Genomic DNA, 448,791 nt, shown 5'->3' with positions numbered 1-448,791 from the left:
GCGCGCGAAGCGCCTCGCGATGGCGGCGCCGTTGCCGTCGCCGGCGCCGATCACCAGGGCGACGCGGTTGTCGGGATTCGTGCTCATGCGGAAATCTCCGTGGCAATGCGTTCCAGTCTTGCGGGCACATGCTTGTGCCAGGGCGTGCCGGCGAGGAAGTCGCGCTGGCGGCCATCGGTCAGCTCATTGGGGGCCACGCCGCGGCGTGCGATGCGGCCGTCGCTGCCGCGGTAGTCCAGGCCCTGGCCGTTGGGCAGGGAGATGTGGCCGGGCTGCATCATCGGCGTGACCTCGGCCACCACCTCGACGCTGGCGCGGCGCGTGCTGAGGCGCAGGGTCTCGCCGTCGGCGCAGCCCAGCGCGGCGGCATCCTGCGGGCTGATGCGCAGCGTGCCGTAGCGGCCGCGGCGGTGCCAGGCCGTGTCGCGCACCGCGGTGTTGCTGGTGTCGCTGCGGCGTTCGCCGGCGGAGAGCACATAGGGATAGTCGCGGTCCTGCGGCAGAGGTTCGCGGGCAAGCTTCTCCAGTTCCGCCAGCATCTCCGGCACATGCAGGTTGATGCGGTGGTCGGGGTGGCTGACCGCGCGCCAGCTGTCGGCGTGCTCGCTGTCGGCGTAGACCACGCCGGAGGCCCCGGAGAGGATGGCGCGGAACAGCTTTTCCCCCGCGAAGGGCGGCAGGCCGCCGAAGCCGGCGCGTGCTGCGGCCCTGCGGTTGCCCTGCACGTAGAGTTGCGCCACGCCCCAGAGCGCGGCGGCGGAATCCATGCCCTTGGGCAGGGTGGGGCCCAGCACGCGGTAGAGGATCAGCGGTGCGTACTTCATGGTCTTGGGCTTGCGCGCCACCTGCGCGAAGAAGGCCAGCGCGAAAGCCGTGCGGCCCAGGCGCAGCGCGCGTTTCAGCGGGGCGTAGTCCCGCTCCGAGAGTTCGCCCATGGCCTCGACCAGGCGGGCGTAGATCTCCGCCTCCGGCAGCGTGCCGGGCAGCGGCTCGAACAGCGGCTGGCGCAGGTGGAAGACGTTGCGCGGGAATTCCAGGTTGAAGAAGGTGGCTTCGGCCTTCTCGAACTGGCTGCAGGCCGGCAGCACGTAGTCGGCCTCGCGCGCGGTTTCGGTCATCGCCACGTCCACCACCACGCTCAGCTCCAGCGCGCGGATCGCCTCGCGCATGCGCTGGCTGTCGGCCAGCGAGTGCACCGGGTTGCCGCTGTGGACCAGCATCGCGCGGTAGCGCTTGGGATGGTCGCTGAGGATTTCCTCGGGGATGACGTTGCAGGGGATCAGGCCGATGATGATCTTGGCATTGGCCACCGGGCTGCGCTTCTCGACGCGCTTCACCGGCTTGCTGCTGGCGCCGGTTTCGCCTTTGCTGGCTTTAGAGAGCGACAGCAGCGGCACGATGGCGTTGCTGGTGCCCGGACGGCCGTAGTGCCCGGTGAGCAGCCACAGCAGGCGCTGCAGGTAGCTGCCGAGCGTGCTGTGCACGCTCATCTGCATGCCCAGGTCCTCGTAGACCGAGACGCTCCTGGCGCCGGCGATGCGCCGCGCGACCTGCCGCAACACGGATTCCTCGATGCCGCAGGTCGCGGCGAACTCGGCGATGGGGATCGCGTTCAGCGCCGGCGCGATCTCGGCATAGCCGCTGGCGTGCTGCTCCAGCCAGGCATGCGCGACCAGGTTCTCCTGCACCAGGATGCCGGCGAGGGCGGCCAGGCACCAGGCATCCGTCCCCGGACGGATCGCCAGGTGATGGTCGGCCATCGCCGCGGTCTCGCTGCGGCGCGGGTCGATCACGATCAGCGAGCGCTTCGGGTCCTTCTCGATCTCGCGCAGCAGCACGCGGGCGCGGGCGAAGCCATGCGACTGCCAGGGGTTCTTGCCGATGAAGACGGCGACCTCGCAGTGCTCGTAGTCGCCATGCACGCCGGTGCCCAGCATCCTGCCCTGCACCCAGAACTCGCCGGTCTTCTCCTGCGCCAGCGCATTGGAGCGGTACTGGTTGCCCAGGGCCTTCAGGAAGCCGTCGGCGTAGGCGCCGCCCAGGTGATTCCCCTGGCCGCCGCCGCCGTAGTAGAGGATGCTCTCCCCGCCGTACTGCGACTTGATCGCCTTGAACTTCTCCGCGATCTCGCGCACCGCGGTATCCCAGCTGATCGGTTCGTAGCTGCCGTCAGCGCGGCGGCGCATGGGCGAATCCAGGCGATCCGCACCGTTCTGGTAGTAGTCCATGCGCTGCGATTTCTCGCAGACATAGCCCTGCGAGGCTGGATGCGCCTCGTCGCCGCGGATCTTCACGATCCGGCGGCCCTCGGTCTGCACCTCCAGGCCGCAGTTCACGGCGCAGAGTATGCAGGCGGTCTTGTGCCAAGTCTCCGCTGTCGTGCCCATGCGTGCTCCCGGGTTCAGATGCGTTGCAGCCAGGCCCACAGGCGCGGGCGCGCTTCGATCTCGCGGCGCAGGGGGCTGGTGCGGACCACCTCCAGCAACTGCGATCCTACCGCGATATCGGCGATGGTCTTCATGTCGCCCACCAGCCAGCCGGAAGCGGGCAGCAGGGTCTCGATGCGGTCGAGCTGGCGCAGGAACTCGGCGTGCACGTCGGCCCGCGCCATGCGTCCCAGCCCTTGCCCGGAGAGGCTGATGCGCAGCATCGTGCGCAGGCTCAGCTTCACCGGCAGGCGTTCCATCGCCGGGCGTCCTTCCATGCTGAGCGACACCGCCTGGTCCAGGGCGTCGGGATCGTTGACGCGCAGGTAGACCTCGTACCAGTACAGCAGTTCGTCGGCGTAGTCTTCCCAGAGTTCGGCCTGCGCGCGCTGCTGCGGATCGGCCGGGTAGAGCGGCGGTTCCGGGTAGTGCTGGTCGAGATAGCGCGCGATGCGGGTGCTGTCCTGCACCCGGTGTCCGTCGAAGTCGACCACCGGCAGCTTGCCGACCGGCGACAGGCGGGCCGCGAGCATCGCCTTCAGGCCGTTGTAGTTGACCACCTCGTAGGAAAGGCCCTTGTGCCGGAGCGCACGCGCCGCCTTCTGGCAGAACGGCGAAATTTCCCACTGGTGCAGCACGATCTTGCTCATTCTTCGCTCAAGCCTGCAGGTCGAGTTCCTGCGTCCAGGTGGTCTTGTGCTGGCGGTGCAGCCACCAGCCGCTTTCGGCGACGGCCTCGGGCCGCACGCCCTCGGCCAGCATCAGCTGCGCGACATGGATGCCCTGCGGTCCGAACTCGCGCGCCATCGACTGCGACAGCGCGCGCAGGCCCGCGGACGCGGCGGCGATGGATGCGCCGCTGGCCGCGGGGGCGAGCAGCAGCAGCGTGCCCTGGCCCGCTTCCAGCATGCGCGGGAGGGCGGACTGCCCGATCAGCGCACCGGCGAAGCAGATGCGGCGCCAGGCGGCCTCGGCTTCGGCCAGCGGTGTCTTCATGGCGGGCGTGGACGTCGACGCGGCCCCCGGCGCATGCACCACCAGCAGCGGCTGCTGTCCGGCATCGGCGATGCGCTGGAACAGGCCGGAGACCTGGGTGGCGTCCGCAGGGTCCAGCGTGGCGATGGTGACGGCCTGGCCGGAGGGACGCAGCGCGGAGGCGGCGGCCTTGAGCCCGGCGGCGTTGCTTCCGGCCAGGTGCAAAGGCAGGCCCTCGGCCGAGAGGCGCCGGGCGATCGCCGCGCCGGCGCTGCCCTCGTCCCCGGCGCCGAAGATCACCGCGCAGGGGCGGGCGGCCATCAGAATTTCTCCTTGTAGGGGCGCAGGTCCATTTCCCGCGTCCAGGCGCCGCGCGGCTGCCGGTGCAACTGCCAGTAGTTCTCCGCGATCTGCTCCGGCAGCAGGGCGCCGTCCTCGCCCTTGGAGAAGATCCAGAGCTTGCCCAGGCCGTAGCCGGTCTCCTTGACGCGGTCGCCGGCAACGACGCCGTCCACCACCACATGGGCCACGTGCAGGCCCAGCGGCTCGGCCTCGCGGGCCAGCGCCAGGGTCCAGCTGCGCAGGGCGGCCTTGGCCGAGGCAAAGGCGGCGAAGGCGGGGCGGCCGCGCAGCGAGGCGGTGGCGCCGGTCACGATCAGCGTGCCGCGGCCTTGCGCCTGCATGCGCTGCAGCGCGGCCTGCCCCACCAGCAGGCCGGCGATGCCGCTGACCCGCCAGTTGTCCTCGATGAACTGCGGCGGCGTGCCCAGGAAGCGGCGCGGCACGTTCTTGAAGGCGGCGTTGTGGACCACGGCCTCCAGCGCGGCACCCGCGGGCAGGGCGGCGAACAGGGCGGCAATCTCCTCGGGGCTGCCCAGCCGGTTGACGATGGCGCGGGCCCGGCCGCCGCTGTCGCGGATGTCCGCCACCACCTCGTCGAGCTTGGCCTGCGTGCGGCCCACCACGTGCACCTGCAGGCCCTCCGCGGCGAAGCGCCGGGCTACCGCCGCGCCGATGCCGACGCGGCCTCCCACGCCGACGATCACGGCATGGCCTGGATCATTGCTGAGGTCGGGGTCGGGGGAGGTCATGGCGGGCTGCCTGGGGGTGTGCGGCGACACTAGGTTCCAATTTGGAACTTGTCAATGCGCCGGGGGCCGTAGCGGTATCCAGCAGGGTCGATCAGGGTCCGTCGCAGAGACGGGGTGACGGCAAGGTTAGGCGCTGCGCTTCCTGCGGCCGACGGCATCGGCCAGCTTCAGGCCGGGACCGGGCAGGGCGGTGACTTCGTGCGCGTGCATGGCTTCGCCGCAGTCCGGGCAGGTCATCTGCGGCTTCACGATCTTGCCGCAGAGCTTGTGCTGGTAGAGCACCGGGGCCCCATGGCCGCCATCCATGAAGGCGTCGCCCCAGGTCGCCATCGCGATCAGCACCGGGTAGAGCATCTTGCCCTTGGCGGTCAGGCGGTACTCGTAGCGCGGCGGCGCGTCCTGGTAGGGCACGCGGGCCAGGATGCCTTCCTCTACCAGGCGCTTGAGGCGGCCGGCGAGCAGGTGGCGGGTGATGCCCAGGTTGGACTGGAAGTCCTCGAAGCGGCGGATGCGCAGGAAGGCATTGCGCAGGATCAGGATGGTCCAGCGGTCGCCGATCACCGAGGCGGTGCGGGCCACCGAGCAGGACAAGCCGCCGACTTCGCTCCATTTCATGGCCGCCAGTATAGGACGAACCGCGTTCCTTTCGGGAACCCAGTCCATTCGTCGGCGGGATTCCCTGCCTGGACAGGGGCTTGGGTGTCCCTCGCCGGCCGGCCCTTGACGCCATCCCGGGCCGAATTTAGGCTGAATGTATCAGTAATCAATGTCACAGTAATCGAGATTCCCGAGGCTCCCAGCATGAAAGCCAAGAAAGCCGTCCAGCCGACCCGCCGCGACCTGACCTTCAACCCTCCCGCAGAGCACATCCACGACTGGCTCGACGGAGGCGTGCACTTCACGCACCTGATGAACACCATGTCCCTGGTGATCCCGGTGGGCGAGCGCTTCTTCATCGACGCCGTGCGCCATTACCGCGACCAGATCACCGACCCGGAGCTGAAGAAGGCCGCCACCGCCTTCATCGGCCAGGAAGCCATGCACGGCCGCGAGCATGACGAGTACAACGGATTGATGCACCAGCGCGTGAAGGGCTCCAAGGAGTTCGAGGACAGCGTCACCGCGCTGCTGGCCTGGGGCAAGAAGAACCTGCCGGCGTCCTCGCGCCTGTCCGCCACCATCGCGCTGGAACACCTCACCGCGATCATGGCCGACGGCTTCCTGACCTCGGAATTCATGAACCAGAAGTCCGAGAAGCACTACGGCGCGCTGTGGAAGTGGCATGCGCTGGAGGAGACCGAGCACAAGGGCGTGCCCTATGACATCTACGAGCAGGTGGTGGGCACCGGCCCGCGCGCCTATGCCGAGCGCACCCTGGGCCTGCTGATCGCCACCGCGATCTTCTGGGGCAAGGTGATCCCGGCGCATGTCTCCTTCGTGCGCGCCGAGGGCAAGCTGACCGATTGGAAGGGCTGGCGCGAGTTCTACCGCGTGGGCTTCGGCGAGATCGGCTTCCTGCGCAAGATGATCCGTCCCTGGTTCAGCTACTTCAAGCCGGGCTTCCATCCCTGGGACCACGACAACAGCCACTTCCTGAAGGAAGTGGAGGGGCACTCGGCTCCCTGGCTCACCCAGCGCAAGGTGCCGGCCGCGGCCTGAGCGGCCGGATAGGCCGCTGTCTTTGCCGCAGGAGCCCGCTCGCCGGCGAGCGGGCTCCTTTTTTGTTGCCCTACAACCCCGGCGACAGGTGGTATTGGCTGGTGGCCAGCACGTCGATCGTTCCCAGGTCCAGGAAGCGGCCGACGCTGGCCATCATCCGGTCCAGGTTGCGCTGGAACTTCTCCGCGTCACCGGCGGCGTCGAAGAAGGCCTGGGGGTCGCTCATCGCCTCCGGCGGGAAGCATTCCTCCACGATCGCGTCGTAGGGCCGCGCGCCGGGCGTGAGCGCCCGCACCACCACGTTCTGGCGGTACTCGAAGGTGGACTGGGTCTCGATGGCGACCGGCGTGTGCGAGTCGTGCCAGATCTCCAGCCATTGCTCGTAGCCCAGGCGCTGGGGCTTCTTCAGCAGCGCGATCTGCGCGAAGCCGTAGGTGCGCTGGCCCGGCGCCGGCGCATGGCGCTCGTTGCGCAGGGGTTGCGATTCGGTGACCAGATAGGCGTCATGGCGTGCCGCCGCGGCGGCCACCAGCGCATCGATCGGCCGGCGGCGCAGCGCGATGGCGCTGTCCATCCAGAGCTGCAGCAGCGCGTCCGGCAGGGGCGCCGTGGCGACCTGGCGTACGCCGGCGGCCGGCGCCGCGTCGGCATCGTCGATGTTGAGTTGCGCATGGCGGACCCCTGCCTGCAGCAGTTGCGCGGCCAGCGGGCCGCGCAGGGCCGCGGCGAAGTCCGCCATCGCCTGGCCTTCGGGCTTCCACAGCGTGTAGATGAGCTTTTCCATGCGGCTCCTTCAGTGCGGGCGCAGCGAGTCCAGCGAGACCACCCGGCAGCGGGGCTGCGGATGATGGCGGGCATCGACCCACCGCAGCAGCATGCCGCCGCGGTCGTGCCCGTCGGTGTCGATGTAGTTGGCCACGCCGGGGTTCTCCGCGGCGATCACCAGGGTGACGCTGCCGTCCTCGTTGCGCCGCGCCGCATGATGGTTGATCGCCACCGGGCGGTGCAGGGCATCCAGCGATTCCAGCCACCAGTTGGCGAGCTGGAAGTTCCAGTAGGCGCAGTCCGGCACCTCCGTTTCGATCACCAGGGCCTCCCCTCGGTTCAATTGCCAGTAGCCGTGGTAGTAGCAGATCTTCGGATCGCCGCCGACCCGCATCGCGGCCTCGGCATAGGGTGCGGCGGCCAGCCGGTTCGGATGTGCCGCGACCATCGCGGTCCAGTCCGCCACCAGCCTGAACGTTCCCTGCACGAAGCCGGCGGCGCGCTGCAGGCCGGCCGCAAGCGCGGCACCGTCCAGCGGAGGCGGCGCCGGCGGCGCGCCGATGCGCTCGATGTGGAAGCTGCCGGGCGTTTCGCGGGAGCGGTCGAAGAAGGTCTCGCGCACGATCAGCATCGACGAATCGTCCGCCATCGGCAGCCAGTTGCCCGGTTGCGGATGCCGGCTGGCGACGATCTCGAAACGGCCGTCCGCTTCGAACTGCATTTGCGAGGCCTCCAGTTCGCCGGTGGAGGCCATGGTGCCGTCCACCGCGTAGCGGTTGGCTTTCGTCCCGAAGGAGAGATAGGGCGCTTGGCCCCGGCGGCCGCTGATGCGGTACTCGCGGTCGCCGGCGATGGTGGCGTTGGCGTAGCGGTTGTCGGGATTGGGCAGGAACACCTTGATGGTGTCGTCCGAGGCCGCGTAGAACTGCGGAAAGTCGGGATCGCCGAACTCCAGCATCATCTGCAGGCCCAGCCGCGTGTAGCGGCTCAGGCAGCGCCAGGCCTCGGCGCGCTCCAGTTCCGTTGCCGGCGCGTCCGGCCGCAGGGCGATCCGCCCCGCGGCCTTCAGCGCGTCACAGAAGTCGATCCAGGCCTGGCCCTGGTCCGGAACAGGAGAGGGGGCGGTCTGGATCATGGCGGCCTCAGGGCATATACATGCCGCCGTTGGCGTCCAGCGTGGCGCCGGTGACGGCGCTGGCGTAGTCGGACACCAGGAACAGCGCGGCGCGGGCGCATTCGTCGTCGGTGGGGATGCGGCCGATCGGGATGTGGCGGGCGATGCCCTGGACCAGTTCCTCCACCGGAACCTTCTTCTCCTGCGCCTGCCACTCGAAGTAGCCCTGCACCGGGGCGCCCCACATCCAGCCCATGTGCACGGAGTTCACGCGGATGCCGTCGGGGCCCAGTTCCTTGGCCAGCCACTTGGAGGAGTTGGCCAGTGCGGCCTTGGAGGCGGCGTAGCCGGCCTCGCCCAGCGGCGGGATGGTGCGTACGGCCATGGTGTTGATCATGACCACGGCACCGGACTTCTGGCTCTTCATCTGCGGGATCACGGCCTGGGTCAGCTTCAGCGTGCCGAACAGGTTGGTCTGCATCACCTCGTTCCAGGCATCGAGATTGGCGGTGGAGGCATAGTCCATCTCGCCGTGCTGGAAGGCGCTGTTGACCAGCGCATCGACGCGGCCGAAGGCCTTGACGGCGGCGGCGGCCAGGGCGTCGCACTGCTCCCGCTGGGTGATGTCGCAGACCTGCTTGACCACCTTGGCCTTCACGCCCAGCGCCTTGATTCGCGCCTCGGCGTCGTCCAGCTTGTCGGCGGAACGTGCGGCCACGACCACGCCCGCGGCGCCCTCGCGCGCGGCTTCCACCGCCAGCTTCACGCCCAGGCCCGGGCCGATGCCGGAAACGATGACGATCTTGTCCTTCAGCAGCATGTCTCTCTCCTCGTGGTTTCTAGTTCAATGGCGGCCGCGGACAGCGCGGCCTGGTTCAATGGGCGGCCGCGGGCTGTGCGGCGGATTCGATGTAGGCGGCGCGGTAGTCGGCGAAGTCCCGCTTGAGTTGCGCCTCGGACAGGCCGAAGTCCTCGGCCTTGTACTCGTGGGCGGCGCGGCTGTCGCGGCGGTTCTGCTCCATCCAGCGCTGCATGGACTTCTCGGCCTCGTCGGTCAGCGGCAGGCCGGCGAAACCGTAGATCGCCTTCACCACCTCGAAGGGCTGCTTGACCGTGTCGATGAAGCGCACGTCGAGGAAGCTGCCGGCCTGGTCCTTTTCGCGGCGCACGTCCTGGGTATGGTGGAAGGCGCGTGCCATCAGCGCGCTCCACTCCTGGCCGGCGTCCACCGGGCTGGCATTGGCGCCGTAGATGCACCACAGGGTGTGGATGAAGCTGGCGATGGACGGGATGGTGTCCACCGGATCGCGGTGCGTCTGGATGACCTTGGCGCCGGGAAACTCGCGCAGCAGCAGGCGCATGCGCAGCAGGTGGTGAGGGGCCTTCAGCACCCAGCGGCTGGCGACGATGCCGCGCTGGCGCTTCTGCCACTGCAGGAACTTGAGAACGCGCTTGAGGTAGTCGTAGGCCGGCTTCTCGTCGATGGAGTGCAGCCAGTCCATGTAGGACGGCACATGGACGTAGGCGTTGAAGGCCGCCATGAAGGAATGCTCCATCAGCATCACTTCCTCGTCGGCCTGGTCGGCGTCCATCGGGTGCATCGACATCAGCTTGGGCATGGCCTCGACCATCACGGCCACTTCGCCGCGGGCGCGTTCGATGCGCTGCGTGGGCTCCTTCAGGCTCTCGCCGGGGAAGGGCACCGGGTAGCGCGATTCCCACCAGGGCATCGAGTAGAGGTGCGGGTCGGCGGCCAGAACGCGCTGCAGCAGCGTGGTGCCGGTGCGCGGCAGGCCCACGATCACGATCGGCGCCTGGATCTGCTCGCTTTCGATCTCCGGGTGCTGCCTGAAGAACTGCTCGATGCGCAGGCGGTTGACCAGCAGCTCCACGAACTTGCCGTGCAGCAGCTGGCGGCCCAGGGGCGACAGGTTGGCCTCGCGTTCCAGCGAGTCGCAGAGCACCTCCAGGGCCTTGCGGAAGGAGGGGTCGCCGAAATCGGTGAGGCCACCGGACTGTCCGGTGGCGGCGGCCAGCAGTGCCGGCGGGTCGAAGCGGAGTTCTGCGGTCATGGGATCAGGCCTTGAGGTCTGCAACGCGCACCACGCGCGTCTCGGGATGGATGTGTTCCTGGGCGCCGACCCAGCGCAGGCACATCGTGCCGCGGCGGTGGCCGGTGGTCTCCAGCCAGTTGGCCCGGCCGGGGTCGCGCTGGCTCAGCACGATGGTCACGCCGCCGTCGGCGTCATGCTGGGCGCTGTACTTGTTCACGTGGATGCGGTGGTACCGGTAGTCCAGCGATTCCATCCACCAGTTGTTGATCTGCAGGTTCCAGAAGCGGCATTCCGGGATGCGGGGCAGGTGGATCACCAGCGCCTGGTCCTCGTCCAGTTCCCAGGCCGAGTGGTAATAGAAGATGTTGGGGTCGCCGCCGGTGCGCTGGCAGACCAGCTGGTTGGCCGGAGGCAGCTGGTTGACGTGGGGCAGGTAGCCCTGCGCCCAGTCGGCGAACACGCGCGCCGTGCCCTCGGTGAAGGCGGCGGCGTTGCGCAGGCCGGCCTGCAGCTGCGCGGCGCTCAATGGCCTGGGCTGGGCGTCCGCGCCCAGGCGCGAAATGCGCATGGTGGCGGCGCGCTCGTTGGGGCGGTCGTTGAAGGTCTGCCGCACCACGATCGAGTTGCTCTCGGGCTCGATGCGCAGCCAGTTGCCCGGGCGCTTCTCGGCCGACAGCACGATCTCGAAGCGGCCGTCCGCGTCGAGCTGCAGGTCCTTGGCCTCGATGAAGCCGGTCTGCTCCATCAGCCCGTTGGTCTCGTACCCGCCCTTCTGCGTGCCGAAGGACAGGTAGGGCACGGTGCCGCGCTCGCCGCGGATCACGTACTCGTTGCGGCCGTTGATGCGGGCGAACAGGTAGTGGTTGTCCGGGTTGTCGGCGCCGATCTTGCCGGTCTCGTGCGAGGGCAGGAAGAAGCCCGGGAAGTCCGGGTCGGCGAACTCCAGGTGCATCTCCAGGCCGATGCGCAGCAGGCGCGTCAGGTAGCGCCAGCCCTCGGCACGGTCCAGCTCGCTGGCGGCGGCCTCGGGCCGCAGGATCTGCTGTCCGGCGCGCTTGAGGGTGTCGCAAAACTCGTCCCAGGCCTGGCCGCTGATGACCGGGCCGGCGGGATCCTGTGCTGCCGTCATCGGCTTCTCCTCAGTGACGTTCAGGATTCATGGATAAGGAAAGTGCCTTAATCTAGGGCGGAGCGAAAGATCGATCCTCATCCAGGTGGAGGAGGATCGTGGTGCAATTTGCCTTAACATGCCCCGGCCCCGATTAAGGTCATATCCTTAGACCATGAAGTCCGCCTCGGCCACCGCCCTGCGCGTCCGCCCCCAGGCGGCGCGCACCCCGCAGAGCATCGCCACCCGCGCCAAGCTGGTGGCGATCGCGGAGCGCCTGTTCGCCGAGCGGGGCATCGAGGGAGTGTCGCTGAGCGACATCAACAAGGCCGCCGGGCAGCGCAACAAGAACGCCACCCACTATCACTTCGGCAGCAAGCAGGGCCTGCTGCAGGCGATCCTGGACAAGCATGTCCACGGCGTCTCGGCGCGGCGCAACCAGCTGCTGGACGAGTTCGAGGCCCAGGGCGGCCTGGGGCTGCCGCAGGTGGTGCGGGCCTTCGTCTATCCGGTGGCCGAGAAGCTGTTCGACACCGACGGCGGGCATCACTTCATCCGCTTCCAGGCCCAGCTGGTGGCGACGCTGACCATGGACGTGCACCAGCTCCACGCCTCGGCCCTGAAGATCGCCCCGGTGGAACGCCTGACCGCCGCCCTGCGGGCCGCCACCCCGCACCTGGCGCCGCCGCTGATGCGTCAGCGCGCCATGCTGGCCACGGTGCTGCTGTTCGACGGACTGGCCGACCACTCCCGCCTGCTGGAGCAGGCCGACCTGCCCAGCCCGCAGATCGACACCGAGCTATTCATCCGCAACCTGGAAGACTGCATAATCGCGCTCTTCTCGGCCCCCGTATCCCCTGCGACCGCGGAGCGCCTGGCCGCCGCCAGCGCCGCCCTGCCGGGGTCCCACCTCAAGTGAAAGCGAAACATGACTGAACAGAAAGCGACCAACGTCCACTGGCACCACGGCCAGGTTTCCCGCGAAGACCGCAACAAGCTGCTGGGCCACAAGGGTGCCACCCTGTGGTTCACCGGCCTGTCCGGCAGCGGCAAGAGCACCGTGGCCGTGGCGCTGGAAAACGCGCTGACCGCGCGCGGTGCGCTGTGCTACCGCCTGGACGGCGACAACATCCGCCTGGGCATCAACAAGAACCTGGGCTTCTCGGCGGCGGACCGCACCGAGAACATCCGCCGCGTGGGCGAGGTGGCCAAGCTGTTCGTGGATGTGGGCGTGATCGCCCTGTCGAGCTTCATCAGCCCCTACCGCGCCGACCGCCAGATCGCCCGCGAGACGCACGAGAAGGACGGCCTGCCGTTCATCGAGGTGTTCGTCGACGTGCCGCTGGCCGAGGCCGAGAAGCGCGACCCCAAGGGCCTGTACAAGAAGGCCCGCGCCGGCGAGATCAAGAACTTCACGGGTATCGATGATCCCTACGAGGCGCCGGAGAACGCGGAGATCCACCTGCGCACCGACCAGCTGACGCTGGAGCAGGAAGTCGAGGTGCTGCTCAAGGAGTTGGAAAAGCGCGGCATCATCCCGACCAAGTGAGTGGGATGAGCTAAGAAAGGGCCCCGCTAATGCGGGGCTTTTTTTGTTTTTGTATTCACTAACCGAACCGTTCATGCCGAGTGCCGCGCAGCGGTGTATCGAGGCACGCGCTGCTGTCATGCCCTCTCCCCGCTTGCGGGGAGAGGGTTAGGGTGAGGGGCGGCGGAGTTTCGTTGGGAAATTGCGTTGGTGATGCCGGCGACTACGCCGGTCAGGAGCGGTGGATCTTTGGAGGTTTATTTCGCCTAAGGGCGAGGTACTTTTCTTTGTTGTACGACACCAACAGTAGGCGCCTCCAGGCGAAGAAAAGTACCAAAAAGAAAACGTACCCTGCCATCCGCGGCCCCGCTGAAGCGGGGGCAACCCGCCTGGTGGACGAGTGCGACGGGTCGGGCCCACAGGCCATCCATGGCCTGAGGCCCCTCGGCCGGACATCCTGTCCGGCTCGACCCTGCACTCGGCCACCAGGCAGGCGCTACTGGAAGGGAACCCGGTACATCAAAAGCATTCGCTCGCGCTCATCAAGGTTTTGCAGTGCAGTAGGGCGGGACCAGAAGTAGGCGCCTCCAGGCGACGCGAAGCGCATCCCGCCTTCTGCAACTGTCCTTTTATCAGAGCGAAAACAAAAAGGCCGCCCGAAGGCGGCCTCGTCTGCAGCAGCAGCGCGTCAGATCCCGAACCCACCCGACACATTGATCTTCTGCCCCGTCACGTAGCTGGCGGTGGCCAGGTACACGGCGGCGCGGCCGATGTCTTCCGGCTTGCCCCAGCGCTTCAGGCACAGCAGCTTCTGCGTCTCGTCGATCCACTTCTGGTCGAACACGCCGCGCTTGAGCAGTTCCAGGAACATGCCGGCCTCGATCACGCCCACCAGCACCGAGTTGGCGCGGATGTTGTTCTTGCCTTCCTCTTTGGCGATGCCGGTGATCAGCGCTTCGTTGGCGGCCTTCGGTGCCACCGACAGGCCGTCCTTGGCCGGCCACCAGACATGGCCGGCGGAGCCCAGGTGCACATAGGAGCCGCCGCCGTTGGCGCGCAGGTGCTCGACGGTGGCCTTGAAGGCGTTGAAGAAGCCGTGGGCCTCGATGTTGATCGACTTCTGCCACAGCTCGAGCGAAGTCTCGGCCAGGTGTACCTGCTCCACCACCGGGCCTGCGGCCCAGACCACGGTATGGATGCGGCCGTGCTCCTGGATCGCGGCGGCCACGGCGGCGTCGATCTGCTTGGGGTCGGTCACGTCGGCGGCGTGGATCGTGCCCTTGCGGCCCAGCGCCCGGATCTCGCCGGCCACGCGCTCGGCCACTTCCTTCTTGGCGCGGTAAACCACCGCCACGTCGGAGCCGGCGGCGGCGAAGGTGGTGGCCACGCCCTGGCCGATGCCGCCGCTGCCGCCGAACACCAGCGTCGCGCCCTTGGGGAAATCGTTGTTCTGCATGGCCATCCTTGAGAGTCGGGGAATGGGGGGCAGTATTCGGGCGCGGCCCCGGCGAATCCTCACCCTTTGGGGTGAACCCCCGACTGATCGCAGTGCAGCAAAAAACTGTACGCAGTTTGAGGGAGGAGGGCGGGAGGGCCGGGTTCCTAAGCTGGGCGGGCTGCAGACACTAGAACGATCAGCGGAGGAGAATCCATGTCCCGTCGCATTCAATGGCCGTTCGCGCATCGCGGCCTTGCCGTGGCCTGTGCCATGGTTCCGGCCCTGGCCAGTCATCCGGCGAGGGCAGGGGAGTTCGAGCTGTTCGGTCTCGACGGCGACTGGCAGATGCAGCTGGGCTATGCGGCGGCCATGCGCCTGCACGATGCCGACGACCGCATCATCGATGCGCCGGGCTCGCCCGACATCCCGGTGCCGGAGACGCTGAAGATTCCCGAGTCGGCCAACTACGACGACGGCGACCGCAACTTCGACAAGGGCGCGCTGTTCAACAACCGCATCACCGTGCTGGGCGAACTGGGCCTGACGCACGAGGACTACGGCATCCGCGTACGCGCCGACGCGTTCTACGACGATGTCTACCGCCGGCGCAACGACAACCGGCAGTCGGCCACGCTGAGCCAGACCACCGGCAACATCAACGACCCGCACGAGGGCCCGGTGGACCGCTTCACCGATGCCGCGGAGTACTACGACGGCGCACGTGCGCGGCTGCTCGATGCCTACGTCTACGGCACCTGGTACCTGGGCGAGGAGGCCGCGCTGAACCTGCGCCTGGGCCGCCATATCGCCGCCTGGGGCGAGAGCCTGTTCTTCTCCGGCATCGCGCTGGCGCAGTCGCCGGCCGACGCCACCAAGGCCAACGTGCCGGGCGCCGACGTCAAGAGCATCCTGCTGCCGGTCAACCAGGTGTCGATGCAGCTGGCGCTGACGCCGGAGCTGACCCTGCTGGGCCAGTACAAGCTGGAGTACAAGTCCACCGAACTGAACCCGGTGGGCGAGTACTTCTCGGTGGCCGACGTGGTCGGTCCCGGCGCGCAGTTCACCTATGGGCTGGAGAACCCGCTGTACCTGCCGAACCTGGCCGATGTGAACCTGCTGTCCACCGACCTGGCGGAGTACCTGCAGCTGGTGGCGGATTTCGCGAACCTGCCGCTGGGCGGAGTCACGGACTTCCTGAGCAACACCCTGGCGGCGCTGGATCCCTTCCTGCCGGATCTGCCGCTGCAGATCGCCAACATCCCGATGCCGGGCCAGCCCAAGTACATCAACGTGCTCTACAACGGCGAGAAGAAGCCGAGCGACCACGGACAGTACGGTGTCGGCCTGAAGTACCAGATGACGCCGACCACCGGCGTCGGCCTCTATCACCTGCGCTACCACAGCACCACGCCGGCGCCGGTGCAGACCTACGGTTCGGCGCCGCTGCTGGTGGGGCCGGGCGGCGTGCCGATCCTGGCCACCGGCACGCTGGGCCTGCAGGTGCCGGTGACCTACCAGCCGCACTACTTCGACGGCATCCACATGACGGCGGCCAGCTTCTCCACCGCGCTGTTCGGCGTGAACGTGGCCGGCGAGGCGATCTACCGCGATGGCGTCGACGTGCTGGTGGACCTGAGCAGCGGCCTGCTCGGCCCCGTGCCCTCGCCGACGCGCGCCAAGATCATCCAGGGCCTGCTGTCGGCGATCTATTCCTTCGGGCCGCAGGACCTGTTCGGCCTGCCGCTGTGGGACACGCTGTCGGTGGTGGGCGAGACCGGCTACGTGCACGTCCAGGAGGTCGATCCGGTCTGCAATCCCTACGAGTGCAACACCAAGCTGCACAACTCCAAGGATTCCTCCGCGATCTCCATGCTGTTCATCTTCGACCGCAAGAACGTGCTGCGGGGCTGGGACCTGACCGTGCCGGTCTACGCCGCGCGCATGCTGGAGGGCCAGTCCTCGCTGACGGCCGCCTTCGGTCCGCTGGCCGGCATCCAGGACAAGCGCCTCAGCGTCGGCCTCAACATGACCTACCTGCAGCAGTTCACCCTGGGCATCACCTGGGCGGGCTACTTCGGCACGCCGCATTTCGCCAAGAACCCCTATGCCGACCGCGACTTCGTCGGCGTCTCCGCCAAGTACAGCTTCTGAGCCTCGATGAATCTCCGCGCCGTCCTGCTGTTCCTGCTGCCCGTGGCCGCGCTCGCGGCGGACCCGTCCAGCCAGTGGCCCTACGTCGGCGGCGATGCCGGCGGCCAGCGCTGGTCGCCGCTGGCGGATATCCGCAAGGACAACGTCGGCAGGCTCAAGCCCGCCTGGACCTTCCACCATGGCGACTTCTCCCAGGGCAACGACCAGCACGGCGCCACCGCCTTTCAGGCCACGCCGCTGCTGGTCGACGGCACGCTGTACTTCTGCACCCCCTACAACCGCGTCATCGCGCTGGATGCCGCCAGCGGGCGGCAGAAATGGCGCTTCGACCCGAAGGTGAAGCTCGACGGCGTCTATGCGCCCACCTGCCGCGGTGTCGCGTACTGGCGCGATGCCCAGCCCAGGTCCGGCGCCGCCTGCGCCGAGCGCATCTACACCGGTACGGTCGATGCGCGCCTGATCGCCATGGATGCCCGCAGCGGCAGGCGCTGCGAGGACTTCGGCGTGAAGGGCGAGGTCAACCTGCTGCAGGGCCTGGGCAAGGTCGGGTTGGCCGAGTACTACATGACCTCGCCGCCGCAGGTGGTCGGCGACCGCGTCGTCACCGGCGCCTTCGTCAAGGACGGCCAGCGCATCACCGCCCCCGGCGGCGCCCTGCGCGCCTTCGATGCGCGCACGGGCGAGCTGAAGTGGGTCTGGGACCCGGTGCCGCCCGGCGTGCCGGCGGTGACGGCGGAGCAGGTGAAGCAGGGGGGCACGCTGACCCCGGGCACGCCGAACGTCTGGGCGCTGATGTCGGCCGACCCGGAGAATGGCCTGTTGTTCGCGCCCACCGGCAACGCGGCTCCCGACCACTACGGCGGCGCGGAGCGTCATGGCCTGGACTACTTCGCCTCGTCCATCGTCGCGCTCGAAGCCGACACCGGTGCGCTGCGCTGGCGCTTCCAGACCGTGCACCACGACGTCTGGGACTACGACGTCGCCGCCCAGCCGGTGCTGTTCACCGCGCGTGTCGGCGGCAAGCCGGTGCCGGCCCTGGTGGCGGCGACCAAGCTCGGCTTCGTCTTCGTGCTCAACCGCCTGACCGGCGAGCCGCTGTTCCCGGTGGAGGAGCGCAAGGTCCCCGCGTCCACGCTGCCCGGCGAGAAGACCTCGCCGACACAGCCCTTCCCGACCCGGCCCGCGCCGCTGCATCCCTTGAAGCTGACGCGAGACGACCTGTGGGGGCTCACGTTCTGGGACAGGGGCAAGTGCCAGCAGGCCTTCGACGCGCTGGACTACCAGGGTGTGTTCACGCCGCCCTCGCTGAGGGGTTCGCTGCAGTACCCGGGCCTGGGCGGCGGCATCAACTGGGGCTCGGTGTCGGTGGACCCGCTGCGCAACCGCCTGCTGGTCAACCTGCAGGCCGCGCCGTTCACGATCCAGGCCGTGCCGCGCAAGGACTACCGCGGCGCCACCGGCGCCACCGACCTGGTCGGCATGCACCCGCAGGAAGGCACGCCCTACGTCACCGTGCGCGCGCCCTTCCTGTCGCCGCTGAAGACGCCCTGCATCGCGCCGCCCTGGGGCCGGCTGGTGGCCATCGACCTGGACAGCGGCAACAAGCTCTGGGATCGGCCATTGGGCAACCTGCACGGCATGGCGCCCTTCGGCGACCGCTGGGAACTGGGCACGCCCAATTCCGGCAGCTCGCTGCAGACCGCCGGCGGCATCGCCTTCATCGCCGCCGCGATGGACCAGTACCTGCGCGCCTTCGACATGGACAGCGGCAACGAACTGTGGCGCCACGAGCTGCCCTTCGCCGCGCATGCCGCGCCGATGACCTACAAGGCTGGCGGCAGGCAGTACCTGGTGATCGGCGCCGGCGGCCATGGCGCGCTGGGGACCAGGACCGGCGATGCGATCGTCGCGTTCACGCTGCAGTAGCGATGAACTTCATCGACGCACCCGAAAAAGCCGACATGACTGCAATATCCAACACCTCCTGGGACCACGAAACCGACATCCTGGTCGTCGGCACCGGCGCCGGCGCCATGACCGCCGCGCTGCGCGCCGCCCAGGCGGGCGCGAAAGTCCTGATGGTGGAGAAGGGCAGCCACTACGGCGGCACCTCCGCCACCTCCGGCGGCGGCCTGTGGATTCCCGCCAACCACCTGATGCCGGGCTGCAGCATCCCCGACAGCGAGGAAGAGGCCCTGGGCTATATGCGCGCGCTGACCGGCGAGGACGTGCCGGAGGCCAATGTCCGTGCCTATGTCGCCAATGGCCGGCGCATGCTGCGCTGGCTGGTGGACCACAGCCGCGTGGAGTTCCAGGCCATGTCCTACTACGCGGACTACTACCAGCACCTGGCCGGGGCCAAGCCCGGCGGGCGTTCGGTCGATCCGCTGCCGTATGACGCGCGGCTGCTCGGCGACGATTTCTCCAGGCTGCAGGAGCCGCATCGCCAGACCCGCGTGATGGGCCTGATGGGCTACACCAACACCGAGGGCGCCATCCTGCTGTCCAAGTCGCCGGGCTGGTTCAGGCTGCTGCTGAAGCTGGCGCTGGGCTACTTCCTGGACCTGCCCTGGCGCCTGTTCTCGCGGCGCTCGCGCCGCCTGACCATGGGCAACGCCCTGGTCGCGCGCCTGCGCCATTCCCTGCTCGATGCCGGCGTGCCGGTCTGGCTGTCCGCGCCGGCGGTGGACCTGCTGCCGGACGGGCAGGGTGGGGTGGCCGGTGCCACCGTACGGCAGCAGGGCCGCCTGCTGCGCGTGAAGGCGCGCAAGGCCGTGATCCTCGGCAGCGGCGGCTTCGAGCACAACCAGGAGCTGCGCCAGCGCCATCTGCCGGCGCCGAGCGACACGCGCTGGTCCGCCGCCAATCCCCACAACACCGGCGACATGCTGCTGGCGGCGCAGAAGCTCGGCGCGGCCACGGCGCTGATGGACGAGGCCTGGTGGGGGCCCACGATCCGCCTGCCCGACGAGGACCGCGCGCGCATGCTGTTCACCGAGCGCTCCATGCCAGGCGCCATCGTGGTCAACCTGGCCGGCCAGCGTTTCTTCAACGAGTCGGTGGCCTATACCACCGCGGTGCAGGCCATGTACCGGCCGGGCAACCTGCCGGCCTACATCGTGTTCGATGCCCGCTACAAGCGCGAGTACCCCTACGGCCCCCTGCTGCCGGGCGGCATGCGCCTGAACTGGCTGCAGCCGCGGCAGGAGCGCCTGCTCAGGCGCGGCGCCACGCTGGCGGAGCTGGCGGCGCGGCTGGGGGTGGACGCGGCCGGCCTGGAAGCCACCGTGGCACGCTTCAACGGCTTTGCCGCCGCCGGCAAGGACGGCGACTACCAGCGCGGCGAGAACCCCTACGACCTGCTCTACGGCGACGTGCGCATCCAGCCCAACCCCTGCCTGGCGCCGGTGGCCGAGGGGCCGTTCTATGGCATGGAGATCCATCCCGGCGACATCGGCACCAAGGGCGGCCTGAAGACCGACGAGCACGGACGGGTCCTGGATGGCAATGGCGCTCCGCTGCGGGGGCTGTACGCCATCGGCAACTGCGCCGCCTCGGTGACTGGGCGATACTATCCGGGTGCCGGCGCCACCCTGGGGCCGGCCATGACCTTCGGATTCCTGGCCGCAGAACACGCATGTGCAGTGACGCCGTAGCCGGCAAGCGCCGGAAAGCCTCGCCGGAAGGACCGGCCGCGCCGCTGGGCAAGCAGGCGCTGAAGACGCAGCGCACCCGGGAAAAGATCATTTCCGCGGTGATCTCGCTGATCAAGGAGGGGGGCTACTCGCATGCCTCCTCCAGCCGCATCGCCGAGCGCGCCGGCATCACCTGGGGAGCCGCGCAGCACCATTTCGGGAACAAGGAGGAAATCCTCGACGCGGTGATGAACCTGGCCCACGAGCGCTTCGCCCAGCGCATGGCCGATCCGGCCCTGCGGGCAGGTTCGCTGGCCCAGCGGGTGGAGGGCTTCCTCGAGACCATGTGGGCGCACTACCAGGACGACGCCTACCTGGCGATGCTGGAGATCCTGCTCGCCACCCGCGGCTTCCACGAGGAGGCGCCGCCCAACTGGGAGGACCGCTTCAGCCGCGATCCCCTGGTGTCGCTGCGCGAGATCTTCGCCGACGTCAGGCTGGACGAGGCCCGCGCACGCGAGGTCCTGACCTTCGCCCACTGCTTCCTGACCGGCCTGACCATCGAGCGGGTGTTCGAGCAGAAGGTGCGCAATACGCCCCGCTACCTGCAGCGCATCCAGCAGACCGTGCTGGCGATGCTCAAGGAGCCCTGATTGCCGCAGCTTCTTGCCCTGTAGGAGCCCGCTTGCTGGCGACTGCAAGGCCAGCGTCGCCAGCAAGCGGGCTGCTACGGGGTGTCCTCACCCATTTGAGGCAGGCCCCCCAAGCTTTACCCCCTGTAAGGTCCATGCAAACCTGAGGGGACTCATGAGCACGCCAGAACAGCCTGCGGCGCCCGCCGCACCCAAGCCCACCCGCATCCCGCCGATCGTCACGCTCGACGCCAAGTTCTTCTGGGAGGGCGCCGACAAGGAGCTGTTCCTCGGCCAGAAGTGCGGCGACTGCGGCGAGTTCCGCTTCCCGCCCCGGCCGATGTGCCCCAAGTGCTTCAGCCTGAAGCGCGAGGAAGTGCCCCTGTCCGGCAAGGGCAAGGTGCATTCCTGGGCCATCGCCCGCCATCCGCCTCCGTTCGGCTTCAAGGAAGCCCCGATCATCGCCGTGATCGAGCTGGAGGAAGGCACCCGCTTCGTCTCCAACGTCGTCGGCGTGGCCTACGACGAGGTGGTGCAGGACATGCCGGTCGAAGTCACCTTCGAGCCCACGATGAACAACCACAAGGTGCCGGTGTTCCGGCCCGTCAAGAAGTAAGGGACCCGACATGGCACGCCAATTCACCGAAGCCGCCATCGCCGGCATCGGCGCCACCGAATTTTCCAAGGAATCCGGCCGCAGCGAGCTGCAGCTGGCCGCCGAGTGCGCCAAGGCCGCCTGCGACGACGCCGGCATCAGCCCGCACGACATCGACGGCATGATCACCTTCACCATCGACAACAGCGACGAGATGATGCTCGCGCGTTGCCTGGGCGTGAAGGACCTGGCCTATACCACCCGCATTCCCGGCGGCGGCGCCGCCGCGGCCGGCACCATCTACCAGGCCATGGCGATGGTCAACGCCGGCCTGTGCAAGAACGTGCTGATCTGGCGCGCGATGAACGAGCGCAGCCAGTACCGCTTCGGCCAGAACCCGACCAACACCACCAACTACCAGTCGGGCAACGGCACCGGCTCGCTGCTGTGGTGCGTGCCCTTCGGCGCCATGACCCCGGCCAGCTGGGGCGCGCTGCAGGCGCAGCGCTACATGCACAAGTACGGCGTCACCAACCGCGACCTGGGCCTGATCTCGGTGCAGCAGCGCCAGTACGCCGCCACCAATCCCAAGGCCTGGTTCTACAACAAGCCGATCACCCTGGAAGACCACCAGAACTCCAAGTGGATCATGGAGCCGCTGCTGCGCATGCTGGACTGCTGCCAGGAAAGCGACGGCGGCCAGGCCATCCTGGTCACCAGCCTGGAGCGCGCGCGCGACCTCAAGCAGAAGCCGGTGCGCATCCTCGGTGCCACGCAGTCGATCCCCTACAACGTGGAAGTGATCTCCAACTACTACCACGAAGACCTCACCGTGATGCCCGAGGCGCAGGGCGTGGCCGGGCGCCTGTGGGACATGGTGGGCCTCGGGCCCAAGGACATGCAGGCGGCGATGATCTATGACGCCTTCACGCCGCACGTGCTGCTGCAGCTGGAAGGCTTCGGTTTCTGCAAGCCGGGCGAGGGCAAGGACTTCGTCAAGTCCGGGGCGCTGGCCATCGACGGCATCCTGCCGACGAACACCCATGGCGGCCTGCTCGGAGAGGCGTATATTCACGGCATGAACAGCATGGCCGAGGGCGTGCGCCAGATCCGCGGCACCTCGGTCAACCAGGTGAAGAGCGTCACCAACGTGCTGGTGTCCTCCGGCATGGCGGGAGCGGTCCTCAGCGTCGACTGAGCTTTGGGGCGGGCAGGGCCCGCAGGGAGCGGTGCGATGAGTCGTGTCGAACTGGCAGCCTCGGGGGAGGTCCAGGAGGGACGGCTGCATGCGGTGAGCGCCGAGGGGCGCTCGCTGCTGCTGACGCGGGTGGCGGGGCGTGCCTGCGCCGTCGAGAACCGCTGTCCGCACTTCAACCTGCCGATGACGCGTGGCAGGGTCGAGCATGGCACCATCCGCTGTCCCTGGCATGGCTCGCGCTTCGACGCCTGCACCGGCGAGAACCTGGATTGGGTCAATTCCGTGGCCGGGCTGCCGCTGCCGGCCTGGAGCCGCGCCCTGGTCGCCGCCGGCCGCAAGCCGGCGCCGCTGAAGACCTTCAACGTGACCGAGGCGGACGGCAAGCTCTACCTCGAAGCCTGAGTTCCCGACAGATGACCATGCTGACCCATTCCGAGTACGGCGCCAGCCTGCGCGTCGAGTCCGGCATCGAGCTGCCGGAGCTGCCGTCCGCGCGCATCGCCGTGGACGTGCACACGCCGGATTTCCGCAGCCTGCGTTCGCCGCCGGTGGTGCTGGTCTGCCTGCCCGGCGGCGGCATGAACCGCCGCTACTACGACCTGGTGCCCCCGGACGGCGACGGCAGCTTCAGTTTCGCGCGCCAGATGAGCGCGCGCGGCTTCATCGTCGTCACCATGGACCATCTCGGCATGGGCGACAGCGACCGCCCCGAGGACGGCTACCTGCTGACCGCCGACCTGCTGGCCCGGGCCAACAGCCAGGCCACCGACGTGGTGCTGCGCCGCCTGCGCGAGGGCAGCCTCGTCCCGGGCATCCCGCGCCTGCCGCACCTGCTGAGCCTGGGGGTGGGCCACTCCATGGGCGCGATGATGACCGTGCTGCAGCAGGCCCATGCGAAGCAGCACGCCGGCATCGTGCTGCTGGGCTTCTCCACCCGCGGCCTGCCGGAATACCTGCCGCCCGAGGCGCGCGAGCTGGCGGCAGACCCTGCCGCGGTGCGCGCGCAGCTGCCGCGCCTGGCGAAGAAGATGTTCGTGGAGCCCTATCCCGTCATCCGCGCCAATGGCCAGTCCAATGCCATCTACGCCGGCGGCAACGCCGACCCGCGCGCGGTGGAGGCGATCAAGGCGGCCCGCGGCCCCCTGCTGCCGGTGCCGGCCTTCATGTCGATGCTGCCGGGCAACGTCGCCCCCGAGGCGGCGCAGATCGAGGTGCCGATCTTCCTGGGCCTGGGCGAGCGCGACATGGCCGGCCCCACCCACCAGATTCCCGCGGCCTTCCACAAGTCGCGCGACGTGACCCTGCACATCCTCAAGGAAGCCGGCCACAGCCATTTCCTGTTCCCCTCGCGCGACGGCCTGTTCGAGCGCCTGTCGCTGTGGATCCGCGCCGTGGTGGAAATCCAGTCCGAGCGCGCCGGCGGCTGAAGGCCGCCGGGACCGTCCGGGCGGTAAGCCGGACTCACTCAAGTGGACGGGGTACTCTCCCCGCCGCTGGACTAAAGTTCACCCCTATCGGCCGCCGCTGGCGGGCCCCCCTGTATTCGCATAACGGATTGACGCTGGAGACAAAGATGGCAAAGACGGCACTCAAGGCAGGCGCTCGCTTCAAGAGCACGGTCTGCGACACCCAGGTGATGGTGGTCAAGGCCCCGGCCGGTGAGTTCGAGCTGCGCTGCGGCGGCGCCGACATGGTGGGTGCCACGACGGCCGCCCCGGCCGGCGGCGCGCTGGACCCGGCCCTGTCCGGCGAGACCCTGATCGGCAAGCGCTACGTCAATGCCGACGAGTCCCTGGAGCTGCTCTGCACCAAGGGCGGCAAGGGCACGCTGTCGCTGGACGGCACCGCGCTGGAGATCAAGCAGGCCAAGCAGCTGCCGTCTTCGGACTGAAAAGACGGGAATCGGGAGTGGGGAATCGGGAATCGTAGAAGCCACAGGTTCGCATTTCCCATGACCCCGTCTTTATCGATTCCCCATTCCCGATTCCCGATTCCCGGCTTCCCATGAACATCTCCACCATCCTCGACATGGCCGCCGAAGCCTTCGGCGACCGCATCGGCGTCGTCTCCGGCGGCCAGCGCTACACCTATGCCGAGCTGCGCGAGGCAGCCTGGCGCGCCGCGCGCCGCTTCAAGGCCAGCGGCGCGGCCTACGTGGCCCTGCTGGACGTCAACAGTCCGGCCGCCCCCGTGGCCCTGTTCGGCGCCGCCTACGCCGGCATTCCCTACGTGCCGCTCAACTACCGCCTGACGCCGGCCGAGATCAACAAGCTGCTGGCGCGCGTCGCCCCGGCGGTGCTGGTCACCAGCGCCGACTTCAGCGGCAGGATCGAGAAGCGCGCCGACATCGAGGTGATCGACCGCGCCGCGTTCCTGGCCCTGCCCGAAGGCGGCGACGAACTGCCGCAGCCGGCCGAGGATCCGCGCGCCATCGCCGTGCAGCTGTTCACCAGCGGCACCACCGGCGAGCCCAAGGCCGCGATCCTGCGTCACGAGAACCTGATGTCCTACATCGTCGGCACCGTGGAATTCGCCGCGGCCGAGGAGGACGACGCCATCGTCGTCACCGTGCCGCCGTACCACATCGCCGGCATCTCGGCGGTGCTCAGCTCCACCTACGCCTGCCGCCGCATGGTGCAGATGGAGAACTTCGAGGCTGCCGCCTGGCTCGACGCCTGTCGCGAGAACAGCGTCAGCAACGCCTTCCTGGTGCCCACGATGCTGCAGCGCATCGTCGATCACCTCGTCGACAGCGGCACGCAGCCGAACCTGCCGGCACTGCGCGCCCTGGCCTATGGTGGCGGCAAGATGCCGCTCTCCACCATCGCCAAGGCCATGCAGCTGTTTCCGACGGTGGATTTCACCAATGCCTACGGCCTGACCGAGACCAGTTCCACCATCGCCGTGCTGGGCCCGGACGACCACCGCGCCGCCGCCGCCAGCAGCGATCCCGCCGTGCAGCGCCGCCTCGCTTCCGTGGGCAAGCCCGGTGCGGTCGAGATCGAGATCCGCGACGAGTCCGGCAAGGTGCTGGGCCCCGAGGAAGCGGGCCTGGTCTTCGTGCGCGGCCCGCAGGTCTCCGGCGAGTACCTGTCGCTGGGCAGCCAGCTCGACGCCGACGGCTGGTTCCCGACCAAGGATCGCGGCTACCTCGACGCCGAGGGCTACCTCTTCCTCGACGGCCGTGCCGATGACGTGATCGTGCGCGGCGGCGAGAACATCTCCCCGGGCGAGATCGAGGACGTGCTGCTGGGCCACCCGGCCGTGGCCGACGTCGCCGTGGTCGCCATGCCCGACGAGCAGTGGGGCGAGGGTGTCGCCGCCGCCGTCGTGCTCAAGGCCGGCGCCAGCGCCAGCGTCGCCGAGCTGCAGGAACTGGTGAAGAACAAGCTGCGCTCCTCGCGCGTGCCGCAGGCCATCGTGTTCAAGGATGCGCTGCCCTACAACGAACTGGGCAAGGTCCTGCGCCGCATCATCCGCCAGGAATTCGTGCAGAAAGCCGCCTGAGATCCATAAATGCCCTTCGTCATCGAAAAAGTCATCGAGATCGCCGCCCCTGCCGACGTGGTCTGGGAAGTGATCACGGACGTCGCGCGCTACCCCGAATGGAACCCCTTCCAGGTCGAGCTGCAGACCTCGTTCAAGCCGGGCGATCCCATCGACATGCAGGTCAAGCTGCTGGCCAGGCCGCAAGCCCAGCGCGAGTGGGTCACCGAGTTCGTGCCGGGCAAGCGCTTCGCCTACCGCATGAAGCCGGTGCCGCTGAACGCCCTGTCGAGCCAGCGCTCGCACGACGTCGAGGCCATCGGTCCCGGCCGTACGCGCTACCGTTCCTACTTCCACCTCAAGGGCTGGCTGCATCCGGTCGTGGTGGGCCTGCTGGGCGGCAAGCTGCAGGCCGGCTTCGCCGGCATGACCGCGGCCCTGCAGAAGCGCGCCGAGGAACTGGCCCGGCAGCGCAAGGCCGCCTGAGCCGCTTGCCCGCGTAGCGCCGCCGCGCCGCGTCTGCTGTACTGCGCGCCATGTCCGAGCGCGATGACTCCGTTGCAGTGGCCTATGCCGAACGCCTGCTGGCCCAGCTGGGCCGGCCGGCACACGCGCCGCTGGCCGTGCCCGCGGAGCATCCCGCCCTGCGCTGGTCGCGCAGCGGCCTGATGGCGCTGACCGGCACGCCCGATGCCCCCCTGATGTTTCCCGCGCCGCTGGCCGCCTGTGCCGACGGTACCTTGGCCGCGTTGTCGGCACTCGCCCCGGCAGGTGCCCTCGACGGCATCGATGCCGCGGCGCTGCTGGCCGAGCGCGCGGCCATCGCGGGCCATCGGCGCCAGGGGGCGGCCTCCCCCGGCGGGGCCTGCCGACTGCTGCAGGCCGCCGACGGCTGGTTCGCCCTGAACCTGGCTCGCGACGACGACTGGGAGCTGCTGCCCGCCTGGCTGGAGATGGAACCGGCGCCGGATTGGGAGGGCCTGGCTGCGGCCGTCTGCGAGCGCCCGGTGGGGCCGCTGATCGAGCAGGGGCGCCTGCTCGGGCTGGCGCTGGCCGATGCGCAGCCGGAGCGGGAGGACCGCCCCTGGCTGCGTGGATTCACGGCGCGGGCGTCCGACGTGCGCGAGCGTGCGCCTCGCGTCCTCGACCTCTCCTCGCTCTGGGCCGGACCCCTCTGCGGACACCTGCTGCAGCGGCTTGGCGCGGACGTGGTGAAGCTGGAAAGCACCCAGCGCCCCGACGGTGCGCGCAACGGCCCGCCGGCCTTCTTCGACCTGATGAACGCCGGCAAGCGCAGCGTGGCGCTGGACCTGCGCAGCGGCGAGGGCCGGGCGCAGTTGCGCCGCCTCATGACGGCCGCCGACATCGTCATCGAAGCCTCGCGCCCGCGTGCGCTGCGGCAGATGGGCTTCGACGCGGAGGCCCTCGCGCGCGAACACGGCCTGACCTGGATCAGCCTCAGCGGCTACGGCCGTGGCGATCCGCAGGAGCAGTGGATCGCCTATGGCGACGATGCCGCGGTGGCGGCAGGACTCAGCGACACCCTGCATCGAGTCACCGGGCAGGCGCTGATCGTCGGCGACGCCATCGCCGATCCGCTCACGGGCCTCCATGCCGCGCTGGCGGCCTGGGCGGGCTGGCAGGCGGGTGGCGGCAGGCTGGTGTCCCTGGCGCTGCGCGACGTGGTGCGCCACTGCCTGCAATTCGATCTGCCGGATGGCGATGAAGTCCTGCGTGCGCGCCAGCGCGAGTGGACCGGGCGCGCCATGGCCGATGGCGGTGCCCGCATGCCGCAGGCCCGCATCCCCATCGGTGCTGCGCCCGCGCTTGGCGCCCACACTGCCGAAGTGATCGCGGAGTGGGCCGCATGCTGATCCGCCGCGCCGAACTGGATGGCCTGCGCGTGGATCTGCGCCTGCGCGAAGGCCGCATCGCCGAGATATCCGAGGGCTTGCCAGCCGAGCCCGGCGAGCCGGTGCTCGATGCCGCCGGTGGCGTCCTGCTGCCGGGGCTCAGGGATCACCACCTGCATCTGCATGCCCTGGCCGCCGCGCGTGCCTCGGTGGATTGCGGCCCGCCGGCCGTGGCTGGTGCCGACGCGCTGGCCGAAGCCCTGCGCAAGGCCGATATCGCGGGGGCGCCGGGAGAATGGCTGCGCGGCGTCGGCTACCACGAGTCGGTGGCCGGCGACGTCGACCGCTCCTGGCTCGACCTTGCCGTGCCGGAGCGCCCATTGCGCCTGCAGCATCGCAGCGGCCGGCTCTGGCTGCTGAACTCCGCCGCATTGGCCTTGGTCGAGGAGTCTGCCGATGATCCCCTGGAGCGCCGCGAGGGACGGGCCACGGGGCGTCTCTACGATGCGGATGCCTGGCTGCGTGCGCGCATCGGCGGCCGCCGTCCCGCGCTGGGCGAGGTCAGCCGCTGGTTCGCCAGCCGCGGCGTCACTGGCCTTTGCGATACCAGCCATGACAACGACATGGCGGCCTGGACGGCATTCGCCGAGGCGCAGCAGCGCGGCGATCTCCTGCAGTCGTTGCGCGTGATGGGCAACGCCGGGCTCGATGCGGCGGCGGACCGGCCTGGATTGCAGCGCGGCGAACGCAAGTTCCACCTGCACGATCATGAACTGCCGGACTTCGATGTGCTGTGCGCCGATATCCGCGCCGCGCATGCCGCCGGCCGCGGCGTCGCCTTCCACTGCGTCAGCCGCGTGGATCTCGCCTTTGCCCTGGCGGCGCTGCAGGAAGCCGGCGTCCGTCAGGGCGACCGCATCGAGCACGCCTCGGTCTGTCCGCCGGAGCTGCTGGAGCAGGTCGCCGAGCTGCGGCTCGCCGTGGTGACGCAGCCCGGCTTCATCGCCACGCGCGGCGATGCCTACCTGCGCGACGTGGAGGCGATCGACCAGCCCTGGCTGTATCGCCTGCGTGGCATCCTGGATCGCGGCATCCGCCTCGCCGGCAGCTCCGACGCTCCCTACGGCGATGCCGATCCCTGGGCAGCGATGGATGCCGCGGTGCAGCGGCGGACGGCCGCGGGACAACCGGTGGCGGGAAGGGAGGCCTTGACGCCGGAGCAGGCGCTGGCGCTGTTCACCTCGCCGCTGGAGGCGCCGGGCACTGCGGCACCGAAGCTGGCGGTGGGAGCGGCGGCGGACCTGTGCCTGCTGACGCAGCCCTGGGGCGTGGCGCGCAACGCGCTGGCGCAGGTGGAGGTGAGGGCATGCTGGAGAGAAGGCCGGCTGATTTCTGCGTCACGGATTTGATTCCCTCGCCCGCCTGCGGGAGAGGGGCAGGGGAGAGGGTTTCTGTGCAGGGCGGCAGCGTCAGCGCAACCGTTCGCCCCGAGCCTGTCGAAGGGTGAATGCATTCTTCGGGTCGCCATCGGTGGCAGAGTTCCGCTGCCGCATGATCACGAATGCCGTGAAGCCGCCCGCGGGGCAAGAGCCATCACGGTACGCCGCGGCAGCGCTGAAAGCACTACAGCGGGGCGCCATCCATGGCGGGACAGCAGCGATCTGATGGATCCCCGGGGCATGTTTGGCTTACTTCGGCATGACATGGGGTCATGCCTCAGCGGGGCCAAACATTCCATGGCCGCCCGCGATTCAAGGCAGACAATGCCATTTAGGCATTGTCTAAGCGCCTTGAATCGCCCAAGGCGGCAATGGCGCCACCAGCCGCGCGCCGTCATATCCCGTTACCTTCCCGAAGTACTCCGCCTGCGCATTCCAGTCGCGGCAGGCCTGCGTCAGCTCGTCCTTGGTCCGCGCCACGAAGTTCCACCACATCAGCGGTGCCTCCTGCATCGGCTCGCCGCCGATCAGCAGCATCACCGCGGGCGCATCGCAGCGCAGGGCCAGGGAGTCGCAGCCCTGGCCGAGGTAGAGCAGGGTGCCGGGGGCCAGGATTTCGTCGCGTACCTTCACGCTGCCCTGCAGTACCAGCGCGGCGTACTCGAAGCCCGGGTCGAGCGGGAACTGCGTTCCCGCCGCGTCCGTGCTGCGCAGCTCCAGGCCCACCAGTGGCGTGTGGATCTCGGCGGGGGAGCGTTCGCCCAGGGCGGTGCCGGCCAGCACGCTGACCCGGAAGCCGTCGCGCTGTACCTGCGGCAACTGGGGGTGATGGGCGAAGGCAGGCTCGCCGTGGCGGCGCGCCTCGGGCAGGGCGATCCAGAACTGCGCGCCATGCATGCCGGCGGGCCGGGGGACCGGCGACTCCTCGGAATGGCAGATGCCGCGGCCGGCAGTCATCAGGTTGAGCTGGCCGGGCTTGATCGGGCAGAGGCTGCCGAGGCTGTCGCGATGCAGGATCTCGCCTTCCAGCAGCCAGGTCACCGTCTGCAGGCCGATATGCGGGTGCGGGCCTACGCGCATGCCCTTGCCGGTCGAGACATCGGTGGGGCCGAAGTGGTCCAGGAAGCACCAGGCGCCGACGAGGCGGCGCTGGCGCGTGGGCAGGGCGCGCGCGATGCGCATGCCTTCGCCCAGGGTGGCGGTGGAGGCTTCGATCCGCTGCGTCAGCGGACCGCCATGGTCGTCGGGGAGGATCAGGCTCATGGCCGGCAGGCTCGCCCAGCCGTGGCGCGGATGCAAGCGGGAACGCCGGCCAGGGGATGGCAGTCCGATGTCAGGCCGCCACCCCGGTGCCATGTTGCAGTGCAGAAGTAGTCGGTTCGGACGAGGCACAAAAAGGGGTGTGCAATAACATGGCGCAGCACTACGAACTATGATTCGAGTGGCTGTACCCGGGCTGACACGAACTCGAAGGGGACGAAACGTTCCCCGCGTTATCTGGAGGATATTGGATGAAATTCAAACCCGTACTGGCGTCGTTCCTGCTGGCCACGATGGCCGGCCTGTCGGCCCAGAGCGCTTCCGCCAAGGTCTCGGCCGAAAAGGCTGCCGAGCTGGCTGGTCCCAAGTTCACCTGCATGGGTGCCGAGAAGGCCGCCAACAAGGACGGAACCATTCCCGAGTACAGCGGCAAGTGGGTGGGCACCTGGCCGGGCCAGACCAAGCCCTACGGCTATGAGCCGGGCCCCTACAAGGACGAGAAGCCGCTGTTCACCATCACGGCGCAGAACTACAGCAAGTACGCGGACAAGCTGACCGAGGGCCAGAAGGCCCTGTTCAAGAAGTATCCGCAGTCCTACAAGATGAACGTGTACCAGAGCCACCGCGACTTCGGGCACAAGCCCTGGGTCTGCGACACGGTCAAGAAGAACGCCGTCACCGCCGAGGTGGTCGACGACGGCCTGGGCACCACCGGCATCAGCGGCGCCATCCCGTTCCCGTTCCCGACCAACGGCTCGGAAGCGGTGTGGAACATCATCAACCCGCATCGCGCCTACACCGAACAGGCCGTCTGCGACATCGCCGACGTCTACGCCAACGGCAGCATTGCCTGGGGCCGCAACAAGTTCATGACCATGAACCCGGGCAACAACCCGGCCAAGCGCGGCTCGTACACCGACAAGATCAATGCCTACTTCTACACCGGCTACCTGCTGCCGGAGCGTGACAAGGGCTTCGTCGCCGTCGGCTACCAGCCGAACAACTTCAGCAACGACGCCACGCAGTCCTGGCAGTACCAGCCCGGCATCCGCCGCGTGCGCCAGGCGCCGGAAGTCTGCTGCGACTACCCGGTTCCGCCCGCCGGCCTGCGCACCGTCGACGACGACTACGTCTTCAACGGCTCCCCGGAGCGCTACACCTGGAAGCTGGTCGGCAAGAAGGAAGTGTACGTCCCGTACCACAACTTCAAGATCAACGACCCGGCCCTGAAGTACTCGGACATCATCAAGCCGAACACCGTGAATCCCGACTACGTGCGCTATGAGCTGCATCGCGTCTGGGTGGTGGAAGGCTCGCTGAAGTCCGGCATGCGCCACATCTACTCCAAGCGCACGCTGTATGCGGACGAAGACTCCTGGATCGCCCTCTGGGCCGACAACCAGGACGGCCGCGGCCAGCTCTGGCGCGTCGCCTTCGTGAACTACTTCTACTCGCAGGAATCCGCCACCTGGCACCGCGGCGCGTCGATCTATCACGACCTGACCTCCGGCGCCTACGAGGCCGGCTACCTGACCAACGAGCGCGGCAAGGACTGGTGGCGCATCAACGTGCCGCTGACCCCGGCCATGTTCACGCCGGAAGCGGCCGCCCGCGGCGGCCACTGAAGGCTCGCATCGTCGAACCGGGGCGGCTGAAAAGCCGCCCTGTTTTTTTCCAAGGACCGAAAACATGAAGACCGCATTCATCACCGGCGCCAACGTCGGCCAGGCCAACCTGCTCACCAAGGCGCTCGCCGGGCAGGGCTGGAAGGTGTTCGCCGGCGTGCTCCCCGGCGCGCCCACCGACCTGAAGACCGAGGGCAACATCGTCGTCGTCGACCAGGACGTCTCCAAGACCGAATCCGTGCGCGCCAGCGCCGAGTTCGTCACCCGCGAACTGGACGGCCAGGGCCTGGACCTGCTGATGAACGTGGCGGGCGTCGCCAATGTCGGCGTCGGCGTCGTCGAGGGCGCCGACCTGGCCGCGGTGGAGCGCCTGTTCAACATCAACATGTTCGGCCAGCTGCGCGTGATCCAGGCCTTCCTGCCCCTGCTGCGCAAGAACGCGCCGGGCTCGCGCATCGCCAACTACAGCTCGGGGGCCATCATCGCCAACCCGGTCGGCGCCGGCGCGTACAACATGACCAAGCACGCCATCCACGGCATGACGCTGACGCTGCGCCACGAGCTGGCGCCGCTGGGCATCCAGGTCACCTCCATCATCCCGGGCGGCGTGCTCACGGCGATGTCCGCCAACTCCCATGCCAACACCCTCAAGACCTGGGGCGAGCAGCCGGCCGAGATCCAGAAGGTCTACGAGCCGCTCAAGAGCGTGATGTGCAAGGTGCTGCCCGACATGCTCGAGAAGACCGGCAGCAGCCCCGAGCAGGCCCTGCAGGGTACGCTGGAGATCCTGGCCAAGAAGAAGTGGAAGCCCATGGAACTGCTGGGCAAGGACGTCAAGCCCATGGGCGTGATGCGCCGGCTGTTCTCCGACAGCCAGCTCGAATCCATCATGCGCATGACCTTCAAGATCCCGGCCGCGAAGTAGACCGGCCGCTTCAACAAAAAAGCCCGCGATGCGGGCTTTTTTGTTGCCGGTCGCTCCCGGTCAGGCGCCGGTCGGTACCGCCGCCTTGGCGTCCGGCGTCTGCCACAGCAGGCCCGAGCCGGGATCGATCGCTCCCAGCAGGCGGTGCAGCAGGGTCTTGAGCATGGCGGCCTCGCCCGGAGCCAGGCGCTCCAGCAGCTGAGACTCCACCGCCTTGGCGGCGGAGATCAGGCGCAGGGCCAGGGCGCTGCCCTCGTTGGTGAGCTGGAAGGCAGGGCCCTCCGCGTCCGTGGTGCCGCCGACCGAGCGCGCCAGGCCACGGCGGATCAGTGCGCCGGCGGCGGCGTCGCTGTGCTCCCCCAGCACGCTGGACATGCCATTGTCGAGTTCGTCGGCGCTCATGATGCGCTTCAGCGTCAGCGTCGAGAGCAGGTAGAACTCCTCGTCGCTCAGGTTCTCCTCGGCCAGGGCCTTGCGGATCTGGCTGAAGAACTGGAAGTGGCTGCGGCCCAGCAGGTAGCCGAGGAAGTCCTCGTTGAAGCTGCCCGCCAGCGCCGGATTGCGCGGCTGGTTGCCGCCCTTGTGGGCCGCATGTGCGTAGCGGCCGCTGTGGAACACCAGCGGCGCGTTCTCGGCGCGGTCGAAGGCCAGCACCTCGCCGACGAAGATGACGTGGTCGCCGCCCTCGTACTGGAAAGCCGTGCGGCACTGGAATCGCGCGTTGCAGCCGCGCAGCAGCGGAACCTCGCCCAGGCCCTGCTCGATGTCGATGCCCGCGAACTTGTCGATGCCCCGCTTGGCGAAGCGGGTCGACAGCGGCTCCTGGTCTGCGGCCAGCACATGCACCGCCCAGTTCTCGGCCTTCTGGAAAGCCTCCAGGCTCAGCGAGTTGTTCGCCAGGCTCCACAGCACCAGCGGCGGATTCAGAGAAACCGAGTTGAAGCTGTTCGCCGTCAGCCCCACCTGCGAGCCGTCCGGCGCGCGGGTGGTGATGATGGTGACGCCGGTGGCGAAGGTGCCGAGGGCCTTGCGGAACTCCTGCGGATCCAGGGGGGCTGGCTGGGTCATCCGTACTCGTTAGAAGTTGTACTTTGCGGTGAAGCCGACGTTGTCGCGGTCGGCATAGGGGTTGGTCTTGAAGTGCGGCGTGCCGTAGTAGCCGCTGTAGCTCACGCCCAGCGTGATCTTCTGCAGGTAGGTGAAGTTGAAGCCGATGCTGGCGCGCCAGTCGTCCTCGCCCATCTGCGAGCCGAAGCCGGACAGCAGCGAGGACTGCCCCAGCACCGTCTTGGAGTGGGTGACGGGCACCTGCAGATCCCAGCCGTTGAAGATGTTCTTGCGGTCGAAGATGAACAGGAAGGAGTAGGCCGCCGCTTCCTTGCTGTAGGTCAGCTTGTCGGAGCAGCTGGTCGGGCCGCAGCCCTCGTCGCGGTCGATGACCCAGTTGTAGCCGAAGTCCGAGACCACCGTGAGGGCATCCCAGAAGTACTGGGGACCGATCACGTACAGGGCGTTGACGTTGACCTGGCCGACCTTGGCGCGCACCGGCGTGGGCACCGGACCCAGCAGGCCACCGTCCACGTCCACCAGCACGTCCACGCCGTCACGGTAGATCAGCTCGCCGCCGACGTTGGCGCCGAACAGGGCGGTGGAGAAGCTCATCGCCGACATGTGGATGCCGTCGAAGTAGTGCACGTTGTAGGTCACCGGCACCTGCAGGCCCAGCTGCTCGGTGGTGATGTCGGGGCCGCCCGGAACCGGCGAGGGCAGCAGCAGGGCATAGCCGTAGTTCTGCACCGGCGCCGGGGTGGTGTTGTGGTAGCGCAGGTGATAGAGGCCCAGGTTGGTGTTCGGCGTGACCTGGTACTTGATGCCCACGCCGTACTGGCCATGGTCGCTCGGCCGGACGTCCGGCCCGCGCTGCACGTTGATGTAGCGCGGGGTGCCGGCCGGCTGGAGCGCTTCGAGGTCCGGGATGAACACATCGGTGATGTTGGGATCCAGGCGAGCCAGGATGCCGCCCAGGGCGCCGTAGATGGGCGTCAGGGCCGTGACGTTGGGCAGCAGCAGGCGGTTGATCAGGTCGATCGCCTCGGGCACGTCGTCGGACAGCAGGTTGACGTCGTTGAGCTGCGACAGGTACAGCGGGTTGTCGATGCCGTAGATGAACTCGGCGCCCGGGCCGACCACGTCGGCCACCGAGAAGAACTCGCCCACCGGGTTCAGCTCGGTCGGCTTGTACTCCAGCTTGTACTGGCCGAGGATCGTCAGCTTGTCGTTCAGCGCCAGCTGCATCGACACCTGGTTGACCGGCAGCAGGATGCTCTTGACGTCCGCGCCCGGCACGGTGGCCTTGGTGGCGTCCGCCGGGGACTGGGCCAGCGCGATGCCGGCGAAGAACAGGCTTTCGCCCCAGGCGGCGATGTGGCGGCCCACGCGCAGGTTCAGCGCGGCTTCGTCGGTCAGGTACCAGCTTCCGTAGACGTAGGCGTCCAGCAGGCGCGCGCGCTGGCCGTCGTAGTACTCGGCGGCGTCGCTGAAACGGTTGGTGGGCAGCTCGGTCTTGTTGATCGTCGCGCCCGGCTGGTCCGGCGGCGGCGAGTCGTTGTCGTTGCTGCGGTGGTAGACGTCGTCGTAGAAGGCGTCGCCGCGCACCAGCAGGCCGTAGTCGCCATAGTTCAGCTGGATCTCGCCGAGCAGCGACAGGCGATTGTTCACCAGCGAGTGCTTCTTGAAGTTGCGGTCGCCGTCGTCGTAGTTGTTCGACTCCGGCAGCTTCAGGTAGTCCGGCAGGGGGATCGAGGATGCCGGGGCGGTGTTCATGATGCGGTCGTCCGGGTCGTGGAGGCGCATCGCGGCGGAGTAGGCCGCCTGCACCTGGTACTGGCCCTCGAGCCCGAGGAAGTCGAAGGAACCGGCCCAGGCCGGGACCACAGCACCACCCAGGAACACCGCCAGCAGCTTCGGACCATAGGTCCAGCGCGTACGAACGCCCTCCAACCCCTGCTTCGCCATCAGATTCTCCCCTCAGCACACTTTTTATTTAGGAATAATGCAGACGCTACCGTAGAGGCCCGGACTGAGCCTAGCCTCACCCGAAAAGATTAGGGGTGTCTCCCGCAAGGCGGGTATGGCGGGGCGCCCGGAAATCGTGCATCTTGAACGTCGCCTCAGCGGCACACGATAACGACAATCCGGGGGAGAGCCCGCATGCAGTACCTGAGTCCGGTCGACGCATCTTTCCTGCGCATGGAATCCAAGCGCACCCCGATGCACGTGGGGGGCCTGCTGACCTTCAGGCTACCGGACAACGCCTCCCCGGACTTCCTGCGGGACCTGCTGCAGCACATGCGCACCGTGCCCTTCATGCCACACCCCTTCGACTGCAAGCTGGCCCGTGGCCGGATGTCGAAGCTGGCCCCGGCTTGGGTCAAGGCCGACATCGACATCGATTACCACATCCGCCACTCGGCCCTGCCGTACCCGGGCGGCGAGCGCGAGCTGGGCGTGCTGGTGGCCCGCCTGCATTCCCATCCCCTGGACCTGAGCCGTCCGCTGTGGGAGGCCCACCTGATCGAGGGACTGGAGAACCGCCGCTTCGCGATCTACTTCAAGGCCCACCACTGCGCCATCGACGGCATGGGCGGCATGAAGATGGTGCGCAGCTGGCTCAGCGAGGACCCGACCGACATGAGCGGTCCCGGCCGGCCCATGGCACAGGCGGCGGCCGAGCCGGCGCGTCCCAGGTCCTGGAAGACACGGCTGGCCAAGCCCTTCAAGGTCGCCGGCCACCAGATCCGCACCCTGCCGGAGCTGATCAAGGTGCTGCGGGAGATGAGCGCCCCCGGCCTGGAGGGCGGGACCCGCGCCGCGCTGACCACGCCGCGCAGCCTGCTCAACCAGGCGATCAGCCAGCAGCGCCGCCTCGGCACCCAGTTGCTGGACCTCAAGCGCATCAAGGCCATCAGCAGCGCCACCGGCACCACCGTCAACGACGTGTCCCTGGCGATCTGCGGCGGCGCCATCCGCCGCTACCTGCTGGAAAACGGGGCCCTGCCGGAAAAGTCCCTGCTGGCCTCCGTCCCGGTGGCCCTGCCGCGGCCGGAAGGCAAGGGCGGCGGCAATGCCGTGGCCGGCTTCGTCTGCCCCTTCGGCACCGACCAGACCGACCCGCTCAAGCGCCTGCAGCGCATCCATCGGGTCACCAGCGTCACCAAGCAGCAGCTGCTGGGCCTGTCGCCGACGGCCCTGGAGCAGTTCACGATGATGGGCTTGTCGCCGCTGCTGCTGGGCCAGATGGCGGGCGTCCTGTCCAAGGTGCCGCCGTTCTTCAACGTCACCGTCTCCAACGTCGTCGCCTCCAAGGTGCCGCTGTACCTTCGCGGCGCGCAGCTGGAGGCGATGTACCCGATGTCGATCCTGTTCGACGGCTACGCCCTGAACATCACCCTGGTCGGTTACTGCGACCGCGTCGCGGTCGGCTTCACCGGCTGCCGCGACTCGATCCCCAGCCTGCAGAAGCTGGCGGTCTACACCGGCGACGCGCTGAACGAGATGGAGGAAGCCCTGGCAGCCGCGATGCCGCCGCAGGCCGGCGGCACGAAGAGGAAGCGCTCCGCCTCCTGAGCGGACGGTGCCGGAATGAACAAGGGCGGCCATGGCCGCCCTTGTTTCATTCCGGCCTCTTGCGATAGGTATGTACCGCGATCTCGGCGTCGAGTCCGCTGAGGTCGTTGGCCGCTGCGTCGATCACGGTGTCGCCTTCCAGGCTCGTGGCCGTGATCTTGCCGCCCTCGATGCCCGCGCCCACGGTGGCGACGCTGGTATCGCGGCTGCTCCAGCTCAGGTCGTGCCGGATCGGCCGCTCGATGCCGTCGCTGAACAGGCCATGGGCCTGGGCCTGCAGGCTGTCCCGCAGCTCCAGCTCCGCGTCGTCGGTCGACAGGCGCAGGGCCATCAGGTCGAGGTCGCGGGCCTCGATCGGCCGCGTGTCCACGGACAGCCCGGCGGATTCCAGGGTGTAGCGGAACCGCAGAGGCTCATCCGCCTGCAGCGGCTTGATCAGGCGGCCCGCCGTATCGGCCGACTCGCTGTAGCCGGCTTCGTCACCCTCCAGCAGTTCGCCGGTCACCTGGGCAGCCAGTTCCTGCGGCGGTGCCGAGGCATCCTCGAACAGCCCGAGGATGCCGACGTACTCGCTGTACCCCAGGGGCAGCACGACACCCGGGGCCTGCTCGTAGGAGAGCTGCAGCTCGCGCAGCGGCCCCAGCTGCAGTTCCCGGCGTATCGCGCGGCCGCAGAGCGGCAGCGAGGCCTCCAGGACGAAGGGGGTGTCCACCGGACCGGTCAGGGCCTGCAGCGTCGAGCCGCTGATGCCGACCGGGGCTCCGGCCGTGACCACGCTCCAGGCCGCCACGCTGGTCAGGTCCAGCGCCACGCTGCTTTCCGCGGTCGTCGTCTCCAGCTTGAATTTCTGGCTGGTCTCCGGCGCCATGCGCGTGAGAGCGGGCGTGATGCTCAGGTCGCCGATGGAGGTGGCGCTGATGCCGTACTGCGCGCGCAGGCCGGCATAGTCCGCGGTGATGGTCGCCGAGCCGGGCCGCAGCACGATCACGGTGCCCTGGGCGTAGTACAGCCCGGTGGCGCCCGGGATCGGGATGTCGCCGTTGCTGACGATCGCCACGCCGGTGTCGTTGCTGGTCCAGGTGCTGCGTTCCGACACCGCCTCGAACGTGTCCTCGCCCTCGCCGCTGAAGGTCGCCACGGCCGTCAGCTGCACGGCCGCGCACTCGTAGCTGTCCAGCGAATCGCCGCCGTAGACAGACGTCACCTGGATCTTCACCGGGCGCCGGCCGTCACCGACGCCGCCGGAGCAGGCTGCCAGCGCCAGGAGCGCGGCGGCGGCCGGAGCCGCCGCCGTCCTCATTGCGGAACGCTTCACTGCGGGAAGAACAGGATGCGGTTGTTGTTGCGGTCGCTGACGTAGAGCACGCCACCGTAGATGAAGGCGCCGGATGCGCCGCTCAGCGTGGTGCTGGCCGGCGTGTCGTCGCTGTCGCCGTCCTGGTCCGCGTCGTTGGCCGTCACCGAGGTGAAGCTCTCCTGGCCGTAGACCTCGCTCGCGGCCAGCCCGTTTTCCAGCGGGAAGGCGTTGTAGCGCAGCACGCGGTTGTTGCCGGAGTCCGCCACGTAGATGCGGGTGCCGTCGGAGCCGACGCCGAAGGGAGCGCGCAGCGTCGAAGCCGAGCTGCCCGCCGAGGAGCGGCTGAAGCCGCTCTGGCCCATGACGTAGTCGGCGTCGGCGCTGGACTGCTGCGGGAACAGCGCCCAGTACAGCACCCGGTTGTTGCCCGAGTCCGTCACCAGCAGGCGGAAGCCGTCGCTCCAGAGGCCGGCGGGCTTGTTCATCTCGTCGGCTTCGTCGTCGGCCTCGCGCGTGGTGAAGCCCGGCTGGCCCAGCACCAGGTCCGCGGCGGCGCCGTTGGCGGTGGGTACGCTGTTCCAGACCAGCACGCGGTTGTTGTTCTGGTCCGCCACCACCAGCCGTCCGTTGGCGATCACGGCCGCGGTCGGGAAGGCCAGGTTCGTGGCGCTGGTGCCGGAGGTGGAGGAGACGAAATCCGTCTGGCCCACGACCACGTCGGGCAGGTCGCCGGCGGAATCGGGGATCGTGTTCCAGATCAGCACGCGGTTGTTGCCGGAGTCGGCCACCACCAGCTTGCCCTCGCCGGTGAAGACGGCGCCGGGCAGGGCCAGGCGGTCGCGCGCCGTGGCCGGCGTGTTGGCAGTGGCGCTGGACTGGCCCAGGACGAAGCTGGCGGCCGTGGCCGGCGTGGTGGGCACGGCGGCAAACCCGAGGATGCGGTTGTTGGCCGTGTCGGCGATGAACAGGCGGGTGCCGTCGCTGGCGACGTTGCCCAGCGGCTGGGCCAGGGTGTTGCTGGCCGTGGTGGCGCCGCGGTTGGGGGCGCTGCCCTCGTAGTCGGCCTGGCCATAGAGCCCGAAGGCCTCGATCAGGTCGGGATCGTCATCGCCGCCGCCACCGCCTCCGCAGCCCGCCAGCAGGGCCGGCAGCAACAGCAGCAGGGCGGGTACGGCAGGGCGCAGGCCGCGCGCGGACGGGGTCGCCGACATCGGGTATCTCCAGGGAAATAGGGGAGCTCCATGATTTCCCGGGCGGCGGCGCTACGGCTGCAAGGCTTTGTATGAAAACGTATCCAAGTCTTTCACGCGGTCAGCGGCAGGCACAGTTCCACCGCGAACGGGCGATCGCCGCGGCGCTCGCGCAGTTCCACCCGGGCGCCATGCGCGGAGGCCACGCGCTGGACGATCGCCAGGCCCAGGCCGGCACCGCGGCCGTCGCGGGCGCGGTTGCCCCGCTCGAAGGGTTCGATCAGGCGTTGCCATTCCCCCGGATCGATGCCGCGCCCGTGATCCTCCACGCTCAGGCGCAGGGCATCGCCGTCGCGCCGCGTGGCCACGCGCACCGGCGCCAGGCCGTGGGTGAGGGCGTTGTCGGCCAGGTTGCGGATCAGGCGCAGCAGGCCCAGCCGGCGGGCGCCGACCTGAAGCCCGCCGCAGGCCAGGTCCAGTTGCAGGCCCTCGTGGCGCTGCAGGGCCGTGCGCACCAGGGCATCCAGTTCCAGGCTCTCCAGCGGCTCGTCCTGCCCGTCGCGCACGAAGTCGATGCACTGGTGCACGATGTGGTCGATGTCGCGGATGTCGGCCATCATCGGCCGGAAGTCGCCCGGATGGTCGGAGGCATGCAGTTCGATCGCCGCCTGCAGCCGCGCCAGCGGCGAGCGGATGTCGTGCGACAGGCCGGCCAGCATCAGTTCGCGTTCGCGCAGGCTGCCGCGCAGCTTCACGCTCATGCGCCGCAGCGCCTCGCCGATCTGCCGGAACTCGCGCGGGCCGCTGGGAGGGGTGGATGGGGCGGCGCCGCGCTCGATGTCGCCGATGCCCTCGAGCAGGCGCCGGACCGGCCGGCGCAGCAACAGCGACAGCAGCAGCACCGCCGCCAGCATCAGGATGCCGATGGTGGCGAGGTTGATCAGCGTGAAGTGGCGCCGCATCGCCTTGATCGCCGCCTCGTGTTCCGGCGAGACCACGCCGCTGAAGCGCCGCACCACGGGCGGTGCGCCCGGCTCGCCCGCGTCGCTGCGCAGCACCTCCACGCGCGTGCGCAGCGGCGTCTCGAAACGGGTGGCCGGCAGGCCCAGCAGGCTGCCTCCCCCCGCAGCGCCGACGAAACCCACGCGGGCCATGCTCGTCACGCCGGCGGCTGGCACCGCAGGCCGCGACGGTTCCTCGCCGGGTGGCGGCGGAGGAGGGCCGGGCAGGGTGCGGAACAGCAGGTCGTCCGGCGGCGGGAACAGGCGCAGCAGAGCGAAGTTGAGCAGGGGGCTGGCGAGCAGCGCCGCCGCCACGATCAGCCCCACCCAGTTGCGCAGGCTGACCTTCACGGTGCCGTCACCGCCGTATGGTCGGGCACGAAGATGTAGCCGCGGCCCCAGACCGTCTGGATGTAGCGCGGCTCGGCGGCGTCCGGCTCGAGGATGCGGCGCAACCGCGACACCAGCAGGTCGATGGAGCGGGACAGGGTCTCGCCGCGGTTGCCGGAAACCATGCGGTGCAGCTCGTCGCGACCCAGCACGCGCCGGGCGTTCAGCGCCAGTGCCTCCAGTAACTGGTACTCGCCGGTGGTGAGCCGTACCGGGACACCCTCGCGCTTCAGCACGCGGCTCCACAGGTCCAGCTCGAACTCGCCGAAGCGCAGCGTTTCGCGGGTGGCGGGAAGCCCCGGCATGCCGCGCTGCCGCGTGCGCCGCAGCACCGAGTGGATGCGGGCCACCAGCTCGCGCGGGTTGCAGGGCTTGCCGAGGTAGTCGTCGGCGCCGACCTCCAGGCCGATGATGCGGTCCACGTCGTCGCCGCGCGCCGACAGCATGATCACCGGCGTCGAGGGCGCCAGCTCGCGCAGGCGGCGGCACAGGGCGATGCCGTCGCCGTCGGGCAGCATCAGGTCCAGCACCACCAGGTCATAGGATTCGCGCTGGATGTAGCGCTGGGCGGAAGCGGCGGTGCCGACGCCCTCGGCATCGATGCCGTGCTTCACCAGGAATCCGGCGATCAGGTTGCGCAGGCGCTCGTCGTCGTCGACCAGCAGGACTTTGGGGTTCATGGACATGGTCGGACCAGCCTAAGTACGCAATGGAATGGGAAAAAGGGTTTTGCCGGAGCCGGATACAGCCTGATACGAATTGCGACAAATGCGGGGCGGACCCGGGCAGGCGGTGGCCGATACCTTCGCCCCAGTTTCCTGAAGACCCCCGCCGAATGCCCGTCAACCTGCCGCTGCAACGCTGTATCCCCCTGCTGGCCTGCCTGCCGCTGCTGGCCGCCTGCGAAGCCCAGCTCGATGTCGACCTGACCGATGGCCCGATCGACGGGGCCGAGTCCGTGGTGCTGCACCTGACCGGCATCCAGCTGCTCAGGGAGGACGGAAACCGCGTGACGCTCGACCTCGACCGCGAGGTCGACCTGCTGCAGTACCGCAACGGCTCGACGCTGAGACTGGTGGAGGGCGAGGAGGTTCCCGCCGCCCGCTACGTCGGGGCCCACCTGGTCTTCGCGGAGGACGGCTCCTACGTCGGCCGCAGCGACGGCAGCCAGGTGCCGGTGGTGCCGCCCGAGACCCAGGAGTTCGCCGACCTGGACCTGGACGTCGGCGACGACGACGAGGCCAGCCTGCTGCTGGACCTGGAACTGCGCTTCTCCCTGGACGACCAGCTTTCCACCTACGGCAACTATGCCCTGGCCCCGGTCCTGCGGGCCCTGGATCCGGAGGATGCGGGTGAAGTGTCCGGCAAGGTCGCCAACGCCCTGGTGGAAGACGCCGACTGCCGCCAGGGGCGTAGCCTGCTGCGCGGGGTCAGCGTCTATGCCTACGAGGGGACCGGCGTCACCCCGGTGGACTACGCCCGCAGCCGCGTCAGCGGCACGCAGCCGGTGTCGGCCACGGCGGTCTACGACGACGGCGACGGAGGCTACCGCTACCGTTTCGCCTTCCTGCCGGAGGGCGACTACACCCTGGCGCTGACCTGCAATGCCGACAACGAGCAGCCGGCAGTCGTGAACGACCTGGATTTCCAGCAGCGCCGCAATGTCACCGTCGACGCGGGCGAGACCCGCAGCATCGCCTTCACCGCCGAATAGGAGCGACCCCATGCCCACCATCAAGCTGTCCATCGGATCCGGCCTGCTGATGCTGGCCCTCATGCTGCTTTCCGCCGGCGCCCTGGCGCAGCCGCCGCTGCCGGCGGACTACAACGAGGATGGCCAGGTGGACCGGGCCGAATGGCGCGAAGGCGCCGCCGCCCGCTTCCGCGCGGCTGACCGCAATTCCGACGGCTACCTCGACGCCGCCGAGCAGAGGCAGTTCCTGCCGCGGCGCTTCGTGCTGCGCCTGGACGGCCCCGGCGGCCAGGCGATCCCTCAGGACCGCCTGAAGTCCGCGCCGGCCCTGGTGCGGGCCCAGGGCACGCCGCCGCCGGCACCGCGCGATGCCAACGGCGACGGATTGCTGGAGCTCTCCGAGGTCCAGGCCCAGGCCGACGAGGCCTTCACGCGGATGGATGCGGACGGCAACGGCGTGCTGCAGGATCAGGAGTTGATGCCGCCGCCGGCGTTCTGAACCCTGAAATCCCTCTCCCGTTGCGGGAGAGGGATAGGGGACAGGGCATGGATGCGCAAGGGAGGGCAGCGCAGGAGCAGTTGCCGAGAGGGGTAAACCTCGCTGGGATCACCGCCCTCTCGGCTGCTCACCTCACTTGATCAAGCCTTCAGCCCGCATCGCGCTCTGCACCGCCGGCCTTCCGCCCACCCGCTCCATGTACGCCGCCAGGTTCGGGCGCGAGGACAGCAGGTCGATCTTCAGCACGCGGCTCCAGCCGGTCACGGTGAAGAGATAGGCGTCGGCCACGGTGAACTGGTCGCCGGCGATGTACTGGCGGCCGCTCAGCATCTGCTCCACCGTGTCGTAGCGGCGCTGCAGCAGATCGATGAAGGCCTGCTTCATCTCCGGGGTGCTGTTCGGCTTGAACAGCGGGCTGTAGCTCTTGTGGATCTCGGTGCTGATGAAGTTCAGCAGTTCCTGCAGCTGGTAGCGCTGCAGCGTACCGTTCTCGGGCGCCAGGCGGGCGGCCGGACGCTGGTCGGCCAGGTACTGGACGATGGCCGGACCCTCGGTCAGCACGGTGCCGTCGTCCAGTTGCAGGGCGGGGACGTAGCCCTTGGGGTTCACCTGGGTGAAATCGGCTCCCGAGGCGGTCTTCTTGCTGGCCAGGTCCACCTTCTCGGTCTGGGCGGCAAGGCCGGCCTCATGCAGCACGATATGCGGGGAGAGGGAGCAGGCGCCGGGGGCAAAGTACAGTTTCATGGGTTCTCCTTGGGATTGTGTGTCGGCTCGGGATGACTGCGGCCTGCAGCATAGGCGGGCATCGGCACCGGAAAAACCGGAATTTCCTGAAGGGGTCCTTCAAAATGACTGAACTCCCGCCGGCCGCTACACTCGTGGACATGAAGAACGCGACCCTGCTGCGCCTGTCCCTGCTGCCTCTGGCCCTGGGCCTGGCGGCCTGCGAGTCCTCGCTGGATATCGACCTGGCCACGGTCAACCGGCCGGTCGATGCCGAGCGCATCAGCGTCCGCATCAGGGCAGTGGAACTGCAGGACGAGGCGGGCGGCACCCGCCGCATCGAGACCGATGACCGCCTGGTCAACCTGCTGGACTTCCAGGGCAGCGAACTGCTGAGCCTGGTCGGCGGCGAGGAAGTGCCATCCGCCCGCTATCGCAAGTTGCGCCTGGTCTTCGACGAGCGCGGCGCCGAGATCGAGACCGACGACGGCGAATTCCCGATCCGTGTGAGCGATCTGCAGCCGGGGGCCGACATCGACATCCAGCTGTCGGACGACGATGACGAGACCGAGACGCTGCTGGCGGTCCTGGACCTGCGCTTCTCCTTCTCGCGCCAGACCCAGCCGGACAATCTCTACCGCCTGCGCCAGGTGGCCACCGCGGGGCGCTCCGGCGATCTGGGCACGCTGGTGGGCCAGGTCGACGAGGACTACGTCCAGGGCGGCGGCTGTGCCGGCAGCGAGGAAGAAGGCTTTGCCATGTACCTGTACCGGGACGACCGGCGCAACCAGCTCACCGACTACGCCGCCGACGTGACCGACTCGCCCCTGGTATCGGCCAGTGTTGTGCGACCCGGCGACGAGGGCGATTTCAGCTACCGCTTCCGCGGCCTGCCCGCCGGGCGCTACACGGTGGCCTACACCTGCAAGGCGGACCTGGACGATCCCTTCACCCGCCAGGACACCCTGGTGTTCCGCGATGCCTTCCTCGTCGATATCGAGGAAGGCGGTACGACCACGCGCGATTTCTAGGCCGGCCGTGCGCGTCCTGATCGTCGAGGATCATGCGGACATCGCCGAGTCGGTCGGCGAGTACCTGGAGCAGCGTGGTCATTCCGTGGACTACGCCCGGGATGGCCTCGCCGCCTTGCGCCTGGCCACCCAGGAGACCTACGACGTGCTGGTGCTGGACCGCCTGCTGCCGCGCATGGACGGCGCCACGCTCTGTGCCCGGTTGCGCGGCGAGCATGGCCTGAGCGCGCCCGTGCTGATGCTGACCGCGCTGGATACGCTGCCCGACAAGGTCGCCGGCTTCGATGCAGGGGCGGACGACTACCTGGTCAAGCCTTTCGAACTGGCGGAGCTCTATGCGCGCCTGACCGCCTTGCACCGCCGCGCCAGCAACCGCGTGGCCACGCCGCAGCTCACCGCCGGCGACCTGGTGCTGGACACGCGCACCCGCGAGCTGCGTCGGGCGGGGCGGCTGATCCCGCTGTCGCCGACCCTGGGCAAGCTGCTGGAGCACCTGCTGCGCAACGCGCACCGGATCGTGCCCCGCGAGGAACTGGAGTACCTGCTCTGGGGCGACCAGCCGCCGGACCAGGACTTCCTGCGCGCCCACATGCACAAGCTGCGCGAGGCGATCGACCGCGACCAGCCGCGCAAGCTGCTGCATACCTACCGCAGCATCGGCTATCGCCTGGCCGACATCGAAGGCAGTTCCTAGCCATGCTGCGCCAACGCGTCCGCCGCATCGTGCTGGGCCTGTCGGTGGCGGCGGCGCTGCTCGGCGCAGGCGCGCTCTACGTCGCCGACGAGGCCATCGAGGATGCCGCCATCAACGACATGCTGGCGCAGCAGATGGACGCCATGCTCGAGGCGGACATCGCGCCGGAGCCGCCGGAGCAGCAGGCGTCCGCGCTCAAGTACTTCCGGCCTGCGCGGGGCGGCCCCTTGCCGGCGGAACTCCGGGGGCTGCCCGAGGGCATCACCGAGCCGGTGGACATCGGCGGCGAGCCCTACTGCGTCTACATGCGGCGGGTCACGCCCGGCGACGCCGCCTACCTGGCGTATCCGGTGGCGTTCGTCGAGCAGCGCGAGTCCTGGCTCTGGCTCGGGGTGTCCATCACCGCCCTGCTGGTGTTCCTCGGCACCTGGATCGCGGCGGACCGCACGGCCGACCGGGTACTCAAGCCGTATCACGAACTGCTCGAACAGGTGCGCGCCCTGGATCCCAGCCAGCGGCACCTGCGCATCTCGGTGCCGCGCGCCGACGAGGAGCTCGACCTGGTGGTCAGCACGCTCAACCGCCGCCTGGAGGACATCGAGCGGCTGATCGAGCGCGAGCGCGCCTTCTCCGCCGCCGCGAGCCACGAGCTGCGCGGCCCGCTGATGGTGATTTCCGCCTCGGCCGAACTGATGCGCGAGCGTGGCGATGCCGCGGTGCTGAGGCCGTTGCAGCGCCTGGAGCGCGGTGCGCGCGACATGCGCGAAATCCTCGATGCATTGCTGGCGCTGTCGCGCACGCGCGAGTCGCCGCCGCTGAAGGAGAACCGCCTGGACGAACTGCTGCCGGAAGCAGCCGAACCGCATCTGGACGAGGCGGCCGCCGCGCGCGTGCACTGGCAGCTGCTGCCCGATGTGCTCGTGGCGCCGCCCGGCGCCGTGCGCGTGGTATTCACCAACCTGTTCCGCAATGCCCTGCAGGCTTCCGCCGCGGGGCAGGTGTGGGTGCGCATGGCCGACGGCTGCGTCACCGTGGACGACGAGGGCCCCGGCGTGCCGCCGGACGCCTTGCCGCAACTGTTCGAGCCCGGGTTCCGCGCCCGCGACGGCGGTTCCGGCATGGGCCTCTACATCGCCCGGGTGCTGGCCGAGCGCTACGGCTGGGAACTGCGGCTGGAAAACCGGCCGGAGGGCGGCGCACGGGCGCTCTGGCGCTACCGGGCCGGCTGAGCGAGGCAGACAGCCGCCCCGGACGGGACTATGATCGGCCATGGAGCCCGGGACATGTTGCCGGTCGCCGGGGGTTCGTCGTTCGTGACAGGGAGGTCATCATGCGTCGTCATCACTGGTGTGGTTTGCTGCTGTCCGCTTGCATCCTTCCGGCCCAGGCGGCCGGATTCCTCGAAACCCTGCTGAGCCGCACGACCGCTACGGTCGGGACCCTGGCTGGCGGCACCACCGAAGCCCTGGATCCTCTGCTGGTCGGGGCCACGCAGCTCACGCCGCCCTACCTGGATCATGTCGTCATCCGGCTGCAGGGCAACAACCTGGTCCTGGCCGCCGGTACCGCGGCCTTCGACGCGACGTTCCAGCACAACGGCCGTACCCGCCGCTTCGTCGTCGTCCGGCCCGAGCCGGCCGCCGCCGGCGCTCCGGTCCTGCTGCTGTTCCACGGCAACGGCGGCACCGCCGAGAACCAGGCCAACCTCACCGAGGTGGCCGACCTGGTGGCGGCCGAGGGCGTGTGGGCGGTGATGCCGGCTTCCGTGGACGGTGTCTGGGACGATGATCCCGCGCGTCCCAAGGGCTATGACGACGTCGGGTTTGCAGCGGCGGTGATCGCCCAGTTGCAGGCCAACTTCTCCATCGACCCGCAGCGCGTCTACGCCGCCGGCCTGTCCAACGGCAGCTTCATGACCATGCGGCTGGCCTGCGAGCTGAGCGACCGCATCGCGGGCTTCGGCATCGTGGCCGGCAGCCTGACCGGCGGCCTGGAGAGCGCCTGCGCTCCCGTGTCTCCGCGGCCGCTGATGCTGGTGGCCGGCAGCCGCGATCCCATCGTGCCGTACAACGGCGGCCGCATCGGCGTGCGCTCCGTGCCCCAGGCCTTCTCCTTCTGGCTTGGTCGCAACGGCTGCAATCCCGCCCAGACCCTCAGTTCGGCGCTGCCGGACATCGCCAACGACGGCACCACGGTCGCGCTGCAGGCCAACAGCAGCTGCAGCAGTGGCAGCGAGGTCCGGCTTTACACCGTCACCGGCGGCGGCCATGCTTGGCCCGGGGGCTGGCAGTATCTGCCGGTGCCGTTGATCGGCACCACCAGCCAGGACATGGACGCGACACAGGAAATCTGGGATTTCCTGCGCGACGCACACCTATAGGGAACGTATGCAGCCCATCCTGCAGCACGCCGTGCTTGATTCACTGTTGCAGGAACACGCGGAAGCGCTCGGCGGTGACGCCGTGGCATACCGCAATCATTGCCTGCGCGTCTTCAACTACTACTGCTGGCAGCGTACGCCGGACGAGGAAGAGCAGCGCCACGCCGCCGTGGCGCTGGCCTTCCACGACATCGGCATCTGGACCGATGGCACCTGGGATTACCTGGATCCCTCCTCCAAGCGGATGCGCGAGTGGGTGGCGCTGCGGGCGCCCGACCTCGACGTGGAGTGGATCGATGCCATGATCCAGCAGCACCACAAGATCACGCCCTGGCGCGGCGCGCATCCCGGCCCGGTCGAGGCTCTGCGGCGTGCCGACTGGATCGATGTGCTGTTCGGCTTTCTGGGCTACGGCGTGTCGGCGGATTTCCGCCGCGCGGTGAAGGCGGCGCTGCCGGACGCGGGGTTCCACTGGCGCCTGGTGCGGCTCACCGGGCGGCGCCTGCTGACCCGGCCCTGGAGCCCCATGCCGATGATGCGCTGGTAAATCCATCCCCATCGGCGCCCTCCGGGCGCCGCGGTCACGGTACTGTCAAACAGCCGCCCTAGCGTTGCCCGCTTCGATCCGGGAGACGCCATGCGGGGCTGGGGCTTGGGGGCTGTGCTGTTCGCCATGCTGGCATCGGCTGCCTGCCAGTCCTCGCGGCCGGAATCCGCCTCCGGCAGTTCCGGCGCCGTACTCACGGCGGTGGAGCAGGGCGGTGAACTGATCGTCGGCGACGGCCGCAGCGAGCTGCGCTTCTCCCGCGAAGGCTGGAGTAGCCAATGGCGCGACGCACGAGGCACGCTGCTGCGCGATGCCGAGGCTCGCGGCGCGGATTCCAGCGCCAATCCGGACTACGAGCGCTTCAACGACAAGCAGGATGGCATCGACCAGGCCTATCCCGGCCTGCCCGAGCTGTCCTACCGCCCGTTGTCCTACCTGACCGCCGCAGGCTGGCAGCGCGTCACCGGCCTGGACCGCTGGCGCCTGGCCGGAGATGTCCTGGAGATCGAGGCGCGGACCACGGACGGTGCCGGCGCCAGCCTGCGCTACCGATTCGCCACGGACGGCGCGCTGGAGCTGCGCTTCCGCCCGCATGCGCCGGCCGTGCAGGCGGTCTCCACCGCCTGGGACAGCCCCGAATCGCAGCACTACTACGGCGGCGGGCAGCGCTTCTCGTCCTTCGATCTGCGCGGCAGCAGCCTGCCGCTGTGGATCAGCCACGGTCCGCGCTCCAACCGCGCCACGTCCACCAATGAGATCGCCGCCAGCTTCTTCTGGTGCCCCTGCGGCTGGGGTGCCTGGAGCCCATCCGACGCGCGCGGCGAGATCAACTTCGCCGAGAGTGCCGAACGCGACGATGCCCTGCGCATCGCCCAGGAGACCGACACGCTGGAGCTGGTGCTGTACCGCGGCCGTCCGCGCGACATCCTCGGCGCGCATACCGCGCGCGCCGGTCGTCCGCGGTGGACGCCGCCGTCCTGGATGTGGCGCCCCATGGTCTGGCAGGACTCCGACACCACCACCGATACCGTGCGCCGTTTGGTCAACGGCATGCGCGAGCGCGACATCCCGCTGGGCGCGGTCTGGCTCGACAATCCCTGGGACGCCGGCAAGGCCAGCTTCGACTTCGACCCCGAGCGCTTCGAGGATCCGGATGCGCTGATCCGCGAGGTTCGCGACCAGGGCGTGCGCTTCATGGTCTGGCTGTCGCCCTTCGTCACGGGCGATTACGAGATCCTGGCGCGCGGCAAGGGCTGGGTGGTGGAAGGCTCGCGTCCGGACGGCAACGACGCCACCTACTACCCGGCGCGCGGCATCGACCCGCACCTGGATTTCACCCACCCGGACGCCGTGGCCTGGTGGCAGGACGGCCTGCGCCGCCTGATCCGCCGCGGCATCGACGGCGTGAAGGTGGATCGCGGCGAGGAAGACCTCTCGGAGGGCGCGGCCTGGCACAACGGCCTGCCCAACCGGATCAACCACAATGCCTACGTCGATCGCTACCACCGCGCGATCTTCGAAGCCTTCCAGGCCGAGCGCCCCGGCGGCGATTTCGCGATCTTCGCCCGCGGCGGCTGGAACGGCTCCGGCCGCTGGGCCGGCCACTGGGCGGCGGACAACGGCAGCTTCTTCGGCGAGCTGGGCCTGACCCAGGCGCTGCGCTCCCTGCTGTCGCTTTCGGTCAGCGGCTTTCCCTACAACGGCTCCGACATCGGGGGCTACGCCGGCCTGCGCCAGGACATGGGCGAATCCGCCGCCGGCTTTCCGTTGCTGACGCCGGGCGAGAGCCTCTATATCCGCTGGACCCAGCTCGGCGCCTTCTCTCCGGTGATGCAGACCCCGGTGCCGCCCTGGTGGGTCAGCGAGCGCAGCGTGCAGGTCTATCGCCGCTACGCAGTCCTGCACGACCGGCTGGTCCCCTACATCGATGCCGCCGCACGCCTGGCGGTGACCGAGGGCGTGCCCATCGTGCGGCCCATGCCCTACGAATATCCCGAGGAGCCGCTGGCCCTGCAGGCCGACGACCAGTACCTGTTCGGCCCCGATCTGCTGGTGGCGCCGGTGACCACGCTGCTGGAGGGCGGCCTGCCGGCCGGGCTGCGCATGGTGTTCATCCCGCCGGGCCGCTGGGTCAATTTCTGGACCGGCGCCGTGCAGGAAGGCCCGCGCCGCATCCCGGTGCTGGCGCCGCTGGATCAGGTGCCGCTGTTCGTGCGCGAGGGCGCACGGCTACCGCCCGGCGTCTCCGCCGCCGAACTACCCGAGTGATTCCACGATGAAGCGACGCGATCTCCTCAAGGCCGGCGCCCCGCTGCTGCTGGCCCCCTGGCTGCCGGGTTGCGGCAGCTCCTCTTCCTACGCCAACGGCGGCCAGACGCCGCCGGGCGGCAGCAGGAACATCGCCCGCGGCCTGCATGCGAGCTGGACCGGCGATCCGCACGGCAGCCGTGCCATCACCTGGTTCACCGACGGGCTCAACGCACCGGAAGGCGTGGTGGAGTTCGGCCAGGGCCATTTCAGCCAGACCGTCCGTGCCGTGGCCTCCCAGGCCTACGACATCGACGTCCTGACGCATCGTGCGGAACTCGGCGGCTACGATCCCGGGAAGCCGCTGCAGTACCGCGTGCGCCACGGCGGCGACTCCCTGTCGGCCACTTACACGCTCAAGCCCATGCCGCGCGGCGCCTTCCGCTTTGCCCACTTCGGCGACCACGGCCTCAGCGGGTTCTCGCGCCTGGTGCGCGAGGGCATCCTGAGCCGCGGGGTGGACTTCGTGCTGATCGCCGGCGACCTGTCCTATGCCAACGGCGACCAGCCGGTCTGGGACGACTGGTTCAACCAGCTGGAGCATCTCAGCGCCTCCGTGCCGGTGCTCTGCGCCGCCGGCAACCACGAGGAGAAGGACGGCAACGGCTCGGCCTACAAGACCCGCCTGTCGCAGCCGGGCAACGGCCGCTACTACAGCTACGTTCTCAACAACGTGCAGTTCGTCATCTCCACCGGCGGCGCCTTCGTGGCCGACGGCACGCTGCTGGCGGAGCTGCTGTGGCTGGAGACCACCCTGGCCCAGGCTTCGCTGCGCCGCGCCCGCGGCGAGATCGACTTCATCGCCTTCGTCCAGCACTTCACCCTCTGGACCGACGAGGAGGGGCGCAGCCCCAACAACCCGACGCTGGTGCTGCTGGAGGAGAACATCCTGCTGCGCTACGGCGTGGACCTGCTGCTGGTCGGGCACGACCACGAATACCAGCGTTCGCACGCCATGGCCTTCGGCCAGCCGCGCGAGGGCGGCTACGTGCAGGTCTGCGGCGGCGGAGGCGGCGTCGGCATCCGCAGCTTCAGCGGCCAGAGCGCCTGGAGTGCCGCGCAGCACCTGCGCTACAGCTTCATCGAATACGCCGTGGAAGGCCGCAGCATCAAGGCCCAGGCCTGGGCGGTGGACACGCCGGAGCTGCAGCCCTCGCGGGAGCTGACCCTGATCGACGAATTCGAGCTGACGGCGCGCTCGCCGCAGGCGCGCAACGACAGCGTCAAGCCGATCCGCGACGCCGGCAGCCTGCTGGCGCAGAGCGGTGCCAACTGGCGCTACGTCGAGGCCCATACCCGCCTGCGCAATGCCCAGCACCTGAAGCAGGCGGTCTGGCACGAGCACGCCTGAAGCCGCTCCGGGCGAACAGGCAAGGCATGACGGACAGGGTTGGAAAGGCTTCCGCGAGAGCGGAGCCTGCCTCAACCGTTGTCGATCAGCATCGCGTCGCCGTAGCTGAAGAAGCGGTAGCGTTGCGCCACCGCGTGACGGTAGGCCGCCATCAGGCGCTCGTAGCCGCCGAAGGCGCTGACCAGCATCATCAGCGTGCTCTCCGGCAGGTGGAAATTGGTCAGAAGAGCGTCCACCACCGCGAAGCGGTAGCCCGGCGTGATGAACAGCCGCGTCTCTCCCTCGCCGGGCTGCAGGCCGTTCTGCACCGCCGCGGACTCCAGCGCGCGCGTCACCGTGGTGCCCACCGCCACCACGCGGCCGCCGCGGGCGCGGGTGTCGGCGATGGCCTGGACCAGGTCAGGGGAGAGCGCATAGCGCTCGCTGTGCATGCGGTGCTGGCTGAGGTCGTCCACGCGCAGCGGCTGGAAGGTGCCGGCGCCCACGTGCAGGGTCAGGGTCGCCGTGCGCAGGCCTCGCGCCCGCAGCGCCGCCAGCAACTCCTCGTCGAAGTGCAGGCCGGCGGTCGGCGCGGCGACGGCCCCGGGGTTCTGCGCGAACACGGTCTGGTAGCGCTCGGCGTCCTCGCCGTCGGGCACGTGGGTGATGTAGGGCGGCAGCGGCAGGCGGCCGGCGCGCTGCAGGAAATCCATCACCGCGCCCGGGCCGTCGTAGCGCAGGCGGAACAGGTCCTCGTCGCGTCCCAGCACGGTCAGCCGGTCCTCGCCGACCTCGATCAGCCCGCCGGCCTGCGGCTTCTTGCTGACGCCGAGCTGGGCCATGAAGTCCTGCTCGTCCAGCACCCGCTCGACCAGGATTTCCACCTTGCCGCCGCTGGGCTTGCGCCCGAACAAGCGCGCCGGGATCACGCGGGTGTCGTTGAACACCAGCAGGTCGTCCGGCCGCAGCAGCTCCGGCAGCTCGCGCACCTGGCGGTCGGCCAGGCCGCCGCCGGGCTGCAGGTGCAGCAGGCGGCTGGCCGAGCGCCGCGCCGCCGGATGCTGGGCGATCAGCTCTTCCGGCAGCTCATAGTGGAAATCCGACTTGCGCATCGCGCCGGGGCCCCGGGGGCTCAGTCTCCCAGCAGGTCCACGTTGCGCACCGCGCCCTTGTCGGCGCTGGTCACCAGCTTAGCGTAGGCGCGCAGCGCGGCGCTGACCTTGCGCGGCCGCGGCAGCGCCGGCTTCCAGCCCTTGGCGGCCTGGGCTTGGCGGCGGCGCGCCAGTTCCTCGTCGCCGACGTCGATGCGCACGATGCGGTCGGGGATGTCGATGACGATGCGGTCGCCGGTCTCGATCAGGCCGATGTTGCCGCCCTCGGCGGCTTCCGGAGAAACGTGGCCGATCGACAGGCCCGCGGTGCCGCCGGAGAAGCGGCCGTCGGTGATCAGTGCGCAGAGCTTGCCCAGGCCCTTGGACTTCAGGTAGCTCGTGGGGTACAGCATCTCCTGCATGCCGGGGCCGCCGCGCGGACCCTCGTAGCGGATGATCACGACCTCGCCGGCCTTGACCTGGCCCTTGAGGATCGCATCCACGGCCGCGTCCTGGCTTTCCAGCACGATGGCGGGACCGGTGAACTTCAGGATGCTGGCGTCCACGCCCGCGGTCTTGACGATGCAGCCGCGCTCGGCGAGGTTGCCGAACAGCACGGCGAGGCCGCCGTCCTGGCTGTAGGCATGCTCGCGGCTGCGGATGCAGCCTTTCTGGCGGTCCAGGTCCAGCGTGTCGTAACGGCAGCTCTGCGAGAAGGCCTTCTGCGTCGGGATGCCGGCCGGTCCGGCGCGGAAGAACTCCTGCACCTGCGGGTCCTGCGTGCGCTGGATGTCCCAGCGCTCCAGGGCCTGGGCCAGCGTCGGGCTGTGCACGGTCGGGGCGCTGGTGTCGAGCAGCTGCGCGCGGTCCAGCTCGCCCAGGATCGCCATCACGCCGCCAGCGCGGTGCACGTCCTCGAGGTGGTGATGGCTGGAAGGGGCGACCTTGCAGAGGTTGGGCACCTTGCGAGAGAGCCGGTCGATGTCGCGCATCGTGAAGTCCACGCCGCCTTCCTGCGCGGCCGCCAGCAGGTGCAGCACGGTGTTGGTCGAGCCGCCCATGGCGATGTCCAGCGACATCGCGTTGTCGAACGCCGCCTTGTTGGCGATGTTGCGCGGCAGGGCGCTTTCGTCGCCGTCCCGGTAATAGCGCTGGGTCAGCTCGACGATGGTGCGGCCGGCGCGGCGGAACAGCTGCTCGCGGTCGGCATGCGTGGCCACCAGCGAGCCGTTGCCCGGCAGCGACAGGCCCAGGGCTTCGGTCAGGCAGTTCATCGAGTTGGCGGTGAACATGCCCGAGCAGGAGCCGCAGGTGGGGCAGGCCGAGCGCTCGATCTTGTCCACGTCCTCGTCGGAGACCTTGTCGTCGGCCGCGGCGACCATGGCGTCCACCAGGTCCAGCGCCACTTCCTTGCCGGCGAGCTTGGTCTTGCCGGCCTCCATGGGACCGCCGGAGACGAACACCACGGGGATGTTCAGGCGCAGTGCCGCCATCAGCATGCCGGGGGTGATCTTGTCGCAGTTGGAGATGCAGACCAGGGCGTCGGCGGTGTGCGCATTGCACATGTACTCGACGCTGTCCGCGATGATGTCGCGCGAGGGCAGGCTGTAGAGCATGCCGTCGTGGCCCATCGCGATGCCGTCATCGACCGCGATGGTGTTGAACTCCTTGCCCACCCCGCCGGCCTTCTCGATCTCCTCGATCACCAGCTGGCCGAGGTCCTTCAGGTGCACGTGGCCGGGCACGAACTGCGTGAAGGAATTGGCGACCGCGATGATGGGCTTCTTGAAGTCCGCGTCCTTCATGCCGGTGGCACGCCAGAGGGCGCGGGCACCGGCCATGTTGCGCCCGAAGGTGCTGGTGCGGGAACGGTAGTTGGGCATCTGGATGGTTCGCTATCTGGGCAGAGGGCGTCTGCTGGATGTATGACTGGTGCCCGGGGAGAGACTCGAACTCTCATATGGGGTTGCCATGGCAGATTTTGAGTCTGCTGCGTCTACCGATTCCGCCACCCGGGCAGGCAGGGGCGCGCATTATAGCGACCGGACCGGGGAACGTCGGCTCCCCCGCGCCCCCTCCGCCCGCCGACCGGCCTCCCGCTTGCCGGGAGCGCCGGGTGAAAGCCTACTTCTCGACCTTCACCGTGTAGGTCAGCACCTTCTCCGCCGGGGTCTGCGTGCCCCAGGGGCGGCGGTACTCCATGCGCAGCGTGGTTTCGCCGTAGGCGGTGGGCATGAAGGTCCAGGTCTCGGTGCCGCCGGCGCCGACCACGCCGTCGCGGGCCGACTCGCTGGGGGTGTAGACCGGTTCACCGGCCTTGGCCAGCACCGGGTTGACCGGGTTGGCCCAGGTCCAGCGGTAGCCGGTGGTGTGGTTGGAGACCAGGTTCAGGCGCAGGGCCTGCTTGGGGGCCAGGCTGACGGTCTTGCCGGAATCGGCCGCGGCCAGGTTCACGGGCTTGGGCGGCCCCATCATGGCGCAGCCGGAGACGGCCGCGGCCAGCAGGCCGGTGAGGATGAGCTTGCGCATTCGGGACCCCTCGGATGTTCTGGTTATGCCCTAACGCTACCACGCGGCGCAGGGGTTCCCCTATGGGAAGACCGCCGGTCGGCGATAATGGGCGGATGAAATTCGAACTGCTTCACACCGACGGCCAGGCCCGCCGCGGCCGCCTGCAGCTGCAGCACGGCACGGTCGAGACCCCGGTGTTCATGCCGGTGGGCACCTACGGCACGGTCAAGGCGATGACGCCCGAGGACCTGCGCGGCATCGGCGCCCAGATCATCCTGGGCAATACCTTCCACCTGATGCTGCGGCCCGGGCCGGAGATCATCCGCGCCCATGGCGGACTGCATGGCTTCATGAACTGGAGCGGCCCGATCCTGACCGACTCCGGCGGTTTCCAGGTCTGGAGCCTGTCGGGTCTGCGCAAGATCACCGAGGAAGGGGTCAAGTTCCAGTCGCCGGTCAACGGCGACCGCATCTTCCTGACGCCGGAGCGTTCCATCGAGGTCCAGCACGCGCTGAACTCCGACATCGTCATGCAGTTCGACGAGTGCACGCCGCACCCGGCCACCGAGAAGCAGGTGCGCGCGAGCATGGAGCTGTCGGCCCGCTGGGGCCAGCGCTGCAAGCTTGCCCACGGCGACAATCCCAACGCCCTGTTCGGCATCGTGCAGGGCGGCATGTCGGCGGAGCTGCGCCGCGAGTCGCTGCAGCGCCTGCTGGATATCGGTTTCGACGGCTACGCGCTGGGCGGCCTGTCGGTAGGGGAGACCGAAGCCGAGCGCCTGGAGGTGCTGGATGCCATCGGCCCGGCGCTGCCGGCCGGCCATCCGCACTACCTGATGGGCGTCGGCACCCCGCGCGACCTGGTGCAGGCGGTGGGGCGGGGCATCGACATGTTCGACTGCGTGATGCCGACCCGCAACGCGCGCAACGGGCACCTGTTCACCAGCGAAGGCGTGATCAAGATTCGCAATGCCAGGCACCGTGCGGACCAGGGTCCGCTGGATCCCAAGTGCGGCTGCTATACCTGCCGCCACTACACCCGCGCCTACCTGCACCACCTCGACAAGTGCGAGGAGATGCTGGGTGGCCAGCTCAACACCATCCACAACCTGCACTACTACCAGGAACTGGCGCGGCGCATGCGCGAGGCCATCGAGCAGAACCGCTTCGCCGCCTTCTCGGCGGACTTCCTGGCCTCGCCGGAGGGCGCCCCCTCGCGGACCGCGGCCGGGGAGGCCGGGGCTCCGGTGGAACCCCGGCCCGCGGCGGAGTAGCAGGCCGGGTTAGCGGGCCGCGATCGCCAGGCCGCCGGTGGTGGCGGCCTGCGGCAGGCTGAAGCCGCTCATCGAGGCGGCCAGCGCCAGGTCGATCAGCGACATCTGCTGCTGGATGCGCGACTCGACGGCGGAAGCGCGAGCCGCCCGGGTCAGATCGCGGTCGAGGTCCTGGACCTGGTCGCCGGCCTGGGTGAGGGGTGCCACCAGCAGTGCGGCGAGCACCGCGGCAGTCGTCAGTCGGGTCTTCATGCTGTGCCTCCTTGTAGGCTGGTTGCTGCAGTGCAACAAGGCTAACAAAACGGTCAGTATGTTGCAACGCACAATACTTCTATTGACCCGATAGTCATTTTATTAAGTAATTTTTAATCAATGGCTTGCGGTGTAGTGGTTTTCCCCCTAGGGTGCGACAGGGCGTCGTTTTCTTGACGTCAGCAGAAGTGGCGGAACTGCCCATGCACTGAGTACGCCGGGGCGCTCGCCTTTCGTTCACGGCCACAGGTCAAAATCCGACATCGGCCTTGCCCGGGGCTGGGTAGGCTATCCATGGGGCGCGATCCGGCAGCCAATCCTGGCCCGCCAAGCGCAGGGAGTTTTCGAATGCTCACGATGAATCGCCGCGCCTTCCTCGAGGCGGCGGGGTACACCTCGGCCGCCGGATTGCTGGGCGGCTTCTGGCAGCAGGCCCATGCCATGACGCCGGCCGAGGTCGCCGGCACGGATCAGGACCTGCACCTGCTGCGCCGCATCAGCTTTGGTCCCACCGACACCGCGCTGGCCCGCGTCCGCAGGATCGGCCGCGCCGCCTACATCGAGGAGCAGCTGGCGGCGCGCGACCTGCCCACCGGCTTGCTGGCCGCGGCGCTGTATCCGCGCATCGACACCGCCGGTGCCGGCATCTACCTGACCTCGCTCACCGGCGGCAACCCGGAGGGCCACATCCTGGACCTGCAGAGCGCAGCGCTCTACAAGGCGCTGTTCTCCACCGCGCAACTGTTCGAGGTGATGGTCGATTTCTGGAACGACCATTTCAACACCTACATCCGCAAGAACCCGGTGCCGCTGAAGATCGACTTCGACCGCGCGGCGATCCGGCCCCATGCGATGGGCAACTTCAAGACGCTGCTGAAGAAGACGGTGCGCAGCGCCGACATGCTGCACTACCTCGACAACTGGCTGAACCGCAAAGGCCAGATCAACGAGAACTACGCGCGCGAACTGCTCGAGCTCCACACCATGGGCAAGGGCAACTACAGCGAGGCCGACATGAAGGCCCTGGCGCGCATCCTCAGCGGCCTGGGCTATATCAGCGACCTTCCGCTGAGCGTCGCGCTCTACGGCACCGTGCAGTTCAATGCCGCGCAGCACGACACCGGCCAGAAGACCTTCCTCGGCCAGAACTTCCCCGCCGGCGGCGGCCAGGCCGAGATCGACCGTGCCCTGGACCTGATCCTGGCCCACCCGGCCACCGCGAAGCACATCGCCGGCAAGCTCTGCGGCCGCTTCGTCTCCGACAACCCGCCGGCCTCGCTGGTCAATGCCGTGGCGGCCACGTTCACCGCCACCGGCGGCGACATCAAGTCCATGCTGCGGCAGATCCTGAACTCCCCGGAGTTCGCCGCCAGCGCCGGCGCCAAGCTCAAGCGCCCGCAGGACGCCATGATCGGCGCGCTGCGCGCCTGCGGCATCAACCGCGTGGACCATCTGCTGGGCATCGACCTGTTCGGCATCCCCATCGCCAACCCCGCCGGCCTGCTGTTCACCTCGCTGGGCAAGGCCGGCCATGCGCCCTTCATGTGGGCGGCGCCCAACGGCTATCCGGACACGGCCGACTACTGGGGCAACACCAACAGCATGCTCTACCAGCAGAAGTACCTGGTGAAGCTGGTGGAGGGCGTCAGCTACAGCTACATCCTGGCGCGGCCTCTGATCCTGCTGCAGGGCGGCCAGTCGGTCGCCGGCAACGTCACGCGCGCCAAGACCCCGCGCCAGGCGGTGGAGAACGCCGTCGCCAACCTGCTGTTCCAGAAGCTGCCGGCTTCGGTGCATGCGCTGGCCGTTTCCTTCGTCGCCCAGGAAGCCTCGCCCGATGCGGTGATGGACGCCGCCACCCTGGAGCGCCGCGTCAAGGGCCTGGTCTTTGCCCTGCTGGCTTCGCCGTGGTTCCTGCTGAGGTAATCCCCATGCCGCTCAATCTGCGTACCACCCTCGGCAACCTGCTGCCTGCCGCCAAGCCGGCCGCGGCGCCAAACCCGCCGTCGGCCGCCGCGGCCTCCGTTGCGCCTGCCGCCGCGGCCTCCGTTGCGCCTGCCGCCGCTCCCGCCGCCGCTCGCACCGCGGCGGCCGCGGCGCCCGCGAACGATCACACCCTGGTCGTGGTGTTCCAGCGCTTCGCCGCCGACTGGATCAACATGCTGGTCCCCTATGGCGACCCGGACTACGCCGTCCTGCGTCCCAACCTCAAGGTCACCAACCCGGTGGTGCTGGACGGCTTCTTCGGCCTGAACCCCGGCCTGAACGCCCTCAAGCCGCTTTACGACGCCGGCCGCCTGGGCTTCGTCACCGCCACCGGCTGGATTCCGCTGGACTCGCGCGACCGCTCGCACTTCTACGCCCAGACCCTGGCGGAAGCCGGCGCGCGCGCCGGCGTCACCGGCGGCTGGCTCGGCCGCGCCATGCTGCGCACGCCGGCCACCGAGAACGTCTGGAACGCGATCGCCGCGGAGAACTCGATCCCGGCGAGCCTGCAGGGCTACCCCGGCGCCATCGCCGTGCGCGACTTCGCCGACCTGGACCATGGCTCCACCATGGGCATCGCCGTCACCGCCCTGATCGAGGCCGTGGCCGAGCTGGCCGGCCCTCCGGGCGACACCACCCGCCGCCTGGCGCAGGGCATGCGTGCGCTCACCGAGACCCCGCCGCCGGCTCCCACCGCGGCCTATCCCGGCACCGCGCTGGGCAACGGCCTGCGCGTGGCCGCGCAGGCGATCCGCGCCGGCATGTCGCCGCGCGTGGTCACCGTGAATTCGGAAGACGACTGGGACACCCATGTCGTGCAGGCCAGCCGCCACGCCGTCTCGCTGCCCAACTTCGCCAATGCTCTGGTCGCCTTCCACACCGACCTCGGCAACCTGATGGACAAGGTCACCGTCGTCACCATGACCGAGTTCGGCCGCAAGGCCCGCGAGAACTTCGGCGGCACCGACCACGGCACCGCCTCGTCGATGCTGGTGATGGGCGGCGGCGTGCTCGGAGGCCGCGTGCACGGCCGGTGGCCCGGCCTGTCGCCGCAGGCGCTGTTCCAGAACGAAGACCTCGAGCCCACCACCGACTTCCGCGCCGTGCTGGCCGAGATCCTGGTCAAGCGCCTGGGCGTCAACCTGGCGGACATTGAGCAGGTCTTCCCGGGTGGCTACGCCGGGCAGGGCAACTGGCGGAATTTTCTTCTATAGCTCAACAACTTAGATAAGCCAAAAAATTAAGAACAAGCAGCTGAAAAATTACAAAGTAAACGATAAATAGTGAATGCGTGTGCCATTTACGATTCTTCTCTTCTGCAGAAACTGATCAACTTCTCGCTCATAAGTTGCTGCAGTTGGCCCGTCCATCTCAGATAACTCAGAGAGTTTCTGCATTCCAAGAGAGTTAAACGATGTTCCAAATCTTAAGCCTGCACCTTCGGTAAGTAGCCATCGATCATGAACCAACCCCTGACCTTGCTCGTTTGATATTGCTATCACTTCAACTTCCGGCATCTCCTGGTCACACTCTAGACGCCATTGCGCAAGAAAAGCATCTGCAAGAAGAGCTTGCTTCTTTTCTAACTCTGACTTGCTAGTTAAGACCTTTATGCTGAAATCGGGGCATTCCGAGAGCACAAGCCGGAAAAGCCCCACGTCATCTGGGCTGAAGTATGGGTCGCAGAACTTCAAGTAACCTTTGGCATTCCTGCGCAGCCAGGTTCGTACAAATAGCAGTGCAGCGTCTCTTGTATCTGGGCGCACGACGTAGGTGCTATTGAAACCTGCATCCGGGACCTCCGCCCTGGCGCCCCAGCGGCCAGGAGTTTTTGCGATGATTGAAACGGCCATTTCAGAAGAGAGTAGCAAAGCTTCTGCTAACGGAACGATCATCCTCTCTACTTCAGCTGGGGTGCTAAATCGCCTTGCGCAATTCTCAAGATGCCAAGAAAGTACTGGGTACGCAGCATGAATGTCTAGGGATCCTGCGGCCACAACATATTTGAGAAGTTGATCAGGAGGTTGTGGCTCCAATCTCCCAGCATGTAGTGCGCAGACATTTCTCCATGCCGCAGCCGGGAGATAGCCTATTTTATCCTCGGAAATCTCCACGGAGCCACGCTGTATAAGATCACGCTTAATTCTCGCAACTTTCGCCTCTTTTCGAAGCTCCTCCTTTGCTGCCATCCTGGCTGGATCGTCGTCTATAAAGTCAGCTAGCTTTTCCGAAAATCCGGATTCGATTCGATCGGCCAAATCAATCAGTGACCGTCTATATGCGGCGGCCTGCCCTTGGTCGCGAACGTCACAGGTCAGCGCTACCGCATTTTCTACGATCGACTTTACAGGGGCTAGTGATTTCTCCGATGCCACGCGAGCATAAATTTCCAGCCTCCCTACCTTGTCTACGACGGTGGGGATTCTATGAGTATCGGACAGCGCCTCTTTGAGCAGATCCAGCTGAATATCACGAAATTTCGAAGGCATTGCCTCCACTATGTTCATCTTCACCAACGCTCGGTCAGCGATATTCTCTATTTGATCTATGCGCTTCTTTATTGTGCTCCAGTCCTGAACGCCTGCTTGGCGGAGTTGAGCGATAAGGGCTAGTGCAGCTATCTCGAAACCCGGATGAGATATGTTAAGTTTATCGGGAAGCTTTTTGGATATTAGTGACTGAAGCTTTGATGCATAGTCAGCTTTTTGTTGATTGGTGAAGACGTTCCTGTTTTCCTTTGATGCAATCGTTTTAACAAGTTGCCTCATTAGAAAATACAGAAGAGAATCGGTCTCAATGCAAGATATTATCTTTATGACATCGAGAACCTCTTCATGAGTCATTTTGGTCTTTTCAATCTCATTGCCTCTTGTTGGCTCTGATGAGGTGAGCTTGCTAATTATCAAAAGTGCGCCGCCATACAGGAGTTCATCTCGCTCGGATCGCTCGAACTTAGAGATCAAGTCAAGTGCAGAATCTGCATGCGTACAAAGTAATGCCTGAAATGCAGTTGCGATGAGAGACTTATTGACTGCTACGGGATTATTTCCCGAAATGGCTGGTCGACAGAATCGATTTACTATTTGTGAGCAGAGATCTTTCTTCCCAACACACCAGGCTTTTGTTGCCAATTCAGAGTAAAACGATGTACGTAGCGCGAGAGATGGAAGCTGATCTATGAGCCTGGAATATCGATCAAGAAGGTCTGAATTAAATAGGCCTGCTTTGATAATCGGGCGAAATGCTCTAGACAACAAAGAAAGGCAAGCGCGAATCACGTTCTCGGTTTCTCGAGAGCCGAATGCACACTGGCGCTTCTGATCGAGAGCCAGCTCGTATAGCGAGAAAGCTCTCTCTGCATCGTGAGAGGCAATTTCTTCTGCTGCTCGAAAGTACAGATCTGCCTTATCAATCAACGAGTCTACAGATAAGACATAGTCTTTTAATTGATTCTCAAAGGCTTGTACATCTATAGGCTTCTTTTGCGAAATTTTTGCCTTTGTTACGTAAAGCAAGCATTTGGCAGCGACTCGATCGTCCGCCACTCTGGAAAGCATTTCCTCCGACCAGGCAGTCCAAGAAAGCTTATCGACACTCTCGCTAAGCACTCGACTAATGCTTAGGAGAACCTCGTCAAGCTCAGCTGCATTGGAAATTCCAGACAAGCATTCTTCAATATGCGCCCTCCCTTCTTCAGAATGGACGTGCGTCGAAATGCACCTAGCCACCACCCCAAGTGCTATCTGGCGTCGTTCATCTGTATTAAGTCGGCGGGCAATGCTGATTGCCATTTTCGGATCAAACGCCGCAATTGCTCGAAGGGGGCCTTCTGTAACCTCAAATTGCTTTGCCGAATTTTCTAGGACTTGATTTAGAACTTCAGCTAAATCTGAGCTGATCATTTGCTTGTAATGAAACTTCGACTCCAGTGTCCCTTGAGAATCCATCACGGATAGGGACTGCAGAAGAACAGCTAGGCATCTGAGCTTTACTTCCGCCTCTGTCTGAGAAGCTACTTCATAATAAATTTGTTCAATGCGAGCGCAGCTCCTTTCTGTGTCATAGCGTTGCTCGGCGCGTGCCAGGTTCATCTGCAGGATGGCCACATCGCTAGAGACAGCCCTGTCTTTTATCAAGCCCATTTGCGCGTCGAAGCGACTAACCAACGCTTCGAGTCGAGATATGTCATCAAGAATGAAAGGCAAGGGGCTGGATAGGTCGGCGAGGTCTCTTGACTTTGGTGAGTAAGATGCTTCCTTTACGATTTGGTCTAAGCCATGCTCAACTAAATCAAGCGCGCCTGGCGTCTTGGGCTGCGAACTTACTAATGTGCGCAGAAAGTGAATTCTCTGCGTGATGCCCATTTTCTGAGTTGAGCTAATTATTTCCGAAGGAGACAATCCAGAAGAAAATGCAGCAACGCTAGAAATCAATCTCGAAACTTCTTCGTCAGAAATTCTTTTGCTAACTTTTTCGGCCACCTCTCCAGCATCTGGAGATTTTTCGAATGAAGCTGACAAAGACAGATGAACTAGCGCTTTTTCAGCATGAGATGGCTGTGCGCTCTTTTGGCTGGCCCTATCTATAATAGTCATTGCCAAATCAGGGTCCGCGGAAAGCACATCCGCCGCTACTGCGGCCGCAGAATCCACATCTGCAAAATCGACGTTTTCGGCAAGTTCACGGAGGTATTTAACGACTATAGGGTCTATCGTTCCTTGCTTTTTTTTGAGGCGATTGGCATAGGCTGCAACCAAGCCTAATCGACTTTCTTGAGAAGCTGAGCGATTGGCCAGTTCTAGTGCTCTCTGTGGTTGCCCTAGGGCAACTAGCGCTCCTACCTCAGATTTTAGTGATGAAAAATTAGAAACCGCATAAAAAATGCTCCTTTGCAGAGCAAATTTAAATACATCTGCGGTTTCTTTTAACTCAACAGCAGTCTTTACTCCGAGCTCCGCTCTGGTGCGGAGAGCAGCTAGAGACTGTGTTGTCTTCAGCAGTTGCTCATAATGCTCAGTTGAGAGAAGTTGCAATATTGCGCGCAGTTCATTCGCCTGTTTGTAGTAAGTGGGGAGAAATCTCACCGAAACAGAGCTTGTAGGGTCCCTTAAAAGAAATTCTATCTGTCTAGCTATTGTTTCATTCTTTAATGAAGACAACGCTGATTCCGTCATCTTCCTGTGCGGCTCTGAAATAAATGAAACAAGATTGGATCCTGAAGATAACGTTATGAAGTTACATGCTGACAGAATTTTCTGGATATCAAGTTCGTTACATCCTGATATTGCCAATAGCTCATCATGATTGATCTCGTGTCTAGCATAAGCAAGTATGGCTAGGGCTCTTTTTTGCTCGATGGTCAGTGACTCTGCAGCGTCAACTTCTAGCTTTATAAAGGAAAGATACTTTGGAAGATCGTTATTTAAAATGCTGTCGAGCGATAGGCCGCTCTGCAACAATCTCTTAATCGACGCAATACGACCCGCTATTCCAGAGCAGACGCGAAATATTGAATTGGCGTCTACTTCCGAAATATCCAAATCGCTAAGGTATAGCTGGGTTTCAGGTAGAGTCCATCTAACAAGCTGAAATGTTTTAATATTTATATTTTTCAAGGGCTTGGTAAATATCTCACTGTTGCCCACTATGAGAAATCTAAATTTATCAATTCCAACAGGCAGTAGATCAAGCAGTATTTGTCCTGGATTTATGGAGCCGTCCCTGGGTATTTGGTGTAGCCCATCAATAACAAATACAAAGGGCTTTCCACCCGCTTTCCTTCGAAGACGAAGCAGAAGTAAGTCATATTCACTTTGATCAACGACGTCTCGATCAAACACTTGGCCCGTTAAGTGCCAATGTATTTGCTCTGCCAGTACAAGCCTGAGGTAATCGAGGCTGTAAGAGAATCGACTAACGGGCTTTATGAACAAAGAAAATGTTTGATTTCCCTTTGATCGCGAGAATTGAGCCGCAATGGTTGTTGCTCCAGTTCCCTCATCGCCTTCCAGAAGGACTACATGAGCGTCGCCGGACAACATTTGAGCAATAGTCTCAACATAGTTTGATCTGTCCACAAACGGGTGCGGAATTTCGGGAAAGCTACGCGCAAAATTCCAGTTCTCCGCAGTATTTTCGGGGGAAGATTGTGTGGACATATTTATATCAATCCTCGGCGAGAGCGATCGGCAGGTTCGGGATTCCGTTCGAATCCCAGATGTAGTGGATGTACGTCTTTAGTGTTAACCCCCTTGTAACTATCGTCAAAGTGACTCAGGTGTCATGTTGCAGCGCAACGGCTTCTGCTACGCACATGAGAGCGCATCCTTGCGTACGGATGTGTGGCCTCAATCTTCAAGCGCCTTCGTGGGCGTTCCCCTGAAAGCGCGAGGAGGACGGTAATGGGAATCAAGCAGGCGTTGTGATTTCATTCGCCGCCCGCTCGCCCGAGCGGATCGCGCCGTCGAAGTAGCCGTTCCACACCTCCGCGGTCTCCGTGCCGGCCCAGTGCAGCCGGCCGACCGGCGCGCGCAACGCCTCGCCGTAGTCCAGCCACACGCCCGGCGGGAAGATGCCGGCGTAGCAGCCGCGGGTCCATTCCTCGGAGGCCCAGTTCTGCTCGATGTATTCCAGCGGCTTTCGGGCCTGCTCGCCGAAGAAGCGCACGAAGCTGTCGATGGTTCCCTGGCGTCGCTGCTCGCGCGTCTGGCGCAGTGCCGCGCGGCCGTCGGAGCCTTCGATGAAGCCCATCAGCACGCCGATATGGCCGTCGGGCGGCGAGTTGTCGAAGCTGAGTTTCACCGGGCCCACGTCGCCGGTCGCCTGGCCGTTGAGGCCAGCCTCGCGCCAGAAGGGCTTGGGGTAGACGCACTGCACCTTGACCACGGTGCCCATCGGCAGGCGCTGTGTCAGCTGGTCGCGCAGGCCGTCGAGTGCCGGCGCGTAGCGGATGCGCCCGGCCAGCGTTGGCGGGATCGCGACGATGGCGCGTTGCGCCTGCACCTCGAAGCCGTCGCCGAGCAGCGTCACGCCCTGCTCGCCGTGTTCGATGCGCATGACCGGCGAGTCCAGCAGCACGCGCTCGCCCAGCGCTGCGGCCATCGCCAGCGCGATGCGCTGCGAGCCGCCGACGATGCGGGCTTCCTGCGCGCCGCCTTCGGTGTTGAGCAGCATCTCCAGGCTGCCGCCGGAGTGGATGTAGAACAACACGCCGAGCAGCGACAGGTCGCGCGGATGCGCCGAGAACACGGCTTCCACCGCGAGCTGCAGCAGGGCCTTGCTGTCATCGGTGAAGAGGTTGCGGTCGATCCAGCTCTGGAAGGTCTGGCTGTCCCACTCGGCGGCCTTCGGCGCGGTCCAGGGCCGGTCCAGCGGCACCTCGCGCGCCATGCGGTTGAGCCGGGTGATCGCCACCTGAGCCTCCACCGAGCCGACCATCGTGCCCGGCGGGATGCGGCCGGCGTACTCCGAGCGCTCGCCGCCGCGGATGTCGACCGCCTTGCCGCTGTTGTAGGTCCTGAAGGTGGACAGGCCCAGCTCGCGGATCAGCGCCAGCACGCGGTCCTGCGTCGGCCCCACCCATTGCCCGCCGACCTCCACCACGGTGCCGGGTTTCGCCCCCGGCGCGGTGACGGCGTGGTTCAGCGTGCGGCCGCCGACGCGGTCGCGTGCCTCGACCACCAGTACCTTGCGCCCGGCGGCCACGAGCTTGCGCGCTGCCGCCAGGCCGGCCAGGCCGGCGCCGACGATGGCGATCTCCGTTTCGTGGCGGCGTCCGGCGGCGCGCGGCGGCGCGGCTTCGGCAAGCGCCGGCAGCAGCGTACCGGCACCGAAGGCGGCGGCACCGCCGAGCAGGCGGCGGCGTGAGGGGTTTTCGATGTCCATGAGTGGTTTCCGGATTCAGCGGACCAGATCGGCCCAGACGGCGGTTTCGAGATAGTCGTTTTCCAGCGCGTCGCCGCTGCCGGGCGCGAGCTGGGCGCCGGTGGCGAGCAGCCTGCCGCGCGGCGCGTCGTCGGTGACCCAGGGCGCCAGCGCCAGGAACTCGCGCTTGCCGCCCTGGAAGGCCTGGTACCAATCCACGTCCACGCCGGGTTCGAATTCGAGGTTGCCGACGTAATGGCGCGGCGGCGCCTGTGCCCTGCGTTCAGTAATGGCGCTCTGGCCGTCGAAGGCCAGGTCCAGCAGGTTGCCGACCAGGTGCGCGGTAATGTTGTAGCGGAAGCCCACACTGGGTTCTGCCACCGTGCGCCAGGTGCTGTTCATCCACTCCAGCGGCTGCCAGCCGCCGGCGTAGTGGGCGGCCCAGCGCCCGGGGTTGGCCTCGGCCTGGATCACCACGTCCACGCCCAGGGCGTCCATGCAGGGCATGTAGCGGGCGGCGATGTCGGCGCAGGGCTCGAAGCCCTCCGGCCGCTCGCCGTAGGGGTAGCCCCACTGGAAGGCGGGCAGGGAGGTGGCGAAGCCCAGGCGGAAGCCTTCCACCTCCACTCCCGCGGCATTGGCCAGGCCCGCCTCGCCGGTAGCCGGCCCCTCGTCCAGGCCCAGCACGTTCAGCTCGATGTCGGTCAACGGCAGCTTCTGGTTGGCGAACAGCAGGTTGGTCTCGCCGCGCGGGGCCTCCGGATGCAGGTCGCGCGGCCCCCAGAGGAAGGTGACGTTGGCGATGTGGCTGCTGGTGGCCACGTAGACCTCGTCCACGTCCGCGAGGTCCGGGTCCTTGAACAGCGCGATCTCCAGCGGATCGCGCGAGGTGCGGTAGGGCGCCTGGTTGTTGGAGGCCACCACGTAGACGCCGTAGTCGCGCGCGATGTCGGAGAAGGTCTGCGAGAAAGCGCGGGCGAAGGTGTCCGTGGCCGCCAGAAAGACCTGCTTGCGCGGATCGGTGAGCGGAAAGCGCAGCTGGTAGGCCAGCACCTGCGGCAGGTAGGCGGTGTTGAGCAGTCCCAGCGCGCCGAGGATGCCCAGCGGCAGCGCATCGCCGGCAGGCGCGCGCAGCGGCGTCTGCGCCTGGGCCCGCACCAGGGCGCCGCGGGTGCCGGTGGCGATGCTCATCAGTCCGGCGTCTTCGTTGAACACCACCAGGGTCGGCAGGCCGGGCTGCATCACCGGCACCACCTGCTCCTCCATCAGGCAGCGCATCTTGCGGCGGAAGGCGGCGTAATCCACCACGTGGCGAATGTCCTGCTTGTACTGCAGGGCCACCGCGCGCAGCCGGGCGCCGGCCTGGGCCTGCCCCGTGGCGGCCTGCCAGCGGGGCGGTCGCAGCGCGGCGCACTCCGCCAGGCTGGGCCGCTCGGCAGCCGGCGGCGCCGGCAGGACGGGTGCCCGGCTCTGGCCGCAGCCGCCCAGCAGGCCGGCGGCCAGCAGCAGCGCGCCTCTTGCAATCCTCCCCTTGATCATCCAGCGATCCTTTATTTATTGTACGTGTACGTAAAAATAAGGCGGATGAGGATGGCGAGTCAAACCGGCGATGCGCAGGCGGGGGCGGGTAGGGGGCGCGGCAGGCCGCGCCGTTCCATCGACCGTGAGCAGGAGGTCCGCGCCCGGGTGATCGACGCCGCCCGCGGCCTGTTCGCGCTGGAAGGCTTCGCCGCCGTCAGCATGCGGCGCATCGCCGCGCAGGCCGGCTGCAGCACCATGAGCCTCTACGGCTACTTCCGCAGCAAGAACGACCTGCTGCGGCACATCTGGGAGGATTTCTTCGCCGAGCTGTTCGCCCGCATCGAGCGCGCCGCGGGCGAGGGCAGCGGGGAGCAGCGCCTGCGCCGCGCCTGCGCCGTCTACGTCGACTACTGGTGCGACCATCCCGAGCGCTACCGCATGGTCTACCTCAACCAGGACCAGGCCGAGCCGGGCGAGCAGCTCTACGTCGAGGCTTCGCCCATCGTCGAGCGCTTCGACCTGTTCCGCCGGCTAGTGCAGGCCGCCCAGGCCGAGGGCGCCGCTCACGTCGGCGACCCGCAGCTGCTCGGCGAGGCCTTGCTGTGCTCGCTGCTGGGCATCTGCCATTCGCTGGTCACGATTCCCGAGTATCCCTGGAAGCCGAGAGCCCGGCTGCTGGATGCGGCGCTCGCCCAAGTGCTGAAAGCGCCGGCCTGAGCCGTACTTGCGTCCGCCCGCCACCGCAGTGGAGGATCGCGGCAGGCAGCGACAGGAGTGGCGCATGAAGTGGCGTGGCGGACAGCGCAGCGACAACGTGGTGGATGTCCGCGGTTCGGGGCGTCGCGGCGGGCTCGGCGGCGGCGGCGGCAAGCTCGGCCTGGGTGGCATCGCCGTGGTCGTGGTGCTGAGCCTGATCCTGGGCAAGAACCCGCTGGAGATGCTGGGCCTGGTGTCCCAGGTGACCGAGGGGATGGCCCCGCCGGCGGCGCAGGAGGGTGCCGCGCCGCCCGCCAGCGACGAGGCCGCCGATTTCGTGCGGGCCATCCTGGGCGAGACCGAGCGGGTCTGGGGTGAAATCTTCCAGCAGTCCGGCCGCCAGTACGAACAGCCCAAGCTGATCCTGTTCTCCGGCGGCGTGGATTCGGCCTGCGGCAGCGCCACCTCGGCGTCGGGGCCGTTCTACTGCCCCGGCGATCACCAGGTCTACCTGGACATGTCCTTCTTCCAGGACATGCAGCAGCGCCTGGGCGGCGGCGGCGACTTCGCCTATGCCTATGTCATCGCCCACGAGGTGGGCCATCACGTGCAGACGCTGCTCGGCGTCAGCGCCAAGGTCAACGAGGCGCGCCGCCGCGGCCAGAACGTGCAGGGTGATGGCGGCCTGCTGGTGCGCCAGGAACTGCAGGCGGACTGCCTCGCCGGCGTCTGGGCCAACCGTTCGGAAAAAAAGCTGCAGTGGCTGGAGAGCGGCGACGTCGAGGAGGCCCTGAACACCGCCACCGCGATCGGCGACGATCGCCTGCAGAAGCAGGCCCAGGGCCACGTGGTGCCCGACGCCTTCAGCCACGGTACCTCGGAGCAGCGCGTGCGCTGGTTCCGCGCCGGCTTCGAGTCCGGCGACCCCGGGAACTGCGATACCTTCGCGGCGGCGCGCCTCTAGGCCGTTCAGCGCTGGGGAGCCAGTGCGGCGATCCGGCGTACCGGCTGCGCCGCCTTGGTCCGGGTGGCGCCGAGGAAATCGTCGCCCCAGCGCCGCACGTCGTAGTGGCTGACGATGTCGAACAGTTGACGCAGGCGTGCGCTGGCTTCGGCGCGGCCCATGTTGAGGCCCAGGTAGCAGCCGTTCTTCAGGTCCATCACGTCGTGCGGGTTCGTCAGGATGGCGCCCTTGAGTTCCGCGGCGGCGCCGGCGAACTCCGATAGCACCAGCACGCCGCGGCCGCCGCTGAGTCCCTGGGTGGCGACATATTCCTTTGCGACCAGGTTCAGGCCGTCGCGCAGCGGCGTGATCCACATCAGATCGGCCATGGCGTAATAGGCGACCACTTCCTCGAAGGGCAGGCTGCGGAAGAAGAACTGCACCGGGGTCCAGCCCACGCGCGAATAGCGGCCATTGATGCGGCCCACGGCCTGCTCGATGCCATGCTGAAGGTTGCGATAGACGGTCATCTCCTGGGCTGCGGGCACGCAGATCGTGATCAGCGTGACCTTGCCCAGCAGCTCCGGGTGCTCCTCCAGCAGCTTCTCGAAGGCCCGCAGCTTTTCCAGCGTGCCCTTGGTGTAGTCCAGGCGCTCCACCGACAGGATCAGGCGCTGGCCGTTGAGGGACTGCCGCAGTTCGGCCATCCGCTTCTGCACGGGCGTGCGCGACAGGGCTTGCTCGATGCGGCCCAGATCGGTGCCGACCGGGTGCGCGCCCAGGCGGATGCGGCGGTCGCCGACGTCGATGCAGGTGCTGTAGTTCTCCAGCCCCACGGCACAGCCATAGGTGACGAAGCGCGGCGCGCAGCTGCGGCGTTCGACCACCCGCACCGGCGCCGCCCCGCGCACCACGTCGACGAAGTTCTCCACCTGGCGCGGGATGTGGAAGCCCACGTAATCGCATTGCAGCAGGCTGCCGACAATGGTGCGGCGCCACGGGATGACGTTGAAGACGTCGGCGGAAGGGAAATAGGTGTGGTGGAAGAACGCGATCTTCAGGTCCGGGCGCAGTTCGCGCAGCGTCGCCGGCACCATCCACAGGTTGTAGTCGTGGATCCACACCGTGGCACCCTCGGCGGCTTCGGCGGCGGTGCGTTCCGCGAACAGGCGGTTGATCTTCAGGAACACCTGCCAGTGATCCTCGCGGAAGGTCGCACGTTCCCAGAAGGTGTGGAGCGTCGGCCAGAACGCTTCCTTGGAGAAATGGCGATAGAAGACGTCGACGTCCTGCTTGGACAGTGCGACCCGCGCGGCGGTGAGCCTGGGATAGCGCAGCGGGTCGACCGGGGTATGCGACTCGAAGGGGCCGCGCTTGGGATCGTTGACGCCCCAAGCGACCCAGGCGCCGCGGCGGCCATCGGCAAAGAAGCTCAGCAGCGTCGGCATGATGCCGTTCGGCGACTGCGGCACCACCCGGCGGACCCGGCCGTTCTCGACGATCTCGTCGTAGGGCAGGCGGTGATAGACGATCACCAGATCCGAGGGGCCGGTTTCGGGCGCCGGACTGGCATGCGCGTCGATGCCGGCGTTGCCGATGAAGCCGAAGTACTCCAGTGCTTCCAGGATGCCGCCGCAGCCGTGAGCGTCTGCGTGCAGCACCCGGGCATTGCCCTGGGTTGCCTGCAGCAGCCAGGACTCGGAATCGCCCACGCAAACACCCTTGAAGCCCTGCTGGAACATCGACAGGTCATTGAGGGTGTCTCCGGCGACCAGCACACGATCCTGCGGGATGCCCAAGTGACCGATCAGCCCCATCAGGGTGCTGCCTTTGTTGACCCCGCGGGGCAGCACGTCGAGGTAGAGATCGGCGGAATAGAGCAGGTCGCAGCCCAAGCCGCCGACGGCCTGCTGCAGTCCGTCGGTAATCGCCGACTCGCCGCAGAAGTAGGAGCAGCGGCGCTCCTGGGGCACGTCCTGGCGCCGCAGGCCGAAGTGGTCGAGCGCGCCGGCCACCACCTGGTCCCCCGGCCATAGCGCGCCGATGCGGCTCTGCAGCGGCTCCACCGGCTGCAGGGTCCGGCCGTCCACGACCGTGGCGCCCACGTCGCAGACGATGTAGTCCGGCTTGGGCAGGGCGGGGTCCCCCAGCAGCGGCAGGACCGAGTCCAGGCCCCGCCCCGTGACATAGGCCAGGCGGATATCCGGGTGACGGCTGACGAGCTGGTAAAGACGCAGACGATCCTCGGGGGTTCCGGCGAGGAAGGTCCCGTCCAGGTCCGTGGCCAGAAGCATGCGCATTCTCCCTGTATGTGTTCTAGGAATGGCGCACCGCCAGTTGACGGTACAAAGTGGCGCTTATTCTATTTTATTATCCATGATCGTCAAATTAGTGAAGTTTTCAGCATGATGAAGAATCATTTTCGTCATGGATATTTTTCCGTGATTTCAGGAGTGTATAGGATTCAGCAGATGAATTATCTGTGTTGAACGTAGATGAATATAAATTTCTAATGCAGCCTTTTTTGACATGGAAAAATGACATTGAGGAAGGATGAGTGCATGGCAGGAAAATGAGATTCATCCCTGAAATCCTTTTATTAATGATCAATTTTTTGTGTTTTTATTTATCAAATAAAATTTCATCCTTGCTGTGCCGGCCCCACGAAAAAGGCCCCCTTTCGGGGGCCTTGAATGGAGTGCTGCGCAAGATTTCAGAGCAGCGCCGCGATGTCCTTCTCGATCTTCTCCGGCGTATCCATGGAACCGTAGCGCTTCACCACGTTGCCGTTCCTGTCGACCAGGAACTTGGTGAAGTTCCACTTGATGCCCTCGGTGCCGAGGATGCCCGGGGAGGCGGTCTTCAGGTACTTGTAGAGCGGGTGGGCGTTGTCGCCGTTGACGTCGATCTTGGCGAACAGCGGGAAGCTGACGTCATAGGAGAGCGAGCAGAAATTCTTGATCTCGTTCTCGTCGCCCGGCTCCTGGTGGCCGAACTGGTCGCAGGGGAAGCCCAGCACCGCCAGGCCCTTGTCCTTGTTCCGGCGGTAGACCTCTTCCAGGCCCTTGTACTGCGGCGTGAAGCCGCACTTGCTGGCGACGTTGACGATCAGCAGCACCTTGCCGCGGTAGGCGTCCAGCGACTGGCTCTGGCCGTCGATGGTCTTGGCTTCGAATCCGTACACGCTCATCGTCAATCCCCTTTGGTCCTTGGAGTTGGCGCAGCCTAGGCTGCGCCCCGGATCACTGCAAGCCGGCGACGTCGAAGGCCATCAGCGGCGCCGCGCTCTGGCGCACGTTGGCCAGCAGTGCCGGCACCTGCGACAGCATGCGGCTGGCGAAGAACTGCGCCGTGGCCCGCTTGGTGTCGGCGAACAGCTGGTCGCCGGTAGCATCCGCGGCACGGGTCATGCGCAGCCAGTTCCAGCCCAGGTAGGTCAGCGAGAAGGCGCGCAGGAAGTCCACGCAGCCGAAGGCGCCGTCATCCGGGCTGGTCTTGTAGGACTGCTGGATCCAGGCGGTGGTGCTCTCCAGGTCGTCGACGGCGGTCGCCAGCGGTCCGGCGATGAAGTCCGGAGCGTCGGCCAGATCCTTGCGCACGGCTTCGAAGAAGCGCTTGGGCAGGCGGCCGCCATTGAGCATCAGCTTGCGGCGCACCAGGTCCATGGCTTGGATGCCGTTGGTGCCTTCGTAGAGGCAGAGGATCTTGGAGTCGCGCACGATCTGCTCGATGCCGTGCTCCTTGATGAAGCCGTGCCCGCCGTAGACCTGGATCGCCATGGAGCCCAGTTCCACCGCGCTGTCGGTGCAGTAGGCCTTGACCAGCGGGGTGGCCAGCTCGACCCAGTCCTGGGCCTCTTCGCGGGCGGCCGGATCGGCGGCATGGTGGCTGGCATCCACGTGCAGGGCGGTTTCATAGGCCAGCACGCGGGCGCCTTCGGTGACGGCCTTCATCTGCAGCAGCATGCGCCGCACGTCCGGATGATGGGCAATCACGTCGCCGCCGTTGAAGGCCTTGCCCTGCTTGCGGTCCAGTGCATAGGCGATGGCGTTCTGGGTGGCCAGCTCGCACTGGCCCAGCCCCTGGTAGCCCACCATGATGCGCGCCAGGTTCATCATCACGAACATGTTCTGGATGCCGGTGTTCGGCGCGCCGATCATCCAGCCCTTGGCATTCTCGAAGCTCATGGTGCAGGTGCAGGAACCGTTGATGCCCATCTTGTGCTCGATGGAGACGGCCTTGACCGGGTTGCGCTCGCCCAGCGATCCGTCGGCGTTGACCAGATACTTGGGCACCACGAAGGTGGACAGCCCCTTGATGCCCGGGGGTGAGTCCGGCAGGCGGGCGAGGGTGAAGTGGATGATGTTGTCCGCCATCCCATGCTCGCCCGAGGTGATGAAGATCTTGCTGCCTTCCAGCAGGAAGGAGCCGTCGGCCTGCGGGGTGGCCTTGGTCTTGACCGCCGCCAGGTCGGAGCCGGCCTGCGGCTCGGTCATGCACATGGTGCCGGACCACTCGCCGGTGGCCAGCTTGGGCAGGTAGGTCTGCTTCTGCTCGTCGGTACCGTTGGCGGCGATCGCCTCGAAGCAGCCCTGGGTCAGGCCCGGGTACAGCGCGAAGGCCACGTTGGCCGAGCACAGCAGTTCCTCGATCACCTTGCCCAGGGTGTAGGGCAGGCCGGCGCCACCGTACTCCTGGCTCTGCATGATGCCGATCCAGCCGGCCTCGGAGTAGGACTTCCAGAATTCCTTGAAGCCGTCCGGCACCTTCACCTCGTGGTTCGAGTAGACGCAGCCCTGCTGGTCGGACTTGGCGTTCAGCGGCGCCAGCTCGTTCTGGATCAGCTTGGCTGCTTCCTCGATCAGGCCGCCCAGGGTTTCCGGGGTGGCTTCCTCCAGGCCCGGCAGCTGAGACAGCCGCTCCGCCTTGAGGACATTGTTGAGGACGAAGCTGATTTCGCGCAGGGGGGCCTTGTAGGTAGCCATGGACAGGACTCTTTCGGAACGGTTATGGGTGCTGCGACCGCGCCGCAACCGGCGAGGGCATCTGGTAAGGGAGCCTCGAATTTTACCCCAAGCCCTGCCCCATGGGGTCAGGCGAGGTACTGGCCCAGTGCGAAGCGGTCGGCCAGGCGGTCGCGCCAATGGGGCGGAACGCCGGTGATCGCCCAGGTGGAGGTCTTGTCCAATACGCTGTACGACGGGCGCCGCGCCGGGGTCGGGTAGTCCTCGGTGCGGATCGGGGTCAGCCTTGCCCAGGCCGCTTCGGGCCGCTGCTGCATGCCGAGGTCGCGGATGGCATGCGCGAAATCGTACCAACTGGCAGTCCCGGCGTCGGTCCAGTGATGCAGCCCCCCTTCGCCGGCCTCGGTGAGTCGCCAGATGGCTTCGGCCAATCCCCCGGCATGGGTGGGGCTGCCGACCTGGTCGGCCACGACACGAACCTCGGGCCGCTCCTGCATCAGCCGGAGCATGGTGCGCACGAAGTTCGCGCCGCCCGGGTAGTAGACCCAGGCGGTACGGACGATCAGGGCATCCTGGCCCAGGATCTGCTGCACGGCTTCGTCGCCGGCCTGCTTGCTGTTGCCATAGGCGCCGATGGGCGCCGTGGGGTCCTCCGGCAGGTAGGGGCGCCCCTTGCCGCCATCGAAGACGAAGTCGGTGGAGACATGAACCAAGCGAGCGCCGACCTCTCTCGCCGCCCTGGCCAGAGAGGCGGGGCCGTCGCGGTTGACCCGGTAGGCGGAAGCCGCGTCGGACTCTGCCTTGTCGACCGCGGTATAGGCCGCCGCGTTGATGACGAGGTCGGGCTTGAGCCGGGCGATCGTCGCCGATACCAAGCCTTCGTCGGTGATGTCGAGGCGTGCACCGGGCTCGAGCCATTGGCTTCCGGCGGGCAGGCTGTCGCGCAGGGCGCGGCCAAGCTGGCCGGTGGTCCCCGTCACCAGAATCCGCCGTGGCGCCACGCTCACGGGAACACCTCGGCGTCGCGGAATGCCGCGGCCACGGCATCCTTGGCCGACAGCAAGGGTTCGCCCTGGTAGCTCCAGTCCACCCCGATGTCGGGATCGTTCCACCGGATCGCGCGCTCGCCCTGCGGGTCGTAGTAGTCGGTGACCTTGTAAAGCACTTCCGCTGTTTCGGACAGGACGATGAATCCATGTGCGAAACCGACGGGAACCCAGAGCTGGCGCTTGTTTTCCGCGCTCAGGATCTCACCCACCCACTTGCCGAAAGTGGGGGAGCCGCGCCGGATGTCGACCGCCACATCGAGGATGCTGCCGGCGACGGCGCGGACCAGCTTGTCCTGCGGGCGTGCCCCGAGTTGGTAGTGCAGGCCCCGCAAAACCCCGCGCGTGGACCGCGAATGGTTGTCCTGCACGAAGGGCTTTGCGCAGCCCGTCAGGCGCTGGAAGGTCTGGACATTGAACGTTTCCATGAAGAACCCACGGTCGTCTCCGAACACTTTCGGTTCGAGCAGGATGACGTCCGGCAGGGCAGTGCGGATGGCTTGCATGAGGTTTCAGAACACCTGCTCGTCGAGAATGCGCATCAGATAGTTGCCGTAGCCGCTCTTGATCAGAGGCTTGGCGAGAGCGCGCAATTGCTCCGCCGTGATGAATCCGCTCCGGTAGGCGACCTCCTCGGGAGCGGCGATCTTGAGTCCCTGGCGCTTTTCCAGCGTCTGGATGAAAACGGCCGCATCCAGCAGGGAGTCGTGGGTGCCGGTGTCCAGCCAGGCCATGCCGCGGCCCATCAGCTCCACAGTCAGGCTTCCCTGTTCCAGGTACAGGCCGTTGAGGTCGGTGATCTCCAGCTCGCCGCGGGCGGATGGGCGCACGCGCCTGGCCATCTCGACGACGTTAGCGTCATAGAAATACAGGCCGGTGACCGCATAGCGGGACTTGGGCTGCTTCGGCTTTTCCTCGAGGGACAGCACCTTGCCGGCGGAGTCGAACGCGACGACGCCATAGCGCTCCGGATCATTGACCGCGTAGGCGAACACCGTCGCGCCGCTTTCCCGCCCGGCCGCCCGCTGCAGCGCATGGACCAGGTCATGGCCGTGGAAGATGTTGTCTCCCAGGACCAGCGCACAGGCGTCGCCGTCGATGAAGCTCTCGCCGATGAGGAAGGCCTGGGCGAGGCCATCGGGGCTGGGCTGTACCGCATAGCTGAGGCGGATGCCCCACTGGCTGCCATCGCCCAGGAGCTGTTCGAAGCGTGGCGTGTCCTGGGGCGTGGAAATGATCAGGATGTCCCGGATGCCCGCCAGCATCAGCGTGCACAAGGGATAGTAGACCATCGGCTTGTCGTAGACCGGCAGCAACTGCTTGGAGACGGCCGTGGTCGAGGGATAGAGGCGGGTGCCGCTGCCGCCGGCGAGGATGATTCCCTTCATGCTGTTCAGGCCCTCCGCAGGCCGAGACGTTCACGCCCTTGGGCGCCCTGGACCATGCGGCACCAGTCAAGGTGCTCCAGATACCACAGGACGGTCTTGCGGATGCCGGTTTCGAAGGTTTCCCGCGGCTTCCAGCCCAGCTCGCGTTCGATCTTGGATGCGTCGATGGCGTAGCGCAGGTCGTGGCCCTTGCGGTCCTCCACGAAGCGGATCAGCCGTTCATGCGGGCCGGCCGGGTCCGGACGCAGCTCATCGAGCAGCGCGCAGAGATGGCGCACCAGGTCGATGTTGCGCTTTTCATTGTGGCCGCCGATGTTGTACTGCTCGCCGTTGGCGCCGCGGCTGAATACGGTCCACAGCGCGCGCGCATGATCCTCCACGTACAGCCAGTCGCGCACGTTGGTCCCCTGGCCGTAGACGGGCAGGGGCTTGCCTTCCAGGGCATTGAGCAGCACCACGGGAATCAGCTTTTCCGGGAACTGGAAGGGGCCGTAGTTGTTCGAGCAGTTCGTGATGACGACCGGCAGCTTGTAGGTGTGATGCCAGGCGCGGACGAGGTGGTCCGAACTGGCCTTGCTGGCGGAATACGGACTGTTGGGGGCGTAGGGCGTGGTTTCGGTGAAGTAGCCCTCTTCTCCGAGCGAGCCATAGACCTCGTCGGTGGAGATGTGGTGGAAGCGGAAACCGCTGCGACGCGGTTCCGGCAGCGCCTGCCAGTAGGCCAGCGCCGTCTCGAGCAGGCGGAAAGTGCCCACGATGTTGGTGTCGATGAAATCCGCCGGCCCGTCGATGGAGCGGTCCACATGCGATTCGGCGGCCAGGTGCATCACCCCGTCGGGCTGATGGGTCGCGAAGGCCCTGGACAGCGCGGCGGCGTCACGGATGTCGATCTTCTCGAAACGGTAGCGCGGGCTGGCCGTGGTTTCCTCGAGCGAACTCGGATGGGCCGCGTAGGTCAGGCAATCGACGTTGACGACCTCGTGCTCGGTTTCACGAATCAGGTAGCGGATGAGCGCAGAGCCGATGAAGCCGGCTCCACCGGTGATGAGGAGTTTCATTGATTCGGGGATTTTGACTATGGAAGACCACGGCACAAGGATACCGGAGACACCCTCTGCAAGTCCTCTCCGAAAAGGGGGGCTGGAGCGGCGGGCGAGACCCAGGGCACAAAAGGCTGGAGCCTGGAAGCCGCGGTCGGGTTCGCAAATGAGGAGGCCTCGATGTCCATCGCGGAGCCCGGGCCCTGCCGGAGCAGCGGACTTGGGGAATCACGGTGCCCGGCGACGGATCGATTCCGCGCCGAGGCCATGGCTTCGGCAAGCCTCGGCGGCGGGGTGCCCCCTGAACGCGACGGCAGGGCCTCCGGGGTGTCTGGCCTCTTCCGCCGTCGCCGCCGGCCGGCAAGCGCCTGGAGCGGCAGTCCATGAGGGTGGGCCGCCGTTGGGTGCCAGGCCCAAGGGTGGCGGAGACATCCGCCGAACTTATGCCGGCGTGAACGATCTGAAGCGCGATGTCATTCCGAGCCGCCGCCTCCATCGGGGAGGGGCACGGTTCATCGATAATGGGGTCCGGGGACATTGCGCGGTTGAGCGGCAGCGGCTCGTGGCATAATCCGCCGCTCGATTTTCAAGAATCATTCTAATTTCGGAGCTTTACGTGTTGGATTTCTTCGTTTCGCCGGCCTACGCCCAGCAGGCCGCGGCCCAGCCCAGCCTGGTCATGCAGTTCGCGCCGCTGATGGTCCTGATCGTGGTGTTCTACTTCCTGCTGATCCGTCCGCAGATGAAGCGCACCAAGGAGCACCGCCAGATGCTGGACAAGATCGCCAAGGGCGATGAGGTGGTGGCCAGCGGCGGCCTGGCCGGCCGGGTCTCCGGCATCGGCGAGGCCTACCTGACGGTGGATATCGCCGAGGGCGTGAGCGTCAAGATCCAGAAGCAGGCCATCACCAGCGTACTGCCCAAGGGCACCCTGAAAAGCCTGTAAGTAACTGATTTAACCTCCTATTTCTGGAGGCTGAGAGCCCGGGGGCGATGCCCCCGGGCCGTCCCCTGCGGGAAGCAGGGGTCCATCCCTGGCGAGATCCGCCTCATGAAGCCTTACGCAAGCTGGAAGTATGTCGTCCTGGTCCTGGCCCTGGTGTTCGGAGCGCTGTATTCGGCGCCCAACATCTACGGCGACGATCCCTCGGTGCAGGTCACGATGGAATCGGGCGATCCCCTACCGGCGGATTTCGGCGACATCGTCGCCAAGGCCCTGGAGGCCCGGAAGCTGGTCCCGATCGCGAGCGGCGTCGAGGACGGCCACTGGGTGGTCCGCCTGCCCGACACCGACGCACAGCTGCAGGCCTCGGAACAGCTCAAGCGCGAACTGGGACGGGGTTACGTGGTGGCGCTGAGTTCGGCCTCCAAGACGCCCGGCTGGCTGCGCGCCATCGGTGCCAAGCCCATGAACCTGGGCCTGGACCTGCGCGGCGGTGTGCACTTCCTGCTGGAAGTGGACCTCGACGAGGTCAACAAGAAGGCCGTGCAGCGCATCATCACCGACGTGCCGGCCTTCCTGCGCAAGGAAGACGTGCGCTACACCGGCCGTCGCGAGGCCTCCGGCGCCGCGGTGCTGGAGTTCGCCGACGCCGCCACCCTGGACGAGGCGCGCAAGCTGATCGCGCGCAACTTCCCCGAGTACGCCCTGACGGTGCCGGCCAACAGCCCCACCCAGCTGCAGATCGCCCTGTCGCAGCAGGAAGCCAAGCGCATCGTCGACTTCGCCGTCCAGCAGAACCTCACCACCCTGCGCAGCCGCGTGAACCAGCTCGGCGTGGCCGAACCGCTGGTGCAGCGCCAGGGCGTCAACCGCATCGTCGTGCAGCTGCCCGGCGTGCAGGACACCACCCGCGTCAAGGAACTGCTGGGTGCCACCGCGACCCTGGAGTACCGCGCGGTGGACGAGGCCGATGCCTATTCCGCGGCGGCCAGCGGCATCACCCCCGCCGGCACCGAGCTGTTCTACACCCGCGAGGACCGCCGCCCGGTGCTGCTCAAGCGCGAGATCATCGCCGGCGGCGACAACCTGGTCGACGCCGCCGCCACGGTGGACGAGCAGGGCGGCCCGGCGGTCAGCGTCGTGCTGGACGGCGCGGCAGCCAAGCGCATGTTCGCCTTCACCGAGCGCAACGTCGGCAAGCCGATGGCCGTGCTGTTCAAGGAGCGCGAGGTCGTCACCAACTACAACGCCCAGGGCGTGGCGATCCGCGAGCACCGCGACGTCGAGGAGATCATCTCCATCGCCAGCATCCGCGGCGTGTTCGGCAAGCGCTTCCAGACCACCGGCCTGTCCAGCAAGGAGGCCCACGACCTGGCGCTGCTGCTGAAGGCCGGCGCCCTGGCGGCCCCGGTCGAGATCGTCGAGGAGCGCACCGTCGGCCCCAGCCTGGGCGCCGACAATATCCGCCGCGGCATCGCCGCCGCCGTGCTGGGCATGGCCCTGGTGGCGCTGTTCATGGTGGTCTACTACCGCGTGTTCGGCCTGTTCGCGGTCGCGGCGCTGCTGATGAACACCGTCTTGGTGGCGGCCATCCTGTCGCTGCTCCAGGCTACGCTGACCATGCCCGGCATCGCCGGCATCGTGCTGCACCTGGGTATCGCCGTCGATGCCAACGTACTGATTTACGAGAGAATTCGTGAAGAACTGCGCAACGGCATGAAGCCGCACGCAGCGATCGAGGCGGGCTACGAGCGTGCCTTCCTGACCATCGCCGACGCCAACATCACGGTACTGATCGCCACCATGACGCTGTTCGCGCTGGGCGCGGGTCCCATCAAGGGCTTCGCCATCACCCTGGCCATCGGCATCGTCTGCTCGCAATTCACCGCCATCGTCGGTTCGCGCGCGCTGGCCCAGCTGTTCTTCGCCAAGCGTCCCCTCAAGGACGTGCCGGTCTGGTGATCGGGCCCTGAAAGGTTATCCAGAGTCATGAAAATCTTCGCCAAAGTACCCAACATCAACTTCATGGCCCAGCGCAAGACCGGGCTGTGGGGGTCGGGCATCCTGACCGTGGTGGCGATCCTGCTGATCGCCTTCCACGGCCTCAATTTCGGCATCGACTTCACCGGCGGCGTGCTGGTGGAGGTGTCCTATCCCCAGCCGGTCGAGCTCGAGGAAGTCCGCTCGGAACTGGGGGAGGCGGGCTATCACAATGCCATGGTGCAGCACTTCGGCAGCGCCTCGGCCCTGTTGATCCGCCTGCCGCCGGCCAAGGAAGCCAGCACGGCCGAGGTCAGCAGCCAGGTGCTGAACGCCCTGCACGCCAAGGACAAGGGGATCGAACTGCGGCGCATCGAGTTCGTCGGCCCGCAGGTAGGCGAGGAACTGTTCAACGATGGCGGCCTGGCCTTGCTGGTGGCCTTCATCGGCATCGCCGTCTACATCATGTTCCGCTTCGAGTGGAAGTTCTCCGTCGGCGCGGTGGCGGCGGTGGTCCATGACGTCATCATGGTCCTGGGCTTCCTGGCCCTGTTCGATATCGAGTTCGACATCACCACCCTGGCGGCCATCCTGGCGCTGATGGGCTACTCGAACAATGAAACCATCGTCATCTTCGATCGCGTGCGCGAGAATCTGATCGGCGAGAGAAGGTCAGATGTCCTTGATGTTGTTAACCTTTCCGTCAATCAGACACTGCTGCGCTCGATCATCACGCACGTCGCGACCTCGCTGGTGCTGATCGCCCTGCTGACCCTGGGCGGGGCAACGGTGCATAGCTTCTCGGCGGCCCTGCTGTTCGGCGTGATCGTCGCCACCTATTCGTCCATCTACATCTCCACCAACCTGGCCGTTGCCCTGGGCGTTTCCCGGGAGGACCTGCTGCCCCCGCAGGACAAGGAAATCGACGAGATGCCCTGACCTGGACAGAAGCCGGGGAATGCCCCTCTTTTGAGGTCTGTTCAGGGCTTGAGAGGCTTGTCACAGTTGTTTCCATCTTTCAGTGGCATGCTTCATGCTGCATTGCGGCAAGGATCTTTGCGAGGCATGATTCGCATCCCCTGAGGGGTGCGTAGAGCAGATCCGGAAGCTGCGTCGCCTATTGGCGAGATGGGTTGGGTATGGAGGGCGCTTGGCAGGGAAGCTGGTGTTGCGCCGAAATTCAGAAAATTGCTGAGCATTGACTATGAGTAGCCAGCCGGCGTCTAGCAGAATGTTCCGGGGAGATTCCATGGAGGTCGCAAGCGTGGGAAGTCACCCGGAGGTTTCCGTGCAGGCAGAAGCCGAAGCCTTGCTGCTGCTGAAGCGCACGAAGGAACTGCAACGCTATCGTGCCAGCAACGAGGTCGACACGAAGGTCCGGTCGCCGCTGAGGCTGTATGCCTGCTATGGCAAGCGGCCCTTTGACATCCTGTTCTCGGTTACCTTCCTGCTGCTGGTGGGTATCTGGCTCTTTCCCTTGATCGCTCTGGCGATCCGCCTGGATTCCAGGGGTCCCATCCTGTTCCGCCAGCGCCGCGTCGGGCTGAACGGCGAAACCTTCAGCTGCCTGAAGTTCCGGACCATGACGCACGATCCCCAGGCAAGGTTCGCGCAGGCGCAGAAGAACGACCCGCGCATCACCCGCGTAGGCGCATTCCTGCGCCGCTCGAATTTCGACGAACTTCCCCAGTTCATCAACGTGCTTCTGGGCGATATGTCGGTGGTGGGCCCGCGCCCGCACGTGGCCGAGCTGGACCATGTCTTCGCCGATGTCGTGCCGGGTTATGTCCTGCGCAACCGCGTGCGCCCGGGGGTGACCGGGCTGGCCCAGGTTTCAGGTTGCCGCGGCGAGACGCGCAGCGTGCGCGACATGACCCATCGGATTCGTTTCGATACCTTCTACTGCCGTACCGTGAGCTTCACGATGGACCTGAAGATCATCGTCCTGACCGTGCTCCGGGCGCTGCAGGGTGACGAGAAGGCCTACTGACGTTCATCTTGTCTCGGTGGTCGCCGTATCATTAAAAAANGTTTCGATACCTTCTACTGCCGTACCGTGAGCTTCACGATGGACCTGAAGATCATCGTCCTGACCGTGCTCCGGGCGCTGCAGGGTGACGAGAAGGCCTACTGACGTTCATCTTGTCTCGGTGGGCGCTGAAGGTCCATGCGTCGCATTTTGAGTGCCCGAAACGACCGTCTGCCGCAGATTGCGGGTTTCACCTGATCGCCTGAAAGAGCCGGAGCGGCCGAACAATTTGTAGATGTCTAGCCTGCCCGGACCGAGTGCCGGGCAGAAATGCTGTACGGGCGCATGAAAAATGGTCAACGGATTGAGCTGTTTCAAGGCATATGACATTCGCGGCAAGGTTCCCGGTGAACTGAACGAAGACATTGCGTTCAGGCTGGGGGGAGCCTTCGCCCGCCGGTTTTCGCCCAGGCGGGTTGCCCTGGGCCGTGATATCCGCCATTCGAGCGAGGCCCTGCTGCATGCTCTGGCGCATGGCCTGTCTGCCGAGGGCGTCGAGGTGCTGGATCTCGGCCTCTGCGGCACCGAGGAGGTCTACTGGGCGGCCCAGCAGCCCGGGATCGACGGCGCGATCGAAGTGACCGCCAGTCACAACCCCATCGATTACAACGGCATGAAGCTGGTGCTCGCCGGGGCGGTGCCGGTTTCGGGGGATTCCGGCTTGAGGGACCTGGAGGCCGCGACGGCAGCCTCCCTGGGCCGGGCGCCATCGGGTCTGCCCCCCATGATCCGGGCGGACTTCCGCCCCTCCCTGGTCGACTTCCTGGCCAGGTTCACCACGCCTGGTGGGCGCCGCCTGAAGATCGTCGTCAATCCGGGCAACGGCGCCGCGGGGCCTCTGCTGGAGGCGCTCGAGCCACGGCTGCCGTTCGAGCTGGTGAAGGTCCATTTCGAGCCCGATGGCAGCTTTCCCAACGGGATTCCCAATCCCTTGCTTCCGGAGAACCGGGGCGCGACCGCCGAGGCGGTCAAGCGGCATGGCGCGGACTTCGGGGTGGCCTGGGACGGAGATTTCGATCGCTGCTTCCTGTTCGATGAGAACGGCGACTTCATCGAGGGCTACTACATCGTGGGATTGCTCGCGCAGGCTCTGCTGCAGCGCAGCCCCGGCGAACGCGTTGTCCACGATCCGAGGCTGACCTGGAATACAGTCGAGATCGTCGGCGAGGCTGGCGGCACGCCGATCCAGTCCAAGACGGGGCATGCCTTCATCAAGGAGCGCATGCGCCGTGAGGATGCCGTCTATGGCGGCGAGATGAGCGCCCACCACTACTTTCGGGACTTCGCGTACTGCGATAGCGGCATGCTGCCCTGGCTGCTGGTCGCTGAACTGGTGAAGGCGGCCGGCCAGCCGCTTTCGGCACTGGTCAGCGAGCGCATCCGGCGCTATCCGGCCAGCGGAGAGATCAATCGCACGGTGGGCGATGTGGCATCCGTCTTGCGCGCGGTTGCGCAGCGATACCAGGATGGCGAGATCGACTGGACGGATGGCCTGAGCGTTCAGTTTCCGCAGTGGCGGTTCAATCTCCGGGGCTCGAATACCGAGCCGGTCATCCGTCTCAACGTCGAGACCAGGGGGGACGAGGGGCTGATGCGCGAGAAAACGCAGCAAATACTGACTTTGATCGAAAGTCTGCGATAGTGCTCCATCTCGTCGCTCACATTGCTCCAATTTCATGAATAAACAGCATATTCTGCCCGTCTTGCTGGCCGGGGGTTCCGGCACACGCCTGTGGCCGCAGTCGCGCGAGCAGTACCCCAAACAGTTCCTGAGCCTGATTGACGATCATTCGCTGCTGCAGGGCACGGCCTTGCGGGCGGTCGCGCTGCCGGGTGCCCTGCCGCCATTGGTCATCTGCGGAGAGCAGCATCGCTTCCTGGCCGCCGAGCAGTTGCGCCAGGTTGGCGTGGAGTGCTCGATCGCGCTGGAGCCTGCGGCGCGCAATACCGCGCCCGCGGCTGCGGTGGCCGCCGCCTTTGCGCGCGAGAGGTACGGTCCGGAGACGCTGGTCTTCCTGATGGCGGCGGACCATGCCATCGCCGATCAAGCGGCCTTTGTGGCAGCGGCCCAGGCCGCGGTCGGCGCGGCGCAGCAGGGGCGCATCGTGACTTTCGGTATCGTGCCGACCCGCGCCGAAACGGGATTCGGCTACCTGAAGGTGGGCGCTGCCCTGGAGGGGACGGAAGCCTTCCAGGTGGACCGGTTCATCGAAAAGCCCGATCGCCCGACCGCAGAGGAATTCCTGGCGTCGGGTACCCATCTGTGGAACGGGGGGCTCTTCCTGTTCCGGGCCGACGTGTTCCTCTCGGAACTCGGCCGGCTGGAACCGCAGATGATGGCGGATGCAACGGAAAGCTATGCCAGGGGCCGCGCCGACATGGATTTCGTGCGTCTGGACCGCGAGAGCTTTTCCCGGTGCCGGGCTGATTCCATCGACTATGCGGTCATGGAGCGCACGGCCTTGGCCGCTCTGGTTCCGATGAATGCCGGCTGGGACGACGTTGGCAGCTGGGAGTATCTCGATACCCTGCCGCTCAAGGATGCCGGCGGAAACGTGGCCAAGGGCGACGTGGTGCTCGAGGGAGCGTCCAACAACCTGGTGAGCGCCACGTCGCGGCTGGTAGCCCTGGTCGGCGTCGAGGGACACATCGTCGTCGAAACCGCCGACGCCGTGCTGATCGCTCCGCGGCAGAAAGCGCAGGATGTTAAGAAGCTTGCGGCCCGTCTCAAAGAATCCGGGCGACCCGAGGCACAATTACATCCGAGGGTTTACCGGCCCTGGGGCTGGTACGAGACCATTGCCTTGGCGAACCGGTTCCAGGTCAAGCGGATTCTCGTGAGCCCAGGCCAGAAACTATCGCTGCAGATGCATCATCATCGTGCAGAGCATTGGGTCGTCGTATCCGGAACGGCCAGAGTGACTTGCGAAGACAAGGTGTTCCTGCTGCGCGAGGATCAGTCCACTTACATTCCATTGGGCAACAAGCATCGACTGGAGAATCCGGGAAGTATTCCTCTGGAAATCATAGAGATACAGTCAGGAAGCTATCTGGGTGAAGACGATATTGTGAGGTTCGAGGACATATACGGACGTAGTGGCTAAAGCTGCGAGTGTAAGAAACTTATTACACGGCCCCCACTGCAGTTGCGATATGATCCACATTTGGTGTCTGCGGCCTTTGTCCGTCGCAAGGCAAGACAAGAATCAAGTTCGAGAGAAAGCGATGACTATCAGCAAATCTGTCCTGGGTGGGCTGCTCTCTTCCGTTGTCCTGTTGTCCGGCTGTGCGCTGGTGCCGGGTTTGCGCGTGAGCGCCAGCGGAGATCATCCGGATGCCAGTCCGGGCTACCGGGTCATTGAGGTGACGCCGGAGGTCCTGGCTTCGCTGCGTTCGCGGACGGCTTCATCCTCCAGAGCGGCCGAGGCACTTCCCCAGTCGGCTGTCGCGGCGGGTCCTGGTATGCCGAAGGGTGGAAGCGATGCTGTGGAGGTCGACTTGGTGCCAGCGTCTGCGACGGGCACGCCGGCGGAGTACCTGATCGGCCCTGGAGACGTACTGCAGATCGTCGTGTGGGATCACCTGGAGCTCACCAATCCCTTTGGCGCCGTGACCCGTGATCCGGTTTCCGCGGGCCAGCTTGTCGGCGCAGACGGCAAGATCTTCTTCCCCTACGTGGGCGTCTTCCAGGCCGGTGGCCAGACCATCCGCCAGGTCCGCGAGCGCATCACCAAGGACCTGGCGGTGGTCGTCAAGAATCCGCAGGTGGATGTGCGGGTCGTGGCCTACCGCTCGAGCCGTGTACAGGTGACTGGCGAGGTCAAGAATCCGGGCGTGGTGACGCTCGACGACACCACCAAGGGGCTGCTCGAGGCGCTGAACGAGCGTGGTGGCCTGAACCCGGGCGCCAGCCGCCGGACCACGTTGCTGATTCGCAGCGGCAAGAGCTACGAGGTTGACCTGGCCGGCCTGCTCTCGGGCAACGTGCCTGCCATCAATCCGCTGCTCAAGGCGGGCGACATCGTCCATGTGCCGGATGCCAACAACGACCAGGTCTTCGTCCTCGGCGAGTTGGCTCGGCAGGGCGCCGTCACGATGGGGCAGCAGGAGTTGACGTTGACCGAGGCCCTGACCAAGTCGGGCGGACTGGATCGCGTCACGGCGAACGATTCCGGCGTGCTCGTCTTCCGCAGGCCGAAGAAGCTCGGCGAAAGCGCTTCCATCTATGCGGTGGATCTGTCGCGGCCCGAGGGCTTGCTGCTCGCGGGCGAATTCACGATGGAGCCGCGCGACGTGGTCTACGTCAAGGCCACGGCGTTCAGCCAGTACAACCTCGTGATCGGTCAGCTGCTGCCGACGATTACGGCGGTCTACCAGGTCGATGCCCTGACCCAATAAACAGCCCTGAATCCGATGGCGGGGATGCTGCGTACCTCCAGGGATGAGCAGCTGCTCCTCGGGTTCGACGCCATTTCTGATCTGTAGCTGCAAGTCTCTGATTCATACTGCGAAGCAACAATGAAAGCTGATAGCGCACCTGTACCGCTGCAAGGTTCCTTCCAGGCTCAGGAGGAGGACGGCGAGTTGGATCTGGGCCAACTCCTCTCCACCCTGTGGTCCGGCCGCTGGACGATCGTGGCCTTTGTAGCGGCAGCCTGTGTCCTTGGTATCCTCTACCTGATCGCCGCCCGGCCTGTGTATGAATCCAACGGCATGGTGCAGGTGGAGCAGAACGCCAAGAGCATGGGCGGCGGCATGGGGGATCTCGCGTCCCTGTTCGGTGCGCCGATGGAAACCGAAGCCGAGATCCAGATCCTCAAGAGCCGCATGGTGCTGGGGAAGGTGATCAGCGCGCTCAAGCTGGAGGTCCAGGCGGAAGCGAGCTATTTCCCGATCTTCGGGCGGTTCATCGCGCGCAAGCGGGTGGAGGGCGACGCGCTGCAGCCCGCACTGTTCACGAACAGCCGCTATGCCTGGGGGGGCGAAAAGCTGGAGGTCACGCAATTCACCGTGCCTGAAACCCTGCTCGGCGAGCCTTTCCGCTTGACGGCCCTGGGCAACGGCCAGTTCAGCCTGCAGGATCCGGAGGACGACAGCAAGATCTGGCGTGGCCAGGTGGGTGTCCTGCTCTCCGCCGAATCCAGCGCGGGTCCCATCACGCTCTTCGTGCAGGAACTGCGCTCCCACCCGGGCACCCGGTTCAGCGTGGTCCGCCTCAGCTTCATGGAAGTGCTGACCAATCTGCAGAAGCACCTCAAGGTCGTCGAGGCCGGAAAGCAGTCGGGAGTGATCAGCCTCACGGTCCGGGGGCCCAGCGCCAGCTATGTGGCCGATGTCATCCAGCAGATGGAAGACGCGTATCTGCGGCAGAATGTCGAGCGCCGTTCGGCCGAGGCACAACAGTCGCTGGAATTCCTGCAGCAACAGTTGCCCGAGATCAAGGGGCGGGTGGATGCGGCGCAGGCCAAGCTCAATGAGTACCAGCTCAAGCAGGGTTCGGTAAACGTCACCAAGGAAACCGAGCTGGTACTGCAGCAGAGCGTCGACTTCGAAACCAAGCGCCTGGAACTGATGGGGCAGCGGCAACAGGCGACCCAGCGGTTCACTGCCCAGCATCCCGTGGTGCAGGCGCTCGATGCCCAGATCCGTGCACTCGACTCCGAGCAGGCCAACATCAAGAAGCGCACGGAGACGCTGCCGGAGACTCAGCAGGAAGTGCTGAGCCTCATGCGCGAGCTGGAGGTCAACAGCCAGATCTACACCACGCTGTTGAACTCCGCGCAGGAACTGCAGGTGGCGAAGGCGGGTACGGTCGGCAACGTCCGCATCATCGACTACCCGCTCATCCCCAACAAGAAGACCAGCCCGGTTTCCGTGGTGGTAGGGGCCATCAGTGTCTTCATCGGCCTGGTTCTCGGCGTCGGCTTCCTGTTCCTGCAGAAGGCCTTGTTCCGGGGCGTCAACCGGCCTGACGAAGTCGAGCGCGTGCTGGGACTGCCGACCTACGCGGCGGTGCCGTACACCGGTCGGCAGAAGCGCGTGGCGCTGGCCCTGCGCAGGAAGCAGGAAGGCACCCACATCCTGGCCGAGGTCGAGCCGGACAATGTAGCCATCGAGGCCCTGCGCAGCCTGAGAACGTCCTTGCAGTTCGCGCTGCTCGAGGCGCAGAACAACATCGTCATGCTGACCGGCCCGACCCCGGGGCTGGGCAAGTCGTTCGTCTCGATGAACCTGGCCGCCGTATTGGCCAAGAGCGGCAAGAAAGTGGTAGTGGTCGATTGCGACCTGCGCCGAGGCTATCTGCATCGATACATCGGCGAAACCGCGGCGCCAGGCATCAGCGATTATGTCGCCGGGAATGCCGACATGCAGTCCGTCATCCGCAAGACCCCAGTCGCCGGCCTTTCGCTGATCGCCAACGGAACGATTCCTCCCAATCCGTCCGAACTGTTGCTGCATGAACGTTTCGTGCAGTTCCTCAAGCACCTGTCGGAAACCTATGACCTCGTGATCGTGGATACGCCGCCGGTGCTGCCGGTCACGGACGCCAGCATCATCGGCCGGATGGCCGGTTGTGTGCTGATGGTGCTCAAGGAAGGCGAGCATCCCATGCGCATGGTCGAGGAAACGGTGCGTCGACTGCGCCAGGCCGGCGTGCAGCTGCGCGGCATCATCTTCAACCAGGTGGGCATCCGTGGCGGAGGCTACGGCTACTACAGCTCCTACTACACGTACAGCTACAGCAACAAGTACGGCGCGGCCCCACGATAGGCGGCCCCGGCGGACGAAAGTTGACAGCCATGCCAAGGTTCAGCGTCACCGCGTTGGGGCAGGCGGGATTCCGGCTCGAGGCCGGCGGTTTCGTGCTCTTTGTCGATCCGTATCTCTCGGATCAGGTGGAGAAGGTGGAGGGGCCGGCCTTGCGTCGTTTACGGCCGGCGCCGATGCGGCCTGAACAGGTCACGGATGCCGACTATGTGCTCATTTCGCATGTGCACATGGACCATTGCGACATCGAAACGCTGTTGCCCTTGTCCCAGGCATCGCCGGCGTGCCGCTTCGTGGGGCCGCGGATCGTGATCGACTACCTGGCAGGCAAGGGGATCGATTCTTCCCGGTTGATCGTCGCCAATCGCGATCGCCTGCAGATCGCGCCGACGATAGAGGTGACTCCTGTCCCGGCAGCACACAAGCTGATAGAGCAGGACTCCCAAGGATTCCTCCGGTACCTGGGCTATGTCATCGAATGGGAGGGAAAGCGTTTCCTTCACACGGGCGATACCTGCGTGCACGAATGCCTGATCGAAAAGGTAAGGGCCTGTGGCCCGATCGACGTGGCCCTGCTGCCGGTGAACGAGTGCAATTTCTTCCGGGACCGGGCGGGCATCGTCGGCAACATGTCGATCCGCGAGGCCTTCAGGTTCGCCGAGGAGATCGGCGCGCGCACCGTGGTACCGATGCATTACGACATGTTCGAGCCCAACCAGGCTTACCGCGAAGAGATCGAAATCATCTACACCCGCACGAGTCCTTCATTCCGTCTCGTGCTCGATCCCGACGCTCTTTCGATTTGAATCATGCTGATCAGCATCGTCATTCGCACTTTGAACGAAGCGCGGCATCTGCCCGCGCTCTTCGCCGGCATCGCGCGGCAGAAGGCCCCGGATCTCGAGGTGGAAGTGGTGGTGGTGGATTCCGGATCCACGGACGGCACCAAGGAAATCGCCGCCGCCAACAACGCGCGCATCGTCACCATACAGAAGAGCGAGTTCACGTTCGGCCGCTCGCTCAACATGGGCTGCGAAGCGGCCCGGGGGGATGTCCTCGTCTTCGTAAGCGGACACTGCATCCCCTGCGGCGAGAACTGGCTGGCCGAGCTGGTGGCCCCCATCCGTGACGGAGTGGCGACCTACACCTATGGACGCCAGGTGGGCAACGGCGACAGCAAGTTCAGCGAGTGCCAGCTGTTCAAGAAGTATTTCCCCGAATCCTCCAGGATTCCGCAGGAAGATTTCTTCGTGAACAATGCCAACAGCGCCATCGCCAAGGCAGCCTGGGAACGTTTCCGCTTCGACGAGGCTCTGACCGGCCTCGAGGACATGGAACTGGGCAAGCGCATCATGCTGCACGGCCACAAGCTGGCCTATTGCGCGGACGCCGCCGTCTATCACCTGCACGAAGAGGGCTGGCGGCAGGTCAAGCGCCGCTATGAGCGCGAAGCCATCGCCCTGCAGAAGATCCTCCCCGAGGTGCACCTGAGCTTCGGCGACTTCATTCGCTTCTTCCTGAGCTCCGTGCTGCTGGACATGGGCGTTGCCATGCAGGAACGCAGGATGAGGAAGGTGATCCTGGAGGTGGTTCTGTTCCGGTTCATGCAGTTCTGGGGAGCCTATCGCGGCAATCACGTGCACCGGGTGTTGTCGCGCGAGGCCAAGTACCGTTACTTCTATCCCAAGTAAGAGATATCGACATGAAGATCGTTGCGCTGCTGCCCATGAAGGCCAACAGCGAAAGAGTCAGGGGCAAGAACTTCCGCGACTTCTGCGGCAAGCCGCTGTTCCGCTGGATCCTGGATACGCTCCTGGCGGTAGAGGAGATCGACCAGATCGTCATCAACACCGATGCCCGGCAGATTCTCGCCGAGCACGGACTGATCGACACAGACCGCATCCTGATCCGCGACCGAAAGCCGGAAATCTGCGGAGACCTGGTCAGCATGAACAAGGTGCTCGCGGACGACGTGGAGAATGTCGACGCGGATCTCTACCTGATGACGCACACCACCAACCCCTTCCTGTCTGCGGCCACCATCCGCGGCGCCATCGCCGCCTATATCGAAGGGAAGAAGGCGGGATCCGCGGATTCCCTGTTCACGGTGGACAAGATCCAGACCCGTTTCTATCGGGCAGATGGCTCACCCATCAACCATGATCCGGACAATCTGGTCCGCACCCAGGATCTGGAGCCCTGGTTCGAGGAGAACTCCAACCTCTACCTGTTCAGCAAGGAAAGCTTCCGCGCCACGAACGCGAGGATCGGCAGGAAGCCGGCACTGTTCGAAGGCCCGCGCCTCGAGTCGATCGATATCGATGACCAGGCGGACTGGGATTTTGCCGTGATTGCCGCAAACCATCTGGGACTTTCCAAGTGAGCGACTCCAAGAAGATTCTGGTTACCTGCCCGCCCATGCTTCGCCAGATGGCGCAGCTGCGCCATCTCTTCGAGGAGAAGGGAATCGAAGTAACCACTCCGGAAGTCGTGCAGATTCTTTCAGTGGAGGAACTGAAGCGGATCGTACCCCTGCATGACGGATGGATCATCGGTGATGACCCGGCCACGCGCGAGGTGTTCGAGGCCGGCAAGGCCGGACGTCTGAAGGCGGCCGTGAAGTGGGGCGTCGGTGTCGACAACGTCGATTTCAAGGCCTGCGGTGATCTGGGCATCCCGGTGACCAATACCCCCGGGATGTTCGGACAAGAGGTCGCGGACATCGCCCTGGGCTACATCATCGCCCTGGCGCGCCAGACCTTTGCCGTGGACCGCGGCGTGCGAGAGGGAAGCTGGCCGAAGCCCTCCGGCATTTCGCTGGCAGGCAAGAAGTGCGCGGTGCTGGGCCAGGGCGACATCGGGCGCAATGTCGCAACCCGCGCCATGGCCTGCGGCATGACCGTCCTGGGCTACGATCCGGTGGTCAACCCGAAGGATGTTCCGGCCGGGGTTCAGATGCGTTCCTGGCCCGAGGCGCTGGATGAGGCGGATTTCCTGGTCGTGACCTGTGCGTTGACGCCGTCTTCACGCCACATCGTCAACGAGGCGTCCCTGGCTCGCATGAAGCAGGGTATCCGCGTGATCAATGTCGCGCGAGGGCCGATCATCGACGAGCCGTCGCTGCTGGCGGCCCTGCGCAGCGGCCACGTGCATTCCGCGGCGCTGGATGTCTTCGAGGTGGAGCCCTTGCCGGCCGATTCAGGCCTGCGTGAATTGGGCGACCGTTGCCTTTTCGGATCGCACAACAGCTCCAACACGGTGGATGCCGTGATCCGGACCAGCCATATCGCGGTCGAGAAAATCTTCCGCTTCCTCGGAGTTTGACGGCTTGGCGATCCTGATCGCCCTGGCCCTGGCTCTTCCGCATGAATACTTCGATCGGCGCACGCCTGGCAGGCTTGGTCAAGAGTCCGACCTTTGCCACCTGGAGTTCGTTCGCGACCAAGGCGGCGTCGTTCGTCGTGCTGTATCCCTTTGTTCTCAGGGGATACAGCCAGGCTGACATCGTCTTCTGGCTGGCGGTATCGCTGCCGGGATCGATGCTGGCCGTGGTGGATGCGGGCATGACCCCAACGGCGGTGCGTTTCTTTTCGTATGGGTTGGGGGCTGAGGGCAAAGCCGGTCAGGAGCCGGGGAAGGAGCTTTGGGCCATCGATGCGGTGGTAGGTACAGTCCGTCGCATCTATCTGTTGTTGACCCTGGCTTGCTTCGTCCTGGCGGGCGGCATGGCGTTGTGGATTGCCTCGAACCAGGCACCCTCAGCGAGCTATTCCGCAGGTTGGGCGCTGATGGTCCTGTCGGTGACGGCCTACTTCTGGAACTTCCAGCATCAGGCCTGGCTACAAGCGAGCCATCGCATCGCGGAACTCCGATTCCGCGAGACGAAGGTTCAGACCTCCGCCCTGGTCCTTTCGACGATCCTCGCGATGGCGCGGGTCGATATCCTGTCGATCGTGATGGTGAACTGCGGCACCCTGCTGGTCCTGGTCCACCTTCACCGTCGCTCCGTTTTGCGGGGCGTCCATGGCGAGACTTGGAAGGGGACGGCGCTGTTCGATCGCCGTATCGCCGGCGAACTCTACACATCATCCTGGAAGAGCGGCGTCGGCATTGCGATGAGTTATGGCCTGAACCAGGGACTTTGCGCGTGGTATGCCGCCACGGCTTCCGCCACGGCCGCAGCGCAGTTCCTGCTCACCATGCGCCTGCTGCAGGTGGCCTCCCAGATTTCGCAGGCCCCGTTCTACACCAAGATTCCCAGCATGGCGAGCAGCTATGCCAGAAGGGACCTGCAAGCCGTGGTCGAGATCAGCCGCGTCGGCATCCGGCGTTCGATCTGGGTATTCGTCGTGCTGGGACTCGGGTTGCTGGCCATCCTGCCGGTCCTGCTGCCGCTGACCGGCAGCAAGACCGAGATCATGCCGCCGCTCTGGATGGCCGTCGCCGTGCTTGCCATTGCCTTGGAGCGTTGCGGGGGCATGCTGGTTCAAGCCTATACCGTGTCGAACGTCGTGCACTGGCATTGGCTGAATACCCTGGTGGCGGCGTTTGCCGTGGGTGTCGCGGTGGTCTCATGGCCGGGGTTGGATGTGCTGGCCATCCCCGTCGCCTGGGCAGCCGCGATGCTGCTGGTCTATGTTCCCGTGGGCTATGGCCTGAGCCAGGGCCTGTTCGGGCGGCGGGCCGCGCTGGAACTGCTGAGCCCGAGCGTTCCGGCACTGCTCGTGCTTCTGTTTTGTCTCGCTGTTGTTGCCTTGTGGCCGCTGGTCCGGGCGTGACGATCACTTATTCAAGGGTTTGAAATGCCGCTCAAGCTGGATTTGCGTCGAAAATCGGGAGTCATGCGGTCGAGGCTTCGGTACAAGGCTTGGTCCTGCACGCCGGAAGGCCGCCAGAACCGGGAAAGGCTCCTGGCCCTGAAGGACAAGTACGAAGGGCGCCGCTGTTTCGTGATGGGTAATGGGCCCAGCCTGCTGAAGTGCGACCTCAACCGCCTGGCAGGGGAGGTCACGATCGTCAGCAATGCGCACTACCTGATCTGGGACAAGCTCGCCTACATCCCGACGATCCTGACGATCGAGGACCGTCTGGTCGCGGAGGATCGAGCCGCCACGGTGAAGGAACTGTCTTCGATCCTGAAGGTGTTCCCATATGACCTGAAGCGACACCTCGGCGAGGCATCGGAGAGCAAGCTCTACGTGGACTTCGAGAGGCAGCACAGCCCCTTCCCGCAGTTCTCCAGCCGCCTGGACCGGCTGGCCTACTGGGGAGGTACCGTCAGCTTCCTCAATCTGCAGCTGGCCGCCTATCTCGGCTGCAAGCAGATCATCATGATCGGGTTCGATCATAACTATCAGGTGCCCAAGGATCAGATTGTCAACCACGTCATCCAGTCCCAGGAGGCTGACGTCAACCATATCCACCCGGATTACTTCGGGCCGGGTTATCGCTGGCACGATCCCAATGTGGCGCGAATGGAGATCGGATATGAATGCGCAAAGCGGGAACTCGAACGCCGCGGCGTCGAGGTTCTCAATGCCACGGTAGGAGGGCATCTGGAAGTGTTCAGGCGTGTGCCCTACGAAAGTCTTTTCTGAGCGATTCTCATGATCTCCATTGGATTGGTGGGCTGCGGTGCGGTCGTGCATTCGAACTATGCGAAGACGCTTCCGGTGCGCAGCGAGTACAGCGTGCGTTTCGTATCGGACATCAACGAGGCCCAGGCGCAGTCGGCCGCTGCCTTGTTCAATGCACAGGCAACCCCCCTTGACGAACTCGTCCGGCAGGCCGACGCCATCATCATCACTACGCCGCCGTCCACGCATGAGGACCTGGTCCTGAAAAGCATCAGGAGCGGGCGCGTGGTGCTGTGCGAGAAGCCCTTCATGACCTCTGCCGCAGCAGCGAGGCGAGTGGTCGATGCGGCCGCGGCAGCCAACAGTGAACTCTTCGTGGGCCACTTCCGGCGCACCTTTCCCCAGGTTCGGTTGGCCCGCGACCTGGTGAAGCTCGGTACCATCGGCCAGGTCCAGGCGATCCGGATGAGCGAGGGAGGGCGCTTCACCTGGAAGGCCGTCTCCGGCTACACCGTTCGCGACCCGGCTGGCGGTGTCCTGTGGGACACCGGCTCGCACACCCTGGACACGGCACTGTTCGTGGCAGGCATGGATCTCTGGCCCGATCTGGAACTGTCGAAGATCCAGGTCCGCAAGGACAAGGCGGAACCCAGTCATGACTTCAAGGCCAGGTTCGAGGTTCTTGGCGGGAAGGCCGGCCAATCGCCGGTGGGCTTCCAGCTGCATTTCAGCCGGTTTGAGGCCTTGCCCAACTTCATCGAGATCATCGGGGAGCGGGGCAAGATTTCACTATCCGCGGGGATGGATACGCGGGTTCGGCTCGCTACGGCGGAAGGATCCATCGTTCTTTCGGCCGAGGAGCAGTACGCCGAGATTCTCGAGTGCTTCGAACTGCAGTTGAGGCGAATCCTCCTGCGCGACGGGCAGGAGGATTTCGCGGCTTTCCGCTTTGTCGGCCTGACTACGATCCTGGAGACGCTCTCCAATGCCTGAGGCAAGCAGCGTGAAAACCATTGCAGTCGTCGGCGCCGCCGGCTTCGTCGGGCGGCAGTTGCTCAAGACCATGCAGGATGCTGGGGTGCAGGTGACCGCGGTCATCCGTGGCGCCGCTGAGCTGTCTGTGGAAGGCTCGTTCCACAATGTCCTGCACGAAAGCCAGGTGACGGAATCCACGGCTTTTGATCTGGTGATCAATCTTGCATATCCGAACAGCGGCCCGCTGTTCTCGTATGCGGCGCAGAACCGGCTGATATTCGCGGCGGTAGAGCGCCTCATGAAGCCCGGTGGGCGGTTGATCCATGTGAGCACGCAGGCGGTCTTCGGCCTGGCACTGGACAGGCCTGTCAGCGCGAGTCCTGTGCGCAAGGTGCGGGATGCGGCCTACGTCGAGGCGAAGATCGAGGCGGAGCATCACTTCGCGGCACTTCAGAAGAAGGGCGGTCTTTCGTTGGATATTGTCCGCCTCGGGAATGTCTGGGGCTACGCCTCGGGGGCCTGGGCATTGCCGCTGGTGCAGCGATTGCTGACCGGGCGGCCGATCGGCGTGCAGGGAGTGGCCGGGCTCTCGAACTCCACCGACGTGGCCAACGTAGCTTCCTATTTGTCCCACTTGGCCATCCAGGGCGAGGGAGCGCCGGGATTGCGCTTCCATCATCTGGCCGAATTTTCCAGCGTACCGTGGTCCTACTGGATCGACCGGTTGGCGGCGGAGTTGCAGGTATCGCCCGTCCATGCCGGTCCGGAGCAGATGACGCTGCCGGTTTCGGGGCGGGCGGAACTGGCCGAAGCCATGGCCGGCGTCAAGCCGCGGGCCCTGTACCGCCGCCTCGCCGGCGAACGGGTATCCGGCTCCTGGGCTCGCAGCATGCTGACGCGCCTGCCGCGCCCCTTGTTCGTCAAGCTCAAGGGCAGGGAGCTGTCGCCGGCCAAGGCCATGCCCTTGAGCCGGGAAGACCAGATGTTCCTGAGCATCATGTCCGCCCAGCAGGAATTCAAGTCACAGGTCGTGGCAGGCTGGACGCCCCCCGTGGGGCAGGAAGAGTCCATACGCCGGGTGCTCGGCTGGTTGCGGCAGGAGTGGTAGCGCGATGAAGCTCACCATCGCGCTATGTACCTACAATCCCAAGCCCGTGCTGCTGCGACGGGTCGTGGACGCGATCCTGCCTCAAATGGCCTCGCGTCACGATGTCGAATTCATGGTGATCGACAACAACAGCAGCCCTTCGGTGCAGGAGTTGGGCGTGCTGGCCGGATTGCCCTTGCGGATCCTGCGGGAGCCTCGGCAAGGGCTTACGGCGGCGCGCGAGGCGGCGATCGCCAACGCTCAGGGTGAATTGATCCTGTTCGTGGATGACGACAACATCCTTGACCCGGGATATCTCGACCGTGTCATCGAATCCTTTGCGGACGAAAAGCTGGGTTTGCTCGGCGGGGCGATCTATCCGGAGTACGAAGCGCCGCCACCAAAGTGGTTCCTCGAGTATGAGAACCTCATAGCGATTCGTCGCTATCCCAGTTCCCTGCGCGTCACGACGGCCGATTTCCGGCATTCCGATTTCTTTCCGGTCGGTGCAGGCTTCGCCGTGAGACGCTCCCTTGCACGATCCTATGTGGAAGATTGTGACAGGGATATTCGCATTGAAGGGCGCAAAGGCGCCGCATTGTCGTCCGGGGAGGACATTGACCTTGCGCTGTACGTGCTGAGTCAGGGGTATTCCCTGATGGTAACCGGCGCACTGCGCCTGCTCCATGTGATCCCGTCTGGCCGCGTAAATGAAGCTTACATCCGCAGGCTTGCCCGCTCCGGGCTGGTGAGTTCGGCGGAAATTGAGAAGAAATGGAGCAAGCGGTCGAATAGAGGAGTGTTCCCTTTGCTCGCTTGGCCACGCCGGAAAGTGCAGTTGCGACGTGGGATCTTTTGGCTTTTGTCTCCACTATCGCCCAAGTACAGGATCAAGCGAGAAATCTTCTCCACCCTCTTAAAATTGCAGCACACGAATAAGCTGGGGTCAGTGACTGGAAGTTAAATGCCGGGCAACAACCTGTACCTGAGCTCTCTCCCGACCCGATCTCCGCAATAGAGACATAATTGAAAGAAGGATAAGCAGTATCCAAGGTTGATAGATGGAGAGTGTGACCTCGGTCAATCCATTCGCAGCCAGAAAAAGCAGCATCGCTTGTGCTGCAGGGGGGCGCCAATCATCTATCGCTGCCCTGCTCATTACTCCGAGCGAGCGAACTGTTGTGAATAGAAAGAGCACGAGAGAGGCGAGACCAACGTAACCGACATCGAGGACGGTTTGCAGGTAGGTATTGTGGACCGATATGAGTTCCGGGTGTTCACCAAAGTCTTTGAACAGCATCTCATACAGGCGTGAGATGCCAGAGAAGAATTGGCCGAACTGGCCGTATCCAAAGATTAGTTCGGAATTGAAGCGTGATATCTCAGCAATACCTGCCGCCCAAATAATTTCCCTGTTCGTAAATGTTGATTGACCGTCTCGAGCTGCAACGGTAAGAGACTCGAGAGAGTCGGTCATCAGCAGCAGAGATGCCGAGAGCATCCAAAGGGCAAGAAGGCCGAAAGTTGAAAGTCGTGGGGTAAGCAACACGCCTGCAGCTGCTGTTATCGCGAAGCCTAGCGCCGCGCGACTATCGGAGAGAAGACAGCATATGATCGGTACTAAAATGAAGACCCACGCACGCCAATTTCGTCGACGCACCTTGTTGAAGTAAATCAACCCAGCTGACAAAACTGCTCCCGCTATAACGCTATAGTTGTTCACGCCCCATGCCATCGGGAATAGCACGCGATTTATTGAAATGCCAAAGTACGACAGGATGACAGACTGCTCCTGCACGCCGCGGGCATCTTGGGTGGCATTGGCAAATCCCAGCATGAAAAGAAGCAAATTGATAGCGCAATAAGCAACCAATGCGCCAATCGTTGCAGTAAAGAGGTCTGGAAGTTGAGTGCTTCTGGTGGAGATAATATGCCAGGAGCCTGCAGCTAATCCGATCATGACTGAAAAGAGTAGGGAGCGATAGCTAATTGCCGCGATGACGCTATCTTGACTGAGGTACCCCCGTACGAGAGCAATTGCTAGCAGCAACAAGTAAACAATTCCGAGAGTGACAACCATCCCTTTCCTCTGAGGAACTAATGGTTTGCGATTGAGTTGAAACTCCCAGGCTTGCAAAACCGGAATGCTAACTACGGCTAAAAAAATGAGGTTCCAAAGCGGGCCAGCGCCAATGGATGCCATTCCTGGAATTAGGACCGCCAGCATTAAAGCTGCATAGCAAAGAATATTAATCACTGTTGGTTTTCTGCTAATTTAGGATAAATCTACATCATTCCCCTGCCGAAGTCTCTTGAGCATAAGCTACTGCTGTGAGGCGCCAGCTGGATAATTCTGAAATTTTCTCAGGGTCGCCCTGCTTGGCGTTCGACATCTTAGCCCTTAAGACGCTTCACTATGGGCATTTAGTTGAAGGCCTAAAATAATTTAAAGTATTCTGCGATGAAAATGCGGGTTCTGCACATTATTTGCTTTACGGGAAACTCGGGGCTTACCGACTATGCCTTGAGCCTGCATCGGGAGTTGTCAACCCGTTTTTCATCCACATTGCTCACGAATCGGAATTTCCCGGGGAATGAAAGCGGAGTCCATAAGTTCTTTGGCCGGACTCGCAATTATCCTCTGTCGCTGCCCTCCTTCCTATTGCGGGAGTTGTTCTGGCGGCGCCCGGAGGTTCTCGTCTTCCAATCCTGGCTCAAATTCCCTTTGCTGGAGTCCGTGGCGGTACGGTGCCTCAGGTTGGGCGGTGGCAAGCTGGTGTTGACGGTGCATGACACCTTGCCCCACTACCCAAAGCCCTGGAGCAGGCTTTCAGTCCGCAGCTATTTTTCTGCGTTCGACGGTTTGGTGGTGCACTCCCAGGTCAGTGCGGATACGGTTCGCAAGCTAGGCTACAACGGCAAGATCAGTATTATCCCCCACGGCTCTTACAGTCTGTTCAACAAGGGGCGCCTCGGACGTGACGAGGCTCGAGCCAAGTTGGGGATCGCAGAGGACATCTTTGTGGTTCTTTTCTTCGGCCATGTGGATGAAAGAAAGGGTTGCGTGGAGTTCGTCCATGCTGCGCGAGTTTTTTCGCCTGCTGAGGCTGTTTTCATTGTGGCGGGATCACCTGATTTCGGCGCTATTGCTGCGCGCGAGTTTCGAAAGGAAGTGCTAGCTCCCTCAGTGAAGGCAATGCTGGGTCGAGTGCCGCAGGATGAGGTGGAGACCTTATTCCGTGCGGCAGATTTGGTGGCCCTACCTTACCGAGAAGGTTCGACCAGCGGTGTTTTCAAGCTCGCAGTCGAGTTTGGAGTGCCGGTGGTCTGTACTGATGTAGGTGATCTAGGCGACGCTGTCAGGCAGGGCACCGCATTCGGCATTCCTGCTGGGCCGGATATCGCATCTAATCTGTCACGAGCGATCAGGCGGATGATTGATGAGCCTCAGTTGCGGGCGGTCTACGCAGCCAGGATGGTGGAAGAGCGTACACGCACTAGTTGGACAGTGGTCGGAGAGCAGTATGCGAGCTTCATCAACTCGATCCTCTAGGCTCGGGCAGATGTTCCGCGTGGCCTGTACGGCTGTACTGCTGGGAATGGCTGGCCTGAGTCCTGCCGGTCAGGATCCGGCTCGTTCATACGGCCTGCGGGAACTGTTGCTTGAGGATATGCGGCTGCCGCACGAGCAGTCGCCGAGCGGTGTGCCTGAACAGTGGAACTGGGGGCGCAGCGGACGCGTGGGCATGGGCAACCAGCCAGCCGATTTCCGCGCGTTCATACCCTGGGGCCAGATCTACAAGGTGCGCGGAAGCAAGGTGCCCGCCGGGGTCCAGGTCGAGGTCCGTCGCGTGCTGGCGTGCGTCCTTCCTCGGGGAGCGGGTGCTCGGTGGAAGGTGCTCTACAAGGGTCGTGGCGTCACGGGACATGCCTATGTCGAGGATTACAAGGGCGATCGTTCGAGGGATACGCTCATCTCGCAGTTGCCGGATGGCGTGACCAGGATGCAGTTCCTCGATGGCTACAACCTGCACTTCTGGCCCACTGCCGGCCGGGTGGAGATCGATCCTTCCAACATCCAGGGGCTGTATGTCTCGATGCAGGCCCGTTGGGTGGAGGGGACCGGCGGGTCCTCTCCGCCGCCGCTGATGCTCAGCGCCGGGGCGGACTACTGGCTGAACAAGACGGCGAAGTGGGATCAGCACAAGACCAACAACGACGCTGCCATCGGGCGGTTCAGGATGCTGGGCCCCGAATGGCGTACGTTCACGATGGCGACCGTCGGGGCGGAGGTGCTGGATCGATATCCGCCCGATTGCAGCTACGGCACCGCAGGGAGCCCCTGACCGGGACCGGCCGATGCCAACCCTGCTGAACATCAACAGCTATCACTACCCCAAGGGCGGGGCGGACGCGGTCTACCTGCGTCATGCGGCCCTGATGGCCGAAGCCGGCTGGGAGCCGGCATTCTTCTCCATGGTCCATGAGGAGAACCTGCCTTCGGAGTGGAGCCCGTATTTCGTCAGCGAGATCGAGTACGGCAAGTCCGGCTCGAAGCTGGATCAGCTGGCCGCCGCCGGCAAGATCATCTATTCGCTCGAAGCCCGCGCAAAGCTCAAGGAGCTACTGCGGGCGCGGCGGCCGGATTTCGCCCACGTTCACAACATCTACCACCACATTTCGCCGTCGATCCTGGGACTGCTGGCGGAAGAAGGCGTTCCCTCCGTCCTCACTGCGCACGATCTCAAGCTCCTGTGTCCGGCCTATACCATGCTGACCGGGGGCGCGGTTTGCGAGCGCTGCAAGGGCGGCAGGCTGCATAACGTGGTGGCGCATCGGTGCATGAAGGGCTCGCTGGCGCTGAGTGCCCTGATCTACCTGGAATCCAGCGTGCACCGCCTGTTTGGGTTGTATCGCGACCATCTGGCTCGCGTCATTCTTCCCAGCCGGTTCTACCTGGCCAAATTCCAGGAATGGGGCTGGCCGGCGGAGAAGTTGACCTATATCCCAAACTTCATAGAGGCCGATCAATATACTGCGCGGCCGGATCCCGGCGGGTATTTTCTCTATTTTGGCCGGCTCTCTCCGGAAAAAGGGGTGGCAACCCTGTTGAGGGCCGCAGCCCTGGCACAGGTTAAACTACGGATTGCCGGGGCCGGGCCTGCCGAGGCGGAGTTGCGGGCATTGGCTGATGCCACCGGGGCACAAGCGGAGTTCCTTGGCGTGGTCCGGGGGGCGGCGTTGAGCGAACTGGTGTCGGACAGCCGCTGCGTGGTTCTCCCCAGTGAGTGGTACGAAAACGCCCCCATGAGCGTTCTGGAGGCCTTCGCGATGGGCAAGCCGGTGTTGGGCGCCGACATCGGGGGAATCCCCGAACTGGTGCGGCCGGATGAAACCGGCTTCCTTTTTGCATCGGGGGACGCGGAGCAGCTGGCGGCAAGGATGCGCCATATCCAGGGCCTGCCGGCCCCGGCCTTGAGGGACATGGGGAACCTGGCCAGCCGCTTCGTGCGGGATAGGTTCTCTTCCAAGGTGTATCAGGACGCCATGCTGGGGCTTTATTCAGCATTGCGGGCATAAACCCTTACTTTTGAATGGTTATACGGAAAATGTCTAAGATTTACATGGCAGGTAGCGGTGGCATGCTGGGACAGGCGTTCCACGCGGTGTTCCAGGAGTCCCACGAGCTCAAGTGCACCGACAAGGACGTGAACGACAAGTGGTTGTCGTTTCTCGACTTCCGTGACCTCGAGGCCTACCGCAAGGACGTCGAGGCGTTCAAGCCGGACTTCCTCTTCCACCTGGGCGCCCACACCGACCTGGAGTACTGCGAGCGCAATGTCGAGGACGCGTACCTGACCAATACCACGGCGGTGGAAAACGCCGTCTGGATCGCCAACAAGCTCGACATCCCCCTGCTGTACATCAGCACCGCAGGCATCTACGACGGCCGCAAGGACACCTACGACGATTGGGACCTGCCCAATCCCCTGGGTCACTATGCCCGCTCCAAGTACATGGGTGAACTGTATGTGAGCAGCAATGCCCGCCGGCATCTGATCTGCCGCGCCGGCTGGATGATGGGCGGCGGTCCCGCCAAGGACAAGAAATTCATCTCCAAGCTCATGAAGCAGCTCAAGGGCGGCGCGAAGGAGCTCAACATCGTTTCGGACAAGCTTGGCACGCCGACCTACACCATGGACTTTGCCGCCAACGTCAAGGCGCTGGTCGAGAAGGAGTACTGGGGCCTGTACAACATGGTCTGCGAGGGCACCACGGGCCGCGTGGAAGTGGCCAAGGAACTGGTTTCCGTGCTGGGCCTGTCGTCCAGCATCAAGGTCAACGAGGTCTCGTCCGACTTCTTCAAGGACACCTACTTTGCGCCGCGTCCGGATTCGGAGCGTCTCATCAACCGCAAGCTGGCACTGCGCGGCGTCAACCTCATGCGCGATTGGCGCGTGGCCCTGAAGGACTACGTGAACGCTGCGTACTCTTCCTACCTGTAACGGCCGGGCAGCCATGCGGATTGCTGCATTCGGATTCCGGTCCATCCCCATGCGACCCGGCTGCGCAGGGGCGGACAAGTTCGCCAGCGAATTGCTGCCCAGGCTGGTTGCCCAGGGGCATCAGGTCACGGGATACAACCGCCTGTATCCCGGAGAGGAGCCCCTGGCCTCCGAATTCGGCGGGGTCCGGTTGAAGCATTTCAAGACCATCAGCCGCAAGGGATTCGACACGCTGTTGCATTCCTTCAAGGCGACGGTGGATATCGTCCGGAACGACACGGCTGACGTCGTCCATATCCAGAACGGTGGAAACAGCATCTTCGGCCTGGTGCTGAGGCTGTTCGGGAAGAAGGTTTTCATCAGCCAGGACGGCGTGGACTGGAAGCGCGACAAGTGGCCCTGGTACGGCAAGCTGTACCTGTATCTGTCGTCCTACCTGACGGCACATGGTCCGTCCCAGGTCATTTTCGACAACGTCTTCATCAAGCAGGAATTCGAGAGGCGGTTCCGCAAGCAGTTCGAGTTCATCCCCTTCGGCAGCGAAGTGGGGGGTGGTGCCGGCGACGATGCGCAGGTGCTGGCCGAATTCGGGCTGAAGGCGGGCGAGTATTTCCTGTTCGTGGGGCGCTTCATTCCGGACAAGGGCCTGCAGTACCTGGTACCTGCCTTCGAAAAGGTGCAGACGGACAAGAAGCTGGTACTTGTGGGCGGCTCGCCCAATCCCAGTCCTTTCGAGGCGCAGATCAAAGGCACCCAGGATCCCAGGGTCGTGTTCGCGGGATTCCTGTATGGCAACAAGACGCATGCCTTGATGCGCAACGCCTACGCCTATATCCAGCCATCGGACGTCGAGGGCTTGTCGCCGGTGATCCTGGAGAACATGGGCCTCGGCACGCCGGTGATCTGCAGCGATATCAAGGAAAACCAGTTCGTCGTTGGCGAACACGCCGTCCTGTTTGCCAAGGGCAGCATTCCGGACTGCCAGGCCAAGCTGGAGTATGCGCTGGGCAGTCCGGACCGGCTCCGGAGCAATGCCGGCAAGGCACGCGCCCGTGCGGAGGCGCTCTTCAGCTGGGACGCCGTGACCACTGCGCACGTCGAGGTGTTCAACGGCCGCGCATCAGGATATTGAGAAGCGCGGCGGGCCTGAACCTTGCAGCAGAGGCTTAATACTGCCATGTGAGTCATGTGCATGATTGCCCAAGGTCGTTCATGGGCGTCGTAGTTGGAAACGGGGGCGTGGTGGCTCTTGCCGATCGTGGCGTCAGGGAAAGCAATGGATTTTAGAAAGGATATCAACGGAGTCAGAGCCGTCGCCGTGCTCTCCGTGCTTTTGTTTCACTTCGGAGCAGATTTTTTCTCGGCAGGTTTTGTCGGGGTTGACATTTTCTTTGTGATTTCTGGCTTTTTGATGTCGAGAATAATCTTCTCGGCATTAGACCGGGGCGATTTCACGATTAAAGCTTTCCTGTGGGCTCGAGTGATCCGGTTGTATCCTGCATTGCTTTTTGTTGTCTTGGCTGTTTTTGCGTTTGGTTATTTTTTTGTGGAGCCCGTTGCATTTAGAGGCCTTGCTGCTCACGGCCTTTCTTCTCTATTGTTTTATTCCAATCTTGACTACGCTGCCGAAGCTGGTTACTTCGACTCCGCTTCGGGTCTCAAATGGTTTCTTCACACGTGGTCTCTTTCAGTCGAGTGGCAGTTCTACATACTCTACCCGCTGGTGCTGGTACTCCTGCGACGATTGATGCGCCCAGGGCTGCCTAGAATTGCTTTTCTTGGTGTCGGCTTCTTACTTTCACTACTGGCAGCAGTCATCTGTGGCGTATATGAAGGCTCTCCGAGAGTAGCCGCGCTAGGCTTTTACTCATTGCCCAGCCGCGCTTACGAAATGATCGCTGGGGGGCTTTTGGCAGCTACGCATGATGCTCGCCGCCATTTTTCAGTGGGATGGCGTAGATTGCTTGAAACGACGGGATTGGCGTTTGTAGCTATCACGCTGGTTCTGTTTGACCCATTGACTCCTTGGCCTACGGCGCATGCGCTACTTCCTTGTGCGGCGACCGCGCTGATTCTCTTTGCCGCAGCCGAGCGCTCGCTTCTTTCTCATCCGCTGTTTCAATTTTTTGGGAACATCTCTTACTCGCTATACCTGTGGCATTGGCCCGTGGCCGTTGCGCTTCACTACCACAATCTCGAAGGATGGGAGTGGAAGACTGCAGGGCTGGGGTTAAGTGTCATGCTAGGGTGGCTCTCCTACATATTCATCGAGAACCCCTCGCGGATTTACTTCCGCGGAGAAGGTATGTCGAGGCGTGCTCTATCTCTCATGGCTGTATCCGCAACGGCGGTGGTCATTTCATTAATGGTTTTTAGTAATAACTTGCCCAAGCTTACAGAGAGCGAGGAGTTCCTGTTTGTCGATGCGTCTTCGGCAGGGGAAGACCGTGGGTATCCGATTCAGGAATGCGGCGGATTTCCTCGCGGCAATTTGCGTCCTTGCTTGCTGGGTGACGACGCCCTGCACGCAGACACCGTGATATTCGGGGATTCTTTCGCCGAGATGTGGTATTCCAGAGCTCAGCATCTTTTGCGGACGTCAGGGGCATCGGGCGGGATCATCTTCCTAACGTACGGTGGGTGCCCTCCTATTTCAAACGTTGAGCGTCGGGAAGCAGGCTTCAATTGCGCCGACTTTCACAGGAGTGCGCTTGATTACATCAAGTCAAAAGGAGGAATCAAGAAAGTTATTATTGTGTCTATGTGGACTGCTTATTTCGGCAAGCACAAGACAAACACTGTATATCGCGACGGGGATGCGCAGTGGTTACTAGGTACGTCTGAAGGATTTCGGCGGGCTACGCTTAGTTTGGAGCGTGATATCCGCGGGCTTGAGGCTGCGGGAATCGAGGTCTATCTCTCGACTACGTCACCCTATCCGGCATTTGATGCTTCATCCCGAATACGGAAGGCGATCTTTCGAGGTGAGAGGATGAATGACATAGAGTTTGATTTTTCTAGCGTGACTGCTAATTCCATGCCGATTGATGCCGCTATTCAGAGTTTGGCGGCTCCGATGGTTCATGTTATACATTTGGGCCGAAATTTCTGTGTGGGAGATGTTTGCTCGGCTACGCGGAATGGCAGATCACTCTATTCGGATGGCGCTCACATGCGTGGATCTGTGCTTGCCGAGCAACCATCCGCATTGGATTCCGTTTTGTTGCGCCCGATGCCGAGAGTTGGCGTGCTCCCTTGACAGCATTGTGAGTGGGGGCAGTCAAAGAGTCTGATGGACTGCACCCTAATATTTGGTTGGTGCAACAGGTGCAGGGCTGGTCGAGGGTTTTCCGGACTACTGCGCATGGTCGCGACAGGCCTCTAATCCCCGCCTGGTAATCACTTTGATTCTGCTAGGCGCTCACTCCGTCGGGAAATTTTGTCAGATGGGCGTGTAAGGGCAGGTGGATCAGGTCCAACCCCCATCGACCACGAATTCCTGCGCCGTGCACATCCGGGCGTCATCCGAGGCCAGGAAGAGCGCCATGGCCGCGATGTCCTGCGGCTGCAGGCGTTCGGCGAGGCACTGATTCCTCGCGATTTCCTGCTCCCCCTCGGGAGTCAGCCAGAGCTTCATCTGCCGCACGGTCATGACCCAGCCGGGCGACACCGTGTTGATGCGGATTCCCAGCCCCCCCAGTTCCTTGGCCAGCCCTCGGGTCAGGCCATTCACCGAAGACTTGGCGACCGCGTAGCCGGGATATCCGCCGGCCTTGTTCTGCCAGCCGGTGGAGCCCAGGTTGATGATCGAGCCGCCGCCCATGCGCTTCATGCCCGGGACTACGGCCTGTATCGAGAAGAATGCCGGACGCTGGTTGATGGCCATGCGTTCATCCCAGTAGTCCGGTGAAACATCCAGGAGCTGGTGCCGGTCGTCGCTCGCGACGTTGTTGACCAGCACGTGAAAGTCGCCGAGCTCCTGGGCCGCCTCGTGGATCGCGGCCTGCAGATCCCCGACGGACCGGACATCGCACTGGCGCCACCATGGCTTCAGATGGCCCTGCTTGGCTACGCGATCCGCCAGCAGCGCACTGGCTTCTGCGGCGATATCGATGAACGCGACCTGGCAGCCCTGCTGCGCAAACGCCTCGACCATGGCCTCGCCGATGCCGGTCGCCCCGCCGGAAATGAAGATCCGGCGCCCGGCCAGGCTGGGATACACCGCTCTCATGGGGTCAAGGGTCGTGCTGGGCATGGGGCTTTCCGGGTTGAACGCTGCAAATCTCAAAGCCGCTTGAGCCAGTCGGCGGTGCCCCGCTCGATGTCCGCATAGGCCTTCTCGAATGCCGCCTTGGGCAGGCGGTAAGGATCGGCAACATCTGCGTTCTGGCTCCACTTGAGATACTTGTGGACCCGCCCGCGCAGTTGCGGGTACTGACGGCTGATCCAGTCGATATGGCTTTGATCCATGGCCAGGATCAGGTCCATGGAAGACAGCAGCGGCAGGGTGGCCTGCTGGGCTCGATGCTCGCTGATGTCGACTCCCTTCTCGATCATCACTTCGCGCGCCGTGGCGTCTGCCTGGTGCCCGACCAGGGCTCCAATGCCAGCGGAAAGCACCAGCTGGCCGGGGCGTTTGAGGCCTGCACGCAGCAGGGCTTCCCCCATGGGGCTGCGGCAGATGTTTCCGGTGCAGACGACGAGAATCTTGTCGAACATGGCTGGACCCGCGGAGCGGATATTGGAAAGGCGGCGGGGCAGGTTACTGGATGTCGAGCGGAGGCAGGCTCTTGATCAGATCGTCAATCACCTTGATCTGCGTGAGATAGCCCTCCAGCAGGTTCAGCGGCAACGCGCTGGGGCCGTCACAGCGGGCACGGTCAGGGTCTTCGTGCGCTTCCAGGAAGATGCCCGCAATGCCAAGCGCGATGCCCGCGCGCGACAGTTCCAGAAGCTGCTTCCGGCGTCCGCCGGAGGCCGCGCCTCCTGCTTCGCGATACTGCAGGCTGTGGGTGACATCGAAGATCACCGGGACATTCCCGCTGGACTCGCGCATGACCCTGAAGCCGAGCATGTCCACCACCAGGTTGTCGTAGCCGAAGCAGCTGCCTCGTTCGCAGAGGATGACCTGGGAGTTCCCCGCCTCCCTGCATTTCTCGGCGATGTGCTTGACCTGGCTGGGGCTCATGAATTGCGGCTTCTTGACGTTGATGGGCTTGCCGGTCTTGGCGATCGCCGTCACCAGGTCGGTCTGTCGAGCCAGGAAGGCCGGAATCTGGAGCACATCCAGTACCTGTGCGGCGGGCTTCACCTGATCCACTTCATGGATATCCGAGATCACCGGCACGCCAAAGCGTTCCTTGACGGCCGAGAAAATCCGAAGCCCTTCCTCCAGGCCCACCCCGCGGTAGGAGTGGAGCGAGGATCGATTGGCCTTGTCGAAGGAGGCCTTGAAGACGAAAGGGATATTGAGCTTGCGGGTGACCCCGACGAAATGCTCGCAAGCGGCCAGCGTGGAATCCAGATCCTCGAGAACATTCAGCCCGCCGAACAGCGTGAAGGGGCGATCGTTTCCGACGATGACGGAGGAAGTGACAGAGACGTCCATGGGGCCTCGCTGCAGCAGGCGGCTGCTATGGGAAGGTAACCGGGCTGCTAGACAAGCAGCCCATGAATCGAATCGAAGAGCTTGGGGGTGCTGACGAAGACATTGCCGGTGCTCATCGGGTCCAGCTTTTCGTCGAACAGTTCCCGGCTGATGCCCCCCGCTTCCTGGACCAGCACGAGTCCCGCGGCGACGTCCCAGGGCTTCAGCCCGATCTCCCAGAACGCGTCCAGGCGCCCGGCAGCGACGTAGGCGAGATCCAGCGCGGCGGAGCCTGCGCGGCGTACGCCGGAGGTCTTCGCGGCGATATTGCGCAGCTGGGGGAGGTAGGGGTCGAGGTTTTCCTCGCGCAGGGGGACGCCCGTCCCGACCAGGGCTTGCTCCAGATCCTTGCACTGGCTGATGCGGATACGCCGGTTGTTCAGGAGCGCGCCGGCGCCGCGACTGGCGACGTACAGATCCTGGGTGCAGGGGGCATAGATCACGCCGTGTTCCAGCCGGCCGCGGACCTGGATGCCGATGGAGACCGCGAAATGCGGGATGCGGTGCAGGAAGTTGGTGGTGCCGTCCAGCGGGTCGATGATCCAGGTGACCTCGTTCTCGCCCTGGGCGCCGCTTTCCTCGGCCAGGACGGCGTGCTGGGGGTAGGCCTTGCGGATGATCGCCAGGATTTCCTGCTCGGCGCCGCGGTCCACCTGGGTGACGAAATCGTTGCGGCTCTTGCGCTCGATCACGAGCTGATCGGAGCGCTCGAAGTGGCGCATGATGAAGTTGCCGCCCGCCCGGGCGGCGGAAACGGCGATATTGACCAGCGGATGCATGGCGGGACCGGAAGGAATGGAAAGGAGCGAAGAAGAGGACGATAGAATATCACGCATGTCCGCCCAAACTGACTCCGCCTCCGTCCCCGAAGCCCCCCCGAGCCCCCTGGCAAATCTCCGCGTCGTCCTGGTCTCCACCCAGCATCCGGGCAACATCGGCTCGGTGGCCCGGGCCATGCTGACCATGGGCCTGACCGAGCTGGTGCTGGTCAACCCGGAGCGCTACCCGCACCCCCAGGCCCGTGCCACCGCGGCGGGCGCCCTGGAGGTGCTGGAACGTGCCCGGGTCACCGCCAGCCTCGACGAGGCCCTGGTGGGCTGCGGCTGGGTCGTGGGCCTGTCGGCCCGGGTACGGCACCTGGGTGACGAGCCGCTGACCCCCTGGGCCACCGCCGAGCGGGCCCTGGGCCTGTCGACCAGCGCCCCGGTGGCCCTGGTCTTCGGCTGCGAGCGGACCGGCCTGACCAACGAGGAGCTGGACCGCTGCCATGCGCGGGCCCTGATTCCGGCCAACCCCGGCTATACCTCGCTGAACCTGTCGCAGGCCGTCCAGATCATGGCCTATGAGTTGCGCAAGGCCGCTTTCCCGGAGGTGCCGAAGGTCTCCGGCAAGGAGGGCCATCCCTGGTACGAGCCCCCCTCGGCCGATGACCTGGAGCGCTACTACGAGCACCTGCAGCGCATCCTGCTGTCCACCGGCTTCCTCGATCCGGCCAATCCCCGGCACCTGATGCGGCGCCTGCGCCAGTTCTACGGCCGGGCCATGCCGGACCGCAACGAACTCAACATCCTGCGCGGCATCCTGACCTCCTTCGAGCGCCCCAAGGGGCGGCGCATCCCCCTGGCGCCCGCGGACGAGGCCGGCGAGGAATAGCGGAACGGTCTAGAATCCGCGCCTCATTGCGACCCCGAGACCGTCATGTTCGCCCGCATCCGTGAAGACATTGCCAGCGTGTTCCAGCGCGACCCTGCCGCGCGCACCACCTGGGAAGTGCTCACCTGCTACCCGGGCCTGCACGCGGTCTGGATGCACCGCGTCGCCCATGCCCTGTGGATCCGCGGCTGGCGCTGGCTGGCCCGCTGGATCGCCCATTGGTCGCGCTGGATGACCGGCATCGAGATCCACCCCGGGGCCAGGATCGGCCGCCGCCTGTTCATCGACCATGGCATGGGCGTGGTCATCGGCGAGACCGCCGAGATCGGCGACGACGTCACGCTGTACCAGGGCGTCACCCTGGGGGGCACCAGCTGGAACCAGGGCAAGCGCCACCCCACGCTGGGCGACAAGGTCGTCGTCGGCGGCGGTGCCAAGGTGCTGGGGCCGTTCACGGTGGGCGAGGGGGCGCGCATCGGCTCCAACGCCGTGGTGGTGAAGGAGGTTCCTCCGGGCGCTACCGCGGTCGGCATTCCGGCGCGGATAGTGCAGGAGCAAGCCGAGCCCTCGGACCAGGTGAAGGCCATTGCCCAGACCCTGGGTTTCGATGCCTATGGCCTGTCCAGGGACATGCCGGACCCGGTGGCCGGGGCGATCTCGCGCATGCTCGGCCATATCCAGGAACTGGACGAGCGGGTGGTGCAGCTCTGCAAGGTGCTGCACCAGCTCGACGCCCGCATGCCGGAGGCGGAACTGTCCAGGCTCGACCTGCCGGGTTTCTGCGGGGACGGGCCGGTCCTGAAAGGCGAGAGTCCGCTGGACCCTCGCGATGACCGGCGCCCGGAGCCGCCGCCGCGCGCTTGAAGGCCGCTGCGGCGCGTCCGGGCGCGGGCCGGATGAAAGTTTCATTTCGCCAGGGACGGCGTCCGCGGTCCGGCCGGCTTCATGGAATAGCCAGGCGGACCTTCGCCTAGATGAGCATTCCAGGAACAAGAGGGTAGATGACGAACGTTCTCGTGGTAGGCGGTGCCGGCTATATCGGCTCGCACATGTGCATGCGCCTGCAGGAAGCCGGTCACGCGGTGACCGTGCTCGACAATCTCGTGACCGGCCATCGGGCCGCGGCGCAGTGGGGCGAGTTCGTCCAGGGCGCCATGGACGATGCCCCCCTGGTGGCGGAGTTGCTGCGCCGCCGCCGGATCGAGGTGGTGATGCACTTCGCCGCCAGCTCCCTGGTGGGACAGTCGGTGGCGCAGCCCTACGACTATTACCGCAACAATGTCGTGGCCACCCTGGGCCTGCTGGAAAGCATGCGCGCCGCAGGCGTGGACCGCTTCATCTTCTCTTCCACCGCCGCCATCTTCGGCGAGCCCAAGAGCGAGCTGATCGATGAAGGGCATCCCTGCCGGCCGATCAATCCCTACGGCAAGACCAAGCTGGCGGTCGAGTACATGCTGCAGGACGCCGCGGCGGCCTACGGCCTGCGCGCCGTCGCCCTGCGCTACTTCAATGCCGCGGGCGCGGACCCCGGCGGGCGCATCGGCGAGAGCCACGAGCCCGAGACGCACCTGATCCCGCGCCTGCTGCGCAAGGCGGCGGGCGAGGCCCTCGACGTGCAGATCTTCGGCGCGGACTACCCCACGCGCGACGGTTCCTGCGTGCGCGACTACGTCCACGTCTGCGACCTGGCCGACGCCCACCTGCACGCCCTGGAATTCACCGGGCAGCACACCGGCTTCCACAGCTTCAACCTCGGCAACGGCAGCGGCTACACGGTGTTCGAGGTGATCCGGGCGGCGGAGCAGGTGATCGGCCGGTCGCTGGACATTCCCGTGGGGCCGCGCCGCGCCGGCGATCCCGCCGTGCTGGTCGCCAGCAGCCGCAAGGCGCACGATGTGCTGGGCTGGCGCCCGCGCCATACCGGCATCCACGAGATCGTCGCGGACGCCTGGCGCTGGCACCAGCAGCCCGGGTTCTAGAGCGCGCATGCCCAGCTACCTCGACCACAACGCCACCACCCGCGTCGATCCGCGCGTGCTCGAGGCCATGCTGCCCTATCTCTCGGGCCCCTACGGCAACGCCTCCTCGCTGCACCGCTACGGACGCGCCGCGCGCGACGCGGTGGAGCAGGCCCGCGCCCAGGTGGCGCGGCTGATCAATGCCCAGCCCGGTGAGATCCTCTGGACCTCGGGCGGCACCGAGTCCAACAACCTGGCGCTCAAGGGCAGCACCGATCGCGCCGCGCCCACGCGCCTGCTCTACGGCGTCACCGAGCATCCGGCGGTGATGGAGGCGGCCGAGTCCCTGAAGGAGCGCGGCTGGCAGGTGGAGCCGGTGGCGGTGGACGCGCAAGGGCTGGTCGACTGGCCGGCCTTCGAGCGGCAGCTCGCCGCCGGGCCGGTACGCCTGGTGGCCCTGATGCGCGCCAACAACGAGACCGGCGTGATCCAGGACGTGGGCCGGGCGGCGGCCCTGGTCCATGCCGCCGGTGCCTGGCTGCATGTGGACGCGGTGCAGGCCGCCGGCAAGATCCCGGTGGATTTCGAGGTCCTCCAGGCCGACCTGATGAGCCTGTCCAGCCACAAGATCTACGGCCCCAAGGGCATCGGCGCGCTGGCGGTGAAGAGCCATGTCGAGCTGACGCCGCTGCATCACGGCGGCGCCCAGGAGCGCGGCCTGCGCGGCGGCACCGAGAACGTCGCCAGCATCGTCGGCTTCGGCGTCGCCGCCGAACTGGCGCTGCAGGAGCTGGACGAGCGCGCCGCCCGGGCCCTCGAGCTGCGCCGGCGCCTGGAGCGGGGCCTGAGCGCCTTGCCCGGCATCCGCATCTTCGGTGCCGGCGCGGAGCGCCTGCCCAACACCCTGCAGTTCGCGCTCGCCGGCTACGATGGCGAAGCCCTGCTGATGCAGCTGGACCGCAAGGGCTTCGCGGTTTCCAGCGGCTCCGCCTGCGCCAGCGGCCTGGGCGAACCCAGCCATGTCCTGATCGGCATGGGCCTGGACCGGGACACCGCCAAGGGTGCGATCCGCGTCAGCCTGGGCAAGGACAACACCGCCGCCGAGGTCGACCAGTTCCTGCAGGCCCTCGGCAGCTTCGCGGCGCCATGATCTACCTGGACCATGCCGCGACCACGCCGCTGGACCCCGCGGCGTTGCAGGCCATGCTGCCCTGGCTGCAGGGGGAGGTCGGCAATCCCGCCTCCGACCATGCCTGGGGCCATGCCGCCCGTGCCGCCGTCGAGCGCGCTCGCGGCCAGGTGGCGGCGCTGCTGGGGGCGCAGCCCGAGGAGATCGTCTGGACTTCCGGCGCCACCGAATCCAACAACCTCGCGATCAAGGGCGCCCTGGAATTCCGCGGCCTGCGCGGCGCGCATCTGGTGACCGCCCGCACCGAGCACAAGTCGGTGGTCGACAGCGTGCGCCAGATGGAGAGCCAGGGCCTGCGCGTCAGCTGGCTCAAGCCCGATGCCCAGGGCCTGATCATGGTCGAGCAGGTGCTGGCGGCGCTGGCCCCGGACACGGCCTTGGTCTCGCTGATGTGGGTGAACAACGAAACCGGGACGATCAACCCGGTGGAGGCGCTGGCGCCGCGCCTGCGCGAGCGCGGCATCCTGTTCCATGTCGATGCCGTCCAGGCCGCCGGCAAGCTGCCGATCGACCTGTCGCGCGCGCCCATCGACCTGCTGTCGCTGTCGGCGCACAAGCTCTACGGCCCGCAGGGCATCGGCGCGCTGTTCGTGCGCAAGCGTCCGCGCGCCCGGCTGAGTCCGCAACTGCATGGCGGCGGCCACGAGCAGGGCATGCGCTCCGGCACGCTGCCCACGCACCAGATTGCCGGTTTCGGCGAGGCCTGCCGTGTCGCCGGCGAGCGGCTGGCGGAGGAGGGCGCTCGCCTCGCGGCGCTGCGCGACCACCTGCAGCAGCGCTTGCAGCAGGTCCTGCCGGGCCTGCACCTCAACGGTCACCCGCAGGATCGCGTACCCGGCATCCTCAACCTGTCCTTCGAGGGCGTGGAGGGCGAGAGCCTGCGCGCCAGCCTGGGAGACCTGGCGGTGTCCAGCGGCTCCGCCTGCTCCTCCGCCACGCGCGAACCGTCCTATGTGCTCCGCGCCCTGGGCCGCGACGACGAACTGGCCGGGGCTTCGCTGCGCTTCTCCCTGGGCCGCGGCACGACGGCGGCCGAGGTCGATCGGGCCGCGGCGCGCGTCATCGAGGCCGTGGGGGCCCTCCGCGGGATCGCGGGAGCCGGTTCTGCCGTGCCCGTTACCCCCCCCGTCAACGCCCATGGCTACCCGGCAGCGGTCTGGGCGGCCTTCAGCCACCCGGTCCACGCCGCCGACCTGGGCGAGGGAGCCGTGGCGGCCACCGCCGGCAGCCCGGCCGGCGCGCTGCGGCTGCGCCTGCAGGCACAGCTCCAGGGCGGCCGGATCGTCCGCGCGGCCTTCCAGGCCTATGGCTGCCCGGTCACCCTGGCCGTCGGGGAGTGGCTGGCCGGCTGGCTGGAGGGCCGCAGGCCGGGGGAACTTCACCTGTCGGCGGCCGATCTGAGGACTGCGCTTGAAATCGGCGACGACAAGGCCCAATGTGCCTTGCTGGGTGAGGACGCCGTCCTGGCCCTGGAACGACAGATGAGCTTGGCATGACGATTCAACTGACCCCCAGCGCCGCCCGGCGCATCGAAACCCAGCTGGCCAGCCGCGGCAAGGGCCTTGGCCTGCGCCTCGGCGTGCGCAAGTCCGGCTGCTCCGGATATGCCTATGTCCTTGATTATGCGGATGAAGTAAAGCCAGGCGAAGAGGTCTTCGAGCAGCATGGCGCCAAGCTGGTGATCAATCCCGAGCACCTCCCGGTACTGGCTGGCCTGACCCTGGACTTCCAGAAGCAGGGGCTGAACGAGGCCTTCAAGTTCCTCAATCCCAACGTCAAGGGCGAGTGCGGCTGCGGCGAAAGCTTCACCGTCTGAGAGGCGGGTATAAATAACCCCTGCCGTGCAATTGCCGCACTGCGGCAATAAGCTTTACAATTCCTTGTTTTATGAGGGCTTATGGCCCGGCCGGATCGCAATCGGCCGGCCTGTGCCCGCTTCCTCCCGCCTTTTCAAGGAGTTTCACCCGTGGCTGTCGAACGCACCCTTTCCATCATCAAGCCGGACGCCGTCGGCAAGAACCACATCGGCGAGATCTATTCCCGCTTCGAGAAGGCCGGCCTGAAGATCGTCGCCGCCCGCATGAAGCACCTGACCCCGGGCGAGGCTGAGGGCTTCTATGCCGAGCACAGCGCGCGCGGTTTCTTCAAGGACCTCGTCAGCTTCATGACCAGCGGCCCGATCGTCGTGTCCGTGCTGGAAGGCGAGAACGCCGTGCTGGCCCACCGCGACATCATGGGCGCCACCGACCCGAAGAAGGCCGCGCCGGGCACCATCCGCGCCGACTTCGCCAGCTCGATCGACGAGAACGCCGTCCACGGTTCGGACAGTCTCGAGAGCGCCAAGCGCGAGATCGCCTACTTCTTCCGCACCACCGAACTCTGCCCGCGTACGCGCTAAGCCCATGACCGCCACCTCCGCGAACGCTCCCGTCAACCTGTTCGGCCTCGACCGGACGGAGTTGCGCGCGCGCTTCGCGGAGGCCGGCGAGAAGCCCTTCCGCGCCGACCAGATCATGCACTGGATCTACCGGCGCGGGCAGGGCGACTTCGAGGGCATGAGCAACATCTCCAAGGAGATGCGCGGCAAGCTGTCGGAGCGCTTCGAGATCCGCACGCCGGAGCTGGTCACCGAGCAGGTGTCCCAGGACGGCACGCGCAAGTGGGTGCTGCGCCTCGACGGCGGCAATGCCATCGAGACGGTCTACATCCCCGAGGAAGGCCGCGCGACGCTGTGCATCAGCTCGCAGGTCGGCTGCGCCATGGACTGCTCGTTCTGCTCCACGGCGCAGCAGGGCCTCAACCGCAACATGACCACGGCGGAGATCATCGCCCAGGTCTGGTTTGCGGCCCGTACCCTGGGCGGCGATTTCCAGAACGAACGCGTCATCTCCAACATCGTCTTCATGGGCATGGGCGAGCCGCTGGCCAACTACGGCGCGGTGCTGCCCGCGATCCGCATCCTGCTGGACGATTTCGGCTTCGGCATGTCCAAGCGCAGGGTCACGGTCTCCACCTCCGGCCTGGTGCCGTTCATGGACCGCCTGCGCGACGACGTGGACACCGCCCTGGCCGTGTCGCTGCACGCGCCCAACGACGCGCTGCGCAACCAGCTGGTGCCGATCAACCGCAAGTACAACATCGAAGAGCTGATGGCGGCCTGCCGCCGCTACGTCGAGGGCAAGGACCGCAAGACGCACATCGTCTACGAGTACGTCATGCTCGACGGCGTCAACGATTCCCCCGCGCTGGCGCGCGACCTGGCCAAGCTGCTGGGCAACATGCCGGCCAAGGTCAACCTGATTCCCTTCAACCCCTTTCCGGGGGCGGACTACCAGCGCTCGAAGCCGGAGACCATCCGCGCCTTCGGCGAAATCCTGCGGGCCAAGCGCATCATCACCACCACGCGCAAGACCCGCGGCGACGACATCGACGCGGCCTGCGGACAGCTCGTGGGCCGCGTGCAGTCGAAGCAGAAGAACCGTCTGCGCGACATTCCCGTGAGGTTCACATGAATCCGCAGGCCAGGCCCGGACGCGCTGACCCTTGCATCCCCGCTGCGCGGGGCCCCTGCGCGGGCGGGCCGAGCCCCTGCGGGCAGCTCGTGGGCCGCGTGCAGCCGGAGCAGAAGAACGGCCCGCGCGACATCCTCGTGAGGTTCGGCTGATGCGCTTGCTCGCCGCAGCCTTCTGCGCCCTCCTCCTGGCCGCCTGTGCCTCCGGCGGCCCCAAGGGCAACAAGCAGGAAGCGGCACGCATCAACACGCAGCTGGGCATCGACTACGCGCGCAACGGCCAGCTGCAGCTGGCCGAGGAAAAGCTGCAGCGCGCCCTGGAGCAGGATTCCTCCAACGCCCTGACCTACGCGGCGCTGGCCTTCGTCTACCAGCAGCGGGGCGAGGCGGCGCCGGCCGAGCGCAACTACCGCCGCTCGCTGTCCTTGAATCCCGACGATTCCCAGGTGCGCAACAACTTCGGTGCCTTCCTCTGCGGCCGCGGCAAGAACGCCGAAGGCGTGGAGTATTTCCTGCAGGCCGTGCGCGACCGGCGCTATACCACCCCCGAGGTGGCCTGGACCAATGCCGGCGTCTGCTTCCGCACGCAGGACCCGGACAAGGCCGAGGGCTACCTGCGCGAGGCGCTGCGCATCAACCCGGGCTTCCCCGACGCCCTGTCGCAGATGATCGCCCTGTGCGTGCAGAAGCAGGACTACCTGCGTGCGCGTGCCTTCGTGCAGCGCTACGAACAAAGCGGCGCCCCGGCTTCTCCGCAGGTGTTGTGGCAGGCGGCGCAGGCCGAGGGCGCGCTGGGCGACTGGGATGCCGCCCGCAAGTACCAGATCCGATTGAAGCGCGAGTTTCCCGATTCCGAGGAGGCCGCCATGATGCTGAAGACCTACCAGACCGATGAACGCTGAAAACGAAACCCAGACGACGGGCGAGCTGCCCGCAACGGCCACGGAGGCCAGCCCCGGCGCCATGATCCGCCAGGGGCGCGAGCGCATGCATCTGTCGCTCGACGAGCTGGCCGGCGTCACCAAGCTGTCGTATCACACCATCGAGTCGCTCGAGCGCGATGACTTCAACGCACTGCTGGAGCCGGTCTACGTACGCGGCTACTACCGCAAGTGCGCCAAGGTGCTCGATATCCCGGAGAAGGCTCTGCTCGACGCCTACCAGGCGCGCGTGGCGCCGAAGCAGCCGCTGCCGCCGGCCAAGCTGAGGCTGGCTTCCGGCGCCGACCTCGGCTCCGCCAGCCGCCTGCCGGTAACGCTGGCCATCGCCGGCGCCGTGGTGGCGGTGCTGGTCTGCGCCGTGGTCTGGTTTGCGCGTGGCAGCGGCCAGCCGGCGCCGCAGTCGGTGGATGCCGGCCAGGCCTCCATTGCAGTCACCGGCGAGCCGCAGGCGACGGTCCCCGCCACCGAGATCGCCGTGCCGCCCGCCACGCCCGCGGAAGTTCCGGCCACCGCCGCGCCCGACGCGACCCTGTCGGCTCCCGCCGCGGCCCCGGTGGAAGGTGCCACCGCCGCAGCCGCGGCGACGCCTGGCGGCACGGCTCCGGCCGCGGCCTCCGTGGCGGCACCCGCCGCGGCTCCCGCGGCCTCGGCCGGCTCGGCCGTGCTGAGCTTCACCGCCACCTCCTGGGTGCGCGTGGACGATGCCAGCGGCAAGACCCTGTTCAACGGCCTGGCGCAGCCCAATGAGTCCCATGTGCTCAATGGCGCGCTGCCGCTGAACGTGTTCCTGGGCAATGCCCCGGCGGTGAAGGTCGAGTTCGGCGGCAAGCCTTTCGATACCCAGGCGTTCCAGCGCGACAACAAGACCGCGCGCTTCACGCTGCCGGCACGCTGAGCAAGGACGGGGTTTCGCGCTCATGGCGATGAAGAGCCATCACCAGATCCAGCGGCGCAAGTCGCGGCCGATCCGCGTCGGCCGCGTCACCGTGGGCGGCGATGCGCCGGTCGCGGTGCAGACCATGACCAACACCGACACCGAGGACGTCGCCGCCACGGTGGCGCAGATCCAGTCGGCGGTGAAGGCGGGCGCCGACATCGTGCGCGTGTCGGTGCCCACGCTGAAGGCTGCCGAGGCCTTCCGCCAGATCAAGAAGCAGGTGGGTTACGTGCCGCTGGTGGCCGACATCCACTTCAACTACAAGTGCGGCATCGCGGCGGCCGAGGCCGGCGCCGACTGCCTGCGCATCAACCCGGGCAACATCGGCGGCGACCGCAAGGTGGCCGAGGTAGTGGCCTGCGCGCGCCACCATGGCATCCCGATCCGCATCGGCGTCAACGCCGGGTCGCTGGAAGCGGACCTGCAGGAGAAGTACGGCGAGCCCAACTCCGATGCCCTGGTGGAGTCGGCCATGCGCCACATCGAGATCCTGCGGAAGCACAGCTTCGACGACTTCAAGGTGTCGCTGAAGGCTTCCGAAGTCTTCATGACGGTGGAGGCCTACCGCAAGCTGGCGAAGATGATCGAGCAGCCGCTGCACCTGGGCATCACCGAGGCCGGCGGCCTGCGCGCCGGCGCGGTCAAGTCCGCCATCGGCCTGGGCATGCTGCTGGCCGACGGCATCGGCGACACCATCCGCGTGTCGCTGGCGGCCGACCCGATCGAGGAAGTGAAGGTGGGCTGGGACATGCTCAAGTCCCTGCACCTGCGCAACCGCGGCATCAACCTGGTGGCCTGCCCGTCCTGCTCCCGGCAGAACTTCGACGTCATCAAGGCGGTGGCCGAGCTGGAGCGCCGCTTCGACGAGATCGACGAGCCGCTGGACCTGGCCGTGATCGGCTGCGTGGTCAACGGGCCGGGCGAGGCGAGGGAAGCCGCCATCGGCGTCGCCGGCGGCCGGCCCAACTCGATCTACGTCGACGGCAAGATCCAGCACAAGGCGCACAACGACGAACTGGTCGACGTGCTCGAGAAACTGGTGCGCGAGAAGCTCGCTGCCCGCAAGGCCGCCAAGAGCGGCTGAAGACACATGGCCAACCTGTTCCAGTCCGTTCGCGGATTCAATGACGTGCTGCCCCCCGCCACCGCGCAGTGGCAGCACCTGCATGCCGTCGCCGCCGGGATCCTCAACGGCTACGGCTATGGCGAGATCCGGCTGCCGATCATCGAGCAGCTGGCGCTGTTCAAGCGCTCCATCGGCGAGGTCACCGACATCGTCGAGAAGGAGATGTTCGCCTTCCAGGACCGCGAAGGCGACATGCTGGCGCTGCGCCCCGAGGGCACCGCCGCCTGCGTGCGTGCCGGCCTGGAGCACGGCCTGCTGCACAACCAGCAGCAGCGCCTGTGGTACGCCGGCCCCATGTTCCGCCACGAGCGTCCGCAGGCCGGGCGCTACCGCCAGTTCCACCAGCTGGGCGTCGAGGCCTACGGCATGGCCGGGCCCGACATCGACGTGGAGCTGATCGCCCTGTCGGCGCGCCTGTTCCGGCAGCTGGGCCTGAGGGACCTGACGCTGGAGCTGAACTCGCTGGGCAGCGGCGAAACACGCCAGAACTACCGCGCCGCCCTGGTCGCCCACCTCGAGAAGCACCTGCCGTCGCTGGATGCCGACTCGCAGCGCCGCCTGCACAGCAACCCGCTGCGCGTGCTCGACTCCAAGTCGGCGCAGACCCAGGCCCTGCTGGCCGAGGCCCCGAGCATCCTCGATTTCCTAGACGACGAGTCGCGGGCCCACTTCGACGGCCTGCGCCAGGGCCTGGACGACCTCGGCATCGCCTATACCGTCAATCCGCGCCTGGTGCGCGGGCTGGACTACTACAGCCGCGGCGTGTTCGAGTGGACCACCACCCAGCTGGGCTCCCAGGGCACGGTCTGCGCCGGCGGCCGCTACGACGGCCTGGTGCAGCAGCTCGGCGGTTCGCCGACCCCGGCCGTGGGCTGGGCCAGCGGCGTCGAGCGCCTGATCCTGCTGCTCAATGCGCAAGCGGCGGCGCTGCCGGACGGTGCCCCCCAGGTCTACTTCTGCTGGCTGGGCGAAACCGCCCAGCGCGAAGCGCGCAAGCTGGCCGAATCGCTGCGTGACCGCCTGCCGGAGCTGCGCATGGTGCTGCATGCCGGCGGCGGCAAGCTGCAGGCCCAGCTCAAGCGGGCCGACAAGAGCGGCGCCCGCCTGGCCCTGATCCTGGGCGACCAGGAGGCGGCGGAAAAGCGCATTCAAGTAAAATCCCTGCGCGGCAACGAATCCCAGCAGCAGACCCTGGCTTGGCCGGAACTCCCGGCCCATCTGGCGGGTCTGCTGGAACTCAGCGAGAAACCCACGTGACGACCCATTACGACGACGAAGAACAAGTCGAGAACCTCAAGCGCTGGTGGAAGGAGAACTGGCTGGCGCTGGCGGTCGGCCTGGGCATCGGCCTGGCCGGCATTGTCGGCTGGGAGCAGTGGAAGAGCTACCGCACCGGCCAGTCCGAGCAGGCTTCCCAGATCTACGAGGACATGAAGAAGGCGGTCGAGGCCGGCAAGGGCGAGGACGCCCAGGTTGCCGGCGACAAGCTGCTGAAGGACTTCGCGGCTTCGCCCTATGCCACCGACGCCGCCCTGCTGCTGGCGGCCAAGGCCGTCGAGGACGGCAAGCTTGACGATGCACTCAAGCACCTGCAGTGGGTGTCGGCCAACAGCAAGGATGCCGGCATGCAGCGGCTGTCGCGCCTGCGCCAGGCCCGCGTGCTCTGGGCGCAGGGCAAGCCCGAGGATGCCCTCAAGCAGCTCGACGGCGAAGCCGGCGAGTACGGCCACCTGTTCGACGAACTGCGCGGCGACATCAAGCTGGCCCAGGGCGACCGCGACGCGGCCCGCCAGGCCTACGACAAGGCGCTGAAGGCCCAGGCCGACAAGCCGGGCGCCACCGAGCTGCTCCAGCGCAAGCTGGACGACCTGGCGGTGCAGTCATGAGGACGAGCCGCGTCCTGCTGGTCCTGCTGCTGGCGGTCGGCGCCGCGGCCTGCTCCAGCAAGGGCAAGGTGCGCGAGCCGGCCAAGCTCGCCAGCATCGAAGCCCCGGCGGTCAAGCCGCAGACGGTCTGGAGCCACTCCGCCGGCAAGGGCAGCAACGGCGAGTTCGGCGGCCTGCGCCTGGCCCTGGAGGCCGACGCCCTGTTCGCCGCCGATACGGCCGGCCGCGTCTACGCCTTCGAGCCCAAGACCGGCAAGCGCCTGTGGGAAGCGAGCACGCAGAGCCGCGTGATCTCCGGCCCCGGCGTCTCCGGCGACCTGGTGCTGGTCGGCACGCTCGATGCCGAGGTGATCGCCCTGTCCCGTGCCGACGGCAAGGAAAAGTGGCGCCGCAGCGTGTCCAGCGAGGTCATGTCGGCCCCGGTGGGCAACGGCGACGTCGTGGTGGCGCGCAGCGGCGACGGCCGCGTCTACGGCCTGACCGCCACCCGCGGCGACCGCGTCTGGCTGCAGGACCGTACGGTGCCCAACCTGACCCTGCGCGGCATGTCGACCCCGCTGCTGGCCGGCAACCGCGTGTACGTCGGCTTCGACAATGGCCGCCTGGCCGCGCTGAAGCTGTCCGACGGCACCCCCGAGTGGGAGCAGGTCGTGGCGGTTCCCAGCGGACGCACCGAGCTCGAGCGCCTGACCGACGTCGATGCCAGCCTGCTGGACAACGGCAAGGACCTGTTCGCCGCCAGCTTCGGTGGTGAAGTGGCCTGCCTGGACGGCGACACCGGCCAGGTGCTCTGGCGCCGCTCGATCAAGAGCTACACCGGCTTCGCCGAGGCCGGCGACTTCATCATCGTCACCGACGAGTCCGGCGTGGTCTGGGCGCTGGACGCCCGCACCGGCGCTGCCGCCTGGAAGCAGGAAGGCCTGCTCAACCGCCGCCTGTCGCCGCCGGTCAGCTTCAAGGACTGGATCGTGGTGGGCGACTTCGAGGGCTACCTGCACTGGCTGGACCCGAAGGACGGCAAGATCGTCGGCCGCTCGCGCGAGGGCAGCGACCCGATCCGCGCCGCGCTGGTCACCGGCGACGACCTGCTCTACGTGATGAACAACACCGGGCGGGTTGCCGCGGTTCACCTGAAGTAAGACTGATGTCCCCCGAAAGAGCGGGCCCCTGCGGGCCCGCTCTTTCGTTTCCGCCGGTATGATGTGCCCCTCATGAACGAGAAGATTCCCACCATCGCCCTGGTCGGCCGCCCCAACGTCGGCAAGTCCACGCTGTTCAACCGGCTGACCGGGACCCGCGATGCACTGGTCGCCGACCTGCCGGGCCTGACGCGCGACCGCCAGTACGGCTTCGGGAGCTTCGAGAACAAGGCTTTCATCGTCGTGGACACCGGCGGCCTGATGCCGGAGTCGGCCGATCCGCTGGCGGCCCTGGCCGAGGAACAGGCGCAGATCGCCCTGCAGGAGGCCGACCTGGTGCTGTTCCTGGTCGACGGGCTGCAGGGGCGCCTGGGCCCCGACGAGGCCATCGCCAAGCAGTTGCGCAAGCTCGGCAAGCCGCTGACGCTGCTGGTCAACAAGTCGGAGGGCCAGACCAAGACCGCGGTCGCCGGCGATTTCTACGCCCTGGGCCTGGGCGAACCGGTGCCGGTGTCGGCCCAGCACGGCGACGGCATCGCCGGCCTGCTGCGGGAGCTGCTGGCGTCCTACCCGGAGCAGGCGGCGCCGCTGCCCCTGGACGGCGTCTGCGTCGCCATCGTCGGCCGCCCCAACGTCGGCAAGTCGACCCTGGTCAATCGCCTGCTGGGCGAAGAACGCGTGGTCGCCGCCGACATGCCCGGCACCACGCGCGACGCCATCGCGGTGCCCTTTGACTACGACGGCCACCGCTTCACCCTGATCGACACGGCCGGCATCCGCCGCCGCGCCCGCGTCTGGGAGGCGGTGGAGAAGTTCTCCATCGTCAAGACGCTGGAGGCGATCGAGCGGGCCCACGTGGTGGTGGCCGTGCTCGATGCCCAGAACGACATCAGCGAACAGGACGCGCGCCTGCTGGGCCTGGTGGCCCAGCGCGGCCGCGCCATGATCATCGCCATCAACAAGTGGGACGGCCTGCAGTCCGACGAGCGCGAGCAGGTGCGCTACCAGGTCAGCCTGAAGATGCCGTTCCTGGACTACGCGCCGGTGCGCTACATCTCCGCGCGGCATGGCACCGGCGTCGGCGAACTGATGGGTTTCGTGCAGGACGCCTACGACGCGACCATGCGCGAGATGCCCACGCCCGAACTGAACAAGATCCTCGAGAAGGCGGTGGAGCAGCACCAGCCGCCGGCCGTGCTGGGCCGCCGCATCAAGCTGCGCTATGCCCACCAGGGCGGCCAGAACCCGCCCAAGATCGTGGTCCACGGCAACCAGACCGAGAAGCTGCCCGAGGCCTACAAGCGCTACCTCACCAACCGCTTCCGCGAGGCCTTCAAGCTGGTCGGCGTGCCCCTGGTGCTGAGCTTCAAGACCGGCGACAACCCCTTCAAGGGCCGCAAGAACGAGCTGACCGGCCGCCAGATCAAGAAGAAGCGCCGCCTGATGGCGCGCGTGAAGAAGCGCTGAGCCGGCGCTGGACCTGCTGCGCGGTCGGCGCGGCCAACGGGAGCGGCGATGCGCCGAGCGAAGTGGCTGGGAATCCTGCTGTGGGGAGTCTCCATGGCGGCGGGCGCCCAGGAGGGCGGCGACGGCTGGAAGCAGCGCTATCGCGACGCCACCGGGCACCAGTTCGGCTGTTTCGGTGAGCAGGACGACCAGCAATGCCGCGCCCTGATCGCCGGCTACGAGCGCGCCATGGAGGCGCCGGACGCCGACGGCTCCGTGCGTCATGCGCTGTTCCGCGAATTCCTGCATGCACAGGCCGTCTTCGGCTCCATCCTGCGCAAGCGGGGCGACCTCAAGGGCGCCTCCGCGGTGCTGGAACAGGGCTATGTGCGCATGATGGAGCACTACGACGGCGGCAAGCATTTCCACACGCTGATCGACAACCTGCGGCTGCAGTCGGAGCTGATCCAGGTATTGGTCATGGCCGACCAGCAGGCGGCCATGATCCAGCTGCTCGGCAACGCGCGCGAAGCGGCCGACGCGGTCTACGGCAGCTTCGAGGCGGCTGCCGGCAACGAGCACAAGCTGCGCCTGCAGCACAGCAACCTGGTGGCCAGCGAAGACCTGGAGAGCGACGTGGCCGCCACCCTGGCCGCGCGCGCGGCCGGGTTGCGCCAGCAGGGCAAGACCGCCGAAGCGGCAAGGCTGAAGGAAGCCGCCGTGGTGGCCTACGAGCGGGCCACCGCCTGGGTCCGGTTCTCCACCGCCGCCGGCGTGCAGGGGCAGATGGACCTCGAGCCGGCGATGCGCATCTCGGAACTGCAGCGGGGCCTGGGCGATCTGCTGGCGGCTGCCGGCGAAGGCAAGGCGGCGGCGCAGGCCTACCTGTACGCCGGCGCCCATAGCTGCGGCCTGCTGGAGCCGGGAACCCACGGACGGGTCCGGGCAGGGGAGCAGCTGGCGCCGGACCAGTATCTGGCCTTCAAGGAATGCCAGCTCGCCTCGCACGGCTACCTGGTGGCCAGCGGCGAACTGCAGCGGCTGGCCAGGGACAGCGCCGATGCGCTCTACCGGGAGCAGATGAGCCTGCTCGAGGTGGACCTGGAGCCGCTGCTGCGGCAAACCCGGCCCGTGAAGGAGTGAAGCGCGCCGGCGCCCAGGAAAAAGCCCGCTTTCGCGGGCCTTTTTTTGGGGGGGCTACTCGGTCTGCCACTCCGCGAGCATCTGCTCGAGATAGTGGATGTTGTGCGCGCCCTCGCGGAACACCGGGTCGCGCATGATGCGGCTCTGCAGCGTGGTGTTGGTCTGGATGCCCTCGATGATCATCTCGGCCAGGGCCTGGCGCATGCGCGCGATCGCCGACTTGCGGTCCGAGCCCCAGGTGATCAGCTTGCCGATCATGGAGTCGTAGTTCGGCGGCACGCGGTAGCCGGTGTAGACATGGCTGTCCAGGCGCACGCCCGGGCCGCCGGGCGCATGGTACTTCTTGATCTCGCCGGGCGAGGGGATGAAGGTGCGTGCGTTCTCGGCGTTGATGCGGCACTCGATCGCGTGGCCGCGCAGGCGCACGTGCTTCTGCTGCTTCTTCAGCGGCCGGCCCGCGGAGATCTTGATCATCTCGCGGATCAGGTCCACGCCCGTGACCAGCTCGGTCACCGGGTGCTCCACCTGGATGCGGGTGTTCATCTCGATGAAGTAGAACTGGCCCTTCTCGTAGAGGAACTCGAAGGTGCCGGCGCCGCGGTAGCCGATGCGCTTGCAGGCCTCCACGCACAGCAGGCCGATCTCGTCGCGCTGCTTCTGCGTGATGCCGGGAGCGGGGGATTCCTCCACCACCTTCTGGTTGCGGCGCTGCATGGAGCAGTCGCGCTCGCCGAGGTGGATCGCGTTGCCCTGGCCGTCGGACAGCACCTGGAACTCGATGTGGCGCGGGCCCTGCAGGAATTTCTCCATGAACACGGAGTCGTCCTTGAAGGCGTTGAGCGCCTCGGTGCGCGCCAGCTGGATCTTCTGGATCAGCTCGTCCGGCGAGCGCACCACGTGCATGCCGCGCCCGCCGCCGCCCGCGGCCGCCTTGATCAGCACCGGATAGCCGACGCGCTCGGCGGTGGCCAGGCACTCCTTCTCGTCGTCGGGCAGCACGCCCTCGGAGCCGGGCACGCAGGGTACGCCGGCGGCGATCATCGCGGCCTTGGCGTTGGTCTTGGAGCCCATCAGTCGGATGGTCTCGGGACGCGGGCCGATGAAGATGAAGCCGGATTTCTCGACCGATTCGGCGAAGTCGGCATTCTCGGAGAGGAAGCCGTAGCCCGGGTGGATCGCGTCGGCCTGGGTGATCTCGGCCGCAGCGATCAGCGCCGGCATGTTGAGGTAGGACTTGGTCGCCGGTGCGGGGCCGATGCAGACCGCTTCGTCGGCCAGGGCCACATGCTTGAGTTCGCGGTCGGCGGTGGAGTAGACCGCCACCGTCTTGATGCCCATCTCGCGGCAGCAGCGCAGGATGCGCAGTGCGATTTCGCCGCGGTTGGCGATGAGGATTTTCTTGATTTCTTTCATGGCAGGCCGCTCACGCGCTGGCGACCATGATCATTGTGTTCGCCATTTTCGTTTCACTCGATGGCGAACAGGGGCTGGTCGAATTCCACCGGCTTCTCGTTGTCCGCCAGGATCTCGACGACCACGCCGGCCTTGTCGGACTCGATCTGGTTCAGCATCTTCATCGCCTCGATGATGCACAGCACCTGTCCGGCCTTGACGGTCTGGCCGACCTCGACGAAGGCCTTGGCGCCGGGCGAGGGCGAACGATAGAAGGTGCCGACCATCGGCGCCTTGACGATGTGGCGGCTGTCCGAGGCGGCACGCGGCGCGGCGGCCGGCGCGGCAGCGGGAGCGGCCGCCGGGGCGGCGGCGACCGGAGCCGGAGCGGGCAGCGCGGCCGGCGCCAGCGCCGGGGCGGCGACGTACTGCGTCACCGGGCCGGTGTTGCGGCTGATGCGGACCGACTCCTCGCCTTCCTTGACTTCGAGTTCCGAGATGCCGGACTGCTCGACGAGGTCGATCAGGGTCTTGATCTTGCGCAAATCCATTTGAATGTCCCTCCTGGGGGAGCTTTCGTTGGTGGTGCCGTCAGCGCTTGGCGAGACGCTCGTGGGCGGCCTGCAGGGCCAGCCGGTAGCCCAGCGGACCCAGGCCCACGATCTGGCCGACGGCGATGTCCGAGAAGTAAGAGTGATGCCGGAACTGTTCACGGGCGTGCACATTCGACAGGTGCACTTCGATGAACGGGATCGCCACCGCCAGCAGTGCATCGCGGATGGCGACGCTCGTGTGGGTGAAGGCGGCGGGGTTGATCAGGATGAAATCCACGCCCTCGGCGCGCGCCTGCTGAACCCGCTCGACGATCTGGCCTTCCTGGTTGCTCTGGAAGGTCGCCAGCCGATGGCCCAGACGCTGGGCTTCCTCTGCCAGTCCCTTCTCGATGTCGGCCAGCGTCGCGGAGCCGTAGATGCCGGGCTCGCGGGTGCCGAGCAGGTTCAGGTTGGGGCCGTTGATGAGGAGCAGGTGGCTCAAGCAGGCGGTTTCCGGTGCGAAAGTGCCCGGATTCTGCCGTCAGAAAAGCCAAAAACGCAAGTTCGCTGCAATTCGGTGCAAGATACCGTACGTTCAGGGGAGATACTTGTGCGATCCAGCTTACAAGTGTTCCTGCACAAGTGTATCGATTTGTTCGCGTGTCATGCCGCCCAGGACGGTCTTCAGGATGCGTCCGTCCCGTGAAATCAACACGGTATAGGGCAGCATGCCGTTGTGGTTGCCCAGTGCACGGGCAGCCGCGTCGGCCTGGGCCAGGTCGGCGGAGACCGGGTAGTTGATGCGAAGGCGCTGCGCCATGGCGCGCGCCGGCTCCGGTTCGTCGAAGGCCGGCCCCAGGACCTGCAAGCCCTTGGCGCCATAGCGCGCCTGCGCTTCCACCAGCAGCGGGATCTCGTCCACGCAGGGAGCGCACCAGGTGGCCCAGAAGTTCACCAGCAGCAGCTTGCCCTGCCATTGGGCCAGCGTGCGCGTCTGCCCGGAGAGGTCGGTCAGCGCCACCGCGGGGGCGGGTTCGCCCTGCATGCGGCTGCCGCCCAGCCACCAGCCGGAGGCCAGGAAGCCCGCCGCCATCGCCGCGGCGCCGGCGGCTATGAAGCCGGCGGCCAGCCAGCCGCGGCGGCTCATGAGCGCACCGCCGCCGCGGGCACGGCGAGCTGGCGCTGCTGCGGCGGATAGCAGATTCCGAGGTCGGCGCAGCCCTGGTAGCGCACGCGCAGCTTCAGCGGACCCTTCAGGCCCGGCGGCAGGTCGAATTCGGCACCGACGATGCCGCGGTAGACCTCGACCAGGCCGAACTCGGGGTCCTGCAGCTTCTCGCCGGAAGGCAGGCGCGGCGGCGCCAGGCGGAAGCCCTGCGGGGCCAGCACCTCGAAGGCCAGCTGGCCGCGGTAGAGGTAGTAGCCGGGTGCGATGTTCCACTCCAGCTTCAGCGTCTGCGCCTGGCGCCGCGCCGGCAGCAGCTGGAAGGCTTCCTCCACCGGCAGCAGGCCTTCCTCGGTCGGCAGGGGGGAGAGCAGCGGCCGGGCGGCGGCGCCCGTGGCGAGGCTGCAGGCCAGCGCCAGCAACAGCATGCGGATCAGCGGCATGAAGCGAGAATCCAGTCCAGGTACGGTTGGTGAACGGCGTCGGGGTGGACCGCGACGATCTCGGGAAGTTCGTAGGGGTGCCGCGCCAGCACGGCCTGGCGCAGGGCGTCGAAGCCCTCCGCCGGCGCCTTGATCAGCAGCAGCGCCTCCTCGTCGCGCTGCACCGCGTCCTGCCAGCGGTAGACCGAGACCACGTGCGGCAGGACGTTGACGCAGGCGGCGACGCGCGCCTCGACCAGCGCACGCGCCAGGCTCTCGGCGGCATCGGCCGGGCAGGTGACGAAAACGAGCTGCAAGGTGGCGGTCATGGCGCGGCTATTGTGCCTGCGCGGCGGCCGGCCTGCGTGCATGCAGTACACTTCGCGCCCCCCGGAGTCCCCATGACCGACCTGTCCCTGCCTTCTTCCGGCGGCGCGTTCCGCCGTGAAGCCGCTGCCAACCTGAAGCTGGCGCTGCCGCTGGTGGTGGCGCAGATCGCGGCCGTGGGCATGGGAACCGTGGACACGATCCTCGCCGGGCAGCTGGGAGCGCAGGCGCTGGCCGCGGTGGCGGTGGGGGCGAACTACGCGGTGCTGTTCTTCATCTTCTTCCATGGCGTGCTGATGGCCTGCTCGCCGATCGTGGCGCAGCGCAGTGGCGCCGGCCGGCCGGCGGCCGAGACCGGCGTGTTCCTGCGCGAAATCCTGCCGCTGGGGCTGGCGGTGGCCATGGTCTGGTGGCTGGCGCTGCGCCTGTCGGCCGGGCCGCTGATCGGGCGGCTCGGCCTGCCGGCCGATACTTCCCGCATCGCGGTGGAATTCCTGCACGCGCTGTCCTGGAGCGCCTTCGGCTTCAGCGCTTGGTTCGTGCTCCGCTATACCGCCGAGGGCCTGGGCCAGCCGCGGCCGATCCTGCTGGCGGGCATCGTCGGCCTGGCGGTCAATGCGCTGCTGGCCTGGGGGCTGCTGTTCGGGCACTGGGGCCTGCCGGCCCTGGGGGCGGCAGGCTGCGGCTGGGCCACCTCGATCGCGGCCCTGGTGATGGCCGCGACCCTGGCGCTGCAGTACCAGCTGCGGCCTGCGCTGCGGCCGGTACGCCTGTTCCACGGCCGCCTGGGGCACCCGGCGGGCGATTCCGCCGAGGTGCTGCGCCTGGGCCTGCCGATCGGGCTGATCCTGGCGGCGGAGGCCGGGCTGTTCGTGATGGCGGCCCTGCTGATGTCGCAGTTCGGCGAGTCCACCGTGGCGGCCTACCAGATCGCCATCAATTTCGCGGCCCTGCTGTTCATGATCCCCCTGGGCATGGGCCTGGCCTGTACCGTGCGGGTGGGCCAGGCGGCGGGCGGCGGACTGGGCGCGGCCGAGGTCCGCTTCCGCGGCCGCGTCGGCATGCAGCTGGGCCTGCTCAATGCGGCTTCCAACGCCCTGATCATGCTGCTGCTGGCGCCGCTGATCGTGCGGCTCTACACCGGCGATGCGGCGATCGGCGCCCTGGCGGTGAAGTTCCTGTGGCTGGCGGCGGCGTTCCAGTTCTTCGATGCGGTGCAGGTCACGGCCAACGGTGCCCTGCGCGGCATCAAGGACACGCGGCTGCCGATGCTGATCACGGTCTTCGCCTACTGGGCGGTGGGCTTTCCGGCGGGCTGGTGGCTGGCCTTCCATGCCGGCCTGGGGCCTTCCGGCATCTGGTGGGGGCTGACCGTGGGCCTGGCGGTGGCGGCGGCGGGACTCGCTGCGCGCTTCGGCCACAAGGCACAATCCGCCTGAACGACGCATGGGGCGCCGCGGGCGCCAGGGGGCTGGGTGGCCGGCGCAGGCAGGTTGTGGCGATGGCTGTTGCTGTGCCTGCTGCTGGCAGGCGCGGCGGCGCCTGCGCAAGCCCTGGACGAGTCGGCCCTCGTGCTGCAATCGGGCGAGTTCCTGCCGGACGCCTCTCCGGCGCTGCCCGATGACGCCGATCCGCGCTGGCGCCCGATCCTGCTACCCGACGTCTGGCGCGGCGAGGAACGCTTTGCGCAGGGCAGCGCCGGCTGGTACCGCTTCCGCCTCGACGCGCCGGCCCAGGCCCGGCAGGCCCGGGCGCTGTACTTCCAGCGCGCCAGCCTGAATCTCGCCGTCTACTTCAACCGCAGCTTCGTGGGCGACGGCGGCCGCTTCGACGAGCCGATGACCCTGCACGCCAACCGGGCCCTGTTGTTCACGCTGCCCACGCCGCTGTGGCGCGCCGAAGGCAACCTCGTCCACGTCTACCTGCGCGGCTACCCGCATTTCACCGGCCTGCCGCCCTTCGAGGCCGGGCCGCTGGAACCGCTGCAGTCCCGCTACGAATTGCGGCGCCTGCTGCAGAACCACGCCGGCCTCGGCCTGATGCTGCTGACCCTGGTCGCCTCCAGCTTCGGGCTGAGCTTCTGGCGGCGCTACCCGGACCAGCCGGTCTATTTCTGGTTCGGCCTCACCGCGGCCTGCTGGACCGTGTTCTGCGCCAACATGGCGTTCAGCCAGCCGCCCCTGCCGGGCCGGTACTGGCTGGCCCTGATGCACAGCGCGATCGATTGGTCCTTCGCCGCCCAGATGGTGTTCGTGCACCGCTTCCTCGAGATGCGCCGGCCCTGGCTGGAGCGCCTGATGCTGGGGCTGGCCGTGCTCAGCACCTTGTCCAACTTCCTCGGCAGCTGGTGGCAGCTGCGCTACATCGGCAGCCTGATGCACCTGCCGGGGCTGGCCAGCCTGGCCTATTGCCTGGCCTTTGCCATGAGCCGCGGACGCCGGCTGCCCCGCGGCGAGGTCGTGCTGCTCTGCGTCGGCCTCGGGCTGGAGCTGCTGCTGGCGGTCAACGACGCCCTGCCGGTGATCGTGGGTGCCGAAGAGCGCTACCTCAACCCGGTGCTGCTGACGCATTTCGCCGTGCCAGTGTTCCTGTATGCGATGGCCTGGCGCCTGATCGACCGTTCCCTGGTCGTGCGGCGCGAGCTGGACCAGCTGAACCGCAATCTCGAGGCCCGCGTGGCGGTGGTGCGGGCGGAGGTGGAGCAGGCTTATGCGCAGCGCTACGCGCTGGAGCGGGAGCAGGCGCGCCTGGAGGAGCGCGAGCGCATCCACCGCGACCTGCACGACGACCTGGGCGCCAAGCTGCTGACCCTGGTGCATTCGGCCGGCAGCGACCAGAACGTGGCGCTGGCGCGTTCCGCGCTGGCCGACCTGCGCGAGGTGGTGTCGCTCAATCCGGAGGACACCATCAGCCTGCGCGGGGCGCTGTCGGAAATGGAAACGGAGGCGCGGCAGCGCGCCCAGGACATGCAGTGCCGGCTCGATTGGCAGTATCCGGACGAGGCGGACCGGCTGGAGGTGCCGTCCGGCTTCGCCTTCCACCTGGCGCGCATCCTGCGCGAGGCACTGGGCAATGCCTTGCACCATGGCCGCCCGGGGCAGGTCGAGGTGGCCATGGCGGTGGAGCCGGGCGGCGAGTTGCGGCTGGAAGTGCGCGACGACGGCAGCGGTGGCGGCCCCTACCGCCCCGGCGGCGGCATGAACCGGATGCTGGCCCGCGCGCGGCAGTTGCGGGGCAGCGTGCGCTGGTTGCCGCGGCCCGGCGGCGGCACCTGCGTCGAGTTGCGCGCGCCGCTGCCGATGGGCGGCTGAGCCTTGCCCCGGGTTCTCAGGGGCGCCGCCTTGGCGGCAGAATCCGCCGGTATCGGCCGACATGGGGGAAGGGTGGCAGGCAAGTGGCGGGGGAGATGGACGACGGCGCTGCTGGTCCTGGTCCTGTACCTGGGCGGCGGCCTGGCCTGGGGCGCCGACAGCCTGCGCCTGACGGCCGGCGAATTCCTGCCCGAGGCCTCGATGCAGCTGCCGGACGATGCCGACCCCCGCTGGCGTCCGGTCCAGCTGCCGGATCCCTGGCAGCAGCCCGGCCGGCGGGCCGAGGGCAGCAGCGGCTGGTATCGCTTCCGGGTCGATACGCCGGCGCCGGCGCAGGAGCCTTGGGCACTGTACTTCCTGCGGGGCGGCATCAATCTGGCGGCCTACTTCAACCGCGGCTTCATCGGCGACGGCGGCCGCTTCGACGAGCCGATCGCGTTCAATGCCAACCGTCCGCTGCTGTTCGCCGTGCCGCAGTCCCTGCTGTCGTCCGATGGCCGCAATGTCGTGCACGTCTACCTGCGCGGCTATCCTCATTTCACGGGCCTGTATCCGCCGGAAGCCGGCACGTTGCGCGAACTGCAGCCGCGCTACGACCGGCGCAGCCTGCTGCAGGATGACCTGGGCTTCGCGCTGTTGCTGCTGACCGTGGTGACGGCGCTGTTCAGCCTGACGCTGTTCCTGCGCAACCGCGACCAGTCGCTGTATCTCTGGTTTGCGCTCTGTGCGGTCTGCTGGAGCGCCTTCAGCGCCAGCATGGCGCTGCACGATCTGCCGCTGCCGGGGCGCTACCAGCTGGTGCTGATCCACAGCAGCATCGACTGGGCCTGTGCGCTGCAGCTGCTGTTCGTGCATCGCTTCCTGGGCGTACGCCGGCCGCGGATCGAAAAGACCCTGCTGGCGCTGGCGGCGGCCGGGACGCTATGCAATGTCTTGGGCGGGTGGTGGGCGCTGCGCTACCTCGGGTCCTTCTTCAACCTGCTGAGCCTGCTGGGGCTGGTGTACGGGCTTGCCTTCGCCCTGGGCCGGCACGGGCACCGGCGCGACGCCGCGCTGCTGTGCAGCGGATTGGGGCTGCAGCTGCTGTGCGCGCTGCACGATTTCGGCCTGGCCCTGACGCGCTCGCCGGACTGGTACGCGCACAGCATCTTCCTGCTGCCCCTGGCGGTGTCGTTGTTCCTGACGGCCCTGGGCTGGCGCGTGCTCGACCGCAGCCTGGTGGCGCGCCGTGACGTCGAGGATCTCAACCTGTTGCTGGAGACGCGCGTGGCCGAGGCCCGGCGCAGCCTGGAGCAGGGATTCGAGCGGCGCTGCGAGCTGGAGCGCCAGCAGTCGGCGCTGGAGGAGCGGGAGCGCATCCACCGCGACCTGCACGAGGACCTGGGCGGCAAGCTGCTGACGCTGATCCATACCGGTGAAAACGAGGCCAACGTCGAGCTGGCGCGTTCCGCACTGGCGGACCTGCGCGAGGTCGTCATCTTCGACCCCGGAACGGCCGTGAGCCTGCGCGGCACGCTGGCGGAGATGGAGGCGGAGGCCCAGCAGCGGACCGAGCGGGCCGGCTGCCGGCTGCGCTGGAGCTATCCCGAGGATGGCGACGACCTGGCCGTGCCTTCGCTGTTCGCCTTCCACCTGGCGCGCATCCTGCGCGAGGCGGTCAGCAACGCCCTGCGTCACGGCTCGGCGCCGGAAATCCGCGTGGATTTCGCGCTGGGCGGCGGCCGCCTGCGCATGCAGGTCGCCGACGCCGGCTGCGGCTTCGAGGGCAGCCGCCCGGGCATCGGCATGCGCAGCATGTGCGCGCGTACCGAGCTGCTGCGCGGCCGCATCCACTGGAACCAGGGCGAATACGGCGGCACCGTGGTGGAGTTGCAGGCGCCGCTGCCGCTGGTCCCGGAGGATGAGGCGCGGATTGGTTCTGTCCTTATGTCTTGATCTGGCGCGGGAACGGCGCATCATGGAGCCCCCCGAACCCCACAGGAGAACGACATGACACTGCGATTGGGCGATATCGCCCCCGACTTCGAGGCGGAAACCACCGAAGGCCGCATCCGCTTCCACGAATGGCTGGGCGGCTCCTGGGGCGTGCTGTTCAGCCATCCGCGCAACTACACGCCGGTCTGCACCACGGAACTGGGCTACACCGCCAAGCTCAAGCCGGAGTTCGAGAAGCGCAACGTCAAGGCCATCGGCCTGTCGGTGGACAAGCTCGAGGACCATCACGGCTGGAGCAAGGACATCGCCGAGACCCAGGGGGCCTCGCTCAACTTCCCGCTGATCGCCGATGCCGACAAGAAGGTGGCGAACCTCTACGACATGATCCATCCGAATGCCAGCGACACCTTCACCGTGCGCTCGGTGTTCATCGTGGACCCGAACAAGAAGATCCGCCTGACGCTGACCTATCCGGCCAGCACCGGCCGCAACTTCGACGAGGTGCTGCGCGTGATCGACTCGCTGCAACTCACCGACAAGCACAAGGTCGCCACGCCGGTGAACTGGAAGCAGGGCGACGACGTGATCATCGTGCCCGCGGTCAACAACGAGGATGCGAAGAAGCTGTTCCCGCAGGGCTGGAAGGAACTCAAGCCCTACCTGCGCGTCGTGCCGCAGCCCAAGGGTTGAGGAGCGACATGCCGATGGCCGTGAGGGGTCCCCGGCTGCTCGCCGCCGGCCTGCTGCTGGCGCTGGCCGCTGCCTGCGGCCGGGCGCCCCCGCCGCCGGCCAGCGGCCTGGAGGTGGAGGGCGGAAGCCTCAGCTTCAGCGCCGTGCAGGGGCAGCCGGCACCGCCGCCGCCGCAGACCCTGGTGGTGCGCGTGGACAAGGACAAGGCCAAGCGCATCGGCACCGGCCCCGCCGTCGGCGAGACCGCGGACTGGTTCACCGCGCGCATCGATGGCGAGCCGCCGGAGCTGAAGCTGGTGGTGAGCATCACGCGCACCACGCTGCCGCCGGGTGACTACCGGGCACAGCTGGAGGTCGCCACCGGCGATGCGCAGGAGAACCTGCTGCAGACCCGGCCGATCGAGCTGAACTACCGCGTCCTGTTCAGGCCCTGATTCCGGACGCAGCCGCCTGCGGCGGGACCCACAGTGTGCGGCAGCCATGCTCACGCGGGTCCAGGCCGCCGGCCTTGCCGAGCAGGGCGACCCGCTCCGGCAGGTCCAGGGAGTAGCGCCATTCGTCGATGCGGCCGCCGGCCGTCCTGAAGGCCTCGGTCCAGTCGAACCACCAGGGCACGATGCGGGTGGCCAGCGGTTCGACGATGAACACGGCGCTGCCCTGCTGGATCTGGCGCAGCAGTTCCTTCTGCAGGGCCAGGCGGCCCTCGATGGACAGTTCGTTGACCACGTAGGCTCCCAGGACCGCCTGGGGGCCGCGCGGCCAGCGCAGCTTCTCCAGGGGGCCGCCGACGGGCCGGCCCTGCAGGCCCAGGTCGCGCCAGGTCTCGCGGGCCTCGGCCAGGGACCAGCCGTTGGGCTCCACGCCGGTGACCGGCGGGGCGGGGTTCCAGCAGCGGGCCCAGGCGGCGCCGGCCACGCCGGTGCCGCAGCCCAGGTCCAGCGCGGGCAGGGGAGCGGTGGCGGCCACGTCCAGTGCGGCGAACACCCGCTGCAGCAGCAGGAAATGCACCGGCCCGTAGTAGCAGGCGAAGGCGGCGCGCTTGCCGCGGCCCTCGAAGGCATCCTTCTGCAGGCGCTGGCGCTTCTGCACGTAGTCCTGGGTCAGGGCGGCGAGTCCGCGGGAAATCTCGCGGAAGGTCAGTTCGCGCTCGTGGCGGGCGAACAAGCGGTCGATCCAGTGCTGGACCGGCGGGATGTCGGGGCTGCTCATGGTCCCGACATGATACGGTTCCACACCCGTCTCATCAGCCAGGTCCGCCATGTCCGACGCCAGGAAGCCGGTTCTTAACAGCCGCTCGCGCAACATCACCGAGGGCATCGCCCGTTCGCCCAACCGCGCCATGCTGCGTGCGGTGGGCTTCACCGACAGCGACTTCGACAAGCCCATCGTCGGCGTCGCCAGCGGCCACTCGACGATGAACCCCTGCAACGCCGGCCTGGGGCCGCTCGCCGACCGTGCGGAAGCGGCGCTGAAGGCCGCCGGCGCCATGCCGCAGACCTTCGGCTTCCCCACCGTCACCGACGGCATCTCGATGGGCACCGAGGGCATGAAGTTCTCGCTGGTGTCGCGCGAGGTGATCGCCGATTCGATCGAGACCGCGGTGCAGTCGCAGTTCATGGACGGCGTGCTGGCCATCGGCGGCTGCGACAAGAACATGCCCGGCGCCATGATCGCCATGCTGCGCATGAACGTACCGGGGCTATTCTGCTACGGCGGCACCATCAAGCCCGGTTTCTGGAAGGGCCAGGCCCTGACCATCGTCTCGCCCTTCGAGGCCGTGGGCAGCTTCACCGCCGGCAGGATGAGCCGAGAGGACTTCGACGGCATCGAGAAGAACGCCTGCCCCAGCCATGGCGCCTGCGGCGGCATGTACACCGCCAACACCATGTCCTCGGCCTTCGAGGCGCTGGGCATGTCGCTGCTGGGCTCCTCGCAGATGGCCAACCCCGATCCCGAGAAGGGCGACAGCGTGGCGCAGTCCGCCGCGGTGCTGGTCAACGCGATCCGGCTGGGCATCCGGCCGCGCGACGTCGTCACGCGCAAGAGCATCGAGAACGCCATCGCCCTGGTGATGGCCACCGGCGGCTCCACCAACGCGGTGCTGCATTTCCTGGCCATGGCTCATGCCGCCGGCCTGGAGTGGTCGCTGGACGACTTCGAGCGCGTGCGCCGCCGGGTGCCGGTGCTGTGCAACCTCAAGCCCTCGGGTGCCTATGTCGCCGTGGACTTCCACAAGGCCGGCGGCGTGCCGCAGGTGCTGAAGATGCTGCTGGTGAAGGGCCTGGTGCATGGCGACTGCCTCACCGTCACCGGCAGGACCCTGGCCGAGGAGCTGGCGCACATCCCGGCCGAACCGCGCGCCGACCAGGACGTGATCCGCCCCTTCGACAAGCCGCTGTACAAGGAGGGTCACCTGGCGATCCTCAAGGGCAACCTCGCCCCGAACGGCGCCGTGGCCAAGATCACCGGCCTGAAGAACCCGGTCATCACCGGCCCGGCGCGCGTCTTCGATTCCGAGCCCGAGGCGATGGAGGCGATCCTGGGCGACCGCATCCGCGCCGGCGACGTGCTGGTGATCCGCTACATCGGCCCTCGCGGCGGTCCGGGCATGCCCGAGATGCTGGCGCCCACCTCGGCGATCATCGGCAAGGGCCTGGGCGAGAGCGTGGGCTTCATCACCGACGGCCGCTTCTCCGGCGGCACCTGGGGCATGGTGGTAGGCCATGTCGCGCCGGAGGCCTTCGCCGGCGGTCCGATCGCACTGCTGCAGGAGGGTGACCGCATCACCATCGATGCCCACCGGCAGCTGATCCAGGTCCATGTCTCCGACGAGGAACTGGCGACGCGCCGCGCGGCCTGGAGGCAGCCGGCACCGCGCTATACCCGCGGCGTGCTGGCGAAGTTCGCGCGGCTGGTGAGCGGCGCCGACCGGGGCGCGGTGCTGGACGGCGACTGACGCGGCGGCCCTTCACCACCGACAGCGTCATGCCGGCTTTCGCTTTCGTGGCGTGTCCCGCTCAGGCGGCGAAGAAGGCCTGCAGCGCTTCCAGCGTGCCGCTCTTGCCGGCCTCCCGGCGGGCCGTGGCGCGGTGCTTCGGGTCCACCGCATCGGTGAGCCGGGCCATGCGCTGCTGGTCCTTCGCGTCCATCTGCGCCATGACCAGCCCCACCTCGTGGATGAAGGCCGGCTCCTTGAAGGCGGCGTCGATCAGGCGCATGAGCTGCCCGTCGTCCATCTGCGCGGTCAGGCGCGCGATGCGGTCCTTGCGCTGGGCGAAGCTGGAGATGCGCAGGGAGTCGGCGGGGTCGGCGATCTCCTCCATCAGGATCATCGCCTTCTGTTCCGGCAGGTAATCGGTGAAGCCGCCCATGATGTGGTAGTCGCGGCTGGCCAGCATCTGGCGCGTGACGCCGCGCATCAGTTCCACCGGCAGCTTCTCCAGTTGCTCCTGCGCGCGCTCCGGAATCTGCTCGCGGGCGATCTCGGCCATGAACTCGTCGTCGAAATGCTTGCACATGCGGGCCGCGCGGTCGGCCGGCACGTAGTAGGACATGTTGGCGGTGATGCTGGGACCGAAGACCTTGCGGCACAGCAGGGCGCTCAGCGCATCCGGCGCCAGCTTGCCGCTGGCGGCGATCTTCTCGAACAGCCCGGCGAATTCCTCCAGCAGGCTGTTCTGGATCAGCGTGCGCAGCTTCATCAGGCCGGCACCGTCCAGCGCGGCGAGATGGCCCAGTTGCCCGGGCTCGCGGTGCAGCACGCGCGCCAGGCGCCGCAGCTCGGTGTCGCGGTCGATGTTCATACGCCGAAGAGCTTCCTGATGGGGGCGCGCAGCAGCCAGGGCAGCTGGTTCAGGGCTTCCTCCATGCTGCCGCGGATGTGCTTCGAATGGGCCTGGCGCGCCTGCTCGATGTCGCCGGCCAGCTTCTGCCGGTCGGCCTCGGCCAGCACGGACAGGAAGTCCAGTTTCGCCGGCTGCGTGCGCAGCAGCCGCGCCAGCTTGTCGTTCGGGTGGGGCATGCTCGTCTCCTGGTCTGCGCCGCAGTCTAGCCTGCAGCCTGCTCTTCCAGCAGCCGGCGCCGGTAGACGCTGGGCGAATCGCCGGTCCACTTGCGGAAGGCGCGGGTGAAGTTGGCCGGGTTGGTGTAGCCCAGACGCGCGGCGATGTCCTGCAGCTCCAGGGTGGAGTGGCGCAGCAGCTGGAAGGCGTCGCGCTGCCGTATCTCCTCCAGCAGGGCCAGGTAGGAGGTGCCCTCGGCCTGCAGCTTGCGCTTGAGGCTGCGGCCGGACATGTGCAGGCTGGCGGCCACCGCGTCCACGCCGGGATAGCCGCCTTCGGGCCGCAGTGCCAGTTCGCCGCAGACGCGTAGGCCGACGCCTTCCTGCAGGCCCCCGGCCTGGGCCAGTTCGCGCTCGCAGAGGGCGATGGCCTGCTTCGAGGCATGGGGATCGGCCAGCACCGGCCGCAGTGCCAGGTAGCGCAGCGGAAAGCGCAGCAGGTTGGCGGGCTGGTTGAAGCGGATCGGCGGCAGTCGCTCGCGGTAGGCCGCGTGATAGGGCGGCTCCGGCCAGTCGAACCAGATCTCCGCGCCCTCGAAATCGCGCAGCTCCATGCCGAGGATCGCCGAGCCGCCACGTGCCAGGCCCAGCAGGATGTTCTCGATGAAGAACGAGCGCAGTACCGGGATCGGGTGCTTCTCGCGCAGTTCGATGGCGCCGTGGCCTGCATCCTGGCGCAAGGCCATCGTGAAGTTGCGCTGGCGCGCCTGCACATAGCGGATGGTGATCTCCATGGCCTCCTGCATGGAGGGGCAGCTCATCGTGGCGTAGCCCAGGAAGCCATGCGAGGTCGGGCGCATGCGCAGCCCGTACTCGTAGCCCAGGCCCGGGTCGCCGGACAGGCGGATGCCGTTCATGGCCAGCAGCGTCCACTGGAAGGCCGACATGCGGGCCTCCGGCTGCGACAGCAGCGCGGCGTCCAGCGGCACGCCCGCCAGCAACTGCTCCTGGCCCACGCCGCGCTCGGCCATGATCTCCACCAGCAGCTGCAGGTAGGAAACCGGGATCGAGGGCTGGTTGATGTCGGGTGGCAGCTTCATCGGACAGGCGGGCTTTGGCGCAAAATGATAAGCGGAATGGCGCAGCGCCGTCTCACGCCGGACGGGCGGAGGCGCCAATATTGCCATCGTTCAATGATGAGGTTGGAGGCGGCATGGCCAGGGGTTTGCGCGGCAAGGTGGTAGCGGTGACGGGCGGGGCGCGGGGCATCGGCCTGGAGATCGCCAGGGCACTGGCGGCCGAGGGCGCCCAGGTGGCCATCGGCGACATCGACGGCAAGCTGGCCCAGGCGGCGGCCCGTCCGCTGGGCGCCCATGCCGCGAAGCTCGATGTGCGCGACCGCGGGTCCTTCGGGGCCTTCCTGGATTCGGCACGCCGCGCGCTGGGTCCGGTCGACGTGCTGGTCAACAACGCCGGCATCATGCCGATGGGTGCCTTCCTCGACGAGCCGGCGGAACGCTCCGATGCGCAGATCGACATCAACTTCCGCGGGGTGATCCACGGCATGCAACTGGCGCTGCCGGAGATGCTGGAGCGCGGCAGCGGCCATATCGTCAACATCGCTTCGCTGGCGGGCCGCTTCGGCATCCCCGGGGCGGTGGTCTACACCGGTACCAAGTTCGCGGTGGTGGGCCTGACCGAGGCGGCGGATGCCGAGTACCGCGGCCGCGGCGTGCATTTCACCGCGGTGATGCCCTCCAAGGTGCGTACCGAGCTGGCCGCGGGCACCGAGGAGGCCGGCAAGGGCATCCCGGCGGTGGACCCGGAGGACGTGGCGGCAGCGGTGGTGCAGGCCCTGAAGCGGCCGCAGCTGTTCGTGGCCGTGCCGGGGTTCCTGAAGCCCGCCGCGGCACTGATGCAGCTGGCGCCGGAGTGGCTGATCCGCCTGGGGCGTCGCGCCATCGGTGACGACCGCATCCTGTCGAAGCTCGACCACGGCGGCCGCCGCGACTACGAGCGCCGGCTCGACGCGCTGGCGCATCGCGCACATGCGGCGGCCAGGCCGGTGCGCAAGCGGGTGCGCGCATGAGCCGCCGTGCCCTGGTCATCGGCTGCGGCGGCGTGGCCGGCGGTGCCTGGAGCATCGCCACGCTGGCGGCGCTGCAGCGCGAGCTGGGCTGGGATCCGCGCGAGGCGGAGATCCTGATCGGCACCTCCAGCGGGGCCGTGCTGTCGGCCCTGCTCGGTGCCGGCGTCCCGGTGGAGCGCATGGTCGCCAGCCAGCGCGGCGAGGCGCCGGACTGCGCATGGAACCATGACCTCGACACCGGCGGCGTGCTGCCGCCGCTGCCCGCGGCGCAATGGCCCGGCCTGCCGCTGGCGCGCCTGGGCCTGCGGCGGCGCATCTCCGCCTTCACCGCCTTCACCGGCCTGCTGCCGCGCGGTACCGCCGACATGGCGCCGTTCCGGCGCCTGATCGGCAGCGTGGTGCCGGAGGGGCAGTGGGCGCCGCATCGCAAGACCTGGATCGTCGGCGTGGACGTCGACAGCGGCGAGCGCGTGGCCTTCGGGCGCGAGGATGCGCCGCGGATTCCGCTGGACCTCGCGGTCTGCGCTTCCTACGGCGTGCCCGGATGGTGTCCGCCGGTGGAATGGCAGGGCCGGCGCTACCTCGACGGCGGCATCGCCTCGCCGACCTCGGCGGACCTGCTGCTGGGCAGCGGCGTGACCGAGGCCGTGGTGCTGGCGCCGATGGCTTCGAGCGAGCCCGACCGGCCGCTGTCGCCGCTGGCGCGGATCGAGCGCCGCGTGCGCCGGCACATGACCTCGATCGTGGACCGCGAGATCGCGCAGCTGCAGGCGGCCGGCATCCGCACGATCCGGCTCGAGCCGGGGCCGGCCGAACTGGCCGCGATCGGCTACAACATGATGGATCATCGCCGCCGCCGCCATGTCTTCGACGTGGCGACCGCCGGCAGCGCCCGCGCCGTGTACACGGCGCTTCGGCGATAAGTTCTTCGGAGAGCAGCAATGGGCAAGGCAGAACGCATGGAACGGCAGCCGGACTACGAGGCCATCGTCATCGGCACCGGCTTCGGCGGCATGGGCGCGGCGATCGAGCTGAAGCGGCAGGGCATCGATTCGCTGCTGCTGCTGGATCGCAACGACGATCTCGGCGGTACCTGGCACGTCAACCGCTATCCGGGGCTGGCGGTGGACATCGCCTCCTTCACCTATTCGTATTCCTTCGAGCCCAATCCCTGGTGGTCGCGCCTCTACGCGCCGGGCGCGGAGCTGAAGAAGTACGCCGAGCACGTGGCCGACAAGTACGACCTGCGCCGCCACATGCGCTTCAATACCGTGGTGCGGAAAGCGGTGTACGACGAAGCCAACCGCCTGTGGAGCGTGCAGCTTGCCGGCGGCGAGCCGCTGACGGCGCGCTTCCTGCTCACGGCCACCGGCTTCCTGTCGCAGCCGAAGAAGCCGGACATCGCCGGCATCGAGAGCTTCAGGGGCAAGGTCATCCACACCGCGGCCTGGGACCACGGCTACGAGCTGCAGGGCAAGCGCGCCGCGGTGATCGGTACCGGCGCCACGGCGGTGCAGCTGCTGCCGAAGATCGCGCCGAAGCTGGCGCAGCTCGACGTCTACCAGCGTACCGCGATCTGGGTGACGCCCAAGCTCGACGGCCCGATCCCGCTGGCGCTGCGCCGCCTGTTCGCGGCATTGCCGTCCACGCAGCGCTCGGCGCGCCTGGTCAGCTCCGGCCTGCTGGAGGCGATCATGGTCACCGGCGTGCTCCACAACCGGGAGCTGCCGCTGCTGACGCGCACCATGGAGCGGGTCTGCAGGGCGCACATCGCCCGCCAGGTGAAGGACCCGGCGCTGCGCGGGAAGCTGACGCCGGACTACAGCTTCGGCTGCAAGCGCCCGACCTTCTCCAATACCTACTACCCGACCTTCAATCGCCCCAATGTCGAACTGGTGACCGACGGCATCGCGCGCATCGAACCGGATGCCATCGTGACCCACGACGGCAGGCGCCGCCCGATCGACACCCTGATCCTGGCCACCGGCTTCAGCCTCTGGGAGGAGAACTTCCCGGCGATCCAGGTGATCGGCCGGGGCGGCAAGGACCTGGGCGCCTGGTGGCGCGGAACGCGCTTCCAGTCCTACGAGGGCATCGCGATCCCGGGCTTCCCGAACCTGTTCAGCCTCAACAGCCCCTACGCCTACAACGGGCTGTCCTTCTTCACCACGATCGAGGGACAGATGAAGCACATCGCGCGCCTGATCGGCGAGCTGCGGCGCCGCAAGGCGCGCAGCTTCGAGGTATCCGAGCAGGCCAACGACGCTTTCGTGGCCGACATGAAGCAGCGCCTGGAGCACTCGGTGTTCGTCAACGGCAACTGCGCCAGCTCGCGCAGCTACTATTTCAACCAGCACGGCGAGGCGACCCTGCTGCGGCCGACGTCCACCATCTCCGGGCTGAGGCGCGCTTCGCGGTTCCCGCTGAAGGACTATCACTTCGCCTGAACCGGGCGCAGAATCCGGGCGGCAGAGGAGCAGAGCCATGGGCAAGATGGAACACAAGGACGGCGGCACCGCGATTCCCGTGCGGCGCATGGATTTCGTCTTCGACGAGTCGATCCCCACCTGGTGGTTCGACGGCGACGTGGTGAAGACGCTGGTGATGGCGGCGCAGTCCTGCACCTTTCCGGAAGGCGAGCGCTTCTTCATCCGCGCCGTGCGCGCCTGGCAGGACGGCGTCAAGGACCCGCTGCTGCGCCAGCAGATCCGCGGCTTCATCGGCCAGGAGGCGCACCACGGCAACGAGCACACCGCCCTCAATGCCTTCATGCAGGGGCGCGGCCTGCCCACCGGCAAGGTCGAGGCCTTCGTCAAGCGCGGCCTGGGCTTGCGCGACCGCATGCTGTCGCCGGAGCGGCGCCTGGCCATGACCTGCGCGCTGGAGCACTTCACCGCGATGCTGGCCGAGATGCTGCTGGAGCACCCGGAATTCCTGAAGGGCATGGACGAGCGCGTGTTCGCGCTGTGGCTATGGCATGCGGTGGAGGAGAGCGAGCACAAGGCCGTGGCCTTCGACGTCTTCAAGGACCAGGTGGACAGCGAGTGGATCCGCCGCAGCCAGATGGTGGTCACCACGCTCGAATTCTCGCTGTTCAGCATGCTGCACTTCATCCGCCTGTACCGCGCTTCCGGCGAGAAGCTCGGCACGCGCGGCGTGCTGCGGCGGCTGGCCTACTTCCGCCCCTGGCTGCGCAGATTGCGCCCGCGCTACCTGGCCTACTACCGCCGCGACTTCCATCCGGACGAGGTGGACAGCCGCGCCCTGCGCGAGGCCGCGCTCAAGCGCCTGGCGCAGCTGCTGGACCGGCCGACGCTGGCCGCCTGAACCCCGACCCGAAGAGCAGACGCATGGCACGCAGTTCCGAGGCGATCAGCCCGACCGCCCACTACACCGGCTACGCCTGGTTCCACCACGGCCTGTCGCACCAGGCCCTTGTCACCCCGCAGGGGCGCCTGCTGTTCAATGCGCTCAAGCCCTGGTCGCTGCTGGCGCAGTCGCGCGGAAAGCCCACGGTGGACGGCTTCCTGCTGGCGCGCCACCGCCTGATCGACGCGCTGCTGGAGCAGGCCATCGCGGAAGGGCGCGTGACCCAGGTGATCGAGATCGCCGCCGGCTTTTCGCCGCGCGGCTGGGACTTCAAGCGGCGCCATGGCCGCCGCCTGCGCTACATCGAGGCCGACCTGCCGCACATGGCGGAGTGGAAACTGCAGCGCCTGGAGCGCAACGGCCTGCTGCTGCCGGGGCACCGCGTGCAGCCGCTGGACGCGCTGGCCGATCTCGGCCCGCTGTCGCTGTCGGCGCTGGCCGACCGCCTCGATCCGGCGCAGGGCACCGCGATCGTCACCGAGGGCCTGTTGAACTACTTCGACCGGGACGCGGTGCTGGGGATGTGGCGGCGCTTCGCCGGCGTGCTGTCGCGCTTCCCCCAGGGCCTGTACCTCTCCGACCTGCACCTGGCCAACGACAACCGCGGCACCTCGCAGCGGGTCTTCGGCAAGCTGCTGCAGGCCTTCGTGCGCGGGCGGGTCCACCTGCATTTCCCCGATGCGGGCGAGGCGCTGGCGCAGCTGCGGGAGGCGGGCTTCCCCGAGGCCCGGCTGCACGATCCCCGGCAGGAGCCCCAGGCAGGCCGGATCCTGCCGGGGGCCGAACTGGTGCGCGTCATCGAGGCGCGCAGGGGCTGAGCAGCCTCCGGCCCGGCGGTACATAATCCAGGCCTTCCCCATCTTTCCTTCAGGAGCATTCCATGGCACAGCACCAGGTTCGCGTCAGCCGCGATTTCAGCCTGCCCGTCGAAGACGTCTACGCGATCCTTTCCGACCACAACCGCCTGAGCCGCGTGCTGGGCGTGCCGGTCAAGCGCATCCGCGATGCCGCGGGCGATGACGTCAACGGCGTCGGCTCGGTGCGCCTGATCGGTGTCGCCCCCCTGGGCATCGAGGAGACCGTGACGGCGGCCACGCCGAACCGCCTGATCCGCTACAAGATCACCAAGGGCGGCGCGCCGGTGAAGAACCACAGCGGCGAGCTGACCTTCAGCAAGACCGCCGAGGGCTCGCGCGTGCAGTGGGCGATCGACTTCGACTCGTCCCTGCCGGTGGCCGGCACCGTGGTCCGCCTGGTGCTGGGCACGGCCATCAAGCTGGGGCTGCGCCGCATCTCCTGAGCACGGCAGGGATTCAGGCGACGAGGGAGCTCGGCGCCGGTTCGGGCGCGGCTGCCGCGTCGGGGCCGGCGCCGTTCTGGTTGTCGGCATGCTGCTGGCGCAGGGCCTGCAGCACCAGCACGGTCTGCGGCGGGATGTCGATGGGCTCGGAGCGGCCTTCCATCAGGTCTTCCAGCAGCTCGTCGGCGGTGACGGTCAGGCCGTTGTGGCCGTCGAACTCGGTGAAGGAGGCGCGCTTCACCTGCGGGAACCAGGAGTTGAGCTTGAGCCAGCGCGTACCCTGGCTGCGGCGGTCGTAGACGCGGAACCAGGCGCCGATGCGCAGCAGCTGTTCCAGCAGCCGCTGCGGCGTCGGCAACTCCAGCGGCAGGCAGGCGATGCCCGCCCCGGCCGCCGCTTCCTCGGCGGCGGACTCGGGTTCTTCCGCGGCAGGTTCGGCGAAGACCGCGGCGATCTCGGCGGCTTCCGCTGCCTCCTCGGCAGAGACCTCGACGCTGCCGGCGACGCTGTCGATGATCGCGTCGGCAATGGCCTCGGCGAGTTCCGCTTCCTCGGCCCGCGCCAGGGGGATATCGGATGCCGCCGCGGGTTCCGCGACCGGGTCGGCGGCCGGCGCCGCCGAAGGGGATTCCGGCGAGGGCTCCGGCGGCGGCAAGGCCTGGGCCTGGATTTCGCGGGCGATCTCGGTGGTGCGGGCCAGGGCCTCGAGCTCGGCTTCGCTGGGCAGGGCCCGTGCCGCGGCCGGATCCGGCACGCGCCGTGGCTGGCGCTTCAGCGTGATCTCCAGGGTGGCCGACAGCGGTTCCCAGTCCGCCGATGCGGCCGGCGCGACGGCGCTGGCGGCGCCGATGCCGGGCGGATCCTGGCGGTTGAAGCCGTCGAGGGCCTGGTCCAGCCCCTTGAGCAGCTCCTGGGCGCGCTCGCGCGGCATGCCCACCGCGGACAGGGACTTGAACAGGTCCACGCGCAGCGTGGCGCGTTCCGCCGGAGTGCGTGCGTTGGGCGATTCCGGATTGAGGGCATGCAGCACCCGGTGCAGCAGCTCCATGCCGTTGCGGTAGACCTGGCTGTCCGGCCCCTGGCGCAGCAGGTGGCTGGCCATCATCGGGCCCCAGCCGCTGCGCAGCAGCGGCCATACCGGATCGGGAAGCTCGGCGGTGGCGGTGCACAGCTCCAGTTCCTGGTCGACCACTTCGCGCACCTTGCGCAGCAGGGCCTTGTGGCGCTCCTGCTGCTGCCGGCCTTGCTCCAGCAGGAAGCCCTCGACTTCGCTGGCGGCCAGCGGCTGCGTTCCCGCCAGCCGCTCGCGCACGGTGGCCGCGGCCAGTTCGGCCTGGCGCAGCACGCGCCGCGCCCAGCCGTCGAAGCGCTGCAGCGCATCCGCGCCGCCGATGCGGGTGTCGCCGGCCATGTCGGCCATGTCGTTGATCAGCACGCGCACCGGGTGCTGCCGGTTGGTGAAGAACGAGGCGTCGGCGAGCGCCGCCTTGATCGCGGGGAAGCGGAAGGCCTCGATCAGCGGGTGCAGGCGCTGGGGAATCTGCGGATCGTCGAGGATCTCGTCGATCATGCGGCCGACCAGGCTGGCGCGCTGCTTCATCAGCCGCGTCTGCGGCAGGTCGAAGCCGGCGGCGGCCTGGCCCTGCAGGGCCTGAAGCAGCAGCTGCGCGAGGTCGGCGTCCGAGAAACCGGCGCTGAAGTCCGGCAGGAAGCCGGACAGGGCCGGGCCCTGTTCTCCCGGCAGCAGCGATTCGCCGTTCTGCACCTTCTGCAGCATGCTGGCGGTGGCGCGGTCGGAGCTTTCGGCGGAACGGCCGCGGCGCGGTGCAGGCAGGATGCCGCGGCGTTCGCAGTGGGCCAGGGCCTCGGCATAGACCGGCCGCAGCTTCGCCAGCACGGTCTGTTCGAACAGGCGGTTCAAGGCGCCGCGAGCCGTGCTGCCGTCGGGCAGGGCGCCCACGGCCGTGGCGAAGGCCTCGCAGAGGCCCAGCGGCGTCAGGCTGCCTACCGGCGGGAAATCCGGAAGCAGGCCGCGCAGGGTGTCGAAGCGGCCGGACAGATCCTGGATCTGTGCCGCGCAGCTGCTGCCGGCGCGCGCCGCCATGTCGGTGAGGCGGATGCTGTCCTCCACCTCGTCATTGCCGCGCAGCGCCAGCTGCTGGGCGCGGGTGTCGCGGGCGGTGGCGGGGTGCAGGCGGCGCTGCAGGGCCTCGCGGAAATGGGTGGCCAGGGTGCCGCGCGCGGTTTCGCTGCGCAGCAGGTGGCGTGCGTTGAGGAAGCCCGGCAACTGCGTCGGGGGGCTGCTGCGCGCCAGTTCGAACAACAGGCTGTCCGCGCCCTGCATCATCGCCTGCAGGCGGCCTTCCATCTCGGCCAGCAGCGACTCGCGCAACTCGCCGAGCAGGGCTGCGGCGTCGGCGGCGGTCGGTGCCCCGCGCGTCTGCGGCTCAGCCATGGTGCAGGGCCTTCCCGGAACGGGAGCGTGCGGCGCGGGTGATCGCCGGCACAGGGTCCGTGGCACAGGACTCGTCGATGATGTTCATGATCCTCTTGCCCGGCGCTTGTTTCGCCCGGCTCACCCCGCAACCCCGATGGCGCGCGCTGCGTGGCGCACGTCTCTCACCCCGGCGCATTTAAACCCAAGAGCCGACCCCGCCGGTATAGGAATCGGCCTACACCAGTATGAACCGCGGTTCGAGCATGCGGGGCGCCGGCTGTCTGGCACACGGCTTGCGTTGGCTCGCTGAAGACACAGGGGAATCCACATGAGCGCACCATCGCGGAGCAGCCTCAGGGCTGCGGAGCTGGCCTATGCCGTGGCCAACGAACCGGTCCATGACGAACCGCCCCCGGGGTACGGGCACGCGCTGGAGGCCGCGCCGCTGCGGTCCCCCATGCTGCCGGCCACCGGCTTCCAGCTCAGCTGCGTGGGCCTCGGGCTGGCGCTGATCCTGCTCCACTTCGGCAAGATGGGCGGGACCCTGGCGCCACTGCAGCCGGCCAGCCTGGTGATGCTGCCGGGCATGCTGCTCCTGGCGGGGGTCACCGGCTACCTGGCCTGGCGCCGGCGCTAGCGAACGGTTTCCGCGGCGACATCGGCGTCGAAGCTGGCCTGGTCCAGCCGCGGCAGGGTCGGATACAGGCGCTCGAAGTCGGCCCGCATCTCCTGCCAGGGCACGTCCAGATGCTCGCCGCGGAAGGCGAGGTATTCCATGTGCCGGTTCCCGGCCAGGTCGTAGGGGTGGTAGATCGAGTCCTCCCGGCCGTCGAATTCCAGGGGCTTCAGGCGGAAACGCTCGCAGAGCCCGATGTTGAAGGCCGGCGTCGCCTTGACCCATTGGCCGTCGAGCAGGATCGCGGTGTAGCCGTGCCAGTAGAACACGTCGGTCTGCATGGTGCGGCGCATGCGTTCCGTGGAGAGGTGGTTGCGCACGTCGGCGAAGCCCACCTTGGCCGGGATGCCCAGCGCGCGGCAGCCGGCGGCCAGCAGGGCGGCCTTGGTCACGCACCAGCCATGGCCCAGGCGCAGCACGCTGCTGGCGCGCAGGCCCTCCACGCTGACGTCGATCGCGTAGGGGTCGTAGCGGAAGCCGTCGCGCACGGCGTAGTACAGCGACACGGCCCGTTCGCGCGGATCGGCCGTGGGGCCGGCGTGACGGCGGGCGTAGGCCACCACCTCGGGGTGATCGGAATCGACGATCGAGGCGGGCTGCAGGAATTCGGATGCGCTGGAATCCACGGGGGCTCCGGAGGGAAGTCAGTCCGAGGATTCTAGGAGCTGCCTGCGGCTTTCGAATCGTCTGAACCGGCCATCCAGCGGATCGCGGAATTCCAGGCTCCGGGCCAGCAGCTGCAGCGGCCGGCTGAAATCCGCTTCGTCCGCCGGCCGCAACTCGGGGTAGAAATCGTCGTTCAGGATCGGAGCTCCCAGCGCCGCCAGGTGCACGCGCAGCTGGTGCTTGCGTCCGGTGACCGGATGCAGGCGATAGAGGTCCAGCGCGCCGCGGCGCTCGGCGATCTCGATGCCGGTCTCGCTGTTGGGTTCGCCGCCCACCTCGCGCATCAGGAAGAACGGATCTCCCGGTTCCAGCCGGCTGCGGTACCGCAGGGGGAACTCGCGCTGCGGCAGGTGGGGCGCCAGGGCTTCGTAGACCTTCACCACGGCGCGCTGGGCGAACAGCGACTGGTAGCGTCCGCGCGTCCGTTCGTCGACCGAGAACAGCACCAGCCCGGCGGTGCCGCGGTCCAGGCGGTGCAGCGGGGCCAGTTCCGGCAGGTCCAGGCGCCGGCGCAGGCGCAGCAGCAGGGTTTCCTGGAGGTGGCGTCCGGCCGGCACCACCGGCAGGAAGTGGGGCTTGTCGGCTACCAGCAGGTGTTCGTCCCGGTGCAGCAGCTGCGCCTCGAAGGGCACGGGCGTTTCCTGCTCCAGCTCCCGGTAGTAATGCAGGTGGCCGCCGGCGCGGTAGGGGCTGTCCGGCGCCAGCGGCAGGCCCCGGGCGTCGAGCACCAGGCCGCGCGCGAGGCGCGACCGCCAGGCCTCGGCACCGATGCCGGGAAACTGCTCGGCAAGGAAATCCAGCACGCGGTCCCAGCGGCCTTCGGGCAGCTGCACGGTGCTGGCGCCGACGCCGTCGCGCGGCGGGGGTGGGCTGGAGAATCGGTCCGTCACGGCGATTGCGGCATGCCGTCCGCCCCATTGCAGCGGCCGGCCCCGCAGGGCACGCGGGCCTCCAGAAAAGATGAGATCCGTGTCACATTTTCGTGGATCAAATGGAAAATCCTTACTTTCTGGCACTTTCTGAGGGGGAAACCCCCTGAAAAGGGCGCTTTCCGGCTTCCCAATCCCGAACCGCTGGCCCTACCATGGGTTCAGCGACAGTGGGCCAGGGAGACGCAGATGCGGGGCGCGTCCACGTGAACGGGGCTTTTACCAGCCCGGGCGAGACTGCGGAAGATGCTTCCGGGGAAATGCCGCCTCTGCAGGAGGCGCGGCCTGCTGCACCCGTGGAAGATGCCGTCCTGCCGGAGCAGGTGCTCAATCCCGAGGAAATCCGCGCCCTGCGCGACGTCGCCTCCGAGTCGCGCCGCGGCGTGCGCATGCCGGCGCGGCTGGAAGAGGAATTCGAAGCCCACGAGCGGCGCGCGGCCCGCGTCACGCGCATCTGCCTCGGACTGATCCCCGTCTTCAGCTTCGGCACGGCGCCCTTCTGGCAGGACGCGGTCACCGGTACGCCGCCGGAGTTGGTGGTGCTGCTGCTGTGGATCGAACTGGGCATCGTGGTGCCGCTGTTCATCGCGGTGACGCTGTCGCAGCTGCGCCGCGTGGAGTCGGCCATGGCGGAGTTGCTGCTGATGGGCGGCTTCCTGCTGGTGGTCGCCTGCGTGGAACTGATCCGCTATCGCGGGCATGACCTGGGGCACATCGTCGAGCCCTATCTGGTGCTCACCATCCCGGTGGCGGTGGTGACGCTGGCACGCCTGCCGCTGGCGCGCTGCATCGCCTTCGTCGCCGGCTACATCGCCGTGCTGGTGGTGGCCTGGCTGCTGCCCGGCGACTCGCCCGGGCGCGGCACGCAGGAACTGATCCTCGAAGTGCTGCTGCTGGGGACGGCGCTGCTGACCGCCTTCGGCACGCGCCTGTCGTCGCGCCGGCAATGGGCCGCCGGCAAGCTGCTGTCGATGATGGCCTTCCGCGATCCGCTCACCGGGCTGGCGAACCGCCGCGCGCTGGAGGACCGCTACGAGATTGCCTGCCGCACGGTGTCGCGCGGGCAGCAGCGCGGCATGTTCTTCGCGCTGCTGGACATGGACCATTTCAAGAAGGTCAACGACCTCTACGGCCACGAGTACGGTGACGGCGTGCTGGCCGAGCTGGGCCTGGTGCTGGCGCAGTACGCGCGGCGCTCCATGGACATGGCCGCGCGCCTGGGCGGCGACGAGTTCGCGCTGCTGCTGTATGACTGCGACCTCAACGACGGCCGCGAGCGCCTGGCGGAACTGCTGGACACGATCCGCAACCTCGGCATCGAGCATCGCGCCAACCATGCGGCGGTGGTGACGGTGAGCGCCGGCGGCGTCGCGGTGGGACCCAACGTGCCCCTGTCGGATGCCTATCACGCGGCGGATCACTGCCTGTACAAGGCCAAGCATGCCGGCCGCGACAATCTCTACGTGGAAGATCTCGCGGAGAAGGCGGCGCGCCGGAGCCGCTGAGCGGCCTACTGGTTGCCGGCCACCCAGTTGTTCTCCGAGGTGTAGCGGCCGTCGAGCCGCCGGCCGTCCTTGCAGTGCTTCTCGCAGCCGCGGCTGGCGATGCCGATGGCCGTGACGCCGCCGCGTGCGTCGCGCTCCAGCGTGAAGTCGAGCGTGCAGCCGCCTTCGCTCCATTGTGCGTGCTGTTCGTCGTGCAGTCGCGCCAGCAACGGCGCGGCGCCTTCGGCCGGCAGGCGGCAAAGCGCGACGTCCTGTTCGTCCACATGGCTGCGCAGCAGGCGGAAGCTGAATCCGGCCGCGTCCTTCACGGTCAGTTCCAGCCAGCCGGGCTCGTTGGTCTTGTAGCTGTCGCTCCAGGCCTCTTCCCATGCGCCGCGCAGCGAGGCGATCTGGTCGCGGTACTGCTGCTCGACCTCCGCCGCCGGGCAGCCCTTGGCGCAGCGCGAGCGCAGCACGCCGTTCCAGTCCTTCTGCTGGCCGCGCAGGGCATTGCGGTCCAGCACCAGCGCCAAGCGCTGCCTGAAGGCCAGGGCCAGGTCCTCGTCGAGCTTCGACAGCGTGGGGTTGGCGCAGACCAGCCTTTCCACCGCATGGCTGGCCTTGGCGCAGTCGAAGCTGGCGGCGCCGGCCTGCAGGGGCAGGGCGGCCAGCAGCAGGAGGATCGCGATACGCATGGGCACTCCTTGTGCGGGGCGGCCCGCCGATTGGAGCGCGGGTGCTGCCGCCAGGCAAGCCTACTGCGTCACGGAATCAGAGGTAGTGCAAGCCCGTCAGCTCTTCGGAGATCTGCCATAGGCGGGCGCCCAGCGCCGGGTCGCGCGCCTCGGGGCGGCAGCCCACGCGCCTGGGATATCCGATGAACTCGATGAAGCCGTCCGGGCCGATGTAGTCGCCGCTGGCGATGTCCGCCACCGTGGCGGCGAACAGCGTCGGCAGCGCGCCCTGGGCGGCGGACTGGGCGAACAGGCTGTTGCCGATGTTCATGGCCCAGCGCTTCAGCAGCGGCGTCTTGTCCTTGAGGCCGAAGCCGATGTTGGTGGCCGAATAACCCGGGTGGGCCGCGACGGCAAGCAGCGGGCTGCCGGACTTCTCCAGGCGGCGCTGCAGCTCGAAATGGAACATCAGGTTCGCCAGCTTGCTCTTGCCGTAGGCGTCGGCCGGGCTGTAGGGACGGCGTTCCCAGTTCAGGTCGTCCAGGTCCAGGCCCCTGGTGGCGCGGTGGGCGACGCTGGCCACGGTGACGATGCGGCCCTGCGGCGCGGCCTGCAGGGATTCCAGCAGCCGGCCGGTCAGCGCGAAGTGGCCGAAGTGGTTGGTGCCGATCTGCATCTCGAAGCCGTCGCGGGTCTTCTGGAAGGGCAGGTGCATCACGCCGGCGTTGTTGCACAGCAGGTCCAGCGAGGCGTAGCGGGCCTTGTAGCCGTCGGCGAAGGCGCGGATGGAGGAAAGGTCCGCCAGGTCCAGGGCCAGGGCTTCCACCCGGCTGCCGGGGGCGCGGCGCTGCACCTCGGCCACGGCGGCGCTGGCGCGGCCGGGATCGCGGCAGGCCATCACCACGTCGGCGCCGGCCCGCGCCAGCTCCGCCGCCGTTTCGAGGCCCAGGCCGCTGTTGGCGCCGGTGACCACCGCGCGCTTGCCGGCCAGGGCCGGGATGTCCTTCGTCGTCCACTTCGCCATCGATGAATCCGCCGCCGCTGAATGATGAGCCGCGATTCTGCCTCAATGCTGCGATGCAGCATTCGTCCGCATGGCGTAGTGACGGGCCTACCGGCCCGCCTGGCGCAGCGACAGGAGCAGCATGCCGGCCATGACCAGGCCGGTGCCGGCCAGCTGCAGCGGGGTGACCGGCTCGCCCAGCAGCCACCAGGCCAGGAACAGGGTCGAGACCGGGCCGATCATGCCGGCCTGGGCCGAGGGGCCGGCACCGATGCGGCCGACGCTGATCATGGTCAGGAACACCGGCAGCACGGTGCAGAGGCTGGCGTTGAGCAGCGACAGGCGCCACACCGGCAGGGTCTGCGCGAACAAGCCCGGCAGGGGCCGCAGCAGGGCGTACTGCAGCAGGCAGGCCGCGGTGGAGACGGTCATCGCCAGGGCCACCAGGCGCAGCGAGCCGACGCGGGCGATCAGCTCGCCGGACAGCAGCAGGTAGATCGCATAGGAGATCGCCGCGCCCGCCACCAGGGCGCTGCCCAGGGCCACGCGCGGTCCGCCCAGGTTCACGTCGTGCCAGAACACCAGAACGATGCCGGCATAGGCGAAGCCCAGCGACAGCCATTGCCGCCGGCTGACGCCGCGCCCCAGAGCGAACAGGCCGATCAGCAGCACGAAGCTCGGCGTCAGGAACAGGATCAGACGCTCCAGGCCGGCGCTGACGTACTGCAGGCCCAGGAAGTCGAGCATGCTCGACAGGTAGTAGCCGAGCAGTCCGAGCAGGGCGATGCGGCCCAGGTCGCGGGCGCCGAGCCGCGGCTGCCGCCGCCAGGTCCACGCCGCCACCGCCAGGAACACCGGCAACGACAGCAGCATGCGCAGGGCGATCAGCGTCACCGCGTCGATGCCCTCGCGGTAGAGCAGCTTGGCGATGACCGCCTTGGCGGAGAAGAACACCGCGCCGGCGATGGCCAGCGCCAGCCCGGCGAGCCAGGCGCGGCGCTGGCCGGCGTCGTCCCGGGTGCTCAGGCGCCGTGCTCCCTGAACCAGTCGCGCGTCAGCTTCCAGGCATAGCTTGCGGCGGTAGCGTCGTAGGTCGGGCGGTAGTCGGCGTGGAAGCCATGGTCCACGCCGGGGAAGACCAGGATCTTGGAGCCGCTGCCGGACTGCACCAGTTGCTTCTGCATCTGGTCCACCTGCGGCAGCGGGATGTAGGCGTCACCGGCCGCGTAGAGGCCCAGCACCGGCACCTTCAGCGTGCTGCCGATGTCCAGCGGGTCCTGCGGCTTGATGTCGGACTTCATGCCGCTGAGCAGGCCGTAGTAGGCGACGCCGGCCTTCACCTTCGGGTTGTGCGCGGCGTAGAGCCAGGTGGTGCGGCCGCCCCAGCAGAAGCCGACGATGCCGACGCGCGCGGTGTCGGCGCCCTCGGCCTTGCCGGCCCAGGCGACGGTGGCGTCGAGATCGCTCATCACCTGCTCGTCCGGCACCTTGGAGACCACCTGCTGCAGGATCTGGCCGATGTCGGTCATCTTGGAGACATCGCCCTGGCGCGCGAACATCTCCGGCGCCACCGCGCAGTAGCCGAGCTTGGCCAGGCGGCGGCAGACGTCCTGGATGTGCTCGTGCACGCCGAAGATCTCCTGGATCACCAGCACGACCGGGTAGTGGCCCTTCTTTGCCGGGCGCGCGCGGTAGGCGGGAATCCGGCCGTCGGGCACGTCGATCTCCACGGCGCCGGCCACCAGTCCCTTGGCATCGGTCTTGATGGCTTGCGCCAGCACCGGGCTGCTGGCCAGGGCGAAGCCGCTGGCGAGCGTGGTGACCAGGAAGCCGCGGCGCGTGAAGCCGCCGTTGGCCGGGGCGATGCGCTCGCCGCTGAAGTCCAGGGGCTTGAGTCCGTATTCATCCAGGTCCATCTGCGTTCCTTGGCGGTGGGGGTGCGCGAACATATGCCCGTCGCCGTGGCGAGGTAAAGTCACAGACCGAAGAAAAATCCCCCGACAGGAGTTCCCGATGGAATACAGGCAGCTCGGCCGTTCCGGCCTCCAGGTTCCCGTCCTCAGCCTCGGCACCGGCACGTTCGGCGGCAAGGGCGAGATGTTCAGCAAGTGGGGCAGCACCGACGTGAAGGAGGCGACGCGCCTGGTGGATGTCTGCCTCGATGCCGGCCTCAATTTCTTCGACACCGCCAACGTCTACTCCGCCGGCGCCTCGGAGGAAATCCTGGGCCAGGCCATCCGCGGCCGTCGCAACGAGCTGCTGGTTTCCACGAAGGCATCGATCCCGACGGGGCCGGGTCCCAACGACCGCGGTGCCTCGCGCCACAACCTCGTGCGGGCCTGCGAGGCCAGCCTCAAGCGCCTCGGGACCGATCACATCGATCTCTACTTCATGCACATCTACGACGCGCTGACGCCCGCCGAGGAAGTGCTGGGCACGCTGGACGACCTGGTGCGAGCCGGCAAGATCCGCTACATCGGCTGTTCCAACTTCTCCGGCTGGCAGGTGATGAAGGCATTGGCCACCTCGGAGCGCCATGGCCTGGGCCGCTACGTGGCCTACCAGGGCTACTACTCGCTGATCGGCCGCGAGTACGAGTGGGAGCTGATGCCGCTGGCGCTGGAACAGGGCCTGGGCAGCATGATCTGGAGTCCGCTGGGCTGGGGCCGCCTCACCGGCAAGATCCGCCGCGGCCAGGCCGCGACCGCAGGCCGCATCGCGCAGGGCGGCGCCGAGGGCGGGCCGCTGGTGGATGACGAGCACCTGTACCGGGTGATCGATGCCATCGACGAGGTCGCGCGCGAGACCGGCAGGAGCGTGCCGCAGGTGGCGCTCAACTGGCTGCTGCAGCGCCCCACGGTCTGCAATCTCGTCATCGGCGCGCGCAACGAAGAGCAGCTCAAGCAGAACCTCGGCGCGGTGGGCTGGAAGCTGAGCGCGGACCAGGTGGCGAAGCTGGATGCGGCGAGCCGCCGGCCGCCCATCTATCCGTACTGGCACCAGGCGGGGTTTCCCGACCGCATTCCGCAGCCGACGCCCTGGTGAGCCCCGGCAGCGAAAAGCCCCGCCGAGGCGGGGCTTTTCGCTGAAGCGCGGTGGATCTCAGTTGTTCTTCAACTCGATCACGTCGATCTGGTAGATCGCGGTGGTGCCGCTGACCTCGTTGCCCACGGCCAGCAGGGGTTTGCCGTTGGGGCTGTTGGCGGCCGGGATGAAGGCGAGGCCCTCGGGGCCGAGGTCGCCGGCGGCGGCACTGCTGACCTGTGCCGTGAAGTCGCGCGGGTTGATGTACTGCACGAAGCGGGCGTTCTGCGGATTGCTGATGTCGTAGACCATCACGCCGCCGATGCGTTCCAGGCCGATGAAGGCGAAGCTGCGGCCGGAGATCTTGCCCAGCACGACGCCCTCGGGTTCGGGGCCCTTGTTGTCGCTGCGGTCGTCCTGGTTGTTGTTGTCGTTGCTGGCGTTGAAGAACAGCGGGCTGCGCTGGGCCACGATGCGCTCGAACTCCGAGCCGCTGTCGTAGACCTGCTGGCCGTCTTCGTTCCAGATGCTGAACGAGCGGCCGCCGAGCACCAGGATTTCCTGCAGTTCGCCGGCCTGGTTGGTCTTGGCGCCGAAGGGCGTGATCGTCAGGCGGCCCAGCACCGACGAGGTCTTGAGGGTGGCGGCGTCAGGGAAGATCGCCGGATCGAGGACGATCGAGTTGGCGCTGAGGCGCTTGGTTTCCTCGCCGGGGATGAAATCGTTGCGGTCGTCGCCTTCGTTGGCGGTGACGTAGTAGGTCTTGCCGTTGTAGGCGTAGGCGGCGATGGCGTCCGGCTGGTAGAGCCCCTTGATCGGCCAGTTGCGGATGTCGATGCGCGGACCGTTGCCCGGACCGTCGCGGTCGTTGGCATCCAGCTCGTTGCCGATCAGCGAATGATCCTTGCGGCCGAAGGACTTGATGCGCGTGATCGTCGGCGCCGCCAGGTTGCCGATGTTCAGGACGGCCTGGGCATTGGCCTCCTGCAGCGTCACCCAGGCGGTCTTGCCATCCGGGGCGACGGCGATGTACTCGGGTTCCAGGTCCTGGGCCACGCTGGCGCCGGGGCCATAGATGCGCACGCCGTCGGCGACCAGCTTGGCCTTTTCGGCATCACTGTTGAAGGCCGAGAAGTCGATGGTCTGGACCGTGGGTGTGGCAATGGTGGCGACATCAATGACGCTGACCGAGCCGACCGGGTCGATGGTGTAGCCGGCGTTGGGCTCGCCCTCGTTGGCCACCAGGACGGCCTTGCCGTCCGGGGTGAAGGTCAGCATGTCGGGCAGGGCGCCGACCGTGACCTCGGAGATCTTCGCCAGGGTCGCGGCGTTGTAGAACTCGACCTTGCCGTTGTCGGTCTTGACCGGCGCCTGGATGGCGACCGCCACCACGCCGTTGGAGACGGCGACGCTGTTGGCGCTGCTGCCGCCGCTGATCTGGATGGTGCTGAGCTTGGCCGGAGCGGCCGGGTTGGCCAGGTCGAGCACGTCGATGCTGACATCGGCGGCGTTGACCACGAACAGGCGCTTGGAGCCCGGGTCGAAGGCCACGATCTCGGCGGCGCCCTCGGCGAACCGGCCGGAGGCATAGTTGCCGATCTTCGACAGGTTGAGCAGCACGTCGCCCAGGCCCGGCGTGCCGTTGCTGCCGTTGCTGCCGTTCTTGCCATCGTCGCCCTCGCAGGCCGCCAGGCCCAGGGCCAGCGTGGACGCGAGCAGCGTCAGTGCAAAGCGCTTCATTCGGTAATCCCCATTTTCTTGAGTGCAGGAAGAACCCGGAAACCTAGGGCGGCCGGATGACGATCCGGTTACCGCCGGATGTCAGTTCGGTTTCGGACTGTCAGGGACGCCATGGCGGGGCGGGCGGGGGCAGGCTATAAGGCGGCAGCAGAGGGGAACGGCATGAAAAGAACAGGCAAGCGCTACCGTCCGGGGCGCGCCGCGGCGCAGTACGACGTCATCGTGATCGGCTCGGGCATCGGCGGGCTCTGCTGTGCCGCGCTGCTGACCCGGCTGGGACGCAAGGTCTGCGTGCTGGAGCAGCACTACACCGCCGGCGGCTTCACGCACTCCTACGAGCGCGAGGGCTACGAGTGGGACGTGGGCGTGCACTACATCGGCGAGGTGCACAAGCCGCATGCGCCCCTGCGCCGCATCTTCGACGTGATCTCCGACGGCAAGCTCGAGTGGGCGCCGATGGACGCGGTCTATGACCGCATCATCATCGGCGACAAGCACTACGACTTCATCGCCGGCCGCGAGAACCTGATGGCGGAGCTGAAGCGCCATTTCCCGGCGGAGGAAGAGGCCATCGACCGCTACTTCGCCCTGGTGGCCAAGGTCAGCCGCAGCATGCAGGCCTACTTCGCCGGGCAGGCGATGCCGCCGCGGCTGGCGCGGCTCTACGAGAAGGTCCGTCCGCTGCGCGTGCCGCGCGAGTGCTTCATGAGCACGCGCGAGGTGCTGGAAGGCCTGACGCAGAACCAGGATCTGATCGCGGTGCTGACCGGCCAGTGGGGCGACTACGGCCTGCCGCCTCGCGACGCGGCCTTCATCATGCACGCCGCGGTCACCAAGCATTACTTTGCCGGCGGCAACTATCCGGTGGGCGGCTCCTGGAAGATCGCCGACACCATCATTCCCGTGATCCGCGCCGGCGGCGGCGAGGTCTTCACCTATGCGCGGGTCAAGCAGATCCTCGTCGAGGACGGGCGTGTCGGCGGCGTGGAGATGGAGGACGGCAGCCGCATCGCCGCCAGGTCGGTGGTCAGCAGCGCCGGCGCCCGCCTGACCTTCGAGCGCCTGCTGCCCCAGGCCGAGCGCGCGCGCCACGGCTATCCGCGGAAGCTGCGCGAGGTGAAGCCATCCTCGGGCCACCTGTGCATTTACGCCGGCTTCAGGGGCAGCGCGCAGGAGCTGGGCCTGCCGCGCACCAACCTCTGGGTCTATCCGGACGCGGACCACGAGGGCAACACCGAGCGCTTCCTGGCCGACCCGCAGGGCACGCTGCCGATGCTGTACATCTCCTTCCCCTCGGCCAAGGACCCGGACTGGGACAAGAACTACCCGGGCAAGAGCACGGTCGAGGTCATCACCCTCGGACGCTACGAGTGGTTCGAGCAATGGGCCAAGGAGACGTGGAACCAGCGCGGCGCCGACTACGAGGCGCTCAAGGCGCAGTTCACCGAGCGCCTGCTGGAAGGGCTGTACCGGCAGATGCCGCAGCTGCGCGGCAAGCTGGACTACGTGGAACTGTCCACGCCGCTGTCGACCGAGTACTTCGGCATGTACGACCGCGGCGAAATCTACGGCCTGGACCATGACCTGCGCCGTTTCGAGCAGAAGTGGCTGCACCCGGTGACGCCGGTGAAGGGGCTCTACCTTACCGGGCAGGACGTGGTGACCGCGGGCGTCGGCGGCGCGCTGCTGGGCGGTGTGATGACCACGGCCGCGATGATGGGCGGCAAGGCGGGGCAGGTATTCAAGCTGCTCAAGCAATGGCAGCCGGCGTCGCGCCCGCAATGATCGCTAGACCAGCGGCAGTCCCTTGCGCATGCGCCGCCGCAGGTCCCATATCGCCAGCGTGAACGGCAGCTGGCGGATGAAGCGGGGCAGGCGGCGGTTGAGGCGCGCCAGCCCGGCCAGCCGCCGCTCGAAACCCTGCTGCTGCGACGGTCCCCAGGGGAAGCGCATCAGCTCGCGCAAGGCCGGCGGCAGGAAGCCCGTGGTCATGAAGCGCCCCCGTCCGCCGCCCAGTGCCGGCGGCAGGAATCTGCGGTCGGCGATGTCGGTCAGGTAGCGGCGCACCGGCTCGTCCATTTCGAGCGTCCTCAGGCCCTCTTCCCAGTAGCGCCGGAAGGCGTCGAGGTCGGCCGGCCACATGCCGGGGCGGACCTGCAGCGTGGTGCCGATGGGCTCGGCCAGTCGATAGAACGCCTCGGCCTGCTCGCGTGTCATCGGGCCCTGCAGCTTTTCGTGGGCGTCGACAAAACCCCAGTAGATGCAGGCGGCCACCCAGAGCTGCAGGTTCGGATCGAAGGCCCTGTAGGCCACCGGCGATTCGGCGGTGGAGTGAACCTGCGCATGCTGCCGGTTGACGGCCTGGCGGTAGGCCAGCTTTTCCGCGGTGCTGCCGAGCAGGGCGACCGCCAGGTAGGTCACCGTGGTGCGGAAACGCTTGAACGGATGCCGGAAGATGTTGCCGCTCTCGACGCGGCTCTCCAGCACGCCGCGGCCGACCGGCAGGCACGAAAGCTGCAGGATCACGTTGGCGCCGCCCGCGATCAGCGCCAGGCCGTCGAGGATGCCGGGGAAACGGCGGTCCCATTCGCGCGGCGTCAGCGGCGCGGGCCACTGCGTCTGCAGCGGCGCCGCGCGGGCCGGGCTGTCGCCGTCCATTCAGGAGCCGCCGAGGCGCCGGCAGGTGTCGCGGTACTCCTGCACCATCCGCTCGCAGAGCTCGCCCGCCGGCGGCAGGTCGGTGATGGCGCCGGTGCCCTGGCCGGCCGACCAGATGTCCTTCCAGGCCTTGCCGGCGGACAGCTCGGTGCCGAAGTCCACCTCGGTCTTGGGCTTGAGGCGGTCCGGGTCCAGGCCCGCACGGACGATGGAGGGACGCAGGAAGTTGGCCGGCACGCCGCTGATGTGCGGGGTATAGACGATGTCGGCGGCGCGGGCTTCGAGCAGCATCTGCTTGTAGGCCTCCGGGGCGCTGGCCTCCTGCGTGCCGATGAAGCGGGTGCCGATGTAGCCGAAGTCGGCCCCCAGGGCCTGCGCCGCGGCGATGCCGGCACCGCTGCCGATGCAGCCCGACAGCGCGATGTAGCCGGAGAACAGGGAGCGGATCTCCGGCACCAGGGCGAAGGGATTGATGGTGCCCGCATGGCCGCCGGCACCGGCCGCCACGGGGATCAGGCCGTCGACGCCGGCCTGCGCCGCCTTCTCGGCGTGTCGCAGGCTGATGACGTCGTGGAACACCAGGCCGCCGTAGCTGTGGACGGCCTCCACCACCTCGGCGGCGGCGCCCAGGGAGGTGATCACCAGCGGTACCTGGTGCTTGACCACCTCGGCCAGGTCCGCCTGCAGGCGGGGATTGGTCTTGTGCACGACCAGGTTGACGCCGTAGGGCGCGTCCTGCGGTCCCAGCGTGGCCTTCAGCTCGTCCAGCCATTCGACGAAGCCGGCGGTGCTGCGCTGGTTCAGCGCGGGAAAGGTGCCGACCACGCCGGCCTTGCAGCAGGCGGCAACCAGCCGGGGGTTGGAGACCAGGAACATCGGGGCGGCGATGGCGGGGACGCGGACGCGGCCTTTCCAGGATTCGGGCATGCGCATGCTTGGTTTTCCTCACAAGGGTTGTGGTCCGCTCGCCCTGAGCCTGTCGAAGGGTGAGCGGACCCTTCGATGGTACGGCGAGCAGGCCGTTCATGCTTCGACAGGCTCAGCACGAACGGTCTTCGGGGTGGGCTCAGTCGAGGATCGAGCGGGCGACGATTTCCTTCATGATCTCAGAGGTGCCAGCGAAAATCCGGTTGATGCGCTCGTCCTGGTACATGCGGCAGATCGGGTATTCGTCCATGTAGCCGGCGCCGCCATGCAGCTGCACGCCCTCGTCCACGGCGCGGCCGTAGACCTCGCTGGCGAAGAGCTTGGCGCGGGCCGCGTCCTCGGGGCTCAGCTTGCCCTCGTTGTGCACCTCGATGCAGCGGTCGATGAAGGTTTGCGCGACCTCGATCTCGGTGTCCAGGGCGGCCAGCTTGAAGCGGGTGTTCTGCATCTTGGACAGCGGCTTGCCGAAGACCTTGCGGTTGCGCACGAATTCGCGGGTGACGTCCACCGCGGCGCGTGCCGCCACGACATTGCCGGTGGCGGAGAGCAGGCGTTCCTCGGCCAGGGCGTGCATCAGGTGGTAGAAGCCCTTGTTGACCTGGCCCAGCACGTTGGCCTTGGGCAGCTTCACGTCGCGGAAGAACAGCTCGGCGGTGTCCTGCGACTTGAGGCCCATCTTCTTCAGGTTGCGGCCGCGCTCGAAGCCCTCCATGCCGCGCTCGACCAGGAACAGGGTCATGGCATGCGGGTTCTCGGGATGGGTCTTGGCGGCGACGATCACCAGGTCCGCCAGGATGCCGTTGGAGATGTAGGTCTTGGAGCCGTTGAGCAGCCAGTGGTCGCCCTGGTCCTCGGCGCGGGTCTTGGTGGCGGAGATGTCGGAGCCGGCATCGGGCTCGGTCATGGCCACGGCCAGGATGGTCTGGCCGCTGATGATGCCCGGGAAATACTTCTGCTTCTGTTCCTCGGTGCCGAAGGTCCCCAGGTAGGGTGCGATCAGGCGGCTGTGCACGGTCATGAAGAAGCCGGGGTCGCCGTGCAGCACGTTTTCCTCGATCAGGATCTGCTCGTAGCGGAAGTCCTTCAGCCCCAGGCCGCCGTACTTCTCGTCGGCCCACATGCAGAGGTAGCCCGCCTCGCCGGCCTTGAGGAAGGCCTCGCGGTCGACGATGCCGGCTTCGCGCCAGCGCTCGGAGTGGGGGCGGATCTCGGTCTGGAAGAACTTCCGGGCGTTGTCCCTGAAGAGCTCCATCTCGGCGTCGAGTGGCTTGCGCTGCATGCTGTGGCCTCTTGTGAATTCATGGTTTCCGGGCGATGGGCGGCATTGTTCCGCGGCGGCTTTCCGTAGAATTGACCGCTCGACGCCAACCGATTGACCGCAGACCGCCAAGCCGCCGTGATCCTCCCCCCGGAAACGCCCACGCTGACCATGGCCTACTGCCGGGTGCTGACCGACTGGCTGCAGTCGCGCGGCCAGTCCCTGGGGCCGGTGCTGGCGGCGCTGGACGTGTCCGAGGCCATGCTCGCGGACCCGGACCGCCGGGTGTCGCGGCTGCGCTTCAATGCCGCCCTGGAGCGGGCCATCGAGCAGACCGGCGACCCCTTCGCGGGCCTGCATGCGGGCGAGCAGGTGCGGCCGGCACACTACGGCGTGGTGGGCTACATCATGATGAGCTGCGACACCAGCCGGCAGGTGATCGCCACCCACCAGCGCTGGAACCAGCTGGTGATGCGCGGGGTGGAGGTGGACTACGAGGAAACCGGCGACCGCCTGCTGCTGCGGGAGACCCTGCCGCCGCTGCCGGGGCTGCTGACCCGGCCGGCCGGGGAATGCCTGGCCGCTTCCATGCTGAGCTTTGCCCGCTGGATCTTCGGCCAGCAGTTCAGGCCGCTGGAGATGAGCTTGCCCTATCCCGAGCCGGGGCGGCTGGACGAGTACCGGCGTGTCTTCGGCTGCCCGCTGCGCTTCGATGCGCCGGGCTTCAGCCTGTCGATCCACAACGGCCTGCTCGACCGCCCCCTGCCGCAGGCCGACCCGGAACTGCGCCAGATGATGGAGGCCCGGGCCGAGCGCCAGGCCCGGGAGTTGGGCCTGGAGGCGGATCCCTTCGTGGTGCAGCTGCGGGCGGCCATCGGCCGGCTGCTGCCCCAGGCCGTGCCGGAGATGGAGGACGTGGCCGCGGCCCTGAACATCTCCAGTCGCACCCTGCAGAGGCGCCTGCAGCAGCGCAACAGCCATTTCAAGGCGGCGCTGGACGACATGCGCCGGGACCTGGCCCTGGGCTATGTGCGCGACCCGCAGCTGTCCCTGGTGGATATCGCCTTCCTCCTGGGCTTCTCGCAGCAGAGCGCCTTCAACCGGGCCTTCCGGCGCTGGACGGACAGCACGCCGGGCGCCTACCGGGACGCCCTGTAGGCCGGGCTGCCGGACGCCACCCAGGGCCGCCCGCGGCTTGTGGACAGGGGTTTGCCTGAATGACAGGGGTGGCGGTTGTCCCAATCAGTGACACCTGCCATTGACCGATGGTAGCGTCCATGCAGGACGGCCCTGCCGTTCCCATAAAAAAGCTGTTCCGCGTCGGGAGGAAAACGTGAAGAAACTGCTTTGGGCCGCGCCTTTGCTGGCTCTGACATCGCTGTCTGCGTCCGCCCTCGAAGGCGAGTTCTACGGCTTCGACATGCAATGGAAGACCATGCTGTCGATCGGCGCCCAGGTCCGCATGCAGGACCGCAGCAGCGAGCTGATCGGCAAGACCAACATCCCGGGGCAGCAGAACCTCTGCGCGGCCGACGACTGCCTTTCGCTCAGCGGCGATCCGGGCCCGAACCAGCGCCTGGTCGATGCCAAGGGCGCCTTCTTCGGCGCCAACGGCGACGACGGCAACCTGAACTACGACAAGGGGGACATCGTCGCCGCCCTGGCCAAGATCAATACCGACCTGACGCTGCGCAAGGGCGACTGGCTGGCCCGCGTCCACGCGCTGGGCTTCTACGATCCGGTCAATGCCGACTTCACCCAGTATCACCCCAACACCCTGTACCAGCCGGAGCACGACAAGCGCCCGGGCGACGCGGTGGACCGCTACGCGCTCGGCACCGAGCTGTACGAGGCCTTCCTGCAGTACAACTTCAGCTGGGGTGAGAGCCGCGAGGGCGCGCTGACGGTCGGCAGCCAGATCGTGCGCTGGGGCGAGTCCACGCTGCTGGCCCTGAACAGCATCAGCGAGATCAATCCTCCGAGCTACCGCAGCCTGCACGCGCCGGGCTCGGAGATCAACGAGGTGTTCAAGCCGGTGCCGGCGGTGGTGCTGTCCACCAGCCTGACCGACGATGTCTCCATCGAGCTGTTCTACCAGCTGCAGTGGAAGCCGGCCGAGGTCGATCCCGCGGGCAGCTTCTTCTCCTTCACCGACTTCATCGGCGGCCGCGGCCTGACCGCCAACGTGTCCCTGGGCCAGTTCCCGGAGGACCCGGACCAGCAGTTCCAGTTCAACAATGCCGACCTGCGCCTGCTGAGCAGCTCCACGCTGACGGTGCCGGTGCGGGAGCGCTCGCCGCGCGACGACGGCCAGTACGGCGTCAAGCTCAGCCACTTCGCCGACTGGCTCAACAACGGCACCGAGCTGTCGCTGTTCTTCCTGAACTACCACAGCCGCCTGCCGTACGCCTCGATGTACGCCGCGCAGGACTCCTGCGCGCGTGACTCCACCAGCGTCATCGGCGCCTATGTCGACTGCCGCGGCTTCAACGGCACGCTGCCCAACCCGATCTATGGCGAGGGCCTGGAGCCGCTGCCGGCGGATACCGTGCGGGTGGTGGTGGAGTACCCCGAAGACATCCAGATGTACGGCTTCAGCTTCAACACCAACGTCGGCAGCTGGTCGATCGCCGGCGAGTACGCCTACCGGCCCAACCTGCCGGTGCTGATCTCGGTGCAGGACCTGTTCTACGCGGCCGCGCAACCGGCGCTGCCGGCCAACCAGATCGCCTTCACGCAGCTGGTGGACCTGCAGACCCTGGGCAGCCTGGACCTGATCGGCCTGCTGGGCGCGGGCGCCGGCAACCTGCCGGACCTGCTGGCCAACCCGGGCCAGCTCATCGGCCAGTTGGGCGGCGTGCTGGGCGGCCTGATGGAACTGTCCGACGTCACCTTCCCCTCGGCAGCCAACGCCTTCCCGGCGTTCGTCACCAAGTACCGCGGCATCGACCGCGTGCAGGCAGGGCAGTACCTGGAGGGCTGGGAACGCTACGGCGCCGGCCAGTTCGGCGTGACGGCGATCCGCGCGGTGTCCGACATCCTCGGCGCCGACCAGATCATCTTCATCAACGAGGTGGGTTTCACCCACATCGTCGACATGCCGAAGAAGAACCAGCTGCAGTTCGAGACCTTCTATCTCAACTCCACCCATGCCAGCGGCGGCGCCGACGGCACCGGCCAGCCGGGCGGCGAGCCGCCCGCCACCCTGGTGTTCAACCCGACGCAGCAGAAGAAGGGCTTCGCCGACGATTTCGCCTGGGGCTTGCGCAGCCTGATCCGCGGCGAGTTCAACGACGTGATCTTCGGCCTGTCGTTCCGCCCGACGCTGATCCTGGCCTGGGACGTCAAGGGCACCGCGCCGCAGCCCTTCCAGAACTTCGTCGAGGACCGCAAGGAGTTCCAGCTGATCAACGACATCCAGTTCGGCGAGGACTTCGGCATGCGCATGGGCTACACCTGGTACACCGGTGCCGGCGACCGCAACAACTACCGCGACCGCGACAACGCCTCGCTGAGCTTCTCCTACGCGTTCTGAGGCTTGCTCGAATCAAGAAAAGCCCCGGCGGATGCCGGGGCCTTTTTGCCTGGGCCGATCGGAAGGCTGGCTCAGTCCGGGACCATCTGCAGCGTCGCGGGGGCCGGGTCGGGCCGGCGGCGGCGCACGTAGATCGTCTTGCGCACCCGCGCGACCAGCTCGCCGCGCTCGTCGCGGATCTCGACGACGCGCTGCGGCTCGTACTTCTCGCCGCCGGCGGTGCGGGCGCGTATTTCCTCGATCTCCGCCGCGTCCCAGTCGAACACCGCGGTGACGGTGCCGCGGCCCGGCTTGATGAAGTCGATGCTCGCGGCCTTGTCCCAGACCAGGTAGTCCGGGCCCAGCCGGGGCACCAGCATCAGCACGTAGAAGGGATCGCACATGGCATACAGGCTGCCGCCGAAATGCGTGCCGAAGGCATTGGCGTTGTAGAAGCGCCGTTTCATGCGCACCACCAGGCGGCTGTAGTCCGGTGCCATCTCCGCGATGGAGATGCCCGTGCCCCAGAACGGCGGCCACAGGTTCATGACGGTGCGGAAGACGGCGGGGCTGCGGAAGAGTCGGGACATGGATGTCGTCGTTGGTAGCCAGTTCCTGAACCCCTCTCCCGGCGGGAGAGGGGCTTCAAGGCAAGGAGTTCAGCCCTCCATCAGGTCAGCGGGCTGCTTCGGCCGTCAGCACCGGATCGGGCTCGACCGGGTGGATGTAGATGTCGCTGATCCAGCCGGGCTGCTCGGAGTCGCGCACCAGGACCACGTCGGCGTCCTGCGCCCGATGGCTGCTGCGCACGTTGATGATGGAGACGCGGGCCACGCCGCTGACTTCCTGGAAGGCGATGGCACCGAGCTGCTGGTGGGCATCCAGCAGCTCGTCCACGCGCTCGTCGACGCTGCGCTCTTCCAGCGCCCGGGCACTGTAGTTCTGCTGGACGTAGGCGGTGAGGCTGGGGCGGTCGGCGCGGTTGAAGGCCTGGACGAAGGCCTCGACCGGGTCGGTGCTGCCCTCGGCGGCGGCGGGCAGGGCGAGGCTGGCGGCAAGGGCCAGGCTGGCGGTCTGGAGGACGATACGGAAGTTCATGGCAAATCCCCTATGGATGGCGCCCTTTCGAGCTTGGGATCAGCCTAATTCCTGCCTGATTCGACGATAAGCCGGGCTATCGGAACTTTATTCGTGACAAATTGGAATGAATGGATCGGGGGAACCCCTCAGGCAGCCAGGTAGCCCCGTAGCAGGGGGGCCAGGGCGACGTGGGCCTTGAGGCGCACCAGGGTCCAGTAATGGCCCCCGACCATGCGGTCCAGATAAGCGGTCTTCACCGCCGGCTGGAACTGGTCCATGCGCTTGAGCACCTCCGGCCCCTTGGCGGCGGCGGCCTTGTGCATGGTCGAGCTGGCGAAGTCGAAGGGGGCATCGGAGATGAAGGGGCGCATGACGATGCGGCGCCACTCGGCATAGAACGCCCCTTCCACCGGAGCGGAGCCCGGCACGCGGGCGCCCAGGCGGATCAGGCCGATGTCCACGCCGGCCCAGTTCTCGGCCAGCGCCGCCTTCACCGTGTCGCGGTAGGCGGCGATGCTCTCCGGCTCCAGGCGCTTGATGCAGCCGAAGTCGTAGACCACCAGGCTGCCGTCCCGACGGTAGGCGAAGTTGCCGGGGTTGGGATCGGCGTGCACGGCCTGCAGGCCGAACAGCGAGCGGCACATGAAATGGAACAGGCGGATGGCGAGCTGGTTGCGCAGCTCCTGGTCGTATTCGGCGTTGACCGTCTCCAGGTGATCGCCCGGTTCCAGCACCATGGTCAGCACCTGCCGGCCGCTGAGGGATTCCACGATGGAGGGGATCACGACCTGCGGATCGTCCGCGTAGTAGTCGCGGAACAGGGCCATGTTGCGGGCTTCCTGCTCGTAGTCCAATTCCTCGTGCAGGCGCGCGCGGATCTCGTCGAAGAGTTCGTCGAGCACTTCCTTGCCGACCTTGACCAGGCGGGCACTGCGCAGCGCGAACTTGAGCTGGCGCAGGTCGGTGTCGCAGGAGGCCGCCACGCCGGGGTACTGCACCTTGACCACCACCTCGCGGCCATCGTGCAGGACGCCGCGGTGCACCTGGCCGATGGAGGCCGCGGCGTAGGGCTCGGCATCGAGCTCCCGGAACAGTTCCGCCAGCGGCCTGCCCAGCTCGCGCTCGATCTGCTCGCGGATCACCGCGAATGGCATCGGCGGCGCCTCCTTCTGCAGCGTCTTCAGCGGCTCGGCGATCTCGGCGGGCAGGAAGTCGGCGGCCTGCGAGGCGATCTGGCCGAGCTTCATCACGGCGCCCTTGAGTTCGCCCAGCGTCTGCGCCAGCTGTGCGCCGGCGCGGGCATTGAGCTGCTCGCGGGCCTGCTCGCGCTGCTCGGCATTGCGGAAACCGTTGGCGATGGCGTGCCCCGCGTAGCGGCCGGCCAGCGAGGCCGTCATGCCGGCCATCTTCAGGAAGCGTTTCGCACCGGCGGCAGGGCGGGATTCCTCGGGGTCCTTGTTCTTGCTCACGACAGGGAAGGGTAAGGGGGATTGCCGCCGACGATACGCGCCGCGGCGCGACCGGTCCAGTGCCGCAAAGTCAAGGCTTGGAGGGGCGGGATGGCTGGTGCAGACTGGCATCACAAGAAGCCCGCCGCCACGCCTAGCGCCGGGCCGTCATTCCACTGCTCCGGGTATCCGCATGCTCCTTCGCCACAACCGCGTCGCCGTTCCGCGCGACCTGTCCACCGTCACGTCCTATGATCCGGCCGCCGAGACGGACCCGGCCGACGTGGGCCTCAAGCGCAACGCCGCCGAGCGCATCTGGTCGGCGGTGGAGGCGATGTACCGCAGCGGCCTGCACCCGGGCGTGGCGCTCACCGTGCGCCGCGGCGGCCGCGTGATCCTGGATCGCGCCATCGGCCATGCGCGCGGCAATGCGCCGGGCGAGCAGGGCGGGAAGATCCCGCTCACGCCGCAGACGCCGGTCTGCCTGTTCTCCGCCTCCAAGGCGGTGAGCGCCATGCTGATCCACAAGCTGGCGGAGCAGGGCAAGCTCGACATCGACGGCCGCGTCGCCGACTACCTGCCGGAATACGGCAACAACGGCAAGGAGCGCACCACGCTGCGGCAGTTGCTGGCGCACCGTGCGGGCATTCCCGACGTGCCGCTGAAGAACGTCGATGCCACGCTGCTCAACGATTTCGACATGATCGTGAAGCTGCTCTGCGCGTCCAAGCCCAATGCCGCGCACGGCCGCCAGCAGTCCTACCACGCGGTCACCGCAGGCTACATCGCCGGCGCGGTGGCGCAGCGCGTCAGCGGGCGCTCCCTGCAGGAGCTGCTGCGCACCGAGATTGCCGAGCCGCTGGGCTGCAGGTACCTGCGCTACGGCCTGGCGCCGGAGGACCAGGGCAGGGCGGCGCTGAACGCCTTCACCGGGCCGGCGCTGCCGGCGCCGCTGGCCTACGTCGCGCGGCGCGCGCTGTACCTGGACTTCGACGAGGTGGCGGTGCTGACCAACGATCCGCGCTTCATGGAGTCCGTGGTGCCGGCCGCCAACATCTACGCCACCGCCGACGATGCCGGCCGCTTCTACCAGATGCTGCTCGACGGCGGCATCTGGGAAGGCAAGCGGGTGTTCCGCGCCGAGACCATCGCCGAGGCCGTGCGCCCCGCCGGCCCGATCCAGATCGACCGCACGCTGCTGGCGCCGGTGCGCTTCTCGCCGGCCTTCGTGCTGGGCGAGAAGCCCTTCGGACTCTACGGCGCCAACTGCCCGCACGCCTTCGGCCACCTGGGCTTCCTCAACATCATCTGCTGGGCCGATCCGGACCGCGACATCTCGGTGTCGCTGCTGAATACCGGCAAGACGGTGGCGCCGGACAGCCTGCTGGGCGTGGCCCGCGTGCTGGGCGCGATCAGCCGGAATTGCCCGCGCGTGCGCTGAAAAAGCAGGCTGGACAGCATGTTGCGGCACCGGCGGTTGACGCCGGTGCCGGCGCACTGCTGTAATTTACCTACCTCTCACGGGGAGTAGCCGGAGCCTCAACCGCTCCTGCAGTGTCGTCAGCACGGAAAACGGAGTCCTCGTTTCTCCCGGCACTGCGGTCCACGCCTTCGGCGTGTCTCGGCAAGACCGGAACAGGTTTCACACCTGAAATCCGTCCATAAAAGGGTCTTGCCGCCATGGTTTCCGTTGGTAGTCCGCTGTTGTGGTCGCTGTTCGCGGCCTTCGTCGTCCTCGCGCTCCTGATCGACTTCTTCGCCCTCAACCGCCAGGGCGCGCATCGCGTGTCGATGAAGGAAGCCGGCATCTGGACCCTGATCTGGGTCGCGGTCAGCTTCGTGTTCGTGGGCCTGCTGTGGTGGGGCCTGGGCGGCATGGGCGCGGATGCCGCCGCCCGCGCCATGGCCAACGACAAGGCCCTGGAGTTCATCACCGGCTACCTCATCGAGAAGGCGCTGGCGGTGGACAACATCTTCGTCTTCCTGATGCTGTTCACCTACTTCGCGGTGCCGCCCGAGTTCCAGAAGCGGGTGCTGATGCTGGGCATCCTCGGCGCCCTGGTGCTGCGCGGCGTGCTGATCCTGGTGGGCGCCTGGCTGATCGCGCAGTTCCACTGGATCCTGTACGTGTTCGGCGCCTTCCTGCTGTTCACCGGCATCAAGATGTGGTGGGCCGCGGGCCAGGAGCCGGACCTCGACAACAACCCGGCGCTGAACTGGCTGCGCCGCCGCATGAAGATCGCGCCGGACTATGACGGCGAGCGCTTCTTCACCTACAAGGACGGCGTGAAGCTCGCCACTCCGCTGCTGGTGGTGGTGCTGCTGATCGGCATCGTGGACATCGTGTTCGCGGTGGACTCGATCCCGGCGATCTTCGCGATCACCACCGATCCCTTCATCGTGCTGACCTCCAACATCTTCGCGATCCTGGGCCTGCGCGCGATGTACTTCCTGCTGGCCGGCATGCACGAGCGCTTCCACCTGCTGCCCTACGGCCTGGCGATCGTGCTGGTGTTCATCGGCAGCAAGATGCTGCTGATCGACATCTACAAGATCCCGGTGGCCTGGTCGCTGCTGGGTACCGCCGCGATCCTGGGCACCACCATGGTCCTGTCGCTGAAGATCCCGCCGAAGGCGGGCGAGGCGCAGAAGCTGCGTGGTGCCTATCCCTTTGCCAGCAAGGAAAAGAAAGGGGAGCGCGAGTAGCGCGCTCCTCCACCTGAACCCCGGCCTTCAGCGCACCAGGCTGTAGTCGCGCTGCGGCAGGCGGCGCATCTGCAGCCGGTACTGGGTGGCGAAGCCGGGGTACATGGTGCCGTTGAAGCCGTCCCCGGTCAGGTACCAGCTCTTGCAACCGGAGTTCCAGTTGGTGCCGGCCAGGCGCCGCTGGATCGCCGCGTTGTAGCGCTGCTGGGCGCCTTCGTGCACGTCGAGCCACTTGAGGTCCCGCTCGATCACCAGCCGCACGCCCTGCACGATGTAGTCGATCTGCGACTCCAGGTAGACCAGGGCGGAGTTGTGCCCGGGGCCGGAGTTGGGGCCGAAGGTGAAGAACAGGTTGGGATAGCCGGCGACGCTGACACTGCGGTAGGCCTGGGCGCCGCGCTGCCATTCCTCCGACAGCAGGCGACCGCCCAGGCCGTGGACGGGGAAGGGCGTGCCGGTCTTGCTGACGTCGAAGCCGGTGGCGAAGACGATGCAGTCTGCCTGGTGCTCCACGCCCTCCACGGTGCGGATTCCCCGCGGGCTCAACGTGGCGATGGGCCAGGTGATGAGCTTGGCGTTGGGCTGCTGCAGCGACGGGTAGTAGTCGTTGGAGACCAGCACGCGCTTGCAGCCGATGCGATGGTCCGGCGTCAGCTGGCGGCGCATCCAGTCGTCCTGCACCTGCGAGCGCAGGTGCAGGCGTGCCACCTGCTCCAGCAGGCCGCTGGCGGGTGTACGCCAGATCAGGCCGGTGGCCATGGATTCGTGCGCGCCGTACAGGACCTGGCGCAGAGCGGACTGCGCCGCGGGGGCGCGGCGGAACAGCGCGCGCATCCAGTCGGGGGTGCCGTAGTCGGGCCGCGGCAGCACCCAGCCGGGCGTGCGCTGGAACACCTTGACGAAGCCTGCCTGCTTCACCATCTCCGGGATGATCTGGATGGCGCTGGCGCCGGTTCCGATCACGGCAACGCGCTTGCCGGCGAAGTCGTAGCCGTGGTCCCAGCGCGCGCTGTGGATCTTGTGGCCCTCGAAGCACCCGATACCCGGCATGTCGGGGAAGCGGGCGTTGGACAGCGGGCCCTGCGCCATCACCACGGTGCGCGCGCCATAGGTCTGCCCCGCGGCGGTCTTGGCCAGCCAGCGGCGAGAGGCCTTGTCGAAGGCCAGCTCGATCACCTCCTGGCCGAAGCGGATCAGCGGCGCCAGCTCGTACTGCCGCACCAGGCTCCCGATGTAGGAGAGGATCTCGCGGCTGCCGGAATAGGCGCGTGACCACTCCGGGTTCGGTGCGAAGCTGTAGGAGTAGAGGTTGGAGGGAATGTCGCAGGCGGCGCCGGGATACTGGTTGTCGCGCCAGGTGCCGCCGACGGCATTGCCGCGTTCCAGGATGACGATGTCGCGGATGCCGGCCCGGCGCAGGCGGATGGCGCTGCCGAGGCCGGCAAAGCCGGCACCGACGATCAGGGTTTCGTAGGTGTGCAGGACAGCCGAGTCCTGCGGGCGCGCGCTACGGCGAGCCTGGGGGGAAGTGGTCATGGGATCTTTCTTCGGGGGGAAGCTCAGGCCGTCGGCTTCCAGGTCAGCTCGTGGACCCAGCTCGGGATCTGCGGCAGCAGGCGAGGCGGGATCTTGCCGGTGAGGCGCACCAGGGCGTCGACCGGGGCGTGGTAGAAGACATTCTTGCGGTCGATCACCCAGGCGCCCTGGCGGCTGATCAGCTGGAACCAGGGATTGCGCCGCCCGCCGGGCGTGCCGCCGACGCGCTTGTACTTGGCGATGGCCTCGTAGAGCTTGTTCTCCTTCAGCCCCAGTTCCACCAGGTTGTCGCGCATGCGGTTGAGCAGGGGCAGGTAGGCGAGGATGCCCATCAGCAGTCGCGGGTCGATCAGCCTGCCGGCCATGTCCAGGGTCTGCCGGTAGATCGGGCCGTGACCCAGCATCTCCAGTACATGGAAGTCCACGCCCAGATGGCGGGCTTCGTCGGCGTTGATCTTGTCGAAGGCGGCGTGGCAGACCGGATCGTCCACCGTGTCGAGCAGGAACTTGCAGAGGGCACCGTCGAGCGTGATCTCCAGCATGGGGATCACCGAGCCGAGCACGGACAGGGGCATCTCGTCGGCGTAGGCGTCGAGCCATTCCACCACCAGGCGGATGTTGATGTTCGGCTCCGGCAGGCCCTCGCCGTCGAGCATGCCCCAGCGCTGCATCAGCGCCATCTCGGCGTTGGCGTGGCGCTGTTCCTCGGCGTGGAAGTAGGTGTAGATCTCGCGCAGGGTGTCGTTGGGCGCCTTCTTGGCCATGGCGGCGAAGCCGCGCGCGCCGACGTGCTCGATCCACATCAGGTCGGCCATGAAGGCCTTGAGCTTGGCGTACAGTTCAGGGTTCTCCGTGACCCGCTCGCGGCCGGGTGCGTCCCAGTCGATGTCGGCTAGCGCCCACTGCGAGGCCTTGATCCTGTCGCGCATCTTCTCGAGGTCGAGTTGCATGTCCTTCTCCTCAGGCTTGCTTCATCAGGCGGCCGAGCAGGGCTGCACCGCGCTGGTAGGTGACGGGAGCCAGGCGCTTGCCGCGCCAGACCAGGCGGGCATCGAGCTGCGGCAGCACGTAGAGCTCGCCGCGGTCCAGGGCGTTGAGGGTCTTGCGCGCGACGCCGTCGGCGGAAACGCCGGTCCAGCGCATCAGCCTGGCGGCGAAGCGCGAGGAGCCGTCGGCGATACGGCCGTCGCGCACGATGTTGGTCCTGACGAAGGTGGGGCAGAGGGCGGTCACGGCGATGCCGCGGCCGGCCAGCTCGGCCGCCAGGGTTTCGGACAGGGCCAGCACGCCGGCCTTGGTGACGTTGTAGGGACCCATCAGCGGCGCGGCGGCGAAGCTGGCAGCGGAAGCGACGTTGACGATGCCGCCGTGGCCGAGGCGGCGCAGGCGCGGCGCGAACACATGGCAGCCGTGGATCACGCCCCAGAGGTTGACCCCCATGGTCCACTGCCAGTCCTCGATGCCGATCTCGCCCACCGGCTTGCCGCCGATGCCGACGCCGGCGTTGTTGACCACAAGGTCCACCGGCGCGCCGAGCAGGCGCTCGGCCTCGTCGGCCAGGCGTTCCACGTCCTGCAGGCGGCTGACGTCGCAGGCCAGGGCATGGGCGCCGCCGAGGCGGCCGATCATGCGCACCGTTTCCTCCGCGAGCTCGGCGCGGATGTCCGCGCAGACCACCTGGCCACCGCGGGCGGCGATCTCCAGGGCAAAGGCGCGGCCGATGCCGCTGCCGGCCCCGGTGACCACCGCCTTGGCCTGCCGACTTCTCTTGTTGCTGGGCATCCTGTCTCCCGGAATCTGCTGGCTGCAATGGAGCGAATTGACGGGGAACACGGTATTCCCGACACTTGTTCGGATTCAATTCGGAAGATTCCATGCCGCGCAAACCCCAGCAGCAGAGGGCCAAGGCCACGGTGGCGAGCATCGTGGAGGCGGCGATGATCGTGCTGGCCACGCAGGGCCCGAAGGGTGTCACCACCCGCAGGATCGCGGATGTGGCGGGCATCGGCGTGGGCTCGCTCTACGAGTATTTCGAGAACCGCGAGCAGGTCTACGACGCCATCTTCGAGCGCCTGGTGCAGGATGCGGTGAAAACCATCCAGCCGCTGATTCCGGAGCTTGTTCGGCTTTCGATCCGCGAGGCGGTGCGCACGCTGCTGCTGAAACTGCGCGAGCTGCTGATGGAAAACGACGGCCGCTACCTGATGTGCGTGCGCTATGCGCCGCACCTGGCCCAGCGCAATCCGCTGGACCCGCTGCGCAAGGTGCTGACCGAGCTGCTGATGCAGTACGTCATGCGCCACCCGCAGTACATGCAGGTGCCCAACCTGGCGACGATGGGCTACATCCACATCCACGGCGGGACCTTCACGGTGATCCGCCACCTGGCCGATCCGACGCCGCCGATGACGTTCGAGGAGCTGGCCGACGGCCTGGCCGACATGGTGGCCTACTGTGCCGACGGCGCCCTGCGCGACCGGGGCGTCGCTGCCCGGTAATCCCCGTTCCGGCGGCGGCGAACGATATGGGGCGCCGCACTCCGCGCTAGAGTTGAGAAAAAGATGCGGAGGAGAACATGGATTTCGCCATACCGGCCGACGTCGCCGCCTTCCTGGCGGAGATGGATGCCTTCATCGAGCGCGAGCTGAGGCCCCTGGAACGGGCCGATGACAACATCCGCTTCTTCGATCATCGCCGCGAGGATGCCCGCACCGACTGGGAGCGCGGAGGCCTGCCGAACCCTGCCTGGGAAGCGTTGCTGGCGAAGGTGCGCCGGATGGCCGATGCCGCCGGCTTCTACCGCTACCCGCTGCCCAGGGCCATGGGCGGGCGCGACGGTACCAACCTGGGCATGGCGATCATCCGCGAGCATCTCGCGCGCAAGGGCCTGGGCCTGCACTGCGACCTGCAGAACGAGCATGCCATCGTCAGCAACCACGTGGGCCTGCTGCTGATGCACGAATACGGCAGCCAGGAGCAGAAGGCGGCATTCCTGGAACCGCTGCTGCGCGACGAGGCCTTCTTCGCCTTCGGCATCACCGAGCCGGAGCACGGTTCCGATGCCACGCACATGGAAACCGTGGCGGTGCGCGAGGGCGATCACTGGCGCATCAGCGGCGAGAAGACCTGGAACACCGGCATCCACAACGCCAGCCATGACCTGATCTTCGCCCGCACCTCGGGCAAGGCCGGCGACGGCCTGGGCATCACCGCCTTCCTGGTGCCGGTGGAGACGGCAGGGTTCCGCGTGGAGGAATACCTCTGGACCTTCAACATGCCGACCGACCATGCGCGCGTGTCGCTGAAGGACGTGGTGGTGCCGCATTCCGCCATCTTCGGCAGGGAGGGGCAGGGCCTGGCGGTGGTGCAGCACTTCTTCAACGAGAACCGCATCCGCCAGGCGGCTTCCAGCCTGGGAGCGGCGCAGTACTGCATCGACGAATCCGTGGAGTACGCCCGGCAGCGCAGGCCCTTCGGCAAGCCGCTGGCGGCCAACCAGGCGATCCAGTTCCCGCTGGTGGAGCTGCAGACGCAGTGCGAGATGCTGAGGGCGCTGATCCACAAGACCGCCTGGCTGATGGATACCGAGGGCCGCTTCTCGGCCTCCGACAAGGTGTCGATGTGCAACTACTGGGCGAACCGGCTCTGCTGCGAGGCGGCGGACCGTGCGATGCAGGTGCACGGCGGGCTGGGCTATTCGCGGCACAAGCCCTTCGAGCACATCTATCGCCACCATCGCCGCTACCGCATCACCGAAGGCACCGAGGAGATCCAGATGCGCCGCGTCGCCGGCTACATGTTCGGCCTGATGAAGCAGCGCGCACCCAAGGGAGTGATCGAGCAATGAGCGAACTCGCCGCGAGGCTGCCGGCCGCGCTGGCGCGGCTGCTGCCGGATTTCCGGGCGCTGCAGTCCTGCGAGCGCCTGTCCGGAGGAGCCAGCCAGGAAACCTGGCGGCTGGCGGTGGACACGGCGGAGGGCCCGAAGCGCTATGCGCTGCGCCGCGCGCCCGGCGGCGTCGCATCGCCCGCGGAAACCACGGTGGGGCTGGAAACCGAGGCAAAGCTGCTGGCCATCGCCCATGCGGCAGGCGTGCCGGAGCCGCGCGTGGCCGGCATGCTGGAGCCCGGAGATGGGCTGGGCACCGGCTTCGTCATGGAATGGCTGGAGGGAGAGACCCTGGGCCACCAGGTCCTGCGCAGCGAGGCGCTGGCGGAGGTGCGACCCGGGCTGGCGCGGCAGTGCGGCGAGGTACTGGCGCGCATCCACGCGATCGACCCCGGCGGACTGCGCGGCCTGCTGCCGGAGCGCAGTCCGGAGCAACTGGTCCGCGAAACCTGGGAGACCTACATCGGCTACGGCACGCCGCAGCCGATGATCGACTACACGGCCCGCTGGCTGCTCCAGCACCTGCCGCCACCCGTCGAGCCGCGGCTGGTGCATGGCGACTTCCGCAACGGCAACCTGATGATCGCCGCCGGGCAGGGCATTGTCGGCGTGCTGGACTGGGAGCTGGCGCAGATCGGCGATCCGCTGCGCGATCTGGGCTGGCTGTGCACGCCCTCCTGGCGCTTCGGGCGGCACGACATGGCGGTCGGCGGCTTCGGGCACATCGACGATCTGCTGGAAGGCTATGCCGATATCGCCGGCGAGCGCCCCGAGCCGGAGCGGCTGCATTGGTGGATCGTCTTCGGGGCGTTCTGGTGGTCGGTGGGTGCGCTGACCATGACGCAGTTCCATCGGCAGGGGCCGGACCGGTCCGCGGAACGCGTGGCCATCGGCCGGCGCAGTTCGGAATGCCAGATCGACTGCGTCAACCTGCTGATTCCCGGTGCGGCGCTGCCGCTGGAGGCGGCGTCCTCCTGCTCCTCGCTGGAGATGCCGCGCGCGGACGAACTGCTCGACAGCGCGATGGGTTTCCTGCGCGAGGAGGTGGGATCCCACACGAAGGGCCGCCTGTCCTTCCTGGCGAAGGTGGCGGCCCATTCGCTGGAGATCGTGCAGCGCGAACAGCTCCTGGGCGGCGCGCGGGCGGCGCGCGAGCAGCGCGGGCTGGAGCAGTTGCTCGGACACGGCGGCTCGCTGGAACCGCTGCGGCGTGAACTCTGCGAGGGCCTGCGCTCCGGCGCCGTGGCCCTGGACCGGGCCGGTTTGCAGCCGCTGCTGCGCCAGAGCGTGGCCGACCAGGTGGCGATCGACCAGCCGAAGTACCCGGGCTACCGGCTCGCGCTGGAGTGGGGGCGTGCCAGGCCCTGTTAAGGCTACCGCAGCGATTGCGGTAGTGTTGACAGGCGCTAGTTGAAGACGTCGAGCAGCACGTCGGCGATCACGGCGGTGGCGATGCTCACCAGCACCAGGTCGCTGCCGTAGACCCGCCATTCATAGCCGTCGTAGGCCGGCAGCTCCGCCAGGACGGCGGGAGGCACGGCCTTCTTCGCCAGGCCCGGCGGCAGGGGCTTGCCGCGGGCCAGGTTCTTGCGGATGCCCGGCGGCAGGCCTTCGTAGCCGGTGATGTTGTGGCGGGTCGCGATGCGGCGGGCATCGCCGCTGCTGATGCTGACGCTCACCAGCGGACCGTCGCCGTGGCCGGCGGACTTGTCCTTGCGTTCATGCTTGCCATGGCCCTGGTGCTTGTCGGGCTTGCCCTTGCCCTCCGGCGGGGCAGCCGGAGCCCCGAAGCTCAGCGACAGCAGGGCGGCCACGACGGCCGCGGACAGGATGAGGCGCAGGTTCGTCGGCATGGGGAACTCCTTGTCGGTGGCCTGCCGGCACGTTAACCCCGTGGCGGCACGCCGGCAACAGGCCCTAGTGCAAGCGGGGCTCGCTGCACTCCGCCGCACGGCGCTGCATCAGCTCCTTCTCGCGCGCGTTGCGGGTCAGCGAGGCGGCGCGTTCGAATTCCGCCCGGGCTTCGTCCAGCCGCCCCAGCTTGAACAGCAGGTCGCCGCGTACGCCGGGCAGCAGGTGGTAGTTCTTCAGCGCCGTCTCGGACTGCAGTGCATCCACCAGTTCCAGGCCGGCGGCCGGGCCGTAGGCCATCGACACCGCCACCGCCCGGTTCAGCTCCACCACCGGGGAGGGCATGATCTGCGCGAGCGCGTCGTAGAGGGCGGCGATGCGCATCCAGTCGGTATCGTCGGCGCGGCGGGCACGGGCATGGCAGGCCGCGATGGCGGCCTGCAGGGCATAGGGCCCCAGGCCGCCGCCCAGTTGCTCGGCGCGGTGCAGCGCCTTGAGTCCCCGGCCGATCAGCAGCAGGTCCCAGCGAGCCCGGTTCTGGTCCAGCAGCAGCACCGGCTCACCCCGCGGGCCGAGGCGGGCGTGCTGGCGCGAGGCCTGGATCTCCATCAGTGAAACCAGGCCGTGCACCTCCGGTTCCTGCGGTGCCAGTTCGGCCAGGATGCGGCCCAGACGCAGGGCTTCCTCGCAGAGCGCCGGACGCATCCAGTCGTCGCCGGCGGTGGCGGCATAGCCTTCGTTGAACACCAGGTAGATCACCTCCAGCACCGAGGCCAGGCGCTCGCCCAGTTCTCCGCCGCGGGGAACCTCGAAGGGCACGCGCGCCTCGGTCAGGGTGCGCTTGGCACGGACGATGCGCTGCGCCATGGTCGGCTCCGACACCAGGAAGGCGCGGGCGATCTCGTCGGTGCTCAGGCCGCAGAGCAGACGCAGCGTCAGCGCCGCCCGCGCCTCGGTCGACAGCACCGGGTGGCAGGCGATGAAGATCAGGCGCAGCAGGTCGTCACCGATGTCGTCATCCAGTTCCGCGTCGAAGTCCGGCATGGCCAGTTCCTCCTCCTGCATCTCGCGTCCCAGCTCCTCGTACTTGCGCTCTGCCAGCTTCAGGCGGCGCAGGCGGTCGATGGCGCGGTGCTTGGCGGTGGCCATCAGCCAGGCCCCGGGGTTGTCCGGGATGCCGGCCTCGGGCCATTGCTCCAGCGCCGCCACCAGGGCGTCCTGGGCCATCTCCTCGGCCAGGCTCACGTCATGCAGCAGCCGCGTCAGCCCGGCGATCAGGCGCGGCGACTCCATGCGCCAGACGGCATCGATGCGGCGGCGGACCGGGTCGCTCATGGATAGGCTCTTAGGCGTCCTGGCCGGAGATGTAGTATTCGAAGGGCAGGATCTCGATGCCCCAGCCCACGTCCTCGCCCAGTTCCGCCGCCGGATGCCTGGAGGCGATGGCGATCGCCTCGGTGATGTCCTCGGCCTCGATCATGAACAGGCCGCCCACCATTTCCTTGGCTTCGGCATAGGGCCCGTCGGTGACCACCGGCTTGCCGTTGCGGGGACGCAGGCAGACGCGCTCATGCAGTCCCGATAGCGACGCGGCAAAGATCATGCGGCCGGTGGCGCGCAGGTCCGCGTCGCGGGGTGGGCACTGGCTGACCAGGGCCTCCATGGCCTCGGGGCTCAGCGCGGCGAACTTCTCCACGTCGTAGTAGCCCAGGCAGAGGAACTTCTTCATCGCGGCTTCCCCGTGCTTTCAGGTATGGGAGGCGTCGGAGACGGCCGGCGGGGCCTGCGGGTTCTCCGCGGGGGTGGCAGGCAGCTCGGCCAGCGACTTGAGCGTGCCCAGGCCGGTCTCGAAGTCCTTGCCGATCATCTGGTCCATGTCGAACAGCGTGCCCATCAGCTTGGACAGGTAGTTGGCCGGACCGTGCATGGCCCAGCCGAGCCGCGTGGCATCACCCTCCGGCGTCATCGTGAACTCGGCGATGTTGCGGGCCTCGAAGGGCCGGAAGAAATCGAGCTTGATGCGGATCCTGGAGGGCGGCGTCGTTTCGTCGATCTCCATGCGCCCGGCGCCGATGTCCTTGTTTCCGTCCCAGGCATAGATCGCTCCCATGCCGCTGCCGGCACCGCTGTAGGTCCGCTTCAGGGCCGGATCGAGCTTCTCGTAGGGCGACCATCGGGTCCACTGCCGGAAGTCCGCGATCAGCGGATAGATGCGCTCCGGCGGCGCCTTGACCAGGATGGTGCGCTCCACGCGGAAGGTATCCGGCTGGGTCGCGGCGTAGACCAGCAGGCCGGCGATCGCCACGGCGACGACGATCAGGATCTTCTTGATCATGGGGTTCCCTCAGGCCTTCTGGCCGATCTGTTGCTGCATGTCGACGAAATCGGCGCAGACCGATTGCACATCGGCGGGAAAGTCCTCGAACTCCTGGACCTGGCGAATCTCGATGACCTCATTGTCGCCGCCCGGGCAGCGCCGCGCCCACTCGATGGCCTCTTCGCGGGACTTCACCCGGATCATCCAGTAGCCGCCCAGGACCTCCTTGGCCTCGGCGAAGGGGCCGTCGGTGACCTTGGGCTTGCCGCCCTTGAAGGAGACGCGGGCGCCCATCGAGGGCGGGTGCAGGCCGTCCAGCGCCAGCAGCACGCCGGCCTCCTGCAGGGCGGCGTTGTACTTCATCATCGCCTCGACGGCCTGGGCGTCGGGCATGGTTCCCGCGGGGGCGCTTTCGTAGCCGCCGGGAATCATCAGCATCATGAATCGCATGGCAGGTTTCCTCAGACGACGTGGATCATCCAGTTGATGCCGAACCTGTCGTTCAGCACGCCGAAGGCCGGCGAGAAGAAGGTCTTCTCCAGCGGCATCATCACCGAGCCGCCTTCCGACAGCGCATTGAAGTAGCGATGCGCCTCGGCCTCGGTCTTGAGATTCAGCGTCAGCGAAATGCCGCCGAACTGGGCCTTGCCGCCGCAGTCGCCATCGGAAGCCATCAGCGTGCTTTCGCCGATGCGGAAGGAGCAGTGCATGATCTTGTTCTCGTTGCCCGGCTTGGTGCTCATGGCGGGCTCCGGGCTTTCATGGAAGCGCAGGATCATCTCGACCTGCGCGCCGGCGGCTTTCTTGTAGAACTCCAGGGCCTCTTCGCAGCGGCCTTCGAAGCTCAGATAGGGTTGAATGTTCATCGGTTTGTTCCTCGGTCTGATCCTGAAGAGAATCATGTGATGGATTAGCGGCGCAGCAGCAGCCAGGCGATGTCCAGCAGCAGCACGATGGTGGCCAGGCCGCCGATCAGGAAGCTGATGGTGCGCCAGGGCTGCAGCGCCCTGAGATAGGCAAAGGAGTGCGCGTAGCGCGCCGCCACGAAGACGGCGAACAGGGCGCTGGCCAGCTTCAGGCCGCCGCCGATCAGCACGTACACCAGGCCCAGCAGCAGGAAGGGATAGATCGCCGACTCGGCATTGCGGTGGGCCCGCAGCACGCGTGCTACCTCCGGCGGATCGCTGTCGCGCAGTTCGCCGCCGAACTGCGCGGCATCCTCGGGGTTTATGGCGGTCTTCGTCCGGCCGCGCGTGGCGCCGCTGTAGCCCCAGAGGAACAGCAGGTTGGCCACCAGCAGCAGGCAGGTCAGCGCGTAGGCGCCCAGCGATGGGTAGAGGTCCAGGGCGCTCATGCCGCTTCCCCGAGCTTGCCGGCCGCCGCCTGCGCGGAAGCCGTGCTCCAGGGCATGCGCGCCACCGCTGCCTGCAGCGCCGCAGGGAAATGCGAAGCCTCGGCGACCTGGCGGATCTCGATCTCCGCATCGCCGCCGGCCAGCGAAGGGCAGAGCTGCGCCCAGTGCACCGCCTCGGCCAGCGATGCGACCTCCACCAGCACGAAGCCGGCGATGATCTCCTTGGCCTCGGCGAAGGGGCCGTCGGTGACCGTGCTGCGGCCGCTGGAGTAGCGCAGCTTCGCGCCGAGTGCGGTGGGCAGCAGGCCGTCGCCGCCGCGATAGACGCCGGCTGCGGCGAGCTCATCGCGGTAGCGGCCCATGGCTGCGAGCATCTCGGGGCCGGGCAGCGTGCCCGACTCCGTGATGGCATCGCCCTTGCGGATGATCATGAAAAGCATGCGTTCACTCCCTGTGATGGCGGCCGCGGGCCGCCGGATGGCCCTGTTCAGTGGCGCGCCGCGATCTGCTCGCGCAGGCGCTCTTCCTGCTCGCGCAGTTCCGGCGTGAACTCGGCACCGAAGTCCTCGGACTCGAACACCGGGCGGATCTCGACCTCGCTGCTCACACCCATCGGGTTGGGGCAGCGCTTGACCCATTCGATGGCTTCTTCCATGGAGCGTACCTGCCACAGCCAGAAGCCGGCCAGCAGTTCCTTGGTTTCCGCAAAGGGGCCGTCGATCACCGAGCGCTGCTTGCCCTCGAAGCGCACGCGGGCCCCCTTGGAGCTGGGATGCAGACCCTCGCCGGCCAGCATGATGCCGGCCTTCACCAGCTCCTCGTTGTACTGGCCCATCTCCGTCAGCAGCTGTTCGCTCGGCATCACGCCGGCTTCGGAATCCTTGTCCGCCTTGATCAGTACCATCACGCGCATCGTCCTTCTCCATGTGGGCTTCGGTGGACCGGGAGGAGGGCTTCCAGCTGCCCGTTTCCCGGTATTACCGATACGTCGAACGACCGGCTGGGAAATCGACAGGCTGCCGCGGACTTTAGGCGAGGAATACTGTAAGCGTATGAGTCGAAATGTTTTTTAGTTTGTCCGCGTGAGGTTTTCCTGCGGATGCGCGGGGGCAGGGTGCGTCCCCCGGCGGCAGGCGGCCGCGCAGGCGCCGGGGCGGTGGAAAGTGTTAGCTTGAAAGTCGCCACCGCGAACTTGCGGCGCCCTCCCAGGGTCGATTGCTGTGGCGCCCACCCACGAAAAGGACTTCACGATGAGCACGCAGATCTTCGTCAACCTGCCTGTCCGCGACCTGCCGGCGTCGATGGATTTCTTCAAGCAGCTGGGCTTCGGCTTCAACAACCAGTTCACCGACGATACGGCCGCCTGCATGGTGATCGGCGACAACATCTACGCGATGCTGCTGACCGAGGCCAAGTTCCAGAGCTTCACCCCCAAGCCGCTCTGCGACGCGCGCCGGAGCACCGAGGTGCTGATCGCGATCAGCCGTGACAGCCGCCAGGCCATCGACGAGATGGTGCGCAAGGCGGTGAGTGCCGGCGGCAGCACCTGCAGCGAGCCGCAGGATCACGGCTTCATGTACCAGCATGGCTTCCAGGACCTGGATGGCCATATCTGGGAACTGCTCCACATGTCACCCGAGGCGCCGAAGGGCTGATGCCCGCGCGCCGTTGCCCGCAACCGAGGAGATAAAGCATGGCCTACGTGGACAGTTTCGTGCTGGCGGTTCCCCAGGAGAATCTCGAGGCCTACCGCAAGATGGCCCGCAAGGCCGGCAAGGTCTGGATGAAGCACGGCGCCCTGCAGTACACCGAATGGGTGGCGGACGACGTGCAGCCGGGCAAGCGCACCTCCTTCCCCCAGGCGGTGAAGCTCAAGGAAGGCGAAGTGGTGGTCATTTCCTATGCCATCTACCAATCGCGCAAGCACCGCGACAGCGTCATGGCCAAGGTGATGAAGGACCCGCTCATGACCGACGTGGACCCGAAGAGCCTGCCCTTCGACGCAAAGCGCATGTTCTGGGGCGGTTTCAAGCCCATCGTTTCCCTCTGAGGCGGCGTCCGCGGATGCATGCCTGCCTCAAGGATCGCGCCCTGGATTCCCTGCACATGGCGACGTCCGGCGAGATCCGGCTGGCCTACCGCCGCCATGTGGCGCCGGGCTTCCGGCACCACAACGCCTGGTTCGCCGGAGACGCCGAGTCGCTGATGCTCGGCATGGAGGAAAACCACGAGCGATTCCCCCGCAAGCTGGTCCAGGTGCATCATGCGCTGGAGGAGGGCGACATCGTCGCCGTGCATTCGCATGTGCGCCTGCAGGCAGACGACCGCGGCATGGCCCTGGCCCACATCTTCCGCTTCGAGGGAGGCCTGGTTGCGGAACTCCGGGACCTGGGGCAGCCCGTGCCCGGACAGATGCAGAACGAACACGGCATGTTTTGATCACCCGTACAACAAGACGACAGGAGAGTCCTCATGTTCACCCGCTGCACGTTGTCCCTGGCGCTGGCCGCCGGCCTGGCTTCCGGCGCCGCTTCCGCGGCGACCTACGAGATCGAGACGCACCATACCTACCCGAGCCTGGAGATGAGCCACATGGGCATCTCGGTCTGGCGCGGCAAGTTCAACAGGAGCTCCGGCACGGTGACCTACGACCGCAAGGCGAAGACCGGCACGGTGGACATCAAGACCGAGACGGCGAGCATCGATTTCGGCCATGACGAGATGAACAAGCACTCCGTCGCCGAAGACTGGCTCAACGCCGCGCAGTTCCCGACGCTGGACTACAAGGGCAAGCTGGTCTTCAAGGGCAAGGGCGATGCCCCGGCCGAAGTCGACGGCCAGCTCACCATGCGCGGCGTGACCAAGCCGCTGAAGCTGAAGATCAACAGCTTCAAGTGTATCGATCACCCCTTCTACAAGAAGGAGGTCTGCGGTGCCGATGCGGAAGGGCAGCTGGATCGCGCCGACTATGGCATGACCCAGTACACCGACAATGGCATGGGCAAGATCCTGATCCGCATCCAGGTGGAGGCGATCAAGCAGTCGGACTGAAGCCGGGCCTCGTCCAGGGCCGCCACCTTCGGGAGGCGGCCCCTTTTTTGTGGCCGCGCGCCTCTGCCTCGGGGTAGCATCGCGCCTGAACCCGGGAGAACAAGCGCATGTCGGTCGAGGGCGGGGCGAGCGAGCTGGTCAAGGTAGTGGCGCTGCTGGGTGCCGGCGTGGTCGCCGTGCCCCTGTTCAAGCGCCTGGGCCTGGGCTCCGTGCTGGGCTACCTTGCGGCCGGCATCGTCATCGGGCCCTTCGGCCTCGGCTGGTTCAGCGATCCCCAGGCCATCCTGCATGTCGCCGAACTCGGCGTGGTCATGTTCCTGTTCGTGATCGGCCTGGAGATGCAGCCGACGCGGCTCTGGAGCCTGCGCGGAGAGATCTTCGGGCTGGGGCTCAGCCAGGTCCTGGCTTGCGGCCTGCTGCTGACCGGCGTCGGCATCGCCGCGTTCGATCTCGCCCCCGCGGCGGCCTTCGTGGCGGCCATGGGTTTCGTGATGACCTCCACCGCCACGGTAATGCTGCTGCTGGACGAGCGCGGCGAGACTTCCACGCCCCGCGGGCAGCGCATCGTCTCGGTGCTGCTGCTGGAAGACCTGGCGATCGTGCCGCTGCTGGCCTTCGTGGCCTTCCTGGCGCCTGCCGCCGAAGCCGGCGGGCAGTCGCGCTGGGCCAGCATCGGCCTGGGCATGGGGGCCATCGTTGGCCTGGTGCTGGCCGGCCGCTGGCTGTTGAACCCGCTGTTCCGCCTGCTGGCCGCCGCGCGGGCGCGCGAGGTGATGACGGCGGCCGCCCTTCTGGTGGTGCTGGGGGCGGCCCTGCTGATGCAGCTCGGCGGCCTGTCGATGGCCATGGGCGCCTTCCTGGCCGGTGTGCTGCTGTCCGAGTCCACCTTCCGCCACCAGCTGGAAGCGGACATCGAGCCCTTCCGCGGCATCCTGCTGGGCCTGTTCTTCCTCAGCGTGGGCATGTCGCTGGACTTGGCGGTGTTCGGGGTGCAATGGAAGCTGATCCTGGGCGGCACGCTGCTGTTCATGGCGGTGAAGGCGGCCGGCATCTACGGCGTGGCACGGCTGTTCCGCGGCGCCCACGGCGATGCCCTGCACCGGACCGCGATGATGGCCCAGGGCGGCGAGTTCGCCTTCGTGCTGTACGCCGCCGGAGCGGCGGCGGGCATCTTCGACGCCCAGCTCAACGCAGTCTTTACCGCCATCGTCATCCTGTCGATGGCACTGACGCCGCTGGTGGTGATCTCGCTGCGCTGGCTGATCCCGCGCGAGGGCGAGTCGATGGAGGGCGTCGATGTCGCGGAGGGCCTGGAAGGGCGCGTGCTGCTGATCGGCTTCGGCCGCTTCGGCCAGGTGGCCAGCCAGGCCCTGCTGGCGCGCGGCTTCGAGGTGTCGATCATCGATACCGATACCGAGATGATCCGCAGCGCCGCGGACTACTTCGGGTTCAAGGTCTACTACGGTGACGGCACGAGGCTGGACGTGCTGCGCGCCTCCGGGGCCGAGAACGCGCAGGTGATCGCGGTCTGCATCGACAAGCGTGACGCGACGCTGCGCATCGTGGAGCTGGTGAAGCACGAGTTCCCGCAGGCCAAGCTGCTGGTGCGGTCCTTCGACCGCGAGCATTCCATCAAGCTGATCGAAGCGGACGTGGACTACCAGATCCGCGAGACCTTCGAGTCGGCCAGTGCCTTCGGCCACGCCGCCCTGCTGGCCCTGGGCGTGCCGGCGGCGGAGGCCGAGGAGATCGCCCAGGACGTGCGCCGCCGCGACATCGAGCGCCTGAGCCTGCAGGTCACCGGCGGCATCACCGCCGGGCGTGACCTGATGCACAGCAACCGCATGCGTCCCCAGCCCCTGACCGAGCCGCGCCGCGAGGGCGAGGCCCTGAGCGCCGAAACGGCCGCGGTGACACAGGCCGCTGACTGAAGAGTGATTGTCTCTTTCCCGGCCTGGGCCATACTGCCGCCCATAACGAATACGGCGGCGCCCAGGGGCCCGCTTTCGAGGAGAGAGAGGAAGGGCGATGAGCGCAGCCGGCCCGCGCATACATGTCTACCTGTGGGACCGCTGCTTCCTGCTGCAGGGGCATGACTACGAACTGGACCGGCGCCACAGCAGTCCCTACCACCGCCCGTCCGCGACCCTGCTGGTGGCGCACGAGGGCAGTTTCGAGCTCGGCATCAACGGCGAGCCGCCGCGCGAGTACGAGGCGGTACTGCTGCCGGTCAACATCCAGCGCGACTGGATCACCAGCCATGGCCGTCCCTTCTCCATACTCGATGCGGGCATCAGCAGCGAGGCCTACCTGCGCCTGGCGCCCTATCTGTCTCCCGGGCAGCCGCTGGTGCTGGGGCGGGCGCTGCGCGACCGCCTGTGCGGCCTGCTTGCGCGGCATTCCCCCGGCGCGCTGGATATCGAAGCAGCAGTGGCTTTGTTCGATGCCGTCGTGAATGCCTGCTGCGATCCGCCGCGGCCGCCGCTGGTGCGCGAGCCTCGCATCCTGCGCGTGATGGAACAGATCGAACGCCTGCCGCTGGACCAACTGACGCACGAGGACCTTTCGCAGGCGGCGCAGCTCTCCGCTTCGCGCCTGCGTGCCCTGTTCCAGCGCCATGTCGGCTGCACCATCTCGCAGTACATGCGCTGGGTGGCCGGCTCCAAGGCGGCGGAGATGTGGCGCGAGGGCAGCAGTTTCACCGACATTGCCCTGGCCGCCGGCTTCTACGACCTGGCCCATGCCGATCGCGTGATGAACGAGATCTTCGGCATGAACCCCACGGTCATGACCGATCCGCGGCAGTACCGGCTGCACTTCAGGCGATAGCCATCGGCATCCTGCCGCGGTGCCGGTCGGAATCTGGCCGACACGGCACCGGCACAGTCGTTTCATCCAAGCGCAGCATCCAAGACGGCGCCCAGGAGCTCCGGAAGAATGCGTCCCGACCCGCGACTAGACGGGCCCGTCATTCCGAAGATCTTCTGGAGAGAGATATGCGATTCCTGTTGCTCGCCGCCGCCCTGGCGGCTGCCGTACCCGCGGCCCAGGCCGCTTCCCCCTGCACCGACACCGTCACCGGCACGTCCCACACGCTGAGCTGCAGCTACAAGACCAAGACCGTGGTCTCGAACTACGGCATTCCGCGCGTGGTGCAGTACCAGTTGCCGGAGGGGACGCCACCGGCGGGCGGCTGGCCCGCGGTGGTGTTGTACCAGCCCTCGGTGTTCCCGACCTTCTGGAGCGCTCCGGACTACACCCCGGCAGGCGCCTACCACCAGGTCCGCACGATCAAGCTGCTGCTCGAGGCCGGCTATGCCGTGATCGCGCCGCCGACCAACTACGCCCGCCTCTACCAGTTCTGGGACACCAATGCTCCGGGCGTCGACAACGGCATTCCCTATGCCACCACGGATGACTACGGCTTCCTGCTGAAGGTCCTCAACGGCATCTCGGCGCAGCAGTACGGACCGATCAATGGCGCGAAGCTCTACGCCACCGGCATGTCCAGCGGCGGCTACAACACCTCGCGCATGGCCGTGAGCTTCCAGGGCCGATTCCGCGCCCTGGCGATCCAGTCGGGCTCCTACGCGACCTGCCTCGGCTTCATGTGCACCATCCCGGCCACGTTGCCCTACAACCATCCGCCGACGCTGTTCCTGCACGGCAGCAACGACTACACCGTGCCGGTCGACACCATGGAAGCCTATTTCAGCCGCCTGCAGGGCATGGGCGTCGATGTCCGCAAGGTTCTGGCGGAGGGCAAGAGCCACGAGTTCCTGCCGGAGGCGCCGGAGGAAATCCTGAACTGGTTCGAAACGCACTAGCCGGAACGGGGGGCTTGCGAAGGCCGGTTCCGCCATCGGGCGGGACCGGCCTTCGGCCGTCATGGCCGGGCGGGGCGGCCGGCCGGGGTTTTGGAAGACCATTGAATGATAGTCATTATTATTTGATAATGAATATCATTAATGACGATGGATCTCCCGAATGGACGCTTCGACTCCTGCTCCGCGTGCCGCGGATGCCTGCTCCCGGCTGTTGCCGGCCCTGCTGCTCTGCCTGCCCGCGCTGGCCAGCGCCCAGGGGGAGGAGGAAGCCGTGAAGATGGCGCCGGTGACCGTCTCGGACACCCCCATCACGCCGTACACGGTCGATGACACCGCCGCGACCACCCGCCTGCCGCTGAGCCTGCGCGAGACGCCGCAGTCGGTGACGGTGGTGACCCGCCAGCGCATGGACGACCAGAACCTGCAGTCGATGCGCGACGTGCTCGACAACACCACGGGCATCTATTCCTACGCCTACGATACCGAGCGTGTGCTGTTCACCTCGCGCGGCTTCGTCGTGGACAACCTGCTGTACGACAATATCCCGGCCACCACGGTGTTCAGCACCGGCTCGATCGACGAGACCATCGACACCGCGATGTACGAGCGCATCGAGATCGTGCGCGGCGCCACCGGCCTGCTGTCGGGCGCCGGCAATCCCTCCGCCGCGGTCAACCTGGTGCGCAAGCGTGCCGACAGCCGCAGCTTCGAGCTGGCCTCGGCGCTCACGGCCGGTTCCTGGGACGACTACCGCGCGGTGGCCGACCTCTCCACGCCGCTGACCGCCGACGGCAGCGTGCGCGCGCGTGCCGTGGGCGTCTACCAGCACCGCGAGTCCTACCAGGACTTCTACAGCAACGAGAAGCAGGCGTTCTACGCCACGGTCGATGCCGACCTGGGGCCGGATACGCTGCTTTCGCTGGGCTACGACTACCTGGAGACACAGCCGCAGGCCAACACCTGGGGTTCGTTCCCACTGTTCTACAGCGACGGGACGCGCACCGACTGGCGCCGCTCGATCACCACCGCCGCCGACTGGAGCTTCTGGAACAAGCGCACCGAAACGCTCTTCGCCGAACTGGCGCATCGCTTCGGCAACGGCTGGTCGCTGAACTCCACGCTGACGCATCGCGAACTGGGCGGCGACCTCGCGCTGTTCTACATGGAAGGCTATCCCGATCGCGAGACCGGCGAGGGCCTTCTGGCCTATGCCTATCGCAGCCGGGAGAGCGGGCAGATGAATGCGCTGGACCTCTACGCCAAGGGGCCCTTCGAGCTGTTCGGCCGCAAGCATGAGCTGGTCGTGGGTGCCAGCCAGTCGCGGCTGAAGCTGGACGGCTACCTGTTTGCAGCGCCGGAGGAGCTGCCCGGGACGGGCAACTTCTTCGAGTGGGACGGTTCCTACCCGGAGCCGGACTTCGCCGACGAGGGTGCCCGCATCACCCGCATCACCACCGACCAGACCGCCGTCTACGCGGCCTATCGCTTCTCGCTGGCCGATTCGCTGAAGCTGATCGCCGGCCTGCGCCACACGCGCTGGGACACGGACTACTTCGACGCCTATTCCGACAGCCAGGCCTTCGTCTACAAGGAGCATCCCACCACGCCCTACGCCGGCCTGGTCTATGACTTCCTGCCGCAGTGGTCGGCCTTCACCAGCTACACCGAGATCTTCAAGCCGCAGAACAAGATCGACCGCAGCGGCAGCTTCCTGGAGCCCACCACGGGACAGAGCCTCGAGGTCGGCATCAAGGGCGAGCATTTCGGCGGCCGCCTGAACACCGCCCTGACCCTGTTCGACACGCGCCAGGACAACGTCGCCGCGCTGGACCCCGGGATCGATCCGGATACGGGTGCGCCCTACACCGTACCCGGCCGCCCCCAGACCCAGGCTTCGATCAACGTGGACGGCGCCCGCAGCCGCGGCTTCGAGCTGGAAGTCTCCGGCCAGCCGGCCAAGGGCTGGGACCTGTCCTTCGGCTGGTCCAACTTCTCCCTGGAGGATCCGGATGGCAACGGCCTGAACCGCTACGTGCCGCGCACCCTGGTGCGCACCTTCACCAGCTGGACCCCGCAGGGTGCCTGGAGCAAGCTGACCGTCGGCGGCGGCGTGAACTGGCAGTCGAAGAGTTTCGCCACGGTGTACGCGCCGGGCACGGACGGGCCGGTGGCCACCGAACTCGAGCAGAGCCCGGTGACCCTGGTCAGCCTGCTGGCGCGCTACGAGCTGACGAAGAACCTCTCGGTGCAGCTCAACGGCAACAACCTGCTGGATCGCAAGTACTACGTGCTCGACGAGTACGGCAATCTCTACTTCGGCACGCCCTCCAGCGGCAGCGTCACCTTCAACCTGCGCTTCTGAAGTGCCTGCCCGGCAGGCCTGCCGCGCGCAAGCGCGGGAGGCCTGCTGCTTTTTCAGGGCAGCAGGATCGTGGAGCCGGTGGTGCGCCGCGCTTCCAGGTCCTGGTGGGACCGCGCCACTTCGGCCAGCGGATAGCGCTGGCGGATGTCGGGCTTCACCTGGCCGCTGCCCACCATGTAGAACAGCTCGGCCGCCATCGCGTCCAGATCCTCGCGCCGCGCGGTGTAGTCGAACATCGTCGGCCGAGTGATGAACAGCGAGCCGCGCGAACTCAGCTCGCTCAGCGCGAACGGCGGCACCACGCCGGAGGCGTTGCCGAAGGACACCATCGTGCCGAGCCGCGCCAGGCAATCCAGGGAGCCGGTGAAGGTATCCTTGCCGACGCCGTCGTAAACCACCGGCACGCCGCGCCCGCCGGTGATCTGGCGCACGCGCTCCACGAAGTTCTCGCGCCGCGTGTTGATGACATGGGCGCAGCCGCTGGCGAGCGCCAGCTCGGCCTTCTCGTCGGAGCTGACGGTGCCGATCATGGTCACGCCCAGGGCCCGGGCCCACTGGCAGGCGATCAGGCCCACGCCACCGGCCGCGGCATGGAACAGGATGGTTTCGCCGCCGCGCAGCAGGAAGGTGCGCCGGAACAGGTATTGCACCGTGAGGCCCTGCAGCATCATCGCCGCCGCAGTCTCGAAGCCGATGCCGTCCGGCAGCTTCACCACCATGGCTGCGGGCATCGTGCGCTCGCTGGCATAGGCGCCGATGGGGCCTCCGGCGTAGGCCACGCGGTCGCCCACCTGCAGATGCGGTACGCCCGCACCGACCGACATCACAGTGCCGGAGGCTTCCAGGCCAAGACCGCCGGGAAGCGGCTGCTGGTAGCTGCCGTTGCGGTGGTACACGTCGATGAAGTTCAGGCCGCAGGCTTCCTGGCGGATGCGCACCTCGCCGGGGAGGGGCTCGGGCACTTCCACGTCGACGTACTCCATCACCTCGGGCCCGCCATTGCGGGAAATCCTGATCGCCTTGGCCATGCCTGTCACAATGCCGGGAAAATGATGAGGTGAGCATCATGGCCGAAAGCCTCCCCGCCCGCACCCTGAGCGTGACCATCCGCCGCGACTGGCGCGAGGTCTACGACTTTGCCTGCCAGCCGCTCAACTTCCCGCGCTGGGCCAGCGGGCTTGCCGAATCGCTGCGCGAGGCCGGCGACCACTGGGTGGCCGCTGCGCCGGAGGGTGAGGCAAGGGTCTGGTTCAGCCCGCACAACGACCAGGGCGTGCTGGACCACCGGGTGGAACTGCCGGGCGGGCTGCTGCTCTACATCCCGCTGCGGGTGATCGCCAACGGCGATGGCGCCGAGGTGATGCTGACCCTGTTCCGGCAGCCCGGCGTGGACGACGAGGCCTTTGCTCGCGATGCGCAGTGGGTGCTCAAGGACCTGCAGGCGCTCAAGCTGCTGCTGGAGAAGGGGCGCTAGGAAGCCCTGAAAAAGTCCGTTCGTGCCGAGCTGCTCGAAGCATGGCGGACTTTCCTCACCGTTGGTCAACGAGTGACCGCACACCCTTCGACAGGCTCAGGGCGAACGGTAACTTCTTCAGACCTTCCCTGGGGGGCGGTAAGGGCCAGCGGTGGTGCGTGGCCCCCCCGTGTTTCGAAAACCTCAGCGCTAGCGGGTCCAGGAGCTTCAGCCCAGCCGCTCCAGCCTCAACGGCAGCCGGTCTGCCGGGATCGGTAGGCTGGTCCAGTCCTGCGGCAGGGTGTAGCCCGACGGCACGCTCCAGCGGAAGCGCAGCAGCAACTGGTGCAGCGCTGCCTTCACTTCCATGGCGCCGAAGTGCATGCCGATGCACTTGTGCGCGCCGCCGCCGAAGGGCAGCCACAGGAAGGGATGCTGGCGATCCTCGGCCCGGCCGGGCGCGAAGCGGTCCGGATCGAAGCGCTCCGGCTCCTTCCAGTAGCGCTCCAGGCGGTGGGTCATCCACAGCGAGATCGAGATCAGCGTGCCTTTGGGAATCCGATAGCCGGCGTACTCGAAGTCGCGCGTCGCCTGGCGCGGCAGGCCGGGCACCGGCGGCGTCAGGCGCAGGGTTTCCTTCATCGCATGGTCCATGTCGGCCAGGCGCTCAAGGTCTTCATACTCCAGCTGCGTGCGGCCCAGCGCGAGGCTCTGATCGCGCAGGCGCTCCTGCCACTGCGGGTGCTTGGCCAGCTGGTAGAGCAGGTTGCTCAGCGTGATCGTGCTGGTGTCATGCGCGGCCATCAGCAGGAAGACCAGATGGTTGATCACATCTTCGTCGCTGAAGGGCTGGCCATCCTCGGTACGGGCGGCGCAGAGGCGGGTGAACAGGTCGTTGCCGCTGCCGCCGCGGTGGGCCGGCAGGGCGGCGGCGAAGCTGCGCTCCAGCAACTGGCGGCCGCGCAGGCCGGCGCGCCAGCGGGTGAACGGCAGGTCGTGGCGGATCACGCCGGTGGCGGCCTGCACGGTAGCCAGGAAGGCGCGGTTCATCGCCTCGCTGTCCTTGCCGGCCGGCTGGCCCAGGAACACGCGGCTGGCCACGTCCAGGGTCATGCTCTTGAGCAGGTCGAAGACCTTGATGCCGTCGCCGCTGGGCCAGGCCGCCAGCGACTCGTCCAGCGTGCGATTGATGCCGTCCAGGTCCTCGCGCAGCGCGGCATTGGTGAAGGCCACCTGCATCACGCGCCGGTGCAGGCGGTGCTCGTCGCCGTCCAGAAGCATCAGCCCGCGACGGAAGAAAGGACCGATCATCTTCTCCCAGGAAGCATTGCTGAACAGGTCGTCGCGGTTCTGCAGTACCAGCTGGTTCGCCTCCGGACCCAGCAGTGCGACGAATTCCATGCCGAAGGCATTGAAGCGCACGACCTCGCCGTAGCGCGCGAAGCGCTTGCGGGTGAAGTTCTCGAAGTCGAACAGGTAATTGAAGGAATGACCGACCAGCGGCCAGCCGCTGTCGCCGGGGATCGCACGCGCTTGCTGCATGAAGCTCCTCCTGGCCCTTTACCGGGGCGGGCCAAGGATGCCCGAGTCGCGCCGCGCGGGAAACGTTCGCCGCTCGACAACCTCGATTTCCGCCGGACATGGCTGAAGCGGAGTTCGCCGGGAGTATTCCGGAATCGCTAGAACCTCGATCCGGGTTGCTTCAGGAACTCGATCTCTTCGCCCGAAGAGGCGCGGCCCAGGATTTCGTTGCGATGCGGGTAGCGCCCGAAGCGGTCGATGATCGCCTTGTGCTTGAGCTCGAAGTCGTAGTTCTCCTGCACGCCGTTCTCGCGGTACAGGCGCTCGGCCCAGTCGTGGATCGCTGCGGATTCGCTGTGCATGAAGGGCAGGTACAGGAAGCTCCGTTCCACGGCGGAGAGCGCGGCGGGCGTGCCCGCGGCAATCGCTTCCTGGGCCAGCGCCAGGGCCAGCGGGTCCTGGGCGAAGGCGCGGGGGGAGTTGCGGTGGATGTTGCGGGAGAACTGGTCCAGCACGAGCACCTCCGCCAGCCGCCCGCGGGCGGTGATGCGCCACGGGTACAACTCGGCTCGCGCGGCCCGCTCCAGAAGCTCGCCGAAGCGACCCTGGATCACCCGGTCGAATTCGGGGTCTGCCGTCCACCAGGCCTTGGGGTCGATCTCCTGGAACCAGAAGCGGAGCACTTCCTCTTGCACGATGGTGATCCCTTCAGTACAGCCGGGCCTGGGCCCTGGCTTTCTTGTGCGCATACATGTGCTCATCCGCACCCAGGATGAGCTGGTCGAGCGTGGCGGTTTCTGCTGCCCGGCTTTCCACGAAGCCGATGCTGGCGGCGAGGCGGTAGGTCTTGTCGGCAGCGGCGTTGGCCTGCTCCAGGCGCTCAAGCAAGCGTTCGCGCAGGACCTGGCCGTCGGTCTCGGGGTTGATGGCGACCACGCAGAACTCGTCGCCGCCGACGCGGGCGACGATGTCGCTCTCGCGCAGGGTGGAGCGCAGCACGCGGGCCACATCGGCGATCATTGCGTCGCCGGTATCGTGGCCCAGGGCATCGTTGACGCGCTTGAGCCCGTCCACGTCGACGAAGGCCAGCAAGGCCTGCTCGCCGTTGCGCCGCGCATGGGCCAGGGCCTGCTCGGCCAGCGCGTAGAAGCCGCGGCGGTTGAGCAGGCCGGTGAGCTCGTCGGTCATGGAAAGCTTGCGGATCTCCTGGTTGGCGCGCTCCAGCGCGGCCGTGCGGTCGCGCACGCGCTGTTCCATCTCGCCGTAGACCTGGATGTTCTCCAGGGCGATGGAGGTCGAGTCTGCCAGGGCCTGCAGCAGGCGCACTTCCTCGGCGGTGGCCTGGTGCCGGTGGGCCCAGTAGTTGCCGATGGCGCCGATGGGCGACAGCCTGCGGATCGGCACCATCACCAGGCTTTTCACGAACGTGGGGCGGTAGGCCTCGTGGGGGATGCGTTCGTCGGCGTAGATGTCAGGGATGATCGCGGTCTTGCGGTTGAGCATGGCCCAGCCGCTGATGCAGGTCGGCATCGGGAAGCGGTTGCCCTTCCACAGCGGCTCGATGGCGTCCTCGTCGGCATAGAAACACTTGTCGCCGTCGCGCAGCACGAAGGTGGAGCCGTCGCAGCCGGTGAGTTCGCGTGCCGTGCGGCGGACGATCTTCTGCACCTGGTCGAGATCGCGGGCCAGCGACAGCTCCTGCACGGCGTGCAGCAGGCGCTCGACCGCTTGCGTGTAGTGTCCCGAAGACGGGCCGAATTCGTCCCTGGTCATCTTGTAGTTCGTTGTGGGGAAGCCCGTCCCGGGCGGGGGAGAATTTTATCGGCTCCCGCAAGAACGGGGCCCGCTCGCCGGCGACCGCCCATCGGGAGATTGACGCCGTCCCGTAGCCCGGATGATTCACCGTTCGGCGGGGGCTCGTCCCAACGGACCAGCCGGCGGCGCGGGGGGCCTGCCAATAATCCGGGTAAACCGGAGGGGCAGCGCATGGAGCAGGCGAAAGCGGCGGGCGGCATCTTTCAGGGCTGGTGGATCGTGGCGGCGGGCTTCGTCTGCACGGCCCTGCTGATCGGCAGCACCACCTACAGCTTCGGCCTTTTCGTGGCGCCCCTCTCGACCGAGTTCGGCCTGTCGCGCGCCAACGCCAACATCGGCTTCATGGCGCTGCTGCTGGGCTTCGCGGTCTGGGCTCCCCTGGTGGGCAGGCTGCTGGACCGCCGGCCGGCGCGCCAGGTGATCGTAGGCGGCGGCATGCTGTTCGCGGCCGGGTTCGTGCTGATGGGCCTGTCGCATTCCCCCACGACGATGGCGCTGCTGGTGCTGGGGCCCGTGTCCATCGGCACGCTCGCGGCCGGCGCTCTGGCGGCCAACACCATTGCCGCACGCTGGTTCCTGCGCCAGCGCGGCCGCGCGCTCGGCGTACTGGCGGTCGCCACCTCCGCTGGCGGTTTCCTGATGCCGCCGCTGGTGGCTTTCCTGATGCAGGGCCTCGGCTGGCGCCCGGCGCTGATGGTGCAGGGCCTGTTCGTGGGCCTGGTGATCGCCGCGCTGGGCTGGCTGCTGATGCGCGACAGGCCCTCCGACCTCGGCCTGACGCCCGATGGCCAGCCGCTGCCGCAGGCGGGGCAGGGGCCGGCGGCAGGCGGAGAGATCTGGACGCTAGGCAAGCTGCTGCGCACGCGCAATTTCTGGCTGCTGTCCTGCGGGGCCGGCATCCTGCTGGGCGCCGACCAGGCGCTGCTGTCCTCGCTGATTCCCTACGGCACCGACGCCGGCCTGACGCTGCCGCAGGCTTCGCTGCTGGTGTCCACGCTGACCTTCTCGGCCATCCTGGGCAAGCTCGCCATCGGCGCGCTGGCGGACCGCCATGACAAGCGGCTGCTGTTCTGCGCGGTGGCCGCCTGCAACTTCGCCTTCCTGGTGATCCTGCTGCTGAGCCCCGGCTACACCACGCTGCTGATCGCCTGCAGCATCATCGGATTGGCCATCGGCGGTACCTACCCGCTCTGGACCACGCTGGCGGCGGACTGCTTCGGCACCGCCAGCTTCGGCAGCGTGCTGGGCGGCATGAACCTGCTGATGGTGCCCTTCTCCATCGTCGCCGTCCGCTACATCGGCGAGGTTTTCGACCGTAGCGGCAGCTATGACATCGCGCTGATGACCTTCATGGGCACGGCGGTGCTGTCCACCGTGCTGATCCTGGCGCTGCGGCTGCCGCCGCGCTCCTGATCAGCCGCCGGCGGGGACGGCCACGGCCTCCGCCGCTGCGCGGCCCATCTCGCGCCACCAGGGCGTATCGGCGCGCGGCGCGCGGATGTCCAGCGCCGAACCGATCACCGGCGTCGTCAGGTTCACGCGGTGCTGCGCCGCCAGGGCGCTGATGCGTTCGAAGGGATCGGTCCAGGAATGCATGGCGAGGTCGAAGGTGCCGTTGTGGATCGGCAGCAGCCAGCGGCCGCGCAGGTCCAGGTGGGCCTGCAGGGTCTGCTCCGGCAGCATGTGCACGTAGGGCCACTGCTTGTCGTAGGCGCCGGTCTCCATCAGCGTCAGGTCGAAGGGGCCCAGGCGCTCGCCGATGGTTTTGAAGCCCTGGAAGTAGCCGGTATCGCCGCTGAAGAAGATGCGCACGTCGCCGTCGATGATCGCCCACGAGGCCCATAGCGTGCTGTTGCGGTCGCCCAGGCTGCGGCCGGAAAAGTGCTGGGCCGGCGTGGCCACGAGGCGCAAGCCGTCCAGGGTGGTTTCCTGCCACCAGTCGAACTGCTGCACCTTGGCGGCGTCCACGCCCCAGCCGGTGAGGCGGTCGCCCACGCCCAGCGGCGCCAGGAAGACCTGGGTCTTGGCGGCCAGGGCGGTGACGGCGGCCTCGTCCAGGTGGTCGTAGTGATCGTGGGACAGGATCACGGCACGGATCGGCGGCAGCTCCTCGATGGAGATCGGTGGGGCATGGAAGCGCTTGGGGCCCATCCACTGGAAGGGCGAGGCGCGCTCGGAGAACACCGGATCGGTCAGCCAGAACTGGCCGCGCAGCTTCAGCAGGATGGTGGAATGCCCGAGGCGCCACAGCGAGCGGTCGGGCGCGGCCAGCAACTGAGCCTGAGCCAGCTTCTCCACCGGCGGCGGCGTGGCCGGCATGGTGCCGGCGGGCTTGTTGAAGAAGAAATTCCAGGCGATGCCGAGCATCTTGCCGAGGCCCTCCGGGGGCTGCGGCACCGGGTTGCGGAACTTGCCGCCGGCGAACTGCGGCGAGCCCTGGTAGGGCTGGGAACTGTCGGTGGCAGACATGGCACAGGCCGTCATGGCGAGGACTCCGGTCATCAGCAGCAGGGGGCGGGAAAGGCGCATCGGGGGTTCCTGCATTTCTACACTGCACAGTGTAGTTTCCGTTTTTCCAAAAGTAAACCGTCCGGTGTAAAATTGTCGTATGTCACGTCCCCAGCGCCTTACCGACCGCAAGCGCGAGAGCATCCTTACGGCTGCTCTCCAGGAGTTCCTGTCGCAGGGTTTCGACGGCACCAGCATGGACCGCATCGCCGCCAGCGCGGAGGTGTCCAAGCGCACGGTCTACAACCACTTTCCCAGCAAGGACGAACTGTTCGAGGCGATCCTGCGCCAGCTTTGGGAGTGCGCCACGGCGGAGGAAGGCCTGCCTTACGAGCCGCGCCGCCCGCTCCGCGAGCAGCTCGGCGAACTGCTGCGGCGCAAGATGCGCCTGATGCAGGACCGCGGTTTCATGGACCTGGCGCGGGTCGCCATTGCCGAGGGCGTGCGCCGCCCCGACCGCGCGCGCGAGCTGATCGAGCGCCTGGAGGAGGGGCAGGGCGAGGAAGCGCTCACCGCCTGGATCCGCGCCGCCGCGGCCGACGGCAAGCTCAAGCCGCTGGACGTGGACCTGGCCGAGCAGCAGTTGCATGCCCTGGTGAAGGGAGCCGCCTTCTGGCCGCAGCTGGCCCTGGGCGCGCCGCCGCTGAGCGCGAAGCAGCAGGCCCAGGTGGTGGAGGGCGCGGTGGAGATGTTCCTGCGCTGCTACGCGAAGAAGCCATGAGACTTTTCCCCTCCCGGGTGCGGGTAAGGGAAGAAATGGGGTGTGCCGTCCATGGTGGGACTTCAGTGTTCCGATCGAGCCCCGGCCCGGCCATCCATGGCCGGGCGTTCAGTGTCATCAGAGATGCAATTCAATGCATCACTGATGCCGCCTCCCCCTGCATCGGCTTGGGCCGCAGCAGCAGTCCGCCGATGACCGCGCCCAGGGCCGTGAGTCCCGCGCCGATCAGGAACGCGCGGCGGTAGCCGCTGTTGAGGGCTTCGCGCGCATCGGTGCCGGCCTGCTGCAGGCCGGAGGTGTGGGCGTCGGCGAACGACGCCAGCACCGCCAGGCCCAGGGCGCCGCCCATCATGAAGGCGGTGTTGACCACGCCTGAAGCCAGGCCGGATTCGCTGGCGTCCACGTCGTTCATCGCGGCCAGCAGCACCGGGTTGAAGGCCATGCCGCCGCCCAGGCCCAGCAGCACCATGCCGGGCAGCACGTCCAGCACGAAGCTGCCGTCCATCGGCGCGCGGGCGAACAGTGCCAGGCCCAGCGCCGCGATCAGCAGGCCCAGCCACATCGGCCCGCGGATGCCGTAACGCATCACCATGCGCGCCGACAGGCCGGCGGAGAACAGCGCCATGATCGCGTCGGCCGGCAGGAAGGCCAGGCCCACGCGCATCGGGTCGTAGCCCAGGATGTGCTGCATGTAGAGCGCGCTGATCACGAACCAGGCGAACATGCCCGCCGCCCACAGCACGGCCACCACGTTGGACACGGCGATATTGCGCAGGCGGAACAGGCGCAGCGGCATCAGCGGCTCCCGCACGCGTGCCTCGATCCACAGGAACAGTGCGAGCAGCGCCAGCGCCGCGCCGCCCAGGCCCAGCGTCTGCGCGGAGGTCCAGCCCGCGCGGTTGCCGTCCACCACGGCGTAGACCGCCAGCATCAGGCCCAGCGTGCCGGTGACGGCGCCACTCACGTCCAGGCGGCCGCGCTGGTCCGGCACCTTGTCGACCGGCAGCAGGCGCAGGCAGAAGAAGTACACCGCCACGCCGATCGGCAGGTTGATCAGGAAGATCGACTGCCAGCCGAACCAGTCGGTGAGCACGCCGCCCAGCACCTCGCCCAGGCTGCCGCCGGCCGCGCAGACGAAGCCGTAGATGCCCATGGCCTGTGCGCGTTCGCGGGGTTCCTGGAACAGGTTCATGATCAGCGACAGCGCCACGGCCGTCACCACGGCGCCGCCCAGGCCCTGCACGGCGCGCGCCACCACCAGCACCAGCTGCGAGCTGGCCATGCCGCAGGCCAGCGAGGCGCCGGTGAAGCCGGCCAGGCCCACCAGGAACCAGCGGCGCTGGCCGTAGAGGTCGCCCAGGCGCCCGCCCAGCAGCAGGAAGCCGCCATAGGTGAGCATGTAGGCGTTGAGCACCCAGACGATCGAGGTGCCGGAGAAGCCGAGTTCCGCCTGCAGGGTCGGCAGGGCCACGGTCACCACCGTGGTGTCCAGCACGATCATCAGCACGCCGGTGCACAGCAGGTAGAGCGCCAGCCAGCGGCTGCGGTTGGATGCGGCGGCCTGGGTATTCGTCTTGTCGTTCATGGTCTTGTCATCGCATTCGGGCGGCCGGACAGGTTCCGGCAGCGGTCCGTTCTCCTGAGGCGTCGAACGGACCGGGCTGGAATCGACAGCGGCGGCGGAAAATCGTTTCGCGGTGCCTGGAAAGGCGCCCGGCTCAGCCGGTGTGTCCGGTAGGCGGGCGGCGGATGACCACGAAGCGCAGCCAGCAGGCCAGGATCCATGCCAGCGTCAGCCCCACGATGGCGAACTTGGCGCTGGCGAAGTGCCCGGCGAGCCGCGCCGTCTCCGGCGTGCCATCGCCCAGCAGCACGCGGACCAGCGCGGCGTTCTCGCAGGCATCCGCCGCGCCGGCCAGCAGGGCGCACCAGCCGAGCCCGGCGGTGAGGCGCCGCAGCGCCGGCGGCACCCGCCGCGCCAGCAGCAGCAAGGCAGTACAGCCCAGGCCGGAGTAGGCGAGCAGGTAGAGGTAGTCCAGGCCCTGCACGAACATCGCCAGCGCCCGCCCGCCTTCGCCCCAGGCCGCCAGGATGGCCTCGCAGTTCGCGGCATACCCGCAGAACTCGAAGGAGACGATGCCCTGGGGCGACACCGCATTACGCAGCCCCCGATCCAGCAGGCCCAGCGCCGCGGTCAGGACCAGCGTCAACGCCAGGAAGCCGCGGAACAGCGCGGTCAGCGACAGCCCCGGCATCAGAACACCAGCAGGGCCGCGCGGACCGCGAGTGCCAGCAGCACCAGCGAGGAGATGAAGAACAGCGCGAAGCGGACCTGGATGACGTTGACCAGGGCCTGCACCAGGCTGTGCACCACGCGCAGGCCCACGTAGGCCCAGGCCAGCCCCAGGCTCGCCGCGGTGGCATCGCCGGCCACCGCCAGCGCCAGGCCCACCGCGTAGAACAGGGTGGGCTGTTCCATCAGGTGGTTGTAGTTGTCGGCCTTCCAGCGCACCTTGGCCGGCAGCTGGTTCATCTGCTCGCCGCGCGGAACCTGCGGGTCCAGCACCATCTTCGACTGCAGGATGGCCGGAATGCGCGTGGCGTACATCCAGCCCCAGACCACGAAGGTCCACAGCACCAGGGCGATCACGGGGGCGAGCATCGGGGCGGTCATGCGGGGTCCTCGGCGGAGCAGGGTGAAAGGCTGGGCGCATCATGCCCCAGCGGCCCGCCGGCCGCGAAAAAGCCGGTGGCCGTCCCTGGCCTCCGGTACCGCGGAGCAAGCGTATCGGGAGCCAGGCTTGCGCACCCGGCGAATGAACCCTGGCGGCCCGTCAGAAGCGGCGGGCAAGCGCTGTAGGAAAATTCCCCGTCGGTTTCGGGGTATGCAGTACAGCACGCCCGTTCACCGGCTGCCTGCCGCCGCTCGCTCCAGATGGCCTTTGCGATCATCGCGGGCCGTCCGGCGCCTGCGGAGAATGCCGTCCATGAACAAGACCTCTCATGCGATCTTTCCGGACCAAGCCGCGGTGGACGCCTGCCGCGACCTGCTGCGCGACATGGCCGGCGAGGTGGCCGATGCCACCGCCACGCTGCCTGCCGGCTACCAGCGCCTCTGCGCCGGGCTGGAGAGCTTCTGGGAATCGGTGCGCGAACGGCGCGGCGAATTGCGGCCGGTGGCCGAGAGCGCCGAGGGGGCAGAACTGCTGGGCCGCATCGGGCGCCCCTTCCAGCACCTGTTGTATTCGGAGCTGATCAGCAGCGGTTGCGACAATCCGGTTTCGCAGCTGTCTCCGCTGATCGAGGACGTGCGCAGCATCGCCCGTGCCGAATTGCGCACTGGCCGCCGCGCGCGCCAGCGCCGCCGGCAACTGCTGGAGCGCGTCGGCGAGCATTGCCGCGCCTGAGTGGCGCGCCAACGAAAAAAGGCCCGGTGGATCCACCGGGCCTTTTGCTTTCCTGGAAGCCCTCTGCCACCAGGCCAGAGAGGATCGGATCACGCTGCCGCCTTGATGACCTCCATCTGGAACTCCGCCTTGGCCGCACCGCAATCCGGGCAGGTCCAGTCCTCCGGCACGTCCTCCCAGCGGGTGCCCGGAGGGATGCCATCCTCGGGCCAGCCCTGGGCCTCGTCGTAGACCACGCCGCAGGTGACGCAGGCCCAGGTCTTCATGCCGGAGTCTCCTCGAGCTTCACGAAGTCCGGCTTCTCGCGCACCGCGCAGTCCGGGCAGCACCAGTCGTCGGGCAGGGCGCTGAACGGGGTGCCGGCGGGATAGCCGTTGTGCGGGTCGCCCTTGCCGGCTTCGTAGACGTAGCTGCAGCCGTTGCACTCGTAGCGTTCCATGATCAGGCCTCCACGCTCTGCGGGTGGGCCGCGCCGTACTGCGCCAGGATCTTCTCGCGCACCGGCGGGTGGATGTTGGCGCGGGTCACGTCGCCGTTGTAGTGAGCCAGCACGCGCTTGTCCATCAGCGAGCGCCACAGCGGCGGGATCATGGCCACCACGATCATGCCGGCGTAGCCCGAGGGAAGCTGCGGGGCCTGCTCGAAGTGGCGCAGGGCCTGGTAGCGGCGCATGGGGTTGGCGTGGTGGTCCGAGTGGCGCTGCAGGTGATACAGCATCAGGTTGGTCACGGTGTGGTTGCTGTTCCAGGAATGCTCCGGCTTGCAGCGCTCATAGCGTCCGCTGGCTTCCTTCTGGCGCACCAGGCCGTAGTGCTCGAGATAGTTCACCACCTCCAGCAGCGAGAAGCCGATGAAACCCTGGAAGATCAGGAAGGGCAGCACGATGGGGCCGAGCCACAGCGCGAGGCCGCCGAACAGCACCAGCGTCATCGCCCAGCTCTGCAGGTTGTCGTTGCGCCAGTTCCACACGCTCTTGCCCTGGCGTTCCAGGCGCAGCTTCTCCAGGTGCCAGGCCGACGTCAGGCTGCCGATCACGCTGCGCGGCCAGAAGGCGTAGAAGCTCTCGCCCAGGCGCGAGGAGGCCGGATCTTCCGGGGTGGCCACGCGCACGTGGTGGCCGCGGTTGTGCTCGACGTAGAAGTGGCCGTACATCGCCGGCGCCAGGGTGATGCGCGCCAGCCAGCGCTCCAGGTTCTCGCGCTTGTGGCCCAGCTCATGCGCGGTATTGATGCCGGCGCCGCTGACCAGGCCCACGGAGACGGCCAGGCCCAGGATGTCCGGCACCGGCAGGCCGCCGCGCACCGCCAGCCAGGCGCCGCCGATCACGCTGAGGTACTGAACCGGGATGAACAGGAAGGTGGCCAGGCGGTAGTAGCGGTCGTTCTCCAGGGCCGCCACGGCGGACTCCGGCGCGTTGTTCGTGTCCTCGCCCACCAGCTTGTCCAGCAGCGGCAGCACGCCGTAGATCACGACCGGGGTCAGCCACCAGAACAGGCCGACGCCGGTGGACAGCGCCAGCGCGGCGCTGATCAGCGGCAGGGCCGGCCACAGCACGCCCATCATCCACAGGCGGCGCTTGCCGTCCTTCCAGTTCGCCGCTTCGCTCAGGGTTTGCGTCGTCATGTCGAATCTCCTCTCGGGAAAACCATTGCCTGGATCGCATCCTGCGCCTGTGCCCCTCCGTGAACCTGTCATTTATTGACAAGAACTTGTCATTTCTTGACACTGCTTCCCATGGCCCAATACCCGGAACTGCCGGCCCGCTATTACCTGCGCATGGGCGAGGTGCTGCTGCGCATGGGCGTGGACCCGCTGCCGCTGCTGCAGCGCGCCGGTTTGCGCCGCGAGCAGTTGCTGGCGGCCGACGCGATGCTGCGCCTGGACCAGGTGGAGAACCTGATCGCCGAGGCCGAGGCCGCCGTGGGCCGCAGCGACCTGGCCTTCGAGCTGGGGCGCTCGCTGCGCCTGTCGGCGCACAGCATCGTCGGCTACGGCATCCTCAGCAGTCCCACGATGGACTATGCGATGCGCCTCACCTCGCGGTTCTTCCGGCTGATCTCGCCCACCGTGCGCATGGGCTACCGGCTCGACGCCTCGGCGTCCGAGATCCGCTTCGAGCCGGTGCTGCCGCTGAGCCACCGCGCACTGGTCTTCCACCTGGAGACGGTGGCCACGGGCATCCACAACGCCCTGCAGGAACTGCTGGGCGAGCGGCTGCCGCGCTACCAGTTGCAGATTTCCATCGCCGAGCCGCCGCACGCGGCGCGCTATGCCGAGCTGGAGGGCGCACGCGTGCAGTTCGGTTGGGACGGTGTCGGCGTGCGCATGCTGATGTCCGCCGCGATGATGGGCCGAGCGCCCGCGCTGGCCGACGCCACGGCGCTGAAGCTCGCCGAGGACCGCTGCCGCGCGCTGCTGACCGACGCCGTGTCGGAAGGTCGCGTGGCCGACTGGATCCGCATGATGCTGCGCGAGGCCAGCGGCGGACTGCCGTCGCTGGAGGACCTGGCGCACACGCTCAACCTCTCGGCACGCACGCTGGACCGCCACCTGCAGCGCGAGGGCAGCGGCTTCCGCGCCCTGCAGCAGGAAATCCTGCGCGAGCGCGCCTGCGCCCTGCTGGAGGCGGGCCGCCTGTCGGTGACGCAGATCGCGCACGAGCTGGGCTATACCGATGCCGCCAACTTCAGCCGCGCCTTCAAGCGCGACACCGGCCTGAGCCCCCGCGACTGGCGACGCGCGTCCTGAGCGCGCCTTCCTGCCGGGACGGAACGGCAGCGCTCCCGGGCCGGATGAACGGCGGTCCGGAATCGACACTTCTGGCCCGGCATGACAACCTAGCGGCCTGGGACAGCCCGGACCACCGGGCGCGGGGCACTTGGGGGAGTGCGGATGCGGACAGGGATTGTCGTCGACGCGAGCTGCGACCTGCCGCCGCGCTTTCTGGTGGAACACAACATCCAGGTGCTGCCCAGCTCGATCCACATCGGTGCCGAGCGGCACAGCGATGCGCGCGAGCCCAAGGCCACGCTGGACTTCTACAGCGGCCGCATCGGCCGCCGCAGCCTGCAGGCGCGCACCGAGTCCTACCCGGTGGCGCGCATCCGCAATTTCTTCCTCGACCGGCTGGTGTCGGACTTCGACCACGTCATCTGCATCCCCATCTGGAAGGAACGCAGCCCGCTGCACGGCAAGATCACCGAAGCCTCGCTCGGCATCCTGTCCAACTACCGCGAATACCGTGCGGACGCCGCGGCACGCGCGCCGTTCTCCATGCGCGTGCTGGACTCCGGCACCCTGTTCGCCGGGCTGGGCGTGCAGGCCGCCGAATGCGCCGCCAAGGTGAGGGAAGGGCGCAACTACCTGGACGTGCTGGCCCATCTCGGCGAGGTCAGCCGACACACCGTCTCCTGCCTGGTGCCGGAGGACGTGGCCTATGTGCGCGAGCGCTCCCGCCAGCGCGGCGAGAACGTCGGCTCCCTGCTGCACGTGGCCGGCCAGGCCCTGGGCATCAAGCCGGTGGTAGCCCTGCATGAGGGCCGCATGCGCATGGTGGCCAGCCGCCGCGGCTGGGAGTCTGCCGCCAACTACCTGCTGCGCCGCGTCGCGCAGGTGGTGGAGGAGGGCTGGCTCTGCAGCCGCTATGTCTGCGCCAGCTACGGGGGCGAGCCCGAGCGCATGGAAGAACTCGCCGGCTTCCGGGACCTGCGCGCGGCCTGCGAGGCCCGCGGCGTGAAGCTGCTGCTCTCCATCATGAGCGCCGTGGCCGCGGTCAATGTGGGGGCAGGAGCGCTGTCGGTGGCTTATTCGGGCGAGATGGCCTGGGAATAGGCCGCTGAAATTCCGTTCGTGCTGAGCCTGTCGAAATGAACGGCCGCACACCCCCGGAAACCCCCATTTCTGCCGCCCCGGAGCTATCCTCCCCCTCAAATCTTCCGGAGGATGCCCCCCATGAGCGTCGCAGAGCGCTTCGTCACCCACAGCGTCGACAACCAGGCCCCGCCGCTGGGCCGCTACAACGCCTATGCCACCGACACCGCCCTGCGCGAGGCCGTGCACCGTGAAGGCGGTGGCTGGGCCGAGGCCCATCTCAACGAGTTCGGCATCGTCTCCGGCGGCGAACTGATGGAGCTTGGCTACACCGCCAACGAGAACAAGCCCAAGCTCAAGACCTTCGACCGTTACGGCCACCGTATCGACGAGGTGGAGTTCCACCCCGCCTACCATCGCGTGATGCAGCTGGGCATGCAGTACGGCGTGCACGCCTACGCCTGGCGCAACGCCGACAAGGCTGGCGCCCAGGTGGCGCGAGCTGCGTTGTCCTACCTGCACTACCAGGCTGAGCAGGGCACCGGCTGCCCGCTGACCATGACGCATTCCGCCGTGCCGGCGATCAACCACTCGCCGGAACTGGCCAAGCTCTGGCTGCCGCGCATCACCTCCACCGAGTACGACCCGCGCGTGCTGCCCGCCGGCGAGAAGACCGGCTGCACCATCGGCATGGGCATGACCGAGAAGCAGGGTGGCTCCGACGTGCGCGCCAACACCACGCGCGCCTACCTGCAGGCCGACGGCAGCTATGAGATCGTCGGCCACAAGTGGTTCTTCTCCGCGCCCATGTGCGACGCCTGGCTGGTGCTGGCCTACACCGACGCCGGCCTCGGCTGCTTCCTGATGCCCAAGATCCGCCCGGACGGCTCGCGCAACGCCATCCGCATCCAGCGCCTCAAGGACAAGCTCGGCGACTGGAGCAATGCCTCGTCGGAAGTGGAGTTCCTGGGCGCCTACGCCCAGCTCGTCGGCAAGGAAGGCCGCGGCGTGGCCACCATCCTGGAGATGGTCGCGCTCACGCGCCTGGACTGCATGATCGGCTCCTCCGGCCTGATGCGGCAGGCCCTGGTGCAGGCCCTGCACCACACGAAGCACCGCAAGGCCTTCGGCCACCTGCTGGCCGAGCAGCCGTTGATGCAGAACGTGCTCGCCGACCTCGCGCTGGAGACCGAGGCGGCGGTAGCGCTGACCCTGCGCATCGCCCGCGCCGTGGACGCCTCCACGCGCCACCCGGGCGAAGCCGCCCTGGCCCGCGTCGGCACCGCCATCGGCAAGTACTGGATCTGCAAGCGCACGCCGGCGATGGTCAACGAAGCCCAGGAGTGCCTGGGCGGCGCCGGCTACGTGGAGGAAACCAGCCTGCCGCGCCTCTACCGCCAGGCCCCGCTGAATTCCATCTGGGAAGGCAGCGGCAACATCCAGTGCCTGGACGTGCTCCGTGCCCTCAGCAAGGAGCCCGAGACTCGCGAGGCCCTGTTCGGCGAACTGCTCGCCGCCAAGGGCGAACACCCGGACCTGGACCGCGAGGTCGGCTGGCTGGAACAGGCTCTGGACGACCGCGCTACCTTGGAGCTGCGCTCGCGCATGGTGGTGGAGCGCATGGCACTGGCGCTGCAGGGTTCCATCCTGCTGCGCGCAGGCAACAGCGACGTGGCCAATGCCTTCTGCAACTCACGCCTGGGCGGGGAGCATGGGCTGGTGTTCGGGACGCTGGGGGTGGGGGCGTCGTTGGCGGGTTTGGTGGCTCGGGCGGGGTTGGAGTGAGAGTCGAGAGTTTATGGCTTCGAAGGGGCTCCGCAGAAATATTTCCTCCATAGTCAATGTTCCGGAATCTCTTATAGAGCAAGGATGGAACGAAAGGCGTCGAATTTAGAAAGTGTAGGGTGGGCTAAGCGTAGCGTGCCCACCATCGAGTCTCGGCATCGGTGGGCACGCTACGCTTAGCCCACCCTGCGATGAGTCATGGTTTCTTCGCTGTGCTCACCGGATCGATCAAAATCTTCACATGCTTTTCCGGACTTCCCAGAGCCGCGAAAGCGTCCTCCACTCCCGCCAGCCCCACCGTCCCCGTGATCAACGGCGCCGGGTCCACCTTGCCCTCCGCGATTATCTGCAGCGTGTCGCGGTACTCCAGCGGCGTATAGCCCAGCACGAAGCGCAGCTCGATCTCCTTGTTGATGGCCAGCGCCGGCTCGATCTGGTCGCTCTGCATGCAGACGCCCACGACCACCACGCGCGAGAACATCGGAGCGCCGTCGATCACGGACTGGAGCATGCCGGGCACGCCCACGCACTCGAAGATCACCGGGCGCTTGGGCGCAGCGCCCAGGGCCTCGGCGAGGCGCCAGCTCCGGTGCCAGGCCACCGGCAGCAGGCCCAGCTTCTCGCGGGTACCCACGCCCAGCTCCAGCGCGGCGGGTGAGTCCTTGATGAAGCCCGCTTTCGGCGTGGCGGCAAAAGGGGAACCCTGGCGCGGGTCCAGCACCACGGCGGCGCCGCAGCGCCTGGCCAGCTCGCGGCGGGCGGGGGATAGATCGCTGGCCACGATCTTGTCGATACCCAGCGAGCGCAGCATCAGGATCACGGCCAGGCCCACCGGGCCGCAGCCGATGACGATGGCGGTGTCCTTCTTCTTCAGCTCGCCCTTGCGTACCGCATGCCAGGCCACGGCCAGGGGCTCGGTGAGGGCGGCGCGCTCGGCGTCCAGGCCGTTGGGCACGGGGACGATCAGCGACTCCTGCACCAGCATGCGCTCGGCATAGGCGCCGGGGGCTTCCGCGCAGAGGCCGATGAGGTCGATCTCCTTGCCGCGGCGGATCAGCGGCACGGCGCAGACGGTGCTGCCCACCGGCAGCTTGCGGCGCGTGCCGGGACCATATTCCAGGATTTCCGCGCTGAACTCGTGGCCGAAGACGATCTCCTGCGTGGAGCGCATGGGGTTGCGGATGCCGCTGCGCTGCATCAGGCCTCCCAGGTGGTCGCAGTGCTGGCGGGCATGCAGGTCCGAGCCGCAGATGCCACAGCGCAGGACCCGGACCAGCACGTGGCCCTTGCCGGGCTTGGGATCGGGGCGTTCGGCAACGCGCAACTGCTGGTTCTGGCAGACGACGGCTTTCATGGCGGCAGGCCTCCGAAAGGGATGGCGCCAGTCTGGCCCAGCGGCGCGGAGCCGTCACCCGGGCCGGCTCAGCGAGGCCTCGCAGAAGTCCGTTCGTGCTGAGCCTGTCGAATCATGGGGGGCTTTCCCGCCGCGGCTCAGGAACTGCCGCCCGCCCTTCGATCCTTCGGCGAGCCCGGGACGTCAGGGGGAACGGCCATGGCCACCGCAGTGCTTTCAGCGCCGGCGGCGCATCTGGCCGCCGGCGCCCGGTCCGCGCTCGATGGGGGCCATCAGCACGGCCTGGTCCTGCCATTGCTCCCACTGCGAATCGCTCAGCGTGGTGGCCACCGCGGACTCGAAGCGGGCATAGGCCAGCACCTCGCGCTCGTGCAGCTCGCCCCACTGCTTCGCCAGGGCGGCGCTGCGCTCCAGGTAGTCCGGCTGGCGGGGCGACAGGCCCTGGAGTTGCTGCCGCAGCGTCTCCCGCTCCGCCTGCAAGGCGCGGGTCTGCGGCAGGGCGGCGTCGAAGGCCGCCAGCACCTTGGCGCGCTGCTCGGCCGTGGCCTCCACCTTGGCCAGCGTCACCACGATTTCCTTCTCGGAGGCGATGCCGGGGTTGCGTCCCTGCATTGCGGGTCGGCTGGCACAGGCGGTGAGCGTCAGGGCGGCGAGGGCGATCAACAGGGGTCTGGTCATGGGTCGGGGACTCGGGAGGTGCGCTAAGACGGCTCCGGGAGCCATAAGTTTGCACGTTCCGCCGGGTGGAACGCGGGCGCTGGTCCAAGTATCGGGAGATGTCACGCATTGCGAGTGCTGCAAGCACGGGTACTCCATGTGGATTCCGCCGGACGGGTATCCGAATGGAATCCGAACAAACTACCGGATTAGAGTCCCCTGAACCTCATGCTGGGCTCCGCCCGGGAGTTGTCGATGCAAGCTCCGTCGCCGCGCCGCAAGCTGTCCGGCGCCCAGGCCGGCATTCCGCCGCGCCACGTGGATTTCCAGTTCCCCGCGCAGGCGCCGCGCCACTTTTTCTTCGACGGCAACCCGGCGGCCTCGTCGATCTTCGCGGTGTTCTCCGGCATCTTCCCGCCGGGCGAGCGCTTCTTCGTGGAATCCGTGCGCCGCTTCCGCGACCGCATCGACGATCCGGAACTGAAGGCGCGCGTCTCCGGCTTCATCGGGCAGGAGGCGCTGCACGGCCGCGAGCATGAGCGCCTGAACGCCTGGTTCGCCGAGCGCGGCATCGACACCGGCCCCTCGGAGCGCCGCGTGAAGTGGGCCCTGCGGCAGCTGGAGCGCTTCTCGCCGGAGCAGCAGCTGGCCTGCACCACGATGATGGAGCACTTCACCGCGATCCTCGCCGAGCTGTGGCTGACCGACGAGGAATTCCGCAGCAAGGCCGATCCGGAGATGCTGAAGCTCTGGTCCTGGCATGCGCTGGAGGAGCTGGAGCACAAGAGCGTGGCCTACGAAGTCTACGAGAAGGTGGGCGGCGGCGACCGCGAGCGCCGGCGCGCCACGACGCTGGTGGCCATCTTCCTGCTGCCGGGCATCCTGGCGAGCTGGGTGGAGCTGTCGCTGCGCGGCGGCGCGCTGCGCGACCCGCGCGAGTTCTACCGCGGGCTCGTCGCGCTGCTGGGCCGGCGCGGCTTCATCACGCGCGTACTGCGCAAGCTGCCGTTCTACTGGCGCGACGGCTTCCATCCCTCCCGGCACGACACCCGCGCGCTGGAGGCGCGGGTGCGGGAACAGCTCTTCGGCGAGGGCGGGGAGCTGCGGGAGCAGTGGAAGAACCGCGAGGCGCTGGCCGCCTGAGAGGGACCGTCCAAGCCGCTGTCGGGAAAGAGCTTTCCCCGGCGGCAGGGCGGCGGGCTCTGCGGCGGCATCGCCGGGGGCCGAGGACTGTCTCAAAACTGCAGTTTTTCTTCGTGACAATCCACGGGCCGGACCTCGGCCTATGGATGCACGAACATGCAGATCGACAATGAAGTGGCGAAGCAGGCCCAGGCCCCCCGCCTGTGGAGTGCCCTCGGTGGCCTGCTGGCGGCCCTGCTGGCCATGCCCTTCCTGGCGTCCGGGTTGCTCGACCTGGGCGAGGAAAGCCTGATGGACCTGCTGATCGGCCTCGCGGCCTGCTGGGTGGCCGCGCGCCTCTGGCTGACGGCCCTGGGCCGTCCGCTGCGCCTGCGGCGCCCGCTGCCCGCGTTGCGCGCGGCGGCCCGCTAGGGCCTCAAAGGGGCAGGCTGTAGTGGCGGAACACGGTGTCCGCCTGCCAGCCCTGGGATTCGTAGAGCGCCTGCGCGGCCCGGTTGTCCAGGGCCGTGGACAAGGACAGGCGGACCGCTCCCGCGGAGCGGCCAAACCGGGCCGCAGCCTGGAGCAGCAGGGCGCCCACGCCGTGGCGCCGCGCCCGGGGGACGACGAACAGATCGTTGAGGATGTAGCTGCGGCCCAGGCGCACGGAGGAAAAGCTCGGATAGAGCTGGGTGAAGCCCAGTCCCTGGCCCTGCGCATCCTCGGCGATGAAGATCACCGACTGCTGCTGCCGGAAGCGTTCCAGCAGGAAGGCCCCTGCCGCTTCCGGATCGGAAGCCTGGCCGTAGAACTGCCGGTAGCCGTCGAACAGCGGGACGATCCGCTCCAGGTCCTCGATGGTGGCCTGCCGGATGTCCACGGCGGCATTCAAGGGCAGGCGCTGATCTGGGCGGCGCAGCTGAAGCGCTGCTTCTCGTCCTTCAGCTCCGGCACCTCGACCTCGCGGCCGCCCACGGTCCGCTTGCTGCCGCCGACGATATGGCGGTCCACCACGCGGCATTCGTCGCCCTCGCGCTCCAGCGTGAAGCCAACCTCCAGCTTGTCGGCCCGCAGGCTGCAGCTGCGGGTGCCGCCCTGGAAGACGCAGCGCTCGGCGGGCACCTCGATCTCCTGCGTATAGCGCACGCTCTGGCGAGCGGCGCGCGCATCCACGGCGGGCAGGGGGATGCTCATCTCGCCCAGGGACTTGGTCTGCAGCTTCAGGCAGTCGGCGGCCGGGGCGGCGAAGGGGAACAAGCAGAGGGCGAGGACGACGCTGCGAAGGGTCATGTGCGGGTCTGTGGGGAAGATCGGATGCGCGGATATTGACCGGTTCCGCGCGCAACAAAAAGGCCGCCCGGGGGCGGCCTTTCTGCTTGAATCCGGAATTGATTGGTCGGGGCGAGAGGATTTGAACCTCCGACCACTTCCACCCCAAGGAAGTGCGCTACCAGGCTGCGCTACGCCCCGACTTTTGAAACGGTGCCGCTAAAGGGTCGCGAAGTGTAAACGAGGCGGGCGGTGAGCGGAAGCCGTTAGAGGCGGTTCGTGGCTGGAAAATCCCTGCCGCTGCGACCTCTTGCTCCCGAAGCAGGCGCGCTATCAAGCCTGGGCCGCCATGCCCGAATCCCTCTCAGGGTAAGCGCGTGGCGGCGGGGAGGGTTCGTGCTTCGACGGGCTCAGCACGAACGGCGGGCCTGGCTCCTTCGTAAGGGGCGACCAAGTGGGTGTTGATTCGGGGTGGAAAACCAGGCGGGGAGTCCATTCCCCTGATCAGGCTCGCGTGGCGAGCCTCGGGCTTACTCCGGGTCCGGCAGCAGGCGCAGGAGCGATTCCAGCTCATCGCGCAGCTTCTGGATCTCCTGGGCGCGGCGCGGGGCCGGGGTGGCCGTGCGCGGCTTGGCGGCGCCGTTGCCGCCGGCCTGCATCTGCATGGGCGCCGGGTTGGCCAGGCGCAGGCCGTCGGCGGCCACGGCCGAGACCTTGGGCATCTCGCGCAGGCGCTGGCGGGCGCCGCCGATGGTAAAGCCCTGTTCGTAGAGCAGGCTGCGGATGCGGCGCACCATCAGGACGTCGTCCTGCTGGTAGTAGCGGCGGTTGCCGCGGCGCTTGACCGGGCGCAGCTGGGGAAACTCCTGCTCCCAGTAGCGCAGGACATGCGGCTTCACATCACACAGCTCGCTGACCTCGCCGATGGCGAAGTAGCGTTTGCGCGGGATTTCCGGGAGCGGCGGCAGCTTGTTATCGGCGGGTCGCATCGAACTCCACTCTCAGCCGCAGCTTCTGGCCAGGACGGAAGGTAACGACGCGGCGCGCGGAGATGGGAATCTCCTCGCCGGTCTTGGGATTGCGGCCCGGGCGCTGGTTCTTGGACCTGAGTTCGAAGTTGCCGAAGCCCGAAAGCTTCACTTCCTCGCCGCCTTCCAGGCGCTCGCGGATTTCTTCGAAGAACAGGTCGACGAACTCCTTGGCCTCACGCTTGTTGAGACCCAACTCGTCGAACAGCGCATCGGCTAGCTCAGCCTTCGTCAACGCCACGTTCTTGCACCCCTTTTTACTGCCGGATCACAGCGCCCAGCTCGCGCGTGAGCTGCGAGGTGATCCTGGCAACCGACGCGTCGATTTCTTCTAGGGTTAGGGTGCGGGAATAGTCATTGAAAATCAACCCTAAAGCCACGCTTTTGCAGGCAGTAGGTAAGTTATCGCCCCGATAAATGTCGAAGATGAAAACTTTCTGCAACAAATTTTCACCGGAAGCCTTGGCGCAGGCGATCAGCGCATCCGCGGAGACCGTCTCGGGCACCACCAGGGCGAGGTCGCGGCGCGACGACGGGAACTCGGACAGCGGCTGCGAGACCGGCACGCGGGTGTCGCGGATGACCTCCCAATCCAGCTCGAACAGCAGCGGGGCCTCGGGCAGGTCCAGCGTGCGCACGAGCTTGGGGTGCAGGGCGCCGATCCAGCCGGCGGGGCGTTCGCCGCGCAGGATGCGCGCGCTCTGGCCCGGGTGCAGGGCAGGGTGCTCGGCCTTCTCGAAGCGGTACTCGCCGGCGGTGCTGCCCAGCAGGGCCACCACGTCGGCCTTCAGGTCGTAGAAATCGGTGGGGCGGGCGGCGCTGCTCCACTGTTCCGGCAGGGCGGCGCCCACGGCCAGGCCGGCGAGGCGGCTGGTTTCCACGATCTGGCCGTCCACGTCGGCAAAGGCCACGCCCTGCTCGAACAGGCGCAGGCGGTTCTGCTGGCGCTGGCGGTTGTAGAGCCAGGCCGGGATCAGGCCGGCCCACAGCGTGGTGCGCATCACCGACAGGGTGTCGGCGATGGGGTTGTCCAGGGGGATGCCGCGCGCATCCGGGTTGAGCTGGCCCTGCAGGCCCGGCTCGACGAAGGACAGGCTGACGATCTGCTGCCAGCCACGCGACACCAGCACGTCCTGCACGCGGCTCAGCGAGCGGGCGGCCTCGCTGGGGCGGCCCGGCGCCAGGCGGGCGGCGTAGGGCTTGGCGGGGATGCGGTCGTAGCCGTAGAGGCGGGCCACTTCCTCGATCAGGTCGGGCTCGATGCGCAGGTCGTATCGGTAGCTGGGCACGCGGGCGATCCAGGCGCCGCCGAGCTCGTGGCGGGTGGTGATGCCCAGGCGCGACAGCAGCTGTTCCACGTCCTTCTCGGCGATCTCGTGGCCCAGCAGCTGGTTCAGGCGGGTCTGGCGCAGGCGCACCGTGACCGGCTCGGCCGGCGGACGCCCGGCGGTGATCACCGGGTGCACCTCGCCGCCGCAGATCTGCAGGATCAGTTGCGTGGCGCGTTCCAGCGCCGAGCGCTGCAGGCCGGGGTCCACGCCGCGCTCGAAGCGGTAGCAGGAGTCCGAGGCCAGCTTGTGGCGGCGAGCGGTGGCGGCCACCGCGGTGGGGGCGAAGCAGGCCGACTCCAGGAAGATGCCGGTGGTGCGGACCTGCACGCCGGACTCCTGCCCGCCCATGACGCCGGCCAGGGCCAGCGGGCCGTGGTCGTCGGCGATGATCAGTTCGCCGTGGTTGAACTCCAGGGTCTCGCCGTTCAGCAGTTCCAGCTTCTCGCCGGCGCGTGCGCGGCGCACGCGCACCTGGCCGGAGATCTTGCCGGAGTCGAAGGCATGCATCGGCTGGCCCAGCTCGAGCATCACGTAGTTGGTGATGTCCACCACCGGGTGGATGCTGCGCAGCCCGGCGCGGCGCAGGCGTTCGCGCATCCAGTCCGGAGTGATGGCCTTGGGGTTGAGCTTGGTGATGACGCGCCCGGTGTAGTGCGGGCAGGCCTGCAGGTCCTCGATCTCCACCTTCACCTGCGAATGGCCCACGACCACTGCCTGCGGGAAGCTGGGGCGCTTCATCGGGATGGCGTACAGCGCCGACAGCTCGCGGGCCAGGCCCAGCACGCTGAGGCAGTCGCCGCGGTTGGGGGTGATCTCCAGGTTGAGGACGTTGTCCTTCAGGCCCAGGTACTGCTCGATGGGGGTGCCCGGCTTGGCATCGTGGTCCAGTTCCAGCAGGCCCTCCGACTTCTCCGCCAGGCCGAGTTCCTTGGCCGAGCAGAGCATGCCGAAGGAGTCCACGCCGCGCAGAGCCGCCTGCTTGATCTCCATGCCGTCCGGCAGCTTCGCGCCGACGACGGCGCAGGGAGCGTTCATGCCCGCGCGCGCATTGGCGGCGCCGCAGACGATCTGCAGCTTCTGCGGCTGGCCCACGTCGACCTCGCAGACCTGCAGGCGGTCGGCCTGCGGATGGCGCTCGGCCTTGACGATGCGGCCCACGACGACGCCTTGCGGCAGCGTCTCCAGCACGGGCTCGATCTCCAGCTCCAGGCCGCCCATCACCAGGCGGTCCGAGATTTCATTGATGGTGGCCTGCGGGTTGACCCACTCGCGCAGCCAGTTTTCGCTCAGTTTCATTGTCTTTGTGTCCTAGGGACTAGGAATTCAGGGTGCGCAGGAAGGGGCGGGCAAGAGATTCACCGGACCGTTCGGCACGCACCTCGATACGACGCCGCGCGGCGCTGCTCGGTGTGAACGGGTGGCGGGAACGTCCATCTCTCTTCGAGCCCTGATCCCTGCTCTCAAGCGAACTGCTCGAGAAAGCGAAGATCGTTGTTGAAGAACTGGCGCAGGTCGTCCACGCCGTAGCGCAGCATGGCGAAGCGTTCCACGCCCATGCCGAAGGCGAAGCCGGTGTAGCGCTCCGGGTCCAGGCCCACGGCCTCGAAGACCTTGGGGTGCACCATGCCGCAGCCCAGCACTTCCAGCCAGCGCTCGCCCTTGCCCGGATCGGCCCAGCGGATGTGCACGTCGGCGCCCGGCTCCACGAAGGGGAAGTAGGACGGGCGGAACAGCGCCTTCACGTCGCGCTCGAAGAAGCGCGACAGGAAGGTCTCCAGGTCGTACTTCAGGTCGCTGAAGGTGACGTTCTCGGCCACGTACAGGCCTTCCACCTGGTGGAACATCGGGCTGTGCGTACGATCGGAGTCGGAGCGGTAGACGCGCCCCGGGCAGATGATGCGGATCGGCGGCCGGCGGCCGGATTCCACCACCGCCTTCATGGTGCGGATCTGCACCGGGCTGGTGTGGGTGCGCAGCACGCGCTGGCCGCCACGCAGGTAGAAGGTGTCCTGCATCGAGCGCGCCGGGTGCAGCTCCGGGATGTTGAGTGCGCCGAAGTTGTGGAAATCGTCCTCGATCTCCGGGCCTTCCACGGTCTCGAAGCCCAGCTCGTTGAACAGCTGCTCGATGCGCTGGATGGTGCGTGCGATGGGGTGCAGGCCGCCCGGGGCCACGCCGCGGCCGGGCAGGGTGACGTCGATGCTGTCAGCCGCCAGCTGGCGTGCCAGCTCGGCCTGCTCCAGCGTCGCGCCGCGCGCGTCCATGGCGGACACCACGGCTTCCTTCACGCGGTTGACGCGCTCGCCGAAGCTCTTGCGCTCCTCCGGCGCCATGCCGCCCAGCTGCTTGAGCAGTTCGGTGACGCGGCCCTTCTTGCCCAGGTAGTCCACGCGCAGCTGTTCCAGCGCGCGGGCGTCGGAGGCCGCATCGATGGCGCTTTTCGCTTCGTTCAGCAGCTGATCGAGTTGTTCGCTCATGCTTTCGTTAACCAATGAATGACTTCATATCTGCGGAATCCGCAAACCGTTCATGCCGAGTAGCCTCGTGACCCCGAGTGCCGCGAAGCGGCGTATCGAGGGGGAGCGTGCGTATCGAGGCACGTTCACCGGGCACTTCGATACGCGACGCTGCGCGGCGCTACTCGGTGTGAACGGTCCGTTGAATCCACCAGTTTCCAGAAAAACAAACAAAAAAGGGGAACGGCTGGACGCCGTCCCCCTGATTCGGATCTACGACGGTTCGCTGCGATTAAGCGGCGAGCTGGGCCTTGGCCTGCTCGACGAGCTTGGCGAAAGCCGGCTTGTCGTTCATGGCGAGGTCAGCGAGAACCTTGCGATCCAGGGCGACGCCGGCCTTGGCGAGCCCGTTGATAAATCGGCTGTAGGCCAGGCCCAGTTCCTGGGAGGCGGCGCCGATGCGGATGATCCAGAGCGCGCGGAATTCGCGCTTCTTCACGCGGCGGTCGCGGAAGGCGTACTGGCCGGACTTGATGACCTGCTGCTTGGCCGAGCGATACGTGCGCGACTTTGCGCCGTAGTAGCCCTTGGCCTTCTTCAGGACCTTCTTGTGCTTCGCGCGAGCGGTAACACCACGTTTGACACGAGCCATCGTCGATCTCCTTAGGCGTAGGGCAGCATGTGAGCAACTTCACGCACGTCGGAGCCGTGCACCTGGGCTTCGCCACGCAGCTGGCGAATGCGCTTGCCCGACTTCTTGGTCAGGATGTGGCGCTTGTGCGAGTGGCTGCGCTTGAAGCCGCCTTTGCCGGTCTTGGCAAAGCGCTTCGCCGCGCTTTTCACGGTTTTCATCTTGGGCATTTCATACTCCTAAAAAGCTTTCGATTGCCGGTTTCACATCCCCGCCCTGGGGAGCTGACCGGGCCTGCCGGCAGCCGGCAGGACTTCTCTTTTCCCGGCCCCGCCCCCGAAAGCGCGCGGCCGTAAAAACCTTGCGGGTTACGCCCGCTTGCGCGGAGCGATCACCATGACCGACTGGCGGCCTTCCATCTTCGGATGCTGCTCGACCATGGCCAGCGCATCCAGCTCCGTCTTGAGACGGCTCATCACTTCCATGCCCAGTTCGGCGTGGGCCATTTCGCGGCCGCGGAAGCGGATCGTCACCTTCACCTTGTCGCCTTCTTCCAGGAAGCGCGTGATGTTGCGCAGCTTCGTCTGGTAGTCGCCTTCCTCGGTGGTCGGGCGGAATTTCACTTCCTTGACCTGGATCTGCTTCTGCTTGCGCTTGGCGGCATGGGCGGCCTTGTCCTTTGCGTAAAGGTACTTGCCGTAATCCATGATCTTGCAGACCGGCGGCTCCGCATTGGGAGACACTTCCACCAGGTCCAGGCCATCAGCCTCGGCCTTGGCGATCGCGTCGCGGGTGAGCATGATGCCGACCTGCTCGCCATCGGCGCCGATCACACGTACGCGGGGTACATTGATCTGTCCGTTGCGCCGGTCTTCACGTTCTGCTGCGATGGTTCATCTCCCGCGTCAAGCCGAAAAGCCCCGCACAGGCGGGGCATGAGGGCGCGCATCCTACCAGCGCCAGGGCTGAATCTCAAGGGGAATCAAACGATTCCATGCCCCAAAGGGGGGCATTCCGCCGCCTCAGGCGGCCTGGTCGCGGCTCAGGAGCTGCGCCGCACGGTCCAGCGGCAGGGCGGGGGCCCAGTGGAAGCCCTGGCCGTAGTCCACCCCCAGCTCGCGGCAGCGGGCGGCCTGCCCCGGGGTCTCGATGCCCTCGGCCACCGTTTCCATGCCCAGGTCGTGGGCCAGCCGGGCCACGGCGCCGACGATGCGGGCGGCGGCGGGGCTGGTTTCCAGCTCGCCGATGAAGCTTCGGTCCAGCTTCAGGCAGTCCACCGGCAGGCGCTGCAGGTAGGACAGGGAGCTGTAGCCGGTGCCGAAGTCGTCCACCGACAGCTTGGCCCCCAGGGCCTTGCAGCGCTGCAGCAGCTGCAGGGTGGCGTCCGCGTCGCGGGCGATCATCGATTCGGTGATCTCCAGGCGCAGGCGTCGCGGGTCCAGCCCGCTGTCGGCCAGGGCGGCCTCCAGCACCGGAAACAGGGCCGGGTCGTCGAACTGGCGCAGCGACAGGTTCAGGCTCAGGAAGGCGGCCGCCCCCGGCACTTGCCGGTCCAGCTCGGCCAGGCAGCGGCAGGACTCGCGGATGATCCAGTGCCCCAGCACGTAGATCAGCTCGCTCTGCTCGGCCACGGGAATGAACTCGCCCGGCGACACCCGGCTGCCGTCGGGGCGGATCCAGCGGATCAGCGCCTCGAAGCCGGCAGGGCGGCCGTCTCGCAGTCTCACGATGGGTTGCAGGTGCAGCTGGAACTCGCTGCGCTCCAGCGCCGTGGCCATGGCCTGCTCCAGGCGCAGATGCTGCAGGGCGGCCTGCCGGTCGGCCGCCGCGTGGGCCGTGCCGGCCATGCCGCCGCCCTGCTCGACGGTCTGCGCCAGGCGCAGCACGTTGTCGCGGCTGCGCGCGATCACCACGCGCAGCAGGTGGCGCAGCAGCGGGTCGGCCGCCAGCACGCGCTCTTCCAGGTATTCGTGGCTGATGACGATCAGCGTGGTCGGCTCGGTCGCCATCGCCGAGGCCAGGCGGGTGTGGCCGCCGAGCAGGGTCATTTCGCCGAAGATTTCGTCGCGGCCCAGGCAGGCGATGCGGCGGCGGCTGTCGAGACTGCCGGTGAAGATCTCGATGCAGCCGGATTCGATGACGTAGGCCTCGTGGCCTCCGTCGCCTTCCCGGAACAGCATTTCCCCGGTCTCGAGGCTGCGGCGATGCCGCTCGGCGCTCATCGGAATCTCCTCTGTCATCCGCAAGATACCGCAGATGGGCCGCGTGCAAGTGCGTGATTCTTCAAATAGTCTGAAATGTCTATTCAACAAACGGGGATTCATCGGCGCGGCTCCCGGGGGCATGCTGGCGCCCCCTGATCGACCGGAGTCCGTCATGACCCGCCTGCCCTCGGTGTTCGTCTCCCACGGCTCGCCCATGCTGGCGCTGGGAGCCGGCGCCACCGGCACGGCCTGGCGGCAGCTGGCCGCCGGCCTGCCGCGGCCCCGGGCGGTGCTGGTGGCCTCCGCCCACTGGCTGACCCGCGCGCCGGCCGTGGGCGCCGCGCGGCAGCCGGAGACGATCCACGACTTCGGCGGCTTCCCCCAGCCCTTGTTCGACATCCGCTACCCGGCCCCGGGCGAGCCCGCCGTGGCACGCCGGGCGGCGGAGCTGCTGGCCAATGCCGGGTTCGAAGCGCATGGCGTCGAACGCGGCCTGGACCACGGCGCCTGGGTGCCGCTGCGCGAGTTCTATCCGCAGGCCGACGTGCCGGTGGTGCCGCTGGCGCTGCAGCCTCGCCTGGGCCCGGAGCACCACTACCGGCTGGGGCTGGCCCTGCGGCCGTTGCGCGACGAAGGGGTGCTGGTGCTGGGCTCCGGCAGCCTCACGCACAACCTGCACGAGGTGCGTTTCGAGGAGACGGCCGAAGTGGCGCCCTACGTCGCGGAGTTCCAGCGCTGGTTCGCCGGGCGCCTCGCGGCAGGTGACATCGCGGCCCTGCTCGATTACCGTCGCCGCGCCCCGCAGGCCGCCCGGGCCCATCCGACCGAGGAGCACCTGCTGCCGCTGTTCGTCGCGCTGGGCGCGGCGGGCGAGGGCGCCGCGGCGGAGCACCGCTTCGGCGGGGTCACCCACGAGGTCCTGGCCATGGACGTCTACCGCTTCACCGAACCCGCCGCCGAGGCGGCCTGAACCGCCTGCATGCAGCTCACCGCCTCCCACAAGCGCCTCATCCTGATCCTGGGCATCGCCACCGCGATCGGCCCGATGTCGATCGACATGTACCTGCCGGCGCTGCCGACGCTGGCGAGGGACCTGGCCGCCTCGCAGGGGCAGGCGCAGTTCACGCTGTCGTCGTTCTTCGTCGGCCTGGCGCTGGGCCAGCTGCTGTACGGCCCGATGATCGACCGCTACGGCCGCAAGCGGCCGCTGTACATCGGCCTGGGGCTGTACGTGCTGGCCTCGCTGGGCTGCGCGCTGGCCTGGCGGATCGAGGCGCTGATGGCCTTCCGCGTGCTGCAGGCCCTGGGCGGCGGCAGCGCCATGGTGGTGGCGCGGGTGATCGTGCGCGACCTGTTCGATCCGCAGACCGCCGCGCGGGTGTTCTCGCTGCTGATGCTGGTGATGGGCGTGGCGCCGATCCTGGCGCCAATGGTGGGCGGCTGGGTGCTGCTGGGCTTCGGCTGGCGCTGGATCTTCGGCGTGCTGGCGCTGTTCGGCCTGGGCTGCCTGCTGGCGGTCTGGCGCGCGCTGCCGGAGACCGGAGGACCCTCGACCGGGCCGCGCGGCGGCTACTGGAGCGTGATCTCCGACCGCCGCTTCCTGCCCTATGCCCTGGGCGGCGCCGTGGCCCAGGCCGGCATGTTCGCCTACATCGCCGGCGCGCCCTTCGTGTTCATCGAACTCTACCGGGTGCCGCCGGAACATTTCGCCAAGGTCTTCGGCGCCAATGCCTTCGGCCTGATCGGCGCCTCGCAGTTCAACCGCTGGCTGCTGGACCGGTTCCCGCTGGAACGCGTGCTGCGCAGCGCCCTGCTGGCGCATGCCCTGGCGGCGCTGGCGCTGCTGGCCGTGGTGCTGTCGGGGGCCGGCGGGCTGACGGCGATCCTGCCGCCGCTGTTCGTCTGCGTGGCCGCGCTGGGGTTGGTATTCCCCAACTCCTCGGCGATGGCCATGGCGCCCTTCGAGCGCAACGCCGGCACCGCCTCGGCCTCGCTGGGCATGATCCAGTACGGTGCCGCGGCGCTGTCAGGGGCGGTGGTGGGTTCCTGGCACGACGGCTCGGCGCTGCCGATGGCGGCCGTGATCGCGATCTGCGGCGTGGGGTCCAATCTGCTGCTGCGGACGCTGGCGCCGAAGGCCGACTAGTCCGGCGCCTTTTCCTTCCACTGCGTCGCGCCCAGGAAGATCAGGCGCAGCTGCTTGACCAGGAAATCGGTCAGCTCCCGGTGGGCCTGCGGGTGGTTGTGCGGCAGGTCCAGGATGTCGGTGGCGGCGTTGAACATCGACGAGACGATCAGGTTGCAGATCATCTGCAGCGAGGCAAACGACAGCTGCGGCGCGATGTTGAGCTGGCGGATGTCCTCGGCCATCTCGTTGGTGAAATGCGTCGCCTCGTTGCGTACTGCGCGGCGGATCAGCGGCGAGCCGCCGTGGCGTTCGCCGGCCAGGAAGAAGAACTGCAGGCGGTTGTCCTCGACGTACTGCTTGTAGACCTCCACCGAGCGCCGGACCATGTCGGCGTCGGGGCGGCCCTGCTTGCGCGCCTCGCGCAGCAGGCGGCGCAGGGTCAGGCCGCTCTCCTCCACCAGGGCCAGGCCCAGCTCGTCCATGTCGCGGAAGTGCCGGTAGAAGGAGGTGGGCACCACACCGGCCTCGCGCGTGATCTCGCGCAGGCCCAGGCTGGTGAAGCTGCGGCCGTCCGACATCAGCTTGAGGGCGGCGTCGAGCAAGGCGCCGCGCGTGCGCTGCTTGCGCTCGGAACGGGTCACGAGGGCGCCGTCGTCGGCGCCGCTGCGGGGGCTGCGGGAAATGCGGGTGGTCATCAGACTGCGGTTCGGCTTACGCTGCCTAACTTAGCACAGCAGTCAAATCAACGCCTTGAGGCGCGGGTGTGGCAAAACGGCGGAATTCGGTGTACAGGCGTCGCCTTGGCCCGGCGGCGGACGGGCGCGGCCGCAGACCCATACGCAGCGCCGCGGCGCTCGGGTACATTGCTCGCCAGACCCTCTTGATCTCCATAGGTACAGAACCATGAGCAAGCTGCAGAAACTCGAACTGCTGAAGGACTCCCTGCAGCAGGCGATCGACCGCGCCGTGTCCTCCATCGGCCAGATCCACCTGCAGGTCGCCGACCTGCCGTTCCAGTTCCTGGAGCGCACCGGGGTGCTGACCGAGGACAAGCTGGCGCTGCGCGAGCGCAACCGCCAGGCAGCGGCGATGGTCTACGACGCGATCCGCCGCATCAACCAGCAGCTCGGCGACCTGATCTCCGACCAGATCGAGAACCTGGAAGACGCCGCGCACATCAACCAGGTGCTGGACGAGAACGAAGCGGATGCGCGCCCTGCGCCGGCGAAGAAGGCTGCGCCCAAGAAGCCGGCGGCGCGGAAGCCCGCTGCGAAGCGGGCCGCCCCGAAGAAGGCCCCGGCCAAGAAGCCGGTGGCGAAAGCCGCTGGAAAACCGGCGAAAAGAAGCTAGGCTGGACTGCCGCGTGCCGCCGTGGGGACGGCGGCACGCTTCATGCGATGTTCATGCCGTTGCAGCAGCATGAAGCCTGCGAACCTCCGTCATCGAGGCTCGGTCACAATGAACATGGCATCCCCGAAAATGCGCTGGACCCTCGCATACCGATCCCTCTGGCTGCTGACTGCCGCCTGGACCGGTGTCCTGCTGGCCGCTCCGGCACCCGAGCCCTCCGCCGCGGCGCTCGCGGCCACCTACCAGTCCAGCGCCGAGCGCCTGCAGGGGAGTCCGTTCAAGCGTCCGATGATCCTGCAATCTGCAGAGTCGGAGGGCGCGCTGAAAGGCGAAATCCACGCCGTGATCGGCAAGCCGCTGGCGACGGTCAGCTCCGCGCTGGCCGATCCCGAGAACTGGTGCGAAGCGATGATGGTGCATCCCAACGTCGCCGGCTGCCGCGTGGTCGGCGATGCCGCGGCGCCGAAGCTGGCGATGAATCTCGGCGCGCGCCTGGAGGCCTCGGGCGAGGCGCCGTACTACGCCGAGTTCGAGTTCCGCCGCATGCAGGCCGACGAAGGCTTCCTGCAGCTGCGCCTGGAAGCGGACAAGGGGCCGGTCGGCACGCGCGACTACCGCATCCTGGTGGAGGCCGTGCCGGTGGAGGAAGGCAAGACCTTCCTGCATTTCTCGTATTCCTATGTCCCGAGCTTCGCCTCGCGGATGGCGACGCAGGCCTATCTCAGCACCAAGGGCCGCAACAAGGTCGGATTCACGCCGCAGGGCGAGGGCTACATCGGCGGCCTGCGCGGCGGCATCGAGCGCAACGCCATGCGCTACTACCTTGCCCTGGAGTCCCACCTGGCCGAGTTGTCGGTGCCCGAGGGCCAGCGCTTCGAGCGCAGCCTGCAGCGCTGGCTCGACGCGGTGGAGGAATATCCGCGCCAGCTCAAGGAAGACGGCACGCGCGAGGAATATGTCGCGATCAAGCGAGGGCAGTACCGCCGCCTGCAGGTGGCGACGGTACGCTGAGGCTCAGCGGGCCTGTGCCCGCTGCTGCTGGCGCTTGCGGCCGCGGGACTGCAGCCATTTGAGCAGCGACCCGCTGAGCCCGGGAAAGGCGCTGCCGAGCTTGGCGATCCGGCCGCGCGAGGCTGGCAGCGTGATCTCGATGGGTGCCTTGTCCAGTGCATTCAGGATCGCGCGGGTGATGTCCTCGGCGGTCAGCGCCCTGGCGTTGCCGGAAAAGGTCATCGCCGCCTGTTCGTAGTCCACCTGCAGGTCCAGCATCGGCGTCTGTACCGCGTCCGGGCAGATCACCGTGAGCTTCACGCCGCGCGGCGCCAGGTCCAGGGCTGCCGAGAGGCTGTAGCCGCGCACCGCGAACTTGCTGGCGCTGTAGAGGTTCAGGCCCGGCACCGGCGCAATGCCGGCCAGCGAGGCGATGTTGACGATATGCCCGCCGCCCTGGCGCAGCATCTGTCGGGCCGCCGCCTGCGTGCCGAAGACCACGCCCTTGGTGTTGATGTCGAAATGGCGGTGCACTTCCTCGGCGCTTTCCTCGTGCACATAGCCGGGCTTGAGGTAGCCGGCGATGTTCATCACCACGTCCAGCCGTCCCCAGTCGGTGGCCAGCGCCGCCACCAGGGTTTCCCAGGCCTGCGGATCGCGCACATCGAGCAGTTCGGTGCGCAGGTTCTCCGGGGAGGCCAGCTCCTTGCGCAGGATCGCCAGGGCCTCGGCATTGATGTCGGTGGCGCAGACGCGGTCGCCGCGGCGCACCAGCGCCATCGCCGTGTTGCGGCCGATGCCCGAGCCACAGCCGGTCAGCAGGTAGGTCTTCGTCGGCATGGGCCTAGGCCGCCTTGCGGGCCGGCGGGGCCTTCTGCAGGGTGCCGTACTGAAGGTCGCCCACCCGGAAGCCGGGCGCGGTGCGCGGGAACAGCCAGTAGCCGGCCGATTCGGACGAGGGCGCGATGTTGGGATAGCGCTCGTCGCGCGGGTTGGGCCCGGCGATGCTCTTTTCCTGCACCATCGAGATGTACTGGTCGATGGCGTATTCGGCGGTATTGCCGTTGAGCACCACTTCCGCGCCGGTGTAGCGCGCGAACTCCGCCACGCCCGGCACCGGCGACAGCGCCGGCACGTAGGCTTCCACGGAAACGCCGTTCTCGCTGGTGACCTTCAGGCCCTCGGGCGTATGCGCCACGATGGAATGGTTGCCCTCGGTATGGCCCTTGGTGCGCACCAGCGCCACGGAGCCGTCACCCAGCGAGGTGTCGTGGTCCAGCAGGATCACCTTGTCCATCGGCACGCCGTCGATGCCGCCGGGGCAGTACCACTGGTTCTGCCAGGGGATCAGCGAATGCGTGCTCTCCCACTCCTCGCGCATCACCAGCAGCTTGGCATTGGGCAGCAGTCCGGGGCGGCCCGGGCCGCCGAGCCAGCGCGTGACGTTCTGCGTATGCAGGTGGTCGTAGGTGATGTAGTCGACGTCGGCCGGGTCCAGGCCGATCTTCTTCAGGATGTTCAGCACCGTATCGGTCTTGCGGAACACCAGGGCCTCCGACACCGGCGCGAACACGCCGTAGGAATCGGTCAGGCGCTTGAAGAACGGCGTTTCCAGCTGGTGTTCCCAGTCCGACGGGCTGGCCAGCAGGGTCTTGAGGCCTTCGCTGGATTCGAACTGGATGACGAACAGGCGGTTGCAGAGATGGATGTACGGCGAAGGGCCGGTGTGGGCGTTCAGGTAGCCGTACTTGGACGGGTAGGGCACGCGCACCAGTTCGAAGGACTGGTAATAGCGCACCTTGGGGCCGGCGAGCATCTGTTTGCGGAAATCGCCGGAGGCCTGCTTGACGTTGTCCACGCGGTCCAGGGGGCGCAGGGCGTCACGCGTGCCGTCGAAGGTGGTGATGCGGTTCAGGATGCTCATCGTTGCCTCTCGCAGCGGCTGGAGAACGGGTAGGGGGCGCCGTCCGGAGGGCGGCAGTGGCGGGACTGTATTTTGGGAAAGAAATCTTGTCAAATATACGGATGAGCAAGAAACCCCTCCCCTCCAAGCGCCGCGTCTATGGCGGCGTGAATGCCGAGCAGCGCGTGCAGGAACGCCGCGAGCGCCTGCTGGCGACGGCGCTGGAGCTGTTCGCCACCCAGGGGTACCAGAACACGCCGATCGAGCAGCTCTGCGCCGACGCCAAGGTCACCACCCGTCACTTCTACGAGGCTTTCGCCGGCCGCGAGGCCCTGCTGCTGGTGCTGTACGAGCGGATCATCCGCGAGGCCCAGGGCGCGGTGCGCGAGGCGCTGCAGCGCCCGGGCCTGGACCTGGCGGCGCGCATTCCGCAGGTGATGGGGGCCTTCATCGAGACCTACGTCCGCGACCGTCGCCGTGCGCAGGTTGGCGTGCTGGAGGTGGTCGGCGTGAGTCCGGCGGTGGAGAAGCGCCGCCGCGAGGTGATCCGGGAGTTCGCCCAGGTGCTGGAGGGCTATGCCGATTCGCTGGTGGCGCAGGGGCTGCTGCCGCGCCGCAACTACCACCCGGTGAGCCTGGCGCTGGTTGGCGGCATCAACGAACTGCTGGCGGAATGGCTGATGTCCGGCGATCCCGGCAGCCTGCAGCAGCTCCATGACGCGATCAGCGATGTGATGCAGGCTCTGCTGCTCGGCGGGGCGGCGATGGCCCGACAGGAGAAGGGGAAATGACGACGATCGCGATCACCGGCATCGGTGGCTTCATCGGCCTGCGCATGGCGCAGCGCGCGCGGGAACTGGGCTGGCAGGTGCGGGGCCTGGACGTTTCGCCGGCGGCGGCGCAGCGTGCCAGGGAGCAGGGTGCGGAAGTCTTCGTCGGCGACATCAACGACGCCGTGTTGCTGCAGCGCTGCTTCAGCGGGGCCGACATCGTGTTCCATACCGCGGCTATCGTCGAGGAGGACGGCGCGCGCGAACTCTACGAGCGCGTCAATGTCGAGGGTACGCGCTCGGTCTGCCGCGCAGCGGAAGCGCAGGCCGTGCGCCAGCTGGTGCAGCTGTCCTCGGTGATGGTCTACGGCTTCGGCTACCCGGACGGGGTGACCGAGGAGGGCCCCTTCCGCGACGACGGCAATATCTACAACGAGACCAAGCTGCGCAGCGAACGCGTGGCGCTGGAGTTCCACCGCCCGGGGCGCTTCGAGGTGATCGTGATCCGGCCCGGCGATGTCTACGGTGCCGGTAGCGTTCCCTGGGTGCTGCGACCGCTGCAGCTGCTCAAGCAGGGCCTGTTCATGCTGCCGGACGGCGGGCGCGGCGTGATCAACCATGTCCACGTCGACAACCTGCTCGACGGCGTCTTCCTGGCGCTGGAGAGGAAGGCAGGCGGCGAGTGCTTCACGATCTCCGACGGTGTCGCCACCGAATGCCGCGAATTCTTCGCGTACCACGCGCGCCTGCTGGGGCGCGAGCGGGTGCCGACGGCGCCGGGAGCCTTGCTGATTGCCGTCGTCGGCCTGCTGGCCTGGCTGTACCGGCTGCTGGGCCGCAAGCCGCCGGCAAGCGCGGCGGGCATCCACTTCCTGCGCCGCCGCGGTGCCTACTCCATCGAAAAGGCACGGCGGCTGCTCGGTTATGAGCCGGCGGTGTCGCTGGAGGAAGGCATGCGCGGCGTCGCGCGCGAGTTATCCTAAGCCTCGAAAGGCTTCTTGGCAGCCTGCTGCAGGGCCAGGCGGCCCAGGAATTGGGCGCGCATGTAGCTCACCAGGTCGTCGCGGATCACGCGGCGCTGACGCGGGCTCTCCAGGTAGTCCAGCGCGCGGTAGCACATGTAGTAGGTGATCGAGGTGGTGGCCTGCAGCAGGGCATCCGGCTTTGCGCCCGGCACCAGCTTCATGCTGGTGATCTGATCCACGCTCTCGGTCGCGATCTCGTGGATCACCCGCTGCATCGCCTTGCGCATCGGCGACTCGGCGTTATGCAGTTCACGCACGCCGATCCTCAGCACGCTGCTGTTGTCGCGCGCCCAGTCCAGGAAATACTCCGCTGCGCCAACCGAGGCGTCGGCGTGCCGCGCGGCATTGCGCCGGATCTCCTTCATGGCCGCCATGAACTTGCCTGCCACCTCGGCGGCGGCGGCGTGCCCCAGGTCTTCCAGTGTCTCGAAGTGGCGATAGAAGGTGTTGTGGTTGAGCCCGGCCTCGCGGGCCAGTTCACGTAATCCGAGTGAAGACAGTGAGTTGCCGTTGCGCGCCGCGAGCCGGAACGCGGCTTCGATGAGGCGTTGCTTGCCGCCGGGTTGCGTAGGGCCATCCGTTTCCATGTCGCCGATTGTACCTGCTTGACGGAAGGTATCCAACTGGATACTTTAGGTATCCAAGTGGATACAAAGGCTCAGGGGTGCGCATGAGGATGGAGAAGACGCCCAAGCCGAAGCTGCTTCCGCTGCTGGGCGCGGCACTGCTGGTGCTCGCCGGCTGCGGCAGTTCTTCGAAGGTGGAGGGTGGTGGCAGCGAAACGCCGATGGCCCGCGGCCTGGCGACCACGCTGGGCACGCGTTCCGAGCCGGCCCGGCGCAGCCCGGCTCCGCGCAGCAGCGGCGCCGCCGGCTGGGTGGACTACGAGACGCCGGAGACCTACGCCGGCACCGTCAAGCACGACAACATCGTGTTGACGATGGACGATGGCACCGCCATCTCGCTGCAGGTGGTGCGGCCGACGGGCGCGGATGGCACCGCGGAAAGCTCGCCGCTTCCGACCATCGTGACCTTCACGCCGTACAACAAGAACGTCACCGCCTACGTCTCGCTGGGCGGCGCGATCAATCCCTACTTCGTGAAGCGCGGCTACAACCACGTGCAAGTCGACGTGCGTGGCACCGGCCGCTCCGGTGGTGGCTGGGACCCCTTCAGCGCACGCGAGCAGCAGGACTACCCGCAGGTTATCGACTGGGTGATCCGGCAACCCTGGAGCAATGGCGTGGTCGGCACGTGGGGCATCTCCGCTACCGCCACCACCGCGCTGCTGGCGGCGAAGGGCGGGCACCCGGCGATCAAGGCGGTGTTCCCGATCGTGCCGCATGGCGACATCTACCGCGACGTGGTGCTGGTGGGCGGGCAGGGCAGTATCGCCTTCCTGCCGGCCTGGATGGCGGTGGTGACGGCGTTGGCCACGGTCAATCCGGCGTTCCATGACCAGCCGGCGCAGTACGCCGCTGCCGTGGCGGATCATCTGCTGGGCCTCAACGGCTTCCTGGTGCCACGCACGCTGGGCGTGCTCGCCGCCGAGCCGGACACTGCCTACGACAACGGCTATTGGGCCGACAAGGCGCCGCTGGAAGTCGCGCGTGGCGTGAAGGTGCCCACCTTCATCGTTGGCGGCCTTTTCGACATCTTCCAGCGCAGCGAGCCACTGAACTACGAGGCGCTGAAGGGGCATACCACGGCCAAGCTGCTGATCGGCCCCTGGCATCACCTGGAGGCCGCCACCGGCACCGGCCTGCCGATGGATGGCGTGCCCTCGCTGGATCACATCGCGATGATGTGGTTCGACCGCTATCTCAAGGACATTCCCAATGGCGCCGAGCACCTGCCCAATGTCACGCAGTGGGTGTGGGGCCATGAGCGCTTCGACACCAGCAGCGACTGGCCGCATCCGCAGGCGCGCGCGCAGCGCCTCTACCTGCAGGGCGGTTCGCTGGCGGAGGAAACGCCCGCCGCCGGCGCGGCGCCGGCCACCGTGATCCAGCAACCCTTCAACGGCGTCTGCTCCGAGAGCGCCATGCAGATCGCGATCGGCATCGTGGCCTACGCGCCGCTGCCCTGCTGGTACAGCGACAACCTGGCGCAGACCCTGGAAGCGACCTTCGACACAGCGCCGCTGGAACAGGACCTGTACATCAACGGCCCGATCCAGGCCGACATCTGGATATCGACCACGGCGCTGGATGCGGGCCTGGTGGTGAGGGTCTCCGACCTGGAGCCGAACGGCAACGCGCGCTCGCTCAGCAGCGGACTGCAGACGGCCTCGCTGCGCGCGGTGGACGCGAGCCGCTCGCGCTGGCTCGACGGCCAGATGATCCAGCCCTGGCATCCCTTCACCGCCGACTCGGTGGAAACCGTGGGTATCGGCAATCTCGTCCATGTGCCGGTGGAGGTGTTTCCGACCAGCGCCCTGATCCGCAAGGGGCATCGCCTGCGCATCTCGGTGGGGGCCAGCAACTTCCCCTTCGCGATGATGCCGATCCCGAATCTGCTGCAGTCCCTGGCCGGCGTTATGAGAATCTATGGCGACGCGCAATATCCGTCCAGCGTGGTCATCCCTGTCGTGCCGGTGTCCGCCCTGCAGGCCACGCCATGAAATCCGCGCTCTGGTTCCTGCCGCTGTTGCTGCTGGCGGGCTGCGGCGCGGGCAGTGGCTCCAATGACGAGGCGGTTGTTTCGTCCGGCAAGACGCTTTACGTCAGTGCCGAGGCGCCCGAGGGCGGTGACGGCAGCCGGCAGCGTCCCTTCAGCTCGCTGGCGGAACTGGAGCGGGCTTCCGCGCCGGGCGACACCCTGGTGGTGCTGCCAGCACCGCTTGGCATGGCTCCGCTGGAGGGCGGCATCGCCCTGCAGCATGGGCAGCGGCTGATCGGTGGCGGGCCGGCGGTGGTGCGCAAGCGCTCCGATGCGGCGGTGGCGGGCGTCAGCGAACTCGCCTCACTGCCGCGCATCGCCAACAGCAATCCGCTGCGCCAGCGCGGCGACGCCGTGCGGCTGGCGCCAAGCAGCGAGGTACGCAACCTGGTGATCGCCTCGGCCTCGCGCGGCGGCATCTATGGGATCAACGTGCCGGGCGCGGTCATTCGCGGCAACGATGTATCCGGCTACAACACGCGCTGCGCGGTCGGCTTCACGGTGGAGCGCTTCACCGCACCGACGCGGTTGCCGTACTTCGGCGTGCCGCTGGTCCTGCCGGCCGGCTGGGCCGGGATCATGGTGGATGCCGACGAGGGCGAGGGCGAGGTTAGCATCCTCGACAACCATGTACACCACGCCGCCTGCGGAAACGGCATCGACCTGCGCATCAAGGGCTCGGCCGACTACCGCGCCGACATCTCCGGCAACTTCGTGACGGAGCTGCATAAGGGCCCGCTGGGCGAGACGCAGGAATTCCACCTGGTGCATGCCATCACCACGCAGATCACCGGCAACGCACGCCTGGAGGCAATGTCGGTGAACAACAAGCAGACTTTCATCGGCGGCCCCGGCGCCGACTGCGAGGGCCTGTTCATGAACCTGGCCGACAACGCGTTGGCCCGATGGACCATCGATCGCAATGTCTTCGAGCACGGCATCGGTGGTTTCTCCTGCAATGGCATGGAGGCCGTCATCAGTCACGGCCCGGCACATGGCGAGATGCGTATCAACGATAGCTCCTTCGTCGACAATCCCGGCGACATGCTGCAGCAGGACAACCTCGGCAGCGGTTCGACGCTGATCCTGGAACTGGACCGCGTCATCGTCCGCGACACCACCGAGCGTCCCGGCAGCCCGGATGCGCAGCCGCTGCCCTTCAACCTGGGCGAATGCATTCTCGTCGGCAGCGACGGCGCCGACAACACCACGGTATTGCGCGTGCGCGACAGCGACTTCTCCAACTGCAACAACGGGCTCACGATCCTCAGTGGCGTATCCCTGCTCAACGGCGGACTGTCCGATGGCCTGATCGATGTCGAGGTGGTCGATTCCAGCTTCCGCAACAACGCCTACAGCAACCTCGTCGTGGGCGTGATCGCGCCATTGCGGGAACTGCGGCTACGCGTGGAGAGCAGCGATTTCCGCGGTGCCGGCGACAGCGCGCTGGCCTTCAAGAAGATCAACCTCGGGCGCATCGAAACAGCCAGCGTGGACTTCGGCGGGGGCGCCCTCGGCAGCCGCGGCGGCAACTGCATTGCCGGCCGTGCCAGACATGACGCGACCACTGAGGGACTTGACGTGCTGCTGCGCGGCAACTGGTGGGGCCGCGCGGGCGGCCCCGACGGCGCCCGGCTCTCCGAGCGGCGAGGCTCGCTCGACACCGGCGCGCCGCTGGGCAAGGCACCTTCGCGTTGCGGGGTGCCCTGAGTCCGGCAGGCATTCCGGACAGGAACCGCTCTACGCGGTGCTGCAGCGCCGGCGTGGATGGAGAGAGACGGCGCCGGGCTGGACGCCGGTTTGATGTATTGCCACCTACGGGAAATGGAGTTTCGGACATGGAGATGCGGATGAATGCGACAAGGGGATGGACGGCGCTGGCCGGCATGGCGGCACTGGGAATGAGCGCGATGGCTGTGGCTGCAGCCAGCTTCGCGCCGGCAGTGAACTACGCGACCGGCAGCGCCGGCGGCCCTGGCCCTGCAGCCGAGGCGATGGTCCAGGCCGACCTGGACAATGACGGCGATGCCGACATCGTCATGGCCGACTGGTGGGGCACCGGCATCCGCACGATGCTCAACAACGGCAGCGGCGGCTTCGGCCCGGCGATCGTGACCAACCTCAGCACGAGCACCGGCTCGGTCGGCGCGGGCGACTTCGACGGCGACGGCAAGGTCGATGTGGCCGTGGCCACCGGCATGCAGCTGATCATCCTGCGTGGCAACGGCAACGGCAGCTTCACCGAGCTGAGCCGCCGTACGCTGGTGGTCTCGGGTCAGGTGCAGGCTTACGTGTTCGATACCAACAACGACGGCCGTCTTGACATCGTGGCACCGACGCCTGGGGGCGTGAAGACCTTCCTTGGCCAGGGCGATGGCGACTTCGTCGATGGCCCGACCAGCCCGGTCTACACCGTCATCAGCTCCACCGCCCGCGGCAACTTCAACAACGACGGCATCGCGGACATCGCCATCATCGACGACGTGGCCCAGCGCGCGATCATCATGCGCGGCAACGGCGACGGCAGCTTCACCGAGATAGCCACGGCCTTCCTGGGCTTCATCGCCGAGGATATCACCGCCGGCGACCTCAACGGCGACGGCATCGACGACCTGGCCTCGGCTGACTCGTTCTCCTTCTCGATGTCGGTGGTGCTGTCCAACGGTGTGGGCAACTACCAGCCGACAAAACGCTACTTCGGCATCGGAGGCCCGGTGGGCATCCGCATGGCCGACTTTGACGGCGACGGCGACCGTGACATCGTGGTATCGGCGGTGGTCACGAGCAAGCTGATGGTCTACACCAACAACGGTGCCGGCAGCCTCAGCGGCCCACTGAACCTCAGCGTGACCAACCAGCCGCAGACCCCGGTAGTGGCCGACTACAACCGCGACGGCAAGCCGGACATCGCCGTTGCCGGTGCGGGCGGCCAGCTGTCGGTGCTGCGCAACACCTCGCCCTGAGAACGACGGTGTTTGACTCGGCAATCCTGCGAAGCGACTCCCCGGCGGCAACGCCGGGGGGGCTTCGGATCCTCATCGCGCCGGCGGCCGGCCTGCGCCCACGAAATGGGCCCGCGCATGCGCCAGCGCGTGCTGGCGCCGAAGGCAGGGCGCCCCGGCGCGGGCTATTCCACCGCCAAGGTCGTGGTCTCCAGGCTCTGAGTATCGGTGCGCACGCTCAAGCAGCATCTGGCCGCCGACGGCACCAGCTACCGTGAGCGGGTGGACGAGGCGCGGCGCTCGGAGGCCTGGGGCCTGCTGGAGCGGCCGCAGATGTCGGTGCAGGACATCGGGGAGTTCCTGGGTTACCAGGACCCGGCCTCGTTCACGCGTGAATTCCAGCGCTGCGGCGGAACAGATGCCCGAGCCGTGCGCGACCGCAGTTGGGAGGCTTAGGCCTCTGCCATCTCGTGCTTCATGCTGCGCTCGCTGCCCCCGGAGAGCGGCGCGCCCACGGCTTCCGCCAGGTCCTTGAGCAGCAGCGACAGCTCGCCGCTCATCAGCGCGAAGTCGATGTCGAACTGCTCCTCCGGGTGATCGGAGGTCTCGTTCTCGGTCTCGCGCACGGCGAGGAACTTCACCTTCTTGATCTGCAGCTTCTCGGTCAGCACGAAGCTGACCTTGTCGTTCCAGGTCAGGCCCAGCTTGGTGGCGAACTTGCCCTCCGTGATGTGGCGGCGGATATCCTCGCCTTCCAGGCCGTGGCGCACGTAGCGCACCGTGGGCTTGCTTTCGTCGGTGCCGCAGAGCTCGCACTCGTCGCCCAGCTCGAAGCGGCCCGGCGCCTCGCGCGAGGACAGCCAGCCGGTCATCAGGGCGGAGGGCGCCTGCGCCGGCTCCAGCAGCGTGACCGCGAGTTCGCCGTTGAGCGTATTGCGCAGCATCTCCACCAGCTCCTCGGCCTTGGCCGGGGCGCTGGCGTCCACTACCAGCCAGCCGCCGGTGGGGTCGATCCAGGCGCGCAGGCTGCGGCGGCGCACGAAGGCGCGCGGCAGCAGTTCCATGATCACCTGGTCCTTGATCTCGCGCATCATCTTCTTGCCCGGCTTGTAGCCCTTGACCTGTTCGATCTGGGCGGCGCGCTCGTCGGCGTGCTGGCGCACCACGGAGCCCGGCAGCAGCTTCTGCTCGGTGCCCAGGGCGATCATCAGCTGGCGCTCCATGGAGCGCACCAGCGGCACCTCGCCCTGCGGCGCGACCCAGCCGCGCGACTGCAGGTTCTGTCCCATGCAGGGCGTCAGGGGCTGGCGCGCCAGCTCTTCTTCCAGCTCGCCGGGCGACATCGCCCAGCCGGGCGGGAGACGGTAGACCTGCAGGTTCTTGAACCACATGGCGACGGTTACCCACGGGCGACAGGAGCTGTCGCGCGTCTTGCATCAGGGGAGTCGGCGCCGCGGAAAGCGGGGGCGCCGGGATGCGGGGATTATCGCATGCTCAGCCGGCGGTAGAAGTCTTGACAGACCAGGACAGGATCATCGCCTCGAACAGCGCGTAGCAGTTGTCCCGCACCGATTCCACCGGCTGCTCGAAGCCGTCGTAGACCCAGTGCATGGCGACGTTGATGCAGGCGCCGACCAGGCCGGTGGCGATGATCTGCGGATCCAGGCCGCTGCCCTTGAGCTGGGGGTAGAGCGCCTGGGTGAACTGCAGCAGGAAGCCGCTGAGCCCCGAGGTGACCTGGCGCGACTGTTCGGTCATCGCCGGGCTGATGCTCAGCACGTCCACGAACAGGATGCGTGCGCAGCGCGGGTCCTCGCGCAGGCCCTGGAAGAAGGTTTCCAGGCCGGCCCGGGCCATGGCGCGCGGGTCGGGCTGGTGGCGGCGGATGACCTCGAGTACGCGCCCCCGGAGCTGTTCCACCTGGCGCTGGTAGACCTCGCCGAACAGGGCCTCCCGGTCCTTGAAGGACTCGTAGAAATAGCGCTCGGTCAGCCGGGCCTCGGTGCAGAGTTCGCGCACGGTCACGCCGTGGTAGCCGCGGACGCCATAGAGGGCGAGGCCGGCCTCCATGAAGCGTTCGTGGCGCTCGCGCTGCCGCTGTTCCAGGGGCAAGCCCCTGAAAGTACGGCGTTTCGGCGGGTCCGTGGCGGGGCTCATGGCGACATGTTGACATGAGATGTTGTCAAATGTAAATTGACAACACTGATTGTCAATTTATGCGTCGAGGAGAGCGGGCCATGGCATTCGATTCCAGGGGCGGTCGGGGCGGCAAAGGGCTGTCGGTACTGATCGTCGGCACGGGCTTCTCCGGCCTGGGCATGGCGATCCAGCTCAAGCAGGCCGGCTTCGAGGACTTCACCATCCTGGAACGCGCTGGCGACGTCGGCGGCACCTGGCGCGACAACAGCTACCCCGGCTGCGCCTGCGACGTGCAGTCGCACCTCTACTCCTATTCCTTCGAACCCAACCCGAACTGGTCGCGCATGTTCGCGCCGCAGCCGGAGATCAAGGCCTACCTGCAGCACTGCGCCAGGAAGTACGGCCTGCTGCCGCATATCCGCTACAACGCCGAACTGGTGCGAGCCGAGTACGACGAGAAGGACGCGCTATGGAACGTGACCACGCGCGCCGGCGAAACCTACAGCGCCAGCGTGCTGGTGTCGGGCATGGGCGGCCTGTCCACGCCGGCGTTCCCGTCGATCAAGGGCCTGGAAGCGTTCAAGGGCAAGATGTTCCACTCCGCCCACTGGGACCATGGCCATGACCTGGAGGGCGAGAGGGTGGCGGTGATCGGCACCGGCGCGTCTGCGATCCAGTTCGTGCCCAAGGTGGCGCAGAAGGCGGCGCGCCTGGACCTGTACCAGCGCACCGCGACCTGGATCCTGCCCAAGCCGGACCGCGAGATCAGTGCGGCCGAGCGCCTGCTGTTCCGGCGCTTCCCGGCGGCGCAGCGAGCGCTGCGCAACAGCATCTACTGGATGCTGGAATCGCGCGTGCTGGGCTTCGTGATCAACCCGCGCGTGATGAAGCTGGTGGAGCGCCAGGCTCGCGGCCATATCCGCCGCCAGGTCAAGGACCCGGTGCTGCGGAAGAAGCTGACGCCGGACTACACCATCGGCTGCAAGCGCATCCTGATCTCGGACGACTTCTACCCGGCGGTGTCGCGCGCCAACGTCGACGTGATCACCGACGGCATCCGCGAGATCCGCGCCCACAGCGTGGTCGATGTCAACGGCGTGGAGCGCGAGGTGGACACCATCATCCTGGGCACGGGCTTCAAGGCGCAGGACCCGATGCCGCGCGGAGCGATCTTCGGCCGCGGCGGGCAGGACCTGCTGGATGCCTGGACCGACGGCCCGGAGGCCTACAAGGGCACCACGGTGGCCGGCTTCCCGAACTTCTACGTGCTGATGGGCCCCAATACCGGCCTGGGCCACAGCTCGATGGTCTACATGATCGAATCGCAGATCCAGTACGTGCTGGATGCGCTGCAGGCCATGCGCCGGGACGGGCTGCGCAGCCTGGAGGTTCGCCCCGAGGCGCAGGCGCGCTACAACGCCGGCCTGCAGCAGAAGCTGGGCAAGGCGGTGTGGCAGTCGGGCTGCAAGAGCTGGTACGTCAACGAGGCCGGCAAGAACACCACGCTGTGGCCGGGCTTCACCTTCCGCTTCCGCGAACTGACCCGCCAGGTGGAGCTGGTGGACTATCAGACCGAGCCCCGCGTCGCCACGGCCAAGGCCTGAGCGGCGCTATCATTACATCATTCGCTGTATAGGTTTTCATCCGCCGCCCCCTGGGCGGCGGCATTCGACAAGAGAGGGGATTCATGAAGTCGTTCAAGAACAAGGTCGCCGCGATCACCGGCGCCGCTTCGGGCATGGGCCGTGAACTGGCCGTGGAACTGGCCAAGGCCGGCTGCAGCGTCGCCATCAGCGACGTCAACGAGGCCGGCCTGGCCGAGACCGCCGCCCTGGCGCGCGCCTACGGCGTCAAGGTCACCTCGCAGAAGCTCGACGTGGCCAAGCGCGAGGCGGTCTATGCCTGGGCCGACCAGGTGGTGGCCGATCACGGCAAGGTCAACCTGATCTTCAACAATGCCGGCGTGGCCCTGGGCAGCACCATCGAGGGCATGAGCTACGAGGATTTCGAATGGCTCATGGGCATCAACTTCTGGGGCGTGGTCTACGGCACCAAGGCCTTCCTGCCGCACCTCAAGGCGGCGGGCGAGGGACACATCATCAACACCTCCAGCATCTTCGGCCTCGCGGGCATCCCGTCGCAGTCGGCCTACAACTCCGCCAAGTTCGCCGTGCGCGGCTTCACCGAGTCGCTGCGCCAGGAACTGGACATCGCCCGCTGCGGCGTCTCCGCCACCAGCGTGCACCCGGGCGGCATCAAGACCAACATCGCCGCCGCCGCGCGCTTCTCCGACAACATGAAGGACTTCACCGGCAGGAACGACAAGGAAGCCAAGGCCAACTTCGAGAAGCTCTTCATCACCACCGCCAACTCGGCCGCCAGGACCATCCTCAAGGCCGTGCAGAAGGACAGCCGCCGCGTGCTGGTCGGCCCCGATGCCGTGGCCTTCGACGCGATGGTGCGCTTCCTGCCCACCGGCTACCAGAAGCTGGTGTCCTGGGGCACCAAGCGCCAGATGTCGAACTGAAGCGCGCTTCGCCGAGCCAGGGCCGCGCACGGCGGCCCTGGCCGATATGATGGAGGCGGCGGACCATGTATCCGCCGCCTTTTTTATTGTCCGCGAGCCGGAGGAGAAGACGTGCCGCAGCTGATGAACCGCCGTGACCTGGATTTCATGCTCTACGAGCTGCTGGATATCGGCGGGCTCACCGGCGCACCGCGTTTCGCGATGCACGACCGGGCGGCCTTCGACGGCGTGCTCGACGCCGCGATGAAGCTGGCCGAGCAGAAGTTCCTGCCCCATGCCGCCAAGCTCGACGCCAACGAGCCTCATTTCGACGGCGAGCGCGTGCACATCATCCCCGAGGTGCGCGAGGCGCTGGACGCCTACGTCGAAGGCGGCTGGATGTCGGCGGCCTTCGACGAGCGGCATGGCGGCATGCAGCTGCCCTATGCGGTGGTGGCCGCGGCCAACGGCATCTTCGTGGCCGCCAACTGCGGCACCTCCGGCTATCCCTTCCTGACCTCGGCCGCTGCCAACCTGCTGCGTGCCCACGGCACGCCGGAGCAGCAGACGCGCTACATGAAGCCGATGCTGGAGGGGCGCTGGTTCGGCACCATGTGCCTGTCGGAGCCGCAGGCCGGCTCCTCGCTGGGCGATATCCGCACGCGCGCCATTCCCCAGGCCGACGGCAGCTACCACCTGGTCGGCAACAAGATGTGGATCTCCGGCGGCGAGCACGATCTGTCCGAGAACATCGTGCACCTGGTGCTGGCGCGCATCGACGGCGCGCCGGCCGGCGTCAAGGGCATCTCGCTGTTCATCGTGCCCAAACATCGCGTCAACCCGGACGGCAGCCTGGGAGCGCGCAACGGCGTGCGCCTGGCGGGCCTGAACCACAAGATGGGGTATCGCGGCACGGTCAATACCGCGCTGAACTTCGGCGAGACGGTGCCGGCCGTGGGGCAGATCGTCGGTAGCCCGGGGCAGGGCCTGGCCTGCATGTTCCACATGATGAACGAGGCCCGCATCGGCGTCGGCATGGGCGCGGCGACGATGGGCTATGCCGGCTACCTGTTCTCGCTGGACTACGCGCGCCAGCGTCCGCAGGGCCGGCCCGCCTCGGCCAAGGACCCGGCCAGCAAGCCGGTGATGATCATCGAGCACTCGGACGTGCGCCGCATGCTGCTGCAGCAGAAGGCCTACGTCGAGGGCGGCCTGGCGCTGTGCCTGTACTGCGCGAAGCTGGTGGACGAGCAATCCATCGAGCAGGACCCGAAGCGGCGGGAAGAGTTGCACCTGCTGCTGGAAATCCTGACGCCGATGGCCAAGGCCTGGCCCAGCGATTTCTGCCTGGAGGCGAACAAGCTGGCGATCCAGGTGCTGGGCGGCTACGGCTACACCCGCGACTACCCGGTGGAGCGCTACTACCGCGACAACCGCCTCAACCCGATCCACGAGGGCACCAACGGCATCCAGGGCCTGGACCTGCTGGGCCGCAAGGTGACCATGCACAACGGCGCGGCGCTGCGCCTGCTGCTGGGCCGCATCGGTGCCACGGTGAAGGCCGCGTCGGCAGTGCCGGAGCTGGCGGAGTACGCGCAGGCCCTGAAGCAGGCCGCCGACACCGCCGCCCAGGTCACGATGACGCTGGGGCAGGCGGCGCTGCAGGGCAAGCTGGACCTGTTCCTGGCCAACGCCCATCTCTATCTGGAGATGATGGGCCACACGGTGATCGCCTGGCTGTGGCTGGAGCAGGCGAGCAAGGCGCAGGCGGCGCTGGCGGGGGCCGGAGCGGCGGACCGCGCCTTCTATGCCGGCAAGCTGCGCGCCTGCCGCTACTTCTTCCGCTATGAGCTGCCCAAGGCGGCGCGGCAGGCGGAGTTGCTGGCCCGGCTGGACGACACCTGCCTGGCGATGTCTGCCGACGAATTCTGAACGGCCCTCGCGACGCAGGCGCGCCGGATGCCGCCCGGCGGCTGCCGGTTGACTTGCCATGCCGCCGGGAGCTCACTCGGCAATGGCCTTCTCGCCAGCCCGCCGGGGCTGGCGGGCAATGACATCCGGGGTGTATTGTGACACTGTTTGATGTCACATTTGTCCGGGAGAGGGACATGAGCGAAGCATGGATTCCGTCGGCCGAGGAACTGGCCGGGTTCCGCAAGGCCCAGCGGCTGGCCTACGACTGCGCGGAGGCCATCACGGCCGAGATGAAGCCGGGCATGACCGAGCGCTTCGTCGCCGCGCGCATGAAGGAATACCTGCTCGATCACGGCGCGGACGACTGCTTCCATGAGCCCTTCGCCTGGTTCGGCGATCGCACCGCCTTCCGCGGCCTGATCGCGTTCAAGCAGCTGGGCGGCTTCAATCCGGCGTTCTATCCCGGCCTGCGCCGCCTGGAAGAGAACATGCCCTTCATCCTCGACTGCGCTCCGACCATCCAGGGCTGCACCGCCGACATCGGCTACTGCGGCGTGATCGGCCGGAACGCGATCCTGGATCGCCTGATGGACGACCTGATCGAGTACCGCCAGCTGATCCTGGAGCAGGTCAGGGCGCGCCGTCCGCTGGCCGAGATCAGCCGCGCCGTGGACGCGCTCTGCGCCCGGCACGGCTACGATCCGCGCCACAAGGCCTATCCCTTCGAGACGCTGGCGCACCGCATCGAGAAGCTGAAGGACGACGGCAAGAAGAGCCACCTGAAAATCGCCAACTTCGGCGTGCGCAACATCGGCGAGCTGCTGCGCGACAAGATCCGCGGCGCCCGTGAAGGCTGGAACCCGATCTGGAACAGCAGCGATGCCTCCAATCACGTGCCGACGCCGGGCCTCTGGGCGGTGGAGCCGCACCTGGGCTTCCGCGAGGTGGGCGCCAAGTGGGAGGAGCTGCTGGTGGTGACCGATACCGACGCCTTCTGGCTGGATGACGACGTGCCGCACGTGCGGCGCTGGGCGCAGCGGGGCCTGTGGAAGCAGGCGGCGTAGAACAACAGCATCCGAGGAGCAAGTCATGACACCCAGCCAGATCGTCCAGTCGGGCGGCATCGAACTCGCCGTGTACGAATGGGGCAAGCCCGGCAAGAAGAAGCCCACCATCGTGCTGGTGCACGGCTATCCCGACGCCGCCAGCGTCTGGAAGGCCACCGCGGAGATCCTGTCGCAGCGCTACTACGTGGTGGCCTACGACGTGCGTGGTGCCGGCCGCTCCAGCACGCCGGATCACACGGCGGCCTACGACCTGGACCACCTGGTGGCCGACTTGGCCGCCGTGGTCGACAACGTCAGCCCCGACAAGCCGGTGCACCTGGTCTGCCACGACTGGGGCTCGATCCAGTGCTGGGAAGCGGTGACTACCGAGCGCATGGAGGGCCGCATCGCGTCCTACACCTCGATCTCGGGGCCGAGCATCGACCACGCCAGCTACTGGATCATGAACCGCCTGCGCAGCGGATCGCCGGAGAAGATCGCGCAGGTCGGGCGCCAGCTGGCGCACAGCTGGTACATCGGCATGTTCCAGCTGCCGGTGCTGGCGCCGGCGCTGTGGAAGGGCGGCCTCGACAAGCTCTGGCCGACGCTGCTGGAGAAGGTGGAAGGCATCGCCGAAGCCGAGCCGAATCCGACGCAGACCCGCGACGGCGCCAACGGCGTCAACCTCTACCGCGCCAATTTCGTGAAGCGCCTGCTCAATCCGCAGGAGCGCCGCACCGAGCTTCCGGTGCAGCTGATCGTGCCGCGCGGCGACAAGTTCATGGTGCAGGAGATCTGGGACGACCTGCCGCAGTGGGTGCCCAACCTCTGGCGCCGCGAGGTGGACGCCGGCCACTGGCTGCAGGTCAGCCATCCCGAGTTGGTGGCGGCCCATGCCGCGGAGTTCGTGGACTTCGTCGAGCGCGGCGTGGAGTCTGCGGCGCTCAAGCGTGCCCGCGTGCGCGAGGAGCGCCGCGGCAAGGCCCACAGCGGCAAGCTGGTGGTGATCACCGGCGCCGGCTCCGGCTTCGGCCGCGAGACCTCGCTGCTGTTCGCGGAAGCCGGCGCGGACATCATCGCCGTGGACATCAACCTGGAAGCCGCCGAGCGTACCGCCGAGCTGTCGCGCCTGCTGGGCGCCCAGGCCTGGGCGCGCAAGACCGACGTCGGCAGCATCGAGGACATGCAGTCGCTGGCGGACTGGGTCGAGAAGGAGCTGGGCGCCCCGGACATCGTCGTCAACAACGCCGGCATCGGGGTGGCGGGCTCCTTCTTCGACACCAGCGATGCCGACTGGGAGCGCGTTCTGCGCGTCAACCTCTGGGGCGTGATCCATGGCTCGCGCTTGTTCGGCAAGCAGATGATCGCCGCCGGCAAGCAGGGGCACATCGTCAACGTGGCCTCCATGGGCGGCTTCACGCCCTCGCGCTTCATGTCGGCCTACAACACCAGCAAGGCCGCGGTGATGATGCTCAGCGACTGCATCCGCGCCGAACTGGCCGACCGCAAGATCGAGGTCAGCACCATCTGCCCGGGCCTGTCGATCACCAACATCACGCAGAGCACCCGCTTCGTCGGCGCCTCGCCGGAAGAGGAGGCGCGCCGGCAGCAGAGCGCCACCAAGCTGTACCAGAAGCGCAACCTCAAGCCGCAGACCATCGCCCGCGCGATCCTGGACGCGGTGGAGCACAAGCGTGCCGAGGTGCCGGTCGGAGTGGAAGCCCATGGCTCGCGGCTGCTGTCGCGCTTCTTCCCGGCGCTGTCGCGCCGCCTGGCACGCCTCGACGTCGCCCCCTGAACCCGATCGCCACAGGAGCTTTTCCATGGCCGTAACCGAAATCACCGCCAAGCTAGGCGAGACCGGAAAACCCGCGAAGCCTGCTTCCAACACGCAGGGACGCCTGATCCCGCGCAAGGTCCAGTTCGACTGGGAGCAGACCCCCACCGACTGGATCCCGGGGCATCCCTTCGCCAGCTACTTCATCAACGAGATCAACACGATCCTGCCGGCCGGCGAGTTCTGGTTCTGCCGCCTCTACAACAAGGCGCTGCCCCATGTCACCGACGCCAAGCTGCGCGACGACATCCAGATGTTCATGCGCCAGGAGGCGATGCACGCGCGTGCACATGGCGGCGCCATCGAGGGCTACCTGAAGAAGCGCGGCATCGAGACCGAGCGCAACACCCGCATCATGGACTTCCTGTTCGAGCAGGTCCTGGCCGACGAACCCTTCGGCCGCAAGCTGCCGAAGTTCCTGCAGAAGGAATGGCTGGTGTTCCGCCTGGGCATCATCGCCGCGGTGGAGCACATGACCTGCGTGCTGGGCAAGTACGCCCTGGAGAACCAGCATTGGGACGCGGCGGGCGCCGACCCGGTGCTGCTGGACTTGATCCGCTGGCACGGCGCCGAGGAAGTGGAGCACCGCAGCGTCGCCTTCGACCTCTACCAGCACCTGGGCGGCAGCTATCCTTCGCGCTACTACCTGGCCTGTATCGCCACCCCGATGGTCTTCGCGCTGTGGGTGGACGGCGCCGCGCACCTGATGGGCCAGGATGCACGCTTTGCCGGCAAGAAGCCGGCGCTGTGGAAGCCCTGGATCTGGCGCGAATGGTATCGCGTCAGCAGGACCGGACAGTTGCCCAACCCGTTCTGGCTGATCTTCCTCAAGCAGCTGCCGTTCTTCAGCCCCTGGTACGACCCCGTCAAGGAAGGTTCCACCGAACAGGCCCTGGCCTACCTGAACTCCTCGCCGGCGGCCGCGCGCGCCGCGGCCTGAGGCGCGCTGTATGATCCTCCTCCGGCGGCCCGGATCGGCCGGAGGAGTGCTCTGATGAACAGGCGATGGATCGCGGGGCTGGCGCTGGCCTGGATGGCGGGCCTGTCCGCCGCGCCGCTGGTGACCGACAAGCCCGTGCCCTGGAACGGCGGCACGGTGAAGCTGGGCGACGCCGAGGCGCAGGTGCGTGCCGCGGCGGGCAAGTACCCGGATCGGGTGGTGCCGCTCAATCCCACGGAAGGCCTGCCGATCGGCGAACAATGGATGTTCATCGGCCAGGGCCGGCCGGCGCAGACGCTGTGGGTGGAACTGATCCGCGGACGCGTGACGCGGGTCTGGACCGAGCCGCTGGACTCGAAGAACAACGGCAAGGCAGACCTGAAGTAGGCCGGGGGACCGAGCGGCCGTTCGCCCGCAGGTCCGGGCGGTTTACATTTGCTTACAAGCCCGAGATGGCCCCCGCCATGCGGCTTTGCTAAGGTCGCGCCCATGTCCGCGATCCTCTCGATATCCGGCCTGACCAAGACCTACGCGTCGGGCCTGCAGGCACTCAAGCAAGTCGACCTGGAAATCCGCAAGGGCGAGATCTTCGCCCTGCTGGGTCCCAACGGCGCCGGCAAGACCACGCTGATCAGCATCGTCTGCGGCATCGTCACGGCCAGTTCCGGCACGGTGGTGGCCGATGGCCACGACATCGTCCGCGACTACCGCGATGCGCGCATGAAGATCGGCCTGGTGCCGCAGGAACTGACCACCGATACCTTCGAGACGGTCTGGGCCACGGTGACGCTGAGCCGCGGGCTGTTCGGCCGCGCTCCGAACCCGGCGCTGGTGGAGCAGGTACTGCGCGACCTGTCGTTATGGGACAAGCGCCACGACAAGATCATGACCTTGTCCGGCGGCATGAAGCGCCGCGTGATGATCGCCAAGGCCCTGTCGCACGAGCCCACCATCCTGTTCCTGGACGAGCCCACCGCGGGCGTGGACGTGGAACTGCGCCGCGACATGTGGGCGCTGGTGCGCCGCCTGCGCGACAAGGGCGTCACCGTGATCCTCACGACGCATTACATCGATGAGGCGGAGGAGATGGCCGACCGCATCGGCGTCATCCGCAAGGGCGAACTGATCCTGGTGGAGGACAAGGCCACCCTGATGCGCAAGCTCGGCCGCAAGCAGCTGACGCTGCAGCTGCAGGAGCCGATGCAGGAAGTTCCGGCCGGCCTGTCGGAATGGAAGCTGAGCCTGAAGGACGGCGGCCACGTGCTGGAGTACAGCTTCGACGCCCACGAGGAGAAGTCCGGCATTCCCGAGTTGCTGCGTCGCATGGGCGAGCTGGGCATCGGCTTCAAGGACCTGAACACGGAGCAGAGCTCGCTGGAGGACATCTTCGTCAGCCTGGTCAGCACCCGTGCGGAGAGCGCGTCATGAGGTTCAACCGCCACGGCGTCTGGGCCATCTACCATTTCGAGCTGGCGCGGTTCCGCCGCACCCTGTGGCAGAGCCTGATGACCCCGGTCATCACCACCTCGCTGTACTTCATCGTGTTCGGTGCCGCCATCGGCTCGCGCATGAGCGAGGTCAACGGCGTGCCCTACGGCGCCTTCATCGTGCCGGGCCTGATCATGCTGTCGCTGTTCACCGAGAGCATCTTCAACGCCTCCTTCGGCATCCATTTCCCGAAGTTCACCGGGACCATCTACGAGCTGCTGTCCGCGCCGGTGTCGCCGGCGGAGATCGTGCTGGCCTACGTGGGCGCCGCGGCGACCAAGTCGGTGATGATCGGCTCGGTGATCCTGCTGACGGCCAACTTCTTCGTGCCGGTGCAGATCCTGCATCCGTTCTGGATGCTGGCCTTCCTGGTGCTGACGGCCGTCACTTTCAGCCTGTTTGGCTTCATCATCGGCATCTGGGCCAAGGGTTTCGAACAGCTGCAGGTGATCCCGATGCTGATCGTGACGCCGCTGACCTTCCTCGGCGGAGCTTTCTACAGCATCGACATGCTGCCGCCGGCCTGGCGCAGCTTCAGCCTGTTCAATCCCATCGTCTACCTGATCTCCGGCTTCCGCTGGAGCTTCTACGGCGAGTCGGACGTGGGCATCGGGATCAGCCTGCTGGCGACGCTGGGCTTCTTCGGCCTGTGCCTGCTGGTGGTGGGCTGGATCTTCAAGACCGGGTATCGGTTGAAGAACTGAGCTGTCCCTCGGGGCCGTTCGCCGTCCTACGCGCCCGTGGCATCGAGCAGCGGATAGGCACGGTCCAGGAGCAGCCCCCAGCCCCGGCGGCCGAGGCCGGAGCGCAGGCGGGAGAAGGGCCGCTTCATCGGGAGCTTCCGGCAGCGGATGGCCGGAAGCTTACCCCGGTGCCGGCTACAGGGTCTTCAGGTATTCGATGATCGCCTCGCGCTCGGTGTCGGTGAGCACGGCGGCGAAGTCATGACCCTGGTTGCCCTGGCTGTAGAGGTGTGTGTTGTAGATCTTGCGGTCCTCGGCCTGCTGCTGGGACACCTGCAGGAAGATCGGCAGCTGCCCCAGGTTCCAGGCCAGCAGCACATTGCCGTAGAGCGCGTGCAGCACGCGCTGCACCAGAGGCGTGCTGTCGCTGCCCGGGTTGCAGTCGATGAAGGGCAGGGTGCCCATGCCGCAGGCCAGGGCATCGTACTTCCAGCCCAGCTTCTTCGGGTCATAGGCGCGCGCCATGCTGACGTCGTAGCCCATCACCACCTTGCCCTCCATGCCTTCCGGAGCCGGGGTGGAGACTCGGCGCCAGATCTTCGGCCGTTCGTCGGGCTTGAGCAGCGTCCAGGCGTCCGGTACCGAGCCGTTGTGCAGATAGGGTGCCGAGGCCCAGACGCCGTACAGCGGCGGCGCGAGGTAGCCCAGCGGGCGGTCGCCGCGGATCTCCTCGCGGTTGCGCGGGCCGCAGTCGTGCTCGGTGCCGATCGTTTCGGGGTAGCCGAGGAAGCTGGTGGAGCCGTACTGGTTCACCGCCTCGTTGTTGGTGTCGGCGCGGCGGCGGTCGGTGCGGATCACCTCGTGCGCCGCGATGTTGCTGGCGACGCCTTCCATGGACGGATCCGCCAGATAGCTGGCGTCGTGCACGTAGCGCGGCGAGTAGGCGCCATGGCAGCTGGCGCAGGAGCCGTTGCCACCTTCCGGCCGCGGCGCGGGGTTGTCCAGGCCCGCCCCCCAGAGATCCTTGCTGTGGAACAGGATGGCGCCGCGTTCGGCCAGCGCCGTGTCCACCGGCAGCGGGTACTCGGGGGACTTCAGCGAAAGGATCCACTTGTCGGCGTGCTGCGCGTGCGCGCGCACCCAGTCCTCGCCGGACTGGCCGCCGAGCACGCCGTCGATCGGCGTGTAGAAGATCAGGTCCACGCGGCTGGAATCGCCGGCGAAGTAGCCGTCCTGGAACTTCAGCGGGCGCGAGCCCATGTTCCACCAGGACGGCGTATCGCCCGAGGCGGTGGAGCCCGACAGCAGCATGCCCAGCGTGTACTGGTCCAGGCGCAGGCCGGTGTTCTGGTTGGCCAGGAAGAAAACGTTCACGTCGCTGGCGTTGTTGGTGCCGCGGCTGGTGCCGAACAGCGCGAAGATCACGCCCGGCGACAATCCGCTTTCGCCCACCTCGCGCGACATCAACGCAATGTCCTGCAGGTTGTTGCCCAGGCCATAGTGGAAGCCGCCGCCCTCCTCGGGCAGGCCGGCCGCGCCGCTGTGGCAGGCATGGCAGGTGAAGCCGACCCGGCCGGTCCACTCGCCATTGGGGCCGCGCAACTGCGTCATGAAGGCCGGCAACTGGCCGCTGCCGCCGGGCTTGAGCGGATCGTTGGGGTCTTCGTCCGGCAGCGGATAGGGATTGGGATAGGGCGCCAGCGGCATGCCGTAGCGCTCCGCGACCAGGTAGTCGAAGTCCGCCGGCCGCTCGTTCAGGCCCCAGAAGCGCCACAGGCGGTTGTAGGCGTCGATCGACATCTGCAGGAACTGCCCCTCCTGCTTGTCTCCGGCGAAGAAGGTGCCGGAGCCTTCGCCGCCGTTGCCGCGCATCAGCCGGTCGCCGATCGCCCAACTCGCGCGCAGGTCGCCGCAGGTCTTGGGCTGTGCCTGTTCGCCGACGAGCTCAGGATCGGCATGGCAGTCCGCCCAGTAGGCGTTGAAGTGCACGGCCTTGCCGTCGCTGGCGCCCGGGACGACCCGCGAGCGGGGATCGGGCGGCAGCACCGCATCGTCGCCCTGGTCCTGGCAGAAGTCGAACCACAGGTGCCCGCCATGGCGGCTGCCCAGCAGCGGCCGTTCCTCCACCGCGCCGCCGCCGATACCGCCGAGCAGCCCGGTGCAGGTACTCTCGTTCTCGAAGCACTTGAGCAGCACGTCCATCGCCTTGTAGGCATCGCTGCCCGCCGGCCAGGGCGCGCCGCCGCTGTGCGGAGTCTCCTGGCCCGAGGCCATCAGCAGGATGCGCGAGGTGGGATTGTTCCTGCCCAGGCGCTCCCAGCTCAGCCGGAGCAGGGCCATGTCCTGGGACTTGTCGGTGGGATGGAGCATGAAGTCCTGCCCGTTCTCCACGTCGCCGGGGCCGCCGTCGACATGGCAGCTGCGGCAGAAATCCAGGCGCGGCTGCACCTGGCTGGCGAACAGTTCCCCCATGCTGCGCGGGGAACTGCCGCTGCCGTCACCGGAAACGCCCTCGCTGCGGCCGCTGTAGTCGCCGCAGGCCGCCACCAGCAGGGTTGCCAGCACCAGGGCGCCATGCGCCCGCTTCGCAGAATTCACGGTGTCTCCTCGACGTGTCGCTGCGTTATCTGATGCGCCATTCAATGCTTGAATTTGACTTAAGTCAAGTATTGAAAGGGACAGAGCGCGGTCCCGGGCGAGCGACTAATGCAAGAGCCCGGCTCCGGCCGGCAAGGATTCCTCATGGGCCTCTACGGCAGATGATGTGCCGGGGAGGCCGCAGGCGCCGTTCCCGGTCGCAGGGGCCCCTCTTGAACGGCCGCGATCCCATCCCCAGGAAAATATCCAACTCCAGGCGGCTGCCGTGGGGGAGGATCGACAAGGGGCGCGGCGAGTCGCGCTCATCTGGCGCGCCGGCGGAGACCGGCGGGTGGAACATGTACGGACTACACCAATCCTTTGCCGCCGAGCAGGAAGCGCGGCGCAAGCAGGCCTTCCAGCGGGCCGTGATGGTTCTGGGCAGCGACGAGGCTGCGGCCGAGTGGCTCTGCGACGCTGTCCCGGGTACAGGGCCTTGGGAATGCCGTCTGGATCAGGCCATGGATTCCGAGGAGGGTCTGCAGGCCGTCTTGGAAGAACTGGAGGGAAGGGCGCCAGGCGGACGCGCCCCGGCCGCCGGGCGGGCCATCCAGGGCCTGCCGGTTACGGACCCTGCTCCTGCCTCGCCGCGGGTCATGCCGATCCGGCCCGGCCACGATCCGGCCCCCGCCGGCCCGGACGCCGGCTTTGCCGAAGCAGCCGGTAGGCCGTCGCCGAAGCCTTCTCCCAGGCCGACCCCGCGTTCGGCGCTTGCGGCACCCTGGCCGTTCCCGGCGCACAGGGAACGGGCGCTGGCCATGACGCTGCGGCACCGGCGGAGGCCCTGACGCAGCATGGGTCTGCCGCGCTTGCCGGACCGGAAATCTATTGCGAGGAGTCCGCTTCGCCGGATGCAGCATCGCTGCCGTTGCACATGCGCTGCTTCTTCGCCTTGATCTCCGCCTTGCGTGCCTCGGCCTGGTCCTGATGCGTAAGTTGGTAGGCGCGACTGGACTCGACGATTCCGCAGGAGCGGAATGGCGCGCCCGCAGGGCAGCCCGAGCGCAAGCGAGGGGTGGGGCCCATGGATGGGCCGGGCAACCACGGCCCGCAGGGGCGTTGGTGAGAGTCCGGGGAAGTTAGCCCAACGAAAAAGCCCCCGATCGTCTCGGGGGCTTTCTACCAACGGAGTTGGTAGGCGCGATTGGACTCGAACCAACGACCCCTACCATGTCAAGGTAGTGCTCTAACCAGCTGAGCTACGCGCCTATGGGTCTTACGAAGGGCGCGAAAGATACCCGGTTTGGCCCTGTTCAGCAACTTTCTGCTGCTTTTTCAATCAATGAAGCGTTCCGCCATGCCGGGCTCCGGCAGTTCGCAGCGGTCCTTGCGGCCGAACCAGCGATAACGGTTGCGCGCCACCAGCCGGTAGGCCGGGTCCCGCAGGAAGGCCGGGATCAGCCACAGGAGCCAGACCAGCGGCCAGGCGCCGCCCAGTTGCCCCAGCACGCGGATCACCGCCACCGAGTCGGTGTAGGGGCGGCTGTTCTCCAGATAGAGGAAGGTGGCCGGGTCGGCCGGATCCTGCCCCTGGGCGACCAGCAGGCGGCTGCCGTAGGCCCCCTGCATGGGGGCGAAGCGGAACAGGCCCCGCGGATCGCGGCGCAGCAGGAACCGCACCCACGCGCTGCAGAAGCGGCAGGCGCCGTCGTAGACGATGATCCGCGGCGGCAGGCTGGACCGGGACATGCCGGCTCAGGCCTGGTCGCCGCGGCCGGTCAGCTTCCTGAAGAACGCCCCCAGCGCCACCACGCCGATCAGCACCAGCTTCCAGGCCTTGGCCAGGAATACGCCGATCATGGCCAGCAGGCCCAGCTTCTTGGCCGCCACGCCGCCGACCAGCGCGGCAATGCCGTATTCCGCCACCTTGTCGGTGGAGGGATTGAAGTCGCTGTAGCGCTTGCCGTCGTTGTACTGGATGCCGGCGAGCAGCTTCTGGGCAGCCGGCTTTTCCTTCTCGATGTCCGCCATCGAGGTGACGAGGTTGAGGTTGATGTAGCCCTCGCGGCCCAGGGCGTAGGTGTTGTAGTTGATGCCCTGGTCCTCGCCCGGCGCGGCACCCCGATGGCGGCTGGAGAGTGACCAGACCAGGCGGTGGCTGGCGGCGTCGTACCGGGGTTTCTCCACCCAGTCCACGATCTCCATCTCCGGCAGGCCGCGCTCCTTGCGGACCTCATTCTGCTGCTCGGTGCCTTCCTTGATGCCGTCCAGCATCTCGTCGACCTTCCAGTCCTTGGCTTCCTCGTCCTCGATGTAGCCCGAGGGGATGTAGTCGATCACCGAGAAGCCGCCGGACTCGGGCGCGACGATCATGCCGACCAACTGGTCGTCCACGCTGTTGCCCATGGAATCCAGGATCACGCCGGCTTCCCTCTGCGGGATGAAGACGAAACCTTCCGGCAGGTCCAGGGTGGCCTGGTCGCGCAGGGCGATCCTGGCCGGGCCGTGCTTCATGGCCGGCATGGCGGCGGTGAAGGCGGCGGAGACGGGATCGGCCTCGGCCGGCTGCTGGGCGAAAGCGGCGTTGCTGCCCAGGCCCAGCGCCAGTGCGCCGGCCAGAACCATTCCCTTGAACATGTCAGCTCCCTCGTCTGGATGAGAAAACGGATCGCCCCGCGATCCGCTTTCCATCATGAGGGACGCCTGAGTGCGCCGGCTAGCGCGCGGCGAGGCAGCTCTGCCAAAAAAGTCTCAGTTCGGGTTCATCAGCGCCTGTTCGCGCAGCTTGCGGATCTCGTCGCGCAGCTTGGCGGCCGCCTCGAACTCCAGGTTCATGGCGTGCTGCTTCATGTCCTTCTCCAGCTTGGCGATGCGCTTGGCCAGCTGTTCCGGCGGAATGACTTCATACCTGGCACGGGCCTCGGCGGCCTTCAGCGTCGGCACCAGGTCCTCGTAGCCGTAGCGCATCACGTCGGCGATGCGCTTCTGCACGCCCTTGGGCGTGATGCCATGTTCCTTGTTGTAGGCCACCTGCTTGTCGCGGCGGCGATTGGTCTCGTCCATGGCGCGGCGCATGGAGTCGGTGATGCGGTCGGCATAGAGCAGGGCCTTGCCGTTGAGGTTGCGCGCCGCGCGGCCGATGGTCTGGATCAGCGAGCGCTCGGAACGCAGGAAGCCTTCCTTGTCGGCATCCAGGATCGCCACCAGCGAGACCTCCGGCAGGTCCAGGCCCTCGCGCAGCAGGTTGATGCCCACCAGCACGTCGAAGCTGCCCAGGCGCAGGTCGCGGATGATCTCGGCGCGTTCCACGGTGTCGACGTCGGAGTGCATGTAGCGCACCTTCACGCCGTTGTCGTGCAGGTACTCGGTCAGGTCCTCGGCCATGCGCTTGGTCAGCACCGTGACCAGGACGCGTTCGTTGCGCTCGGTGCGCAGGCGGATCTCGCCCAGCAGGTCGTCCACCTGGGTGGAGGCCGGGCGGACCTCGGTGGGCGGGTCCACCAGGCCGGTGGGCCGCACCACCTGCTCGGCGATGGCGTCGCCGGACTTCTCCAGCTCGTAGGAGCCGGGCGTGGCGGAGACATAGATGGTCTGCGGCGCCAGCCGCTCGAATTCGTCGAAGCGCAGCGGGCGATTGTCCAGCGCCGAGGGCAGGCGGAAGCCGTACTCCACCAGGGTTTCCTTGCGCGAACGGTCGCCCTTGTACATGGCGCCGAGCTGCGGGACGGTGACGTGCGACTCGTCGATCACCACGATGGCGTCGGGGGGCAGGTAGTCGAACAGGCAGGGCGGCGGCTCGCCCGGGCGGCGGCCCGAGAGGTAGCGCGAGTAGTTCTCGATGCCGTTGCAGTAGCCGATCTCCTGGATCATCTCCAGGTCGAAGTTGGTGCGCTGCTCGATGCGCTGCAGCTCGATCAGTTTGTTGGCCTGCCGGAAGACCTTCATGCGCGCGTCCAGCTCGGCGCGGATCTCGTCCATCATGGCCAGGATCTTCTCGCGCGGCGTCACGTAGTGAGTCTTGGGGAACACCGTGATGCGCGGCACCTTGGCGCGGACTTCGCCGGTCAGCGGGTCGAACAGGGAGATGGTCTCGATCTCGTCGTCGAACAACTCCACGCGCACCGCCGCCTCGCTCTCTTCGGCGGGGTGGATGTCGATGACGTCGCCGCGAACGCGGTAGGTGCCGCGCTCCAGCGCCATCTCGTTGCGTGTGTACTGCATGTTGGTCAGCTGCCGGATCAGTTCGCGCTGCGGCAGGCGCTCGCCCTTGATCAGGTGCAGCGTCATTGAGAAATAGCTCTCGGGGTCGCCCAGGCCGTAGATCGCCGACACCGAGGCCACGATGATCGAGTCCTTGCGGGTCATCAGCGCCTTGGTGGCGGACAGGCGCATCTGCTCGATGTGCTCGTTGATCGACGAGTCCTTCTCGATGAAGGTGTCGGTGCTGGCGATGTAGGCTTCCGGCTGGTAGTAGTCGTAGTAGCTGACGAAGTACTCCACCGAGTTCTCGGGGAAGAACTCGCGGAACTCGCCGTAGAGCTGCGCCGCCAGCGTCTTGTTGGGCGCCAGGATCATCGCCGGGCGCTGCAGCTTCTGGATGACGTTGGCGATGGTGAAGGTCTTGCCGGAGCCGGTGACGCCCAGCAGGGTCTGGTGGGCCAGGCCGTCCTGCAGGCCTTCCGCCAGCTGCGCGATGGCCGTGGGCTGGTCGCCCGAGGGCTTCCAGTCGGCCTTCAGGTGGAAGCGGTCGTCGGCGCGCCGGGCCAGGCGGGCGCTTTTGACTTCGGAGAGGGTTTCGCGGGAGCCTTCTTTCATGGGAGGCGGTGCGGGGCAGGCGGGGGGAGCTAGCATAATCTGGGGGCGGGCTCCCGGGGTTCAATGCTTCCGGCTGGCCGGGGACGGTTCTCCCCGGTCTGGGGCAGGTAGGCGCCGCCGCCCCCGTCCGGTATCATGCCGCGCGCTTTTTCGACCCCCACAGAGGAATGACCGTGGAACTGACTCTCGCCCTCCGCAACAGCCGCATCAAGCCCTCGCCGACCCTGGCCGTCACTGCCAAGGCCGCCGAGCTGAAGGCGCAGGGCAAGGACGTGCTGTCGCTGGGTGCCGGCGAACCGGATTTCGACACCCCCCAGCACATCAAGGACGCCGCGCACGAGGCGATCAGGAAGGGCTTCACCAAGTACACCCCGGTCGGCGGTACCCCGAGCCTGAAGAAGGCCATCATCGACAAGATGAAGCGCGACAACGACCTGGACTACAAGCCCAACCAGATCCTGGTCTCCAACGGCGGCAAGCAGTCCTGCTACAACCTCTGCCAGGCCCTGCTCAATGCCACGGACGAGGTGATCGTGCCGGCGCCGTACTGGGTGTCCTATCCGGACATGGTGCTGCTGGCCGACGCCACCCCGGTGTTCATCGAGACCACCGCCGAGCAGCGCTTCAAGATCACGCCCGAGCAGCTGGAGCGGGCGATCTCGCCGCGCACCCGCATGATCTGGCTGAACTCGCCGTCCAACCCCTCGGGCATGGCCTACAGCCGCGCCGAACTGCTGGCGCTGGGCGAGGTGCTGCGCAAGCATCCGCAGATCGTCATTGCCACGGACGACATGTACGAGAAGATCCTGTGGACCGCCGAGCCCTACGCCAACATCATCAACGTCTGCCCGGACCTGTATGACCGTACCGTGGTCATCCACGCCGTGTCCAAGACCTACTCGATGACCGGCTGGCGCATCGGCTGGGCCTGCGGCCCGGCCAAGCTGATCACCGCCATGGCCGACATCCAGAGCCAGTCCACCTCCAACCCGAATTCCATCGCCCAGGTGGCGGCGGAAGTCGCGCTGTCGGGCGACCAGGGCTGCGTGACGGAGATGGTCAAGGCCTTCAAGGCCCGCCACGACGCCCTGGTGGCCCACCTGAACTCGGTTCCGGGCGTGCGCTGCCTGCCGGGCGACGGCACCTTCTACGCCTTCCCCAACGTGGAGGGCCTGATGGCCAAGCTCGGCTGCAAGACCGACCTGGAACTGTCCAACCTGATGCTGGAAAAGGCCCTGGTCGCCGTGGTGCCGGGTTCTGCCTTCGGCGCCGCCGGCCACCTGCGCCTGTCCTTCGCCACCTCCGACAAGGTGCTGAAGGGCAGCGTCGAGCGCATGAAGGCGCTCGTGGCCGCCGCCTGACGCGGGCCGTCGAGGTTGCCGTTCGCCCTGAGCTTGCCGAAGGGTGGACGGCAACCCCTTGACCGCCGGTCAAAAAGCAACCCGTAAGTCTTTGAAGCCGAGGCGGTATTGCAACCGCGATCCCGCCTCACTACAATGCGCACCCCGCTGTTCCGCGATAGCTCAGTCGGTAGAGCAAGTGACTGTTAATCACTGGGTCCTTGGTTCGAGTCCAAGTCGCGGAGCCATCTAAACAACGACTTAGCCGCCTTCGGGCGGCTTCTTCGTTTCTGCTTCCTAATATCTTCCTAAAATCCCTCAGCACTCGACCAGCTGGCCGTGGTGCAGGAACCCGTGATGGCACCGCATCGCGCCGGCTTTAATCGGCGTCAGCTTCAGCCGTCCACGTCCGGCAGGTCCACGGTCTGTCCGGCCAGGGCATGGGTGCAGTCCCCCAGGAACTGGATGCGCACGTCTGTCACGAACGAGTGGCAGACCTTCTGCACCTTCACCTGCTGGATCTCGCCCCGACGGATTCTCTCCGCGATCTCCGGGGACGTCGCCGGCGGTTCCCACTGGTCCCAGCTCACGAGCACGCTGGGCCTGAAGGTAGGTCGATCCGCATTGCCGTTGTAGTCCCAGCGGGGACCGGGCCCGGGGCCGTGCTGGATATAGTGCAGCGTATCGCAGCCAGGACACAGGAACAGCAATCGGCCACCCTCGGCCTTGCGAAGCACCTTACTGATCGCGGCCATGCTCAGAACCTCCATCCAACGCGCACCCGAGCCTGCAGCTCGCCGCCACCGGCCTCCTCGATGTCGGCGCCGACCCTGAGCCGGCCGAGATCCCGCTCGATCCAAACCCCGCCCAGCTCCTCCCGCGGCGCCCAGCTGACGCCGGCCGCCCACGGCCGCGCCGGCGGCGGTAGGAAGGCCGCCTCGATCGGCATGTCCAGCGCCTGGATCACCTCGCCGTCCGGCGAGCTGGCCACCATGCGGCGGCCGCCGGCATCGTCCCGGACCAGGGACAGGTCCAGGCGCACCGGAGGGCAGTCCGGTTTCGCCGGCGAAACCGTCGCCGAGATCCGGCGCTCCTCGCGCGAGCCCATGGGAAGCGCGTGCGGCGCCGGCGGTGGCTTGGCATGGGGTTCACGGGCGGCCACCAGGCTGCCGTCCTCCTGGCGCACCGCAGGGGCCGCTGCTGTGACTTCCGGGCGCGGGGCAAGATCACCCCGCATCCACCAGCCGAACCAGGCGCTGAAAGCCAGCGCGGCCGCCACCAGAATGAGCCGCAGAGAGTTAGCGTCCATGCTGCCTCCGTTCCGGCTGGCCGCGGCGGCGGCGCTGGTCCCGGGCCAGCAGACCGAACATCAGCGCCAGGCCGAACTGGATCACCAGGTCACTGGGGAAGATCGGCCGTGTCGGCAGCAGCAGCACGCCCAGGCCCGCCAGCATCACGCCGGCAGCGAGGAGCATGGTGCCCATCCGGTAGGTCAGGGCTGCCTTTCGGTAGCGGGAGTTCAGCAGCCACAGGACGCAGGCGACGTTGCTGAAGCAGGCCATCACGAAGGCGGCGCCAACGATCGGCGAATGGATAGCGAAGCTCATGGCTGGGTAGGGCCTCCACGCCCGCGCAGGCGGTCCCAGATGCTCCAGGGATCGCGCTGGAACACCCGGGCCGCGTTGATAAGCCCCCCGACTAGAAACATCCCCGTAAGGCCCGTGACGAAGCCCAGGGCCGACTGGCCCGCGCTGGAGAGATTCAGCACCTCGGCTGCATAGGGCCCGATGAAGTAGGCGCAGGTCATGCCGCAGGCCACCGCAAGCGCCATCTCGATCGGGCCCTTCTCCCGAAAAAAGGCGGCCGCGATGAAAGAGCCCAGCGCCCCGCTCATCAGCCACTCCAGCAATCCGATGTTCTTGTCCATGGATCTCCTACGGGCGGAAGACGCGGCGGCCGGAGCCCGGCGGCACGGTCTGCAGGTGACACCACGTGGGAGTGGCGTCCGGATGCTCCAGCCAGAGGCCGATGCGCTCCAGCTCCGCAAGGTTGTCCAGGCACCAGCGATCGAGGTCGCCCTTCGGGTCCGCGAGATCCACTGCCTGCCCGGTCATGTGCCTGGACTTCTTCGCCGCTCCCTTCACGCCCGCATTGATCGCCGGCGGCCGCCAGCCGCTGGAGACCTTGGCATCGATCTTCGCGATCGCCAGCAGGTTGTTGACCTTGGCCACCGTCAGCGCGGCGTTGTCGCGGATCTCCTGCGACAGGTCCTTCGGATGTATCTTGTCGCGGCCCATCCAGAAGTCGGGAAGGCTGATCATGGTTCCTCCAGAAACAAGAAGGCCCCTTGCGGGGCGATGAAAGTACCCAACTGCGAAAACTCTGAATGCCGCTTGCACATGGTCACTTGCTACGAGTGACCGCTGGCTAGGAGTTGGGGAATGCCGCCGTCGGAGGAGTGAAGCTGGACGTGTAGCGGCCGACGCCCTTGGTGATGCGGACCTCGTCGATCCAGCCGTTCCAGTCACGGCCGGCAAGATCGGAGCCAATCACAGGCGCCACGGTGTTATTGCCTAAAGTGGCGGAATTGGTGATCGTCGATCCTGCCTGCGTGCCGTCAATGAAGAAGCGCACCGATGATCCCACCCTGGCCACCGCCAGATGAACGAATACGTCATTTGACATAGACCCGCCAGCAGTCGTGCCGCCGACGTTGACGGTGACTTGTGACAGGCTGCTGCGATAGATAAATAGCGAGTTGCCGGTGCCGGTGGGCTTGAGGTCGAAGAAGCGACGGTTGTTGTTTGAGGCCGCGCTGTTGTAGCGGCACCAGCCCTCGATGGTGAAGTCGCCGTCGAGCAGGAAGTTGTTGCCCGCGGTGCCGATCGCGCGGTCGCCTGATCCATCGAGCAGCAATGAAGATGCGCCGAACTTGGCTTGTGCCGTGTCGAGCTGGGCGTTGCCGACAGCGGACCATGAACCGCCCGCTTCATCGACAATGCTGGTGGAGGCGTCGGCTCCGTCGAAATGTAGCAACGCGACCACATTCGCCCAATGAGGGTCCCCGCCGCTACTTGCGGATGGATTGCGCATACGCATGATCTTGGCCGGCAGCATCGCTTATGCCTCCTGCGCCACGGCGACGACGTCGAGCTTCGTGTCGTCGGCATTCCAGATACAGCCCAGGTAAAGCGTCTTGTTGATGACCGTCGTCGTCGGAAGTGTCACGCCGATTGCCCGGTATTGCGTGTCGTAGCTGATCGCGCGCGCCGTGCCGTTGTCCTTGATGCGGATGACCAAGCCAGCGCCTGGGACGGCCGTCCCGGTCGGGTTCGCGAGAGCCAGCGCCGCGGCCTGGGCGGTGATCTTCACCATGTCATCCGAGAAGGTCGGCGTCACGGTGGCGGACGAGGTCACAGCCTGGATGCGCGGGGCCTGTATCAGAGCCTGCAGATCGGCCGCGACCTGCGCAGGCGTGCGGTTCGCCCAGGCGCCGGCCTTGCGCTGCAGGAAGTCGTCGTTGCTGACCGTGAGGCCGTCGCCCTTGACGAGCTTGCCAGTCGTGCCGTCGAAAAGGGCCAGGCCGCCATCGGTTGAGCTCGCTGGACCAATGACGGCGCCGTCGATGTTGACCTGCACGATGACCCAATTCGCGCCGACGGTGGCATGGTCGCCCGAGGCGCTACTGTCGGTGATGCAGTAGAGGGTGTCGCCCGCCTGCACGTTCGGGCCGCTGGCGCCGCCGATCTTGCCGGCGACGCTGACCTTGTAGACGTGGCCCGCATCGGCTGCGGGGTAGTTGGGGTTGGCGCTGCAGTCGATGGCGCCCTTGAATACCATCGAATCCTGCGCGGCGACAAGGGCATCGACGTAGGTTTTGACGGCTTTCTCGGTCGGAATCTTGTCGTCCGAATCGCTGGAGAGGGTACCGTCGGTCGAGAAGGCTTTCCCGCTGTCCTGGAGACTGTCGCCGCCCGTCCCATTGAACGCCGGGATATTGCCTGATACCGAAGATCCGGGGCCAATGACACCCGCACCAGGGTTGTACGCACCCCAGCTTGACCCGTTGTAGGTCCACCACTGTCCCAGATCGGCAACATAAATCAACACCCCGGGAAATGGATCGATGAAGCGGTATCCGAAGAAATAGAGCGCGATCTTCTGATCCATCCCCGTCCACACGCCGGTCGCGTCATCAGGGACCAAGTACGCATTGCCATTGACCGGCTCTGACGGAGGGTCGGTCACACTCGCAGATAGGACGCCCGAGAAGAATGTTCCGATCTGCACCATCGCCTCGTTGTGGGTAAGTTCTTTGTTCCCCTGGCTCGCGTCGATGACCGGGATTTGGGCTCCAGTAACAGTTGGCATATCGTTTCTCGCTTGATTGCCAGAGCCGATCGGCGCTGGCAGATGTCTGATGGGTTATGCGACCAGGGGGAGTTCCAGAGCCGCCAAGGCTGGATAGCCAGGCCCGACAATTTCAGAGATTTGCCGGACTCGGACCTGCAGACTGGTCACAGGGCCCCCAAAGTCTTCCGACTGGGCTGCGGCGCTGTAAACAAACGCAGGAACGGCGACATTGAGCGTCCGCAACGTGCTTCCTTGGGGGCTCAGGATCTCCACCAAGTACAACTCCGACGACTCATTGAGGGGCACGTCAACGTAGTCGCGCCACTCCACGCCAAGGCGCGAACGGCGCAGCCAGGTGATCTCGATGTCGTCGTTGGCTAGGCGGCGACCTGCCAGCTGCGAAACGCTGTAAGGCATGAGCGCAACGCCGTGTCCGATGAAGCCCTGTGCGGCAGCCGCCTCCTCCATCATGTCCAGCGTGACAGCCTTCCACTGCGCTGCCCGCCCGATATCGGCTTCCTCCCCGGCCACCCGCGCCATACCCGGGCCCACCAATACGACCCAATCACCAACCTCGTGCAGCGGCTGCGTCCATTCCGTCCCGCGGCGGCCGCGCAGCATCGTGGTCACCTGGAAGCGCTTTTTCCCGTCGAATTCGCCCAACAGGGTCGCGTTGACGTACTGCAGCGCCTCCCAGCGCCCATCGGCGCCGACAAAGCAAGGGTTCGCGCCATTGAGGACGGCCTCTTGCGTCGAAGTCGAGAGAACACCCTGATCCATGTCCACAACCAGCACTGACGCGTAGTCCCAGACGTTTACGGTCGGTCCGGCATCTAGCACGCCTACGACACGACCCACGGTTGCAGGCGTGAGGATCGTGACCCTTTCCTTGTAGCTGGCCCCGCCGTCAATCGAGCTCATGACCTGCGCGCCCGCCCAGCGGCTAAATTCCCCCCAAACCGCCACGTAGACGCCGGCATCGTTGGCGCTGCTGTCCAGGGCGGGACCGTCGATGATCAGCAGCCGGGTCGGCCCCGAGACGCCCACGCGGTCGTCAGAGGGCGGCGCGGCAGTGCCTTTGGCGTAGCTTACATATACGCCGTCGTCATCCCGCCGCAGTGACCACTTCAGCGGGCTGAATGGAGGCGCGAAGCTCACCCCGACGATACGCGCCCTCTCGATCTGACCCTCCACAGGCAGGCCTACGCAATCGGCGCACTCCACCTGTAGGAGCGCCGGAGAAACATGGGTCTCGTAGGTTTCACGACCCCACCAGTCGTCCTGGTGAATGACCTGGGCGATCTGGGCTGCCTTCTCATCCGTCATATTGATTGCCAGCTGCACGTCCTTGGCGTTGACGGAATCCGTGGTCATGCGGGGCGGCGACTGCCGCATGCCGGGCTGGTAGTCCTTGGCACCCATCTTGTAATGGACCCGAACGAACCGCGGCAGCTCAACGGCCTGCTGGATCTGCGTGGCGACCAGCGGAGGCGCGGTTTCGCCGGCGAAACGGGCGCCCAGCTCGTCCTCGCTCAGCGTCAGCACGATGGGCTGGCCGCGCGCCGGGAACTTCAGCAGGGCATCGGACTCGACGCAGTCGAAAAACTGATAGGCCTGGAGGGGCTCAATGCCCTGGCGCGCCGTCATCAGCGTGGACAGGCTATATCCGGGCAGGGTATCCGTGAGATCGCTGACGTCAATGCGGTTGGAAGGGATGCGCACCTCCTCGCAGATGGCGCGTACGATGCTACCTACGGTTGGCGGGTACGGCTCCAGGGCATACTGCTGGTAGCTGCGGACGTAGGCCTTGGTAGGTACTACGGGGTAATCGACGCCATAGACCAGACCGGGGCGAATCCTGGCGTTCGCCGCTTGAGCCGCCGCATAGGCGGACTCCCATGCTGCCTGATTATCCCCCGGAGACCCGGCAACGATGATTGGTCCAAGGGGATAGTCGGTGACGATTCTGCTGGATACACGGTAGTTGGCCAAAGCCTTGAAGCTACCACTTGCCTCCGAGTAGCCAACCATGTGCTCGACCCGGCCGCCGATGGCGCAATAGTTTGGATTCTCGGGCAGCAGCGGGTAAGGATCGCTGCAGCGCGGCGTACAGGGCGGCGCCGGAGCTCGAGGCTTCCTTCGGATGCCGATAATCAGGTCCGGAACGATATGCAACTGCCCACCCGAGGGCTCGAAAATGCAGTTGTTGGAGTTTCGCTCTCGAGGATAAATGGGGGCGGTCGAAACATTGTTGTCTGCGCGGAAATAGACCCCTAGGCCATTTTGCGCATCCGGACTCTCATCGGTGTATCGACCGGACCACCAGAGTCGATTTCCATCATTGAGCTGGGCTCCAGCAGCTTGAACTGCAGCACAGGTTGAACCGCTGCCTGGTTCTACATTCTCGAGGGCTGGGTGGTAGCCCAAGTTGATGTCTTCGAGCGGCACAGTCTGAAGGTGCAGGTATAGGACTTCCTGCTCGGCGGGGGCGCTGCCGGCATATGGGCGCAACGCGCCTGACCAATTGATATTGACGGCGTCAATGGACCAGCCAATCAGCTGCGCGCCGGAACAATTGGCTTCGGTCTCAGCCGTGGCGTCGTCCAGTGCTTCTGCCAAGCTCGAATGCCACTCAGTTGTGCCCTCACTATCGCTCCAGGCTTCGCCAAAGTAGCGGTACTCATGATCATTTTCGCAGCGGCGTGGGTCGATTCCAGTAGACAGCCATGGATACATCACCGCCGACGCACGCTGGATAACCGTCGCCGTGGCATCGGTACCCCCGGCGACCAACTCGTAGCGCATGTTCGGGATTCGGCCGCCCGTATCAGTGACATCCGCATCCGTGTGAACGATGTAGGCTCGGTTGCGGTAGGCCGGCGTATTGCCAATGCCCTTGACAGCCTCTATCGTGGGATCAGGCATCTGATCGGAGGTGCCGAGGTACAGCGTGAAGCCTTCGGCATAGCCTTCGCTGGCGGCGACGCGCTCCGCATAGGCCTCATCCGTCTCGGCGGGCTGCTGCGGGCGAACGTCGTAAACCAGCTTCTCGTTGCGCCATATTCGGGTGATGCCCGCGATCGGGGCGTCGTAGCAGTAGCAGAGGCCCACGGCGTAGCTGACCGTGGCGGTGTAGTAGATGCTCTTCTGGGTCGGGCCACCCTTGCCGCCGGCTTCGGTCGTGTGAGGATGGTTGACGACCTTATCCTTCCACAGGAGATTTCCGGCCACTGCGTCCTGCCCGAACACCCAAGGCCAGGCAGCACCGATGGCAGAGGTCGTGACCTGCTGGTCGGCGATCTGCGGGCCCACATTCGTAGGCAGCTTCGTCGGGAAGAGCGCCTGGCCCACCAGGTTGCCCAGCGATGCGCCCAGGCCTGGCATTCCGACCATGCCGCCCACGTAGGCGCCGGCCAGGGTAACGGCCACCTGTCCGATGTTAGACATAGCTCACCCCAGGAAAGCGGAACGCGTACAGGGTGCGTTTTCGGCTCTTCTCGTCGTAACGGTGTTCAACGACGCGCCGGAAGTTGTTGGCGGCGTGGATCAAGGTTTCGCCGGCAAAAACGGCGACGTGCCGCGGCTCAGTGAACCAGCGCATCATCAGGATGCAGCCGGGCTGAACGTCCTCGATCGGGATCTGCAGGAAGTGGCGCTGGGCCTCCTGCAGGAGGTTATTATTGTGCGGCAACCGGCCATAGCCGGTGTAGTTGAAGCTCGCCGGCCAGGCGCCGACCTCGGCGCCGACGCCCAGCACCAGACCGATGCAGTCCACGCCCACGCCCTGCAGGCGCGCCTGGTGCAGGTAGGGGGTGCCCACCCAGCGGCGGGCGGCCAGGACCACGTCTGCGCCGTTCAATCGACACCCCGCAGCATCTCGGTCGGGCCGGGCACGTCGGGCTCGCCGTCGAAGTCCAGCTGCGCGCCGAAGCGGTCGCGGCAGGTCTCCCAGGTGCGATCGCAGCCGGGCTCCAGGCTGAAGGTGTCGCCGGGAGCCGCGGTGAACGGAAAAGGCTCGAAGAGCTCGATGCGGCCCAGGACAGCGGGATCGCCGGAGCTGTCCAGCTTCACCTCGCGTGCGAAGCCGGCGTTGGCGCCGCTGGTGAAGGTCAGCAGGCCGCCGACGAAGTGGCCTGGGGCCGAGGGCGTTGCACCGAGATCCAGGGTCGTCTCGAGCACGCGACGGTTGATGACCGTATCCACCACGCCGGTAACCGTCAGGGAGGCCACGTCCACCGAGCAGGGCGCCTGACCCAGGTGGCGTACACGGCAGGTCAGGGAAACAGCCTGCAAGACCTGTTGCGCGAGCTTCTGGGCCTGACCGCGCAGTTCCCCCTTCGCCAGGCCATTTACGAAGGTCTTGAAGTCGCCGACCATGCCGTGCTGCAGGATGATCCCGCTGTCAGTCGGGTTGGCCCAGTTCACCAAAAAAAGTGTGCACGCCACGTTGTCAAAGAGGCCAGCGCGGATATCGGCTGCGGTGATGCCGTTCTGCTGAAGCAGGATGTCAAGGTCCAGGTTGTTGACGGCCATGTCCGACGAGAGTTGCAGCTCGCTGCTCTGGATCGAAGAGAACGGCGGGTATTCCCCGTCCAGCACAATGCCATTGATGGTGCGCGCAACCTGGATCGCACGGTCATGGTCAGTGGAGCGGAAGTACTGGCCCTGCGTGTTGATCAGCTGCCAGCCAATGGCCCAGGTCGTGACGCCTTGCTTCAGGCTGTTGAGGTCAGCCAGCGAGATCTGCCTCATGGGTTGCGCAGCTCCACCAGGGTGAAGGTCACGGACTGGATGCGCTGATCGATGATCTCGATCGGGAACTCCGAGTCAAAGCGCATCGGCAGGTCAAATTCCCCGCCCCAAGTCGCAGGAACACCCACGAAGCCACCATTGGGCACGAGGATGCCGGTCGTGGTGTCCAGGGTGTAGGCGGTCGGGGGCTGCAGCTCACCCAGCTGATTGGCGACGATCACCGCGCCAGGGACCGGCTTGACGATATCGATGTCCTGGGAGCGCGCCCCGCGCGTGTAGCGCTTCGTCAGCTGGTAGGCTGCCGGGCTGTCACCCGTGGAAACCAGCGGCTGGTCGGTGGCAGCCGGCGTTTGGCCAATGGCACAGCTGAGGCAGTCAGCCGGGTTGCGGAAGCGGAAACCGCATTCCGTGCCACCCACCGCATGCCAGAAGCCCAGGAGCGAGTAAATCTCCTCCTCCTCGCGCGGGCCCACAGTGCAGCTCACTCGGATCAAAGGGCGCGCCCAATTCCGGTTGCGCAACTCGCGGCCAGACTCCATCTGCACGATGCGCACGGAGTATCCCGGGCTGAAGCTGTAGCCGAACGAGGGACAAGCCGGGAATGCCGGCGCTTCCAGGAAGCTCATCCGTTCCTCCGCCAGGCGCGCAGCGCGCCACTGTAGGCAGCCGCCCCAACCTGATCAGCCGTCTGGCGGCCGGCGCCTCCCTGGCCATTGATGTAGAAGTTCTGCACCACGGGCGGCGCGCCCATGGATTTGCCGTTGGGCACTACCGTACCGCTGGAATTCGGGACGAAGAGCTCCGGGCCCTCTTCGCCAACGAGGTAGGCATTACCGGCATGGGCTGGGCCACCTCCGGCAAGCGCACCACTGATCGGTTGGTCCAGGCCTGGCAGGCCGAAGCTGGACCCCTGAAGCGCCGACATGCCCAGGTTCAGAAAGCCCTTCATGACCTCGGAAGCTGCGGCCTCTGCGGCCATGCGCTGGAGCATGGAGGTGAAGCCTTGCGCGAGGCCCTTTAGTCCTTTTTCGAAAGGGTTGAGGAAGAAATCAGCCAGCGAGTCCTGGATGTTCTCAGCGCCGCGCTTGGCCATGGCCTCCATGTCGAGCACAGAGCCAGCGAATACATCCCGCAGTTCGCCTACCTTCTCGATGCCGCGCATCGCGGCGTCATACTGATCTTCGTACGAGCGCTTGAGTTGCTGATACTTAGAAGGGTCCATTTCCCGCAGCCCAGACTCATCCAGCTCGCGCATGGCCTTCTGATACTTCTCCAGCGGCGTCATGATGGATTCGAGTAGCTGAGCGCGCTTTCTCACTGGATCAAGCGAGTCGTCCTCTTCCCTGATCAAGTTCTGGTTGTATTTCTCCAGCTCAGAATTGAATTCCTTCTGAGCCTGCGCCGCCGCGCGTGCCGCCTTAGCAGCATCATTGGAGCTCCGAGCAAGCTTGAAGGTTTTCTGGGAAGCATTGTCTGCCGCAGTGGCCGTTGCATTGAGAGCTTCGGCGGCGCCGAAGTACAGATCGTTGATGAACTTCCCAGTGTCAGCCGTATCCTGGCGAATATCCTTGCCAGCCTCGATCAGAATCTTCCTGGCCTCATCCCAGTCACCACCAGCCGCAGCAACCAATGCAGCAGCACTGGCGCCAAGTGACTTACCCAGGAAGTCAAAGGTCTGGCCCAGCACAGCGCCGCCGGCAATCACCGTCTTCATCGTGATTTCCAGCGCCTTGAAGGCAGCGTTTAGCGACCCGCTGTCCCTCACGGCAGCAGCCATTCGATCCGTGATCAGCGCCAGGCTGGGCGCGAGATTCGCAGCCGAACGCGTGGCAAGGCCTTGCACGACACCCTGCGCCCGGTTGAGGTTGTCGTTGAACTGGGCGGCGGCGGCAGCTGTTGGCCCATCCAGCACCAGGCCGAGGCCCCGCGCTTCCTCGGTCAGCTCGCGGATGCCATCTCGACCACGATTGAGGAAAGGGATCAGATCTGCGCCGGTCTTGCCAAACAGCGCCACCGCGGCGTTCGTCTTCTCCGTGCCATCGCCGAACTTGGAGATGCCTTCGGCTACGTCTAGCAGCACGTCGTCAACAGAGCGGAGATTCCCTTCCGCCGTCTTCGTCGCAACGCCAAGCGCCCTGAAGTACTCCGCCTGCTCGCTGGTCGGACTCTGCGCCGCTTCGATGGATCGGGCCAGCTTGGTCAGCGCCTGCCCCATGCCCTCCACACCCTCAAAGCGCGCCGCATAGTCCAGAGCCGACAGCGCCTCCACCGAAGCGCCAGTCTTCTGCGACAGCTCGTCCATGGCGTCAGCGGTGTCGAGGGCACCACGGACCATGGCAGCAAAACCAACAGCGCCGGCAGCCAGGCCAACGCCGATGGCCGAGCCGATCTTCTTGGCGGACGCATTGACGTCCGTTTCGAAGCCGCTCAGCTTTCGCTTGGCCTTGTCCAGCTCAGCCTGATACTTCGCGGTCTCGGCCTCCAGCCGGACCACGAGTTTGGCGAGATCAGTCACGGGGTTTCCTACGCGCCATCAGGCGCAACGCAGAGAGCAAGGAGCCGCGGTTCTCGGCCTGGCCGGCCTTGCGCGGGCGGAGCATGAAGCGGGTGTAATTCACCGGCCTCTGGGGAGGCGGGTTACTGGAGTTGACGACAGCGGCGGCGACGATTGCCGCGTGCACGTTGTCCCGCCACGGCCCCCAGGGCTCGTCAGCCCAGTAGGCCGTGAGAAGGGTCAGGTCCGTTACGGGGAGTGCTTCAACCTCAGACGGCGGGCGCCCCAGGAGCAGGCTGATCCGGCACAGCATCAGTTCCTGGGGCGTGAGGCTTTTTTTGCCGCTCCGAGAACTCGTTGATCTTGCGGACCAGCGGCTGGGTCAGGGCATCGTCAGCCTTCGCCAGCATCAGCGCCTGCTCATCAGTCAGGCAGGGCTGGCCACTGCTGTCCACCACGCAGTGGCGAAGCAGGCCGGCCAGCGCCTCGTCTCGCTGGCCGGCACGCCATGCCAAGGCATAGGCCGAGTTGGCGGCGGCCGACGGCGCACGAAGCGTCACCTTGATGCCGTCAACCTCGGCCTCCACGGTCGGCACCGCGGCAGCGCGGGCCATCAGGGCAGCGACATCCATCAGGCAGCCTCGTCCCACACTACTTCGCTGACGATCTTCAGCGTGAAGGTCACCGTCGTGCGGTCGCCCACCGGCGGCGAGATGCGCCAGCCGCGGACGATCGATGTGAAGGCGAACGAATCCATCGGCGAGGCTTTGGTGACCAGGCGGAAGTTCAGCTCCGTCTTGGCCTTGAAGGCCTCGTAGAGTACGCGGATCTGCTCGTCGCCCTGGGCGAAGTTCGCCTGCAGGGGAATCTCCAGGCCGTCGGCCAGGCCGGCGCGGTAGCGCTCCACGTCGTCGCACAGCGAGGTCAGGCGCACCAGCGGGCTTTCCTCGCCCAGCTCGCCCACGTCGATCACGGCGCAGAAATCCTCGAACAGCTCGGGCGACGCACCATTGCCGAGCTGGAACTTGAAATCATTGCCGATGGTTTCTTCACCCATTGTTCACTCCGTCGTATGCCAGAAGGCCCAGGTTTGCTGGACACGGAACAGGCCGGGTTCCGGGTCGGTAAGGTCGAATTCGGATTCCAGGGCGGCGTGCTTGATCAGCACACCCCCCACCAGGCCGCGGTAGTCACGCAACGCCGCCTTGATGGCCGCCGCAACCTCGCCGGCGGCCTCGTACTCCACCGCGTAGGCGTCGATTTGGAAGCGCGTGCGGGCAAGGCCCGTGGCGCCGCAATAGGAGACGTTCTCCTCCAGGCTCGTTTGCGAGCTGACGATGCACGGCTGCACCTGCTGGTCCTTCCAGGCGCGCTGCGGAATCACCAGGGCATAGATGCGATCGGAGACAAGCGCCTCCACTCCCGAGGCGGTGCTCAGGATGGTGTAGAGCTGGTCCTTCACTTCTTCTTCGCCGCCTTCTCGATGGTCTTCTTTAGCGAATCGCCCAAGGCCGCAAGCTGCTCCTGCTGGGTCTGCTCCATCGCGGGCCGGAGCCAAGGCTGGGGCGCTTGGCGTGAGGTGCCAAGCTCCACGAATTGCGTGGCATAGAACGCCTCTGCTCGCACGCCAATGGCGACGCTTGCCTTTTGCTTGTCCCGGCTGAGCTTGGTCACCGTACGGATGCTCCGCTTGGCGAAGCCGGGGGTAACAAGCCGGCCGCGATAGGTGCGGTGCGCATCCGCGCCTTCCGGGATCAGCTGCTTGGCGCGCTTGACCACCGGCCGCGAGCCGGCTCGGACCGCGGCGCGCAGCGCCTTGCCATTCGCCGCCAGGCCCAGCTCCTCAAGCTGGCGCATGAGCTGCGCGACGCCATCCAGCGCGCCGCTCACTGGCGCCACCCGGCGGATTCGCGCTCGATGGTCACCAATGCCATGCGCTCGTTCAGCTCGTCCGGCAGCGGCGACCCCTGAATGTCGAAGTAGCGGGCAAGTTCTGGCGAGCCAGCATCCACGATCCACTTCAGGCGCATGGTGGCTGTGATGGTGCGGCGATAACGCACCTCCCAGATCTGCGAGTTGGCGGAGATCACCTGGCTACCCGTATAGCGCTCCGCACTCTTGCCGGAGAGCGGACGCGCCCAGACCTCAAGGAAGTCCTCGAAGGTCGTGGCCACTCCGCCCGAGGCGCCTCGACTTTCAATGGGGCGCTGCACGACCAGCCGATGGGTCAGCGTGCCGGCGGGGAGGGGCATGGCTTCTTCCTCAGGTTGCGCAGGGCTTCCTTCAGCTTCTCGCGCCGGCGGCGGCAGGCTTCGCAGGCCATCAGACACCCAATCCCACGCGGAACTTCCATAGCAGGTTCGTGGCCGCCTGGTTGATCGGGCTCTGGTCCCGGTTCTCGCGGAAGCGGTACAGATCCGCAACGATCAGCAGGCAGGCCGCCCGGATCGAGCCGTTGACCACCATGGCGTTCGGGTCGTCCTCGCGGTCGCTGGTCGAGGCCTGTGCCGCGGCCAGCTCCTCGGCAGTCAGGTACAGCGGCCGGCCCAGGAACTCCACGCACTGTTCGGACGCGGCCTGGATATACAGCGCCAGATTTTCGTCCAAGAGATCGGCGTCCAGTCGCACCTGCTGACGTGCCTCCTCCAGGGTGACCAGGTTGGGGGTACTCATCCCGCCACCCGCTCGAAGGCCAGCCAGGTGCCTTTCACGTGCTGGATGTTCGCGCCGGCGGCGGCCTGCTCGTGCAGGACCTCACGCACATCGACGTTGCCGAGGTCGTGATAGTCGTGCCAGATGATGATCCCGCCGGGACGCACCAGCTGGCGCGCCAGGCGCGAATCGTGCTCCACGGCCCTGCGGCCATGGTCACCGTCGATGAAGGCGGCGTCGCAGCGCTGCAGGTCAGCCGCCGTCAGGTCCAGCGAGCCCTGGGCGCTCAGCACCAGGTGGAACCGGCTGTCCCCGCGGGCGAGGTGGCCGGGATCCTCCGGGACTTCCTTGCGCTGCACCAGGCGCTCCGTGACGTAGCCCGGCAGCACGTCGATGCCCTGGTAGCACTGGATCCCCGGTACGTGCCGCAGGATCGCCTTGGAGGTGCGGCCGGTGTTCACGCCGAACTCCAGCACGCCCTTCGGCTTCACGCTGGCCACCAGCGCCACCAGGGTCTCCAGCTCGCTCTCATTCATGAACCGGCGCTCCAGGCCGGTCCAGTCGAGCGGGCGGAGGTTAAGCCGCGAGCGGCTGACGGTTGAGAGTTTCATCGGCGAAGCTCTGCAGGGCGGCGAGGGCGGCGGGCATGTCGATGCGCTTGTCGCAGGCATGTCCGTGTGAGAAGCAGTTGCAGGGTTGGATCGGTTCGATCGGCAGCCAGGCGGTGTAGTGCGCGCCGGCCGAGAAGGACTCGGCGTCCTCGTAGCCGCCGAACACCGTCACCGCCGGCGCGCCGACGGCCTGGGCCAGCACCGTCATGAACCCCGGGGTGTTGAACACCAGCCCGGCGCGCTCGGTCAGCGCCGCGATGGTCTCGAAGTCCAGCTCGCCGGCATGGCATTCCACGTCGCCCTGTACCCGCGGGCCCACGAGCCATTCGCGCTGCGGCTCCAGGTCCGCGATGCTGACGACGAAGTAGCGGTCGCGGATCGACTCCAGCAGCTCCGCATAGGCCGCGTGGTCCGGGTTGCGCGCGGGGCAGCCGCCCCACTCGCTGCGCTCGTGCAGGGGCCGGAACAGCAGCAGCGGCTTCTGCGGGTTCCAGCGCGCGATCCAGGCCGCGGCACGGTCGTGCCAGGCCTGCGGCACCGGCAGGCGGAAGTCCGCGCTGCGCGGCTCGCCGCCGGCAGACTTGAGCAGGGCCGCCAGCACCGAGCCCTCATTCCGCACAGCCTGGGGCTGATAGCTGACCTGAACTGTCCGGGCGGCGGGCACACGCTCGCGCGTGAATTTCTGGGCCTCGCGGGCGGCGTTCTTCGCCTGGGTGCGCAGCCGCGTCACCGGCTGCACCAACTTCAGGTTGGGCCCGGCCAGGTCGTGGTAGACGCAAGGCCAGGGCGTGCGCAGCCAGACGCGGTTCGTCCTGGTGAGCTGCCGCACCAGGGCACGCTGGTGGATGTTGTCCCCCAGGCCGTGCATGCCGTTGATGATCAGGTCCCTCATTCGCCGAGGCACTCCACGATAGGTTTGCGAGGGAAGCAGCGCAGGGCCGTCTCCCTCGAGCAGTTGATGATTTCCAGGCCACGCTCTACGGCGTCCTGGGCCAGCCGGTCCATCTGCAGCACCCACTTGTTGGGGAGCAGCTTCCCCAGATTCCCCAGCGGCCTCGGGTGATCCCCGTGCCAGTGGCTCTTGCCGCCGGTGCGCTGCATGTCATAGCCCAGCAACAGCACCCGGGAGGCGCCGAACTGGTGTGCCAGGCCGATGGCCTGGTAGCCGCTGTTGCCGCCCTGGTTGATATGCCCCGGCCGATCGCTCAGTCCGGGCAGGTTTTGAGAGGGCATGCGCTGCAGTCCGTACCGCGAAGCCGCAGCCTCGCATTGGGTCCAGAGTTCCGCATGGAACATCCGGCGCACCTCCTGGGCATGAACCTTCCACCAGGGCTCATCGCAGGCGTACAGCACATCGGCCCAGGGGGCTATCCTGAAGCTGCTGTTGATGACGATGACGCGCCGCGCTTCTTGCGCGGACGTTTCGCCGGCGAAACGCCAGGCCCGAACAGATTCGCAGTCGTCTGCGGTGAGGCTGGGGCCGCTGGCGATGCAGACGACGGTTGATCCCGCCCAGCGGTTGATGCTTTTCCCAGTGGCGCAGGGCGCATCTGGTTCTGCGGCCCAGGGGCCATTTTGTTATCGGGCGCAATCAAGCCGTTGCCCTCAAGGCTGCGGCGGCGCGCCTCGGAGATTCCGTCAACGACATCTCCGCGCCGCACCCTGCCCAGCACGGCGTCATCGAAGCCGCGACAGGCAATCCAGGTTTGATTCATGAGTCCCCCCCAAAAAAGAGGGGCCGGTATGCGCCGGCCCCTCTTCGCCAGGCCTACGATCAGGTGCCGTCGAAGTCGCCGAAGTCACCGGTGTTGAAGGCCTCGGGGCGGTACACCGCCAGCGTGCCGCGCTCTTCCGCGAGGATCGTGATCAGGTTCTTCACGAAGTCATCCTCGTTCTCGGTGGCCACCAGGATGGCGGCCTGCTCGCGGTCGAAGTACTGCGCGCCGAGGCGGAAGGCGCCAGTCAGGAATTCGCCGAGATCCATCGCCTGGGTGGCAACCACCGGCCGACCCCACATGACCGGGCCAGCCAACGCGACCGGGTTGGCGAAGACATACGCACCCTCAGTGGTCTTGGTCAGCTCGATCTGGGCCCAGTCCGTGGGGTGCAGGACGATGCCGGTCGCCGGATACTCAGCCAGCTCGGCCTGCAACAGCGACAGACGCAGGATGTCGATACGCGTCTGCAGCATCGGCGTGAAGGCCGGCGTGAAGGCCGAAGCCTGGGGGATGATGCCGTGCAGGTTCTCGCCAACGCCGCTGCCCTTGAGGACCTGCAGCTCCTTCTTGAAGTCCAGCCCATAGCGCAGGCGGCCGTCGATCATCGAGGCCAGGCCCGGCGCGTCGGAGAGGATCTGTCGGCTGGCCTTGATCCAGTGGGCGATGGTGCGCACCTTGGCGTCGTCGAGCTCGAAGGTGATGTTCGATTCCGGCTTGCGCGCACCCTCGCTGACCACGTTGGCGTTGTTCACGAAGCCGGTTTCGCGGACATACTCGACCAGGTTGGAGCTGGTCCGCCCCGGCGTCAGCAGATCCACCACCGTCAGGCGACGGTCGGGCAGCATGACGGGGGTGGCGATGCGGTCCGGACGCACCAGGGCGCCGCCGCTGTTGGGCAGCGAGGTGACGGACTTCATGCCAACGCGGATCTTCGACTTGCCGTCGAAGTTCTCGGCCGCGGCCTTGAAGTCAGCGTGTTCCACGAACTGTTCGCCGACGCTCTTGGCCTGCGCCGGCTCACCCGAACCGCGGCGTACCGACTTCTGCTCCAGCTCGGCGATGCGGGCGGAGAACTCGTTCTGCTGCTCGGCCTGCTTCACCAGAAGTTCATCGACCTTGGCCTTGGTCTCGGCGGACATTTCGCCGTTCTTCTTGATCTCAGACTTGGCGGTCTCGGCAAAGCTCTTCAGTTCATCACCGAGGCGCTTGAGTTCGGTAGCCGCCTTCTTCATGCCGGCTTCGGGGTCATCGTTGTCACCGCCACTGCCGCCGCCTTCACCGCCCTTGGTGCCGAGATGGCGCCGCAGCTGGAAGCCACCATAGGCGCCACTGGCGCCGATACCGGCCATCAGCATCGGCATGCCGATGCCGGCAATGCTGGCCATGCCGCCGATGGGAATCACTGCGGCGCTGGCATCGCCGACGAACAGCATGGACATCAGGGCCACCGCGATAACGGAGCCCAGGGTTGCATAGAGTTTCATGGGTAACCTCGTTCAGAACTTGGGGAATTGAATGGAGCCGAGAAGGCCCGCGACATCGCCGCCGGCGCCCCCGGGCTCACCCCGGTTGAGCAGATGCTTCAAGCCGCGATTGGCGATCACCGCGGCTTGGGTCTTGGAGAAGCCTGCCTCACGCAGGAGCTGCTCGAACTCAGAAAGTGTGGGAAGGCCACCGTGGGCCAGCTTGCTCTTGACGGTCTCGATGCGGGCATCGTCGTTCGCTGGCGTGGTGACTACCGAGATCTCGACCAGGTCCAGCTGCTGCAGCGTCCGGAGCTTGGTCTTCTCGTCGTAGCTCGACTGGCGAACGTAGTAGCCGATAGACAGGCCGGTGATGGAGCGAGACGCCATGCCGCGCTGTGCGATACGCGCATACGGCGCATCGTCCAGCCAGAGCTGACCATCGCCAAAGAGGCCATGGGCATCTTCCTTCAGCGACTCCATCTTCCAGTCCCCGATCGGCTCGCCCACTCGGTGCTGCCAGAGCACCGGCAAGGAACGACCCTTGGCACGTGTCTGGGCCAGGCTTTCCACGAAGGCACCAGGAGCGACGATCTCGTTATAGCTATCAACGACACCGAACACCGAGGCGTAGCCCGAGAAGGCTCCTTTCTCGCCAACGGACTTCACGTCGTATTCGAAAGCGCGGTACTGGATAGAGGCAGACTTGCGATTCATTCCTGGATATCTCCAACGGACACAGCAACGACGGGATGACTGGTCCCGCGAATCCATAACTTCAGGGTCTCGCCACGGGCGAGGGCGGCGAGTTCTTCTGGTGTCGGCTCCCAGGCGGAGACCATGAACGGGCCCTCCGGGGTTGCGACGTCACGGACCGGAAGCCCAACGCAGCTGCCGTCGTCTTTCCAATCTGCAGGTGCGCCGAGCACCCGCGTGGCGCCAGCAATACGCTTCACGATCATGCGGCGAGCTGCATGCCCGTCTTGTCCTCGTTGATCCACGCGAGGATGGCATTCTTGACGTTCTCGGCGGCAGCCGTAGTGCCGCCGAGCTTGTCCAGCGGCAGCAGATTGGACTGGACCGTGAGGATATCTCCACCTTCAACCGGCGGCAGGTTTTCCTTGGCCCGAGCCTCATTGCGGGTCATCAGGCCGTTCTGCACCATCGTGCTGAAGAACTGCGCGCGGGCCGCGCTGTCCGCACGGAGCAGGCCTTCCACAGCGAACTCGGCAAAGTAGCGCGAGCGCTCAGCCGGAAGCAGAAGGTCCTTTCGAATGCCTTGCTCAATGCGGCTCAGCAGCGGGCGCAGGGTGAAGGTCAGGAAGCCAATCAGCTCCTGCTCCATACCCGTCCCCCATTTGGTCTGGCCACTTCCTGCATGGCCCACCATCCAGGGCGGCACACCAAACCAGCGGCAAATTTCCTCTACGCTGCGGCCACGGCTCTCCAGCAGCTGCGCATCTGCGGGGTTGATGCCGATGGTCTCGGCCTTCATGCCGGCCTCGAGGAGCGGAGACTCACCGGCGTTGATGGCTCCGGTGATCTTCTTCTTGTTCTCGCGGAACTCATCACGCTGCTTTTGCGTGAGAGTGGTCGGCATCGAGAAGTACACCGTCGGCAACATGCCGTTCTGGAATGTTTTTGCAGCTGCCTCGTCCGCGGCTAGCGCCGTGCCGAACACCTTGGCGCCATAGTAGATCGCCGAGAGACCGGTCTCCCCGTCAAGAGAAAACCCCGGCTGACACCAGATCTGCGCCTCCGGGATCTCGCGAACCGCGCCATTCCTCTCCGTGTAGCGGTACTGGAACGATCCCTCGGGCGTCCTCGTACGCTGCATGCGCTGCGGAAGTAGAAGGTCCAGCGCCACCAGGCGCCCGGCTCCGTTGCGGTGCTTCTGGCTGTAGGACATACCGCCCAGCAGCAGGTTGGCGATGTACACCTCCCAGAACTGCACTGCGGTCATGTCTGCATTCGGCTGATAGCGAAGCAACTCGTGCAGCGGGTGATCGCGCGCGATGCTTTTGCTGTCATCGGCAGCACGCTGGTACATGTTGATGGGCAGGGTCGCAATCGTCTGCGAGATCAAACGAATGCAGGCCCATGCCGTTGAGAGCTTGAGCGTGCTGTCGATCGTGACCGACTGTCCCGCAACGCTGTTCCCGTAATAGGTCGCCCAGAACTCACCATCTGTCAGATGGATCGGCACCCCCAGCCATCGCAGCAGCGTAGACTTGATCAGCCCGGGCTGCTGTACCTTCACCAATGCAGTCATCAGATCACCGGGTTTCTGAAGAAATCATCCAGGTTGCCGTTGTCGCCTTCCGCCAGCACCGCCACGCTCACGGCCATAGCCAGAGCCACGATGCCGTCGATGCGGCCCGTTGCCTTGCGCTTTGTGAACTTGCGATTGCCCGCCGCGTCTTCCTCGGTAACCACGCTGGCGGCGTTCCAGCGCAGGACCGGGTTCATGTGCACCCGCAGCTTTTCGTTCAGCAGCAGGTTTTCCAGGCGCTCCACTGCGGGCGCCATGTCCTTGAAGCCCTGCCCGAACTCCTTCAGCGGCAGGTCGAAGCTCATCTTGTCGAGCTCCTTCTGGAACTCCTCAATGCGCCACCGATCGAAGGCGGCCGTATCGACCTGCAGGTCCAGGTCATCGATGCGGCGGCGGAGATCCCGGCAGACCCGGTCATACTCCACCGATAAACCCGGCACGGCGTGGAGGAACCCCTCATCACGCCACTGCAGGTAGTTGACCTTGTCTTCCCAGGCCCGGTCCGCCAGGTTGTCGGCCGGGGACCAGAAATCCACGAAGGCATCGCCGCCGCCTGCGTCGTCCGGCACGAAGTACGCCACCGCCGTGAGGTCGCGGCGCTTCGACAGATCGATGCCCATCGTCGCGTTTCGCCGGCGAAACTTCTCCAGGTCCAGTGGCACCTCGCACTTCAGCCAGGCCTCGGCGCCGATCCAGGCTTCCTCCGCGTCCGTCCAGACGCAGAAGTTGAGGCGGGCCACCTTGTTCGCCTTGCTCGGCATGTTCCTGGCCTGGAGCACCTGGCGTTCCAGGTAGTCCAGGAAGATCGAGACGCCCAGGTTCGGGTTGGCCTTGATCCAGCAGGCCGGGTCTCGCTTCCAGTCGTCGCCGACATCCAGGGCGCAGATGTAGACGAATCGTGAATCGTCGAAGCCCTCCTCGCCGGGCTTCGCGTTGACCAGCTTGACGCCGGCCTCATGGTGGATGTAGCAGACCGATTGCCGGTCGGTGCCGCTGTTGGTGATCGACACCAGCAGCGGCTGCTCGCGGCCCTTCTGGCCGGCTTCGAGCATGTCCAGCACCGCGGCGGACTTGTGCTCGTGCAGCTCGTCCACCAGCGAGACATGCGGGCGCGGGCCGGACTGCCCGTCGTCCGCGCTGATCGGGCGGAAGAAGCTGCCCAGCAACGGGTAGCTGAGGTTCCAGACCTTCTCATCGCGGCCGCTCTTCTGGATGCGGCTGGCGATCAGCGGGGACTGATCCACCATCGCCACCGCGTCGCGGAAGAGGATCATCGCCTGATCCTTCTTCGTCGCCGCGGCGTAGATCTCCGCGCGCGGCTCCTGGTCGATGATCAGCCCGGCCAGGCCGATGGCCGCAGCCAGCGGGCTCTTGCCGTTGCCCTTGCCGATCTCGATGTACGCCTGCGTGAAGCGGCGCTTGCCGTTCGTCTTCAGCCAGCCGAACAGCGAGCCGAGGATGAACTTCTGCCACAGGCCGAGCAGGAACGGCCGTCCCTCGAACTGCCCGCCATTCAGGCAGAGGAAGTTCTCCACGAAGGCGATGTAGTAGAGCGCAAGGTCCTTATCGAACCTCAGGCCGCGCTTGTGGCCGTCCTCCAGGTCGCGCAGGTGCCGAGCGCAGGCAGCCCGGACGTGCGGGCCTGCGACGATCCCGCCGGAGACCACCTGGTCGGCGTAGTCGCGGACCGGATCGTCCTCGTAGCCGGCGCGCGGCAAGTGCTGCGTGCCGTCGGTGTAGGGCAGGACACCGGCCGTCGCCGCCCGCTGCTGACCCTCGGGCGGTACCGCGGTCCCCATGGCCTACGCCGACTTCGGCGCGGAGCGGAGGAATTGGCCCAGCGGGTCGCCGCCGAACAGATCGCCCTGCGGTTGGATGGCGATACGCGAGCGCGCAGCGGGGGTTCCGCCGAACTGCACCGCCAGCTTGTTCGCCATGCTGGCCATCATCGACTGGTAACTGGCCAGGGGGTTCATGAACTCATTGCCCGTGGTGGACGAGACGTTGACCGGATGCTTCGCAACCTTGTCGGCCGTCACCCGGAACTGCCATGCCGCGTAGCAGAGCTGCGCGAACTGCTCCACGTCCACCTCGGTCAGCAGGCCGGCCCGCTCGTACACCGGCGCCAGCTCGCTCCACACCGCCTGTGCGTCTTCCGGAAGCCACGCCGGCGGCGTGAGGTCCTTCAGCTTCATCGGGTCCGGCTCCTGCTTGTTCAGCGGCCGGTGTCCGGGGTTGCCTCCAACGACCTTCAGGGCCGTCGGCGTTGGCGGTCTGCCTTGCATGGTACCTCCTACTGTTTAACCCCCACCCCCTTCATTTCGCGATCTTGCGAACAAAGCTTGGGACGCCGGTCTAGAAGCAGGCGGCCCTGAGTTTTTACCCACCCCTCCGGGTGTCGTTCCGGTTCCACGGGTGAGCCGGACTGGTGGGCAGGCCGTTGCCGTCCGCTCCCCAGGCCTCTTTGCCCTTCTCGATGGCCTGCTTCCAGCTGTCGTGACAGGGCTTGCACAGCGGCTGCCAGTTCGCCACGTCCCAGAACAGCACCTCATCGCCGCGATGCGGAGTGATGTGATCAACGATGGCGGCCGGCGTAACCAGGCCGCGGCGCTGGCAGTGCGTGCAGAGCGGATGCTCGCGGAGGAATGCCGCGCGAGCCTTCTGCCATCGGTAGCCGTAGAGCCCGCTCATGCGTCCAAACGAGAAAGGCCCGCTGGTTGGCGGGCCTTCATTTTCCTTCGTTCGCAGCACGGCAGCCGTACCGGCTGCCGTGCGCTCCTGGAGGAGGGATCAAGTTGTGGATGGCTTTATACCGCCGTGCGAATTCACTTTGCAAGCCCTGCCCAGATCGGCTTGCCTCGCGCGATCAGGCGCACGCTGCTGGCAGCCGCGATTCGATCAGCGAGACGGCGCAAGGTGCGCTGCTTCAGGGCCTCGTAATGGTCCACGTCGAACTTTAGCTTCCTCGCGATCTCGCCTGGATAACGGCGAAGCAAGTAGACGTACACGATGAACAGGCGGTCCGCCTTGCTGGGCAGAGAGACCAGGGCCTCTTCGATGAAGCGGGCGTCCCTGGCATCGACAGGGCAGGCGGACGATCGGACCAGCCTGTCCTCGTCAGCGGCAGGCGCGACATACGCTCCTTCGGCGCTGGCACAGCGCGCACGTTCATGCCCATCGGCCTTGGCCCATCGCGCCCAGTTCTCCAGGCGATTCTCCAGCCGCTCGATCTCTGTTTCCGTCATCGCTTCCCTCGCTCCCTGTCACCACGTCTCATGGTGGTGACAGCAGGTTGTGCCGCTGAAAACCCCTGATTCCATCTGGCTTGTCACCACTGTCACCACCGTCACCACCAACAGAACACCTCACGCACGTGCATGTACGCGGGCGCATACGTGCGCGCAGGTGCGCGCGCCTGTGAGTGGTCAAGGTGGTGACGGTGGTGACAACCCGCGAAATTGCAGGCTTTCGCGGTGGTGACAAGGTGGTGCCACCTTGGTGACGGTGGTGACATTCATGTCTCCACCTTTGCCGCGTCCTCGGGCGGGCGTGTGTATTGCCACACCCGAGTCGCGCCCAATCGCTTCTGCTGCCGGCCCCAGCCGAAGCGGCGCATGAGGTTCCCCACGCGCGTCTGCAGCGGCTTGTCCTGCTTCTTGCGCTCCACGTCCAGGGCGAAGAGCAGGATGTCGGCGGCCGTGGTGATCTCCACCGGCTTGCGGTGGTAGTAGCCGAGACGGGCCAGGTAGCGGTCCTCTGCCGCCTTGCCTTCCAGCCAGCGGTAAATCTGCTCCGCCCAGATATCCTCGACGTAGCGCTGTTCCTGGGCCTCGTAGGCGCCTTCCGGCAGGATGTGCCAGGGCTCGCCGCGCTTGAACCTCGCATCGGCCTCGGCCCACAGCTGCTCCCGCACATCGCGGATCGCGTCGATGTTCACGTCACGGACCACCACCGGCATGTATCGGCGGCCGCCGGTCTCGTCGCGCTGCCAGTCCGAGTTGTTGACCGTGCCCACGAAGATGCATTCCCGGGGGTAGTCCTCGGCGTTGCGGCCATAGGGCGACCGGAAGCGGTCGATGCGCGAGGAGACCGCGCGCTTGATGTGTGAGCTCTCCGCCTTGGCGAAGCTCGACAGCTCGCCGATCTCGACGCCCCACCGGCCCTGAATGATGACGTAGAAATCCTTGTCGCTGGGCGGTGTGCCCAGGTCGGCGAAGTACTCATCGCCGAACAGCATGTTGACCAGCGTTGACTTTCTGGCGCCCTGTTCGCCTTCCAGCACCAGCATCAAGTCCGCCTTGCAACCCGGCTGGCGCACGCGAGCGACGGAGGAGATGAAGAAGTTGAGGGCAAACCCTTTGTGCATCTCCGTCTGGTCGGTGCCGCAGAAGTCGCTGAAGAAGGTGGGGATGCGCTCTGTGCCGTCCCAGGTCAGGGAGTCCAGCCAATCCCGCAGCGGGTGGAAGGCGAAGCGCTTGGCCACCGCGATGGAGGCCTCGCGTGCCACCATGGTCGGCACCGCGATCCGGAAAGTGTCCTTGCGACCGAACCAAGCCGCCATTTCGATCTCGTCCGAATCCGTCATCGCCCCGGCTTCGCCACCGTAGGGTGGTGGCCGGCGCTTCACGATGCGCTTGGCGAACTGGTCGAAGGCCAGCACGCCCTGCCAGGCCTCGTGGTTCAGCAGCACCAGCATGACGTTGTGCGTCATCGCCTTGAGGCCGGTATCGCCCCAGACCAGCTCATCCTTCCAGCTGCCCGTGGACGCCCCCTGAGGCGCAGCCGGGAGCGTAGGGGTCCAGGCCTTGAGCAGGCGTTCCTTGACCGCGGCGAGGCCCTGCTCCGCCGCCATGTCGTTGAAGTCCGTCTTCCCGGCGGGATCCTCGAAGCGAGGCATCACCATCGCGCCCTTGAACGCCTTGGCGCCCTCGGTGGCGGTCTTGAGCCCGGCGTTTTCCTTCTTCTCGTGGTCGTCGTCGCCGGCGAAAATGAAGCGCACGTCCGGGTACACCACGCGCAGCAGCTTGGCCACCACCAGGACATTGCCGGAGTCGAAGCAGACCACCACCGGCCAGTCCGTGGCCTCGTGGATCGTGGCGCCGGTGGCGTAGCCCTCGGCGAAAACCAGCGGCTTCTCATTGGCCACCGCGCCGAGCATGTGGAAGCTGCCCTTCTTGCCCGGCCCGGTCAGGAACTTCTTGCCTCCGTCACCCGAGATGAACTGCAGCTGCGTGATCATGCCGGCCGTATTGCGTGCCGGCACCACAATGCCCCCGTCTCGCGCCTGGCGCAGTCCGTACGGCCTCACTCCCTTGGCCTGAAGATATGGCGAGCGGATCGAATCCCCGGGCAGCTGCTTCCAGATCTCCGCGGCGCGCTTCTGCACCTCGCGCAGCAGGTCATGCTCGGCTCGTTCGGCCTCGGCCGCGAGCTGCTTCTGCCGCTCCTGGACACGCGCCCGGGCCGACTCGTCCAGCTTGCCGCCGCGGATCTTGAACTTCTGGGCATTGCTCTCCGAGCCCTGCCAGATGCCGTAGCTGCCGACCACCACGCGCCGGCCGTCGTCAAGGAGCACCTCGTAGGCGATGTACCAGCCCGCCTTCTTGCCGCGCTTCTGGCCCTCCACGTCAACGCGGTGCACCTTGCCCGAGGCCGGCGGCCCCAGCAGCAGGCGATCCACGACTAAGCCGAAGCCTCTCAGCTCATCGAGCGCGGACTGCACGGGATCGAGCGCTTCGCTCATCCACTCACCTGCGCGCGGTGCACCCGCCTGTCATCCAGCGCGACCTGCCCGGTCCGGTTGCAGATCTGGCACTGCGCGGAGTCGGCAGGCGTGTCCCGGCAAGCCGGGCAGCGCCAGGCGAAGCCGCTGGTCATCAAGGCCTGCCCGGGGAACCCGTCCAGGTAGTAGGCCGGATCGCAGGGGAAGTAATGCGGCGGCTTGCGCAGGCCTACGTGGCGATACCGCTTCATGCGCGCTTCCGGAACACAGCCGGCACCATGGGCACCTGCTCACCGCGGGGCACGGGCGCGAAGGTCGCGCTGAAGTACAGCACCCCCAGTGCGTTGTCCTTGCCAGGGGAGTAGCCCACCAGTTCCGCATCGAAGGGCAGGTTGGCGATGCACCCCTCGCCACGCAGGATGGCCGCCACATGGCGCTTGTCGATCAGGTAGACCCGCGTCTGCAGCGGGATCATGCCGCGCCCCTAGGAGCCAGCGCCTCGGCCAGCGCCGCCTCCAGCATGTTGCGCATGCGCATGGCCTGTGCGATCACGTCGTCGATCTCGCGCATGGACTCCCGCAGCTTGGCGGGATCGTCCTCGCCGTTGATGCCGCCCACAGCCACCGTCGCCCAGGAGTTCAGCAGCTCGCCCACCTCCCGCATGAAGTCCGCTACGGAGGTCACCTCCGGCGCGGTGCCGGACGGGCAGGGGACGAACATGCCGCCCATGCGCTGCGCCAGCTCCTGCTTGCAGTGCAGGATGTACGGCTCGCCCAGGGCCTGGACCATCGCCTCGAGCACGCCTACCGACATGCGCGCCGAGATGTTGGGATTTCGCCAGCGGCGGATCTTCTGGCCGCCCTGGTCCTGGACATGGAACAGGTCCTCGCCCAGGGGGAAGTCGCTGGCCACCCGCTTGCGGGCCGGCGTGCGTTCCAGGATCAACTCACGCACGCGCAGAGCATGCGTCTCCTCGCTGATGTTGCTGGCAGTGAGATACCGCTCCGTGTGCCGCAGGATCACCTCGTCCAGCGTATCCAGCAGCAGTGAAGGAATTTCCTTCATGGTGTGCCCGTCTCCTCAGGCCTATCGTTCTAGGGGTCACGCCGTGGGGCGCAGGGAAGTCAGGGGGAGCGCTATGAAACAGGAGCAGGGAAATGGAGCCGGTCCAGCGGTGGCGGTAGAGTGGGGCCTCTCACAGCACACCCCCGACACCGAGGACCGGCATGGAAGAAGAAACGACAATCCACCTTGCAGCGCAGATCATCGCGTTGAAGCACACCGTTATCGTCTGCCTGGGGGAAATCGCAAAATTGCGAGGCGGAACCATCAGAGATCTCCATCAGCGCGCCGTGCAAGACACCACCGAGGATCTCGAATCCTTGCTTTTAGGAGAGAAACTCGCCCCGCAAGTAACAAAGGTGCTCGACCATCTCTTCGCGATGGGCGAGTTCGCAGCCCGAGAAGGCGAGCGCGAATAAGCGACACTCTCCTCTCCACACGCGCACGCTGCGCGTCATCCACGCGCCGGAGCAGGTCTCCAAGCGGCGAAGTTTCCACCAAGGAGTTGGGCTGGCTCATCGAGCGCTCGCCCAGGAATAGAAAGACCGGCCGCGGGGGAATGCGGCCGGCGAAGGTGCCAGCGTGGTTGGCGCTGGCTGGAGGAGACTGGGGGTGGGGCGGCTCATGCGGCCCTCTGTTCGGCCGACGGCGCCGGCGTGGCGTGAGCCGGGTTTTGATCGAGGCCCTGGCCTTCGATGCCCTGACCAATGGATGGTCTCAGAACCCGGGCAAAAACCTCGGGGCAGAGTTCAGCGCAAGTGACCCGGCCTTGGACAAGGGCTTCGATCTGGGGAGCGCGACGGGGCGGCACGCCGCGCTTGACCCAATTGCTCACGGCCATAGGCGAAACGCCGAGATCTTCGGCCATTTTTGCCTGGGTCCCGACCATGTCGATTGCTCGCAGAAGTGCGCTCATGAGCCACAGAATAAACATGGTGTGTATGTTATGCAAACACCGCGTTTATTGCGCTGCAGCGAAGCTCAATAAACAATTACTTTATGAGCAAGGAAAGCGGTCACATTTTTGAGGCGAAGCTCCGAGCCTCAGGGATGAAGCAGGCGGAATTTGCCGTCGCCATGGGGGTCAGTGCGCAGACGGTTGTTAACTGGGCAAAGCGTGGGGTCAGCAAGGGCGAGCTAATTCGCGCAGCGAAACTCCTGGGCTGTGAACCACAAGAGTTGGATGCGGAATATGTCGATCCAATCCAGACTTTAAAGGTCAACTATCAACCGCTGAAGCCTTCCGCCGGATCTCGCGCTCACCAGGAGCTGCGTGAGACCTTCGCACGCTACGTCGCCGAGCTGAGCGAGGCGGATGCGGCTGCCGTGTCGCAGATCATCAAAGGGCTGGGCGAGAAAAGCGCCAGCTAGAGTTATTCGATCGCCACTTTGTCGGCGGTCCAAGATTCGCCGTTGCGGGTCAGAATCACGCCGAACTTGTTTCTCAGCTTGGCGCCGAACGAGTTTTCGGCATCGACGAAGCCCTGTACGAAGTACTTCGTTCGCTCAGGGTTGGATTTTATGACGTACTCATGCATGCCAAAAACACAGCCGGGAAACTCGGCGGTGGCAGGTGCCTTGAGCCTGGCGCGAACAGCTCTCTGAGCCTCGCTACACGCGCGTGCGGCGAGTACGGCCTCGCTGTCTTCTTTCTTGGCAGTCGCCTTGGGGCTCGCCGGCGAATCAGTGCCGCCAGATGACACTGCGGCCAAGAAGCCGACGAGCGCAGGGATACCCAGGAAGATGATGAGCAGCCAGCGCGCCAGTGAACTGACGGCGTCTCTCTTTTTCGGCACTGGAGCACCGCACTGCGGACACCCGTTGGCCTTGTCGCTGACCTTGGCTCCGCATTCCCTGCAACTGATTAGCGCCATTCGTCCGCCCCCTCGAACCGATATTAAAGCGTAGCAAATCAAAAGTAGGGCAAAACTAAACACGGTGTTGACTCCTGTATAAACAGGGTGTTTAATCCGCTCCAGTTCATCGGAGCGGCCATGCACACCAGCACCCCCAAAGCCCCAGTTTCGCCGGCGAAAGCAGCCCGGCCCCTCTGCGGCGAGCCTCTGCTGAAGCTGCCGGCGCCGCCGGCGCCCAAGACGGTCAAGCCCACCGCGCAGATCAACGCGATCTCCCGGATCGTTGAGGTCCCCTACAACTTCGGCATGGGCGAGGACCTCCCGCCGGGCCGCATTGAAGTCTCGATGTCGGCGCCGGACTACTACCGGCCGCGCTCCGAGCCCCTGGTCCGCATCGGCCGCCACCGGCTCTACGGCTGTACCTTCAGGGGCAACATCCAGTTCGGCGAGGAGCGCATCGACCTGGACGAGGTCGAGCAATTCGTCACGGCCTTGCTCGAGGCCGCCACCCGCACCCGTCTGGCCATCCTCGGCTCGCGCGTGGACGAGCCGGGCAAGGACCTGGCCACCGGCGGCCACGACTGGGACAAGCTGACGCGCGACATACGCGCGCTCCGCGAGCTGGAGAACGCCGACCGCGACTACGGCGACGAGCAGCCGGAGGGCGGGGCATGAGTGACGACGCCATCAAAGCTCGCCTGCGCAAATACCTGGAACTCTCCCGCCGAGGCGAGGGCGGTGAGCGCGAAAACGCCGAGAAGTTCCTGAGGCGCCTCCTGACCGAAAACGGTTTGCGGCTGGAAGATCTGGACGACGAGCTCACGGCGAAGGTTGAGGCGCGCTTTGTCGTCAATCCCGGAATCGAGGAGCGCATCGTGACCAACGTCATTTGCTGCGTTCTGGCGGTGACGACATTCCGCCATGGCATCGCCAAATGCCGTGGCAAAAACGCCGGCAAGGTAGCCTGGTTGGTGCAGATGACTCCAGGCCAGAGGCTCGAGGCAGAACTAATGCTGGGGGCGCTGATGCCTGCTTTCCAGAAAAAGCTTGAGCAACTGGCAACGGCCTTCATTGCCACCAACAAGCTCTACGCACCCAGTGGACCGGGAGACGAGTCTAAGGGGGACAGTGAGTTTGATCCCATCACAGAGATGGAAGCGCGGCAAATCGCCGCGATGATGCATACCATGACGCGCACGGTGATACCACGGGGCGCCATCGGGAGGCAGGCATGAGCCACTCAAACAGGCTCAAGCCCGGCCCGTTCGACGCCGCTCCCGCCGAGGATTCTGCGCATCGCGTCAGCGACCCGGTCCCAGCTCAGCCCGAGGACTTTCCGCCGCTGTCGCTGCTGATCAGCGAAACCCGGGCCGTCCCGGCGCTGCTGCTCCGCAGCTTCGCCAACACCCACCGCAGCGCCTTCGACTACCCGGGCTTCACCGTCCACATGGATGCAGACGGCCTGGAAACCGTCGCCGGCGACTTCGTCCAGCGGGCAACCGGCCACCTGTACCTGGTCACCGTCACGCCGGTTGTCGATCCGGCCGACCTGCGCGACCGCCTTCGTTCCGAGCAGCCGCTGTACCAGGAACTCAGCGAGATCCTGGCCGAAGCCGAGGGCTTCATCGCCGGCTTCGAGGATGACGAGATGCAGGAAGGCGTCGCCGAGCTGCTTGCCCGCATGCGCCGCCTGATGCCGGGCGGCCTGCTTCACATGTCCACCGAGGGGATGCCCAGATGAGCCAGACCATCCGCCAGCGCCAGGCGCTCAACGGCGCGCGCCGCCACCTGCCCATGGCCGTAGACGTCAGCCAGCCGCGCCGCGTCCACTGCCAGCGCGATCTCAAGCCCGGCCGCGGCGAGCCCGCCGTCCTGCGCCTGCGCCCGTCGAGCCAGGAAGACCTGGACGAGAACCCCGGCCCAGGCCCGCTGCCGGCGGCGCTCTTCATCATGGCCGCGGTGCTGATCGCCCTGGGCCTCTACGCCTGGCTGGCCTGACGCCATGTCGCGCCCGCAGCCTTCGCCCACCTTCGTGCCGGTGCCGCTGGCCGAACAGGCAGACGCCATTGTCGATGAGTGCGCCCGCGCCCAGGTCAACCTCCCGCGGCTGACCATCGCCCGCAAGGGCAAGAAAGCCATGCACCCGGACAAGGTCCAGCAGCGGATCCGCGAGTACAAGGGCGTTATGCACTCCATCCTCGTGCTGGAGCGCTTCGAGCAGGAAGGGCGCCTGCCGCCGGACCTCCTCGCCGCGCTCCGCAACAACGGGCAGGCGCAGTGATGGACGGCCTCTTTGAGCAGCTGGAGCACGCCTGCCGCAGCTTCGCAGGCCCGGCGCGATCCATCGCCACGCTCATGCGCGGCGCCGGCGTCCGCAACATCGCCGCCGAGGGCTACCGGTACGAGCTCAGCGATCACGCCCTGGTTATCACCAAGGCCGACACGCCGACCCTGGACGGCGAGCCCAACCCGCAGCGGGCCTTGCCGCTATGAGACTCGCCGCCGACAATCGTGAGCAGCTTCTGCGCGACCTGGAAGAGTCTGAGGCGAAGGCTTGGGACTCGCTCTCCCGCTACAAGTTCTTCATGTTCGGCTATCACGCGGCCGACGTGGTGAAGCTGAATCGCCGCCTGGGTCTCAAGCGCCCGAACCCGTTTGCCGTCCTGGTCAACACCGCGAGGGACCGCCGATGAACGCCGCATTTTCGCCGGCGAAAGACGGCGCAGTGGATCTGCTGTGCATCCAGGTTGTTGCCGCCATCCGGCTGGATCCAGGTATCGAGCTACCCCATCTGCACTCCCAATTGAAGGCGTTCTACCAAGTGCCTCAGCTCCGAGATGCCCTGGACACCGCGCACCGCCAGGGCCACATCTATAGCGAGCGCACCAGCACCGGCCGGGTGCAGTACTTCCCGCGCCGCGGCAAGCCGCTGGCGCGGGCCGTGGAGCTCGCCAGGGCCACGCCGGAACAGGTTGCCGGCATCGGATACCCGCAGGCCAAGTCGGGCGGCGCTGCCCCCTGCGCAGAGGCCAAGGCTCCGTCAGGAGGCGACGCAGCGCCCGTGCCGCCTGCCGCTCCGCGCAACGTAGCCGTGGACTTCTCCGGGGAGGCGCCCATGGCGGTCCGCGCCGGCAGCATCGTCTGCCGCGCCTACCAGGCCATGACCGAGGCCACGAAGCCCATCACCGCGCCTGCGCTCGCCAAGCAGCTGGGCGTTAACACCCCCGCTGTCGCGGTCTCGCTGTCGTTGCTTGCCTCACGCCAGGTGCTGACCTATAGCCCGGGCGCCAAGAAGACCATTGCCGGCACCTACCGCATGGCCGACCAGCCGCGGGCCGTGCGCGTCTTGGACAACTGCATGAGCAGCCGCTTCAAGGCCGCGGCCGATGCCAGCCATCGCGCCGCAGATGCGGGCATGGCCCTGGCCCACGCCGTCAGCGGCCTGGGCGCCAAGCCCATTGCACGCCTGCAGGACAAGTTGTTCCTGCTTGATTCGCTGATCCAGACGCTTCCCTACGACGCCGAATTGCTCGGCGAAATCCGCAAAGACCTCACCGGAGTTGCCGCATGAACATGCCCGCGAAAATCGAGACCCTGGACTACCAGTTGGTCAAGGCGCAGATCAACCAGCTGCGCCCCTACGCCAAGCAGCTGCGCAAGCTGTTCAACCCGGAGGCCTTGCAGGAGCTGGCGGATTCTATCCGCGCCCAGGGCGTAGTGCAGCCCATCGTGATCCGGACGGCCAAGCCGGGTGCGGACGGTACGAAGACCATCGAGCCCTGGGAGATCATCGCCGGCGAACGCCGCTGGCGCGCCGCCCAGCTCGCCGGGCTCGACGGCATTCCTGCCATCGTGCGCGACGACCTCTCCGACACCGACGTGGAGATCCTCCACCTGGTGGAGAACCTGCAGCGTGCGAGCCTGACCCTGATCGAAACCTGCGACGGCGCGGCAAAGCTCGTCGCACTGGTGGGCTTCGACGAGGCCTGCAAACAGGCTGGCCAGACCCCCGCCTGGATGAGCCGCCATTCCCGGCTGGGGGAGCTGGATGAGCGCATCCAGGCTCTGGTGGAGGAGGGCAAGGTCACGTCGATGGAAATGGCCCATGATCTCCAGCAGCTCAAGGGATACGACGCGGTGCAGTTCGGCAAGACGCTGGGGGACTTCGAGGGCGGCTATGCCTGGTCGAGGCCGCCCACCCGCCAGCAGCTACGCGATCGGGTGAAAGACGCCAAAGAGGCCTTCGAGCTCAGGCAAGAAAGGATCGAGGCCAAGCGGAAGGAGCGGGAGGAGCTGAAGAAGAAGATCGCGGCGGACCCAACCTTGAAGGCGAAACTGGCGGCTGACAAGGCCAAGGACCCGGAAACGAGGCGGAAGGAGCGCGAGGTCAAGGTCAAAGCGCTTAACGCCGAGGGCGAACGCATCGGCGAGGAACTGACGATGAAATTCCTGCAGCTCGCCGGCTTCGACCTGTCCAAACCGAAGAAGGGGCGGCGCGTGGATCTGCCCGTCAAGGTCGATCTCGCCAGTCGATATACCACCTATGGTGGTGAGGTGTTGCCGGAGAACGCGGAGTCGTCGAAATACTCGGTCAATTTCTGCGGCGGCATCGACACCATTGCCCCGGCCCTCAACATCGTTGCGCCGGGCTCCAAGGTGGATCTGGAGCATGACGAGCTGTACCAGATCACCCAGGAGGAGGCCCGCAAGATCGAGAAAGCCATCGGCCGTCCTCTCATCTGGAGGCACTACGGCGACGACCTGACAGCCAAGAAGATCCGCGCACTGATCGACGGCGTCGGTGATAAGAAGGTCGCGAAGCCGGCGGCCAAGGCGGGCCAGAACTCATCCGTCTTCGACTTCCTGGCCGCCAGTTGCGTCAAGAAGAAGGGCTCCAACATCCAGGCGGCCGAGATGCACGAGGAGTACAGCACCTGGTGCAAAGAGCAGGGCCGTGCGGCCGAGATTCTCCCGCTCAAGGGCGGAACCAACGAGTTCGGTAATGCGATTGCCAAGGCCAAGATCAAGCGCCATCGCACCAAGGCCGGCTTCGTCTACCTGGATATCGAGTTCAAGGCCTGATCCATGCCTGACCACATCAAGCCCCAGCCGCCGGCGCCGCCGCCCAAGCGCGTCATCTACGAGGACGCACCGCTCGGCACCTTGCAGCTGGTGATCGAGCTCGTCCTCGGTGGCATTGCGATCACCGCCATCGCGATCTGCCTGGTGGGGTACGGCGAACAGCGTGCGGCAAGCCGCTGCGCCCAGTCCGTGGAATCCACCCTCAACCAGGAGTAGCCATGCAGCACACCAGGAGCATCATCGTGTTCGGCCCGCCGGGTTGCGGCAAGACCCGCGACCGCAAGCGCATCGCCAAGCACTACCGCCTGACGCGGATCCGCGACAACTGGGACCCCACCCAGGTCTTCACGTCCGTGGACACCCTGCACCTCACCAACGCGCCGCCGCCGGGCGACGGCCGCGACCGCCGCGTCATCAGCTACCAGGACGCCATGTTCCAGGTCGAGGCCGGCGAAGCCCGCGCTAGGGCTAGGTCCTGAGGCCGCCATGTTCTTCAAAGCCCTGGTGTGGTTTGACCTGGACGAGGACTGGGACCTCACGCCAGGCGAGTTGGAAGAGATCCTGGCCGAGTTCCCGCTCCGCCCCTGTGAAGGCACCGTAGCGAGGACCATCGGCTGGGTAGCGCCCTGGACCGACGGCGCCCTGGTGCGCAACCAGGGCCGTCAGTACCTGGCCGCGCTGGGCTGGGAGCAGAAGGTCCTGCCCGGCGCCGTGATCAAGAAGCACCTCGAGGAGAAGTGCGCCGAGATCGAGCGGCAGAAGGGCTACAAGCCCGGTCGCAAGATGGTCAAGGATCTCAAGGAGCAGATCATCCTGGAGTTGCTGCCCAAGGCCTTCGCGAAGCCCGGCCAGCTCCGCGTGTGGCTGGACCTGCAGCGGCACCGCATCGTTGTCGCCAGCAGCAGCACCAGGGCCGCGGAGGAGCTGGTGGAGTACCTGCGCAACTCCCTGGGCGGCGAGCTCGCCGTATCCACCCCAGAAGTCCCGCTGGCGCCGGCCAACACCTTCACGGGCTGGGTCGCGGCGCGTGAAGTTCCAGGCCGCTGGGCCCTCGGCGATTCCTGCCGGATCGAGGGCCGCGACGAAGATGGAGCGCGGATCTCCTACGGCCGCTACGACCTGGCCAGCGACGATATCCGTCACCACCTGACGCAGGGCTGCGTCGTCACCAAGCTCGCCCTGGTCTGGAACCAGCGCGTCAGCTTCACCCTTACCGAGCGCCTGCAGCTCAGCCGCATCGAGTTCCTGGAAGTCCGCCCCGACACCGACGAGACCCAGGAAGAAGCCCACGACGCCGACTTCGCCCTCATGGCCGGAGATCTTGGCGAGCTGCTGGACGACCTCATCACCGCACTGGGCGTTGAGCGGGAGTAGCCATGTCCAAGCACAACCGCTCTATCTGCGACCCCGCAAAGCCCTGTGTCTGCGGCGGTAGGGGCTGCGCCATCGGCGGGATGCCGGCGCACGTTGAATGCAACCGCTGCGGCCGCTGCACGGAGTTTCATCCGACGAGCGAAGAGGCTTGCGACGCCTGGGATCGCGGCGAGGTCATGACCGAGGAGGTGTTCCTGGCTCGAGCCAGGGAGCTCATCGGCGACGAGGAAGAGTAGGCCGGCACTTTCGCCGGCGAAAGAATCACGCGCCTCACTGCGCTTAATCAGGAGTCAAACGTGTCCAACCTGCATATCTCAGTCTACAAAGGCGAGGGCGACAACGCCCTCTCCATCTCCATAAGCGGCGACATTGCCGCCGCCCTCACGGCGCCGACTGCCGCTGCGCCGCCCGCGCAGTTCGGCGGCGGCCTGCTGATCGAGCGTGCCCCAGTCATCCTGAATCCCGCCGATCTCCCGCGCCGCTTCCTCGACGCCAGCGGCAACATGGTCGAGGGCGGCAGCAGCCACCACGTCATCACCCACTTCGACACCGCCGGCCTGATGTTCGATATCCGGGCGCCGCGCAACGTATCCAGCACCGCCGAGGCCTGGCAGCTGGCTCGCGAGTGCGACCTCCTCGGCCGCAAGGGCGAGTGGGTGGTCGGCAAGGACTGGGAGAACAACCTGATCATCGATCGCGATTTCCGCGAGCCGGCGGTCAACCCGCAGTCCTTCCCCAACATGCCCAACCAAGGGCTCATCTACTGCGACCGCGGGCTGAAGGGGTCTCCGGGCCGCGTCTGGTTCGTCGACCTCCACAACGGCAACGTCCTCTGCACCAACGACGACTACAACGGTCTCGTCGTCCCCTGTCTCCGCGTGCCGCCCCGTCAGTGATCTGACCTCTGTCCGCACTCCCTCATCCCACAGGAGCTCATCGTGACCGCACCCGCCACCATCACGCCGGCCGACACGCCGGCGATCATCATCGACATCCGCAGGCCCCTCTTCCTGCGCCTGGACGCCAAGGGCGCCGAGCTGCCGGCCGACGCCAAGAAAGGCCACGCCATCACCCACTTCCCGCAGTTCGGCCTGTACTTCGACGTGCGCCGCTGGAAGAACGCCGACAACCTCCAGCAGGCCGAGGCCCAGGCTAAGAAGTGCGACCTGCTGGGCCGCAAGGGCGAGTGGGCGATCCCCGAGGAGACGGAGATCCAGCTGCTCATCGATCGCTCGCGCCACGGCCCGGCCGTGAACCCGCTGATCGCTCCCAACGCGCCCAGCTCGGGCTGGGTCTACACCGCCCGCGGCGCCTCGTGGTCTCCGGGCCGCGTCTGGTTCGTCCTCCTCCGCCGCGGCGGCGTCCTCTGGCGCTACGACGGCTACCGCGGTCTCGTCGTCCCCTGTCTCCGCGTGCCGCCCCGTCAGTGATCTGACTTTTTTCCAGGCCTAGCGATGCGCGCCAACCTCCCCGAGATCATCAAGACCTGCGAGCGCCTGCACGAGGAGCTGGAGCGGGCGGTGCCGGACTTCCCCGCGAAGTACAAGCACTACCTGGGCCTGGACATCCGCCATGCCGCCCAGCAGACGGCCCTGCTGGCCCAGGAGGCCATGATGGCGGGGGAGGAGCGCCTGGCGCTGCTGCTTCAGCTGCGCAAGGGGAACGATCGGCTCAAGCTGCTGATGCAGGCCGCCCGGCGCATGCAGTGCTTCAAATCGTCGGGGCAGTACGAGGTCCTGGCCGAGCTGGCCTACAGCGCCGGTCGCCAGACCTGGGGCCTGCTGAAGGCTTCTGGCAAGCATCCTTCCGGGCAGAATGCCGCGGCCACGCATCACCGGCCACCGGCAGCGTCCCGCGACACTGAGTACCCGCGCCACCCCACCGGGGTCAACGCATGACGAAGCTCCGCTACCAGCAGCAAGGATGCGCAGCCGGGTCCCAAGAGCGTGGGGATCGTGGTCTCCGGGCCACGTCTGGTTCGTCAACCTCAACAACGGCAACGTCAACTGGAACAACGACGACAACAACGGTCTCGTCGTCCCCTGTCTCCGCGTGCCGCCCCGTGAGTGTCAGGATGCCGGAGCGGGTATCGCTCCGCGACCTCGAGCGCGCCCATTACCGGGCCCGGCGAGGCAAGAAGCCCGGCCGCGACATGGCGCGGTTCCATGTCCGGTCCATCGACAACCTGCTGCTGCTGCGCGATCAGATCAATGACCACACCCTGGTGCCGTCGCGGACGGTGTGCATGGTGGCCGAGGACCCCAAGGCCCGCGAGATTCACGCGCCGGCCTACCGGGACCGCGTCTTCCACCACTGGGCCGTGCCGAAGCTGGAAGCCCTCTACGAGCCGCGGACCTGCTACGACAGCTACGCCAACCGGAAGGGCAAGGGCCTGCTGCAGGCCGTGCGGCGGGTGCAGCAGTTCTTCCGCCAGGTCCAGTCCGGCCAGGGTGGCGGCTGGTGCCTGAAGCTGGACATCGCCAACTTCTTCTATAGCGTCAACCGCCGGAAGCTCTGGCAGATGCTCAAGAAGGCCATGCAGGCTGGCGGCCTGCCGCTGACGCTGCAGCGGGCCATTCATGCCGCCCTGCGTGGCGATCCGCTCGCCGCCGGCGTCACCTACCAAGCCACCCCGGAAGAGCTGGCCCTGGTGCCGCCCCACAAGCGCCTGAAGAACGCGCGGCCGGGTTTCGGGCTGCCGATCGGAAACCTGCTGTCGCAGTGCCTGGCGCCCACCGTCTACCTCGATCCCCTGGACCAGTTCATCAAGCACGTCCTCAAGGTCAAGCGCTATGTCCGCTACGTCGACGACTTCCTGCTAATCCACCAGAGCCGGGAGCAGCTGCTGGAGTGGCAGGATCGCATCGAGGCCTTCCTGCGGGAGCACCTGGACCTGCACCTCAAGGCCGAGCGCCAGCTGCTGCCGCTGACCCACGGCTGCGACTTCCTGGGCTACGTGATTTACCCAACGCACATGCGCGTGCGCCGGCGCGTGGTCTCGCACGCCAGGGAGGCCTTCGCCGCCTGGTCGCGCGCCCACGTCCACGGCAACCAGATCCGCGCGACGCCCGAGCAGCTGCGCCGCGGCCGCAGCCAGGCCGCCAGCTACTTCGGCCACCTGCGCCATGCCGGCGCCCATGGCCTGGAGGCTGAGTTTCGCCGGCGAAACCCCTGGATCAGCGTCGTGGAGCGGCCTAGGCGGATCTCGCACAAGCTGCAGGGGAGTGAGCTATGCATCCCCCTGTAGCCGCCTCATCTCGCGGGCCGCAGGGGCGGCGCATCCGACCGATCCGGCAGGCAGGGCGATCGCAGCCGGAACTCCGGCATGCGCTCTCCGCAGCGGCCGCAGACGGCCTTGCTGACCAGGGTCGAGCAGGAGATCTCGCCGTAGCGCGCGATCAGGTCCAGCGGGTTGAACTCCCGGGAGTTCATGCAGCGCGTGCAATGCAACCGGATCCAGTGCTGGCCGACGTGCTCGCGCAGGTCTCCGACCGGGCCCGGGTTGGGGTTTTCGTCTCGTTGCCGCACGCCATCGGCTCTCTAGGCGCCGAGCAGATCAGCCGCAATCGTGATGCTCTTCTGTATGGCGGCCTCGCGCGTAGGGTAGCCTTCCTCACGATAGGAGAGCGGCGGGAAGGAGCCGGCCACCACTTCCACAATAGACCAGGCGTCCTCGCCGGCGTTCAGGATGGTGATATGCACCTCCTCACCCGCAACCTCGAGGATCACGGTCTCGCGGTTCAGCTTGGGCCTGGACATGCTTTTCTCCGGTCGATGGCGCGCACGTTACCCCCTAAGCCGCGGCGCATTCAATGGAAAATCGCGCGTCTTGTGTCTTGCCCTTCGCAATCGCCCGCCCGGAGCTGCACTGCCCGGGCTGGGGTCTTCGTTTCGCCGTCTCATCCAGCCGGCAGGATAGCGCGGGCGGGGCAGCCGTGAGCGATCGCATGCTATCCGACGAGGAACTGGCCGATGCCACCGGCTATCAGCAGCCCAGCAAACAGCTGGAAGCCCTGCGGGAGATGGGCCTTACGCCCCTGGTACGGCCTGATGGGAGGGCGCGCATCACCTTCGCGGCCCTGACGGCGGCGATGACGGGAGCCGTCAAGCCAGCCACGCAGCGGCCGAACTTTTCCGCGCTGCACGCGAGGAGGTAACCTGTATGGGAATGGGACGGAAAAGAACTAAGGACAAGGACATGCCGGCGCGCGTGTATTTCTCGCGCGGGTTCTGGTTCTATGTCACCAGCGAGGGCAAATGGATCAAGCTCGGCAAGGAGAAACCCGAAGCGCTACGGGCCTATGCAGAGCTGCTGAGTGGCGATGGCCGCGTCCGCATGAGGGAGATATTCCTCAGGTACGCCCGGGACATCCTGCCTACGAAGGCGCCCAGCACGAGAAAGACCCAGGAGAGGCGCCTGGAGGTACTGACTCAGGTGTTTGGCGCCCTCTCGCCCGATCAGATTTCCAGCGGCGAGGTGGCCCAATATCTCGACGAGTCGCCGGCGAAGGTCCAGGCCAACCGGGACATCGCCCTACTGTCCCACGTCTTCACCAAGGCCGTTCGCTGGCGCCTGGCCAAGGCAAACCCCTGCCTGGGCGTGGAGCGCAACGCCGAGGCTCCCAGGGACCGCTATGTGACCCACGAGGAGTACCTGGCCGTATTCGAGGCGGGGAGCCCCGTGATCCAGGCGATGATGGCGCTGGCCTATGTGACCGGCCAGCGCGAGAGCGACCTGCTGAAGCTCCGCCGCGCCCAGCTGACTAGTGAGGGAATCCACTTTCGCCAAGGCAAGACCGGCAAGCGCCTGGTGGTCAGTTGGTCGAGCGCGTTGCGAACGGCAGTGGACCTCGCGGGCCAGCTGCCGGCCGAGGGCGTGGGGAGCTTGTTTGTGATCTGCCGGCGCGACGGCCAGCCCTACAGCGCCGACGGCTTCCAGACGCTCTGGCAGCGGCACCAAATCGAGTGCCTGAAGCAGGGCCTGATCGCGGAGCGCTTCACGTTCCATGATCTCCGCGCCAAGGCCGGCAGCGACGCCAAGGATGGCCGACTCCTGGGCCACATCGACGCGCGCACGCTGAACAGGGTCTACCGCCGTGCCCCGGAAAAGGTCGCCCCGACTTCCTAATATCGCGAATGCATCCCCTGATTCCAAAGGGATTGTTGGAGCGCTCATATTTGGAAGATTTGACTCAAGGCCATGAATTAACGGGAAAAGCGATGAGCCTGTTAATCACTGGGTCCTTGGTTCGAGTCCAAGTCGCGGAGCCATTTACCAGGTTCTATGAACCAAGCAAAAAGCCCAGCCTCTCGGCTGGGTTTTTTTGTTTTCGCCGCTGCCTATCGGCCGTACGGCGAATGCCTCTCGATATGCCGATTCGCCAGCGGTGCCACCAGCCGCATCAGGTGCCGCTTGAACCCCACGCGCTCGCGCATGGCGGTGAAGTAGTCGTCCAGGCTGTGGCGCTGGAACCGCAGCAGGGCCTGGCTCTCCTGCGTGTCCAGCCAGTCGCCGAAGAAGTAGGTCGGGCCGGGGCGGAATTTCTCTGGCTTCAGCGGGCCCAGGCCCATGGTGCCGAGCAGGCGGTTGTAGAAGTCCAGCGCGTTCGTCCGGCAGCGCTCGCCGCCGCCGATGAACAGGGTCTTGCCGATGGCGGCATCGCAATCCACGGCGTTGGCAAAGGCCAGGCCCGCGTCGTCCATGTGCACGAACTCCGCGCGCCCGTCGACCGTGGCCTCGAACATGATGGCCAGCTGGCTGGGATCGCCGGTGCCGAGTTCCATCGGTGGGCAGGCGGCGATGCGCAGGATCGACCATTCCAGCGTGCTGGCCCGGACCAGTTCCTCGCAGCGCAGCTTGGTGGCGCCGTAGTGGTCCGAGGGCGTAGCGGGCATGTCCGCGGTCAGCGGCGGCTGGCGGCGGTGCTGTTCCTGTCCGGCGACTCCCATGCTGGAAGCGAAGACCAGCCGCCGTGCCTGCGGTGAAGCCTCCATGGCGCGGATCAGGCCCGCGGTGCCGTCCACGTTGACGGCGGTGGCCAGGGCGGGCTTGAGCTCGGACAGCGGCGGGATGACGGCCGCCATGTGGACCACGGCATCGACGCCCGCCAGGCTGTCGCGGATCACCTCCGGCTGGAGCAGGTCGCCCCAGACCACGCGGATACGGTCGCCGAAGCCGGCGGCGGTGCGGCGGTTCCTGTCGGATTCCAGCTCCAGGCAGACCACGCGATGCCTGGCGGCCAGCAGGTGCCGGAGGACATGGCTGCCGATGTTGCCGAAGGCTCCCGTCAGCAGGACGGTCTTGGACATGCTCGCTCCCCGCGGCGCGTGTGGATTTCCCGGCCCAAGGTAGCTGCCGCCTCCCGGCGAAATCCCCCTGCAAACGGAGTGCGCTTGCCGGCGGGCACTTGCCGGGCGCAGGGCTGTCAAAGCCAGTGGAGAAGGGCCAGAATGCCCCGGTCCGAAGGCCCGCGCTCCATGTCCGACAACGTCCGAAACTGGCTGCTGCTGATCCTCGTGCTGCTGATGCTGGCGGCCGCGGCCTGGTATCTCGACGTGCCGGCGCCGCAACTCTGCCTGGACGGCGGCTGCCACGAAGTGTTCTGAGCCCCGGGGCAGGGGCTCGGCGGCCAGTCACGGCCGCAGGCAGCGGCGCTACGATGCCCGGGACTGAAACTGCCGAGTACCTCCCATGGCCACGACCCGCAAGAGCAAAGTGGAATCCATCGCCAAGCCGGACGCCATCGTCACGCGCTTCCTCCATGCCATCGCGGGCCGCGACTACGCCACCATGGCGGCATTGCTGGACCCGGACCTGGTCTACACCAACGTCTCGCTGCCCACCATCCGCGGCGGCGGCAGGGTGGCGCGCCTGTTCGAGCAGGGCCTGAGCCGCGGCGGCGGCTTCGGCGTGAAGATCCATTCCATCGCCGTCAACGGCGACACCGTGCTGACCGAGCGCACCGATCTGCTCAAGGTCGGTCCGTTCCAGATGTGCTTCTGGGTCTGCGGCACCTTCCGCGTGCAGGACGGCCGCATCGTGCTGTGGCGCGACTACTTCGACTGGATGGATATCGGCCGTGCCTCGTTGCGCGGCCTGGCCGGCATTGCGCTGCCCGGCCTGCGGGCGAAGCTGCCGGACTGACTCCGTTCAGGCGGCCGCCGCCACCGGCATGCCTGCCAGCCGGCGGATGCTGCCGAGCAGGTACTCGGCGTCCTTGCCGACATCGGCCAGCCGTCCGGAGCCCCAGGTGTTCTGCCAGGACAGGCCCAGGAAGTAGGCGCCGGGGACCTGCGTGATGCCGCGGCGCTGCACCGGATGCCCGCGGCCGTTGAACACCGGCAGGTCGACCCAGCCGTAGTCCGGCGTGAAGCCGATGGCCCAGACGATGCTCGTGATGCCGGCGGCGGCGTAGTCCAGCGTGGTGATCTCTTCCGTGGGTTCCCAAGGCGGCTGGTAGGCCGGCTCCTGCGGCGCGTCGATCCCGGCCTGTGCGATGTACTGGTCCACCAGCGTGCGGATGTTGTTGTAGGAGCGGTCGGCCTCGTCCAGGTTCTGGCGCAGGTCGGGGGCGAAGTGGAGCTGTCCCGCTGCCACGCCGCGGAACGAGCCATGGAGGCGCATGCCTTCGAGCGCGCGCTGCCGCAGGTCGATCTCGCGCCCGCCGTCGCGGCCGGTGAGGTAGTGGTTGGTCTTCTCCCGCACGGTCGCCTTCTGCGGGTGGTTTTCGTAGGGGATGTCGTAGTAGCCGGATTCCGTCAGCCAGTCGGTGACCTCGCGGCCGCGGTAGACGCGCGGCGAGCGCGGCGCGCGCCCGACGCAGAGATGCGCCTGCCGTCCCGCGAGGTGGATGTCCTCGGCGATCTGGCAGCCGGACTGGCCGCTGCCCACCACCAGGGCGGCCCCCGGCGGCAGCGATTGCGGGTTGCGGTAGCTGGAGGAATGCAGTTGCAGGATGTCCGGCGGCAGGCGCTCGGCCTCGCGCGGGATGACCGGCTTCTGGTACACGCCGTTGGCCAGGACCACCTGGTCGGCGATCCAGGCGCCGGCGCTGGTGGACAGCAGGAAGCGGCCGTCCGCCCCGCGCTGCAACTGCGTCACCTCCACGCCTTCCAGCAGCGGCGGGTTGAAGCGGGCGACATAGGCGTCGAGGTATTCCACGATCTCCTCGCGCAGCATGAAGCCCCGCGGATCGGGGCCGGCATAGGGATGGCCCGGCAGGCGGCACTGCCAGTTGGGCGTCACCAGGCAGAAGGAATCCCAGCGCGCCTTGCGCCACTCGCTGAAGCAGCGGTCGCGCTCGAAGACCACATGCTCGATGCCGGCCTGCTTCAGGTGCCAGCTCATGGACAGGCCGGCCTGTCCGCCGCCGACGATGGCGACGGCCACGCGGCGGGCTTCGGGGGCGTTGGAAATCTGCGGATTCATGGGGACCTCGGCAACTCAGTATTCGAAGGATTCGACGACCACATGGCCGTCTTCGGGATAGAGGGCGGCGCGCTGTTCGATGGCGCGGATCTGGGCCAGGGCCTGGCCGCAGCCGAAGCCGTACTTCTGCGCCACGCGTTCGCTGGCGTGCTCCAGCGCCGCGCGGCTGCGCGTGACGAACTCCGGCAGCGGGTAGCGGCGGCCGGCTTCCAGTGCGTCCCGGATGGTGCTGGAGGGCGAGTAGCACAGGCTCGTGGAGTCGTCGGGCCAGCGGACGGAAAAGCGCATCTCAGGCATGGCGAAGCTCCGGTTGCGACGGCGGGGCGCAGCCGATCACGGACTCCCGGCGGAAGTCCCAGGCCAGGGCGTGGCCGCCGTCGCCGCGCAGCAGCAGTCGCCGCGCGTCGTCGCAGCGGCCGATGGCGGAGCAGGCGAGGTTGCGCCCGCGGAAGCGCGCGATCACGGCGTCCACATGGCGCGGCGGCACGGACAGGATGAAGCCATAGCTCGGGAAGGCCGACAGCAGCCAGCGCTGCGGGTCGGCGCCCGCAGGGCAGGGAATGGCATCCAGGTCGATCACGGCGCCGACGGCGGAGCACTCCAGCAGCATCATCGCGGTGCCGATCAGCCCCGCCTGGCTGATGTCCTTGGCGGCGGCGCAGAGGCCGTCCTCGGCCAGTGCCGGCAGCAGCTCCAGGTCGCCGCGCAGGCGCGCCGGGTCGGTGCCCACGGCGCAGTTCCAGTGGGGGAAGGGCTCGCGGTAGGCGCCGCGCAGGTCCACCGCGCAGACCAGCACGTCGCCGGGCCGGGCGTCGAAGCTGCTCAGCAGGCGCCGGGCGCGTCCCAGGATCGACACCGCCAGGTTCTCGCCGCTGCCGCGCAGGTTGCTGTGTCCGCCCACCACCGGCACGCCGTAGGCCGCCGAGGCGGCGGCGATCCCGGCCAGCAGCGGCTGCAGCCGCTCGGCGTCGCGCGCCCAGACCGCATCCACCACCGCCAGCGGCCGGCCGCCCATGGCGTAGATGTCGGAGACATTCACCATCACGCCGCACCAGCCGGCGAACCAGGGATCGCGCTCGACGAACTCCGGGATGAAGCCTTCGATGGCCAGCAGTTGCCAGCCGTCGCCGTCGGCAATCGCGGCGCAGTCGTCGCCCACCGGAACCGGGCTGTGCGCGCCGAGATCCAGCGCCTGAACCACGCCGGCGATGTCGCGCTTCTGCGCCAGCCCGCGGCTGTCCTGCAGGGCGTCGACCAGGGCATGCGGGTTCATGCGGCGCGCCTGGGCATAGAGACGAAGCCGGCGGCCTTGCAGGGCGGGTAGTGCGCCAGGTTCGCCTGCATGCGGTGGTGCGGGCGGCCGTGCAGCTCGATCTCTTCCAGTGTGTGCCAGTGCAGACGGCGGAACAGCGGCACGTTCTGCGCCTGTACCTGCGCGGTGAAGCGCCAGGCCCCGCGCGCATGCGCGGTGCCCACCGCCAGCCGGATCAGTTCGCTACCCAGCCAGGCGACGCGGCGGTAGTCCCGGTGTACGGCCAGGCGCGAGCCCTGCCATTCGCCGGGGGCGCTTTCGTGGAGGCGCACCGTGCCCACCACCTGCTCCGGCATGCCGGACAGGCAGGAGACCGCCACCAGCAGCAGCGCGGAGCGATCGGCCGTATCGCGGTCGTCGCGCCCGAACAGGCCCTGCTCGGCGCAGAACACCTCGCGGCGCAGGCGCATGGCCTCGCGCCGCTCCCAGCGTTCGGTCGCGGGTTTCACGAGGTACTCGCTGGGCAGGAACAGGCCCGCGCCGCGGTCGCCGGCGGGAACCCAGTCGAGCAGGCCGCCGTCAGCCGGCATGGGTGCGCACCTCCGCGGCGCCCCGCTCGTAGGCGGACAGCGAGGAACAGGCGCCGCATTTGCCGCAGCCCGCCTTGATGTCCGCCGACTTCAGCCCGCCCTCGACCAGCATGCGGCCCAGCGGCGCCAGCAGGCCGCGCATCGCCGCCGCGCCGGGCGAGGGATGCTGCTCCAGCGGCGTGCCCCCCACCGGCACGAAGGGCACCACGAAGGGATAGACGCCGAGGGCGATCAGGCGCTCGCACATCGCCAGGATCGCCGCGTCGCTGTCGCCCAGGCCGGCGAGGATGTAGGTGCTGACCTGGCCACGGCCGAAGACCCGCACCGCATCCTCGAAGGCTTGCAGGTATTCCGGCACGGTGACGCTGGCCTTGCCCGGCATGATGCGCTGGCGCACCTCCGGCGTGACCGCCTCTAGGTGCATGCCCAGGGCATCCACGCCGGCATCCTTCAGGCGTTCGAACCAGGCCGGATCATCCGGTGGCTCGCACTGCGCCTGGATCGGCAGGTCCACCGCCGCCTTCACCGCGAAGGCGCTCTCGCAGAGGATCTCCGCGCCGCGGTCGGTGAAGTTGGGCGTGCCGGTGGTCATGACCATGTGCTTCACGCCGTCCAGCAGCACCGCCGCGCGCGCGACCTCGGCGAGCTGTTCCGGCGTCTTGCGGTTGATCGTGCGGCCCTCCTTCAGCGACTCGCCGATGGCGCAGAACTGGCAGGACGTGCTGCGCCGGCCGTAGCGGATGCAGGTCTGCAGCACCGTGGTGGCCAGCACGTCGGCCCCGTGCAGTTGCGCGATCTTCGAGTAGGGAATGCCGTCGAGCGTCTGTAGCCTGTAGAACCTCGGCTGGCGCGGGAACTCCACGCGGCCCACGGCCAGGCCGTTGCGTTCCAGCACGCTGATGCCCCGCGCGTCCGGCGCCCGCGCCAGGAATGGCGAGGCGCGGGCTGCGTCGCTGTGTACCGGCACCATCACCGTGTGCCCCTCCACCGTCACGGCCTTGTGGTCGGTGGGGCCGGCACCGCCCTTGCGCGCGGCGGCCCCGGCCTGCGGATTCTCCAGGCGCAGGCCGCTGGCCTGCAGTTCGGTGATCAGCGGCTGGCCCAGCGAGGCCAGGGATACGGCGGTGGTTTCCATCATCATTTCCCCATCAGGCTGGCCATGGCGCTCATGTAGGCGGCTTCGATGCCGTCTGCGGCGGGCGCCGGCATGGACTTGGGCGGAGCGGGCGGCGCAGGCGGCTCGGCCAGCGGCGAAGCGGCGCGCCGGTCGAGCTGCAGGCTCAGCAGTTCCGGCCTGGCGTAGTGGCCCACCGAATCCATCATCCGCTTGCGCTTGTCGATCAGAGCGAAGTCGAGATCGGCGATCACCATGCCTGCGCCGTCGCGCAGCGGCTCGGCCAGGTGCTTGCCCTCGGGCGAGATGATCGCGGTGTAGCAGCCGCCGGCGAAGGCCTTCTCCAGCTCCGGCGAGGGCGCGGCGGACTTCTTCTGTTCCGGCGTCAGCCAAGCGGTGGCGTTGACCACGAAGCAGCCGGATTCCAGCGCGTGGTGGCGCATGGTCAGTTCCATCTGCTCGGAGAAGATCGGACCCACCAGGGAGCCCGGGAACTGCGAGCAGTGGATCTGCTCGTGCTGCGCCATCAGCGCATAGCGCGCCAGCGGGTTGTAGTGTTCCCAGCAGGCCAGGGCGCCGACGGTGCCCACGGCCGTCTCCACGGTGCGCAGGCCGGCCCCGTCGCCCATGCCCCAGACCATGCGCTCGTGGTAGGTCGGCGTGATCTTGCGGCGCTTGAGCGCCAGCTTGCCGTCGGCGTCGAACACCAGTTGCGTGTTGTAGAGCGTACCGTGGTCGCGTTCGTTGACCCCCAGCACCACCACAATGCCGTGCCGCCGCGCGGCGGAAGCCACCGCGTCGGTGACGGGGCCGGGCACGGTCGGCGCATGCTCGTAGAGCCGCAGGTGCGCCGCCCCCATCGTCACCGCGGGGGTGACGAAGGAGAAGTAGGGGTAGTAGGGCACCACCGTCTCGGGGAACACGACCAGCTGCACGCCCTGGCGCGCCGCTTCGGCGATGGCCTCCAGCACGCGGGCGACGGTGCCGTCGGCGCTGTCCAGCTCGGGATTGAGCTGGACGGCGGCGGCGCGGACTTTTCTCGCGGTCATGGCGATGGCTCCGTGCGGGGCTGACCTACACGGTCCAGGTATGGATCATGAAGGCGTTGTCATTGCGGTGGAGCAGGATCAGGTCCAGCACGTCGAGCGGGTTGATCGGACGGATGCCCGGCAGCAGCGAATGCTCGCCGTGGCCGTAGAGCATCTGCAGCGCGAAGCGGCAGCAGTACACCCTGCCGCCCTCGGCCATGAACGATTCCAGCTGCTTGCTGAAGTTCTGCGCGCCGGGGAAGGCCTCGTCGCCGATGGTGGGGAAGCCGCGCTGGATGCCCAGGGTGACGCCGGGGCCGTAGAGCAGGATCGAGGTCTCGAAACCCTTACGCTGCAGCCGCTTGCCCTGCAGGATGTTGACCAGGCCGATGGACCCCTCGAAGGCCACGGTGTGGAAGGTGACCAGGGCCTTCTCGCCGGGCTTGGCCTTGACGTCCTCGAAGACCTTCTCCTCGTAGTCCACGAAGAAATCGCCTTTCTTGGTGGCGGGGGTGCTGACTGCGGGCATGGTGACTCTCCAGGTGGATTCGGTGGTTCGGGAATTTCGCCGTTCCCTGTCGCGGCACCGGGTTACAGCGCAACCGATGTGCCAATTGTTTCGCCGCGATCACGGCTGGAATCCGATCAATGTGAGACATCGCGGAATCCGCGCGAAATTTTTTCCGATGCCGGGAAGGCCTTGTCGGCGGCTTCGCGGCGCCGCTCGCGAAACACCGCGAAACACTTGGATTCAAAGGGATAAATCGCCGCATCGGGATGGCGCACGCGCTGCTTCACGGTGCAACCGGCGGGCATTCGGCGTGCAACGGCGGCTCGATTGTTTTTGATTTGTATGCAATCAACGTGGAACAGTTGTTGCGAGTGCCGGGTGGTCCACCGGAGAGATCACCCATGTCCAACGAAACCAGCCGCTGGGCCGCCGCCATCCGTGCCAGCAGCAAGCCGGCCTACGTTGCCCTGGCCGACGCGCTGGCCGAGGACATCCAGTCGGGCAAGCTGGCGGCGCTGCAGCGCCTGCCGACGCTGCGCTCGCTGGCGACGGCGCTGGACCTCAACTTCAGCACCGTGGCCCGCGGCTATGCCGAGGCGCAGCAGCGCGGCCTGATCGACAGCCGTGCCGGCAGCGGCAGCTTCGTGCGCGAGACACTCCGTTCGGGCCCGGTGCGGCGCTCGCCGCCGGCCGGCCTGGTGGACATGACCATGAACATGCCGCCGGAACCGCGCGACCGCGCGCTGTTGCAGCGGCTGCGCGAGGGCTTCGCCAGCCTGGCGGAGGTGGACCCCTACGCCATGCTGCGCTACCAGGAGTTCGGCGGCATGGCAGAGGACCGCGAGGCCGGCGCGCACTGGCTGTCGCGCCACGTGCCCGGCCTGGATGGCTCCCGCGTGCTGGTCTGCCCGGGCGCACAGGGCGCGCTGCTGGCGCTGTTCACGCTGCTGGCACGGGCCGGCGACAGCATCGCCTGCGAGGCGGTGACCTATCCCGGCATCAAGGGGCTGGCGGCGCAACTCGGCATCCGTCTGGCCGGCCTGCCGGCGGACGATGAAGGAATCGATCCGGAGGCCTTCGGGGCGCTCTGCGCCGCCGATCCTCCCAAGGCGCTGTACCTGAATCCCACCTTCAACAATCCCACCACCGCGGTCCTGTCCGCGGAGCGCCGCGAGGCCGTGGCCGAGATCGCGCGGCGCTACAGCGTGCCCATCGTGGAGGACGACCCCTACGCCTGCCTGCCCCGCCAGCGCCTGGTATCGCTGGCGGCACTGGCGCCGGAGCTGACCTTCCACGTCACCGGCTTCTCCAAGTGCCTGGGTGCCGGCATGCGCATCGGCTACGTCTCCCTGCCCAGCGCGCGCTACACCGCGCGCCTGTCGGCGATCATGCGCACCACCACGGTGATGGCGCCGCCGCCGCTGGTGCGGCTGGCCACGCGCTGGATCGACGACGGTACCGTGCGCGCGATGACCCTGGCGATCCGCGAGGAGTCGATGGCGCGGCAGCAACTGGCCGCCGAGGTGCTGAGACGTGCGGACTACTGCACCAGGCCCGAGGCCTTTCACCTCTGGCTGACGGTGCCGCCGGCCTGGACGCGCATCGAGTTCGCCACCCACCTGCGCGCCCACGGGGTCGGCGTGGTGGTGTCGGACACCTTCACCGTCAGCGGCACGGCACCGGAGGCGGTGCGCGTCTGCCTGGGCGGGCCGGCCGACCGCGACGAGTGCCGGCATACCCTGGAGATCATCGAGGACGCCATCGAGCAGGCACCGGCCCTGGTGTCCCGGGTGATGTGAACGCTAGCCCCTCAGGAACCGCCCCAGCTCGCGCATGAAGCGCAGCGGCTCGTCGCTGAGCGGCACGTGGCCGGACTTCTCGAAGCGCAGGATGCGGCCTTGCTGGACCTGCCGCGCGATGCTCATCTGGCCCTCCGGATGGTAGAGATCGGAGCGCATGCCCACCAGCACCGTCACCGGCACGGGGCAGCCGGCCAGGGCGGGGCGGTAGTCGTGCCCGCCGCTCAGGTAGGAGCAGAGCGTGGCGCGCAGGTCGCCCAGGTGCGTCGACGGCACCAGGCGCGAGAACAGCCAGGGCCAGTGCGAGGCGGCGCGCAGGGTGCTGCGCAGCGCCGGCTTGCCGGCGATCTGAGCCAGGGTATCGGCCAGCGTATCCATCGCCTGCCGGCGCGCGGGCGGCGGCAGCTCGGTCAGGCGCCCGGCCTGCGGGCTCTCGGCCAGCACGGCCTGCAGGCGGCGCAGCGCGGCGAACAGCTCCGCCTGCCTCTCGCCCCAGAGGCCGTAGGTCCAGCCCTCGCGGTTGCCCACGCAAGGGGACTGGTCGATATGCAGGTAGCGCTTCACGCTGCCGAATCCGCCCGCCCGCAGCAGGTGCAGCGCCGTGCTACCGCCCAGCGAGTAGCCGGCCAGGAGGAAGTCCCTCAGGCCGAAGTGCCCGATGATGTCCTGCACGTCCTCCATGTGGTTCTGGAAGATGTCGGCCTGGTTCAGCCGCACGCCGGCGGACCGGCCGGCGCCGCGGAAATCCGGCAGGTGGAAGCGGAAGCGGTGCAGTTGCGGCAGCAGGAAGGGCAGCCAGTAGCGGCTGTCCATGCCCATGCCGTGCAGCAGCAGGGCGGGCTGGCCGCGGCCGATGACGCGCACGTACAGGCGCTGGCCGTCGCGGACGGTGACGAAAGGCATCTCTTGAGTGTTTCCCTAGTGCGAGTCCACCGGCGCCGAGGCCGGGGGCTTGGAGCGCTTCACCAGCCACACGGTCATGGCCATGATCGCGGTCAGCGCGGCCAGCAGATAGTACACGTCGATGTAGGCGAGCATGCCGGCCTGGCGCTCGATCATGCCCGACATCGCGGCATGGGCGGCCTGCTCGTTGCCCAGTGTCGTGCTCATCGACTGCATCGTGGCCTGGTAGGCCGGGTTCAGCGGATCGATGTTCTCCGCGAGGTTCGCGTGGTGCACCTGGTGCGCCCGCGACAGCGAGAATGTCACCATCGATACGCCGACGCTGCCGCCGAGATTGCGCATCAGGTTGATGATGGCGGTGGCGCTGCTGGTCTGGCCGGGGGGGGTGTCGGCATAGGCCAGGGCATTGAGCGGGATGAAGACGAAGGCCAGGCCGAACATCTGGAACATGCGCAGCGCCACCAGCTGGCCATGCGCGATGTCCAGGTCGATGGTGGTCAGCATCAGCATGGCCAGCGAGATCAGGACATAGCCGGAGCTCGACAGGATGCGCGAGTCCACGCGCGTCACCAGCTTGCCGACGATGGGCATCATCACCACCGTGACCAGGGCCCCCGGCGACACCACGATGCCGGCATCCATCGCCGAGTAGCCCAGCAGGGTCTGCATCATCTGCGGCAGCAGCACCGACAGGCCCAGCAGCGGGATCGACATGCCGGCGACCAGGACATTGGCGATGGCGAAGTTGCGGTTGCCGAGCAGGCGCAGGTTGATGATGGGGTGCTCGTGCGTCAGCTCGCGGTAGACCAGCAGGGCCAGCGAGAAGACGCAGACCATGATGCAGGACAGGATGAAATCCGAGTCCAGCCAGTCGTGCTTCTGCCCCAGGTCCAGGATCAGCTGCAGGCTGCCCATGCTCAGCGCGATCAGCGCAAAGCCCAGGTAGTCCACGCGGATGCCGGATTCGCGGCGCTGGCGCGTGACGGCGCGCAGTTCCGGCGGATCGCGGATCAGCGCCATGGCCAGGGTCACCAGCACGATGCCCACCGGCACGTTGATCAGGAAGATCCAGTGCCAGGAGAACTGGTCGGTGATCCATCCGCCCAGGGCCGGCCCGAAGGCCGGTCCGGAGATCACCGCCATGCCGTACACCGCCATGGCCATGCCGCGCTGCTCCTGGGGGAAGGAATCCGCCAGGATCGCCTGCGACACCGGCTGCAGGCCGGCGCCGGCGGCACCCTGCAGGATGCGCAGGCCGATCAGCGCCGGCAGCGACGGCGCCAGGCCGCAGAGCAGGGAGGCGATGGTGAAGGCGACGATGCAGCCGATGTAGTAGCGCTTGCGGCCGATGGTGTCCGACAGCCAGCCGGTCATCGGCAGCACAATGGCATTGGCCACCAGGTAGGAGGTCAGTACCCAGGTGGCCTCCTCGGTGCTGGCCGACAGCGAGCCGGCGATGTGCACCAGCGAGACGTTGGCGATGGCCGTGTCCAGCACCTCCATGAACGCCGCCATGCCGCAGACCACGGCGATCAGGTAGGTGAAGCGCGCCGCCGAAGCGGCGGGACGCGGAGCGGCCTGCGCGTTCGTGGCGACCGCCCCGCTCACCGCGCGGCAGCCTGCAGCGCGGCGCCGTGCGCGTCGTCGGAGATGTCCACCCGCGGCTGCGCCGACATGCCTGGCACCAGGTGCAGGTCCGCGTCCGGCGCCGGATCGAAGACCAGCTTCACCGGCACGCGCTGCACCACCTTCACGAAGTTGCCGGTGGCGTTCTCCGCCGGCAGCAGAGCGAAGGCGGAGCCGGTGCCGGCCTGCAGGCTGTGCACGCGCGCGCGGAAATCACGGCCGGGATAGGCATCGATCCCGACGCTGACCGGCTGGCCGACGCGCATGTGCTGGAGCTGGGTTTCCTTGAAGTTGGCCACCACCCAGGTGTCCTTGCCGACCAGGGCCAGCACCGGGCTGCCGGCGGCGAGCTGCGAGCCCGGCTGCAGGTTCTTGCGCGTGATACGGCCGTCGCCGGGCGCGGCCACGCGGGTGTACGACAGCTGCAGCCGCGCCAGGTCCAGGGCGGCCTGGGCCTGCGCCACCGCGGCCTGGGCGCTGGCCAGCTGCGCTTCCTTGGCGGCCGTCTGCTGCGGGGCGGTCTGGGTCATGGCCAGCTGCGCGGTGGCCTGCTCGGCCTGCGCCTGCAGGGCTCGCGCGCTGCTGCGGGCCTGGTCCAGCGCCTGGGCGGAGACCTCGTCCTTGGCGTACAGCGACTCGTAGCGCCTGGCATCGGCCTGCGCGCGTTCGGCCTGTGCCCGCGCGGCGCGCACCGCGGCCTGAGCCTGTGCCACGTTGGCCGGGGCGCTGGTATTGGTCATGGTGAGATCCGCCTGCGCGGAGCGGGCCTGGGCCTGCGCCGCGGCGAGGTTGGCCTCGGCTTGGCGCAGGCGCGCCTGGTAGTCCGCCGGGTCCAGTTCGAACAGCGGCTGTCCGGCCTTCACCAACTGGTTGTCCTCCACGTGCACGGCCACCACCGTGCCGGCGACGCGCGGCGCCACCATCGTCACGTCGGCCTCCAGGAAGGCGTCGTCGGTGGTCTCGTAGTTGCGGGAATGCCACCACCAGCCGGCGGCTCCCAGGATGGCGAGCGCCAGTGCGGACATCACGATGACGCGGCGGCGGCCGTTGCCTTCTTCCGGGGCGGGGGAGGGAGTGGGGGTGGTGTTCATGGGAGCGGTACGGCTTTCAGAGTTCGAAGGCATGGGCGCGGCCCTGGGCCGCGGCCAGGTTGACGCGGGCCTGCTGGTAGGCGGCCAGCGCGGCGATATGCTGGCTGCGCGCGCGCGCCAGGCTGGCCTGCGCGCTGACCACGTCGACATTGTTGGCCACGCCGTGGAGGAAGCGGTCGCGCGCCAGTTCCAGCTCGCGTCCGGCGAGGTCGCGCGTGGCGGTGGCGGCTTTCACCTGCTCAGCGGTGTTCTGCACCGTGGCCAGGGCCAGGCGCACGTCCTGCTCCACCTGCTGGCGCAGGTCCTCGGCGCGCTCGCGCTGCTGCTCCAGCTTCAGCCGCGCCGCGTCCTCGCCGGCGCGCAGGGCGCCGCCGCTGTACAGCGGCAACTCCAGGCTGGCGCCATAGCGATAGGTGTCCTCCTCGGCGCGCACCGGCGTCCGCGAGGACTGGCCGTAGTCCGCAAACAGGGCTAGCGTCGGCCAGCGGCGCTGCCGCGCGGCCCGCAGCTCGGCGTCGGCCTGCTTCAGCGCCGCCTCGATCGCGGCCAGCTCCGCGCGGTGGCCGCGCGCCTCGTCCAGCGCCTGCGCGGCGCTCGGCGTCGCGGCCGGCGAGGCTTCGAGTTGCCCGCCGAGGGCCAGCGGCGCATCCATCGGCAGCACGGCGGCGCGCTGCAACTGCAGGCGCGAGCTGGCGATGGCGGTCTCGGCCTCCGACAGGGCGTAGCGGTCCTGCGCCACGGCCGTCTGCGCGCGGGCCACGTCCACCCCGGAGGCGACGCCGGCCTCGCGCTGGTCGCGGGCCAGCGTCAGCAGGTCCTCCGCCAGCACCAGGTCGGCCCGCGCGGCTTCCACCGCCTGCTCTCCGGCCAGCACCTGGATGTAGCTGAGCGCCACCTGCGCGGCGATCCGCTCGCGGCTCTGCTCGGCTTCCGCGCGTGCCGCCTCCACCGCGTGGCCGGCGCCGGACAGTTCGCTATGGCGGGCAAAGTCCAGCACGGCCTGCGACAGCTTCACGCGGGCATCGAACACCGAATAAGGCCCGATCAGCGAGGGCAGGCCGGGAAACTCGAAGCCCAGCGTTGCCGGATTGGTGGTCTGGCGGGTCTGCGAGACGCCGGCTCCGAGCTGCGGCAGCAGGGCGGCAAGGGCGGTGTCGCGCTGCGACTCCGCCAGGCCCACCGAGGCTTGCGCGATGCGCTGCGGCGGCGACAGGCTCAGGGCCCGCTGCACCAGTTGCGGCAGGGTATAGGTCACGGCCTCGGTCTCGGCCGCGGCGGCAGGCCCGGCCAGCAGGGCCGCGGCGAGGGCCAGGACGGCGCAGGCCCGGGGGGACAGATACTCAGTCTTCATGATGATCGGCATTCCGGCGCTGGTGGACGCCGGACACCAGCTTGAGCAGCAGTTCCTGCAGCAGGGTGCGCTCGCCCGGGGTCAGGGAGGACAGGAAGCGCTGCTCCTGTTCCAGCACCCGGTTCATGTGGCGCTCGCGCCAGGCGCGCCCGGCCTCGGTGAGGTCGATGGCGTTGGCCCGGCGGTCTTCGCTGTGGCGGCTGCGCTGCAGCAGGCCACGGCCCTCCAGCTCGTCCATCACCTTCATCGTGGTCGTGCGGTCCAGGCTCATGACCGCGGCGATGTCGGTCTGGCGCAGGCCGCCCCTGCGGAACAGCAGGCTGAGGATGGCGTAGTGGCGGATGCCCAGGCCGTCGCCGTCGAACACGGCGTCCATTTCCTCGGCGAGGTCCTGGCGGGTGCGCGCCAGCAGGAAGCTGAGGTTGCCCGTGAACTCGGCGGGCAGCAGTTCGCTGAACAGCGGGCGAGGGGCGGGGGATATCGAGGTCATGAGCTATATGATCACTAAAAGTGATTATTTGCCAAGCAGCAAAATGAGCTTGCGGCGCCCGGCCCGGGCGTAGATATTTTGCTGCTATGCAGCATTGGCGCCGGGAATAGGTTAGGATGTGCGACTTGCCGCATGATTTGCGGCAAGTTTTTTCGAGCAGCCCCTGGGTCCCCGGCTTACGAAGGCGCACAGACGCCTTCCTGAGGAAAAGCCTTCCGCCCTTGAGGCCGAGACTTTTCCGCGTTGCCGGCCTGCATGCCGGCAGCGCACTCTGTGCTGCGGTCGGTCGCCGTTCAGAGCCTTTTCTGACGCCCGAGGGGTACCCATGTCCGACGAGTCTTCCATCCGCTTTGCCGATCTCGGCCTCAGCGAGCCCGTGCTGCAGGCCCTGTCCGAGGTCGGTTACGAGTCGCCCTCGCCGATCCAGGCGGCGACCATCCCGGAGCTGCTGGCCGGCCGCGACGTGCTGGGCCAGGCCCAGACCGGCACCGGCAAGACGGCCGCTTTCGCCCTGCCGGCGCTGTCGCGCCTGGATGAAAGCCAGAAGAAGCCGCAGGTCCTGGTGCTGGCGCCGACCCGAGAGCTGGCCATCCAGGTGGCCGAGGCCTTCCAGAAGTACGCCGCCCATATCCCGGGCTTCCAGGTGCTGCCGATCTACGGCGGCCAGAGCTACGGTCCGCAGCTGGCCGGCCTGCGCCGCGGCGTGCAGGTCATCGTCGGCACGCCGGGCCGCGTGATCGACCATATCGAGAAGCAGACGCTCAAGCTCGACGCGCTGCGCTACCTGGTGCTGGACGAGGCCGACGAGATGCTGCGCATGGGCTTCATCGACGATGTCGAGAAGATCCTGCAGCAGACCCCGGAAAGCCGCCAGGTGGCCCTGTTCTCCGCCACGATGCCGCCGCAGATCCGCCGCATCGCCCAGACCTACCTCAAGAGCCCGGCCGAGATCACCATCAAGGCCAAGACCACCACCGCCACCAACATCCGCCAGCGCTACTGGATGGTGAGCGGCATGCACAAGCTGGACGCGCTGACGCGCATCCTGGAGGTGGAGAGCTTCGAGGGCATGATCATCTTCGCCCGCACCAAGAACGAAACCGCGGACCTGGCCGACAAGCTCTCGGCGCGCGGCTTCTCGGCGGTGGCGCTCAACGGCGACATCGCCCAGCGTGATCGCGAGCGCATCGTGCAGAAGCTCAAGGACGGCACCGTCGACATCGTCGTGGCCACCGACGTCGCTGCCCGCGGCCTCGACGTGGAGCGCATCAGCCATGTCGTCAACTACGACATCCCGACCGACACCGAGTCCTACGTGCACCGTATCGGCCGTACCGGCCGCGCCGGCCGCAGCGGCGACGCGATCCTGTTCGTGGCGCCGCGCGAGCGTCACCTGCTGCAGGCCATCGAGCGTGCCACGCGCCAGTCGATCCAGCGCATGGACCTTCCCAGCACCGACGCGGTCAACGACCAGCGCATCGGCCGCTTCAAGCAGCGCATCGTCGATGCGCTGGGCGGCGAGGGCCTGGAAGTGTTCCGCGACCTGATCGAGGCGGTGGAGCGCGAGCAGAACGTGCCGGCGGTGGAAATCGCCGCCGCGCTGGCCCGCCTGGTGCAGGGCAATACGCCGCTGCTGGTGGCGGCGCCGACCGCGCCGGTGGCCGGCGCCCGTCCGGCCGCCCGCGACTTCCGGGAGGAGCGCCGCCCTGAGCGCCGCGACTATGCCGCGCCGGAGCGCCCGATGCGCGCCGAACGCTTCGAGCGGCCGGAGCACTCGGCCCGTGCGGAGCGCAGCGAAGCCCCGGCGCGCGCCGAGCGTTTCGACAAGCCGGTGCGCACGGAGCGCGAGGAGCGCTTCGAGCCGCGCCCCGAGCGCCCGCGCCGCGAGAAGAACCACGACGAGCCGACCGAGACCTTCCGAATCGAGGTGGGCCATGTCCACGGCGTGCAGCCGGGCAACATCGTCGGCGCCATCGCCAACGAGGCCGGCCTGGACAGCGAATACATCGGCCGCATCGACATCCGCGAGGACCACAGCTTCGTGGACCTGCCGCAGGGCATGCCCAAGGACGTCTACCGCGACCTGCAGAAGACCTGGGTCTGCGGCCAGCAGCTGCGCATCAGCCGCGCGGGGGACACGCCGGAACTGCCGTACTCCACCCCGCCGAAGAAGCCCGGCAAGCCGATGGGCCTGGGCAAGCCGATGGCGCCGCGCGTCGCCTCCGGCGGCCAGCGCATCAGCCATGGCAAGTCCAGCCACCGCGGGCCGGGCGGCTTCAGCCACGGCGGCGGCAAGCCGGAGCATCGCGGCCCCAAGAAGCCGCGCTACTGATCCGCGGCCTGCGGCACTACAAGGGAGCGGCCCCGAGGCCGCTCCCTTTCTTCGTGCCCGCGCCCGTCATGGGCCGGCACTTGTGAACTCCCCTTCATCCGGAGTAAGAATTTCCTGCCGGGGCATGGGCTTCGGCCCCAACATACGGTAGAGTACGGCCATCACTTTTCAGGCTTGTTTTCCTTTTACTTCCCCTACCAGGAGACCGTTCATGGGTCAGTACACTCCGCCGCTGCGCGACATGCAGTTCGTCCTGCACGAGATGCTCAATGTCGAGGCCGCCCTCAAGAAGCTGCCGGCGCACGCCGACATCGACAGCGACACGATCAACTCCATCCTCGAGGAAGGCGGCAAGTTCTGCGCCGAGGTGCTGTACCCCCTGAACCAGGTCGGCGACCGCGAAGGCTGCAAGTACCAGGGTGACGGCGTGGTCACCACGCCCACCGGCTTCAAGGAGGCCTACGCCCAGTTCGTGGAAGCCGGCTGGGGCGCGCTGGGCATGGACCCGGACTTCGGTGGCCAGGGCCTGCCGCACGTGGTGCACAGCGCCTTCATGGAGATGATGAACTCCGCCAACCAGGCCTGGACCATGTACCCGGGCCTGTCGCACGGCGCCTACAACGCGCTGCATGCCTTCGGTACCCCGGAGCAGAAGCAGCTGTACCTCCCCAAGCTGGTCTCCGGCGAGTGGACCGGCACCATGTGCCTTACCGAATCCCACGCGGGCACGGACCTGGGCATCCTCAAGACCAAGGCCGAGCCTGTGGGCGATGGCACCTACCGCATCACCGGCACCAAGATATTCATCTCGGCCGGCGAGCACGACATGTCCAAGAACATCATCCACCTGGTGCTCGCGCGCCTGCCGGATGCGCCTCCGGGCACCAAGGGCATCTCGCTGTTCATCGTGCCCAAGTTCATCCCGGACGCCGACGGCAACCCGGGCAAGCGCAACGACTTCAAGTGCGGCTCCATCGAGCACAAGATGGGCATCCACGGCAACGCCACCTGCGTCATGAACTTCGACGGCGCCGTCGGCACCCTGGTGGGCGAGCCCAACAAGGGCCTCAACGCCATGTTCGTGATGATGAACAGCGCGCGCCTGGGCGTGGGCATGCAGTCCGTGGGCCTGGCCGAAGTGGCCTACCAGAACTCCCTGGCCTACGCCAAGGACCGCCTGCAGAGCCGCTCGCTGACCGGCCCCAAGGCCAAGGACAAGCCGGCCGACCCGATCATCGTGCATCCCGACGTGCGCCGCATGCTGCTCACGCAGAAGGCCTACGTCGAAGCCGCTCGTGCCTTCAGCTATTGGGCCGGCCTGGCGATCGACATGGAGCACAAGCACCCGGACGAGAAGGTGCGCAAGGAGAATGCCGACCTCGTCGCGCTGCTGACGCCGGTGATCAAGGGTTTCATCACCGACAACGGCTATGACTCCACCACGCTGGCCATGCAGGTGCTGGGCGGCCACGGCTACATCGCCGAATGGGGCCTGGAGCAGCACGTGCGCGATGCGCGCATCAACATGATCTACGAGGGCACCAACACCATCCAGGCGCTGGACCTGCTGGGCCGCAAGGTGCTGGCCGACGGCGGCGCCAAGCTGATGAAGTTCGGCAAGGTGATCCAGGACCTCCTGAAGTATCACGCCGAGAACCCGGCGATGAAGGAGTTCTGCGACCCGCTGGCCGCGCTGCTGGGTGACGTGCAGAAGGTCACGATGGAGATCGGCCAGAAGGCGATGAAGAACCCGGACGAGGTCGGTGCCGCCGCCGTGCCCTACCTGCGCATCATCGGCCACCTGGTGTTCTCGTTCTCCTGGTGCTACGCCGCCGGCGTGGCGGTGAAGAAGCTGGACAGCGGCGACGCCTTCTACAAGTCCAAGCTGACCACCGCGCGCTTCTACTTCGCCAAGCTCTATCCGGAGACCGCCGCGCTGCTCAAGCAGGCCCGTGCCGGCTCCGCTTCGCTGATGGAACTGGACGTCGCCAATTTCTAGCTTCCAGGCGGGCCGCAGTCACGAAGAGGCCGGGGAAACCCGGCCTTTTTCGTTGCCCGTCCGGGAGGGGTGTTCAGCGCTGGCCTGCGCCGACATGCGCGGCGGCCAGCGTGGTGAAGGCGACCAGGGCTCCGAGCGTCATCCCGATTGCAAAGCCGAGCCAGAACATCGGCGGTCCCGCCTAGTACAGGGCCGGCCGGAGCGCCACCATGGCCTCCGGCTTCCCGGGACGATGGCCGGGGGCGGACCCCTGGGGCTCCCTGCGCAAGCCGCGGGCGGCGCGCCATACCGGATGCCAGCCGCCCGGACGATGATCGTGGTATCGCAGCGTCATCGCATGCCCCCTGTTTCAAGCCCCCGGATTCAGTCTGCGCGCCCGAGCCCGGAACCGGTATCCGACCTTGGTCCTAGGGACGGGAAGGGGATGCTCACCACTGCTCGCGGGCCGGCAGCAGCCCGCGCAGCTCCTCGGGTTTCAGGTCCCGCCACTGGCCGGGCCTCAGCTCGCCGAGCTCGATATTGATGATGCGCACCCTCTGCAGGCGCCGCACCTCGTAGCCGAAGTGTTCGCACATGCGGCGGATCTGCCGGTTCAGGCCCTGGGTCAGCACGATGCGGAAGCGCCGCGGGCCGGCCTTCCAGACGCGGCAGGGCTTGGTCACCTGGTCCAGGATCGGCACCCCGCCGCCCATGCCCTTCAGGAAGTCCTCGGTCACCCACTGGTCCACGTCCACCACGTATTCCTTCTCGTGGTTGTTCTCGGAGCGCAGGATCTCGTTGACGATGTCGCCGTTGCTGGTGAGCAGGATCAGGCCGTCGGAATCCTTGTCCAGGCGGCCGATGGGAAAGATTCGCTCGGCATGGCCGATGTAGTCCACGATGTTGCCGCGCACGTGCCGCTCGGTGGTGCAGGTGATGCCGGGCGGCTTGTTCAGGGCGATGTAGACATGCTTCTGGGCTCGGCGTCCCACCGGCCGGCCGTCCACCCGCACCTCGTCGCCCTCCTCGACCTGGGTCCCCAGCGTCGCCACCTGGCCGTTGACCTGGACCCTGCCGGCCTCGATCCAGCCGTCGGCCTCGCGGCGCGAGCAGATGCCGGTCTCGCTGATGTACTTGTTGAGTCGCATGGGCGCGAAGTATCGCCTACGCTACGCGCCCCATGCATCCTGACCATGACCTGATCGTCCTCGGCGGCGGCGCCGCCGGCCTGATGTGCGCGCTGACCGCTGGCCAGCGCGGGCGGCGCGTGCTGGTCGTCGAGCATGCCAACCGGGTGGGCAAGAAGATCCTCATGTCCGGCGGCGGGCGCTGCAACTTCACCAACCTGCACACCGGGCCGCAGAACTTCCTGTCCGCCAACCCGCATTTCTGCAAGTCCGCGCTGGCGCGCTATACCCCGGCGGACTTCATCGCCCTGGTGGAGCGCCACGGCATCGCCTACCACGAAAAGGAATTGGGCCAGCTGTTCTGCGACGACTCCTCCAAGCAGATCGTGCGCCTGCTGCTGGACGAGTGCGCCGCCGGCGGCGTGCGCATCGAGGTGGACTGCGCGGTGGGGGAAGTGAGCCGCCAGGGCGAGGGCTTCGCCGTCAGCACCGCCCGTGGCCGCTTTGTCGCGCCGCGCCTGGTGGTGGCCACCGGCGGCCTGTCGATCCCCAGCATGGGCGCCAGCGGCTTCGGCTACCAGCTGGCGCGGCAGTTCGGCCACGGCGTCCTGCCGACCCGCGCAGGCCTGGTGCCCCTGACCCTCAGCGGCCGGCCCCAGGAGCAGTACCAGGACCTCAGCGGCGTCTCCTTCGAGGTGGAGGCCCGTGCCGGCCACCAGGCCTTCCGCAACCAGATGCTGATCACCCACCGCGGCCTCAGCGGCCCGGCGATCCTGCAGATCTCCAGCTACTGGCAAGCCGGCGAGCCCCTGCAGCTGGACCTGCTGCCGGACCGCGATGCCCTGGCCTGGCTGCAGGGGCAGCAGCAGGAGCGCCCCCTGGCGGAACTGCGCACGATCCTGGCCGAGGCCCTGCCCAAGCGCTTCGCCCAGCGCCTTTGCGAAGCCTGGTTCCAGAGCAGGCCCATGCGCCAGTACCGCCCCCAGGAACTGAAGGACCTCGCCGGGCAGCTGGCCAGCTGGCCGATCACCGCGTCCGGCACCGAGGGCTACCGCACCGCCGAGGTGACCCTGGGCGGCGTGGACACCCGGGAGCTGTCCTCCACCACCATGGAATCGAAGCTCGTGCCGGGGCTGCATTTCGTGGGCGAGGTGATGGACGTGACGGGCTGGCTGGGGGGATTCAACTTCCAGTGGGCCTGGGCGTCGGGTGCGGCGGCGGGGGCGGCCTGAGCACGTACGTCGGAGCGGCCGTTGGCCGCGAAGGCCACTTCAGCCCTGGGAGAACAGATAGCCCGCCACCGCCATGCCCAGGGCCGCCGTCACCAGGTTGGTCGCGGTGGCCAGGTGCACCCAGTGCCCCGACGGAATCTCCGCCCCGCGCAGGCTGCGCAGCACCCTCGCGTACTGCGCGCTGGACAACAGCGCCAGCAGAACGCCGCAGAGGATGAACCCCACTCCCACGAGATGCGAAGCCAGCCGCGGCCCGGGCGTCGCCGCCGTCTCCGGCGCCACATAGCGCAGGAACAGGCCGAAGCGCTCGATCACGAAGCCAAAGGCCATCAGGGTCAGACAGGTCCGGTTCCAGGCCAGCAGGGTACGCTCGGCGGCGAACAGGACGCGGGGATCATTGAGTTCGGACATGCGGGCAGGGTAGCAGCCCTGGGCAAGGTCCCAAAGAAAAACCCCGCCGGTCAGGGCGGGGTTCGATCAGCTAAACCCACAGACTCGCCGCGCCAGGATCCCCATGCCTGATGGCATGGGCCCCCTCCACGCGGCTCGCTGCTTTACTCAACGACCTTCAGCTCCACGCGGCGGTTGTTCTCGCGGCCGGCTTCGGTGTCGTTGGTGTCGATCGGCTGGGCCTCGCCATAGCCCACCGGGGTCATCCGGTCGGCGGTGACGTTCTGGCCGCTGAGGAAGGTCTTCACCGCGTTGGCACGGCGCTCCGACAGGCCCAGGTTGTAGGCGTCGGTGCCGACGTTGTCGGTGTGGCCTTCCAGCTCGACCTTGATCTCCGGGTAGGAGTTCAGGGTGGCGCCCACGTCGATCAGGATGGTCTTGGCGTCCTCGGTCAGGCGGTCCGAGTCGAACTCGAACTTCACGCCCTTGAGGATGAACTTGTTGGCGGCGCAGCCATTCTCGTCGACCTGCTCGCCGGCGCGCGGCTTGCGGCAGTCGCCGGTCAGGGCGCAGCCGTTGGCCAGGACCTTGGCGCCGGCCGGGGTGTTCGGGCACTCGTCGATGTCGTCGGGCACGCCGTCGCCGTCGCCGTCGATCGTGCAGCCCTGCTCATTGACCTGCTTGCCGGCCGGAGTGTCCGGGCACTGGTCGAGGCCATCGGGCACGCCGTCGCCGTCGGAATCCACCGCGCAGCCCTTGTCGTCCACCGTGGCGCCTTCCGGAGCCGGCGGGCATACCGTCTCGACCACTTCCGGCGCCGGCTCGGCGGCCTTGGCGGTGTGGCCCAGCGGGATCAGGACGCCGACGTTGAAGACGCCGTCATAGAAGTGCTTGTTCTCGTCCGGGGTGGTGCCGGCCAGGTTGCGGCCATGGGCGTCCACGCGGTACAGGGCTTCGGCGCGCAGGATGATCTTCTCGCTGAGCGGATACAGGTAGCCCAGGCCCACGTCGAACAGCGTGGTCTTGTAGTCGGGAATCGGGCCGGGATGATCGGAGGCGGCGCCGTACATCAGGTTCAGCTTGGTGTACAGGTTCGGCATGCTGTTGAAGAAGGAGATCAGCGCACCGAGGCCGACACCCTTGATCTCGGCCGAGCCGCTGCCGCTTTCGGCATCCATCCGCCCGTAGACGCCGATCAGTTCCAGCGCCATGCCGTCGGTGACCTTCTTGCCGATGGAGATGACGCCGCCCAGGCCGTCGTCCGTACCGCGGTCGTCGTCGGCGTAGATGTAGGAGAACATCGGCGACACGTACCAGCGGCGATGGGCCAGGGCGGAGCCGGCGCCCGCGGACTCTTCGCCCGAGCTGCCCTCGTCGCTGTACGAGTCGTCGGAAGAGGCGGCGGCGGAGTCGTCCACCGGGGCTTCCTCGGCGGGGGCGGCAGCCTCCTCGACCGGGGCCTCGGCGGCGGCATCCGCGGGGGCGGCCTCGGCAGAGGCGTCGGCCGGAGCTTCGGCGGCGGCATCGGCCGGAGCTTCAGCGGCGGCGTCCGCAGGGGCGGCTTCGGCCGTGGCTTCGGCCGGTGCGGCCTCGTCCTGGGCCTGGACCGGGGCAATCATGCCCAGTGCCAGCAGCATTGCGAAAAGACCGAACCGACGTTTCATGCTTTCTCCCCTGTGATCCTTCCCTGACGGGAATCCTAGTTGTTCGGCAAATATAACAGTCGCCAGTGGCAACCGTCTGCTATCCCTCGATTTCTATCATGCGGGCGCGGCGGCCGACAACCGATGCGGCGGCGCTGCGGCTATAATCCGCGGCTCATTTTCACGGCCCCTCTGGCGGGCCCCTCCGGCCGATCATGGAAATCCAGCAGATCAAGAGCGAGATCACAGCCCTGCGAGCGCGTTTCGACGCGCTCCGGGGCTATCTTTGACTACGATAACAAGAAGGACCGCCTCGCCGAGGTGAACGCCGAACTGGAGGGCGGGGAGGTCTGGAACAAGCCGGAGTACGCCCAGAACCTGGGCCGCGAGCGCGCCATGCTGCTCGAAGTGATCGAGTCCATCGACCGCGCCCACAACGGCCTCAACGACGCCAACGACCTGCTCGACCTGGCCGAGGCCGAGGACGATGCCGGCACGGTGGCCGAGGTCGAGCGCGACGTGCTCAAGCTGGGCAAGCTGGCCGACGAGATGGAGTTCCGCCGCATGTTCAGCGGCGAGATGGACACTGCCAACGCCTATATCGAGCTGCAGGCCGGCGCCGGCGGCACAGAGGCCCAGGACTGGGCCGACATCCTGCTGCGCATGTACATGCGCTGGGCGGAAGGCAAGGGCTTCAAGGTGGAGCTGCTGGAGCGTTCCGACGGCGAAGTCGCGGGCATCAAGTCCGCCAGCCTGTTCATCGAGGGCTCCTATGCCTACGGCTGGCTGCGTACCGAGACCGGCGTGCATCGCCTGGTGCGCAAGTCCCCGTTCGATTCGGGCAACCGCCGCCACACCTCGTTCGCGGGCGTGTTCGTCTCGCCCGAGGTGGACGACAACATCAACATCGAGATCAACCCGGCGGACCTGGAAGTGGCCACCTTCCGCTCCTCGGGCGCCGGCGGCCAGCACGTCAACAAGACCGAATCGGCCATCCGCATCAAGCACATCCCCAGCGGCATCGTCGTGGCCTGCCAGACGCAGCGCTCGCAGCACGCCAACCGCGACCGCGCGATGAAGATGCTGGCGGCGCGCCTGTACGACATCGAGCTGCAGAAGCGCAACACCGAGAAGCAGAAGGTCGAGGATTCCAAGAGCGACATCGAATGGGGCAGCCAGATCCGCTCCTACGTGCTCGACCAGTCCCGCATCAAGGACCTGCGCACCGGCGTGGAAATCGCCGACACGCAGAAGGTGCTGGACGGCAACCTCGATCCTTTCATTGAAGCCAGCCTCAAGCAGGGGCTCTAAGCCATGACCGAAGAACAGAAGCAGCCGCCGCAGGACGAGAACTATGTGATGGCGGCGCGGCGCGAGAAGCTGGACAAGCTGCGCGCCGCCGGCAATGCCTATCCCAACGACTTCCGCCGCGACACCATGGCGGAGTTCCTGCATGGCAGCTACGGCGAGCGCGACGCTGCCTCGCTGGAGGCCGATGCCACCGAGTTCCGCGTGGCCGGTCGCCTGATGGCCAAGCGCGGGCAGGGCAAGGTCAGCTTCGTGGAACTGCAGGACCAGTCCGGCCGCATCCAGCTGTTCGTCCAGCAGAACGCCCTGGGCGAGGACGCCTACAACGACTTCAAGACCTGGGACGTGGGCGATATCGTCGGTGCCGCGGGCACGCTGATGCGCACCAAGGCCGGCGAGCTTTCGCTGCGCGTCAGCCGCATCCAGCTGCTGAACAAGACCCTGCGGCCGCTGCCGGACAAGTGGGCGGGCCTGACCGACACCGAGATCCGCTACCGCCAGCGCTACGTCGACCTGATCGTCAACCCGGAAGTCCGCAAGGCCTTCGAGAAGCGCGGCCAGACCGTGCGCTTCATCCGCAACTTCCTCGACTCCCTGGGCTTCCAGGAGGTCGAGACGCCGATGCTGCAGCCGATCCCCGGCGGCGCCACCGCGCGCCCGTTCATCACGCACCACAATGCGCTGGACCGCGAGCTCTACCTGCGCATCGCGCCGGAGCTGTACCTCAAGCGCCTGGTCGTCGGCGGCTTCGAGAAGGTCTACGAGATCAATCGCAACTTCCGCAACGAGGGCCTGTCCACCCGGCACAACCCCGAGTTCACCATGCTGGAGTTCTACCAGGCCTACGCCGACTACCGCGACGCGATGGACCTGGTGGAGACGCTGGTGCGCGATGCCGCGATCACCGTCAACGGCGGCGGCAAGCTCAGCTACGGCGGCCGCGACTACGACCTGGAGCGTCCGTTCAACCGCTGGACCATGAAGGAGGCCGTGGCGCGCAACAATCCGGACTTCGATACCGCCAAGGCCGATGACCGCGAGTATCTCGCGGCGTTCTGCCGGAAGGTCGGGGGCGATGCCAAGAAGGACTACGGCGCCGGCAAGCTGCTGACCGAGATCTTCGAGCAGACCGTGGAAGCCACGCTGCTGGACCCGACCTTCATCACCGAGTACCCCACGGAAGTCTCGCCGCTGGCGCGCCGCAGCGACGCCAACCCGGACGTGACCGACCGCTTCGAGTTCTTCATGGGCGGCCGCGAGGTCGCCAACGGCTTCTCCGAGCTCAACGATCCGGACGACCAGGCCGGCCGCTTCAAGGCCCAGGTGCTGGCCAAGGATGCGGGCGACGACGAGGCCATGGTGTTCGACGCCGACTACATCCGCGCCCTGGAATACGGCCTGCCGCCGACCGCCGGCGTGGGCATCGGCATCGACCGCCTGGTGATGTTCCTGACCGACTCGGCGAGCATCCGCGACGTGCTGCTGTTCCCGCAGATGAGGCCTGAGGCATAAGAAGCCGTCACTCCGGCGAAAGCCGGAGTCCAGTCGTGACCGTGTTGAGGAAGTGAGGGACTGGATACCGGCTTTCGCCGGTATGACGAGAATGACCGACGACCTGCTTCCCGCCCTCAAGCGCCACTTCGGCTTCGACCGCTTCCGCCCCGGGCAGGAAGCGGTGGTGCGCGACGCCCTGGCGGGGCGCGACCTGCTGGCCATCATGCCCACCGGCGGCGGCAAGTCGCTGTGCTTCCAGCTGCCGGCCTTGCTGCAGGAAGGCGTGATGGTGGTGGTATCGCCGCTGATCGCCCTGATGCAGGACCAGGTGCGGCTGCTGGAGGACAACGGCATCGCCGCCACCTTCCTCAATTCCACCCTCGGCGGCATCGAGGCGGCGCAGCGCATCCAGGCCCTGCGGCGTGGCGAGATCCGGCTGCTCTACCTGGCGCCGGAGCGCCTGCTGAGCCCCGGCTTCGTCGACAGCTTCCTGCAGCCGCTGCAGGAGACCGTAGGCATCTCGGCCTTCACCATCGACGAGGCGCACTGCGTCTCCGAGTGGGGGCACGACTTCCGTCCGGAGTACCGCCAGCTCAGCCGCCTGCGCGAGTGGTTTCCGGACGTGCCGGTGCTGGCCTTCACCGCCACCGCGACGCAGCGCGTGCGCGAGGACATCGCGCGCCAGCTGGCCCTGCGCGATCCGGCGCTGCACGTGGCCAGCTTCAACCGGCCCAACCTCTACTACGCGGTGAAGCCGCGCAGCGGCCGCGCCTTCGACGAGCTGCTGGGCCATATCCGCTACAACAAGGGCTCCGGCATCGTCTATTGCCTGTCGCGCAAGCGCGTGGACGAGATCGCCTCCGACCTGCAGGCCGAGGGCGTCTCCGCATTGCCGTACCATGCCGGCCTCGATGCCGAGACCCGCCGCGAGAACCAGGACCGCTACATCCGCGACGACGTGCAGGTGATGGTGGCCACCGTGGCCTTCGGCATGGGCATCAACAAGCCGGACGTGCGCTGGGTGGTGCACTACGACCTGCCCAAGACCATGGAAGGCTACTACCAGGAGGCCGGCCGCGCCGGGCGCGACGGCGAGCCGGCGAGCTGCATCCTGTACTTCGGCATGGGCGATATCCGCACCGCCGAATTCCTGATCGCGCAGAAGGTCCATCCCCAGACCGGCGATCCGCTGGAGGACGAGCAGCGCATCGCCCGCCAGCAGCTGCGCCAGGTGCTGGACTATGCCGACAGCAGCGAGTGCCGCCGCGCCGTGCAGCTGCGCTACTTCGGCGAGCCCCATCCGGGCCAGTGCGGCAACTGCGACAACTGCCTCAACCCGCGACCGCTGCAGGACTGGACCCTGGAGGCCAGGCAGATGCTGTCGGCGGTGGCGCGGCTCGCGCAGCGCCGCCAGCGCTACGGCGCCAGCACCGTGATCGACATCCTGCGCGGTGCCAGGACCGAGAAGCTGGTCTCCAGCGGGCTCGACAGCCTGAGCGTCTACGGCATCGGCAGCGCCCGCAGCCAGGAGGACTGGCGCGCGCTGGCGCGCTCGCTGCTGCAGCAGGGCCTGATGGAGGAAACCCATGACGGCTACCCGGTGCTGCTGCTCAACGCGGCGAGCTGGGAGGTGCTCAAGGGCGAGCGCAGCGTGCGCATGGCCGCTCCGGCCGCCGTGCCCAAGGCGGCGGGCAGGGGCAGGGCGGCGCGGGCCGCCGCCGCGGCCGGCGTGGAGCCGGACTCGGAGGAGGACGCCCTGTTCGACGCCCTGCGCGCCCTGCGCAAGAAGATCGCCACGGCCCACGGCGTGCCGCCCTACGTGGTGTTCAACGACGCCAGCCTGCGGGCCATGGCCCGGCAGAAGCCCGTCGACCAGGACGCCTTCGCCGCGATCCCGGGCGTCGGTGCCAAGAAGCTGGAAGAGTACGGCTGGGATTTCACGGCGCTGATCCGCGAGCACGTGAAGCCCTAGGGGCGCCCGAAGGGATACAGCTCCCGGCTGTTGCGGGTACTTCCGCCCGCCCCGCGGAGGAGTAATATCGGAAACCCGCTCCCCGCCGGCAGGAGGCATCGTGCGATCCCTTCCGAACATGCTGGCCGCCGTGCTGCTGGCGCTGCCCCTGGCGGCCGCCGCGGCCGTGGATGTCCGCTACCTGAACCCCGAGAAATACACCGATGCCGGCCAGCGGCCCGGTGAGCACCGGCCTTCGGAATCGCTCAAGCGCCAATTGACGGCCGAAATGCAGCGCCTGGGCGAGCGCTACCTCGAGCCGGGACAGGAACTGGCCATCGACGTCCTCGACCTGGACCTGGCGGGCCGTTTCCAATGGTGGGATGCCAGCCAGGGCCAGGTCCGCGTCATGGACGGTGTCGGCTGGCCGCGGATGCAGGTCCGCTACCGCCTGACCCGGGGCGGGCGGACGCTGGAGCAGGGGGAGGACAGCCTCAGCGACCGCCGCTACCTGGAGGCGGTGCCGGCCCGCAGCAGCGATCCGCTGCACTACGAAAAAGACATGCTGGAAGCCTGGTTCCGTGCCCGTTTCGCAGCAGGCCGCGAGCGGGGCTGAATACAGGAATGGGGAGCTTGCACCGGGCCGCCCTGGTGGACAGCCGCTGACGTTTCTGACAACGCTGAACGTCTGTACGGACAGTCCCCGGGCCGGCGGCCTGTGTAACATTAGACGCTGTAAACGTTTTTAACATCATCTGGGAGGAGAGCCCATGAAACGGCAGGTTGTCACCTGTGCCGCGCTGTTCGCGGCCGCAATGTTTTCGGGACCGGCATCGGCCGTCGTGTCCGCCGCCGAGGCAGGCAAGCTGGGCAAGGAACTGACCGAGGTCGGCGCGGAACGCGCCGGCAACAAGGACGGCACCATCCCGGCCTACGTCGGCAAGGCCTCCTTCAGCCCCGAGATGCTCAAGATCACCCGCGCCCAGCTCGAAGACCTGCGCGTGCGCCTGGTGAAGGACATCCAGGCCATGATCAGCGACGCCGGCGTGGTCAGCGACATCCTGAACCAGGGCCAGGCGATCATGGACGCCGAGCCGGCCAAGGCCGACAAGGTCATCGCCATCACGCAGCAGATGCTCAGCGCCGACCCGCAGCTCAAGGCCGAGTTCGACAAGGTGCTCAAGGGCCGCGGTGGCAAGAGCGTGGACGGCCTGATCGCGGCCGTGAAGTCGCGCCAGACCAAGCTGCCTGCGCTGAAGGACGACATCATTGCCGTCATCCAGAGCATGAAGGGCAAGCAGGACTGGATGTCGCGCCTGGTCAAGGCCTTCGACATCGCCCGCGTGCTGGAGATCCTGGCGATCGTCGACGATCCCAAGACCCGCGTGCAGGCCAATGACCTGCTGATCAAGTACACGCCCTCCTACGTCAAGGGCTTCCTGCAGTACAACGTCCCGGGCAAGCCGGCCGATCCGCTGGCCTCGATGCGCCCGCTGTACGTCATCACCAAGGCCAACCTGGCGCAGTACGACAAGGTGCTGACCGACGGCCACAAGGCGCTGTTCAAGACCTACCCCGACTACAAGATGATCGTGTTCCCGTCGTACCGGAACGCATTCTTCCCGGACGAGATCCTCAAGGCCACCGTCGCCAACGCCACCCGCGCCTCGCTGGTGGGCACCGACGACGTGCAGAAGGCCGAGTTGGGTTTCCCGTTCCCGATCCCCAAGTCCGGCGCCGAGCCGATCTGGAACCACAAGCTCAAGTTCCGCGGTTCCGCGGTCAAGCGCTACAACAACCAGGCCATCGTCAAGCCCGACGGCACGTACAAGATCTCCAAGCTGGTCGAGGACGTGAAGCTGAAGTACGCCAACCTCAAGGAACCGGCCGAGATGCGCAAGGGCGGCCTGTTCGCGTACTACCTGCAGGAGGTGCTGGAACCGCCCCGTGTCGCCGGCCAGATCATCCTGGTGCACGAAACCGCTGGCGGTGAAGGCAACTCGCGCCTCGCCTGGATCTACAGCCCGGGCCTGGGCCGCGTGAACCGCGCGCCGGACGTGGGCTTCGACAACCCGTCCATCGGCTCCGACGGCGAGCAGTTCAACGACCAGATCGACGTCTTCAACGGCTCGCTGGAACGCTTCGACTGGAAGCTGCTCGGCAAGCGCGAGATGCTGATCCCGTACAACTCGTGGATGCTCAACAGCCCCACCTTCAAGTACAAGGACATCATCCGCCCCGGCCACATCAACCAGGACCTGGCGCGTTACGAGATGCACCGCGTCTGGGTGGTGGAAGCGACCCTCAAGCAGGGCCAGCGCCACCGTTTCGGCAAGCGCCGCTTCTACCTGGACGAGGACTCCTGGGCGATCGCCGCCGTGGACTGCTACGACAACCGCGGCCAGCTCTGGAAGGTCCAGGAAGCGCATCTGCTGTCGATTCCCTTCATCCCGACCGTGTCGGGCATCCCGGAGACGATCTACGACCTGCAGTCCAAGCGCTACTTCGTGACGACCATGACCAACGAGGACGCCATCTCGGACTTCGAGGTCAAGTACGACGACGCGATGTTCACGCCGGCTTCGCTGCAGCGCAAGGCCAAGTCGAAATGAGCCGCCGGATGCTGCCGGCCGCCGCAGCCATGCTGGCGGTCTGGGCGGCGGTCGCGGGCGCCGAGGAGGAATCCTCGGCGCCTGCGGCCGTTTCCGCCGAGGAAACTTACGCAGAAGCACCCCCGGCCGAAGTGGCGGCTCCGCCCGATATCCCGCGCCCGGCCCTGATGGTCACCGGTGCCGCCAAGGCACGCCTGCTGGACTTGTCGCAGGCCGGCAAGCGCCTGGTGGCGGTGGGGCAGCAGGGCGTCATCGTGGTGTCCGAGGACGGTGGCAACAACTGGAAGCAGGTGCCATCGCCGGCCAGCGTCATGTTGACGCGCGTGCGCTTCTACAACGACAAGCTGGGCTGGGCCGTCGGCTACGACGGCACGATCCTGCATACCGCCGACGGCGGCCTGAGCTGGACGCTGCAGCACAGCGATCCCGAGGCGCGCGTGCTGTACGACGTGCTGTTCCTCGATCCGCAGACCGGCATCGCGGCCGGCGCCTATGGCGCCTTCTACCGCACCGCCGACGGCGGCAAGACCTGGGAGGCCCAGAACTTCCCGCTGTCGGAGCTGGGGCAGCACTTCAACCGGCTGCTGCGGCTGGACGCGCAGACCCTGTTCGCCGCCGGCGAGCGCGGCCTGCTGGCGCGTTCCGGCGACGGCGGCGTCACCTGGGAGATGCTGAAGTCCCCGTACGCGGGCTCCTACTTCGGCGCGATCGCACTGGGCGGGCGCAGCGTGCTGGTCTACGGCATGCGCGGCAACGTCTACGTGGCGCAGGACATCGGCGCCGCGCCGACGCAGGATCCGGCCCAGTACGATCCCTACACGGCCGAGACCCTGACCGACCCCGCGGCAATCGCTGGACTGGGCTGGCGCCGCATCGACAGCCCGGTGAAGGAGAGCCTGTTCGGCGGCACCCGCCTGGCTGACGGCAGCGTGCTGCTGGTGGGCATCAATGCCGTCGCGCTCAAGACCGATCCGGCGCTGACCTCGCTCCAGCCGGTCAAGCTGCCGGCGGCGGAGACACTGGTCGACGTTCTGCCCTACGGCGGCAAGCTGATCGCCGTCGGGCGTCGCGGCGTACAAAACCTGGGGGCCCTGCCGTGACCGCGGAAATCGCATCCAACAAGCTGACGCGGGCGATCCTTCGCATCGTCGAACCGCCCGTCTTCAAGTACCGCCGCTTCACGCTGGCGCTGCTGACGATCCTCACCCTGTTCTTCGTGTTCCAGGCTTCGCAGCTCAAGCCCAACGCGGGCTGGCTGAAGATGGTGCCCAAAGAGCACCCGTACATGCAGACCTTCATGGAGTACTACAGGGATTTCGGCGGCGCCAACACGGTGCTGATCGCCCTGCACAACAAGAAGGGCGACATCTACCAGCCGGAGTTCATGGAAACGCTGCGCCAGGTGGAAGAGGACGTCTTCAACGTCGAAGGCGTCGATCGCGCGCGCGTGACCTCGATCTTCTCCCCCAGCATCCTCTACGTCGAGGTGGTGGAGGGCGGCCTGTCCGGCGAGAACGTGATCCCCTCGGACTACGCGCCGACGCCCGAGATGATGGAGCGCATCCGCATCAACGTCGGCAAGGCCAGCGTCATCGGCCGCCTGGTCTCGGAGGACCAGGAGTCCGCCCTGGTGCAGTTCGAGCTGCTGGAGCATGACCCCAGCAGCGGTACCACGGCCGACCTGGAAGAGCAGTCCAAGCCGATGTCGGAGCGCCTGTCCAACGCCTGGAAGAACGGTGCGCGGCCCGGCGAACTGCCGCCCGAGGGCGGTCCGTCCTTCGGCCAGCGCATCAAGGCCGTCAGCGGCATCCTGATGGCCAACCAGCCCGGCGAGGGCGAGGCCAGCCTCGACTACGTCAAGATCGGCGAGAAGCTCGAGGAAATCCGCAAGAAGTACGAGTCGGAGAACACCAGCATCCATATCGTCGGCTTCGCCAAGGTCGTGCACGACATGACCAGCGAGTCGTACAAGGTGGCGGGCTTCTTCGTGATCGCGCTGTTCGTGATGGGCGCGCTGCTGTGGATCTACCTCGGGTCGCTGCCGCTGGCGCTGATCGTGGTTTCCACCTCGTTCGTGTCCTGCATCTGGGAGATGGGCCTGCTGAACCTGGTCGGCTATGGGCTCGATCCCTTTGCCATGCTGGTGCCGTTCCTGATCATGGCGGTATCGGTGAGCCACGGCGTGCAGTACGTCAGTTCCTGGGCCAACGAGATCTCCACGCGCAACGCCACCTCCCACCAGGCCTCGCTGGCAACCTTCCGCGCGCTGGCGATCCCGGGCTTGGTGGCCCTGCTGACCAACGTCGTCGGCTTCCTGACGATCTACCTGATCAACATCCAGATCATCCGCGAGATGGCGGTCAACGCCGCCCTCGGCATGGTCGGTGTGATCATGGTCAACAAGGTGCTGCTGCCGACGGTGCTGTCGTTCATCAAGCTGCCGAACCTGGCGCAGTTCCGCATCGCCACCGAGAAGCGCGAGCGTATCGGCGATTCGATCTTCCGCAAGATGACGGTGTTCTGCCGCCGCAAGCCCGCGATCATCACGATCACGATCTCGCTGCTGCTGGGGCTCTACGGCGCCTCGCAGTACCACAACGTGCAGATCGGCGACACCACCGAGGGCGTGCCCGAGCTCAAGCCCGACTCGCGCTTCAACCAGGATGCGGCGGAGGTTGCCCGGCACTTCACGATGGGCGTCGACCACCTCAAGGTGATCGCCGAGTCCTTCGACAACGGCTGCGTCGACTACGGCGTGATGTCGGAGCTCGACCGCTTCAGCTGGTACATGAAGAACCAGCCGGGCGTGCGCGACGTGCTGTCGCTGCCGGAGCTGGCCAAGATCGCCAACTCGGGCCTCAGCGAAGGCCGCCTGGACGCCGAGGTGTTGCCGCGTGCGCCGCAGTCGCTGGCGCAGACCACCGCGCTGGTGCCGCCGACCTCCGGCTTCCTCAACGACACCTGCTCGGCGCTGGCCCTGTTCATCTTCACCACCGACCACAAGGCGAAGACGATCGAGGAACTGACGGCGGCGGTGAAGGCCTACGCCAAGGACACGCAGCACGACCACCGGGTCAAGTTCCGCCTGGCCTCCGGCAACATCGGCGTGATGGCGGCCACCAACGAGGAGGTCAAGCGCAACGAGCTGCCGGTCATCGGCTATGTCTACGTCGTGATCGTGATCTTCCTGTGGCTGTCGTTCCGCACCCTGTCCGGCGTGCTCTGCGTGATCATCCCGCTGTCGGTGGTGACGGCGCTCGGCTATGCCGTGATGGTCTGGATGGGCATCGGCCAGAAGGTGGCGACGCTGCCGGTGCTGGCTTTCGCCTGCGGCATTGGCGTGGACTACGGCATCTACAGCTACTCCGTGATCGCGGCCGGCCTGCGCAAGGGCATGACCCTGGAGGATGCCTACTACCAGAAGATGCGCTCCACCGGAAAGGCGACGCTGTTCACCGGCGTGGGCCTGGCCTCCGGCGTGGCGCTCTGGCTGTTCTCCGGCTTGCAGTTCCAGCGCGACATGGGTGTGCTGCTGCTGTTCGGCTTCACCGCCAACATGATCGGCGCCATCGTGCTGCTGCCGGCCCTGGCGCACTTCCTGGGCAAGGAAGAGCTGAAGTACGCCGGCCACGACCTGACGCTGGGTGCGGACGACGCGCTGGCGGAGCCCGACGGCAAGAAGGGCTGACCTCGGTCGAGGCAACAAAAGGGCGCGTCGTAAGACGCGCCCTTTTTTTGCTTTCGTGAATCTACTGTCCGTTCAACCGGGCAGCGCCGCGAAGCGTCGCGTGTCGAGGTGCGCGATGCCTTCACTCCTCCGGGGTGTCGCTGGGAGTTTCCCGCAGCCACCAGGCATGAGGGAGCAGGGGACCCTCCATGGCGGGGCTTCGTTTCCTGCTCTGGTCCCTGGGCGGCCCTCCGTGGCCGCCCGTGATTCGCCGCGGGCGATGCCGTTCAGGTATCGCCAAAGCGCGGTGAATTGACCCACGCGGCTCGGGTTTTAGTTCCTCGCCCGCTCGCGGTTCTCGGCCGGCGCATTCGGCACCACGTCCGGCAGCGTCGTCGGGCGGCGGTGCGGCGCACGCGGGAACAGGCCGAAGGTGATCGGCGCCACGCGGATCGCGTCGCCCGGCTGGCGGCTGCGCGCCAGGGTGTCCAGATGCGAGAGCTCCAGCTCGATGCGCTCGCCGCTGGTGGCCAGGGCCGCGCTGATGCGGATCAGGGCGCCGGCGCGCTGCACCAGGGTCACCGTGGCATCCAGGCCGGGAGCTGCGGCATCGACGATCTGCAGGTCGTGCGGGCGCACGTAGATATCGACCAGGCCGCTCTCCTTGCTCTCGCTGTCCCAGACGTCGTCGCTGCCGTCGAAGCGCAGCTGCCGGTCCTTCACCTCGCCGGGCAGGATATTGACGCTGCCGAGGAAGTCGAACACGAAGGGGGTCGCCGGCTGTTCGTAGACCTGCTGGTTGTTGCCCACCTGCTCGATGCGGCCGCGGTTCATCACCACCACGCGGTCGGCCAGTTCCAGGGCTTCTTCCTGGTCATGGGTGACGAAGATCGTGGTGTAGCCGGTCTTGTCGTGCAGTTCGCGCAGCCAGCGGCGCAGGTCCTTGCGCACCTTGGCGTCGAGCGCGCCGAAGGGTTCGTCCAGCAGCAGCACCTTGGGGTCGATCGCCAAGGCGCGGGCCAGGGCCACGCGCTGGCGCTGGCCGCCCGAGAGCTGCGAGGGGTAGCGCTTGTCCAGGCCGGACAGCTGCACCAGGTCCAGCAGCTCGTGCACGCGCTGCTGGATGGCTTCCTTGGACGGACGCGCCGAGCCCTTGCGCACGTTCAGGCCGAAGGCGATGTTGTCGGCCACCGTCATGTGCTTGAACAGGGCGTAGTGCTGGAACACGAAGCCGACGCCGCGCTCGCGCACCGGACGGCTGGCGATGTTCTCGCCGCCGAAGGAAATCTCGCCGGCGTCCGGGAACTCCAGGCCGGCGATGGTGCGCAGCAGCGTGGTCTTGCCGGAGCCGGAAGGGCCGAGCAGCGCGATCAGCTCGCCGGACTCGATGTCGAGGTTGACGCCGTCCAGCGCAGGGAAGCTGGCGAAGGCCTTGTGGATGCCGCGGATCTGGATATTCATGATTTTTCTGCTCAGTGCCGGCGCGTGGCCGACAGTTCATCGCTATGCCGCCATTCCAGCCAGCTCTTGATGCCCAGCGTCAGCAGGGCCAGCATGGCCAGCAGCGAGGCCACGGCGAAGGCGGCGGAGAACTGGTACTCGTTGTAGAGGATCTCGACGTGCAGCGGCATGGTGTTGGTCTGGCCGCGGATATGGCCGGACACCACGCTGACCGCGCCGAACTCGCCCATCGCGCGGGCATTGCACAGCAGCACGCCGTAGAGCAGGCCCCACTTGATGTTGGGCAGGGTCACGCGCCAGAAGGTCTGCCAACCGGTGGCGCCCAGCGACAGCGCCGCCTGCTCGTCGTCCGTGCCCTGTTCCGTCATCAGCGGGATCAGCTCGCGGGCGATGAAGGGGAAGGTCACGAACACCGTGGCCAGCACGATGCCCGGCGTGGAGAACAGCACCTTGATGCCGTGCTCGCTCAGCCAGGGGCCGGCCCAGCCATGGGAGCCGAAGATCAGCACGTAGATCAGGCCGGCCACCACGGGCGAGACCGAGAACGGCAGGTCGATCAGCGACACCAGCAGTGACTTGCCGCGGAACTCGAACTTGGTGATCGCCCAGGCCGCGGACACGCCGAAGACCAGGTTCAGCGGCACGGCGATGGCGGCCGCGATCAGCGTCAGCTCGATCGCCGCCAGGGCGTCCGGGTCCTTCAGGGCCTCGAAGTAGGTCTCGACGCCGTTGCGCAGCGCCTCCACGAACACCGCCACCAGCGGCAGCAGCAGGAAGCCGCAGAGGAACAGGAGGGCCACGGCCGTCAGCGTCCGGCGGACCCAGGGGGCCTCGGTGATGACGGCGTTCTTCTCGATCAGCGGTTCGCGCGGCAGCTGCGGCGGGTCCTGCAGGGAATGGTCGATGGCCGGGCTCACTTGCGGTTTCTCCGGCTGCGGGTCCAGATCTGCAGGCCGTTGATGACCAGCAGCAGCAGGAAGGACAGCACCAGCATGGCCGCCGCGACCGCGGTGGCGCCGGCGTAGTCGAACTCCTCCAGCTTGATGATGATCAGCAGGGGCGCGATCTCGCTTACCATCGGCAGGTTGCCGGCGATGAAGATGATCGAGCCGTACTCGCCCACGGCGCGGGCGAAGGCCAGCGTGAAGCCGGTGATCAGCGCCGGCAGCACTGTCGGCAGGATCACGCGGGTGATGGTCTGCCAGCGGTTGGCGCCGAGCGAGGCGGCGGCCTCTTCCAGTTCTTTCTCGGCTTCTTCCAGCACCGGCTGCACCGTGCGCACCACGAACGGCAGGCTGATGAAGGTGCAGGCCACGATCACGCCCAGCGGCGAATAGGCCACCTTGATGCCCAGCGGTTCCAGGTACTGGCCGATCCAGCCGTTGGGAGCGTAGAGCGCCGTCAGCGCGATGCCGGCCACCGCGGTGGGCAGGGCGAAGGGCAGGTCGATGGCGGCGTCGAAGAAGCGCTTGCCGGGGAACTGGTAGCGTACGAAGACCCAGGCCACCAGGGTGCCGAACACGGCATTGATGCCGGCACCGATCAGGGCCGCGCCGAAGCTCAGCTTGAGCGCCGCCACCACGCGGGGCGAACTGACCACGTGCCAGATGCCCTCCCAGCCCAGGCTGGCGGACTTCAGGAAGACCCCGGCCAGCGGGATCAGGACGATCAGGCTGAGGTAGAGCAGGGTGAAGCCGAGCGTCAGCCCGAACCCCGGAATGGCCGAGCGCGGGCGTAGCGCCCGCGCTCGGGTAGTAGGTGCAGCGGAAGTCATTGAAATATCAGCGGGCCTGGTAGATCTGGTCGAAGAGTCCGCCGTCGGCAAAATGGATCTTCTGGGCCTGGGGCCAGCCGCCGAAAGCTTCGGTCACGGAGAATAGTTGCAGCTTCGGGAACCGGTTAGAGTGTTTGCTTAGAACTTTTTCGTCTGAGGGGCGCAGGTCGTTGGCGGCGAAGATCTCCTGGCCGGCTTCGCTGAACTGGAAGTCCAGCCAGGCCTGGGCCCGGGCCTTGTTGCCGTGCTTGGCGGCGTACTTGTCGACGATCGACACCGGGTTGTCGGCGCGCACGGACAGCGACGGCGTCACGATCTCGTACTTGTCCGCACCGAATTCCTGCTGGATCAGCTTCACCTCGTTCTCGAAGGTCAGCAGCACGTCGCCGATGCTGCGCTGGGCGAAGGTGGTGGTGGCGCCGCGGCCGCCGGTATCCAGGACCGGCACGTTGCGGAACAGCGCCGTGACGAAGTCCCTGGCCTTGGCCTCGTTGCCTCCGGGCTGGCGCAGGGCGTATTGCCAGGCCGCCAGGTAGCTGTAGCGGCCGTTGCCCGAGGTCTTGGGGTTGGGGATGATCAGCTTGACGCCCGGCTTCACCAAGTCGTTCCAGTCCTTGATGCCCTTGGGGTTGCCCTTGCGCACCAGGAACAGGATCGTGGACCAGGAGGGGCTGCTGGCATAGGGCAGGCGCTTCTGCCAGTCGGGGGATATCAGGCCGGCCTTGGCGATGGCATCGATGTCCAGCGGGCTGTTCATGGAGACGATGTCCGCCTCCAGCCCGTCGATGACGGCGCGCGCCTGCTTGGAGGAGCCGCCATGCGACTGGTCCAGCTTCAGCGTCTCGCCGGTCTTCTTCTTCCAGGCCTCGGCGAAGGCCGGGTTGAGATCCTTGTAGACGCCGCGGGCGACGTCATAGGACACGTTGAGCAGCGTGGCGTCGGCCTGGGCGGCCGAGGCCGCCAGCACCGCCGCGGCGGCGGCCAGCGTGTGCAGCAGTTTCTTCTTCATTGGAAAACTCCCTGTGTCTCAAAGAAAGTTCAGGTCGCGCGTAGAGTAGACGCGTTCCTGGGGTTGCGGTGCATGGGCCAGCGGGAAGCGCTGGCGGTCGATCCACCGGGTGCTGCTCAGCCAGAGCCCGTCCAGCTCCGCCCCGTGCTGCCAGTTCACCAGCACGATCTCCCTTGAAGCCTCGTGCAGCAGCGCCAGCTTGTTCTCGGCCTTCAGCCCCAACTCCAGCAACTGCAGGAAGGCAGGGTCCGACAGCAGAGCCTCGTGCCGCAGCGCCAGCGGGCGCAGGATCTCCGCCACCAGGTGCCAGGTGTCGGAGCGCCCCGCCTGCTTCGGTTCCAGCGGCAGCGTGCCGTTGTGCATCAGGTAGACGCCGGGGACCACGCGGAAGGGATGGACATTGTCGAGCCCTCCGCCACCCTTGGTGCGCCGACGCAGGTGCAGCACGTACTCATGGTCGCGGTGGCGCCGCTCGAAGGCCAGGATGGCGGCGGCGTCCGGCTCCAGCTGGCGCTCCAGCAGCAACTGCCCCCGGCCGTCGAAGCCCATTGCCCCCCAGCCGTCGCGGTTCAGTTCCAGCGCGGCACGGATCAGCTCTTCCGGAATCGGCTGGCCGGCAGGCTTGTGGACGATCAGGCACATGGGATGGCGGCTCCAGGCGGCGGCGTGGCTTTCAGTCGTTGGAAACCGCGGCGATCAGCACCTCGGTGGCCTTGAACAGGGCGATCACGGGATCGCCCAGCTTGAGGTCCAGCACTTCCAGCGAGGACGAGGTGACGATGGCGCTGACGATGCCGGCGCCGGTTTCGATCTCGACTTCCGAGACCACCGGGCTGCGCTTGACGCCGACGACCTTGCCGCGGAACTGGTTGCGGGTATTGACCGCTGCGATGGTGGACATGGGAACTCCTTGTTCGGGCGTGGGGGGAGAAAAATCGCTCGTGTGCTGCAAAAAAGAACGGGGCGCTCACGCGCCCCGAAAGACTTCACTCACCGGGAGAGGGGTGGTGCGTCGGTGGTCGCGTGCCGATGGGTGGACCGGCAGGCATTGCAACGCATGAGCGAAGCCATCTGGAGCCGGTTACTTCTGGTAGATCTGGTCGAAGATGCCGCCGTCGGCGAAGTGCACCTGCTGCGCCTTGGCCCAGCCGCCGAAGTCGGCGATGGTGACCAGGTTCAGCTTCGGGTACTTGCTGGCGAACTTCGCGGCCACGGCCGGGTTGCTCGGGCGGTAGTGGTTCTTGCCGATGATCTGCTGGCCTTCGTCGGTGTAGAGGAAGTTCAGGTAGGCCTCGGCCACCTTGCGGGTGCCGTGCTTGTCGGCGATCTTGTCGACCACCGTCACGGCCGGTTCGGCCAGGATCGACAGCGAGGGCACCACGATCTCGAACTTGTCCGTGCCGAACTCCTCGATCGACAGGAAGGCCTCGTTCTCCCAGGCCAGCAGGACGTCGCCGATGCCGCGCTGCACGAAGGTCGTGGTCGAGCCGCGGGCGCCGGTATCCAGCACCGGGGCGTTCTTGAAAAGGCCCTTGACGAACTCCTGGGCCTTGGCGTCGCTGTTGCCGTTGTTCTTCAGCGCATAGGCGTAGGCCGCCAGGTAGTTCCAGCGTGCGCCGCCCGAGGTCTTCGGGTTGGGCGTGATGACCGACACGCCCGGCTTCACCAGGTCGTTCCAGTCCTTGATCTTCTTCGGGTTGCCCTTGCGCACCAGGAAGACGATCGTGGAGGTGTAGGGCGAGCTGTTGTTCGGCAGGCGCTTCTGCCAGTCCGCCGGGATCAGCTTGGCGTTCTTGGCCACGGAGTCCGTGTCGCCGGCCAGGGCCAGGGTCGCCACGTCCGCTTCCAGGCCGTCGATGATGGCGCGGGCCTGCTTGCCCGAACCGCCGTGCGACTGCTTGATCGTCACCGTGTCGCCGTTCTTGGCCTTCCACTGCTCGGCGAACTTCGCGTTGATCTCCTTGTAGAGCTCGCGGGTCGGGTCGTAGGAAACGTTGAGCAGCTCGATGCTGGCCGCGTGGGCGAAGAGCGGGGCCGCAAGAGCGGCCGCCGCGATGATGGCTTTGAGTTTCATGTGATGTCTGTCCGATGAGGAGAGGGCTTAGAACGCGACCTGGAAGCGGGCGAAGATGGTCTTCTCGTCCTCGCGGTCCTGGCCGCCCGCCGCGCCGCCCTCGAAGCTGGTGTTGGTGTAGTTCAGCTGCGTCTTCAGGTTGGAGGTCAGGTACCAGTTCACGCCGACGCCGTAGCTCTTGGCTTCGCTGGCGGCGCTGTTGGGATTGGCGAAGGAATTGGCCGCGCCGCCGGCCGTGCCCGGGATGGCGTTGAAGACGTCGTCGTCGATGTCCAGTTCGCCGTAGCGGGCCGCCAGCTCGAAGGCGCCCCAGCCCGGGCCGCCGGGCGTATAGGCGTTCTTGGGCTTGGCCACGCCGCGGAAGCTGGCATCTTCGCCCGTGATCACCCAGCTGGCGGAGACCTGCCAGGCGTCGTTGGTGAAGCTCTCGGTGACGGTCGAGGTCGCGCGGGTGCTCGCAGCAGCGCCTGCGGCCAGCACGCCCGCGGACACTTCCTGCTCGGAGCGGATGTACTCGGCGATCAGGCCGAGGTTGTTGTAGTACCAGTACACCTGCGGCGAAATGCGGACGTGGTCGCCGTCGGCATAGATGCCGGTGTGGCCGATCGCGGCCGCAGCGGCGGCGCGCGCGGTGTTGTACTGGAAGAACACGTTCTGGCCGGGGGTGCGGTAGCGCGGCAGGAAGTTGTTGGTGGTGGCCGCGACGCCGGAGTTGGCTTCGCCCTGCTCCTTGGAGCCGAAGGTGGAGCCGATGCCGAAGCCGAGGCCCTGCAGGATGCCGGGGCTGTTCTTGAACGGCTCGGCGAACAGGCGGGCGCCGATTTCCTTGCGGCTGTCGCCGTCCGACGAGGTCGCGTCGCGGCCGTCGGCCGTGCCGTTGTAGTAGCCCAGGGTGTAGTTCAGCGTGGAGTTGAACAGATCACCCTGCAGCTGCACGCCCAGGTCGCGATTCGGCGCCAGCTCGGTCGGGAAGCCGCGCTCGATGAAATTGGTGCTGCCGCCGCTCTGCAGGCGCTCCAGCGCCACCGGACCCTTCACCTTGCCGACGCGCAGCGTGTAGGCCGGGTCGAACTTGGCGTCCAGGTAGGCGTCGACGATGGTGGCGCTATCGCCGGCGAATTCCGGGGTCAGGCGGAAGCCCACCAGCTTGCCCAGGCTGCCTTCGAAGGTGGGGCGGATGCGGCGGAACAGGATGGTGTCGTTGAAGCGGTCGGATTCGACCGGAGCAGCCTTCCGGGTGGGGTTGAAGTCGTCCAGGAAATAGCGCAGGTCGGCCTGCACCAGGCCCTTGATCTTCAGTTCGTAGTCGCCCTTCTTCAGCGAGAAGCCCTTGTCGCTGGCGGAGGCCGTGGTCGCGTCCTTGGCCTTGGTCGCGGCGTCTTCGGCCTGCAGTTCCAGCTGGCGCTCCAGCACCTTGATGCGCTGATCCAGTTCTTCCACCGACGGGGCGTCAGCGGCGCGGGCGATGCCCGTGGAGGCGATGACGGCCAGCGTCGCGACGCCGGCCTGCTTGATTCCCTTCTTCATTGTCTGCAAACCCCAATTGATGCGTTGTGGAAAGTGGGCGCATCTTGCCGAGGCCTCGTCAGTCAGTAAAAGAATATTAATGAAGTATTATATTTCCAGATTGAATATAAGAGGTCTAAAAAAGCCCGCCGAAGCGGGCTTTTGGTTCTAAGCGAGGGCTCAGGGCGCCGTCAGCAGCCGGTCCACCGCTTCCAGGTCGGCCTGGGCGAGGTTGCCCGCCGCCTGCCGCAGCAGCAGGCCGGCCAGCAGATAGTCGTAGCGCGAGCGGTAGTAGTCGCGCTGCGCGGCCGAGAGCTGCTGCTGGGCATTCAGCACATCGATGAAGGTGCGGGTGCCCACTTCCTGGCCGCTGCGGGCGGCGTCCAGGGCGGTGACGCTCGACACCACCGCCTGCTTCAGCGCCGTGACCCGGGCGCTGCCGCTGAGCACGCCCAGATAGGCGTCGCGGGTCTGGCGTTCGGCGAGGCGCTGGGCACCCTCGTACTCGGCGCGGCGCTGTTCGCGCGTGCTGGTGGCCTGCCGCACGCGCGACTGCGTGGCCAGGCCGGAGAAGACCGGCAGGGTCAGCTGCAGGGTGAGGCGGTCCGAGGTGGTCTCGCGGTCCCCCGTGCCGCCGCCGTCGGCATTGATCGAGCTGCCGCTGACGTTGTGGCTGCCGTTGAGGTCCACCGTGGGCAGGTGGCCGGCTCGGGCGATGCGGATGCCGGTGTCGGCGATATCCGCCGCCAGCCGGGCCGACAGCACGTCGAGATTGCCCTCGCGAGCGATCTTTACCCAGGCCTCGATGTCGGCGGGCAGGGGCGGAGCCAGCGGCAGCTCGTCCACCAGGCGCGCCTGCGGGGCATAGGGCTGGCCGGTGATCTCCGCCAGCGCCGACTGCGCCGTGTTCAGCGCCTGCTGCGACTGGATCACGGTGGCATTGGTCAGGTCGTAGCGGGCCTGGGCTTCCTGGACCTCGGTGATGGCGGACAGGCCGACCTCGAAGCGGGCCTGGGCCAGTTCCAGCTGGCGTGCCACGGCCTTGTTCTCGTCCTTGGCGGAGCTGAGCGTATCGGCGGCGGCCAGCACGTTGAAATAGGCCTGGGCGACGCGCAGCAGCAGGTCCTGGCCCACGCTGCGATAGGTCGTCTCGGCCAGCGCCACCTGCTCATCGGCCTGGCGCAGCGACTGGATCGCGCTCCAGTCGAAGACCGGCTGGCTCAGGCTCAGCCCGTAGGACCAGGGATCGTCGTCGCTCTTGGTGGTGACGGTCGGACCGGCGGAGGGGTCGGTCTCCACCTCGCTGAGCTGGCGCCCGCGCTGCGCGCTGCCTGCGATCTGCGGCAGCAGCAGCGCGCGGGCCTGCGGCTTGGCTTCCAGGGAGGCGTCGCGGGCGTGCTCGGCGGCACGCCAGGTGGCATCGTTCTGCAGGGCCAGGTCGTAGATCTTGAGCAGTTCGTTGGCCTGCGCCGCGCAGGGGAGGAGGAGCGCGGTGCTCAGCAGCAGGGCGTTCAGGCGCATGGGGCGACGAATCTTGTGGGTGGTTTCCAGGGAGTCAACGCGGCCGGTGCCGATCGGTTGACCGAGGGTCAGTAGCGGGGGACGGAGCCGTCCACGTCCAGCGACCAGGCATCGATGCCCCCGCCGACCGAGTAGACCTCGGTGAAGCCGTTGCGTTCGAGGAATCGCGCCGCCATTTCCGAGCGCACGCCATGGTGGCAGATCACCGCCACCGGCTCGGCCGGGTTGAGCTCTCCCAGGCGGGCCGGAAGCTCCTGCATGGAGATGTGGCGGGCTCCGGGAAGCGAGGCGATGGCCAGCTCCTCATCGGTACGCACGTCGAGAACGGTCAGGGGCGCGGCGTCGAGCCGGGCCTTGAGGTCGGTAGCGGTCAGGATTTTCATGGGGCCGGAGTCTAACACTGCCCCATGCCGGTTCTTCGCTACGGCTTGTCCGAGCCCGGGTAGACCAGGGAAGCCAGTTCGGTGCGGCTGAAGACCCCCAGCTTGCGGTAGACGCGGTACAGGTGGTTGGCCACGGTGGACGGCGCCACGCCGATCTTCTTGGCCGCCTGCTTGAACGACAGGCCTTGCGCCACGCAGTAGACGATCTCGCGCTCGCGCCCGGTCAGGCGGTCCAGCGGGCCGGCCGGCCAGATCGTGATGAGCGCCAGGTCGTTGAGCGGCTCGCTCCGCACCATCAGGTCCTGGAAGGCCACCGTCTGGCCGGGGTCCGGCAGCTTGAACGGCAGCTGCTGGGGCTGGCGGTTGGGGAAGCGCTCGTCGAGCATCTCCAGGAAACGCGGCTGGGTTTCCTGGAAGTTGCCGTGCTGGTCGATCACCGCGGCACCGGCGCCCATCGGCCGCTCGGGCTGGGTCTTGAGCAGGTGCAGGAAGTAGGCGTGCGAGGCTGCGTTGAACAGATGGAAGGCGATCCGCTTGTGCTGCTGCTTTTCCAGCTCCGTGAACGGTTTGTTGCGGTCGCTGCGATACAGCGAGACCAGGGAATAGATGCCGCTGCGGCGGTCCAGGTGCGACATCGACAGGATGCGCTCGATGCCGAAGGGCTGGAAGGTGCGGCGATAGATCTCGGAATTGTAGAAGCGCTCGTCCGCCATCATCTCCGACATGTCGGCGGGCACGTCGAGCTGTTCCAGCAGGTGCGGCAGGATGGGGTTGACCGCCGTGGTCGCCTCCAGGGCCGCGGGATAGTCCTTGGGCAGGTTCTGCAGCGTCACCGTATGGAACTTCAGCGTGCTGCGCGAACCGCTGCCCCAGAGAGCGCCGTCATGCGGGATGACCCGCCCCACCTGCTCCAGGGCCCAATTGCGGTACTGCCCCGGGGGAACGGCCATGGCCCAGCGATACAGGCGCGAAATCACCCGGTCCACCGGGTCGATGGTGTCGTTCGGTATGCTTTTCGTCATCTTCCTGACAACTGTTCCGGGAGGCGGGGGGCGATTTACTATCGGTATAATCCTACAACGGAAGCATACTGGATCGTATTGACCCGCAAGCACGGGTCGTCCGCCGGGGGTTGGGGATGAGGGGACTCAGGAGCTGGCTGCTCGAATATAACGAGCATCATGCCGATGCGCACAACCGGGCCATCCACGGGCTCTGCATTCCGGCTACCGTTTTCGCGCTGTGCTGCGTCTTCCGCGCCATTCCGGTGGGTGACGCCCTGTGGAATCCGGCCAGCCTGGCGCTGCTCGGATGGCTGGCCTTCTACCTCTGCCTGTCCTGGCAGCTGGCCCTGGGCATGCTGATGGTCTTCGCCTTCATGTACTCGGGCGCCCTGCTGCTGGAATCGGCCGTCGGCGGTCCCGGGCCGCTGTTCGTGCTGGCCGCGCTGATGTTCGGCTCATCCCTCTGCGCGCAGTGGCTCGGGCATCGCCGCGAGCAGCAGCAGCCCACACTGCTGCAGCACCTGCGCCTGTTCCTGATCGCGCCGCTGTGGCAACTGGCGGACGGCTACCGCCGCCTGCAGATTCCCGTCGGCGGGCTGGCTTCGCCGCGCTGAGGCTTTGCCGGCCGGCGGCGCCGGTGCTACGGTCACAGGCCGATGCACCACCGGCGGGGCCGGTCTCCGCCATGCGGAGGCTGCCATGTCGAAGAACCACGTCTACAAGACCACCGAGCTCGTCGGTTCGTCCGAAACCAGCGTCGAGGATGCCGTGCGCCATGCCGTGCGGCGGGCCGCCAAGACCCTGCACAATCTCAAATGGTTCGAGGTCGGCGAGGTCCGCGGCCATATCGACCAGGGCGAGATCGGCCATTGGCAGGTCACCGTCAAGGTCGGCTTCACGCTCGACGAGTAGGAGATCTCCGAGCCTCCGCGGAGCGGCTCCCATGGCCGGGGCGCCGTTGCCGGAAACGCGCGGTCCTGCATTTTCACCGAGCCGGCGGGCGCCAGGCATGCGACTCGCCGGGATGGCAGCGGACAGCTTTCAATAAAAACAACGATTTGCCTGAGTCGGAGGGCTGGAACGATCCGTGGTGGGAAATGGCGATCCCCGGGGAGCCCACCATGCGATCCATCCTTGCCGCCCTGCTTGTCGGAATGCCTGCATTGAGCCTGCTGGCCGGCTGCGGCGGTGACGCCCTGGCACGATCCGCGGCGGCGGCCGGCGAGGCAGCGGCCTTGCGGGAGCCTTTGAGCGCCGTCGAGGCGCTGGACTACTGCGATGCATTGGGCGGCCGGCCGCAGAAGATCGCCTGCTTCGAGCAGGTGGCGCGGGGCGAGGACCCCTCGGGCGCCGCCCTGCTGCGCTGATTCCCGAAAAGATAATCACCTGTCCCCCTTGAATCCGGCGGGCCGGTCCCCAAGAATTAGCAGCCTCGCATGGCGAGTGCTAACAGCGGCGTCCCAAAAAGCCCTGCGGCACTTGTAAATTTCGTCATTAACCCCTTGAAAATGGGAGCTTTACCATGAGTCTGCGTCCGTTGGCTGATCGCGTGATCGTCAAGCGTCTGGAAGAGGAGAAGAAGTCCGCCGGTGGCATCATCATCCCCGACGCCGCCGCCGAGAAGCCGCTGAAGGCTGAAGTCATCGCCGTGGGTCCGGGCAAGCGCACCGACGACGGCAAGGTGCACGCCCCCGAGGTCAAGAAGGGCGACACCGTCCTGATCGGCAAGTACTCGGGCACCGAGGTCAAGGTCGACGGCCAGGACCTGGTGGTCCTGCGCGAGGATGACATCCTCGCCGTCGTCGCTTAAGAAACCGCGCCCAAGCAACAGAATCTAGAGAGGATTTCACAATGGCTGCTAAAGAAGTCAAGTTCGGTGACGACGCCCGCTCGCGCATGGTCGCCGGCGTCAACGTGCTCGCCAACGCCGTCAAGGTCACCCTGGGCCCCAAGGGCCGCAACGTCGTGCTCGACAAGAGCTTCGGCGCCCCCACCGTCACCAAGGACGGCGTCTCCGTCGCCAAGGAAATCGAGCTGAAGGACAAGTTCGAGAACATGGGCGCCCAGCTGGTCAAGGAAGTCGCTTCCAAGACCTCCGACGAAGCCGGCGACGGCACCACCACCGCCACCGTGCTGGCCCAGGCCATCGTCAACGAAGGCCTGAAGTCGGTCACCGCCGGCATCGACCCGATGGACATCAAGCGCGGCATCGACCAGGCCGTCGCCGCCGTCACCGCCGAGATCAAGAAGCACGCTACCCCCTGCAAGGACCGCACGGCCATCGCCCAGGTCGGCACCGTGTCCGCCAACGCCGACGAAGAGATCGGCAAGATCATCGCCGACGCGATGGACAAGGTCGGCAAGGAAGGCGTTATCACCGTTGAAGAGGGCAAGTCCCTGGCCAACGAGCTCGACGTGGTCGAGGGCATGCAGTTCGACCGCGGCTACCTGTCGCCGTACTTCATCAACAATGCCCAGTCGCAGCAGTGCGAGCTGGACAGCCCGCTGATCCTGATCACCGACAAGAAGATCTCCAACATCCGCGAGCTGCTGCCGGTGCTGGAAGGCGTCGCCAAGCAGGGCCGCCCGCTGCTGATCATCGCCGAGGACGTCGAGGGCGAGGCCCTGGCCACCCTGGTCGTGAACAACCTGCGCGGCATCCTCAAGGTTTCCGCCGTCAAGGCCCCGGGCTTCGGCGACCGCCGCAAGGAAATGCTGAAGGACATCGCCATCCTGACCGGCGGCACCGTCATCACCGAGGAACTGGGTCTGTCGCTCGAGAAGGCCACCCTGAACGACCTGGGCACCGCCAAGCGCGTCCAGATCGAGAAGGAAAACAGCACCGTCATCGACGGCGCCGGCAAGAAGGAAGCGATCGCCGCCCGCATCAAGGAGATCCGCGCCCAGGTCGACGCCGCCACCAGCGACTACGACCGTGAGAAGCTGCAGGAGCGCCTGGCCAAGCTGTCCGGCGGCGTGGCCGTCATCAAGGTCGGCGCCGCGACCGAAGTCGAGATGAAGGAAAAGAAGGCCCGCGTCGAAGACGCGCTGCACGCCACCCGTGCGGCCGTCGAGGAAGGCATCGTCGCCGGCGGCGGCGTCATGCTGGTCCGCGCCGCCAAGGTCCTGGAGAAGCTCAAGGGCGCCAACGACGACCAGACGGTCGGCATCGGCATCCTGCGCCGCGCCATCCAGGAGCCCCTGCGCCAGATCGTGAAGAACGCCGGCGAAGAATCTTCCGTGATCCTGAACAAGGTCGCGGAAGGCAAGGGCGCCTTCGGCTACAACGCCGGCAACGGCGAGTACGGCGACATGATCGAGATGGGCATCATCGACCCGGCCAAGGTCACGCGTCTGGCCCTCCAGAACGCCGCCTCGGTCGCCGGCCTGCTGCTGACCACCGAAGCCATGATCGCCGAGCTGCCGCAGAAGGCCGAACCGGCGATGCCGGCCGGCGGCGGCATGGGTGGCATGGGCGGCATGGGCGATTTCTAAGGAAGTCCCCTGCGGCCGGAAGACCGTTCGTCCTGAAGTCCTGAGCTTGTCGAAGGATCGAAGGGCGGGCGGTCCCCCACCGAAGCAAGTCGTATCGACAAGGCCCCGGAAACGGGGCCTTGTTGTTTCTGCCGTCCGGAATTGCTTGAATGCCTGCCAGCCGCAGCAGACGGCGCAGAGGAGGAGGCAGCATGCAGCGACCGGTCCTTCACAGTGTCAGCGTCAGCCAGGACTATGTCCTGCCGCTGGGCGAAGTCTTCGATTCCTGGCTCAGGCCGGAGGCGCTGTCGCAATGGCTGCGCATGGAAGCGGAGCCGCCGAGCGGCGTCGAGATCGACCGGCGTGTCGGCGGCGCTTTCGAGATCCGCCTGAAGTGCGCCGGAGACGAAGTGCCGCTGCGCGGAGCCTATCTGGAGATCGATCGCCCCAGCCGCCTGATGTTCACCTGGATTTCCCCGGGCACCGACCAGCGCGAGTCCATTGTCACGCTGGACCTGCAGCCGCAGGGGCAGGGCACGCGCCTGACACTGACGCACGATGGCCTGCCGTCGGCGCAGCACGCGCAGGAGCACGTCGAGGTGTGGACGGCACTGCTGCCGCGGATCGGCGGCTAGAGGAACTTCGGCGCCGCGATCTTCAGGCCCTTGCCGGGCAGGGCCATCAGCGTGGACGTGCCATGGGCCAGGATCTCGCCCTTTTCGTCGCGCACGTAGGCTTCGGTATAGCTGAGTTGCCGCCCCGGCCGGATGCAGCGGCCCTCGGCCTTCAGCAGGCCACCCACGGCGGGCTTCAGGTAGTTGAGCTTGAGGTCCACGTTCACCAAGCCGGCATCGGCCGGCAGGCGCATGAAGCCGGCCCAGAACGTGGCGGTGTCGATCAGCGTCGCCAGCACGCCGCCATGGACGATACCGAAGGGCTGGAAGTGCTGCGGCAGCACGTCCAGGTCGATGCGGCAGGTGTCGAAGCCGATCTCCGCCAGGCGGAAGGCGATGTGCTTCGGGAACGCCGCGCCATTGACCATCTCGTACAGCGCGGCGGTGTAGTCCGGATTGATGCGGTCCATGGCCTTCCTCAGGCAAAGCGGTCGGGGGCGACGATCCTCGGGTCGATGCTGGGCGAGGTGCCGGTGATGAGCTGGCTGATCAGTTCGCCGGTCACGGCCGACATCGTCACGCCGAGCATGCCATGGCCGGTGGCCAGCCACAGGTTGTCCCAGCGCGGCGCGCGGCCGATCAGGGGCAGGTCGTCATAGACCATCGGGCGCCAGCCGAACCACTCCTCGCGGACCTGCTTCCCGAGGGGTTCGCGCAGGTACTCCCCGGCGGCGCGGCGCAGGGCGTCCAGGCGGGTACGGTTGAGCGAGTCGTCATAGCCCGAGAATTCCATGGTGCTGCCCAGGCGGTAACCGCTCTCCCAGCCGGTCACGCAGACCCCGCGCTCCTTGAGCACCAGCGGCAGGCGCGGCCAGGCCTTGGGGTTCTCCATGGTGATCGAATAGCCCTTGCCCGGCTGGATCGGCAGGTCCAGCCGTAGCTGGCGGCCCATCAGCGGGGTCCAGGCGCCCAGGGCCATCAGCACCTCGCGGCCGGCATGGCGCTGGCCCGCGGCGGTGATCACGGCGCCGATGCGCTCGCCCTCGCGCTCGAACCCGGTGATCTCCTCGTTCTCCAGGATGACGCCGCCCAGCTCCCGTACGCGGCGCGCCAGTTCGTCGACGTACCGTTCCGGCCGCAGATGGGCGTCGTTGGCGAAATAGTGTCCACCGACGATGCTGTCGTTCAGGGCCGGTTCCAGGGTCCGGGCGCCGGCGCCATCGACGATCCGGGCCTCCACGCCCTCGGCCAGCAGGGGCTGGAGCAGGGGATTGGCCAGTTCCATCGCCTGCGGGTCGCGGAACACGTACATGGTGCCGCCGGTGGCGAACTCGCAGTCCAGCCCCTCGTCGCGCACCAGCTGCTCCAGCAGGGCGCGCGAGCGGTTCAGGAGCAAGGCCTTGGCATGCATGCCGGCCAGGTAGTCCCGGCCGTTGGCGCGCCGGGCGAAGCGGGTCAGCCAGCCCAGCAGGCGCCAGTCGGCCCGCGGGCGGACGTAGAAGGGCGCGTCGGCCTGGGTCATCCACTTCAGGGCCAGCTGGATGACGCCGGGGGCCGCCAGGGGCGCGGCGTGGCTGGGGGTGATCGTGCCGCAGTTGCCGTGCGAGCTGCCGGCGCCCACGGTCTTGCGTTCCAGGATGGTCACGCTGCGGCCGGCCTGGAGCAGGCGCAGGGCCGAAACCAGGCCGATCACCCCCCCGCCGAGGATCAGGACATCGGGGCTGCGGGGGTTCATGTGCGAATGATGCCTTCAGGCGCGCTAAAATGCGCCCCCTCATCCCTCCCGACCCCGTCCAGAATGAAACCGATCTCCCTGACCCGCTACCTCATCGAGGAGCAGCGCGCCGGCCGCATCAACGCCGACCTGCGCCTGCTGATCGAGGTGGTCGCCCGTGCTTGCAAGAGCATCTCCCACAGCATCGGCAAGGGCGCCCTGGGCGGCGTGCTGGGCGACGCCGGCACCGGCAACATCCAGGGCGAAGCGCAGAAGAAGCTGGATGTGCTGTCCAACGAGATCCTGCTGGAGGCCAACGAGTGGGGCGGCCATCTGGCCGGCTGCGCCTCGGAGGAAATGGACGATCCGGTCAAGATCCCCAACGTCTATCCCAAGGGCAACTTCCTGCTGCTCTACGATCCGCTCGACGGCTCCTCCAACATCGACGTCAACATCAGCGTCGGCACCATCTTCTCGGTGCTGCACTGCCCGGACGGCGTCACCGACCCGGAAGTCGAGCACTACCTGCAGAAGGGCAGCACCCAGGTGGCCGCCGGCTACACCGTCTACGGCCCGAGCACGCTGCTGGTGCTGACCGTCGGCAACGGCACGCACGAGTTCACGCTGGACCGCGAGATGGGCAGCTTCCTGATGACCGAGCGGGACATGAAGATCCCCGAGGACACCAAGGAGTTCGCGATCAACATGTCCAACCAGCGCCACTGGGAACCGCCGATGAAGAAGTACATCCAGGAACTCCTGGACGGCAAGACCGGCCCGCGCGGCAAGGACTTCAACATGCGCTGGGTCGCCTCCATGGTGGCCGACGTGCACCGCATCCTGACCCGTGGCGGCATCTTCATCTACCCCAAGGACCTCAAGGACCCGAGCAAGCCGGGCAAGCTGCGCCTGATGTACGAGGCCAACCCGATGAGCCTCATCGTCGAGCAGGCCGGCGGCGCGTCCACCACGGGCCTGCAGCGCATCCTCGACGTGCAGCCCACCGCGCTGCACCAGCGCGTGCCGGTGTTCCTCGGCTCGAAGAACGAGGTCGAGGTGGCGACGCGCTATCACCTCGAGGCCCAGGGCAAGTAAGACGGCCTTGCCGCAACGAAAAAGCCCCGCAGGAAAACGGGGCTTTTTCTTTTCCTCTCTCCTCTGGTGGCAGGCAGGCCGGTGGAGAGGATTCCTGTAGAGGATGGATTCGGCGCAGGGAAGCCATCCATGGCGCGACCTCGGTCGAGTCGAACGAGCCTCCGGGCGGCCATCCCTGGCCGCTCGCGATGGATCGCAGGCCGTGCCGTTCAGGCATGGCGCAAAGTGCGATCAGCCATCCCTCGGATCAAATCCCTCGAACCGTTTGGCCATGCCCTCGTAGAAGGCCTTGTCGTCCTCGTTACCGGCCGGCGGCGTCACGATCTGCAGGCTCACGATCTGGTCGCCGGCCGGATGGCCGGGCAGGCCGCGGCCCTTCAGGCGCAGCTTGCGGCCGGTCTGGGTGCCGGCGGGGATGGTCAGCTCCACGGCGCCGCCCAGCGTGGGCACCGGCACCCTGGCGCCCAGAGCCGCCTCCCAGGGCGCCAGCTTCACGCGCACGGTGACGTTGCGGCCGTCGAGCTTGAAGCGCTCGTGCGGCGCGAATTCGATCTCCAGCAGCAGGTCGCCGCCCTGGCTGCCCTGGCCGGAAAGGCGGATCGACTGACCTGCGGTGACGCCCTTGGGAATGCGCACGCTCAGCGTGCGGCCGTTGACCGACAGGGTCTTCTGCGCGCCCTCGTAGGAGTCCTCCAGCGAGATCGCGATCTTCGCGCGGCTGGGCTGGGGCGGGCCGCCGAAGCCGCCGCCCATGTCCTCGAAGCCGCCGAAACCGCCGCCGCCCATGCCGCCCATCTGGCCGCCGAACAGCGTCGAGAAGAAGTCGGAGAAGTTGCCGCCGCCGCCGAAGCCGGCACCGCCGCGGGCGCCGCCGCGCGGCCCGCGGCCGCCGCCGGCACCGAACATGGATTCCCAGCCGGGTGGCGGCGTGAACTGCTGGCCGTTCTTCCAGTTGGCGCCCAGGGTGTCGTAGGCCTTGCGCTTCTCGGCGTCGCTCAGGACCTCGTTGGCCTCGTTGATCTCCTTGAACTTGTCCTCCGCGCCGGCGGACTTGTTCTTGTCCGGGTGGTACTCGCGAGCCAGCTTGCGGTAGGCGCGCTTGATCTCGTCCGCCGAGGCGGAACGCGCGACACCCAGGATCTTGTAGTAGTCCTTGTATTCCACTGCGGTTACCGGGAAAGGGATAAGGGGTTCGCCATCATAAATGGAGGCGCGGGGCCGGGCATGCAAGGACCGCCGGGCGGCCCCAACGCAGGCGGGGCGCCGAAGCGCCCCGCCTGTGCACGGCCTTGGCGCGGCGCCTCAGTGCGTGACCGTGATCTTGCGCGCCTGCGCCTGAGGACGCTTGGGGATGGTGATCTCCAGCACGCCGTTGCGGTTGGAGGCGCTGACCGCTTCGGAATCGACCGTGTCCGGCAGCGCGAAACGGCGGTGGAAGCGTCCGGTGGCGCGTTCGACGCGGCGGCGCTCGACGCCGGCCGGCTCGGCGGCCGCGGCGCGGTTGCCGCTGAGGGTCAGCACGCCTTTCTCCAGCGTGAGTTCGATCGTCGCCGGATCGACGCCGGGGACATCCGCGGTGAGCACGAACTTGTCGGCGTACTCCTCGATGTCGACGGCGGGCGCCCAGTCGGCGGTGGCGCCGCTGGAATCGTCCTGCGCAGCGCGGTCTACCGCGCGGCTGAACTCGCGGAACAGGGCCTGGTGCAGGCCCCAGGGCTCATAGCGAAGAATGCTCATGTACAACCTCCTCGGATCAGTTCGGCGACCGTCGCCGTTGCCTGGGAAGGTGAGGCCCGCGGCCGCGATTTCAAGACCCCCTGGGAACCGCCTGTTCCGGATGGCGGGGCGGGGCAGGCGGGGTGGTGCGGATGACCTCCTCGACCGTGGTGAGCCCGGTCCACACCTTCTGGCTGCCGGCAATGCGCAGCGGCATCATGCCGCTGCGCAGCGCGGCATCGCGCAGGTGTACCGGATCGGCATCGTCGCGGATCGCCTCCTTGAGCGCGGGCGTCATGCTCAGCATCTCGTAGATGCCGGTGCGTCCGAGATAACCCGTCTCGCGGCATTCGAGGCAGCCGACCGCGTGATGCACGTGCTTCGGCGGCTCGATATGGGTTCCGCCGACCAGTTCCTGCCAGGCGCCGGGATCGGGCTCCACCGGCTTCTTGCAGTGCTTGCAGAGCTTGCGCAGCAGGCGCTGGGCCACTACGCCGAGCAGGGTCGAGCGGATCAGGTAGGCCGGCACGCCCAGGTCGAGCAGGCGCGTGACGGCGCTGGGAGCGTCGTTGGTATGCAGGGTGGACAGCACCAGGTGGCCGGTGAGCGCGGCCTGGATCGCCACCTCCGCGGTTTCCAGGTCGCGGATTTCGCCCACCATGATGATGTCCGGGTCCTGGCGCATCAGCGCGCGCACGCCGGAGGCAAAGGTCAGGTCGATGCCCGGTTGCACCTGCATCTGGTTGAAGCGCGGCTCCACCAGCTCGATCGGATCCTCGATGGTGCAGACGTTGACCTCGGGCGTCGCCAGGTGCCGCAGCGTGGAGTACAGCGTGGTGGTCTTGCCCGAGCCGGTGGGGCCGGTCACCAGGATGATGCCGTGCGGCTGGTCGATCATCTCCTGCCAGCGCGCGCCGTCGTTGCCGCTGAAGCCCAGCTCGGCGAAATCCTTGACCAGCACCTCGGGATCGAAGATGCGCAGCACCAGCTTCTCGCCGAAGGCGGTGGGCAGCGAGGACACGCGCAGCTCGATCTCCTTGCCGTCGGGCGAACGCGTCTTGATGCGCCCGTCCTGCGGCTTGCGCTTCTCGGCCACGTCCATGCGCGCCAGGATCTTCAGGCGGCTGGTCACGGCGGTGCCAACTGCCGCCGGCACCTGGTAGACGTCGTGCAGAACGCCGTCGATGCGGAAGCGCACGTTGGTGGCGTCGCGGCGCGGCTCGATATGGATATCGCTGGCGCGCTGTTCGAAGGCGTACTGCAGCAGCCAGTCGACGATCGCAACGACGTGGTGATCGTCCGCGGTGAGCTTGCCGCTGCGGCCGAGCTGGGTGAGCTGCTCCAGGTTCTGCACGCTCCCCAGCGCCGGTCCGCTGGCCTTCTCCTTCTGGCTGGCCTTGACCGAGCGCGCCAGCGCATAGAACTCCACCAGGTAGCGTTCGACGTCGAGCGGATTGGCCAGCACGCGGCGGATCTGCTGCTTGAGATGGGGCTGCAGGTCGCGCTCCCATTCGCGCAGGTAGGGTTCGCAGGTGGCCAGCACCACCTCGTCGGCGGTGACCTTCACCGGCAGGATCCGGGCGCGCGTCGCAAAGGCATAGGACACCACCGAGGTCACCTTGCCCACGTCGATCGACAGCGGGTCGATGCGCAGGTAGGGCAGGCCGCTGCGCTTGGCCAGCCACTGCGTCAGCACCTCCAGGGTCAGCTTGCGTCCGGGCGCCTGCGGGTTGTCCCATTCCGCCGATGCGATGGCCGCCAGCGGATGCCGCGGATCCGGGTTGTTGGCCAGGCGGATGTTCAGTTCCCGGGTGGCTTCACGCTTGACCAGCCCGTCGGCCACCAGGGCCTCGAGCAGTTCCGGCAATTCCAGGCGATGTTCGGGGATCGGCTTGTTCATCCTGCCATCTTTGCACCCCCGCGCCCGGTGGGGAAGAAGCGTGATTCGCCCCGCAGCCGCCGCGGGAGGGCACGGGGGATTTGCCCGGCCCGCTATTGCACCGCACAATCCCGCCGGGCGGCGATGCGACCGGTCGCGCCGGCGCGACAGCGTATCGCCCGGCCGGCATCTGCCCGAAGATCCCATACCGCCTCCTCCGGGAGGCGGTCCGTCATGAAGGAAGCGTCTATGAAGCATGGAATCCTGCTGCTCAGCCTGGGGCTGAGCGCCTGCGCCGGCTGGATGCAGCGCGAGAGCTCGGTCGAGGTCAGCGAGGTGGCACGTTCCTACCAGTGCAACAGCCAGGGCCCCGAAACGCGCGTCAGCCTGATGCCGGACGGCGCCGCTGTTGCCGCCTGGCAGCAGCAGCGCGGTGTCGAGTTCGACACCGCGCGCCTGCCGCAGGGGCCGTTCGCGCTGGTGGAGATGGGCGAGCGCAACAGCGGCGGCTACGGCCTGGCGGTCAGCCGGCTGGCGGGCCGCCGCGGCGACACCCTGATCCTGCGCGGCACTTTCGTGGCGCCGGGGGCGGACGAAGTGTCCACGCAGGCGATCACGACGCCCTGCGTGCTGGTCAGCCTGCCGCGCGAAGGCTACGCCACGGTCGAGATCGTCGACCAGGATGGCCGGTTGCGGGGTCGCGCCGCCGCGGCGCCATGAAGCTCCGCCCTCTCTGGGGCTGGCTGCTGGGCACCGTGCTGCTGCCGGCGGCCGCCGCGCCGCCGGCGCCGTCCAGCCAGCCCGGCCTGGTTCCGACCGAGGTGGTGGATGCCTTCCATGCGGCGCTGGCCAGCGGCGACCGCAAGGGCGTGGTCCAGCATCTGGCGGCGGACCTCAGCATCTACGAGCAGGGTTTCACCGAGCTCGGCCGTGACGCCTACGCCGAGGGCTCCATGCCCAACGACATCACCTTCGCCAGCCTGGTGAAGCGCGAGGTGCTGCGGCGCGATGCCTGGGAGGACGGCAATGTCGCCTGGGTGCTGACGCTGAGTTCCGTGACCGGTGATTTCGGCGACCAGAAGCTGGCGCTGGTCAACACCGAAACCCTGGTGCTGCGGCGCACCGACCTGGGCTGGAAGATCGTGCACATCCATCGTTCCGCCCACCCGCGCGGCACGGACGAGGAATTGCCGGAGCCACTGGCCAGGAAGGCGGCGCCTCCTCCACCCGCGCCGCCGCCTGCGCCAACCCCGGCTGTGCCACTGCCACCCGCGCCACCCGAGTCCGCCGCCGCGGCGCCTCCCAAGGCGGCTTCGGCTGAACCCGCGCCTGCGTCCAGCGCGGCGCCTGCATCCGACGACGCACCCGCACCCGAGGCCGGAGCGCTGCCGCCCCTGCCGCCCGCGCCGCCGGCGCCGACCCGCCCCGAGGGGGAATGATGCTGCAGTTCCTGCCCGCGCCGCTGCTCGGCGCCATCATCTTCAGCTTCCTGCTGATCAACACCTGCTTCTGGGTGGTGCCGGTATACCTGCTGATCCTGGTCAAGCTGGTCACGCCGCCCGGCGCCCCGCGCGATGCCGTGTCGCGCTGGACCGCCGCCCTGGCGCAGAACTGGGCAGGCGTGAACAGCTGGGCGGTCGGCGCCCTGATGAAGACCGAGTGGGACATCCGCATCGACGCGCAGCTCGATCCGCGCGGCCAGTACCTGGCCTGTGCCAATCACCAGAGCTGGAACGACATCGTGGTGCTGATGAAGACCTTCGGCCACCGCGCCCCGTTCTTCAAGTTCTTCATCAAGCAGGAACTGATCTGGGTGCCGCTGCTGGGCCTGGCCTGGTGGGGGCTCGACTATCCCTTCATGAAGCGCTACAGCGCCGAGAAGCTGGCCAGGCACCCGGAGCTGCGCGGCAAGGACGTGGAGACCACCAAGCGCGCCTGCGCCAAGTTCCGCAACCAGCCGGTGCTGGTGCTCAATTTCCTGGAAGGCACCCGCTTCACTCCGGCCAAGCACGACAAGCAGCAGTCGCCCTACCGGCACCTGCTCAAGCCCAAGGCGGGCGGCTTTGCCTTCGCCATGAACGCCTTCGGCGAGCGCCTGAATTCGCTGCTCGACATCACCATCGTCTATCCCGGCGGTGCGCAGGGCATCTGGGGGCTGATGTCGGGCCGGGTGCCCAAGGTCATTGTCGAGGTGCGGCAGCTCACCATCCCGCACGAGCTCTATGCGGGCGACTACGAGAACGACCCGGCTTTCCGCCAGCGCTTCCAGAACTGGATCGGCGAGCTGTGGGAGCACAAGGACCGGCGCGTCGCCGAACTGCTGCGCGGTTCGGCCGGATAGCGATCCGGGGACGGGTGCAAAGCAGAAGGCCCGCCATGCGGGCCTTCTGCTTTGCACCCGTCCCCCGGCGGCTATCGGTCCGGCGCGGGTTCCTTGTCCTGCAGCAGGTACAGCGCCACTTCGCCGAACAGGTTGGGACGCAGCCGGATGCGCCAGCCCTCGCGGTGGCTGCGGTCCAGCATGCGGCGGTCCAGGATGCGCCAGCCGATGTCCTCGCAGAGCCGCTCGAAATCGTCCACCGAGCAGAGATGGATGTTCGGCGTGTCGTACCAGCGCTCGTCGAGCACCGGCGTGATCGGCATGCGTCCGCCGGCCAGGCCCAGGCGCACGCGCCAGTGGCCGAAGTTGGGGAAGGTGACGATGCCGAAGCGGCCGACGCGCAGGATTTCCTCGATCGCCAGGTCCGGGCGCTGCAACGCCTGCAGGGCCTGGGTCATCACCACGTAGTCGAAGGACTGCGACTCGAAGCCCTTGAGGCCCTCGTCGAGGTCGGCCTGGATGACGTTGACGCCCCGCTCGACGCAGGAGGCGACCTTCTCCGGATCGATCTCCAGGCCGTAGCCGGTGACGTTGTGCGTGTGCGCCAGGTGCGCCAGCAGCTCGCCGTCGCCGCAGCCCAGATCCAGGATGCGCGAACCGGGCTTGATCCAGTCGCAGATCAGCGCAAGGTCGGGACGCAGGGTGGTGCTCATGCGATCTCCTGCGCCACGCGGGCGAGGTAGCCGCGCAGCACGCGGTGGTACTGCGGGATCGGCATCAGGAAATCGTCGTGGCCCAGCTGCGAATCGATCAGCGCGTAGGACACGTCGCGGCCGGCGTCGACCAGGGCCTTGACGATCTCGCGCGAGCGCTGCGGCGAGAAGCGCCAGTCGGAGGAGAAGGCCACCACCAGGAACTTCGCCGTGGCGCGGCGGAAGGCCGCCGCCAGGTCGTTGCCGTACTCGCGCGCCGGATCGAAGTAGTCCAGCGCCTTGGTCATGATCAGGTAGGTGTTGGCGTCGAAGCGGTCCACGAAGGACTGCCCCTGGTAGCGCAGGTAGCTTTCCACCTCGAACTCGACGTCGAAGTTGTAGCTCGGCTCCGCCGTCTTCAGCTCGCGGCCGAACTTGGCGCGCATGGCCTCGTCGGACAGGTAGGTGATGTGGCCCAGCATGCGCGCCAGCTTGAGGCCGCGCGCGGGCACCACGCCCTGCTCGTAGAAATGGCCGCCGTGGAACTCCGGGTCCGACAGGATGGCCTGGCGGGCGATCTCGTTGAAGGCGATGTTCTGCGCGGAGATCTTCGGCGCTGCCGCGATGACGCAGGCATGGCGCACCCGCTCCGGGAACTCGATGGTCCACTGCATGACCTGCATGCCGCCGAGGCTGCCGCCGATGATCGCGGCCCAGCGGGCGATGCCGAGTTCGTCGGCCAGCAGGGCCTGCGAACGCACCCAGTCGCGTGCCGTCACCAGCGGGAAATCGGGCCCCCAGGGCTTGCCGGTTTCCGGGTTGATCGTGTTGGGGCCGGTCGAGCCGCGGCAGCCGCCGAGATTGTTGAGCGCCACCACGAAGAAGCGGTCGGTGTCGATCGGCTTGCCCGGGCCCACGCAGTTGTCCCACCAGCCCGGCTTCTTGCTGCCCTCGTGGTAGCCGGCCACGTGATGGTCGCCGGACAGGGCATGGCAGATCAGGATGGCGTTGGAGCGCGCGGCGTTGAGCTGGCCGTAGGTTTCCACCATCAGCTCGTGCTGCGGCAGCGTGCGGCCGCAGTCCAGGGCCAGGGGCTGGCGGATCAGCAGCTTGAACGGCTGTACCAGGCCGACCGAGTCGGCAGGGTAGGCTGGGCTCATCGGAACATGCCGGGCAGCGGGACCAGGCGCACCACCACCTGCAGGGCCAGCGCCACCAGCAGGGGCGACAGGTCCAGCCCCGACTGCGGCAGCAGGCGGCGCACCGGGCGCAGCAGGGGCTCGTTCATGCTCCACAGCACGTTGCTGGCCGGATTGTTCACGCCCGGGCCCAGCCAGGACAGGATGGCCTGGATGGCGATGGTCAGCGTGTAGAGGTTGAGCGTCATCGTCACCAGCTTGAGCAGCGCATACCACATGGCCGGGTAGCGGCTCAGGCGCAGGTTGAGGATGCCGCTGATCGTGTGCACGTAGACCAGCGCGATCAGGAACACCACCAGCAGCACGCCGACGTTGAAGTTGCGCCAGGGCGGCAGCACGCGGCGCAGCTGGTCCGTCGGGTAGCGCGTGGCCTTCCAGATCATCTGCGACAGCGGGTTGTAGAAGTCTGCGCGCACGAACTGCAGGATGATGCGCAGCAGGAACAGCCACATCACGATGTCGAAGACCGCGGTGACGAGGAAGTACAGCGCGTTGGTCGCGTTGGCGCCCATCATCGTTCCTCAGGACTGTGCATCGAGCAGGTCGCCCAGCTCGCGGCTGCGGTTCGCGGCGGCGGCCAGGGCCTCGTCGAAGCTGCGGCGCAGGCCGGCGGCTTCCAGGGATTTCACGGCGGCCTCGGTGGTGCCGCCCTTGGAGGTGACCTGGGCGCGCAGTTCGACCACGTCGCGCGCGCCCTCGGCCGCCGCCATCTGCGCCGAGCCGGCAAAGGTGTGCAGGGCCAGCCGGGCGGCGGTGTCGCGGTCCAGGCCCAGCTTTTCGCCGGCCTCGCGCAGCGCCTCGGTCAGCAGGAAGAAGTAGGCCGGGCCGGAGCCGGACAGCGCGGTAACCGCGTCGATGTCCTCCTCGCGCCGCAGCCACACCGTGGCGCCGGCGGTAGCCAGCACGCTCTCGGCCAGTTCCCGGGCGGCGGCGGGGGTGCCGTCGGCGGCATAGAGGCCGGTGATGCCCTTGCCGATCAGGGCCGGGGTGTTGGGCATGGTGCGCACGTAGTGGGCGGCATCACCCAGGGCGCGGCGCAGGCGCGCCAGGCGGACGCCGGCGGCCACGGACACCACCACGCAGCCGGGGTCGGCCTGCAGGCCCGCCAGGGCCTCGCCCATCTGCTGGGGCTTGACCGCCAGGACCAGCGCGCCGGCGCCCGGGACCACCTCGGCCGCGGTGGACCGCACCTGCAGGCCGAACTGCCGGCGCAGCCACTCGGCGCGCTCGGGCAGGGGCTCCGCTACGCGCAGGCGCTCCGCCGGGTGGCCGGCGGCGATCAGGCCGCCGATCAGGCTGGCCGCCATGTTGCCGCCGCCAATGAAGGCAATCGTCTGCAGCATCGTTGTCTAGGGGGTGTCCGGCAGGGTGCAGCAAAAAGGGAGCGTATGATATTGCACCCTGCCCGCCAACACTATGAGCCAGAAGAAACCCTCCGCGGACGTCCAGAAGATCCTGAACGGCTACCGCGCCCGCATCGAGGACGCCCGGGTCTACGACGTCGCCATCGTCTCGCCTTTCGAGGAGGCGCCGAAGCTGTCCGCCCGCCTGCAGAACCGGGTGCTGCTCAAGCGCGAGGACCTGCAGCCGGTCCATTCCTTCAAGCTGCGCGGGGCCTACAACAAGATTGCCCGGCTCAGCGACGCCGAGCGGGCCCGCGGGGTCATCACCGCTTCGGCCGGGAACCATGCCCAGGGCGTGGCGCTGGCGGCCCGCCGCCTGGGCCTGACGGCCTGGATCGTCATGCCCCGGACGACGCCGCAGCTGAAGGTGGACTCGGTCAAGGCCCTGGGCGGCAAGGCGATCCTGCACGGCGACGCCTACGACGATGCCCGCGAGCATGCCCTGAAGCTGGTCGAAGAGAAGGGCATGACCATGGTCCACCCCTACGACGATCCTGAAGTGATCGCCGGGCAGGGCACCATCGCGCGGGAAATGCTGGAGCAGTACCCGGAGCCGATCGACGCGGTTTTCGTGCCCGTAGGCGGCGGCGGCCTGCTGGCCGGCATCGCGGCCTGGATCAAGGCCCTGAGTCCCAAGACCCGCGTCATCGCGGTGGAGCCCGAGGATTCGAACTGCTTCGACGCCGCCTGGAAGGCCGGCCGGCGCGTGACGCTGCCGCAGGTCGGCCTGTTCGCCGACGGCGTGGCGGTGAAGCAGATCGGCGAGGAGACCTTCCGGGTGGCCCGCCACCTGGTGGACGAGACGATCCTGGTCAGCGTCGACGAGATCAGCGCCGCGATCCGCGACATGTTCTACGAGAAGCGCGCCCTGCCGGAGCCGGCCGGCGCGCTGGCCGTGGCGGGCATCAAGCGCTGGGTGCAGGAGAAGGGCGTCACCGGCAAGACGCTGGCGGCGGTCATCTCCGGTGCCAACGTCAACTTCGACCGCCTGCGTCACATCGCCGAGCGCGCCGAACTGGGCGACGACGCCGAGGCCCTGCTGGCGGTGACGATTCCCGAGCGGCCCGGCAGCTTCAAGCAGTTCCTGAAGCAGATCGGGCGGCGCACGGTGACGGAGTTCAACTACCGCTACGCCTCGCCCAGGGAAGCGCATGTCTTCCTGGGCGTGAGGCTGACCGAGGGGCAGGCCGAGCGCGAGGCGATCATCGCGGCGCTGCGCGAGCATGGCTACCCCGTGACCGACATGACCGGCAACGAAATGGCCAAGCTGCACGTGCGCTTCATGGTCGGCGGACGCTGCCCGGGCCTGGCCGACGAGCGCCTGTTCCGCTTCGAGTTCCCTGAGCGTCCGGGCGCCGCGCTGGACTTCCTGCAGGCGGTGGGCTCGCGCTGGAACATCTCGCTGTTCCATTACCGCAACCATGGCGCCGCCTATGGGCGCGTGCTCTGCGGCCTGCAGGTGCCGAAGAAGGAATGGGCGGAGTGCCGCCGCTCGCTCGACGAACTCGGCTACGAGTACGTCGAGGAAAGCGACAACCCCGCGTACAACCTGTTCCTGGGCACCGGGGCCTGATCGGGCGCCGCAGCCCGCCGGTTGCCCCGCTTGTCGAAGGGTGGACGGGCCCCCGCCCGGCCTTCCCTGGCCGGGCGGGGACCCCTCGCTTCAGAAGCGGAACTCGAGACCCGCCGAAGCCATGTCGAGATCGGAGTTGCCGACCTCGTAGCGCTCGTACTCGGCCTTGAGCGCGAAGTTCTGCGCGATGGGGAAGGTCACGCCGGCGCCGTAGAACAGGTTGTCCTTGTCGTCGTCGATCTCCTCGGACACCGACTGGCCGTCGACCTCGGCGAAGGCGTAGCCGACCTTGCCGTAGATGCGCGCGATCTCGCCCAGCGGGATGCCGGCCGTGACGGCCAGCGTCCAGGCATCGGCGTCCGGGCCGTCGCTGTCGCCGCCCAGGTTGCCGAAGTTCACGTAGCCGATCTCGCCGCCGATGATGCCGGCATAGCCGCCGGCCATGATCTTGTAGCCGTCGTCGGAGCCGTCGAAATCGTCGTTGTCGAAGCTGGCACGGCCGTAGCTGGCGCCGAGATAACCGCCCATCTCCGCCGCTGCCGCGGTGCCCGCCAGGCTCGTCAACAGTACCGCCGCCGCAATCGTCCTGATCCGCATGTCGCACCTCCATGTGCTGGTGGAGGTTCAAGACTGGTGCGCGGCGCCTTGCTCAACGCTTAACGGGCGGAACTTTCCCCTCGCCCGGCGGAAAACCGTCTCACTCCAGCGACAGGATGTGCTCCCAGTGCTCTTTGCCCACCGGAATCACCGAGAGGCGGTTGCCCGGAGCGAGCAGGCGGAAATGGGCGAGCTTGCGGTCGTCGCGCATCTGCGCCAGCGTGATCGGATGCTTGAGCTTGCGCTGGAAGCTGACGTCCACCAGCAGCCAGCGCGGCTCTTCCTTCTTCGACTTGGGGTCGTAGTGATCGGCCTTGGGGTCGAACTGCGTCGGGTCGGGGTAGGCCACCGAGGCGATCTTCATCACGCCGTAGATGCCCGGCACCTCGCAGGAGGAGTGGTAGAAGAAGGCGAGGTCGCCCGGCTTCATGTCGTCGCGGAACATGTTGCGCACCTGGTAGTTGCGCACGCCGTCCCAGGGCGCGGTCTTCTTCGCCTTGAGATCGTCGATCGAGAAACAGTCGGGTTCCGACTTCATCAGCCAGTAGGCCACGGCATCAGCTCCTGAAAACGAATAGGGTCTTGTCGGTGACGACGGCATCCAGCCGCACGTCCCAGGGTTCGGCCGGCAGGGCGGGCGCCTGCTGCAGCGCGTAAGCGTAACCCACCAGCCGGGGGCGGCTGCCGCGCCGTCCCGCGAAGGCGCGGTCGTAGTAGCCGCCGCCGGCGCCCAGGCGATGCCCCCTGGCGTCGAAGGCGGTCAGCGGCACCACCACCAGGTCCAGGCGCATCGGCCCGCGGCGCGCGCCGCGAATGGCCGGCTCGAGGATGCCGTAGCGGTTGCGGCGCAGGCGCGTGCCCGGGGCGTAGCGTTCGAAGCGCATGCGGTGTCCGTCCAGCACGCGCGGCACATAGACCGCCTTGCCGGCGGCATGGCAGCGATGCAGCAGGGGCAGGGTATCGAGCTCGCTGCCATGGGCGAGGTACAGCGCCAGCTGGCGCGCCCGGCGGAACAGGAGGCTGCGGGCGAATCTCGCGGCGGCCCGAGCGGCGGCGCGGCGGCGCTGTGCGGGGCCCAGCGTCCGGCGCAGGCGGCGGAACTCGCGCCGCAGCTGCGTCTTGGAATCAGCGGTGTCTCCCGCCGGTGCCGTCATCGGCTTTTGACCTTGAGACTTAGTCTCAAGTGGGCGCCGCGCCGGGCATTGGGCTTCCCACTGCGGGGTGGGCCTGCACGCCAGCCACGGGTAAAGCTCCCTGGGTGTTTAAATAGGCTCAAGGGTACCAAGCCGACATCGAACACCGCAGGAGACACCTGGCACAAGGATACCATCGAATGCCTCCGCAGGCGGTCCGTCGTCGGCTTTGCCGCACCGCGCGGCGGCTGCGCCGCCTTATTCCAGCGACAGCGTGGAGTCGATGTCGAGCGACATCTGGCGCAGCTTGGCCAGCGCCTCGGGGTTGACCTGCGTGACGCCCTCGACGCCTTTGAGTTCAAGCAGTTCGCGCGCGATGTTGAGGGCCGCCATGACGGCGATGCGCTCGCTGCCCAGGGCCTTGCCGCGCTTGCGGATGGTGCTCATGCGCTCGTTGAGGTAGTCGGCCGACTTGACCAGCGCCTCGTGCTCCTCGGGAGGGCAGGCCACGGCGTACTCCTTGCCCATGATGCGCACGGTGACGCTCAGGGGTTCCTCGCTGTTGCGGTCCTTGGGCGTCGGGCTCATTGGGACGACTCCTGCTCGGATTCCAGCATGCGCACTCTCTCGACGATGCCCTCGATGCGGCGGCGCAGCTCGGCGTTGAGCGCCAGCAGGCGGTCACGTTCCTGCAGCGCGCGCTTCTGCTCCAGCCGGGCCTGCCGGTAGGCGGCCAGCAGGCGCTGCGTGCGTTCCTCGAGCTGTTGGACTTCTTCTTCGAGCATGCCGGTCACGGGCAAAAAATGGGCGACGGACCGAAGTATAAGTCCGTCGCCCATCCTAAGACAGTTGGGGATTCCCTACAGCCGGAAACCCCTGTCCGGCACTAGCGGATCAGGATGAACAGGGCTCCCGGGCCGCGGCGGACGTGCAGCAGCAGTTCCGGCGCCTTGGGATTGGCCAGCTTGGAGAAGTCCTCCAGGTCCTGAACCGGGCGGCGGTTGACCGCGATGACGATGTCTCCCGGGCGCAGGCCGGCGCGGGCGGCCGGGGAGCGCGGCTCCACCGCCTGCACCAGCACGCCGCGGGTGTCGCCGGCGTTCTGGCGCGCCGACTCGTCCAGCGGGGCGAAGGTGGCGCCCTTGAGCTGCGGGTGCAGGTTATCGCTGTCGGCGGCGATCTCCTCTTCCTTGCCGATGCTGACCGTGACCTCGCGCGGCTTGCCGTCGCGCAGCACCTTGAGCGTCACCTTGTCGCCGATGCGCATCAGCCCCACGCGGTTGCGCAGCTGGGCGAAGTTCTCGACCGCGCGGCCGTTGGCTTCCAGGATCACGTCCTCGGACTTCAGGCCGGCCTTGTCGGCGGGGGACTTGGGCAGCACGCGGGTGATGACCGCGCCGCGGGTGCTGGTCAGGCCGAAGGCCTTGGCCAGGTCGGGGGTCAGGTCCTGGCCGTTGATGCCGATGCGACCGCGCTGGATCTCGCCGTTGGACACCAGCTGGCTCATGACCTCGCGGGCCAGGTTGGTCGGGATCGCGAAGCCGATGCCGATGTTGCCGCCCGAGCGCGACAGGATGTTGCTGGGGATGCCGACCAGCTCGCCGCGCAGGTTGATCAGGGCGCCGCCGGAATTGCCCGGATTGATCGAGGCATCGGTCTGGATGAAGTCCTCGTAGCCGCCCTCGCTGATGCCGGTCTGGCGCGACAGGCCCGAGACGATGCCCGAGGTCACCGTCTGGCGCAGGCCGAAGGGCGAGCCGATGGCGACGACGAAGTCACCGACCTGCAGCTGGTCGGAATCCGCCATCTTCAGCGCGGTCAGGTTGTCCGCCTTGATCTGCAGCACGGCCACGTCGGTGTCCGGGTCCTTGCCGATCAGCTTGGCGTCGAACTCGCGGTCGTCGTTGAGGCGCACGGAGATGCTGTCGGCCTCGGCCACCACGTGGCTGTTGGTGATGACATAGCCCTTGGCGGCATCCACCACCACGCCCGAGCCGATGGCCTGGGACTCGCGTTCCTGCGGTTGCTGCTGCTCGGGCGCGCCGAAGAAGCGGCGGAAGAAGGGATCCTGCATCAGCGGGTTCTGGATCTCGACCTTGGACGTGACCGAGATGTTGACCACCGCCGGCATCACCGCCTTGAGCATCGGCGCCAGCGAAGGCACGCCCTGCACGGGGGGCACGGCCTGGACCACCGCGCCGACCGGCGGCAGGTCCGCGTGGGCCCGCTCCGGGTTGCCGGACAGTAGCGCAGCGGCGCCGATGATCGAGGCCGACACGGCCAGCGGCGCGAAAATCTTGATCGCAAAGTTGCGTGACATCGGGTGGTTCTCTGGGAAGAGCCGCCAACGGGCGGCGATCGCTATGACCTTGCAGCCTGCAGCGAGTTTCCTGCCGCGGCCTGCTTATTTCAGGCTGAAGCGGGGGTTCAGGCTGTAGCGGCCGGTCAGCCGGGCCTGGGCCAGCACATGGCCCTCCAGGGCCTTGCGCACCTCGGCCAGGCCAAAGGCGCCCTTCACCGGGGCCGCCTCCAGGTCGGTGGCATACAGCTCGAAGCGGTAATGGTGGACCCGCGAATCGTTCCAGGGCGGGCAGGGGCCGTCGTAGCCCAGGTAGCTGCCTTCCATGCCGGCGTCGCCCTTGAACCAGCCGGTGTAGTCGTTCTGCCCCTGGCGGCTGCCCGCGGGGCCTTCCGGGGAGGCCTTGCCGCGAGCGGTCACGCCGGCCGAGCAACTGCCCTCGGCGATCTCGGAGACCGTCGCCGGGATATCGACCACCGCCCAGTGCAGGAATTCGCCGCGCGGCAGGTCGAAGGGCACCTCGCGGCCGGGCTGGTTGACGTCGTCCGGGCGGGTCGGCACATCGCCGTCCACGCACAGCAGCACGAAGGACCGGGTGCCCTCCGGCGCGCCGCTCCAGGCCAGTTGCGGGTTCAGGTTCTTCGACAGGCGCACCCGCTGCTTCGGGTCCTTGACGCAGAAGGCGAGGCGGCCGGGGAGTACGCCGTTGTTGCGGAAGCTCGTGCTGGTCAGTTTCATGTCCTTCTCCAGGTTCTTGTGGTGCCAGTCGGGGGTTCAGGTTGCGGCCGGCCGCGGCCGTTTCAAGGGGCTAGGGCCTTCTCCATGCCGCCGCGCAAGCCCGTGCCCAGCCGCACCAGCCCCTGGGCCAAGCGCTCGGACAGCGGGTGGCGCCGCTTGAAGCTCAGCTCGTAGAGGTCGGCGTCGGCCTTGCGCTCCAGCAGGTAATCATCGCTGGTCTGCAGGTGGTCGACCAGCTTCAGCTCCAGGGCCTGGCTGCCGTACCAGTGCTCGCCGGTGGCGACGCGGTCGATCTCCAGCTGGGGTCGGTTGCCGGACACGAAGGACTTGAACAGCACGTGCGTGGCCTCCAGCTCCTCCCGGAACTTCTCGCGGCCCGCCTCGGTGTTCTCGCCGAACAGCGTGAGGGTGCGCTTGAACTCGCCGGCAGTATGCAGCTCCACGTCGATGTCGTGCTTCTTCAGCACCCGGTGGAAGTTCGGCAGCTGCGCCACCACGCCGATGGACCCGACGATGGCGAAGGGCGCCGCCAGGATGCGGTCGGCGACGCAGGCCATCATGTAGCCGCCGCTGGCGGCCACCTTGTCGATCGCCACGGTCAGCTTCAGGCCGCGGCCGCGGATGCGCTGCAGCTGCGAGGCCGCCAGGCCGTAGGCGTGCACCATGCCGCCCTCGCTCTCCAGGCGCAGCAGCACCTCGTCACGATCGCGCGCCACCTGCAGCAGGGCGCTGATCTCCTCCCGCAGGGAGTCCACCGCGTGGGCGGCGAGGTCGCCGTCGAAGCTCAGGGTGAAGATCCGCGGGCGCGGCGCCGGCTCACCGCGCTTGGCGGCCTTGCGGCGGGCCTTCTCCTCGGCCTTCTGCTGCTTGCGCAGCCGCTTGAACTCCTCTTCGGAGAGCAGGTCGGCGTTGAGGATGTCGGCCATCTGCTCATAGCGCTCGTTGAGGTTGCGGACCTCCAGCCGGTCGGGGCCGTGGCCGGGGCGCGCGTGGCGCAGGATGGCGGCCAGGCCGGCCGCCACGGCCAGCAGGGCCGCCGCCCAGGTCAGGGTCTTGGCCAGGAACAGACCATACTCAGCAAGGAATTCGGTCACAGGAAATCCGTTGGAAGATCATCAAAAGACTGGAAAAAGGACTGGTAAATCCGCCGGGGGGCAGGCAAAATCCGCAGACGGGGGAGCCTGAATGGGCATCCAAGTATATTTTCAGCCAGCCACGGTTTCGCAAGGACTGTTGCTGCGCTGCAACAAGCGAATGCATAATGCACTCGCTTGCGGGTCATTACCCCCACACTCTTGGCAGCTTTCATCTTCAGGTTGGAGATTCAAAATGAATAAGACAACCCGCGCAGCTCTGACCCTGGCCCTGGCGGCGATTGCGCTGCCGGCGGTCGCGGCCGACGAGACGCGCCCCTATATTTTCGGTGGTTACCAGACGGTGCTTGCCGATCAGGCCGATCGTGCGTCCGACTCCAGCAACGGCTACGCGTTCAGCGCCGGCAAGGCCCTGAGCAAGCACTGGGGCCTGGAGTTCGGCGGTTTCTGGAACCAGTTCGAGGCCGACAACGGCGGCACCAACGAATTCCGTGAGCTGGGCGGCCATCTGGACGCGCTGTTCTTCTACTCGCGCAACCGCGCCTTCTCGCCCTACGTCAGCCTCGGCGTCGGCGCGATGAAGAACCAGAACAAGACCGTTGCCGGCCAGCCGGAGGACACCGATCCGTTCGGCACCCTGGGCGTCGGCTTCTTCAAGTACTTCGGCGACGAAAGCCGCTATGGCTTCCGCGCGGATGCCCGCTACCGCTACGTCGATACCGAAATCCCGGGCCTGGACGACTCGCTGCTCGAGCCGGTCATCAAGGTCGGCCTGGTCGCCGCCCTGGGCCCGAAGGGCTCGGGCCTGGGCGATGCCGGCGGTCCGGATGCGGACGGCGACGGCATTCCCGACGACGCCGACCTGTGCCCCAACACCCCGAAGGGCGTGAAGGTCGACTCCAAGGGCTGCCCGGTTGATTCCGACGGCGACGGCATTCCGGACGCGCTGGACAAGTGCCCGGGCACCGCCAAGGGCGTCAAGGTCGACTCCAGCGGCTGCGCGAAGGATGGCTCCGGCGAAGGCCCGAACCGCCGCTTCGAGGACGTGCACTTCGAGTTCGACCGCTCCGACCTGACCGACTACGCCCGCTCGATCCTGGACAATGCGTCCAAGGCCATCGGTGGTCTGTCGCAGCAGTACCCGAGCCTGAAGGTCGACGTCTCCGGCCATACCGACTGGATCGGCACCGACGCCTACAACCAGGCCCTGTCGGAGCGCCGCGCCAACTCGGTCAAGCAGTACCTGACCCGCAAGGGCGTGGACAGCAAGCGCATCAACACCTACGCCTACGGCGAGTCCAAGCCGGTCGCGACCAACGAGACCGACGAGGGCCGCGCCCAGAACCGTCGCGTCGAGGTTCGCACCCGCGGCGAGTAATCGCCCGGTTGGCAAGCAGAACGAAGACCCCCGCCAGCGATGGCGGGGGTTTTTCTTTGGGTGACTGCAGGCCATCGACAGGGAGCGCGACGGCACGGCCGCGCGCGGCGCGTTGGCCGGGAGCAGGGAGGAGGCTGGGGGAAGTACTGCGGCTAGGCGTCCAGCCGGAAGAAGCGCCGCGCGTTGTCGCGGCTGATGGCGGCGACGTGCTGTTCCGTCTGTCCGCGTGCCTGTGCCAGTGCCTTCACCACCCAGGGCAGCAGCGCCGGTTCGTTGCGGCGGTCGCCGCGCCGCTGCGTCGTCGCGTTGCGCGGCAGGAGATACGGCGCATCGGTCTCGATCAGCAGGCGCTCGTCCGGGATGCCGGGCACCGCCTCGAACAGCGCCTTGCCGCGACGCTCGTCGCAGACCCAGCCGGTGATGCCGATATGGCAGTCCAGCGCCAGGTAGTCCTGCATCGCCTCGCGGGTATCGGTGAAGCAGTGCACCACTACCGCGCCCAGTAGCGGACGGAACTCCCGCAGCATCGCCAGGAAGTCGGCGTGCGCATCGCGCTGGTGCAGGAACAGCGGCTTGCCCGTTTCCACGGCGATCCGCAGCTGGGCCTCGAAGGCGCGCCGCTGCTCCTCGTGGGGGGAATAGTTGCGGTTGTAGTCCAGGCCGCATTCGCCGAGCGAGACCACCTCGGGGTGTCCGGCCAGTTCACGGATCTGCGCGGCCAGTTCACCGCTCCATTCGCTGGCATGGTGCGGGTGCAGGCCGGCGGTGGCGTAGAGCCGCCCCGGGTGCTGCCGCGCCAGGGCCAGGGCTCTGGCATTGCTGTCGAAGGAGCTGCCGGTGATCACGATCGCTTCCAGGCCGGCCTGCCAGGCCCGGTGGAGCATCGGTTCGAAGTCGGCGTCGAAGCTGTCGTGGGCGAGGTTCGCTCCAATGTCGATCAGGCCCATCTCAACCTCGCGCGGCGCATTCCTGCTGCAGCAGGATGCGCTGCTCGGGCTGGGTGGCGGCGCCGCCGGGCGGCGGCGTGGGGCGCAGGACGTGCACCAGGCGGACGCTGCTCAAGGCTTCGTCCGGGCCGGCGTTCCAGCGGCGGCAGAGCCAGCGCGCATAGTAGGGGCGGTGGGCGGCATAGGCATCCAGTGCCAGCCGGTCGCGCAGGCGCTGCCAGCGCTGGCCGTCGCCATAGACGGCCGCCTGGCTGAAATCGGGCGCGGCCCGAGGCCGCAGCAAGTCGATCTCGCGGCCCTGCGCCGTGCGACCGGCGGCGACGAACCAGCCTCCGTCGCGGGAAGGCGAGGGGGCATCCAGGCCCCAGGACTGGTCCAGACGCAGAGCCTGCAGCGGCGGCGCCAGCAGCCGCTGCACCGCGCCCGGCAGCCAGCCGACGGTGGTGGCATTCCAGGCCAGGATCAGCACCAGGAAGACGGCAGCGACGCGCTGCCAGCCCGGCGGCGTCTCCCAGCGGATTTCGCGCCCCGGTCGCGCCGCGCCGGCCGGGCGGGCGGCGAGCCAGCCGTGGAGGCGATCGCCCAGGCGCTCTACCGCGGGCAGCTTCGCCGGGCGGTGCAGCCAGGACAGCAGCGGCGAATGGCGCAGCAGCGTCGCCAGTGCCGCCCAGCGCAGGTAGGCCTGGTCGTCGATGTCGATCACCACCCAGGAGCGGTTGGCCTGCAGCAGCGCGCGGGCACGCGGCGCATCCTGCGCGGCGCCGAGCTGTGCCTGCGGCAGCACCAGGAACTGCTGCAGCAGAAGGCTGTTGCGCAGGCTCGCGGGCCGGTCGCGGTCATGGTAGATCCGCAGGCCGGCGGCCGGCGGCCGGCGGCCGGCGGTCCACTGCCAGAAGCCGGGGCCGAGCAGGACCGCCAGGCCGGCCAGGCCCAGCAGCGGCAGGGCCCCTTGCCGCAGGCTCAGCAGCAGGAGCAGCTGCATCAGCGCCAGCAAGGGCAGCAGCAGCGCCCGGCCGTGGCGGCTGGCCAGCGGCAGCAGGGCCAGCGGGGCGGCGAGCAGCGACAGCCACCAGAGTGCCGGCGTCAGGACTTCCAGCAGGCCCGGAGCCTCCAGCAGCCAGCGTCCCAGGGCGGTGGCCTGGCCGTCGAGGGACAGCAGGTAGTAGAGCGCCGTGCCTTCCCCGCGCCATTCGGGGCCGCTGCGCAGCAGCGCCGAAAAGAAGTAGACCGACAGCACCTGCAGCAGCAGGCCGGCGCCGGCCCAGGAGACATGCAGGTTTTCCGGCGGAGGGGGGCGGGCCGCCAGCGCCGCGTCCACCGACCAGCGGCTGCCCAGCGGCAGGAAGGCGGACCAGAACAGCAGGCAGGTCAGCAGCAGGTCGGCGGCGCCGGCCGCCAGCGGCGCGCGGCTGACCACCGAAGCCTGCAGCACGAAACCCAGCACGGCGGCCAGCCGCGTGCGCCAGCCCAGGGCCAGCATCGCCGCCAGCGCCACCTGGACCAGCAGCAGCAGGCCGGAGAACAGCGCCGTGCCGTTGAGGAAGTAGAGCGACAGGCGCCAGGGGCTGTCGGAGGCCATGACCCAGCCCCGCGGCAGCACGCCGCCGTCGCTGTACAGGGCCGACAGGTCGCAGAGGCTGCCGAGGCTGAGCCAGAACAGGATGCCGCCGAGCAGCGCGCGGAACAGGGCCAGGCTGCGCAGGTCGAGGCCGAACAATTCGGCGAGGCGCGGGTGACGGGCGGCGAAATCGGGACTCATCGTCGGCGGTTTTCAGTCGGCGGAAACGACAAGGGGAGCCTGCGGCTCCCCTTGGGTGGAACGCATGCCTATTCTAGTGCGCCGAAAGCAGATCGCCCATGTGGCCAGTGCCGCCGTCGAGCCAGGCTTGGTAGGCCGGGGTGTGGCGTTCGATCTCGGCCTTGAGGCGCGATTCGTCCGCCAGGCTGCTGCCCGGCAGGAACGGCAGCAGTTCACGGACGACCGTGTTCAGGCCGCCGTCCACCAGATCCACGAGGCCCGCCAGCGGCGTGTTGGCAGGCAGCGAGAGGATCGTGTCGAGGCCGCCTTCGACGTAAGGAGCGAGGATATCGCCCAGGCCAGGGACCAGGCCGATTAGTTCGCCGACCGTGCCAGGAAGCTGCGGACCTCCCGTCGGCGGCGGATTTTCGGGGTCCGGCTTCGGCGGGCTCGGGCTCTCGTCGTTGTCGAAGGTCTCGTAGGCGATCCAGCCCACGCCCACCACGGCGGCGGCGATCAGGGCCCAGTCGATCGTGCCGTACTGGACTTCGCCATCCTGGTTCAGCTCGGCCTTGCGCTCCACCAGCGGGGCGCCGTTGAGTTCGAACTTCTCCAGGCCGGCCTGCTTGCCGGCGCGGAAGTCGAGTTGCGCGATCGCCGGGCGCGGCGCCTCGAGGAAGCGGCGGTCATGATCCATGCGCAGGCCGTAGTTCAGCTGCTGCGCATCGCTGCCGCGACCGTCGAACTTCAGGTCGAAGTAGGCCTTGAACTCGGGCTGCTTGTCGTTGTAGTCCGCGGCTGCGGCCGAGCCTGCGGTCGCAAACAGTGCGGCGGCAGCTGCCGAGATGATCCAGGTGCGCATGTGTAACTCCCCCGACACGATATTTATTCAAGTGTCTTGAACTATAGCAGGCATACTCGCCGAGGCAAGAGTCGTGCAGAATCGCGGCCTTGGACCCACATGAGGAATGACCGGTGGAACTGCCGCAGCCCGGACAGAGCAGCGAGTGGCTGATCGATGGCCCCGCGGGGCGCATCGAGGCCCTGTTGTCGGCACCCCGGGGCGCGGCGCCGCGGGGCTTCGCCGTGATCTGCCATCCGCACCCGCTGTTCGGCGGGGCCATGAGCAACAAGGTGGTCTACACCCTGTCGTCCGGCGCATTGCAGGCGGGGCTGGCGACGCTGCGCTTCAACTTCCGCGGGGTGGGCCGCAGCGCCGGCCTGCACGACGAGGGCCGCGGCGAAACCGGTGACGTCCTGTTCCTGGCCGGCCTGATGCGGGAGTTGCTGCCGGCCGGCCCGCGCGTGCTGGCGGGCTTCTCCTTCGGCGCCTTCGTCGCGCTGAAGGCGGCGGCGCAGCTGCGGCCGGACGCGCTGGTCAGCATCGCGCCGCCCTTCGGCAAGTACTTCGGCGGCGAGGCGCCGCCGCCGCACCCGGGCTGCCCCTGGCTGGTCGTGCACAGCCGCGACGACGACACGGTCAGCTACGAGGAGACGCGGGAGATTCTGGCGGAGTACTCGCCGCCGCCGCAGCTGGTGACGGTGGACGGAGCCGGCCACTTCTTCCACGGCCGCCTGCAGGACATCAGCACCGTGCTGCTGCCGTTCCTCCAGTCCGCCGCCTAGGGCTTGCGGCCCGTTTCCCGATCGCAGCGCAGCGGGGAATGGGCGACAGGCCCCTGAGCGATGCTATCCTCGGCGGTACTACGAAACGAATCGCATTGTTCCTGAGGAGATCGTCATGCGCCGTCTGCTTCTTGCCCTCGCACTCGCCACCGGCGCCACGCAGGCCTCCGCCTTCGACGCCGACTTCGACCTGACCTGCGTCGATCCGACCACCTGCCAGGCCGACTTCCGCTCCGTCGCCGAGGACATCACGGCCGCGCTGAACTACAAGGCCCTGGGCCCGTCGGAAGCCACCGGCATCACCGGCATCGGCATCGGCGCCTTCGCGACCTATGTCGACGTTGACGATCCGGGCGCTTGGAACCGCCTGACCGGCGAAGACGTGGACGCCATCGGCATGGCCGGCGTGGTGCTGCGCAAGGGCCTGCCCTTCGGCATCGACCTTGGCGCCTTCTACGCCACCGTGCCGGGCGCAGATGCCGACCTCTACGGCGGCGAAGTGCGCTGGGCCATCCTCGAGGGCGGCGTCGCCGAGCCGGCGCTCGCCGTGCGCGGCACCTATACCCGCAGCAGCGGCATCGACGATCTCGACTACGAAGCCATGGGGCTGGACGTGTCGATCTCCAAGGGCTTCGCCTTCCTGACTCCTTATGCCGGCTACGGCTACGTCTGGTCCGAGCTCGACCCCAAGGGCGTGGCGCTGCTGGACAAGGAGGAAGTCGACGCCAGCCGCTTCTTCGTCGGCCTGCGCTTCGGCCTGCTGATCTTCGACATCACGCCGGAGTACGAGCACATCGAAGGCCGCGACAGCTTCAACCTGCTGCTCGGCGCCTCGTTCTGAGCGGCACCGGCTGAGCCGCACGGCCGTGTGGGACAAGCTGGCTAGAGCCCTGGGGGGGCGCCGCCCGGAAGCGGCGGCCCCGCGCCGCGAGCTGGCGATCGCCGTGCTGCTGGTGGAGACCCTGCGGGCGGATTTCGCCGACAGCGAAGCCGAGCGCCTCGCGGCGCGCGGCATCCTGCGCGATCTCTGCGCGCTGGAGGAGGCGGCCCTGGATGCCCTGCTGGCGGAAGCCGAGGGCGAAGTGCGCCGCAACGTCTCGCTGCATGCCTTCGTCGCCGAACTCAACGCGGCGCTGGATGCCGAGGACAAGCGCGACCTGATCGGCGGCATGTGGCGGGTGGCCCATGCCGATGGGCGCGTGCATCCGGAGGAGGAGCTGCTGATCCGGCGCGTCGCCGACCTGCTGTACGTTCCCCATCATGACTTCATCCGCCAGAAGCTGGCGGCGGGCCGGGCGTGAGCGGCGAACGCCGCCGCCTGCCTGCGCCGCTGCGGCGCGTTCTGGGCATCCAGGCGCGGCTGGGCCTGGCCTTCGCGGTGATCCTGCTGCTGTTCGCCGGCAGCGCCCTGATGTTCCGCGCGGCGCTGTCCGAGGTCGACCAGGCGCGCGCCGCCACCGACCGCTCGGAGAAGGTGCTGCAGGCCATCGATGCCCTGTTCGTGCTGGTGCTGGATCAGGAGACCGGGCTGCGCGGCTACCTGCTGTCCTCGAAGGACGAATTCCTGCAGCCCTATCGCCTCGGCGGCGAGCATTTCGAGCAATCCTGGCGCGATCTCCAGGAGCTGACCACCGACGATCCGCGGCAACAGGGCCTGCTGCAGCAGTGGCGCAGCGACATGCTGCGCTGGCGCGGCGAGTTCGCCGAGGTGGTCCTGGAGCACAAGCGCCGCGACGACGAGGATGCCGAACTGGCCCTGGTGCGCAGCGGCAAGGGCAAGCGCATCGTCGACGGCATCCGGGTCCTGGTGGGGCAGATGCAGAAGCACGAGCGCGACCTGCTGCAGGAGCGCGCCGCGCACCTGCAGGCGCGCCTGGATCGCACCCGGGAGCTGATCGTCCTGATGCTGGCGGCGGGGCTCGGCTTCGTGGCGCTGTCGCTGTGGGTCGTGGCGCGCACGGTGACGCGGCCGGTCACGCAGCTCACCGCGCTGATGTCGCGCCTGTCCGCCGGCGACACGAAGCTGGAGGTCCCCTACCGCGGCCACGCCGACGAGATCGGCGCGCTGGCGCGCGGCCTGGAGGTGTTCCGCCGCAGCACCGATGAGCTGGCCGGCCGCGAATGGCTGCAGACCCGTCTCGGCGAACTGTCGGTGGCCTTGCAGGCCTGCAGCACGCCGCAGCAGTTCGGCGAACGCCTGGCCGAGTGCCTCAGCACCAACAGCGGCGCCGTCTGCGCCGTGTTCTTCCGCTGGGACGAGGCGCACCAGCGCTACGAGCCTTCGGGGGCCTACAGCCTGCCGGGCGGCAGCGGCCAGCGCAGCTATGCGCGGGGCGAGGGGCTGGTCGGGCAGGTGGCCCAGGACGGGCAGCCGCGCGTGGTGCGCGAGTTGCCGGAATCCTACCTGCGCGTGCGCAGCGGCCTGGGCGAGATGGCGCCGCCATCCCTGCGCCTGTTGCCGCTGGCCGGCCGCGAGCGCGTCATCGGCGTGATCGAGCTGGCCTATTTCACCGAGCCCGGCACGCTGCAGGCGGACTTCCTCGGCCAGGCCACGAGCTTTGCCGCCCTGGTGCTGGAAACCCTGGAGCGCGGCCTGGCGACCATGGAGCTGCTGCGGCAGACGCAGTACCAGAAGGAGGAACTGCAGGCCTCCGACGAGGCCCTGCGGGCGCAGCAGGAGGAGCTGCGCGCCACCAACGAGGCCCTGCGCGAGAAATCCCAGCTGCTGGAGGAGCAGGGCCAGCGCCTGCGCGCCAGCGAGGAGGAGCTGCGGGTGCAGGCGGAGGAGCTGCGCGTCGCCAACAGCAGCCTGGAGGAGCGCGGGCAGGCCCTGCAGTCGCAGAAGCAGGCGCTGGAGCAGGCCCAGGCCGAGCTGGAGGAAAAGGCCGTCGACCTGGAGCAGGCCAGCCGCTACAAGAGCGAATTCCTGGCCAACATGTCGCATGAGCTGCGCACGCCGCTGAACAGCCTGCTGATCCTGTCCAAGGGACTGGCCGACAACGAGGACGGCAATCTCACGGCCGAGCAGGTGGAAAGCGCCGGCATCGTCCATGACAGCGGCCGCAACCTGCTCAACCTGATCAACGACATCCTCGACCTGTCCAAGGTCGAGGCGGGCAAGATGCAGGTAGTGGCCGAGGACGTGAACCTGGCGGCATTGGCCGCCGGCGCCGAGCGCAACTTCCGTCCCGTGGCGGAGCAGAAGAAGCTCACGCTGGAGGTGTTCCGCGCGCCGGGACTTCCGGCCTCGATCCATTCGGACGGCACGCGCATCAACCAGATCCTGGCCAACCTGCTGTCCAATGCCTTCAAGTTCACCCACCAGGGCGGCGTGCGGCTCGAAATGCTGCCGATCGGTGAGGGAAAGCATGCCGGCGGCGTGTTGCTGCGCGTCCGGGATACCGGCATCGGCATCCCGCAGGAGAAGCTGGCCCGCATCTTCCAGGCCTTCGAGCAGGCCGACTCCGGTACCAGCCGCCGCTACGGCGGCACCGGGCTGGGCCTGTCGATCGTCAAGGCACTGGCGGAACTGCTGGGCGGCGAGGTGCGGCTGGAAAGCGCGCCGGGGCAGGGCTCCACGTTCTCGGTGAGCCTGCCGGCGGCGGTTCCGGCGGAGAACGCCCCCGTAGCAGCGCGTCCCGCCGTGGCGGCGGCTCCTCCTGCGGAGCCGGTGGTGTTGCCGGCACCCCCGGTGGCCGAGCCGCCCGCCGAGGCCCCGGGCACCACCATCCTCATCGTGGAGGACGACGCGCAGTTCGCCGAGGTGCTGGCCGGACTGGCGCGCGGCCGCCACTACCGCGCCCTGGTGGCGCACGACGGGGAATCCGGCCTGGCGCTGGCGCGGCGGCACCGGCCCGCCGGCATCCTGCTCGACATCGGCCTGCCGAAGATGGACGGCTGGCAGGTGATGGAACGCCTGCAGTCGGATCCGCTCACGGCCGGAATCCCCGTGCATTTCATCTCCGGCGCCGACGCGGAAGGCCAGGCGCGTGCCGCCGGCGCGGCGGGTTACCTGAAGAAGCCGGTGGCCCGCGAGGACGTGGAGCGCGTGTTCGACGGGCTGCCGGGCCTGCCTGCCGGCGCGCGCCGCATCCTGATCATCGACGACAGTCCCGCCGACCGCCGACTGGTGCGCGAGATGCTGCGCGGCGAGTCGGTGCAGATCGACGAGGTCGGCAGCGCCGAGGAGGCGCTGGAACGCACCGCGCGGGAGGCCTACGACCTGCTGATCCTCGACCTGGGCCTGCCCGGCATGGACGGCTTCCAGTTCCTGGAACGGGCCAGCGCCCGCGGCCCGCTGCCGGCGGTGGTGATCCATTCCGGGCGGGAGCTGACGCGCGAGGAGGGCATGCGCCTGCGCGAGTACACCGAAACCATCGTGCTCAAGAGTGCGCCCTCGCCGCAGCGCCTGCTGGACGAGGTCACGCTGTTCCTGCATAGCATCCGCAAGGTGGGCGCGCCGCTGGCCACGCCGCCGCGGCCGGCGGCGGCCAGCTTCGGCGGCAAGACCGTGCTGGTGGTGGACGACGACATGCGCAACATCTTCGCACTGTCCAAGGCGCTGCGCAGCCGCGGGCTGAAGGTGCTGATGGCCCAGGACGGGTACAAGGCCATCGCCCAGCTCGAATCGAATCCCGAGATCGACCTGGTGCTGATGGACATCATGATGCCGGGCATGGACGGCTACGAAACCATCCGGCGCATCCGCGAGCGGGATTCATGGCGATCGCTGCCGATCATCGCGGTCACGGCCAAGGCCATGGTCGGCGACCGCGAGAAATGCCTGGAGGCCGGTGCCAACGACTACTGCTCCAAGCCGATCGACGTGGAACAACTGGTCGTCCAGATGCAGGCGCTGCTGGGGTGAGGCGGGAATTGAAGAGAGTCCAGCGGACTCCTGTTCCGCCGAACGCCCCGCCATGGATGGCCGGGCGGGGGCTTATTGAGGCGACTGAGGTCTCGCCATGGATGGCGGCATGAATCGAGGTTGAAATGCATTTGACCGATCGCCAGGACATCGAGATCGCGCTCTTCGTCGAGGCCTTGCGCAAGCGCCACGGCTACGATTTCGGGCAGTACGCCCCGGCCTCGTTCAAGCGGCGGGTCCTGGGCCTTGCGACCGCCCTGCACCTGCGCTCCGTATCCGAGCTGACCGAGCGGGTGATCCATGACGACGGCTTCATCCATGCGGTGATCGAGCGCCTGTCGGTGCCGGTGTCGGAACTGTTCCGCGAGCCCCAGACCTTCGTCGCGCTGCGCGAGCACGTACTGCCCCAGCTGGCCAGCTATCCGCATATCAATATCTGGCAGGCAGGCTGCGCCCACGGCGAGGAGGCCTACTCGATGGCGATCCTGCTGCGCGAGGCCGGCATGTACGAGCGCGCCCAGATCTATGCCACCGATTTCAGCGACGCGGCGCTGGCCAAGGCCCAGGAGGGCATCTATCCGTCGCGTGAGATGCCGCTGTACCTGGAGAACTACCGCAAGGCCGGCGGCAAGGCGCGGCTGCAGGACTACTGCACCGAGAAGTACGATTACCTGAAGATGCACGACGAGCTGCGTGCGCACATCACCTTCGCCAACCACAACCTGGTCTCCGACGGCGTGTTCGGCGAAATGCACCTGATCCTGTGCCGCAACGTGCTGATCTACTTCACCGACCCGCTGCAGGACCGGGTGCTGGGCCTGTTCCGCGACAGCCTGGTGCGGGGCGGCTATCTCTGCATCGGCATCAAGGAATCCCTCAGCTTTTCCGCGGTGGCGGCTGACTTCCAGCTGCTGAGCCGCGAACTGCCGGTGTTCCGCCGCGTGGCACCGAAGGCGGTGCCGTGATGGAGGCCTGCGTGGTGGGCGCCTCCACCGGCGGAGTGGCGGCGCTGCGCAGACTGCTGCGCGGGCTCGATGCCGGCTTCCGGCCCAGCGTGATCGTGGTGCAGCACACCGGCACCGAGGGCTTCGGCATGCTGGTGAGCCTGCTGCGCGACAGCTGCGCCCTGCCGGTCAGCGAGGCCCGGGCGCGAGAGCCGGTGCTGCCCGGACATGTCTACCTGGCGCCGCCGCGCTATCACCTGCTGGTCGAGCACCGGCGGCATTTCTCGCTGTCGGTGGACGAGCGCGTCTGCCATGTGCGGCCTTCGGCCGACGTGCTGTTCGCGTCCGCGGCCGAGGTCTGGCGCGAGCAACTGGTCGCCGTGCTGCTGACCGGCGCCAACGATGACGGCGCGCGCGGCGCGGCCCAGGTGCGCGGACTGGGCGGCAAGCTGATCGTGCAGGACCCGGCGGAGGCCGAGGCGCCGGAGATGCCCGCCGCGGCGCTGCGCCTGGCCGGTGCCGACCATCTGCTGCCCCTTGCGGGCATCGCCCCCCTTCTCATGAAACTGGCCGGGAGGCCTGCCGCATGACCGAGCTGTCTCGCCCCAAGATCCTGGTCGTGGACGACACGCCGGCCAACCTGGTCGCCATGCGGCGTCTGCTGTCGAAGGTCGATGCGGAACTGGTCGAGGCCGATTCGGGCAATGCCGCCCTGGCCGCCACGCTGGACCATGAGTTCGCGCTGGTGCTGCTGGACGTCAACATGCCGGACATGGACGGCTTCGAGGTGGCCAGCCACCTGGCCGGCGAGGACAGTACCCGCGACACGCCGGTGATCTTCGTGACGGCCGCGATGGTCGATGACCTCAACCGGCTCAAGGGCTACAGCTTCGGTGCCGTGGACTACATCGCCAAGCCGATCAACGACACCATCCTGCTGTCCAAGGTGCGCGTGTTCCTCGAACTGTACCGGCGCAAGCAGCAGCTGCAGCAGCTGGTGCGTGAACTGGAAAGCGAGGTGGCGATCCGCAAGCGTGCCGAGGAGCAGGTGCGCCATGAGGCCACGCATGACGCGCTTACCGGCCTGCCGAACCGCGCCCTGTTCCTGGACCGGCTCGACGGCGCGCTGGAGCGTTCGCGGCGCGCGCAGCGGCCGTTCGCGCTGCTGTACATCGACATCGACGGCTTCAAGCCGGTCAACGACACCCACGGCCACCTGGCGGGCGACCAGCTGCTGCAGGCGATCGCGGCGCGCCTGCTGTCGCGCATGCGCAAGTCCGACACGGTGGCCCGCCTTGGCGGCGACGAGTTCGCGGTGATCCTGGAGGAGGCCATGGACGTGCCGGGCGTGGCGCTCAAGGCGGCGGAGGAGCTGTGTATGATGTTGCGCGAGCCCTACGACCTGGGTCCGGACATCCGGGTGACGGTGGGTGCCAGCATCGGCGTCGCCTGCCATTCGTCGCAGGCGGCAGAGGCGGGCGCGAAGCCGCGCGATGCCCTGATCCGCGCCGCCGACGACGCCATGTACCGGGCCAAGCGCGGCGGCAAGAACCGCTGCGTGCTGGCGGACGGATAGCGGCCCGCCCCTCGGGGGCGGACCCGGCCCTGGCGTCGCCAGGGCCTGTGGCCGGAGCCGCTCCCGCGAGGCTTCAGGCGCGGCGGCGCCACACCGACCCCAGCCGCTCCGGTCCGGCGCCCCGGTCGAGCCGCCACACCAGCAGCAGGCAGCCGGCGCCGGACAGCAGGATGCCGGCGGCCATCATCGGCGCATATCCCAGGGCATCGGCGACCACGGCCCCGGCGAAGGAGGCCAGTCCGGTGCCGATCACCACCGCACAGGCCAGCAGCGTGTAGTCGGTGCCGGCGTGATCGGGGTCGGAGGCGTCCATCATCAGCGTGAACAGCGCCACGGTGGCCATGCCGCCGAACAGGTGCTCGCCCAGGCAGCCGGCCCAGATCAGCTCCTTGCCGCCCCAGCCCAGCGCGGCGGCGAGATAGGGCAGCAGGCTGAGCGTCTGCAACAGCCCGCAACCGAGCAGCGCGGCACGCCGGCCCAGGCGCCAGGCCGCCCAGCCGCCCAGCGCGGCCCCGGCCAGTCCCGCGGCCGAACCGAGCGTGCCCTTGAGCAGGGCGATCTCCTCCTTGGACAGGCCGTAGTCCTTGAGGAAGGGCCCCACCAGCGAGGACACCATGCTGTCGCCGAACTTGTAGGCGCAGATCAGCAGGATGAAGGGCAGCAGGCCCGGCTGGCGCAGGCGCCGCGCCCAGCCCAGCGCCAGCTGCCGGGCCGCGGCCGGCGGCGCATGGCTCTCCGCGGACTCGCCGCGCAGGAACAGCACCGGCAGGCAGGTCAGCAGCAGGATGCCGGCCATGGCCAGGAACATCGCCTGCCAGCCCGATTGCGCGAACACCCACAGCAGCCAGCCGCCGCCCAGCACCATGCCCAGGCGGTAGGCGCCCACCTGCAGGCCATTGCCCAGGCCGCGCTCCTTCTCGCCGAGCAGGCGCACCGCCAGGCCGTCGGTCGCCACGTCCTGCATGGCCGCCAGCAGGTTGAACAGCAGCAGTGCGGCGAAGATCAGGGCAAAGGAGTCGCCGATATCGGCCAAGGCGAGCAGGCCGGCGCCGGCCGCCGCGGTCAGCTGCAGCGGCAGGATCCACTGCCGGCGCGTGCCGGTCCGGTCCACCAGCGGGGCCCAGAGGAACTTCAGCGCCCAGGGCAGGAACAGCAGGCTGGTGGCGCTGATCGCCTTCAGCGACAGTCCCGCCTCGCGCATCAGCACCGGCAAGGCCTGCGTGAAGAAGCCGTAGGGCAGGCCCTGCGCCAGGTACAGGCTGCCGAGCAGCACCAGCCTGTAGGCGCGGCCCCGGGCCAGGCTCATGCCGCAGGCGGGGTGCCGCGGGGCGGCTCTTCGTTGGGCCGCGACATGCCGGCGGTGATGACGAAGCGCATGGCTTCCTCGAAGCTCATGTCCAGGGGCGTCAGGTACTGGCGCGGCAGCATCACGGTGTAGCCGCCGATCTGGTAGCTCATCGGCAGGTAGACCGCGACGCAGCCGCCGGTGTCGCAGCCGGCGATGCCGGCTTCCACCAGGTCGTCGACGGTGACGAAGCCCACCAGGCGGATCGGCAGGTTGGGCATCTGCACCATGACCACCTGGCCGAACTTGCGCTCGCGCTTGTTGGACATGAAGCCGGTCAGATCGCGCACGGCGCCGTAGACCGTCTTGACCAGGGGAATGCGGTTCAGCGCGCTCTCCAGCCAGCCGAAGGCCTGCTGCACGAACAGCCCCTTCATGCCCAGGCCGACCAGGTAGATCAGCACGATGGCCACCAGCAGGCCCATGCCGGGCAGGTACAGGCCGCGCGGCAGCAGGAAGCCCAGCAGTCCGCCCAGTACCGCCTCGGCGGCGCCGATCAGCCACATGACCAGGGCCACCGTCACCAGGATCGGCAGCACCGCCAGCAGGCCGGTGAAGAAGGTGCCGGCGATCTTGCGCAGCTGCTGCTTCTGTTGCTCGTTCACTTTTTCTCCTGCCTGCAGGTCCAGCGGAATTCGCCGATGCCCTCGCTGGCCAGCACCAGCTTGTCGCCGTGGGCCAGCGGACCGACGCCCTTGGGGGTGCCGGTGAAGATCACATCGCCAGGCTGCAGTGCCCAGCTCTGCGAGAGGATGTGGATCTGCCGCGCCACCGGGTACAGCATCTCGCGCGTGCGGCCCTGCTGGCGCAGCTCGCCGTTGACGTGCAGGCTGAACTCCAGCTTCTGCAGGTCCTGCTCGAGGTAGGGCTTGAAGTCGCCCAGCGCGGCGCTGCCGTCGTAGGACTTGGCGATCTCCCAGGGCTTGCCCTTGTTCTTCAGTTCCGTCTGCAGCTCGCGCAGCGTCAGGTCCAGGCCCAGGGTCAGGCCGGCGACGCTGGACAGCGCATGCTTGAGCGGGATGTTGCGGCCTCCTCCGGTCAGCATCACCACCAGTTCGGCCTCGTAATGGACGCTGCCGCGATGGCGGGGCAGGGGGATGGGCTCGCCCTCGTGCACCGCCGCGGAAGCGGGCTTCATGAAGACCACGCAGTCGCCGTCGGCTGCGTGCCCCAGGTGCGCCAGCTCGGCGACGTGGTCGGCGTAGTTCTTGCCGATGCAGAAGATCCTGTTGATCCGCATGTCAGCCTGCCTCGCCGAAGTATTCGTCGTGCCGGGCCTGGGCCTCGTCGCCGAAGAGGATGCGGCAGGCTTCCATCAGGCCCGGCGACTGGCGGATGGTTTCGCGGCGCTCCACCAGGGCGATCTTGGAACGGCGGCGCAGGAAATCGTCGAGCGTCACCACCATCTCGCGCCGTGCGGCCTGGCGCAGCTCGCAGCGGATGTACTCGGTGCCCTTGATCAGCACCTCGGCCTCGCGCGCATCCTCGCGGATGTTCTCGAGCAGGCCGATGGCCTGTGCGCCATAGCGCCGCCACAGGCGCTGCGACAGCGGCTCCGAGGATTCCGGAGCCGTGTAGGCGTCGAGCTTCATCAGCCGCGCCTGGTGCAGGAACTCGTCGCGCACCGCGTCAGGCGGCTCGCCGTACCAGGTGAAGCCGGGTTCCGGGATGTCCACGCCCAGGCGCCGCACCTCCTCGCAGATCTCCTCGCCGACATTGATGCAGTCTGTGAGCTTGCCGCCGAAGATGCTGATCCGCTGCGAGGCGGCCTGCACCTCGACGGCGTGCTTGCGCGACAGCTGCAGGAAATCGGTCTTGTCGCCGGCATGGCCCTCGACCACCAGCGGACGCACGCCGCAACGCTCCGAGATGACGTCCGCCGCGGTCAGGGGCCGGGGCAGGTTCAGGCGCTTGTTGATGTTGTCGAGCACGAAGCGGCGATCCGCCTCGGTGACCGTGGCATGGGGGCTGTCCACGCGGTTGTCGGTGGTGCCGATGCAGGTGCGGTTGCCCTGCGGGATGGCGAAGAACAGGCGCCCGTCGTCGGCGAAGAAGGTCAGCACGCGCTTGCTGTCGGTGATGCGCGGCACGATCAGGTGGATGCCCTTGGAGAATACGTGCCGGTGGCGCGTGGCGATGCCGTCCCTGGCGTTGACCTCGTCGACGAAGGGCCCTGCGGCGTTGACCAGCACCTTGCTGCGCACCGGGAAGCTCTCGCCGGAACGGACGTCGCGCAGCTGCGTGACCCACTCGGTGCCCTCGCGGTGCGAGCCTTCCGAGGCGACGTAGTTGGCGGCGATGCAGCCGCGGCTCAGCGCCGAGCGGATGAAATTGAAGACGAAGCGTGCGTCGTTGTCGTGCAGGTAGGAGTCGGAGTACTCGAAGCCGCCGCTGAGCGAGTCGGTGCGGACCACCGGCTCCTCGCGGCGGATCGCCGCGACGGTGCGCAGGAACGGGACGCGGGTGAAGCCGTTGCCGATCAGCCAGTACAGCCAGGTGCCCGCCCACAGGATCCAGGGATGCCAGCGGAAGCCCTTCTGGACCGAGGTGAAGAAGCGGATTTCCTTCACATTGGAGGGATAGCTGCGGATCAGCCGGTTGCGGCTCATGCACAGGGCTCGCACCAGCGGATACTCCCAGGTCTCCATGTACTTGATGCCACCCCAGGCCAGATTGGACGACTGCTGGCTGGTGAAGCCGGCGAAGTCGCCCTTGTCGATCAGGGCCACCGAGACGCCGCGCGCCGCCAGGGCGGCCGCGGCGACGGCGCCGTTGATGCCGCCGCCGACGATCAGCACGTCGAAGGACTGGGCCTTGAGCTTGGCGATGTTGCTGGCGCGTAGTTTCATGGGCAGGCGGTCAGGGCGGACAGGGGTATTCTGAAACAAAAAGGCCGGGCAGTGCCCGGCCTTTTCGCTGAAACGAGGCAAGCCTCAGATGCGCTCCTCGATGCCGAAGGCGGCGAAGCCCTTCTTCTTGAAGTTGTCGCGGAACATGTCGCGCAGCTTCGTGGCGGTGGCGTCGTAGGCGTCCTTGTCGGCCCAGGTGTTGCGAGGGTTCAGGATGCCGGAGTCGACGCCCGGGCAGGACTTGGGCATCTTGAGGTTGAGGATCGGGTGAACCTCGGTCTCGACGCCGTCCAGCTCGCCGTTCAGGGCCGCGTCGAGCAGCGCGCGGGTCACCTTGAGCTTCATGCGGGCTCCGCCGGTGGTGGCGCCGCCGCCGCTCCAGCCGGTGTTCAGCAGGATGCAGCGGGCCTGGTGCTGCTGCATCTTCTCGGCCAGCAGCTTGGCGTAGACATTGGGCTTCTGCGCCATGAAGGGGCCGCCGAAGCAGGCCGAGAAGGTCGGCTGCGGCTCGCTGACGCCGACTTCCGTGCCGGCGACGCGGGCGGTGAAGCCCGAGACGAAGTGGTACATCACGTCCTTGGGCTCGAGGATCGAGATCGGCGGCAGCACGCCAAAGGCGTCGGCGGTCAGCAGCACGATGGTCTTCGGATGCGGGCCCTGGCCATTGGGCATGACGTTGGGGTTGGCATCCAGCGGATAGGAGAAGCGGGTGTTCTCGGCGATGGAGCCGTCGAACAGGTCCAGCTCGTCCGGGTGGCACTCCTCCATCTTCTTGCCGGGCAGGGGCGGCACGTTCTCGATGATCGTGCCCGGCTTGCTCAGGGCCTGGGCGATGACCGGCTCGTTCTGCTTGTCCAGGTCGATCAGCTTGGCGTAGCAGCCGTCTTCCAGGTTGCAGAGGCCGTTGTCGGACCAGATGGTCTCGTCGTCGCCGATCAGGCGGCGGTTGGCGTCGGCCGACAGCGTGGTCTTGCCCGTGCCGGAAAGGCCGAACAGGATCGCGGCGTCGTTGTTCTTGCCGACGTTGGCCGAGCAGTGCATCGACAGGCGGCCTTCCTTCGGCAGCAGGTAGTTGCCGACCGTGAAGATGGTCTTCTTGTTGACGCCGCAGTAGTCGGCGCGGCCGGCCACCAGGCAGATCTTGTTGCGCGTGTCGATGATCACGGCGGCTTCGGCACGGCTGCCGTCACGCTCCGGCTCGCAGACGAAGCTGGGCACGTTCAGCATGGTCCAGCGGCGCGCGTCGACATCCTTCACGCCCTGCAGGTCCTTGGGGAACATGTTGTGGCAGAACATCGCATGCGTGGCGTACTCGCCGACGAAGCGGTAAGGCACCGCGAAGTCCGGATCGGAGCCCATGAACAGGTCCTTCACGTACAGCGTGGCCTTCTTGTCGTTCAGGTGGGCCACGACGCGCTGGAGCAGCGCCTCGTACTTTCCGGTGTCGTACGGGTTGAGGTCGGCCTTGAACCAGATCTCGTCGGCGATCTCGGGCCACTTCACCGCGTAGGTGTCCTTGGTGCGGCGGCCGGTGCAGTCGGGGTCGGTGTAGTAGACCAGGGGACCGTTCACGCCCAGCTTGGTCGGGAAAGCTTTCTGCTCGTTGCTCGGACCGCCGCGGCGGACGCGGCCGCGGTCGTTGGCGATGGCTTCGTGAAACAGCTCCGGCTTGGACAGGTTGTACTTGTAACTGACGTTTTTGAGTCCGAAGAGCTTCTCGAGATCGGCCTGAAAGGTCATGAACTTTCCTTAAACTGGACAGAAAATGGGCTAAAAGTTGGGCAAAAAATCAGCAGTGGACGGCGAGGCTGGCCGTTGAAGAGCGCAAATGGTAAGGAGGGGGCGGGTAGGAGGCAAGTTGCGCCGGCGCCATGCCCCTGGCGGTACGGCCAACCCCGACCGGCCGCGCGCTTCAGCCGGCGCAGCGGTGCTCCGGTTCGGCGCAGGGCTGGCGCTCGATCTGCACGGTGACATGGCCTATCGCCCGGGTGCTGCGCAGGAAATCGCCGATTCCGGCCGTTACCTGGTCGCCGTCGGCCCCGGGCCCGAGCACGGCGTGCAGGGTGATGATGCGTTCCTCCGGGGTCAGCGACCACAGGTGGACGTGGTGCACCCCGGCCACGCCGGGCACCGCCTCGCGCATTTCACGTTCCAGCTGGGCCGGGTCCAGCTCGGTCGGGCTGCCCTGCAGCAGGATGTGGCCGGACTCGCGGGTGATGCGCAGGGCGGTGCGCAGGATCAGGCCGCAGACCAGCACCGAGAGCAGCGGGTCCACCGGCGTCCAGCCGGTGGCCATGATGACCAGGGCCGCCGCGATCGCCGCGACCGAGCCCAGCAGGTCGCCCAGTACATGGGCCAGGGCACCTTCCACATTGAGGTTGCCGCGCCCGCCCCGGTGCAGGATCCAGAAGGCCGCCAGGTTCACCAGCAGGCCCAGGCAGGCGATGACCAGCATCGGCCCGGCCAGCACCGGCACGGGCTTGAACAGGCGGATCGCCGCTTCCACCGCGATCCAGGCCACCAGGGCCACCAGGGACAGTCCGTTGACGAAGGCGGCCAGCACCTGCATGCGGCCGTAGCCGTAGGAGCGGCGCCGGTCGGAGGGACGGCGGCTCATGCGCACGGCGAACAGGGCCAGCGCCAGCGAGGCGGCGTCGGTCAGCATGTGGCCGGCGTCGGCGATCAGGGCCAGGGAGCCGGAGATCAGGCCGCCGACGACCTCGGCCAGCATGAAGCCGGCGGTGAGGACGAAGGCGGTCAGCAGCTGCCGTTCGCTGCCGTGGGGGCGGTCGTGGGAATGGCCGTGGCCGCCGTGGCCATGGCTGTGCGAGTGCCCGTGGTCATTCCCGTGATGATCGTGCCCAGGGCGGTCATGGCTATGGTCGTGCGAGTGACCGGGGCCGTGGGAGTGGGGCTTGTGTGGGGGGTGATCGTGCGGCATGGGGCGAAGCTTAGCGGATTCCCGCTTTTGCTCCCTCTTCCCGCAGGCGGGGGTGATTCGCCGCGCTTTGGCGATGGCTCAATGTCATGCCGAGGTAGGCCAAACATGCCCCGCAGGGCAATGGGCGAGCTGATGTGTGGCCATGGATGGCGCCCCCTCTTGTCTCCCTCGCCGCCTGCGGGGGAGGAAGCAGCACAAAAAACCCCGCCGAAGCGGGGCTTGTCTGAAGCGCTGGGGCGGTTACGGCACCAGCCCCGTCTCGTCCGGCAGCTTGAAGCCCGACACCGACTCGCGCAGCTTCTCGGAGAGCGTGTTCAACTCGCCGACCGCTTGGGCCGTCTGGCTGGCGGAGCCGGAGGTCTGCATGGCGATGTCCCGGATGACCTGCATGGTGCCGGCGATCTTGGTCGCGGCGCCGGACTGGTTGCGGGCGGAGGAGGAGATCTCCGTGATCAGCTTGGCCAGTTCCTGCGAGGACGACTCGATGCGGGTCAGCGACTGGCCCGCTTCTTCGGCGCTCTTGGCGCCGACCACCACGTTCTGGGTGGAGCGCTCCATCGAGATGATGGCCTCGTTGGTGTCGGCCTGAATCGTCTTGACCAGATTTTCGATCTGGCGCGTGGCGGTGGCGGCGCGCTCGGCGAGTCGCTGGACTTCGTCGGCAACCACCGCGAAGCCGCGGCCCGCTTCGCCGGCCATGGCGGCCTGGATCGAGGCGTTCAGCGCCAGCGTGTTGGTCTGCTCGGCGATGTCGTTGATGAACTCGATGATGTTGCCGATTTCCTGTGACGATTCGCCCAGGCGCTTGATGCGCTTGGAGGTGTCCTGGATCTGCTCGCGCAGCGCGGCCATGCCCTGGATCGTGCGGCCCACGGTCTGGGCGCCGTTGTGGGCCACCTGCACCGACTGCTGTGCCTGCAGAGCCAGCTGGTCGGCGCGCGCGGACACCTGCTGCATGGACTGCGCCGTGGAAGCGATGGTGCTGGTCACCGCGTTGATCTCGCGGGCCTGGCGCTCCGAGGCTTCGGTCATGCGCATCGCGGTCTGGGAGGTGGCGCCGGCCGAGGCCGCGATCTCCACCGAGGTGCTGTTGATCGTGCCGACCAGGTTGCGCATGTTCTGGACGGTGTAGTTGATGGAGTCGGCGATCGCGCCGGTGAAGTCCTCCGTCACCGTCACGTCCACGGTCAGGTCGCCGTCGGCCAGGTTCGTGATTTCGTCCAGCAGGCCGAGAATGGCCTGCTGCTGGCGGGCGTCGCGGTCGTCGGCAAAGCGGATGCGGCTGCGGAAGTTGATGATCATCAGCACGGCGGCGCCCACCATCAGCACCAGGGCGGCGAAGCCGGCGAGGCCGATCAGGATCGGCGCCACCACTTCCTTGACGCGCGTGTCGATCAGGCGCTGCTCCAGCGCGCCGGAGGTGGCGATGACGTCCGCCGCGGCGCCCTTGATCTGGCCCGACGCCAGCTGCATCTTGTTGATCGCCTCGGCATCGACATTGATGGCCTTGGTCGCCTCCGCCAGCGGCTCGAAGCGCTCCGCGGCGGTGCGCGCGGCGGGGTCGCCCAGCAGGGCGTTGTTGCGCAGGAACTCGTCGACCTCGTGCTGCAGGGCGTCGGCGGAAACCTTGGCGTCGCGGCCCTGCGACAGCACGCGCTGGGCGGTGGCGGCGATGCGCTCCAGGCGGTTCAGCTGCCCGGCGGCGGTGTAGATCTGGGCGGAGGAGGCGCCACGCGCACCGAGGCGTTCGGCCATGTCGGCGTACAGCGTGTAGATGCCCTGGTCCTGCGCCGGATCCTCGGAGGTATGGATCGCCTCGGTGATGATCGAGATGTTGCTGGCGACGCGCTTGTACGGCACTTCGCCGCCGAGCACCGCCTGCACCACGACATGCGCCTTCTTCCAGGACTCGGCCACCGCCTGGACTTCCGCCTGCACGATGGCCGGCGCCGGCTCGATGTCGGCTTCCTCGTCGCCCTGGGCCAGTCCGTTGATCACGGTGCCGAGGTCGTCGGCGCGAGCCGACAGGGTCTGGAAGTCGGGCGCCACGCCGCGGGCGGCTTCCTCGCCGATCTGTGCCAGTTCGTTGACGTCGGTGGGGATGGAACGTGCCAGCGTCACCCACTGCTCGTCCTGGGATTCGGTCGACTGGACGTACAGGAATCCGAGCATCGCGGCTGCCATGAACACCACGGCGAGCCCCAGCAGCAACAGTTCGCGGCTACTGGCCGCGCCCTTGGCCTGGTTCTTTTCTTCGGCCATCGTTCTCCCCCGAGTTTTCTAGGTTTGGCGGCGCACTCAGGCGCCCAGCAGGGCGCTGATCTTGCCGAGCAGGTCGGGTTCCTTGACCGGCTTGACCATGTATTCCTTGGCGCCCTGGCGCAGCGCCCAGACACGGTCGGTTTCCTGGCTCTTGCTGCTGACGACGACGATGGGGATATGGCTGGTGGCCGCATCCTTGCTCAGCGTGCGGGTGGCCTGGAAGCCGTTCACGCCCGGCATCACCACGTCCATGATCACGATGTCGGGGCGCTCCAGCTTGACGCGGTCCAGCACATCATGGCCGCTGGAAGCCTCGATCACCGTGTGGCCGGCCTTCTGCAGGATCGCCCTGAGGTTCTGCACGTCCGTCGGGGAATCGTCAACGATCAACACTCGCGCCATGTGCTTCCTCGATCAGCCCGCAAAGGGCTGCCTCCCAAGTAAAGAATTCTGTCAGTACAAATGTTTGCTCAAGACTATACACCAAGCCCCGGCACAGGCTACCGCCTGTTTTTTCAGGCGGAAAACACCGTCTGGCCCCGGATCAGGGTGCGGACCACGCGGCCATGCATCTCGCTGCCGTCGAAGGCCGTGTTGCGGCCCGCGCTGCGCAGCGCCGCGGCCTGCAGCCGCCAGCGCGCCTGCGAATCCACCAGCAAAAGGTCTGCCGGCCGGCCGGCGGCGAGGCTGCCGGCATCCGCGTCGATCACCGCGGCCGGGCCGCTGCTGAGGCGGGCGGCCAGGTCCAGCGGCGCCATGCCGGTTTCGGAGGCGAAGCGCAGCGCCAGCGGCAGCAGGCTTTCCAGCCCGGAGATGCCCGGCTCGGTTTGCGGGAAGGGGTTGGTCTTGGCGTCGGCTTCGTGCGGCTGGTGATCCGAGCAGATGGCGCCGATGACGCCGCGCCGCACGGCATCGCGCAGGGCATCGCGGTCCTCGGCCGATCGCAGCGGCGGGATCACGTGGCACTGGGCGTTGAAGCCGTCCACGTCCTCGTCGGTCAGGAACAGCTGGTGCACCGCCACGTCGGCGGTCACCGGCAGCCCGCGGCGCTGGGCCGAGTCCACCAGGCCCGCGCCCTTGGCGGTGGACAGCCGGCCGATGTGGATGCTGGCGCCGGTATCCTCCACCAGCGAGATCCAGAAGCGCAGCGCGGCCACCTCGGCGGCGGCCGGGATCGGCGCCAGGCCCAGGCGGGTGCCGACCGGGCCTTCATGCACGCAGCCGCCGTTGGACAGGGCCGGGTCCTGGGCGAAGACGTGGACCGTCAGTCCCAGGCCGTTGGCGTACTCCAGGGCGCGGCGCGCGATCAGGGAATTGGCCAGGGGCGCGTAGGCGTTGCCCAGGCCGACGCAGCCGGCCTGCTTCAGGGCGCCCATCTCGCTCAGGGCCTCGCCGGCCAGGCCCTTGGTCAGGGCGCCGAGCACGTGGACGTTGAGCGGGCCGGCGGCCTGGGCGCTGCGGTGGATGCGGTTGACGATGGCCGGCGAGTCGATCGCCGGGCTGGTATCGGGCGGCAGCACGATGCCGGTGACGCCGGAGGCGAAGGCCGCGGGAATCTCGCTGCGGAAGCTGGCCTTGTGGGTCTGGCCGGGCTCGCGCAGGCGCGCCGCCAGGTCCAGCAGGCCGGGCATCAGCCACAGGCCGGCGGCGTCCAGGGTCTCCTCGTAGGCCCCGGCGGGGGCGCCGCTGCCGAGGTGATCGATCAGGCCGTCGCGGATGCCGAGTTCGGCGATGCCGTCGAAGCCCGAGGCGGGGTCCAGCACGCGGGCGCCGCGGATCAGCAGGCTCATGCTTCAGCTCCGAGGATGAGCGCCATCACCGCCATGCGCACCGAAATGCCGTACTGCACCTGCTGCAGGATCAGGCTGCGCTCGCCGTAGGCGAGGTCGCCCTCGATCTCGACGCCGCGGTTGATGGGTCCGGGATGCATGATGATGGCGTCGGGCTTGAGGTGGCGCAGGCGCTCGCGGGTCAGGCCGAAGTCGCGGTGGAACTCGCCCAGCGAGGGCAGGAAGGCGCCCAGCATGCGCTCCTTCTGCAGGCGCAGCAGGATCACCACGTCGGCGCCGTCCAGGCCGGCGGCCAGCGAGTGGTAGACCTTGGCGCCCATCGCCTCGATGCCGGCCGGGATCAGGGTCGGCGGCGCCACCACGCGGATCTCCTTGGCGCCCAGGGTGCGCAGGCCGTGGATGTCGGAGCGCGCGACGCGGGAGTGGAGGATGTCGCCGACGATGGCCACCGTCAGCTGGCGGAAGTCGCCCTTGTGCTTGCGGATCGTGTAGAGGTCCAGCAGGCCCTGGGTCGGGTGGGCATGGCGGCCGTCGCCGGCATTGAGGATCGCCACGCCCGGGGCGGCATGTTCGGCGAAGAAGTGCGCCGCGCCGCTGGCCTCGTGGCGGATCACGAACATGTCCGCCTGCATCGCCTCCAGGGTCTTGAGCGTGTCCAGCAGCGTCTCGCCCTTGGAGGTGGAGGAGGCCGAGACCTGCAGGTTCAGCACGTCGGCCGACAGGCGCTGCGCCGCCAGCTCGAAGGTGGTGCGGGTGCGGGTGCTGGGCTCGAAGAACAGGTTGATGACGGTGCGGCCGCGCAGCAGGCCGAGCTTCTTCTCGGGGCCCTGGGTGGCGGCATCCAGCTCCTCCGCCTTGTCCAGGATCTGCCGCAGCAGGGCTGGTTCGAGACCTTCCAGCGTCAGGAGGTGCCGCAGCCTGCCGTCGGGGGTGATTTGGAGGTTTGGATTCATGTTGGACGCGAATTATGAAGGGTCGCGCCCATGAATTAGAAGGATTTCGGGCGGTTTTCGTGCAAAAGGGGTGGAATCAGCAGTTTTCCTGCCGCCACTGCGGGCCTCAGCCGTGTTCGAGCAACCATTGCTCGAGGATGACGCGCGCCGCCTGGCCGTCGCGGTCGCCCTTGCGCACCCGGCGCTGCATGCGGCCGCTGGAGCGGGCTTCGCGCAGGGCGTCGTCGGCGGCCCGCGAGGAATAGCGCTCGTCGGCCTGGTGCACCGGCAGCTTCAGCCGCCGCGCCAGGTCCTCTGCGAAGCGCCGCGCCGGGCCGGTGATCTCCTGCTCGCCGCCGTCCTCGTCCAGCGGCAGGCCCACGATCAGGGCGGCCGGGCGCCATTCCGCGACCAGGCGGCCGATGGCCGCCCAGTCCGGGCCGGGCAGGGCGGGCAGGGGACGGGCACTGAGGGTCAGGCTGTCGCCGACCGCCACCCCGATGCGCCTGGACCCGTAGTCGAATCCGAGATAGACCGAGCTCACGCGTGGCCGGCGTTTCCGGCGAGCTGGGTCACGTCCACGCCCAGCAGGCGGGTCGCGGCCTGCCAGCGGTCGCGGGCGGGGGTCTCGAACAGGATCTGCTGGCTGACATGGGTGTTGAGCCAGGCGTTATGCAGGATTTCGTGCTCCAGCTGGCCCTCTCCCCAGCCGGCATAGCCCAGGACCACGAAGTAGTCCTTGGGGCCTTCGCCCTTGCCGATCGCCTTGAGGATGTCCCGCGAGGTGGTGATGAACAGGTCGCTGTCCACCTGCAGGCAGGATTCCCAGCCGCCCGGGGTGCGGTGCACCACGAAGCCGCGCTCGGGCTGCACCGGGCCGCCCCAGTAGACGATCTGCTCGTCGTTGAGCGCCTCATGCTCCAGGCCCATCTGCTCCATCATGTCGCTGAGCTTGAGGTCCGTGGGGCGGTTGATCACCAGGCCGATGGCGCCGTTGTCGTTGTGCTCGCAGAGCAGGGACACGGTATGGCTGAAATTCTCGTCCTCCATGCTGGGCATGGCGATGAGGAACTGGTTCTTCAGCAGGGATTCGTCGTCCATGAGCCTAGTATCGGCAGGACCCCCCGGGTCTACAAGCTCCCCGGGGCCCGTTCGTCGCCGCTTTGCACCCGGATGGGGCGCGGCCTGCGTGCAGGATGCCCGTCACTTCAACCGGGCTTCGATCGCCCGGATCGCCATGCCGCCGATATCGGTGCCGAAGGCGGCGTCGATCTCGCGGGCGCAGGTGGGCGAGGTGACGTTGATCTCGGTCAGGTAGTCGCCGATCACGTCCAGCCCGACGAAGACCAGGCCCATCTCCTTCAGCTTCGGTCCCACCTGGGCCGCCAGCCAGCGCTGGCGCTCGGTCAGCGGGCGGGCCTCGCCGCGGCCGCCGGCGGCCAGGTTGCCGCGGGTCTCGCCGGCCTTGGGGATGCGGGCCAGACCGTAGGGCACGGGCTCGCCGTCGATCACCAGCACGCGGGTGTCGCCGTCCGCGATCTGCGGCAGGTAGCGCTGGGCCATGATGCTGCGCCGCCCGTTGTCGGTCAGGGTCTCGATCACCGCGCCCAGGTTCAGGCCGTCGGCGCCGACGCGGAAGATGCCCATGCCGCCCATGCCGTCCAGCGGCTTGAGCACCACGTCGCCCTGCTCGGCATGGAAGGCCTTGAGCTGGGCGGCGTCCCGGCTGACCAGGGTCGGGGCGCAGCATTGGCTGAACCAGGAGATGAACACCTTCTCGTTGGCGTCGCGCAGCGAGCGGGGCTTGTTCACCACCAGTGCGCCCTGGTCCTCCGCGCGCTCCAATATATAGGTGGCGGTGATGTACTCCAGGTCGAAGGGCGGGTCCTTGCGCATCAGGACCGCGTCCAGGGAGCCCAGATCGACCTCCTCGGGCTCGCCCAGGTCGTACCAGTGCTTCTTGTCGTCGTGGACCGTCACCGGCCGGACCCGGCCGCGGGCGACGCCGTCGCGCAGCCACAGGTCGCCCATCTCCAGGTAGCGCAGCTGCCAGCCGCGCTTCTGCGCGGCCAGCATCAGGGCCATGGTGGTGTCCTTGTAGGGTTTGATGGACCCGATCGGGTCCATGACGACACCCAGGGTCCGGTTCATGCCGCCGCCGCCTTAGCCAGTTCCTCGCTCGCCGCGATCTCGCGGGCGGCCGCCAGGGCGGCCAGGCGGGCGACCACGCCGTAGGCATAGAAGCGGTTGGGGCGCTCGTCCGGCCCGCAGCTGGGATCGGGGGTGATGCAGTCCTCCTCGAAGGCCAGCGGTTCGAAGCGCATGCCCGGGGCGTTGAGGTTCTCCTGGTTGCCGCGCTTGGAGTTCAGGCGGTAGAAGCCGCCGACCACGTACTGGTCGATCATGTAGACCACCGGTTCGGCGGTGGCCTGGTCGTCGCCCAGCTTCTCGAAGGTGTAGACGCCTTCCTGGATGATGGCGCCGGTGACCTCGCGGCCCTCCTTGGCGCTGGACATGTGGGTGCGCGACTTGCGGTTCATGTTGCGCACGTCATCCACGCTCTTGGCGGTCATCACGCCCATGCCGTAGGTGCCGGCGTCGGACTTGATGATGACGAAGGGCTCCTCGGTGATGCCGTACTGCTTGTACTTGTCGCGGATGTCCTCCAGCAGCAGCTCCACGTTGGCCTCCAGGCATTCCCAGCCCTCGTGCTTCATGAAGTTGATCTCGCCGCAGTTGCGGAACAGCGGGTCGAAGAACCAGGGATCCAGGTCCAGCAGGCCGCCGAATTCCTTGGCCACCTCGCGATAGAAGCCGAAGTGACCCGACTTCTGGCGCTTGTGCCAGCCCAGGTCCAGCGGCGGGATGATGTCCTGGTCGAGGTTCTGCAGGATGGCGGGGATGCCGCCGGAGAGGTCGTTGTTGAGCAGGATGGAGCAGGGCGAGAAGTCGCCGACGAAGATCTGGTCGTCGGCGCGCTCCACCGGCTCCAGCCAGAGCTTGCGGCCGGAAATCTCCAGGACCAGCTCGGTCGGCTCGCGGATTTCGGGGTTCAGGCTGCCGACGTGGACGCGGTAGCCGGCCTTCTGGATCAGGTTCACCAGGCTGGCGACGTTTTCCAGGTAGAACTTGTTGCGGGTGTGGTTCTCGGGGATCAGCAGGATGCCGCGGGCCGAGGGACAGATGCGCTGGATGGCGGTCTGCAGCGCCTGGACGCAGAGCGGCTCGAAGGCCGGGTTCAGGTTGTTGAAGCCGCCCGGGAACAGGTTGGTGTCCACCGGCGCCAGCTTGAAGCCGGCATTGCGCAGGTCCACGGACGAGTAGAACGGCGGCTTGTGCTTCTGCCACTGGCTGCGGAACCAGGCCTCGATATCGGGGACCTGCCGCAGCAGGGTGGCTTCGAGCTGCTGTAGCGGCCCGGTTTGTGCAGTGACGAGGTGCGGCACATAGCTTTGCATGGGGGTCCCCGGTTCAGGCGCCGAAATGGTAGCGCAAAGTTTTTCCATGCCCTCTTATGGGGCCTGTAGGCACTACTCTCAAGACTGTGCTAAAACGGCGAATAAAGCGCGCAGAAGACCGTGCAGCAAGCAGGGAGAGGGATTAGTGTCGACGCAGTCCAATGACACCGCCAAGATCATGGTGATCGACGATAGCCAGACCATTCGTCGCACCGCAGAAACACTGCTGGCGCGTGAAGGCTACCAGGTCATCACCGCCCAGGATGGCTTCGAGGCCCTGTCCAAGGTCGCCGACTACCAGCCGGACATCATCTTCATCGACATCATGATGCCGCGCCTGGACGGATACCAGGCCTGTGCCCTGATCAAGGCCAACCCCAAGTTCCAGCGCACCCCGGTGATCATGCTGTCGTCCAAGGACGGGCTGTTCGACCGCGCCCGCGGCCGCATCGTCGGTTCCGACGAATACCTGACCAAGCCCTTTACCAAGGACGAACTGCTGGGCGCCGTGCGCGCGCACGTGCGTAAGTAAGGGCGCGGAGACGGCATGAGCGCGGAACTCAGAAGCCTGCGTGACGATCCGTTCGAGCTGCTGCTGCTGCTCGAGATGCGCCTTCGCGCCACCAAGCTGGACATCGCGGCCGGCCAGGCCGAGAGCTGGACCGGCCTGGGATTCCGGATCGGCCGCAGCTGGCTGGCGGTGCCCAAGGACGACGTGCGCGAGGTGATCGTGCCGCCCAAGCCGACGCGGGTGCCCAACGCCAAGCCCTGGATGAGCGGCGTGGCCAACGTCCGCGGCGAATTGCTGACCATCGTCGACCTGCCGCGCCTGCTGGGCGTGGAGGGCGACGCCGAAAGCCGCGCGCGGCGGTTGCTGGTGTTCAATTCCGAGCGCGTCCCGGCCGGCTTCCTGGTGGACGAAGTCGCCGGCTACCGACAGTTCTCCCCGACCGAACAGCGTCACGAGATCAAGCAGGAGTCCGGCGCCTTCGCACCTTTCCTACTCGGGGCCTTCGTGCGCGACGGCCAACCCTGGCTGGCCTTCAGCCTGCACCGCGTGGTGCAGGGCGGCGAATTCCTGATGGCGGGCCTCTGACATGAACGCCAGACTCCGCGCCAATACCGCCAACGGCCTGCACTGGGTCCGCGGCGAGATCGAACAGAGCCTCTCGCGCGTCCGCACGCTGGTCGAGCAGCACGCCGAGGGCGGCACCGACCCGCTGCCGATGCAGCAGGCCTTCGTCGAGCTGCACCAGGTCCGCGGCACGGCCAGCATGATCCAGTGCCACGGCATCGCCGAACTGGCCGAGGAGATGAAGCAGGCCATCGGCGACCTGCTGCATGGCCGTATCCGCGAGACCGAGGCGGCCTACTCGGCGCTGCTCGGCGCCACCGTGCTGCTGAGCGACTACATCGAATCGCTGGCCGACGGCATGGACGACTGCGTCCTGATCCTGCAGCCGGCGATCAACGAACTGCGCCTGGCGCGCGGCAAGGCCGTGCTGACCGAGGCCGACCTGTTCGTGATGCAGATGCAGGGGCTGGCCCTGGGCCTGCCGCTGCCCGAGGACGACGGACGCACGCCGGGTGCCGCGCAGCAGCAGGCGCAGAAGTACCTGGGCGTCTACCAGTCCTCCCTGCTGCACTGGCTGAAGAACGAGCCGGATGCCGCCACCGCGCTGGCGCGCATCGGCAAGATCGCCGAGCTGCTGGCCGGCTGCGCCGAGCTGCCGGGCGTGCACCAGCTGTGGCGCATCGTCGCCGCGGTGGTGGAGGCCCTGCTGGGACAGAGCCTCGACGATTCGCTGGAGGTCAAGCGCCTGATCGGCCGCAGCGGCGCCCAGATCAAGGCGATGGCGGCCGAGGGCGAGGCGCGCGCCGAGGCCGCCGTGGGCGACCTGTCGCTGCAGCTGCTCTACTTCATCGGCCGCTCGCGCGGCCAGGGACCGCGCGTCACGGTGATGCGCAAGGCCTTCCAGCTGCAGCAGCTGCTTCCGGGCGCCGCCCAGCTCGAGGACCTGCGGCGCCGCATCCACGGCCCCAACACCACGCTGCTGGTGCGCGTCTCCGACGAGATCCGCAACGACTTCGCCAAGATCAAGGACGTGATCGACCTGGCGGTGCGTGCCGGCGGCAAGGCGCTGCCGGACCTCGAGGGTACGCGCCGCAGCCTCAAGCGCATCTCGGACACGCTGTCGATCCTCGGCCTGGGCACGCTGCAGCGCATCGTCGACAACCAGTCGCTGCTGCTCGACGGGCTGGGCGGCGACGCCGCTCCCGCGGCCTGGATGGAGCTGGCGACCTCGATCCTGCGCGTCGAGCACAGCCTGGACGATGCCCTGTTCCAGCAGCTGCGCCAGGCCCGTACCGGCGAGCCGGCGGAGGAGAACATCCAGGAGCGCGTGCCGCACAGCCGCGACCTGGCCGAGGGCATCGACGCCCTGCAGCGCGAGTCGCTGGTCAACCTCGCCAAGCTCAAGTCGCAGGTCGACGCCCTGATCCGCGGCCAGGAAGGCAGCATCGTGGTGGTGGACGCCGCCCGCATGCTCGACGAGATCGCCTCGGGCTTCCATATCCTGCAGGACGAACGCGCCGCCGGACTGGTGGAGCGCCTGGTCGGCGTGGTGCGCAGCCCGGGCTTCGCCAGCCTGCGCGAGTCGCAGGAACGCGCCGACCGCTTTGCCGACGCCGTGGCCTGCGTCGAGTACTACATCGAGGCGGTACGCGACAACCTGCCGGATGCCGGCTACATCCTCGACAACCTGGCGCGCTTCGTCGGCCAGCTGGATTCCGCGCCGACCACTGCGGCGCCCACGGAGGCGGCGGCCGAGCCGCTGGAGCTGCCGGCGTCGCTGGAGATGCAGTCGCTGGCCGACCTGGTGCTGGCCGAGCCGCCGTCCGCGGCGCCGCCCGAACCGGTGGCGGAACTGGCGCCCGAGCCGGCCGCCGTGCCGGTGTCGGTGCCGGCGCCGGTGGTGGTTTCCGCCGCCGACGTCGATCCGGAAATCCGCGAAATCTTCCTGGAGGAGGCGGCCGAAGTCCTGCAGACCCTGCAGTCGGCCGTGCCGCGCTGGACGCGCGATGCCTCCGACCGCGAGTCCCTCACCACCATCCGCCGTGCCTTCCACACCCTGAAGGGCAGCGGTCGCATGGTCGGCGCCGCCGAGATCGGCGAGTTCGGCTGGGCCATTGAGCATCTGCTGAACAAGTGCCTGGACGGCTCCGTGACCGTGTCCGCGCCGGTGGTCACCGTCGCGATCGAGTCGGTGGAACTGCTGCCGCGCCTGATCAACAGCTTCCGCGAGCATCTGGGCGCGCCGGCACCGCTGGCCGGCCTGGTGGAACGTGCGCAGAACCTGGCTGCGGGCCGTGGCGCGCAGGAGCAGCCCGAACCGGACCTGGTGCAGATTTTCCGCGAGGATGCCCGCGGCAAGCTGGCGGAAATCCGCAGCTGGCTCGACGGGCTGGACCGCGGCATGCCCGAGTTCGATGTCGACGACGACGTCGTGCGGGCCTATCACACGCTGCGCGGCGCCGGACATATCGTGTCGGCCACCGCCCTGGCCGACCTGGCCGAGGCGCTGGAAGCTCACCTGGATTCGGTCCGCGGCGCGACGCTGCGCCTGGGGGCGGCGGACGTCGGCCTGATCGAGGAGGCTTCCGCGGTCCTGGCGCAATGGGTCGAGGAGGTCGGCAGCCCGGCGGTGGAGCGGCAGGATGCGCGCCCCTGGCTGGAACGCATCGAGCACCTCAGTTCGGCCGTGCCGGCCGACGCCGTGCAGGCCGCGGAGGATCGCCAGCTGGCGGAGATCTTCGCCGGCGAGGCCCTGGAGCTGGTGCAGAAGTTCGAGGAAACCGCCAATGCCTGGTCGCAGGCCCCGGACAACCGGCAGGCGCCGCTGGACCTCAAGATCGTGCTGCACACGCTCAAGGGCGCGGCCTACATGTCCAACTGCCAGCCGATCGGCGATGTCGCCAAGATCCTGCATGCCCGCATGGACGAGGCGATCGCGGCTGCCGTGCAGCCGGACGCCGCGGCCTTCAGGACGCTGGCCGAGCTGACCGAGGGCCTCTACCAGCTGCTCGACGCCTACCGCGATGGCCGCCTGCGCGACGAAGGGCTGACCTGGGGCAAGCTGGCCGCGGGATTCGCCTGGCGCGGCGATGCCGCTGCGCCGGCCGCCGCCGGGGAACTGCCGCCGGTCATCGTGCCGCCCGAGGCGCCGCTGGAAATGCCGCCGATCTCGGTCGAGCCGGTGGCCGAGGCCGCCGAGGAGATCGAACTGGTCGACGCGGCGGAACCGCCGCCGCCCGAGCCCCTGCCGCTGCCGGAAGAGGTGGAGGCCGCGCTCGACGTGATCGAGATGCCGGCGGTCGAGGAGATCGCCGAACCGCTGCCGGAAGCGGTGCTGGAACTGGCACCGGAGACGATCATCGAGCTGTCCGGGCCCATCATCGAACTGTCGGAGCCGGCGATCGAGATGTCCGAGGTCGTGCTCGAAATGCCCGAGCCGGCGCTGGAGCTCTCCGAGCCTGTGCTGGAGGGGGCGGAACCGGCCGGCGAGGCCCTGCCGGAAGCCGCGGAGCCTGTGCTGGAGCTTTCCGCGGCCGTCATCGAACTGAGCGTCGACGAGCTGGCCGACGCCGGCCTGGTGGTGGAGATCCCCGCGACGACCGATGCCCCGATCGGGATCGCGGAGCCCGTTGCGCAGCCGCCGGCGGCGGACATGCCGGCCGCGGCGGCGGATGAGGCCATGGATACCGAGATGCTCGGTGTCTTCCTGGCCGAGGCCGAGGAACTGCTGGAATCGCTGGACCGCAGCAACACCGCGCTGGAGCGCAACGCGCACGACATCCAGGCCACGGCCGAACTCAAGCGCGTGCTGCACACCCTCAAGGGCAGCGCCCGCATGGCCGGGCTGGACGACATCGGCGAGGTGGCGCATCACCTGGAAACCCTGTTCGAGCGCATCGAGCGCGGCCAGGCCCGTGCCGACGCCGGATTCTTCGCCCAGCTGCATTCGGCGTCCGACGGCCTGCACCTGGTGCTGGACGACCTGCGCCGCGGCAAGATTCCCGACACCCAGGCCCTGCTGGCCGACCTGACCGAGGAGCGAGCCCCGGAGGAGCCGGCGGCGGCGCCCGCGCCGGCCGGTTTTGTCGCCGCCGCCGAGTCGCTGCGCAGCTACGACGCCGAGTTGGGCGAAATCTTCTCCGGCGAAGCGGCCGAGCTGCTGGAATCGCTGGAGCAGTCGCTGCGGGTCTGGGTGGCGGAGCCGTCCAACCCCGCGCCGATCCGCGACCTGCAGCGCGTGCTGCACACCTTCAAGGGTGGCGCGCGCATGGCCGGCCTCAACGCCATGGGCGACCTGGCCCATGACATGGAAACCCGCATCAACCGCATCGAGGCCGGCCTGGAGCTGGCGGATGCGTCGGCGCTGGCCGAACTGTCGAAGGAAGGCGAGCGGCTGCACCAGATGCACGACCTGCTCGAGCGCGGCGATGTCACGGCGCTGATCGACGGCGAAGCCGAGGCTGCGCCGGCGGCGGCCGAGTCGCTGCCGGGCCTGTCCGCGGAGGAGCCGGCGCCGATGTCGCCGGCCCATGCCTGGGATCCGCTGCTGTTCTGGCGCCCGGAGGAGGAGGCCGAGGCCTCGTTCCGCCGCGAGACCGCGCGCGTGCCGGTCGAGGCCCTGGACGGCATGCTCAACGAGGCCGGCGAAATCTCGATCTATCGCTCGCGCCTGGAGGAGCACAACAGCGGCGTCGAGTCGCAGCTGGACGAAATGCGCCAGGCCATCGCGCGTATCCGCGACCAGCTTCGGCAGATGGACGCCGAGACCGATGCGCAGATCGCGGCGCGCGGCCTGGGCCATGCCCCGGACCAGGCCGACCGCTACGCGGCCGAGTTCGATCCGCTGGAAATGGACCGCTATACGCGCATGCAGGAACTGTCGCGCGCGCTCAACGAATCCATCGGCGACCTGGCTGGCCTGCATGCCACCATGGACGGGCTGATCAGCGAGGCCGATACCCTGCTGATGCAGCAGGGGCGCGTGAACACCTCGCTGCAGCAGGGCCTGATGCGCACGCTGATGGTGCCCTTCTCGCGCCAGGTGTCGCGCCTGCAGCGCGTGGTCAAGCAGACCGCCAGCGAGAACGGCAAGCAGGCCGAGGCGATCTTCGCCGGTGTCGAGAGCGAGCTGGACCGCAACGTGCTGGAACGCATGACCGCGCCGCTGGAACACCTGCTGCGCAACGCCGTGGTGCATGGCCTGGAAGACCCGGCCACGCGCGCAGCGGCCGGCAAGGAGCCGCAGGGCCGCATCGCGGTGGGCCTGTGGCGCGAAGGCTCGCAGCTGCTGATCGAGCTGCGCGACGACGGCCGCGGCCTCGACTTCGAGGCGATCCGTGCCCAGGCGATCCGCCGCGGCCTGATGCCGGCCGATGCCACGCCCAAGGATGACGAGGTGGCGCAGTTCATCTTCCAGCCGGGTTTCTCCACGGCCAAGAAGCTGACCCAGGACGCCGGCCGCGGCATCGGCATGGACGTGGTGGCCAGCGAGGTCAAGCAGCTCGGCGGCACGCTGGAACTGAATTCCGAATGGGGCAAGGGCACCCGCTTCCTGGTGCGCCTGCCGCTGACCCTGGCGATGTCGCAGGCCCTGCTGGTCGGCGTCGGCCCCGAGCAGTATGCCGTGCTGCTGTCCAGCGTCGAGGGTATTGCCCGCATCCCGCGCGAGCAGCTCGACGACTACTACCGCGACGACGGTCCGCTGCTGAACTACGGCAGTGCCGAGTATCGCGTGCGCTACCTGGGCGACTTCATCGACGTGCCACGCGACAAGACGGCCGAGTCGCGCACGGTCAACGCCATCCTGGTGCGCATGGGCGAGGGCCTGGGCGCCGCCGACCGCCGCATCGCGGTGGTGGTGGACCAGTTGCTCGGCAACCGCGAAATCGTGTCCAAGGCGGTGGGTCCGCAGGTCAGTTCCGTGGCCGGCGTCACCGGCGCCACCATCCTGGCCGACGGCCGCGTCGTGCTGATCCTGGATCCGGGTGCCCTGGCCCAGGATCGCGCGCGCCGCACCCTGGCCAGCCTGGCGGCGGGCAGGGCGGACGCGGCCGAGAAGGCCGATGATTCGCGCGACCTGATCATGGTGGTGGACGACTCGATCACCATCCGCCGCGTCACCGAGCGCCTGCTGCTGAAGAACGGTTACCGCGTGGTGACCGCCAAGGACGGCCTGGATGCCATGGCGCAGCTGCAGACCGAGAGTCCGGCGGCCATCCTTCTGGACATCGAGATGCCGCGCGCCGACGGTTTCGAGGTAGCGACCTTCGTGCGCAACAGTTCGCGCATCGCCTCGACGCCGATCATCATGATCACCTCGCGTTCGGGCGACAAGCACCGCGAGCGCGCCCGCTCCATCGGCGTCAACCGCTACCTGATCAAGCCCTACCAGGAAGAGCAGCTGGTCGGGGAGCTGCGTGAAGTGATCGAAGAGAACCTCCAGTGAACCGCGAACAGATCTACGCCGTGCTGATGGCGCTGGAAGGCGACACGCTGCTGCTGCCCAATGCCGCGGTCGCCGAGGTGGTGGCGCGCGATTCGCTGCAGCCGCCCGATCCCGGCGCACCGGCCTGGCTGGCCGGCTACTGCGACTGGAACAACCGCCGCGTGCCGGTGATCAGCTTCGAGGCGGCCAACGGCTCCGGACACAACGGGGAGTCGCGCCGCGCCCGCGTGGTGGTGCTCAACTCCTTCGGCTCGCACCTGCCCAGCGGCCTGCTGGCCATCGTGAGCCAGGGCTATCCGCACCTGGTGACGCTGAACCGCTCTGCGGTGAAGCCGCTGGAGCTGCGCCCGACCGACCGCGCCGACCTGGTGCTGTCGCGCGTGCGCATCGCCAACCAGGAAGCGGCGATCCCGGACCTGGCCGCGCTGGAAGCCGAGATCGCGCGCGTCCAGAGCGCCGCCTAGCCCGGCGGAAGGGCGGGATGCGTCCTGACCTGACGCGCTACGCCTGGCTGTCGCTGGCGGCGGCCTTCGCCACCCTGCTGCTCAAGCTGCTGGCCTGGAAGCTGACCGGCTCGGTCGGCCTGCTGTCCGACGCCCTGGAGTCCCTGGTGAACGTCGGCGGCGCCCTGATGGCGCTGTCGATGCTGCGCATCGCCGCGATGCCGCCCGACGACGGACATGCCTACGGCCACAGCAAGGCCGAGTATTTCTCCAGCGCCTTCGAGGGCCTGCTGATCGTGGTGGCGGCGGGCTCGATCCTCTGGGCGGCGCTGCCGCGCCTGCTGGATCCGCGGCCGCTGGAGGCGGCCGGCCTGGGCCTGGCGGTCTCCGTCGCCGCCTCGGCGATCAACCTGGCCGTGGCGCAGGTGCTGCTGCGCGCCGGCCAGCGCCACCGCTCGATCGCCCTGACGGCCGACGGCCACCACCTGATGACCGACGTCTGGACGTCGGCCGGCGTGGTGCTGGGCGTGCTGCTGGTGGCGCTGACCGGCTGGCACCGCCTGGATGCACTGCTGGCCATCGCCGTGGCGGTCAACGTGCTGTGGACCGGACGGGCGCTGATGCGCGAATCCGTCGCCGGGCTGATGGACGCGGCCCTGCCGGAGGAGGAACTGGCGCAGCTCCAGGCGGTGCTCGACGAATTCCGCGCCGAGGGCATCGGCTTCCACGCGCTGCGCACGCGGCGTTCGGCGGCGCGGCGCTTTGCCTCGATGCACGTGCTGGTTCCCGGCGACTGGAGCGTGCGGCGCGGCCATGCGCTGCTGGAGCGGCTGGAGCAGCGCATCGCCGAGCGGCTGGCGCCGATCACGGTGCTGACCCACCTGGAGCCGATCGAGGATGCGGTGTCCTACGGTGACGAGGGGCTGGACCGTCCTTGAGCCCCCCTGGAACAGGGGGCGGGCCGGGCACGAAAATCGGTTGGACCTGTCACAAGGGAGTGGTATATCTAGGCCGAATATCCACTCACCCCCTGGATAGCCGGAGGCAGGACGCCCATGCAGCAACTCAGCGGTCTCGATACGGTCTTTCTGAACCTCGAAACCAATGCCGTGCCGATGCACATCGGCAGCCTCGCGATCCTGGATCCGGCGACGGCCGGGCCGGACTTCGGCTTCGAGTCGGTGCGGCGCCTGATCGAGCGGCGCCTGCACCTGCTGCCGATGTTCCGCCGCCGCCTGATGACCACGCCGCTGGGCCTGGACCAACCCTACTGGATCGAGGACCCGGACTTCGACATCGAGATGCACGTGCGGCACCGGGCCCTGCCGCGGCCGGGTACGCTCAAGCAGCTCAACGACCTGGTCTGCGACGTGATGAGCATCCGCCTGGACCGCAGCATGCCGCTGTGGAAGGTCTATTACGTCGAGGGCCTGGAGGGGGGCAAGGTGGCGCTGGTCTCCAAGATCCACCATGCCTGCATCGACGGCGTCTCCGGCGCCGAGCTGTTCAGCACGCTGCTGGACGTCACGCCGCAGCCGCGCGACGTGCCGCCGCCGGAGGCCCCCTGGATTCCGGACGAGCTGCCGCCGCCGCTGAAGCTCAGCTACATCACCGCGAAGAATTTCCTGGCGCGGCCCGGCAAGGTCTACCAGCTGGCGCGGCGCACGATCCCGCTGGTGCTGGAGGTGCGGCGCGAGGCGATGGCGCGCAGGCAGGCCAGCCGCCGCGCCAACCTGGTGGATGCGGATACCAACCGCAAGCCTTCGGTGATGGCGCCGCGCATGCGCTTCAACACCACGATCACCGCGCGCCGTTCCTATGCCGCCGGCTCGCTGTCGCTGAAGGACATCAAGCTGGTGAAGAATGCCTTCGGGGTATCGCTGAACGACGTGGTGATGGGTATCTGCGCCGAGGCCTTGCGCAACTACCTGCTGGCCGGCAAGGAGCTGCCGGCCAAGCCCCTGATCGCGGCGGTGCCGATGTCGGTCCGCGCCGACGGTGAACGTGGCGGCAACCGGGTGACGATGCTGCGCGCTTCGCTGGCCACCGACATCGCCGATCCGGTGGAGCGCCTGCAGGCGCTCAGCGCCCGCATGGTGGGGGTGAAGCGGACCATGAAGGCCATCCCGGCCAGCCTGATGCTGGACTGGGCCCATACGCCACCGCCGGCGGTGATGGCGCAGGCTGCCCGGCTGTACGAGAATTTCAGCATCCAGGACCTGGTGAACCCGCCGTTCAACCTGCTGATCTCGAATGTGCCGGGGCCGCGGGTGCCCCTGTACCTGGATGGGGCCAAGGTGGAAGCCCACTATCCCATTTCGATCCCGTACCATGGACTGGCCTGTAACATTACGGTATTCAGCTACCAGGACAGACTGGACGTGGGCATCACGGCGCACCGGGGTACGGTTCCCGACGTCGAGGTGATCATGGAAGGCATGGCAGCAGCGCTGGCGCAACTCAAGCATCGCGCGCAACAGCAGCTGCGCAGGACAGGATGACGCGAGGGGGAGAGGCAGTGTCCGTGACGCTCAAGGAAATCGACCGGTTGATCCAGGTGCTGTACGGCACGGCGCTGGAGATGGACTGGCCCACGTTCCGGCGCGAGGCGCTGGCGCTGGTCTGCCGCGCCAGCGGCGCCCTTTCCGGACGCTGGCTGACCCGGTCGCGCGGCAGCGTCCACGGCGAGTTCAGCGAGTGGCCGGGCAGCGGCGGCGACGCGGAGACCCTGCTGCGGCTGGCGCCGCCCAACAACCAGCGCGAGCGCTGGGTGGAATCGCTGCCGCAGGAGGCCCCCGGCCAGGGTCCGCGCCAGGGGCTGGTCCTGAACTATTCCCACCGCAGCAGCCCGCTGCTCACCAGCCTGGTGCTGCTGGAGTTCCCCCAGGGGGCGGAGATCGAGCTGAAGGAGGAACTGCGCCGTGCCGTGGGCCACATGGTGGAGGCCAGCACGCTGTCGCTGCGCCAGATCGTGCAGCGTGACGAATGGCTGATGGCCCTCGGCCGGCCCTCGCGCGGCTCCGCTGCCCTGGTGGACGAGGACGGCACCGTGTATTCGGCCAGCGCGCGCTTCCGCGACCTGCTGGCCGGCGAGTTCGGCGAAGGCGACTTCCACGACCTGCCGTTCCGCCTGCCGCGCGCGGCACTGGAGGAACAGGGCATCTTCAACGTCGGCGCGCTGCACCTGCGCGTTTCCGCGCACGGCCGCCTGTTCCTGCTGCACGCCCGCCGGCCCTTGCCGCTGGATGGCCTGTCGCCGCGTGAGCAGGAGATCGCCCGCGCGCTGGCCGAGGGCAAGACCTTCAAGACCGTGGCGCGCCAGCTGGACATCGCCGTCAGCACGGTGGCGAACCATGCCTCGCGCATCTACCGCAAGCTGGGCATCTTCCGGCGCGAGGAACTGGTCAACCTGCTGCAGACCTCGAAGGTGGCCAAGGCGGCCTGAGCCGCGCTTCGGCGGTGCATCCGGTACAGTGCCGGGGTACCGATAACGATCGTGCCTCCAACAGAGAGGCCGGGGGAGAACATGCGGAACCACCTGCGTGGCCTGGCGGCCGCCGTCCTGTGCTGCGCGGCGCAAGCCGCCCAGGCGATCCCGGAAGGGCCGGAGTATCCCTCGGCGGCCTGGACCCAGCGCGAGCTGGCCAACTACGCCCGCACCCTGGAGGGCCCGGCCGAACAGGCCACCAACCCGGCCTTCCTGTTGAGACTGCAACTGCAGAGCGTGGTCAACGCCAACCAGTGGCTGCAGCGCGGACTGAAGGACCCGTCCTGGCTGAGTCCGCTGGCCGCCAACACGGCGGTGCTCCCGCTGTGCACCACCTGGGCCGAGCAATGCGCCGGCGACCCCTACCGCTATCCCGGCGTCGATCCCTTCTACGAGACCGAGGGCGAGGTCACGCCGGTGGTGTTCTACGACCGTGGCTGCGCGCGCATCTCCGGGCGCGTGTGGAAGCCGCGCGGCACCCTCGCGCGGCCGCTGCCCGGCGTGGTGATCGAGAACGGCTCGATCCAGGCGCCGGAGCCGCTGTACTGGTGGATGGCCCAGGCCCTGGTGCGCCAGGGCTACACCGTGCTGACCTTCGACCCGCGCGGCCAGGGCCGCTCGGATATGCAGACGCCGAGTGGCGGGCAGGGCGGCAACTTCAACTCCGCGGTGTTCTGGGAGGGCCTGGTCGACGCCATCGACTTCTTCCACTCCACGCCGGTGGCGCCGTATCCGCACAACCTCAGCTGCGCGGGCCGTTACCCCACCGAGGTGACGGCCTTCAACCCGGACCATGCGGTGCAGGACCGCGGCCGGTTGGGCCTTGCCGGCCATTCGCTGGGCGCTCGGGGCGTGTCGGTGGTGCAGTCCTACGGCGGCCCTGGCGCGGAGCCGTGGCCCGGCCTGCTGGATGCGCAGAACCCGGTGGACGTGATCGTGGCCTGGGACAGCCTGGCCAGCGGCGAGGGCATCGTGCCGCGCGTGCCGGCCATGGGACAGACCTCGGAATACAGCATCGCCGGCACGCCGTTGTTGAGCCCGCCGGATCCGGAGGCGCACAAGGCCGGCTATGAGCAGTGGGTGGCGGCGGGCCAGCCGGTGTTCCAGCTGACGATCCAGGGCAGCACGCATTTCGAGTGGAGCCTGATCCCGACCTTTCCGTCCAGTTCCTGGTGCCCGGATACCTCCAAGGGCCGCTGCGAGGGCGGCTGGGGTCGCCCGCTGGCGGAGCACTACTCGGTGGCCTGGCTGGACCGCTGGCTGAAGCAGCCGGGCGAGGCCGGGTATGCCGACGCCGACCTGCGCCTGCTGGCGGATGCGGACTGGCAGGAGCGCTACAGCTTCCACTACCGCTCGGCGCGCCATTACCCGACCCGCGCCGGACGCACGGCGTCCTGCGAGGACATCCGTGCCGGCTGCACGAATCCGTCGCTGGATGCCGATGGCGGCGGCGGTTCCTCCGGCGGTGCGCCCGGCGCCGGGCTGCTGGGCCTGCTGCTGGCGCTGGCGCTGCGCCGCCGCGCTATGCTGCGGGGGACGTGAACCCCCGCCGCCTTCCGAACCACCTCCTGCTGCTGTGCCTGCTGCTGCCGCTGGCCGGCTGCAGCACCCTGGGCTACTACTCCGGGCTGGCGCAGGGCCAGCGCGCGCTGCTGAAGGCGCGCGAGCCGATCGCCCGGATCGTGGGCGACGAGCAGAGAGACCCGGTGCTGCGCCAGCGCCTGTCGAAGGTGCAGCAGGCGCGCCGCTGGGCCGTGCAGCGGATGGGGCTGCCGGACAACCGCAGCTATACCACCTATGCGGATCTCGGCCGCCCCTACGTGGTCTGGAATGTATTCGCGGCGCCGGAGCTGTCGCTGGAACCGCTGCAGAACTGCTTCCTGCTGGTGGGCTGCATGGCCTACCGCGGATACCACCGGCAGGAGGAGGCGGAGCAGCATGCGCGGGAGCTGCAACGGCAGGGCTACGACGTGCACGTCGGCGGGGTGCCCGCCTATTCCACGCTCAACTGGTTTGCCGATCCGGTGCTGAACACGATGATGCGCTGGTCCGACGAGGTGCTGGTCGGCATGATCTTCCATGAACTGGCGCACCAGCTGATCTACGTGCGCAACGACACCGCCTTCAATGAATCCTACGCCGAGTTCGTGGAAGAGCAGGGGCTGCGGGAATACCTGGCCGAAGCCGGCGAACCGCGGCAGGACTGGCAGTTGTTCGACAGGCGGCGCCACCAGTTCGTGGACCTGGTGCTGGCGACGCGCTCGAGGCTCGCACAGGTGTATGGCGCAGATTTGTCGGATGACGACAAGCGAAGTGCCAAGAAGCGTCAATTCGATCAGCTGGCGGAAGACTACCGCCGGCTGCGCGACGGCCCCTGGGCGGGCTACGCCGGCTTCGACGGCTGGTTCACCGACGCCGAGCCGAACAATGCACGCCTGCTGCCCTTCGCGCTGTATGACGAATACAAACCGGCGTTCGCGGCCCTGTTCCGGCAGCAGGCGGGAAGCTGGGCGGCGTTCCACCAGGCGGTCCGGCAGCTTGCAGTCCTGCCGCAGGAGCAGCGTGCAAAGCGCCTTGAGGAGCTGGCCGTGATCGGTCGTGAGCAGACTAGCAATACCCCCTAGAGAGGGGTTTCGCGGCGGGGGCTGCGCAGGCACGCTTGTTGCGTTCAAGAAAGGGGGATTTCCTTCCTCCGCGGCGCGGCTTCTTGAGCTGGGCCTGCCGACCTTGCCCTTCCAAATACGCGAGTTGCCATCGTGGGTATTACCTATTTCGATCATGCCAGCGGACGGAACCGCGTCAAGCGTCGCTATGTCTGGGCTGCCTGGGGTTATGCGCTGGGAATCTGCACCGTCTTGCTCGTCAAGACGCTCTTGTAGGCCGGCAAGGCGACAGGGACGGGCCCGGAGGGTATCCTTCGCGGGTTTTTTGCCTGACCCGCCATGCACGTCCATAACACCTATACCGGCCGCAAAGAGCCCTTCCAGCCGCTGAACCCCGAGCGCGTGACGATGTACGTCTGCGGCCCGACGGTCTACAGCTATGCCCATATCGGCAACGCCCGCCCGGCGGTGGTGTTCGACGTGCTGGCGCGCGTGCTGCGGCGCCGCTACCCGGGCGTGCTGTATGCCCGCAACATCACGGACATCGACGACAAGATCAACAAGGCCGCCGCCGACCAGGGCGTCGAGATCGGCGTGATCACCTCGAAGTTCGCAGCCGCCTACCACGAGGATCTCGAGGCCATCGGCGTACTGCCGCCGGATTTCGAACCGCGCGTGACGGAGCATCTGCCGCAGATCATCGCGATGGTGCAGCGCCTGATCGACCATGGCCATGCCTACGAGGCGCAAGGCCATGTGCTGTTCCATACCCGCAGCTATGCCGACTACGGCAAGCTGTCCAAGCGCGACCCGGAGCAGTTGCTGGCCGGCGCCCGCGTCGAGGTGGCGCCTTACAAGAAGGATGCCGGCGACTTCGTGCTGTGGAAGCCGTCCACGCCGGAGCAGCCGGGCTGGGACTCGCCCTGGGGCCGTGGCCGGCCGGGCTGGCATATCGAATGCTCGGCCATGTCCGAGGCCCTGCTGGGCGACACGCTGGATATCCATGCCGGCGGGCATGACCTGATCTTCCCGCACCACGAGAACGAGATCGCCCAGTCCACCTGCGCGCATGGCGGCAAGACCTACGCGCGCTACTGGATGCACAACGGCTTTCTCACCGTGAACAGCGAGAAGATGGCCAAGTCGGTGGGCAACGTGCTGCTGGTGCGGCAGTTGCTGGAGCAGGCGCCCGGCGAGGCGATCCGCCTGGCGCTGCTGTCGGGCCACTACCGCCAGCCGCTGGACTGGAACGACGAGGTGATTGCCGAGGCGCGCAAGAAGCTGGACCGGCTCTACGGCACGCTGCGCGAGCTGGCGGACGTCGCCCCGGCGGCGGGTGAGGGCGCGCCGCAGGCTTTCGTCGAGGCGCTGGAAGACGATCTCAATACGCCGATGGCGCTGGCCGAGCTGTTCGCGCTGAGCCATGCCGCCAACAAGAGCGACGACGCTGCGGAGAAGGCGCGCATCAAGGCGCAGCTGGTCGAGGCCGGCAAGCTGATCGGCCTGCTGCAGCAGGATCCGGCAGCCTGGTTCGGCTGGGCGCCCAAGGGAGAAGGGCAGCTGACGCCAGAGGCGATCGAGGCCCGGCTGGCGCAGCGCGCCGAGGCCCGGCGCAACCGCGACTGGGCGGGCTCCGACCGCATCCGCGACGAACTCAAGGCCCGGGGCGTGCTGGTGGAAGACGGCAAGGACGGGCAGCGCTGGCGCTACGCCTGAAGCCCGGATGGAACCGAAAGGGCCCGCAATGCGGGCCCTTTTCCTTTGCCGCCGCCAGGTCCTACTTCGATTCCCCGGACAGGGCCGCGAGGATGGGGCAGTCCTGCGGCGTACCGTTGCCGGGGCAGGCCTGGACCAGCTGGCGCAGGCCGTCGCGCATGCGTTCCAGCTCGGCGATACGCTCTTCCACGTTCTTCAGCTTGGCTGCGGCGGTGGCCTTCACGGCGCTGACGCCGTTGCCGCTCCGGCTGCTCAGTTCCAGCAGTTCCTTAATTTCTTCAAGGCTGAAGCCGAGGTTCTTCGCGCGCCGTATGAACTGCAGGCGCTGCAGGGCGTCGGCGGGGTAGACGCGGTAGCCGGAGGCGCGGCGGGGCGGCTCGGGCAGCAGGCCCATGCGCTCGTAGTAGCGCACGGTGTCGATGCCGACGCCGGCCTGGCGGGCAAGGGGGCTGATGGTCAGCGAACGGTTCATGGAAGGCTCCTGCGGGGCATGGCCACATCCTAGACCCTTGACCAGGGTCCAGGGTCAAGCCTCGCTGGGAAGGGCGCAACGGTCCCCGGAGGCCGGCCCGGCCCCCTAGGCGGCAGCCAGCATGCCGCGTTTGACGATGAAGTCGATCACCGTCTGGACCCCATCGCCGGTCTTCAGGTTGGTCATCACGAACGGCAGCTTGCCGCGCATGCGCGCCGCGTCGTGGGCCATGACGTCGAGATTGGCGCCGACATACGGGGCGAGATCCGTCTTGTTGATCACCAGCAGGTCGGCCTTGGTGATGCCCGGGCCGCCCTTGCGCGGAATCTTCTCGCCGCCGGCGACGTCGATGACATAGATCGTCAGGTCCGACAGCTCCGGGCTGAAGGTCGCGGCGAGGTTGTCGCCGCCGGATTCGATGAAGATCAGCTCCAGGTCCGGAAAGCGCCGGCTCATGCGGTCGACGGCCTCGAGGTTGATCGAGGCGTCTTCGCGGATCGCCGTGTGGGGGCAACCGCCGGTCTCGACGCCCATGATGCGTTCCGGCACCAGTGCGCCGGCGGCCACCAGCAGGCGCTCGTCCTCCTTGGTGTAGATATCGTTGGTGACCACGGCAAGGCGGTGCAGGTCGCGCATGCGCTTGCACAGGACCTCGACCAGGGTGGTCTTGCCGGAGCCGACCGGGCCGCCGATGCCGACGCGCAGCGGGCCGCCGTGACCGGCGTTGTTCTTGTCCATCATCAACTCCTGAATAGTCTCGAGTACTGGGTTTCGTGCTGGCTGCTGAGCAGGCCCAGCATCGGTGCCTGCGTGGAAAGGTCTTCATCGCGGATCGCGAAGGCCCCTTCGACCACGCCGGAGATTCGTGGCCGCACGGCGAGCAGCAGCTTCTGCCCGGCGACCTGGCCCAGCGGCACGGCCTTGAGCGCGGACATGACCTGGTTCTCCAGCCAGCCGTAGAGGTAGCCATACAGGGCCAGCGGCGGCGATAGGCCCCAGAGCGCGCTGGCGCAGGCATGGGCGGCCGGGAAGCAGAGATCGCCGCCGGGGATGTCCGCGTTGCCCGTGGCCAGCAGCAGCTGGCGCAGGGAATAGCCCATCTGCAGGGTCTCGGCGCGCAACTCGCGCGTCTCGCGGCTGGCGATGAATTCGCCGTTCCAGGTGGAAAATCCGACGAGGTCCCGCGCGTCCCAGGCGGCCCTCAGGCGGCACCAGACCGGCGCCTCGTAGCGGCCGAGCACCAGCTTCAGCGAGTCGGCAATCCAGGCCTGCGCGGAGGCGGCGTCGGTGACGATGGCCTTGTCGATGGCCGATTCCAGCACCTGCGAGTAGCTGAAGGCGCCGACCGGCAGCGCCGGGCTGCTGAGCTGCAGCAGCGCGCCCATGGCATCCAGCCCCTCGGCAGCCGGTGCCACGATCTCCAGCCCGTGATGTGGCGGGCCGTTCACCGATGGAACTGCAGGCTTGCCATGTCGACCGCGGCCCGCGCATGGGCCTGCTGCGAGAGCAGTTCGCCGATGGAACCGGCGTGTTCATCATGGTCATGACGGTGGCCGCCGCCATAGGCACCGGCTTCGGGCTCGAAAGCGGTCAGGCATTCGCTGACCCGCATGCCGAGGCCATGCAGCATGTCGCGCAGCACCGGGTCGGGTTCCAGCAGCAGTTCCGCCGGCGCCAGGGCCAGCGGAACGTGCCGGTTGCCGAGGTGGTAGGCGGCACGCAGCAGGGCGAAGGCCGGATCAGCCGCGTCCGGCGGGGCGGTAACGCGATACAGCGGCTCCACGGCGGCACGCACGCGGATGACCTCGCCGGTCTCGGCTCGCAGCCCGTCGCCGCCGCGCAGCTGCGTGCCGCGCGGCAGGAACAGGCCGACCTCGGTGCCGTCCTCCAGCACCGCGCGCAGGCGGCTGCGCGCGCGCTCGGCGTAGCTCAGCACGATCTCGCGCAGCCCCGCCGCGTCCGGCGGCGGCAGGCGTTCGGTGATCTTCAGCAGGGCGCTCATGGGCTCAGAACAGGAAGTAGCGCTGCGCCATCGGCAGTTCGGTGGCCGGCTCGCAGTACAGCGACTGCCCGTCGGCGATCACCTCGTAGGTTTCCGGGTCGACGGAAATCTCCGGCTGCCAGCTGTTGTGGATCATGTCGGCCTTGGTCACCGTGCGGCAGCCCCGCACGGCCACCAGCGGCTTCTGAAGGCCATAGCGCTCGCCGATGCCGGCGGCCAGGGAGGCCTGCGAGACGAAGGTCAGGGAGTTGTGCAGCACGGCGCTGCCGTGGGCGCCGAACATCGGGCGGTAGTGCACCGGCTGCGGCGTGGGGATGGAGGCGTTGGGGTCGCCCATCGCCGCGCTGACGATCATGCCGCCCTTGATGATCAGGAAGGGCTTGACGCCGAAGAAGGCCGGCTTCCACAGCACCAGGTCCGCCCACTTGCCGGCTTCGACGGAGCCCACTTCATGGGCGATGCCATGCGTGAGGGCCGGATTGATCGTGTACTTGGCGACGTAGCGCTTGATGCGGGCATTGTCGTTGCGCGCGCTGTCGCCGGCCAGGGCGCCGCGCTGCAGCTTCATCTTGTGCGCGGTCTGCCAGGTGCGGATGACGACCTCGCCGACGCGGCCCATGGCCTGCGAGTCCGAGGAGATCATCGAGAAGGCGCCCAGGTCGTGCAGGATATCCTCGGCGGCGATGGTCTCCTTGCGGATGCGCGATTCGGCGAAGGCGACGTCCTCGGCAATCGACGCGTCGAGATGATGGCAGACCATCAGCATGTCGAGATGCTCGTCGAGCGTGTTGACGGTGTAGGGCCGCGTCGGGTTGGTGGACGAGGGCAGGACGTTGGGCAGGCCGCTGACCTTGATGATGTCCGGCGCGTGGCCGCCGCCCGCGCCCTCGGTATGGTAGGTGTGGATCGTGCGGCCGCGGAAGGCCTCGACCGTGGCTTCGACGAAGCCGGATTCGTTGAGCGTGTCGGTGTGGATCGCCACCTGGGTGTCGGTGGCATCGGCGACGCCCAGGCAACAGTCGATCGCTGCCGGCGTAGTGCCCCAGTCCTCGTGCAGCTTCAGGCCGATGACGCCGGCGGCGATCTGCTCCTGCAGGGGTTCCGGCAGGCTGGCGTTGCCCTTGCCCAGGAAGCCCAGGTTCATCGGGTAGGCCTCCGCCGCCTGCAGCATGCGCTCGATGTGCCAGGGGCCGGGGGTGACGGTGGTGGCGAAGGTGCCGGTGGCCGGGCCGGTACCGCCGCCGATCATCGTCGTGACGCCGGAGTTCAGGGCCTCGTCGATCTGCTGCGGACAGATGAAGTGGATATGGCTGTCGATGCCGCCGGCGGTCACGATCATGCCTTCGCCGGCAATGATCTCAGTGCCCGGGCCGATGACGATGTTGACGCCCGGCTGGATGTCGGGATTGCCGGCCTTGCCGATGCGCTGGATGCGCGCATGCTTGATGCCGATGTCGGCCTTGACGATGCCCCAGTGGTCGATGATCAGGGCGTTGGTGATGACGGTATCCATGCAGTCCGCGCTCAGGCGCTGCGACTGGCCCATGCCGTCGCGGATCACCTTGCCGCCGCCGAACTTGACCTCCTCGCCGTAGACGGTGAAGTCTTTCTCGACCTCGGCGATCAGGGCAGTATCGGCCAGGCGGATGCGGTCGCCGACCGTGGGGCCGAACATCTCGGCGTAGGCCTGGCGGGAAATCCTCAAAGCCATGATCAGTTGCTCCCCTGGTCGAGCGGCCCCGAAACCCGGGCATTGAATCCGTAGACGATGCGGTCGCCGCCCAGCGCGACCAGTTCCACCGTGCGCCCCTGGCCCGGTTCGAAGCGCACCGCCGTGCCGGCCGCGATATTGAGGCGGAAGCCGCGGGCAGCGCCGCGATCGAACTGCAGCGCGGCATTGGTTTCATGGAAGTGGTAGTGCGAGCCCACCTGCACGGGGCGGTCGCCGGTATTGGTCACGGTAAGACGGATGGTGGGCCGACCCGGGTTGAGGTCGATCTCCCCTTCGGCTGCCAGCAGTTCTCCGGGAATCATGTTCTTTCCTCAGACGATCGGATCATGGATGGTGACCAGCTTGGTGCCGTCCGGGAACGTGGCTTCGATCTGGATGTCCGGGATCATCTCGGCAACGCCGTCCATGACATCCTCCCGCTTCAGGAGCGTGCGCCCATGGCGCATCAGCTCGGCGACGCTGCGGCCGTCGCGGGCGCCTTCCATGATGTCGGCGGAGATCAGTGCCACCGCCTCCGGATAGTTCAGCTTGAGGCCGCGTGCGCGGCGGCGCTCGGCCAGCAGGGCGGCGGTGAAGATCAGGAGCTTGTCCTTCTCGCGCGGGCTCAGTTCCATCAGGTGCTCCAGATTCTTGGCAGTTGCGCGGCGATGCCGAGCAAAGGTGGCCGCAGCAGGGTCCAGATCCGGCTCAGGACTTCGCGCACCTGCTCGGCGCTGCTGCCCAGGACGCGGACCAGCAGGGGGCCATCGGGCAGGGCGGTGACGCCGAGGATCACGTCGGCCTCCCCGGAACTGCGGCACTGGTCGATCAGCGCCTCGTCCGGCGTGAAGCCGGTAGCCCAAAGCAGGCCGCTGACGTGGTGCCGGTTCCAGCCGACCACGGATTTCAGCAGTTCATCGTCGCCCTGGATGCGGCTGCGTTCCAGCCACAGCAGGCGGCCGTCGCGGCGAATCTCGATGTGCTGGGACCAGCGGCCGGCCATGAAGCGTTCGTTACGGGCCTGCCGTCCCAGCACGACAATGTCCCAGCCGCAGCAGCGCGCGTCCGCGGTGCAGTCGATGGTCAGCGTCTGCTCGGCCACCGCCTCGTCGAACACGATGGCTTCCTGCGGAAACCATTCCAGCGCCGCGCCCGCGGCGACCTTGAGCGCGACGTCCTGGCGCGCGACGTCGCCGCCGGACTTGTACCATTTGCCCGCGCCGGGGGTGGTCAGCAGCGCGTGGGCGTTCTCTTCCACGCTGAGCTCGACAGCCAGCTGGTCGCCGCCGGCGATGCCGCCCGGGGGATGCAGCAACAGCAGCTGCGCCAGCCGCTCGCCCTGCGGATACAGGACTTTCTGGATCCGCAGCGGGCCGGAATGCTCGCAGTCGCGCAAGCGGCTGCGTCCGGCCGGGGCATCCACCTGCATGCGGATGCTCGCGCGCCAGGAGCGGCGCTGCGCGTAGGGCCGTCCCATGATCACGACAGGTCTTGCGGCGATGCTCGACATGGCAGTTCCCGCAGCGCTCAGAGGCCCGCCAGCAGGCCGCAGCCGACCGCGGCCAGGCCGACGCCGCCGGCGCGCAGGGCCAGGGCGGCATCCCGCCTCATCGCCAGGCTGGCGAGGCCGATGCCGCACAGGTGCAGCAATGCGGTCGCCGACAGGAAGCCGGCAAACCAGGCCTGCATCGGCGCGTCGGCCGGCATCTCGGCACCGTGAGCCCAGCCGTGAACCAGGCCCATTGCCGGGACCAGGGTGATGCTGATGGCCAGGGGGAGCCCGCGGGCCGCCGCGAGCAGGGCGCCCAGCGCGATCAGCGAAGCGGCGATCAGGGATTCGACCACGCCGCTGCCTCCGAGGCGTTCACCCGCGATCGCCCCCAGGGCGACGGCCAGGATGAACAGGGCAGGGAGCAGGAGCAGCGGGCGGCGGTTTCCGCCAGCGGACAGGCCCTGCCCCTGACGGGCCCACAGGCCGACGGCCAGCATCGCCAGCAGGTGGTCCAGGCCCAGCCAGGGATGCAGGAAGCCGTCGCGCAGGGCGAAGCCCGTGTGGCCGGGGTGCGCCTCCGCCATCATCGGCATGAACAGCACCGCGACCAGGGCGATCCGCCTCAGCGTGGGATGGATGGGTTTCACGGGTGTTGGCTCCATGGGTTCATTGATTGAGGATGCGGACGGCGCGGGCCGCGGCGGCCGCGCGGTTCTCGACGCCCAGCTTTTCGAAGACCTGCTCGAGATGCTTGTTCACCGTGCGGTGGCTGATGCCGAGGATCTCGCTGATCTCGCGGTTGGCCTTGCCGCGGCTGATCCACACCAGCACATCGGCCTCGCGGGCCGTCAGCGACAGTGCGTCCTGCAGGGTGCGCTCTTCCCGCCCGGGGCTGACGTCGGCGAGCCGGAACAGGAACTCGGAGGGGCTGGTCGTGCCGATATAGGAGAACTCCAGCCGGCGGCCGTCGAACTCGATGAAGGCGCTGTCCTGCTGTTCGGCTCCCTGTTGGCGCAGCTGGCGCAGGCGCTCGGCGACTGCCGGCGGCAGGCCATGGTCGTCGGCGCCGGCGAACAGCTCCGACAGCAGCTGCGCCGCGCGCGGGGTGCACCATTGAAGCTCTCCGGCCTGGTCGGTGGACAGCAGGTAACGGCCGGTGGCGTCGAGGGCGGCGCGGGTGCCGTGGGCACGCCGCGCATTGGCCAGGTGCACACGGATGCGGGCGAGCAGTTCGTCGACGACGATCGGCTTGGTGACGTAGTCGACGCCGCCGACCTCCAGGCCCTTGACGACGTGCCAGCTCTCGGAGAGTCCGGTCATGAAGATCACCGGCACATGGGACAGTTGCTTGTCCTGCTTGAGGCGGCGGCAGGTTTCGAAGCCGTCCAGGCCGGGCATCACCGCGTCCATCAGGATCAGGTCCGGGGTGATCTGGTCGACCAGCGCCAGGGCACTGGTGCCGTCGGTGGCCACCAGCACGGTGACTCCGGCCTGGTCGAGCGTATCCGTCAGGAAGCTCAGGTTGCCCGGCGTGTCGTCGACCACCAGGACGATGTCGCGCCGCTTCTCGCCCGTGTCATGCATCGCTGCCGGCCTCTTCGCGCACGCTGTCGAGCAGCTGGGTGTAGCCCTTCATGTCGAATCCGGCGACCAGGCTCAGCAGGCGCTGGGCGAAGGCGTCGCTCTCCGGCACCTGGGACTGCATTTCCTTGAGCTTGGCCTCGATGCCGCGCACATGGCCGATGCGGCCGAGGCGCACCAGCTCGTCGATGAACGGGCGCGCCGATAGCGGCGGGCGCTCGCTGGCGTTCAACGCGGGCGGCGGCTCGCTGGCCGGTTCCTCGCCTTCGTAGATCCAGCGCAGTCCCAGCAGGCTGCCGAGCCGTTCGAGCAGGGTGTCCACGTCGATCGGCTTGACCAGGAAGGCGTCGTGCACGGCATTGCCGTCGCCGCCGGGACTGTAGTCGTGGGCGTTGGCCGACACCATCATGATCTTCGGCTGCGGGGCCTCGAGGGCCCTCAGGGTTTCGGCGACTTCCCAGCCGCTCATGCCGGGCATCGCGATATCGAGCATGACCAGATGCGGGTTGCATTCGCTGGCCAGCTCCAGTCCGCCCAGGCCATCGCTGGCGGCGAAGAGGTTGATGCCGAGCGGGCGCAGGACGCCCTCCATCAGGCCGCGGTGCGCCGGATCGTCGTCCGCCATCAGCACGGTCACGCGCGGGCCGAGATAGCCGACGATGCGGCGCCGCTCCGTGCTCACGCTGCCGGCCGAGGCCTCCGACAGGTACAGGCGGACCGAGAACAGGCTGCCTTGCCCGGGCGTGCTGCGCACGGCGATCTCGCCGCCCATGATCTGCACGAGGACCTTGGTGATGGTCAGCCCGAGCCCGACGCCGGGCACGCCCTGGATGCCGGGCATGCCGCCGCGCTCGAAGGGCTTGAAGATGCTCTCGAGGTCCTCGGGGCGGATGCCGATGCCGCTGTCGCTGACCTCGAACTCGGCGACCTGGCTGGACGGATAGCGGACCGCCAGGCCCACGTGGCCGTCGCGGGTGTACTTGATCGCGTTCGACAGCAGGTTGATCAGGATCTGGCGCAGGCGCTTCTGGTCGGTGTTGACCGCGGCCGGCAGCAGCTCCGGCCGCGCGTAGCGGAACTCGATGCCTTTGGCCGAGGCCTGCATGCGGAACATGTCGGCCATCTGGTCGAGGAATTCGGCAAAAGGCACCTTGTCGCGGCTCAGGCGCAGGATGCCGCTCTCGATCTTGGAGATGTCGAGCAGGCCGTCGACCAGGTTCGACAGGTGGCCGGCGCTGCGCCGGATGACCTGGATGGCGTTCTCGGGCCTGGCGGTGCCGCGCTCCAGCAGCTGCGCATAGCCGAGGATCGCGTTGAGCGGCGAGCGGATCTCGTGGCTCATGCCGACGATGTAGCGGCTCTTGGCCTCGTTGGCGCTTTCGGCGAGCTCCTTGGCCTTCTGCAGTGCGGCGTCGGTCTTCTCGTGCGCCTCGATTTCGTCCATCAGCATCGCGGTCTGGTGCCGGGTTTCCTGCTCGGCGGCCTGGCGGCTGTGCTGGGCCAGCACCAGCAGCCAGGCCGAGATGCCGGTGACCACCAGCAGGGCGAAGAACACGATCATCAGCGCGTGGCCGACGACTTCCGCGTCCCCGGGCGAGGCGGCGACGTACTGCAGGTAGATGAAGCCGAGCAGCGAGACGATGACCAGGTTGAACAGCAGGAAGGTGCCGACGAACTGGCCGGTGCCGCTGTATTCCCCGCTGAGCCAGCGTTGTGGCAGGAACCGCGACAGCAGCTGGGTGACCTGCTCGTTGAAGCGGCTGTTGGTCTTGCAGACGTCGTGGCAGCGCGCGTCCAGGGTGCAGCAGAGCGAGCAGATGGGGCCGTTGTAGGCGGGGCACAGGGCCATGTCGCTGCGCTCGAAGCTGTTCTCGCAGATGGAGCAGAACTGCTCGGCACGGGTCGACAGGCCGTCGGCGTTGCGCGCGATGTAGTAGCGGCCCTGGGTCAGCCAGGCGATGAGCGGGGCCATCGCGAAGGCGACGGCCAGACCCACGAAGGGGGACAGGGCCTGGGCCATGGGGCCCAGCGTGCCGATGAAGGCGGCCGTGGAGACGATGATCGACGCGGCCATCGCGCCGACGCCGACCGGGTTGATGTCGTACAGGTGAGCGCGCTTGAACTCGATGCTGGCGGGGCTGAGGCCCAGGCGCTTGTTGATGACCAGATCGGCGGTCAGGGCGCCGATCCAGGCCACGGCGAAGTTGGCGTACAGCACCAGCACGGTTTCGATGACGTGCAGGATGCCGACCTGCATCAGCAGCAGCGCGAGCAGGACGTTGAACACCAGCCAGACCACGCGGCCCGGGTGGGCGTGGGTGAGGCGCGAGAAGAAGTTGGACCAGGCGATGGAGCCGGCGTAGGCATTCGTGACGTTGATCTTGAGCTGGCAGGTGATGACGAATACGCCGGTCAGTACCAGGGCGACGAGGGGCGAACCCAGCATCTCCCGGAAGACGACGAAGAACATCTCCGCCGGTTCCGCCGCGCTGGCCTCGCTGAGCCCGTGATTCAGCGCGAAATAGGCCAGGAAGGAGCCGGCCATCAGCTTGATGCCGCCCATGAAGACCCAGCCCGGCCCGGTGGTCAGCAATGCGGTCCACCAGCGCCAGCGGCCGATCTTGCGGCTATCCGGCAGGAAGCGCAGGTAGTCCGCCTGCTCGCCGATCTGCGGCAGCAGCGACAGCAGGGTGGAGGCGCAGATCGCGAAATGCATGGGGTCCAGGCTGCCGTCCGCGGCGCCCTGGCGGCCGGGGAAGTGCGTCCACCCGGCCATCTCCCGCCCGCCGGACATCAGCAGGAACACGAAGGGCGCGAACTGCAGGATCAGCCAGACCGGCTGCGTCGCCAGTTGCACGCGGCTGATCATGCGGATGCCGTAGATGGCGATGGGGATGACCAGCAGCGCGCTGATGATGTGGCCCAGCCACAGGGGAATGCGGAACAGCAGGTGCAGGGCGCCGGACATGATGCTGGCCTCGATCGCCAGCAGCAGGAAGGTGAACGAGGCGTAGATCAGCGAGGTGATCGTGGAGCCCATGTAGCCGAAACCGGCGCCGCGGGTCAGCAGGTCGATGTCCAGGCCGAAGCGCGCGGCATAGCGGGCGATCGGCAGGCCGATGAAGAACATCAGTGCACAGACCAGGGCGATGGCCGTGGCGGCATTGGCGAAGCCGTAAGCCAGCGTCAGGGTCGCGCCGATGGCCTCGCAGGCCAGGAAGGAGATGGCGCCGAACGCGGTATTGGCCACCCGGAACGAGGAGTACTTGCGTGCCTTTTCGGCGGTATAGCGCAGCGCGTAGTCCTCCAGGGTCTGGCTGCCTACCCATTTGTTGTACCGCCGCCGCTCGCGAACGATGAGCTGGCGGCTGCGCGCGGGTGCCGCCTGGGGCTGCAACGATACCGTCACGGCAGGGCCCCGCAGCCCGCCGCGGCATCGCCGCCTGTTCTCGAATCCGTCTGTGCCATCTCTCTAGGTTCTGGTTGACCTCTCCACGCACGGCCAGATGATGCCGGGGCGCCTGGGCTTTGCATCTACGTCAAATACCCCACCCCCTTACGCCAATTACCCCATACCGGTGTCCCGACCCGCCGCCTAGCCTGTTCTGGCGAAGGGAGCGGTGCCGCCTGAAGGGGCGCGGGGTCGGCGAAGCAAGAAGGATGCCGCCATCCCCGATCCAGGCCTGCCCCCTGCCTCCGACCACGCGTCCGGCCGCAGCGAACCCGTTGGGAGGGCCGCTTCGGCCGGCCGGGGAAGGCAAGGATTTTCTCGGGCCCAGGCCCATTGACGGATGTACACACAGGGAGATGGAACGTGAGTAAGAAGGAAATGGGAGCGCGGCGCATGAACAGGGTCGGCAAGGCAACGCGCTGGGCGTCGGCGCTGATGGCCGTGGGCGCGGCGGGTGCCATGCCGGTCGCACAGGCCGACATCGAGCTTGGCAACGGCCTCAGCGTCACCGGCTTTCTCGACATGTCGTATTCATCGGTCAACCCCGACAGCGGATCCAGCACGGAGAGCGTCGGCATCGACCAGTTCGAGATGGACTTCAAGTACGCCGGTTCGGGCGGTGTTTCCGCCCAGGTCGATATCGAGTACGGCGAGGGCTTCGACGGCAGCGACGACGAGACCTTCGTCGAGCAGGCCTTTATCACCAAGGCGTTCACCGAGAAGTTCAGCGTGAAAGCGGGCCGCTTTCTGAGCTACAGCGGCTGGGAAACCGAGGAGCCCACCGGCCTGTTCCAGTACAGCGGCACCGGCTACGCCAAGTACTTCTACGGCTACTACCAGAATGGCGTGTCGGCCTACTACAACGGCGGCAAGTTCGCCGTCATGGGGTCCGCCGTCACCAGCGCCTTCAATCCGAACGACCGGAACAACGTCGAGGGCGTCGACGACAAGAAGGGATACGAATTCGGCCTGGCCGTGATGCCCATCGAAGGGCTGACCGCGAAGGCGTTCTACATCGCGGACAACGACACCGACACGGACATCATCAACGTCTGGGTTTCCTACGCGGTCGCCGGGTTCACCTTCGCGGGCGAATACAACACGGTCGAGTACGGCGATTCCAGCGCGGTCGTCGACGGCGACGGCGATGGCTACCTGCTGATGGCCAACTACGCCAAGGGCCCCTACGGCATCACGCTCCGCTATCACGACTTCGAGATTCAGGACGCCGGCGGTGCCACCGTCGACGACGGCAGCGCCATCACCCTGTCGCCCAGCTACAAGGTCGCCGACAACCTGCTGCTGGTGGGCGAATACCGCATGGACGAATCCGACACCAACGGCGATTCGGACTCGTTCGCGATCGAAGCCCTGTTCACGTTCTGATCCGACGCCATCGGCGTCATGAGACTGCGCCATCCGTCAGCGGCTGGCGCAGTCATCCACACCTTAGCAACGGAGTCTCTGTAATGAAACTCAAAACCATTCTGGCGGCCGTGGCGCTCGGCGCAGCGAGCTTCGCGGTCCAGGCCGCCGACACCATCAAGGTCGGCGTGCTGCACTCGCTGTCCGGCACCATGGCGATCTCCGAGACCACGCTGAAGGACACCGTCCTGATGCTGATCGACGAGCAGAACAAGAAGGGCGGCGTCATGGGCAAGAAGCTGGAAGCCGTGGTCGTGGACCCGGCCTCCAACTGGCCCCTGTTCGCCGAGAAGGCCGAGCAGCTGCTGGTCAAGGACAAGGTCGACGTGGTGTTCGGCTGCTGGACCTCGGTCTCGCGCAAGTCCGTGCTGCCGGTGTTCGAGAAGAACAACGGCCTGCTGTTCTACCCGGTGCAGTACGAGGGCGAGGAATCGTCCAAGAACGTGTTCTACACCGGCGCCTCGCCCAACCAGCAGGCGATCCCGGCGGTGGATTACCTGATGAAGGACATTGGCGTGAAGCGCTGGGTCCTGGCCGGCACCGACTACGTCTATCCGCGCACCACCAACAAGATCCTCGAGGCCTACCTCAAGAGCAAGGGCGTGAAGCAGGAAGACATCATGATCAACTACACGCCTTTCGGTCACTCCGACTGGCAGTCGATCGTGGCGGACATCAAGAAGTTCGGTTCGGCGGGCAAGAAGACGGCGGTGGTCTCCACCATCAACGGCGACGCCAACGTGCCGTTCTACAAGGAGCTGGGCAACCAGAAGATCTCGGCGGAGGACATCCCGGTCGTGGCCTTCTCGGTGGGCGAGGAGGAACTGGCGGGCCTCGACACCAAGCCCCTGGTCGGCCACCTCGCGGCCTGGAACTACTTCCAGAGCATCAACACCAAGGCCAACAAGGCCGAGATCGCCACCTGGCAGAAGTTCATCAAGAAGCCGGACCGCACCTTCAACGATCCGATGGAGGCGACCGTGATCGGCTTCAAGCTCTGGGTCAAGGCGGTGGAGAAGGCCCAGACCACCGACGTGTCCAAGGTCAGCGACGCCATCATCGGCCTGGAAGTGCCGAACCTGACCGGCGGCACCGCCAAGATGCTGCCGAACCATCACCTGACCAAGCCGGTGTACATCGGCGAGATCCGCGAGGACGGCCAGTTCGACATCGTCTGGCAGACCAAGGGTGAGGTCGCGGGCGACGCCTGGTCCGACTACCTCCCGGGCAGCAAGGACGTGGAAGCCGACTGGGTCAAGCTCAAGTGCGGCAACTACAACACCAAGACCAAGAAGTGCTCGGGCCAGAACTACTGAGCCCTGACGCGGAAAGCCGGCTCCCGATCCCGGGAGCCGGCTTTCCCGGCCCGCTTATTGCGTGAAAACGAATATGCATCTCCGAAGGAATCAGCAGCGGCGGTACAGGAGCTGGCTCGCACTTCTGTGCCGACCGCTGCTGCTTTTTATGTTCTGCCTGCAGGCCGGTGCCGCGATGGCGCAGGCTGCCGCCGGCCATGAATTCGATACGGCCGTGGCGGCTTTGCCCACGGCCTCCTACCTGGAGAAGGAGGAACTGGCCGGCAGGATCGCGCGCAGCGCCCATCCCCAGGCCCTGACCCTGTTGCGGGGCTGGCTCGACGGCAAGCTTCATGCCGATGCCGCCGGGCATGCCTACCTTGAAGGCGAGGGCGGCTATACCGACGCCCTCAGCGGCGCGGCGGCGACGCCGGCCTCGCCCGACGAATTGGAGAAGATCGGGACCAATAACCGCCTGCGCAAGGCGCTGAAGGGCTTGCTGGCGCAGTTCGGCCTGGCCAGCGCGGAACCGGGCATGCGCATCGAGGCGGTGCGCGAGATGCGCCGTGAACTGGACGAGTCCGCGGTGGCGGCGTTGCAGGCGCGCCTGCCGCAGGAGACCGACGCCGCGGTGAAGCATGAGATCGAACTGGCCCTGGCGCTCGCCGGGCTGGCTTCGGAGGAACCGGCGCAGCGGCTGGCCGCCATCGCGAGCCTGGACGGCGACCGCAGCACCGAGGTCTACAACCGGCTGTCGCGGATGGCTAGCGGCGACGAGGCCGATGCCGACGCGGCGGTGCGCAATGCCGCCGGGGCGGCGGTGCGCAGCATCGACTCCTGGCGCAGCTTCTACCAAGGCGTCGAGACCCTGTTCTTCGGCCTGAGCCTCGGCTCGGTGCTGGTGCTGGCGGCGATCGGCCTGGCCATCACCTTCGGCGTGATGGGCGTGATCAACATGGCGCATGGCGAGCTGATCATGCTCGGTGCCTACACCGCTTATGTGATGCAGCTGCTCATGCCGCAGAACACCGGCCTGGCGCTGCTGCTGTCGATCCCCGCCGCCTTCCTGGTGTCCGGAGCCTTCGGCGTCGCCATCGAGCGCGTCATCGTGCGGCACCTCTACGGCCGGCCGCTCGAGACGCTGCTGGCCACCTTTGGCCTTTCCCTGGTGCTGCAGCAGCTGGTGCGGTCGATTTTCTCCGCCAACAACCGCCCGGTCGCGATCCCCGAGTTCATGAGCGGCGTCTGGCAGATCAACGACGTGTTCTCGATCACCTACAACCGTCTCTACATCCTGATCTTTGCCCTCATGGTCTTTGCGCTGCTGCTGGGCGTTCTCAAGCGCACCTCGCTGGGCCTGAAGGTACGCGCCGTGTCGCAGAACCGCGGCATGGCCAAGGCCATGGGTGTACGCACTGACTGGGTCGACGCCGCCACCTTCGGCCTCGGCGCCGGCATCGCCGGCATCGCCGGCGTGGCGCTGTCGCAACTGACCAACGTCGGCCCCAACCTCGGCCAGGCCTACATCATCGATTCCTTCATGGTCGTGGTGTTCGGCGGCGTGGGTAACCTCTGGGGCACGCTGATCGGCGGCATGGCGCTGGGTGTGGTCAACAAGCTGCTGGAGCCTTATGCCGGTGCCGTGCTGGCCAAGATCCTCGTGCTCGTGGCCCTGATCCTGTTCATCCAGCGCAAGCCCCGCGGACTGTTCCCGCAGAAGGGCCGTGCTGCGGAGGGTCATTGATGAGCACCGCTGCCGAACCCGCCGCCCCGCGCCCGGCTTTCAAGCCGGCGCCGCCGACGCCCTACCAGGTGATGATGCGCGAGGACCGCCCCAGCGGTGTCTTCCTCACCGTGCTGGCCATCGTCACCCTGCTGGTGCCGATCCTGCACCTGGCCGTGCCGGAAGGACACGTTCTGCACCTGTCGGGCTACACCGTCACCCTGATCGGCAAGTACATGTGCTACGCCCTGCTGGCGGTGGCGGTAGACCTGATCTGGGGCTACTGCGGCATCCTGAGCCTCGGGCACACGGCCTTCTTCGCGCTGGGCGGCTACGCCATGGGCATGTACCTGATGCGCCAGATCGGCACGCGAGGCGTCTACGGCGACCCGGTCCTGCCGGATTTCATGGTGTTCCTCAACTGGAAGGAACTGCCCTGGTTCTGGCACGGCATGGACGTGTTCCCGTTCGCGATGCTGATGGTCCTTTTCGCGCCGGGTTTGCTGGCCGGCGTGTTCGGCTGGCTCGCCTTCCGCTCGCGCGTCACCGGCGTCTACCTGTCGATCATCACGCAGGCACTGACCTATGCCCTGCTGCTGGCTTTCTTCCGCAATGAAATGGGCTTTGGCGGCAACAACGGCCTGACCGACTTCAAGGACCTCCTTGGCTTTGACCTGAAGCACCCGGAAACCCGCATCGTGCTGTTCATGGCCACGGCCGTGGCGCTCGGTGCCGGCTACTTCACCTGCCGTGCGATCGTGCGCTCGCGCTTCGGCCGCGTGGTGCAGGCCATCCGTGACGCCGAGAGCCGAGCCCGTTTCATCGGCTACCGCGTGGAGAACTACAAGCTCTGGCTGTTCACCTTCTCGGCCATGCTGGCCGGCGTGGCCGGCGCGCTGTACGTGCCGCAGGTGGGCATCATCAACCCCGGTGAGTTCGCGCCGATCAACTCGATCGAGGTCGTGATCTGGGTCGCGGTCGGCGGCCGCGGCACGCTCTACGGCGCGGTGGTCGGCGCCATCATGGTGAACTATGCCAAGACCGTCATGACCGACGCCTTGCCGGACGCCTGGCTGTATGTCCTGGGCGCGCTGTTCGTGGTCGTCACGCTGTTCCTGCCGCGCGGCGTCGTCGGCCTGCTGCCGGACCTGAAGCACAAGCTCCAAACCCTGAGGCAGCGCCGCGCGCGCGCGATCAGCACATGAACGCACCCACTTCGATGGGCATGGCCGGGCGATTCGGCGGCGCCTTCGGCCGCGTGCTGCAACGCCGCGGCAGCAGCTCGGCGCCCAGCCTGGACCTGACCCACAACATCATCCTCTACGTCGAGGGCGTGACGGTCAGCTTCGACGGTTTCCGTGCACTCAACGACCTGTCGCTCTACGTCGCACCCGGCGAACTGCGCTGCATCATCGGGCCCAACGGTGCCGGCAAGACCACGATGATGGACGTCATCACCGGCAAGACACGACCGGACACCGGCTCGGTCTGGTTCGGCCAGACCCTGGATCTGCTGACCCTGGGTGAGCCGGAGATTGCCCAGGCCGGCATCGGCCGCAAGTTCCAGAAACCCACGGTGTTCTCCGAGCACAGCGTGTTCGAGAACCTGGAACTGGCCATGGCCGGCGACAAGTCGGTCTGGAAGATGCTTTTCGCACGGCTCACGCCGGAGCAGCTGACGCGCATCGACGAGGTGCTCGAGACCATCGGCCTCAAGGATCATCGCAGCGCCCGCGCCGGCTCCCTGTCGCATGGGCAGAAGCAGTGGCTGGAGATCGGCATGCTGCTGATGCAGGACCCGGCCCTGCTGCTGGTCGACGAGCCGGTGGCCGGCATGACACCGCAGGAGACCGAGCGCACCGCCGAACTGCTGACCTCGCTGGCCGGCAAGCACTCCGTCGTGGTGGTGGAGCACGACATGAATTTCGTGCGCTCCATCGCCCGTACCGTCACCGTTCTGCACCAGGGCTCGGTGCTGGCCGAGGGGACCATCGACGAGGTCCAGAACGACCCGAAGGTGATCGAGGTCTACCTGGGAGAACCGCGGTGCTGAGCGTCAAGGGCGTCAACCAGTTCTACGGCGGCAGCCATACCCTCTGGGACGTGGACCTGGACGTGGCCACCGGCTCGGTGACCTGCCTGATGGGCCGCAACGGCATGGGCAAGACCACGCTGCTGCGCGCGGTGATGGGCCTGCTTCCGGTGGCCAGCGGCGAGATCCTCTACGAGGGCAGGGACATCCGCCGCATCGCCGCCGACCGCCGCGCCGGCATGGGCATCGGCTACGTGCCGCAGGGTCGCGAGATCTTCCCGCAGCTCACGGTGGAGGAGAACCTGCGCCTGGGGCTCTACGTGCGCAAGAGCGGGCAGGCCGAGGCGCTGGAAAGGGTCTATGCCACCTTCCCGGTGCTCAAGCAGATGGCCCGGCGCCGCGGCGGCGACCTGTCCGGCGGCCAGCAGCAGCAGCTCGCCATCGGCCGCGCACTGGTGTACGACCCGAGGCTGCTGATCCTGGACGAGCCCTGCGAGGGCATCCAGCCCAACATCGTGCAGGAGATCGGCGACCTGATCCTGCGGCTGAACCAGGACACCGGCCTGACCGTGCTGCTGGTGGAGCAGAAGCTGCCGTTCGCCCGCCGCGTGGCCAGCGAGTTCCGCATCCTGGACAAGGGCCGCGTGGTGGCGCAGGGAGCGATCCCGGCCCTCAGCGACGACCTGGTGAAGCATCACCTGACGGTTTGAGGGGCCCCCCGTGGGAGCGGCTCCAGCCGCGATCCTTCCGGGGGCGACGCAGAGGGCCGCGGCTAAAGCCGCTCCCGCATGAACAGCGGGATCAACGCCCGACCTGCTTGTGGCGCGGGCAGCTCACGAGATGGTCGTTGACCATGCCGGTGGCCTGCATGTGGGCGTAGATGATGGTGCTGCCCACGAACTTGAAGCCGCGCCTCTGCAGGTCCTTGCTGAAGGCATCGGAGACCTCGGTGCGCGCCGGCACTTCCTTGATCGACTTCCAGCGGTTCACCAGCGGCTTGCCGCCGACGATGCCCCACTGATAGGCGGCGAAGCTGCCGAATTCCTTCTGCACGGCCAGGAAGGCCTGGGCATTGGCGCGGGCCGACCAGACCTTGAGACGGTTGCGGATGATGCCGGGATCCTGCAGCAGCTTCTCCAGCTTCGCGTCGGTGTAGCGCGCCACCTTCTGCGGGTCGAAGTCGGCGAAGGCCTTGCGGTAGCCTTCGCGGCGTTCGAGGATCGTGCGCCAGGACAGGCCGGCCTGTGCGCCCTCCAGGATCAGGAACTCGAACAGCACCCGGTCGTCGCGCACCGGTACGCCCCACTCGCGGTCGTGGTACTCGCGGTATTGCGGCGTGGACAGGCACCAGGGGCAGGGCGCGGCGGTAGCGGGCATCGGCGTTCTCGATCTCGTCAGAACGCCTAGCCTCGCCGACCGTCGCCCGGGCTGCAAATCCGCGCGCGGCTGTTCAGCGGGCTGTTTCGCTGCGCGCAGGGCGCAGCTTGTCGGCGTTGGCGGCAAGGAAGCCGGCGGGAATCTCGATCGAGCGGCGGGCCTCCGAGGGCGAGTTGTGCTTGCCGCGCGTGATCGCCTGGCGCAGTTGCTCGTCGTTGATCGCGGGATAGACCGTGACGGCGAACAGGTCCGTCCAGTGCCCGACCCAGAGCATGATCGCCTGGGAGTCCGCCGCTTCGGCCAGCGCGAAGCCCGCGACGGGACCTACGGCATGCCAGCGGCCCACCAGCTTCACCCCTTCGGTCTTCCGGTCGAGCGTTTCGAGGAAGCGATCCACCGCCGCGTCCCGGCATTCGGGCGCAGCGTTCCAGCTGACGAGGAAAAGCATGGCACCCCCCCAACGAGATCGTAGGGCCGGCCGCCCTTCCGGCCGGTCCGGCGACGCCCTCGGTCAGCCCGGTCGAGCACGCGCTTCCTGCGTCTCCCGGGGACGAATCGCCTGAAACCATCTTGAACCCGGCCGCGAGGCGCGCAACCCCCTTTTCGGGGGGGCTGCCGCGGCGGCTAGACGAACTGGATGCGCCGGCCCCGGGGCGCGCCGATGACCTGGCCGTCGCGGTAGACGATCTCGCCGTTGACCCAGGTGGTGAGGATGCGGGCCGGGAAGGTCCGTCCCTCCACCGGCGACCAGCCGCACTTGTAGAGCACGTCGGGCTTGTGGACGGTGGTGCTGCCGTGCGGGTCCACCAGCACCAGGTCGGCCCAGTAGCCTTCGCGGATGTAGCCGCGGTCGGGAATGCCGAAGCGGTCGGCCACGGCGTGGCTGGTCTTGCGCACCACCGTGCGCATGTTCATCTCGCCGCGCTTGACCAGGTCGATCAGCATCAGCAACGAGTGCTGCACCAGCGGCAGGCCGGAGGGTGCCTTGAAGTACTTGTTGGCCTTCTCTTCGGCGGTATGCGGCGCGTGGTCGGTGGCGACGATGTCGATGCGGTCCTCCATCACGGCCTTGACCAGGGCGATGCGGTCCTCGGGGGTCTTGATCGCCGGGTTGCACTTGATCAGGGCGCCGAGGGCGGCGTAGTCGCGGTCGTCCATCGCCAGGTGGTGCACGCAGGCTTCCACCGTGATCTTCTTGCCCTGGATCGGGCCCGGCGTGAAGAAGGACAGCTCACGCGCCGTGGTCAGGTGCAGCACGTGCAGGTCGGCGTTGTGCTTCTTCGCCAGCGTGGTGGCCAGCAGCGTGGACTGGTAGCAAGCCTCGGCAGACCGGATGTTGGGGTGCTCGGACCAGGGTACATCCTCGCCGTATTTCTGGCGTGCGGCTTCCTCGTTGGCCTTGATCATCGGCGTGTCCTCGCAGTGCGTCACCACCAGCATCGGCGCGCGTTCGAAGATGCCGTTGAGCGTGGCGGGGTTGTCGACCAGCATGTTGCCGGTGGAGGCGCCCATGAAGACCTTGATCGCGCAGGCTTCGTTGCGCTGCAGCGCGGCGATCTCCTCGAGGTTGTCGTTGGCGCCGCCGAAGTAGAAGGCGTAGTTGGCGAAGCTGCGGCCCTCGGCCATGGCGTACTTCTGGCGCTGCAGCTCGCGCGTGGTGATCGCCGGGATGTTGTTCGGCATGTCGAAGTACGAGGTCGTGCCGCCCGCCACCGCGGCGCGGGACTCGGTGAACAGGTCGCCCTTGTGGGTCAGGCCGGGTTCGCGGAAATGGACCTGGTCGTCGATCACGCCGGGCAGCAGCCACTGTCCGCGGGCGTCGTACACCACCGTGCCGGCCGGAGCGTCGATCTTGCTGGCGATCTTTTCGATGCGGCCGTTGACGATCAGCAGATCGGCGGCGGTTTCGTGTCCCTCGTTGATGATATGGGCGTTGGTGATCAGCATCGCGGGCTCCGGGTTCTTGTAGTACGGAAATTTTACCGCGTTACGGCCCCGGGCAGGTTGCCGGGGAAGGTTCCGGGCGGCTAGTGTTCCGCAGGGCCTGCGGCAGGACAAAAAGGGAGAACATGGCCAAGAGCGTCAAGCTGATCGCCCCGCCGGGGTATGCGGTGGTAGAGCCCCTGGACAAGCAGAAGCATGCCGGGATGGGGCTGCGCAGGGATGCCGGCTTTGCCTGGAGCTCGGGGATCAACGCCGCCTTCCTCAATGCCGCCGAGTTCTTCAAGGCGGCTCTGGACTATCCCATTGCCTTCGTGCGGGAGCCCAGGAGCGGGGAGTTCCTGCCCATGGCCATCCTCGGGCTCAAGGCCCGGCAGAACCTTTTCGTCGATGCGCAGGGCCAGTGGCGGTCGCAGACCTACCTGCCGGCCTATTTCCGGCGCCATCCCTTCTGCATCGCCGAACTGGCGGGGGAGGCAGGTGCCGCGCCGCAGCGCCTGGTCTGCGTGGATCCTTCCGCCCTGGAGAAAGGCAGCGCGCAGCCGCTGTTCGGCGCCGATGGCGTGCCCACGCCGGCCTGGGAGGCCGCGCACAGGCTGCTGGAGGCCATGGAAGGCGCCAGGCAGCAGACCCGCGCGTTGATGCAGCGGCTGGAGGCGCTGGGCCTGCTGGTGCCTTTCGACGCCGTTGCCATGCCCAGGCAGGGTGAGCGGAGCCGCCTGCAGGGGCTGTTCCGCGTGGATGAGGAGAAGCTGGCGGAGCTCCAGGCCAGGGATTTCAAGGCCATGGCCAGGAAGGGCGAACTGCGGGCGGTCTATGCCCACCTGCTGTCGCTCGAGAATTTCGCAAGACTGCTGGAATACGCACAGAACGATGGGCGTTGAACTCAAGCTGACCGACCGCGAACTGCCGGTGTCCCCGGCCTTCGTGGACTTCCTGGCCCACCTGGTGGATGGCCGCCCCTTCACCGACCACGAGTGGGGGGACCAACTGTCGGAGAAGTTGAACTACGCCCATCGCGACCTGGCGCAGCGGGCGCCCAAGGACGCGGAGCGGGTCATGGCCCATCCGCGCGGACGGGTGGCAGTGGCCCGCTCCTATCACTGGCTGCTGGCCCTGCTGAGCGGCAACCAGAATGCCCTGCGCGAGCTGCAGCTCAAGTTCCACTTCGTCAATGTCATCGGGATTCCCCGTACCGGCGGATCCTATCTGACCAAGGAGCTGTATCGCGCGCTGGGGATGGATCCCGCCACCGTGCACAACGCCCTGGCCCACGACGGGTTTCCAGAGGCGGGGCCGTTCCAGCTCAACGAGGGCGCCAACTCCTGGGTGGTAAGCCTGCAGACCATGGCGGAGTACCTGGTCATGGTCGAGGCGTTCTTCGGCCAGCGCCCCCGGCACAGCGGCAAGATCGTGGTGCCCAAGAAGCTGACCAAGGGGATCTACGCCGGCGGCTTCTTCCATCGGGTCCTGGGCGAGGCGGTGGAGCACATCGTGACGCTGAGGCATCCGGTGGCCTCCTGCATCTCCACCTACGAGAAATCCGGGGGTTTGCCGGCCAGCGGACGTTTCGCGCTGCGTTCGAACATCGAGGAGTGGTGCCGGCGGGACTTGGCGTATGTTGGCATCTCCGGCGAAAACCTCGCGCAGATGGATTATTTTGACGCTTACTTGCGTTATTGGGAGCAGTATCACCTGTACATCGCCACCACGGGCCTGTCGGCCAACCGCGATCTCAAGGTGGTGGTCTATGGCAAGCCGCGCATGGAGGAACTGGCCCAGTCTTTCCACCACCGCTACGGCAGCCGCGCGACGCCGGGGGAGTTCAGGCTTTTCGATCGTGCCCAGGAGCGCCACCCGGACTGGATGAAGCGCGCGCAGCCGGTGATCGAGCGCGTGGCGGCGGTCTGGCAGCGGGTCCAGCTGCCGTTCCCGGTCGACCAGATCATGGAAGGCTGGTAGCCCCCATCCAGGGGGTGAGAAAGGCGGCTTTCATGACGCTGTGAAGTGCGTCAAATACAAGCGTTGACGGGGGTTTAGCCCACGCCTAGAGTCCATTGGAACCCTGCGGGGTCCGCCGTGCCGGACTGGCGATGGCGGGCGCCGCGGGTTTTGCCGTCGCATGCAGCGCATCAGAGCCGTCAAGGCCATCCGGGTTTCAGGGAGTGTTTCATGGGCAAGCCTTCCTTCAAGCTGCGTCCGCTGTCGTCCCCTGCGCTCCGGCGCTTCTACGGCATCGCGGCCGGCGCGCTGACGCCAGGACTGGCGCTGGCGGCACCGGCCGGCGGCAGTGTCGTCGGCGGGCAGGCGACGATCGGTACGCCGGCCCCCGGCGGCACGGTCATCAACCAGACCTCCCAGAACGCGATCATCAACTGGCAGCAGTTCTCGGTCGGCGGCAACGAGTTCGTGCTGTTCAACCAGCCCAATGCCTCCGCCGCGGTGCTGAACCGCGTGGTCGGCGGCCTGCCGTCCGAGATTCTCGGCAACCTCAGCGCCAACGGCCGCGTCTTCATCGTCAACCCCCAGGGCGTGATGTTCGGCGCGGGCGCCCGCGTCGACGTCGGCGGTCTGGTGACCTCCACCCTCAGCATCCGCGATCAGGACTTCATGTCCGGCCGCCACGTCTTTGCCCAGGGCGCGTCCGCTCCCGGCAGCATCCGCAACGAGGGCCGCATCTCGGCCGGGCCTTCCGGCTTCGTCGTTCTGGCTGCCGACCGTGTCGAGAACGCCGGCCTGATCAGCGCGCCCGGCGGCGACGTGCTGCTGGCTTCCGGCAGCCGGATGACGCTGACGCTGGATGCCGAGGGCCTGGTGGGCTACTCGATCGACGCCGCGGCCCTGTCGGACCGTGCCGGTATCGAGAACCTCGGCGAGATCGTCGCCCACGGCGGCACCGTCGTGCTGGATGCCAAGGTGGCGCACAGCCTGATGGGCAATGTCATCAACCAGCGCGGCAAGGTCACCGCCCGGTCGGTGGAGGAGCGCGACGGCGAGATCTACCTGCTGGCCGAGGGCGGCGACATCGAGAACTCCGGCACGCTGGATGCATCCGGCACCGGCGACGCGGATGGCGGCAAGGTGATCGTCCGTTCCGACGGGGATATCACCCTGACCGGGACCGGAGTGATCCGGGCGGACGGCGCCGGCGCCGGAGACGGCGGCATCGTGCGGCTGATCGCCGAAGAGACGGCGGTGACCGAGCGGGGCTCGCAGATCACCGCAACTGCCGGGCCGGCGGGGCGTCTCGGCGGTTTCATCGAGCTTTCCGGGCACGGCAGCCTGCGGGTGCGCGGCGAGGTGCGGGCAGGGCGCGGCGGCCAGGTGCTGATCGATCCCACCGTGGTCACCATTGCGCAGGGCGGCGGCCTGCCGAGCTCCTCGACCACCGATTACGTGACGATCTACGAGCAGCAGATCGAAAGCATGCTCAATGCCGGAACCGACGTTGCCATCGTCGCCACGCACCGCATCCAGATCAACGACCTGTCCGTCGGCGGCACGAGCGCCGACGGCATGATCAACGCCACCGGCAACGGTGGCCTGCTGCTGGGCATCGGCTCCGTGTCTCCGGCCGGCAGCTTCGGTGCCGTGGGCGTGCAGGACGATTTCGTGGGCTTCAACCGCCAGGGTGGCGGCAGCAGCTATGGCGGCATCATCTTCAACAACAGTCTCGGCAACGCCATCCGCGTCAGCGGCCGGCTGAAGCTGATCGGCGGCGCGGCGCAAGGCTTCATCAGCACCGGCGACCTGGAAGCCGCCGATATCGAGATTGACGGCGCCGACGACATCACGGTGGGTGAGCTGAAGCTGAACGCGGCCGGCGGCAGCATCGTGGTCCGCAACACCAGCGGTAGCGCTGATACCTCCCCCTCCGGCGAGGACATCAGCATCGCCGGCATCGACGCGAGCGGCGCCAACTCGGTCCAGATTCGCGCACGCGACGACCTGACCATCTCCGGCACGGTCCAGGCGGATGCGGCGCTGGTGGATTTCGAGGCGGGCATCGACGGTGCCGGCAACCTGGGCACCTCCCTGATCACCGGCGAGGAGATCCGGCTGCTCACCACCGGTGGCGACATCAACGTGGCCAGGCTGGCCGCCGCCGGCGGCCTTGCCGCCAGCGGTGACATCCGCCTCACCACCGTCAACAGCGGCTCGGTGACGCTCGACGGACTGGGCCTGTCCGGCAGCGATGGCCAGGTGCGGATCCAGTCCGCGCAGGACGTGACCCTGCGCGGCGGCAGCTACGACGCTGGGGTCGCCGGCCTGATCGATATCGACGCCGGCGGCAACGTCGTACTGGGCACGCCTTCTCCGCCGGTCGACGTCTCCGTCACCGGCAGCCTAGATATCGACGCCGACGGCTCCGTCAGTACGGTCACCACGACCGGGCTGGATGTCGGTGCCGCGCTCACGATCCTGGCGGGTACCGGCATCAGCCTCAGCGGTGCGGCCAGTGGCGGACTCGCCGTGGACCTGCAGACCGTGACCGGCGACATCGCGGTGCAGGGTGTTACCGGCGACAGCATCCGCCTGAAGGCCTTCGATGGCGACATCTCGGCAGGCCTGCTGACCGCGACCTCCACCACCGGGGGCGGCAGCGCCAGCAACGGCATCATCGACGTGCGCGCCGAGGGTTCGGGCGCCATCACGCAGATGGGCAGCGTGAGCGTGACCAATGCCGACGGCTACGTGGTGCTGTCGGGTGCCAACGGGATCGGCAGCCTCGGAGGCAGCTACGCGGTGGGAACCGGCGGCACGCTGGATCTGAGCGTCGATTCCGGCATCCTGTCGCTTGGCGGATTCCTCCAGGTGGACGGCAGCCTGGTCGGCAACGGTCCCGAGATCACCGCGGGGGCCATCGACGTGGGCGGCGACCTGACGCTGACGACGCCGGGCGACATCACCTTCGATTCGGCCATCACCGCGGGCGGTGTCGCCATGCTGTCCGCGGGCGACGGCGCTTCCATGAGCCTGGGGGCGCTGGATGCCGGGCGCATCGTGCTCTCTGTCGGCAACGACGGCAGCATCAACACCGGCCTGCTGACGGCGGATGGCGGATTCCAGAACGGTTCCGCCGGCGATATCGACGTTGACGCGCAGGGCTCGCTGGGCACGGCCAACATCGGCGGTGCACAGCTCAATACCGCCGGCGTGATCAACCTCTACGGTGTGGGCGGCTTGACCGTGCGCGACCGGGCGGATGCCAAGGCGGGCGGCAGCGTCAGCCTGCGTGCCGATGGCGGCAATGTGTCGCTGGGGTCCTCCTCATCCGGCCTGAGCGTGACCGGCAACCTGTTCGTCGACGCCAACAGCACCGCCATCGTGGCCTACGATGACCTCATCGTGACCTCCGGCAACGTGAACCTGGATGCCTCCGGCTCCGGTGCGGCAGTCCAGTTGTCCGGTGTGCTCGGCGCCGCCAGCGGCAATGTCCTGGTGACCGCGACGGGCCCGATCGGCATTGCCGGCATGGCGGCTGGCAGCAGCATCCAGATCCGCGCGACCGGCTCCGGCGGAGCGGTGGACCTGGGCGCCGTGGGCCTGGCCGTGCCCGGCAGCATCGATATCTCCGGCGAAGCCGGCGTGACGCTGACCGGCGATCTGGACGCCGGCAGCGGCGGTACGGTCCATGTATCGGCGTCCGGGGGAGTCCTGACCCTGGGTTCGTCGGGCTCGCCCTCGGGTTCGCCGCTGGGGCCGCTGTCGGTCACGGGCAGCCTGGATGTCTCGACGACCAACGGCGTCGATATCGTGGCACTGCAGGATCTCGGGGTGACCGGCGGTAACGTCACCATGGATGCCAGCGGGGACGTCGACCTGGCCGGCCTGTCCGTCCCGGCAGGTGCGGTGACACTGTCGGCCGATGGCGACATTGGCTTCAGCAGCATCGTCGCCGACGGCGGATTCCTGTTCGGCGAGGGGGTTCGCATCAATGCCCGCGGTGCCGCTCCGCTCTCCGGCATCGGGACGATCACCCTGCTCAATCCGGGCGAGGTGAGCCTGACCGGGCAGAACGGTATCCAGGTCACGCAGGCCGTCAGCGCCGGCGGCAGCAGCGGCAACATCCGCCTGAACGCACTGGGCGGCGGCCTGTCGATCGGGACGGCCGGCACCGGGGTCGGCTTTACCGGCAACGTCATCGCCAGCCTCGACAACGGCGCCACCCTCTTCGCCAACATCGCCGGCGCGCACAACGTCGATCTCCAGGCCTATGCCTCCGGTGCCGCGCTGGGCAGCTTCGACGTGCGCAACATCGTGGCGGACGGCAACATCGTGCTGGGCAATGCTTTCGGCGGTACCTCCTTCGAGGGCAACATCAAGGTCGGAAACCTGGACGCGGGCGGCAGCATCAGCATCACCTCCAGCCGCAGCGTCGACGGCACGACGGGCGCCGCGACGGACGCCCTGCTGGCAGGCGGCCTGGTCAACATCGATGCCAACCTCGGCAACTCGGGCACCGGATCCATCGCGCTGCGCAACGTCACCGGCGCGCGCGTCCAGATCGGCAGCAGCCTCGACAGCCATGCCACGGACATCAGCACCGGCCTGCTGACGGCCAGCGGCCTCAGCAGTGGTTCCGGAGACTTCGACATCTACGTGGCCGGCGGTGGAGCGCTTAACGTCGCCGGCGTCAGCCTGATCGGCGGCAGCAGCGGCCGTGCCTTGCTCTCCGCCGGCACCGACATCGGGCTGGACGGGACCAGCTTCTCGGTCGGCAGCAACGGCACCCTCAAGCTTTCGCTGGCGACCGGGCCGCTGTTCCTCGGAACCAGCTTCGCCCTGACCGGCAACCTGCAGGTCGCGGCAGACAGCATCAGCGGCGGCACGCTCAGCGCGTCTCGCGGCATCGACCTGGCATCCGGCGGCGACATCGAGTTCACCGGTGCCCTGAGCGCCAACACCAGCGGCTACGGCGGCGACCTGGTCGTCAACGGGCTGGGTGGTCCCGGCGCGGTCACGCTGGTGTCCGCCTCCGGCAGCCGCGTCAGCATCAGCAACGAGAGCGATATCCTGATCAGCGGCACGGTCAGCGCCGGCGGCGGCAGCGGCAGCTCGGGTGATCGCAACATCGACATCCAGTCGACTGCGGGCACGATCAGCGTCGGCGGCATCGCGACCGGGGCGAAGGGCTATGCCTACCTGGACGGCGCGGACGTCAACCTGGCGGCTGGCGGACTCTATACGGCGGGCTACGGCGGCGAACTGGTGATCCGCGCCGCCGATCAGCTTTCCTTCGGCACCGGCATCTCCGACGCGGTTTCGCTGACCGGGAACCTCGACGCGCAGGCAGGCCGCATCGTCGGCAACCGGGTGATCACCTCGGGCGATCTCGTCCTCGGCGCCGACCAGATCACGATCAACCAGGCCAGCGGCCTGCTGCTGGCCAACAGCGGCGACGTGATCCTGACGGCCGGCAGCGATGGCGCAGGCCTGCTGACGGTGGGCGACGTGACCGGCGCACGCATCCGCATCACCAACCATGGCGCGGTGGTGACCGGTGACCTCACGGCGGACGGCGGCGGTTCATCCGGCGACCGCGACATCCACGTGCTGGCCTATGACGACCTGTCCGGGGCGGCCTCGATCAGCGTCGGCGCCATCGACATGGCCCTGGCGGCGGGCGACGGCTATGCCGAATTCCAGGGACACAACGGCGTGTCGCTGACGGCTGGAGCCGATGTCGGTGTCGGCGGAGCGCTGGTGGTGCTCAGCAGCAACGGGGTGATCAGCCTGGGAGATATCGCCCAGGGTGGCGACCTCTATGCCAGCAACGGTTCCGGCGGCATCCAGGGCGGAGACATCACCGCGGCCTCCGTCTTCCTGTACAACAACTACAGCGGCGGTACGGACATCACGGTGGACAGCGTCACGTCAGCCGCCGATGTCGATATCCAGGCACGCAACGACCTGACCGCCAACGGCGACGTCAACAGCACCGGCGGTGAAGTGCAGCTCCATGCCGGCCTCGACGGCGGCGGCACGGTCAGCCTGCAGGACGTCGGCGGCAGCCGCGTCATCGTGTTCACCAACGGCGACATCAGCACCGGAACGCTGGCCGCGCAGGGCGGGGGCAGCTCGGCCGGCAATGCCCGCGTCAAGGTGGAGGCGCAGAGCGGCTTCGTCGATGTGGGCGGGGTGGACCTCGCCGGCGCCGGCTATGCCTATCTCCAGGGCAACGGCGGCATTGCCGTGACCGGTACGTCCTTCGACGTCCAGGGCGGCACGCTGGAGCTCAGGACCACGAGCAGCGTCGACTTCGGCACCAGCGCCAGCGCGGCCTTCCAGCTCGACGGCAACCTGCTGGTGTCGGCAGGCGGCATTACCGGCAACGCGATCACCACGCTGGGCGGCGGCGATATCGACCTCACCGTGCCGGGCGGCATCAGCCTGGGCACCCTCAATGCGGCCGGGGCCATCGACATCGAGGCGCCCGGCGGCATCAGCCTGGGGCAGACGGCGACGGCCGGCGGCGACATTACGCTGCATGCCACGGCTGCCGGTGCCGGCGTCAACTACCGCAACCTGATCAGCGCCGCGGGAGCGGTGACGCTGACCGCGGACCGCGGCAACGTCATCGGGCTTGCGGGAGAGGGCGATGTCACTGCGGGCGGCGCGATTGCCATCAGTGCCTATCGCCCTGGCAACGGCGGCACGGGCAGCGCCGCCGGCGGCGACATCGACGTGGGCGACCTGAGCTCGGGCACCCTCAGCGCAGGCGCCGGCATCACCTTGACGGCCGACGACCAGATCACGGCGGACAGCGTGGCCATGGGTGTCTCCGGTGGCGGTACCGGCTTGCTGGACATCGGAACCGGCGTGCTGAACGTCGGCGCCATCACGGCCGGCAGCGTCGATATCCGCGTGGGCAGCGCGAATCTCGACGGCAGCATTGCCGCCACGGCGGGCAATGTCTACGTTCAGACCGGGGGCAACATCGATGCCGCCACGGCCGGCTCCATCAGCGCCACGGGCACTCTCCAGCTCGATGCCGGCGGATCGGTGGTCGCCAACGTGCTGCAGGGCACGGCGGTCACGGTGGATGCCGACAACGGCATCCTGCTGTCCGGCGACATCAACATCGCCGGCGACATCATCCTGCGCACCTACAATGCCAATACCGGAATCGGCTTCACCAACCTGGTCACCACCGGCGGCGAAGTCTTCCTGAGCGCGGCACGCGGCAACGTGACCGGTGCTCCGGGCGAGGGCGACATCACGGCGGGAGACAGCATCACGGTCGGCGCCTACCGGCCGGGCAACGCCGGCACTGGCAGCGCCGCGGGCGGCGACATCAGCCTGGGTGCCCTGCGCTCGGGCACCGCCGTGGCGGGCGCCGGCGTCACGCTGTCCGCCGACGACGTCATCACGGCCGGCAGCGTGTCCATGGGCGCGCTGGACAGCGGTACGGGCTACGTGGACATCGACACCGGCAACCTGACGATCGGGACGATCATGGGGGGCAGCGTCGATATCCAGGTCGTCACCGCCACCCTCGAAGGCAAGGTCACCGCCACGGTGGGCGACGTGTACGTGCGCACCTTTGGCAACCTCGACGCGGCCTCGGCATCCACGATCGGCGCGGCGGGCGACGTAACGCTGACGGCCGATGGTTCGGTGACGGCCAATATCCTGGAGGGTGACAACGTCACGGTGCTGGCGAATACCGGCATCAGCCTGGCCGGCGATATCGACATCGCCGGCGATATCGAGCTGCACGTCTATGGCGCGAGTGCCGGCATCGGCTTCGCCAACCTGGTGAGCACCGGGGGATCGGTGATCCTGACCGCCGAGCGGGGCAACGTGACCGGTGCCGCGGGCAAGGGAGACGTCACGGCGAGCGGGACCATCGCCGTCAGCGCGTATCGTCCCGGCAACGGCGGCACGGGCAGCGCCGCGGGCGGCGACATCGACATCGGGGACCTGCGTTCGGGCACGTCCGTCGCGGCGGACGGCATCACGCTGGCCGCGACCGACCAGATCACGGTGGACAGCGTGGCGATGGGCCTTTCCGGCAGCGGTACGGGACTGCTGGACGTCGATACCGGCCTGCTGACCATCGGCACAGCCACGGCCGGCAGCGTCGATATCCGCGTCGGCACGGCCGACCTCAACGGCAGCCTGACGGCGACACTGGGCGATGTCTACCTGCAGACGTCGGGCAACCTGGATGCCAGCGGCGCCCCGACGATCGCGGCGGCGGGCGACCTCACGCTTGCTGCCGGGGGCTCGGTGACGGCGAATGTCCTGGACGGCGACACCGTCACGGTGGACGCCAGCGGCGGCATCGGCCTGGCCGGCGGCATCGACATTGCCGGCGACATCCGGCTGCATGTCTACAACGCCAGCGTCGGCATCAGCTTCACGGACCTCGTCTCGACGGGCGGCTCGGTGAGCCTGACCGCCGAGCGGGGCAACATCAGCGCCGCACCCGGAGAGGGCGACATCACGGCGGGGCGTGGCATCACGGTCAGCGCCTCGCGTCCCGGCAACGGCGGCACGGGCAGCGCCGCGGGCGGCGACATCGACATCGGGGACCTGCGTTCGGGCACGTCCGTCGCGGCGGACGGCATCACGCTGGCCGCGACCGACCAGATCACGGTGGACAGCGTGGCGATGGGCCTTTCCGGCAGCGGTACGGGACTACTGGACGTCGATACCGGCCTGCTGACCATCGGCACAGCCACGGCCGGCAGCGTCGATATCGACGTGGCCGTGGCCAACCTCAATGGCGATCTGCAGGCGACGGCGGGCAATGTCGATGTGCTGACCAGCGGCGCCCTCACGGCAGGCCCCAGCACCACGTTGACCGCCTGGGGCGACATTGACCTGTGGTCCACGGCCGGCAGCGTGGATGTCAACATCCTGGAGGCCGACAACGTCTCCCTGACGGGATTCGGGGGCGTGGTGGTGCGCGGCGACATGAATATCGCCGGAGACATCGCCCTGCAAGCGATGGCGGCGAGCGCCGCCGTGCAGTACCGCAACCTGGTCAGCACCGGGGGTTCGGTGACACTCCTGGCGGATCGCGGCAACGTGATCGGGGTGGCTGGGCAGGGCGACGTCACTGCGGGCGGCAGCATCACGATCAGTGCCTCGCGCCCCGGCAATGGCGGCACGGGCAGCGCGGCGGGCGGCGACATCGATGCCGGCGACCTGCGCTCCGCCACGGCGACTTCCTCCGCAGGCATCCGCCTGGCCGCCACCGATGTGGTCAGGGTGGGCAGTGTCGGCATGGGTCCGAGCGACAGTGGAACCGGCCTGCTGGAGATCGATACCGGAGTGCTGACGATCGGTGCCATCAACGCCGGCAGCGTGGATGCCAGCGTCGTTACCGCGAACCTGGACGGCAACGTTTCCGCCACCCAGGGCGATGTCCAGGTGAGGGCGGCCGCCAATATCCAGGCTGCAGCGCCCGAGATCAGCGCAACGGGCGATGTCACGCTCAGCGCCGACGGTTCCGTGACCGCCAACCTGCTGTCCGGTGCCAATATCACGGTGGACGGGCGTGCCGGCATCAGCCTGAACGGCGCTGTCGTGGCGGACGGCAGCATTGGCCTGCACGCCTACAACCCCAGCGCCGGCATCGGATTCGTCAATCTCCAGGCCGGTACCGGCAACGTCGTCCTGACCGCCGAGCGCGGTAACGTCACGGGGGCGGCCGGGGCCGGCGATATCAGCGCCGGCGGCAAGATCGCGATCAGCGCCTATCGACCCGGCAACGGCGGTACGGGCAGCGCCGCGGGTGGCGACATCGATGTGGGCGACCTGGAGTCCGGCATCAATGCCGCCGCGCCCAACCGCTACCTGCAGCTGACCGCGACCGACCGCATCGCCACGGGCACGCTGACGGCCAACAACGGCGGCTATGTTGACCTGGATGCGGGCGGTGCCGGCATCGCGGTGGGCGGCATCAGTGGCGGTTCGGTGGACCTCAATACCAGCGGTAACCTGGCGCTCGGGGGCGGCATCGAAGCCGAAGACGCGGTTCGCCTGACGGCTTCGGGCCTGCTGGACCTCTCGGGGCTGACGATCGCAGCCGGCTCTGACGATGCCAGCGACAGCGTCACGCTGTCCGCGGGGGCGGTCGACCTGAGCAATGCCACGCTCAGCGGTGCCGGCGATCTTTCCGCCAATGGCGGCAATGCCGATGCGCTGACCTTCCTCAACACGGTGCTGGATTTCGGCGGCCTGATCAGCTTCACCGACAGCACGGGCGATTTCGATCTCACCGGCAGCAGCCTGACCGGCGGCAGCATCTACCTGAGAGCCAGTGGTGGCGACCTGCTGACCGGCGGGCTCATGGCCAATGGCGGGTATATCGACCTCGGAGCGCTGGGCGATCTCTCGACCGGCACGCTCGATGCCGGCACCGATGTCTCCGCCAGCGCCACCAACATCGCGATCGCCGGGACGGTGAGTGCCTTCAGCGGCATCTATCTCTCGGCCGGCGGTACGCTGGGTTACAGCGGCGACCTCACGGCTTCCGGCGGCTACATCACGCTGTATGCCGGCAGTGGCGATCTGCTGCTGGCCAATCTCACGGCCGGCAATGGCATGCTGAGCGTGCAGGCTGATGGCGGTTCGATCACCGCGGACGCGGTTTCCGCCACCGGCGGCATCGCCTTCCTTCAGTCTGGCACCGGTGACGTCACCGTGGACAGCGTCAACGGCCAGCAGGGCATCACCGTCAATGCCGTCAACGGACTGGTATCGGTGACCGGCGCGGTCACGGCCGTCAGCGGTTCCATCGGCATCACTGCCGGCAACGGGGTGACGGTAACCGGCACCGTCAGCGGTGCGGACAATGCCGCAGAGGGCATCGACATCAGCGGTGGTGCAGGTACGGTGAACCTGCAGGTGGTGACGGCGACGGCAGGATACGTCGATATCGACAGCATCGGCGGCAATCTGCAGTTGCAGGGCGTCAGCGCGGTTACTGGAATCCGCCTGTCGGCCGGCGGCACGCTCGGCTACACCGGCAACCTGTCCGCCGCCAATGGCGGCATCACCCTCTACGCGGGCACAGGCGATCTGCTGCTGGGCAACCTGACAGCGGGCAATGGCACGCTCAGCGTGCAGGCCGATACCGGCTCGATCACGGCGGATCTGGTTACGGCCACCGGCGGCAGCGCCTTCCTGCAGTCCGGCACCGGTGACGTCACTCTGGACAGTCTTGGCGGCCAGCAGGGTGTCACGGTGAATGCCCTTGGCGGGAGGGCAGACGTCACTGGAGCGGTCACCGCGGCGAACGGTTCGGTAAGCATCACCACCGGCAACGGCGTGATGGTGGGGGGCACGATCAGCGGCGCCGACGGAGCAGCCGACGCGATCGACATCAGCGGCGGCAGCGGCACGGTCAGCCTGCAGCAGGTCACGGCCACGGGAGGCTATGTCGACATCGACAGCGCTGGCGACGATGTGCAGCTCCAGGGCGTTTCCGCGGTCACGGGGATTCGCCTGTCGGCGGGCGGCACGCTCGGTTACACCGGCAACCTGTCCGCCGCCAATGGCGGCATCACCCTCTACGCGGGCGTGGGCGACCTGTTGCTGAGCAACCTGACGGCGGGCAATGGCCCTCTCAGCGTCCAGGCCGATACCGGCTCGATCACGGCGGCCGCGGTTTCGGCCACCGGCGGCAGCGCCTTCCTGCAGTCCGGCACCGGCGATGTCACCCTGGATAGTCTCAGCGGCCAGCAGGGCATCACGGTCAATGCCCTCAACGGCAGAACAGACGTCACCGGAGCCGTCACCTCGACGAACGGTTCGGTGAGCATCACCACGGGCAATGGCGTGACCGTCGGCGGGACGGTCAGCGGAGCGGATGGGGCCGGCGAGGCCATCGACATCAGCGGTGGCAGCGGCGCGATCGTCCTGCAGCAGGTCACGGCCACCGGCGGCTACGTCCAGATCGACAGCGCGGGCGGCAGTCTGCAGCTCCAGAACGTCAGTGCGGCGACGGGAATCTTCCTGTCGGCCGGCGGCACGCTCGGCTACGTTGGCGACCTGTCCGTCGCCAATGGCGGCATCACCCTTTATGCGGGTGCCGGGAACCTGATGCTGGGGGAACTCACGGCCGGCAACGGCACGGTGAACGTGCAGGCCGATGCGGGGTCGATCACGGCGGACGCGGTTTCGGCCACCGGCGGGAATGCCTTCCTGCAGTCCGGCACCGGCGACATCACGCTGGACAGCGTGAGCGGGCAGCAGGGCATCACGGTCAATGCTTTCGGCGGCGCGGTTTCCGTGACGGGCGCGGTCACCGCGGTGAACGGTTCGCTGGGCATCACCGCCGGCAACGGCGTCACGGTGGGCGGGACGGCGAGTGGTGCGGATGGCGCCGGCGAGGCCATCGACATCAGTGGCGGCAGCGGTGCGGTCGTCCTGCAGCAGGTCACGGCCACCGGCGGCTACGTCCAGATCGACAGCGCAGGCGGCAACGTCCAGTTGCTGGGCGCCACGGCGCTTGGTTCGGTGAGCCTGTCCGCGGGCGGCGACGTCCTGCTGGGCGGAGGTGCGATCAGCGGCGCTACGGTGGCGATCATCGCGGACCTGTTCCGCTCTGCCAGCCTGCTGGAGGTCACCGCGACAGCCGGGGACATCGGTATCAGTGCGGACGTGCAGGCGCCGGTCATCGACTTCGACGCCGCGACCGCGATCGCCGTGAGCGGCACCCTCGATGCCGGCGCGACCGGCAGCGTGAGCCTGATCGCCAACGGCGGCGATGTCAGTACCGGCACCGTCACCACCAGCGACCTCACGGTGGAGGCCGACTCCGTCAGCTTTGGCGACCTGAATCTGGGCGGCGCCCTGTCGCTGACGTCCAACCTGGGCGACATCGTCACTGGCCAGCTCACGGCGGCCAGTGTGGTGCTGGATTCGGCGGCCGAGCTCGACAATGACGGCATCGCGTCCGGCGGCGCGGTGGTGATCGATGCCGACAATGTCCAGCTCGGAGCGGCGATTACCGGCAGCAGCATCACGGTCAATGCAGACACGGTCTCCGGCAGCGTCGATATGACCGCCACCGCGGGAACCCTGGTGCTGAACGTGGCGTCCGTGACGTCGAGCCTGATCGATCTCGGGGGGCGCGACGGCATTGCCGCCAGCGGCCTGCTCGACGCGGCCGGCGGCAGCGTGGTCCTGGATTCCTCCAATGGCCTGATCCAGATCGACGGCGGGATCATTGCAACGAACCTGCAGGCCTCGGCCACGGCATTGGACCTGGCCGATCTCTTCACTACCGGCGACGTCACGCTCGGCGGCGTCGTTTCCCTGACCGCCAGCGCCGGGGACATCACCGGCGGCAACCTTGCCGCCGGCGGCAGCCTCACGCTCGATGCCAGCGGCGGCATCGACATCGGCAATGCAGGCGGCGGCAGCCTGTCGCTGACGGCGGGCGGCCTGGTGGACACCGACAACCTGACGGCGACGGCCGGAGCGATCACGGTCAGCGGCGGCAGTATCGACGCCGGCGTGATCTCGGCCAGCGGCGACGTCACGGCCACCGCGGG

Annotated in this window: 426 protein-coding genes, 4 tRNA genes and 1 other RNA gene (1 of these 431 only partly in view); 205 read left to right on the top strand and 226 right to left on the bottom strand. The window is 67.5% G+C overall.

The window, feature by feature from the left end:
* The 6 genes from C3942_RS02130 to C3942_RS02105 form a co-directional block, all read right to left on the bottom strand.
* Positions 1-87: the beginning of an SDR family oxidoreductase gene (locus C3942_RS02130; protein ID WP_104228679.1), read on the bottom strand. The gene continues 654 nt to the left of window position 1, outside the view; only the first 87 of its 741 coding nucleotides appear in the window; it begins with the start codon at positions 85-87; its stop codon lies beyond the left edge, outside the window.
* Complete coding sequence (locus tag C3942_RS02125) at positions 84-2,387, bottom strand: molybdopterin oxidoreductase family protein (RefSeq protein ID WP_104228678.1); 2,304 nt, start codon at positions 2,385-2,387, stop codon at positions 84-86. The genes C3942_RS02130 and C3942_RS02125 overlap by 4 nt, the downstream gene beginning before the upstream one ends.
* 14 nt (positions 2,388-2,401) lie before the next feature.
* Positions 2,402-3,076, bottom strand: coding sequence for a glutathione S-transferase family protein (locus C3942_RS02120; protein ID WP_104228677.1), 675 nt, complete (start codon positions 3,074-3,076; stop codon positions 2,402-2,404).
* A 7-nt stretch (positions 3,077-3,083) separates the two neighbouring features.
* Entirely contained in the window at positions 3,084-3,722 is a 639-nt protein-coding gene (locus tag C3942_RS02115; RefSeq protein ID WP_104228676.1) for an SDR family oxidoreductase, read from the bottom strand.
* On the bottom strand, positions 3,722-4,492 hold the full coding sequence (locus C3942_RS02110; protein ID WP_104228675.1) for an SDR family NAD(P)-dependent oxidoreductase: 771 nt from the start codon (positions 4,490-4,492) through the stop codon (positions 3,722-3,724). The genes C3942_RS02115 and C3942_RS02110 overlap by 1 nt, the downstream gene beginning before the upstream one ends.
* Before the next feature lie 126 nt (positions 4,493-4,618).
* The gene (locus C3942_RS02105) at positions 4,619-5,107 is read right to left on the bottom strand and encodes a winged helix-turn-helix transcriptional regulator (protein ID WP_104228674.1); all 489 of its coding nucleotides are present in this window, start codon (positions 5,105-5,107) and stop codon (positions 4,619-4,621) included.
* A 186-nt stretch (positions 5,108-5,293) separates the two neighbouring features.
* On the opposite strand from C3942_RS02105, the gene C3942_RS02100 reads away from it, so the two are divergent.
* Positions 5,294-6,151, top strand: coding sequence for a metal-dependent hydrolase (locus C3942_RS02100; RefSeq protein WP_104228673.1), 858 nt, complete (start codon positions 5,294-5,296; stop codon positions 6,149-6,151).
* 70 nt (positions 6,152-6,221) lie between these two features.
* Here C3942_RS02100 and C3942_RS02095 read toward each other — a convergent pair whose 3' ends face one another.
* The 5 genes from C3942_RS02095 to C3942_RS02075 are packed head-to-tail and all read right to left on the bottom strand — an operon-like array spanning position 6,222 to position 11,213.
* On the bottom strand, positions 6,222-6,935 hold the full coding sequence (locus C3942_RS02095; protein ID WP_104228672.1) for an EthD domain-containing protein: 714 nt from the start codon (positions 6,933-6,935) through the stop codon (positions 6,222-6,224).
* A 9-nt stretch (positions 6,936-6,944) separates the two neighbouring features.
* Positions 6,945-8,051 (bottom strand): DUF1214 domain-containing protein, encoded by a 1,107-nt coding sequence (locus tag C3942_RS02090; protein ID WP_104228671.1) that lies wholly within the window; start codon positions 8,049-8,051, stop codon positions 6,945-6,947.
* A 7-nt stretch (positions 8,052-8,058) separates the two neighbouring features.
* Positions 8,059-8,850 (bottom strand): SDR family oxidoreductase, encoded by a 792-nt coding sequence (locus tag C3942_RS02085; protein ID WP_104228670.1) that lies wholly within the window; start codon positions 8,848-8,850, stop codon positions 8,059-8,061.
* 55 nt (positions 8,851-8,905) lie between these two features.
* Entirely contained in the window at positions 8,906-10,102 is a 1,197-nt protein-coding gene (locus C3942_RS02080) for a sulfotransferase family protein (RefSeq protein ID WP_104228669.1), read from the bottom strand.
* 4 nt (positions 10,103-10,106) lie between these two features.
* Positions 10,107-11,213 (bottom strand): DUF1214 domain-containing protein, encoded by a 1,107-nt coding sequence (locus tag C3942_RS02075; protein WP_104228668.1) that lies wholly within the window; start codon positions 11,211-11,213, stop codon positions 10,107-10,109.
* A gap of 154 nt (positions 11,214-11,367) precedes the next feature.
* Between C3942_RS02075 and C3942_RS02070 the strand changes: the two genes are divergently transcribed.
* Together C3942_RS02070 and cysC are read left to right on the top strand one after the other, a co-directional pair.
* Positions 11,368-12,111, top strand: a complete 744-nt coding sequence (locus C3942_RS02070) for a TetR/AcrR family transcriptional regulator (protein ID WP_104228667.1) — start codon at positions 11,368-11,370, stop codon at positions 12,109-12,111.
* A gap of 9 nt (positions 12,112-12,120) precedes the next feature.
* Positions 12,121-12,741 (top strand): adenylyl-sulfate kinase, encoded by a 621-nt coding sequence (cysC, locus tag C3942_RS02065; RefSeq protein WP_104228666.1) that lies wholly within the window; start codon positions 12,121-12,123, stop codon positions 12,739-12,741.
* Positions 12,742-13,408: 667 nt separating this feature from the next.
* On the opposite strand, the gene C3942_RS02060 is transcribed toward cysC, so the two are convergent.
* The gene (locus C3942_RS02060; protein WP_104228665.1) at positions 13,409-14,176 is read right to left on the bottom strand and encodes an SDR family NAD(P)-dependent oxidoreductase; all 768 of its coding nucleotides are present in this window, start codon (positions 14,174-14,176) and stop codon (positions 13,409-13,411) included.
* Between the two features lie 195 nt (positions 14,177-14,371).
* On the opposite strand from C3942_RS02060, the gene C3942_RS02055 reads away from it, so the two are divergent.
* From C3942_RS02055 to C3942_RS01995, 13 genes are all read left to right on the top strand, one after another.
* Positions 14,372-16,309 (top strand): DUF1302 domain-containing protein, encoded by a 1,938-nt coding sequence (locus C3942_RS02055; RefSeq protein WP_104228664.1) that lies wholly within the window; start codon positions 14,372-14,374, stop codon positions 16,307-16,309.
* A 6-nt stretch (positions 16,310-16,315) separates the two neighbouring features.
* The gene (locus C3942_RS02050; RefSeq protein WP_104228663.1) at positions 16,316-18,235 is read left to right on the top strand and encodes a pyrroloquinoline quinone-dependent dehydrogenase; all 1,920 of its coding nucleotides are present in this window, start codon (positions 16,316-16,318) and stop codon (positions 18,233-18,235) included.
* 35 nt (positions 18,236-18,270) lie between these two features.
* Complete coding sequence (locus C3942_RS02045; RefSeq protein ID WP_104228996.1) at positions 18,271-19,965, top strand: FAD-binding protein; 1,695 nt, start codon at positions 18,271-18,273, stop codon at positions 19,963-19,965.
* On the top strand, positions 19,947-20,597 hold the full coding sequence (locus C3942_RS02040) for a TetR/AcrR family transcriptional regulator (protein ID WP_104228662.1): 651 nt from the start codon (positions 19,947-19,949) through the stop codon (positions 20,595-20,597). Before C3942_RS02045 ends, C3942_RS02040 begins: the two co-directional genes overlap by 19 nt.
* 154 nt (positions 20,598-20,751) lie before the next feature.
* Positions 20,752-21,192 carry a Zn-ribbon domain-containing OB-fold protein gene (locus C3942_RS02035; protein WP_104228661.1) on the top strand — a complete coding sequence of 147 codons (441 nt, stop codon included), beginning with the start codon at positions 20,752-20,754 and terminating at the stop codon, positions 21,190-21,192.
* A 10-nt stretch (positions 21,193-21,202) separates the two neighbouring features.
* Entirely contained in the window at positions 21,203-22,369 is a 1,167-nt protein-coding gene (locus tag C3942_RS02030) for a thiolase C-terminal domain-containing protein (RefSeq protein WP_104228660.1), read from the top strand.
* Between the two features lie 36 nt (positions 22,370-22,405).
* The gene (locus tag C3942_RS02025; RefSeq protein WP_104228659.1) at positions 22,406-22,771 is read left to right on the top strand and encodes a Rieske (2Fe-2S) protein; all 366 of its coding nucleotides are present in this window, start codon (positions 22,406-22,408) and stop codon (positions 22,769-22,771) included.
* An 11-nt stretch (positions 22,772-22,782) separates the two neighbouring features.
* Complete coding sequence (locus C3942_RS02020; protein ID WP_104228658.1) at positions 22,783-23,796, top strand: alpha/beta hydrolase; 1,014 nt, start codon at positions 22,783-22,785, stop codon at positions 23,794-23,796.
* Positions 23,797-23,942: 146 nt separating this feature from the next.
* A complete protein-coding gene (locus tag C3942_RS02015) occupies positions 23,943-24,260 on the top strand; it encodes a hypothetical protein (protein ID WP_104228657.1) in 318 nt (105 codons plus the stop codon).
* Positions 24,261-24,373: 113 nt separating this feature from the next.
* On the top strand, positions 24,374-25,876 hold the full coding sequence (locus C3942_RS02010; RefSeq protein ID WP_104228656.1) for a class I adenylate-forming enzyme family protein: 1,503 nt from the start codon (positions 24,374-24,376) through the stop codon (positions 25,874-25,876).
* Positions 25,877-25,885: 9 nt separating this feature from the next.
* Positions 25,886-26,341 (top strand): SRPBCC domain-containing protein, encoded by a 456-nt coding sequence (locus tag C3942_RS02005; RefSeq protein WP_104228655.1) that lies wholly within the window; start codon positions 25,886-25,888, stop codon positions 26,339-26,341.
* 50 nt (positions 26,342-26,391) lie between these two features.
* Positions 26,392-27,729 (top strand): CoA transferase, encoded by a 1,338-nt coding sequence (locus tag C3942_RS02000; protein ID WP_104228654.1) that lies wholly within the window; start codon positions 26,392-26,394, stop codon positions 27,727-27,729.
* Entirely contained in the window at positions 27,723-29,117 is a 1,395-nt protein-coding gene (locus tag C3942_RS01995) for an amidohydrolase family protein (protein ID WP_104228653.1), read from the top strand. Before C3942_RS02000 ends, C3942_RS01995 begins: the two co-directional genes overlap by 7 nt.
* A 372-nt stretch (positions 29,118-29,489) precedes the next feature.
* On the opposite strand, the gene C3942_RS01990 is transcribed toward C3942_RS01995, so the two are convergent.
* Entirely contained in the window at positions 29,490-30,410 is a 921-nt protein-coding gene (locus C3942_RS01990; protein WP_207765937.1) for a pirin family protein, read from the bottom strand.
* 248 nt (positions 30,411-30,658) lie between these two features.
* Between C3942_RS01990 and C3942_RS01985 the strand changes: the two genes are divergently transcribed.
* The gene (locus tag C3942_RS01985) at positions 30,659-32,032 is read left to right on the top strand and encodes a DUF1329 domain-containing protein (protein ID WP_104228652.1); all 1,374 of its coding nucleotides are present in this window, start codon (positions 30,659-30,661) and stop codon (positions 32,030-32,032) included.
* Positions 32,033-32,096: 64 nt separating this feature from the next.
* Complete coding sequence (locus C3942_RS01980) at positions 32,097-32,957, top strand: SDR family NAD(P)-dependent oxidoreductase (RefSeq protein ID WP_104228651.1); 861 nt, start codon at positions 32,097-32,099, stop codon at positions 32,955-32,957.
* A 60-nt stretch (positions 32,958-33,017) separates the two neighbouring features.
* Here C3942_RS01980 and C3942_RS01975 read toward each other — a convergent pair whose 3' ends face one another.
* Both C3942_RS01975 and C3942_RS01970 read right to left on the bottom strand, forming a co-directional pair.
* Positions 33,018-34,025, bottom strand: a complete 1,008-nt coding sequence (locus tag C3942_RS01975; protein WP_104228650.1) for a flavin reductase family protein — start codon at positions 34,023-34,025, stop codon at positions 33,018-33,020.
* Between the two features lie 9 nt (positions 34,026-34,034).
* Complete coding sequence (locus tag C3942_RS01970; RefSeq protein ID WP_104228649.1) at positions 34,035-35,972, bottom strand: DUF1302 domain-containing protein; 1,938 nt, start codon at positions 35,970-35,972, stop codon at positions 34,035-34,037.
* Positions 35,973-36,167: 195 nt separating this feature from the next.
* Between C3942_RS01970 and C3942_RS01965 the strand changes: the two genes are divergently transcribed.
* Complete coding sequence (locus C3942_RS01965) at positions 36,168-37,583, top strand: WS/DGAT/MGAT family O-acyltransferase (protein ID WP_104228648.1); 1,416 nt, start codon at positions 36,168-36,170, stop codon at positions 37,581-37,583.
* A gap of 46 nt (positions 37,584-37,629) precedes the next feature.
* Here C3942_RS01965 and C3942_RS01960 read toward each other — a convergent pair whose 3' ends face one another.
* The 4 genes from C3942_RS01960 to C3942_RS01945 form a co-directional block, all read right to left on the bottom strand.
* A complete protein-coding gene (locus C3942_RS01960; RefSeq protein WP_104228647.1) occupies positions 37,630-38,883 on the bottom strand; it encodes a hypothetical protein in 1,254 nt (417 codons plus the stop codon).
* Between the two features lie 11 nt (positions 38,884-38,894).
* The gene (locus tag C3942_RS01955; protein ID WP_104228646.1) at positions 38,895-40,091 is read right to left on the bottom strand and encodes an NHL repeat-containing protein; all 1,197 of its coding nucleotides are present in this window, start codon (positions 40,089-40,091) and stop codon (positions 38,895-38,897) included.
* A 92-nt stretch (positions 40,092-40,183) separates the two neighbouring features.
* Positions 40,184-41,422, bottom strand: coding sequence for an ATP-binding protein (locus tag C3942_RS01950; RefSeq protein WP_104228645.1), 1,239 nt, complete (start codon positions 41,420-41,422; stop codon positions 40,184-40,186).
* Complete coding sequence (locus tag C3942_RS01945; protein ID WP_104228994.1) at positions 41,419-42,141, bottom strand: response regulator; 723 nt, start codon at positions 42,139-42,141, stop codon at positions 41,419-41,421. The genes C3942_RS01950 and C3942_RS01945 overlap by 4 nt, the downstream gene beginning before the upstream one ends.
* Positions 42,142-42,296: 155 nt before the next feature.
* Here C3942_RS01945 and C3942_RS01940 point away from each other — a divergent pair, with 155 nt between their 5' ends.
* Positions 42,297-43,175 carry a DUF4382 domain-containing protein gene (locus C3942_RS01940; RefSeq protein ID WP_165797281.1) on the top strand — a complete coding sequence of 293 codons (879 nt, stop codon included), beginning with the start codon at positions 42,297-42,299 and terminating at the stop codon, positions 43,173-43,175.
* A gap of 10 nt (positions 43,176-43,185) precedes the next feature.
* The gene (locus tag C3942_RS01935) at positions 43,186-43,653 is read left to right on the top strand and encodes an EF-hand domain-containing protein (RefSeq protein ID WP_104228643.1); all 468 of its coding nucleotides are present in this window, start codon (positions 43,186-43,188) and stop codon (positions 43,651-43,653) included.
* A 132-nt stretch (positions 43,654-43,785) separates the two neighbouring features.
* On the opposite strand, the gene gstA is transcribed toward C3942_RS01935, so the two are convergent.
* Entirely contained in the window at positions 43,786-44,397 is a 612-nt protein-coding gene (gene gstA / locus C3942_RS01930; protein WP_104228642.1) for a glutathione transferase GstA, read from the bottom strand.
* A gap of 104 nt (positions 44,398-44,501) precedes the next feature.
* On the opposite strand from gstA, the gene C3942_RS01925 reads away from it, so the two are divergent.
* The 7 genes from C3942_RS01925 to C3942_RS01895 all read left to right on the top strand — a co-directional run bounded on the left by C3942_RS01925 (position 44,502) and on the right by C3942_RS01895 (position 52,686).
* The gene (locus C3942_RS01925; protein ID WP_165797280.1) at positions 44,502-45,407 is read left to right on the top strand and encodes a DUF4382 domain-containing protein; all 906 of its coding nucleotides are present in this window, start codon (positions 44,502-44,504) and stop codon (positions 45,405-45,407) included.
* 7 nt (positions 45,408-45,414) lie between these two features.
* A complete protein-coding gene (locus C3942_RS01920) occupies positions 45,415-46,101 on the top strand; it encodes a response regulator transcription factor (RefSeq protein ID WP_243393490.1) in 687 nt (228 codons plus the stop codon).
* 2 nt (positions 46,102-46,103) lie between these two features.
* Positions 46,104-47,330: a sensor histidine kinase gene (locus C3942_RS01915; RefSeq protein ID WP_104228639.1), complete on the top strand. Its 1,227-nt coding sequence runs from the start codon at positions 46,104-46,106 to the stop codon at positions 47,328-47,330.
* Positions 47,331-47,431: 101 nt separating this feature from the next.
* On the top strand, positions 47,432-48,481 hold the full coding sequence (locus C3942_RS01910) for a CE1 family esterase (protein WP_243393489.1): 1,050 nt from the start codon (positions 47,432-47,434) through the stop codon (positions 48,479-48,481).
* Positions 48,482-48,488: 7 nt separating this feature from the next.
* Positions 48,489-49,028: a phosphohydrolase gene (locus C3942_RS01905; RefSeq protein WP_104228638.1), complete on the top strand. Its 540-nt coding sequence runs from the start codon at positions 48,489-48,491 to the stop codon at positions 49,026-49,028.
* 90 nt (positions 49,029-49,118) lie between these two features.
* The gene (locus C3942_RS01900) at positions 49,119-51,296 is read left to right on the top strand and encodes a glycoside hydrolase family 31 protein (protein WP_104228637.1); all 2,178 of its coding nucleotides are present in this window, start codon (positions 49,119-49,121) and stop codon (positions 51,294-51,296) included.
* A gap of 7 nt (positions 51,297-51,303) precedes the next feature.
* Complete coding sequence (locus tag C3942_RS01895) at positions 51,304-52,686, top strand: metallophosphoesterase (protein WP_104228636.1); 1,383 nt, start codon at positions 51,304-51,306, stop codon at positions 52,684-52,686.
* Between the two features lie 71 nt (positions 52,687-52,757).
* Here the strand turns inward: C3942_RS01895 and queA are convergent, their stop codons facing one another.
* From queA to C3942_RS01875, 4 genes are all read right to left on the bottom strand, one after another.
* Entirely contained in the window at positions 52,758-53,777 is a 1,020-nt protein-coding gene (gene queA, locus C3942_RS01890) for a tRNA preQ1(34) S-adenosylmethionine ribosyltransferase-isomerase QueA (protein WP_104228635.1), read from the bottom strand.
* Positions 53,778-53,797: 20 nt separating this feature from the next.
* The gene (gene ilvD, locus C3942_RS01885) at positions 53,798-55,639 is read right to left on the bottom strand and encodes a dihydroxy-acid dehydratase (protein ID WP_104228634.1); all 1,842 of its coding nucleotides are present in this window, start codon (positions 55,637-55,639) and stop codon (positions 53,798-53,800) included.
* Positions 55,640-55,686: 47 nt separating this feature from the next.
* A tRNA-Leu gene (locus C3942_RS01880) sits at positions 55,687-55,774 on the bottom strand.
* Between the two features lie 106 nt (positions 55,775-55,880).
* Positions 55,881-56,285: a protease inhibitor I42 family protein gene (locus tag C3942_RS01875; RefSeq protein WP_104228633.1), complete on the bottom strand. Its 405-nt coding sequence runs from the start codon at positions 56,283-56,285 to the stop codon at positions 55,881-55,883.
* A 95-nt stretch (positions 56,286-56,380) separates the two neighbouring features.
* On the opposite strand from C3942_RS01875, the gene tgt reads away from it, so the two are divergent.
* Positions 56,381-57,541 (top strand): tRNA guanosine(34) transglycosylase Tgt, encoded by a 1,161-nt coding sequence (gene tgt / locus C3942_RS01870; protein ID WP_104228632.1) that lies wholly within the window; start codon positions 56,381-56,383, stop codon positions 57,539-57,541.
* A gap of 9 nt (positions 57,542-57,550) precedes the next feature.
* Here tgt and C3942_RS01865 read toward each other — a convergent pair whose 3' ends face one another.
* Positions 57,551-57,793, bottom strand: coding sequence for a hypothetical protein (locus tag C3942_RS01865; protein WP_104228631.1), 243 nt, complete (start codon positions 57,791-57,793; stop codon positions 57,551-57,553).
* Between the two features lie 348 nt (positions 57,794-58,141).
* Here C3942_RS01865 and C3942_RS01860 point away from each other — a divergent pair, with 348 nt between their 5' ends.
* Both C3942_RS01860 and C3942_RS01855 read left to right on the top strand, forming a co-directional pair.
* A complete protein-coding gene (locus tag C3942_RS01860) occupies positions 58,142-59,719 on the top strand; it encodes a DUF1800 domain-containing protein (RefSeq protein ID WP_165797279.1) in 1,578 nt (525 codons plus the stop codon).
* 5 nt (positions 59,720-59,724) lie between these two features.
* A complete protein-coding gene (locus C3942_RS01855; protein ID WP_104228629.1) occupies positions 59,725-60,993 on the top strand; it encodes a DUF1501 domain-containing protein in 1,269 nt (422 codons plus the stop codon).
* 48 nt (positions 60,994-61,041) lie between these two features.
* Here the strand turns inward: C3942_RS01855 and C3942_RS21945 are convergent, their stop codons facing one another.
* The 3 genes from C3942_RS21945 to C3942_RS22190 all read right to left on the bottom strand — a co-directional run bounded on the left by C3942_RS21945 (position 61,042) and on the right by C3942_RS22190 (position 69,181).
* Positions 61,042-65,937 carry a hypothetical protein gene (locus C3942_RS21945; RefSeq protein WP_133164214.1) on the bottom strand — a complete coding sequence of 1,632 codons (4,896 nt, stop codon included), beginning with the start codon at positions 65,935-65,937 and terminating at the stop codon, positions 61,042-61,044.
* Between the two features lie 250 nt (positions 65,938-66,187).
* Positions 66,188-67,663 (bottom strand): flavin monoamine oxidase family protein, encoded by a 1,476-nt coding sequence (locus C3942_RS01850; protein ID WP_104228628.1) that lies wholly within the window; start codon positions 67,661-67,663, stop codon positions 66,188-66,190.
* A gap of 15 nt (positions 67,664-67,678) precedes the next feature.
* On the bottom strand, positions 67,679-69,181 hold the full coding sequence (locus C3942_RS22190) for a hypothetical protein (protein WP_165797278.1): 1,503 nt from the start codon (positions 69,179-69,181) through the stop codon (positions 67,679-67,681).
* Positions 69,182-69,232: 51 nt separating this feature from the next.
* Between C3942_RS22190 and C3942_RS22185 the strand changes: the two genes are divergently transcribed.
* Together C3942_RS22185 and ypfJ are read left to right on the top strand one after the other, a co-directional pair.
* Positions 69,233-69,880: a TetR/AcrR family transcriptional regulator gene (locus tag C3942_RS22185; RefSeq protein WP_165797277.1), complete on the top strand. Its 648-nt coding sequence runs from the start codon at positions 69,233-69,235 to the stop codon at positions 69,878-69,880.
* Positions 69,881-69,944: 64 nt separating this feature from the next.
* Positions 69,945-70,823 carry a KPN_02809 family neutral zinc metallopeptidase gene (ypfJ, locus tag C3942_RS01835; RefSeq protein WP_104228625.1) on the top strand — a complete coding sequence of 293 codons (879 nt, stop codon included), beginning with the start codon at positions 69,945-69,947 and terminating at the stop codon, positions 70,821-70,823.
* A gap of 5 nt (positions 70,824-70,828) precedes the next feature.
* Here the strand turns inward: ypfJ and ggpS are convergent, their stop codons facing one another.
* The 7 genes from ggpS to rfbB form a co-directional block, all read right to left on the bottom strand.
* A complete protein-coding gene (gene ggpS, locus C3942_RS01830; protein ID WP_104228624.1) occupies positions 70,829-73,096 on the bottom strand; it encodes a glucosylglycerol-phosphate synthase in 2,268 nt (755 codons plus the stop codon).
* Between the two features lie 419 nt (positions 73,097-73,515).
* Positions 73,516-73,992, bottom strand: coding sequence for a glutathione peroxidase (locus C3942_RS01825; protein WP_104228623.1), 477 nt, complete (start codon positions 73,990-73,992; stop codon positions 73,516-73,518).
* A gap of 52 nt (positions 73,993-74,044) precedes the next feature.
* Positions 74,045-75,787, bottom strand: coding sequence for an acyl-CoA dehydrogenase family protein (locus C3942_RS01820; protein WP_104228622.1), 1,743 nt, complete (start codon positions 75,785-75,787; stop codon positions 74,045-74,047).
* A 107-nt stretch (positions 75,788-75,894) separates the two neighbouring features.
* Positions 75,895-76,746 (bottom strand): dTDP-4-dehydrorhamnose reductase, encoded by an 852-nt coding sequence (gene rfbD, locus C3942_RS01815; protein WP_207765936.1) that lies wholly within the window; start codon positions 76,744-76,746, stop codon positions 75,895-75,897.
* Positions 76,747-76,769: 23 nt separating this feature from the next.
* Positions 76,770-77,318: a dTDP-4-dehydrorhamnose 3,5-epimerase gene (gene rfbC / locus C3942_RS01810; RefSeq protein ID WP_104228621.1), complete on the bottom strand. Its 549-nt coding sequence runs from the start codon at positions 77,316-77,318 to the stop codon at positions 76,770-76,772.
* 6 nt (positions 77,319-77,324) lie between these two features.
* Complete coding sequence (rfbA, locus tag C3942_RS01805) at positions 77,325-78,200, bottom strand: glucose-1-phosphate thymidylyltransferase RfbA (RefSeq protein ID WP_104228620.1); 876 nt, start codon at positions 78,198-78,200, stop codon at positions 77,325-77,327.
* 5 nt (positions 78,201-78,205) lie between these two features.
* Positions 78,206-79,258 (bottom strand): dTDP-glucose 4,6-dehydratase, encoded by a 1,053-nt coding sequence (gene rfbB / locus C3942_RS01800; protein ID WP_104228619.1) that lies wholly within the window; start codon positions 79,256-79,258, stop codon positions 78,206-78,208.
* A 661-nt stretch (positions 79,259-79,919) separates the two neighbouring features.
* On the opposite strand from rfbB, the gene yajC reads away from it, so the two are divergent.
* The 17 genes from yajC to C3942_RS01715 all read left to right on the top strand — a co-directional run bounded on the left by yajC (position 79,920) and on the right by C3942_RS01715 (position 99,562).
* The gene (gene yajC / locus C3942_RS01795) at positions 79,920-80,186 is read left to right on the top strand and encodes a preprotein translocase subunit YajC (protein WP_366516581.1); all 267 of its coding nucleotides are present in this window, start codon (positions 79,920-79,922) and stop codon (positions 80,184-80,186) included.
* Positions 80,187-80,291: 105 nt separating this feature from the next.
* Complete coding sequence (gene secD, locus C3942_RS01790) at positions 80,292-82,145, top strand: protein translocase subunit SecD (RefSeq protein ID WP_104228617.1); 1,854 nt, start codon at positions 80,292-80,294, stop codon at positions 82,143-82,145.
* Positions 82,146-82,172: 27 nt separating this feature from the next.
* Positions 82,173-83,102, top strand: a complete 930-nt coding sequence (secF, locus tag C3942_RS01785) for a protein translocase subunit SecF (protein ID WP_104228616.1) — start codon at positions 82,173-82,175, stop codon at positions 83,100-83,102.
* Positions 83,103-83,451: 349 nt separating this feature from the next.
* The gene (locus C3942_RS01780) at positions 83,452-84,153 is read left to right on the top strand and encodes a sugar transferase (protein ID WP_165797276.1); all 702 of its coding nucleotides are present in this window, start codon (positions 83,452-83,454) and stop codon (positions 84,151-84,153) included.
* Positions 84,154-84,484: 331 nt separating this feature from the next.
* Entirely contained in the window at positions 84,485-85,834 is a 1,350-nt protein-coding gene (locus C3942_RS01775) for a phosphohexomutase domain-containing protein (protein ID WP_104228614.1), read from the top strand.
* 34 nt (positions 85,835-85,868) lie between these two features.
* The gene (locus C3942_RS01770; RefSeq protein ID WP_104228613.1) at positions 85,869-87,296 is read left to right on the top strand and encodes a mannose-1-phosphate guanylyltransferase/mannose-6-phosphate isomerase; all 1,428 of its coding nucleotides are present in this window, start codon (positions 85,869-85,871) and stop codon (positions 87,294-87,296) included.
* A gap of 121 nt (positions 87,297-87,417) precedes the next feature.
* A complete protein-coding gene (locus tag C3942_RS01765; RefSeq protein ID WP_165797275.1) occupies positions 87,418-88,590 on the top strand; it encodes a polysaccharide biosynthesis/export family protein in 1,173 nt (390 codons plus the stop codon).
* Between the two features lie 120 nt (positions 88,591-88,710).
* Positions 88,711-90,963 (top strand): polysaccharide biosynthesis tyrosine autokinase, encoded by a 2,253-nt coding sequence (locus tag C3942_RS01760; RefSeq protein ID WP_104228611.1) that lies wholly within the window; start codon positions 88,711-88,713, stop codon positions 90,961-90,963.
* Positions 90,964-90,992: 29 nt separating this feature from the next.
* Positions 90,993-91,766 (top strand): MBL fold metallo-hydrolase, encoded by a 774-nt coding sequence (locus C3942_RS01755; RefSeq protein WP_104228610.1) that lies wholly within the window; start codon positions 90,993-90,995, stop codon positions 91,764-91,766.
* A 3-nt stretch (positions 91,767-91,769) separates the two neighbouring features.
* A complete protein-coding gene (locus tag C3942_RS01750; RefSeq protein WP_104228609.1) occupies positions 91,770-92,651 on the top strand; it encodes a glycosyltransferase family 2 protein in 882 nt (293 codons plus the stop codon).
* Between the two features lie 11 nt (positions 92,652-92,662).
* The gene (locus C3942_RS01745) at positions 92,663-93,343 is read left to right on the top strand and encodes an acylneuraminate cytidylyltransferase family protein (RefSeq protein ID WP_279330895.1); all 681 of its coding nucleotides are present in this window, start codon (positions 92,663-92,665) and stop codon (positions 93,341-93,343) included.
* The gene (locus tag C3942_RS01740; protein ID WP_207765935.1) at positions 93,340-94,284 is read left to right on the top strand and encodes a phosphoglycerate dehydrogenase; all 945 of its coding nucleotides are present in this window, start codon (positions 93,340-93,342) and stop codon (positions 94,282-94,284) included. Before C3942_RS01745 ends, C3942_RS01740 begins: the two co-directional genes overlap by 4 nt.
* A 41-nt stretch (positions 94,285-94,325) precedes the next feature.
* Positions 94,326-95,738, top strand: a complete 1,413-nt coding sequence (locus tag C3942_RS01735; protein ID WP_133164212.1) for a hypothetical protein — start codon at positions 94,326-94,328, stop codon at positions 95,736-95,738.
* Positions 95,739-95,762: 24 nt separating this feature from the next.
* On the top strand, positions 95,763-96,557 hold the full coding sequence (locus C3942_RS01730) for a 6-hydroxymethylpterin diphosphokinase MptE-like protein (protein ID WP_104228606.1): 795 nt from the start codon (positions 95,763-95,765) through the stop codon (positions 96,555-96,557).
* Between the two features lie 9 nt (positions 96,558-96,566).
* Complete coding sequence (locus C3942_RS01725; protein WP_104228605.1) at positions 96,567-97,529, top strand: Gfo/Idh/MocA family oxidoreductase; 963 nt, start codon at positions 96,567-96,569, stop codon at positions 97,527-97,529.
* A 10-nt stretch (positions 97,530-97,539) separates the two neighbouring features.
* The gene (locus C3942_RS01720) at positions 97,540-98,619 is read left to right on the top strand and encodes an NAD-dependent epimerase/dehydratase family protein (protein WP_165797274.1); all 1,080 of its coding nucleotides are present in this window, start codon (positions 97,540-97,542) and stop codon (positions 98,617-98,619) included.
* A gap of 4 nt (positions 98,620-98,623) precedes the next feature.
* Complete coding sequence (locus tag C3942_RS01715; protein WP_104228603.1) at positions 98,624-99,562, top strand: glycosyltransferase; 939 nt, start codon at positions 98,624-98,626, stop codon at positions 99,560-99,562.
* Here the strand turns inward: C3942_RS01715 and C3942_RS21940 are convergent.
* Positions 99,545-100,855 (bottom strand): O-antigen ligase family protein, encoded by a 1,311-nt coding sequence (locus C3942_RS21940; protein ID WP_133164211.1) that lies wholly within the window; start codon positions 100,853-100,855, stop codon positions 99,545-99,547. The two genes, C3942_RS01715 and C3942_RS21940, sit on opposite strands and share 18 nt — an antisense overlap.
* Before the next feature lie 204 nt (positions 100,856-101,059).
* Here C3942_RS21940 and C3942_RS01710 point away from each other — a divergent pair, with 204 nt between their 5' ends.
* From C3942_RS01710 to C3942_RS01685, 6 genes are all read left to right on the top strand, one after another.
* Positions 101,060-102,151, top strand: coding sequence for a glycosyltransferase family 4 protein (locus C3942_RS01710; RefSeq protein ID WP_104228602.1), 1,092 nt, complete (start codon positions 101,060-101,062; stop codon positions 102,149-102,151).
* A 10-nt stretch (positions 102,152-102,161) separates the two neighbouring features.
* The gene (locus tag C3942_RS01705; protein WP_104228601.1) at positions 102,162-102,944 is read left to right on the top strand and encodes a hypothetical protein; all 783 of its coding nucleotides are present in this window, start codon (positions 102,162-102,164) and stop codon (positions 102,942-102,944) included.
* Between the two features lie 13 nt (positions 102,945-102,957).
* Positions 102,958-104,178 (top strand): glycosyltransferase, encoded by a 1,221-nt coding sequence (locus C3942_RS01700; RefSeq protein ID WP_104228600.1) that lies wholly within the window; start codon positions 102,958-102,960, stop codon positions 104,176-104,178.
* Between the two features lie 29 nt (positions 104,179-104,207).
* Positions 104,208-105,104: an SDR family oxidoreductase gene (locus C3942_RS01695; protein ID WP_104228599.1), complete on the top strand. Its 897-nt coding sequence runs from the start codon at positions 104,208-104,210 to the stop codon at positions 105,102-105,104.
* 49 nt (positions 105,105-105,153) lie between these two features.
* Positions 105,154-106,236, top strand: coding sequence for a glycosyltransferase family 4 protein (locus C3942_RS01690; RefSeq protein WP_165797273.1), 1,083 nt, complete (start codon positions 105,154-105,156; stop codon positions 106,234-106,236).
* Between the two features lie 144 nt (positions 106,237-106,380).
* Positions 106,381-108,363, top strand: a complete 1,983-nt coding sequence (locus C3942_RS01685) for an acyltransferase family protein (protein ID WP_104228597.1) — start codon at positions 106,381-106,383, stop codon at positions 108,361-108,363.
* A gap of 210 nt (positions 108,364-108,573) precedes the next feature.
* On the opposite strand, the gene C3942_RS01680 is transcribed toward C3942_RS01685, so the two are convergent.
* The 4 genes from C3942_RS01680 to C3942_RS01665 are packed head-to-tail and all read right to left on the bottom strand — an operon-like array spanning position 108,574 to position 111,530.
* Positions 108,574-109,359 (bottom strand): SDR family NAD(P)-dependent oxidoreductase, encoded by a 786-nt coding sequence (locus C3942_RS01680; protein WP_104228596.1) that lies wholly within the window; start codon positions 109,357-109,359, stop codon positions 108,574-108,576.
* Between the two features lie 29 nt (positions 109,360-109,388).
* Positions 109,389-109,823 (bottom strand): low molecular weight protein-tyrosine-phosphatase, encoded by a 435-nt coding sequence (locus C3942_RS01675; RefSeq protein WP_104228595.1) that lies wholly within the window; start codon positions 109,821-109,823, stop codon positions 109,389-109,391.
* Between the two features lie 43 nt (positions 109,824-109,866).
* A complete protein-coding gene (gene kdsA, locus C3942_RS01670; protein ID WP_104228594.1) occupies positions 109,867-110,712 on the bottom strand; it encodes a 3-deoxy-8-phosphooctulonate synthase in 846 nt (281 codons plus the stop codon).
* 47 nt (positions 110,713-110,759) lie between these two features.
* Positions 110,760-111,530, bottom strand: a complete 771-nt coding sequence (locus tag C3942_RS01665) for an inositol monophosphatase family protein (RefSeq protein WP_104228593.1) — start codon at positions 111,528-111,530, stop codon at positions 110,760-110,762.
* A 55-nt stretch (positions 111,531-111,585) separates the two neighbouring features.
* On the opposite strand from C3942_RS01665, the gene C3942_RS01660 reads away from it, so the two are divergent.
* From C3942_RS01660 to C3942_RS01585, 16 genes are all read left to right on the top strand, one after another.
* On the top strand, positions 111,586-112,404 hold the full coding sequence (locus tag C3942_RS01660) for an RNA methyltransferase (RefSeq protein WP_104228592.1): 819 nt from the start codon (positions 111,586-111,588) through the stop codon (positions 112,402-112,404).
* Positions 112,405-112,449: 45 nt separating this feature from the next.
* Positions 112,450-113,268, top strand: a complete 819-nt coding sequence (gene cysE, locus C3942_RS01655) for a serine O-acetyltransferase (RefSeq protein ID WP_104228591.1) — start codon at positions 112,450-112,452, stop codon at positions 113,266-113,268.
* A 137-nt stretch (positions 113,269-113,405) separates the two neighbouring features.
* Positions 113,406-114,383 (top strand): UDP-glucose 4-epimerase GalE, encoded by a 978-nt coding sequence (gene galE, locus C3942_RS01650; RefSeq protein ID WP_104228590.1) that lies wholly within the window; start codon positions 113,406-113,408, stop codon positions 114,381-114,383.
* A 7-nt stretch (positions 114,384-114,390) separates the two neighbouring features.
* Positions 114,391-115,512, top strand: a complete 1,122-nt coding sequence (locus tag C3942_RS01645) for a cysteine desulfurase family protein (protein ID WP_104228589.1) — start codon at positions 114,391-114,393, stop codon at positions 115,510-115,512.
* Positions 115,509-117,047, top strand: a complete 1,539-nt coding sequence (locus C3942_RS01640) for an aminotransferase class V-fold PLP-dependent enzyme (RefSeq protein ID WP_104228588.1) — start codon at positions 115,509-115,511, stop codon at positions 117,045-117,047. The genes C3942_RS01645 and C3942_RS01640 overlap by 4 nt, the downstream gene beginning before the upstream one ends.
* Positions 117,044-117,367: a HesB/IscA family protein gene (locus C3942_RS01635; protein WP_104228587.1), complete on the top strand. Its 324-nt coding sequence runs from the start codon at positions 117,044-117,046 to the stop codon at positions 117,365-117,367. Before C3942_RS01640 ends, C3942_RS01635 begins: the two co-directional genes overlap by 4 nt.
* Before the next feature lie 150 nt (positions 117,368-117,517).
* The gene (ndk, locus tag C3942_RS01630; RefSeq protein WP_104228586.1) at positions 117,518-117,949 is read left to right on the top strand and encodes a nucleoside-diphosphate kinase; all 432 of its coding nucleotides are present in this window, start codon (positions 117,518-117,520) and stop codon (positions 117,947-117,949) included.
* Positions 117,950-117,953: 4 nt separating this feature from the next.
* A complete protein-coding gene (rlmN, locus tag C3942_RS01625) occupies positions 117,954-119,063 on the top strand; it encodes a dual-specificity RNA methyltransferase RlmN (protein WP_104228585.1) in 1,110 nt (369 codons plus the stop codon).
* Between the two features lie 151 nt (positions 119,064-119,214).
* Positions 119,215-119,964 carry a type IV pilus biogenesis/stability protein PilW gene (gene pilW / locus C3942_RS01620; protein WP_104228584.1) on the top strand — a complete coding sequence of 250 codons (750 nt, stop codon included), beginning with the start codon at positions 119,215-119,217 and terminating at the stop codon, positions 119,962-119,964.
* Entirely contained in the window at positions 119,954-120,898 is a 945-nt protein-coding gene (locus C3942_RS01615; protein ID WP_104228583.1) for a RodZ domain-containing protein, read from the top strand. Before pilW ends, C3942_RS01615 begins: the two co-directional genes overlap by 11 nt.
* A gap of 28 nt (positions 120,899-120,926) precedes the next feature.
* Positions 120,927-122,024, top strand: coding sequence for a flavodoxin-dependent (E)-4-hydroxy-3-methylbut-2-enyl-diphosphate synthase (gene ispG / locus C3942_RS01610; RefSeq protein WP_104228990.1), 1,098 nt, complete (start codon positions 120,927-120,929; stop codon positions 122,022-122,024).
* A gap of 6 nt (positions 122,025-122,030) precedes the next feature.
* Positions 122,031-123,323, top strand: coding sequence for a histidine--tRNA ligase (gene hisS, locus C3942_RS01605; RefSeq protein WP_104228582.1), 1,293 nt, complete (start codon positions 122,031-122,033; stop codon positions 123,321-123,323).
* Positions 123,320-123,952: a YfgM family protein gene (locus tag C3942_RS01600; protein ID WP_104228581.1), complete on the top strand. Its 633-nt coding sequence runs from the start codon at positions 123,320-123,322 to the stop codon at positions 123,950-123,952. Before hisS ends, C3942_RS01600 begins: the two co-directional genes overlap by 4 nt.
* Positions 123,949-125,091, top strand: coding sequence for an outer membrane protein assembly factor BamB (bamB, locus tag C3942_RS01595; protein WP_104228580.1), 1,143 nt, complete (start codon positions 123,949-123,951; stop codon positions 125,089-125,091). Before C3942_RS01600 ends, bamB begins: the two co-directional genes overlap by 4 nt.
* A gap of 72 nt (positions 125,092-125,163) precedes the next feature.
* Positions 125,164-126,558 (top strand): ribosome biogenesis GTPase Der, encoded by a 1,395-nt coding sequence (der, locus tag C3942_RS01590; RefSeq protein ID WP_104228579.1) that lies wholly within the window; start codon positions 125,164-125,166, stop codon positions 126,556-126,558.
* 48 nt (positions 126,559-126,606) lie between these two features.
* The gene (locus C3942_RS01585; protein WP_133164210.1) at positions 126,607-127,680 is read left to right on the top strand and encodes a hypothetical protein; all 1,074 of its coding nucleotides are present in this window, start codon (positions 126,607-126,609) and stop codon (positions 127,678-127,680) included.
* 54 nt (positions 127,681-127,734) lie between these two features.
* On the opposite strand, the gene accC is transcribed toward C3942_RS01585, so the two are convergent.
* From accC to cutA, 6 genes are all read right to left on the bottom strand, one after another.
* Positions 127,735-129,093: an acetyl-CoA carboxylase biotin carboxylase subunit gene (gene accC, locus C3942_RS01580; protein WP_104228577.1), complete on the bottom strand. Its 1,359-nt coding sequence runs from the start codon at positions 129,091-129,093 to the stop codon at positions 127,735-127,737.
* A gap of 53 nt (positions 129,094-129,146) precedes the next feature.
* Entirely contained in the window at positions 129,147-129,623 is a 477-nt protein-coding gene (accB, locus tag C3942_RS01575; RefSeq protein WP_104228576.1) for an acetyl-CoA carboxylase biotin carboxyl carrier protein, read from the bottom strand.
* 40 nt (positions 129,624-129,663) lie between these two features.
* Entirely contained in the window at positions 129,664-130,107 is a 444-nt protein-coding gene (gene aroQ, locus C3942_RS01570; RefSeq protein WP_104228575.1) for a type II 3-dehydroquinate dehydratase, read from the bottom strand.
* A 120-nt stretch (positions 130,108-130,227) separates the two neighbouring features.
* Positions 130,228-130,752 (bottom strand): TlpA family protein disulfide reductase, encoded by a 525-nt coding sequence (locus C3942_RS01565; protein ID WP_104228574.1) that lies wholly within the window; start codon positions 130,750-130,752, stop codon positions 130,228-130,230.
* Positions 130,749-131,213, bottom strand: a complete 465-nt coding sequence (locus C3942_RS01560; protein ID WP_104228573.1) for a protein-disulfide reductase DsbD N-terminal domain-containing protein — start codon at positions 131,211-131,213, stop codon at positions 130,749-130,751. The genes C3942_RS01565 and C3942_RS01560 overlap by 4 nt, the downstream gene beginning before the upstream one ends.
* On the bottom strand, positions 131,204-131,521 hold the full coding sequence (gene cutA / locus C3942_RS01555) for a divalent-cation tolerance protein CutA (RefSeq protein ID WP_104228572.1): 318 nt from the start codon (positions 131,519-131,521) through the stop codon (positions 131,204-131,206). The genes C3942_RS01560 and cutA overlap by 10 nt, the downstream gene beginning before the upstream one ends.
* 72 nt (positions 131,522-131,593) lie before the next feature.
* Here cutA and C3942_RS01550 point away from each other — a divergent pair, with 72 nt between their 5' ends.
* From C3942_RS01550 to C3942_RS01530, 5 genes are all read left to right on the top strand, one after another.
* Complete coding sequence (locus C3942_RS01550; protein WP_104228571.1) at positions 131,594-132,958, top strand: MATE family efflux transporter; 1,365 nt, start codon at positions 131,594-131,596, stop codon at positions 132,956-132,958.
* Between the two features lie 69 nt (positions 132,959-133,027).
* Positions 133,028-134,830 (top strand): sensor histidine kinase, encoded by a 1,803-nt coding sequence (locus C3942_RS01545; protein WP_104228570.1) that lies wholly within the window; start codon positions 133,028-133,030, stop codon positions 134,828-134,830.
* Between the two features lie 72 nt (positions 134,831-134,902).
* Positions 134,903-136,765 (top strand): sensor histidine kinase, encoded by a 1,863-nt coding sequence (locus C3942_RS01540; RefSeq protein WP_104228569.1) that lies wholly within the window; start codon positions 134,903-134,905, stop codon positions 136,763-136,765.
* A gap of 54 nt (positions 136,766-136,819) precedes the next feature.
* Positions 136,820-137,455 carry a peroxiredoxin gene (locus C3942_RS01535; RefSeq protein WP_104228568.1) on the top strand — a complete coding sequence of 212 codons (636 nt, stop codon included), beginning with the start codon at positions 136,820-136,822 and terminating at the stop codon, positions 137,453-137,455.
* A gap of 8 nt (positions 137,456-137,463) precedes the next feature.
* Positions 137,464-137,889, top strand: a complete 426-nt coding sequence (locus C3942_RS01530; protein WP_104228567.1) for a hypothetical protein — start codon at positions 137,464-137,466, stop codon at positions 137,887-137,889.
* On the opposite strand, the gene C3942_RS01525 is transcribed toward C3942_RS01530, so the two are convergent.
* A complete protein-coding gene (locus C3942_RS01525; RefSeq protein ID WP_104228566.1) occupies positions 137,879-138,664 on the bottom strand; it encodes a methyltransferase domain-containing protein in 786 nt (261 codons plus the stop codon). The genes C3942_RS01530 and C3942_RS01525 overlap by 11 nt on opposite strands.
* A 49-nt stretch (positions 138,665-138,713) precedes the next feature.
* On the opposite strand from C3942_RS01525, the gene ilvD (C3942_RS01520) reads away from it, so the two are divergent.
* Positions 138,714-140,411, top strand: coding sequence for a dihydroxy-acid dehydratase (gene ilvD, locus C3942_RS01520; RefSeq protein WP_104228565.1), 1,698 nt, complete (start codon positions 138,714-138,716; stop codon positions 140,409-140,411).
* A gap of 61 nt (positions 140,412-140,472) precedes the next feature.
* Here the strand turns inward: ilvD (C3942_RS01520) and C3942_RS01515 are convergent, their stop codons facing one another.
* Genes C3942_RS01515 through C3942_RS01505 form a run of 3 tightly spaced genes read right to left on the bottom strand, consistent with a single transcriptional unit; the run spans position 140,473 to position 142,555 of the window.
* Positions 140,473-141,258 (bottom strand): hypothetical protein, encoded by a 786-nt coding sequence (locus C3942_RS01515; RefSeq protein ID WP_104228564.1) that lies wholly within the window; start codon positions 141,256-141,258, stop codon positions 140,473-140,475.
* Positions 141,255-141,476, bottom strand: a complete 222-nt coding sequence (locus C3942_RS01510; RefSeq protein WP_104228563.1) for a hypothetical protein — start codon at positions 141,474-141,476, stop codon at positions 141,255-141,257. Before C3942_RS01510 ends, C3942_RS01515 begins: the two co-directional genes overlap by 4 nt.
* Positions 141,477-141,502: 26 nt before the next feature.
* On the bottom strand, positions 141,503-142,555 hold the full coding sequence (locus C3942_RS01505; protein WP_165797272.1) for an AraC family transcriptional regulator: 1,053 nt from the start codon (positions 142,553-142,555) through the stop codon (positions 141,503-141,505).
* 113 nt (positions 142,556-142,668) lie between these two features.
* Between C3942_RS01505 and C3942_RS01500 the strand changes: the two genes are divergently transcribed.
* From C3942_RS01500 to C3942_RS01475, 6 genes are all read left to right on the top strand, one after another.
* Positions 142,669-143,544 (top strand): SDR family oxidoreductase, encoded by an 876-nt coding sequence (locus tag C3942_RS01500; RefSeq protein WP_104228561.1) that lies wholly within the window; start codon positions 142,669-142,671, stop codon positions 143,542-143,544.
* A complete protein-coding gene (locus C3942_RS01495) occupies positions 143,541-144,467 on the top strand; it encodes a patatin-like phospholipase family protein (RefSeq protein WP_104228560.1) in 927 nt (308 codons plus the stop codon). The genes C3942_RS01500 and C3942_RS01495 overlap by 4 nt, the downstream gene beginning before the upstream one ends.
* Before the next feature lie 18 nt (positions 144,468-144,485).
* The gene (locus tag C3942_RS01490; protein WP_207765933.1) at positions 144,486-145,991 is read left to right on the top strand and encodes a flavin-containing monooxygenase; all 1,506 of its coding nucleotides are present in this window, start codon (positions 144,486-144,488) and stop codon (positions 145,989-145,991) included.
* Positions 145,992-146,028: 37 nt separating this feature from the next.
* Positions 146,029-146,871: a metal-dependent hydrolase gene (locus C3942_RS01485; RefSeq protein WP_104228559.1), complete on the top strand. Its 843-nt coding sequence runs from the start codon at positions 146,029-146,031 to the stop codon at positions 146,869-146,871.
* A gap of 23 nt (positions 146,872-146,894) precedes the next feature.
* The gene (locus C3942_RS01480; protein WP_104228558.1) at positions 146,895-147,731 is read left to right on the top strand and encodes a class I SAM-dependent methyltransferase; all 837 of its coding nucleotides are present in this window, start codon (positions 146,895-146,897) and stop codon (positions 147,729-147,731) included.
* Positions 147,732-147,793: 62 nt separating this feature from the next.
* Positions 147,794-148,213 carry an SRPBCC family protein gene (locus tag C3942_RS01475; RefSeq protein WP_104228557.1) on the top strand — a complete coding sequence of 140 codons (420 nt, stop codon included), beginning with the start codon at positions 147,794-147,796 and terminating at the stop codon, positions 148,211-148,213.
* Between the two features lie 13 nt (positions 148,214-148,226).
* On the opposite strand, the gene C3942_RS01470 is transcribed toward C3942_RS01475, so the two are convergent.
* Positions 148,227-150,668: a DUF1631 family protein gene (locus tag C3942_RS01470; RefSeq protein ID WP_104228556.1), complete on the bottom strand. Its 2,442-nt coding sequence runs from the start codon at positions 150,666-150,668 to the stop codon at positions 148,227-148,229.
* Positions 150,669-150,978: 310 nt separating this feature from the next.
* Here C3942_RS01470 and C3942_RS01465 point away from each other — a divergent pair, with 310 nt between their 5' ends.
* Entirely contained in the window at positions 150,979-151,287 is a 309-nt protein-coding gene (locus C3942_RS01465) for a hypothetical protein (protein ID WP_104228555.1), read from the top strand.
* Here the strand turns inward: C3942_RS01465 and C3942_RS01460 are convergent.
* Both C3942_RS01460 and C3942_RS01455 read right to left on the bottom strand, forming a co-directional pair.
* Positions 151,284-151,952, bottom strand: a complete 669-nt coding sequence (locus C3942_RS01460; protein ID WP_104228554.1) for a transglutaminase-like domain-containing protein — start codon at positions 151,950-151,952, stop codon at positions 151,284-151,286. The genes C3942_RS01465 and C3942_RS01460 overlap by 4 nt on opposite strands.
* A gap of 18 nt (positions 151,953-151,970) precedes the next feature.
* Positions 151,971-152,882 (bottom strand): pseudouridine synthase, encoded by a 912-nt coding sequence (locus tag C3942_RS01455; RefSeq protein WP_104228553.1) that lies wholly within the window; start codon positions 152,880-152,882, stop codon positions 151,971-151,973.
* Between the two features lie 335 nt (positions 152,883-153,217).
* Between C3942_RS01455 and C3942_RS01450 the strand changes: the two genes are divergently transcribed.
* Positions 153,218-154,426: a GGDEF domain-containing protein gene (locus C3942_RS01450; RefSeq protein ID WP_104228552.1), complete on the top strand. Its 1,209-nt coding sequence runs from the start codon at positions 153,218-153,220 to the stop codon at positions 154,424-154,426.
* Between the two features lie 5 nt (positions 154,427-154,431).
* On the opposite strand, the gene C3942_RS01445 is transcribed toward C3942_RS01450, so the two are convergent.
* From C3942_RS01445 to C3942_RS01430, 4 genes are all read right to left on the bottom strand, one after another.
* Positions 154,432-155,100: a lysozyme inhibitor LprI family protein gene (locus tag C3942_RS01445; protein WP_104228551.1), complete on the bottom strand. Its 669-nt coding sequence runs from the start codon at positions 155,098-155,100 to the stop codon at positions 154,432-154,434.
* A gap of 76 nt (positions 155,101-155,176) precedes the next feature.
* Entirely contained in the window at positions 155,177-156,103 is a 927-nt protein-coding gene (locus tag C3942_RS01440) for an oxidoreductase (protein ID WP_104228550.1), read from the bottom strand.
* Between the two features lie 87 nt (positions 156,104-156,190).
* Entirely contained in the window at positions 156,191-157,108 is a 918-nt protein-coding gene (locus C3942_RS01435; protein WP_104228549.1) for a DMT family transporter, read from the bottom strand.
* Entirely contained in the window at positions 157,105-157,998 is an 894-nt protein-coding gene (locus tag C3942_RS01430) for a dienelactone hydrolase family protein (RefSeq protein WP_104228548.1), read from the bottom strand. The genes C3942_RS01435 and C3942_RS01430 overlap by 4 nt, the downstream gene beginning before the upstream one ends.
* Before the next feature lie 97 nt (positions 157,999-158,095).
* On the opposite strand from C3942_RS01430, the gene C3942_RS01425 reads away from it, so the two are divergent.
* A complete protein-coding gene (locus tag C3942_RS01425) occupies positions 158,096-159,127 on the top strand; it encodes an aldo/keto reductase (protein WP_104228547.1) in 1,032 nt (343 codons plus the stop codon).
* Between the two features lie 57 nt (positions 159,128-159,184).
* Here C3942_RS01425 and C3942_RS01420 read toward each other — a convergent pair whose 3' ends face one another.
* Positions 159,185-160,846 (bottom strand): choice-of-anchor I family protein, encoded by a 1,662-nt coding sequence (locus C3942_RS01420; RefSeq protein ID WP_104228546.1) that lies wholly within the window; start codon positions 160,844-160,846, stop codon positions 159,185-159,187.
* A 162-nt stretch (positions 160,847-161,008) separates the two neighbouring features.
* Here C3942_RS01420 and C3942_RS01415 point away from each other — a divergent pair, with 162 nt between their 5' ends.
* Positions 161,009-162,631, top strand: coding sequence for a phytoene desaturase family protein (locus tag C3942_RS01415; RefSeq protein WP_104228545.1), 1,623 nt, complete (start codon positions 161,009-161,011; stop codon positions 162,629-162,631).
* A gap of 3 nt (positions 162,632-162,634) precedes the next feature.
* On the opposite strand, the gene C3942_RS01410 is transcribed toward C3942_RS01415, so the two are convergent.
* The 3 genes from C3942_RS01410 to C3942_RS01400 all read right to left on the bottom strand — a co-directional run bounded on the left by C3942_RS01410 (position 162,635) and on the right by C3942_RS01400 (position 165,710).
* Positions 162,635-163,504 (bottom strand): oxygenase MpaB family protein, encoded by an 870-nt coding sequence (locus tag C3942_RS01410; protein ID WP_104228544.1) that lies wholly within the window; start codon positions 163,502-163,504, stop codon positions 162,635-162,637.
* A complete protein-coding gene (locus tag C3942_RS01405; RefSeq protein WP_104228543.1) occupies positions 163,505-164,437 on the bottom strand; it encodes an NAD(P)H-dependent flavin oxidoreductase in 933 nt (310 codons plus the stop codon).
* A 133-nt stretch (positions 164,438-164,570) separates the two neighbouring features.
* On the bottom strand, positions 164,571-165,710 hold the full coding sequence (locus C3942_RS01400; RefSeq protein WP_104228542.1) for an acyl-CoA dehydrogenase family protein: 1,140 nt from the start codon (positions 165,708-165,710) through the stop codon (positions 164,571-164,573).
* Positions 165,711-165,827: 117 nt separating this feature from the next.
* Here C3942_RS01400 and C3942_RS01395 point away from each other — a divergent pair, with 117 nt between their 5' ends.
* Positions 165,828-166,847, top strand: a complete 1,020-nt coding sequence (locus C3942_RS01395) for an AraC family transcriptional regulator (RefSeq protein ID WP_133164209.1) — start codon at positions 165,828-165,830, stop codon at positions 166,845-166,847.
* Positions 166,848-167,022: 175 nt separating this feature from the next.
* Positions 167,023-169,224 carry a DUF1302 domain-containing protein gene (locus C3942_RS01390; protein WP_133164208.1) on the top strand — a complete coding sequence of 734 codons (2,202 nt, stop codon included), beginning with the start codon at positions 167,023-167,025 and terminating at the stop codon, positions 169,222-169,224.
* A 71-nt stretch (positions 169,225-169,295) separates the two neighbouring features.
* Here C3942_RS01390 and C3942_RS01385 read toward each other — a convergent pair whose 3' ends face one another.
* From C3942_RS01385 to C3942_RS01375, 3 genes are all read right to left on the bottom strand, one after another.
* Positions 169,296-169,793, bottom strand: coding sequence for a DUF4442 domain-containing protein (locus C3942_RS01385; RefSeq protein ID WP_104228539.1), 498 nt, complete (start codon positions 169,791-169,793; stop codon positions 169,296-169,298).
* Positions 169,794-169,878: 85 nt separating this feature from the next.
* Positions 169,879-170,301, bottom strand: a complete 423-nt coding sequence (locus C3942_RS01380; protein WP_104228538.1) for a hypothetical protein — start codon at positions 170,299-170,301, stop codon at positions 169,879-169,881.
* A gap of 128 nt (positions 170,302-170,429) precedes the next feature.
* Complete coding sequence (locus tag C3942_RS01375) at positions 170,430-171,752, bottom strand: ABC1 kinase family protein (protein WP_243393487.1); 1,323 nt, start codon at positions 171,750-171,752, stop codon at positions 170,430-170,432.
* Positions 171,753-171,924: 172 nt separating this feature from the next.
* Between C3942_RS01375 and C3942_RS01370 the strand changes: the two genes are divergently transcribed.
* Both C3942_RS01370 and C3942_RS01365 read left to right on the top strand, forming a co-directional pair.
* Positions 171,925-173,172 carry a serine hydrolase domain-containing protein gene (locus C3942_RS01370; RefSeq protein ID WP_165797271.1) on the top strand — a complete coding sequence of 416 codons (1,248 nt, stop codon included), beginning with the start codon at positions 171,925-171,927 and terminating at the stop codon, positions 173,170-173,172.
* A 239-nt stretch (positions 173,173-173,411) separates the two neighbouring features.
* On the top strand, positions 173,412-174,437 hold the full coding sequence (locus C3942_RS01365) for a TerC family protein (RefSeq protein WP_104228536.1): 1,026 nt from the start codon (positions 173,412-173,414) through the stop codon (positions 174,435-174,437).
* Positions 174,438-174,464: 27 nt separating this feature from the next.
* Here C3942_RS01365 and C3942_RS01360 read toward each other — a convergent pair whose 3' ends face one another.
* The 3 genes from C3942_RS01360 to C3942_RS01350 are packed head-to-tail and all read right to left on the bottom strand — an operon-like array spanning position 174,465 to position 177,755.
* A complete protein-coding gene (locus C3942_RS01360; RefSeq protein WP_104228535.1) occupies positions 174,465-175,973 on the bottom strand; it encodes a flavin-containing monooxygenase in 1,509 nt (502 codons plus the stop codon).
* A gap of 23 nt (positions 175,974-175,996) precedes the next feature.
* Positions 175,997-176,923: a reductase gene (locus tag C3942_RS01355; RefSeq protein WP_104228534.1), complete on the bottom strand. Its 927-nt coding sequence runs from the start codon at positions 176,921-176,923 to the stop codon at positions 175,997-175,999.
* Between the two features lie 10 nt (positions 176,924-176,933).
* Positions 176,934-177,755, bottom strand: coding sequence for an SDR family NAD(P)-dependent oxidoreductase (locus tag C3942_RS01350; RefSeq protein ID WP_104228533.1), 822 nt, complete (start codon positions 177,753-177,755; stop codon positions 176,934-176,936).
* A 92-nt stretch (positions 177,756-177,847) separates the two neighbouring features.
* Between C3942_RS01350 and C3942_RS01345 the strand changes: the two genes are divergently transcribed.
* The 3 genes from C3942_RS01345 to C3942_RS01335 all read left to right on the top strand — a co-directional run bounded on the left by C3942_RS01345 (position 177,848) and on the right by C3942_RS01335 (position 181,232).
* A complete protein-coding gene (locus C3942_RS01345; RefSeq protein ID WP_104228987.1) occupies positions 177,848-178,471 on the top strand; it encodes a TetR/AcrR family transcriptional regulator in 624 nt (207 codons plus the stop codon).
* A gap of 77 nt (positions 178,472-178,548) precedes the next feature.
* Positions 178,549-179,820, top strand: a complete 1,272-nt coding sequence (locus tag C3942_RS01340) for an acyl-CoA dehydrogenase family protein (protein ID WP_104228532.1) — start codon at positions 178,549-178,551, stop codon at positions 179,818-179,820.
* Positions 179,817-181,232 carry a phosphotransferase family protein gene (locus C3942_RS01335; protein WP_104228531.1) on the top strand — a complete coding sequence of 472 codons (1,416 nt, stop codon included), beginning with the start codon at positions 179,817-179,819 and terminating at the stop codon, positions 181,230-181,232. The genes C3942_RS01340 and C3942_RS01335 overlap by 4 nt, the downstream gene beginning before the upstream one ends.
* A gap of 35 nt (positions 181,233-181,267) precedes the next feature.
* Here the strand turns inward: C3942_RS01335 and C3942_RS01330 are convergent, their stop codons facing one another.
* The 9 genes from C3942_RS01330 to C3942_RS01290 form a co-directional block, all read right to left on the bottom strand.
* On the bottom strand, positions 181,268-181,714 hold the full coding sequence (locus C3942_RS01330; RefSeq protein WP_104228530.1) for an anti-virulence regulator CigR family protein: 447 nt from the start codon (positions 181,712-181,714) through the stop codon (positions 181,268-181,270).
* Positions 181,715-181,778: 64 nt separating this feature from the next.
* On the bottom strand, positions 181,779-183,047 hold the full coding sequence (locus C3942_RS01325) for an RNA polymerase sigma factor (RefSeq protein WP_104228529.1): 1,269 nt from the start codon (positions 183,045-183,047) through the stop codon (positions 181,779-181,781).
* Positions 183,048-183,057: 10 nt separating this feature from the next.
* Positions 183,058-183,441 carry a YciI family protein gene (locus C3942_RS01320; RefSeq protein WP_104228528.1) on the bottom strand — a complete coding sequence of 128 codons (384 nt, stop codon included), beginning with the start codon at positions 183,439-183,441 and terminating at the stop codon, positions 183,058-183,060.
* A gap of 18 nt (positions 183,442-183,459) precedes the next feature.
* Complete coding sequence (locus tag C3942_RS01315) at positions 183,460-184,047, bottom strand: SRPBCC family protein (protein WP_104228527.1); 588 nt, start codon at positions 184,045-184,047, stop codon at positions 183,460-183,462.
* A gap of 9 nt (positions 184,048-184,056) precedes the next feature.
* Positions 184,057-184,479 (bottom strand): YciI family protein, encoded by a 423-nt coding sequence (locus C3942_RS01310; RefSeq protein WP_104228526.1) that lies wholly within the window; start codon positions 184,477-184,479, stop codon positions 184,057-184,059.
* An 11-nt stretch (positions 184,480-184,490) separates the two neighbouring features.
* Positions 184,491-184,895 (bottom strand): VOC family protein, encoded by a 405-nt coding sequence (locus C3942_RS01305; protein WP_104228525.1) that lies wholly within the window; start codon positions 184,893-184,895, stop codon positions 184,491-184,493.
* Between the two features lie 44 nt (positions 184,896-184,939).
* Positions 184,940-185,383: an MAPEG family protein gene (locus C3942_RS01300; protein ID WP_104228524.1), complete on the bottom strand. Its 444-nt coding sequence runs from the start codon at positions 185,381-185,383 to the stop codon at positions 184,940-184,942.
* Positions 185,380-185,823 (bottom strand): YciI family protein, encoded by a 444-nt coding sequence (locus C3942_RS01295; protein ID WP_104228523.1) that lies wholly within the window; start codon positions 185,821-185,823, stop codon positions 185,380-185,382. Before C3942_RS01295 ends, C3942_RS01300 begins: the two co-directional genes overlap by 4 nt.
* Positions 185,824-185,870: 47 nt before the next feature.
* On the bottom strand, positions 185,871-186,296 hold the full coding sequence (locus C3942_RS01290; protein WP_104228522.1) for a YciI family protein: 426 nt from the start codon (positions 186,294-186,296) through the stop codon (positions 185,871-185,873).
* Positions 186,297-186,633: 337 nt separating this feature from the next.
* On the opposite strand from C3942_RS01290, the gene C3942_RS01285 reads away from it, so the two are divergent.
* The 8 genes from C3942_RS01285 to C3942_RS01250 all read left to right on the top strand — a co-directional run bounded on the left by C3942_RS01285 (position 186,634) and on the right by C3942_RS01250 (position 194,623).
* Positions 186,634-187,038 (top strand): VOC family protein, encoded by a 405-nt coding sequence (locus C3942_RS01285; protein WP_104228521.1) that lies wholly within the window; start codon positions 186,634-186,636, stop codon positions 187,036-187,038.
* 38 nt (positions 187,039-187,076) lie between these two features.
* Positions 187,077-187,433, top strand: coding sequence for a DUF1428 domain-containing protein (locus C3942_RS01280; RefSeq protein ID WP_104228520.1), 357 nt, complete (start codon positions 187,077-187,079; stop codon positions 187,431-187,433).
* A 14-nt stretch (positions 187,434-187,447) separates the two neighbouring features.
* On the top strand, positions 187,448-187,822 hold the full coding sequence (locus C3942_RS01275) for a nuclear transport factor 2 family protein (protein WP_104228519.1): 375 nt from the start codon (positions 187,448-187,450) through the stop codon (positions 187,820-187,822).
* A gap of 33 nt (positions 187,823-187,855) precedes the next feature.
* Positions 187,856-188,434: a YceI family protein gene (locus C3942_RS01270; protein WP_104228518.1), complete on the top strand. Its 579-nt coding sequence runs from the start codon at positions 187,856-187,858 to the stop codon at positions 188,432-188,434.
* 107 nt (positions 188,435-188,541) lie between these two features.
* Positions 188,542-190,365: a monovalent cation:proton antiporter-2 (CPA2) family protein gene (locus tag C3942_RS01265; protein ID WP_104228517.1), complete on the top strand. Its 1,824-nt coding sequence runs from the start codon at positions 188,542-188,544 to the stop codon at positions 190,363-190,365.
* A gap of 97 nt (positions 190,366-190,462) precedes the next feature.
* Positions 190,463-191,263, top strand: a complete 801-nt coding sequence (locus C3942_RS01260; RefSeq protein WP_104228516.1) for a helix-turn-helix transcriptional regulator — start codon at positions 190,463-190,465, stop codon at positions 191,261-191,263.
* A gap of 167 nt (positions 191,264-191,430) precedes the next feature.
* Positions 191,431-192,261, top strand: coding sequence for an extracellular medium-chain-length polyhydroxyalkanoate depolymerase (locus C3942_RS01255; RefSeq protein WP_104228515.1), 831 nt, complete (start codon positions 191,431-191,433; stop codon positions 192,259-192,261).
* A gap of 160 nt (positions 192,262-192,421) precedes the next feature.
* Positions 192,422-194,623: a TonB-dependent siderophore receptor gene (locus tag C3942_RS01250; RefSeq protein ID WP_104228514.1), complete on the top strand. Its 2,202-nt coding sequence runs from the start codon at positions 192,422-192,424 to the stop codon at positions 194,621-194,623.
* A gap of 53 nt (positions 194,624-194,676) precedes the next feature.
* Here the strand turns inward: C3942_RS01250 and C3942_RS01245 are convergent, their stop codons facing one another.
* Positions 194,677-195,651: a quinone oxidoreductase family protein gene (locus C3942_RS01245; protein WP_104228513.1), complete on the bottom strand. Its 975-nt coding sequence runs from the start codon at positions 195,649-195,651 to the stop codon at positions 194,677-194,679.
* Positions 195,652-195,689: 38 nt separating this feature from the next.
* Here C3942_RS01245 and C3942_RS01240 point away from each other — a divergent pair, with 38 nt between their 5' ends.
* Entirely contained in the window at positions 195,690-196,097 is a 408-nt protein-coding gene (locus tag C3942_RS01240) for an SRPBCC family protein (RefSeq protein WP_104228986.1), read from the top strand.
* Between the two features lie 207 nt (positions 196,098-196,304).
* Here C3942_RS01240 and C3942_RS01235 read toward each other — a convergent pair whose 3' ends face one another.
* The 3 genes from C3942_RS01235 to C3942_RS01225 form a co-directional block, all read right to left on the bottom strand.
* Positions 196,305-197,618 carry a cytochrome P450 gene (locus C3942_RS01235; RefSeq protein ID WP_104228512.1) on the bottom strand — a complete coding sequence of 438 codons (1,314 nt, stop codon included), beginning with the start codon at positions 197,616-197,618 and terminating at the stop codon, positions 196,305-196,307.
* Between the two features lie 137 nt (positions 197,619-197,755).
* Positions 197,756-198,292, bottom strand: coding sequence for a DUF924 family protein (locus C3942_RS01230; protein WP_207765932.1), 537 nt, complete (start codon positions 198,290-198,292; stop codon positions 197,756-197,758).
* 13 nt (positions 198,293-198,305) lie between these two features.
* Positions 198,306-199,370 carry a GGDEF domain-containing protein gene (locus C3942_RS01225; RefSeq protein ID WP_104228510.1) on the bottom strand — a complete coding sequence of 355 codons (1,065 nt, stop codon included), beginning with the start codon at positions 199,368-199,370 and terminating at the stop codon, positions 198,306-198,308.
* A 213-nt stretch (positions 199,371-199,583) separates the two neighbouring features.
* Here C3942_RS01225 and C3942_RS01220 point away from each other — a divergent pair, with 213 nt between their 5' ends.
* Positions 199,584-200,825 carry an MFS transporter gene (locus C3942_RS01220; protein WP_104228509.1) on the top strand — a complete coding sequence of 414 codons (1,242 nt, stop codon included), beginning with the start codon at positions 199,584-199,586 and terminating at the stop codon, positions 200,823-200,825.
* Here C3942_RS01220 and C3942_RS01215 read toward each other — a convergent pair whose 3' ends face one another.
* Entirely contained in the window at positions 200,826-201,941 is a 1,116-nt protein-coding gene (locus C3942_RS01215; protein WP_104228508.1) for an MBL fold metallo-hydrolase, read from the bottom strand.
* Between the two features lie 79 nt (positions 201,942-202,020).
* Between C3942_RS01215 and C3942_RS01210 the strand changes: the two genes are divergently transcribed.
* Positions 202,021-202,641: a TetR/AcrR family transcriptional regulator gene (locus tag C3942_RS01210; protein ID WP_104228507.1), complete on the top strand. Its 621-nt coding sequence runs from the start codon at positions 202,021-202,023 to the stop codon at positions 202,639-202,641.
* Positions 202,642-202,771: 130 nt separating this feature from the next.
* Here the strand turns inward: C3942_RS01210 and C3942_RS01205 are convergent, their stop codons facing one another.
* From C3942_RS01205 to C3942_RS01195, 3 genes are all read right to left on the bottom strand, one after another.
* Positions 202,772-204,226, bottom strand: coding sequence for an MFS transporter (locus C3942_RS01205; RefSeq protein ID WP_104228506.1), 1,455 nt, complete (start codon positions 204,224-204,226; stop codon positions 202,772-202,774).
* A 133-nt stretch (positions 204,227-204,359) separates the two neighbouring features.
* Entirely contained in the window at positions 204,360-204,896 is a 537-nt protein-coding gene (locus C3942_RS01200) for a hypothetical protein (RefSeq protein ID WP_104228505.1), read from the bottom strand.
* Positions 204,896-205,315, bottom strand: coding sequence for an MAPEG family protein (locus tag C3942_RS01195; protein ID WP_104228504.1), 420 nt, complete (start codon positions 205,313-205,315; stop codon positions 204,896-204,898). The genes C3942_RS01200 and C3942_RS01195 overlap by 1 nt, the downstream gene beginning before the upstream one ends.
* A gap of 313 nt (positions 205,316-205,628) precedes the next feature.
* Here C3942_RS01195 and C3942_RS01190 point away from each other — a divergent pair, with 313 nt between their 5' ends.
* A complete protein-coding gene (locus C3942_RS01190) occupies positions 205,629-206,048 on the top strand; it encodes a hypothetical protein (RefSeq protein ID WP_104228503.1) in 420 nt (139 codons plus the stop codon).
* An 89-nt stretch (positions 206,049-206,137) separates the two neighbouring features.
* Here C3942_RS01190 and C3942_RS01185 read toward each other — a convergent pair whose 3' ends face one another.
* The 3 genes from C3942_RS01185 to C3942_RS01175 are packed head-to-tail and all read right to left on the bottom strand — an operon-like array spanning position 206,138 to position 207,671.
* Positions 206,138-206,314 carry a rubredoxin gene (locus C3942_RS01185; RefSeq protein ID WP_104228502.1) on the bottom strand — a complete coding sequence of 59 codons (177 nt, stop codon included), beginning with the start codon at positions 206,312-206,314 and terminating at the stop codon, positions 206,138-206,140.
* Positions 206,311-206,487, bottom strand: coding sequence for a rubredoxin (locus tag C3942_RS22585; RefSeq protein WP_104228501.1), 177 nt, complete (start codon positions 206,485-206,487; stop codon positions 206,311-206,313). Before C3942_RS22585 ends, C3942_RS01185 begins: the two co-directional genes overlap by 4 nt.
* Positions 206,488-206,489: 2 nt before the next feature.
* On the bottom strand, positions 206,490-207,671 hold the full coding sequence (locus tag C3942_RS01175) for an alkane 1-monooxygenase (protein WP_104228500.1): 1,182 nt from the start codon (positions 207,669-207,671) through the stop codon (positions 206,490-206,492).
* Between the two features lie 111 nt (positions 207,672-207,782).
* Between C3942_RS01175 and C3942_RS01170 the strand changes: the two genes are divergently transcribed.
* From C3942_RS01170 to C3942_RS01160, 3 genes are all read left to right on the top strand, one after another.
* A complete protein-coding gene (locus C3942_RS01170) occupies positions 207,783-208,796 on the top strand; it encodes an AraC family transcriptional regulator (RefSeq protein ID WP_104228499.1) in 1,014 nt (337 codons plus the stop codon).
* Positions 208,797-208,940: 144 nt separating this feature from the next.
* A complete protein-coding gene (locus C3942_RS01165) occupies positions 208,941-209,879 on the top strand; it encodes a DegV family protein (protein WP_104228498.1) in 939 nt (312 codons plus the stop codon).
* Between the two features lie 120 nt (positions 209,880-209,999).
* Entirely contained in the window at positions 210,000-211,643 is a 1,644-nt protein-coding gene (locus C3942_RS01160) for an isovaleryl-CoA dehydrogenase (protein WP_104228497.1), read from the top strand.
* A 196-nt stretch (positions 211,644-211,839) separates the two neighbouring features.
* Here C3942_RS01160 and C3942_RS01155 read toward each other — a convergent pair whose 3' ends face one another.
* Together C3942_RS01155 and C3942_RS01150 are read right to left on the bottom strand one after the other, a co-directional pair.
* Positions 211,840-212,997: a zinc-binding dehydrogenase gene (locus C3942_RS01155; RefSeq protein WP_104228496.1), complete on the bottom strand. Its 1,158-nt coding sequence runs from the start codon at positions 212,995-212,997 to the stop codon at positions 211,840-211,842.
* A 216-nt stretch (positions 212,998-213,213) separates the two neighbouring features.
* Complete coding sequence (locus tag C3942_RS01150; RefSeq protein WP_133164207.1) at positions 213,214-213,675, bottom strand: hypothetical protein; 462 nt, start codon at positions 213,673-213,675, stop codon at positions 213,214-213,216.
* Positions 213,676-213,909: 234 nt separating this feature from the next.
* Here C3942_RS01150 and C3942_RS01145 point away from each other — a divergent pair, with 234 nt between their 5' ends.
* Entirely contained in the window at positions 213,910-214,797 is an 888-nt protein-coding gene (locus C3942_RS01145) for a metal-dependent hydrolase (RefSeq protein ID WP_104228494.1), read from the top strand.
* Between the two features lie 156 nt (positions 214,798-214,953).
* A complete protein-coding gene (locus C3942_RS01140) occupies positions 214,954-215,208 on the top strand; it encodes a hypothetical protein (protein WP_104228493.1) in 255 nt (84 codons plus the stop codon).
* A gap of 4 nt (positions 215,209-215,212) precedes the next feature.
* On the opposite strand, the gene C3942_RS01135 is transcribed toward C3942_RS01140, so the two are convergent.
* The 11 genes from C3942_RS01135 to C3942_RS01090 all read right to left on the bottom strand — a co-directional run bounded on the left by C3942_RS01135 (position 215,213) and on the right by C3942_RS01090 (position 223,713).
* Positions 215,213-215,656 carry a GNAT family N-acetyltransferase gene (locus C3942_RS01135; protein WP_207765931.1) on the bottom strand — a complete coding sequence of 148 codons (444 nt, stop codon included), beginning with the start codon at positions 215,654-215,656 and terminating at the stop codon, positions 215,213-215,215.
* Between the two features lie 8 nt (positions 215,657-215,664).
* Positions 215,665-216,066: a hypothetical protein gene (locus C3942_RS22510; protein WP_207765930.1), complete on the bottom strand. Its 402-nt coding sequence runs from the start codon at positions 216,064-216,066 to the stop codon at positions 215,665-215,667.
* A gap of 103 nt (positions 216,067-216,169) precedes the next feature.
* Positions 216,170-216,246, bottom strand: a tRNA-Pro gene (locus tag C3942_RS01130).
* Between the two features lie 329 nt (positions 216,247-216,575).
* Positions 216,576-217,034: a MerR family transcriptional regulator gene (locus tag C3942_RS22905; RefSeq protein ID WP_104228491.1), complete on the bottom strand. Its 459-nt coding sequence runs from the start codon at positions 217,032-217,034 to the stop codon at positions 216,576-216,578.
* Complete coding sequence (locus C3942_RS01120) at positions 217,018-217,314, bottom strand: integration host factor subunit alpha (protein WP_104228490.1); 297 nt, start codon at positions 217,312-217,314, stop codon at positions 217,018-217,020. The genes C3942_RS22905 and C3942_RS01120 overlap by 17 nt, the downstream gene beginning before the upstream one ends.
* 16 nt (positions 217,315-217,330) lie before the next feature.
* Positions 217,331-219,700, bottom strand: a complete 2,370-nt coding sequence (pheT, locus tag C3942_RS01115; RefSeq protein WP_104228489.1) for a phenylalanine--tRNA ligase subunit beta — start codon at positions 219,698-219,700, stop codon at positions 217,331-217,333.
* A 164-nt stretch (positions 219,701-219,864) separates the two neighbouring features.
* Positions 219,865-220,881: a phenylalanine--tRNA ligase subunit alpha gene (gene pheS, locus C3942_RS01110; RefSeq protein WP_104228488.1), complete on the bottom strand. Its 1,017-nt coding sequence runs from the start codon at positions 220,879-220,881 to the stop codon at positions 219,865-219,867.
* Positions 220,882-221,152: 271 nt separating this feature from the next.
* Positions 221,153-221,512, bottom strand: a complete 360-nt coding sequence (gene rplT / locus C3942_RS01105; protein ID WP_104228487.1) for a 50S ribosomal protein L20 — start codon at positions 221,510-221,512, stop codon at positions 221,153-221,155.
* Positions 221,513-221,523: 11 nt separating this feature from the next.
* On the bottom strand, positions 221,524-221,721 hold the full coding sequence (rpmI, locus tag C3942_RS01100; protein WP_104228486.1) for a 50S ribosomal protein L35: 198 nt from the start codon (positions 221,719-221,721) through the stop codon (positions 221,524-221,526).
* 138 nt (positions 221,722-221,859) lie between these two features.
* Complete coding sequence (gene infC / locus C3942_RS01095) at positions 221,860-222,381, bottom strand: translation initiation factor IF-3 (protein WP_104228485.1); 522 nt, start codon at positions 222,379-222,381, stop codon at positions 221,860-221,862.
* A 132-nt stretch (positions 222,382-222,513) separates the two neighbouring features.
* Complete coding sequence (locus C3942_RS01090) at positions 222,514-223,713, bottom strand: EAL domain-containing protein (protein ID WP_165797270.1); 1,200 nt, start codon at positions 223,711-223,713, stop codon at positions 222,514-222,516.
* A 154-nt stretch (positions 223,714-223,867) separates the two neighbouring features.
* On the opposite strand from C3942_RS01090, the gene C3942_RS01085 reads away from it, so the two are divergent.
* Together C3942_RS01085 and C3942_RS01080 are read left to right on the top strand one after the other, a co-directional pair.
* On the top strand, positions 223,868-224,665 hold the full coding sequence (locus C3942_RS01085) for a dioxygenase family protein (protein WP_104228483.1): 798 nt from the start codon (positions 223,868-223,870) through the stop codon (positions 224,663-224,665).
* Positions 224,666-224,674: 9 nt separating this feature from the next.
* Positions 224,675-225,841 carry a multidrug effflux MFS transporter gene (locus C3942_RS01080; protein WP_104228482.1) on the top strand — a complete coding sequence of 389 codons (1,167 nt, stop codon included), beginning with the start codon at positions 224,675-224,677 and terminating at the stop codon, positions 225,839-225,841.
* Here C3942_RS01080 and fabR read toward each other — a convergent pair.
* Complete coding sequence (gene fabR / locus C3942_RS01075) at positions 225,838-226,518, bottom strand: HTH-type transcriptional repressor FabR (protein ID WP_104228481.1); 681 nt, start codon at positions 226,516-226,518, stop codon at positions 225,838-225,840. The two genes, C3942_RS01080 and fabR, sit on opposite strands and share 4 nt — an antisense overlap.
* A 208-nt stretch (positions 226,519-226,726) precedes the next feature.
* Between fabR and C3942_RS01070 the strand changes: the two genes are divergently transcribed.
* Together C3942_RS01070 and C3942_RS01065 are read left to right on the top strand one after the other, a co-directional pair.
* Entirely contained in the window at positions 226,727-227,173 is a 447-nt protein-coding gene (locus C3942_RS01070) for a hypothetical protein (RefSeq protein ID WP_104228480.1), read from the top strand.
* 114 nt (positions 227,174-227,287) lie between these two features.
* Positions 227,288-228,184, top strand: a complete 897-nt coding sequence (locus C3942_RS01065; RefSeq protein WP_133164206.1) for an SRPBCC family protein — start codon at positions 227,288-227,290, stop codon at positions 228,182-228,184.
* Between the two features lie 3 nt (positions 228,185-228,187).
* Here C3942_RS01065 and C3942_RS01060 read toward each other — a convergent pair whose 3' ends face one another.
* Both C3942_RS01060 and C3942_RS01055 read right to left on the bottom strand, forming a co-directional pair.
* Positions 228,188-229,003, bottom strand: a complete 816-nt coding sequence (locus tag C3942_RS01060; RefSeq protein ID WP_104228478.1) for an SDR family oxidoreductase — start codon at positions 229,001-229,003, stop codon at positions 228,188-228,190.
* A gap of 4 nt (positions 229,004-229,007) precedes the next feature.
* Complete coding sequence (locus C3942_RS01055) at positions 229,008-230,087, bottom strand: MBL fold metallo-hydrolase (protein WP_104228477.1); 1,080 nt, start codon at positions 230,085-230,087, stop codon at positions 229,008-229,010.
* 101 nt (positions 230,088-230,188) lie between these two features.
* Between C3942_RS01055 and C3942_RS01050 the strand changes: the two genes are divergently transcribed.
* Positions 230,189-230,857, top strand: a complete 669-nt coding sequence (locus C3942_RS01050; protein ID WP_207765929.1) for a TetR/AcrR family transcriptional regulator — start codon at positions 230,189-230,191, stop codon at positions 230,855-230,857.
* Positions 230,854-231,819, top strand: coding sequence for an NAD-dependent epimerase/dehydratase family protein (locus C3942_RS01045; RefSeq protein ID WP_104228475.1), 966 nt, complete (start codon positions 230,854-230,856; stop codon positions 231,817-231,819). The genes C3942_RS01050 and C3942_RS01045 overlap by 4 nt, the downstream gene beginning before the upstream one ends.
* Here C3942_RS01045 and C3942_RS01040 read toward each other — a convergent pair.
* Positions 231,816-232,448 (bottom strand): TetR family transcriptional regulator, encoded by a 633-nt coding sequence (locus C3942_RS01040; RefSeq protein ID WP_104228474.1) that lies wholly within the window; start codon positions 232,446-232,448, stop codon positions 231,816-231,818. The two genes, C3942_RS01045 and C3942_RS01040, sit on opposite strands and share 4 nt — an antisense overlap.
* An 83-nt stretch (positions 232,449-232,531) precedes the next feature.
* Between C3942_RS01040 and C3942_RS01035 the strand changes: the two genes are divergently transcribed.
* The 4 genes from C3942_RS01035 to C3942_RS01020 all read left to right on the top strand — a co-directional run bounded on the left by C3942_RS01035 (position 232,532) and on the right by C3942_RS01020 (position 237,920).
* On the top strand, positions 232,532-234,484 hold the full coding sequence (locus tag C3942_RS01035; RefSeq protein WP_243393486.1) for a CocE/NonD family hydrolase: 1,953 nt from the start codon (positions 232,532-232,534) through the stop codon (positions 234,482-234,484).
* Positions 234,481-236,232, top strand: a complete 1,752-nt coding sequence (locus tag C3942_RS01030) for a hypothetical protein (RefSeq protein WP_104228472.1) — start codon at positions 234,481-234,483, stop codon at positions 236,230-236,232. Before C3942_RS01035 ends, C3942_RS01030 begins: the two co-directional genes overlap by 4 nt.
* Before the next feature lie 140 nt (positions 236,233-236,372).
* Positions 236,373-237,485, top strand: coding sequence for an FG-GAP repeat domain-containing protein (locus C3942_RS01025; protein WP_165797269.1), 1,113 nt, complete (start codon positions 236,373-236,375; stop codon positions 237,483-237,485).
* Between the two features lie 207 nt (positions 237,486-237,692).
* Complete coding sequence (locus C3942_RS01020) at positions 237,693-237,920, top strand: helix-turn-helix domain-containing protein (protein WP_104228470.1); 228 nt, start codon at positions 237,693-237,695, stop codon at positions 237,918-237,920.
* On the opposite strand, the gene C3942_RS01015 is transcribed toward C3942_RS01020, so the two are convergent.
* On the bottom strand, positions 237,917-238,855 hold the full coding sequence (locus C3942_RS01015) for a recombination-associated protein RdgC (RefSeq protein WP_104228469.1): 939 nt from the start codon (positions 238,853-238,855) through the stop codon (positions 237,917-237,919). The two genes, C3942_RS01020 and C3942_RS01015, sit on opposite strands and share 4 nt — an antisense overlap.
* A 103-nt stretch (positions 238,856-238,958) precedes the next feature.
* The gene (locus C3942_RS01010) at positions 238,959-239,621 is read right to left on the bottom strand and encodes a TetR/AcrR family transcriptional regulator (protein ID WP_104228468.1); all 663 of its coding nucleotides are present in this window, start codon (positions 239,619-239,621) and stop codon (positions 238,959-238,961) included.
* An 80-nt stretch (positions 239,622-239,701) separates the two neighbouring features.
* On the opposite strand from C3942_RS01010, the gene C3942_RS01005 reads away from it, so the two are divergent.
* The 9 genes from C3942_RS01005 (at position 239,702) to C3942_RS00965 (ending at position 250,038) form a co-directional block, all read left to right on the top strand.
* On the top strand, positions 239,702-241,207 hold the full coding sequence (locus tag C3942_RS01005; protein WP_104228467.1) for a flavin-containing monooxygenase: 1,506 nt from the start codon (positions 239,702-239,704) through the stop codon (positions 241,205-241,207).
* Positions 241,208-241,290: 83 nt separating this feature from the next.
* Positions 241,291-242,130: an SDR family NAD(P)-dependent oxidoreductase gene (locus C3942_RS01000; RefSeq protein WP_104228466.1), complete on the top strand. Its 840-nt coding sequence runs from the start codon at positions 241,291-241,293 to the stop codon at positions 242,128-242,130.
* A gap of 123 nt (positions 242,131-242,253) precedes the next feature.
* On the top strand, positions 242,254-244,041 hold the full coding sequence (locus tag C3942_RS00995) for an acyl-CoA dehydrogenase (protein ID WP_104228985.1): 1,788 nt from the start codon (positions 242,254-242,256) through the stop codon (positions 244,039-244,041).
* Between the two features lie 176 nt (positions 244,042-244,217).
* Positions 244,218-245,087, top strand: a complete 870-nt coding sequence (locus tag C3942_RS00990; RefSeq protein WP_104228465.1) for a M24 family metallopeptidase — start codon at positions 244,218-244,220, stop codon at positions 245,085-245,087.
* Between the two features lie 25 nt (positions 245,088-245,112).
* Positions 245,113-246,867, top strand: coding sequence for an SDR family oxidoreductase (locus C3942_RS00985; protein ID WP_104228464.1), 1,755 nt, complete (start codon positions 245,113-245,115; stop codon positions 246,865-246,867).
* Positions 246,868-246,892: 25 nt separating this feature from the next.
* Entirely contained in the window at positions 246,893-247,846 is a 954-nt protein-coding gene (locus tag C3942_RS00980; RefSeq protein WP_104228463.1) for a metal-dependent hydrolase, read from the top strand.
* Between the two features lie 54 nt (positions 247,847-247,900).
* Positions 247,901-248,233, top strand: a complete 333-nt coding sequence (locus tag C3942_RS00975; RefSeq protein ID WP_104228462.1) for a hypothetical protein — start codon at positions 247,901-247,903, stop codon at positions 248,231-248,233.
* A 102-nt stretch (positions 248,234-248,335) separates the two neighbouring features.
* The gene (locus tag C3942_RS00970; RefSeq protein WP_104228461.1) at positions 248,336-249,274 is read left to right on the top strand and encodes an ABC transporter ATP-binding protein; all 939 of its coding nucleotides are present in this window, start codon (positions 248,336-248,338) and stop codon (positions 249,272-249,274) included.
* On the top strand, positions 249,271-250,038 hold the full coding sequence (locus C3942_RS00965; RefSeq protein ID WP_104228460.1) for an ABC transporter permease: 768 nt from the start codon (positions 249,271-249,273) through the stop codon (positions 250,036-250,038). The genes C3942_RS00970 and C3942_RS00965 overlap by 4 nt, the downstream gene beginning before the upstream one ends.
* A 174-nt stretch (positions 250,039-250,212) precedes the next feature.
* Here C3942_RS00965 and C3942_RS00960 read toward each other — a convergent pair whose 3' ends face one another.
* The 5 genes from C3942_RS00960 to uvrB form a co-directional block, all read right to left on the bottom strand.
* Entirely contained in the window at positions 250,213-252,615 is a 2,403-nt protein-coding gene (locus tag C3942_RS00960; RefSeq protein ID WP_104228459.1) for a c-type cytochrome, read from the bottom strand.
* A 1,171-nt stretch (positions 252,616-253,786) separates the two neighbouring features.
* Positions 253,787-253,863: transfer RNA gene (locus C3942_RS00950), tRNA-Val, on the bottom strand.
* A gap of 66 nt (positions 253,864-253,929) precedes the next feature.
* Entirely contained in the window at positions 253,930-254,343 is a 414-nt protein-coding gene (locus C3942_RS00945; RefSeq protein ID WP_104228457.1) for a thiol-disulfide oxidoreductase DCC family protein, read from the bottom strand.
* A 6-nt stretch (positions 254,344-254,349) separates the two neighbouring features.
* A complete protein-coding gene (locus tag C3942_RS00940; protein ID WP_104228456.1) occupies positions 254,350-255,231 on the bottom strand; it encodes a DUF2167 domain-containing protein in 882 nt (293 codons plus the stop codon).
* Between the two features lie 114 nt (positions 255,232-255,345).
* A complete protein-coding gene (uvrB, locus tag C3942_RS00935; protein ID WP_104228455.1) occupies positions 255,346-257,409 on the bottom strand; it encodes an excinuclease ABC subunit UvrB in 2,064 nt (687 codons plus the stop codon).
* A 173-nt stretch (positions 257,410-257,582) separates the two neighbouring features.
* On the opposite strand from uvrB, the gene C3942_RS00930 reads away from it, so the two are divergent.
* Together C3942_RS00930 and C3942_RS00925 are read left to right on the top strand one after the other, a co-directional pair.
* Positions 257,583-258,770, top strand: coding sequence for a pyridoxal phosphate-dependent aminotransferase (locus C3942_RS00930; protein WP_104228454.1), 1,188 nt, complete (start codon positions 257,583-257,585; stop codon positions 258,768-258,770).
* A 151-nt stretch (positions 258,771-258,921) separates the two neighbouring features.
* Positions 258,922-258,997 (top strand) — tRNA-Asn (locus C3942_RS00925).
* Between the two features lie 147 nt (positions 258,998-259,144).
* On the opposite strand, the gene C3942_RS00920 is transcribed toward C3942_RS00925, so the two are convergent.
* The 34 genes from C3942_RS00920 to C3942_RS00760 form a co-directional block, all read right to left on the bottom strand.
* Positions 259,145-259,504: a ubiquitination-like system serine protease family protein gene (locus tag C3942_RS00920; protein WP_104228453.1), complete on the bottom strand. Its 360-nt coding sequence runs from the start codon at positions 259,502-259,504 to the stop codon at positions 259,145-259,147.
* Positions 259,505-259,506: 2 nt separating this feature from the next.
* Complete coding sequence (locus C3942_RS00915; protein ID WP_104228452.1) at positions 259,507-260,058, bottom strand: hypothetical protein; 552 nt, start codon at positions 260,056-260,058, stop codon at positions 259,507-259,509.
* Complete coding sequence (locus tag C3942_RS00910; RefSeq protein ID WP_104228451.1) at positions 260,048-260,356, bottom strand: hypothetical protein; 309 nt, start codon at positions 260,354-260,356, stop codon at positions 260,048-260,050. The genes C3942_RS00915 and C3942_RS00910 overlap by 11 nt, the downstream gene beginning before the upstream one ends.
* The gene (locus C3942_RS00905; protein WP_104228450.1) at positions 260,353-260,676 is read right to left on the bottom strand and encodes a hypothetical protein; all 324 of its coding nucleotides are present in this window, start codon (positions 260,674-260,676) and stop codon (positions 260,353-260,355) included. Before C3942_RS00905 ends, C3942_RS00910 begins: the two co-directional genes overlap by 4 nt.
* Before the next feature lie 7 nt (positions 260,677-260,683).
* On the bottom strand, positions 260,684-261,070 hold the full coding sequence (locus tag C3942_RS00900) for a D-Ala-D-Ala carboxypeptidase family metallohydrolase (RefSeq protein ID WP_104228449.1): 387 nt from the start codon (positions 261,068-261,070) through the stop codon (positions 260,684-260,686).
* A 106-nt stretch (positions 261,071-261,176) separates the two neighbouring features.
* Positions 261,177-261,866 carry a LamG domain-containing protein gene (locus C3942_RS00895; RefSeq protein ID WP_104228448.1) on the bottom strand — a complete coding sequence of 230 codons (690 nt, stop codon included), beginning with the start codon at positions 261,864-261,866 and terminating at the stop codon, positions 261,177-261,179.
* 3 nt (positions 261,867-261,869) lie between these two features.
* Complete coding sequence (locus C3942_RS00890; RefSeq protein WP_243393506.1) at positions 261,870-263,042, bottom strand: DUF2793 domain-containing protein; 1,173 nt, start codon at positions 263,040-263,042, stop codon at positions 261,870-261,872.
* 132 nt (positions 263,043-263,174) lie between these two features.
* Positions 263,175-266,549: a phage tail protein gene (locus C3942_RS00885; RefSeq protein WP_104228446.1), complete on the bottom strand. Its 3,375-nt coding sequence runs from the start codon at positions 266,547-266,549 to the stop codon at positions 263,175-263,177.
* The gene (locus C3942_RS00880; RefSeq protein ID WP_133164205.1) at positions 266,542-266,961 is read right to left on the bottom strand and encodes a C40 family peptidase; all 420 of its coding nucleotides are present in this window, start codon (positions 266,959-266,961) and stop codon (positions 266,542-266,544) included. The genes C3942_RS00885 and C3942_RS00880 overlap by 8 nt, the downstream gene beginning before the upstream one ends.
* Positions 266,958-267,854: a phage/gene transfer agent baseplate hub protein gene (locus tag C3942_RS00875; protein ID WP_104228444.1), complete on the bottom strand. Its 897-nt coding sequence runs from the start codon at positions 267,852-267,854 to the stop codon at positions 266,958-266,960. Before C3942_RS00875 ends, C3942_RS00880 begins: the two co-directional genes overlap by 4 nt.
* A complete protein-coding gene (locus tag C3942_RS00870) occupies positions 267,851-268,480 on the bottom strand; it encodes a DUF2460 domain-containing protein (protein ID WP_104228443.1) in 630 nt (209 codons plus the stop codon). The genes C3942_RS00875 and C3942_RS00870 overlap by 4 nt, the downstream gene beginning before the upstream one ends.
* A complete protein-coding gene (locus tag C3942_RS00865; RefSeq protein WP_104228442.1) occupies positions 268,477-270,369 on the bottom strand; it encodes a phage tail tape measure protein in 1,893 nt (630 codons plus the stop codon). Before C3942_RS00865 ends, C3942_RS00870 begins: the two co-directional genes overlap by 4 nt.
* Positions 270,362-270,661, bottom strand: a complete 300-nt coding sequence (locus C3942_RS23030) for a phage tail assembly protein T (RefSeq protein WP_104228441.1) — start codon at positions 270,659-270,661, stop codon at positions 270,362-270,364. Before C3942_RS23030 ends, C3942_RS00865 begins: the two co-directional genes overlap by 8 nt.
* Positions 270,618-270,980, bottom strand: coding sequence for a hypothetical protein (locus C3942_RS00855; RefSeq protein WP_104228440.1), 363 nt, complete (start codon positions 270,978-270,980; stop codon positions 270,618-270,620). Before C3942_RS00855 ends, C3942_RS23030 begins: the two co-directional genes overlap by 44 nt.
* Positions 270,980-271,405 (bottom strand): hypothetical protein, encoded by a 426-nt coding sequence (locus C3942_RS00850; protein ID WP_104228439.1) that lies wholly within the window; start codon positions 271,403-271,405, stop codon positions 270,980-270,982. The genes C3942_RS00855 and C3942_RS00850 overlap by 1 nt, the downstream gene beginning before the upstream one ends.
* 3 nt (positions 271,406-271,408) lie before the next feature.
* The gene (gp17, locus tag C3942_RS00845; protein ID WP_165797268.1) at positions 271,409-271,810 is read right to left on the bottom strand and encodes a tail completion protein gp17; all 402 of its coding nucleotides are present in this window, start codon (positions 271,808-271,810) and stop codon (positions 271,409-271,411) included.
* Entirely contained in the window at positions 271,807-272,238 is a 432-nt protein-coding gene (locus C3942_RS00840) for an HK97-gp10 family putative phage morphogenesis protein (protein ID WP_133164203.1), read from the bottom strand. The genes gp17 and C3942_RS00840 overlap by 4 nt, the downstream gene beginning before the upstream one ends.
* Positions 272,235-272,600 carry a head-tail adaptor protein gene (locus C3942_RS00835; protein ID WP_104228437.1) on the bottom strand — a complete coding sequence of 122 codons (366 nt, stop codon included), beginning with the start codon at positions 272,598-272,600 and terminating at the stop codon, positions 272,235-272,237. Before C3942_RS00835 ends, C3942_RS00840 begins: the two co-directional genes overlap by 4 nt.
* A 70-nt stretch (positions 272,601-272,670) precedes the next feature.
* Positions 272,671-273,021, bottom strand: a complete 351-nt coding sequence (locus C3942_RS00830; protein ID WP_104228436.1) for a head-tail connector protein — start codon at positions 273,019-273,021, stop codon at positions 272,671-272,673.
* Positions 273,018-273,536 carry a class I SAM-dependent methyltransferase gene (locus tag C3942_RS00825; RefSeq protein WP_165797267.1) on the bottom strand — a complete coding sequence of 173 codons (519 nt, stop codon included), beginning with the start codon at positions 273,534-273,536 and terminating at the stop codon, positions 273,018-273,020. The genes C3942_RS00830 and C3942_RS00825 overlap by 4 nt, the downstream gene beginning before the upstream one ends.
* A gap of 40 nt (positions 273,537-273,576) precedes the next feature.
* Positions 273,577-274,503, bottom strand: a complete 927-nt coding sequence (locus C3942_RS21935; RefSeq protein ID WP_133164202.1) for a glycosyltransferase family 9 protein — start codon at positions 274,501-274,503, stop codon at positions 273,577-273,579.
* On the bottom strand, positions 274,500-274,844 hold the full coding sequence (locus C3942_RS00820; RefSeq protein WP_207765928.1) for a hypothetical protein: 345 nt from the start codon (positions 274,842-274,844) through the stop codon (positions 274,500-274,502). The genes C3942_RS21935 and C3942_RS00820 overlap by 4 nt, the downstream gene beginning before the upstream one ends.
* Positions 274,845-275,385: 541 nt before the next feature.
* Positions 275,386-276,813: a phage major capsid protein gene (locus C3942_RS00815; RefSeq protein ID WP_207765927.1), complete on the bottom strand. Its 1,428-nt coding sequence runs from the start codon at positions 276,811-276,813 to the stop codon at positions 275,386-275,388.
* A 12-nt stretch (positions 276,814-276,825) separates the two neighbouring features.
* Positions 276,826-277,509 (bottom strand): HK97 family phage prohead protease, encoded by a 684-nt coding sequence (locus tag C3942_RS00810; RefSeq protein WP_104228434.1) that lies wholly within the window; start codon positions 277,507-277,509, stop codon positions 276,826-276,828.
* A complete protein-coding gene (locus tag C3942_RS00805) occupies positions 277,506-277,754 on the bottom strand; it encodes a hypothetical protein (protein WP_104228433.1) in 249 nt (82 codons plus the stop codon). The genes C3942_RS00810 and C3942_RS00805 overlap by 4 nt, the downstream gene beginning before the upstream one ends.
* Positions 277,751-279,064, bottom strand: a complete 1,314-nt coding sequence (locus C3942_RS00800) for a phage portal protein (RefSeq protein WP_207765926.1) — start codon at positions 279,062-279,064, stop codon at positions 277,751-277,753. The genes C3942_RS00805 and C3942_RS00800 overlap by 4 nt, the downstream gene beginning before the upstream one ends.
* Complete coding sequence (locus C3942_RS00795; protein ID WP_104228432.1) at positions 279,064-280,863, bottom strand: terminase large subunit; 1,800 nt, start codon at positions 280,861-280,863, stop codon at positions 279,064-279,066. The genes C3942_RS00800 and C3942_RS00795 overlap by 1 nt, the downstream gene beginning before the upstream one ends.
* Before the next feature lie 3 nt (positions 280,864-280,866).
* Positions 280,867-281,349 carry a phage terminase small subunit P27 family gene (locus tag C3942_RS00790; RefSeq protein WP_104228431.1) on the bottom strand — a complete coding sequence of 161 codons (483 nt, stop codon included), beginning with the start codon at positions 281,347-281,349 and terminating at the stop codon, positions 280,867-280,869.
* A gap of 94 nt (positions 281,350-281,443) precedes the next feature.
* Positions 281,444-281,755, bottom strand: a complete 312-nt coding sequence (locus C3942_RS00785) for an HNH endonuclease (protein ID WP_104228430.1) — start codon at positions 281,753-281,755, stop codon at positions 281,444-281,446.
* A gap of 134 nt (positions 281,756-281,889) precedes the next feature.
* Positions 281,890-282,309 carry a hypothetical protein gene (locus C3942_RS00780; RefSeq protein WP_104228429.1) on the bottom strand — a complete coding sequence of 140 codons (420 nt, stop codon included), beginning with the start codon at positions 282,307-282,309 and terminating at the stop codon, positions 281,890-281,892.
* Between the two features lie 269 nt (positions 282,310-282,578).
* Positions 282,579-284,807, bottom strand: coding sequence for a VapE domain-containing protein (locus tag C3942_RS00775; protein WP_104228428.1), 2,229 nt, complete (start codon positions 284,805-284,807; stop codon positions 282,579-282,581).
* Positions 284,804-285,037: a hypothetical protein gene (locus C3942_RS00770; protein WP_104228427.1), complete on the bottom strand. Its 234-nt coding sequence runs from the start codon at positions 285,035-285,037 to the stop codon at positions 284,804-284,806. Before C3942_RS00770 ends, C3942_RS00775 begins: the two co-directional genes overlap by 4 nt.
* Complete coding sequence (locus C3942_RS00765) at positions 285,034-285,261, bottom strand: hypothetical protein (RefSeq protein ID WP_104228426.1); 228 nt, start codon at positions 285,259-285,261, stop codon at positions 285,034-285,036. The genes C3942_RS00770 and C3942_RS00765 overlap by 4 nt, the downstream gene beginning before the upstream one ends.
* On the bottom strand, positions 285,258-285,851 hold the full coding sequence (locus C3942_RS00760; RefSeq protein WP_104228425.1) for a DUF8585 domain-containing protein: 594 nt from the start codon (positions 285,849-285,851) through the stop codon (positions 285,258-285,260). The genes C3942_RS00765 and C3942_RS00760 overlap by 4 nt, the downstream gene beginning before the upstream one ends.
* A gap of 161 nt (positions 285,852-286,012) precedes the next feature.
* On the opposite strand from C3942_RS00760, the gene C3942_RS00755 reads away from it, so the two are divergent.
* On the top strand, positions 286,013-286,267 hold the full coding sequence (locus C3942_RS00755; protein ID WP_104228424.1) for a hypothetical protein: 255 nt from the start codon (positions 286,013-286,015) through the stop codon (positions 286,265-286,267).
* A gap of 203 nt (positions 286,268-286,470) precedes the next feature.
* Here the strand turns inward: C3942_RS00755 and C3942_RS00750 are convergent, their stop codons facing one another.
* On the bottom strand, positions 286,471-286,782 hold the full coding sequence (locus C3942_RS00750; RefSeq protein WP_104228423.1) for a transcriptional regulator: 312 nt from the start codon (positions 286,780-286,782) through the stop codon (positions 286,471-286,473).
* Between the two features lie 65 nt (positions 286,783-286,847).
* Between C3942_RS00750 and C3942_RS00745 the strand changes: the two genes are divergently transcribed.
* Entirely contained in the window at positions 286,848-287,219 is a 372-nt protein-coding gene (locus C3942_RS00745; protein ID WP_104228422.1) for a helix-turn-helix domain-containing protein, read from the top strand.
* Between the two features lie 2 nt (positions 287,220-287,221).
* Here C3942_RS00745 and C3942_RS00740 read toward each other — a convergent pair whose 3' ends face one another.
* The gene (locus tag C3942_RS00740) at positions 287,222-287,722 is read right to left on the bottom strand and encodes a zinc-ribbon domain-containing protein (RefSeq protein WP_104228421.1); all 501 of its coding nucleotides are present in this window, start codon (positions 287,720-287,722) and stop codon (positions 287,222-287,224) included.
* A 120-nt stretch (positions 287,723-287,842) separates the two neighbouring features.
* On the opposite strand from C3942_RS00740, the gene C3942_RS00735 reads away from it, so the two are divergent.
* The 17 genes from C3942_RS00735 (at position 287,843) to C3942_RS00655 (ending at position 297,407) form a co-directional block, all read left to right on the top strand.
* Positions 287,843-288,379: a hypothetical protein gene (locus tag C3942_RS00735; protein WP_104228420.1), complete on the top strand. Its 537-nt coding sequence runs from the start codon at positions 287,843-287,845 to the stop codon at positions 288,377-288,379.
* The gene (locus tag C3942_RS00730) at positions 288,376-288,939 is read left to right on the top strand and encodes a hypothetical protein (RefSeq protein ID WP_104228419.1); all 564 of its coding nucleotides are present in this window, start codon (positions 288,376-288,378) and stop codon (positions 288,937-288,939) included. Before C3942_RS00735 ends, C3942_RS00730 begins: the two co-directional genes overlap by 4 nt.
* Positions 288,936-289,445 carry a hypothetical protein gene (locus tag C3942_RS00725; protein WP_104228418.1) on the top strand — a complete coding sequence of 170 codons (510 nt, stop codon included), beginning with the start codon at positions 288,936-288,938 and terminating at the stop codon, positions 289,443-289,445. The genes C3942_RS00730 and C3942_RS00725 overlap by 4 nt, the downstream gene beginning before the upstream one ends.
* Positions 289,442-289,702 (top strand): hypothetical protein, encoded by a 261-nt coding sequence (locus tag C3942_RS00720; protein WP_104228417.1) that lies wholly within the window; start codon positions 289,442-289,444, stop codon positions 289,700-289,702. Before C3942_RS00725 ends, C3942_RS00720 begins: the two co-directional genes overlap by 4 nt.
* Before the next feature lie 4 nt (positions 289,703-289,706).
* Positions 289,707-289,985: a hypothetical protein gene (locus C3942_RS00715; protein ID WP_104228416.1), complete on the top strand. Its 279-nt coding sequence runs from the start codon at positions 289,707-289,709 to the stop codon at positions 289,983-289,985.
* Entirely contained in the window at positions 289,985-290,197 is a 213-nt protein-coding gene (locus tag C3942_RS00710) for a hypothetical protein (protein WP_104228415.1), read from the top strand. Before C3942_RS00715 ends, C3942_RS00710 begins: the two co-directional genes overlap by 1 nt.
* Positions 290,194-290,397, top strand: a complete 204-nt coding sequence (locus tag C3942_RS00705) for a hypothetical protein (protein WP_104228414.1) — start codon at positions 290,194-290,196, stop codon at positions 290,395-290,397. The genes C3942_RS00710 and C3942_RS00705 overlap by 4 nt, the downstream gene beginning before the upstream one ends.
* Positions 290,394-291,275, top strand: a complete 882-nt coding sequence (locus C3942_RS00700; protein WP_133164201.1) for a hypothetical protein — start codon at positions 290,394-290,396, stop codon at positions 291,273-291,275. Before C3942_RS00705 ends, C3942_RS00700 begins: the two co-directional genes overlap by 4 nt.
* Positions 291,272-292,786, top strand: a complete 1,515-nt coding sequence (locus C3942_RS00695; RefSeq protein ID WP_104228412.1) for a ParB/RepB/Spo0J family partition protein — start codon at positions 291,272-291,274, stop codon at positions 292,784-292,786. The genes C3942_RS00700 and C3942_RS00695 overlap by 4 nt, the downstream gene beginning before the upstream one ends.
* Before the next feature lie 3 nt (positions 292,787-292,789).
* On the top strand, positions 292,790-293,002 hold the full coding sequence (locus C3942_RS00690; protein ID WP_104228411.1) for a hypothetical protein: 213 nt from the start codon (positions 292,790-292,792) through the stop codon (positions 293,000-293,002).
* 2 nt (positions 293,003-293,004) lie between these two features.
* Positions 293,005-293,265, top strand: coding sequence for a P-loop NTPase family protein (locus C3942_RS00685; RefSeq protein ID WP_104228410.1), 261 nt, complete (start codon positions 293,005-293,007; stop codon positions 293,263-293,265).
* Positions 293,266-293,272: 7 nt separating this feature from the next.
* Positions 293,273-294,160, top strand: a complete 888-nt coding sequence (locus C3942_RS00680) for a recombination-associated protein RdgC (protein ID WP_104228409.1) — start codon at positions 293,273-293,275, stop codon at positions 294,158-294,160.
* A gap of 2 nt (positions 294,161-294,162) precedes the next feature.
* Positions 294,163-294,396: a hypothetical protein gene (locus C3942_RS00675; protein ID WP_104228408.1), complete on the top strand. Its 234-nt coding sequence runs from the start codon at positions 294,163-294,165 to the stop codon at positions 294,394-294,396.
* Between the two features lie 60 nt (positions 294,397-294,456).
* Entirely contained in the window at positions 294,457-295,056 is a 600-nt protein-coding gene (locus tag C3942_RS00670; protein WP_104228407.1) for a hypothetical protein, read from the top strand.
* Between the two features lie 42 nt (positions 295,057-295,098).
* Positions 295,099-295,590 (top strand): Lcl C-terminal domain-containing protein, encoded by a 492-nt coding sequence (locus tag C3942_RS00665; RefSeq protein ID WP_104228406.1) that lies wholly within the window; start codon positions 295,099-295,101, stop codon positions 295,588-295,590.
* Between the two features lie 24 nt (positions 295,591-295,614).
* Positions 295,615-296,058 (top strand): four helix bundle protein, encoded by a 444-nt coding sequence (locus C3942_RS00660; protein WP_104228405.1) that lies wholly within the window; start codon positions 295,615-295,617, stop codon positions 296,056-296,058.
* A 176-nt stretch (positions 296,059-296,234) separates the two neighbouring features.
* Entirely contained in the window at positions 296,235-297,407 is a 1,173-nt protein-coding gene (locus tag C3942_RS00655) for an RNA-directed DNA polymerase (RefSeq protein ID WP_165797266.1), read from the top strand.
* Positions 297,408-297,412: 5 nt separating this feature from the next.
* On the opposite strand, the gene C3942_RS00650 is transcribed toward C3942_RS00655, so the two are convergent.
* Positions 297,413-297,688, bottom strand: coding sequence for a hypothetical protein (locus tag C3942_RS00650; RefSeq protein WP_133164200.1), 276 nt, complete (start codon positions 297,686-297,688; stop codon positions 297,413-297,415).
* Between the two features lie 12 nt (positions 297,689-297,700).
* Positions 297,701-297,919 (bottom strand): hypothetical protein, encoded by a 219-nt coding sequence (locus tag C3942_RS00645; protein WP_104228402.1) that lies wholly within the window; start codon positions 297,917-297,919, stop codon positions 297,701-297,703.
* 176 nt (positions 297,920-298,095) lie between these two features.
* Between C3942_RS00645 and C3942_RS22180 the strand changes: the two genes are divergently transcribed.
* Together C3942_RS22180 and C3942_RS00635 are read left to right on the top strand one after the other, a co-directional pair.
* Positions 298,096-298,317 (top strand): DUF4224 domain-containing protein, encoded by a 222-nt coding sequence (locus C3942_RS22180; protein ID WP_165797265.1) that lies wholly within the window; start codon positions 298,096-298,098, stop codon positions 298,315-298,317.
* A gap of 41 nt (positions 298,318-298,358) precedes the next feature.
* Complete coding sequence (locus tag C3942_RS00635; RefSeq protein WP_165797264.1) at positions 298,359-299,288, top strand: tyrosine-type recombinase/integrase; 930 nt, start codon at positions 298,359-298,361, stop codon at positions 299,286-299,288.
* Positions 299,289-299,500: 212 nt separating this feature from the next.
* Here C3942_RS00635 and C3942_RS00630 read toward each other — a convergent pair whose 3' ends face one another.
* Positions 299,501-300,469: an NAD-dependent epimerase/dehydratase family protein gene (locus tag C3942_RS00630; RefSeq protein WP_104228399.1), complete on the bottom strand. Its 969-nt coding sequence runs from the start codon at positions 300,467-300,469 to the stop codon at positions 299,501-299,503.
* Between the two features lie 141 nt (positions 300,470-300,610).
* Between C3942_RS00630 and C3942_RS22175 the strand changes: the two genes are divergently transcribed.
* Both C3942_RS22175 and C3942_RS00625 read left to right on the top strand, forming a co-directional pair.
* On the top strand, positions 300,611-300,766 hold the full coding sequence (locus tag C3942_RS22175; RefSeq protein WP_165797263.1) for a hypothetical protein: 156 nt from the start codon (positions 300,611-300,613) through the stop codon (positions 300,764-300,766).
* A gap of 85 nt (positions 300,767-300,851) precedes the next feature.
* Positions 300,852-301,304, top strand: a complete 453-nt coding sequence (locus C3942_RS00625; RefSeq protein WP_104228398.1) for a limonene-1,2-epoxide hydrolase family protein — start codon at positions 300,852-300,854, stop codon at positions 301,302-301,304.
* Between the two features lie 6 nt (positions 301,305-301,310).
* On the opposite strand, the gene C3942_RS00620 is transcribed toward C3942_RS00625, so the two are convergent.
* The 8 genes from C3942_RS00620 to C3942_RS22170 form a co-directional block, all read right to left on the bottom strand.
* Complete coding sequence (locus C3942_RS00620) at positions 301,311-302,588, bottom strand: MSMEG_0569 family flavin-dependent oxidoreductase (protein ID WP_104228397.1); 1,278 nt, start codon at positions 302,586-302,588, stop codon at positions 301,311-301,313.
* Positions 302,589-302,603: 15 nt separating this feature from the next.
* Positions 302,604-302,885 (bottom strand): MSMEG_0570 family nitrogen starvation response protein, encoded by a 282-nt coding sequence (locus tag C3942_RS00615; RefSeq protein ID WP_104228396.1) that lies wholly within the window; start codon positions 302,883-302,885, stop codon positions 302,604-302,606.
* Positions 302,878-303,861, bottom strand: a complete 984-nt coding sequence (locus C3942_RS00610; RefSeq protein WP_104228395.1) for a sll0787 family AIR synthase-like protein — start codon at positions 303,859-303,861, stop codon at positions 302,878-302,880. The genes C3942_RS00615 and C3942_RS00610 overlap by 8 nt, the downstream gene beginning before the upstream one ends.
* Entirely contained in the window at positions 303,858-304,430 is a 573-nt protein-coding gene (locus tag C3942_RS00605; RefSeq protein ID WP_104228394.1) for an MSMEG_0567/Sll0786 family nitrogen starvation N-acetyltransferase, read from the bottom strand. Before C3942_RS00605 ends, C3942_RS00610 begins: the two co-directional genes overlap by 4 nt.
* On the bottom strand, positions 304,420-305,565 hold the full coding sequence (locus C3942_RS00600) for an MSMEG_0568 family radical SAM protein (RefSeq protein ID WP_243393484.1): 1,146 nt from the start codon (positions 305,563-305,565) through the stop codon (positions 304,420-304,422). The genes C3942_RS00605 and C3942_RS00600 overlap by 11 nt, the downstream gene beginning before the upstream one ends.
* Before the next feature lie 2 nt (positions 305,566-305,567).
* On the bottom strand, positions 305,568-306,593 hold the full coding sequence (locus tag C3942_RS00595; RefSeq protein ID WP_104228393.1) for a Nit6803 family nitrilase: 1,026 nt from the start codon (positions 306,591-306,593) through the stop codon (positions 305,568-305,570).
* Between the two features lie 25 nt (positions 306,594-306,618).
* Positions 306,619-307,101 carry an MSMEG_0572/Sll0783 family nitrogen starvation response protein gene (locus C3942_RS00590; protein WP_104228392.1) on the bottom strand — a complete coding sequence of 161 codons (483 nt, stop codon included), beginning with the start codon at positions 307,099-307,101 and terminating at the stop codon, positions 306,619-306,621.
* A gap of 116 nt (positions 307,102-307,217) precedes the next feature.
* Entirely contained in the window at positions 307,218-307,370 is a 153-nt protein-coding gene (locus tag C3942_RS22170; RefSeq protein WP_165797262.1) for a hypothetical protein, read from the bottom strand.
* A 114-nt stretch (positions 307,371-307,484) separates the two neighbouring features.
* Between C3942_RS22170 and C3942_RS00585 the strand changes: the two genes are divergently transcribed.
* On the top strand, positions 307,485-308,882 hold the full coding sequence (locus C3942_RS00585) for an aminotransferase-like domain-containing protein (RefSeq protein WP_104228391.1): 1,398 nt from the start codon (positions 307,485-307,487) through the stop codon (positions 308,880-308,882).
* Between the two features lie 3 nt (positions 308,883-308,885).
* Here C3942_RS00585 and C3942_RS00580 read toward each other — a convergent pair whose 3' ends face one another.
* Genes C3942_RS00580 through C3942_RS00560 form a run of 5 tightly spaced genes read right to left on the bottom strand, consistent with a single transcriptional unit; the run spans position 308,886 to position 314,343 of the window.
* Positions 308,886-309,785: an alpha/beta fold hydrolase gene (locus tag C3942_RS00580; protein ID WP_104228390.1), complete on the bottom strand. Its 900-nt coding sequence runs from the start codon at positions 309,783-309,785 to the stop codon at positions 308,886-308,888.
* 15 nt (positions 309,786-309,800) lie between these two features.
* Positions 309,801-311,393 (bottom strand): DHA2 family efflux MFS transporter permease subunit, encoded by a 1,593-nt coding sequence (locus tag C3942_RS00575; RefSeq protein ID WP_243393483.1) that lies wholly within the window; start codon positions 311,391-311,393, stop codon positions 309,801-309,803.
* Positions 311,390-312,502: an HlyD family secretion protein gene (locus tag C3942_RS00570; RefSeq protein ID WP_104228389.1), complete on the bottom strand. Its 1,113-nt coding sequence runs from the start codon at positions 312,500-312,502 to the stop codon at positions 311,390-311,392. The genes C3942_RS00575 and C3942_RS00570 overlap by 4 nt, the downstream gene beginning before the upstream one ends.
* Before the next feature lie 16 nt (positions 312,503-312,518).
* Complete coding sequence (locus C3942_RS00565) at positions 312,519-313,853, bottom strand: TolC family protein (RefSeq protein WP_165797261.1); 1,335 nt, start codon at positions 313,851-313,853, stop codon at positions 312,519-312,521.
* Positions 313,843-314,343 carry a MarR family winged helix-turn-helix transcriptional regulator gene (locus C3942_RS00560; protein ID WP_104228978.1) on the bottom strand — a complete coding sequence of 167 codons (501 nt, stop codon included), beginning with the start codon at positions 314,341-314,343 and terminating at the stop codon, positions 313,843-313,845. Before C3942_RS00560 ends, C3942_RS00565 begins: the two co-directional genes overlap by 11 nt.
* A gap of 325 nt (positions 314,344-314,668) precedes the next feature.
* Here C3942_RS00560 and C3942_RS00555 point away from each other — a divergent pair, with 325 nt between their 5' ends.
* Both C3942_RS00555 and C3942_RS00550 read left to right on the top strand, forming a co-directional pair.
* Positions 314,669-316,675, top strand: a complete 2,007-nt coding sequence (locus C3942_RS00555) for a DEAD/DEAH box helicase (protein WP_104228387.1) — start codon at positions 314,669-314,671, stop codon at positions 316,673-316,675.
* Between the two features lie 211 nt (positions 316,676-316,886).
* Positions 316,887-318,674, top strand: coding sequence for an acyl-CoA dehydrogenase C-terminal domain-containing protein (locus C3942_RS00550; protein ID WP_104228386.1), 1,788 nt, complete (start codon positions 316,887-316,889; stop codon positions 318,672-318,674).
* Between the two features lie 428 nt (positions 318,675-319,102).
* Here C3942_RS00550 and rluF read toward each other — a convergent pair whose 3' ends face one another.
* Positions 319,103-319,801: a 23S rRNA pseudouridine(2604) synthase RluF gene (rluF, locus tag C3942_RS00545; RefSeq protein WP_104228385.1), complete on the bottom strand. Its 699-nt coding sequence runs from the start codon at positions 319,799-319,801 to the stop codon at positions 319,103-319,105.
* Positions 319,802-319,833: 32 nt separating this feature from the next.
* On the opposite strand from rluF, the gene C3942_RS00540 reads away from it, so the two are divergent.
* Positions 319,834-321,012 (top strand): BaiN/RdsA family NAD(P)/FAD-dependent oxidoreductase, encoded by a 1,179-nt coding sequence (locus C3942_RS00540; protein WP_104228384.1) that lies wholly within the window; start codon positions 319,834-319,836, stop codon positions 321,010-321,012.
* A 39-nt stretch (positions 321,013-321,051) separates the two neighbouring features.
* On the opposite strand, the gene C3942_RS00535 is transcribed toward C3942_RS00540, so the two are convergent.
* Entirely contained in the window at positions 321,052-321,423 is a 372-nt protein-coding gene (locus tag C3942_RS00535; protein WP_104228383.1) for a YidH family protein, read from the bottom strand.
* A 143-nt stretch (positions 321,424-321,566) separates the two neighbouring features.
* Positions 321,567-323,066, bottom strand: a complete 1,500-nt coding sequence (locus C3942_RS00530; protein ID WP_133164199.1) for an OmpA family protein — start codon at positions 323,064-323,066, stop codon at positions 321,567-321,569.
* Positions 323,067-323,260: 194 nt separating this feature from the next.
* On the opposite strand from C3942_RS00530, the gene prfB reads away from it, so the two are divergent.
* The 7 genes from prfB (at position 323,261) to C3942_RS00495 (ending at position 334,098) form a co-directional block, all read left to right on the top strand.
* A protein-coding gene (gene prfB / locus C3942_RS00525; protein ID WP_104228381.1) for a peptide chain release factor 2 occupies positions 323,261-324,356 on the top strand; the annotation gives its coding sequence in 2 pieces (ribosomal slippage) (positions 323,261-323,332 and positions 323,334-324,356; 1,095 coding nt in all).
* 3 nt (positions 324,357-324,359) lie between these two features.
* Positions 324,360-325,865, top strand: a complete 1,506-nt coding sequence (gene lysS, locus C3942_RS00520; protein ID WP_104228380.1) for a lysine--tRNA ligase — start codon at positions 324,360-324,362, stop codon at positions 325,863-325,865.
* A 91-nt stretch (positions 325,866-325,956) separates the two neighbouring features.
* On the top strand, positions 325,957-327,819 hold the full coding sequence (recQ, locus tag C3942_RS00515; protein WP_243393482.1) for a DNA helicase RecQ: 1,863 nt from the start codon (positions 325,957-325,959) through the stop codon (positions 327,817-327,819).
* A gap of 100 nt (positions 327,820-327,919) precedes the next feature.
* Complete coding sequence (locus C3942_RS00510) at positions 327,920-328,414, top strand: DUF3016 domain-containing protein (RefSeq protein ID WP_133164198.1); 495 nt, start codon at positions 327,920-327,922, stop codon at positions 328,412-328,414.
* Between the two features lie 154 nt (positions 328,415-328,568).
* On the top strand, positions 328,569-330,410 hold the full coding sequence (locus C3942_RS00505) for a DUF1329 domain-containing protein (protein ID WP_243393481.1): 1,842 nt from the start codon (positions 328,569-328,571) through the stop codon (positions 330,408-330,410).
* Complete coding sequence (locus tag C3942_RS00500; RefSeq protein ID WP_104228377.1) at positions 330,407-331,510, top strand: WD40/YVTN/BNR-like repeat-containing protein; 1,104 nt, start codon at positions 330,407-330,409, stop codon at positions 331,508-331,510. Before C3942_RS00505 ends, C3942_RS00500 begins: the two co-directional genes overlap by 4 nt.
* On the top strand, positions 331,507-334,098 hold the full coding sequence (locus C3942_RS00495) for an efflux RND transporter permease subunit (RefSeq protein ID WP_104228376.1): 2,592 nt from the start codon (positions 331,507-331,509) through the stop codon (positions 334,096-334,098). Before C3942_RS00500 ends, C3942_RS00495 begins: the two co-directional genes overlap by 4 nt.
* A 312-nt stretch (positions 334,099-334,410) precedes the next feature.
* Here C3942_RS00495 and C3942_RS00490 read toward each other — a convergent pair whose 3' ends face one another.
* The 11 genes from C3942_RS00490 to C3942_RS00440 form a co-directional block, all read right to left on the bottom strand.
* Complete coding sequence (locus C3942_RS00490) at positions 334,411-335,538, bottom strand: sulfate/molybdate ABC transporter ATP-binding protein (protein WP_104228375.1); 1,128 nt, start codon at positions 335,536-335,538, stop codon at positions 334,411-334,413.
* A gap of 11 nt (positions 335,539-335,549) precedes the next feature.
* Entirely contained in the window at positions 335,550-336,413 is an 864-nt protein-coding gene (gene cysW / locus C3942_RS00485) for a sulfate ABC transporter permease subunit CysW (protein WP_104228975.1), read from the bottom strand.
* Positions 336,414-336,451: 38 nt separating this feature from the next.
* Entirely contained in the window at positions 336,452-337,312 is an 861-nt protein-coding gene (gene cysT / locus C3942_RS00480; RefSeq protein WP_207765924.1) for a sulfate ABC transporter permease subunit CysT, read from the bottom strand.
* Positions 337,313-337,319: 7 nt separating this feature from the next.
* Positions 337,320-338,321, bottom strand: a complete 1,002-nt coding sequence (locus C3942_RS00475) for a sulfate ABC transporter substrate-binding protein (protein ID WP_104228374.1) — start codon at positions 338,319-338,321, stop codon at positions 337,320-337,322.
* Between the two features lie 18 nt (positions 338,322-338,339).
* Positions 338,340-338,963 carry a class II glutamine amidotransferase gene (locus tag C3942_RS00470; RefSeq protein ID WP_104228373.1) on the bottom strand — a complete coding sequence of 208 codons (624 nt, stop codon included), beginning with the start codon at positions 338,961-338,963 and terminating at the stop codon, positions 338,340-338,342.
* A 31-nt stretch (positions 338,964-338,994) separates the two neighbouring features.
* Positions 338,995-339,222 (bottom strand): TOBE domain-containing protein, encoded by a 228-nt coding sequence (locus C3942_RS00465; RefSeq protein WP_104228372.1) that lies wholly within the window; start codon positions 339,220-339,222, stop codon positions 338,995-338,997.
* A 180-nt stretch (positions 339,223-339,402) separates the two neighbouring features.
* Complete coding sequence (locus C3942_RS00460) at positions 339,403-340,395, bottom strand: sulfate ABC transporter substrate-binding protein (protein WP_104228371.1); 993 nt, start codon at positions 340,393-340,395, stop codon at positions 339,403-339,405.
* Between the two features lie 27 nt (positions 340,396-340,422).
* Positions 340,423-341,922, bottom strand: a complete 1,500-nt coding sequence (locus C3942_RS00455) for an OprO/OprP family phosphate-selective porin (RefSeq protein ID WP_104228370.1) — start codon at positions 341,920-341,922, stop codon at positions 340,423-340,425.
* 159 nt (positions 341,923-342,081) lie between these two features.
* The gene (locus tag C3942_RS00450; protein WP_104228369.1) at positions 342,082-343,422 is read right to left on the bottom strand and encodes a TolC family outer membrane protein; all 1,341 of its coding nucleotides are present in this window, start codon (positions 343,420-343,422) and stop codon (positions 342,082-342,084) included.
* Positions 343,423-343,490: 68 nt separating this feature from the next.
* Complete coding sequence (locus tag C3942_RS00445; RefSeq protein WP_104228368.1) at positions 343,491-343,805, bottom strand: rhodanese-like domain-containing protein; 315 nt, start codon at positions 343,803-343,805, stop codon at positions 343,491-343,493.
* A 38-nt stretch (positions 343,806-343,843) separates the two neighbouring features.
* Positions 343,844-344,827 carry a response regulator transcription factor gene (locus tag C3942_RS00440; protein WP_104228367.1) on the bottom strand — a complete coding sequence of 328 codons (984 nt, stop codon included), beginning with the start codon at positions 344,825-344,827 and terminating at the stop codon, positions 343,844-343,846.
* Positions 344,828-344,943: 116 nt separating this feature from the next.
* Between C3942_RS00440 and C3942_RS00435 the strand changes: the two genes are divergently transcribed.
* The 6 genes from C3942_RS00435 (at position 344,944) to C3942_RS00410 (ending at position 348,918) form a co-directional block, all read left to right on the top strand.
* Entirely contained in the window at positions 344,944-345,423 is a 480-nt protein-coding gene (locus tag C3942_RS00435; RefSeq protein WP_104228366.1) for an Mpo1 family 2-hydroxy fatty acid dioxygenase, read from the top strand.
* A gap of 85 nt (positions 345,424-345,508) precedes the next feature.
* A complete protein-coding gene (locus tag C3942_RS00430; RefSeq protein WP_104228365.1) occupies positions 345,509-345,721 on the top strand; it encodes a dodecin in 213 nt (70 codons plus the stop codon).
* Positions 345,722-345,930: 209 nt separating this feature from the next.
* Complete coding sequence (locus C3942_RS00425; RefSeq protein ID WP_133164197.1) at positions 345,931-346,176, top strand: hypothetical protein; 246 nt, start codon at positions 345,931-345,933, stop codon at positions 346,174-346,176.
* A 155-nt stretch (positions 346,177-346,331) separates the two neighbouring features.
* The gene (gene groES / locus C3942_RS00420; RefSeq protein WP_104228363.1) at positions 346,332-346,619 is read left to right on the top strand and encodes a co-chaperone GroES; all 288 of its coding nucleotides are present in this window, start codon (positions 346,332-346,334) and stop codon (positions 346,617-346,619) included.
* A 41-nt stretch (positions 346,620-346,660) separates the two neighbouring features.
* Positions 346,661-348,304 (top strand): chaperonin GroEL, encoded by a 1,644-nt coding sequence (groL, locus tag C3942_RS00415; protein ID WP_104228362.1) that lies wholly within the window; start codon positions 346,661-346,663, stop codon positions 348,302-348,304.
* A gap of 191 nt (positions 348,305-348,495) precedes the next feature.
* On the top strand, positions 348,496-348,918 hold the full coding sequence (locus tag C3942_RS00410) for an SRPBCC family protein (RefSeq protein WP_165797259.1): 423 nt from the start codon (positions 348,496-348,498) through the stop codon (positions 348,916-348,918).
* Here C3942_RS00410 and C3942_RS00405 read toward each other — a convergent pair.
* Both C3942_RS00405 and C3942_RS00400 read right to left on the bottom strand, forming a co-directional pair.
* Positions 348,915-349,367 carry a PaaI family thioesterase gene (locus C3942_RS00405; RefSeq protein WP_104228360.1) on the bottom strand — a complete coding sequence of 151 codons (453 nt, stop codon included), beginning with the start codon at positions 349,365-349,367 and terminating at the stop codon, positions 348,915-348,917. The genes C3942_RS00410 and C3942_RS00405 overlap by 4 nt on opposite strands.
* Positions 349,368-349,375: 8 nt before the next feature.
* Complete coding sequence (locus C3942_RS00400) at positions 349,376-350,632, bottom strand: NAD(P)/FAD-dependent oxidoreductase (RefSeq protein ID WP_104228359.1); 1,257 nt, start codon at positions 350,630-350,632, stop codon at positions 349,376-349,378.
* Between the two features lie 63 nt (positions 350,633-350,695).
* On the opposite strand from C3942_RS00400, the gene C3942_RS00395 reads away from it, so the two are divergent.
* Positions 350,696-351,706: a class 1 fructose-bisphosphatase gene (locus C3942_RS00395; protein WP_104228358.1), complete on the top strand. Its 1,011-nt coding sequence runs from the start codon at positions 350,696-350,698 to the stop codon at positions 351,704-351,706.
* Between the two features lie 231 nt (positions 351,707-351,937).
* Here C3942_RS00395 and C3942_RS22800 read toward each other — a convergent pair whose 3' ends face one another.
* The 3 genes from C3942_RS22800 to tfpB form a co-directional block, all read right to left on the bottom strand.
* Positions 351,938-352,870, bottom strand: coding sequence for a DnaJ C-terminal domain-containing protein (locus C3942_RS22800; RefSeq protein WP_104228357.1), 933 nt, complete (start codon positions 352,868-352,870; stop codon positions 351,938-351,940).
* A 138-nt stretch (positions 352,871-353,008) separates the two neighbouring features.
* Positions 353,009-353,443 carry an Hsp20/alpha crystallin family protein gene (locus C3942_RS00385; RefSeq protein ID WP_104228356.1) on the bottom strand — a complete coding sequence of 145 codons (435 nt, stop codon included), beginning with the start codon at positions 353,441-353,443 and terminating at the stop codon, positions 353,009-353,011.
* Between the two features lie 70 nt (positions 353,444-353,513).
* On the bottom strand, positions 353,514-355,322 hold the full coding sequence (gene tfpB, locus C3942_RS00380; protein ID WP_104228355.1) for a type IV pilus assembly ATPase TfpB: 1,809 nt from the start codon (positions 355,320-355,322) through the stop codon (positions 353,514-353,516).
* A gap of 228 nt (positions 355,323-355,550) precedes the next feature.
* On the opposite strand from tfpB, the gene C3942_RS00375 reads away from it, so the two are divergent.
* The 3 genes from C3942_RS00375 to yihG are packed head-to-tail and all read left to right on the top strand — an operon-like array spanning position 355,551 to position 357,642.
* Positions 355,551-356,021: a protease complex subunit PrcB family protein gene (locus tag C3942_RS00375; protein WP_165797258.1), complete on the top strand. Its 471-nt coding sequence runs from the start codon at positions 355,551-355,553 to the stop codon at positions 356,019-356,021.
* Positions 356,018-356,740 carry a nuclear transport factor 2 family protein gene (locus C3942_RS00370; protein ID WP_104228354.1) on the top strand — a complete coding sequence of 241 codons (723 nt, stop codon included), beginning with the start codon at positions 356,018-356,020 and terminating at the stop codon, positions 356,738-356,740. Before C3942_RS00375 ends, C3942_RS00370 begins: the two co-directional genes overlap by 4 nt.
* On the top strand, positions 356,740-357,642 hold the full coding sequence (gene yihG / locus C3942_RS00365; protein WP_104228353.1) for a 1-acylglycerol-3-phosphate O-acyltransferase, YihG family: 903 nt from the start codon (positions 356,740-356,742) through the stop codon (positions 357,640-357,642). Before C3942_RS00370 ends, yihG begins: the two co-directional genes overlap by 1 nt.
* A 71-nt stretch (positions 357,643-357,713) precedes the next feature.
* Here the strand turns inward: yihG and metW are convergent, their stop codons facing one another.
* The 4 genes from metW to proC are packed head-to-tail and all read right to left on the bottom strand — an operon-like array spanning position 357,714 to position 360,855.
* The gene (metW, locus tag C3942_RS00360) at positions 357,714-358,322 is read right to left on the bottom strand and encodes a methionine biosynthesis protein MetW (RefSeq protein WP_104228973.1); all 609 of its coding nucleotides are present in this window, start codon (positions 358,320-358,322) and stop codon (positions 357,714-357,716) included.
* Between the two features lie 8 nt (positions 358,323-358,330).
* Positions 358,331-359,473 carry a homoserine O-succinyltransferase MetX gene (gene metX, locus C3942_RS00355; protein ID WP_104228352.1) on the bottom strand — a complete coding sequence of 381 codons (1,143 nt, stop codon included), beginning with the start codon at positions 359,471-359,473 and terminating at the stop codon, positions 358,331-358,333.
* Positions 359,470-360,024 (bottom strand): YggT family protein, encoded by a 555-nt coding sequence (locus C3942_RS00350; protein WP_104228351.1) that lies wholly within the window; start codon positions 360,022-360,024, stop codon positions 359,470-359,472. Before C3942_RS00350 ends, metX begins: the two co-directional genes overlap by 4 nt.
* Before the next feature lie 9 nt (positions 360,025-360,033).
* Positions 360,034-360,855 carry a pyrroline-5-carboxylate reductase gene (gene proC, locus C3942_RS00345; RefSeq protein WP_104228350.1) on the bottom strand — a complete coding sequence of 274 codons (822 nt, stop codon included), beginning with the start codon at positions 360,853-360,855 and terminating at the stop codon, positions 360,034-360,036.
* Between the two features lie 73 nt (positions 360,856-360,928).
* Between proC and ilvA the strand changes: the two genes are divergently transcribed.
* Complete coding sequence (gene ilvA, locus C3942_RS00340; protein WP_104228349.1) at positions 360,929-362,488, top strand: threonine ammonia-lyase, biosynthetic; 1,560 nt, start codon at positions 360,929-360,931, stop codon at positions 362,486-362,488.
* Between the two features lie 90 nt (positions 362,489-362,578).
* Here ilvA and C3942_RS00335 read toward each other — a convergent pair whose 3' ends face one another.
* The 9 genes from C3942_RS00335 to sohB all read right to left on the bottom strand — a co-directional run bounded on the left by C3942_RS00335 (position 362,579) and on the right by sohB (position 368,349).
* Entirely contained in the window at positions 362,579-363,085 is a 507-nt protein-coding gene (locus C3942_RS00335; RefSeq protein WP_104228348.1) for an outer membrane beta-barrel protein, read from the bottom strand.
* Positions 363,086-363,185: 100 nt separating this feature from the next.
* Positions 363,186-363,638 (bottom strand): EVE domain-containing protein, encoded by a 453-nt coding sequence (locus C3942_RS00330; RefSeq protein ID WP_104228347.1) that lies wholly within the window; start codon positions 363,636-363,638, stop codon positions 363,186-363,188.
* Positions 363,639-363,642: 4 nt separating this feature from the next.
* Positions 363,643-364,164, bottom strand: a complete 522-nt coding sequence (locus tag C3942_RS00325; protein WP_243393504.1) for a 5-formyltetrahydrofolate cyclo-ligase — start codon at positions 364,162-364,164, stop codon at positions 363,643-363,645.
* Positions 364,165-364,216: 52 nt separating this feature from the next.
* Positions 364,217-364,396, bottom strand: a non-coding RNA gene (gene ssrS, locus C3942_RS00320) — 6S RNA.
* Positions 364,397-364,476: 80 nt separating this feature from the next.
* Positions 364,477-364,806: a cell division protein ZapA gene (locus C3942_RS00315; protein ID WP_104228345.1), complete on the bottom strand. Its 330-nt coding sequence runs from the start codon at positions 364,804-364,806 to the stop codon at positions 364,477-364,479.
* Positions 364,803-365,003, bottom strand: a complete 201-nt coding sequence (locus C3942_RS00310; RefSeq protein ID WP_104228972.1) for a hypothetical protein — start codon at positions 365,001-365,003, stop codon at positions 364,803-364,805. Before C3942_RS00310 ends, C3942_RS00315 begins: the two co-directional genes overlap by 4 nt.
* A gap of 101 nt (positions 365,004-365,104) precedes the next feature.
* On the bottom strand, positions 365,105-366,538 hold the full coding sequence (locus C3942_RS00305) for a DegQ family serine endoprotease (RefSeq protein WP_104228344.1): 1,434 nt from the start codon (positions 366,536-366,538) through the stop codon (positions 365,105-365,107).
* Positions 366,539-366,622: 84 nt separating this feature from the next.
* Positions 366,623-367,255, bottom strand: coding sequence for a YbhB/YbcL family Raf kinase inhibitor-like protein (locus C3942_RS00300; RefSeq protein WP_104228343.1), 633 nt, complete (start codon positions 367,253-367,255; stop codon positions 366,623-366,625).
* Positions 367,256-367,317: 62 nt separating this feature from the next.
* Positions 367,318-368,349: a protease SohB gene (sohB, locus tag C3942_RS00295; RefSeq protein WP_104228342.1), complete on the bottom strand. Its 1,032-nt coding sequence runs from the start codon at positions 368,347-368,349 to the stop codon at positions 367,318-367,320.
* 235 nt (positions 368,350-368,584) lie between these two features.
* On the opposite strand from sohB, the gene C3942_RS00290 reads away from it, so the two are divergent.
* Positions 368,585-369,727 (top strand): OmpA family protein, encoded by a 1,143-nt coding sequence (locus C3942_RS00290; RefSeq protein WP_165797257.1) that lies wholly within the window; start codon positions 368,585-368,587, stop codon positions 369,725-369,727.
* A 152-nt stretch (positions 369,728-369,879) separates the two neighbouring features.
* Here C3942_RS00290 and C3942_RS00285 read toward each other — a convergent pair whose 3' ends face one another.
* From C3942_RS00285 to C3942_RS00275, 3 genes are all read right to left on the bottom strand, one after another.
* Positions 369,880-370,674, bottom strand: a complete 795-nt coding sequence (locus C3942_RS00285) for a TatD family hydrolase (RefSeq protein WP_104228340.1) — start codon at positions 370,672-370,674, stop codon at positions 369,880-369,882.
* 1 nt (position 370,675) lies between these two features.
* Complete coding sequence (locus C3942_RS00280) at positions 370,676-372,433, bottom strand: HTTM domain-containing protein (protein WP_104228339.1); 1,758 nt, start codon at positions 372,431-372,433, stop codon at positions 370,676-370,678.
* Positions 372,434-372,506: 73 nt separating this feature from the next.
* Positions 372,507-373,274, bottom strand: coding sequence for a hypothetical protein (locus C3942_RS00275; protein WP_104228338.1), 768 nt, complete (start codon positions 373,272-373,274; stop codon positions 372,507-372,509).
* Positions 373,275-373,387: 113 nt separating this feature from the next.
* Here C3942_RS00275 and C3942_RS00270 point away from each other — a divergent pair, with 113 nt between their 5' ends.
* The 7 genes from C3942_RS00270 to C3942_RS00240 all read left to right on the top strand — a co-directional run bounded on the left by C3942_RS00270 (position 373,388) and on the right by C3942_RS00240 (position 381,425).
* Positions 373,388-374,038 carry an alpha/beta hydrolase gene (locus C3942_RS00270; protein ID WP_104228337.1) on the top strand — a complete coding sequence of 217 codons (651 nt, stop codon included), beginning with the start codon at positions 373,388-373,390 and terminating at the stop codon, positions 374,036-374,038.
* A 115-nt stretch (positions 374,039-374,153) separates the two neighbouring features.
* On the top strand, positions 374,154-374,879 hold the full coding sequence (locus C3942_RS00265) for a hypothetical protein (RefSeq protein WP_104228336.1): 726 nt from the start codon (positions 374,154-374,156) through the stop codon (positions 374,877-374,879).
* Positions 374,880-374,904: 25 nt separating this feature from the next.
* On the top strand, positions 374,905-375,339 hold the full coding sequence (locus tag C3942_RS00260; protein ID WP_165797256.1) for a tellurite resistance TerB family protein: 435 nt from the start codon (positions 374,905-374,907) through the stop codon (positions 375,337-375,339).
* Positions 375,336-378,905, top strand: coding sequence for a response regulator (locus tag C3942_RS00255; RefSeq protein WP_104228334.1), 3,570 nt, complete (start codon positions 375,336-375,338; stop codon positions 378,903-378,905). Before C3942_RS00260 ends, C3942_RS00255 begins: the two co-directional genes overlap by 4 nt.
* Before the next feature lie 125 nt (positions 378,906-379,030).
* Positions 379,031-379,870 (top strand): CheR family methyltransferase, encoded by an 840-nt coding sequence (locus tag C3942_RS00250; protein ID WP_104228333.1) that lies wholly within the window; start codon positions 379,031-379,033, stop codon positions 379,868-379,870.
* Complete coding sequence (locus tag C3942_RS00245) at positions 379,870-380,439, top strand: chemotaxis protein CheB (protein WP_104228332.1); 570 nt, start codon at positions 379,870-379,872, stop codon at positions 380,437-380,439. Before C3942_RS00250 ends, C3942_RS00245 begins: the two co-directional genes overlap by 1 nt.
* Entirely contained in the window at positions 380,436-381,425 is a 990-nt protein-coding gene (locus tag C3942_RS00240) for a diguanylate cyclase domain-containing protein (protein ID WP_104228331.1), read from the top strand. Before C3942_RS00245 ends, C3942_RS00240 begins: the two co-directional genes overlap by 4 nt.
* A 73-nt stretch (positions 381,426-381,498) precedes the next feature.
* Here C3942_RS00240 and C3942_RS00235 read toward each other — a convergent pair whose 3' ends face one another.
* The 14 genes from C3942_RS00235 to gshA all read right to left on the bottom strand — a co-directional run bounded on the left by C3942_RS00235 (position 381,499) and on the right by gshA (position 397,002).
* The gene (locus tag C3942_RS00235) at positions 381,499-382,731 is read right to left on the bottom strand and encodes an MFS transporter (RefSeq protein WP_104228330.1); all 1,233 of its coding nucleotides are present in this window, start codon (positions 382,729-382,731) and stop codon (positions 381,499-381,501) included.
* Positions 382,728-383,375 (bottom strand): DUF502 domain-containing protein, encoded by a 648-nt coding sequence (locus C3942_RS00230; RefSeq protein ID WP_243393477.1) that lies wholly within the window; start codon positions 383,373-383,375, stop codon positions 382,728-382,730. The genes C3942_RS00235 and C3942_RS00230 overlap by 4 nt, the downstream gene beginning before the upstream one ends.
* Positions 383,372-384,010, bottom strand: coding sequence for a fumarylacetoacetate hydrolase family protein (locus C3942_RS00225; protein WP_104228329.1), 639 nt, complete (start codon positions 384,008-384,010; stop codon positions 383,372-383,374). Before C3942_RS00225 ends, C3942_RS00230 begins: the two co-directional genes overlap by 4 nt.
* A 1-nt stretch (position 384,011) precedes the next feature.
* Positions 384,012-385,619: a glycerol-3-phosphate dehydrogenase/oxidase gene (locus C3942_RS00220; RefSeq protein WP_104228328.1), complete on the bottom strand. Its 1,608-nt coding sequence runs from the start codon at positions 385,617-385,619 to the stop codon at positions 384,012-384,014.
* An 84-nt stretch (positions 385,620-385,703) separates the two neighbouring features.
* The gene (locus C3942_RS00215) at positions 385,704-387,359 is read right to left on the bottom strand and encodes a phosphoenolpyruvate carboxykinase (ATP) (protein WP_104228327.1); all 1,656 of its coding nucleotides are present in this window, start codon (positions 387,357-387,359) and stop codon (positions 385,704-385,706) included.
* Positions 387,360-387,531: 172 nt separating this feature from the next.
* Positions 387,532-388,560, bottom strand: a complete 1,029-nt coding sequence (locus C3942_RS00210) for a cation diffusion facilitator family transporter (protein ID WP_104228326.1) — start codon at positions 388,558-388,560, stop codon at positions 387,532-387,534.
* Between the two features lie 240 nt (positions 388,561-388,800).
* Complete coding sequence (locus C3942_RS00205) at positions 388,801-390,822, bottom strand: methyl-accepting chemotaxis protein (protein WP_104228325.1); 2,022 nt, start codon at positions 390,820-390,822, stop codon at positions 388,801-388,803.
* A gap of 36 nt (positions 390,823-390,858) precedes the next feature.
* Positions 390,859-391,224 (bottom strand): response regulator, encoded by a 366-nt coding sequence (locus tag C3942_RS00200; protein WP_104228324.1) that lies wholly within the window; start codon positions 391,222-391,224, stop codon positions 390,859-390,861.
* A gap of 113 nt (positions 391,225-391,337) precedes the next feature.
* Positions 391,338-392,612, bottom strand: a complete 1,275-nt coding sequence (locus C3942_RS00195) for a dihydroorotase (protein WP_104228323.1) — start codon at positions 392,610-392,612, stop codon at positions 391,338-391,340.
* Entirely contained in the window at positions 392,609-393,565 is a 957-nt protein-coding gene (locus C3942_RS00190; RefSeq protein ID WP_104228322.1) for an aspartate carbamoyltransferase catalytic subunit, read from the bottom strand. The genes C3942_RS00195 and C3942_RS00190 overlap by 4 nt, the downstream gene beginning before the upstream one ends.
* Positions 393,566-393,671: 106 nt before the next feature.
* Positions 393,672-394,088: a Holliday junction resolvase RuvX gene (ruvX, locus tag C3942_RS00185; RefSeq protein ID WP_104228321.1), complete on the bottom strand. Its 417-nt coding sequence runs from the start codon at positions 394,086-394,088 to the stop codon at positions 393,672-393,674.
* On the bottom strand, positions 394,085-394,645 hold the full coding sequence (locus C3942_RS00180) for a YqgE/AlgH family protein (RefSeq protein ID WP_104228320.1): 561 nt from the start codon (positions 394,643-394,645) through the stop codon (positions 394,085-394,087). The genes ruvX and C3942_RS00180 overlap by 4 nt, the downstream gene beginning before the upstream one ends.
* 102 nt (positions 394,646-394,747) lie before the next feature.
* Positions 394,748-395,695 (bottom strand): glutathione synthase, encoded by a 948-nt coding sequence (gshB, locus tag C3942_RS00175; RefSeq protein ID WP_104228319.1) that lies wholly within the window; start codon positions 395,693-395,695, stop codon positions 394,748-394,750.
* On the bottom strand, positions 395,692-397,002 hold the full coding sequence (gshA, locus tag C3942_RS00170) for a glutamate--cysteine ligase (protein WP_104228318.1): 1,311 nt from the start codon (positions 397,000-397,002) through the stop codon (positions 395,692-395,694). Before gshA ends, gshB begins: the two co-directional genes overlap by 4 nt.
* Before the next feature lie 178 nt (positions 397,003-397,180).
* On the opposite strand from gshA, the gene C3942_RS00165 reads away from it, so the two are divergent.
* The 10 genes from C3942_RS00165 to cysS all read left to right on the top strand — a co-directional run bounded on the left by C3942_RS00165 (position 397,181) and on the right by cysS (position 412,771).
* Positions 397,181-397,534: a response regulator gene (locus tag C3942_RS00165; RefSeq protein ID WP_104228970.1), complete on the top strand. Its 354-nt coding sequence runs from the start codon at positions 397,181-397,183 to the stop codon at positions 397,532-397,534.
* Between the two features lie 15 nt (positions 397,535-397,549).
* Positions 397,550-398,098: a chemotaxis protein CheW gene (locus C3942_RS00160; RefSeq protein WP_104228317.1), complete on the top strand. Its 549-nt coding sequence runs from the start codon at positions 397,550-397,552 to the stop codon at positions 398,096-398,098.
* Between the two features lies 1 nt (position 398,099).
* Positions 398,100-404,522: an Hpt domain-containing protein gene (locus C3942_RS00155; RefSeq protein ID WP_104228316.1), complete on the top strand. Its 6,423-nt coding sequence runs from the start codon at positions 398,100-398,102 to the stop codon at positions 404,520-404,522.
* Positions 404,519-404,986, top strand: coding sequence for a chemotaxis protein CheW (locus C3942_RS00150; protein WP_104228315.1), 468 nt, complete (start codon positions 404,519-404,521; stop codon positions 404,984-404,986). The genes C3942_RS00155 and C3942_RS00150 overlap by 4 nt, the downstream gene beginning before the upstream one ends.
* Before the next feature lie 17 nt (positions 404,987-405,003).
* Positions 405,004-405,903, top strand: a complete 900-nt coding sequence (locus C3942_RS00145) for a cation diffusion facilitator family transporter (protein ID WP_104228314.1) — start codon at positions 405,004-405,006, stop codon at positions 405,901-405,903.
* 117 nt (positions 405,904-406,020) lie between these two features.
* A complete protein-coding gene (locus tag C3942_RS00140) occupies positions 406,021-407,466 on the top strand; it encodes a WS/DGAT/MGAT family O-acyltransferase (RefSeq protein ID WP_104228313.1) in 1,446 nt (481 codons plus the stop codon).
* Between the two features lie 23 nt (positions 407,467-407,489).
* Positions 407,490-408,410 (top strand): helix-turn-helix transcriptional regulator, encoded by a 921-nt coding sequence (locus C3942_RS00135; protein ID WP_165797255.1) that lies wholly within the window; start codon positions 407,490-407,492, stop codon positions 408,408-408,410.
* 81 nt (positions 408,411-408,491) lie between these two features.
* Complete coding sequence (locus C3942_RS00130; RefSeq protein WP_104228311.1) at positions 408,492-409,994, top strand: hypothetical protein; 1,503 nt, start codon at positions 408,492-408,494, stop codon at positions 409,992-409,994.
* Complete coding sequence (locus C3942_RS00125) at positions 409,991-411,076, top strand: aminopeptidase (protein WP_207765922.1); 1,086 nt, start codon at positions 409,991-409,993, stop codon at positions 411,074-411,076. Before C3942_RS00130 ends, C3942_RS00125 begins: the two co-directional genes overlap by 4 nt.
* Before the next feature lie 318 nt (positions 411,077-411,394).
* On the top strand, positions 411,395-412,771 hold the full coding sequence (gene cysS, locus C3942_RS00120; RefSeq protein ID WP_104228310.1) for a cysteine--tRNA ligase: 1,377 nt from the start codon (positions 411,395-411,397) through the stop codon (positions 412,769-412,771).
* Positions 412,772-412,832: 61 nt separating this feature from the next.
* Here cysS and C3942_RS00115 read toward each other — a convergent pair whose 3' ends face one another.
* The 11 genes from C3942_RS00115 to C3942_RS00065 all read right to left on the bottom strand — a co-directional run bounded on the left by C3942_RS00115 (position 412,833) and on the right by C3942_RS00065 (position 423,438).
* Positions 412,833-413,243 carry a heavy metal-responsive transcriptional regulator gene (locus tag C3942_RS00115; protein ID WP_104228309.1) on the bottom strand — a complete coding sequence of 137 codons (411 nt, stop codon included), beginning with the start codon at positions 413,241-413,243 and terminating at the stop codon, positions 412,833-412,835.
* A gap of 105 nt (positions 413,244-413,348) precedes the next feature.
* Positions 413,349-413,981 carry an urease accessory protein UreG gene (ureG, locus tag C3942_RS00110; RefSeq protein WP_207765921.1) on the bottom strand — a complete coding sequence of 211 codons (633 nt, stop codon included), beginning with the start codon at positions 413,979-413,981 and terminating at the stop codon, positions 413,349-413,351.
* Between the two features lie 2 nt (positions 413,982-413,983).
* On the bottom strand, positions 413,984-414,628 hold the full coding sequence (locus tag C3942_RS00105; protein WP_104228307.1) for an urease accessory protein UreF: 645 nt from the start codon (positions 414,626-414,628) through the stop codon (positions 413,984-413,986).
* Between the two features lie 59 nt (positions 414,629-414,687).
* Complete coding sequence (ureE, locus tag C3942_RS00100; protein WP_104228306.1) at positions 414,688-415,245, bottom strand: urease accessory protein UreE; 558 nt, start codon at positions 415,243-415,245, stop codon at positions 414,688-414,690.
* A gap of 4 nt (positions 415,246-415,249) precedes the next feature.
* Positions 415,250-416,956, bottom strand: a complete 1,707-nt coding sequence (ureC, locus tag C3942_RS00095) for an urease subunit alpha (RefSeq protein WP_104228305.1) — start codon at positions 416,954-416,956, stop codon at positions 415,250-415,252.
* Between the two features lie 2 nt (positions 416,957-416,958).
* Positions 416,959-417,279, bottom strand: coding sequence for an urease subunit beta (locus tag C3942_RS00090; protein ID WP_104228304.1), 321 nt, complete (start codon positions 417,277-417,279; stop codon positions 416,959-416,961).
* A 9-nt stretch (positions 417,280-417,288) separates the two neighbouring features.
* On the bottom strand, positions 417,289-417,591 hold the full coding sequence (locus C3942_RS00085; RefSeq protein ID WP_104228303.1) for an urease subunit gamma: 303 nt from the start codon (positions 417,589-417,591) through the stop codon (positions 417,289-417,291).
* Positions 417,591-418,466, bottom strand: coding sequence for an urease accessory protein UreD (locus C3942_RS00080; protein ID WP_104228302.1), 876 nt, complete (start codon positions 418,464-418,466; stop codon positions 417,591-417,593). Before C3942_RS00080 ends, C3942_RS00085 begins: the two co-directional genes overlap by 1 nt.
* A 17-nt stretch (positions 418,467-418,483) precedes the next feature.
* Positions 418,484-419,095 carry a HupE/UreJ family protein gene (locus C3942_RS00075; protein ID WP_207765919.1) on the bottom strand — a complete coding sequence of 204 codons (612 nt, stop codon included), beginning with the start codon at positions 419,093-419,095 and terminating at the stop codon, positions 418,484-418,486.
* 19 nt (positions 419,096-419,114) lie between these two features.
* Positions 419,115-420,032: a response regulator transcription factor gene (locus tag C3942_RS00070; protein WP_104228300.1), complete on the bottom strand. Its 918-nt coding sequence runs from the start codon at positions 420,030-420,032 to the stop codon at positions 419,115-419,117.
* Positions 420,025-423,438 (bottom strand): hybrid sensor histidine kinase/response regulator, encoded by a 3,414-nt coding sequence (locus C3942_RS00065; protein WP_243393476.1) that lies wholly within the window; start codon positions 423,436-423,438, stop codon positions 420,025-420,027. The genes C3942_RS00070 and C3942_RS00065 overlap by 8 nt, the downstream gene beginning before the upstream one ends.
* A 405-nt stretch (positions 423,439-423,843) precedes the next feature.
* On the opposite strand from C3942_RS00065, the gene C3942_RS00060 reads away from it, so the two are divergent.
* The 6 genes from C3942_RS00060 (at position 423,844) to urtE (ending at position 430,665) form a co-directional block, all read left to right on the top strand.
* On the top strand, positions 423,844-424,866 hold the full coding sequence (locus C3942_RS00060) for an outer membrane beta-barrel protein (RefSeq protein WP_207765918.1): 1,023 nt from the start codon (positions 423,844-423,846) through the stop codon (positions 424,864-424,866).
* Positions 424,867-424,949: 83 nt separating this feature from the next.
* The gene (gene urtA, locus C3942_RS00055; RefSeq protein WP_104228297.1) at positions 424,950-426,221 is read left to right on the top strand and encodes an urea ABC transporter substrate-binding protein; all 1,272 of its coding nucleotides are present in this window, start codon (positions 424,950-424,952) and stop codon (positions 426,219-426,221) included.
* A 148-nt stretch (positions 426,222-426,369) separates the two neighbouring features.
* Positions 426,370-427,944 carry an urea ABC transporter permease subunit UrtB gene (gene urtB / locus C3942_RS00050; RefSeq protein WP_104228296.1) on the top strand — a complete coding sequence of 525 codons (1,575 nt, stop codon included), beginning with the start codon at positions 426,370-426,372 and terminating at the stop codon, positions 427,942-427,944.
* Between the two features lie 71 nt (positions 427,945-428,015).
* On the top strand, positions 428,016-429,128 hold the full coding sequence (gene urtC / locus C3942_RS00045) for an urea ABC transporter permease subunit UrtC (protein ID WP_207765956.1): 1,113 nt from the start codon (positions 428,016-428,018) through the stop codon (positions 429,126-429,128).
* Positions 429,125-429,976 (top strand): urea ABC transporter ATP-binding protein UrtD, encoded by an 852-nt coding sequence (urtD, locus tag C3942_RS00040; RefSeq protein WP_165797253.1) that lies wholly within the window; start codon positions 429,125-429,127, stop codon positions 429,974-429,976. Before urtC ends, urtD begins: the two co-directional genes overlap by 4 nt.
* Positions 429,970-430,665, top strand: a complete 696-nt coding sequence (gene urtE / locus C3942_RS00035; protein WP_104228295.1) for an urea ABC transporter ATP-binding subunit UrtE — start codon at positions 429,970-429,972, stop codon at positions 430,663-430,665. Before urtD ends, urtE begins: the two co-directional genes overlap by 7 nt.
* Before the next feature lie 91 nt (positions 430,666-430,756).
* Here urtE and C3942_RS00030 read toward each other — a convergent pair whose 3' ends face one another.
* The 3 genes from C3942_RS00030 to C3942_RS00020 form a co-directional block, all read right to left on the bottom strand.
* Positions 430,757-431,332, bottom strand: a complete 576-nt coding sequence (locus C3942_RS00030) for a DNA-3-methyladenine glycosylase I (RefSeq protein ID WP_104228294.1) — start codon at positions 431,330-431,332, stop codon at positions 430,757-430,759.
* A 73-nt stretch (positions 431,333-431,405) separates the two neighbouring features.
* On the bottom strand, positions 431,406-431,780 hold the full coding sequence (locus tag C3942_RS00025) for a DUF3303 domain-containing protein (RefSeq protein WP_104228293.1): 375 nt from the start codon (positions 431,778-431,780) through the stop codon (positions 431,406-431,408).
* 176 nt (positions 431,781-431,956) lie between these two features.
* Positions 431,957-433,279 carry a dihydroorotase gene (locus tag C3942_RS00020; RefSeq protein ID WP_104228292.1) on the bottom strand — a complete coding sequence of 441 codons (1,323 nt, stop codon included), beginning with the start codon at positions 433,277-433,279 and terminating at the stop codon, positions 431,957-431,959.
* A gap of 122 nt (positions 433,280-433,401) precedes the next feature.
* Between C3942_RS00020 and C3942_RS00015 the strand changes: the two genes are divergently transcribed.
* From C3942_RS00015 to C3942_RS00005, 3 genes are all read left to right on the top strand, one after another.
* Complete coding sequence (locus C3942_RS00015) at positions 433,402-434,157, top strand: SapC family protein (RefSeq protein ID WP_104228291.1); 756 nt, start codon at positions 433,402-433,404, stop codon at positions 434,155-434,157.
* Positions 434,147-435,235 carry a hypothetical protein gene (locus C3942_RS00010; RefSeq protein WP_104228290.1) on the top strand — a complete coding sequence of 363 codons (1,089 nt, stop codon included), beginning with the start codon at positions 434,147-434,149 and terminating at the stop codon, positions 435,233-435,235. Before C3942_RS00015 ends, C3942_RS00010 begins: the two co-directional genes overlap by 11 nt.
* 210 nt (positions 435,236-435,445) lie before the next feature.
* On the top strand, positions 435,446-448,791 hold a 13,346-nt coding region (locus C3942_RS00005; RefSeq protein ID WP_114409688.1), incomplete at its 3' end, for a two-partner secretion domain-containing protein.

It is taken from the genome of Solimonas fluminis (genome assembly GCF_002930645.1).
GTDB lineage: Bacteria > Pseudomonadota > Gammaproteobacteria > Nevskiales > Nevskiaceae > Solimonas_A > Solimonas_A fluminis.
The sequence above is the reverse complement of the archived record's forward strand: the minus strand, read 5'-3'. Positions and strand labels throughout refer to the sequence as shown.

What these genes read in the sequence shown, in the direction of transcription:
- C3942_RS02125 (WP_104228678.1), bottom strand. Translation starts at nt 2,387, where the DNA reads ATGGGCACGACAGCGGAGACTTGGCACAAGACCGCCTGCATACTCTGC.
- C3942_RS02120 (WP_104228677.1), bottom strand. Translation starts at nt 3,076, where the DNA reads ATGAGCAAGATCGTGCTGCACCAGTGGGAAATTTCGCCGTTCTGCCAG.
- C3942_RS02115 (WP_104228676.1), bottom strand. Translation starts at nt 3,722, where the DNA reads ATGGCCGCCCGCCCCTGCGCGGTGATCTTCGGCGCCGGGGACGAGGGC.
- C3942_RS02110 (WP_104228675.1), bottom strand. Translation starts at nt 4,492, where the DNA reads ATGACCTCCCCCGACCCCGACCTCAGCAATGATCCAGGCCATGCCGTG.
- C3942_RS02105 (WP_104228674.1), bottom strand. Translation starts at nt 5,107, where the DNA reads ATGAAATGGAGCGAAGTCGGCGGCTTGTCCTGCTCGGTGGCCCGCACC.
- C3942_RS02100 (WP_104228673.1), top strand. Translation starts at nt 5,294, where the DNA reads ATGAAAGCCAAGAAAGCCGTCCAGCCGACCCGCCGCGACCTGACCTTC.
- C3942_RS02095 (WP_104228672.1), bottom strand. Translation starts at nt 6,935, where the DNA reads ATGGAAAAGCTCATCTACACGCTGTGGAAGCCCGAAGGCCAGGCGATG.
- C3942_RS02090 (WP_104228671.1), bottom strand. Translation starts at nt 8,051, where the DNA reads ATGATCCAGACCGCCCCCTCTCCTGTTCCGGACCAGGGCCAGGCCTGG.
- C3942_RS02085 (WP_104228670.1), bottom strand. Translation starts at nt 8,850, where the DNA reads ATGCTGCTGAAGGACAAGATCGTCATCGTTTCCGGCATCGGCCCGGGC.
- C3942_RS02080 (WP_104228669.1), bottom strand. Translation starts at nt 10,102, where the DNA reads ATGACCGCAGAACTCCGCTTCGACCCGCCGGCACTGCTGGCCGCCGCC.
- C3942_RS02075 (WP_104228668.1), bottom strand. Translation starts at nt 11,213, where the DNA reads ATGACGGCAGCACAGGATCCCGCCGGCCCGGTCATCAGCGGCCAGGCC.
- C3942_RS02070 (WP_104228667.1), top strand. Translation starts at nt 11,368, where the DNA reads ATGAAGTCCGCCTCGGCCACCGCCCTGCGCGTCCGCCCCCAGGCGGCG.
- cysC (WP_104228666.1), top strand. Translation starts at nt 12,121, where the DNA reads ATGACTGAACAGAAAGCGACCAACGTCCACTGGCACCACGGCCAGGTT.
- C3942_RS02060 (WP_104228665.1), bottom strand. Translation starts at nt 14,176, where the DNA reads ATGCAGAACAACGATTTCCCCAAGGGCGCGACGCTGGTGTTCGGCGGC.
- C3942_RS02055 (WP_104228664.1), top strand. Translation starts at nt 14,372, where the DNA reads ATGTCCCGTCGCATTCAATGGCCGTTCGCGCATCGCGGCCTTGCCGTG.
- C3942_RS02050 (WP_104228663.1), top strand. Translation starts at nt 16,316, where the DNA reads ATGAATCTCCGCGCCGTCCTGCTGTTCCTGCTGCCCGTGGCCGCGCTC.
- C3942_RS02045 (WP_104228996.1), top strand. Translation starts at nt 18,271, where the DNA reads ATGACTGCAATATCCAACACCTCCTGGGACCACGAAACCGACATCCTG.
- C3942_RS02040 (WP_104228662.1), top strand. Translation starts at nt 19,947, where the DNA reads ATGTGCAGTGACGCCGTAGCCGGCAAGCGCCGGAAAGCCTCGCCGGAA.
- C3942_RS02035 (WP_104228661.1), top strand. Translation starts at nt 20,752, where the DNA reads ATGAGCACGCCAGAACAGCCTGCGGCGCCCGCCGCACCCAAGCCCACC.
- C3942_RS02030 (WP_104228660.1), top strand. Translation starts at nt 21,203, where the DNA reads ATGGCACGCCAATTCACCGAAGCCGCCATCGCCGGCATCGGCGCCACC.
- C3942_RS02025 (WP_104228659.1), top strand. Translation starts at nt 22,406, where the DNA reads ATGAGTCGTGTCGAACTGGCAGCCTCGGGGGAGGTCCAGGAGGGACGG.
- C3942_RS02020 (WP_104228658.1), top strand. Translation starts at nt 22,783, where the DNA reads ATGACCATGCTGACCCATTCCGAGTACGGCGCCAGCCTGCGCGTCGAG.
- C3942_RS02015 (WP_104228657.1), top strand. Translation starts at nt 23,943, where the DNA reads ATGGCAAAGACGGCACTCAAGGCAGGCGCTCGCTTCAAGAGCACGGTC.
- C3942_RS02010 (WP_104228656.1), top strand. Translation starts at nt 24,374, where the DNA reads ATGAACATCTCCACCATCCTCGACATGGCCGCCGAAGCCTTCGGCGAC.
- C3942_RS02005 (WP_104228655.1), top strand. Translation starts at nt 25,886, where the DNA reads ATGCCCTTCGTCATCGAAAAAGTCATCGAGATCGCCGCCCCTGCCGAC.
- C3942_RS02000 (WP_104228654.1), top strand. Translation starts at nt 26,392, where the DNA reads ATGTCCGAGCGCGATGACTCCGTTGCAGTGGCCTATGCCGAACGCCTG.
- C3942_RS01995 (WP_104228653.1), top strand. Translation starts at nt 27,723, where the DNA reads ATGCTGATCCGCCGCGCCGAACTGGATGGCCTGCGCGTGGATCTGCGC.
- C3942_RS01990 (WP_207765937.1), bottom strand. Translation starts at nt 30,410, where the DNA reads ATGAGCCTGATCCTCCCCGACGACCATGGCGGTCCGCTGACGCAGCGG.
- C3942_RS01985 (WP_104228652.1), top strand. Translation starts at nt 30,659, where the DNA reads ATGAAATTCAAACCCGTACTGGCGTCGTTCCTGCTGGCCACGATGGCC.
- C3942_RS01980 (WP_104228651.1), top strand. Translation starts at nt 32,097, where the DNA reads ATGAAGACCGCATTCATCACCGGCGCCAACGTCGGCCAGGCCAACCTG.
- C3942_RS01975 (WP_104228650.1), bottom strand. Translation starts at nt 34,025, where the DNA reads ATGACCCAGCCAGCCCCCCTGGATCCGCAGGAGTTCCGCAAGGCCCTC.
- C3942_RS01970 (WP_104228649.1), bottom strand. Translation starts at nt 35,972, where the DNA reads ATGGCGAAGCAGGGGTTGGAGGGCGTTCGTACGCGCTGGACCTATGGT.
- C3942_RS01965 (WP_104228648.1), top strand. Translation starts at nt 36,168, where the DNA reads ATGCAGTACCTGAGTCCGGTCGACGCATCTTTCCTGCGCATGGAATCC.
- C3942_RS01960 (WP_104228647.1), bottom strand. Translation starts at nt 38,883, where the DNA reads ATGAGGACGGCGGCGGCTCCGGCCGCCGCCGCGCTCCTGGCGCTGGCA.
- C3942_RS01955 (WP_104228646.1), bottom strand. Translation starts at nt 40,091, where the DNA reads ATGTCGGCGACCCCGTCCGCGCGCGGCCTGCGCCCTGCCGTACCCGCC.
- C3942_RS01945 (WP_104228994.1), bottom strand. Translation starts at nt 42,141, where the DNA reads ATGAACCCCAAAGTCCTGCTGGTCGACGACGACGAGCGCCTGCGCAAC.
- C3942_RS01940 (WP_165797281.1), top strand. Translation starts at nt 42,297, where the DNA reads ATGCCCGTCAACCTGCCGCTGCAACGCTGTATCCCCCTGCTGGCCTGC.
- C3942_RS01935 (WP_104228643.1), top strand. Translation starts at nt 43,186, where the DNA reads ATGCCCACCATCAAGCTGTCCATCGGATCCGGCCTGCTGATGCTGGCC.
- gstA (WP_104228642.1), bottom strand. Translation starts at nt 44,397, where the DNA reads ATGAAACTGTACTTTGCCCCCGGCGCCTGCTCCCTCTCCCCGCATATC.
- C3942_RS01925 (WP_165797280.1), top strand. Translation starts at nt 44,502, where the DNA reads ATGACTGAACTCCCGCCGGCCGCTACACTCGTGGACATGAAGAACGCG.
- C3942_RS01915 (WP_104228639.1), top strand. Translation starts at nt 46,104, where the DNA reads ATGCTGCGCCAACGCGTCCGCCGCATCGTGCTGGGCCTGTCGGTGGCG.
- C3942_RS01910 (WP_243393489.1), top strand. Translation starts at nt 47,432, where the DNA reads ATGCGTCGTCATCACTGGTGTGGTTTGCTGCTGTCCGCTTGCATCCTT.
- C3942_RS01905 (WP_104228638.1), top strand. Translation starts at nt 48,489, where the DNA reads ATGCAGCCCATCCTGCAGCACGCCGTGCTTGATTCACTGTTGCAGGAA.
- C3942_RS01900 (WP_104228637.1), top strand. Translation starts at nt 49,119, where the DNA reads ATGCGGGGCTGGGGCTTGGGGGCTGTGCTGTTCGCCATGCTGGCATCG.
- C3942_RS01895 (WP_104228636.1), top strand. Translation starts at nt 51,304, where the DNA reads ATGAAGCGACGCGATCTCCTCAAGGCCGGCGCCCCGCTGCTGCTGGCC.
- queA (WP_104228635.1), bottom strand. Translation starts at nt 53,777, where the DNA reads ATGCGCAAGTCGGATTTCCACTATGAGCTGCCGGAAGAGCTGATCGCC.
- ilvD (WP_104228634.1), bottom strand. Translation starts at nt 55,639, where the DNA reads ATGCCCAACTACCGTTCCCGCACCAGCACCTTCGGGCGCAACATGGCC.
- C3942_RS01875 (WP_104228633.1), bottom strand. Translation starts at nt 56,285, where the DNA reads ATGCGCAAGCTCATCCTCACCGGCCTGCTGGCCGCGGCCGTCTCCGGC.
- tgt (WP_104228632.1), top strand. Translation starts at nt 56,381, where the DNA reads ATGAAATTCGAACTGCTTCACACCGACGGCCAGGCCCGCCGCGGCCGC.
- C3942_RS01865 (WP_104228631.1), bottom strand. Translation starts at nt 57,793, where the DNA reads ATGAAGACCCGACTGACGACTGCCGCGGTGCTCGCCGCACTGCTGGTG.
- C3942_RS01860 (WP_165797279.1), top strand. Translation starts at nt 58,142, where the DNA reads ATGCTCACGATGAATCGCCGCGCCTTCCTCGAGGCGGCGGGGTACACC.
- C3942_RS01855 (WP_104228629.1), top strand. Translation starts at nt 59,725, where the DNA reads ATGCCGCTCAATCTGCGTACCACCCTCGGCAACCTGCTGCCTGCCGCC.
- C3942_RS21945 (WP_133164214.1), bottom strand. Translation starts at nt 65,937, where the DNA reads ATGTCCACACAATCTTCCCCCGAAAATACTGCGGAGAACTGGAATTTT.
- C3942_RS01850 (WP_104228628.1), bottom strand. Translation starts at nt 67,663, where the DNA reads ATGGACATCGAAAACCCCTCACGCCGCCGCCTGCTCGGCGGTGCCGCC.
- C3942_RS22190 (WP_165797278.1), bottom strand. Translation starts at nt 69,181, where the DNA reads ATGATCAAGGGGAGGATTGCAAGAGGCGCGCTGCTGCTGGCCGCCGGC.
- C3942_RS22185 (WP_165797277.1), top strand. Translation starts at nt 69,233, where the DNA reads ATGGCGAGTCAAACCGGCGATGCGCAGGCGGGGGCGGGTAGGGGGCGC.
- ypfJ (WP_104228625.1), top strand. Translation starts at nt 69,945, where the DNA reads ATGAAGTGGCGTGGCGGACAGCGCAGCGACAACGTGGTGGATGTCCGC.
- ggpS (WP_104228624.1), bottom strand. Translation starts at nt 73,096, where the DNA reads ATGCTTCTGGCCACGGACCTGGACGGGACCTTCCTCGCCGGAACCCCC.
- C3942_RS01825 (WP_104228623.1), bottom strand. Translation starts at nt 73,992, where the DNA reads ATGAGCGTGTACGGATTCGAAGCCAAGACCATCGACGGCCAGAGCCAG.
- C3942_RS01820 (WP_104228622.1), bottom strand. Translation starts at nt 75,787, where the DNA reads ATGGCTACCTACAAGGCCCCCCTGCGCGAAATCAGCTTCGTCCTCAAC.
- rfbC (WP_104228621.1), bottom strand. Translation starts at nt 77,318, where the DNA reads ATGCAAGCCATCCGCACTGCCCTGCCGGACGTCATCCTGCTCGAACCG.
- rfbA (WP_104228620.1), bottom strand. Translation starts at nt 78,200, where the DNA reads ATGAAGGGAATCATCCTCGCCGGCGGCAGCGGCACCCGCCTCTATCCC.
- rfbB (WP_104228619.1), bottom strand. Translation starts at nt 79,258, where the DNA reads ATGAAACTCCTCATCACCGGTGGAGCCGGCTTCATCGGCTCTGCGCTC.
- yajC (WP_366516581.1), top strand. Translation starts at nt 79,920, where the DNA reads ATGCAGTTCGCGCCGCTGATGGTCCTGATCGTGGTGTTCTACTTCCTG.
- secD (WP_104228617.1), top strand. Translation starts at nt 80,292, where the DNA reads ATGAAGCCTTACGCAAGCTGGAAGTATGTCGTCCTGGTCCTGGCCCTG.
- secF (WP_104228616.1), top strand. Translation starts at nt 82,173, where the DNA reads ATGAAAATCTTCGCCAAAGTACCCAACATCAACTTCATGGCCCAGCGC.
- C3942_RS01775 (WP_104228614.1), top strand. Translation starts at nt 84,485, where the DNA reads ATGGTCAACGGATTGAGCTGTTTCAAGGCATATGACATTCGCGGCAAG.
- C3942_RS01770 (WP_104228613.1), top strand. Translation starts at nt 85,869, where the DNA reads ATGAATAAACAGCATATTCTGCCCGTCTTGCTGGCCGGGGGTTCCGGC.
- C3942_RS01765 (WP_165797275.1), top strand. Translation starts at nt 87,418, where the DNA reads ATGACTATCAGCAAATCTGTCCTGGGTGGGCTGCTCTCTTCCGTTGTC.
- C3942_RS01760 (WP_104228611.1), top strand. Translation starts at nt 88,711, where the DNA reads ATGAAAGCTGATAGCGCACCTGTACCGCTGCAAGGTTCCTTCCAGGCT.
- C3942_RS01755 (WP_104228610.1), top strand. Translation starts at nt 90,993, where the DNA reads ATGCCAAGGTTCAGCGTCACCGCGTTGGGGCAGGCGGGATTCCGGCTC.
- C3942_RS01750 (WP_104228609.1), top strand. Translation starts at nt 91,770, where the DNA reads ATGCTGATCAGCATCGTCATTCGCACTTTGAACGAAGCGCGGCATCTG.
- C3942_RS01745 (WP_279330895.1), top strand. Translation starts at nt 92,663, where the DNA reads ATGAAGATCGTTGCGCTGCTGCCCATGAAGGCCAACAGCGAAAGAGTC.
- C3942_RS01735 (WP_133164212.1), top strand. Translation starts at nt 94,326, where the DNA reads ATGAATACTTCGATCGGCGCACGCCTGGCAGGCTTGGTCAAGAGTCCG.
- C3942_RS01730 (WP_104228606.1), top strand. Translation starts at nt 95,763, where the DNA reads ATGCCGCTCAAGCTGGATTTGCGTCGAAAATCGGGAGTCATGCGGTCG.
- C3942_RS01725 (WP_104228605.1), top strand. Translation starts at nt 96,567, where the DNA reads ATGATCTCCATTGGATTGGTGGGCTGCGGTGCGGTCGTGCATTCGAAC.
- C3942_RS01715 (WP_104228603.1), top strand. Translation starts at nt 98,624, where the DNA reads ATGAAGCTCACCATCGCGCTATGTACCTACAATCCCAAGCCCGTGCTG.
- C3942_RS01710 (WP_104228602.1), top strand. Translation starts at nt 101,060, where the DNA reads ATGAAAATGCGGGTTCTGCACATTATTTGCTTTACGGGAAACTCGGGG.
- C3942_RS01705 (WP_104228601.1), top strand. Translation starts at nt 102,162, where the DNA reads ATGTTCCGCGTGGCCTGTACGGCTGTACTGCTGGGAATGGCTGGCCTG.
- C3942_RS01700 (WP_104228600.1), top strand. Translation starts at nt 102,958, where the DNA reads ATGCCAACCCTGCTGAACATCAACAGCTATCACTACCCCAAGGGCGGG.
- C3942_RS01695 (WP_104228599.1), top strand. Translation starts at nt 104,208, where the DNA reads ATGTCTAAGATTTACATGGCAGGTAGCGGTGGCATGCTGGGACAGGCG.
- C3942_RS01690 (WP_165797273.1), top strand. Translation starts at nt 105,154, where the DNA reads ATGCGACCCGGCTGCGCAGGGGCGGACAAGTTCGCCAGCGAATTGCTG.
- C3942_RS01685 (WP_104228597.1), top strand. Translation starts at nt 106,381, where the DNA reads ATGGATTTTAGAAAGGATATCAACGGAGTCAGAGCCGTCGCCGTGCTC.
- C3942_RS01680 (WP_104228596.1), bottom strand. Translation starts at nt 109,359, where the DNA reads ATGCCCAGCACGACCCTTGACCCCATGAGAGCGGTGTATCCCAGCCTG.
- C3942_RS01675 (WP_104228595.1), bottom strand. Translation starts at nt 109,823, where the DNA reads ATGTTCGACAAGATTCTCGTCGTCTGCACCGGAAACATCTGCCGCAGC.
- kdsA (WP_104228594.1), bottom strand. Translation starts at nt 110,712, where the DNA reads ATGGACGTCTCTGTCACTTCCTCCGTCATCGTCGGAAACGATCGCCCC.
- C3942_RS01665 (WP_104228593.1), bottom strand. Translation starts at nt 111,530, where the DNA reads ATGCATCCGCTGGTCAATATCGCCGTTTCCGCCGCCCGGGCGGGCGGC.
- C3942_RS01660 (WP_104228592.1), top strand. Translation starts at nt 111,586, where the DNA reads ATGTCCGCCCAAACTGACTCCGCCTCCGTCCCCGAAGCCCCCCCGAGC.
- cysE (WP_104228591.1), top strand. Translation starts at nt 112,450, where the DNA reads ATGTTCGCCCGCATCCGTGAAGACATTGCCAGCGTGTTCCAGCGCGAC.
- galE (WP_104228590.1), top strand. Translation starts at nt 113,406, where the DNA reads ATGACGAACGTTCTCGTGGTAGGCGGTGCCGGCTATATCGGCTCGCAC.
- C3942_RS01645 (WP_104228589.1), top strand. Translation starts at nt 114,391, where the DNA reads ATGCCCAGCTACCTCGACCACAACGCCACCACCCGCGTCGATCCGCGC.
- C3942_RS01640 (WP_104228588.1), top strand. Translation starts at nt 115,509, where the DNA reads ATGATCTACCTGGACCATGCCGCGACCACGCCGCTGGACCCCGCGGCG.
- C3942_RS01635 (WP_104228587.1), top strand. Translation starts at nt 117,044, where the DNA reads ATGACGATTCAACTGACCCCCAGCGCCGCCCGGCGCATCGAAACCCAG.
- rlmN (WP_104228585.1), top strand. Translation starts at nt 117,954, where the DNA reads ATGACCGCCACCTCCGCGAACGCTCCCGTCAACCTGTTCGGCCTCGAC.
- pilW (WP_104228584.1), top strand. Translation starts at nt 119,215, where the DNA reads ATGCGCTTGCTCGCCGCAGCCTTCTGCGCCCTCCTCCTGGCCGCCTGT.
- C3942_RS01615 (WP_104228583.1), top strand. Translation starts at nt 119,954, where the DNA reads ATGAACGCTGAAAACGAAACCCAGACGACGGGCGAGCTGCCCGCAACG.
- ispG (WP_104228990.1), top strand. Translation starts at nt 120,927, where the DNA reads ATGAAGAGCCATCACCAGATCCAGCGGCGCAAGTCGCGGCCGATCCGC.
- hisS (WP_104228582.1), top strand. Translation starts at nt 122,031, where the DNA reads ATGGCCAACCTGTTCCAGTCCGTTCGCGGATTCAATGACGTGCTGCCC.
- bamB (WP_104228580.1), top strand. Translation starts at nt 123,949, where the DNA reads ATGAGGACGAGCCGCGTCCTGCTGGTCCTGCTGCTGGCGGTCGGCGCC.
- der (WP_104228579.1), top strand. Translation starts at nt 125,164, where the DNA reads ATGAACGAGAAGATTCCCACCATCGCCCTGGTCGGCCGCCCCAACGTC.
- C3942_RS01585 (WP_133164210.1), top strand. Translation starts at nt 126,607, where the DNA reads ATGCGCCGAGCGAAGTGGCTGGGAATCCTGCTGTGGGGAGTCTCCATG.
- accC (WP_104228577.1), bottom strand. Translation starts at nt 129,093, where the DNA reads ATGAAAGAAATCAAGAAAATCCTCATCGCCAACCGCGGCGAAATCGCA.
- accB (WP_104228576.1), bottom strand. Translation starts at nt 129,623, where the DNA reads ATGGATTTGCGCAAGATCAAGACCCTGATCGACCTCGTCGAGCAGTCC.
- C3942_RS01565 (WP_104228574.1), bottom strand. Translation starts at nt 130,752, where the DNA reads ATGAGCCGCCGCGGCTGGCTGGCCGCCGGCTTCATAGCCGCCGGCGCC.
- C3942_RS01560 (WP_104228573.1), bottom strand. Translation starts at nt 131,213, where the DNA reads ATGCCGCTGATCCGCATGCTGTTGCTGGCGCTGGCCTGCAGCCTCGCC.
- cutA (WP_104228572.1), bottom strand. Translation starts at nt 131,521, where the DNA reads ATGACCGCCACCTTGCAGCTCGTTTTCGTCACCTGCCCGGCCGATGCC.
- C3942_RS01550 (WP_104228571.1), top strand. Translation starts at nt 131,594, where the DNA reads ATGACCGACCTGTCCCTGCCTTCTTCCGGCGGCGCGTTCCGCCGTGAA.
- C3942_RS01535 (WP_104228568.1), top strand. Translation starts at nt 136,820, where the DNA reads ATGACACTGCGATTGGGCGATATCGCCCCCGACTTCGAGGCGGAAACC.
- C3942_RS01530 (WP_104228567.1), top strand. Translation starts at nt 137,464, where the DNA reads ATGCCGATGGCCGTGAGGGGTCCCCGGCTGCTCGCCGCCGGCCTGCTG.
- C3942_RS01525 (WP_104228566.1), bottom strand. Translation starts at nt 138,664, where the DNA reads ATGAGCAGCCCCGACATCCCGCCGGTCCAGCACTGGATCGACCGCTTG.
- ilvD (WP_104228565.1), top strand. Translation starts at nt 138,714, where the DNA reads ATGTCCGACGCCAGGAAGCCGGTTCTTAACAGCCGCTCGCGCAACATC.
- C3942_RS01515 (WP_104228564.1), bottom strand. Translation starts at nt 141,258, where the DNA reads ATGAACATCGACCGCGACACCGAGCTGCGGCGCCTGGCGCGCGTGCTG.
- C3942_RS01510 (WP_104228563.1), bottom strand. Translation starts at nt 141,476, where the DNA reads ATGCCCCACCCGAACGACAAGCTGGCGCGGCTGCTGCGCACGCAGCCG.
- C3942_RS01505 (WP_165797272.1), bottom strand. Translation starts at nt 142,555, where the DNA reads ATGAAGCTGCCACCCGACATCAACCAGCCCTCGATCCCGGTTTCCTAC.
- C3942_RS01500 (WP_104228561.1), top strand. Translation starts at nt 142,669, where the DNA reads ATGGCCAGGGGTTTGCGCGGCAAGGTGGTAGCGGTGACGGGCGGGGCG.
- C3942_RS01495 (WP_104228560.1), top strand. Translation starts at nt 143,541, where the DNA reads ATGAGCCGCCGTGCCCTGGTCATCGGCTGCGGCGGCGTGGCCGGCGGT.
- C3942_RS01490 (WP_207765933.1), top strand. Translation starts at nt 144,486, where the DNA reads ATGGGCAAGGCAGAACGCATGGAACGGCAGCCGGACTACGAGGCCATC.
- C3942_RS01485 (WP_104228559.1), top strand. Translation starts at nt 146,029, where the DNA reads ATGGGCAAGATGGAACACAAGGACGGCGGCACCGCGATTCCCGTGCGG.
- C3942_RS01480 (WP_104228558.1), top strand. Translation starts at nt 146,895, where the DNA reads ATGGCACGCAGTTCCGAGGCGATCAGCCCGACCGCCCACTACACCGGC.
- C3942_RS01475 (WP_104228557.1), top strand. Translation starts at nt 147,794, where the DNA reads ATGGCACAGCACCAGGTTCGCGTCAGCCGCGATTTCAGCCTGCCCGTC.
- C3942_RS01470 (WP_104228556.1), bottom strand. Translation starts at nt 150,668, where the DNA reads ATGGCTGAGCCGCAGACGCGCGGGGCACCGACCGCCGCCGACGCCGCA.
- C3942_RS01465 (WP_104228555.1), top strand. Translation starts at nt 150,979, where the DNA reads ATGAGCGCACCATCGCGGAGCAGCCTCAGGGCTGCGGAGCTGGCCTAT.
- C3942_RS01445 (WP_104228551.1), bottom strand. Translation starts at nt 155,100, where the DNA reads ATGCGTATCGCGATCCTCCTGCTGCTGGCCGCCCTGCCCCTGCAGGCC.
- C3942_RS01440 (WP_104228550.1), bottom strand. Translation starts at nt 156,103, where the DNA reads ATGGCGAAGTGGACGACGAAGGACATCCCGGCCCTGGCCGGCAAGCGC.
- C3942_RS01430 (WP_104228548.1), bottom strand. Translation starts at nt 157,998, where the DNA reads ATGGACCTGGATGAATACGGACTCAAGCCCCTGGACTTCAGCGGCGAG.
- C3942_RS01425 (WP_104228547.1), top strand. Translation starts at nt 158,096, where the DNA reads ATGGAATACAGGCAGCTCGGCCGTTCCGGCCTCCAGGTTCCCGTCCTC.
- C3942_RS01420 (WP_104228546.1), bottom strand. Translation starts at nt 160,846, where the DNA reads ATGAAGCGCTTTGCACTGACGCTGCTCGCGTCCACGCTGGCCCTGGGC.
- C3942_RS01415 (WP_104228545.1), top strand. Translation starts at nt 161,009, where the DNA reads ATGAAAAGAACAGGCAAGCGCTACCGTCCGGGGCGCGCCGCGGCGCAG.
- C3942_RS01410 (WP_104228544.1), bottom strand. Translation starts at nt 163,504, where the DNA reads ATGGACGGCGACAGCCCGGCCCGCGCGGCGCCGCTGCAGACGCAGTGG.
- C3942_RS01405 (WP_104228543.1), bottom strand. Translation starts at nt 164,437, where the DNA reads ATGCGCATGCCCGAATCCTGGAAAGGCCGCGTCCGCGTCCCCGCCATC.
- C3942_RS01400 (WP_104228542.1), bottom strand. Translation starts at nt 165,710, where the DNA reads ATGCAGCGCAAGCCACTCGACGCCGAGATGGAGCTCTTCAGGGACAAC.
- C3942_RS01385 (WP_104228539.1), bottom strand. Translation starts at nt 169,793, where the DNA reads ATGTCCCGACTCTTCCGCAGCCCCGCCGTCTTCCGCACCGTCATGAAC.
- C3942_RS01380 (WP_104228538.1), bottom strand. Translation starts at nt 170,301, where the DNA reads ATGAACTTCCGTATCGTCCTCCAGACCGCCAGCCTGGCCCTTGCCGCC.
- C3942_RS01370 (WP_165797271.1), top strand. Translation starts at nt 171,925, where the DNA reads ATGCTCCTTCGCCACAACCGCGTCGCCGTTCCGCGCGACCTGTCCACC.
- C3942_RS01365 (WP_104228536.1), top strand. Translation starts at nt 173,412, where the DNA reads ATGGTTTCCGTTGGTAGTCCGCTGTTGTGGTCGCTGTTCGCGGCCTTC.
- C3942_RS01360 (WP_104228535.1), bottom strand. Translation starts at nt 175,973, where the DNA reads ATGACCACTTCCCCCCAGGCTCGCCGTAGCGCGCGCCCGCAGGACTCG.
- C3942_RS01355 (WP_104228534.1), bottom strand. Translation starts at nt 176,923, where the DNA reads ATGCAACTCGACCTCGAGAAGATGCGCGACAGGATCAAGGCCTCGCAG.
- C3942_RS01350 (WP_104228533.1), bottom strand. Translation starts at nt 177,755, where the DNA reads ATGCCCAGCAACAAGAGAAGTCGGCAGGCCAAGGCGGTGGTCACCGGG.
- C3942_RS01345 (WP_104228987.1), top strand. Translation starts at nt 177,848, where the DNA reads ATGCCGCGCAAACCCCAGCAGCAGAGGGCCAAGGCCACGGTGGCGAGC.
- C3942_RS01340 (WP_104228532.1), top strand. Translation starts at nt 178,549, where the DNA reads ATGGATTTCGCCATACCGGCCGACGTCGCCGCCTTCCTGGCGGAGATG.
- C3942_RS01335 (WP_104228531.1), top strand. Translation starts at nt 179,817, where the DNA reads ATGAGCGAACTCGCCGCGAGGCTGCCGGCCGCGCTGGCGCGGCTGCTG.
- C3942_RS01330 (WP_104228530.1), bottom strand. Translation starts at nt 181,714, where the DNA reads ATGCCGACGAACCTGCGCCTCATCCTGTCCGCGGCCGTCGTGGCCGCC.
- C3942_RS01325 (WP_104228529.1), bottom strand. Translation starts at nt 183,047, where the DNA reads ATGAGCGACCCGGTCCGCCGCCGCATCGATGCCGTCTGGCGCATGGAG.
- C3942_RS01320 (WP_104228528.1), bottom strand. Translation starts at nt 183,441, where the DNA reads ATGAAGAAGTTCCTCTGCCTGGGCTACTACGACGTGGAGAAGTTCGCC.
- C3942_RS01315 (WP_104228527.1), bottom strand. Translation starts at nt 184,047, where the DNA reads ATGATCAAGAAGATCCTGATCGTCGTCGCCGTGGCGATCGCCGGCCTG.
- C3942_RS01310 (WP_104228526.1), bottom strand. Translation starts at nt 184,479, where the DNA reads ATGCGATTCATGATGCTGATGATTCCCGGCGGCTACGAAAGCGCCCCC.
- C3942_RS01305 (WP_104228525.1), bottom strand. Translation starts at nt 184,895, where the DNA reads ATGAACATTCAACCCTATCTGAGCTTCGAAGGCCGCTGCGAAGAGGCC.
- C3942_RS01300 (WP_104228524.1), bottom strand. Translation starts at nt 185,383, where the DNA reads ATGAGCGCCCTGGACCTCTACCCATCGCTGGGCGCCTACGCGCTGACC.
- C3942_RS01295 (WP_104228523.1), bottom strand. Translation starts at nt 185,823, where the DNA reads ATGCTTTTCATGATCATCCGCAAGGGCGATGCCATCACGGAGTCGGGC.
- C3942_RS01290 (WP_104228522.1), bottom strand. Translation starts at nt 186,296, where the DNA reads ATGCGCGTGATGGTACTGATCAAGGCGGACAAGGATTCCGAAGCCGGC.
- C3942_RS01285 (WP_104228521.1), top strand. Translation starts at nt 186,634, where the DNA reads ATGAGCACGCAGATCTTCGTCAACCTGCCTGTCCGCGACCTGCCGGCG.
- C3942_RS01280 (WP_104228520.1), top strand. Translation starts at nt 187,077, where the DNA reads ATGGCCTACGTGGACAGTTTCGTGCTGGCGGTTCCCCAGGAGAATCTC.
- C3942_RS01275 (WP_104228519.1), top strand. Translation starts at nt 187,448, where the DNA reads ATGCATGCCTGCCTCAAGGATCGCGCCCTGGATTCCCTGCACATGGCG.
- C3942_RS01270 (WP_104228518.1), top strand. Translation starts at nt 187,856, where the DNA reads ATGTTCACCCGCTGCACGTTGTCCCTGGCGCTGGCCGCCGGCCTGGCT.
- C3942_RS01265 (WP_104228517.1), top strand. Translation starts at nt 188,542, where the DNA reads ATGTCGGTCGAGGGCGGGGCGAGCGAGCTGGTCAAGGTAGTGGCGCTG.
- C3942_RS01260 (WP_104228516.1), top strand. Translation starts at nt 190,463, where the DNA reads ATGAGCGCAGCCGGCCCGCGCATACATGTCTACCTGTGGGACCGCTGC.
- C3942_RS01255 (WP_104228515.1), top strand. Translation starts at nt 191,431, where the DNA reads ATGCGATTCCTGTTGCTCGCCGCCGCCCTGGCGGCTGCCGTACCCGCG.
- C3942_RS01250 (WP_104228514.1), top strand. Translation starts at nt 192,422, where the DNA reads ATGGACGCTTCGACTCCTGCTCCGCGTGCCGCGGATGCCTGCTCCCGG.
- C3942_RS01245 (WP_104228513.1), bottom strand. Translation starts at nt 195,651, where the DNA reads ATGGCCAAGGCGATCAGGATTTCCCGCAATGGCGGGCCCGAGGTGATG.
- C3942_RS01240 (WP_104228986.1), top strand. Translation starts at nt 195,690, where the DNA reads ATGGCCGAAAGCCTCCCCGCCCGCACCCTGAGCGTGACCATCCGCCGC.
- C3942_RS01235 (WP_104228512.1), bottom strand. Translation starts at nt 197,618, where the DNA reads ATGCAGCAAGCGCGTGCGATCCCCGGCGACAGCGGCTGGCCGCTGGTC.
- C3942_RS01225 (WP_104228510.1), bottom strand. Translation starts at nt 199,370, where the DNA reads ATGACCAGGGACGAATTCGGCCCGTCTTCGGGACACTACACGCAAGCG.
- C3942_RS01220 (WP_104228509.1), top strand. Translation starts at nt 199,584, where the DNA reads ATGGAGCAGGCGAAAGCGGCGGGCGGCATCTTTCAGGGCTGGTGGATC.
- C3942_RS01215 (WP_104228508.1), bottom strand. Translation starts at nt 201,941, where the DNA reads ATGCGCCTTTCCCGCCCCCTGCTGCTGATGACCGGAGTCCTCGCCATG.
- C3942_RS01210 (WP_104228507.1), top strand. Translation starts at nt 202,021, where the DNA reads ATGTCACGTCCCCAGCGCCTTACCGACCGCAAGCGCGAGAGCATCCTT.
- C3942_RS01205 (WP_104228506.1), bottom strand. Translation starts at nt 204,226, where the DNA reads ATGAACGACAAGACGAATACCCAGGCCGCCGCATCCAACCGCAGCCGC.
- C3942_RS01200 (WP_104228505.1), bottom strand. Translation starts at nt 204,896, where the DNA reads ATGCCGGGGCTGTCGCTGACCGCGCTGTTCCGCGGCTTCCTGGCGTTG.
- C3942_RS01195 (WP_104228504.1), bottom strand. Translation starts at nt 205,315, where the DNA reads ATGACCGCCCCGATGCTCGCCCCCGTGATCGCCCTGGTGCTGTGGACC.
- C3942_RS01190 (WP_104228503.1), top strand. Translation starts at nt 205,629, where the DNA reads ATGAACAAGACCTCTCATGCGATCTTTCCGGACCAAGCCGCGGTGGAC.
- C3942_RS01185 (WP_104228502.1), bottom strand. Translation starts at nt 206,314, where the DNA reads ATGAAGACCTGGGCCTGCGTCACCTGCGGCGTGGTCTACGACGAGGCC.
- C3942_RS22585 (WP_104228501.1), bottom strand. Translation starts at nt 206,487, where the DNA reads ATGGAACGCTACGAGTGCAACGGCTGCAGCTACGTCTACGAAGCCGGC.
- C3942_RS01175 (WP_104228500.1), bottom strand. Translation starts at nt 207,671, where the DNA reads ATGACGACGCAAACCCTGAGCGAAGCGGCGAACTGGAAGGACGGCAAG.
- C3942_RS01170 (WP_104228499.1), top strand. Translation starts at nt 207,783, where the DNA reads ATGGCCCAATACCCGGAACTGCCGGCCCGCTATTACCTGCGCATGGGC.
- C3942_RS01165 (WP_104228498.1), top strand. Translation starts at nt 208,941, where the DNA reads ATGCGGACAGGGATTGTCGTCGACGCGAGCTGCGACCTGCCGCCGCGC.
- C3942_RS01160 (WP_104228497.1), top strand. Translation starts at nt 210,000, where the DNA reads ATGAGCGTCGCAGAGCGCTTCGTCACCCACAGCGTCGACAACCAGGCC.
- C3942_RS01155 (WP_104228496.1), bottom strand. Translation starts at nt 212,997, where the DNA reads ATGAAAGCCGTCGTCTGCCAGAACCAGCAGTTGCGCGTTGCCGAACGC.
- C3942_RS01150 (WP_133164207.1), bottom strand. Translation starts at nt 213,675, where the DNA reads ATGACCAGACCCCTGTTGATCGCCCTCGCCGCCCTGACGCTCACCGCC.
- C3942_RS01145 (WP_104228494.1), top strand. Translation starts at nt 213,910, where the DNA reads ATGCAAGCTCCGTCGCCGCGCCGCAAGCTGTCCGGCGCCCAGGCCGGC.
- C3942_RS01140 (WP_104228493.1), top strand. Translation starts at nt 214,954, where the DNA reads ATGCAGATCGACAATGAAGTGGCGAAGCAGGCCCAGGCCCCCCGCCTG.
- C3942_RS22510 (WP_207765930.1), bottom strand. Translation starts at nt 216,066, where the DNA reads ATGACCCTTCGCAGCGTCGTCCTCGCCCTCTGCTTGTTCCCCTTCGCC.
- C3942_RS22905 (WP_104228491.1), bottom strand. Translation starts at nt 217,034, where the DNA reads ATGCGACCCGCCGATAACAAGCTGCCGCCGCTCCCGGAAATCCCGCGC.
- pheT (WP_104228489.1), bottom strand. Translation starts at nt 219,700, where the DNA reads ATGAAACTGAGCGAAAACTGGCTGCGCGAGTGGGTCAACCCGCAGGCC.
- pheS (WP_104228488.1), bottom strand. Translation starts at nt 220,881, where the DNA reads ATGAGCGAACAACTCGATCAGCTGCTGAACGAAGCGAAAAGCGCCATC.
- rplT (WP_104228487.1), bottom strand. Translation starts at nt 221,512, where the DNA reads ATGGCTCGTGTCAAACGTGGTGTTACCGCTCGCGCGAAGCACAAGAAG.
- rpmI (WP_104228486.1), bottom strand. Translation starts at nt 221,721, where the DNA reads ATGCCCAAGATGAAAACCGTGAAAAGCGCGGCGAAGCGCTTTGCCAAG.
- C3942_RS01090 (WP_165797270.1), bottom strand. Translation starts at nt 223,713, where the DNA reads ATGAGCGCCGAGCGGCATCGCCGCAGCCTCGAGACCGGGGAAATGCTG.
- C3942_RS01085 (WP_104228483.1), top strand. Translation starts at nt 223,868, where the DNA reads ATGACCCGCCTGCCCTCGGTGTTCGTCTCCCACGGCTCGCCCATGCTG.
- C3942_RS01080 (WP_104228482.1), top strand. Translation starts at nt 224,675, where the DNA reads ATGCAGCTCACCGCCTCCCACAAGCGCCTCATCCTGATCCTGGGCATC.
- fabR (WP_104228481.1), bottom strand. Translation starts at nt 226,518, where the DNA reads ATGACCACCCGCATTTCCCGCAGCCCCCGCAGCGGCGCCGACGACGGC.
- C3942_RS01070 (WP_104228480.1), top strand. Translation starts at nt 226,727, where the DNA reads ATGAGCAAGCTGCAGAAACTCGAACTGCTGAAGGACTCCCTGCAGCAG.
- C3942_RS01065 (WP_133164206.1), top strand. Translation starts at nt 227,288, where the DNA reads ATGGCATCCCCGAAAATGCGCTGGACCCTCGCATACCGATCCCTCTGG.
- C3942_RS01060 (WP_104228478.1), bottom strand. Translation starts at nt 229,003, where the DNA reads ATGCCGACGAAGACCTACCTGCTGACCGGCTGTGGCTCGGGCATCGGC.
- C3942_RS01055 (WP_104228477.1), bottom strand. Translation starts at nt 230,087, where the DNA reads ATGAGCATCCTGAACCGCATCACCACCTTCGACGGCACGCGTGACGCC.
- C3942_RS01050 (WP_207765929.1), top strand. Translation starts at nt 230,189, where the DNA reads ATGAGCAAGAAACCCCTCCCCTCCAAGCGCCGCGTCTATGGCGGCGTG.
- C3942_RS01045 (WP_104228475.1), top strand. Translation starts at nt 230,854, where the DNA reads ATGACGACGATCGCGATCACCGGCATCGGTGGCTTCATCGGCCTGCGC.
- C3942_RS01040 (WP_104228474.1), bottom strand. Translation starts at nt 232,448, where the DNA reads ATGGAAACGGATGGCCCTACGCAACCCGGCGGCAAGCAACGCCTCATC.
- C3942_RS01035 (WP_243393486.1), top strand. Translation starts at nt 232,532, where the DNA reads ATGAGGATGGAGAAGACGCCCAAGCCGAAGCTGCTTCCGCTGCTGGGC.
- C3942_RS01030 (WP_104228472.1), top strand. Translation starts at nt 234,481, where the DNA reads ATGAAATCCGCGCTCTGGTTCCTGCCGCTGTTGCTGCTGGCGGGCTGC.
- C3942_RS01025 (WP_165797269.1), top strand. Translation starts at nt 236,373, where the DNA reads ATGAATGCGACAAGGGGATGGACGGCGCTGGCCGGCATGGCGGCACTG.
- C3942_RS01015 (WP_104228469.1), bottom strand. Translation starts at nt 238,855, where the DNA reads ATGTGGTTCAAGAACCTGCAGGTCTACCGTCTCCCGCCCGGCTGGGCG.
- C3942_RS01010 (WP_104228468.1), bottom strand. Translation starts at nt 239,621, where the DNA reads ATGAGCCCCGCCACGGACCCGCCGAAACGCCGTACTTTCAGGGGCTTG.
- C3942_RS01005 (WP_104228467.1), top strand. Translation starts at nt 239,702, where the DNA reads ATGGCATTCGATTCCAGGGGCGGTCGGGGCGGCAAAGGGCTGTCGGTA.
- C3942_RS01000 (WP_104228466.1), top strand. Translation starts at nt 241,291, where the DNA reads ATGAAGTCGTTCAAGAACAAGGTCGCCGCGATCACCGGCGCCGCTTCG.
- C3942_RS00995 (WP_104228985.1), top strand. Translation starts at nt 242,254, where the DNA reads ATGAACCGCCGTGACCTGGATTTCATGCTCTACGAGCTGCTGGATATC.
- C3942_RS00990 (WP_104228465.1), top strand. Translation starts at nt 244,218, where the DNA reads ATGAGCGAAGCATGGATTCCGTCGGCCGAGGAACTGGCCGGGTTCCGC.
- C3942_RS00985 (WP_104228464.1), top strand. Translation starts at nt 245,113, where the DNA reads ATGACACCCAGCCAGATCGTCCAGTCGGGCGGCATCGAACTCGCCGTG.
- C3942_RS00980 (WP_104228463.1), top strand. Translation starts at nt 246,893, where the DNA reads ATGGCCGTAACCGAAATCACCGCCAAGCTAGGCGAGACCGGAAAACCC.
- C3942_RS00975 (WP_104228462.1), top strand. Translation starts at nt 247,901, where the DNA reads ATGAACAGGCGATGGATCGCGGGGCTGGCGCTGGCCTGGATGGCGGGC.
- C3942_RS00970 (WP_104228461.1), top strand. Translation starts at nt 248,336, where the DNA reads ATGTCCGCGATCCTCTCGATATCCGGCCTGACCAAGACCTACGCGTCG.
- C3942_RS00965 (WP_104228460.1), top strand. Translation starts at nt 249,271, where the DNA reads ATGAGGTTCAACCGCCACGGCGTCTGGGCCATCTACCATTTCGAGCTG.
- C3942_RS00945 (WP_104228457.1), bottom strand. Translation starts at nt 254,343, where the DNA reads ATGTCCCGGTCCAGCCTGCCGCCGCGGATCATCGTCTACGACGGCGCC.
- C3942_RS00940 (WP_104228456.1), bottom strand. Translation starts at nt 255,231, where the DNA reads ATGTTCAAGGGAATGGTTCTGGCCGGCGCACTGGCGCTGGGCCTGGGC.
- uvrB (WP_104228455.1), bottom strand. Translation starts at nt 257,409, where the DNA reads ATGAAAGAAGGCTCCCGCGAAACCCTCTCCGAAGTCAAAAGCGCCCGC.
- C3942_RS00920 (WP_104228453.1), bottom strand. Translation starts at nt 259,504, where the DNA reads ATGGCCGCGATCAGTAAGGTGCTTCGCAAGGCCGAGGGTGGCCGATTG.
- C3942_RS00915 (WP_104228452.1), bottom strand. Translation starts at nt 260,058, where the DNA reads ATGGACGCTAACTCTCTGCGGCTCATTCTGGTGGCGGCCGCGCTGGCT.
- C3942_RS00910 (WP_104228451.1), bottom strand. Translation starts at nt 260,356, where the DNA reads ATGAGCTTCGCTATCCATTCGCCGATCGTTGGCGCCGCCTTCGTGATG.
- C3942_RS00905 (WP_104228450.1), bottom strand. Translation starts at nt 260,676, where the DNA reads ATGGACAAGAACATCGGATTGCTGGAGTGGCTGATGAGCGGGGCGCTG.
- C3942_RS00900 (WP_104228449.1), bottom strand. Translation starts at nt 261,070, where the DNA reads ATGATCAGCCTTCCCGACTTCTGGATGGGCCGCGACAAGATACATCCG.
- C3942_RS00895 (WP_104228448.1), bottom strand. Translation starts at nt 261,866, where the DNA reads ATGCTGCCGGCCAAGATCATGCGTATGCGCAATCCATCCGCAAGTAGC.
- C3942_RS00890 (WP_243393506.1), bottom strand. Translation starts at nt 263,042, where the DNA reads ATGGTGCAGATCGGAACATTCTTCTCGGGCGTCCTATCTGCGAGTGTG.
- C3942_RS00885 (WP_104228446.1), bottom strand. Translation starts at nt 266,549, where the DNA reads ATGTCTAACATCGGACAGGTGGCCGTTACCCTGGCCGGCGCCTACGTG.
- C3942_RS00875 (WP_104228444.1), bottom strand. Translation starts at nt 267,854, where the DNA reads ATGAGGCAGATCTCGCTGGCTGACCTCAACAGCCTGAAGCAAGGCGTC.
- C3942_RS00870 (WP_104228443.1), bottom strand. Translation starts at nt 268,480, where the DNA reads ATGAGCTTCCTGGAAGCGCCGGCATTCCCGGCTTGTCCCTCGTTCGGC.
- C3942_RS23030 (WP_104228441.1), bottom strand. Translation starts at nt 270,661, where the DNA reads ATGCTGTGCCGGATCAGCCTGCTCCTGGGGCGCCCGCCGTCTGAGGTT.
- C3942_RS00855 (WP_104228440.1), bottom strand. Translation starts at nt 270,980, where the DNA reads ATGGATGTCGCTGCCCTGATGGCCCGCGCTGCCGCGGTGCCGACCGTG.
- C3942_RS00850 (WP_104228439.1), bottom strand. Translation starts at nt 271,405, where the DNA reads ATGGGTGAAGAAACCATCGGCAATGATTTCAAGTTCCAGCTCGGCAAT.
- C3942_RS00835 (WP_104228437.1), bottom strand. Translation starts at nt 272,600, where the DNA reads ATGCCCCTCCCCGCCGGCACGCTGACCCATCGGCTGGTCGTGCAGCGC.
- C3942_RS00830 (WP_104228436.1), bottom strand. Translation starts at nt 273,021, where the DNA reads ATGAGTACCCCCAACCTGGTCACCCTGGAGGAGGCACGTCAGCAGGTG.
- C3942_RS00825 (WP_165797267.1), bottom strand. Translation starts at nt 273,536, where the DNA reads ATGAATGAGAGCGAGCTGGAGACCCTGGTGGCGCTGGTGGCCAGCGTG.
- C3942_RS21935 (WP_133164202.1), bottom strand. Translation starts at nt 274,503, where the DNA reads ATGAGGGACCTGATCATCAACGGCATGCACGGCCTGGGGGACAACATC.
- C3942_RS00820 (WP_207765928.1), bottom strand. Translation starts at nt 274,844, where the DNA reads ATGCCCTCTCAAAACCTGCCCGGACTGAGCGATCGGCCGGGGCATATC.
- C3942_RS00815 (WP_207765927.1), bottom strand. Translation starts at nt 276,813, where the DNA reads ATGAAACTCTATGCAACCCTGGGCTCCGTTATCGCGGTGGCCCTGATG.
- C3942_RS00810 (WP_104228434.1), bottom strand. Translation starts at nt 277,509, where the DNA reads ATGAATCGCAAGTCTGCCTCTATCCAGTACCGCGCTTTCGAATACGAC.
- C3942_RS00805 (WP_104228433.1), bottom strand. Translation starts at nt 277,754, where the DNA reads ATGATCGTGAAGCGTATTGCTGGCGCCACGCGGGTGCTCGGCGCACCT.
- C3942_RS00800 (WP_207765926.1), bottom strand. Translation starts at nt 279,064, where the DNA reads ATGACTGCATTGGTGAAGGTACAGCAGCCCGGGCTGATCAAGTCTACG.
- C3942_RS00795 (WP_104228432.1), bottom strand. Translation starts at nt 280,863, where the DNA reads ATGGGGACCGCGGTACCGCCCGAGGGTCAGCAGCGGGCGGCGACGGCC.
- C3942_RS00790 (WP_104228431.1), bottom strand. Translation starts at nt 281,349, where the DNA reads ATGCAAGGCAGACCGCCAACGCCGACGGCCCTGAAGGTCGTTGGAGGC.
- C3942_RS00785 (WP_104228430.1), bottom strand. Translation starts at nt 281,755, where the DNA reads ATGAGCGGGCTCTACGGCTACCGATGGCAGAAGGCTCGCGCGGCATTC.
- C3942_RS00780 (WP_104228429.1), bottom strand. Translation starts at nt 282,309, where the DNA reads ATGACGGAAACAGAGATCGAGCGGCTGGAGAATCGCCTGGAGAACTGG.
- C3942_RS00775 (WP_104228428.1), bottom strand. Translation starts at nt 284,807, where the DNA reads ATGAGCGAAGCGCTCGATCCCGTGCAGTCCGCGCTCGATGAGCTGAGA.
- C3942_RS00770 (WP_104228427.1), bottom strand. Translation starts at nt 285,037, where the DNA reads ATGAAGCGGTATCGCCACGTAGGCCTGCGCAAGCCGCCGCATTACTTC.
- C3942_RS00765 (WP_104228426.1), bottom strand. Translation starts at nt 285,261, where the DNA reads ATGATCCCGCTGCAGACGCGGGTCTACCTGATCGACAAGCGCCATGTG.
- C3942_RS00760 (WP_104228425.1), bottom strand. Translation starts at nt 285,851, where the DNA reads ATGAAGGAAATTCCTTCACTGCTGCTGGATACGCTGGACGAGGTGATC.
- C3942_RS00755 (WP_104228424.1), top strand. Translation starts at nt 286,013, where the DNA reads ATGGAAGAAGAAACGACAATCCACCTTGCAGCGCAGATCATCGCGTTG.
- C3942_RS00750 (WP_104228423.1), bottom strand. Translation starts at nt 286,782, where the DNA reads ATGTTTATTCTGTGGCTCATGAGCGCACTTCTGCGAGCAATCGACATG.
- C3942_RS00745 (WP_104228422.1), top strand. Translation starts at nt 286,848, where the DNA reads ATGAGCAAGGAAAGCGGTCACATTTTTGAGGCGAAGCTCCGAGCCTCA.
- C3942_RS00740 (WP_104228421.1), bottom strand. Translation starts at nt 287,722, where the DNA reads ATGGCGCTAATCAGTTGCAGGGAATGCGGAGCCAAGGTCAGCGACAAG.
- C3942_RS00735 (WP_104228420.1), top strand. Translation starts at nt 287,843, where the DNA reads ATGCACACCAGCACCCCCAAAGCCCCAGTTTCGCCGGCGAAAGCAGCC.
- C3942_RS00730 (WP_104228419.1), top strand. Translation starts at nt 288,376, where the DNA reads ATGAGTGACGACGCCATCAAAGCTCGCCTGCGCAAATACCTGGAACTC.
- C3942_RS00725 (WP_104228418.1), top strand. Translation starts at nt 288,936, where the DNA reads ATGAGCCACTCAAACAGGCTCAAGCCCGGCCCGTTCGACGCCGCTCCC.
- C3942_RS00720 (WP_104228417.1), top strand. Translation starts at nt 289,442, where the DNA reads ATGAGCCAGACCATCCGCCAGCGCCAGGCGCTCAACGGCGCGCGCCGC.
- C3942_RS00715 (WP_104228416.1), top strand. Translation starts at nt 289,707, where the DNA reads ATGTCGCGCCCGCAGCCTTCGCCCACCTTCGTGCCGGTGCCGCTGGCC.
- C3942_RS00710 (WP_104228415.1), top strand. Translation starts at nt 289,985, where the DNA reads ATGGACGGCCTCTTTGAGCAGCTGGAGCACGCCTGCCGCAGCTTCGCA.
- C3942_RS00705 (WP_104228414.1), top strand. Translation starts at nt 290,194, where the DNA reads ATGAGACTCGCCGCCGACAATCGTGAGCAGCTTCTGCGCGACCTGGAA.
- C3942_RS00700 (WP_133164201.1), top strand. Translation starts at nt 290,394, where the DNA reads ATGAACGCCGCATTTTCGCCGGCGAAAGACGGCGCAGTGGATCTGCTG.
- C3942_RS00695 (WP_104228412.1), top strand. Translation starts at nt 291,272, where the DNA reads ATGAACATGCCCGCGAAAATCGAGACCCTGGACTACCAGTTGGTCAAG.
- C3942_RS00690 (WP_104228411.1), top strand. Translation starts at nt 292,790, where the DNA reads ATGCCTGACCACATCAAGCCCCAGCCGCCGGCGCCGCCGCCCAAGCGC.
- C3942_RS00685 (WP_104228410.1), top strand. Translation starts at nt 293,005, where the DNA reads ATGCAGCACACCAGGAGCATCATCGTGTTCGGCCCGCCGGGTTGCGGC.
- C3942_RS00680 (WP_104228409.1), top strand. Translation starts at nt 293,273, where the DNA reads ATGTTCTTCAAAGCCCTGGTGTGGTTTGACCTGGACGAGGACTGGGAC.
- C3942_RS00675 (WP_104228408.1), top strand. Translation starts at nt 294,163, where the DNA reads ATGTCCAAGCACAACCGCTCTATCTGCGACCCCGCAAAGCCCTGTGTC.
- C3942_RS00660 (WP_104228405.1), top strand. Translation starts at nt 295,615, where the DNA reads ATGCGCGCCAACCTCCCCGAGATCATCAAGACCTGCGAGCGCCTGCAC.
- C3942_RS00655 (WP_165797266.1), top strand. Translation starts at nt 296,235, where the DNA reads ATGCCGGAGCGGGTATCGCTCCGCGACCTCGAGCGCGCCCATTACCGG.
- C3942_RS00645 (WP_104228402.1), bottom strand. Translation starts at nt 297,919, where the DNA reads ATGTCCAGGCCCAAGCTGAACCGCGAGACCGTGATCCTCGAGGTTGCG.
- C3942_RS00635 (WP_165797264.1), top strand. Translation starts at nt 298,359, where the DNA reads ATGCCGGCGCGCGTGTATTTCTCGCGCGGGTTCTGGTTCTATGTCACC.
- C3942_RS00630 (WP_104228399.1), bottom strand. Translation starts at nt 300,469, where the DNA reads ATGTCCAAGACCGTCCTGCTGACGGGAGCCTTCGGCAACATCGGCAGC.
- C3942_RS22175 (WP_165797263.1), top strand. Translation starts at nt 300,611, where the DNA reads ATGCCCCGGTCCGAAGGCCCGCGCTCCATGTCCGACAACGTCCGAAAC.
- C3942_RS00625 (WP_104228398.1), top strand. Translation starts at nt 300,852, where the DNA reads ATGGCCACGACCCGCAAGAGCAAAGTGGAATCCATCGCCAAGCCGGAC.
- C3942_RS00620 (WP_104228397.1), bottom strand. Translation starts at nt 302,588, where the DNA reads ATGAATCCGCAGATTTCCAACGCCCCCGAAGCCCGCCGCGTGGCCGTC.
- C3942_RS00615 (WP_104228396.1), bottom strand. Translation starts at nt 302,885, where the DNA reads ATGCCTGAGATGCGCTTTTCCGTCCGCTGGCCCGACGACTCCACGAGC.
- C3942_RS00610 (WP_104228395.1), bottom strand. Translation starts at nt 303,861, where the DNA reads ATGAACCCGCATGCCCTGGTCGACGCCCTGCAGGACAGCCGCGGGCTG.
- C3942_RS00605 (WP_104228394.1), bottom strand. Translation starts at nt 304,430, where the DNA reads ATGCCGGCTGACGGCGGCCTGCTCGACTGGGTTCCCGCCGGCGACCGC.
- C3942_RS00600 (WP_243393484.1), bottom strand. Translation starts at nt 305,565, where the DNA reads ATGGAAACCACCGCCGTATCCCTGGCCTCGCTGGGCCAGCCGCTGATC.
- C3942_RS00595 (WP_104228393.1), bottom strand. Translation starts at nt 306,593, where the DNA reads ATGACCGCGAGAAAAGTCCGCGCCGCCGCCGTCCAGCTCAATCCCGAG.
- C3942_RS00590 (WP_104228392.1), bottom strand. Translation starts at nt 307,101, where the DNA reads ATGCCCGCAGTCAGCACCCCCGCCACCAAGAAAGGCGATTTCTTCGTG.
- C3942_RS00585 (WP_104228391.1), top strand. Translation starts at nt 307,485, where the DNA reads ATGTCCAACGAAACCAGCCGCTGGGCCGCCGCCATCCGTGCCAGCAGC.
- C3942_RS00580 (WP_104228390.1), bottom strand. Translation starts at nt 309,785, where the DNA reads ATGCCTTTCGTCACCGTCCGCGACGGCCAGCGCCTGTACGTGCGCGTC.
- C3942_RS00570 (WP_104228389.1), bottom strand. Translation starts at nt 312,502, where the DNA reads ATGAACACCACCCCCACTCCCTCCCCCGCCCCGGAAGAAGGCAACGGC.
- C3942_RS00565 (WP_165797261.1), bottom strand. Translation starts at nt 313,853, where the DNA reads ATGAAGACTGAGTATCTGTCCCCCCGGGCCTGCGCCGTCCTGGCCCTC.
- C3942_RS00560 (WP_104228978.1), bottom strand. Translation starts at nt 314,343, where the DNA reads ATGACCTCGATATCCCCCGCCCCTCGCCCGCTGTTCAGCGAACTGCTG.
- C3942_RS00555 (WP_104228387.1), top strand. Translation starts at nt 314,669, where the DNA reads ATGTCCGACGAGTCTTCCATCCGCTTTGCCGATCTCGGCCTCAGCGAG.
- C3942_RS00550 (WP_104228386.1), top strand. Translation starts at nt 316,887, where the DNA reads ATGGGTCAGTACACTCCGCCGCTGCGCGACATGCAGTTCGTCCTGCAC.
- rluF (WP_104228385.1), bottom strand. Translation starts at nt 319,801, where the DNA reads ATGCGACTCAACAAGTACATCAGCGAGACCGGCATCTGCTCGCGCCGC.
- C3942_RS00540 (WP_104228384.1), top strand. Translation starts at nt 319,834, where the DNA reads ATGCATCCTGACCATGACCTGATCGTCCTCGGCGGCGGCGCCGCCGGC.
- C3942_RS00535 (WP_104228383.1), bottom strand. Translation starts at nt 321,423, where the DNA reads ATGTCCGAACTCAATGATCCCCGCGTCCTGTTCGCCGCCGAGCGTACC.
- C3942_RS00530 (WP_133164199.1), bottom strand. Translation starts at nt 323,066, where the DNA reads ATGAAACGTCGGTTCGGTCTTTTCGCAATGCTGCTGGCACTGGGCATG.
- lysS (WP_104228380.1), top strand. Translation starts at nt 324,360, where the DNA reads ATGACCGAAGAACAGAAGCAGCCGCCGCAGGACGAGAACTATGTGATG.
- recQ (WP_243393482.1), top strand. Translation starts at nt 325,957, where the DNA reads ATGACCGACGACCTGCTTCCCGCCCTCAAGCGCCACTTCGGCTTCGAC.
- C3942_RS00505 (WP_243393481.1), top strand. Translation starts at nt 328,569, where the DNA reads ATGAAACGGCAGGTTGTCACCTGTGCCGCGCTGTTCGCGGCCGCAATG.
- C3942_RS00500 (WP_104228377.1), top strand. Translation starts at nt 330,407, where the DNA reads ATGAGCCGCCGGATGCTGCCGGCCGCCGCAGCCATGCTGGCGGTCTGG.
- C3942_RS00490 (WP_104228375.1), bottom strand. Translation starts at nt 335,538, where the DNA reads ATGAATATCCAGATCCGCGGCATCCACAAGGCCTTCGCCAGCTTCCCT.
- cysT (WP_207765924.1), bottom strand. Translation starts at nt 337,312, where the DNA reads ATGACTTCCGCTGCACCTACTACCCGAGCGCGGGCGCTACGCCCGCGC.
- C3942_RS00475 (WP_104228374.1), bottom strand. Translation starts at nt 338,321, where the DNA reads ATGAAGAAGAAACTGCTGCACACGCTGGCCGCCGCCGCGGCGGTGCTG.
- C3942_RS00470 (WP_104228373.1), bottom strand. Translation starts at nt 338,963, where the DNA reads ATGTGCCTGATCGTCCACAAGCCTGCCGGCCAGCCGATTCCGGAAGAG.
- C3942_RS00465 (WP_104228372.1), bottom strand. Translation starts at nt 339,222, where the DNA reads ATGTCCACCATCGCAGCGGTCAATACCCGCAACCAGTTCCGCGGCAAG.
- C3942_RS00460 (WP_104228371.1), bottom strand. Translation starts at nt 340,395, where the DNA reads ATGAAACTCAAAGCCATCATCGCGGCGGCCGCTCTTGCGGCCCCGCTC.
- C3942_RS00455 (WP_104228370.1), bottom strand. Translation starts at nt 341,922, where the DNA reads ATGAAGAAGGGAATCAAGCAGGCCGGCGTCGCGACGCTGGCCGTCATC.
- C3942_RS00450 (WP_104228369.1), bottom strand. Translation starts at nt 343,422, where the DNA reads ATGCGCCTGAACGCCCTGCTGCTGAGCACCGCGCTCCTCCTCCCCTGC.
- C3942_RS00445 (WP_104228368.1), bottom strand. Translation starts at nt 343,805, where the DNA reads ATGAAAATCCTGACCGCTACCGACCTCAAGGCCCGGCTCGACGCCGCG.
- C3942_RS00440 (WP_104228367.1), bottom strand. Translation starts at nt 344,827, where the DNA reads ATGACGAAAAGCATACCGAACGACACCATCGACCCGGTGGACCGGGTG.
- C3942_RS00435 (WP_104228366.1), top strand. Translation starts at nt 344,944, where the DNA reads ATGAGGGGACTCAGGAGCTGGCTGCTCGAATATAACGAGCATCATGCC.
- C3942_RS00430 (WP_104228365.1), top strand. Translation starts at nt 345,509, where the DNA reads ATGTCGAAGAACCACGTCTACAAGACCACCGAGCTCGTCGGTTCGTCC.
- C3942_RS00425 (WP_133164197.1), top strand. Translation starts at nt 345,931, where the DNA reads ATGCGATCCATCCTTGCCGCCCTGCTTGTCGGAATGCCTGCATTGAGC.
- groES (WP_104228363.1), top strand. Translation starts at nt 346,332, where the DNA reads ATGAGTCTGCGTCCGTTGGCTGATCGCGTGATCGTCAAGCGTCTGGAA.
- groL (WP_104228362.1), top strand. Translation starts at nt 346,661, where the DNA reads ATGGCTGCTAAAGAAGTCAAGTTCGGTGACGACGCCCGCTCGCGCATG.
- C3942_RS00410 (WP_165797259.1), top strand. Translation starts at nt 348,496, where the DNA reads ATGCAGCGACCGGTCCTTCACAGTGTCAGCGTCAGCCAGGACTATGTC.
- C3942_RS00405 (WP_104228360.1), bottom strand. Translation starts at nt 349,367, where the DNA reads ATGGACCGCATCAATCCGGACTACACCGCCGCGCTGTACGAGATGGTC.
- C3942_RS00400 (WP_104228359.1), bottom strand. Translation starts at nt 350,632, where the DNA reads ATGAACCCCCGCAGCCCCGATGTCCTGATCCTCGGCGGGGGGGTGATC.
- C3942_RS00395 (WP_104228358.1), top strand. Translation starts at nt 350,696, where the DNA reads ATGAAACCGATCTCCCTGACCCGCTACCTCATCGAGGAGCAGCGCGCC.
- C3942_RS00385 (WP_104228356.1), bottom strand. Translation starts at nt 353,443, where the DNA reads ATGAGCATTCTTCGCTATGAGCCCTGGGGCCTGCACCAGGCCCTGTTC.
- tfpB (WP_104228355.1), bottom strand. Translation starts at nt 355,322, where the DNA reads ATGAACAAGCCGATCCCCGAACATCGCCTGGAATTGCCGGAACTGCTC.
- C3942_RS00375 (WP_165797258.1), top strand. Translation starts at nt 355,551, where the DNA reads ATGAAGCATGGAATCCTGCTGCTCAGCCTGGGGCTGAGCGCCTGCGCC.
- C3942_RS00370 (WP_104228354.1), top strand. Translation starts at nt 356,018, where the DNA reads ATGAAGCTCCGCCCTCTCTGGGGCTGGCTGCTGGGCACCGTGCTGCTG.
- yihG (WP_104228353.1), top strand. Translation starts at nt 356,740, where the DNA reads ATGCTGCAGTTCCTGCCCGCGCCGCTGCTCGGCGCCATCATCTTCAGC.
- metX (WP_104228352.1), bottom strand. Translation starts at nt 359,473, where the DNA reads ATGAGCCCAGCCTACCCTGCCGACTCGGTCGGCCTGGTACAGCCGTTC.
- C3942_RS00350 (WP_104228351.1), bottom strand. Translation starts at nt 360,024, where the DNA reads ATGGGCGCCAACGCGACCAACGCGCTGTACTTCCTCGTCACCGCGGTC.
- proC (WP_104228350.1), bottom strand. Translation starts at nt 360,855, where the DNA reads ATGCTGCAGACGATTGCCTTCATTGGCGGCGGCAACATGGCGGCCAGC.
- ilvA (WP_104228349.1), top strand. Translation starts at nt 360,929, where the DNA reads ATGAGCCAGAAGAAACCCTCCGCGGACGTCCAGAAGATCCTGAACGGC.
- C3942_RS00335 (WP_104228348.1), bottom strand. Translation starts at nt 363,085, where the DNA reads ATGCGGATCAGGACGATTGCGGCGGCGGTACTGTTGACGAGCCTGGCG.
- C3942_RS00315 (WP_104228345.1), bottom strand. Translation starts at nt 364,806, where the DNA reads ATGAGCCCGACGCCCAAGGACCGCAACAGCGAGGAACCCCTGAGCGTC.
- C3942_RS00310 (WP_104228972.1), bottom strand. Translation starts at nt 365,003, where the DNA reads ATGCTCGAAGAAGAAGTCCAACAGCTCGAGGAACGCACGCAGCGCCTG.
- C3942_RS00305 (WP_104228344.1), bottom strand. Translation starts at nt 366,538, where the DNA reads ATGTCACGCAACTTTGCGATCAAGATTTTCGCGCCGCTGGCCGTGTCG.
- C3942_RS00300 (WP_104228343.1), bottom strand. Translation starts at nt 367,255, where the DNA reads ATGAAACTGACCAGCACGAGCTTCCGCAACAACGGCGTACTCCCCGGC.
- C3942_RS00290 (WP_165797257.1), top strand. Translation starts at nt 368,585, where the DNA reads ATGAATAAGACAACCCGCGCAGCTCTGACCCTGGCCCTGGCGGCGATT.
- C3942_RS00285 (WP_104228340.1), bottom strand. Translation starts at nt 370,674, where the DNA reads ATGGGCCTGATCGACATTGGAGCGAACCTCGCCCACGACAGCTTCGAC.
- C3942_RS00280 (WP_104228339.1), bottom strand. Translation starts at nt 372,433, where the DNA reads ATGAGTCCCGATTTCGCCGCCCGTCACCCGCGCCTCGCCGAATTGTTC.
- C3942_RS00275 (WP_104228338.1), bottom strand. Translation starts at nt 373,274, where the DNA reads ATGCGCACCTGGATCATCTCGGCAGCTGCCGCCGCACTGTTTGCGACC.
- C3942_RS00265 (WP_104228336.1), top strand. Translation starts at nt 374,154, where the DNA reads ATGCGCCGTCTGCTTCTTGCCCTCGCACTCGCCACCGGCGCCACGCAG.
- C3942_RS00250 (WP_104228333.1), top strand. Translation starts at nt 379,031, where the DNA reads ATGCATTTGACCGATCGCCAGGACATCGAGATCGCGCTCTTCGTCGAG.
- C3942_RS00245 (WP_104228332.1), top strand. Translation starts at nt 379,870, where the DNA reads ATGGAGGCCTGCGTGGTGGGCGCCTCCACCGGCGGAGTGGCGGCGCTG.
- C3942_RS00240 (WP_104228331.1), top strand. Translation starts at nt 380,436, where the DNA reads ATGACCGAGCTGTCTCGCCCCAAGATCCTGGTCGTGGACGACACGCCG.
- C3942_RS00235 (WP_104228330.1), bottom strand. Translation starts at nt 382,731, where the DNA reads ATGAGCCTGGCCCGGGGCCGCGCCTACAGGCTGGTGCTGCTCGGCAGC.
- C3942_RS00225 (WP_104228329.1), bottom strand. Translation starts at nt 384,010, where the DNA reads ATGCGGATCAACAGGATCTTCTGCATCGGCAAGAACTACGCCGACCAC.
- C3942_RS00220 (WP_104228328.1), bottom strand. Translation starts at nt 385,619, where the DNA reads ATGAAACTACGCGCCAGCAACATCGCCAAGCTCAAGGCCCAGTCCTTC.
- C3942_RS00215 (WP_104228327.1), bottom strand. Translation starts at nt 387,359, where the DNA reads ATGACCTTTCAGGCCGATCTCGAGAAGCTCTTCGGACTCAAAAACGTC.
- C3942_RS00210 (WP_104228326.1), bottom strand. Translation starts at nt 388,560, where the DNA reads ATGCCGCACGATCACCCCCCACACAAGCCCCACTCCCACGGCCCCGGT.
- C3942_RS00205 (WP_104228325.1), bottom strand. Translation starts at nt 390,822, where the DNA reads ATGGCCGAAGAAAAGAACCAGGCCAAGGGCGCGGCCAGTAGCCGCGAA.
- C3942_RS00200 (WP_104228324.1), bottom strand. Translation starts at nt 391,224, where the DNA reads ATGGCGCGAGTGTTGATCGTTGACGATTCCCCGACGGACGTGCAGAAC.
- C3942_RS00195 (WP_104228323.1), bottom strand. Translation starts at nt 392,612, where the DNA reads ATGAGCCTGCTGATCCGCGGCGCCCGCGTGCTGGACCCCGCCTCGGGC.
- C3942_RS00190 (WP_104228322.1), bottom strand. Translation starts at nt 393,565, where the DNA reads ATGAATCCAAACCTCCAAATCACCCCCGACGGCAGGCTGCGGCACCTC.
- C3942_RS00180 (WP_104228320.1), bottom strand. Translation starts at nt 394,645, where the DNA reads ATGGACGACGAATCCCTGCTGAAGAACCAGTTCCTCATCGCCATGCCC.
- gshB (WP_104228319.1), bottom strand. Translation starts at nt 395,695, where the DNA reads ATGAACCGGACCCTGGGTGTCGTCATGGACCCGATCGGGTCCATCAAA.
- gshA (WP_104228318.1), bottom strand. Translation starts at nt 397,002, where the DNA reads ATGCAAAGCTATGTGCCGCACCTCGTCACTGCACAAACCGGGCCGCTA.
- C3942_RS00165 (WP_104228970.1), top strand. Translation starts at nt 397,181, where the DNA reads ATGGTGATCGACGATAGCCAGACCATTCGTCGCACCGCAGAAACACTG.
- C3942_RS00160 (WP_104228317.1), top strand. Translation starts at nt 397,550, where the DNA reads ATGAGCGCGGAACTCAGAAGCCTGCGTGACGATCCGTTCGAGCTGCTG.
- C3942_RS00155 (WP_104228316.1), top strand. Translation starts at nt 398,100, where the DNA reads ATGAACGCCAGACTCCGCGCCAATACCGCCAACGGCCTGCACTGGGTC.
- C3942_RS00145 (WP_104228314.1), top strand. Translation starts at nt 405,004, where the DNA reads ATGCGTCCTGACCTGACGCGCTACGCCTGGCTGTCGCTGGCGGCGGCC.
- C3942_RS00140 (WP_104228313.1), top strand. Translation starts at nt 406,021, where the DNA reads ATGCAGCAACTCAGCGGTCTCGATACGGTCTTTCTGAACCTCGAAACC.
- C3942_RS00130 (WP_104228311.1), top strand. Translation starts at nt 408,492, where the DNA reads ATGCGGAACCACCTGCGTGGCCTGGCGGCCGCCGTCCTGTGCTGCGCG.
- cysS (WP_104228310.1), top strand. Translation starts at nt 411,395, where the DNA reads ATGCACGTCCATAACACCTATACCGGCCGCAAAGAGCCCTTCCAGCCG.
- C3942_RS00115 (WP_104228309.1), bottom strand. Translation starts at nt 413,243, where the DNA reads ATGAACCGTTCGCTGACCATCAGCCCCCTTGCCCGCCAGGCCGGCGTC.
- ureG (WP_207765921.1), bottom strand. Translation starts at nt 413,981, where the DNA reads ATGGACAAGAACAACGCCGGTCACGGCGGCCCGCTGCGCGTCGGCATC.
- C3942_RS00105 (WP_104228307.1), bottom strand. Translation starts at nt 414,628, where the DNA reads ATGGGCGCGCTGCTGCAGCTCAGCAGCCCGGCGCTGCCGGTCGGCGCC.
- ureE (WP_104228306.1), bottom strand. Translation starts at nt 415,245, where the DNA reads ATGAGCGCCCTGCTGAAGATCACCGAACGCCTGCCGCCGCCGGACGCG.
- ureC (WP_104228305.1), bottom strand. Translation starts at nt 416,956, where the DNA reads ATGGCTTTGAGGATTTCCCGCCAGGCCTACGCCGAGATGTTCGGCCCC.
- C3942_RS00090 (WP_104228304.1), bottom strand. Translation starts at nt 417,279, where the DNA reads ATGATTCCCGGAGAACTGCTGGCAGCCGAAGGGGAGATCGACCTCAAC.
- C3942_RS00085 (WP_104228303.1), bottom strand. Translation starts at nt 417,591, where the DNA reads ATGGAACTGAGCCCGCGCGAGAAGGACAAGCTCCTGATCTTCACCGCC.
- C3942_RS00080 (WP_104228302.1), bottom strand. Translation starts at nt 418,466, where the DNA reads ATGTCGAGCATCGCCGCAAGACCTGTCGTGATCATGGGACGGCCCTAC.
- C3942_RS00070 (WP_104228300.1), bottom strand. Translation starts at nt 420,032, where the DNA reads ATGCATGACACGGGCGAGAAGCGGCGCGACATCGTCCTGGTGGTCGAC.
- urtA (WP_104228297.1), top strand. Translation starts at nt 424,950, where the DNA reads ATGAAACTCAAAACCATTCTGGCGGCCGTGGCGCTCGGCGCAGCGAGC.
- urtB (WP_104228296.1), top strand. Translation starts at nt 426,370, where the DNA reads ATGTTCTGCCTGCAGGCCGGTGCCGCGATGGCGCAGGCTGCCGCCGGC.
- urtC (WP_207765956.1), top strand. Translation starts at nt 428,016, where the DNA reads ATGATGCGCGAGGACCGCCCCAGCGGTGTCTTCCTCACCGTGCTGGCC.
- urtD (WP_165797253.1), top strand. Translation starts at nt 429,125, where the DNA reads ATGAACGCACCCACTTCGATGGGCATGGCCGGGCGATTCGGCGGCGCC.
- C3942_RS00030 (WP_104228294.1), bottom strand. Translation starts at nt 431,332, where the DNA reads ATGCCCGCTACCGCCGCGCCCTGCCCCTGGTGCCTGTCCACGCCGCAA.
- C3942_RS00025 (WP_104228293.1), bottom strand. Translation starts at nt 431,780, where the DNA reads ATGCTTTTCCTCGTCAGCTGGAACGCTGCGCCCGAATGCCGGGACGCG.
- C3942_RS00020 (WP_104228292.1), bottom strand. Translation starts at nt 433,279, where the DNA reads ATGCTGATCACCAACGCCCATATCATCAACGAGGGACACGAAACCGCC.
- C3942_RS00015 (WP_104228291.1), top strand. Translation starts at nt 433,402, where the DNA reads ATGGCCAAGAGCGTCAAGCTGATCGCCCCGCCGGGGTATGCGGTGGTA.
- C3942_RS00010 (WP_104228290.1), top strand. Translation starts at nt 434,147, where the DNA reads ATGGGCGTTGAACTCAAGCTGACCGACCGCGAACTGCCGGTGTCCCCG.